Origin of the sequence: Streptomyces acidiscabies (assembly GCF_020010905.1) — a bacterium.
In the GTDB taxonomy this organism is placed as follows: Bacteria; Actinomycetota; Actinomycetes; order Streptomycetales; family Streptomycetaceae; genus Streptomyces; species Streptomyces acidiscabies.
The window spans coordinates 2,426,137-2,876,569 of sequence record NZ_JAGJBY010000001.1 but is presented as its reverse complement, the minus strand read 5'-3'; the positions used below and the strand labels follow the sequence as shown (position 1 = coordinate 2,876,569).

The 450,433-nt window shown below is 70.0% G+C and carries 418 protein-coding genes, 1 tRNA gene, 1 other RNA gene, 7 pseudogenes and 2 riboswitches (2 of these 429 running past the window's edge); of the genes and pseudogenes, 206 read left to right on the top strand and 221 right to left on the bottom strand.

The features are described from left to right. From J8M50_RS13460 to J8M50_RS13445, 4 genes are all read right to left on the bottom strand, one after another. Positions 1-164, bottom strand: the 5' portion of a protein-coding gene (locus J8M50_RS13460; protein ID WP_010350392.1) for a Na+/H+ antiporter. The gene continues 1,423 nt to the left of window position 1, outside the view; the window shows 164 of its 1,587 coding nt (coding positions 1-164); it begins with the start codon at positions 162-164; its stop codon lies off the left edge, out of view. An 82-nt stretch (positions 165-246) separates the two neighbouring features. Further along, positions 247-1,194: an RluA family pseudouridine synthase gene (locus tag J8M50_RS13455; RefSeq protein ID WP_010350393.1), complete on the bottom strand. Its 948-nt coding sequence runs from the start codon at positions 1,192-1,194 to the stop codon at positions 247-249. Between the two features lie 12 nt (positions 1,195-1,206). After that, a complete protein-coding gene (gene lspA / locus J8M50_RS13450; RefSeq protein ID WP_075661718.1) occupies positions 1,207-1,752 on the bottom strand; it encodes a signal peptidase II in 546 nt (181 codons plus the stop codon). 148 nt (positions 1,753-1,900) lie between these two features. Then, on the bottom strand, positions 1,901-2,497 hold the full coding sequence (locus tag J8M50_RS13445; RefSeq protein WP_370516598.1) for a TraR/DksA family transcriptional regulator: 597 nt from the start codon (positions 2,495-2,497) through the stop codon (positions 1,901-1,903). A 246-nt stretch (positions 2,498-2,743) separates the two neighbouring features. On the opposite strand from J8M50_RS13445, the gene ileS reads away from it, so the two are divergent. Further along, on the top strand, positions 2,744-5,881 hold the full coding sequence (ileS, locus tag J8M50_RS13440) for an isoleucine--tRNA ligase (protein WP_010350397.1): 3,138 nt from the start codon (positions 2,744-2,746) through the stop codon (positions 5,879-5,881). 178 nt (positions 5,882-6,059) lie between these two features. Here the strand turns inward: ileS and J8M50_RS13435 are convergent, their stop codons facing one another. The 16 genes from J8M50_RS13435 to rsmH all read right to left on the bottom strand — a co-directional run bounded on the left by J8M50_RS13435 (position 6,060) and on the right by rsmH (position 24,253). Further along, positions 6,060-7,412 carry a DivIVA domain-containing protein gene (locus J8M50_RS13435; RefSeq protein ID WP_010350398.1) on the bottom strand — a complete coding sequence of 451 codons (1,353 nt, stop codon included), beginning with the start codon at positions 7,410-7,412 and terminating at the stop codon, positions 6,060-6,062. A 52-nt stretch (positions 7,413-7,464) separates the two neighbouring features. Then, positions 7,465-7,749: a YggT family protein gene (locus tag J8M50_RS13430; protein WP_010350399.1), complete on the bottom strand. Its 285-nt coding sequence runs from the start codon at positions 7,747-7,749 to the stop codon at positions 7,465-7,467. 71 nt (positions 7,750-7,820) lie between these two features. Continuing rightward, on the bottom strand, positions 7,821-8,459 hold the full coding sequence (locus tag J8M50_RS13425; RefSeq protein ID WP_010350400.1) for a cell division protein SepF: 639 nt from the start codon (positions 8,457-8,459) through the stop codon (positions 7,821-7,823). 129 nt (positions 8,460-8,588) lie between these two features. Continuing rightward, positions 8,589-9,308, bottom strand: coding sequence for a YggS family pyridoxal phosphate-dependent enzyme (locus tag J8M50_RS13420; RefSeq protein ID WP_010350401.1), 720 nt, complete (start codon positions 9,306-9,308; stop codon positions 8,589-8,591). A 6-nt stretch (positions 9,309-9,314) separates the two neighbouring features. Next, complete coding sequence (gene pgeF, locus J8M50_RS13415) at positions 9,315-10,043, bottom strand: peptidoglycan editing factor PgeF (RefSeq protein WP_029183364.1); 729 nt, start codon at positions 10,041-10,043, stop codon at positions 9,315-9,317. After that, entirely contained in the window at positions 10,040-11,233 is a 1,194-nt protein-coding gene (gene ftsZ / locus J8M50_RS13410; protein ID WP_010350405.1) for a cell division protein FtsZ, read from the bottom strand. The genes pgeF and ftsZ overlap by 4 nt, the downstream gene beginning before the upstream one ends. Positions 11,234-11,512: 279 nt before the next feature. Beyond that, entirely contained in the window at positions 11,513-12,313 is an 801-nt protein-coding gene (locus J8M50_RS13405; protein ID WP_010350407.1) for a cell division protein FtsQ/DivIB, read from the bottom strand. Between the two features lie 22 nt (positions 12,314-12,335). Beyond that, the gene (gene murG / locus J8M50_RS13400) at positions 12,336-13,424 is read right to left on the bottom strand and encodes an undecaprenyldiphospho-muramoylpentapeptide beta-N-acetylglucosaminyltransferase (RefSeq protein ID WP_010350408.1); all 1,089 of its coding nucleotides are present in this window, start codon (positions 13,422-13,424) and stop codon (positions 12,336-12,338) included. 6 nt (positions 13,425-13,430) lie between these two features. Further along, positions 13,431-14,783 carry a putative lipid II flippase FtsW gene (gene ftsW, locus J8M50_RS13395; RefSeq protein WP_029183365.1) on the bottom strand — a complete coding sequence of 451 codons (1,353 nt, stop codon included), beginning with the start codon at positions 14,781-14,783 and terminating at the stop codon, positions 13,431-13,433. A 65-nt stretch (positions 14,784-14,848) separates the two neighbouring features. Beyond that, on the bottom strand, positions 14,849-16,264 hold the full coding sequence (gene murD, locus J8M50_RS13390) for a UDP-N-acetylmuramoyl-L-alanine--D-glutamate ligase (protein ID WP_040835259.1): 1,416 nt from the start codon (positions 16,262-16,264) through the stop codon (positions 14,849-14,851). Beyond that, positions 16,246-17,316 carry a phospho-N-acetylmuramoyl-pentapeptide-transferase gene (gene mraY, locus J8M50_RS13385; protein ID WP_010350412.1) on the bottom strand — a complete coding sequence of 357 codons (1,071 nt, stop codon included), beginning with the start codon at positions 17,314-17,316 and terminating at the stop codon, positions 16,246-16,248. The genes murD and mraY overlap by 19 nt, the downstream gene beginning before the upstream one ends. Continuing rightward, positions 17,316-18,725 carry a UDP-N-acetylmuramoyl-tripeptide--D-alanyl-D-alanine ligase gene (locus J8M50_RS13380; protein WP_010350413.1) on the bottom strand — a complete coding sequence of 470 codons (1,410 nt, stop codon included), beginning with the start codon at positions 18,723-18,725 and terminating at the stop codon, positions 17,316-17,318. Before J8M50_RS13380 ends, mraY begins: the two co-directional genes overlap by 1 nt. Positions 18,726-18,729: 4 nt before the next feature. Further along, the gene (locus J8M50_RS13375) at positions 18,730-20,364 is read right to left on the bottom strand and encodes a UDP-N-acetylmuramoyl-L-alanyl-D-glutamate--2,6-diaminopimelate ligase (RefSeq protein ID WP_010350414.1); all 1,635 of its coding nucleotides are present in this window, start codon (positions 20,362-20,364) and stop codon (positions 18,730-18,732) included. Positions 20,365-20,407: 43 nt separating this feature from the next. Next, positions 20,408-22,378 (bottom strand): peptidoglycan D,D-transpeptidase FtsI family protein, encoded by a 1,971-nt coding sequence (locus J8M50_RS13370; RefSeq protein ID WP_029183366.1) that lies wholly within the window; start codon positions 22,376-22,378, stop codon positions 20,408-20,410. Between the two features lie 5 nt (positions 22,379-22,383). Beyond that, a complete protein-coding gene (ftsL, locus tag J8M50_RS13365) occupies positions 22,384-23,100 on the bottom strand; it encodes a cell division protein FtsL (RefSeq protein WP_010350416.1) in 717 nt (238 codons plus the stop codon). Between the two features lie 196 nt (positions 23,101-23,296). Continuing rightward, entirely contained in the window at positions 23,297-24,253 is a 957-nt protein-coding gene (gene rsmH / locus J8M50_RS13360; protein ID WP_010350417.1) for a 16S rRNA (cytosine(1402)-N(4))-methyltransferase RsmH, read from the bottom strand. 353 nt (positions 24,254-24,606) lie between these two features. Here rsmH and J8M50_RS13355 point away from each other — a divergent pair, with 353 nt between their 5' ends. From J8M50_RS13355 to J8M50_RS13340, 4 genes are all read left to right on the top strand, one after another. Then, on the top strand, positions 24,607-25,158 hold the full coding sequence (locus J8M50_RS13355) for a beta-class carbonic anhydrase (protein ID WP_010350418.1): 552 nt from the start codon (positions 24,607-24,609) through the stop codon (positions 25,156-25,158). A gap of 234 nt (positions 25,159-25,392) precedes the next feature. Continuing rightward, positions 25,393-26,406 carry an AAA family ATPase gene (locus tag J8M50_RS13350; RefSeq protein WP_010350419.1) on the top strand — a complete coding sequence of 338 codons (1,014 nt, stop codon included), beginning with the start codon at positions 25,393-25,395 and terminating at the stop codon, positions 26,404-26,406. After that, positions 26,406-27,923 carry a DUF58 domain-containing protein gene (locus J8M50_RS13345; protein ID WP_223786207.1) on the top strand — a complete coding sequence of 506 codons (1,518 nt, stop codon included), beginning with the start codon at positions 26,406-26,408 and terminating at the stop codon, positions 27,921-27,923. The genes J8M50_RS13350 and J8M50_RS13345 overlap by 1 nt, the downstream gene beginning before the upstream one ends. Then, on the top strand, positions 27,920-30,421 hold the full coding sequence (locus J8M50_RS13340; protein WP_010350421.1) for a transglutaminase TgpA family protein: 2,502 nt from the start codon (positions 27,920-27,922) through the stop codon (positions 30,419-30,421). Before J8M50_RS13345 ends, J8M50_RS13340 begins: the two co-directional genes overlap by 4 nt. Positions 30,422-30,599: 178 nt before the next feature. On the opposite strand, the gene J8M50_RS13335 is transcribed toward J8M50_RS13340, so the two are convergent. The 3 genes from J8M50_RS13335 to J8M50_RS13325 form a co-directional block, all read right to left on the bottom strand. After that, positions 30,600-30,992 carry an SCO2097 family morphological protein gene (locus J8M50_RS13335; RefSeq protein WP_010350422.1) on the bottom strand — a complete coding sequence of 131 codons (393 nt, stop codon included), beginning with the start codon at positions 30,990-30,992 and terminating at the stop codon, positions 30,600-30,602. 284 nt (positions 30,993-31,276) lie between these two features. Then, positions 31,277-32,095 (bottom strand): class I SAM-dependent methyltransferase, encoded by an 819-nt coding sequence (locus J8M50_RS13330; RefSeq protein ID WP_010350423.1) that lies wholly within the window; start codon positions 32,093-32,095, stop codon positions 31,277-31,279. A 107-nt stretch (positions 32,096-32,202) separates the two neighbouring features. Continuing rightward, positions 32,203-32,745 (bottom strand): SAV_6107 family HEPN domain-containing protein, encoded by a 543-nt coding sequence (locus J8M50_RS13325; protein WP_029183367.1) that lies wholly within the window; start codon positions 32,743-32,745, stop codon positions 32,203-32,205. 201 nt (positions 32,746-32,946) lie between these two features. Between J8M50_RS13325 and J8M50_RS13320 the strand changes: the two genes are divergently transcribed. The 3 genes from J8M50_RS13320 (at position 32,947) to J8M50_RS13310 (ending at position 36,478) form a co-directional block, all read left to right on the top strand. Then, positions 32,947-33,573 (top strand): TetR/AcrR family transcriptional regulator, encoded by a 627-nt coding sequence (locus J8M50_RS13320; protein WP_010350425.1) that lies wholly within the window; start codon positions 32,947-32,949, stop codon positions 33,571-33,573. 426 nt (positions 33,574-33,999) lie between these two features. Further along, positions 34,000-34,611, top strand: coding sequence for a DUF4126 domain-containing protein (locus J8M50_RS13315; protein WP_029183368.1), 612 nt, complete (start codon positions 34,000-34,002; stop codon positions 34,609-34,611). Between the two features lie 352 nt (positions 34,612-34,963). Continuing rightward, positions 34,964-36,478 carry a phytoene desaturase family protein gene (locus J8M50_RS13310; protein WP_029183369.1) on the top strand — a complete coding sequence of 505 codons (1,515 nt, stop codon included), beginning with the start codon at positions 34,964-34,966 and terminating at the stop codon, positions 36,476-36,478. A gap of 37 nt (positions 36,479-36,515) precedes the next feature. Here the strand turns inward: J8M50_RS13310 and J8M50_RS13305 are convergent, their stop codons facing one another. From J8M50_RS13305 to J8M50_RS13280, 6 genes are all read right to left on the bottom strand, one after another. Further along, complete coding sequence (locus J8M50_RS13305) at positions 36,516-37,472, bottom strand: SCO2102 family sporulation regulator (protein ID WP_010350428.1); 957 nt, start codon at positions 37,470-37,472, stop codon at positions 36,516-36,518. A 59-nt stretch (positions 37,473-37,531) separates the two neighbouring features. Further along, positions 37,532-38,455, bottom strand: a complete 924-nt coding sequence (metF, locus tag J8M50_RS13300; protein WP_029183370.1) for a methylenetetrahydrofolate reductase [NAD(P)H] — start codon at positions 38,453-38,455, stop codon at positions 37,532-37,534. Between the two features lie 236 nt (positions 38,456-38,691). Next, positions 38,692-39,336 carry a thiamine phosphate synthase gene (thiE, locus tag J8M50_RS13295; protein ID WP_010350430.1) on the bottom strand — a complete coding sequence of 215 codons (645 nt, stop codon included), beginning with the start codon at positions 39,334-39,336 and terminating at the stop codon, positions 38,692-38,694. A gap of 253 nt (positions 39,337-39,589) precedes the next feature. After that, positions 39,590-39,955: an Rv2175c family DNA-binding protein gene (locus tag J8M50_RS13290; RefSeq protein ID WP_010350431.1), complete on the bottom strand. Its 366-nt coding sequence runs from the start codon at positions 39,953-39,955 to the stop codon at positions 39,590-39,592. Between the two features lie 224 nt (positions 39,956-40,179). After that, complete coding sequence (locus J8M50_RS13285) at positions 40,180-41,412, bottom strand: NAD(P)/FAD-dependent oxidoreductase (RefSeq protein WP_029183371.1); 1,233 nt, start codon at positions 41,410-41,412, stop codon at positions 40,180-40,182. 32 nt (positions 41,413-41,444) lie between these two features. After that, positions 41,445-41,789 (bottom strand): avidin-fold protein, encoded by a 345-nt coding sequence (locus J8M50_RS13280; RefSeq protein ID WP_010350433.1) that lies wholly within the window; start codon positions 41,787-41,789, stop codon positions 41,445-41,447. A gap of 52 nt (positions 41,790-41,841) precedes the next feature. Continuing rightward, positions 41,842-41,954: riboswitch (TPP riboswitch) on the top strand. On the opposite strand from J8M50_RS13280, the gene thiO reads away from it, so the two are divergent. The 6 genes from thiO to J8M50_RS13250 all read left to right on the top strand — a co-directional run bounded on the left by thiO (position 41,952) and on the right by J8M50_RS13250 (position 48,052). Beyond that, a complete protein-coding gene (gene thiO / locus J8M50_RS13275) occupies positions 41,952-43,118 on the top strand; it encodes a glycine oxidase ThiO (RefSeq protein ID WP_010350434.1) in 1,167 nt (388 codons plus the stop codon). (Overlaps the previous riboswitch by 3 nt.) Beyond that, positions 43,115-43,315: a sulfur carrier protein ThiS gene (gene thiS, locus J8M50_RS13270; protein ID WP_010350436.1), complete on the top strand. Its 201-nt coding sequence runs from the start codon at positions 43,115-43,117 to the stop codon at positions 43,313-43,315. Before thiO ends, thiS begins: the two co-directional genes overlap by 4 nt. Before the next feature lie 3 nt (positions 43,316-43,318). Continuing rightward, positions 43,319-44,113, top strand: a complete 795-nt coding sequence (locus J8M50_RS13265) for a thiazole synthase (protein ID WP_010350437.1) — start codon at positions 43,319-43,321, stop codon at positions 44,111-44,113. A gap of 581 nt (positions 44,114-44,694) precedes the next feature. Next, the gene (pknB, locus tag J8M50_RS13260) at positions 44,695-46,608 is read left to right on the top strand and encodes a Stk1 family PASTA domain-containing Ser/Thr kinase (RefSeq protein WP_010350438.1); all 1,914 of its coding nucleotides are present in this window, start codon (positions 44,695-44,697) and stop codon (positions 46,606-46,608) included. Between the two features lie 32 nt (positions 46,609-46,640). Continuing rightward, entirely contained in the window at positions 46,641-47,507 is an 867-nt protein-coding gene (locus tag J8M50_RS13255; protein ID WP_029183372.1) for a deoxyribonuclease IV, read from the top strand. Positions 47,508-47,581: 74 nt separating this feature from the next. Then, positions 47,582-48,052 (top strand): DUF4396 domain-containing protein, encoded by a 471-nt coding sequence (locus J8M50_RS13250; RefSeq protein ID WP_010350440.1) that lies wholly within the window; start codon positions 47,582-47,584, stop codon positions 48,050-48,052. A 15-nt stretch (positions 48,053-48,067) separates the two neighbouring features. On the opposite strand, the gene J8M50_RS13245 is transcribed toward J8M50_RS13250, so the two are convergent. Then, positions 48,068-48,700 carry a sulfite oxidase-like oxidoreductase gene (locus J8M50_RS13245; protein WP_029183373.1) on the bottom strand — a complete coding sequence of 211 codons (633 nt, stop codon included), beginning with the start codon at positions 48,698-48,700 and terminating at the stop codon, positions 48,068-48,070. Between the two features lie 182 nt (positions 48,701-48,882). Here J8M50_RS13245 and bfr point away from each other — a divergent pair, with 182 nt between their 5' ends. Next, on the top strand, positions 48,883-49,362 hold the full coding sequence (bfr, locus tag J8M50_RS13240; protein WP_010350442.1) for a bacterioferritin: 480 nt from the start codon (positions 48,883-48,885) through the stop codon (positions 49,360-49,362). Positions 49,363-49,372: 10 nt separating this feature from the next. On the opposite strand, the gene J8M50_RS13235 is transcribed toward bfr, so the two are convergent. After that, positions 49,373-49,606 carry a (2Fe-2S)-binding protein gene (locus J8M50_RS13235; RefSeq protein WP_010350443.1) on the bottom strand — a complete coding sequence of 78 codons (234 nt, stop codon included), beginning with the start codon at positions 49,604-49,606 and terminating at the stop codon, positions 49,373-49,375. Between the two features lie 124 nt (positions 49,607-49,730). Beyond that, a complete protein-coding gene (locus J8M50_RS13230) occupies positions 49,731-51,086 on the bottom strand; it encodes a class II 3-deoxy-7-phosphoheptulonate synthase (protein ID WP_010350444.1) in 1,356 nt (451 codons plus the stop codon). 82 nt (positions 51,087-51,168) lie between these two features. Between J8M50_RS13230 and J8M50_RS50065 the strand changes: the two genes are divergently transcribed. Both J8M50_RS50065 and J8M50_RS13220 read left to right on the top strand, forming a co-directional pair. Further along, entirely contained in the window at positions 51,169-51,225 is a 57-nt protein-coding gene (locus J8M50_RS50065; RefSeq protein WP_107399763.1) for a trp operon leader peptide, read from the top strand. 91 nt (positions 51,226-51,316) lie between these two features. Continuing rightward, the gene (locus tag J8M50_RS13220; RefSeq protein WP_010350445.1) at positions 51,317-53,137 is read left to right on the top strand and encodes a phenazine-specific anthranilate synthase component I; all 1,821 of its coding nucleotides are present in this window, start codon (positions 51,317-51,319) and stop codon (positions 53,135-53,137) included. Between the two features lie 158 nt (positions 53,138-53,295). On the opposite strand, the gene J8M50_RS13215 is transcribed toward J8M50_RS13220, so the two are convergent. From J8M50_RS13215 to J8M50_RS13200, 4 genes are read right to left on the bottom strand one after another with little or no spacing between them, the layout of a single operon-like run. Beyond that, positions 53,296-54,324, bottom strand: a complete 1,029-nt coding sequence (locus J8M50_RS13215) for a 6-phosphofructokinase (RefSeq protein WP_010350446.1) — start codon at positions 54,322-54,324, stop codon at positions 53,296-53,298. A 54-nt stretch (positions 54,325-54,378) separates the two neighbouring features. After that, positions 54,379-55,047, bottom strand: a complete 669-nt coding sequence (locus J8M50_RS13210; protein ID WP_010350447.1) for a response regulator — start codon at positions 55,045-55,047, stop codon at positions 54,379-54,381. After that, positions 55,044-56,243: a MacS family sensor histidine kinase gene (macS, locus tag J8M50_RS13205; protein WP_010350448.1), complete on the bottom strand. Its 1,200-nt coding sequence runs from the start codon at positions 56,241-56,243 to the stop codon at positions 55,044-55,046. The genes J8M50_RS13210 and macS overlap by 4 nt, the downstream gene beginning before the upstream one ends. Positions 56,244-56,282: 39 nt before the next feature. After that, positions 56,283-57,026 carry a lysophospholipid acyltransferase family protein gene (locus J8M50_RS13200; RefSeq protein WP_040835268.1) on the bottom strand — a complete coding sequence of 248 codons (744 nt, stop codon included), beginning with the start codon at positions 57,024-57,026 and terminating at the stop codon, positions 56,283-56,285. 158 nt (positions 57,027-57,184) lie between these two features. Between J8M50_RS13200 and J8M50_RS13195 the strand changes: the two genes are divergently transcribed. Both J8M50_RS13195 and J8M50_RS13190 read left to right on the top strand, forming a co-directional pair. Beyond that, positions 57,185-57,970: an alpha/beta hydrolase gene (locus J8M50_RS13195; RefSeq protein ID WP_010350450.1), complete on the top strand. Its 786-nt coding sequence runs from the start codon at positions 57,185-57,187 to the stop codon at positions 57,968-57,970. Further along, on the top strand, positions 57,963-58,556 hold the full coding sequence (locus tag J8M50_RS13190) for a hypothetical protein (protein WP_010350451.1): 594 nt from the start codon (positions 57,963-57,965) through the stop codon (positions 58,554-58,556). Before J8M50_RS13195 ends, J8M50_RS13190 begins: the two co-directional genes overlap by 8 nt. Here the strand turns inward: J8M50_RS13190 and J8M50_RS13185 are convergent. The 6 genes from J8M50_RS13185 to J8M50_RS13160 all read right to left on the bottom strand — a co-directional run bounded on the left by J8M50_RS13185 (position 58,553) and on the right by J8M50_RS13160 (position 63,356). After that, positions 58,553-59,269, bottom strand: a complete 717-nt coding sequence (locus tag J8M50_RS13185; protein ID WP_010350452.1) for an endonuclease/exonuclease/phosphatase family protein — start codon at positions 59,267-59,269, stop codon at positions 58,553-58,555. The two genes, J8M50_RS13190 and J8M50_RS13185, sit on opposite strands and share 4 nt — an antisense overlap. Before the next feature lie 91 nt (positions 59,270-59,360). Continuing rightward, entirely contained in the window at positions 59,361-60,314 is a 954-nt protein-coding gene (locus tag J8M50_RS13180) for an ROK family glucokinase (protein WP_010350453.1), read from the bottom strand. Positions 60,315-60,369: 55 nt separating this feature from the next. Beyond that, a complete protein-coding gene (locus tag J8M50_RS13175) occupies positions 60,370-60,834 on the bottom strand; it encodes a DUF5304 domain-containing protein (protein ID WP_010350454.1) in 465 nt (154 codons plus the stop codon). Positions 60,835-60,887: 53 nt separating this feature from the next. Next, on the bottom strand, positions 60,888-62,030 hold the full coding sequence (locus tag J8M50_RS13170) for an ArsA family ATPase (RefSeq protein ID WP_029183375.1): 1,143 nt from the start codon (positions 62,028-62,030) through the stop codon (positions 60,888-60,890). A 29-nt stretch (positions 62,031-62,059) separates the two neighbouring features. Continuing rightward, positions 62,060-62,515 carry an SRPBCC family protein gene (locus tag J8M50_RS13165; protein WP_010350456.1) on the bottom strand — a complete coding sequence of 152 codons (456 nt, stop codon included), beginning with the start codon at positions 62,513-62,515 and terminating at the stop codon, positions 62,060-62,062. A gap of 85 nt (positions 62,516-62,600) precedes the next feature. Then, positions 62,601-63,356 (bottom strand): metallophosphoesterase family protein, encoded by a 756-nt coding sequence (locus tag J8M50_RS13160; protein WP_010350457.1) that lies wholly within the window; start codon positions 63,354-63,356, stop codon positions 62,601-62,603. Between the two features lie 278 nt (positions 63,357-63,634). Here J8M50_RS13160 and J8M50_RS13155 point away from each other — a divergent pair, with 278 nt between their 5' ends. Next, complete coding sequence (locus J8M50_RS13155; protein WP_010350458.1) at positions 63,635-65,431, top strand: AMP-dependent synthetase/ligase; 1,797 nt, start codon at positions 63,635-63,637, stop codon at positions 65,429-65,431. 19 nt (positions 65,432-65,450) lie between these two features. Here the strand turns inward: J8M50_RS13155 and J8M50_RS13150 are convergent, their stop codons facing one another. Together J8M50_RS13150 and J8M50_RS13145 are read right to left on the bottom strand one after the other, a co-directional pair. Beyond that, positions 65,451-67,082, bottom strand: coding sequence for a GMC oxidoreductase (locus J8M50_RS13150; RefSeq protein WP_456340219.1), 1,632 nt, complete (start codon positions 67,080-67,082; stop codon positions 65,451-65,453). 156 nt (positions 67,083-67,238) lie between these two features. Then, the gene (locus J8M50_RS13145) at positions 67,239-68,381 is read right to left on the bottom strand and encodes a glycosyltransferase family 4 protein (protein WP_010350462.1); all 1,143 of its coding nucleotides are present in this window, start codon (positions 68,379-68,381) and stop codon (positions 67,239-67,241) included. A 409-nt stretch (positions 68,382-68,790) separates the two neighbouring features. On the opposite strand from J8M50_RS13145, the gene J8M50_RS13140 reads away from it, so the two are divergent. Next, positions 68,791-70,008 (top strand): glycosyltransferase 87 family protein, encoded by a 1,218-nt coding sequence (locus J8M50_RS13140; RefSeq protein WP_029183376.1) that lies wholly within the window; start codon positions 68,791-68,793, stop codon positions 70,006-70,008. On the opposite strand, the gene J8M50_RS13135 is transcribed toward J8M50_RS13140, so the two are convergent. Continuing rightward, positions 69,914-71,194 (bottom strand): MATE family efflux transporter, encoded by a 1,281-nt coding sequence (locus tag J8M50_RS13135; protein WP_010350464.1) that lies wholly within the window; start codon positions 71,192-71,194, stop codon positions 69,914-69,916. The genes J8M50_RS13140 and J8M50_RS13135 overlap by 95 nt on opposite strands. An 86-nt stretch (positions 71,195-71,280) precedes the next feature. Between J8M50_RS13135 and J8M50_RS13130 the strand changes: the two genes are divergently transcribed. Beyond that, positions 71,281-71,808: a PadR family transcriptional regulator gene (locus J8M50_RS13130; protein ID WP_010350465.1), complete on the top strand. Its 528-nt coding sequence runs from the start codon at positions 71,281-71,283 to the stop codon at positions 71,806-71,808. Positions 71,809-71,829: 21 nt separating this feature from the next. Here J8M50_RS13130 and J8M50_RS13125 read toward each other — a convergent pair whose 3' ends face one another. Next, a complete protein-coding gene (locus tag J8M50_RS13125; RefSeq protein WP_029183377.1) occupies positions 71,830-72,948 on the bottom strand; it encodes a hypothetical protein in 1,119 nt (372 codons plus the stop codon). A 51-nt stretch (positions 72,949-72,999) separates the two neighbouring features. Between J8M50_RS13125 and J8M50_RS13120 the strand changes: the two genes are divergently transcribed. Next, the gene (locus J8M50_RS13120; protein WP_029183378.1) at positions 73,000-73,767 is read left to right on the top strand and encodes an IS5/IS1182 family transposase; all 768 of its coding nucleotides are present in this window, start codon (positions 73,000-73,002) and stop codon (positions 73,765-73,767) included. A 228-nt stretch (positions 73,768-73,995) separates the two neighbouring features. On the opposite strand, the gene J8M50_RS13115 is transcribed toward J8M50_RS13120, so the two are convergent. From J8M50_RS13115 to J8M50_RS13100, 4 genes are all read right to left on the bottom strand, one after another. Continuing rightward, a complete protein-coding gene (locus J8M50_RS13115; protein WP_010357221.1) occupies positions 73,996-75,015 on the bottom strand; it encodes a C40 family peptidase in 1,020 nt (339 codons plus the stop codon). 200 nt (positions 75,016-75,215) lie between these two features. Then, a complete protein-coding gene (locus J8M50_RS13110; protein WP_010357222.1) occupies positions 75,216-76,256 on the bottom strand; it encodes a C40 family peptidase in 1,041 nt (346 codons plus the stop codon). A 213-nt stretch (positions 76,257-76,469) separates the two neighbouring features. Further along, on the bottom strand, positions 76,470-77,810 hold the full coding sequence (locus tag J8M50_RS13105) for an NYN domain-containing protein (protein ID WP_010357225.1): 1,341 nt from the start codon (positions 77,808-77,810) through the stop codon (positions 76,470-76,472). A gap of 37 nt (positions 77,811-77,847) precedes the next feature. Then, positions 77,848-78,087, bottom strand: a complete 240-nt coding sequence (locus tag J8M50_RS13100) for a hypothetical protein (RefSeq protein WP_010357226.1) — start codon at positions 78,085-78,087, stop codon at positions 77,848-77,850. Between the two features lie 155 nt (positions 78,088-78,242). Between J8M50_RS13100 and J8M50_RS13095 the strand changes: the two genes are divergently transcribed. Beyond that, on the top strand, positions 78,243-78,950 hold the full coding sequence (locus J8M50_RS13095; protein ID WP_010357227.1) for a rhomboid family intramembrane serine protease: 708 nt from the start codon (positions 78,243-78,245) through the stop codon (positions 78,948-78,950). After that, positions 78,947-79,228, top strand: coding sequence for an Lrp/AsnC family transcriptional regulator (locus J8M50_RS13090; protein WP_010357228.1), 282 nt, complete (start codon positions 78,947-78,949; stop codon positions 79,226-79,228). Before J8M50_RS13095 ends, J8M50_RS13090 begins: the two co-directional genes overlap by 4 nt. Here the strand turns inward: J8M50_RS13090 and J8M50_RS13085 are convergent. From J8M50_RS13085 to ctaE, 6 genes are all read right to left on the bottom strand, one after another. After that, entirely contained in the window at positions 79,225-80,571 is a 1,347-nt protein-coding gene (locus J8M50_RS13085) for an aminotransferase class V-fold PLP-dependent enzyme (RefSeq protein ID WP_010357229.1), read from the bottom strand. The genes J8M50_RS13090 and J8M50_RS13085 overlap by 4 nt on opposite strands. Before the next feature lie 41 nt (positions 80,572-80,612). After that, positions 80,613-80,729: riboswitch (SAM riboswitch) on the bottom strand. Between the two features lie 102 nt (positions 80,730-80,831). Beyond that, entirely contained in the window at positions 80,832-81,896 is a 1,065-nt protein-coding gene (gene trpD / locus J8M50_RS13080) for an anthranilate phosphoribosyltransferase (RefSeq protein WP_010357230.1), read from the bottom strand. 140 nt (positions 81,897-82,036) lie between these two features. Next, positions 82,037-83,677 carry a cytochrome bc1 complex cytochrome b subunit gene (gene qcrB / locus J8M50_RS13075; protein WP_010357231.1) on the bottom strand — a complete coding sequence of 547 codons (1,641 nt, stop codon included), beginning with the start codon at positions 83,675-83,677 and terminating at the stop codon, positions 82,037-82,039. Beyond that, a complete protein-coding gene (gene qcrA, locus J8M50_RS13070) occupies positions 83,674-84,732 on the bottom strand; it encodes a cytochrome bc1 complex Rieske iron-sulfur subunit (RefSeq protein ID WP_010357232.1) in 1,059 nt (352 codons plus the stop codon). The genes qcrB and qcrA overlap by 4 nt, the downstream gene beginning before the upstream one ends. Next, positions 84,729-85,541 (bottom strand): cytochrome bc1 complex diheme cytochrome c subunit, encoded by an 813-nt coding sequence (gene qcrC, locus J8M50_RS13065; RefSeq protein ID WP_029184304.1) that lies wholly within the window; start codon positions 85,539-85,541, stop codon positions 84,729-84,731. The genes qcrA and qcrC overlap by 4 nt, the downstream gene beginning before the upstream one ends. 79 nt (positions 85,542-85,620) lie before the next feature. Beyond that, the gene (gene ctaE / locus J8M50_RS13060; protein ID WP_010357235.1) at positions 85,621-86,241 is read right to left on the bottom strand and encodes an aa3-type cytochrome oxidase subunit III; all 621 of its coding nucleotides are present in this window, start codon (positions 86,239-86,241) and stop codon (positions 85,621-85,623) included. Between the two features lie 166 nt (positions 86,242-86,407). Here ctaE and J8M50_RS13055 point away from each other — a divergent pair, with 166 nt between their 5' ends. Beyond that, complete coding sequence (locus J8M50_RS13055; RefSeq protein ID WP_010357238.1) at positions 86,408-86,809, top strand: response regulator; 402 nt, start codon at positions 86,408-86,410, stop codon at positions 86,807-86,809. A 118-nt stretch (positions 86,810-86,927) separates the two neighbouring features. Here the strand turns inward: J8M50_RS13055 and J8M50_RS13050 are convergent, their stop codons facing one another. The 4 genes from J8M50_RS13050 to ctaC all read right to left on the bottom strand — a co-directional run bounded on the left by J8M50_RS13050 (position 86,928) and on the right by ctaC (position 91,427). Next, positions 86,928-88,193: a L,D-transpeptidase gene (locus J8M50_RS13050; RefSeq protein WP_010357239.1), complete on the bottom strand. Its 1,266-nt coding sequence runs from the start codon at positions 88,191-88,193 to the stop codon at positions 86,928-86,930. 152 nt (positions 88,194-88,345) lie between these two features. Continuing rightward, entirely contained in the window at positions 88,346-88,744 is a 399-nt protein-coding gene (locus tag J8M50_RS13045; protein WP_010357241.1) for a cytochrome c oxidase subunit 4, read from the bottom strand. Further along, the gene (gene ctaD / locus J8M50_RS13040) at positions 88,741-90,471 is read right to left on the bottom strand and encodes an aa3-type cytochrome oxidase subunit I (RefSeq protein WP_010357242.1); all 1,731 of its coding nucleotides are present in this window, start codon (positions 90,469-90,471) and stop codon (positions 88,741-88,743) included. Before ctaD ends, J8M50_RS13045 begins: the two co-directional genes overlap by 4 nt. Next, complete coding sequence (ctaC, locus tag J8M50_RS13035; RefSeq protein WP_029184305.1) at positions 90,468-91,427, bottom strand: aa3-type cytochrome oxidase subunit II; 960 nt, start codon at positions 91,425-91,427, stop codon at positions 90,468-90,470. Before ctaC ends, ctaD begins: the two co-directional genes overlap by 4 nt. A gap of 252 nt (positions 91,428-91,679) precedes the next feature. On the opposite strand from ctaC, the gene J8M50_RS13030 reads away from it, so the two are divergent. Further along, entirely contained in the window at positions 91,680-93,002 is a 1,323-nt protein-coding gene (locus J8M50_RS13030) for a cysteine desulfurase/sulfurtransferase TusA family protein (RefSeq protein WP_010357244.1), read from the top strand. 20 nt (positions 93,003-93,022) lie between these two features. Here J8M50_RS13030 and J8M50_RS13025 read toward each other — a convergent pair whose 3' ends face one another. Continuing rightward, the gene (locus J8M50_RS13025) at positions 93,023-93,997 is read right to left on the bottom strand and encodes a carbohydrate kinase family protein (RefSeq protein ID WP_010357245.1); all 975 of its coding nucleotides are present in this window, start codon (positions 93,995-93,997) and stop codon (positions 93,023-93,025) included. Positions 93,998-94,128: 131 nt separating this feature from the next. Between J8M50_RS13025 and J8M50_RS13020 the strand changes: the two genes are divergently transcribed. Further along, positions 94,129-94,341, top strand: a complete 213-nt coding sequence (locus J8M50_RS13020) for a hypothetical protein (protein ID WP_010357246.1) — start codon at positions 94,129-94,131, stop codon at positions 94,339-94,341. 131 nt (positions 94,342-94,472) lie between these two features. Continuing rightward, positions 94,473-96,332 carry a prolipoprotein diacylglyceryl transferase gene (locus tag J8M50_RS13015; protein WP_010357247.1) on the top strand — a complete coding sequence of 620 codons (1,860 nt, stop codon included), beginning with the start codon at positions 94,473-94,475 and terminating at the stop codon, positions 96,330-96,332. A 60-nt stretch (positions 96,333-96,392) separates the two neighbouring features. Here the strand turns inward: J8M50_RS13015 and J8M50_RS13010 are convergent, their stop codons facing one another. The 3 genes from J8M50_RS13010 to J8M50_RS13005 form a co-directional block, all read right to left on the bottom strand. Beyond that, entirely contained in the window at positions 96,393-96,749 is a 357-nt protein-coding gene (locus tag J8M50_RS13010; RefSeq protein WP_010357248.1) for an iron-sulfur cluster assembly accessory protein, read from the bottom strand. A gap of 64 nt (positions 96,750-96,813) precedes the next feature. After that, entirely contained in the window at positions 96,814-97,053 is a 240-nt protein-coding gene (locus tag J8M50_RS50390) for an Lsr2 family DNA-binding protein (protein WP_078481172.1), read from the bottom strand. A 1-nt stretch (position 97,054) separates the two neighbouring features. Next, positions 97,055-97,531, bottom strand: coding sequence for a TOTE conflict system archaeo-eukaryotic primase domain-containing protein (locus J8M50_RS13005; RefSeq protein WP_372462331.1), 477 nt, complete (start codon positions 97,529-97,531; stop codon positions 97,055-97,057). Between the two features lie 252 nt (positions 97,532-97,783). Between J8M50_RS13005 and J8M50_RS13000 the strand changes: the two genes are divergently transcribed. Then, on the top strand, positions 97,784-99,214 hold the full coding sequence (locus tag J8M50_RS13000) for an IS1380 family transposase (RefSeq protein ID WP_223786206.1): 1,431 nt from the start codon (positions 97,784-97,786) through the stop codon (positions 99,212-99,214). Between the two features lie 129 nt (positions 99,215-99,343). Here the strand turns inward: J8M50_RS13000 and J8M50_RS12995 are convergent, their stop codons facing one another. Continuing rightward, on the bottom strand, positions 99,344-100,045 hold the full coding sequence (locus J8M50_RS12995) for a class I SAM-dependent methyltransferase (protein WP_010352690.1): 702 nt from the start codon (positions 100,043-100,045) through the stop codon (positions 99,344-99,346). A 42-nt stretch (positions 100,046-100,087) separates the two neighbouring features. Continuing rightward, positions 100,088-100,914, bottom strand: a protein-coding gene (locus J8M50_RS12990; protein ID WP_370516800.1) for an IS5 family transposase whose coding sequence is annotated in 2 segments (ribosomal slippage) — positions 100,088-100,555 and positions 100,558-100,914 — 825 coding nt in all. Because the reading frame shifts where the segments join, the coding sequence is not laid out codon by codon here. 385 nt (positions 100,915-101,299) lie between these two features. Between J8M50_RS12990 and nadA the strand changes: the two genes are divergently transcribed. Beyond that, a complete protein-coding gene (gene nadA / locus J8M50_RS12985; RefSeq protein WP_010358151.1) occupies positions 101,300-102,484 on the top strand; it encodes a quinolinate synthase NadA in 1,185 nt (394 codons plus the stop codon). Positions 102,485-102,583: 99 nt separating this feature from the next. Here the strand turns inward: nadA and J8M50_RS12980 are convergent, their stop codons facing one another. Further along, positions 102,584-102,880: a hypothetical protein gene (locus J8M50_RS12980; protein WP_223786205.1), complete on the bottom strand. Its 297-nt coding sequence runs from the start codon at positions 102,878-102,880 to the stop codon at positions 102,584-102,586. A gap of 130 nt (positions 102,881-103,010) precedes the next feature. On the opposite strand from J8M50_RS12980, the gene J8M50_RS12975 reads away from it, so the two are divergent. The 4 genes from J8M50_RS12975 to J8M50_RS12960 are packed head-to-tail and all read left to right on the top strand — an operon-like array spanning position 103,011 to position 105,053. Beyond that, positions 103,011-103,856, top strand: coding sequence for a helix-turn-helix domain-containing protein (locus J8M50_RS12975; protein WP_010358153.1), 846 nt, complete (start codon positions 103,011-103,013; stop codon positions 103,854-103,856). Continuing rightward, positions 103,835-104,032 carry a DUF397 domain-containing protein gene (locus J8M50_RS12970; RefSeq protein WP_010358154.1) on the top strand — a complete coding sequence of 66 codons (198 nt, stop codon included), beginning with the start codon at positions 103,835-103,837 and terminating at the stop codon, positions 104,030-104,032. Before J8M50_RS12975 ends, J8M50_RS12970 begins: the two co-directional genes overlap by 22 nt. Before the next feature lie 24 nt (positions 104,033-104,056). Then, a complete protein-coding gene (locus J8M50_RS12965; RefSeq protein ID WP_010358155.1) occupies positions 104,057-104,242 on the top strand; it encodes a DUF397 domain-containing protein in 186 nt (61 codons plus the stop codon). A 43-nt stretch (positions 104,243-104,285) separates the two neighbouring features. Continuing rightward, positions 104,286-105,053 (top strand): IS5/IS1182 family transposase, encoded by a 768-nt coding sequence (locus tag J8M50_RS12960; RefSeq protein WP_029183378.1) that lies wholly within the window; start codon positions 104,286-104,288, stop codon positions 105,051-105,053. A gap of 126 nt (positions 105,054-105,179) precedes the next feature. On the opposite strand, the gene J8M50_RS12955 is transcribed toward J8M50_RS12960, so the two are convergent. The 7 genes from J8M50_RS12955 to J8M50_RS12925 form a co-directional block, all read right to left on the bottom strand. Further along, positions 105,180-106,469, bottom strand: a complete 1,290-nt coding sequence (locus J8M50_RS12955; RefSeq protein ID WP_010360683.1) for a hypothetical protein — start codon at positions 106,467-106,469, stop codon at positions 105,180-105,182. 10 nt (positions 106,470-106,479) lie between these two features. After that, entirely contained in the window at positions 106,480-111,204 is a 4,725-nt protein-coding gene (locus J8M50_RS12950; protein ID WP_408996081.1) for a ricin-type beta-trefoil lectin domain protein, read from the bottom strand. Positions 111,205-111,683: 479 nt separating this feature from the next. After that, entirely contained in the window at positions 111,684-112,658 is a 975-nt protein-coding gene (locus J8M50_RS12945) for a PLL family lectin (RefSeq protein ID WP_100216952.1), read from the bottom strand. Between the two features lie 193 nt (positions 112,659-112,851). Then, positions 112,852-114,975 carry a protein kinase domain-containing protein gene (locus tag J8M50_RS12940; protein ID WP_010360680.1) on the bottom strand — a complete coding sequence of 708 codons (2,124 nt, stop codon included), beginning with the start codon at positions 114,973-114,975 and terminating at the stop codon, positions 112,852-112,854. A gap of 80 nt (positions 114,976-115,055) precedes the next feature. Continuing rightward, positions 115,056-118,154 (bottom strand): efflux RND transporter permease subunit, encoded by a 3,099-nt coding sequence (locus tag J8M50_RS12935; RefSeq protein WP_010360678.1) that lies wholly within the window; start codon positions 118,152-118,154, stop codon positions 115,056-115,058. A 159-nt stretch (positions 118,155-118,313) separates the two neighbouring features. Then, a complete protein-coding gene (locus tag J8M50_RS12930; protein ID WP_010360676.1) occupies positions 118,314-118,994 on the bottom strand; it encodes a response regulator in 681 nt (226 codons plus the stop codon). Continuing rightward, entirely contained in the window at positions 118,991-120,262 is a 1,272-nt protein-coding gene (locus tag J8M50_RS12925; protein ID WP_050987427.1) for a sensor histidine kinase, read from the bottom strand. Before J8M50_RS12925 ends, J8M50_RS12930 begins: the two co-directional genes overlap by 4 nt. A gap of 365 nt (positions 120,263-120,627) precedes the next feature. On the opposite strand from J8M50_RS12925, the gene J8M50_RS12920 reads away from it, so the two are divergent. Further along, positions 120,628-121,071 (top strand): VOC family protein, encoded by a 444-nt coding sequence (locus tag J8M50_RS12920; protein ID WP_010360672.1) that lies wholly within the window; start codon positions 120,628-120,630, stop codon positions 121,069-121,071. Positions 121,072-121,122: 51 nt separating this feature from the next. Here the strand turns inward: J8M50_RS12920 and pspAA are convergent, their stop codons facing one another. Next, positions 121,123-121,401: a PspA-associated protein PspAA gene (pspAA, locus tag J8M50_RS12915; RefSeq protein WP_010360671.1), complete on the bottom strand. Its 279-nt coding sequence runs from the start codon at positions 121,399-121,401 to the stop codon at positions 121,123-121,125. A 22-nt stretch (positions 121,402-121,423) separates the two neighbouring features. Further along, positions 121,424-122,221 carry a PspA/IM30 family protein gene (locus J8M50_RS12910; protein WP_075661836.1) on the bottom strand — a complete coding sequence of 266 codons (798 nt, stop codon included), beginning with the start codon at positions 122,219-122,221 and terminating at the stop codon, positions 121,424-121,426. Between the two features lie 215 nt (positions 122,222-122,436). On the opposite strand from J8M50_RS12910, the gene J8M50_RS12905 reads away from it, so the two are divergent. Together J8M50_RS12905 and J8M50_RS12900 are read left to right on the top strand one after the other, a co-directional pair. After that, positions 122,437-123,066, top strand: a complete 630-nt coding sequence (locus tag J8M50_RS12905) for a DUF3043 domain-containing protein (protein WP_075661837.1) — start codon at positions 122,437-122,439, stop codon at positions 123,064-123,066. Positions 123,067-123,152: 86 nt separating this feature from the next. Then, a complete protein-coding gene (locus tag J8M50_RS12900; protein ID WP_010360666.1) occupies positions 123,153-123,854 on the top strand; it encodes a class I SAM-dependent methyltransferase in 702 nt (233 codons plus the stop codon). 57 nt (positions 123,855-123,911) lie between these two features. On the opposite strand, the gene J8M50_RS12895 is transcribed toward J8M50_RS12900, so the two are convergent. Further along, positions 123,912-124,124 (bottom strand): hypothetical protein, encoded by a 213-nt coding sequence (locus J8M50_RS12895; RefSeq protein WP_010360665.1) that lies wholly within the window; start codon positions 124,122-124,124, stop codon positions 123,912-123,914. Between the two features lie 258 nt (positions 124,125-124,382). On the opposite strand from J8M50_RS12895, the gene J8M50_RS12890 reads away from it, so the two are divergent. Then, positions 124,383-125,582, top strand: a complete 1,200-nt coding sequence (locus tag J8M50_RS12890) for a bifunctional adenosylcobinamide kinase/adenosylcobinamide-phosphate guanylyltransferase (protein WP_029184698.1) — start codon at positions 124,383-124,385, stop codon at positions 125,580-125,582. A gap of 474 nt (positions 125,583-126,056) precedes the next feature. On the opposite strand, the gene J8M50_RS12885 is transcribed toward J8M50_RS12890, so the two are convergent. Beyond that, on the bottom strand, positions 126,057-126,878 hold the full coding sequence (locus J8M50_RS12885; protein WP_010360663.1) for a class I SAM-dependent methyltransferase: 822 nt from the start codon (positions 126,876-126,878) through the stop codon (positions 126,057-126,059). Positions 126,879-127,013: 135 nt separating this feature from the next. Between J8M50_RS12885 and cobT the strand changes: the two genes are divergently transcribed. From cobT to J8M50_RS12870, 3 genes are all read left to right on the top strand, one after another. Continuing rightward, on the top strand, positions 127,014-128,120 hold the full coding sequence (gene cobT / locus J8M50_RS12880; RefSeq protein WP_010360662.1) for a nicotinate-nucleotide--dimethylbenzimidazole phosphoribosyltransferase: 1,107 nt from the start codon (positions 127,014-127,016) through the stop codon (positions 128,118-128,120). A gap of 88 nt (positions 128,121-128,208) precedes the next feature. Then, positions 128,209-129,888, top strand: a complete 1,680-nt coding sequence (locus J8M50_RS12875) for a phosphatidylglycerol lysyltransferase domain-containing protein (RefSeq protein WP_029184697.1) — start codon at positions 128,209-128,211, stop codon at positions 129,886-129,888. Beyond that, positions 129,885-130,580, top strand: coding sequence for a hypothetical protein (locus tag J8M50_RS12870; RefSeq protein WP_223786204.1), 696 nt, complete (start codon positions 129,885-129,887; stop codon positions 130,578-130,580). The genes J8M50_RS12875 and J8M50_RS12870 overlap by 4 nt, the downstream gene beginning before the upstream one ends. A gap of 269 nt (positions 130,581-130,849) precedes the next feature. On the opposite strand, the gene J8M50_RS12865 is transcribed toward J8M50_RS12870, so the two are convergent. Continuing rightward, positions 130,850-131,596, bottom strand: a complete 747-nt coding sequence (locus J8M50_RS12865; RefSeq protein ID WP_010360659.1) for a hypothetical protein — start codon at positions 131,594-131,596, stop codon at positions 130,850-130,852. 60 nt (positions 131,597-131,656) lie between these two features. On the opposite strand from J8M50_RS12865, the gene J8M50_RS12860 reads away from it, so the two are divergent. Further along, positions 131,657-132,439 carry an adenosylcobinamide-GDP ribazoletransferase gene (locus J8M50_RS12860; protein ID WP_010360657.1) on the top strand — a complete coding sequence of 261 codons (783 nt, stop codon included), beginning with the start codon at positions 131,657-131,659 and terminating at the stop codon, positions 132,437-132,439. Positions 132,440-132,756: 317 nt separating this feature from the next. Here J8M50_RS12860 and J8M50_RS12855 read toward each other — a convergent pair whose 3' ends face one another. Then, positions 132,757-133,545: an endo alpha-1,4 polygalactosaminidase gene (locus J8M50_RS12855; RefSeq protein ID WP_029184695.1), complete on the bottom strand. Its 789-nt coding sequence runs from the start codon at positions 133,543-133,545 to the stop codon at positions 132,757-132,759. Between the two features lie 260 nt (positions 133,546-133,805). Here J8M50_RS12855 and J8M50_RS12850 point away from each other — a divergent pair, with 260 nt between their 5' ends. The 5 genes from J8M50_RS12850 (at position 133,806) to aceE (J8M50_RS12830) (ending at position 142,859) form a co-directional block, all read left to right on the top strand. After that, entirely contained in the window at positions 133,806-135,323 is a 1,518-nt protein-coding gene (locus tag J8M50_RS12850; protein WP_010360654.1) for a leucyl aminopeptidase, read from the top strand. A 294-nt stretch (positions 135,324-135,617) separates the two neighbouring features. Then, complete coding sequence (lpdA, locus tag J8M50_RS12845) at positions 135,618-137,006, top strand: dihydrolipoyl dehydrogenase (protein WP_010360653.1); 1,389 nt, start codon at positions 135,618-135,620, stop codon at positions 137,004-137,006. 60 nt (positions 137,007-137,066) lie between these two features. Continuing rightward, the gene (gene sucB / locus J8M50_RS12840) at positions 137,067-138,833 is read left to right on the top strand and encodes a 2-oxoglutarate dehydrogenase, E2 component, dihydrolipoamide succinyltransferase (protein WP_223786203.1); all 1,767 of its coding nucleotides are present in this window, start codon (positions 137,067-137,069) and stop codon (positions 138,831-138,833) included. 173 nt (positions 138,834-139,006) lie between these two features. Then, complete coding sequence (locus J8M50_RS12835) at positions 139,007-139,630, top strand: GntR family transcriptional regulator (protein WP_010358384.1); 624 nt, start codon at positions 139,007-139,009, stop codon at positions 139,628-139,630. Positions 139,631-140,156: 526 nt separating this feature from the next. Continuing rightward, complete coding sequence (aceE, locus tag J8M50_RS12830; protein WP_010358386.1) at positions 140,157-142,859, top strand: pyruvate dehydrogenase (acetyl-transferring), homodimeric type; 2,703 nt, start codon at positions 140,157-140,159, stop codon at positions 142,857-142,859. 51 nt (positions 142,860-142,910) lie between these two features. Here aceE (J8M50_RS12830) and J8M50_RS12825 read toward each other — a convergent pair whose 3' ends face one another. Next, positions 142,911-144,104, bottom strand: coding sequence for a serine hydrolase domain-containing protein (locus J8M50_RS12825; protein ID WP_010358387.1), 1,194 nt, complete (start codon positions 144,102-144,104; stop codon positions 142,911-142,913). A gap of 186 nt (positions 144,105-144,290) precedes the next feature. On the opposite strand from J8M50_RS12825, the gene J8M50_RS12820 reads away from it, so the two are divergent. Further along, positions 144,291-145,535, top strand: coding sequence for an alpha/beta hydrolase family protein (locus J8M50_RS12820; RefSeq protein ID WP_063748145.1), 1,245 nt, complete (start codon positions 144,291-144,293; stop codon positions 145,533-145,535). Here the strand turns inward: J8M50_RS12820 and J8M50_RS12815 are convergent. Further along, the gene (locus J8M50_RS12815; protein WP_010358389.1) at positions 145,525-146,709 is read right to left on the bottom strand and encodes a MarP family serine protease; all 1,185 of its coding nucleotides are present in this window, start codon (positions 146,707-146,709) and stop codon (positions 145,525-145,527) included. The genes J8M50_RS12820 and J8M50_RS12815 overlap by 11 nt on opposite strands. Before the next feature lie 188 nt (positions 146,710-146,897). Between J8M50_RS12815 and J8M50_RS12810 the strand changes: the two genes are divergently transcribed. Beyond that, complete coding sequence (locus tag J8M50_RS12810; protein WP_086014069.1) at positions 146,898-147,746, top strand: peptidoglycan recognition protein family protein; 849 nt, start codon at positions 146,898-146,900, stop codon at positions 147,744-147,746. 508 nt (positions 147,747-148,254) lie between these two features. Here J8M50_RS12810 and J8M50_RS12800 read toward each other — a convergent pair. From J8M50_RS12800 to J8M50_RS12765, 8 genes are all read right to left on the bottom strand, one after another. Continuing rightward, on the bottom strand, positions 148,255-148,773 hold the full coding sequence (locus tag J8M50_RS12800) for a DUF4240 domain-containing protein (protein WP_010358394.1): 519 nt from the start codon (positions 148,771-148,773) through the stop codon (positions 148,255-148,257). Between the two features lie 120 nt (positions 148,774-148,893). Continuing rightward, positions 148,894-149,859, bottom strand: coding sequence for a helix-turn-helix transcriptional regulator (locus J8M50_RS12795; RefSeq protein ID WP_010358396.1), 966 nt, complete (start codon positions 149,857-149,859; stop codon positions 148,894-148,896). A 34-nt stretch (positions 149,860-149,893) separates the two neighbouring features. Continuing rightward, on the bottom strand, positions 149,894-150,253 hold the full coding sequence (locus J8M50_RS12790; RefSeq protein ID WP_010358398.1) for a hypothetical protein: 360 nt from the start codon (positions 150,251-150,253) through the stop codon (positions 149,894-149,896). A 149-nt stretch (positions 150,254-150,402) separates the two neighbouring features. After that, positions 150,403-150,639 (bottom strand): DUF397 domain-containing protein, encoded by a 237-nt coding sequence (locus J8M50_RS12785; protein WP_075692981.1) that lies wholly within the window; start codon positions 150,637-150,639, stop codon positions 150,403-150,405. 449 nt (positions 150,640-151,088) lie between these two features. After that, positions 151,089-151,280 carry a DUF397 domain-containing protein gene (locus J8M50_RS12780; RefSeq protein ID WP_075661345.1) on the bottom strand — a complete coding sequence of 64 codons (192 nt, stop codon included), beginning with the start codon at positions 151,278-151,280 and terminating at the stop codon, positions 151,089-151,091. A gap of 12 nt (positions 151,281-151,292) precedes the next feature. Then, complete coding sequence (locus tag J8M50_RS12775; RefSeq protein ID WP_075661346.1) at positions 151,293-151,484, bottom strand: DUF397 domain-containing protein; 192 nt, start codon at positions 151,482-151,484, stop codon at positions 151,293-151,295. Between the two features lie 11 nt (positions 151,485-151,495). Continuing rightward, complete coding sequence (locus tag J8M50_RS12770; RefSeq protein ID WP_010358403.1) at positions 151,496-151,687, bottom strand: DUF397 domain-containing protein; 192 nt, start codon at positions 151,685-151,687, stop codon at positions 151,496-151,498. A gap of 8 nt (positions 151,688-151,695) precedes the next feature. Beyond that, positions 151,696-152,562: a DUF5753 domain-containing protein gene (locus tag J8M50_RS12765; protein ID WP_010358405.1), complete on the bottom strand. Its 867-nt coding sequence runs from the start codon at positions 152,560-152,562 to the stop codon at positions 151,696-151,698. 169 nt (positions 152,563-152,731) lie between these two features. On the opposite strand from J8M50_RS12765, the gene J8M50_RS12760 reads away from it, so the two are divergent. Then, a complete protein-coding gene (locus tag J8M50_RS12760; RefSeq protein WP_010358407.1) occupies positions 152,732-153,226 on the top strand; it encodes an ATP-binding protein in 495 nt (164 codons plus the stop codon). A 592-nt stretch (positions 153,227-153,818) separates the two neighbouring features. Here J8M50_RS12760 and J8M50_RS12755 read toward each other — a convergent pair. Further along, a pseudogene (locus J8M50_RS12755) lies at positions 153,819-153,911 on the bottom strand (GNAT family N-acetyltransferase); the annotation flags it as partial. 124 nt (positions 153,912-154,035) lie between these two features. Between J8M50_RS12755 and J8M50_RS12750 the strand changes: the two are divergent. Continuing rightward, positions 154,036-155,331, top strand: a complete 1,296-nt coding sequence (locus J8M50_RS12750; protein ID WP_006378747.1) for an ISAs1-like element IS1629 family transposase — start codon at positions 154,036-154,038, stop codon at positions 155,329-155,331. Here the strand turns inward: J8M50_RS12750 and J8M50_RS12745 are convergent. Continuing rightward, complete coding sequence (locus J8M50_RS12745) at positions 155,324-155,776, bottom strand: GNAT family N-acetyltransferase (protein WP_050987167.1); 453 nt, start codon at positions 155,774-155,776, stop codon at positions 155,324-155,326. The two genes, J8M50_RS12750 and J8M50_RS12745, sit on opposite strands and share 8 nt — an antisense overlap. Before the next feature lie 84 nt (positions 155,777-155,860). Between J8M50_RS12745 and J8M50_RS12740 the strand changes: the two genes are divergently transcribed. Further along, positions 155,861-156,754, top strand: coding sequence for a TIGR01777 family oxidoreductase (locus J8M50_RS12740; RefSeq protein WP_086013970.1), 894 nt, complete (start codon positions 155,861-155,863; stop codon positions 156,752-156,754). A gap of 147 nt (positions 156,755-156,901) precedes the next feature. After that, entirely contained in the window at positions 156,902-158,569 is a 1,668-nt protein-coding gene (locus J8M50_RS12735) for an NAD(P)/FAD-dependent oxidoreductase (RefSeq protein WP_010352023.1), read from the top strand. Positions 158,570-158,590: 21 nt separating this feature from the next. On the opposite strand, the gene J8M50_RS12730 is transcribed toward J8M50_RS12735, so the two are convergent. Both J8M50_RS12730 and J8M50_RS12725 read right to left on the bottom strand, forming a co-directional pair. Further along, a complete protein-coding gene (locus J8M50_RS12730; RefSeq protein WP_010352022.1) occupies positions 158,591-159,133 on the bottom strand; it encodes a hypothetical protein in 543 nt (180 codons plus the stop codon). A 3-nt stretch (positions 159,134-159,136) separates the two neighbouring features. Further along, complete coding sequence (locus tag J8M50_RS12725; protein WP_141655550.1) at positions 159,137-159,511, bottom strand: hypothetical protein; 375 nt, start codon at positions 159,509-159,511, stop codon at positions 159,137-159,139. A gap of 216 nt (positions 159,512-159,727) precedes the next feature. On the opposite strand from J8M50_RS12725, the gene J8M50_RS12720 reads away from it, so the two are divergent. Next, positions 159,728-160,912: a hypothetical protein gene (locus J8M50_RS12720; RefSeq protein WP_010352019.1), complete on the top strand. Its 1,185-nt coding sequence runs from the start codon at positions 159,728-159,730 to the stop codon at positions 160,910-160,912. 42 nt (positions 160,913-160,954) lie between these two features. Here J8M50_RS12720 and J8M50_RS12715 read toward each other — a convergent pair whose 3' ends face one another. After that, positions 160,955-162,400 carry an NsdA family TPR-like regulatory protein gene (locus J8M50_RS12715; protein WP_010352018.1) on the bottom strand — a complete coding sequence of 482 codons (1,446 nt, stop codon included), beginning with the start codon at positions 162,398-162,400 and terminating at the stop codon, positions 160,955-160,957. Positions 162,401-162,646: 246 nt separating this feature from the next. On the opposite strand from J8M50_RS12715, the gene lipB reads away from it, so the two are divergent. From lipB to J8M50_RS12695, 4 genes are all read left to right on the top strand, one after another. Further along, a complete protein-coding gene (lipB, locus tag J8M50_RS12710) occupies positions 162,647-163,444 on the top strand; it encodes a lipoyl(octanoyl) transferase LipB (RefSeq protein WP_010352017.1) in 798 nt (265 codons plus the stop codon). Between the two features lie 205 nt (positions 163,445-163,649). Further along, positions 163,650-164,615, top strand: a complete 966-nt coding sequence (gene lipA, locus J8M50_RS12705) for a lipoyl synthase (RefSeq protein WP_010352016.1) — start codon at positions 163,650-163,652, stop codon at positions 164,613-164,615. 262 nt (positions 164,616-164,877) lie between these two features. Further along, positions 164,878-165,078: an SCO2195 family GlnR-regulated protein gene (locus J8M50_RS12700; RefSeq protein ID WP_010352015.1), complete on the top strand. Its 201-nt coding sequence runs from the start codon at positions 164,878-164,880 to the stop codon at positions 165,076-165,078. A 37-nt stretch (positions 165,079-165,115) separates the two neighbouring features. Beyond that, positions 165,116-165,817: a DUF4191 domain-containing protein gene (locus tag J8M50_RS12695; RefSeq protein ID WP_010352014.1), complete on the top strand. Its 702-nt coding sequence runs from the start codon at positions 165,116-165,118 to the stop codon at positions 165,815-165,817. A 63-nt stretch (positions 165,818-165,880) separates the two neighbouring features. Here J8M50_RS12695 and J8M50_RS12690 read toward each other — a convergent pair whose 3' ends face one another. Next, positions 165,881-166,348: an RDD family protein gene (locus tag J8M50_RS12690; RefSeq protein ID WP_010352013.1), complete on the bottom strand. Its 468-nt coding sequence runs from the start codon at positions 166,346-166,348 to the stop codon at positions 165,881-165,883. Between the two features lie 212 nt (positions 166,349-166,560). Between J8M50_RS12690 and glnA the strand changes: the two genes are divergently transcribed. The 4 genes from glnA (at position 166,561) to pspAB (ending at position 169,935) form a co-directional block, all read left to right on the top strand. Next, entirely contained in the window at positions 166,561-167,970 is a 1,410-nt protein-coding gene (gene glnA, locus J8M50_RS12685) for a type I glutamate--ammonia ligase (RefSeq protein WP_010352012.1), read from the top strand. A 70-nt stretch (positions 167,971-168,040) separates the two neighbouring features. Continuing rightward, entirely contained in the window at positions 168,041-168,325 is a 285-nt protein-coding gene (locus tag J8M50_RS12680; RefSeq protein WP_010352011.1) for an SCO2583/SCO2584 N-terminal domain-containing protein, read from the top strand. 111 nt (positions 168,326-168,436) lie between these two features. Then, the gene (gene htpX / locus J8M50_RS12675) at positions 168,437-169,354 is read left to right on the top strand and encodes a zinc metalloprotease HtpX (RefSeq protein WP_029183620.1); all 918 of its coding nucleotides are present in this window, start codon (positions 168,437-168,439) and stop codon (positions 169,352-169,354) included. Further along, positions 169,354-169,935 (top strand): PspA-associated protein PspAB, encoded by a 582-nt coding sequence (gene pspAB, locus J8M50_RS12670; protein ID WP_010352008.1) that lies wholly within the window; start codon positions 169,354-169,356, stop codon positions 169,933-169,935. Before htpX ends, pspAB begins: the two co-directional genes overlap by 1 nt. On the opposite strand, the gene J8M50_RS12665 is transcribed toward pspAB, so the two are convergent. Beyond that, entirely contained in the window at positions 169,895-170,287 is a 393-nt protein-coding gene (locus J8M50_RS12665; protein WP_075661706.1) for an arsenate reductase family protein, read from the bottom strand. The two genes, pspAB and J8M50_RS12665, sit on opposite strands and share 41 nt — an antisense overlap. A gap of 161 nt (positions 170,288-170,448) precedes the next feature. Here J8M50_RS12665 and J8M50_RS12660 point away from each other — a divergent pair, with 161 nt between their 5' ends. After that, positions 170,449-170,712 carry a hypothetical protein gene (locus J8M50_RS12660; RefSeq protein WP_010352006.1) on the top strand — a complete coding sequence of 88 codons (264 nt, stop codon included), beginning with the start codon at positions 170,449-170,451 and terminating at the stop codon, positions 170,710-170,712. A 38-nt stretch (positions 170,713-170,750) separates the two neighbouring features. On the opposite strand, the gene J8M50_RS12655 is transcribed toward J8M50_RS12660, so the two are convergent. Beyond that, positions 170,751-172,373 carry a phosphotransferase gene (locus J8M50_RS12655; RefSeq protein ID WP_010352005.1) on the bottom strand — a complete coding sequence of 541 codons (1,623 nt, stop codon included), beginning with the start codon at positions 172,371-172,373 and terminating at the stop codon, positions 170,751-170,753. Positions 172,374-172,611: 238 nt separating this feature from the next. Here J8M50_RS12655 and glnII point away from each other — a divergent pair, with 238 nt between their 5' ends. The 7 genes from glnII to J8M50_RS12620 all read left to right on the top strand — a co-directional run bounded on the left by glnII (position 172,612) and on the right by J8M50_RS12620 (position 180,482). Next, the gene (glnII, locus tag J8M50_RS12650) at positions 172,612-173,643 is read left to right on the top strand and encodes a glutamine synthetase (RefSeq protein ID WP_010352004.1); all 1,032 of its coding nucleotides are present in this window, start codon (positions 172,612-172,614) and stop codon (positions 173,641-173,643) included. A gap of 80 nt (positions 173,644-173,723) precedes the next feature. After that, positions 173,724-174,647 (top strand): DUF6891 domain-containing protein, encoded by a 924-nt coding sequence (locus tag J8M50_RS12645; RefSeq protein WP_010352003.1) that lies wholly within the window; start codon positions 173,724-173,726, stop codon positions 174,645-174,647. 326 nt (positions 174,648-174,973) lie between these two features. Next, a complete protein-coding gene (locus J8M50_RS12640) occupies positions 174,974-175,546 on the top strand; it encodes a winged helix-turn-helix domain-containing protein (protein ID WP_010352001.1) in 573 nt (190 codons plus the stop codon). Positions 175,547-175,724: 178 nt separating this feature from the next. Further along, a complete protein-coding gene (locus J8M50_RS12635) occupies positions 175,725-176,714 on the top strand; it encodes an NAD-dependent epimerase/dehydratase family protein (protein ID WP_029183617.1) in 990 nt (329 codons plus the stop codon). Positions 176,715-176,850: 136 nt separating this feature from the next. Further along, positions 176,851-178,095: a sensor histidine kinase gene (locus tag J8M50_RS12630; RefSeq protein WP_010351998.1), complete on the top strand. Its 1,245-nt coding sequence runs from the start codon at positions 176,851-176,853 to the stop codon at positions 178,093-178,095. Continuing rightward, entirely contained in the window at positions 178,080-178,730 is a 651-nt protein-coding gene (locus J8M50_RS12625; RefSeq protein WP_010351997.1) for a LuxR C-terminal-related transcriptional regulator, read from the top strand. Before J8M50_RS12630 ends, J8M50_RS12625 begins: the two co-directional genes overlap by 16 nt. Before the next feature lie 135 nt (positions 178,731-178,865). Beyond that, the gene (locus J8M50_RS12620) at positions 178,866-180,482 is read left to right on the top strand and encodes a DUF1996 domain-containing protein (protein ID WP_010351996.1); all 1,617 of its coding nucleotides are present in this window, start codon (positions 178,866-178,868) and stop codon (positions 180,480-180,482) included. A 91-nt stretch (positions 180,483-180,573) separates the two neighbouring features. Here J8M50_RS12620 and J8M50_RS12615 read toward each other — a convergent pair whose 3' ends face one another. Continuing rightward, entirely contained in the window at positions 180,574-180,993 is a 420-nt protein-coding gene (locus tag J8M50_RS12615) for a hypothetical protein (protein ID WP_010351995.1), read from the bottom strand. Positions 180,994-181,109: 116 nt separating this feature from the next. Between J8M50_RS12615 and J8M50_RS12610 the strand changes: the two genes are divergently transcribed. The 5 genes from J8M50_RS12610 to J8M50_RS12590 all read left to right on the top strand — a co-directional run bounded on the left by J8M50_RS12610 (position 181,110) and on the right by J8M50_RS12590 (position 186,407). After that, positions 181,110-181,628: a tetratricopeptide repeat protein gene (locus tag J8M50_RS12610; protein ID WP_010351994.1), complete on the top strand. Its 519-nt coding sequence runs from the start codon at positions 181,110-181,112 to the stop codon at positions 181,626-181,628. 83 nt (positions 181,629-181,711) lie between these two features. Then, positions 181,712-183,637 (top strand): hypothetical protein, encoded by a 1,926-nt coding sequence (locus tag J8M50_RS12605; protein ID WP_010351993.1) that lies wholly within the window; start codon positions 181,712-181,714, stop codon positions 183,635-183,637. An 88-nt stretch (positions 183,638-183,725) separates the two neighbouring features. Then, a complete protein-coding gene (locus J8M50_RS12600; protein ID WP_075661704.1) occupies positions 183,726-184,628 on the top strand; it encodes a metal-dependent hydrolase in 903 nt (300 codons plus the stop codon). Then, complete coding sequence (locus J8M50_RS12595; RefSeq protein WP_075661703.1) at positions 184,628-185,662, top strand: PDR/VanB family oxidoreductase; 1,035 nt, start codon at positions 184,628-184,630, stop codon at positions 185,660-185,662. Before J8M50_RS12600 ends, J8M50_RS12595 begins: the two co-directional genes overlap by 1 nt. Before the next feature lie 55 nt (positions 185,663-185,717). Next, the gene (locus J8M50_RS12590; protein WP_086013969.1) at positions 185,718-186,407 is read left to right on the top strand and encodes a TetR/AcrR family transcriptional regulator; all 690 of its coding nucleotides are present in this window, start codon (positions 185,718-185,720) and stop codon (positions 186,405-186,407) included. Between the two features lie 14 nt (positions 186,408-186,421). On the opposite strand, the gene J8M50_RS12585 is transcribed toward J8M50_RS12590, so the two are convergent. Genes J8M50_RS12585 through pulA form a run of 3 tightly spaced genes read right to left on the bottom strand, consistent with a single transcriptional unit; the run spans position 186,422 to position 193,896 of the window. After that, complete coding sequence (locus J8M50_RS12585; protein ID WP_010351990.1) at positions 186,422-186,778, bottom strand: 5-carboxymethyl-2-hydroxymuconate Delta-isomerase; 357 nt, start codon at positions 186,776-186,778, stop codon at positions 186,422-186,424. 57 nt (positions 186,779-186,835) lie between these two features. Continuing rightward, positions 186,836-188,488 carry a SpoIIE family protein phosphatase gene (locus J8M50_RS12580; protein ID WP_010351989.1) on the bottom strand — a complete coding sequence of 551 codons (1,653 nt, stop codon included), beginning with the start codon at positions 188,486-188,488 and terminating at the stop codon, positions 186,836-186,838. A 50-nt stretch (positions 188,489-188,538) separates the two neighbouring features. After that, the gene (gene pulA / locus J8M50_RS12575) at positions 188,539-193,896 is read right to left on the bottom strand and encodes a pullulanase-type alpha-1,6-glucosidase (protein WP_010351988.1); all 5,358 of its coding nucleotides are present in this window, start codon (positions 193,894-193,896) and stop codon (positions 188,539-188,541) included. Between the two features lie 197 nt (positions 193,897-194,093). On the opposite strand from pulA, the gene J8M50_RS12570 reads away from it, so the two are divergent. Next, positions 194,094-196,175 carry a carbohydrate-binding module family 20 domain-containing protein gene (locus J8M50_RS12570; protein ID WP_040835790.1) on the top strand — a complete coding sequence of 694 codons (2,082 nt, stop codon included), beginning with the start codon at positions 194,094-194,096 and terminating at the stop codon, positions 196,173-196,175. 67 nt (positions 196,176-196,242) lie between these two features. Here the strand turns inward: J8M50_RS12570 and J8M50_RS12565 are convergent, their stop codons facing one another. The 4 genes from J8M50_RS12565 to J8M50_RS12550 form a co-directional block, all read right to left on the bottom strand. Further along, complete coding sequence (locus J8M50_RS12565) at positions 196,243-197,898, bottom strand: glycoside hydrolase family 13 protein (RefSeq protein ID WP_010351986.1); 1,656 nt, start codon at positions 197,896-197,898, stop codon at positions 196,243-196,245. 198 nt (positions 197,899-198,096) lie between these two features. Then, positions 198,097-198,960: a sugar ABC transporter permease gene (locus tag J8M50_RS12560; RefSeq protein ID WP_010351985.1), complete on the bottom strand. Its 864-nt coding sequence runs from the start codon at positions 198,958-198,960 to the stop codon at positions 198,097-198,099. A 16-nt stretch (positions 198,961-198,976) separates the two neighbouring features. Continuing rightward, entirely contained in the window at positions 198,977-199,978 is a 1,002-nt protein-coding gene (locus J8M50_RS12555) for a carbohydrate ABC transporter permease (protein ID WP_010351984.1), read from the bottom strand. 140 nt (positions 199,979-200,118) lie between these two features. Continuing rightward, on the bottom strand, positions 200,119-201,387 hold the full coding sequence (locus J8M50_RS12550) for an extracellular solute-binding protein (protein WP_010351983.1): 1,269 nt from the start codon (positions 201,385-201,387) through the stop codon (positions 200,119-200,121). Positions 201,388-201,672: 285 nt separating this feature from the next. On the opposite strand from J8M50_RS12550, the gene J8M50_RS12545 reads away from it, so the two are divergent. Both J8M50_RS12545 and J8M50_RS12540 read left to right on the top strand, forming a co-directional pair. Continuing rightward, positions 201,673-202,710 carry a LacI family DNA-binding transcriptional regulator gene (locus J8M50_RS12545; RefSeq protein ID WP_010351982.1) on the top strand — a complete coding sequence of 346 codons (1,038 nt, stop codon included), beginning with the start codon at positions 201,673-201,675 and terminating at the stop codon, positions 202,708-202,710. 99 nt (positions 202,711-202,809) lie between these two features. Next, a pseudogene (locus J8M50_RS12540) lies at positions 202,810-203,611 on the top strand (phosphatase PAP2 family protein); the annotation flags it as partial. Positions 203,612-204,726: 1,115 nt separating this feature from the next. Here the strand turns inward: J8M50_RS12540 and J8M50_RS12535 are convergent. Continuing rightward, complete coding sequence (locus J8M50_RS12535; protein WP_010357502.1) at positions 204,727-205,605, bottom strand: LysR family transcriptional regulator; 879 nt, start codon at positions 205,603-205,605, stop codon at positions 204,727-204,729. 90 nt (positions 205,606-205,695) lie between these two features. Between J8M50_RS12535 and J8M50_RS12530 the strand changes: the two are divergent. Beyond that, positions 205,696-206,514 (top strand): annotated as a pseudogene (locus tag J8M50_RS12530) (DMT family transporter); the annotation flags it as partial. Positions 206,515-206,557: 43 nt separating this feature from the next. Here J8M50_RS12530 and J8M50_RS12525 read toward each other — a convergent pair. Next, positions 206,558-209,548 (bottom strand): bifunctional [glutamine synthetase] adenylyltransferase/[glutamine synthetase]-adenylyl-L-tyrosine phosphorylase, encoded by a 2,991-nt coding sequence (locus J8M50_RS12525; protein WP_010357504.1) that lies wholly within the window; start codon positions 209,546-209,548, stop codon positions 206,558-206,560. 237 nt (positions 209,549-209,785) lie between these two features. On the opposite strand from J8M50_RS12525, the gene J8M50_RS12520 reads away from it, so the two are divergent. The 5 genes from J8M50_RS12520 (at position 209,786) to J8M50_RS12500 (ending at position 213,632) form a co-directional block, all read left to right on the top strand. Beyond that, positions 209,786-210,676, top strand: a complete 891-nt coding sequence (locus J8M50_RS12520) for an alkaline phosphatase family protein (protein ID WP_010357505.1) — start codon at positions 209,786-209,788, stop codon at positions 210,674-210,676. A 1-nt stretch (position 210,677) separates the two neighbouring features. Then, entirely contained in the window at positions 210,678-211,922 is a 1,245-nt protein-coding gene (locus tag J8M50_RS12515) for an MFS transporter (RefSeq protein WP_010357507.1), read from the top strand. Further along, positions 211,919-212,938 (top strand): TolB family protein, encoded by a 1,020-nt coding sequence (locus J8M50_RS12510; protein WP_029184343.1) that lies wholly within the window; start codon positions 211,919-211,921, stop codon positions 212,936-212,938. The genes J8M50_RS12515 and J8M50_RS12510 overlap by 4 nt, the downstream gene beginning before the upstream one ends. A 61-nt stretch (positions 212,939-212,999) precedes the next feature. After that, positions 213,000-213,293 carry an AbrB/MazE/SpoVT family DNA-binding domain-containing protein gene (locus J8M50_RS12505; protein WP_010357509.1) on the top strand — a complete coding sequence of 98 codons (294 nt, stop codon included), beginning with the start codon at positions 213,000-213,002 and terminating at the stop codon, positions 213,291-213,293. A 21-nt stretch (positions 213,294-213,314) separates the two neighbouring features. Beyond that, positions 213,315-213,632, top strand: a complete 318-nt coding sequence (locus tag J8M50_RS12500) for a hypothetical protein (protein WP_010357510.1) — start codon at positions 213,315-213,317, stop codon at positions 213,630-213,632. A gap of 60 nt (positions 213,633-213,692) precedes the next feature. On the opposite strand, the gene glnA2 is transcribed toward J8M50_RS12500, so the two are convergent. After that, a complete protein-coding gene (gene glnA2, locus J8M50_RS12495) occupies positions 213,693-215,054 on the bottom strand; it encodes a gamma-glutamylpolyamine synthetase GlnA2 (protein WP_010357511.1) in 1,362 nt (453 codons plus the stop codon). Positions 215,055-215,388: 334 nt separating this feature from the next. Here glnA2 and J8M50_RS12490 point away from each other — a divergent pair, with 334 nt between their 5' ends. The 4 genes from J8M50_RS12490 (at position 215,389) to J8M50_RS12475 (ending at position 220,687) form a co-directional block, all read left to right on the top strand. Then, complete coding sequence (locus J8M50_RS12490) at positions 215,389-216,057, top strand: thioredoxin-like domain-containing protein (RefSeq protein ID WP_010357512.1); 669 nt, start codon at positions 215,389-215,391, stop codon at positions 216,055-216,057. Beyond that, positions 216,054-216,683, top strand: coding sequence for a DUF305 domain-containing protein (locus J8M50_RS12485; protein ID WP_029184344.1), 630 nt, complete (start codon positions 216,054-216,056; stop codon positions 216,681-216,683). Before J8M50_RS12490 ends, J8M50_RS12485 begins: the two co-directional genes overlap by 4 nt. A gap of 162 nt (positions 216,684-216,845) precedes the next feature. Further along, the gene (locus J8M50_RS12480; protein WP_075662287.1) at positions 216,846-218,786 is read left to right on the top strand and encodes a S53 family peptidase; all 1,941 of its coding nucleotides are present in this window, start codon (positions 216,846-216,848) and stop codon (positions 218,784-218,786) included. A 146-nt stretch (positions 218,787-218,932) separates the two neighbouring features. After that, complete coding sequence (locus J8M50_RS12475) at positions 218,933-220,687, top strand: NAD+ synthase (RefSeq protein ID WP_010357515.1); 1,755 nt, start codon at positions 218,933-218,935, stop codon at positions 220,685-220,687. Positions 220,688-220,764: 77 nt separating this feature from the next. Here the strand turns inward: J8M50_RS12475 and panB are convergent, their stop codons facing one another. Then, positions 220,765-221,631 carry a 3-methyl-2-oxobutanoate hydroxymethyltransferase gene (gene panB, locus J8M50_RS12470; protein ID WP_010357516.1) on the bottom strand — a complete coding sequence of 289 codons (867 nt, stop codon included), beginning with the start codon at positions 221,629-221,631 and terminating at the stop codon, positions 220,765-220,767. A 169-nt stretch (positions 221,632-221,800) separates the two neighbouring features. Between panB and J8M50_RS12465 the strand changes: the two genes are divergently transcribed. The 4 genes from J8M50_RS12465 (at position 221,801) to J8M50_RS12450 (ending at position 226,754) form a co-directional block, all read left to right on the top strand. After that, positions 221,801-223,393: an MFS transporter gene (locus tag J8M50_RS12465; RefSeq protein WP_010357517.1), complete on the top strand. Its 1,593-nt coding sequence runs from the start codon at positions 221,801-221,803 to the stop codon at positions 223,391-223,393. Between the two features lie 97 nt (positions 223,394-223,490). Further along, positions 223,491-224,159 carry a TetR/AcrR family transcriptional regulator gene (locus J8M50_RS12460; protein ID WP_010357518.1) on the top strand — a complete coding sequence of 223 codons (669 nt, stop codon included), beginning with the start codon at positions 223,491-223,493 and terminating at the stop codon, positions 224,157-224,159. A gap of 189 nt (positions 224,160-224,348) precedes the next feature. Next, a complete protein-coding gene (locus J8M50_RS12455) occupies positions 224,349-225,398 on the top strand; it encodes an endonuclease/exonuclease/phosphatase family protein (RefSeq protein WP_010357519.1) in 1,050 nt (349 codons plus the stop codon). 135 nt (positions 225,399-225,533) lie between these two features. Further along, on the top strand, positions 225,534-226,754 hold the full coding sequence (locus J8M50_RS12450; RefSeq protein WP_075662283.1) for an MFS transporter: 1,221 nt from the start codon (positions 225,534-225,536) through the stop codon (positions 226,752-226,754). A gap of 115 nt (positions 226,755-226,869) precedes the next feature. On the opposite strand, the gene J8M50_RS12445 is transcribed toward J8M50_RS12450, so the two are convergent. Both J8M50_RS12445 and J8M50_RS12440 read right to left on the bottom strand, forming a co-directional pair. Continuing rightward, positions 226,870-228,111, bottom strand: coding sequence for an MFS transporter (locus tag J8M50_RS12445; protein WP_040837721.1), 1,242 nt, complete (start codon positions 228,109-228,111; stop codon positions 226,870-226,872). Positions 228,112-228,156: 45 nt separating this feature from the next. Beyond that, positions 228,157-228,741 carry a TetR/AcrR family transcriptional regulator gene (locus tag J8M50_RS12440; RefSeq protein WP_010357522.1) on the bottom strand — a complete coding sequence of 195 codons (585 nt, stop codon included), beginning with the start codon at positions 228,739-228,741 and terminating at the stop codon, positions 228,157-228,159. A gap of 78 nt (positions 228,742-228,819) precedes the next feature. Here J8M50_RS12440 and J8M50_RS12435 point away from each other — a divergent pair, with 78 nt between their 5' ends. The 3 genes from J8M50_RS12435 (at position 228,820) to J8M50_RS12425 (ending at position 231,311) form a co-directional block, all read left to right on the top strand. Next, positions 228,820-229,410, top strand: a complete 591-nt coding sequence (locus tag J8M50_RS12435) for a dihydrofolate reductase family protein (protein WP_010357523.1) — start codon at positions 228,820-228,822, stop codon at positions 229,408-229,410. 69 nt (positions 229,411-229,479) lie between these two features. Next, positions 229,480-230,505 (top strand): ATP-binding cassette domain-containing protein, encoded by a 1,026-nt coding sequence (locus J8M50_RS12430; protein ID WP_010357524.1) that lies wholly within the window; start codon positions 229,480-229,482, stop codon positions 230,503-230,505. After that, entirely contained in the window at positions 230,502-231,311 is an 810-nt protein-coding gene (locus J8M50_RS12425; RefSeq protein ID WP_010357525.1) for an ABC transporter permease, read from the top strand. Before J8M50_RS12430 ends, J8M50_RS12425 begins: the two co-directional genes overlap by 4 nt. Positions 231,312-231,324: 13 nt before the next feature. On the opposite strand, the gene J8M50_RS12420 is transcribed toward J8M50_RS12425, so the two are convergent. Next, positions 231,325-235,356, bottom strand: coding sequence for a BTAD domain-containing putative transcriptional regulator (locus J8M50_RS12420; protein WP_078481188.1), 4,032 nt, complete (start codon positions 235,354-235,356; stop codon positions 231,325-231,327). A 105-nt stretch (positions 235,357-235,461) separates the two neighbouring features. Then, entirely contained in the window at positions 235,462-235,890 is a 429-nt protein-coding gene (gene tnpA, locus J8M50_RS12415; RefSeq protein WP_075661701.1) for an IS200/IS605 family transposase, read from the bottom strand. 51 nt (positions 235,891-235,941) lie between these two features. On the opposite strand from tnpA, the gene J8M50_RS12410 reads away from it, so the two are divergent. Then, the gene (locus J8M50_RS12410; protein ID WP_040837724.1) at positions 235,942-236,985 is read left to right on the top strand and encodes an RNA-guided endonuclease InsQ/TnpB family protein; all 1,044 of its coding nucleotides are present in this window, start codon (positions 235,942-235,944) and stop codon (positions 236,983-236,985) included. Here the strand turns inward: J8M50_RS12410 and J8M50_RS12405 are convergent. Continuing rightward, positions 236,968-238,194, bottom strand: coding sequence for an IS110 family RNA-guided transposase (locus tag J8M50_RS12405; RefSeq protein WP_061335571.1), 1,227 nt, complete (start codon positions 238,192-238,194; stop codon positions 236,968-236,970). The genes J8M50_RS12410 and J8M50_RS12405 overlap by 18 nt on opposite strands. A 582-nt stretch (positions 238,195-238,776) precedes the next feature. On the opposite strand from J8M50_RS12405, the pseudogene J8M50_RS12400 reads away from it, so the two are divergent. Both J8M50_RS12400 and J8M50_RS12395 read left to right on the top strand, forming a co-directional pair. After that, positions 238,777-238,986, top strand: a pseudogene (locus J8M50_RS12400) (zinc ribbon domain-containing protein); the annotation flags it as partial. A gap of 352 nt (positions 238,987-239,338) precedes the next feature. Continuing rightward, the gene (locus J8M50_RS12395; protein ID WP_010358588.1) at positions 239,339-240,136 is read left to right on the top strand and encodes a site-2 protease family protein; all 798 of its coding nucleotides are present in this window, start codon (positions 239,339-239,341) and stop codon (positions 240,134-240,136) included. Here the strand turns inward: J8M50_RS12395 and J8M50_RS12390 are convergent. Then, on the bottom strand, positions 240,129-240,299 hold the full coding sequence (locus tag J8M50_RS12390; protein ID WP_010358587.1) for a hypothetical protein: 171 nt from the start codon (positions 240,297-240,299) through the stop codon (positions 240,129-240,131). The genes J8M50_RS12395 and J8M50_RS12390 overlap by 8 nt on opposite strands. 54 nt (positions 240,300-240,353) lie before the next feature. After that, positions 240,354-241,058, bottom strand: a complete 705-nt coding sequence (gene npdG, locus J8M50_RS12385) for an NADPH-dependent F420 reductase (RefSeq protein WP_010358586.1) — start codon at positions 241,056-241,058, stop codon at positions 240,354-240,356. A 102-nt stretch (positions 241,059-241,160) separates the two neighbouring features. On the opposite strand from npdG, the gene J8M50_RS12380 reads away from it, so the two are divergent. Further along, on the top strand, positions 241,161-241,760 hold the full coding sequence (locus tag J8M50_RS12380) for a hypothetical protein (protein WP_010358585.1): 600 nt from the start codon (positions 241,161-241,163) through the stop codon (positions 241,758-241,760). 88 nt (positions 241,761-241,848) lie between these two features. After that, positions 241,849-243,123, top strand: coding sequence for an MFS transporter (locus J8M50_RS12375; RefSeq protein ID WP_010358584.1), 1,275 nt, complete (start codon positions 241,849-241,851; stop codon positions 243,121-243,123). A gap of 16 nt (positions 243,124-243,139) precedes the next feature. On the opposite strand, the gene J8M50_RS12370 is transcribed toward J8M50_RS12375, so the two are convergent. Further along, positions 243,140-243,379, bottom strand: a complete 240-nt coding sequence (locus tag J8M50_RS12370; RefSeq protein ID WP_010358583.1) for a hypothetical protein — start codon at positions 243,377-243,379, stop codon at positions 243,140-243,142. 59 nt (positions 243,380-243,438) lie between these two features. Between J8M50_RS12370 and map the strand changes: the two genes are divergently transcribed. Both map and J8M50_RS12360 read left to right on the top strand, forming a co-directional pair. Then, complete coding sequence (map, locus tag J8M50_RS12365) at positions 243,439-244,296, top strand: type I methionyl aminopeptidase (protein ID WP_010358582.1); 858 nt, start codon at positions 243,439-243,441, stop codon at positions 244,294-244,296. A 149-nt stretch (positions 244,297-244,445) separates the two neighbouring features. Beyond that, complete coding sequence (locus J8M50_RS12360; RefSeq protein WP_029184446.1) at positions 244,446-245,093, top strand: biliverdin-producing heme oxygenase; 648 nt, start codon at positions 244,446-244,448, stop codon at positions 245,091-245,093. Positions 245,094-245,101: 8 nt separating this feature from the next. Here J8M50_RS12360 and J8M50_RS12355 read toward each other — a convergent pair whose 3' ends face one another. From J8M50_RS12355 to J8M50_RS12340, 4 genes are all read right to left on the bottom strand, one after another. Then, the gene (locus J8M50_RS12355) at positions 245,102-245,404 is read right to left on the bottom strand and encodes a hypothetical protein (protein WP_010358580.1); all 303 of its coding nucleotides are present in this window, start codon (positions 245,402-245,404) and stop codon (positions 245,102-245,104) included. Then, complete coding sequence (locus tag J8M50_RS12350) at positions 245,401-245,664, bottom strand: DUF6247 family protein (RefSeq protein ID WP_010358579.1); 264 nt, start codon at positions 245,662-245,664, stop codon at positions 245,401-245,403. The genes J8M50_RS12355 and J8M50_RS12350 overlap by 4 nt, the downstream gene beginning before the upstream one ends. Positions 245,665-245,771: 107 nt before the next feature. Beyond that, positions 245,772-246,416: a PhzF family phenazine biosynthesis protein gene (locus J8M50_RS12345; RefSeq protein ID WP_010358578.1), complete on the bottom strand. Its 645-nt coding sequence runs from the start codon at positions 246,414-246,416 to the stop codon at positions 245,772-245,774. Next, positions 246,409-247,260: a hypothetical protein gene (locus J8M50_RS12340; RefSeq protein WP_029184445.1), complete on the bottom strand. Its 852-nt coding sequence runs from the start codon at positions 247,258-247,260 to the stop codon at positions 246,409-246,411. The genes J8M50_RS12345 and J8M50_RS12340 overlap by 8 nt, the downstream gene beginning before the upstream one ends. A gap of 86 nt (positions 247,261-247,346) precedes the next feature. On the opposite strand from J8M50_RS12340, the gene J8M50_RS12335 reads away from it, so the two are divergent. The 6 genes from J8M50_RS12335 to J8M50_RS12310 all read left to right on the top strand — a co-directional run bounded on the left by J8M50_RS12335 (position 247,347) and on the right by J8M50_RS12310 (position 254,347). Further along, complete coding sequence (locus J8M50_RS12335) at positions 247,347-248,423, top strand: FecCD family ABC transporter permease (RefSeq protein WP_010358576.1); 1,077 nt, start codon at positions 247,347-247,349, stop codon at positions 248,421-248,423. A 711-nt stretch (positions 248,424-249,134) separates the two neighbouring features. Beyond that, positions 249,135-249,962, top strand: a complete 828-nt coding sequence (locus J8M50_RS12330) for a heme ABC transporter ATP-binding protein (RefSeq protein ID WP_029184444.1) — start codon at positions 249,135-249,137, stop codon at positions 249,960-249,962. Positions 249,963-250,151: 189 nt separating this feature from the next. Beyond that, positions 250,152-251,288, top strand: coding sequence for an iron uptake system protein EfeO (efeO, locus tag J8M50_RS12325; protein ID WP_010358573.1), 1,137 nt, complete (start codon positions 250,152-250,154; stop codon positions 251,286-251,288). A 10-nt stretch (positions 251,289-251,298) separates the two neighbouring features. After that, entirely contained in the window at positions 251,299-252,531 is a 1,233-nt protein-coding gene (gene efeB, locus J8M50_RS12320; protein WP_010358572.1) for an iron uptake transporter deferrochelatase/peroxidase subunit, read from the top strand. 3 nt (positions 252,532-252,534) lie between these two features. After that, entirely contained in the window at positions 252,535-253,389 is an 855-nt protein-coding gene (gene efeU / locus J8M50_RS12315) for an iron uptake transporter permease EfeU (protein WP_010358571.1), read from the top strand. After that, a complete protein-coding gene (locus tag J8M50_RS12310; protein WP_010358570.1) occupies positions 253,367-254,347 on the top strand; it encodes an SCO2278 family lipoprotein in 981 nt (326 codons plus the stop codon). Before efeU ends, J8M50_RS12310 begins: the two co-directional genes overlap by 23 nt. Before the next feature lie 73 nt (positions 254,348-254,420). On the opposite strand, the gene J8M50_RS12305 is transcribed toward J8M50_RS12310, so the two are convergent. The 3 genes from J8M50_RS12305 to J8M50_RS12295 all read right to left on the bottom strand — a co-directional run bounded on the left by J8M50_RS12305 (position 254,421) and on the right by J8M50_RS12295 (position 256,889). Next, a complete protein-coding gene (locus J8M50_RS12305; RefSeq protein WP_010358569.1) occupies positions 254,421-255,164 on the bottom strand; it encodes a bifunctional DNA primase/polymerase in 744 nt (247 codons plus the stop codon). Positions 255,165-255,272: 108 nt separating this feature from the next. After that, positions 255,273-255,878 (bottom strand): TetR/AcrR family transcriptional regulator, encoded by a 606-nt coding sequence (locus tag J8M50_RS12300; RefSeq protein WP_010358568.1) that lies wholly within the window; start codon positions 255,876-255,878, stop codon positions 255,273-255,275. Positions 255,879-255,887: 9 nt separating this feature from the next. Next, complete coding sequence (locus J8M50_RS12295) at positions 255,888-256,889, bottom strand: Gfo/Idh/MocA family protein (protein ID WP_010358567.1); 1,002 nt, start codon at positions 256,887-256,889, stop codon at positions 255,888-255,890. Positions 256,890-257,023: 134 nt separating this feature from the next. Between J8M50_RS12295 and J8M50_RS12290 the strand changes: the two genes are divergently transcribed. From J8M50_RS12290 to J8M50_RS12275, 4 genes are read left to right on the top strand one after another with little or no spacing between them, the layout of a single operon-like run. Further along, entirely contained in the window at positions 257,024-258,310 is a 1,287-nt protein-coding gene (locus tag J8M50_RS12290; protein ID WP_010358566.1) for a multidrug effflux MFS transporter, read from the top strand. Then, positions 258,262-259,437, top strand: a complete 1,176-nt coding sequence (locus J8M50_RS12285; protein WP_040838041.1) for a serine hydrolase domain-containing protein — start codon at positions 258,262-258,264, stop codon at positions 259,435-259,437. The genes J8M50_RS12290 and J8M50_RS12285 overlap by 49 nt, the downstream gene beginning before the upstream one ends. Before the next feature lie 12 nt (positions 259,438-259,449). Beyond that, positions 259,450-260,442 carry a small ribosomal subunit Rsm22 family protein gene (locus J8M50_RS12280; RefSeq protein ID WP_010358564.1) on the top strand — a complete coding sequence of 331 codons (993 nt, stop codon included), beginning with the start codon at positions 259,450-259,452 and terminating at the stop codon, positions 260,440-260,442. Continuing rightward, positions 260,439-261,179 carry an SDR family oxidoreductase gene (locus tag J8M50_RS12275; protein ID WP_029184443.1) on the top strand — a complete coding sequence of 247 codons (741 nt, stop codon included), beginning with the start codon at positions 260,439-260,441 and terminating at the stop codon, positions 261,177-261,179. Before J8M50_RS12280 ends, J8M50_RS12275 begins: the two co-directional genes overlap by 4 nt. 236 nt (positions 261,180-261,415) lie before the next feature. Here J8M50_RS12275 and J8M50_RS12270 read toward each other — a convergent pair whose 3' ends face one another. Together J8M50_RS12270 and J8M50_RS12265 are read right to left on the bottom strand one after the other, a co-directional pair. After that, positions 261,416-262,384 carry a D-alanyl-D-alanine carboxypeptidase family protein gene (locus J8M50_RS12270; RefSeq protein WP_010358562.1) on the bottom strand — a complete coding sequence of 323 codons (969 nt, stop codon included), beginning with the start codon at positions 262,382-262,384 and terminating at the stop codon, positions 261,416-261,418. A 91-nt stretch (positions 262,385-262,475) separates the two neighbouring features. After that, positions 262,476-263,456, bottom strand: coding sequence for an aldo/keto reductase (locus J8M50_RS12265; RefSeq protein WP_029184442.1), 981 nt, complete (start codon positions 263,454-263,456; stop codon positions 262,476-262,478). A 187-nt stretch (positions 263,457-263,643) separates the two neighbouring features. Here J8M50_RS12265 and J8M50_RS12260 point away from each other — a divergent pair, with 187 nt between their 5' ends. The 4 genes from J8M50_RS12260 to J8M50_RS12245 all read left to right on the top strand — a co-directional run bounded on the left by J8M50_RS12260 (position 263,644) and on the right by J8M50_RS12245 (position 266,073). Beyond that, positions 263,644-264,201 (top strand): DoxX family protein, encoded by a 558-nt coding sequence (locus J8M50_RS12260; RefSeq protein ID WP_010358560.1) that lies wholly within the window; start codon positions 263,644-263,646, stop codon positions 264,199-264,201. A gap of 66 nt (positions 264,202-264,267) precedes the next feature. Further along, positions 264,268-264,654 (top strand): hypothetical protein, encoded by a 387-nt coding sequence (locus tag J8M50_RS12255; protein ID WP_141655645.1) that lies wholly within the window; start codon positions 264,268-264,270, stop codon positions 264,652-264,654. Between the two features lie 70 nt (positions 264,655-264,724). Continuing rightward, complete coding sequence (locus tag J8M50_RS12250; protein WP_010358558.1) at positions 264,725-265,444, top strand: thioredoxin-like domain-containing protein; 720 nt, start codon at positions 264,725-264,727, stop codon at positions 265,442-265,444. Then, positions 265,441-266,073: a DUF305 domain-containing protein gene (locus J8M50_RS12245; RefSeq protein ID WP_223786201.1), complete on the top strand. Its 633-nt coding sequence runs from the start codon at positions 265,441-265,443 to the stop codon at positions 266,071-266,073. The genes J8M50_RS12250 and J8M50_RS12245 overlap by 4 nt, the downstream gene beginning before the upstream one ends. Positions 266,074-266,121: 48 nt before the next feature. Here J8M50_RS12245 and J8M50_RS12240 read toward each other — a convergent pair whose 3' ends face one another. Together J8M50_RS12240 and J8M50_RS12235 are read right to left on the bottom strand one after the other, a co-directional pair. Next, positions 266,122-267,474, bottom strand: coding sequence for an alpha/beta fold hydrolase (locus tag J8M50_RS12240; RefSeq protein WP_010358556.1), 1,353 nt, complete (start codon positions 267,472-267,474; stop codon positions 266,122-266,124). Between the two features lie 72 nt (positions 267,475-267,546). Next, a complete protein-coding gene (locus J8M50_RS12235; RefSeq protein ID WP_010358555.1) occupies positions 267,547-268,944 on the bottom strand; it encodes an MFS transporter in 1,398 nt (465 codons plus the stop codon). Between the two features lie 96 nt (positions 268,945-269,040). Here J8M50_RS12235 and J8M50_RS12230 point away from each other — a divergent pair, with 96 nt between their 5' ends. From J8M50_RS12230 to J8M50_RS12220, 3 genes are all read left to right on the top strand, one after another. Further along, the gene (locus tag J8M50_RS12230) at positions 269,041-269,430 is read left to right on the top strand and encodes a winged helix-turn-helix transcriptional regulator (protein ID WP_010358554.1); all 390 of its coding nucleotides are present in this window, start codon (positions 269,041-269,043) and stop codon (positions 269,428-269,430) included. 132 nt (positions 269,431-269,562) lie between these two features. Next, on the top strand, positions 269,563-270,312 hold the full coding sequence (locus J8M50_RS12225; protein ID WP_141655644.1) for a hypothetical protein: 750 nt from the start codon (positions 269,563-269,565) through the stop codon (positions 270,310-270,312). Positions 270,313-270,465: 153 nt separating this feature from the next. Further along, the gene (locus J8M50_RS12220; protein ID WP_029184439.1) at positions 270,466-270,876 is read left to right on the top strand and encodes a hypothetical protein; all 411 of its coding nucleotides are present in this window, start codon (positions 270,466-270,468) and stop codon (positions 270,874-270,876) included. Positions 270,877-270,959: 83 nt separating this feature from the next. Here the strand turns inward: J8M50_RS12220 and J8M50_RS12215 are convergent, their stop codons facing one another. Next, positions 270,960-271,475, bottom strand: coding sequence for an ATP-binding protein (locus tag J8M50_RS12215; RefSeq protein ID WP_010358550.1), 516 nt, complete (start codon positions 271,473-271,475; stop codon positions 270,960-270,962). Positions 271,476-271,624: 149 nt separating this feature from the next. On the opposite strand from J8M50_RS12215, the gene J8M50_RS12210 reads away from it, so the two are divergent. The 3 genes from J8M50_RS12210 to J8M50_RS12200 are packed head-to-tail and all read left to right on the top strand — an operon-like array spanning position 271,625 to position 273,051. Continuing rightward, a complete protein-coding gene (locus J8M50_RS12210; protein WP_010358549.1) occupies positions 271,625-272,539 on the top strand; it encodes a helix-turn-helix domain-containing protein in 915 nt (304 codons plus the stop codon). Beyond that, positions 272,536-272,787, top strand: a complete 252-nt coding sequence (locus J8M50_RS12205; protein ID WP_075661698.1) for a DUF397 domain-containing protein — start codon at positions 272,536-272,538, stop codon at positions 272,785-272,787. Before J8M50_RS12210 ends, J8M50_RS12205 begins: the two co-directional genes overlap by 4 nt. A 12-nt stretch (positions 272,788-272,799) precedes the next feature. Further along, positions 272,800-273,051, top strand: coding sequence for a DUF397 domain-containing protein (locus tag J8M50_RS12200; protein ID WP_010359611.1), 252 nt, complete (start codon positions 272,800-272,802; stop codon positions 273,049-273,051). 1 nt (position 273,052) lies between these two features. Here J8M50_RS12200 and J8M50_RS12195 read toward each other — a convergent pair whose 3' ends face one another. Genes J8M50_RS12195 through J8M50_RS12185 form a run of 3 tightly spaced genes read right to left on the bottom strand, consistent with a single transcriptional unit; the run spans position 273,053 to position 275,656 of the window. Further along, on the bottom strand, positions 273,053-273,490 hold the full coding sequence (locus tag J8M50_RS12195; protein WP_010359612.1) for a hypothetical protein: 438 nt from the start codon (positions 273,488-273,490) through the stop codon (positions 273,053-273,055). 7 nt (positions 273,491-273,497) lie between these two features. Then, a complete protein-coding gene (locus J8M50_RS12190) occupies positions 273,498-273,965 on the bottom strand; it encodes a hypothetical protein (protein WP_010359613.1) in 468 nt (155 codons plus the stop codon). Between the two features lie 29 nt (positions 273,966-273,994). Continuing rightward, positions 273,995-275,656 carry a restriction endonuclease fold toxin-2 domain-containing protein gene (locus tag J8M50_RS12185; RefSeq protein ID WP_223786200.1) on the bottom strand — a complete coding sequence of 554 codons (1,662 nt, stop codon included), beginning with the start codon at positions 275,654-275,656 and terminating at the stop codon, positions 273,995-273,997. 157 nt (positions 275,657-275,813) lie between these two features. Between J8M50_RS12185 and J8M50_RS12180 the strand changes: the two genes are divergently transcribed. The 3 genes from J8M50_RS12180 to J8M50_RS12170 are packed head-to-tail and all read left to right on the top strand — an operon-like array spanning position 275,814 to position 281,055. Continuing rightward, positions 275,814-277,364, top strand: a complete 1,551-nt coding sequence (locus tag J8M50_RS12180; RefSeq protein ID WP_010359615.1) for a CBS domain-containing anti-phage protein — start codon at positions 275,814-275,816, stop codon at positions 277,362-277,364. A 9-nt stretch (positions 277,365-277,373) separates the two neighbouring features. Then, complete coding sequence (locus tag J8M50_RS12175; RefSeq protein WP_010359616.1) at positions 277,374-279,221, top strand: ATP-dependent nuclease; 1,848 nt, start codon at positions 277,374-277,376, stop codon at positions 279,219-279,221. Positions 279,222-279,264: 43 nt separating this feature from the next. Next, a complete protein-coding gene (locus J8M50_RS12170) occupies positions 279,265-281,055 on the top strand; it encodes a UvrD-helicase domain-containing protein (RefSeq protein WP_075661697.1) in 1,791 nt (596 codons plus the stop codon). Between the two features lie 80 nt (positions 281,056-281,135). On the opposite strand, the gene J8M50_RS12165 is transcribed toward J8M50_RS12170, so the two are convergent. Together J8M50_RS12165 and J8M50_RS12160 are read right to left on the bottom strand one after the other, a co-directional pair. After that, positions 281,136-282,428, bottom strand: a complete 1,293-nt coding sequence (locus tag J8M50_RS12165) for an alpha-amylase family protein (protein ID WP_040838412.1) — start codon at positions 282,426-282,428, stop codon at positions 281,136-281,138. 18 nt (positions 282,429-282,446) lie between these two features. Next, a complete protein-coding gene (locus J8M50_RS12160; RefSeq protein WP_010359619.1) occupies positions 282,447-282,866 on the bottom strand; it encodes a MarR family winged helix-turn-helix transcriptional regulator in 420 nt (139 codons plus the stop codon). 30 nt (positions 282,867-282,896) lie between these two features. Here J8M50_RS12160 and J8M50_RS12155 point away from each other — a divergent pair, with 30 nt between their 5' ends. After that, the gene (locus J8M50_RS12155; protein WP_010359620.1) at positions 282,897-284,480 is read left to right on the top strand and encodes an FUSC family protein; all 1,584 of its coding nucleotides are present in this window, start codon (positions 282,897-282,899) and stop codon (positions 284,478-284,480) included. Here J8M50_RS12155 and J8M50_RS12150 read toward each other — a convergent pair. From J8M50_RS12150 to J8M50_RS12120, 7 genes are read right to left on the bottom strand one after another with little or no spacing between them, the layout of a single operon-like run. Then, a complete protein-coding gene (locus J8M50_RS12150) occupies positions 284,434-285,048 on the bottom strand; it encodes an alpha/beta hydrolase (RefSeq protein ID WP_050987401.1) in 615 nt (204 codons plus the stop codon). The two genes, J8M50_RS12155 and J8M50_RS12150, sit on opposite strands and share 47 nt — an antisense overlap. Continuing rightward, positions 285,045-286,340 (bottom strand): beta-ketoacyl-[acyl-carrier-protein] synthase family protein, encoded by a 1,296-nt coding sequence (locus J8M50_RS12145; protein WP_010359623.1) that lies wholly within the window; start codon positions 286,338-286,340, stop codon positions 285,045-285,047. The genes J8M50_RS12150 and J8M50_RS12145 overlap by 4 nt, the downstream gene beginning before the upstream one ends. Beyond that, positions 286,337-287,557, bottom strand: a complete 1,221-nt coding sequence (locus J8M50_RS12140; protein WP_010359624.1) for a beta-ketoacyl synthase N-terminal-like domain-containing protein — start codon at positions 287,555-287,557, stop codon at positions 286,337-286,339. Before J8M50_RS12140 ends, J8M50_RS12145 begins: the two co-directional genes overlap by 4 nt. Continuing rightward, complete coding sequence (locus tag J8M50_RS12135) at positions 287,554-288,372, bottom strand: SDR family NAD(P)-dependent oxidoreductase (protein WP_010359625.1); 819 nt, start codon at positions 288,370-288,372, stop codon at positions 287,554-287,556. The genes J8M50_RS12140 and J8M50_RS12135 overlap by 4 nt, the downstream gene beginning before the upstream one ends. Next, positions 288,369-288,890, bottom strand: coding sequence for a MaoC family dehydratase (locus J8M50_RS12130; RefSeq protein WP_075661694.1), 522 nt, complete (start codon positions 288,888-288,890; stop codon positions 288,369-288,371). The genes J8M50_RS12135 and J8M50_RS12130 overlap by 4 nt, the downstream gene beginning before the upstream one ends. Then, positions 288,887-289,642 carry an SDR family NAD(P)-dependent oxidoreductase gene (locus J8M50_RS12125; protein ID WP_010359627.1) on the bottom strand — a complete coding sequence of 252 codons (756 nt, stop codon included), beginning with the start codon at positions 289,640-289,642 and terminating at the stop codon, positions 288,887-288,889. Before J8M50_RS12125 ends, J8M50_RS12130 begins: the two co-directional genes overlap by 4 nt. Beyond that, on the bottom strand, positions 289,639-289,908 hold the full coding sequence (locus J8M50_RS12120; RefSeq protein WP_010359628.1) for an acyl carrier protein: 270 nt from the start codon (positions 289,906-289,908) through the stop codon (positions 289,639-289,641). The genes J8M50_RS12125 and J8M50_RS12120 overlap by 4 nt, the downstream gene beginning before the upstream one ends. 321 nt (positions 289,909-290,229) lie before the next feature. Between J8M50_RS12120 and J8M50_RS12115 the strand changes: the two genes are divergently transcribed. Then, positions 290,230-290,814, top strand: coding sequence for a helix-turn-helix domain-containing protein (locus tag J8M50_RS12115; RefSeq protein ID WP_158002836.1), 585 nt, complete (start codon positions 290,230-290,232; stop codon positions 290,812-290,814). Here the strand turns inward: J8M50_RS12115 and J8M50_RS12110 are convergent, their stop codons facing one another. After that, the gene (locus tag J8M50_RS12110; RefSeq protein ID WP_010359630.1) at positions 290,815-292,467 is read right to left on the bottom strand and encodes an FAD-dependent oxidoreductase; all 1,653 of its coding nucleotides are present in this window, start codon (positions 292,465-292,467) and stop codon (positions 290,815-290,817) included. A gap of 173 nt (positions 292,468-292,640) precedes the next feature. Between J8M50_RS12110 and J8M50_RS12105 the strand changes: the two genes are divergently transcribed. Both J8M50_RS12105 and J8M50_RS12100 read left to right on the top strand, forming a co-directional pair. After that, positions 292,641-293,678, top strand: coding sequence for a methyltransferase (locus J8M50_RS12105; RefSeq protein ID WP_050987404.1), 1,038 nt, complete (start codon positions 292,641-292,643; stop codon positions 293,676-293,678). Then, positions 293,675-294,655, top strand: a complete 981-nt coding sequence (locus J8M50_RS12100; RefSeq protein ID WP_010359632.1) for an acyltransferase domain-containing protein — start codon at positions 293,675-293,677, stop codon at positions 294,653-294,655. Before J8M50_RS12105 ends, J8M50_RS12100 begins: the two co-directional genes overlap by 4 nt. Here the strand turns inward: J8M50_RS12100 and J8M50_RS12095 are convergent. Then, entirely contained in the window at positions 294,631-295,041 is a 411-nt protein-coding gene (locus J8M50_RS12095; RefSeq protein WP_010359633.1) for a nuclear transport factor 2 family protein, read from the bottom strand. The genes J8M50_RS12100 and J8M50_RS12095 overlap by 25 nt on opposite strands. A 134-nt stretch (positions 295,042-295,175) precedes the next feature. Here J8M50_RS12095 and J8M50_RS12090 point away from each other — a divergent pair, with 134 nt between their 5' ends. The 3 genes from J8M50_RS12090 to J8M50_RS12080 are packed head-to-tail and all read left to right on the top strand — an operon-like array spanning position 295,176 to position 297,984. Further along, complete coding sequence (locus J8M50_RS12090; RefSeq protein WP_010359634.1) at positions 295,176-296,213, top strand: class I SAM-dependent methyltransferase; 1,038 nt, start codon at positions 295,176-295,178, stop codon at positions 296,211-296,213. Further along, positions 296,210-297,082, top strand: coding sequence for an SRPBCC family protein (locus J8M50_RS12085; RefSeq protein ID WP_010359636.1), 873 nt, complete (start codon positions 296,210-296,212; stop codon positions 297,080-297,082). The genes J8M50_RS12090 and J8M50_RS12085 overlap by 4 nt, the downstream gene beginning before the upstream one ends. After that, positions 297,079-297,984: an MBL fold metallo-hydrolase gene (locus J8M50_RS12080; protein ID WP_010359637.1), complete on the top strand. Its 906-nt coding sequence runs from the start codon at positions 297,079-297,081 to the stop codon at positions 297,982-297,984. The genes J8M50_RS12085 and J8M50_RS12080 overlap by 4 nt, the downstream gene beginning before the upstream one ends. Positions 297,985-298,032: 48 nt before the next feature. Here J8M50_RS12080 and J8M50_RS12075 read toward each other — a convergent pair whose 3' ends face one another. Then, positions 298,033-298,977 (bottom strand): aromatase/cyclase, encoded by a 945-nt coding sequence (locus J8M50_RS12075; protein WP_010359638.1) that lies wholly within the window; start codon positions 298,975-298,977, stop codon positions 298,033-298,035. A 43-nt stretch (positions 298,978-299,020) separates the two neighbouring features. Continuing rightward, positions 299,021-299,806, bottom strand: a complete 786-nt coding sequence (gene fabG / locus J8M50_RS12070; RefSeq protein ID WP_010359640.1) for a 3-oxoacyl-ACP reductase FabG — start codon at positions 299,804-299,806, stop codon at positions 299,021-299,023. Between the two features lie 96 nt (positions 299,807-299,902). Between fabG and J8M50_RS12065 the strand changes: the two genes are divergently transcribed. Together J8M50_RS12065 and J8M50_RS12060 are read left to right on the top strand one after the other, a co-directional pair. Then, positions 299,903-300,856: an NAD-dependent epimerase/dehydratase family protein gene (locus tag J8M50_RS12065; protein ID WP_010359641.1), complete on the top strand. Its 954-nt coding sequence runs from the start codon at positions 299,903-299,905 to the stop codon at positions 300,854-300,856. Further along, positions 300,853-302,418 carry a class I adenylate-forming enzyme family protein gene (locus J8M50_RS12060; RefSeq protein WP_010359643.1) on the top strand — a complete coding sequence of 522 codons (1,566 nt, stop codon included), beginning with the start codon at positions 300,853-300,855 and terminating at the stop codon, positions 302,416-302,418. The genes J8M50_RS12065 and J8M50_RS12060 overlap by 4 nt, the downstream gene beginning before the upstream one ends. Before the next feature lie 72 nt (positions 302,419-302,490). Here the strand turns inward: J8M50_RS12060 and J8M50_RS12055 are convergent, their stop codons facing one another. From J8M50_RS12055 to J8M50_RS12045, 3 genes are read right to left on the bottom strand one after another with little or no spacing between them, the layout of a single operon-like run. Next, on the bottom strand, positions 302,491-303,582 hold the full coding sequence (locus tag J8M50_RS12055) for a GDSL-type esterase/lipase family protein (RefSeq protein WP_010359644.1): 1,092 nt from the start codon (positions 303,580-303,582) through the stop codon (positions 302,491-302,493). Positions 303,583-303,613: 31 nt separating this feature from the next. After that, positions 303,614-304,612, bottom strand: a complete 999-nt coding sequence (locus tag J8M50_RS12050; protein ID WP_010359645.1) for a methyltransferase — start codon at positions 304,610-304,612, stop codon at positions 303,614-303,616. A gap of 51 nt (positions 304,613-304,663) precedes the next feature. Continuing rightward, on the bottom strand, positions 304,664-306,223 hold the full coding sequence (locus J8M50_RS12045) for an FAD-dependent monooxygenase (RefSeq protein WP_029184577.1): 1,560 nt from the start codon (positions 306,221-306,223) through the stop codon (positions 304,664-304,666). Positions 306,224-306,324: 101 nt separating this feature from the next. On the opposite strand from J8M50_RS12045, the gene J8M50_RS12040 reads away from it, so the two are divergent. Beyond that, positions 306,325-307,179: an LLM class flavin-dependent oxidoreductase gene (locus J8M50_RS12040; RefSeq protein ID WP_029184578.1), complete on the top strand. Its 855-nt coding sequence runs from the start codon at positions 306,325-306,327 to the stop codon at positions 307,177-307,179. Here J8M50_RS12040 and J8M50_RS12035 read toward each other — a convergent pair. Beyond that, a complete protein-coding gene (locus tag J8M50_RS12035; protein ID WP_202950068.1) occupies positions 307,172-308,797 on the bottom strand; it encodes an MFS transporter in 1,626 nt (541 codons plus the stop codon). The genes J8M50_RS12040 and J8M50_RS12035 overlap by 8 nt on opposite strands. 92 nt (positions 308,798-308,889) lie before the next feature. Between J8M50_RS12035 and J8M50_RS12030 the strand changes: the two genes are divergently transcribed. Then, complete coding sequence (locus J8M50_RS12030) at positions 308,890-309,519, top strand: TetR/AcrR family transcriptional regulator (protein ID WP_010359649.1); 630 nt, start codon at positions 308,890-308,892, stop codon at positions 309,517-309,519. An 80-nt stretch (positions 309,520-309,599) separates the two neighbouring features. After that, complete coding sequence (locus tag J8M50_RS12025; protein WP_010359650.1) at positions 309,600-310,586, top strand: 3-oxoacyl-ACP synthase III family protein; 987 nt, start codon at positions 309,600-309,602, stop codon at positions 310,584-310,586. A 70-nt stretch (positions 310,587-310,656) separates the two neighbouring features. Here the strand turns inward: J8M50_RS12025 and J8M50_RS12020 are convergent, their stop codons facing one another. Then, complete coding sequence (locus tag J8M50_RS12020; protein ID WP_010359651.1) at positions 310,657-311,658, bottom strand: methyltransferase; 1,002 nt, start codon at positions 311,656-311,658, stop codon at positions 310,657-310,659. Between the two features lie 169 nt (positions 311,659-311,827). On the opposite strand from J8M50_RS12020, the gene J8M50_RS12015 reads away from it, so the two are divergent. Genes J8M50_RS12015 through J8M50_RS12005 form a run of 3 tightly spaced genes read left to right on the top strand, consistent with a single transcriptional unit; the run spans position 311,828 to position 315,221 of the window. Further along, complete coding sequence (locus J8M50_RS12015) at positions 311,828-312,865, top strand: ketoacyl-ACP synthase III family protein (RefSeq protein WP_010359653.1); 1,038 nt, start codon at positions 311,828-311,830, stop codon at positions 312,863-312,865. Next, the gene (locus J8M50_RS12010; protein ID WP_010359655.1) at positions 312,862-314,250 is read left to right on the top strand and encodes an NDP-hexose 2,3-dehydratase family protein; all 1,389 of its coding nucleotides are present in this window, start codon (positions 312,862-312,864) and stop codon (positions 314,248-314,250) included. Before J8M50_RS12015 ends, J8M50_RS12010 begins: the two co-directional genes overlap by 4 nt. Further along, positions 314,247-315,221: a Gfo/Idh/MocA family protein gene (locus J8M50_RS12005; RefSeq protein ID WP_010359656.1), complete on the top strand. Its 975-nt coding sequence runs from the start codon at positions 314,247-314,249 to the stop codon at positions 315,219-315,221. The genes J8M50_RS12010 and J8M50_RS12005 overlap by 4 nt, the downstream gene beginning before the upstream one ends. Here the strand turns inward: J8M50_RS12005 and J8M50_RS12000 are convergent. Beyond that, complete coding sequence (locus J8M50_RS12000; protein ID WP_158002837.1) at positions 315,177-316,286, bottom strand: nucleotide disphospho-sugar-binding domain-containing protein; 1,110 nt, start codon at positions 316,284-316,286, stop codon at positions 315,177-315,179. The two genes, J8M50_RS12005 and J8M50_RS12000, sit on opposite strands and share 45 nt — an antisense overlap. Positions 316,287-316,476: 190 nt before the next feature. Here J8M50_RS12000 and J8M50_RS11995 point away from each other — a divergent pair, with 190 nt between their 5' ends. The 5 genes from J8M50_RS11995 to rfbB are packed head-to-tail and all read left to right on the top strand — an operon-like array spanning position 316,477 to position 321,258. Next, positions 316,477-317,457 (top strand): aldo/keto reductase, encoded by a 981-nt coding sequence (locus J8M50_RS11995; RefSeq protein ID WP_010359658.1) that lies wholly within the window; start codon positions 316,477-316,479, stop codon positions 317,455-317,457. 2 nt (positions 317,458-317,459) lie between these two features. After that, the gene (locus tag J8M50_RS11990) at positions 317,460-319,016 is read left to right on the top strand and encodes an acyl-CoA carboxylase subunit beta (protein WP_010359659.1); all 1,557 of its coding nucleotides are present in this window, start codon (positions 317,460-317,462) and stop codon (positions 319,014-319,016) included. 11 nt (positions 319,017-319,027) lie between these two features. Then, the gene (locus J8M50_RS11985; RefSeq protein WP_075661691.1) at positions 319,028-319,198 is read left to right on the top strand and encodes an acyl-CoA carboxylase epsilon subunit; all 171 of its coding nucleotides are present in this window, start codon (positions 319,028-319,030) and stop codon (positions 319,196-319,198) included. Between the two features lie 12 nt (positions 319,199-319,210). Further along, complete coding sequence (locus tag J8M50_RS11980; protein WP_010359663.1) at positions 319,211-320,278, top strand: glucose-1-phosphate thymidylyltransferase; 1,068 nt, start codon at positions 319,211-319,213, stop codon at positions 320,276-320,278. Further along, on the top strand, positions 320,275-321,258 hold the full coding sequence (rfbB, locus tag J8M50_RS11975) for a dTDP-glucose 4,6-dehydratase (protein WP_029184579.1): 984 nt from the start codon (positions 320,275-320,277) through the stop codon (positions 321,256-321,258). The genes J8M50_RS11980 and rfbB overlap by 4 nt, the downstream gene beginning before the upstream one ends. Here rfbB and J8M50_RS11970 read toward each other — a convergent pair. Further along, entirely contained in the window at positions 321,236-322,108 is an 873-nt protein-coding gene (locus J8M50_RS11970) for an AfsR/SARP family transcriptional regulator (protein ID WP_010359667.1), read from the bottom strand. The two genes, rfbB and J8M50_RS11970, sit on opposite strands and share 23 nt — an antisense overlap. A 311-nt stretch (positions 322,109-322,419) precedes the next feature. Between J8M50_RS11970 and J8M50_RS11965 the strand changes: the two genes are divergently transcribed. From J8M50_RS11965 to asnB, 4 genes are read left to right on the top strand one after another with little or no spacing between them, the layout of a single operon-like run. After that, positions 322,420-323,691: a beta-ketoacyl-[acyl-carrier-protein] synthase family protein gene (locus J8M50_RS11965; protein ID WP_010359669.1), complete on the top strand. Its 1,272-nt coding sequence runs from the start codon at positions 322,420-322,422 to the stop codon at positions 323,689-323,691. Next, entirely contained in the window at positions 323,688-324,926 is a 1,239-nt protein-coding gene (locus J8M50_RS11960; RefSeq protein WP_010359670.1) for a ketosynthase chain-length factor, read from the top strand. The genes J8M50_RS11965 and J8M50_RS11960 overlap by 4 nt, the downstream gene beginning before the upstream one ends. A 29-nt stretch (positions 324,927-324,955) precedes the next feature. After that, positions 324,956-325,213 (top strand): acyl carrier protein, encoded by a 258-nt coding sequence (locus J8M50_RS11955; RefSeq protein ID WP_040838434.1) that lies wholly within the window; start codon positions 324,956-324,958, stop codon positions 325,211-325,213. A gap of 44 nt (positions 325,214-325,257) precedes the next feature. Beyond that, positions 325,258-327,096 (top strand): asparagine synthase (glutamine-hydrolyzing), encoded by a 1,839-nt coding sequence (gene asnB / locus J8M50_RS11950; protein WP_010359672.1) that lies wholly within the window; start codon positions 325,258-325,260, stop codon positions 327,094-327,096. Between the two features lie 52 nt (positions 327,097-327,148). Here the strand turns inward: asnB and J8M50_RS11945 are convergent, their stop codons facing one another. Further along, complete coding sequence (locus tag J8M50_RS11945; RefSeq protein ID WP_158002838.1) at positions 327,149-327,298, bottom strand: hypothetical protein; 150 nt, start codon at positions 327,296-327,298, stop codon at positions 327,149-327,151. 133 nt (positions 327,299-327,431) lie between these two features. On the opposite strand from J8M50_RS11945, the gene J8M50_RS11940 reads away from it, so the two are divergent. From J8M50_RS11940 to J8M50_RS11920, 5 genes are all read left to right on the top strand, one after another. Then, positions 327,432-328,265: an alpha/beta fold hydrolase gene (locus tag J8M50_RS11940; RefSeq protein WP_010359673.1), complete on the top strand. Its 834-nt coding sequence runs from the start codon at positions 327,432-327,434 to the stop codon at positions 328,263-328,265. After that, on the top strand, positions 328,262-329,167 hold the full coding sequence (locus J8M50_RS11935; RefSeq protein ID WP_010359674.1) for an alpha/beta fold hydrolase: 906 nt from the start codon (positions 328,262-328,264) through the stop codon (positions 329,165-329,167). The genes J8M50_RS11940 and J8M50_RS11935 overlap by 4 nt, the downstream gene beginning before the upstream one ends. Continuing rightward, positions 329,164-330,717 (top strand): FAD-dependent oxidoreductase, encoded by a 1,554-nt coding sequence (locus J8M50_RS11930; protein ID WP_010359675.1) that lies wholly within the window; start codon positions 329,164-329,166, stop codon positions 330,715-330,717. Before J8M50_RS11935 ends, J8M50_RS11930 begins: the two co-directional genes overlap by 4 nt. Continuing rightward, the gene (locus J8M50_RS11925; RefSeq protein ID WP_010359677.1) at positions 330,714-332,030 is read left to right on the top strand and encodes an amidohydrolase family protein; all 1,317 of its coding nucleotides are present in this window, start codon (positions 330,714-330,716) and stop codon (positions 332,028-332,030) included. Before J8M50_RS11930 ends, J8M50_RS11925 begins: the two co-directional genes overlap by 4 nt. Before the next feature lie 135 nt (positions 332,031-332,165). Next, entirely contained in the window at positions 332,166-332,774 is a 609-nt protein-coding gene (locus J8M50_RS11920; protein WP_010359679.1) for a TetR/AcrR family transcriptional regulator C-terminal domain-containing protein, read from the top strand. Between the two features lie 50 nt (positions 332,775-332,824). Here the strand turns inward: J8M50_RS11920 and J8M50_RS11915 are convergent, their stop codons facing one another. From J8M50_RS11915 to J8M50_RS11890, 6 genes and pseudogenes are all read right to left on the bottom strand, one after another. Further along, entirely contained in the window at positions 332,825-333,073 is a 249-nt protein-coding gene (locus J8M50_RS11915) for a hypothetical protein (RefSeq protein WP_010359681.1), read from the bottom strand. A 947-nt stretch (positions 333,074-334,020) separates the two neighbouring features. Beyond that, positions 334,021-336,264, bottom strand: coding sequence for a tetratricopeptide repeat protein (locus J8M50_RS11910; RefSeq protein ID WP_223786199.1), 2,244 nt, complete (start codon positions 336,262-336,264; stop codon positions 334,021-334,023). A 601-nt stretch (positions 336,265-336,865) separates the two neighbouring features. After that, positions 336,866-337,267, bottom strand: an RNA gene (gene rnpB / locus J8M50_RS11905) — RNase P RNA component class A. A gap of 115 nt (positions 337,268-337,382) precedes the next feature. Then, positions 337,383-338,099: pseudogene (locus J8M50_RS50060) on the bottom strand (DMT family transporter); the annotation flags it as partial. 73 nt (positions 338,100-338,172) lie between these two features. Continuing rightward, positions 338,173-339,006 carry a helix-turn-helix domain-containing protein gene (locus J8M50_RS11895; protein WP_010351904.1) on the bottom strand — a complete coding sequence of 278 codons (834 nt, stop codon included), beginning with the start codon at positions 339,004-339,006 and terminating at the stop codon, positions 338,173-338,175. Between the two features lie 73 nt (positions 339,007-339,079). Further along, a complete protein-coding gene (locus tag J8M50_RS11890; protein WP_010351905.1) occupies positions 339,080-339,742 on the bottom strand; it encodes a TetR/AcrR family transcriptional regulator in 663 nt (220 codons plus the stop codon). A 47-nt stretch (positions 339,743-339,789) separates the two neighbouring features. Between J8M50_RS11890 and J8M50_RS11885 the strand changes: the two genes are divergently transcribed. Genes J8M50_RS11885 through J8M50_RS11875 form a run of 3 tightly spaced genes read left to right on the top strand, consistent with a single transcriptional unit; the run spans position 339,790 to position 342,774 of the window. Next, positions 339,790-341,403 (top strand): FAD-dependent monooxygenase, encoded by a 1,614-nt coding sequence (locus J8M50_RS11885; RefSeq protein WP_040835757.1) that lies wholly within the window; start codon positions 339,790-339,792, stop codon positions 341,401-341,403. Between the two features lie 34 nt (positions 341,404-341,437). Next, a complete protein-coding gene (locus tag J8M50_RS11880; RefSeq protein WP_029183603.1) occupies positions 341,438-342,184 on the top strand; it encodes a MerR family transcriptional regulator in 747 nt (248 codons plus the stop codon). Next, complete coding sequence (locus J8M50_RS11875) at positions 342,181-342,774, top strand: hypothetical protein (protein WP_010351908.1); 594 nt, start codon at positions 342,181-342,183, stop codon at positions 342,772-342,774. The genes J8M50_RS11880 and J8M50_RS11875 overlap by 4 nt, the downstream gene beginning before the upstream one ends. Here the strand turns inward: J8M50_RS11875 and J8M50_RS11870 are convergent. Continuing rightward, the gene (locus J8M50_RS11870) at positions 342,725-344,149 is read right to left on the bottom strand and encodes an RNB domain-containing ribonuclease (protein WP_029183604.1); all 1,425 of its coding nucleotides are present in this window, start codon (positions 344,147-344,149) and stop codon (positions 342,725-342,727) included. The two genes, J8M50_RS11875 and J8M50_RS11870, sit on opposite strands and share 50 nt — an antisense overlap. 95 nt (positions 344,150-344,244) lie before the next feature. Here J8M50_RS11870 and yaaA point away from each other — a divergent pair, with 95 nt between their 5' ends. Further along, positions 344,245-345,009 carry a peroxide stress protein YaaA gene (gene yaaA, locus J8M50_RS11865; protein ID WP_010351910.1) on the top strand — a complete coding sequence of 255 codons (765 nt, stop codon included), beginning with the start codon at positions 344,245-344,247 and terminating at the stop codon, positions 345,007-345,009. A gap of 4 nt (positions 345,010-345,013) precedes the next feature. Here yaaA and J8M50_RS11860 read toward each other — a convergent pair whose 3' ends face one another. Genes J8M50_RS11860 through J8M50_RS11850 form a run of 3 tightly spaced genes read right to left on the bottom strand, consistent with a single transcriptional unit; the run spans position 345,014 to position 347,930 of the window. Then, the gene (locus tag J8M50_RS11860; protein WP_010351911.1) at positions 345,014-346,342 is read right to left on the bottom strand and encodes a bifunctional RNase H/acid phosphatase; all 1,329 of its coding nucleotides are present in this window, start codon (positions 346,340-346,342) and stop codon (positions 345,014-345,016) included. Positions 346,343-346,347: 5 nt separating this feature from the next. Further along, the gene (locus J8M50_RS11855; RefSeq protein WP_178855024.1) at positions 346,348-347,091 is read right to left on the bottom strand and encodes a zinc ribbon domain-containing protein; all 744 of its coding nucleotides are present in this window, start codon (positions 347,089-347,091) and stop codon (positions 346,348-346,350) included. Next, entirely contained in the window at positions 347,088-347,930 is an 843-nt protein-coding gene (locus tag J8M50_RS11850) for a Nif3-like dinuclear metal center hexameric protein (protein ID WP_010351913.1), read from the bottom strand. Before J8M50_RS11850 ends, J8M50_RS11855 begins: the two co-directional genes overlap by 4 nt. Before the next feature lie 216 nt (positions 347,931-348,146). On the opposite strand from J8M50_RS11850, the gene J8M50_RS11845 reads away from it, so the two are divergent. The 3 genes from J8M50_RS11845 to J8M50_RS11835 all read left to right on the top strand — a co-directional run bounded on the left by J8M50_RS11845 (position 348,147) and on the right by J8M50_RS11835 (position 350,011). Further along, entirely contained in the window at positions 348,147-349,232 is a 1,086-nt protein-coding gene (locus tag J8M50_RS11845; protein ID WP_010351914.1) for a hypothetical protein, read from the top strand. 94 nt (positions 349,233-349,326) lie between these two features. Further along, positions 349,327-349,491 carry a hypothetical protein gene (locus J8M50_RS11840; protein WP_086013966.1) on the top strand — a complete coding sequence of 55 codons (165 nt, stop codon included), beginning with the start codon at positions 349,327-349,329 and terminating at the stop codon, positions 349,489-349,491. 88 nt (positions 349,492-349,579) lie between these two features. Beyond that, complete coding sequence (locus tag J8M50_RS11835) at positions 349,580-350,011, top strand: HIT family protein (RefSeq protein ID WP_040835759.1); 432 nt, start codon at positions 349,580-349,582, stop codon at positions 350,009-350,011. A 24-nt stretch (positions 350,012-350,035) separates the two neighbouring features. Here J8M50_RS11835 and J8M50_RS11830 read toward each other — a convergent pair whose 3' ends face one another. From J8M50_RS11830 to chsH3, 3 genes are read right to left on the bottom strand one after another with little or no spacing between them, the layout of a single operon-like run. After that, a complete protein-coding gene (locus J8M50_RS11830; RefSeq protein ID WP_010351916.1) occupies positions 350,036-350,974 on the bottom strand; it encodes a 3-oxoacyl-ACP reductase in 939 nt (312 codons plus the stop codon). Between the two features lie 9 nt (positions 350,975-350,983). Then, positions 350,984-352,060, bottom strand: a complete 1,077-nt coding sequence (locus tag J8M50_RS11825; RefSeq protein WP_010351917.1) for a Zn-dependent alcohol dehydrogenase — start codon at positions 352,058-352,060, stop codon at positions 350,984-350,986. Between the two features lie 14 nt (positions 352,061-352,074). Then, positions 352,075-352,938, bottom strand: a complete 864-nt coding sequence (gene chsH3 / locus J8M50_RS11820) for an enoyl-CoA hydratase ChsH3 (RefSeq protein WP_010351918.1) — start codon at positions 352,936-352,938, stop codon at positions 352,075-352,077. A gap of 363 nt (positions 352,939-353,301) precedes the next feature. Between chsH3 and J8M50_RS11815 the strand changes: the two are divergent. Together J8M50_RS11815 and J8M50_RS11805 are read left to right on the top strand one after the other, a co-directional pair. Next, positions 353,302-354,447 (top strand): annotated as a pseudogene (locus tag J8M50_RS11815) (sensor histidine kinase); the annotation flags it as partial. Positions 354,448-355,757: 1,310 nt separating this feature from the next. Next, entirely contained in the window at positions 355,758-356,390 is a 633-nt protein-coding gene (locus tag J8M50_RS11805) for a response regulator transcription factor (protein WP_029183607.1), read from the top strand. Between the two features lie 180 nt (positions 356,391-356,570). Here J8M50_RS11805 and J8M50_RS11800 read toward each other — a convergent pair whose 3' ends face one another. The 3 genes from J8M50_RS11800 to J8M50_RS11790 all read right to left on the bottom strand — a co-directional run bounded on the left by J8M50_RS11800 (position 356,571) and on the right by J8M50_RS11790 (position 360,065). Further along, positions 356,571-357,305 (bottom strand): class I SAM-dependent methyltransferase, encoded by a 735-nt coding sequence (locus J8M50_RS11800; RefSeq protein WP_010351921.1) that lies wholly within the window; start codon positions 357,303-357,305, stop codon positions 356,571-356,573. Positions 357,306-357,386: 81 nt separating this feature from the next. After that, the gene (locus tag J8M50_RS11795; protein ID WP_010351922.1) at positions 357,387-358,034 is read right to left on the bottom strand and encodes a class I SAM-dependent methyltransferase; all 648 of its coding nucleotides are present in this window, start codon (positions 358,032-358,034) and stop codon (positions 357,387-357,389) included. A gap of 276 nt (positions 358,035-358,310) precedes the next feature. Continuing rightward, a complete protein-coding gene (locus J8M50_RS11790; protein ID WP_010351923.1) occupies positions 358,311-360,065 on the bottom strand; it encodes an MFS transporter in 1,755 nt (584 codons plus the stop codon). Positions 360,066-360,331: 266 nt separating this feature from the next. On the opposite strand from J8M50_RS11790, the gene J8M50_RS11785 reads away from it, so the two are divergent. The 4 genes from J8M50_RS11785 (at position 360,332) to J8M50_RS11770 (ending at position 364,674) form a co-directional block, all read left to right on the top strand. Then, positions 360,332-361,789: an MFS transporter gene (locus J8M50_RS11785; RefSeq protein WP_010351924.1), complete on the top strand. Its 1,458-nt coding sequence runs from the start codon at positions 360,332-360,334 to the stop codon at positions 361,787-361,789. Positions 361,790-361,799: 10 nt separating this feature from the next. Further along, a complete protein-coding gene (locus J8M50_RS11780; RefSeq protein ID WP_010351925.1) occupies positions 361,800-362,660 on the top strand; it encodes an N-acetylmuramoyl-L-alanine amidase in 861 nt (286 codons plus the stop codon). A 91-nt stretch (positions 362,661-362,751) separates the two neighbouring features. After that, a complete protein-coding gene (locus J8M50_RS11775) occupies positions 362,752-363,564 on the top strand; it encodes a DUF5336 domain-containing protein (RefSeq protein WP_075824741.1) in 813 nt (270 codons plus the stop codon). Between the two features lie 102 nt (positions 363,565-363,666). After that, complete coding sequence (locus J8M50_RS11770; protein ID WP_010351927.1) at positions 363,667-364,674, top strand: LLM class F420-dependent oxidoreductase; 1,008 nt, start codon at positions 363,667-363,669, stop codon at positions 364,672-364,674. Here the strand turns inward: J8M50_RS11770 and J8M50_RS11765 are convergent. Next, entirely contained in the window at positions 364,671-365,249 is a 579-nt protein-coding gene (locus tag J8M50_RS11765; protein ID WP_010351928.1) for a hypothetical protein, read from the bottom strand. The two genes, J8M50_RS11770 and J8M50_RS11765, sit on opposite strands and share 4 nt — an antisense overlap. A gap of 156 nt (positions 365,250-365,405) precedes the next feature. Here J8M50_RS11765 and J8M50_RS11760 point away from each other — a divergent pair, with 156 nt between their 5' ends. Next, on the top strand, positions 365,406-365,693 hold the full coding sequence (locus J8M50_RS11760) for a hypothetical protein (protein WP_010351930.1): 288 nt from the start codon (positions 365,406-365,408) through the stop codon (positions 365,691-365,693). 10 nt (positions 365,694-365,703) lie between these two features. On the opposite strand, the gene J8M50_RS11755 is transcribed toward J8M50_RS11760, so the two are convergent. The 3 genes from J8M50_RS11755 to J8M50_RS11745 are packed head-to-tail and all read right to left on the bottom strand — an operon-like array spanning position 365,704 to position 368,998. Next, positions 365,704-366,771, bottom strand: a complete 1,068-nt coding sequence (locus J8M50_RS11755) for a prenyltransferase/squalene oxidase repeat-containing protein (RefSeq protein WP_010351931.1) — start codon at positions 366,769-366,771, stop codon at positions 365,704-365,706. Further along, positions 366,768-367,502, bottom strand: coding sequence for a class I SAM-dependent methyltransferase (locus J8M50_RS11750; protein ID WP_010351932.1), 735 nt, complete (start codon positions 367,500-367,502; stop codon positions 366,768-366,770). Before J8M50_RS11750 ends, J8M50_RS11755 begins: the two co-directional genes overlap by 4 nt. Beyond that, positions 367,496-368,998 (bottom strand): glycosyltransferase family 4 protein, encoded by a 1,503-nt coding sequence (locus tag J8M50_RS11745; protein WP_010351933.1) that lies wholly within the window; start codon positions 368,996-368,998, stop codon positions 367,496-367,498. Before J8M50_RS11745 ends, J8M50_RS11750 begins: the two co-directional genes overlap by 7 nt. Positions 368,999-369,185: 187 nt before the next feature. Here J8M50_RS11745 and J8M50_RS11740 point away from each other — a divergent pair, with 187 nt between their 5' ends. After that, the gene (locus J8M50_RS11740) at positions 369,186-369,788 is read left to right on the top strand and encodes a TetR family transcriptional regulator (protein ID WP_010351934.1); all 603 of its coding nucleotides are present in this window, start codon (positions 369,186-369,188) and stop codon (positions 369,786-369,788) included. Here the strand turns inward: J8M50_RS11740 and J8M50_RS11735 are convergent. The 3 genes from J8M50_RS11735 to J8M50_RS11725 form a co-directional block, all read right to left on the bottom strand. Continuing rightward, on the bottom strand, positions 369,772-370,233 hold the full coding sequence (locus J8M50_RS11735; protein WP_223786197.1) for a hypothetical protein: 462 nt from the start codon (positions 370,231-370,233) through the stop codon (positions 369,772-369,774). The genes J8M50_RS11740 and J8M50_RS11735 overlap by 17 nt on opposite strands. 230 nt (positions 370,234-370,463) lie before the next feature. After that, positions 370,464-370,697: a ferredoxin gene (locus J8M50_RS11730; RefSeq protein ID WP_010351936.1), complete on the bottom strand. Its 234-nt coding sequence runs from the start codon at positions 370,695-370,697 to the stop codon at positions 370,464-370,466. 2 nt (positions 370,698-370,699) lie between these two features. Continuing rightward, complete coding sequence (locus tag J8M50_RS11725) at positions 370,700-372,148, bottom strand: aldehyde dehydrogenase (RefSeq protein ID WP_040835770.1); 1,449 nt, start codon at positions 372,146-372,148, stop codon at positions 370,700-370,702. 110 nt (positions 372,149-372,258) lie between these two features. On the opposite strand from J8M50_RS11725, the gene J8M50_RS11720 reads away from it, so the two are divergent. From J8M50_RS11720 to J8M50_RS11710, 3 genes are all read left to right on the top strand, one after another. Continuing rightward, positions 372,259-373,302 carry a Strvi_7410 family MBL fold metallo-hydrolase gene (locus J8M50_RS11720; RefSeq protein WP_010351938.1) on the top strand — a complete coding sequence of 348 codons (1,044 nt, stop codon included), beginning with the start codon at positions 372,259-372,261 and terminating at the stop codon, positions 373,300-373,302. 144 nt (positions 373,303-373,446) lie between these two features. Further along, positions 373,447-373,788 carry a hypothetical protein gene (locus J8M50_RS11715; protein WP_029183609.1) on the top strand — a complete coding sequence of 114 codons (342 nt, stop codon included), beginning with the start codon at positions 373,447-373,449 and terminating at the stop codon, positions 373,786-373,788. Positions 373,789-374,071: 283 nt separating this feature from the next. Continuing rightward, positions 374,072-374,497 carry an aggregation-promoting factor C-terminal-like domain-containing protein gene (locus J8M50_RS11710; RefSeq protein WP_010351940.1) on the top strand — a complete coding sequence of 142 codons (426 nt, stop codon included), beginning with the start codon at positions 374,072-374,074 and terminating at the stop codon, positions 374,495-374,497. A gap of 9 nt (positions 374,498-374,506) precedes the next feature. On the opposite strand, the gene J8M50_RS11705 is transcribed toward J8M50_RS11710, so the two are convergent. Beyond that, positions 374,507-375,742: a cytochrome P450 gene (locus J8M50_RS11705; RefSeq protein WP_010351941.1), complete on the bottom strand. Its 1,236-nt coding sequence runs from the start codon at positions 375,740-375,742 to the stop codon at positions 374,507-374,509. Positions 375,743-375,908: 166 nt separating this feature from the next. On the opposite strand from J8M50_RS11705, the gene J8M50_RS11700 reads away from it, so the two are divergent. Continuing rightward, complete coding sequence (locus tag J8M50_RS11700) at positions 375,909-377,078, top strand: steroid 3-ketoacyl-CoA thiolase (protein ID WP_010351942.1); 1,170 nt, start codon at positions 375,909-375,911, stop codon at positions 377,076-377,078. Here J8M50_RS11700 and J8M50_RS11695 read toward each other — a convergent pair. Both J8M50_RS11695 and J8M50_RS11690 read right to left on the bottom strand, forming a co-directional pair. After that, positions 377,066-377,257 (bottom strand): DUF397 domain-containing protein, encoded by a 192-nt coding sequence (locus J8M50_RS11695; RefSeq protein WP_010351943.1) that lies wholly within the window; start codon positions 377,255-377,257, stop codon positions 377,066-377,068. The two genes, J8M50_RS11700 and J8M50_RS11695, sit on opposite strands and share 13 nt — an antisense overlap. After that, complete coding sequence (locus tag J8M50_RS11690) at positions 377,226-378,065, bottom strand: helix-turn-helix domain-containing protein (protein WP_010351944.1); 840 nt, start codon at positions 378,063-378,065, stop codon at positions 377,226-377,228. The genes J8M50_RS11695 and J8M50_RS11690 overlap by 32 nt, the downstream gene beginning before the upstream one ends. A 103-nt stretch (positions 378,066-378,168) precedes the next feature. Here J8M50_RS11690 and J8M50_RS11685 point away from each other — a divergent pair, with 103 nt between their 5' ends. Then, entirely contained in the window at positions 378,169-378,597 is a 429-nt protein-coding gene (locus J8M50_RS11685; protein ID WP_010351945.1) for an ATP-binding protein, read from the top strand. A 58-nt stretch (positions 378,598-378,655) separates the two neighbouring features. Here J8M50_RS11685 and J8M50_RS11680 read toward each other — a convergent pair whose 3' ends face one another. Beyond that, complete coding sequence (locus J8M50_RS11680) at positions 378,656-380,719, bottom strand: bifunctional glycosyltransferase 87/phosphatase PAP2 family protein (RefSeq protein ID WP_010351946.1); 2,064 nt, start codon at positions 380,717-380,719, stop codon at positions 378,656-378,658. 338 nt (positions 380,720-381,057) lie between these two features. Between J8M50_RS11680 and J8M50_RS11675 the strand changes: the two genes are divergently transcribed. After that, a complete protein-coding gene (locus J8M50_RS11675) occupies positions 381,058-383,298 on the top strand; it encodes a DUF2330 domain-containing protein (RefSeq protein WP_010351947.1) in 2,241 nt (746 codons plus the stop codon). Positions 383,299-383,436: 138 nt separating this feature from the next. Further along, complete coding sequence (locus J8M50_RS11670) at positions 383,437-384,108, top strand: O-methyltransferase (RefSeq protein WP_010351948.1); 672 nt, start codon at positions 383,437-383,439, stop codon at positions 384,106-384,108. A gap of 1,133 nt (positions 384,109-385,241) precedes the next feature. Here J8M50_RS11670 and J8M50_RS11665 read toward each other — a convergent pair. The 5 genes from J8M50_RS11665 to lxmK all read right to left on the bottom strand — a co-directional run bounded on the left by J8M50_RS11665 (position 385,242) and on the right by lxmK (position 389,158). Then, entirely contained in the window at positions 385,242-385,976 is a 735-nt protein-coding gene (locus tag J8M50_RS11665) for a glucose 1-dehydrogenase (protein WP_223786298.1), read from the bottom strand. 42 nt (positions 385,977-386,018) lie between these two features. After that, positions 386,019-386,915, bottom strand: a complete 897-nt coding sequence (locus tag J8M50_RS11660; RefSeq protein ID WP_010351950.1) for a hypothetical protein — start codon at positions 386,913-386,915, stop codon at positions 386,019-386,021. A gap of 72 nt (positions 386,916-386,987) precedes the next feature. Beyond that, positions 386,988-387,149: a hypothetical protein gene (locus J8M50_RS11655; RefSeq protein WP_158002777.1), complete on the bottom strand. Its 162-nt coding sequence runs from the start codon at positions 387,147-387,149 to the stop codon at positions 386,988-386,990. Between the two features lie 60 nt (positions 387,150-387,209). Then, positions 387,210-388,133, bottom strand: coding sequence for a T3SS effector HopA1 family protein (locus tag J8M50_RS49675; protein WP_010351951.1), 924 nt, complete (start codon positions 388,131-388,133; stop codon positions 387,210-387,212). Further along, on the bottom strand, positions 388,130-389,158 hold the full coding sequence (gene lxmK, locus J8M50_RS11645) for a class V lanthionine synthetase subunit LxmK (RefSeq protein ID WP_050987160.1): 1,029 nt from the start codon (positions 389,156-389,158) through the stop codon (positions 388,130-388,132). Before lxmK ends, J8M50_RS49675 begins: the two co-directional genes overlap by 4 nt. A 126-nt stretch (positions 389,159-389,284) precedes the next feature. On the opposite strand from lxmK, the gene J8M50_RS11640 reads away from it, so the two are divergent. Further along, positions 389,285-390,280 (top strand): ArsR/SmtB family transcription factor, encoded by a 996-nt coding sequence (locus J8M50_RS11640; protein WP_010351953.1) that lies wholly within the window; start codon positions 389,285-389,287, stop codon positions 390,278-390,280. 6 nt (positions 390,281-390,286) lie between these two features. On the opposite strand, the gene J8M50_RS11635 is transcribed toward J8M50_RS11640, so the two are convergent. Further along, positions 390,287-390,679 (bottom strand): hypothetical protein, encoded by a 393-nt coding sequence (locus J8M50_RS11635; RefSeq protein WP_010351954.1) that lies wholly within the window; start codon positions 390,677-390,679, stop codon positions 390,287-390,289. Positions 390,680-390,817: 138 nt separating this feature from the next. Here J8M50_RS11635 and J8M50_RS11630 point away from each other — a divergent pair, with 138 nt between their 5' ends. Continuing rightward, positions 390,818-391,252: a DnaJ family domain-containing protein gene (locus J8M50_RS11630; RefSeq protein ID WP_029183611.1), complete on the top strand. Its 435-nt coding sequence runs from the start codon at positions 390,818-390,820 to the stop codon at positions 391,250-391,252. Positions 391,253-391,326: 74 nt separating this feature from the next. Here the strand turns inward: J8M50_RS11630 and J8M50_RS11625 are convergent, their stop codons facing one another. Then, positions 391,327-391,644 (bottom strand): hypothetical protein, encoded by a 318-nt coding sequence (locus J8M50_RS11625; protein ID WP_010351956.1) that lies wholly within the window; start codon positions 391,642-391,644, stop codon positions 391,327-391,329. A gap of 119 nt (positions 391,645-391,763) precedes the next feature. Further along, complete coding sequence (locus J8M50_RS11620) at positions 391,764-392,384, bottom strand: hypothetical protein (RefSeq protein WP_010351957.1); 621 nt, start codon at positions 392,382-392,384, stop codon at positions 391,764-391,766. Between the two features lie 125 nt (positions 392,385-392,509). On the opposite strand from J8M50_RS11620, the gene J8M50_RS11615 reads away from it, so the two are divergent. Continuing rightward, on the top strand, positions 392,510-393,013 hold the full coding sequence (locus tag J8M50_RS11615) for a GNAT family N-acetyltransferase (RefSeq protein ID WP_010351958.1): 504 nt from the start codon (positions 392,510-392,512) through the stop codon (positions 393,011-393,013). On the opposite strand, the gene J8M50_RS11610 is transcribed toward J8M50_RS11615, so the two are convergent. After that, complete coding sequence (locus J8M50_RS11610) at positions 393,001-395,022, bottom strand: MDR family MFS transporter (protein ID WP_050987161.1); 2,022 nt, start codon at positions 395,020-395,022, stop codon at positions 393,001-393,003. The genes J8M50_RS11615 and J8M50_RS11610 overlap by 13 nt on opposite strands. A gap of 185 nt (positions 395,023-395,207) precedes the next feature. Here J8M50_RS11610 and J8M50_RS11605 point away from each other — a divergent pair, with 185 nt between their 5' ends. Then, positions 395,208-396,350 carry a peptidoglycan-binding domain-containing protein gene (locus J8M50_RS11605; RefSeq protein ID WP_029183612.1) on the top strand — a complete coding sequence of 381 codons (1,143 nt, stop codon included), beginning with the start codon at positions 395,208-395,210 and terminating at the stop codon, positions 396,348-396,350. 638 nt (positions 396,351-396,988) lie between these two features. Here the strand turns inward: J8M50_RS11605 and J8M50_RS11600 are convergent. Further along, positions 396,989-397,663: an HAD-IA family hydrolase gene (locus J8M50_RS11600; RefSeq protein WP_010351961.1), complete on the bottom strand. Its 675-nt coding sequence runs from the start codon at positions 397,661-397,663 to the stop codon at positions 396,989-396,991. Between the two features lie 882 nt (positions 397,664-398,545). After that, positions 398,546-399,127 carry a TMEM165/GDT1 family protein gene (locus J8M50_RS11595; protein ID WP_010351962.1) on the bottom strand — a complete coding sequence of 194 codons (582 nt, stop codon included), beginning with the start codon at positions 399,125-399,127 and terminating at the stop codon, positions 398,546-398,548. A gap of 430 nt (positions 399,128-399,557) precedes the next feature. Here J8M50_RS11595 and J8M50_RS11590 point away from each other — a divergent pair, with 430 nt between their 5' ends. The 3 genes from J8M50_RS11590 (at position 399,558) to J8M50_RS11580 (ending at position 401,680) form a co-directional block, all read left to right on the top strand. Further along, positions 399,558-400,202 (top strand): HNH endonuclease family protein, encoded by a 645-nt coding sequence (locus J8M50_RS11590; RefSeq protein WP_010351963.1) that lies wholly within the window; start codon positions 399,558-399,560, stop codon positions 400,200-400,202. Positions 400,203-400,283: 81 nt separating this feature from the next. Then, positions 400,284-400,667: a DoxX family protein gene (locus J8M50_RS11585; RefSeq protein ID WP_010351964.1), complete on the top strand. Its 384-nt coding sequence runs from the start codon at positions 400,284-400,286 to the stop codon at positions 400,665-400,667. 11 nt (positions 400,668-400,678) lie between these two features. After that, positions 400,679-401,680, top strand: coding sequence for an RNA polymerase sigma-70 factor (locus tag J8M50_RS11580; protein WP_078480567.1), 1,002 nt, complete (start codon positions 400,679-400,681; stop codon positions 401,678-401,680). 168 nt (positions 401,681-401,848) lie between these two features. Here the strand turns inward: J8M50_RS11580 and J8M50_RS11575 are convergent, their stop codons facing one another. Beyond that, positions 401,849-402,031 (bottom strand): hypothetical protein, encoded by a 183-nt coding sequence (locus tag J8M50_RS11575; protein WP_010351966.1) that lies wholly within the window; start codon positions 402,029-402,031, stop codon positions 401,849-401,851. Between the two features lie 308 nt (positions 402,032-402,339). On the opposite strand from J8M50_RS11575, the gene J8M50_RS11570 reads away from it, so the two are divergent. Then, positions 402,340-405,270 (top strand): AfsR/SARP family transcriptional regulator, encoded by a 2,931-nt coding sequence (locus J8M50_RS11570; protein WP_010351967.1) that lies wholly within the window; start codon positions 402,340-402,342, stop codon positions 405,268-405,270. Here the strand turns inward: J8M50_RS11570 and J8M50_RS11565 are convergent. After that, positions 405,262-406,077, bottom strand: coding sequence for a hypothetical protein (locus tag J8M50_RS11565; RefSeq protein WP_010351969.1), 816 nt, complete (start codon positions 406,075-406,077; stop codon positions 405,262-405,264). The two genes, J8M50_RS11570 and J8M50_RS11565, sit on opposite strands and share 9 nt — an antisense overlap. 48 nt (positions 406,078-406,125) lie before the next feature. Further along, entirely contained in the window at positions 406,126-406,479 is a 354-nt protein-coding gene (locus tag J8M50_RS11560) for a helix-turn-helix domain-containing protein (protein WP_079251191.1), read from the bottom strand. A gap of 289 nt (positions 406,480-406,768) precedes the next feature. Here J8M50_RS11560 and J8M50_RS11555 point away from each other — a divergent pair, with 289 nt between their 5' ends. Next, entirely contained in the window at positions 406,769-408,670 is a 1,902-nt protein-coding gene (locus tag J8M50_RS11555) for an FAD/NAD(P)-binding protein (protein ID WP_223786196.1), read from the top strand. A 68-nt stretch (positions 408,671-408,738) separates the two neighbouring features. Here J8M50_RS11555 and J8M50_RS11550 read toward each other — a convergent pair whose 3' ends face one another. Next, entirely contained in the window at positions 408,739-409,287 is a 549-nt protein-coding gene (locus J8M50_RS11550) for a superoxide dismutase family protein (RefSeq protein WP_010351972.1), read from the bottom strand. A 192-nt stretch (positions 409,288-409,479) separates the two neighbouring features. On the opposite strand from J8M50_RS11550, the gene J8M50_RS11545 reads away from it, so the two are divergent. Then, positions 409,480-410,097, top strand: coding sequence for a DedA family protein (locus tag J8M50_RS11545; protein WP_029183613.1), 618 nt, complete (start codon positions 409,480-409,482; stop codon positions 410,095-410,097). Between the two features lie 309 nt (positions 410,098-410,406). On the opposite strand, the gene J8M50_RS11540 is transcribed toward J8M50_RS11545, so the two are convergent. The 4 genes from J8M50_RS11540 to J8M50_RS11525 all read right to left on the bottom strand — a co-directional run bounded on the left by J8M50_RS11540 (position 410,407) and on the right by J8M50_RS11525 (position 412,604). Continuing rightward, on the bottom strand, positions 410,407-410,625 hold the full coding sequence (locus J8M50_RS11540; RefSeq protein WP_010351974.1) for a hypothetical protein: 219 nt from the start codon (positions 410,623-410,625) through the stop codon (positions 410,407-410,409). A 187-nt stretch (positions 410,626-410,812) separates the two neighbouring features. Then, on the bottom strand, positions 410,813-410,989 hold the full coding sequence (locus J8M50_RS11535; RefSeq protein ID WP_162947424.1) for a hypothetical protein: 177 nt from the start codon (positions 410,987-410,989) through the stop codon (positions 410,813-410,815). Next, positions 410,986-411,321, bottom strand: coding sequence for a hypothetical protein (locus J8M50_RS11530; RefSeq protein ID WP_010351975.1), 336 nt, complete (start codon positions 411,319-411,321; stop codon positions 410,986-410,988). The genes J8M50_RS11535 and J8M50_RS11530 overlap by 4 nt, the downstream gene beginning before the upstream one ends. A gap of 98 nt (positions 411,322-411,419) precedes the next feature. After that, positions 411,420-412,604, bottom strand: a complete 1,185-nt coding sequence (locus J8M50_RS11525) for a helix-turn-helix domain-containing protein (protein WP_059047709.1) — start codon at positions 412,602-412,604, stop codon at positions 411,420-411,422. Between the two features lie 119 nt (positions 412,605-412,723). Here J8M50_RS11525 and J8M50_RS11520 point away from each other — a divergent pair, with 119 nt between their 5' ends. Continuing rightward, positions 412,724-413,269 carry an HFCD family protein gene (locus J8M50_RS11520; protein WP_010351976.1) on the top strand — a complete coding sequence of 182 codons (546 nt, stop codon included), beginning with the start codon at positions 412,724-412,726 and terminating at the stop codon, positions 413,267-413,269. Between the two features lie 72 nt (positions 413,270-413,341). On the opposite strand, the pseudogene J8M50_RS50055 reads toward J8M50_RS11520, so the two are convergent. After that, a pseudogene (locus J8M50_RS50055) lies at positions 413,342-413,530 on the bottom strand (hypothetical protein); the annotation flags it as partial. Here J8M50_RS50055 and J8M50_RS11515 point away from each other — a divergent pair. Then, a complete protein-coding gene (locus J8M50_RS11515; RefSeq protein WP_029183615.1) occupies positions 413,522-413,965 on the top strand; it encodes a DUF6153 family protein in 444 nt (147 codons plus the stop codon). The pseudogene J8M50_RS50055 and the gene J8M50_RS11515 overlap by 9 nt on opposite strands. Before the next feature lie 81 nt (positions 413,966-414,046). Next, positions 414,047-414,697: a DUF305 domain-containing protein gene (locus J8M50_RS11510; protein WP_029184532.1), complete on the top strand. Its 651-nt coding sequence runs from the start codon at positions 414,047-414,049 to the stop codon at positions 414,695-414,697. 3 nt (positions 414,698-414,700) lie between these two features. Here the strand turns inward: J8M50_RS11510 and J8M50_RS11505 are convergent, their stop codons facing one another. Beyond that, positions 414,701-415,027, bottom strand: coding sequence for a DUF8825 domain-containing protein (locus J8M50_RS11505; protein WP_010359276.1), 327 nt, complete (start codon positions 415,025-415,027; stop codon positions 414,701-414,703). Positions 415,028-415,148: 121 nt separating this feature from the next. After that, a complete protein-coding gene (locus tag J8M50_RS11500) occupies positions 415,149-416,045 on the bottom strand; it encodes a ketopantoate reductase family protein (RefSeq protein WP_010359277.1) in 897 nt (298 codons plus the stop codon). A 123-nt stretch (positions 416,046-416,168) separates the two neighbouring features. Here J8M50_RS11500 and J8M50_RS11495 point away from each other — a divergent pair, with 123 nt between their 5' ends. Continuing rightward, on the top strand, positions 416,169-416,405 hold the full coding sequence (locus tag J8M50_RS11495; RefSeq protein WP_010359278.1) for a DUF2277 domain-containing protein: 237 nt from the start codon (positions 416,169-416,171) through the stop codon (positions 416,403-416,405). Between the two features lie 23 nt (positions 416,406-416,428). Here the strand turns inward: J8M50_RS11495 and J8M50_RS11490 are convergent. Continuing rightward, positions 416,429-416,500, bottom strand: a tRNA-Val gene (locus tag J8M50_RS11490). 197 nt (positions 416,501-416,697) lie between these two features. Between J8M50_RS11490 and J8M50_RS11485 the strand changes: the two genes are divergently transcribed. Together J8M50_RS11485 and J8M50_RS11480 are read left to right on the top strand one after the other, a co-directional pair. Continuing rightward, complete coding sequence (locus J8M50_RS11485; RefSeq protein WP_050987389.1) at positions 416,698-417,465, top strand: DUF4097 family beta strand repeat-containing protein; 768 nt, start codon at positions 416,698-416,700, stop codon at positions 417,463-417,465. A gap of 97 nt (positions 417,466-417,562) precedes the next feature. Beyond that, positions 417,563-418,966 carry a hypothetical protein gene (locus J8M50_RS11480; protein WP_010359280.1) on the top strand — a complete coding sequence of 468 codons (1,404 nt, stop codon included), beginning with the start codon at positions 417,563-417,565 and terminating at the stop codon, positions 418,964-418,966. Positions 418,967-419,039: 73 nt separating this feature from the next. On the opposite strand, the gene J8M50_RS11475 is transcribed toward J8M50_RS11480, so the two are convergent. The 3 genes from J8M50_RS11475 to J8M50_RS11465 form a co-directional block, all read right to left on the bottom strand. Continuing rightward, complete coding sequence (locus tag J8M50_RS11475; RefSeq protein WP_010359281.1) at positions 419,040-420,197, bottom strand: amidase domain-containing protein; 1,158 nt, start codon at positions 420,195-420,197, stop codon at positions 419,040-419,042. Positions 420,198-420,329: 132 nt separating this feature from the next. Then, positions 420,330-421,619, bottom strand: a complete 1,290-nt coding sequence (locus tag J8M50_RS11470; RefSeq protein WP_010359282.1) for a polysaccharide deacetylase family protein — start codon at positions 421,617-421,619, stop codon at positions 420,330-420,332. 43 nt (positions 421,620-421,662) lie between these two features. After that, the gene (locus tag J8M50_RS11465; RefSeq protein ID WP_010359283.1) at positions 421,663-423,825 is read right to left on the bottom strand and encodes a transglycosylase domain-containing protein; all 2,163 of its coding nucleotides are present in this window, start codon (positions 423,823-423,825) and stop codon (positions 421,663-421,665) included. 262 nt (positions 423,826-424,087) lie between these two features. Between J8M50_RS11465 and J8M50_RS11460 the strand changes: the two genes are divergently transcribed. Beyond that, on the top strand, positions 424,088-424,294 hold the full coding sequence (locus tag J8M50_RS11460) for an FmdB family zinc ribbon protein (RefSeq protein WP_010359284.1): 207 nt from the start codon (positions 424,088-424,090) through the stop codon (positions 424,292-424,294). 283 nt (positions 424,295-424,577) lie between these two features. Here the strand turns inward: J8M50_RS11460 and J8M50_RS11455 are convergent, their stop codons facing one another. The 3 genes from J8M50_RS11455 to J8M50_RS11445 are packed head-to-tail and all read right to left on the bottom strand — an operon-like array spanning position 424,578 to position 429,027. Then, a complete protein-coding gene (locus tag J8M50_RS11455) occupies positions 424,578-425,390 on the bottom strand; it encodes a hypothetical protein (protein ID WP_010359285.1) in 813 nt (270 codons plus the stop codon). After that, on the bottom strand, positions 425,390-427,837 hold the full coding sequence (locus J8M50_RS11450; RefSeq protein ID WP_029184535.1) for a phosphoribosyltransferase: 2,448 nt from the start codon (positions 427,835-427,837) through the stop codon (positions 425,390-425,392). The genes J8M50_RS11455 and J8M50_RS11450 overlap by 1 nt, the downstream gene beginning before the upstream one ends. A 26-nt stretch (positions 427,838-427,863) precedes the next feature. Beyond that, a complete protein-coding gene (locus tag J8M50_RS11445) occupies positions 427,864-429,027 on the bottom strand; it encodes an HpcH/HpaI aldolase/citrate lyase family protein (RefSeq protein ID WP_010359287.1) in 1,164 nt (387 codons plus the stop codon). Positions 429,028-429,211: 184 nt separating this feature from the next. On the opposite strand from J8M50_RS11445, the gene J8M50_RS11440 reads away from it, so the two are divergent. Next, on the top strand, positions 429,212-429,991 hold the full coding sequence (locus J8M50_RS11440) for a TerD family protein (RefSeq protein ID WP_010359288.1): 780 nt from the start codon (positions 429,212-429,214) through the stop codon (positions 429,989-429,991). A 22-nt stretch (positions 429,992-430,013) separates the two neighbouring features. Here the strand turns inward: J8M50_RS11440 and J8M50_RS11435 are convergent, their stop codons facing one another. The 6 genes from J8M50_RS11435 to J8M50_RS11410 all read right to left on the bottom strand — a co-directional run bounded on the left by J8M50_RS11435 (position 430,014) and on the right by J8M50_RS11410 (position 434,555). After that, the gene (locus J8M50_RS11435; RefSeq protein WP_010359289.1) at positions 430,014-430,751 is read right to left on the bottom strand and encodes a TerD family protein; all 738 of its coding nucleotides are present in this window, start codon (positions 430,749-430,751) and stop codon (positions 430,014-430,016) included. A 137-nt stretch (positions 430,752-430,888) separates the two neighbouring features. Next, on the bottom strand, positions 430,889-432,040 hold the full coding sequence (locus J8M50_RS11430; protein ID WP_010359290.1) for a DUF475 domain-containing protein: 1,152 nt from the start codon (positions 432,038-432,040) through the stop codon (positions 430,889-430,891). Between the two features lie 48 nt (positions 432,041-432,088). Next, the gene (locus J8M50_RS11425; protein WP_010359291.1) at positions 432,089-432,664 is read right to left on the bottom strand and encodes a TerD family protein; all 576 of its coding nucleotides are present in this window, start codon (positions 432,662-432,664) and stop codon (positions 432,089-432,091) included. A 158-nt stretch (positions 432,665-432,822) separates the two neighbouring features. After that, positions 432,823-433,398, bottom strand: a complete 576-nt coding sequence (locus J8M50_RS11420; RefSeq protein WP_010359292.1) for a TerD family protein — start codon at positions 433,396-433,398, stop codon at positions 432,823-432,825. A gap of 115 nt (positions 433,399-433,513) precedes the next feature. Further along, entirely contained in the window at positions 433,514-433,972 is a 459-nt protein-coding gene (locus J8M50_RS11415; protein WP_010359293.1) for a peroxiredoxin, read from the bottom strand. A gap of 157 nt (positions 433,973-434,129) precedes the next feature. Further along, the gene (locus J8M50_RS11410) at positions 434,130-434,555 is read right to left on the bottom strand and encodes a DUF3052 domain-containing protein (protein WP_010359294.1); all 426 of its coding nucleotides are present in this window, start codon (positions 434,553-434,555) and stop codon (positions 434,130-434,132) included. A gap of 402 nt (positions 434,556-434,957) precedes the next feature. On the opposite strand from J8M50_RS11410, the gene aceE (J8M50_RS11405) reads away from it, so the two are divergent. Next, the gene (gene aceE / locus J8M50_RS11405; protein ID WP_010359295.1) at positions 434,958-437,690 is read left to right on the top strand and encodes a pyruvate dehydrogenase (acetyl-transferring), homodimeric type; all 2,733 of its coding nucleotides are present in this window, start codon (positions 434,958-434,960) and stop codon (positions 437,688-437,690) included. Positions 437,691-437,775: 85 nt separating this feature from the next. On the opposite strand, the gene J8M50_RS11400 is transcribed toward aceE (J8M50_RS11405), so the two are convergent. Further along, the gene (locus J8M50_RS11400) at positions 437,776-438,072 is read right to left on the bottom strand and encodes a hypothetical protein (RefSeq protein WP_029183995.1); all 297 of its coding nucleotides are present in this window, start codon (positions 438,070-438,072) and stop codon (positions 437,776-437,778) included. 56 nt (positions 438,073-438,128) lie between these two features. Beyond that, positions 438,129-438,614: a hypothetical protein gene (locus J8M50_RS11395; protein ID WP_010354698.1), complete on the bottom strand. Its 486-nt coding sequence runs from the start codon at positions 438,612-438,614 to the stop codon at positions 438,129-438,131. 31 nt (positions 438,615-438,645) lie between these two features. On the opposite strand from J8M50_RS11395, the gene J8M50_RS11390 reads away from it, so the two are divergent. The 4 genes from J8M50_RS11390 (at position 438,646) to J8M50_RS11375 (ending at position 441,413) form a co-directional block, all read left to right on the top strand. Continuing rightward, on the top strand, positions 438,646-439,293 hold the full coding sequence (locus J8M50_RS11390) for an HAD family hydrolase (RefSeq protein WP_029183996.1): 648 nt from the start codon (positions 438,646-438,648) through the stop codon (positions 439,291-439,293). Between the two features lie 153 nt (positions 439,294-439,446). Continuing rightward, positions 439,447-440,490: a hypothetical protein gene (locus J8M50_RS11385; RefSeq protein ID WP_050987261.1), complete on the top strand. Its 1,044-nt coding sequence runs from the start codon at positions 439,447-439,449 to the stop codon at positions 440,488-440,490. 162 nt (positions 440,491-440,652) lie between these two features. After that, positions 440,653-441,195 (top strand): DUF6415 family natural product biosynthesis protein, encoded by a 543-nt coding sequence (locus J8M50_RS11380; RefSeq protein WP_050987257.1) that lies wholly within the window; start codon positions 440,653-440,655, stop codon positions 441,193-441,195. After that, positions 441,192-441,413, top strand: a complete 222-nt coding sequence (locus J8M50_RS11375) for a hypothetical protein (RefSeq protein WP_141655592.1) — start codon at positions 441,192-441,194, stop codon at positions 441,411-441,413. Before J8M50_RS11380 ends, J8M50_RS11375 begins: the two co-directional genes overlap by 4 nt. A 117-nt stretch (positions 441,414-441,530) precedes the next feature. Here J8M50_RS11375 and J8M50_RS11370 read toward each other — a convergent pair whose 3' ends face one another. Then, on the bottom strand, positions 441,531-443,018 hold the full coding sequence (locus J8M50_RS11370; RefSeq protein WP_370516663.1) for an MFS transporter: 1,488 nt from the start codon (positions 443,016-443,018) through the stop codon (positions 441,531-441,533). Positions 443,019-443,215: 197 nt separating this feature from the next. Here J8M50_RS11370 and J8M50_RS11365 point away from each other — a divergent pair, with 197 nt between their 5' ends. The 3 genes from J8M50_RS11365 (at position 443,216) to J8M50_RS11355 (ending at position 446,086) form a co-directional block, all read left to right on the top strand. After that, on the top strand, positions 443,216-443,842 hold the full coding sequence (locus tag J8M50_RS11365; RefSeq protein ID WP_010354704.1) for a TetR family transcriptional regulator: 627 nt from the start codon (positions 443,216-443,218) through the stop codon (positions 443,840-443,842). A gap of 113 nt (positions 443,843-443,955) precedes the next feature. Next, a complete protein-coding gene (locus J8M50_RS11360) occupies positions 443,956-445,173 on the top strand; it encodes an alpha/beta hydrolase (RefSeq protein ID WP_010354705.1) in 1,218 nt (405 codons plus the stop codon). A gap of 58 nt (positions 445,174-445,231) precedes the next feature. Next, a complete protein-coding gene (locus J8M50_RS11355; protein ID WP_029183999.1) occupies positions 445,232-446,086 on the top strand; it encodes a DUF4429 domain-containing protein in 855 nt (284 codons plus the stop codon). 6 nt (positions 446,087-446,092) lie between these two features. Here J8M50_RS11355 and J8M50_RS11350 read toward each other — a convergent pair whose 3' ends face one another. Further along, positions 446,093-446,536 carry a MerR family transcriptional regulator gene (locus J8M50_RS11350; protein ID WP_010354708.1) on the bottom strand — a complete coding sequence of 148 codons (444 nt, stop codon included), beginning with the start codon at positions 446,534-446,536 and terminating at the stop codon, positions 446,093-446,095. 74 nt (positions 446,537-446,610) lie between these two features. Here J8M50_RS11350 and J8M50_RS11345 point away from each other — a divergent pair, with 74 nt between their 5' ends. Both J8M50_RS11345 and J8M50_RS11340 read left to right on the top strand, forming a co-directional pair. Beyond that, positions 446,611-447,429, top strand: a complete 819-nt coding sequence (locus J8M50_RS11345; protein ID WP_010354709.1) for a serine hydrolase domain-containing protein — start codon at positions 446,611-446,613, stop codon at positions 447,427-447,429. 93 nt (positions 447,430-447,522) lie between these two features. After that, positions 447,523-449,214, top strand: a complete 1,692-nt coding sequence (locus J8M50_RS11340) for a serine/threonine-protein kinase (RefSeq protein ID WP_010354710.1) — start codon at positions 447,523-447,525, stop codon at positions 449,212-449,214. Here J8M50_RS11340 and J8M50_RS11335 read toward each other — a convergent pair. Beyond that, complete coding sequence (locus tag J8M50_RS11335; protein ID WP_010354711.1) at positions 449,211-449,873, bottom strand: pirin family protein; 663 nt, start codon at positions 449,871-449,873, stop codon at positions 449,211-449,213. The two genes, J8M50_RS11340 and J8M50_RS11335, sit on opposite strands and share 4 nt — an antisense overlap. 416 nt (positions 449,874-450,289) lie before the next feature. Here J8M50_RS11335 and J8M50_RS11330 point away from each other — a divergent pair, with 416 nt between their 5' ends. Further along, a protein-coding gene (locus J8M50_RS11330) for a PucR family transcriptional regulator (RefSeq protein ID WP_029184000.1) crosses the window boundary here: on the top strand, positions 450,290-450,433 show its start. It continues 1,059 nt past the right edge of the window; only the first 144 of its 1,203 coding nucleotides appear in the window; the start codon lies at positions 450,290-450,292; its stop codon lies off the right edge, out of view.

Here is a 450,433-nt window from a genome sequence, read left to right as displayed (position 1 = left end):
ATCAGCCCGGGCGGAATATCGACGTTGGGCACGAAGTCCGCGACGGCGAGCAGAATCCCGAGCAGAGTCATCAGCACCGGGGACGGCAACCCGAACCGGTCCCCGACGGGCACACTGATCACGGCCCCGAGCAGCAGGACGAACAAGAGGGCCAGCTGATCCACGGCAGTCGCTCCGGCGTTCTAGACACAACCGATCAAGAACAAGCCTCGCACGCGCCGCGCGAGCCCGGAGAAACGCCGCGGCTCACCCCCCGTACGTCTCCTCCCGGACGAGGTCCAGCGCGAGCTGGAGGTCCGCGGGATAGTCGCTGGAGAACTCGACCCACTCCCCGTCCCCGGGGTGCTCGAAGCCGAGACGGACCGCGTGCAGCCACTGCCGGGTCAGCCGCAGCCGCTTGGAGAGGGTGGGGTCGGCGCCGTACGTGAGGTCGCCGACGCAGGGGTGCCGGTGCGCGGACATGTGCACGCGGATCTGGTGGGTGCGCCCGGTCTCCAGCTTGATGTCGAGCAGGGAGGCCGACCGGAACGCCTCGATGAGGTCGTAGTGGGTGACGGAGTCCTTGCCGTCGGCGGTGACGGCCCACTTGTAGTCGTGCTGGGGGTGGCGTCCGATGGGCGCGTCGATGGTGCCGCTCATCGGATCGGGGTGCCCCTGGACGAGGGCGTGGTAGCGCTTGTCGACGACGCGTTCCTTGAACTGCCGCTTCAGCGAGGTGTACGCCCGCTCCGACTTGGCGACGGCCATCAGGCCGGACGTCCCGACGTCGAGCCGGTGCACGATCCCCTGGCGCTCGGCGGCGCCGGACGTGGAGATGCGGTACCCGGCGGCGGCAAGACCCCCGATGACCGTGGTCCCGGTCCACCCCGGGGACGGGTGCGCGGCGACGCCGACCGGCTTCATGATGACGACGACATCGTCGTCGTCGTACACGATCTCCATGCCCTCGACCGGCTCCGCGACGATCTGCACCGGTGCGGGGGCCTGCGGCATCTCGACCTCCAGCCAGGCGCCGCCGTGCACGCGCTCCGACTTGCCGACCACCGAGCCGTCCACCGAGACCTTCCCCGCCGCGGCCAGCTCGGCGGCCTTCGTGCGGGAGAAGCCGAACATCCGGGAGATGGCGGCGTCGACACGCTCGCCCTCCAGGCCGTCGGGCACGGGCAGGGTTCGGATCTCGGGAATGGTGCTCACCCGTCGAGTATGTCAGTCCTTGTGGACGGTCCCGTCCGGGTCCAGTCCCTTGAACGACAGGAGGACGATCAGAATGCCGCCGCAGACGATCGCGGAGTCGGCGAGATTGAACACGGCGAAGTGCTTGGGAGCGATGAAGTCGACGACGGCCCCCTCGAAGATCCCGGGCGACCGGAAGATCCGGTCGGTGAGGTTCCCGAGCGCCCCCCCGAGCAGCAGCCCGAGCGCGATCGCCCACGGCAGGCTGTACAGCTTCCGGGCCAGCCGCACGATCACGACGATCACGGTGGCGGCGATCACCGTGAAGATCACGGTGAACGCTTCCCCGAAGCTGAACGCGGCCCCGGAATTCCGGATCGCATCCAGCTTGAGCCAGTCCCCGACCAACTCGACGGGAGCATGATGCTCAAGCTTGGCAACAACAATGATCTTGCTGACGAGATCGAGCGCGTAAGCGACAGAGGCCACCGCAAACAACACGAGAACCCGCCGCTTCCCCCGAGGCGACTCCTCCTCCGGGCCCTCAGACGTACCGATAACGCGCTCCACCTCTGCCACGTAAGTCCCTCACGTAGGTACCAGTGAGGACGAGAGTACGACACGCTTGAAAAGACAGGCGCGCAGCGCCGTCTTTTCCAGGGGCGCGGGGAACTGCGCGACCAGCCACAGCGAACCCGCACCCGGCAACGAACCCCCACCGCCCCCCTCAGTAGCGCCGTTCCTGCTTCTGCTTGCACGAAACACACAACGTCGCCCGAGGAAACGCCTGCATCCGAGCCTTCCCGATCGCCTCCCCACAGCTCTCGCACAACCCGTACGTCCCCGCATCGAGCCGCTCAAGAGCCCGCTCACTCTGCTCCAACATCTCCCGCGCATTCGCGGTGAGCGCCATCTCATGCTCCCGCGTGATGTTCTTCGTCCCGGTGTCCGCCTGATCGTCCCCCGCCCCGTCCCCGGAATCCCGCATGAGCCCGGCCAGCGCCCCCTCGGACGCGTCGATCTCCGACCGCAGCCGCATGACCTCGGACATCAGCTCGGCGCGTGCCTCGGCCACCTCGTCCGGCGTCCACGGCTCCTCCCCCTCCCTGACAGCCAGCACAGCCGTACCCGCACTCTTCTTGTTCTTAGCCACCATGGCCGCGGCCCCTTCACATACGTGATCTTGCGCGCGAATCGTGCTGGGACGATAAATCGACTTCACCCGCTCGGCAACAGGTCGGAGCGCCTGCCGCACACCCCGGGAATTCCGTTCGGCCGCCCCGCCCGGCGCCCCGTACACTGGGCGGAGCGACAAAGCATTGATGGGGACGAGTAGCGGCGTACGCGGCCGAGAGCGACCCGGGGACGGTGGGAGCCCGGGGGCGAGCGCGTCGTGAAGATCACCCCGGAGCCGCCGGAAGAAAGCCGCCAGGCGAGTAGACCCGGTTTCGCGAACCCAATGAGGGGGCTCCCCGGAGGACCGGTGGGCCAAGGAGGGTGGTACCGCGGGAGCGAAACGGCTCTCGTCCCTCCGACGGAAGGCAGCAAGTCCGTTGGAGGAAGCTCGCAGATGACAGAGCCGACGTACCGCCAGGTCCCCGCCCAGGTCGACCTGCCCGCGCTGGAGCACACCGTGCTCGACTTCTGGCGCGAGCAGAAGATCTTCGCCAAGACGCTGGAGCAGTCCGAGGGCCGCCCGGAGTGGGTGTTCTACGAGGGCCCGCCCACCGCGAACGGCATGCCCGGCGCCCACCACATCGAGGCCCGCGTCTTCAAGGACGTCTTCCCCCGGTTCCGCACGATGCGCGGCTACCACGTCGGCCGCAAGGCCGGCTGGGACTGCCACGGCCTGCCGGTGGAGCTGGCGGTCGAGAAGGAGCTGGGCTTCTCCGGCAAGCAGGACATCGAGGCGTACGGCATCGCGGAGTTCAACGCGAAGTGCCGGGAGTCGGTGCTGCGCCACACGGACGCGTTCTCCGAGCTGACGACCCGGATGGGCTACTGGGTCGACCTCGACGACGCGTACGTGACGATGGACCCGGAGTACATCGAGTCCGTCTGGTGGTCGCTGAAGGAGATCTTCAACAAGGGTCTCCTGGTCCAGGACCACCGCGTCGCCCCCTGGTGCCCGCGCTGCGGCACCGGCCTCTCGGACCACGAGCTGGCCCAGGGCTACGAGACGGTCGTCGACCCGTCCGTGTACGTCCGTTTCCCTCTCACCTCCGGTCCGCTGGCCGGCGAGGCCGCCCTCCTGGTGTGGACGACGACCCCCTGGACACTGGTCTCCAACACGGCCGTGGCCGCGCACCCCGAGGTGACCTACGCGGTCGTGACGGACGGCACGGAGAAGCTGGTCGTCGCCGAACCGCTCGTCACCAAGGCGCTCGGCGAGGGCTGGGAGACCACAGGTCAGACCTTCACCGGCGCCGAAATGGAGCGCTGGACCTATCAACGTCCGTTCGACCTGGTGGAGTTCCCGGCCGAGGCGCATTTCGTCGTCAATGCCGAATACGTCACCACCGAGGACGGCACCGGCCTCGTCCACCAGTCCCCCGCGTTCGGCGAGGACGACCTCAAGGTCTGCCGCGCGTACGGCCTGCCGGTCGTGAACCCGGTCCGCCCCGACGGCACGTTCGAGGCGGACGTACCGATGGTCGGCGGAGTCTTCTTCAAGAAGGCGGACGAAAAGCTCACCGAGGACCTTCAGCAGCGCGGCCTCCTCTTCAAGCACATCCCGTACGAGCACAGCTACCCGCATTGCTGGCGCTGTCACACCGCGCTCCTCTACTACGCGCAGCCCTCCTGGTACATCCGCACGACGGCGGTCAAGGACCGTCTCCTCCAGGAGAACGAGAAGACGAACTGGTTCCCGGACACGGTCAAGCACGGCCGCTACGGCGACTGGCTCACCAACAACATCGACTGGGCGCTGTCCCGCAACCGCTACTGGGGCACCCCGCTGCCGATCTGGCGCTGCGAGGACGACCACCTCACGGTCGTCGGCTCCCGCGCCGAGCTGACCGAACTGACGGGCACCGACCAGTCCTCCCTGGACCCGCACCGCCCGTTCATCGACGCCGTCACTTTCCCCTGCGCGCAGTGCCAGAAGACGGCCACGCGCGTGCCGGAGGTCATCGACGCCTGGTACGACTCGGGTTCCATGCCGTTCGCGCAGTGGGGCTACCCGTACAAGAACAAGGAACTCTTCGAGTCCCGCTACCCGGCGCAGTTCATCTCCGAGGCGATCGACCAGACCCGCGGCTGGTTCTACACGCTGATGGCGATCGGCACGCTCGTCTTCGACAAGTCGAGTTACGAGAACGTCGTCTGCCTGGGCCACATCCTGGCCGAGGACGGCCGCAAGATGTCCAAGCACCTCGGCAACATCCTCCAGCCGATCCCGCTGATGGACCAGCACGGCGCCGACGCGGTCCGCTGGTTCATGGCCGCCGGCGGCTCCCCGTGGGCCGCGCGCCGGGTGGGCCACGGCACGATCCAGGAGGTCGTCCGCAAGACCCTCCTGACGTACTGGAACACGGTCGCCTTCCAGGCCCTGTACGCCCGCACGTCCAACTGGTCCCCCTCGGCGGCCGACCCGGCCCCCGCCGACCGCCCGGTCCTGGACCGCTGGCTCCTGTCCGAACTCCACACCCTCACCGCACAGATGACGGAGGCTCTGGACGCGTACGACACCCAACGCGCCGGAAAGCTCCTGTCCGCGTTCGTCGACGACCTGTCGAACTGGTACGTACGCCGCTCCCGGCGCCGTTTCTGGCAGGGCGACAAGGCGGCGCTGCGCACACTGCACGAGGTCGTCGAGACGGTCACGAAGCTGATGGCGCCGCTGACCCCGTTCATCACCGAGCGGGTCTGGCAGGACCTGGTCGTCCCGGTCACCCCGGGCGCCCCGGAGTCCGTGCACCTGTCCTCGTGGCCGGAGGCGGACGAGAAGGCGATCGACCCGGAGCTGTCGCGGCAGATGACCCTGGTCCGCCGCCTCGTCGAGCTGGGCCGCGCGACCCGCGCCGAGTCCGGCGTGAAGACCCGTCAGCCGCTGTCGCGCGCGCTGATCGCGGCGACCGGCTTCGACGCCCTCGACCGCGAACTGCACGCGCAGATCACGGAGGAGCTGAACGTCGAGTCGCTGGCGTCCCTCTCCGAGGTGGGCGGCAGCCTCGTCGACACCACGGCGAAGGCCAACTTCCGCGCGCTCGGCAAAAGGTTCGGCAAGCGGGTCCAGGACGTCGCCAAGGCGGTCGCGAACACGGACGCGGCGGCCCTGTCGCTGGCCCTGCGCGAGGGCACGGCGTCGGTCGAGGTCGACGGCGAGACGATCACCCTGTCCCCGGACGAGGTCATCGTCACCGAGACGCCCCGCGAGGGCTGGTCGGTGGCCTCCGACTCCGGCGCGACCGTCGCCCTGGACCTGGAGATCACCGAGGAACTGCGCCGCGCGGGCCTGGCCCGTGACGCGATCCGCCTGATCCAGGAGGCCCGCAAGAACAGCGGCCTCGACGTCGCCGACCGCATCGCCCTGCGCTGGGAGTCCGCCGACCCGGCGGTCACCGAGGCCCTGACCGGCCACAGCACCCTCATCGCCGACGAGGTCCTCGCGACGGACTTCGCGACCGGCCCCGCCGACGACACGTACGGCGAGCCGTTCACGGACGAGGGGCTCAGCCTGACGTTCCGCCTGCGCAAGGCGTAACACCGTACGACCGAGGCCCGGTTCCCCCCGCTACGGGGGAACCGGGCCTTCGTCGTCCTGCCCAACTCCGCCGCAACTCGCGTAAACAGGGCGCGGCCCCGGACGAATCCGGGGCCGCGCCCTGAACGCTGCCTGTGCCTACGGCGTACTACGTGCCGTAGGGGCCTCTAGGAGGCCGTCAGTTGTCGTCCTCGTCGATGAGGAAGCCGCGCATCGGCGAGGGAGCCTGGCCCATCGGGGAGGGACCCTGCGGACGGACCGGAGCCATCGGCTGAGTCATCGCCGGGGACATCTGCTGCTGGCCGCCGTAGGACGGGGCCGCAGGGCTGGGAGCGCCCATGCCGGGGCCGCCCATCGGACTGCCCATGCCGCCGGGCATTCCGCCGGCCACGCTGGAGCCACCCGCGCCGCCGTAGGAGCCGGCCGGGGCCATGGAGGGCGACGGGGACGGCGGCAGGGAGGCCGTCGCGGGGGTGCGCGGCGGGGCCAGGGAGTCGTCGGCCTGGGTCTCCAGCTGACGCAGCTGCGACTCCAGGTAGGACTTCAGGCGGGTGCGGTACTCGCGCTCGAAGCCGCGCAGGTCCTCGACCTTGCGCTCCAGCGTGGCGCGGGCGGACTCCAGGGAGCCCATGGCGACGCGGTGCTTCTCCTGCGCGTCCCGCTCCAGGGCGTCGGCCTTGGCGCGGGCGTCGCGCTCCAGGCCCTCGGCGCGCGAACGGGCCTCGCCGACGATCTTGTTGGCCTCGGAACGGGCCTCGGCGATCGCCTGGTCGGCGGTCTGCTGGGCCAGCGAGAGGACACGGGCCGCGCTGTCGCCGCCGGGACCCTGACCGGGACCGCCCATCGGACCGCCCATGGGGCCACCCATCGGGCCGCCCATCGGGCCGCCCATCTGCTGCTGCATGGGCTGCTGGCCGCCCATCGGACCCTGGCCCATCGGACCGGGACCCATCGGACCCTGACCCATCGGACCCGGGCCCTGGGGACCCTGGCCACTGGGACCGGCCGGAAGCTGCGGGGCACCGCTCGGCAGCTGGGGCGGGCCGCCCATGGGGCCGCCCATCTGCTGCTGCGGCGGGCCCGATATCCCTGCGGGCACCGGGGCGCCCGGTCCTCGCATGCCCTGCTGCGGCATCCCCTGCGGGGGCATGCCCTGCTGGGGCATCCCGGGCTGCATGCCCTGCGGCATCCCCTGCTGCTGCATGCCTTGCTGCTGCATCCCCTGTTGCTGCATGCCCTGCTGCTGGGGCATCCCCTGCTGCTGCATGCCCTGCTGGGGCGGCATTCCCTGCTGCTGGGGCATGCCCTGCTGCTGGTCCTGCGGCTCCGGGGCCTTGCGCTGCTGGTTCTGCGCGGCGGCGCGGGTGGCCGCGGCCAGTTTGGCGCGCAGATCCTCGTTCTCGCGCAGCAGGCGGGTCAGTTCGGCTTCGACCTCGTCGAGGAAGGCATCGACCTCGTCCTCGTCATAGCCTTCTCGGAGGCGGACGGTCGTGAACTGCTTGTTCCGCACGTCCTCGGGGGTCAACGGCATCTCTTCACCTCAACGTTGTCTTCGGCATCGGCAAGACGGTAGGTCACATCGTTCACAGCCGGATCACGATCGAGATCAGGACGTAGACGATGATCATCAGTACGAAGAAGGACAGGTCGAGCGCCACGCCCCCGAGACGCAACGGCGGGATGAACCGCCGAAGAAGCTTGAGCGGTGGATCGGTGACAGTGTAGGTGGCCTCCAGAACGACCACCATCGCCTTGCCGGGTTGCCACGAGCGGGCGAACTGGAAGACGTAGTCCATGACCAACCGGAAGATGAGCACGATGAGGAAGACCATCAGCGCGATGTAGATGATGTTCAGGACCACGCCCATGTTCGGTGCTTCCCTCTCCCCTGCTTACGCGTGCTCTGTCTTGTCTTGCCGGGTAAATCCGGTGGTGCGTCTCAGCTCTGGTTGAAGAACCCGCCCTCTGCGATACGGGCCTTGTCCTCCGCCGTGACATCGACGTTAGCAGGAGACAACAGGAACACTTTCTGTGTCACCCGCTCGATGCTGCCATGGAGACCGAACACCAGACCGGCGGCAAAGTCGACAAGTCGCTTCGCATCCGTGTCGTCCATCTCGGTGAGGTTCATGATCACCGGGGTGCCCTCACGGAAGTGTTCCCCGATGGTACGGGCCTCGTTGTAGGTCCGCGGGTGAAGCGTGGTGATCCGGTAAGGCTCTCGTTCGGACACGACCTTGGGCATGATCACCGGCGCGTTCTTCTCCAGGGACTGACGTTCTTGTGTGATGGACGCCACGGGCGCGATGCGCGCGGGACGTCCGGATTCCGCGGTCACCGCCGCCGCGCGGACCACCGGCTCACGAGGGGCGGGGGGTTGGACGATTCGCACCTCTTCGTCCCTTTGGGACTGATGTGCGTTGTGCGACTGGTGCGACGGTTCGTGCCGCCGGTGGTCGCGCTCGGGTTCGTCCAGCTCGGGTTCGAAGTCGTCATCGGGGTCGAAGCCCCGGCCGTCGTACCCATCGTCCTCCACGAGGCCGAGGTAGACCGCCATCTTGCGCATCGCGCCGGCCATGCTCTGAGTCCTCCGCTCTGTGGTGGATCGGTTGACGACTGCCAAGTCCCGCGATCCACGTGGCCCTTGTGTCCGCCTCCTGGCGGGTAATGACCATATTTTCTACTGTGGTCCGACTTCCTGGCGACGTTACCCGAGCCGAGGACGGACTCCGAGTACCGCACTGCCGACGCGCACATGTGTCGCCCCGGCCGCCACGGCCTGCTCAAGGTCCGCACTCATCCCCGCTGACACCATGGTGGCAGCCGGATGACTTCGGCGCAGGTCGGTCGACAAATCCATCAACCGCTGAAACGCTGCCCGTTCACGCCCGGCGTACTCACCGGTCAGCGGAGCGACGGTCATCAGCCCGTCCAGCCGCACCCCCGGCGAGGCCGCGACGAGTGCGGCCAACTCCCCGATCCCGCCCGGCCCCACGCCCCCGCGCTCGCCCCGGCCGCTCACCCCCGCGTCCAGCGCGACCTGGATCAGGCACCCCACCTCGCGCCCGGCCTTCTCGGCCTGACTCGACAGCGAGACGATGAGCCGGTCCCGGTCGACAGACTGTACGAAATCCGCGTAACCCACCACGGAACGTGCCTTGTTGGTCTGCAACTGCCCGACGAAGTGCCAGGTCAGCGGGAGGTCGGCGCACTCGGCGGCCTTGGGCGCCGCGTCCTGGTCCTTGTTCTCGGCGACATGGCGCACACCGAGTTCCGACAGCATCCGCACATCGCTCGCCGGGTAGGTCTTGGTGACGACGATCAGCGTCACCTCCGACCGGGCCCGCCCGGCATCCGCGCACGCGCGCGCGATGCGCTCCTCAACCTTCGCCAGATTCCCGGCGAGTTCGTCCTTACGGTCCGTCATGCCCCATCAGCCCAGCCAGACATATCCCGCGAGTCGCCCTGTGGCGCCGTCGCGACGGTACGAGAAGTGGTCGTGCGACTCCAGCGTGCACACCGGCGACTGCGCCCGGTCGCGCACCCCGAGCCGCTCCAGCTGCGCGTGCACCCCGGCGGCGACGTCGACGGCGGGAGTGCCCCAGCTCGTCTCGGCGTACGCCGCCGGTTCGAGCGCGGCGACGTCGGCGCGCATGTCCGACGGCACCTCATAACACCGGCCGCAGACGGCGGGTCCGGTGCGGGCGACGATCCGGTCCGGCTCGGCGCCGAGTTCCGTCATCGCGCGTACGGCGGCGAGGACGACTCCTGCGATCATCCCGGGCCGACCTGCATGGGCCGCTGCAACGACACCGGCGACCGGGTCGGCGAGCAGAACAGGCACGCAGTCGGCGGTGAGAACGGCAAGGGCGAGTCCACGCCGGGTGGTCACGAGAGCGTCCACTTCCGGTACCGGCTTGTCGCCCCAGGCTTCCATCACCACCGCGACACCAGCGCCATGGACCTGGTTCATCCAGACCACCTCGGCCGGGTCCAACCCGAGCGACTTGGCGGCCAGTTCGCGGTTGGTCCGCACGGCGGCGGGGTCGTCGCCGACCGCGCCGCCGAGGTTGAGCTCCTCATACGGAGCGGCGCTCACCCCGCCCCACCGGTCGGTGAAGGCAAAGTGCGCGCCGCGCACGCTCTCGCGCTGTCCTATCACTTCAGGAAGTCCGGTACGTCCAGTTCCTCGGCGGCGCTGTCCGAGTAGGTCCGCGACGGCGGGACCGGCGGGCTCAGCGGGGGCAGGTCGGCGACCGGCTCCGGAGCGGGCTCCGGGGCCTCCTTCGGCGTCACGCTGCCGAGCGAGCCGAAGGACGGGCGGGACTCGGGCCGACTGGCCGGCGCGGGCTCCTCGCGGCGGGTGGAGGCCGAGCCGATCACGTTGTCGCGGCGGGCCGGGGGCTGGCCGCCGTCGAAGCCGGCCGCGATGACGGTGACGCGGACCTCGTCGCCGAGGGCGTCGTCGATGACGGCGCCGAAGATGATGTTCGCCTCGGGGTGGGCGGCCTCGGAGACCAGCTGGGCGGCCTCGTTGATCTCGAACAGGCCGAGGTCGGAGCCGCCGGAGATGGAGAGCAGGACACCGCGGGCGCCGTCGATGGAGGCTTCGAGGAGCGGCGAGGAGATGGCCATCTCGGCGGCGGCCACCGCGCGGTCGTCGCCGCGGGCCGAGCCGATGCCCATGAGCGCCGAACCGGCCTCGGACATCACGGACTTGACGTCGGCGAAGTCGAGGTTGATCAGGCCCGGGGTGGTGATGAGGTCGGTGATGCCCTGGACGCCGGAGAGCAGGACCTGGTCGGCCGACTTGAAGGCGTCGAGGACGGAGACCTGGCGGTCCGAGATGGACAGCAGCCGGTCGTTGGGGATGACGATGAGGGTGTCGACCTCTTCGCGCAGCTCCGCGATGCCGTCCTCGGCCTGGTTGGCGCGCCGGCGGCCCTCGAAGGTGAACGGGCGGGTGACCACGCCGATGGTGAGGGCGCCCAGGTTGCGCGCGATGTTGGCGACGACGGGTGCGCCACCGGTGCCGGTGCCGCCGCCCTCGCCGGCCGTCACGAAGACCATGTCGGCCCCCTTGAGGACCTCCTCGATCTCCTCGCGGTGGTCCTCGGCGGCCTTGCGGCCGACGGCCGGGTTGGCGCCTGCGCCCAGTCCTCGGGTGAGTTCGCGGCCGACGTCCAGTTTGACGTCGGCGTCGCTCATCAACAGCGCCTGCGCGTCGGTGTTGATCGCGATGAACTCGACGCCCTTGAGACCGACTTCGATCATCCGGTTGATGGCATTGACACCACCGCCGCCGACACCGATGACCTTGATGACTGCGAGGTAGTTCTGCGGTGCTGCCACGTCGAAGGCCTCTCGCCTCGAATTACGTTGTCGTCGTTGCCCGGTTGTCCGAACCCCGCCGACGGATGCCGAATGGGACGGTCCGTAGCGCCGACCCGAACCCTAACGCTGAAGTTTAGGGTTACCAGTGTGTCTGTTCCTTGGAGTCTTCCGAACAGGACACTAAGTCGACAAGTGGCGCCCGTTCAACGAACACGCCGAACCTCCCGTTTTTCTTTTCACCCTATGTGATCAGCCATGTCGCTGCCCAACCAGGGTGCTGGCCTGCGCATATGTGCGTCAACTCCCCGATGACGCAGGGGCGGTGGGGACGCTCACGTCGAAGTGCCGGGCGTCCGGCGCGGCTTTCATGAGAGCACTGAGCGTACGGGCCTTCGCCGCGCCCTTCTCGGCGCTCCCCCAGTCGACGGTGCGACCATCCGTCAGGTCGAGTGAAATATCGTCGTACGAACGAACTTTGACGGTTTTTGTGGTTTTCAGCACTCCGGCCGGAAGGCTGCCGGCCGTGCGGACCGCCTCGCGGACGAGGCGGTCCTCGCCGAAACGGCGCAGACTCGCGGCGGTCGAACCGGAGTTCGCGAGGGAGAGCTCCAACAGGGGCGCCCCCTTCGGCGGTTGAGGGACCGTCGCGAACCGCACGCCCTCGTCGTCGACCTCGGTGTAGCCGGAGCCGTGCCGGATCAGCAGGACCGGGGTCCGCTCGGTCACCTCGACCGTGACGCCGTGCGGCCACGAACGGGCCACGTCCACCTCGCCGATGCGCGGCAGCGCCCGCTCCAGGCGTGCCGCGATCTCGTCGGTGTCGATCGACACCAGCGGTGTGTCCAGCGGGACTTGAGCCGCGTCCTGGACCTGCTGCGGCGTCAGGACGTCCGTACCCGACACCGAGACGTCCTCGACGCGCAGCCACGGGGAGCCGTACAACACCCAGACGCCGCCCGCCCCGAGGAGGACGGCGGCGACGGCGGCGATGACGATCACGCGGAGCCTGCGCGGGCCCAGGCGGCGGACGAGGGGCGGGCCGGGGGGTCCCTGCCGACGTTCCGTACCGCGCTCGACGGTGGAGGGTCCTCCGGCCACTGCCTGACCTTTCTCGATACGCCTAGCGGCGCGAGGCGATCGCCTCGTACACCATGCGGACGAGCAGGTCGTCCGCGTCCCGGCGGCCGAACTCGCTGGCCGCGCGCGACATCTCGTACAGCCGGTGCGGGTCGGCGAGGACGGGCAGGACGGTCTCCCGGACCCATTCCGGCGTCAGTTCCGCGTCGTCGACCAGCAGTCCGCCACCGGCCTTGACCACCGGCTGGGCGTTCAGCCGCTGTTCGCCGTTGCCGATGGGCAACGGGACGTAGGCGGCCGGGAGTCCGACGGCGGAGAGCTCGGCGACGGTCATCGCGCCCGCGCGGCAGAGCATCATGTCGGCCGCGGCGTACGCGAGGTCCATCCGGTCCAGGTAACTTACCGGGATGTACGGGGGCATCCCCGGCATCTGCTGCACGTGCGGCAGTTCGTTCTTCGGGCCGACCGCGTGCAGGATCTGGATCCCGGCCTGCTGGAGCCACGGCGCGACCTGCTGGACGACCTCGTTGAGCCGCCGGGCGCCCTGCGAACCGCCGGAGACCAGCAGCGTCGGCAGGTTCGGGTCGAGGCCGAACATGTGGCGCGCCTCGGGGCGGGCCGCGGCGCGGTCCAGGGTGGAGATGGAGCGGCGCAGCGGGATGCCGATGTAGCGGGCGTCCCTGAGCTTGCTGTCGGGCGTGGAGACGGCGACCTGGGCGGCGTACCGGGAGCCGATCTTGTTGGCCAGGCCGGGGCGCGCGTTGGCCTCGTGGATGACGATCGGCACACCGAGGCGCTTGGCGGCCAGGTAGCCGGGCAGGGCGACGTACCCGCCGAAGCCGACCACGCAGTCCGCCTTGGTGCGCTCCAGGATCTGCTCGGCCGCCTTGATGGTGCCGCGCAGCCGGCCCGGGACGGTGATCAGCTCCGGAGTGGGCTTGCGGGGCAGCGGTACGGCCGGGATCAGCGCGAGTTCGTAACCCCGCTGCGGGACGAGCTTGGTCTCCAGGCCGCGCTCCGTCCCCAGGGCCGTGATGCCCACGGTCGGGTCCTGCCTGCGCAGCGCGTCCGCGAGGGCGAGCGCGGGCTCGATGTGGCCGGCGGTCCCTCCGCCTGCGAGTACGACATGCACCGAAATTCACCGCTCTCCGGACGTACGTGCCGGGGCACGCCGTCGCATCGTGTTCCATCTCCGGGGTTCCCGAGGGCCCCCGCCCCGCTTTCTGGCAGAACGGGTCTGCCGCATCGCAAGCGCCGCCCGCGCAGCGGGATCCTCACGCGCGAACGCGATCAGCAGCCCGATGGCGAACATGGTCGGCAGCAGGGCCGACCCCCCGTAGGAGAACAGCGGGAGGGGGACACCGGCGATCGGCAGCAGGCCGAGCACCGCACCGATGTTGATCACGGCCTGGGCCATGATCCAGGTGGTCACGCCTCCCGCGGCATACCTGACGAAGGGGTCCTCCGTGCGTCCGGCCACGCGGATACCCGCATAGCCTAGAGCCGCGAAGAGGGCGAGGACCGACAGCGTCCCCGCGAGGCCCAGTTCCTCACCGGTGACGGCGAAGATGAAGTCGGTGTGCGCTTCGGGGAGTTGGCCCCATTTCTCCACGCTCGCGCCGAGGCCGGAACCGAAGATGCCGCCCGACGCGAGGGCATAGATGCCGTGCACCGCCTGCCAGCAGTCGACCGGTCCCGCCTTGGGGTCCGTCGCGCCGATGCACTGGAGGCGGGCCATGCGGTTGGCGCTCGTCTTGATCAGGATGAACCCGATCAGGCCGGCCACCGACAACACCCCCACGAACATCCGCGTCGGCGCACCCGCGAGCCACAACAGGCCGAACAGCACGGCCGTCAGGATGATCGCCGTGCCCATGTCCCCGCCCAGCATGATGAGTCCGAGCAGCATGAACGCGACCGGGACGAGGGGGACGAGCATGTGCTTCCACTGCGCGAGCAGCTTCTTGTCCTGCTTGCGGGCGAGCAGATCGGCGCCCCACAGCACGAGCGCCAGCTTCCCGAACTCGCTCGGCTGGATCTGGAACGACCCCCCGAGCGAGATCCAGTTCTGGTTCCCGTTGACGGCCATCCCTATCCCCGGCACCTGCACGAGCGCCATCATGAACACGGCGCCGGCGAGGATGGGGTACGCGAGCGCGCGATGCAGCTTGACGGGCATCCGGGACGCCGCGATCAGCAGCAACCCCCCGATGGACGCGGCGAGAAACTGCTTCCGGAAGAAAAAGGTCCCGGGCAGGGACTGCTGCAACGCGGTGATCTGAGACGCGGAGTACACCATCACGAGCCCGAGGACGGTGATGAGCAGACTCCCGCCCAGGATCAGGTAGTAGGCGGTGAGAGGCCGGTCCCAGGCTTTGCGGGCGCGGGTGTGGAGGCGGAGGAGGGGGTTGTCGCGACGCTGGGGACTGCGTTCGACGGGCCGCCGCACGGCCCTCTGCACGGGCGGGCGCCCGGTACGGCTACCGGGCATCACGTACTCCGCTGTCGGTCGACGGTCCCACGCGTCCCTCCCAAGTCGCCCGGCAGGCGGCCGGGTCAGGTGCCGGCGAGTTCGCGAACCGCTTGCGCGAACGCGTCCCCACGCTGGTTGTAGTTGGTGAACATGTCCATCGAGGCGCAAGCCGGGGCGAGAAGAACGGTGTCGCCCTCGGTCGCGAGGCGCTGAGCCTCCCGCACCGCCTGGAGCATCGCCCCAGTGTCGGTCCGGTCGAGGTCCACGACCGGTACCTCCGGGGCGTGTCGCGCGAGGGCCTCCCGGATGAGCGCACGGTCCGCGCCGAACAGGACGACGCCGCGCAGCCGTTCGGCGGAGCCGGCCACCAACTCGTCGAAGGCGGCGCCTTTCGCGAGCCCCCCGGCGATCCACACGATCGACTCGTACGCGGCCAACGACGCCTGCGCGGCATGTGTGTTGGTCGCCTTGGAGTCGTCGACGTAGGAGACACCGTCGACGTCGGCCACGTGGGCGATGCGGTGCGCGTCCGGCGTGAACGCGCGCAGCCCGTCACGGACCGCCTTGGCGGGGACGCCGTACGCGCGCGCAAGGGCGGCTGCGGCAAGGGCGTTGGCGATGTTGTGCGGGGCCGGCGGATTGACGTCCGCGACCTCGGCGAGTTCCTGCGCGTTCTGGTGCCGGTTCTCGACGAACGCCCGGTCGACGAGGATGCCCTCGACGACGCCGAGCTGGGAGGGGCCCGGCGTACCGAGGGTGAAGCCGATCGCGCGGCAGCCCTCCTCGACGTCCGCCTCGCGCACCAGGTCCTCGGTGGCCTTGTCGGCGGCGTTGTAGACGCAGGCGACCTGGTTGCCCTCGTACACGCGGCCCTTGTCGGCGGCGTACGCCTCCATGGAGCCGTGCCAGTCGAGGTGGTCCGGGGCGAGGTTGAGGACGGCGGCGGAGTGGGCGCGCAGGGAGGGCGCCCAGTGGAGCTGGTAGCTGGAGAGTTCGACGGCGAGGACGTCGTAGTCGCCGTTCACCGCGTCCAGCAGGGAGACGCCGATGTTGCCGACGGCGGCCGTACGCAGCCCGGCGGCCGTAAGGATGGACGCCAGCATCTGGGTGGTGGTCGTCTTACCGTTGGTGCCGGTGACGCACAGCCAGGGCGGTGCGCCCTGGCCGCGCAGGCGCCAGGCGAGTTCGACGTCGCCCCAGATCTCGACGCCGGCCGCGCGGGCCGCCGTGAAGAGGGGCTTGTCGGGCTGCCAGCCCGGCGCCGTGACGACGAGGTCGGTGCCGTCGGGCAGGGTGGCGCCGTCGCCGAGGCGGACGGTGACGCCGAGTTCACGGAGTCCGGCCGCCTGCGCGCGGGCGCGGTCGTCGTCGCCGTCGTTGACGACGGTGACCTCCGCGCCGAGTCCGCGCAGCACCGTGGCCGCCGGGACGCCGGAGACGCCGAGTCCGGCGACGGTGACGTGCTTGCCCTGCCAGTCGGTCACTTGTCCGCTGCCCATCCCGCGTAGAAGAGGCCGAGTCCGACGATGACGCAGATGCCCTGGATGATCCAGAAGCGGACCACGATCAGGACCTCGGACCAGCCCTTGAGTTCGAAGTGGTGCTGGAGCGGCGCCATCCTGAAGACGCGTTTGCCGGTGAGGCGGAACGAGCCGACCTGGATGACGACCGACATGGTGATGAGGACGAACAGGCCGCCCATGAGGGCCACGAGCAGCTCCGTGCGGGAGCAGATCGCGAGGCCGGTCAGCACGCCGCCGAGGGCCAGCGAGCCGGTGTCGCCCATGAAGATCTTCGCCGGGGAGGTGTTCCACCACAGGAAGCCGAGGCAGGCCCCCATCAGCGCCGCCGACACCACCGCGAGGTCGAGGGGATCTCGTACCTCGAAGCAGGCGTTGGGGTTGGTGAGCGTCTCGCCGTTGGCGCAGGACTCCTGGTACTGCCAGACGCCGATGAACGTGTACGCGCCGAAGACCAGCACGGACGCGCCGGTGGCGAGGCCGTCCAGACCGTCCGTCAGGTTCACGCCGTTGGACATGGCCAGGATCATGAACAGCGCCCACACCACGAACAGGACGGGTCCGATGGACCAGCCGAAGTCCGTGATGAAGGACAGTTTCGTGGACGCGGGCGTATTGCCCCTGTTGTCCGCGAACTGCAAGGACAGCACCGCGAATCCGATGCCGACGATGAGCTGTCCGGCCATCTTCGCCTTGGCCCGCAGACCGAGCGAACGGCGCTTGACGATCTTGATGTAGTCGTCCAGGAAGCCGACCAGCCCCATGCCGACCATCAGGCCGAGCACCAGCAGACCCGAGTACGTCGGGGGCTTGCCGGCGATGATCTTCGCGCCGAAGTAGGCGGCGACCGTCGCGAGGATGAACGCGATACCGCCCATGGTCGGCGTACCGCGCTTGCTGGCGTGCCCGCGCGGGCCGTCGTCACGGATGTACTGGCCGTACCCCTTGCGCGCCAGCAGCTTGATCAGCAGCGGGGTGCCGACCAGCGACAGGAACAGACCAATGACTCCCGCGAACAGGACCTGTTTCATCATCGGGCGGAAACCTCGCCCTCAGCGGCGAGCAGCGCCTCGGCGACACTCTCCAGACCGACCGATCGGGACGCCTTCACGAGTACGACGTCCCCCGGGCGCAACTCGCTGCGCAACAGGTCGACAGCCGCCTGTGCGTCGGACACGTGCACCGACTCCTCACCCCACGAACCCTCGTTGTATGCGCCCAGTTGCAGCCAGGCGGCCTCCCGGCCGCCGACCGCGACGAGCTTGCCGACATTGAGCCGGACGGCGAGCCGTCCGACCGCGTCGTGCTCGGCGAGCGCCTCGTCCCCGAGCTCGGCCATCTTGCCGAGCACCGCCCAGGTCCGCCGCCCCTTGCCCATGGCCACGAGCGCGCGCAGGGCCGCTCGCATGGACTCGGGGTTCGCGTTGTAGGCGTCGTTGACGATCGTCACGCCGTCCGGGCGCTCGGTGACCTCCATCCGCCAGCGGGAGAGGGTGCCCGCCCCGGAGAGCGCCTCAGCGATCTCCCTTGCGGACATGCCCAGCTCATGGGCGACGGCGGCGGCGGCGAGCGCGTTCGACACGTGGTGCTCACCGTACAGGCGCATGGTCACGTCACTCGCACCGGAGGGTGTGCGAAGCCTGAAGGAGGGCTGTCCGCTGTCCGTGAGTCGCACGTTCTCGGCGCGTACGTCCGCTTCGTCGCTCTCGCCGAAAAGGACCACCTTCGCCGTCGTACGGGAGGCCATGGCCCGGACCAGGGGGTCGTCCGCGTTGAGGATCGCGGCGCCGCCTTCCGCGGCCGGGGGGAGGCTTTCCACGAGTTCGCCCTTGGCCTGCGCGATCTGCTCACGGCCGCCGAACTCGCCGATGTGGGCGGTGCCGACGTTGAGGACGAGGCCGATCTTCGGGGGCGTCAGTTCGGCGAGGTACTTGATGTGACCGATGCCTCGCGCACCCATCTCCAGGACGAGGAACCGGGTGTCCTGGGAGGCGCTCAGCGCGGTCAGCGGCAGCCCGATCTCGTTGTTGAGCGAACCGGGTGTGAAGACGGTCGGGGCGTGGCTGGAGAGCACCTGGGCGATGAGGTCCTTGGTGCTGGTCTTGCCCGCCGAGCCGGTCAGCGCGACGAGGGTCGCGCCCAACTGCCGTACGACGTGCCGGGCGAGGGCGCCGAGAGCCGTCTGGACGTCGTCCACGACAATCGCGGGCGCGTCCACCGGCCGGGACGCCAGGACGGCGACCGCGCCCGCGTCGACGACCTGGCGCGCGTAGTCGTGGCCGTCGACACGTTCGCCGACGAAGGCGACGAAGAGGCTGCCGGGGCCGGCCTCGCGGGAGTCGCGGACGACGGGTCCGGTGACGCGCGCGGACGGATCCGGTATGGCGTGAATCTGCCCGCCGACGACTTCAGCGATCTCGGCGAGGGAGAGGGCGATCACAAGTTCATCCCTGGGTCTTCTGGATAGCTTCGCGAAGCACCTGGCGGTCGTCGAAGGGACGGATCACGCCGGCGATGTCCTGGCCCTGCTCGTGGCCCTTCCCCGCGACCAGCACGGTGTCCCCCGCGTGCGCGCGGCCCACGGCCGCCTCGATCGCGGCGGCCCGGTCCTCGAACAGCAGCACCTCGCCGCGCTCGTGCGCGGGCACGGAGGCCGCGCCGTCGAGCATCGCGGTGAGGATCGCGAGGGGGTCCTCGGAGCGGGGGTTGTCGGAGGTCAGTACAGCCGTGTCGGCGAGCCGGGCCGCCGCGGCGCCCATCGGCGCGCGCTTGGTGACGTCCCGGTCGCCGCCGCAGCCGAGCACGATGTGCAGCCGCCCCTTGGTGACCTTGCGCAGCGCCTTGAGCACCGACTCGACGGCGTCCGTCTTGTGCGCGTAGTCGACGACCGCGAGGTACGGCTGTCCCGCGTCCACCCGCTCCAGGCGCCCCGGCACGCCGGGCACCCCGGCGACGCCTTCGGCGGCGGCGCGCGGGTCGATCCCGGCCTCGGCGAGCGCGACGATCGCGGCGAGGCTGTTGGCCACGTTGAACGGGCCGGCGATCGGGGACCTGGCGGCGAGCCGCGTCCCGTCGGGGGCGACAACCGTGAAGTGCGAGTCCATCGCGCCGATGTGGACGTCCACCGCGCGCCAGTCGGCGTCCGGGTCGCCCTCGGCGGAGAACGTGACGACCGGGATCTCGGCCTCGGCGGCGAGCCTGCGGCCGTACGCGTCGTCGTAGTTGACGACCCCTCGCCTGCTGCGCGCCGCCGTGAACAGGGTGGCCTTGGCCCGGAAGTAGTCCTCCATGTCGGAGTGGAACTCCATGTGTTCCGGGCTGAGGTTGTTGAAGACGGCGACGTCGAAGACCACGCCGTCGACCCTGCCGAGGGACAGGGCGTGGCTGGAGACCTCCATGGCGACCGACTCGACGCCGCGCTCGCGCATGACCGCGAAGAGGGCCTGGAGGTCGGTGGCCTCGGGGGTGGTGCGCTCCGACTTGATCTGCTCGTCGCCGATGCGGGTCTCCACCGTGCCGATGAGGCCGGCGGGGGCCTTCAGGCCGCCCTCGACGAGGTAGGCGGTGGTGGTCTTTCCGGAGGTGCCGGTGATGCCGATCTTCAGCAGGGCCTCGGCCGGCCGGCCGTAGACGTCGGCGGCCAGTTCGCCCATCCGCGCGCGCGGGTCGTCGACGACCAGGACCGGGAGGCCGGTCGCGGCGGCGCGGTCGGCGCCCGCCGGGTCGGTGAGGACGGCCGCGGCGCCCTGGGCGGCGGCCTGGGCGACGAAGTCGGCGCCGTGCGTGCGCTCGCCCGCGCGGGCGACGTACAGGTCGCCGGGGCGGACGGCGCGCGAGTCGTGGGTGATGCCCGTGACCTCGGCAGCGCTCTCGGCTGTTGCGTGTTGCCGTCGCGCGCCCAGCCGGTCGGCGAGGTCCGCGAGGGGTGTCGCGGTGACCTGCTGCGGCCGGGGTGTCTGGTGGTTTCGGGACTGATCAGCGTGTGGCACGGCGGTGAGCGTACCGGGCCGACCCGCTCCGGAGCGAAGCGAGGACGGGGGCGGAGGGTGGTTCCCCGGGTCGGGAGTGATCATGGTCACGGGCTGATTCCTGGCTGTTCGGCGCTGAACGGGAGGGACGGGGTCATGGCGTGAACGTCACCGGCAGGCTGGCGGGCTTCGCCCCCGTCGGCGGGACCTGGAGGGTCTTCAGGGCGAACTCCATGACCTGCTTGAAGATCGGTCCGCAGATCTGGCCGCCGAAGTAGCTGCCTTTCGTCGCGTTCTGGATGGCGCAGTAGACGGTGACGCGTGGGTTGTCGGCGGGCGCGAAGCCCGCGAAGGAGGACGTGTACCCCTTGTACGTGCCGGTGACGGGATCGACTCGGTTGGCGGTGCCGGTCTTCCCGGCGACGCGGTAGCCGGGGATGCGGGCCTTGGCACCGGTGCCCTCCCGGTCGTCGACCACGGACTCCAGCATCTGGCTCAGGGTCTTGGCGGTCTTCTCGCTGACGACCCGTGAGGTCTGGGGCGCGGGCGCGGGGGTGAACCGGCCGTCGGGGCCCTCGGTGCCGCGCACGAGCGTCGGTTCGACGCGTACGCCGCCGTTGGCGATCGTCGAGTACACGGAGGCCGCCTGGAGGGCGCTGACGGACATGCCCTGACCGAAGGGGATCGTGTACTGCTGCGAGGTCGACCAGTCGGCGGCCGGCGCGAGGATGCCGCGCGTCTCGCCGGGGAAGCCGAGCCCGGTGGGCTGTCCCACCCCGAACCTGCGCAGGTAGGAGTAGAGGGCCCGGTTCGCCTCGGGCTGGGTCGTGCCGAGCTGTCCGGTGGCGAGGATGGTGCCGATGTTGGACGACTTGGCGAGGACGCCGTTGAGGGTGAGGTACCAGGTCGGGTGGTCGATGTCGTCCTGGAAGAGCCGGTCACCGCGGTGCAGCCGGTTCGGGACGGTGACCTTGGTCAGCGGCGTCGCCGCGTTCTCCTCCAGGACCGCCGCCATCGAGACGACCTTCGCGGTGGAGCCGGGTTCGTAGGCGTCCTGGACGGCCGCGTTGCCCATGTTCGCCGAGGTCGCCGAGGACAGGTCGTTCGGGTCGAAGCCCGGGGAGTTGGCCATGGCGAGGATCTCGCCGGTGCGCGTGTCCTGGACGATGACGTAGCCCCGGTCCGCCTTCGACTTCTGGACCTGCTCGGTGATCGCGTTCTGCGCGGCCCACTGGATGTCCCGGTCGATGGTCAGCTCGACGTCGGAACCGGGTACGGCGGGCGTCTCCGTCGACCCGGCCGTCGGCACCTGCCGCCCGCCGGACTGGGCGTACCGGATCTTGCCGTCCTTGCCCGCGAGGAGCTTGTTCAGCTGCTGTTCGACGCCGCCCCCGCCGACGCCCTCCGCGTTGACCCAGCCCAGTATCCCGGCGGCGAGGTCGCCGTTGGGGTACACGCGCTTGCTGCTGGGGACCGCGAAGACGCCGCCCAGCACGTTCACGGCCGTCTTGTCGGTGCTGGCCTTGCCCGCGAGGGTCGCCCGCAGGTCGCGGATCTGCTTCCAGACCTGCGGGGTCTGACGGGACGCCAGCTTCGCGTAGCGGGAGGCCGAGTTCTTCGGCCGGAGCTTCTTGACCAGGTCGGCCTGGTCCTGGCCGAGGATCGGCGCGAGGAGCGCTGCGGCCTGCTCGGGGCCGTCGTCGATCTTCAGCTCCTTCGCCGAGAACATCGTCGGGTCGGCGGTGATGTCGTACGCGTCCTCGCTGGTCGCCAGGGCGACGCCGCTGCGGTCGGTGATCTCGCCGCGCTCGGCCGCGAGCACCTGTCCGACGTACCGGTTCTGCTCGGCCTTCGCGGTGTACGTGCTCGCGTCGACCGCCTGCACCTGGAGGAGGCGGACGACGAAGGCGCTCAGGACGAGGCCGAGGGCTAGGCCGACCAGCCGCAGGCGGGGCCTCGGGCTGCCGAGGCGCAGGGTCTTGCCAGCGGTTGGGGGGCGGGGGGGCGCGGGGCGCCGTACGGGCGGGCGGGCGGGGCTCTGTCCCGGCCTGCGTGGGGCGCCCTGTGCGGGGCGGGGGGGCCGGGCGGGGCCGGGGACTCGGCGGGGCGGTTCCCTGTCGGACACTTCCGTCACCTGCCGGGGGTTGTGGGGGCGGGGGGTTGGGCGGCGGGGGCCTGGGCTGTCCGGTCGGGCCGGCTCGTGGTGCCGGTCCGACCGGTCTGTCCGGACTGGGGCGGCTGGCCCGACTGGTTCGGCTCGTTCGCCTGGACGAGTGGCCGGCCGGGCTGGTTCGGCTGAGTCGGCTGGTTCGGCGTCTGCCCCGCGTAGCCCGGCTGATTCGCCTGGGTGCCGGGGGTCTGGCTCTGGCCGGTGGGGAGTTGGCCGGCCGGGAGCCCGCCTGTCGCGTTCGGGTCCGCCGCGTTCTGGTTCGTCTGCGACAGCGTGATCGCCTCGGGGGGCTGTACGGATTCACGCGCGTGTGCCCCGGAGGGCTGCGCGGCGGCCGAGGGGGAGCCCTTGACGGTGCCGTCGGGCTGGAGGAAGGCGGGGTCGCCGCCGGGGACCATGCCGAGTTCGCGGGCGCGCTTCTGGAGGGCGTCGGGCGCCGAGTAGGAGTCGATGTCCCGCTGGAGCGCCTGCTGTTCGTCGGTGAGGCTCTTGGTCTCCTTCTGGAGGTCGTCCATCCGGAACGAGCCCTCGCTGAGCGCGGAGTTGAGCACCAGCAGGCCGATCAGCCCGCCGCCCAGCAGGACGACGACCAGCAGCACGAACGGTGTCCGCCCGGCCTGCGCACCGCCTCCGGCCGGCAGCAGCCCGGCCAGTCGTCCCTTGAGTCCCGTTCTCATAGCGCCTCCACCCAGTAGGACGTCCGAAGCCTCCGCGAAGATGCACGAACCGGCCCGAGTCGCTCAGATGTGTGAATCGGCCTGTCCCGGGAACTCCGCGCGGCCCTCGCGAGTCCCGTCGCGGACCCACCCGACTCCCCGTCAGGACGCGGGACGCCCACGGGCGATCGGCCGACCGCCACGGTCCCTGACCGGCTCACCCCACGTCCTCCCTGATGCGCTCGGCGCCCCGCAGCCGCGCGGGGGCGGCCCGGCGGTTCTCGGCGATCTCTTCCTCGGTGGGAAGTTCGGCACCGCGCGTGAGCAGCTTGAGCCGGGGCTGGTAACGCTCGGGCACGATCGGCAGCCCGGGCGGCGCGGTGTTGGCGGCGCCGGCCACGAACACCTGCTTGACCAGGCGGTCTTCGAGGGAGTGGTACGACAGGACGGCGATCCGCCCGCCCACGGCCAGCGACTTGACGGCCGCCGGGATCGCCCGCTCCAGCACCGACAGCTCGCCGTTGACCTCGATGCGCAGCGCCTGGAAGGTCCGCTTGGCGGGGTTCCCGCCGGTCCGCATCGCGGCCTGCGGCAGCGCGCCCCGGATCACCTCGACGAGCCGCGCGCTGTTGGTGAACGGCTCCTTCTCGCGCTCGCGTACGACGGCCGAGACGATCCGCTTGGCCTGCTTCTCCTCGCCGTACGCGCGCAGGATGCGCACCAGTTCGCCGCCGGGGTACGTGTTGAGGACCTCGGCGGCGCTGATGCCGGTCGTCTGGTCCATGCGCATGTCGAGGGGCGCGTCCTGCGCGTACGCGAAGCCGCGGTCGGCCTCGTCGAGCTGCATGGAGGAGACGCCGAGGTCGAAGAGGACGCCCTGTACACGCGGGCGGCCGAGGCGTTCGAGGACGTCGGGGAGTTCGTCGTACACGGCGTGGACGAGGGTCGCACGCTCGCCGAAGGGCGCGAGACGCTCGCCGGACAGGCGCAGGGCCTCCTTGTCGCGGTCGAGGGCGACGAGGTGGGCCTCGGGGAAGCGCTCCAGCAGGGCCTCGCTGTGTCCGCCGAGTCCGAGCGTGCAGTCGACGACGACCGCTCCCGGCTCCTGAAGCGCTGGTGCCAGCATGTCCAGGCACCGGTGGAGCATCACGGGGACGTGTCGGCTGTTGCTCAAGGGGCCCTCTCAGTTACCGGCGGGGCCCGTACGTACGCGCCGCGCACGCGGGGAGACCACGAGCGGCCGGGCCGGGGTCCCACGGGGAAGTTTCTCGGGTTCGAGTCGGCAGGGAGAGCCTCCGCTGCCGCGCCTCCCGCTTCGCGTCACTTTAGTCCACGCTGTCTCACGGTCAATCAACCGGCCTGCGCGTCGCGGACCCACGCGCGCGTGAAGCCGCGTACCGCGAGAAATCACCCTTTGGGCCCCCACCCGCTCACCCTTGTGGCTTACCTCACACCGAGGGTGCGATGACCCTCATTTTCCCTTCTCACAACGGGACCGGAACGCGGGTGACCAGTACCGTTATAGATATGACGACTTCCGCATCCGTATCGGCAGAATCCGAAGGCGCCATACCTCACGGCGGCACGGTCACCGACCGGCTGGTACAGGCGAACGAGAGCTATGCCTCGGCGTTCACCGACCCGGGCATGGACGCCCGCCCCGTCCTGCGTGTCGCGGTCGTGGCCTGCATGGACGCCCGTCTCGACCTGCACGCCGCGCTCGGCCTCGAACTGGGCGACTGTCACACGATCCGCAACGCGGGCGGTGTGGTCACCGACGACGTGATCCGCTCGCTCACCATCAGCCAGCGCAAGCTGGGCACCAGCTCGATCGTCCTGATCCACCACACCGGCTGCGGCCTGGAGCAGATCACCGAGGAATTCCGCACCGAGCTGGAGGACGAGGTCGGCCAGCGTCCCGCGTGGGCGGTGGAGGCGTTCCGGGACGTCGACCAGGACGTCCGGCAGTCCATGCAGCGGGTGCGCACGTCTCCGTTCCTGTTGCACGCCGACGATGTGCGAGGCTTCGTCTTCGACGTGAAGACGGGTCTGCTGCGCGAGATCGACCCGGCCCGATAGGGCGAGTACGGGGTCCCCGCCCTGTCAACTTCCTGTCACCATTACCGGCAAAAGCCGCAGCCCAGGACATATCTCCGACAGTTATCCACAGCCGAGTGACACGAATCGGTAACGGCGGCAAGAATGCGGTGAGGGCGCCGAGCCGAACATTCCGGGGGCGGCGTCCGTGATTCGGGGTGGGCCGGTTCGCACGACAGCGGCGGGCCCGGAACAGTACGGGCCGAGGAGGGCCGGGTGACGACCTATGACGAACGAGCGAGCCTCACTGATCTGACCACCACCGTGGACAGGGTCCGCGGGTCGGTGGAGGGGGTGATCGAGGGCAAGCCCGAGGTCGTACGACTCGCGCTGACCGTGCTGCTCGCCGAGGGGCATCTGCTGATCGAGGATGTCCCCGGCGTCGGCAAGACGATGCTCGCCAAGACCCTGGCGAAGTCCATCGACTGCTCGGTGCGCCGCATCCAGTTCACCCCCGACCTGCTGCCCTCGGACATCACCGGGGTGTCCATCTGGGACCAGCAGCGCCGTGACTTCGAGTTCAAGCCGGGCGCGATCTTCGCGCAGATCGTGATCGGCGACGAGATCAACCGCGCCTCGCCGAAGACCCAGTCCGCGCTCCTGGAGTCCATGGAGGAGCGCCAGGTCACCATCGACGGGCAGTCGTACGAGCTGCCGAGCCCGTTCATGGTCGTCGCGACCCAGAACCCGGTCGAGATGGAGGGCACCTACCCGTTGCCCGAGGCGCAGCGCGACCGCTTCATGGCCCGCGTGTCCATCGGCTATCCGAGCCCCGAGGCCGAGCTGGAGATGCTCGACGTGCACGGCGGGGTGAGCCCCCTGGACGACCTCCAGCCGGTCGCGCACGCGCACGACATCGTCAAGCTCGTCGACGCCGTGCGCGGAGTCCATGTCGCCCCGGCGGTCAAGCGGTACGCCGTGGACCTGGTCGGCGCCACCCGCACGCACCCCGACCTCAGACTGGGCGCCTCCCCGCGCGCGACGCTCCACCTGCTGCGCGCGGCGAAGGCCACCGCCGCCCTCTCGGGCCGCGACTACGCCCTCCCCGACGACGTCCAGTCCCTCGCGGTCCCCGTCCTCGCCCACCGTCTCCTCCCCACGGCCCAGGCCCAGCTCAACCGGCGCTCCTCGGAACAGGTCGTCGAGGAGATCCTCCAGCGCACCCCGGTCCCGGCCGCCCCCCAGCAGCAACGCGACTACGGCCAGCCGTACGGCTCGCGGGGCCTGTGATGACGCCTGGAGGACCGACACCCGGCGGGTTCCCTGCGGGGGCCTCGCCGGGCGGTTTCGCCGGGGCGCCCGCCTCGGGCGGGTATCCCGAGCGGCCTGCCGCGCCACCGGCGTACGGGTCCGCGGGGGCGACCGCGAGCGGGCGTCCGGCGGGCGCCTCGGGTGGCCATGGCGACGGCAAGCCGGGGGAGAAAGGCGGGGTGCGGACCGCGCTCGCCGGGCTCACCACGCGCGGGCGGTCGTTCCTCGCCGCCGGGATAGCCGCGGCTATCTGCGCGTACGTGCTCGGGCAGCCGGATCTGCTGCGGGTCGGGCTGCTGCTCGCGGTGCTGCCGCTGATCTGTGCGGCGGTGCTGTACCGGACGCGGTACCGGGTGGCGGGCAGCCGCAGGCTGTCCCCCGCGCGCGTGCCGGCCGGCAGCGAGGCCCGTGTGCACCTGCGCATGGACAACGTGTCGCGGATGCCGACCGGCCTGCTGATGCTCCAGGACCGGGTGCCGTACGTCCTCGGCCCGCGCCCGCGCTTCGTCCTGGACCGCGTCGAGGCGGGCGGCAGACGCGAGGTCTCCTACCGGGTCCGCTCCGACCTGCGGGGCCGCTACCCCCTGGGCCCCCTCCAGCTGCGCCTGTCCGACCCGTTCGGCATGTGCGAGCTGACCCGCTCGTTCTCGTCGTACGACACCCTGACGGTGATCCCCCGCGTCGACCCTCTCCCCTCCGTCCGCTTCAGCGGCGAGGCGAAGGGGTACGGCGAAGGCCGTCAGCGCTCGCTCGCGCTGGCCGGCGAGGACGACGTGATCCCGCGCGGCTACCGCTACGGCGACGACCTGCGCCGCGTCCACTGGCGCTCGACGGCCCGCTACGGCGAGCTGATGGTCCGCCGCGAAGAACAGCCGCAGCGCGCCCGCTGCACGGTCCTGCTGGACACCCGGGGCATCGCGTACGACGGCGTCGGCCCCGACGCGCCCTTCGAGTGGGCGGTCTCGGGCGCCGCGTCGGTCCTGACGCACATGCTGGAGCGCGGCTTCACCGTCCGCCTCCTCACCGACACCGGCAGCTCGGTCCCCGGCGAGGGCACCGAGGGCTTCGTGGGCGGCGGCGAGTCCGCCGAGGCGGCCGGCCTGATGATGGACACCCTCGCGGTGGTCGACCACTCCGACGGCGCGGGCCTCTCGCGCGCGTACGACGTGCTGCGCGGCGGCAACGAGGGCCTCCTCGTCGCGTTCCTCGGCGATCTGGACGAGGAGCAGGCGGCGGTGGCCGCGAAGATGCGCCAGCGCAGCGGAGGAGCGATCGCGTTCCTCATCGACAACGACTCCTGGAGCCGTGCCCCGGGCCGTGAACCGAACGGCGGGTCCGAACCGATGAAGGGTCAGGAGGAGCGGCTGAGGATGCTGCGGGACGCGGGCTGGACGGCGGTGAACGTCCCGAGGGGCACCTCGCTGGAGGATCTGTGGCGCCAGGCGGACCGCGAGCGGTCGGGCGTGGTGGGCACGATGGGAAGGGCGGGCTCATGAGCGGGCGGGCGAGACTGACGCTGTGCTCCGCGGCGGCGACGCTGATGGCGGCGACCGCCCTGCTGCCGCTGGTCGACCGCAGCTCGTGGTTCCTCCAGGCGGTGCTGCTCCTGCTGGTCCAGTCGGGCGTGGGCGCGGCGGCCCGCCGGGTCCCGCTGGCCCGGCCGCTGACGGTGGCGGCGCAGGCGCTGGTGACGGTCCTGCTGCTGACCCTGGTCTTCGCCCGCGAGCAGGCCCTCGCGGGAATCGTCCCGGGCCCGGAGGCGATCACGCGCTTCGCGGACCTGTTCCAGGCGGGCGGGGACGACGTGGGCCGGTACGCGATCCCGGCCCCGCTGTCCGACGGCATCCGGCTGATGCTGATCGGCGGGGTCCTGGTGATCGGCCTGATGGTGGACACCCTCGCGGTGACGTTCCGCAACGCGGCCCCGGCCGGACTGCCGCTGCTGGCCCTGTACTCGGTGGCGGCGGGCCTGTCCGAGGGGGGCACGGACTGGCTGTGGTTCCTGGTCGCGGCGGCCGGCTATCTGATGCTGCTGCTCGCCGAGGGCCGTGAGCGGCTCTCCCAGTGGGGCCGCGTCTTCGGCGGCGCCCCGCGCGGGCCGGGCGGTCCCGGCGCGGCGGAGGGCCCGGTGGCCCCGGTGCGCACGGGGCGGCGGATCGGCATGGCCGCGCTCGGCGTCGCCCTGGTGGTACCGCTGCTGCCGATCCCCGCGATCCAGGGCGGCCTGCTGGACGGCACGGGCACGGGAGTCGGCGCGGGCACGGGCAGCGGGGGCACGATCTCGGCGGTCAACCCGCTGGTGTCGCTGCGCGACAGCCTGAACGTCGACCAGGACCGTACGGTCCTGACGCTGCGGACGAACTCCAACGACCTGTCGGACATGTACCTGCGGATCGTCTCCCTGGACGACTTCGACGGCACGACCTGGCGCCCGTCCCGCAAGCGCATCCAGGAGGTCCCCAAGGACTTCCCGACGCCGGTGGGCCTGCGCTCGGACGTGAAGCGCGCGGAGGTCACCACCCAGGTCACGGCCGCCGACTGGTACGCGCAGGACTGGCTGCCGATGCCGTACCCGCCGAGCGGGGTGCGCATCGCCGGGAACTGGCGGTTCGAGCCGGAGGGCATGACGCTCGTCGGGGACCACGGCCAGAACACGCGCGGTCTGACGTACCAGGTGAGCAGCCTGGAGGTGCAGCCGACGGCGGAGCAGCTCGCGGCGGCGCCCGAGGCGCGCGCGTCGATCCTGGGCGACTACACGGAGGTGCCGTCCTCGCTGCCGTCGGTGGTGTGGCAGCAGGCCCGGCAGATCACCCGGGGCGCGGAGACGGACTACGCGAAGGCGGTCGCGCTCCAGGACTACTTCGCGGTGACGGGCGGCTTCCAGTACGACACCCAGGTCGACGTCGGGACGGGTCCGGACGCGATCGCCAAGTTCCTGCGGGACAAGCAGGGCTTCTGCGTCCACTACTCGTTCGCGATGGCGGCGATGGCCCGGACGCTGGGCATCCCGGCGCGGGTCGCGGTCGGCTTCGCGCCGGGCACCCCGCAGGGGAACGGCACGGTCCAGGTGAGCCTGAAGGACGCGCACGCGTGGCCGGAGCTGTACTTCGAGGGCATCGGCTGGACCCGGTTCGAGCCGACGCCGACGCGGGGTTCGACGCCGTCGTACACGCTGCCCGACTCCTCGGAGACGACGGTTCCGGCGGCGCCGGAGATCTCGCCCTCGGCGAGCGCGGCGCCCTCGGCGGCGCCCTCCGCGAACGCGAGCTGCTCGGCGGCGCAGCGCAAGGAGAACGGCTGCGCGAGCGCGCTGCCGGCGGGCTCGGCGGCGGGCGGCGACGGGGGCACCCCCTGGTACAAGCTGGCCTGGTGGTCGCTGCTGGCCGTGCTGGTGATCGCGGTGCCGTCGCTGCCGATGCTGTGGCGGCTGCGCAGGCGGTCGGTGCGGCTGGCGTCGGCGCAGCACGCCGGGGCCGGTCCCGGCCGGGACCGCGCGGGGCCCCAGGGCGCTGTGGGTGATCCGCTGGCGCCGGGTGAGGACCCCTCCGTACGGGCCGGTGAGGCCGCTGTCGCGCATGTCCTGGCGGTGTGGCGGGAGCTGACGGACACGGCGTGGGACTTCGGCATCGCGCCGGACGACGCGCTCACGCCTCGGCGGGCCGCCGCGCGGATCGTCGAGCTCGGCGAGTTGGAGGAGCCCGCGGCGCGGTCCGTGCACCGGGTGGCCGGCGCGGTGGAGCAGGTCCTCTTCGCACCGCACCCCCGCGCGGAGGCCGGTCTGGCGGACGAGGCCCGCGCGGTCCGCGCCGCCCTGCGCACCCGGGCGACCTGGCCGGTCCGCCTGCGCGCCTTCGTCGCTCCCCGTTCCGCCGTCCGGGCGATGTGGGACCTGATGGACCGCTGGACGGCCACGAAGGCGTCGTGGGCGACCCGTTGGGCCGACCTGGCGCAGCGGGCGCCGTGGGGCCGGCGGGGGCAGCAGCAAGGAGGCTGAGAGGCGCGGGAAGGGCCGCTGCGGGGTGTCTCCGGACACCGCAGCGGCCCTTCCTCTTGGGCTGCTGCCCGACTTGGGCTGCTGCTCGACGCCCCTGACACGTACGACTGAGGGGGCCACCCCATCGGGTGGCCCCCTCAGTCGTACGTGTCAGGAGCCGTGCGCTACGAGCTTCGGGTCACTGGCCCTGTTGCTCGTCGCGGCGGCGCTGCCAGCGTTGCTCGATGCGGTCCATCATGGAGCGCCTCGACCGGGGCTGGCGGGCCTGCTGGCCACCGGTCGTGGGCTGCTCGCCCGGCTTGGGGGCCTTGCGCCAACCGGTCACGGCGAGCACGGCGCATCCCAGCATGACGAGGAACCCGACCACGCTGAGCCATACCTGCTGGGCGACCATACCGGCCATGAGGAGCGCGATACCTACGAGGAAGCCGGCGACCGCCTGGTAGACCCGTCGCCGGGTGTACGTCCGCAGCCCGCTTCCCTCAAGCGCTGTCGCGAACTTGGGGTCTTCGGCGTACAGCGCTCGCTCCATCTGCTCAAGCATTCGCTGCTCGTGCTCAGAGAGCGGCACGGCGTCCTCCTCATCGTGCAGTCGCCGGGGCGACCCGGGGGTCCCTTCAGGATAGGCAGGGAATCGCCCCCGTGAAACCCGCCCCTCTACGCCAATTGGCCAACCAGAACCCGTCAAGAACGTCCCGGCTCGCTGAGGCTTCCATTCCCCGGCGGCCGACCCGTCATGCCGGACGGTCTCCCTCGATCATACGGCTCACAAAGCCGTAACGGAGGGCCTGTGGCGTACTCCATCACGGCCGGGACCATGATCAAGCCAGGGTCAAGGGGGTGTAAAGGGACCGGTCAGCTCGCGCGGGTCTCGCCGAGGACGTGGAGCTGGGTCGCCACGGAGTGGAAAGCGGGCAGTTCCGCCGCCGCCTCCTCCAGCTTCAACAGGGCCTCCAGCGCGCCGGGCTCGGTGTCGACGAGGACGCCGGGGACGAGGTCGGCGAAGATCCGTACGCCGTGCACAGCGCCGACGGCGAGGCCCGCGCCCTCGACCAGTTCCGTGAGCTGTCCGGCCGTGAAGCGCCGGGGGACGGGGTCACCCTCGCCCCATCGGCCACTGGGGTCACCGAGCGCGTGCCGGGCCTCCTTGAAGTGCCCGGCGAGCGCCCGCGCGAGGACGGCGCCGCCGAGGCCCGCCACGAGGAGGCTGAGGACGCCCTCGGGGCGCAGCGCGGCCACCGCGTTGTGGACGCCGTCGGCCGGGTCGTCGACGTACTCCAGGACGCCGTGGCACAGGACGGCGTCGTACCCGCCGCGCTCCACGACGTCGAACAGGCCGCCCGCGTCGCCCTGCACGCCCCGGACGCGGTCGGCGACGCCGGCCTCGGCCGCGCGGCGCTCCAGGGCGAACAGGGCGTTGGGGCTGGGGTCGACGACGGTCACCCGGTGGCCGAGCCGGGCGAGCGGTACGGCGAAGTTGCCGCTGCCGCCCCCGGCGTCCAGCACGTCGAGCGACTCCCGGCCGCTGCCCTTGACCCGGCGCTCCAGCGCCTCCTGGAGCACCTCCCACACGACGGCCGTGCGCAGTGACGAACGCGGCCTCGCCGGATCGGTCCCCAGCGCCCCGGTCTGCGGACGTTCCTGCGGGGCGGACGAGCGCGACGGATCCGACACGGCAACTGACTCCTAGACGCGGCCCCGCCGCGTTACCCGGCGGAGCGGACGGACACCCCCGAGATGAGGGCTTCGTGCACGTCCACCCTATTGCCTCGGCCGTGCCGTCAGCCCGCGTGCGGGTAGTCGTGGTCGCCTCCCGGCGGGTTCTGGCGGGGCAGGACCGGCTGGACGGACAGCAGGCGTTCCACCAGGCGGACGAACATCGCGACGTCGCGTATGAGGTCGTCGGCGTCGCGCGGGGACGCCGCGCCGACGATGCCGGCCTCGGCGCGGGCCCGCCGGGTGGCGCCCGCGGCGAAGTGGGCGCTCCACTCGGCGAGTTCGGGGGCGATCTCGGGGAGGAGTTCCCAGGCGCTGCGGATGCGGGCGCGGCGCCTGGGTGTGAGGTCGGGGCGGGCGCGGGCCGCGAGGACGGCGGCGGCGGTGCGCAGCGCCGCGAGGTGCGCCGTGGCGTACCGCTCGTTGGGGGTGTCGAGGACGGCCGCCTCGTCCAGGCCCGTACGCGCCTGCGTGAGCAGGTCGAGGGCGGCGGGCGGGGCCGTGGCGCGGCGCAGGACGGGGTGTACGTCGCTCGCCGGGCCGTTCGGTGAGGGGGCAGGGCCGGTGACGCCGTGCCGGTGTGCGGCTGCCGCGCGGTAGCTGGCCATGACGAACCTCCTGTCGTCTGGGTGACGGCACTGTGGCCGTATGTGCCCATCGTGAGGTATGCCACTGACAATCCGTTCTGACCTGGTCTTTTACCTCGATCAGGAGTTCGACCACCGGCTCGGGCCGTCGCTCGTGCCCTGTCTTCGCGGCGATCTTCGAAGCGGTCCCCCGGCGCTCCCGTTCCTGTGAGAATCGACCGTATGGAAAGCAGCACCACGTCGGGCGGTGGCACCCGCCGCGCGGCCACTCGGCAGAAGCTCTACGAGGCGGCCGTCACGCTCATCGCCGAGCAGGGCTTCTCCGCCACCACGGTGGACGAGATCGCCGAGCGCGCGGGCGTCGCCAAGGGCACCGTGTACTACAACTTCGCCAGCAAGTCCGTCCTCTTCGAGGAGCTGCTGCGCCACGGCGTGGGTCTGCTGACCGCCTCCCTGAGAGAGGCGTCGCAGCGCTCCGCGCGCGCGGGCGGTACGCGGGTCGACGCGCTGGACGCGATGATCCGCGCGGGGCTCGTGTTCATCGACCGGTATCCCGCGTTCACGCAGCTGTACGTGGCCGAGCTGTGGCGCACGAACCGTGCGTGGCAGTCGACCCTCATGGTCGTGCGGAAAGAGGCGGTGGCCGTCGTCGAGGACGTGCTGCGTGCGGGTGTGGAGGAGCGCGAGTTCGCGGACGACATCGACGTACCGCTGACCGCCGCCGCGCTCGTCGGGATGGTGCTGGTCGCGGCGCTGGACTGGCAGGCGTTCCAGCCGGAGCGGTCGCTGGACGAGGTCCACGCGGCGCTGTCGCGGCTGTTGCAGGGGCGGGTGAGCGGGCGGCTGTAAGGGGCGTCCTCCTGGGATAGCGCCCCTTACCGGGGTGTATGACGAAAGCGCCGGTCCGACGTGGGCCGCGTCCCCCGCGAGCCACCGTCGAACCGGCGCTTCCTCCCCCGTTTCCCCCTGTTCCCCCCGGTCCCCCCGTTCCTGCTTCCCCCGTCGGTCCCCCGTCCGGTCGTTCCCCCCAGGGGTCCCCCGTGCCTCGCTCCCGCCGACCGAGCCGGCGGAAGGAGCGGTCTGGGGCCGGTTCCGGTTCCGCCGCCCCGTGTCGGCGGTACCGGCGACCGGGCCCCTTTCCGTGCCTCCACTCTCCCGTTCACGCAGGTCGGCACCCATCCGCGCGCGTACTCATCTCGGGGGTTAGGTACGGATACTCAGAGCTGGGTGCTCATCACCAGGCCGGCTCGCCCCGCCCTGGTTACCATCGCGTCCGTGTCCGTACTCCCCCTCGTGTTCACCAGCGGCTGGGCCAGCGGCATCAACGCGTACGCGGTGGTGCTGCTGCTCGGCGTGTTCGGCGCGACAGGTCTGAGCGACGAGATCCCCGAAACCCTGCAACGCCCCGAGGTCCTGGTCGTCGCGGGCGTGCTGTTCCTGTGCGACACGGTCGCCGACAAGATCCCGTACGTGGACTCCGTCTGGGACGCCGTCCACACGCTGATCCGGCCCGTCGCGGGCGCCTGGGTCGGCGCACTCCTCGCGGGCCACTCCGGGTCGCTCTCCGACATCGCCGCAGGCCTCGTGGGCGGCTCCACGGCACTCGCGAGCCACGCGGTGAAGGCGGGCACGAGGATGGCCGTCAACACGTCACCCGAGCCCTTCAGCAACCTGATCGTGAGCCTTGCGGAGGATCTGGGCGTCGGGGGGCTGGTGACGTTCGCGATGTTCCACCCCGGGGCAGCGGCGGTGATCGCGGGCACGCTCCTCGTGACCGGCCTGGTCCTCCTGGTCTTCCTCGCGTCCCGCATCCGCCGTTTCCTGCGCCGGAGGGCCCAACGCCGGGAGGAACGACGGCTGGCGGGGCGGGGAGGGTCGCCGGGGTGAGGTGACGGGGTTTTGGGGTGCTGCGGGGTAGTGGGTGAGACGGGGCTCGGGCGCGCGAGGCCGGGCCCATCCGAGAGCCGTCGCCGGGCGGGGTGGGGTGGGCTCTGGCGCACGAGGCCGGACCAGTTCGAGGGCAGTTGCCGGGCGGAGCGGGGCGTCGTGGTCGGGGCCGTACACCGGTCCGGGCGAAACGGGGCGGGCCGCCGTGAGCGACCCGAAGGCACTGCCGAGCTCCCACACCGCCTTGGCCCCGCCGCCCATCGGACCGGCCCACCTCGCCACCGCCCCGTGCACCCCAAGGCCGGCCACCACCCCGTCCTCACTGTCAGTGGTGGCCGATACAGTCGCTGGCATGGGACGGATCGTGGTAATCGGCGCTGGGATGGGCGCGATGGCGGCGGCTGCGCGGTTGGCTGTCGCTGGGCATCGGGTGGTGGTGTACGAGCGGGGGGAGACGTACGGCGGTGGGGTCGGGCGGTGGGAGCGGGGCGGGTTTCGGTTCGATGTGGGGCCCGGGGTGCTGACCTTGCCCGCGGTGTGGCGGGATCTGTTCGTCAAGACCGGCAAGGAGGCGTTGGAGGACGTCGTCGGGCTGGTGCAGGTCGATCCCTCGGCGCGGCACGTGTTCGCGGACGGGAGCGCGGTGTCCTTGCCGAACGCCTCGCGCGCGGGCGTCGTCTCGGCGCTGGACGAGGCGCTGGGGGCGGGCGCGGGCGCGCGGTGGGGGGACTTCCTCGTGCGGGCGCGGGAGGCGTGGGACCGTACGCGGCGGCCGTTGCTGGAGGAGCCCCTGTGGCCGAACTGGGAGGTGCTGGCGGGGCGCGAGCCGTACCCGTCGGTCCCGCACAAGCGGCTCCTGCGTACGCGCAGGGCGGGCACGCTCGCCGAGGTCGGCGCCTGGGAGCTGCGGGACGCGCGCCTCGCCGCGCTGCTGGAGAGCCACGCCCTCGCGCACGGCCTCGACCCCCGCACCGCGCCCGCGAGCGCGGCCGTCCTGCCGTACCTGGAGCACGCGTTCGGCACCTGGTACGTCCGGGGCGGCCTGCGCGAACTGGCCCGCGCGGTGTACGAACGGTGCCTCGCGCGGCGGGTGGAGTTCGTGTTCGGCGCGGAGGTGGTGCGGGTGGTGGAGAAGGACGGCCGGGTGGCGGGGGTGGAGGTGGCAAAGAGCACGTCCGGGGACGCCCCTGCCGCAGCCGGCAACACCGTCGTGGACGCCGACTTCGTCGTCACCGGCACCGCCCCCGGCCTCCCCGGTGTCCCTCCGCGCGCGGAAGGCGAGGTGCAGCCGCAGCGGGGACTGCCCAGCCGGCTGACGGTGCTGCTCGCGCTGCGCGGCGCCCGCCCCGAGGGCACCCCACATCTGACCGTCGTCCACACCCCCGACCGTGAGGCCGAGCTGGCGTCCCTCTTCGGTACGCCGCCGACGCCCCCCGCCGCCCCCACGGTCACCGTCCTGCGCCCCGACGACCCCGCGCTGACCCCGGACGCCGAGCACGAGGCGATGGTCCTCACGGCCACGGTCCCGGCCGGCGTCGAGGGGGATCACGAAGCCACGGCGGAGGCGATGCTGACGGCGGCCGAACGGGCCGTACCGGGCCTGCGGGAGCGGCTCCTGTGGCGCGAGGTGCGCACCCCGGCGGACATCGCGGCGGCGACCGGCGCGGAAGGTGGCTCGATTCCGCCCCCCTCGCTGGCAGCGGCGGAGGGCCGCCTGCTGCACCCGGCCAACACGACCGCCCTCCCCGGCCTGTTCACCGTGGGCGGCTGGTCCCACCCCGGCGGAGGACTGCCGCACGCGGGCATGTCGGGGGCACTGGTGGCGGGACTGATCGTGGAAGGGCTGGAGTTCAGGGGGTCACAGTGAGCTGCTCGCCCGACGGCCCAGCCCCTCGCCCAGCGCTTCAGAAACGGTACTGCTGCTCGTCGTACCCGTTGCCGTGCTGCTGTTGCTGCTGCTGTTGGCCCTGGCCGTCCTGGTAGTACTGCTGGTCGGCAGGGAGGTCCCCGTAGGACGGGTCGTCCGTGTTGCGCTGCTGGGGGACCCAGACGCCGCCCGCGGGGGTCTCCGTCGGGTAGCCCTGCTGGGCGTACTGGTCCTGGGGGTAGCCCTGCTGAGTGCCGTACTGCTGCTGGTCGTAGCCGGTGGTGTCGTACGTACCCGTGCCGTAGGTCTGGGTGCCGATGTACGGGTCGGAGTAGGCGGCGTACTGCTGCTGCTCGCCGGTGGTGTCGTAGCCGTAGCCCTGCTGCTGGTTGTAGTACGCGGCGTACTGGTCCTGGCCGGTGGCCGCCGCGTACGCGGCGTCGCTGTAGACGCCGTACGTACCGGTCTCGTCCGGCAGCGGCTGGGGCTCGTAGACCGTGTCGGCGGACGGCTGGAGGGGGCGGGCCGGGGTGAAGACGTCGTCGCGGTCGAAGTCGTCGTCGTAGTCGCCGGTCGCGCGCTCGAAGGCGGCGGTGGCCGCGGCGTCGAGGGAGGGGGCGGCGGTCTCGTACGGCGCGTCGGGGGCCTCGGCCGTGCCGGGGGGCGGGGTCGGCGGGCCGGCCGGGTCGTCGTCGGCCTTCTTGCCCTTGCGGCGCTTCGTGAAGCTCTCCGCGAGGCCGGGGCGGCTGACCGCCCAGCCCGACTCGAAGCCCTTGCGGAACGACAGCGTGACGTACGTCTGCCCGATCGCGAACGCGACCGCGCCCACGGCGATCACCGGGACCGATGGGATCAGGACACCGAAGACGACGCCCAGGAAGCCGGCGAACGCCAGCAGCCGCCAGCGCAGCCGCGCCTTGTACTGCAACAGCACTTCGCCGAGCAGCCAGAGTGCGACGACGCCGAACGCGATGTAGAGGACCGTCCAGCCCATGTACGCCCCTCTTCTCCCAGTGGCCGCTACGCAGTGTGTCTTATTTCCGTGCGACCGGTCTAGGCCCGCGGGGGATGGTGCAGGCCAAGGTTCTCGTAGATTTCCAGCGACGCCGTGGAGTTGTTGAGCGTGATGAAGTGCAGTCCGGGGACGCCCTCGGCGAGCAGCCGCGCGCAGAACTCCGTGGCGAATTCGATACCGATGGAGCGTACAGCGGCCGGATCGTCCTTCGCTGTGAGGATCCGCTCTTTCAGGGCGGACGGGATGGCCGCGTTGCTGAGCTGCGGGAGCCGCTCCAGCATGCGGACGCTGGTGACCGGCATGATCTCGGGGATGACCGGGGTGTCGCAACCCGCGGCGGCGACGCGGTCGCGCAGGCGCAGGTACGACTCCGGCTGGAAGAACATCTGGGTGATCGCGTAGTCCGCGCCCGCGCGGCACTTGTCGACGAAGTGCGCGACGTCCGTGTCCCAGTGGTCCGACCTCGGGTGCATCTCCGGGAACGCGGCGACGCCCACGCAGAAGTCGCCGGACTCCTTGATCAGGCGGACCAGTTCCGCCGCGTACGTCAGTCCGCTGGGGTGCGCGATCCAGTCGGCCATCGGGTCGCCGGGCGGGTCTCCCCTGACCGCGAGCATGTTCCTGATCCCGGCGTCGGCGTACTGGCCGATGATGTTGCGCAGCTCCGCGATCGAGTGGTTCACGGCGGTCAGGTGGGCGACCGGGGTGAGCGTCGTGTCGGCGACGATCTGCTCGGTCTCCTTCACCGTCCCCGCGCGCGTGGAGCCGCCGGCGCCGTACGTCACCGACACGAAGTCCGGTGCCACCGCCTCGACTCTCCTGAGCGCGCTCCACAGGCTCCGTTCGCCCTTCGGCGTCTTCGGGGCCGAGAACTCGAACGAGTACGTCGTCTTGCCGGACGCCAGAATGTCACGCACCGTGCGCGCGCGGTCGGTCCTTGTGGATGCGGTTCCGAGGGCCATACCCGCAGGTTAGCCAGCACCGGGCCACTCCCCCAACCGGCCCTGAGGAAATTGCCCTAATCCGCGGGGGCGGTGTCCGTATATCGGACTGGGGGTGGGGGGAATGGGCGGGTTCGGTGGGGTTGGGGGGTGTTGGGGGCTCTAGGCGGGGTCGAGGTGGGCTCTGGCGGGGGCCCGGCGTCCTTCAGGGGGCGGCCCGCGCTCCGGTACGTCCCTGTCCGCGCGGCCTTCCCCGGTTACACCTCGTTCAAGCGCTTCTTGAAGCTCGCCGCCGCCTCGCCGGGGGCTGTTGCCTCCGAGATCGCGCGTACGACCACCACTCTGCGCGCGCCCGCCTCCAGGACCTCGTCGAGGTTCGTGAGGTCGATGCCGCCGATCGCGAACCAGGGGCGGGTGGGCGCGAGGGACGCGGTGTGGCGGACCAGGTCGAGGCCGGGGGCCGGGCGGCCGGGCTTCGTGGGGGTGGGCCAGCAGGGGCCCGTGCAGAAGTAGTCGACACCCTCCTCGGCCGCCGCGGCCTCCGCCTCCGCCACCGAGTGCGTGGAGCGGCCGATCAGTGTGTTCCCGCTCACGATCGCCCTCGCCGCGGGGACGGGGAGGTCGCCCTGTCCGAGGTGCAGTACGTCCGCGGCGGCGGCATGCGCGATGTCCGCGCGGTCGTTCACGGCGAGGAGCTTGCCGTGCCGTGCGCAGGCGTCCGCGAACACGGCGAGGTGCTCCAGCTCCTCGGCGGCCTCCAGACCCTTGTCCCTGAGCTGCACGATGTCCACTCCCCCGGCGAGCACGGCGTCCAGGAACTCCGGGAGGTCGCCTTGGCGCTTGCGGGCGTCCACGCAGAGGTAGAGACGGGCGTCGGCGAGCTGCGCTGCGGCGTCGGGCATGGGTCCCCCGGGGTGGGTTGGGTTGGGTTCTGGGAGGGAGTTCCCGGCGGTGGGGTCGGGAAACTTGCGAGGCTGGTGGGCGTGCGGAGTTCGTCAGGCCCGGCGTTTTCGGGCGCAGTGATTCCGGCCCACCTCTCAGGGACCCCGGGAGCCGCTCCAGGCGCCGTGCCTGGGAACCGGCGGAAGTGGGCGCCCCCGGCGACGTACAGCCGTGCCTCATCGAGACGCACGGCCGTACCTCACCGCGTGTCGGTCAGACCGCCAGTGCCTGGGCCCGGCGTTTGACCTCGGTGCCCCGGTTCTCCAGGAGTGCCTGGGCCGGGGTGCCGGGGAGAGTGGGGTCGGGAGTGAAGAGCCACTCGATCATCTCCTCGGCCGTGAAGCCGTCGTCCCTCAGGAGCGTCAGGAGGCCGACGAGGCCCTTGACGACCTTGTCGCCGTCGATGAAGGAGGCGGGGACGTGCAGTGCTCGGTTCTCACCGCGGCGGACGGCGATCAGCTGGCCCTCCTTCACCAGTTGCCGTACGCGCGTCACCTCCTCGTCGAGCAGTTCGGCGATGTCGGGCAGGGTCAGCCAGGCGGGGACAAGCGCGTCGATCTTCGTGTCAATCTCGGTCACGACATCAAGCCTGCCATCTGCCACTGACACGCGGAAGCGGAGCCCACCCGGACCGGCCCTCTGAGGGCACCCGCAAAAACCCCTCGGGGAGCCCCACAGCCCGCTGAACGCCTACCGAAAGCCCGCCCCGGGACCCACCGAACACCCGCACCGAGAACCCGCCAGGAACGCCAAAATCCGGCCGCCAAACAGGTCGACAAGGAGACAAAGCCGAAACCCGCCCCTCACGCCACCGCCGACTTCAACGGCAGCCCCGCATCCCCCAGCACCCCCGCATCCATCACAGCCCCCGCCCCGATCAACCGCCTCCCCTGCGCCAGATCCCGAGGCCGGCCCACCGCCAGGAGCGCCACCAACCGCCCCTCCCGCAGCCAGCACACCGACCACGCCGGTCCGGACGGCTCCCCGCGCCAGATCATCGTGTCGGCCCCCGCATGATGCCCCGCGTACTGCACGAACCGCCCGAACTGCTCGGACCAGAAGTACGGGACGGGGTCGTAGGCGACCGGAGGGGCGCCGGTGGCGGAGGCGAGGATGTTGGAGGCGACCGTGCGCGGGCCCTGGAGCGCGTTGTCCCAGTGGTGGATCAGGAGGCGTTCGTCGTACCGCGCGGAGGGGAACGAGGCGCAGTCGCCGACGGCGTAGACGTCGGGCGCGGACGTGCGGAGGTGCTCGTCGGTGACGACCTCGCCGTGCGCTCCCAGGTTCACCCCCGAGGAGCGGAGCCACGCCGTCGCGGGCCGCGCGCCGATACCGACGAGCACCGCCCCCGCAGGAATGCGCGTGCCGTCGTCCAGGAGAACCGCACCCGGCTCGACGCTCCGTACGCGCGCGTGGGTGCGCAGTTCGACCCCGAGGTCGGCGTACCAGGAGGCCATGGGCGCGGCGACGTCGGCGGGCAGCGCGCCCGCGAGAGGGCGGTCCGCCGCCTCGACGACCGTCACCGCGCACCCCGCCTCGCGCGCGGCGGTGGCGAACTCCGCGCCGATCCACCCCGCCCCGACGACCACGACGTCGTGCTGGTCGGCGAGGACGGGACGGAGCCGTTCGACGTCGTCGAGGGTGCGCAGGAGGTGGACGCCGGGGACGCCCTCCGTGCCGGGCAGAAGAATCGGTTCGGCGCCGGTGGCGAGGACGAGGACGTCGTACGGGACCGCACCGGCGTCCGTGTCGACGACGTGCTCCGAGGGACGCACGGCGAGGGCCTCACGGCCGAGGACGAGGTCGATGCCGAGGCCGGGGAAGTCGATGTCGAAGGCGGAGCCGTCGGACTTGCCGAGCAGGACGGCCTTGGAGAGCGGGGGACGGTCGTACGGCTGGTGGGTTTCCGCGCCGATGACGGTGACCGTCCCGGCGAAGCCCTGTTCGCGCAGGGCGACCGCGGTCTGCACCCCGGCCATCCCGGCGCCGACGACGACCACGCGCGGGGCGTCCGTTTCCTGCGTCTGCTCGCTCACTCGATCACCATAGTTGCGTGACGGTGAGTCAGTCAGGGGCCCGGTTCCGTGACCTGCTCCACAACGCTCGTACCGGTGCCCTGCCGGGACTCCCACTCCCAGGTCTCGTCGAGCCGTACGCGCCCGTCGGGGAGGGGCACGACGGTCGACACGCAGTGGCCGGAAGCGGTCGTCCCGTCGGTGCGCAGCTGGACGTACCGGAAGTCGACGCGGTCCCCCGCGCGCGTGCCGACGAGGTGGCCGCGTACGACGTCCCCGCCCGCGTAGTCGGCCCAGACGACGCCGTCGGACTCGTGGTACGTGAACCGGGTGCCCGTGCCGACCTGGCCGGGCGCCTGGTCGGCGACGGGGGCGAACACGAGGCCGTCGAGGGTCAACTGAGGCTCCCTTTACGAGGTGCGGGGGGTGCGGGCTAGGGTGGGGCCAACGTAAAGCACTCGCGGGAGCCCGGGCGTACCGGGCTGAGAGGGAGGCTGGCCGGCCTCCGACCGTACGAACCTGATCCGGGTCATGCCGGCGAAGGGAGGGGCTGGACGCCCATGTCGCCTACGCGTCCGTCTGACGTCCTCGTGGTCGGGGGCGGGATCATCGGGCTCGTCACCGCCTGGCGGGCCGCACAGCGCGGTCTGAGGGCCTCTGTGGTGGATCCTGAGCCGGGGGGCGGGGCCGCTCAGGTCGCCGCCGGGATGCTGGCCGCCGTCACCGAGCTGCACCACGGTGAGCAGACCCTGCTGGGTCTGAACCTCGCCTCCGCGCGCCGGTATCCCGATTTCGTGGCCGAGCTGACCGAGGTCACCGGGCACGACGTCGGCTACCGCCGCTGCGGGACGCTCGCCGTCGCGCTCGACGCCGACGACCGGGCCCACCTGCGGGAACTGCACACGCTGCAACGACAGTCCGGGCTGGAGTCGGAGTGGCTGTCCGGGCGAGAGTGCCGCCGTCTGGAGCCCATGCTCGCGCCCGGTGTGCGCGGGGGGCTGCGCGTCGACGGTGACCATCAGGTCGATCCCCGTCGGCTCGCCGCCGCGCTCGTCGTCGCCTGTGCGCGTGCGGGGGTCGCCTTCCACCGGGAGTGGGCCGAGCGGCTCGACGTCACCGGGGGGCGGGCCACCGGCGTGCACACGCGCGCGGGTGCGTTCCTCGGCGCCGGGCAGGTCGTGCTCGCCGCGGGCAGCCTCAGCGCGCGGCTCGACGGGGTCCCCGACGCCGTACGGCCGCCCGTGCGGCCCGTGAAGGGGCAGGTGCTGCGGCTCTCCGTGCCGGCCGCCTACGCGCCCTTCCTGAGCCGTACCGTGCGGGCCGTCGTCCGTGGCAGTCACGTGTATCTCGTGCCCCGCGCCAACGGGGAGCTCGTCGTGGGGGCCACCACCGAGGAGCAGGGGTGGGACACCGTCGTCACCGCGGGGGGTGTGTACGAGTTGCTGCGCGACGCGCACGAGCTGGTGCCCGGGATCACCGAGCTGCCGCTCACGGAGACGCGTGCGGGGTTGCGGCCGGGGTCTCCCGACAACGCGCCTCTCCTCGGGCCGACCGGGCTCGACGGGCTGCTCCTCGCGACCGGGCACTATCGCAACGGGGTGCTGTTGACGCCGGTCACCGGGGATGCGCTCGCGCACGCGTTGACCTGCGGTGAGCTGCCCGAGGAAGCCCGTCCCTTCACTCCCCGGCGCTTCGGTGCCGGTTCGCTTCTGGAGCACTCCGTATGAACATCTCCGTCAATGGCGAGGTGCGTGTGGTCGACGCCGGGACTGTGCTCGATTCCGTCGTCCGTACGCTCTCGCCCGTTCCCTCCGGGGTTGCCGCCGCGCTCAACGAGATCGTCGTCCCGCGCGCGGGGTGGTCGACGACCGTTCTGTCCGACGGGGATCGTGTCGAAGTCCTCACCGCTGTCCAGGGAGGTTGAGCCATGGCTGATGATGCGTTTCTGCTGGGGGGTACGGCGTACTCCTCCCGGCTGATCATGGGGACCGGGGGTGCGGCCAGTCTCGATGTCCTTGAGCGGGCGCTCGTCGCGTCCGGGACCGAGTTGACGACCGTTGCGATGCGGCGGGTGAATCCCTCCACGCAGGGATCGGTTCTGTCCGTTCTTGATCGGCTCGGGGTTCGGATGTTGCCCAATACGGCCGGTTGTTTCACCGCGGGGGAGGCCGTTCTGACCGCTCGGCTTGCTCGGGAGGCGCTGGGGACGTCGCTCGTCAAGCTCGAAGTGATCGCCGATGAGCGGACGTTGTTGCCGGATCCTGTGGAGTTGCTGGAGGCGGCGGAGGTGTTGGTGGACGACGGGTTCACGGTGCTGCCGTACACGAACGACGATCCCGTTCTCGCGCGGAAGCTGGAGGATGTGGGGTGTGCGGCTGTGATGCCGCTGGGGTCGCCTATCGGGTCCGGGCTCGGCATCCGTAACCCCCACAATTTCCAGTTGATCGTCGAGCACGCGCGCGTGCCGGTGATTCTCGATGCGGGGGCCGGGACGGCTTCGGATGTGGCGTTCGCGATGGAGTTGGGGTGCGCGGGGGTGATGCTGGCGTCTGCGGTGACTCGGGCGCAGGATCCTGTGCTGATGGCGTCGGCTATGCGCTACGCGGTTGAGGCGGGGAGGTCGGCTCGGCTGGCGGGGCGGATTCCTCGGCGGTATTTCGCGGAGGCGTCGTCCCCGGCGGAGGGGTTGGCGGAGTTCGACCCTGAACGCCCGTCGTTCTGAACGATTCCTTTCCCCACCCACGCGCCGCCCGTTTCCAGTCGGTTGATGGGTGGACGTTTCCTGTGGGGCTTCCCACCATCGGCGGCTATCCGTCCGGCGGCTGCCCCCGCGCGGGCGCAGCCGCCCAGCGGGCGCGGCTGTCGGGCGGGCTCAGCTATCGGGCGGGTTCAGCTTCGAGCAGACGCGACTATCGGGCAGGCCGGGCCGTCGGACGGGCACAGCCGCCAGGCAGGCGCAGTCGCCCAGGCGGACAGACCAGCCCTGTTCGGTGGAGGGCTCGCGTGTCGGCTCCGGTGGGGGTCACCCCTCGGGGGCCGTCCTGGTTAGGCTCCCGGGGTCGGGCACGAGGGTGTTCGGGGTGCTTTCTCGGGCTGGGAGATTTCGTTTGCGGGGGCCTTGTGGTCCGTCCGTCGGGGTGCCGGTCGTGGGCTCTCTGCCTTCTCCTCCTCGCCTCGCCCCCGTGATCCCCGCCACTACCGGAACCCTTCCCTCCAGGGAACTCCCCCGTTTCACGTCACAAGGCCGTTCCCATTCTTGGCTTGCGGATCTCCGTGTCAGTGGTGGCTCGTAGACTCGGCGGCGTGGATACGACCCTTCAGGACCCTCTCGTCGGGCAGGTGCTCGACGGGCGTTATCGCGTCGACGCGCGGATCGCGGTTGGCGGGATGGCCACGGTTTATCGGGCCGTCGACATGCGGTTGGACCGGGTGCTGGCCGTCAAGGTGATGCATCCGGCGCTGGCTGCGGACAGCGTGTTCGTGGAGCGGTTCATCCGGGAAGCCAAGTCGGTCGCCCGGTTGGCTCATCCGAATGTCGTACAGGTGTTCGATCAGGGGGCCGACGGGCCGTACGTGTATCTGGCGATGGAGTACGTCGCCGGGTGCACGTTGCGGGATGTGCTGCGGGAGCGAGGGGCGTTGCAGCCCCGGGCCGCGCTGGACATTCTGGAGCCGGTGCTCGCCGCGCTGGGCGCCGCGCACCGTGCCGGGTTCGTGCACCGGGACATGAAGCCCGAGAACGTGCTGATAGGGGACGACGGCCGGGTCAAGGTCGCGGACTTCGGGCTCGTACGGTCCGTCGGGACGGTGACGGAGAGCACGGGCGGCGTACTCGGGACGGTCGCGTACCTCGCGCCGGAGCAGACGGAGCGAGGTACGGCGGACGCGCGCGTGGACGTGTACGCGTGCGGGGTCCTGCTGTACGAGATGCTGACCGGCGCGCAGCCGCACGAGGGCGAGACCCCGGCGATCGTCCTGTACAAGCACCTGCACGACGACGTCCCGCCGCCCTCGGCGGCCGTACCGGGTCTGGCGTACGAGCTGGACGAGCTGGTCGCGTCGGCGACGGCGCGCACGCCGGACGTACGGCCGAACGACGCGGTGGAGCTGCTGGGCCAGGTCCGCACCGCGCGCGCCGCGCTGAGCGAGGAGCAGTTGGACGCGGTGCCGCCGCAGTCGACGGCGTCGGAGCACGACATCGCGCAGGACCGTACGAGCGTGATCCCGAGGTCGCTGACGGTCCCGCGCCTGCTGCCGGTGAACGAGGACGACGTCCAGCACACGTCCCGCTTCGAGGCGCCCCCTCCCCCGCCGCACAGGAGTCCGGTACGGCGCCGGCGGGGCGTCGTCGCGCTCGTGGCCGGGGTTCTGCTGGTCCTCGGGATCGGTACGGGCGTCTGGTACATCAACTCGGGGCAGTTCACGAACGTCCCCGCGGTCCTCACGCAGACCGAGGCGGTCGCGAAGGAGCGGCTGGACGACGCGGGGCTAGGCGTCGGGGACGTGAAGCACGCGTACAGCGACACCGTGAAGCGCGGGACCGTCATCAGCACGGACCCCGCGCCGGGCGCGCGCATCCGCAAGAACGACTCGGTGACGCTGACCGTCTCGGACGGCCCGCAGACCGTCCGCGTCCCGGACATCACCGGCCTCCCGCAGGCCGAGGCGAGCAAGCGCCTCACCGCTGCCGGGCTCGAACCGGGCGTCGTGACCAGCGAGTTCGACGACTCCGCCGCCAAGGGGACCGTCATCCGTACGACGCCTGCCGTCGGCACGTCCCGGCACGCCGGGTCCGCCGTCGCACTGGTCGTCAGCAAGGGCGCGGCCGTCGAGATCCCGGACGTCACCGGGCAGGACCTCGACGCGGCGACGACCGCGCTGGAGGGGGCCGGTCTCAAGGTCGAGATCTCCTCGACGCAGGTCAACTCCGAGCTGGACAAGGGCAAGGTCGCCGAGCAGTCGCCCGGCGCGGACGACGAGGCCGCCGAGGGCGACACGGTCACGCTGACCCTGTCCAAGGGCCCGGAGATGATCGAGGTCCCGGACGTCGTCGGATCGAGTGTCGACGACGCGAAGAAGCAGCTCGAACAGTCCGGCTTCAAGGTCAAGGAGGACCGGGGTCTGCTGGGCCTCTTCGGCGACACGGTGAAGGAACAGTCGGTGGACGCGGGGGACACGGCGCCGAAGGGGTCGACGATCACGATCACCATCCGGTGAGGGGCGCCCGCCCCGCGTGACACCCTGGAAGCGTGAACTTCCCCTCCCGTAACCCCGTAGGCGGCCACGTCCCCGTGGCCGGTGGTCTGCACTCCGTCGGTCTCTCGTACGCCGAGGAGCTGGAGGCGGAGACCGTGCAGGTCTTCGTCGCGAACCCGCGGGGGTGGGCGACGCCGGTCGGGAATCCGCGGCAGGACGAGGCGTTCCGGCAGGCGTGCGAGGAGCTGCGCAAGCCCGCGTACGTGCACGCGCCGTACCTGATCAACTTCGGCTCCCACACGGAGGCGACCGTCGAGAAGTCGGTGGAGTCGCTGCGGCACTCGCTGCGCCGGGCGCGGGAGATCGGGGCGCTCGGGGTCGTCGTCCACACGGGAAGCGCGACCGGCGGCCGGGAGCGGAAGGTGGCGCTGAGCCAGGTCCGCGAGCACATGCTGCCGCTGCTGGACGAGCTGACCCACGACGACGACCCGTACCTCCTCCTCGAATCGACGGCCGGACAGGGCTCGTCCCTCTGCTCCCGCACCTGGGACTTCGGCCCCTACTTCGACGCCCTGGACGCCCACCCGAAACTCGGCGTCTGCCTGGACACGTGCCACATCTTCGCCGCGGGCCACGACCTGACCGGCCCGACCGGCATGCACCAGACGCTCGACCTGCTGGTCGACACGGTCGGCGAGGGCCGCCTGAAGCTGATCCACGCCAACGACTCCAAGGACGTCGTGGGCGCCCACAAGGACCGCCACGAGAACATCGGCTCCGGCCACATCGGCGAGGACCCCTTCCGCGCCCTGATGACCCACCCGGCGACCGAGAACGTCCCCCTGATCATCGAGACCCCCGGCGGCAAGGAGGGCCACGCGGCGGACGTGGCGCGCCTGAAGAAACTGCGGGACGACTGACCCTGGGGGAATACCCCAGGGGGGTATATGGTTCGGGCCTGGTGCAGGTTCCGTCCCCGACCCCGGGAGCCCCCATGCAGCACGAAGCACACACCCACCACCCCGCCCCCGCGACCTGGGCCATGGCGATCCAGGCCACCCTCCACTGCCTCACCGGATGCGCCATCGGCGAAGTGCTCGGCATGGTGATCGGTACGGCGTTCGGGTGGGGAAACCTGCCGACCACGCTTCTCGCGATCGTGCTGGCGTTCTTCTTCGGCTACTCGCTCACCCTGCGCGGGGTGCTGAAGAGCGGGCTCGGGCTGAAGGCGGCCATTCGGGTGGCGTTGGCCGCGGACACCCTGTCGATCGCCGTCATGGAGCTGATCGACAACGGCGTGATCGTGGTGTGGCCGGACGCGATGGACGCGGAACTGGCGGACTTCTTGTTCTGGGGCTCGCTCGCGATCTCACTGGTGATCGCGTTCCTCGTCACCGTCCCGGTGAACAAGTGGATGATCGGGCGCGGAAAAGGCCACGCGGTGGTCCACCAGCACCACCACTGAAGCACCACCGGAGCCCTACAGCTCCGGCCCCTCCCCAGGCGTCTCCTGGTACGAGTACCGCTGCTCGCGCCAGGGGTCGCCGACGTTGTGATAGCCCCGTTCCTCCCAGAATCCCCGCCGGTCGGCGGTCATGTACTCGATGCCGCGCACCCACTTCGGCCCTTTCCAGGCGTAGAGGTGCGGGACGACGAGGCGCAGGGGGAACCCGTGTTCGGCGGTGAGGAGTTCACCGTCCTTGTGGCTGGCGAAGAGGCTGCGGGGGTCGGTGAAGTCGGCGAGCCGGAGGTTGGCGCTGTACCCGTACTCGGCCCACACCATGACGTGGGTGACGTCAGGAGCGGGCGGCGCGAGCGCGAGGACCGCACTCGCCGGAATACCGCCCCATTCCGCGCCGAGCATGCTGAATTTGGTCACGCAATGGAGGTCGGCGACGACGGTCGCGTACGGCAGAGCCGCGAACTCCTCGTGGTTCCAGCTGTGTTTCTCCCCGTCGGCGGTGGCGCCGAAGACGCGGAAATCCCAGCGTTCGGGGCGGAACTTGGGGACGGGGCCGTAGTGCGTGACCGGCCAGCCGCGTTGGAGTCGCTGCCCCGGCGGAAGCTCGGACGGTCCGCTCTCTCCTGATTCCCGCTCCACCGGACGACCCATGGCTCCATCCTGACAGACGCGAATACGAACCCGAAAATCGGGGCAATTCGAACTAAGCATGCCCTTACTTACTAAGCCCGCACTTACTGGACGATCTTCCGCACCAGTGCCATCATCGGCCGCGTCCTCCCCATAGATCCCCCCGATCCCCCCACAGATCCCGTACGGAAGGAGCCTTGGCGATGCAGGGCGACCCGGAAGTCATCGAATTCCTCAACGAGCAGCTCACGGGTGAGCTGACGGCGATCAACCAGTACTTCCTGCACGCGAAGATGCAGGAGAACTTCGGCTGGACGAAGCTCGCGAAGTACACCCGGCACGAGTCGTTCGACGAGATGAAGCACGCCGAGGTGCTGACCGACCGGATCCTCTTCCTGGACGGCCTGCCTAACTACCAGCGCCTCTTCCACGTCCGGATCGGCCAGACCGTCAAGGAGATGTTCGAGGCCGACCGCATGGTCGAGGTCGAGGCGATCGACCGCCTGAAGCGCGGCATCAAGGTGATGCGCGAGAAGGGCGACATCACCTCGGCGAACATCTTCGAGTCGATCCTGGAGGACGAGGAGCACCACATCGACTACCTCGACACCCAGCTCGAACTGGTCGAGAAGCTCGGCGAGGCGCTGTACATCGCCCAGCTGATCGAACAGCCGGAGAGCTGAGCCGGAGAAGCTAGGCGGCTTCTTCCAACGACTCCAGCGAGTCCGAGGAGTCCACCGACTCCAGCCGGGTCACCGCCGTCTTACAGGCCCCCCGGCCCAGGATCGCCTGGATACGGCGGACGCACGAGCCGCAGTCCGTCCCGGCCTTGCAGGCGGAGGCTATCTGGCGGGGCGTGCAAGCGCCGTCGCCCGCGTGCCGCAGGACCTGTGCCTCGGTGACACCGAAGCAGCTGCACACGTACACGCGGACTCACCTCCCACCAAGAACGATTAGGTGAACCTAACCTTACCCGGCGGACAGGTGCCGCAAAAGTGCGAAGGGGCGCGGATCGCATGTGATCCGCGCCCCAAGGCATGAGCCGGTACCTCTACTGGTCGCGGTACATCTCCGCGACGAGGAACGCCAGGTCAAGCGACTGGCTGCGGTTGAGCCGCGGGTCGCAGGCCGTCTCGTACCGCTGGTGCAGATCGTCGACGAAGATCTCGTCGCCGCCGCCGACGCACTCGGTGACGTCGTCACCGGTCAGCTCGACGTGGATGCCGCCGGGGTGCGTGCCGAGGCCCTTGTGGACCTCGAAGAAGCCCTTGACCTCGTCGAGCACGTCGTCGAAGCGGCGGGTCTTGTGGCCCGAGGCCGCCTCGAAGGTGTTGCCGTGCATCGGGTCGGTCACCCAGGCCACCACCGCGCCGGACGCGGTGACCTTCTCGACCAGCTCGGGGAGCTTGTCGCGGACCTTGTCGGCGCCCATGCGGACGACGAACGTCAGCCGCCCGGGCTCCCGGTCGGGGTCGAGCCGCTCGACGTACTGGAGCGCCTCCTCGGCGGTGGTCGTCGGGCCGAGCTTGACGCCGATGGGGTTGCGGATGCGCGACGCGAACTCGATGTGCGCGTGGTCGAGCTGGCGGGTGCGCTCGCCGATCCACACCATGTGCGCGGAGACGTCGTACAGCTTGCCGGTGCGGGAGTCGACGCGGGTGAGCGCCGACTCGTAGTCCATCAGCAGCGCCTCGTGCGAGGAGTAGAACTCGACGGTCTTGAACTCCTCCGGGTCGGTCCCGCAGGCCCGCATGAAGTTCAGGGCGTTGTCGATCTCGCGCGCGAGCTGCTCGTAACGCTGGCCGGACGGCGAGGACTTCACGAAGTCCTGGTTCCAGGCGTGCACCTGGCGCAGGTCGGCGTACCCGCCGGTGGTGAAGGCGCGCACCAGGTTCAGCGTCGACGCGGAGGCGTGGTACATCCGCTTCAGCCGCTCGGGGTCCGGGATCCGGGCCTCTTCGGTGAAGTCGAAGCCGTTGACGGAGTCGCCGCGGTACGTCGGCAGGGTCACGCCGTCGCGGGTCTCGGTCGGCTTGGAGCGCGGCTTGGAGTACTGGCCGGCGATACGGCCGACCTTCACGACCGGCACCGAGGCGGCGTACGTCAGGACGGCGCCCATCTGGAGGAGCGTCTTCAGCTTGGCGCGGATCTGCTCGGCACCCACGGCGTCGAACGCCTCGGCGCAGTCGCCGCCCTGGAGAAGGAACGCCTCCCCCTTGGCGACGGCCGCCATCCGGCTGCGCAGCTGGTCGCACTCCCCCGCGAAGACGAGCGGCGGATACGACTCCAGCTCCGCGACAACCTTGCGCAGAGCCTCGGTGTCGGGGTACTCGGGCTGCTGCGCCGCGGGCAGGTCGCGCCAGGTCGCCAGCGCGGCGACGGCTTGGGAATCAGCGTTCACGGTCACGGGCTCCACATTACGGGGTCGTGTCGACGGGTTTTCGCACGGCTCGAAAGGTGAGACACAGGTGTGCTGTAAGGTACGCCGCATGTTCGCGCACTCGACCCAGACCTGGTGGTGGACCGCTCCCCCGGCGGCCCGCTGATCTGCGCGTACAACCCACAGGCCGCCTCCGAGAGGCGGCCTTCGTGTTTCCCAGGGGTCCGTCTCTCACCACCACAGAGAGACCTCACACCATGGACCTCCTGCACGACCCCCGCCCCTTCGCGCTCCTGCGCCGCCGTACGCCCGGCCACGACGGCGACACCGTCGAGCTGCTGCTCGGGCCGACCGAGGTGTACGACCGCCTCGCCGACCTCCCCGACCACGGCCTCGCGCTCATCCCGTTCCGCCAGATCCGCGAGCGCGGCTTCGACGTCCGCGACGACGGCACTCCGCTGACCGTCCTGCGTCCCGAGGAGACCCACGTCCTCACGCTGGACGAGGCGCTCGCCCAACTCCCCTCCCACGACGTCCGCGTGGACGACGGCCGCTTCGACGTCGACGACGACGAGTACGGCGAGATCGTCGGGCGTGTGCTGCGGGACGAGATCGGGAGCGGGGAGGGGGCCAACTTCGTGATCCGGCGGACGTACGAAGGTCGTATCGACGGATTTTCGCGCAACGACGCTCTCGCTCTCTTCCGGCGGCTCCTCGTCGGTGAGCGTGGCGCGTACTGGACCTTCGTCGTCCACACCGGGGAGCGGACCCTTGTCGGCGCGTCGCCCGAGGTGCACGTGCGGATGTCCGGCGGGACCGTCGTCATGAACCCGATCAGCGGGACGTACCGCTATCCCGCCGAGGGGCCTACGCCGGAGCACCTTCTCGACTTCCTCGCCGATGGCAAGGAGATCGAGGAGCTGTCGATGGTCGTCGACGAGGAGCTGAAGATGATGTGCACGGTCGGGGACATGGGCGGGGTGGTGATCGGGCCCCGGCTGAAGGAGATGGCTCATCTCGCGCACACGGAGTACGAGTTGCGGGGGAAGTCCTCCCTCGACGTGCGGGATGTTCTCCGCGAGACCATGTTCGCCGCGACCGTCACCGGGTCGCCCGTGCAGAACGCGTGCCGGGTCATCGAGCGGCACGAGGTCGGGGGGCGGGGGTATTACGCGGGTGCGCTGGCTCTGTTGGGCCGTGATGCCGGGGGTGCGCAGACTCTCGACTCGCCGATTCTGATCCGTACGGCCGATATCTCCGCCGAGGGGCGGTTGCGGGTGTCTGTCGGGGCGACTCTTGTGCGCGGGTCCGATCCGGCTGGTGAGGTGGCGGAGACTCATGCGAAGACTGCGGGGGTGTTGGCGGCTTTGAGGGTACGTCCGTCCCGGCCGCGTTCTGAGCGGGGGCTGCCGCGTTTGGCCGACGATGCGCGGGTGCGGGCCGCGTTGGATTCTCGCCGGTCCTCTCTGGCGCCGTTCTGGCTGCGGATGCAGGTGCCTTCGGCGATGGCTGCGGGGCATGCGCTTGTTGTGGACGGGGAGGACACGTTCACGGCGATGCTCGCGCATGTGCTTCGCATGGGCGGGTTCGAGGTGAGCGTTTGTCGTTATGACGAACCCGGGGTACGCGAGGTCGTGCTCGCGCACCCGGGGCCCGTTGTCCTTGGCCCCGGGCCCGGTGATCCGTCCGACCTTGGTGATCCCAAGATGCGGTTCCTGCGGGGGCTGACCTCGGAGTTGCTGCGGGGGCATCGGTACGGGGTGCTCGGGGTGTGTCTCGGGCATGAGCTGATCGCCGCCGAGCTGGGGATGGAGATCGTGCGGAAGGAAGTGCCGTTTCAGGGGGCTCAGGTGGAGATCGAGTTGTTCGGGAGGCGGGAGGTCGTGGGGTTCTACAACAGTTTCGTGGCGCGGTGTGGGGAGACGGAGGTGGAGGTGAGTAAGGCGGAGAACGGGGAGGTGCATGCGGTGCGGGGGCCGGGGTTCGCGGGGGTGCAGTTTCATCCGGAGTCGGTGTTGACGATCAATGGGGCGGAGATTGTGCGGGAGTTGATGGGGGCGGTGAGGGTGGTGGGGTAAGGGGTTGGGTTGTCGGTCGGGTGCGGGTGAGTTGTGGCTGGTCGCGCAGTTCCCCGCGCCCCTAAAAGACCCGGCTGAGGTTCGTGGGGAAAGCTCGCGCCCCGCGTCCCTAAAAGACAGACGCCTCGCCGCCGTTGAGAAGCCGACGCCCCCCGCCGTCATCCGAAAAAGACCCCTACCTCCTTGTACAGGCTCGGGTCCACCGTCTTCAGCCTCTCCGTTGCCGCCGCCAGTGGGACCCTGACTATGTTCGTTCCTCGGAGGGCGACCATCACCCCGTGGTCGCCCTCGTGGACCGCGTCTATCGCGTGGAGGCCGAAGCGGGTTGCCAGCCAGCGGTCGAAGGCGCTGGGGGTGCCGCCTCGTTGGACGTGGCCCAGGACCGTTGTGCGGGCCTCGTTGCCTGTTCGTTTTTCGATTTGTTTGGCTAGCCATTCGCCTACCCCGGATAGGCGCACGTGGCCGAAAGAGTCCAGGGACTCGTCCTTCAGGACCAAGTCGCCGTCCTTCGGCATCGCGCCCTCCGCTACGACCACGATCGGGGCGTACGAGGCGCGGAAGCGGGACGTCACCCAGCCGCAGACCTGGTCGACGTCGAAGCGTTGCTCGGGGATGAGGATCGCGTTCGCGCCCCCGGCCAACCCCGAGTGCAACGCGATCCAGCCCGCGTGGCGGCCCATGACCTCGACGACCAACACCCGCATGTGGGACTCCGCGGTGGTGTGAAGGCGGTCGATGGCCTCCGTGGCGATGCCAACCGCCGTGTCGAAGCCGAACGTGTAGTCCGTCGCCGAGAGGTCGTTGTCGATGGTCTTGGGGACGCCGACGCAGGGGATCCCCTCCTCCGCGGAGAGCTTCGCGGCGACGCCGAGCGTGTCCTCGCCGCCGATGACGATGAGCGCGTCGACCTCCTGGTCGGCCAGCGTCGCCCTGATCCGCCCGACCCCGTCCTCCTCCTGGTAGGGGTTCGTGCGGGAGGAGCCGAGGATCGTGCCGCCGCGCGGGAGGATGCCGCGTACGGCGGGGATGTCGAGGGGGACGGCACGGCCGTCCATGGGCCCGCGCCAGCCGTCGCGGAAGCCGGTGAATTCGTGGCCGTACTCCTGGACGCCCTTGCGGACGATCGCCCGGATGACGGCATTGAGGCCGGGGCAGTCGCCGCCCCCGGTCAGTACTCCGACGCGCATGGAACAAGTCCCTTCGCCCGACCGACCTGACGAAGTGTCAGTCTCGCGCGCGGTTCACTCGTCGTCGAGACCCCGCTCGATCGCGTACCGGACAAGCTCGACGCGGTTGTGGAGCTGGAGCTTGCCGAGGGTGTTCTGTACGTGGTTCTGGACCGTGCGGTGGGATATGACGAGGCGTTCGGCGATCTGCTTGTAGCTGAGGCCCTTGGCGACGAGGCGCAGCACCTCGGTCTCGCGGTCGGTGAGCCGGGGCGCGTCGGACTGGTCGCCGCCGCCGGAGGAGGGCGCGGGGTCGGAGGCGAGCCGGCGGTACTCGCCGAGGACGAGCCCGGCGAGCCCCGGCGTGAAGACGGGGTCCCCGACGGCCGTACGGCGCACGGCGTCCAGCAGCTCCTCCGTGGACGCCGATTTCAGCAGGTACCCGGTCGCGCCGGACTTCACGGCCTCCAGGACGTCCGCGTGCTCGCCACTCGCGGACAGGACGAGGACGCGCAGCGCGGGGTTGTCGGCGACGACCTCCTTGCAGACCTGGACGCCGGGTTTGGCGGGGAGGTTGAGGTCGAGGACGAGGACGTCGGGGACGGCGGCCTTGGCGCGGCGTACGGCCTGGTCGCCGTCCCCGGCGGTGGCGACGACGTCGAAGCCGTTCTCGGCGAGGTCGCGGGCGACCGCGTCGCGCCACATGGGGTGGTCGTCGACCACCATCACCTTGATGCCGCTCATGTCCTGCCCTTCTTCGGGACCGTCAGTTCCACCTCGGTGCCCTGGCCGGGCGTGGAGATCAGTTCGGCGCGTCCGCCGAGGTCGCGCAGCCGGCCGCGGATGGACTGGGCGACCCCGAGCCGCCCCTCCCCCTCGGCCTGCGCGAGGCGTCCTTCGGGGATGCCGGGCCCGTCGTCGCGGACGGTGACGATCACCTCGTCCGGCTCGTCCTCGACGAGGATCCAGGCGTGCGCGTCGTCACCGGCGTGCCGGCGCACGTTGTCCAGGGCGGCGCCGACGGCGGAGGCGAGTTCGCGCGCGGCGGCCGGGGAGAGTTCGACGGGGGCGCCGGGTTCGGCGAGGCTGACGCGGGCGGCGGCGTACGGCGCGAGCAACGGCCGTAGATCGACGGGGCCGTCCGGATCGGGTTCGTCGACGAGGCGTACGACGGCTCCCTCGGCGAAGTCCTCCGACACCCGGGAGACGGGGACGAGCCCGCCGGAGACCAGCGTGCGCAGCGCGACCTCCTGTTCGCCGGCCATGCGGCCCAGCTCGGCGGCCTCTCCGCCGATGACCGCGCCTCTGCGCTGGACCATGGCCAGGACCTGGAGGACGCTGTCGTGGATGTCCCGGGCGAGGCGTTCGCGTTCGCGGGTCGTGGCCTCGATCTCCAGGGCGCGGGCGAGGGTGCGCTCGGAGGCGCGGGCGACCTCGACGACGTACCCGATGGCGATGGAGGCGACCCAGACGAGGATCACGTTGTGGACGGTGTCCCGGGCGGGCGCCCCGCGCTGGATGAGGTTGGCGACCGCGACCGGCGTGGAGGCGAAGGCGGCCCAGCGCCAGCCGCCCTTGATGGCGAACGCGAGGACGGAGCCTGCCGTCCATATCGACGGCAGCGTGGGGCCGCCGGAGGTGATGCGCTCGTCGGTGACGGCGAGGGGGGTGAGGAGGATGCCGACGACGGCGATGGTGAGGTCGGCGGCGAGGAAGCGCTTCGTGCAGTTGGCGGCGCTCGCGACGCGGGGGATCGTCGCGAGCGTCCATATGAACAGCAGCGGGAAGTAGACGAAGGCGACCTCGGGGCGGTCGAAGTCGTCGTAGGCGCTGATGAACAGGCCGATCGCGTACAGCATGGTCAGGACGCGGTAGCCGGTGAGCGCGCGCCACAGCGGCTGCTCGACCGACATGCGCATGACGCGTTCCCGTTTGGGCATGTCCCCCACCCCCCTAGACAGAGACCCTAGACCGAGACCTTAAGCCTCTTCGGTCTTCTCCTTCTTGGCCTGTGCGAGCTTGGCCTGCGCGAGCGCGGCCTTCTCGGCCTTGGCCGCGTCGGTGAGCTGACGCTTGGCGGCGGTGGCGTAGATGTCGACGTACTCCTGGCCGGAGAGCTTCATGATCTCGTACATGACCTCGTCGGTCATGGCGCGCAGGATGAAGCGGTCGTGGTCAAGACCCTCGTAGCGGCTGAAGTCGAGGGGCTTGCCGATGCGGATGCCGGGGCGCATCAGCTTGGGCATGACCTGGCCGGGGGGCTGGATCTTCTCCGTGTCGATCATCGCGACGGGGATGACGGGCGCGCCGGTCGCGAGGGCGACGCGGGCGAGGCCGCCGGGCTTGCCGCGGTAGAGGCGGCCGTCGGGCGAGCGGGTGCCCTCGGGGTAGATCCCGAACAGCTCGCCGCGCTCCAGCACCTCGACGCCGCTCTTGATCGCGGCCTCACCGGCGCCGCGCGCGCCCGAGCGGTCCACCGGGAGCTGGCCGACGCCCTTGAAGAACGCGGCGGTGAGCCGGCCCTTCACGCCCGGGGTGGTGAAGTACTCCGCCTTCGCGATGAACGTCACCTTGCGGTCGAGGACCGCCGGCAGGAAGAACGAGTCCGAGAACGAGAGGTGGTTGCTCGCCAGGATCGCCGGCCCCTCGGCGGGGATGTTCTCCAGGCCCTCCACCCAGGGCCTGAAGGTGACCTTCAGCGGTCCCCCGATAGCGACCTTCATCGCGCCGTACAACAACCGAGTGCCTCCTGTTTTGTGTCGAACAGACCTTAACCCGGCTCGGTGCGGAACAGGCCGACGGCCCTGGTCGGTGTCAGTGCGGTCGCGTACGGTGAACCACACGTCCCGCCCACGCGTCCTTTAAAGAACAGGAGACCGAAGTGCCGGTCCTTCCTGGAGCAGAGCCGTTCCGCCACGAGGGCGGAGAGGTCGGCGTCCTGCTCTGCCACGGCTTCACCGGTTCCCCGCAGTCGCTGCGCCCCTGGGCCGAGCGCCTCGCGGACCACGGCCTCACGGTCTCGCTGCCGCTGCTGCCCGGGCACGGCACGCGCTGGGAGGACATGGCGCTGACCGGCTGGCCGGACTGGTACGCCGAGGTGGACCGCGAACTGCGCGCCCTGCGCGAGCGCTGTACGACGGTGTTCGTCGCCGGCCTCTCCATGGGCGGCGCCCTCGCGCTGCGCCTCGCCGCGAAGCACGGCGCGGACATCGCCGGGGTCGTCGTCGTCAACCCGGCGAACAAGGTGCACGGCCTCGCCGCGTACGCCCTTCCGGTGGCCCGGCACCTCGTGCGGACGACGCCGGGGATCGCCAGCGACATCGCGAAGCCCGGCGCCGAGGAGGTCGGGTACGACCGGGTGCCGCTGCACTGCGCGCACTCCCTGCGCGGCGCGCTGCGCAAGCTGGACGGCGAGCTGCCTCGGGTGACGCAGCCGGTGCTGCTGCTGCGCTCGGCTCAGGACCATGTGGTCCCCCCGGCGGACTCCGCGCGGATCCTGAGCCGGATCTCGTCGTTGGACGTACGCGAGGTCGTGTTGGAACAGAGCTACCACGTCGCGACGTTGGACCACGATGCGGACCGTGTCGTCGAGGAGAGCATCGCGTTCATCGACCGGCTCGCAGCCGACAGGGGTGTCGCTGAGGAAGGGACGACGGCAGGTGGCTGAGCACGACTCCGACCGCGAGGACAACGCGGAGCCGGAGGACCAGCACGTCCCGTTCGACGAGGAGGCCGCGTGGGCCGCCATCGTCGCCGGGTACGGGGACGAGCCCAAGGATCCGCCGGGCGCGAAGCCGTTCAAGTCGGTGGAGGACCTGGCACTGCTGGAGGCGCGGACCAACGACGACTCGCCGGTTCCCGAGGAGAAGCCGACGGCGCCCGAGCCGTCCGCCGAACCGCCGGCCGACAAGCCGCTCGGCGGTTCCGTGACGTTCGCGCCCGGGATCGGGCCGCGCGACCACTCGCTGGCCGAGCCCAGTGACGACGACCTCGGCGAGGACGACGAGGGGCACTTCGTGCCCCCCGAGCCGCCGCCGCTGCCCGAGGCCGACGCGACGTCGAAGTTCGCGTGGCTCGGGGTCATCGGGGGGCCGGTGCTGCTGCTGCTCGCCGTGCTCCTCGGGTGGGACATGACGTGGTGGCTCGCGACGGTCGGGATCGGCGGGTTCCTCGGGGGGTTCGCGACGCTGGTCATGCGGATGCGGACGGATGAGGAAGGGGACGACGATCCCGGGCGGGGTGCGGTCGTCTAATTCGCGGGGATTCTGAGGGTGGCCAGGACCGGAAGGTGGTCCGTGGCCGCCCTCAGGTCGTTCTCCGTGATGCCGGGGTAGTCCTTCGGGACGCCCGCCGTGAGGACTTCGATGCCCTTCGTCGTGAAGATGGCGTCGATCCTGGTGTTCGGGGCGGTTGCCGGGAAGGTGTGTTCCGTTCCCCACGGGGCCGTCAGCCAGGTGTCCTGGAGGGTTTCCGCGAGGCGTTCGAACGCTCGGCCCGTGGGGGGTTCGTTGATGTCGCCGCCTGCGATCGCATGGTCCACGCCCATGCCGGCCAGGCGGTCGAGGAGGGTGGCCGTCTGGTCGTAGCGCTCCTCCTCGTCCAGGGAGAGGTGGGTGCTGAGGACTCCCAGGCGGGCGTTGCCGATCCTTACGACCGCTGTCGCGAAGCCGCGTCTGTGGTTGCCTGTGGTGAGGGGGAGGAGGACATCCTCGGTTCGCTCTACCGTCGTGCGGAGGGAGCAGAGGATCGCCGGGCCGGCTGCGGTGCCACCGCCGGTGAGGATGACGAGGTCTGCGGCCCTTGCGAGGCGGGCCAGTTTCTTGCGCCAGCGGAAGAAGCGGGGGGCTTCCTGGAGGAGGACCAGGTCGGGGGTGGCTGCCTTGATGATGCGGGCGAGGGCTTGGGGGTCGTCCCTCATGGAGCGGATGTTGTAGGTGAGTACGCGGATGGTGGGGGGCAGGGGCATGGGCGTCAATTTACGCCCCGCCAAAAAGGGGTTGGGGTTGGGCGCGACAGCCAGTTGTGTGTGGCTGGTCGCGCCCGATCAAGAGCGACCCCTACATGATCGGGTCCGGTTCCCTTGCCAGGTCCGCTGCTCCCACCAAGCCCGCCTCGTTGCCCAGGCTCGCCGCCAGTACGTCCGCCACCGGGCGCCAATTGCCGCCCACCAGCCACCTCTTGTACGACTTGCGGATCGGGTCGAGGACCAGCTCCCCCTCGTCCGACAGGCCGCCGCCGATGATGAACGCCGACGGGTCGAAGAGGGACGCCAGGTCGGCCAGGCCCGCGCCCACCCAGCGCGCCAGCTCGCGGTACGAGTCGACGGCGACCGGGTCGCCCTGCCTCGCCGCCATCGAGATGTGCTTGCCCTCGATGCCGTCGGGGCTGCCGTCGCCGAGGCCGAGGAGGATCTCCGCGTTCTCGGGGGCCGCGTTGGCGCGCTGCTTGGCGTAGCGGACGAGGGCGCGGCCGGAGGCGTACTGCTCCCAGCAGCCCTGCGAGCCGCAGCCGCACAGCAGCCCGTCCGGGACCATGCGGATGTGGCCGAACTCGGCGGCCACGCCGAAGTGCCCGCGGCGGAGCTTGTTGCCGATGATGATGCCGCCGCCGAGGCCGGTGCCGAGGGTGATGCAGATGACGTTGCGGTGGCCCTTGCCCGCGCCGAACCGGTACTCGCCCCAGGCCGCGGCGTTCGCGTCGTTCTCGACGACGACCGGAAGGCCGGTGCGCTGCTCGACCTTCTCCTTCAGCGGCTCGTTGCGCCAGTCGATGTTCGGCGCGAAGTACACGGTCGAGCGCTGGCGGTTGACGTAACCGGCGGCACCGATGCCGACGCCCACGATCTCGTGCCCGGCGCGCGCTCCCTCGACGGCGGAGGCGATGGCGTCCACGATGCCCTCGGGCGTGCCCGGGGTCGGCACCTTGTGGGTCGACAGGATGGCGCCTTCCTCGTCGACCACGCCGGCCGCGATCTTCGTGCCGCCGATGTCGACGCCGATGGTGAGTCCCATGAATCCCTCAGTTTCGGTCGAGCCCCGCTATGGGCCACCGTACCGGAGGGGACCCTCAGTCAACGTCGATGCGCTGGCCGGGGCCCGTGCCGTCGTCCTTGTCGTCCGTGGTGTCGGTCTTCGTCCAGCGGTTCTCCTGGCGCTGGACCGCCGAGCGGTACGCGGCGAGGAGTTCGTTGCCGGCCGCGCTGAGGTGGTCGAAGACGTCCGGGTTGCGTTCGACGACCGGTTCGACGACGGCCTTGGCCTGCTGGACGACCTGGCGGACGACCTGCTGCGCCGCCGGGCCCGCGACCGCGCCGAGGAGGGGGGAGTTGAGGGTGCCGAGCCGGTCGGAGACCGCGTCGAAGAGCTTGCGGAGTTCCTCGCCGGCCGAGCCGGGGGGCGGTCCGTACTGGGCCCGGCGGCGGGCCTTCTCCGCGGCCAGGTCCTCTTCGCAGGCGGTGGCCCAGGCGTCCGAGTCCGTCGCCCTCGGCGTCTCTTCGACCGCCTCACGTCCCTGACTGTCGTCGCTGCTCATGGCGTCTCCCTACGGCTCGTCCTTACGACGGTACCCGAACGCGCCGCGCTCCTTCACCGGTCCTTCGGCCACAACTGCGGATCCGGCACGAAGCGCGTCCGCAACTCGCCGTCCCTGAGCGAGGCGCCCTCCACGGTGCAGCGCCTCAACGCCGAGGGCAGCGGGACGATACGCCGGAACTGGCCGACGGTGACGACGAGTTCGTCCCCCTTGCGGATCAGGTCCAGCTCGCCGCGTACGGCGCCGGGGAGCGGGAGGGTCCATACGAAGACGCCGTCCTGCTCGGTGACCGGCCACTCGACGGGGTGCGCGGGGAGGGTGACGGGGGGTACGGCGAGGTCGTGGAGGTCGTCGAGGCCGCGCGGGTCTCTGCCGAGGTGGGGGACCGGGTCGGCGTTCCACTCGTCGAGGACCTTGCGCTGCTGGGCTACCGGGGCCGCGAGCCAGCCTGTCTCGTCCGGGAGTACCCGGTTGGCGACCAGGGCTTCGACGGGGAGCCGCCTCAGTGCGAATCCGAGTCGGGCGTCCCGTACCGCGTCCGCTCCGGTGGGGCCGGGTTCGGCGACGATCCGTACGGCGGTGCCGGGGTCTGCCAGTACGGCTTCCACTGCGGCCAGTTCGCCGGCCCATTTTCCGGCCGCCTCGTACAGCCACTCCGCCGGCATCGGCACACCGGCCAGCCGGCCCAGCACCGGGCGCAGGGCACGGGCTGCTTGCCGCTCGGCGGGAAGGAGCCGCCGGATGTACCTCCGCAGTTCCTCGGGGAGGGCCAGGAGGGAGAGTGCCTGAGGGATGGCGGGCAGGTCGACGACGACCAGTTCGAACCGCTCGGACAAGGCGGCGTCCCGCAGCGCACGGAGGAGGTTGAGTTCCTCGGCACCGGGAAGGGGGGTCATCTCCTCGCCCTCAAGCCGCGAGGCACCGAGCAGATCAAGAGCGCCGGTGGCCTTCTCCTGGAACCGAAGAAGGTCGTCCCGAAAACCGAGGGAGGCGTCGGGTCGCCAGGCGGTGAGGAACTCACTGACGGCAAGGGGCTTGTCCCCGGTGACCACTCCGAGCGCAGCTCCCAGGCTGTCCCCACGATCGGCACTGAGGACAAGGGTCCGGGTACCGGCGAGGGAGGCTTCCAGGGCGGTGGCCGCAGCGAGAGTCGTACGGCCGGAACCACCGGGCCCGGTGACCAAGAGAGTGCGCATAAGAATCAACGCTAACGGTTGAGTCGCGACTACCGGTCGGTGGTGGGCTGGTCGCTCTCCACCCTCTTCTTCAACCCCGCCAACGCCCGGTCGATGATGACCTTCTCCGCCTTGCGCTTGATCATCCCCAGCATCGGGATCTTGACGTCGACCGTGAGGCGGTACGTGACCTCGGTCGCGCCCCCGGACGCGGGCTTGAGCGTGTACGAGCCGTCCAGAGAGCGCAGCATCTGGGACTTCACCAGCGTCCAGGAGACCTCGTTCGCGCCGGTCCAGGTGTACGCGAGGGTCTGGTCGTCCTTGATCGCGCCCGCGTCCATGACCAGGCGGACTTCCTGCGCCCGGCCGGCCTCGTCGGCCTTCAGGACCTCCGCCTCTTTCACCTCACCGGTCCAGTCCGGGTACCGCGCGAAGTCGGCGATGACCGCCATGACCTCGCCCGGTGCCGCCGAGATCGTGATGCTCGAACTGGTGTGTTCCGCCATCGCCGGGATTCCTCCAGATGCGGGCCGGTAAGAAGTCACTGCGCGTGAAGGCTACCGCGCCCATGACCTGCCGACTTCACGCCCCTCACCACTCCAGGACCCAGGGCTTCCCGGACCCGGCGAAGTGGCCGACGTTGACGCACTCGGTGGCGCCGACCCGCATGCGCCGGGCGAGGGGCTGGTGGACGTGTCCGAAGAGGGAGTACCGGGGCCGGGTACGCCGGATCGCGTCGAGCAGCGCACGGCTCCCCCGCTCGAACCGACGCGCGACGGTGTCGTACACGAGCTCCGGCACCTCCGGAGGAATGTGCGTGCACAGGACGTCGACGGAGCCGAGTGCCTCGATCTTCGCGGCGTACTCCTCGTCGGAGATCTCGAAGGGCGTGTTCATGGGCGTCCGGAGCCCCCCGCCGACGAACCCGAACGTACGCCCCCCGATCTCGGCGACCTCGCCGTCGAGGACGGTGGTGCCGGGACCGGCGTACTCCTTCCAGAGCGCGGGCATGTCGACGTTGCCGTAAGTGGCGTACGTCGGCGACGGGAACGCGGCGAAGAGGTCGGCGTACTGCCTGCGCACGGCGTTCTCGATGACGGTCGCGCGGTCGCCGTCGACGGTGGACCAGAGCTGTCGGCCCAGGTCACGCGCCTCGTCGAAGCGGCGGGCGGTACGGAGGGCGACGAGCCGGCCCGCGTTCTGCGCGCCGAACAGGTCGGGGAAGATGCCGCGCGAGTGGTCCGCGTAGTCGAGGAAGAGGATCAGGTCGCCCAGACAGACGAGCGCGTCGGCGCCCTCCCCGGCGCGCGCGAGGTCGTGCGCGTTGCCGTGGACGTCACTCACCACGTGGATACGTGTGGTTGCCATGACGATCAAGGGTAGGCGGGGGGAGGCGGCGAGTGAACAGTGACGTCCGCAACCGCTGTTACTGGCCGGTCGGCAAGTCTGTGGACTACCGTACGCAGAGCAGTACCGAAGATGTGTGACGCAGCGAACATCTCAGCCGGACCCCCTGTCGAAGTCGCCATACCGACCGGTAACGTCCGGGCAGTCCACCGAGCCTTGGACCGTTCCGTCGCATCGCACAACGTCGTGGCGCCGGCGCCCTATGAGGAGCAGCAGTCTTGCGCGAGTTCAGCCTTCCGGCTTTGTACGAGGTCCCTGCGGACGGGAATCTGACCGACATCGTCCGCAGAAACGCCGCGCAGCACCCGGATGTGGCCGTGATCGCCCGCAAGGTGGGCGCCGCATGGCAGGACGTGACGGCCACGGAGTTCCTGGCCGAGGTGCACGCCGCGGCGAAGGGCCTGATCGCGGCCGGGGTCGAGCCGGGCGACCGGGTGGCCCTGATGTCGCGCACCCGGTACGAGTGGACGCTGCTGGACTTCGCGATCTGGAGCGCGGGCGCGGTCACCGTCCCGGTGTACGAGACCAGCTCGCCGGAGCAGATCGGCTGGATCCTCTCCGACTCGGGCGCGACGGCCTGCGTCGTCGAGCTGGACACGCACACGGCGGCCGTCGAGTCGGTGCGCGCCTCGCTGCCGGAGCTGAAGCACGTCTGGCAGATCGAGGGCGGCGGCGTCGAGGAGCTGGGCCGGCTCGGCCGGGACGTGACGGACGCGACGGTCGACGAGCGCAGCGCGCAGGCGAAGGCCGACGACCCGGCGACGATCGTCTACACCTCGGGGACCACCGGCAGACCCAAGGGCTGTGTCCTCACGCACCGCAGTTTCTTCGCGGAGTGCGGGAACGTCGTCGAGCGGCTGCGCCCCCTGTTCCGCACCGGCGAGTGCAGCGTGCTGCTGTTCCTGCCGCTGGCGCACGTCTTCGGGCGGCTCGTGCAGATCGCGCCGATGATGGCGCCGATCAAGCTGGGCAACCTCCCGGACATCAAGAACCTCACGGACGAGCTGGCCTCGTTCAGGCCGACGCTGATCCTGGGCGTGCCGCGCGTCTTCGAGAAGGTCTACAACTCGGCGCGCGCGAAGGCGCAGGCCGACGGCAAGGGCGCGATCTTCGACAAGGCCGCCGACACGGCGATCGCCTACAGCAAGGCGCTGGACCTGCCGTCGGGTCCGCCGCTCGGGCTGAAGATCAAGCACAAGGTGTTCGACAAGCTCGTCTACAGCAAGCTGCGCGCGGTCCTGGGCGGCCGGGGCGAGTACGCGATCTCCGGCGGCGCCCCGCTCGGCGAGCGGCTCGGCCACTTCTTCCGGGGCATCGGCTTCACGGTCCTGGAGGGGTACGGCCTCACCGAGTCCTGCGCGGCGACCGCGTTCAACCCGTGGGACCGGCAGAAGATCGGTACGGTCGGCCAGCCGCTGCCCGGCTCGGTCGTACGGATCGCGGACGACGGGGAGGTGCTGCTGCACGGCGAGCACCTGTTCAAGGAGTACTGGAACAACCCGGCGGCGACCGCCGAGGCGCTGGCCGACAACTGGTTCCACACCGGGGACATCGGCACCCTCGACGAGGACGGCTACCTCTCCATCACCGGCCGCAAGAAGGAGATCATCGTCACGGCGGGCGGCAAGAACGTCGCCCCGGCGGTGATCGAGGACCGCATCCGGGCGCACGCGCTGGTCGCCGAGTGCATGGTCGTCGGGGACGGCCGGCCGTTCGTGGCCGCGCTGGTCACCATCGACGACGAGTTCCTGGGCCGCTGGGCCAGTGAGCACGGCAAGCCGGCGGATGCCACCGCGGCGTCGCTGCGTGACGACCCGGATCTCCTCGCGGTGATCCAGACGGCGGTCGACGACGGCAACGCCGCGGTGTCGAAAGCGGAATCGGTGCGGAAGTTCCGCATTCTCTCCTCCCAGTTCACGGAGGACTCGGGTCACCTCACGCCCTCGCTGAAGCTCAAGCGGAACGTGGTGGCGAAGGACTACGCGGCCGAGATCGAGGCCCTGTACACGAAGTAGCCAGGCCCGGCAGGGCAGTTCATGGCGCGGTGTCCTCCACGAGGACCCGCGCCATCGTTCGCTCCGCCAGCGCGGTGATCGTGACGAACGGGTTCACGCCGATGTTGCCGGGCACGAGCGAGCCGTCGGTGACGTACAGCCGTGGATACCCCTTCACCCGGCCGTAGTTGTCCGTCGCCCTCCCCAACACGCAGCCGCCCAGGGGGTGGTAGCAGAAGTCGTCCGCGAAGACCTTGCTGGGCGTGCCGAACAGGTCGTAGCGGTAGATCGTCGCGTTCGCCGCGTTGATCCGGTCGAACAGCTTCTTCGCCATCGCCACGGATACGGCGCTCTGCGCGGCGCTCCAACTCAGGCCGAGCGTGCCGTTGTCGTACGTCAGCGTCGCGCGTTCCGGGTTCTTCGTGATCGCCAGGTAGAGGCTCACCCAGTTCTCCAACCCCGTGGGCAGCGGGGCCATTTCGGCGAACACCGGGTTGTCCGTGTTGGCCCAGTCGTCGATGCCCATCACCGGCATCGTGGACTGGTTGGCGCCGGTCGTGTCCCACAGGTGGTTGGCGCGGCCCAGCATGACGTTGCCGTTGGTGCCCCAGCCGGCGCCGACAGCCGCGTCCAGGGCGGGGAGGGTGCCCGACTGCCGTGCCCTGACGAGGAGTTCGGTGGTACCGAGGCTGCCGCCGCCGAGGAACAGGTAGGTGCAGCTGTACTGCTTCGTCTCTACGACCGTCCCGGCCTCGTTGATTCTTTCCGCGCTGAGGACCCAACTCCCGTCCGTGGCGCGGCTGATGGCGGTGACCTTCTCCTGGGTGTGGATGGTGACGTTGCCCGTGCCGAGCGCCGAGGCGAGGTACGTCTTGTCGAGGCTTCGTTTCCCGTAGTTGTTGCCGTAGATGACCTCCTGGCCCAGCGCCGACTTCGTCGCCGTGCCCGCGGCTTCCTTCTGCATGTACGTGAAGTCGTAGACGCTGGGCACGAACGTCGTTCTGAGGCCCGTGTTCGCCGCCGCTTTTCTCGATGTGCGGCTGAACTTGTACCACTCCGTCGACTCGAACCAGGTGGGGTCGATCGCGTTCACGCCCAGCATCTGGCGGGCCCGGGGGAAGTACGTGGCGTACATCTCCGTCGCGTCGACCGTGGGGAACTGCTCGGTGAAGTACGCCTGGTTGGGGGTGACCGCCATCGAGCCGTTCACGAGGGAGCCGCCGCCGACGCCTCTGCCGACGTACACCGACATGTTCGCGAACTTCACGCGGTCCAGGACGCCGGGGTACAGGGGGATGTCCTTGTTCACGACATCCAGCCACAGGAAGCTGGCGAGGGGGGCCTCGGTGCGGGTCTTGAACCACATCGAGCGCTTGTCCGGATTCGCCGTGTTGCAGAAGACCTTGCCGTCTGGGCCGGCCGTGTTCCAGGCTCGGCCCATTTCGAGGACGAGGGTGCGGATGCCGGCTTGTGCGAGGCGCAGTGCTGCAACTGCACCGCCGTAGCCTGAACCGACCACTATCGCCGGGGAGTTGTCGGTGGCCTCGGGTTCTTCGGCGTGGGCGGACTGGAGGGAGATGCGGGTGAGGCCGAGGGTGGCGGCCGTCTGGAGGGCGGCCATGCCTAGGATCTGGCGTCTACTGAGCTGACGTTGCGTCAGATGTGCTGTCATATGCGGAGCATGGGGGGAATGGGGGGTTCCGGCTAGGGGGGTGGCGCGTAATCGTCTGCCAAATGTTCGCGGTTGGCGACTGCCGGTAGTACGTGGCTTGTCGCGCCCACGCGGCGGTAGCCGCATATCAGAAACAGCCCCGCGCCCCTGAGGGGGCTACAGCAGCGCCTTTAGAGAGTCCGCCAGCAGATCCCAACGCCACTTCTCCTCCACCCACTTCCTTCCGCGCTCACCCATCCTCTTCCTCAACTCCCCATCCCCCAGCAGCACTACGATCCGCTCGGCCGTCTCCTCCACCGACTCGCCGCGTACGACCCAGCCCGTCTCCCCGTCCAGCACCGCGTCCGGTGCTCCCCCCGAGTCCCCCGCCACCACCGGCAATCCGGTCGCCGATGCCTCCAGGTACACGATCCCCAAGCCCTCAACGTCCAAGCCGCCCCGCCTCGTTCGACACGGCATCGCGAAGACGTCCCCGGCGCCGTAGTGCGCGGGCAGCTCCTCCCACGGGACCGACCCCGTGAACCTCACCGAGTCCCCAACTCCCGTCTCCGCAGCCAGCTTTCGCAAGTCGCCCTCGTACGGGCCGCCCCCCACGATCAGCAGCACCGCGTCCGGCTCGGCCTTCAGAATCCTCGGCATCGCGCGGATCAGCGTGTCCTGGCCCTTGCGCGGCACCAGGCGCGACACGCACACCACCACCGGGCGATCCGTCAGCCCCAGCCGTGCCCGGACCTCCATGCCCCCCGACCCCGGATGGAACGTCTTCTCGTCCACCCCCGGCGGAAGTTGGACCATCCGCGACGCCGCCTCCGCCGACAGCACCCCCGCGATCCGGGACCGCGTGTACTCGCCCAGATAGGTGACCGTGTCCGTCGCATCGCCGATCCGCCGCAACAGCCCCCGGGCGACCGGCAGTTGCGCCCACCCCGCCTCGTGCCCGTGCGTCGTGGCGACCAGCCTCCGCGCCCCCGCCCTCCGCAGCGCCGGCGCCATCAGCCCCAGCGGAGCCGCCGCGCCGAACCACACGGACGTACACCCGTGCTCGCGCAGCAGCGACACCGCCCGCCGCGTCGCCCCCGGCGTCGGCAGCAGCATCGTCGTACGGTCCCGGACGACCGTGAAGGGCTGCTCGGCGTCGAAGGCGGCGGTCGCCTCGATGCCCTCGCGGGTCCGCTTCCACGTGGACGCGTAGACGACGAGGTCGGCGGGGTCGAGGCGCAGCGCCATGTTGTGGAGGAACGCCTGGATGCCACCGGGGCGGGGCGGGAAGTCGTTGGTCACGATGAGGGTCTTGTGCATCGCGGCCGACTGTAACCGACCATGTGCCGAGGCCGGACCAGGCGCCCGGCCAGGCACTCGACGACGAGCCACCGGCGACAGGCTCGGCGCCCGACCACAGCCGATCGGCGACCGGCCCGGTCTCCCGGCGGCGCCCAACCGGCCACAAGCCCCGGCGGCAGACGACCGGCTCGGCCCCGGCGCCCGATTCCACGCCCGGCCGCAGACCCTGCCCCCCACGCCCGCCACCAGCCACGCACCGACGCCGGACCAGGCGACCGCCTCGGCACTCGACGACAACCCCCGCCGACACGCGACCGGCCCACCCCCGGCAACCCACCATGTGCCCGGCCCCGCTTCATGGCTCTCCCCCAGCCCCCCGGTGCAGGATGTGCCCGACATATCGACCAGGGACGAACAGGGGCGAAATATGCCGGACGCGCGACGGCCATTGACCGGGCTGCTCGTCACCTGGGGTGTCACCCGGCTGTTCCTGCTCCTGTCCGTGTACCGGATCCTCCCCTTCCCGGGCCCCGACGTGACGACGGACGTCTCGGTGATCTACCGGAGCTGGTACGAGATCCTGCGCACCGGCGCGTTCCCCCTGCACGACGTGACCTGGCAGTATCCGCCCGCCGCCGCCCTCCCGCTCCTGGCCCCGGCCCTGCTCCCGTTCCTCGACTATGCGTCCGCGTTCTTCCTGCTGGCCTTCGTCGCCGACCTGGCCGTCCTGACGCTGCTCCTGACCGCCGCGCACCGCCCCGGCCGCACCCGGCGAGGCGTGTGGGTGTGGGTCGCGGGCGTCCCCCTCCTCGGCCCCACGGCCTACGCGCGGTACGACATCCTGGTGACCGCGGTCGCGGTCGCCGCCCTCGTCGCGGGCGCCCGGCGCCCCCGCGTGATGGGCGCCCTGATCAGCCTCGGCGCACTCCTGAAGGTCTGGCCGGCCCTGCTGCTGGCCGGGGTCGCCCGCCGCAGGACATGGCTCGCGGCGACCCTGACCACCGCCCTCCTCCTCGCCGCGAGCGCCTTCGTCCCCGGCGCCTTCACCTTCGTCACCTCCCAGCGCGACCGGGGCACGGAGGTCGAGTCCCTGGGCGCGCTGGTCTTCCACGTGGCCCGGCACTTCGGCTGGCCCGGCGAGGTCCACTTCGTCTACGGCTCCCTGGAGTTCACCGGCCCCGGCGTGAAGGCCGTGAGCACGGCGGCCCTGTTCCTGACGTCCGTGGCGTTCGGCTGGCTCCTGATGTGGCGGCTCATGGCCCGCCGCTACTCGCTCCACACCCCGGCGGACGCGGCCTTCACCGCCGTACTCCTCTTCACGCTGTCCAGCCGGGTGATCAGCCCGCAGTACCTGGTGTGGCTGATCGGCACGGCGGCGGTGTGCCTGTGTTTCCGGGGCAGCCGGATGGGCCTCCCGGCGGTGCTGGTCCTGGTCGCGGCCGGCGTGACGGTGATCGAGTTCCCGATCCGCTTCGACGACGTCGTGGACAGCACCCCTCTCGGCGTGGCCCTGCTCCTCGTCCGCAACGGCCTCCTGGTCACCGCCGCGCTCACGGCCTGCGCCCGCCTGTGGCGCTCGACATCGGCCCGCCCGAAGCCGCTGCCGCTCCCGGCGCAGCCGACCCGAGCGAAGGTCCCCTCCTGACCAGCAGCACCCCCTGCACGGCCATCGACACGGCGAGCGCGGCGCAGACGCCGGGCAGCCCGAACCCCGACAGCCCGTACGCCAGGGGCAGTTGAACGGCCGTCCCGACGACGGTCGCCCCCACGGTCCCGCCCCCACCCGCCTCGAACACCCCGCCCAGCGCGATGACCCCGGCCATCAGCACGAGGTACGGCCCGACGCAGCGCAGGAACAGAACGCCGTCCGCCGTGACCTCCTCCCCCGCGCCGAACGCGGCCATGATCCAGGGCGCACCGACCGCGAACACCCCGGCGGCCACGACCCCCACAACGCCCGCGACCTTCACCGCCGCCCGCCCGGTCGCCCTCGCCTCGCCGGTGTACGCCGTGTGGATCGCCGCGGCCTGCCGTACGGCGTAGAACGCCATCGTCGCGAAGTACAGCACCTTGTACGCGATCCCGTACGCCGCGACCGCCGTCACCCCGATCCGCGCGACGACGGCGACGAGGACGAGGCCGCCGGTCTGCCGGACGGTGAAGTCGAGGGCCATGGGGAGCCCCACGGCGAGGACGCGGCGGGGTGCGGCGCGCGTCCCCGAAGGAGCTTTCCGGCGCAGCAGGAGGAGCCCCGCCCCGAGCGCCACGCTCCGGCACAGCACGGTCGACGCGGCGGCGCCCTCCACCCCGTACGCCCTGATCAGCACCGGGTCCGCCACCAGGATCAGCCCGTTCGCGACCAGCGCCAGCCGCATCGGGGTCCTGGTGTCGCCGGTGCCCTTGAGGATGCCGTCGACGAGGTTCTGCGCGTAGAAGACGGCCAGCCCCGGGAGGGAGATCGCGAAGTAGCCGGCCGCGAGAGGCGCGTCGCCGCCGAGCAGGAGGCGGGCGAGAGGCTCCCTGAGCAGATATCCGCCGCCCGCGACAACGGGGGTGACCAGCGCGAACAGCACCCATCCACCCCGTACGGCCGCCCCGGCGGCGACCGGGTCCCGGGCCCCTCTCGCCTGCGCCAGCAGCACGGTCGTACCGGACGAGAAGGCGAGGGCGATGCCGAGGAGGACGTTCTCGGTGCTCGTCGCGACCGCCACGGCGGCCACGGCCTCGGGGCCGAGGGAGGTGACCCAGAGGGTGTTGAGGAGGCCGGTGAGGACGGAGGCGAGGAGGGAGAGGTAGATGGGGCGGGCGAGGGTGACGAGGTCGGTGGTCATACGGGGTCCCCCTAGGTCGATTACCTCGATTCGAGGTAGCTCGATTAGAGGTAGCATGGGACGGTCGCCGTCCACAAGGGAGTGCCATGCTGGAGCTGTCGATCCTCGGCTTCCTCGCCGAACGCCCCTTGCACGGGTACGAGTTGAAGGAGCGCATCCGGGCACTGAGCGGGCACGTCCGCCCCGTGAGCGACGGGGCGCTGTACCCCGCGATCAACCGGCTCGTCGCCGCCGGCAAGCTCGAACAACGGACCGAGGACGGAGCGAGCGCGGCCCCTCGCCGGGTGCTGTCGCTGACCGACGCGGGCCGGGCGGACCTCCTGGAACGCCTCCGGCACCCCAAGGACGTCGAGATCTCCGACGGGGTCCGCTTCAACACGGTGCTGTCGTTCCTGCGGTTCCTGCCGGACCGGGGGGAGCAGGCGGCGGTGCTGCGTCGGCGCCTGGACTTCCTGGAGGTGCCGACGAGCTTCTTCTACGAGGGTGAGGTGGCCGTCCGGGCGGAGGACACCGGGGACCTGTTCCGCGCGGGGATGCTGCGGGTGGCGCGGGCCACGGGGGAGGCGGAGAGGGAGTGGCTGCGGGAGGCGTTGGGGGAGCTGGAAGGGGCGTGAGCTTCAGCGGCGTACGGAATCTCAGCTCGCCAGTTGTTCCTTCACGTACGTCCGCCAGTCCTCCGTGAACTCCTCCAGCGTCACCCCCAGCACGCTCCCCAACGCCCCCTCCACCGCCCCGGCCCGCTTCCCGTGTGCCCCGACCGCCTTGTAGAACGCGTCCAGCTTCTCCTCGCCCCACCGCCCGGCGATCATCCGGCACGCCAGCCAGCCACCCTCGTACGCCTGCGCCAGACGGGTGGCGTCCCCGCCGAACCCGAAGTCCGAGTCGGCGGGCAGCGCGGCGGGGACGTGACCCTCGTCGACGGCGCTCCGCAGCTCGGGGGCGGCCTGGTCCGGCGTGCGGTCGGTGCCCCGGTAGCCGACCCAGTCCGCGTAGCCCTCGGACAGCCACAGGGGGGTCGCCGCGTTGGTGTGGGCGCGGGTCGCGACGTGGGTGGTCTCGTGCGTGAGCACGACCTGCCGGCCGACCTCGCCGAGCATCCCGTACGCCTCCGGATTGACGACGACCCGGTCAGCGGGCGCACGCCCCCCGGTCTCGCCGGTGGTGACGGCCGCGATCCCCCGGTACGAATCGACGGACGCGCCCAGCAGCTCGGCCATCCCCTCCAGCGAGGCAGGCACCACGACGACGACCTTCTGCGCCCAAGTGGTCCCCCAGGCGTCGGACACTGCGGGCACGGCCTGATCGGCGAGATCGGCGAAACTCCGCAGCCGATCGTCGGACTCCCCCACGCCCATCACAAGACTGTGAGCCCCCCGCACGACGCTGACCCGCCCCTGATCCCACAGCTGCTCCCCGGCCCCCTCTCCGGGCCCCTCAGACACCACCGACCACACCCCACCTTCATCCCGCCCCAACGTCACCACCCGCGAGGCGGTAACAGGCACGGAGTCATACCCCCGAACCCGATAACTGAGCTGCACATCAGCCGTGGCCCGATCCCCGGCAGCATCAACGGCCCCCAGCCGATAGGACCACTGCGAAAACGGAACGTCATAGGTGTTCCCCTCCCGCCCCAACACAACAGAGGCCCGCCGATCAAGAGCGGCCTGCACCTCGGCCCGGGTAGACCCCCCATCACCCCCACTACACCCCACGGCAAGCAGACACAGGGCGACAGCCCCCGACCACAGCACCCGCCTAAGGGCTGTCCCGTAACTGCTGGTCACGGGTGAGATGATCTTGATGTGTCTGGTGTGATCACGGCGTCGGAGCCGTCCTGGATAGCCCCGTTCACCGGGCTGAGCCCCCGCCTGTTCGGCAAGCTGGTGACCGTACTGCGGCGCGAAGGTGCGGATGCGGTCCGCAAGGGCCGGCCGTGGAGCCTCCCGCTGGAGGACCGGGCTCTGCTGGTCGCGGCGTACTGGCGCACGAACTTGACGATGCGCCAGCTCGCCCCGCTCTTCGGGGTGTCCAAGTCGGCAGCCGACCGCATCATCGACCACCTCGGGCCGATGCTCGCGCTCCAGCCCCGCAAGCGGTTCGCCAAGGACACCGTGCTCATCGTGGACGGCACCCTGGTCCCCACCCGGGACCACACGGTCGCGGAGCAGTCCAAGAACTACCGGTACTCGACCAACCATCAGGTCGTCATCGACGCCGACACCCGCCTGGTCGTCGTGGTGGGCCGGCCTCTCGCCGGAAACCGCAACGACTGCAAGGCGTGGGAGGAATCCGGCGCCAAAGCCGCTGTCGGCAAGACCATGACGATCGCCGACGGCGGCTATCCCGGGACCGGGCTCGTCATGCCCCACCGCCGGCGCAAGGGCGAAGACCTTCCGGACTGGAAGGAAGCACACAACAAGTCCCACAAGCAGGTCCGCGCCCGCGTCGAGCACGTCTTCGCCCGCATGAAGACCTGGAAGATCCTCCGCGACTGCCGCCTCAAAGGCGATGGCGTCCACCACGCCATGCTCGGCATCGCCCGGATACACAACCTCGCCCTCGCCGGATAGACGAGCGGCCCGCACGACGGCCAACCACGCCCGAGACAGCTCGAAGATCATTTACGGGACAGTCCTTAGCACCAGCCATTAGGACGATCGTACGGGGGAAGACAAGACGGCGAATCTGCACCCATGTCTTTCAGGGGCGCGGGGCTGTATCGATGTGCGGCTACCGCCGCGCGGGCGCGACAAGCCACACACAACCCGCACCCGCCGTCCGACAGAAAGTGGCACCCCCTACGGCCGCGTAACCGAAGAAACCGGCATCATCCCCACCGGGTCATACCGAACCGGCGCCCCCGGATACGGCGCATGGATCACCTGCCCGTTCCCCACATACATCCCCACATGACTCGCATCGGACCGATACGTAACGATGTCCCCCGGCTGAGCCTGCGACAACGGCACCCTCCTCCCCGCATGTGCCTGCGCCTGAGACGTACGCGGCAACGAAACCCCCGCCTGCCCGTAAGACCACTGCATGAGCCCGGAACAGTCGAACCCGGAAGGCCCACTGGCCCCCCACACATAGGGCCGCCCCAACGCGGAGCGAGCCGCAGCCACAGCCGCAGCAGCCCGAGCGGAAGACGCCTGCCCCCCACCGAGGAACGGCATCTCCTCACGCCCGGACCGCGACACCCGCTCATACCCCGCACGTTCCGACGGCGAGAGCGAGTTCAACAGCTCCCGAGCCCGAGCCAACTTCCGCTCGACCGTCCGCTTATGGGACGCGACGGCCCGCCGATTCTTCTCCAGCTCCCCGAGCTTCCCGGCAGCCTCGGCCCGCTCCTGAGCCAACTCCCGCATGGCGGACTGAAGTTCACGAAGCTCCCCGGCCTGATGAACGGTGAGCCGATCGAGCGTGGCAGCCTTGTCGAGGTATTCGTCGGGATCGTCGGAGAAGAGAAGCGCGATGGAGGGATCGAGCCCCCCGGCCCGGTACTGGGCCCCGGCAAGCGCCCCGAGCCGCTCCCGCATGGAGTTGATCCGCTCCTGCTGCCGAGCGATGGCGTCCTGCGCCCCGCTCACTTCGTGCCGCAGCCGATCGGCCCGCTCATCGGCTTTGTTGTACGCCTCGGTGGCCTGCTCGGCCTCGGTGTAGAGCCGGTCGACCTCGGCCCGAGTACCCCCGGAGGGCGCCGCGTGGGCGACGGGAACCACCCCCAGGGCAGCCGCAGCGGCGGACAGCGCGCACAGCGCCGCCCCCGCCCCCCTGTTGAACCCGGACGCCGGTGCAACGCTGCGATGGGACCCCACGGGAAGCCGCACTCCTTCCGCTGACGGACGAGGAAACGCGGCAGACAGTAGCCCTGCGGGAAGGGGGTGGCCAAAGACCCGGAACGGACACGGACGGTGACGTCCCGGCCCAGACGCAGGTCATGGCCGGGACGGACGGTCAGCGAGGACTACGGGAATCCACTCGTTCGGGGGGCTGTGCGACGGAGCGTGTCGCAGCCTCAGACGCGCACGCCGAACATGAACGGCCCGCCGATGGTGCTCATCGACTCGTAGCGCACGACGGTCCCGGTGCGCGGCGCGTGGATGATCTGCCCGCCGCCCGCGTAGAGCCCGACGTGGTGGAGGTCGTTGAAGAAGAAGACCAGGTCGCCGACGCGCAGGTCACCGGTGTTGTAGATGCGGGTCCCGATGTTGGCCTGGGACTCCGAGGTACGCGGAATGGAGACGCCGGCCTGCCCGTAGGCCCACGAGGTGAGCCCGGAGCAGTCGAACGTGGCCATACCGGCCGTACCGTAGCTGTACGGCTTGTTCAGCTGGCTCTGCGCGGCGGCGAACGCGGCGCCGGCCCGGCCGGACGCGGAGCCGACGTTGCCGAGGTCCACGCGCTCGCCGGCGTCACGGCTGGCGCGGTTCTCCTGCTCGTTCATCGCGGCCTTCTCGGCGGCGGTGAGGGAGTTGAGGAGCTTCTGCGCGTCGGCGAGCTTGCCCTGCACCTCGCGCTTCTTCTTGGAGAGCTCGGCGCGGGTGCTGGAGAGGTCGGCGAGCTTGCCGGAGGCCTCGGCGCGCTGCTGGGCGAGCTGGCGCTGCTTCTCCTGGATCTTCTTCAGCGCCTCGACCTGCTGGGCGCTGAGCTGGTCCTGGGTGGAGGCGCGGTCCAGGAAGCTGTCCGGGTCGGAGGAGAGGAAGAGCTGGACGGAGGAGTCGATGTTCCCCGTGCGGTACTGGGCGGCAGCCGCCAGGCCTATGGAGTCGCGGAGCTTGTTCAGCTCGTCCTGGCCCCGGGCGACGTTGTCCTGGATGGTGGCGATCTCCTTCTGGAGCTTCCCCGCCTTCTCCTCGGCGCCGTTCATGGACTCGGTGGCCTGCTCAGCCTCTTCGTAGAGCTTGTCGACCTTCGACTTGACCTCGTCCTTCGTCGGCTTCTCGCTCGGCGCCGCGTTCGCGGAGTTGGCGCTGAGCGCGACGGCCGCGGCAGCCGCGGTGGTCAGCAGGGTCACGCGCGTGCGCGACGGCGGCTTGGGTCGACGGTGGGACGCCACGGAGACAGGCTCCTTCTCTTGACCGATCACCCCGTACAGCCGATCGATCGCCCAGTTGACCGATCGCTCGTGCGGAGGTTCGAACCGAGACCCTAGTGACCCGACTGTGATCAGTTCAAATCCTGTGGCGTAAAAAAGCGGTCGCGCAACGCATAATTTGCAATCAACCAACAGGCGGTGATGCCAAGTTGACCCTCTGTAGAGGTACGGGGCTCAGGACAGCCGCTTCAGCAGCATCGCCGAAGCCACCGGCCGCGCCCCGGCCTTGGCGACGCCGTCGGCCACCTCGCGGTCGGTGGAGGCGACGATGACGGGTCTGCCGGGCGGCTCCGCGCGCACCAGCTGACGGATCAGCTCGTCGGCGGTGACGCCGGGTTTCGAGAACAGGACACGGACGCCCCGGGGCGGTGCGAGCAGGACGGGCGCGGCGAGTTCGGCCCCGTCGAAGACACAGGTCACCTCGGCCCCGGTCTGCGCGGCGAGCGCGGAGAGCTGGCCGAGGAGGCGCAGCCGCTGCTTCTCCAGCGGCATCTGGGGGTAGCCGGTCTTGGTGACGTTGTAGCCGTCGACGACAAGGTGCGCCTGGGGCAGCGCGAGCAACTGATCGAGAATGGCCGGATCGTGCTCCGACAGGGCGCGCGCGGCGATGTCCTTCGGCGTCATCCGGCCGGGTTCGACCGCGTCGACGGTCTCGGCGGGCCGTACGGAGACGGGGGGCAGCGCGAGTTCGCGGCGCAGGCCCTGGGTGGCTTCGAGGACGGTGTCCAGCAGGAGCCGTACGCGCATGTCCTCGACGCTGCGGCCCTCGCGGGCGGCGCGGCGGCTGGCCTCCAGGGCGGCCTCGACCTCGCCGAGCCGCGACTTGAGGCGCCGCGTCTCGCTCTCGGCGGCGGACACCTGGGCGCCCGTCTCGGCGCGGACGGCCTCGATCTCGCCCTGGAGCTTGCGCTGGGCGGCCTCGCCGCGCTTGACGTCGCTGAGGGCGGAGCGCAGCTTGCGGTGCGCGGCCTCCGCCTCCCGCTTGGCGGCGTCGAGTTCCTGCCGCAGGCGTTCCGTCTCGGCCTTGACCTGGCCCTGCGCATGCGTCAACTCCTCGCGCAGGCGCTCCAGTTCGGCGCGGCTCTCCTCGTCGGCGCGTTCGGCGTCGGCGCGCTGGGCCTCCTCGCCGGCGGCGGTGACGAGCTTGACCCAGCCGGTGGGGCGCAGCACGTAGGCCGCCGCCGCCACGTCCAGCGGGTCGGCGGCCGGGGGCGGCGAACCGGAGTCGAGGGCGCCGGTGAGTTCCGGCTGAGCCTCTCTGAGCTTCTCCCCGATGCGCTGGCGGAACAGCGCGTCGGTCTCCAGCGCGGAGGCCATCGCGTTCCCGGCGAACTTGGTCCGGCGGTTCGGCGCGAACCGGGCGTACTGCCGCAGCTGCGCGGGCAGTTCGGCGAGGGTCAGCCCGCCGAAGCCGTCCGACACGATCTGCACGACCCTGCGGCGCACCCCGTCGGGCAGGGGGCGGTCGAGCACCTCGGCGGCGCCGTCGCCCGGCTCGCCCGTGGTCTCCGCCATCCGTCACACCCCACTTGCCGTGCGGGGCCGCTCCCTCTCAGGAGTCGGCGCCCGGCCTGTCCACGAGTTCCACCGAATCGACTGCGTTGCACCAGCGGCAGCGCACCGACTCGATGGTCTCACTGACCACCTCGCGCTCCTCGACCTTCGGCTCTCCGGCCAGGTCGAGGTGGACGTACTCGACGACCTTCGAGGAGCGGGTCACGTCGAACCGGGTGAGGTTTCCGCAGAGGGTGCAGCGCCACCTGGTGGTGGCGGTCGGCAGGGTAACCGTCATCGGAAGCGTCCGCTCCTTTTCTGGGCCGTGCGCCGGGGGCGTGCCCCGATGCGTGTGGCCGTAACCCTACGGCCTGGTGGGGACCGGTCGCCCGCCCGTCCAGGACGGCGAGGCGATATCGGCCGTTGTATCCGGTTGCGTCATGCTCTGTAGCCATGATCGACAGGTGGCGCCCCGCCGCGCCGGTGACGTACGGACTGATCGCGCTGTGCTGCGCCGTCTTCGTCCTCGGGCCCGCGTCGGGGCTCAATCCCTCGTACGGCTCCGGCGAGGCGCTCGTCGCGGCGCAGCGGGCGTACTACCACCGCTGGGGCGTCGTGCCCGCAGACCTCTTCGAGGGGTCCGCGCGGGCCGCGCTCACTCCGCTGACCGCGCTGTTCGTGCACGGCGGCTGGGTCCATCTGCTCGGCAACATGCTCTTCCTCTACGTCTTCGGGGCGATGACCGAGGAACGCATGGGGCGCGTCGAGTTCACCCTCTTCTACACCGGCTGCGGCTGCCTCGCCCTCCTGGGGTACGCGGCTGCCTACGCCGACTCCGCACAGTCCCTCGTGGGGGCGTCCGGAGCGATCTCGGCCGTCCTCGGGGCCTTCCTCTACCTCTTCCCCCGCGCGCGCGTCACCAGTCTCCTGCCGTTCCTCTTCTTCCTCCCCCTGCGCTTCCCCGCCTGGCTGGTCCTCCCCTTCTGGGCGGCCCTCCAGTGGCTCGCCGCGGGCCACGCCACCACGGGCCCCGGCGTCGCCTACCTCGCCCACGTCGTCGGCTTCGCGCTCGGGTTCCTGTACGCGTGGGCGCGATTCACCCGTACGACTACAGTTGGGGCCGCCCCAGCACGCGTCCCCGAGGGAGAGAACCAGCCGTGATCACCGCGATCGTCCTGATCAAGACCAGCGTGGACCGGATTCCGGAGATCGCCGAGGAGATCGCCTCTCTGGAGAGCGTGAGCGAGGTGTTCTCGGTGACCGGGACGTACGACCTCATCGCGATGGTCCGGGTGCGGGAGCACGAGGATCTGGCCGACGTCATCCCCGGGCGGATCAGCAAGATCCCCGGCGTGGAGGCGACGGACACGCACGTCGCGTTCCGGACGTACTCCCAGCACGACCTGGAGGCCGCGTTCGCGATCGGCCTCGACTCCTAAGAGGCCGCCGGGACGCAGCGGCCGTTCTCCGTCCGGTACGTCAGCTTCGCGCCCAGCGTCACCAGTTCGCGCACGGCCGTGACGAAGCGGTCCACGTGCTCGTCGGGCGTTCCCGCGCCGAAGCTCACGCGGATCGCGTTCAGCGACGTCGCCCCGCCGCACTCCCCCGCCCGCGCCGCCGTCGCGCCCAGGAGGTGGCCGACGAGGGGGTGCGCGCAGAACAGGCCGTCGCGGACGCCGATGCCGTACTCGGCGGAGAGGGCGGCGGCGAAGTGGGAGCTGTTCCAGCCGTCCACCACGAAGGAGAGGACGCCGACGCGGGGGGCATCGTCGCCGAAGAGGGACAGGACGCGGACCTGGGGGACGTCCGCGAGACCCGCACGGACCTTGCCGATCAGGTGGTGCTCGCGGGCGACGAGGTTGTCGAAGCCCTCCTCCGTCAGCGCCTTGCACGCGGAGGCGATCGCGTAGGCGCCGATCACGTTCGGGGAACCGGCCTCGTGGCGGGCCGCGTTCTCGTGCCACTCCACCTCGACCGTGCCGTCCGCCGCGCGGCTCACCCTGCGGCTGGCGCCACCGCCCGCGAGGTACGGCTCGGCCGCGTGCAGCCAGTCCGTACGGCCCGCGAGGACGCCCGCGCCGAAGGGGGCGTACAGCTTGTGGCCGGAGAACGCGATCCAGTCGACGTCCAGGTCCTTCACCGACACGGGGTGGTGCGGGGCGAGCTGCGCCGCGTCCAGGACGATGCGGGCGCCGTGCGCGTGCGCCGTCGCCGTCAGCTCGCGGACCGGCCACAGTTCGCCGGTGACGTTCGAGGCGCCGGTCACGCAGACGAGGGCGGGGGCTTTCCGGTCACGGGACTCCAGGGCCCGGCCGAGCGTCGCCACCGCCTCCTCGGGGGTGCGGGGGGCGTCCAGGTACGTCACGTCCCGGTGCTGCCAGGGGAGCAGGGACGCGTGGTGCTCCGTCTCGAAGACGTACACCTGGCAGTTCGCGGGGACCGCGCGCGCCAGCAGGTTCAGGGAGTCCGTCGTCGAGCGGGTGAAGATCAGCTCGTCGTCCTCGCGGCAGTCCAGGAACTCCGCGACCGTCCTGCGGGCGGCCTCGAAGAGGTCGGTGGAGAGCTGGGAGAGGTAGCCGGCGCCCCTGTGGACGCTGCCGTAGTACGGGGCGTACGCGGCTACGTCGTCCCAGACGCGCTGGAGCGCGGGGGCGCTGGCCGCGTAGTCGAGGGCCGCGTACGTGACCTCGCCGCCGGTGACGAGGGGGACGGTGACATCCCGGCCCAGGACGTCCAGGGGGGCGCAGACGGTCCGCTCGGAGGCAAGCGTGATGACGGACATGGGGAAGTCTCCTCGACGACCAGGACCCCCGGTGTCAGGAGGGTCCGCGCTTGCCGAGGACCTCGCTGCCCACGGCCTGGTCTTCACCCGGGGCACCCCGCCACGGACGGAGGGTTGCCGGACAGTCGGCCGGGGCCACATGACTGTCACTCATGACCTGGTTCAAAAAGTAGATGAGGTGATCGCGGGGACGCAAGTTCTGTCCGGATCGCGGGACACCAAGAGAAAAAGCGGCTTGCGCCGCTTTCCCTTCCAGACATCTACGCGTTTGTCGCCGTCACCCAGCGTTCCAGCGTCCTCTTCGCCGACCCCGAGTCGATCGACTCCGCCGCCTTCTCCATGCCCTCTCGGAGTTGCTCGGCCAAAGTGCCGGTGCCGGGGTTCAGGGCCACCAATGCCGCTGCCGAGTTCAACAGGACCGCGTCTCTGACCGGGCCCTTCTCGCCGTCCAGGAGGTTTCGGGCCACCTCTGCGTTGTACGCGGGGTCTGCGCCTCGGAGTGCCTCGATGGGGACCAGGTCGATGCCTACGTCCCTGGGGTCGAAGGTTTCCTCCGTGACCTTGTTGTCTCGGACCACCCAGACCCGGGAAGTGGACGTGGTCGTCAGTTCGTCTAGGCCGTCGTCTCCCCGGAAGACCAGGGAGGAGTTGCCCCGGTCCGCCAAGACGCCCGCGATCATGGGGGCCATGCGAGGGTCCGCCACTCCTACCGCCTGGGACTTCACCCTCGCCGGGTTCGTGAGGGGGCCCAGCGCGTTGAAGACCGTGCGGATGCCCAACTGGCCCCGGGCTGCGGCGACATGACGCAGCGCCGGGTGGAACTTCACCGCGAAGCAGAAGGTGATGCCCGCCTCCTCGGCGACCTCCGCGACCCGCTTGGGCGTCAGCTCCAGATTGACGCCCAGCTTCTCCAGCACGTCCGAGGCGCCCGACGACGAGGACGCCGCCCGGTTGCCGTGCTTGACGACCTTCGCTCCCGTACCGGCGACGACCAGCGCGGACATCGTCGAGATGTTGACCGTCTTCGCGCCGTCCCCGCCCGTACCGACGATGTCGACCGTACGGCCGGACACCTCGATCGTGTTGGCGTGCTCGTACATCGCCCGGACGACCCCGGTGATCTCCTCGACCGTCTCGCCCTTGGCCCGCAGCGCCACCACGAACCCGGCGATCTGCGCGTCCGTGGCCTCGCCGCGCATGATGCGGTCCATGGCCCACGCGGTCGCGTCGGCGCTCTGGTCGTGCCCGGAGAGCAGCGCGTTGAGGACGGAGGGCCAGGAACGGCCCGCCGCGGTGTCGCCTCCAGCGGGGGTCACAGCGCTCATACGGCCGCTCCTGAGTGTCGTAAACCTAGGTTTGTTCGGTGTCCCCCACCCTATCCAGCCAGGAGCGGCGCGAAGGCCCCGTCCGGGGTTCGGACGGGGCCTTCTGTGGCGACTTTCCCGGGCTCTACCCGGGGCTGGGATCAGTGGTGGCCGTGGCCGCTCGTGATCTCCTTGTACTCCTCGACGGTCGGCTTGGCGATCTGGCTGTCCTCGCCGTAGTACGACTCGCTGAGCTTGGCGCGGAGCTTCTCCGTGCCCTTGACCTTGCGCTGCACGCCGTTCTCGTCGGTGGTGGCGCCGATCGCGACGGGCTCGTACTGCTCGTGCGCGGTGAGCGTGTGCAGCTGCTCCTGGCTGAGCGGCTCGTGGATCTCGATGAACTCACCGTGCGGGAGCCGCTTGATCGTGCCGGTCTCGCGGCCGTGCAGCACCTTGTCCTTGTCGCGGCGCTGGAGGCCGATGCAGATCCGCTTGGTGGCGATGAACGCGAGAACCGGCAGGACGAAGAAGCCGATCCGGACGAACCAGGTGATCGCGTTGATGGAGAGGTGGAAGTGGGTGGCCCAGAGGTCGTTCCCACCGCCGATCAGCATCACGAAGTACGCGGTCAGCCAGGCCACACCGAACCCGGTGCGGGTCGGGGTGTTGCGCGGCCGGTCCAGGATGTGGTGTTCGCGCTTGTCGCCGGTGACCCAGGCTTCGATGAAGGGGTAGACGGCGATGGCGACGAGCACCAGCGGGAAGACCACGATCGGGATGAACACGCCCAGGACGAGCGTGTGGCCCGCGAAGTTGATCTCCCAGCCCGGCATCACGCGGACCAGACCCTCGGCGAAGCCCATGTACCAGTCCGGCTGGGCGCCCGTGGACACCTGGTCGGGACGGTAGGGGCCGATGGCCCAGATCGGGTTGATCTGCGCGATCGCGGCGATGACCGCGATGACGCCGAAGACCAGGAAGAAGAACCCGCCGGCCTTCGCCATGTACACGGGCAGCAGGGGCATGCCGACGACGTTGTTGTTCGTCTTGCCGGGACCCGCGAACTGCGTGTGCTTGTGGTAGAAGACCAGGATCAGGTGGGCCACCATCAGGCCGAGCATGATGCCCGGCAGCAGCAGGATGTGGACCGAGTAGAACCGGGCCACGAAGTCGCCGCCGGGGAACTCCCCGCCGAAGATGAAGAACGACAGGTACGTGCCGACCACGGGGATCGACAGCAGCACGCCCTCGATGAACCGCACACCCGTACCCGACAGCAGGTCGTCGGGGAGCGAGTAGCCGGTGAAGCCGGTGAACAGCGACAGCACCAGCAGCAGCCAGCCGAACAGCCAGTTGACCTCGCGCGGCTTGCGGAACGCGCCCGTGAAGAAGACGCGCATCATGTGGATCATCATCGCGGCGACGAAGATCAGCGCCGCCCAGTGGTGGATCTGCCGGATGAGCAGACCACCGCGCACCTCGAACGAGATGTGCATGGTCGAGGCGAACGCCTCGCTCATCAGCTGTCCCTGGAGCGGGACGTACGGGCCGTGGTACTCCACCTCGTTCATCGACGGGTGGAAGAACAGCGTCAGATACACACCCGTGAGGATGATGATGATGAAGCTGTACATGCAGATCTCGCCCAGCATGAACGACCAGTGGTCGGGGAAGATCTTGCGCATGTTGGCCTTGGCGAGGGAGTAGATCCCCAGCCGGCCGTCGGCCCAGTCGGCGACGCGCTCGCCGGCCGGTGCCTTCCCGCGTTCGCGGGACTCCTCAGTGGACGTCGTGGTGCTCATCCGCGCTCCCAGAACGAAGGACCGACGGGCTCGTCGAAGTCGCCGAGCGCTTCAAGGTAGCCCTCGTCGTTGACGCCGATGCGCAGCTGCGGCAGGGCGTGGCCGGCGGGGCCGAAGATCACCCGGGCGCCGTCGGAGAGGTCGAAGGTGGACTGGTGGCAGGGGCAGAGCGCGTGGTGCGTCTGCTGCTCGTACAGGGAGATCGGGCAGCCGACGTGGGTGCAGATCTTCGAGTAGGCCACGATGCCGTCGTGCGACCACGCGAGCTCGCGCTTGTCCTTGATGTTCTCCGGCTGGATCCGGATGATCATCAGGGCCGCCTTGGCGATCTCCGTCTGGAACTCGTGGTCGTGCTCCTCCAGGCCCTCGGGCTTGGCGAAGGTCAGCGACCCGACCGCGACGTCCTCGGGACGCAGCGGCTCGTTCGTGTTCATGTTGACGAGGAGCTTGCCCTTGGCCCACAGCGTGGTGCGCAGCTTGGTGCCGGGCAGCGGGCCGAGGTCGCGCAGCAGGACGACGCCGGAGAGCGGGAACATGGCCAGCGCGCCGAACATCGTGTTGCGGATCAGCTTGCGGCGGCCGAGCGCCGATTCCTTGGCGCCCTGCTTGAAGTCGGCCAGGACCTTGGCCTTGACCTCGGGGGCCGCCTCGATCGGGTGGCGCTCGTCGGCCATCTCCTCGTCGGACATCAGGGTGCGGGCCCAGTGGACCGCGCCCGCGCCGATGGAGAACAGCGCCACGCCCAGGGTCAGGCCCAGCGCGAAGTTCAGCGCGTTGAGGTGCCCGATCGGGAAGACGTAGATCGCCTTGTCGTGCGGGATCGCCACGTACGAGGCGATGAACGCGACGGTGGCCAGCATCGAGACCGTGAACAGCAGGGCGACCGTGCGCTCGGAGCGCTTGGCGGCCCGCTCGTCGATGTCCTGGATGCGGTGCTCGTGGGGCGGGAGACCGGGGTCGGCGAACGGGTGCTGCTCGTCCGCGACGTCTACCGCGCCGTGCGCGTGATCCTGCGCTGCCGGCAGGTTCTCTTCTGGAATGTCTTGGCTACTCATGACTTCTTGGCCTTTGCGGTCCGAGCGGCGACCCAGACGGCGACCGCGACGAGCGCGCCGAGGCCGAAGATCCAGGCGAACAGGCCCTCGCTGACCGGGCCGAGGCCGCCCAGCTCCAGGCCGCCGGGGTTCTCGGTCTCGTCACCGTTGACCGCGTTCACGTACGCGATGATGTCCTTCTTGTTCTGCGGCGAGAGCGTCCCGTCGCCGAACGACGGCATGTTCTGCGGGCCGGTCTGCATGGCCTCGTAGATGTGCTTCGGGTCCACGCCCTCCAGCGTCGGCGCGAACTTGCCCTTCGTCAGGGCGCCGCCCTTGCCGGTGAAGTTGTGGCACTGCGCGCAGTTGGTGCGGAAGAGTTCGCCGCCCTTGGCGATGTCGGCGCCGTCGGGGCCGTACTCCGCCTTCGTCGGGACGGTCGGACCCGCGCCCAGGGAGGAGATGTACGCGGCGAGCTGGTCGATCTGCGCCTGCGTGTAGATGACCTTCTTGCGGGGGACCTGCGCGCCCTGGGAGGTCGCGGCCGGCATACGGCCCGTGCCGACCTGGAAGTCGACGGCGGCGGAGCCCACGCCGACCAGGCTCGGACCGTCCGAGGAGCCCTGACCGCCGGTGCCGTGGCAGCTGGCGCAGCCCACCGCGTAGAGCTTCTTCCCCTCCTCGATGGTCAGGGACTGGGCGGTTTCGTCAGCCTTCGCCTTGTCCGCGGGCGCGAAGGCGGAGTAGAACGCCCCCGAGCCCAACAGCGCAAGGAGTAGGACGACGAACGCCGCCATGGGATGGCGTCGTCGTGCGGAGAGCTTTTTCACGGATTACCCCGGTGTCAGGATCTTCGGTGTCGATGCGTCTGGATGTGCGTTGCGATAACGCGGGTGGGATCGGACCCGGTTACTTGATCATGTAGATCGTCGCGAAAAGGCCGATCCAGACGACATCGACGAAGTGCCAGTAGTAGGACACGACGATCGCGGCGGTCGCCTGTTCGTGCGTGAACTTCTTGGCCGCGTAGGTACGGCCGAGTACGAAGAGGAAGGCGATCAGACCGCCCGTCACGTGCATACCGTGGAAGCCGGTGGTCAGGTAGAACACCGAGCCGTACGGGTCCGAGGAGAGCGAGAGGCCGTCCTTCTTGACCAGCTCGGTGTACTCGTAGATCTGGCCGCCGATGAAGATCGCGCCCATCACGAACGTGATGATGAACCAGCCCCGGAGCTTCTTCACGTCACCGCGCTCCGCGGCGAAGACGCCGAGCTGGCAGGTGAGGGAGGAGAGCACCAGGATGGTCGTGTTCGTCGCCGAGAACGGGAAGTTCAGGGACGACGCCATCTCCTTCCAGTGATCCGGACCGGTCACCGATCGGAGGGTGAAGTACATCGCGAAGAGGGCCGCGAAGAACATCAGCTCGGATGCCAACCAGATGATGGTTCCGACGCTGGTGAGGTTCGGCCGGTTGACCGACGGGTGCGCGTGCCCGGTTTCTGCTGTCGTTGCTGTCGCCACGACCGACATTATGTCGGTCGCTTATCCCGCCCTCACTCCGGGGGGTGCCGTTCGGAGTGTCACCGCCCCCCGAACCGGTGTTGACATGGTGTTCAACGGGGCGTATCCGGGAGTAGCATCCGGCCGGATGGGGCTTTCCGTACGACGTCAGTGTCGCCGAAGTCACGGAGGAACGATGCAGCCGACCGCCACGGTGCTGGTCTACAGCGACGACGCGAACACGCGGGAGCAGGTGAGGTTGGCGACCGGGCGTCGTCCCGCTCCTGACGTTCCGTCGGTGACGTTCATCGAGTGTGCGACGCAGGCCGCGGTTCTCCGTGAGCTGGACAAGGGTGGGATCGATGTCGCCGTCCTTGACGGTGAGGCTGCGCCTATGGGGGGGATGGGGCTTGGGCGGCAGTTGAAGGACGAGGTGTTCAACTGTCCGCCGGTGCTGGTGCTGATGGGGCGGCCTCAGGATGCGTGGCTGGCCACGTGGAGCCGTGCGGATGCCGCTGTGACGCTTCCGGTGGAGCCGGTGGAGTTTGCGGGTGCGTTGGCGTCTCTGCTGCGGCAGGGGCGGCTTCAGAGCGCCTGAGGGGGTGGGGGGTTCTGTTGGTGCGCGACTGGCCCGCCGTCGTGGCTGGTCGCGCAGTTCCCCGCGCCCCTAAAAGACATGGCCTCGCCGCCCCTTGGGACCGTGCCCGGAGCCGGTCCTAAACAGCTTCCGGCGCCAAGCGCGTCTCGTCCCTCTGTGCGCCCTTCCTCGTCGTCAACGCGCTTCCCTCCTGCCACTTCTTCCAGGTGACGTTCCAGTCGCCGAAGCCGTTGCCGAAGGGTTCCATTTCGTCGCCGTCGCTGTTGATGACCTTGACGACGTCGCCCTCGCGGACGTTTTCGTAGAACCACGCGGCGTTGCCCGTGCTCATGCCGGTGCAGCCGTGGGAGACGTTGGCCGAGCCCTGGGAGTCGACGGACCAGGGGGCCGCGTGGACGTACTCGCCCGACCAGGTGACTCGGGTGGCCCAGTAGACCGGGAGGTCGTAGGCGTCGGAGGAGCCCGCGCTGATGCCCACCGTCGTGCCGCGCATGCGGACGTAGTACTCCTTGCCCAGCACCACCTTGACGCCGTTGCGGGTCTCGAAGCCCGGCTTGCCCGTGGTGACGGGGATGGAGTTGATCTCCTCGCCGTTCTTGTAGACGGTCATCCAGTGGGACGAGGCGTCCGTCACGGCCACGACCTTGTCGCCGATCTTGAGGTTCAGGTCCTTCGTCCTCGTGCCCCAGAGCCGGTCGCCGATCTTGATGCCGTCGAGGAAGCTGTGCGCGCGGATGCGGGCCTGCGCGGGCCAGTAGTCCTTGGGGCGGTAGTGCAGCTCCTTGGAGTCGACCCAGTGCCAGGCGCCCGGCACGGAGGGCGTGGAGTCGACCTTGAGCGCGCGTTCGACGACGGAGCGCTGTGCGGGGTCCTTGACGGGCCGGCTGAGCGTGGCGGTGATGGGCTGGCCGACGCCGTACGTACCCGTGTCGGGCCCGAAGGTGACGTCGAGCCGCTTCTTGGAGACCGGCGCCCCCGTGTCGAACGTGAGGACCCTGCGCCCCGGCGCCCCGTCGTCGTCCTCGGTGCTCACGCGGACCGTGTAGTGGGCATTGGCGGCCAGCGGCTCCGTGGAGTGCCACCGGCGCCCGTCGGCGGCGAGTTCGCCCGCGACGAAGCGTCCTGAGCCGTCGACGGCGGTGACGTCCGTGAGGGGCCCCTCGGAGTCCTTGACGGTGATCTCCAGCGGCTTGTCCGGGTCGGCCTTGTGCCCGGCGTCGGGGAGGCCCGCGAACACGACCTGGTCGGTCGCGTCGTACGGCCGCGAGGCGAGCGGGTGTCCGCCCGAGCCGCAGGCGGCGGCGCCCACGACCAGAGCGCTCACCAGCAGGGTGCAGCGGACGACTGTGGCGGGGCGGGGCGTCGTACGGTTCGGGTGGTTCATGGCTTCACGCTAGGAACCCCGGCCCGGCCCGGCGCGGTGGGTCACTCGGACGAGGGACACGGCGTCCGGCGAACGGGGACCTGCGTTAGGGCAAACGTGTGAGGCCGGACGCTCCTGACGGAGTGTCCGGCCTCGACGGCACAGCGGTGGTGTTACTGCGTGCGGTTCTCACCGCGGTAGTACTCGAAGACCCAGCCCCACAGCCCGATGAGGAGCATCGGCACCGAGAAGTACAGCAGCCACCAGCCGACAGCGACCCCCAGGAAGGCGAGGGCGCCGCCGACGGCCAGGGAGAGCGGCTGCCAGCTGTGCGGGGAGAAGAACCCGATCTCGCCGGCGTCGTCCGCGACGTCCGCTTCCTTGTTGTCCTGTGCGCCCGTGTCGACCCGCTTGGCCGTGAAGCCGAGGTAGAAGCCGACCATGATGCACAGGCCGAAGGCGAGGAAGAGGGCCGTCGTACCGGCCGGCTCCTTCGACCAGACGCCATAGACGATCGCCATGGCGAGGACGAAGACGCTCAGCCAGATGAACATCTTGCCTTGGACCTTCACTTGCCGGCCTCCTTGCCGCCCGCGATGGCACCGGCGTGCGCGTGCTCCAGCTGCTGCTGTTCGAGCGCGACGATCTCGGGGTGGTGCAGGTCGAACGCCGGGGATTCACTGCGGATCCGCGGCAGGGTGAGGAAGTTGTGGCGCGGCGGCGGGCAGGAGGTCGCCCACTCCAGCGAACGGCCGTAGCCCCACGGGTCGTCGACCTCGACCTTCTTGCCGTACTTGGCGGTCTTCCACACGTTGTAGAAGAACGGCAGGATCGACAGACCGAGGACGAACGAGCTGATCGTGGAGACCGTGTTCAGCGCGGTGAAGCCGTCGGCCGCGAGGTAGTCGGCGTACCGGCGCGGCATGCCCTCGGCGCCCAGCCAGTGCTGGACGAGGAACGTGCCGTGGAAACCGATGAACAGCGTCCAGAAGGTGATCTTGCCGAGCCGCTCGTCGAGCATCTTGCCGGTCATCTTCGGCCACCAGAAGTGGAATCCGGCGAACATCGCGAAGACGACGGTGCCGAAGACGACGTAGTGGAAGTGCGCCACCACGAAGTACGAGTCGGAGACGTGGAAGTCCAGCGGCGGCGAGGCGAGGATGACACCGGTCAGACCACCGAAGACGAAGGTGATCAGGAAGCCGGTGGCCCAGAGCATCGGGGTCTCGAAACTCAGTGACCCCTTCCACATCGTGCCGACCCAGTTGAAGAACTTCACCCCGGTCGGCACCGCGATGAGGAACGTCATGAACGAGAAGAACGGCAGCAGTACCCCGCCGGTCACGTACATGTGGTGCGCCCACACCGTCACCGAGAGACCGGCGATGGCGATGGTCGCGCCGACCAGGCCCATGTAGCCGAACATCGGCTTGCGGGAGAAGACCGGGATGATCTCGGAGATGATGCCGAAGAACGGTAGGGCGATGATGTACACCTCTGGATGGCCGAAGAACCAGAAGAGGTGTTGCCAGAGCAACGCACCGCCGTTCGCGGCGTCGAAGACATGCGCTCCGAACTTCCGATCCGCCTCCAGCGCGAACAGCGCCGCCGCCAGGACCGGGAAGGCCAGCAGGACCAGAACGGCCGTCAGCAGCACGTTCCACACGAAGATCGGCATGCGGAACATGGTCATGCCGGGCGCGCGCATGCAGATGATGGTGGTGATGAAGTTGACCGAGCCGAGGATCGTGCCGAAGCCGGAGAAGGCCAGACCCATGATCCACATGTCGGCGCCGATGCCCGGCGAGCGGACCGCGTCCGACAGCGGGCTGTAGGCGAACCAGCCGAAGTCGGCCGCGCCCTGCGGGGTGAGGAAGCCGCCGACGGCGATCAGCGAGCCGAACAGGTAGAGCCAGTAGGCGAACATGTTCAGCCGCGGGAAGGCGACGTCGGGGGCGCCGATCTGGAGCGGCATGATCCAGTTCGCGAAGCCCGCGAAGAGCGGCGTCGCGAACATCAGCAGCATGATCGTGCCGTGCATCGTGAACGCCTGGTTGAACTGCTCATTGGACATGAGCTGGAGGCCCGGACGGGCCAGTTCGGCGCGCATCAGCAGCGCCATGACGCCGCCGATGCAGAAGAACGCGAAGGACGTGACGAGGTACAGCGTCCCGATCGTCTTGTGGTCGGTGGTGGTGAGCCACTTGACCACGACGTTGCCGGGCTGCTTGCGCCGGACAGGCAGCTCGTTCTCGTACGAGTCGGCCTCGGCACCCTGGGGTTCGTTGAGGATGCTCACAGGTTGTTCGTCTCCCGGTTCTTCTCGTGGGCGGTCTGCTCGATGCCCGCGGGAACGTAACCGGTCTGCCCCTTCTCTACGAGTTCCTTGAGGTGCTGCTCGTAGCGCTCAGGAGAGACGACCTTCACGTTGAACAGCATCCGGGAGTGGTCGACGCCGCAGAGCTCGGCGCACTTGCCCATGAAGGTGCCCTCCTTGTTGGGAGTCACCTGGAAGGCGTTGGTGTGGCCCGGGACGACGTCCATCTTCATCAGGAACGGCACCACCCAGAAGGAGTGGATGACGTCACGGGAAGTCAGGATGAAGCGGACCGTCTTGCCCTTGGGGAGCCAGAGGGTCGGACCGGGGTTGAGGGTCTGCGGGTTCTTCTCACCGGGGACACCGCAGGTGTAGGTGCCGCCCGCGTCCGCGGGGAAGTCCGTCTTGAACCGGTCCGGGATCGCGTCCAGGTTCTTGTCGGTCTTCGCGTCACCGGTCGAACCGGGGACGTTCTCGACGTAGTTGAAGCACCAGCTCCACTGGAACCCGACGACGTTGACCGTGACGTCCGGCTTCTTCTCCAGGCTGAGGAGCTTCGACTCGTCCCGCGCCGTGAAGTAGAACAGGACCGAGACGATGACGATCGGAACGACCGTGTACAGCGCCTCCAGGGGCATGTTGTAACGCGTCTGCGCCGGCACCTGGATCTTGGTGCGGCTGCGCCGGTGGAAGAAAGCACTCCACAGAATCAGGCCCCACACCAGCACGCCGGTAACCAGCGCGGCTGCCCAGGACCCCTGCCACAGGGAGAGGATCCGCGGAGCCTCTTCCGTCGTGGGGGTGGGCATTCCAAGGCGGGGGAAGTCCTTAGATGTGCAACCGGTGGCGGTCGCCAGGACCAGGCCCGCGGTCATTGCCTGGAGCAGCTTCCGCCGCATCGGGCGCCGCGGCGAGCGGTCGGAGCCGTTGGGACTCACGTAGCGCCTTCCCGAGAGTCTCGCCCGCGCGGGTTGGCTGCGGCCTGACTCCGTCGGTGGTCGGTGGCCGGGCGCCGCCCTGCGTCGGGCAGGGGTTTGGATGTTTATGCGGAGCAAACCCTAGCTGACGCCCTCCGGGGGTTCGCGGGGAGGGGTGCCTTCTAACTCGGGTGGTTCGCTTGTTTGGCGGCTGCGGGTCTGTTGTGGCTGATCGCGCAGTTCCCCGCGCCCCTGGGGCGTTAGCGTGGGCCGGTGCCTTTCTTTGACGCTGCTTCCGGTTCACCTCTTCATCCCGTCGCTCGGCAGGCGCTGTTGGCCTCTTTGGATGACGGGTGGGCTGACCCTGGGAAGTTGTATCGAGAAGGGCGGAAAGCCCGGGTTCTCCTCGATGCCGCCCGGGAAGCCGCTGCTGACGCCATTGGGTGTCGGGCCGATGAGGTTCGGTTTACCTCCTCCGGGACCCGGGCCGTACAGGTGGGTATGGCGGGTGTGTTGACGGGGAGGCGGCGCGTCGGGCGTCACCTGATCGTGTCATCCGTCGAGCACTCTTCCGTGCTCCATGTGGCCGAGCAGTGGGACGGGGAGGTCACCCAGGTGCCTGTAGGGCGGTTGGGTGCCGTCGGTGTCGAGGGGTATCGGGATGCCTTGCGGTCTGACACCGCGTTGGCCTGTTTGCAGGCTGCCAATCATGAGGTGGGGACTGTGCAGCCGGTGGGTGCGGTGGCTGAGGTGTGTGGGGAGGTGCCGTTGTTGGTGGATGCCGCCCAGGCTTTGGGGTGGGGGGCTGTTGAAGGGGGGTGGTCCGTGTTGACCGCCAGTGCTCGTAAGTGGGGTGGGCCCAGTGGGGTGGGGGTGCTCGCCGTGCGGAAAGGGGTGCGGTTCGCTCCCCAGGAAGACGAGGAGTTCGGGAATCTGCCGGCCATCGTCGCGGCCGTCGCTTCGCTGCGGGCCGTGCGGGCTGACGCCGCCGTCGAGGCCGTGCGGGTACGGGAGTTGACCTCACGTATCCGGGAACGGGTCGCCCTTCTCGTACCTGACGTCGAAGTCGTGGGCGATCCCGAGCTTCGGCTGCCCGGCATCGTCACCTTCTCCTGTCTGTACGTCGACGGCGAGACGCTTCTCCATGAGCTGGACCGCGAGGGGTTCGCCGTCTCGTCGGGGTCGTCGTGCACGAGCGACACGCTGACGCCGAGCCATGTCCTCAAGGCGATGGGGGTGCTGAGCGAGGGGAACGTACGTGTGTCTCTGCCGATGGGCGTGGCGGAGGCGGACGTGGAGAGGTTCCTGGAGGTGCTGCCGGGGTTGGTGGCAGGGGTCCGGGAGAAGCTGGGCGCGGAGGTGACGCCGGTTCAGGGGACGGTCGTCGACTCGCTGGGGAAGCGGTGCCCGATCCCGGTGATCGAACTGTCGAAGGCGATCAGGACGGTGCCGGTGGGGACGGTGGTGACGGTGTTGGCGGACGACGAGGCGGCGCGGCTGGACATCCCGGCGTGGTGTGAGATGACGGGGAACGAGTACGTAGGTGAGGAACCCAAAGAAAAAGGAAGGGCGTACTTGGTCCGTCGGATCAAGTGAACGCCCTTCCTTCCTTCTGTTCAGCTCAAGTGAACCCGTACTTCCGCCGCCGCCTCTTCCCCGTACGCCTTGGCGAACCGCTCCAGGAAGTGCCCCCGCTCCAGCGTGTACTCCTGCGTCCCCACCGTCTCGATGACAAGGGTCGCCACCATGCACCCGATCTGCGCCGCACGCTCCAGCGAGACCCCCCACACGAGCCCGGACAGGAACCCGGCGCGGAGAGCGTCGCCGACACCCGTGGGCTCGACCTTGGCCTCCTCCTCGGGGCAGCCGACCTCGATGACCGGCTCACCGACCCGCTCGATGCGGACGCCGCGCGCACCGAGCGTGGTCACCCGGTGCCCGACCTTCGCGAGGATCTCCGCGTCCGACAGCCCCGTCTTGGACTCGATGAGCCCCTTCTCGTACTCGTTGGAGAAGAGGTACGTCGCGCCTTCGAGGAGGATGCGGATCTCGGCGCCGTCCATGCGGGCGATCTGCTGGGAGAAGTCCGCGGCGAAGGGGATGCCCCGGGTCCGGCAGTCCTCCGTGTGGCGGAGCATCGCCTCGGGGTCGTCCGCGCCGATGGAGACGAGGTCGATGCCGCCGACCCGGTCGGAGACGGCCTTCAGCTCGATGAACCGCGCCTCGCTCATCGCGCCGGCGTAGAAGGAGCCGATCTGGTTGTGGTCGGCGTCGGTCGTGCACACGAACCGGGCGGTGTGCCGGGTCTCGGAGACGTGCACGCACTGTGTGTCGACGCCGTGCCGGTCCAGCCAGGCACGGTATTCCGCGAAGTCCGAGCCGACCGCGCCGACGAGGACGGGGGCCGTGCCGAGCAGGCCCATGCCGAAGGCGATGTTCGCGGCGACGCCTCCCCTGCGGACCTCCAGCTGGTCCACGAGGAAGGAGAGCGAGACCGTGTGCAGTTGGTCCGCGACGAGCTGGTCGGCGAAGCGGCCGGGGAACGTCATGAGGTGGTCGGTGGCGATGGAGCCGGTGACTGCGATGCGCACGGCGGGGTCTCTCCAGAGGGGGAGGCGAATTGACAGTTCACGCTACCCGTTCGAGTGAGGCCGTAGAAGCGGGCGAAACTACCCGATAGTAGGGCTATCCCGGCGAGGTGGATCATGCCTACCGTGCCGCTATGACAACTTTCGAGCGGTCCTTGACAGCGGCTCCAGCGGACTTCGAGGGCGGCCTCGCGGCGCTGCGGGGGGACTGTGCTCGCATGGTCCCCCACTGGGCCGCTCCTGAGAAGGCCGCCGACCTGCCCATTTCTCCGTCGCGCATCCACGGGGTGACCGTTCCGGCGGCCTCCGCGCGGCTGCTGGCCACGATGCCGGAGTACGGCGACTGATCCGGGGCGCACCCGAGGGGAACCGCGCGCTCCCCCGCTGCGTCCCATCGCTGTCCCCCGTAAAGGGGAGGTGGGGTACGTCCCCGCCTGCCGCCCCCACGGAACAGTTGCGCAGCAAAAGGAGCGATGCGGTGAACACCGAGCGACCCGACCACGACGGCACCGCGTCACCGACGCCGGAGAAGACGACGGCGAAGGCGGAGACCGAGGCGGACGAGACGAAGGCCGGGGCTGAGGTCGAGAAGTTCGACGCCGGGCAGCCGGAAGCGGACGACAGGACGACGTCGCTCACCAAGGCCGGGGACGACGAGAGCGCGCCGGACGCCGCTGAGGCGAGCGCCGGTGAGGAGTCGGCCGACGAGGACCCCGGCCCCCTCCACAAACCCGGCCCGGTCGAGGAGGCCCCCGGCGAGGAGGCTCGCGCGGAGGAGGCCCCGGGCGAGGAAGCTCGCGCCGCCACCCCGGACGACGATGTCGTGGTCGAGGACACCGGGCGTATCCGGCGTCTGGGGCCCGTCGAGGAGGTGCCCGGTGATGGTGACGTGCACATCATCGGCACCCCCCGTAAGCGCCGGCCCTCTGCGCTGATCATCTCCATCGCTGCCGCCGCCGTTCTGCTCGTCGGCGCTGGTGGTGCCCTCGTCGCCTCGAACGCGTCTGCCGGGTCGGACGGGGAGAAGGCGGCCGGGGTCCCTGCACAGAGTGACTCCGACAGCGGCGACGCTCCCCCGCCGAACCTCTCGCTGGACGGGTACACCGCGCCCTCCACCGGCAGCGGCAACGGCATCGCGCCCGGCGAGCCGAACCCGTACGGGACGACCTACCAGGCGACCGGCACCCTCCCCGACGGCCCGACGTCCGCGCCCGTCTACTGGGCGACCGGCGATGTGGACCAGTCGGAGGTCACGCGGCTCGCGAAGGCGCTCGGCGTCGAAGGGACCCCGGTCGTGGAGGGCCCCGCCTGGCGGATCGGCGCCGGTCAGGACGGCACCGGCCCCGTCCTCCGCGTCAACCGCACCGCCCCCGGCATGTGGACCTACATCCGGTACGCCCCCGGCACGGACAACTGCACCGGCATCACCACCTGCGCGAAGCCGGACACCACGACCGACCCCGTCAGCGAGGCGAAGGCCAAGGACGCCGCCGAGCCGGTGCTCAAGGCCGTCGGCCTGGACGACGCGAAGGTGGACGCCAGTCAGACCGCCGGCGCGCAGCGCGTCGTCAACGCGGACCCGGTGCTGGGGAAGCTGCCCACGAACGGGTGGACGACCGGGATCACCGTGAACGGTCAGGGTGAAGTCGTCAGCGGCACAGGGCAGTTGGAGGCGCCGGAAAAGGGTGCGGACTACCCGGTGTTGAGCGCCACGCGGACGCTGGAACTCCTCAACGCGGCCCAGGGGAACACGCATCGGATGGGCATCGGCGGCTGCGCGACGCCCATGCCGCTGAAGGACCGGCTGGAGCAGCCGTGCCGGAAGGGAACGACGACCGAGGGGCCGAAGCAGTCGGTCGCGAAGGTGTCGGACGCGACGTTCGGGCTCGCCGCGCACACCTCGCAGGGCAAGCAACTCCTCGTACCGTCCTGGCTGTTCACCGTGGACGCCGCGACGCCGTACGTCGTGAGCTACCCGGCGGTCGACCCCAAGTACCTTGCCGGGGAGGCCACTCCGGCACCGTCCTCGCCGGGAAAGTCGATTCCCCGGAATGTAAAAGTCGACGGATACACCGCCGACGGGAACGAGCTGACCGTGCGGTTCACGGGCGGGGTGTGCGGGGACTACAGCGTGAGCGCGCAGGAGACGGACGCGCAGGTGACCGTCACCGTGACGGAGACGCCGTGGCAGGACAAGGTCTGCATCATGATCGCCAAGGAGTACGACCGGACGGTCACGCTGAAGAAGCCGCTGGGTGAGCGGAAGGTCGTCGGCTCGGACGGCGCCGCGCTGCCGATCGTGAAGCCCGGGGCCCGCTTGCCGGAAACGGTGCAGTAAACGCGTACAGAAAAATGGCGGCGCCCCCTTCCACAGGGGGTGCCGCCATTTTCGTACCGCTTAGTTGAACGAGTCGCCGCAGGCGCAGGAACCCGTCGCGTTGGGGTTGTCGATCGTGAAGCCCTGCTTCTCGATGGTGTCGACGAAGTCGATGGACGCGCCGCCCAGGTACGGGGCGCTCATGCGGTCGGTGACGACCTTGACGCCGCCGAAGTCCTTGACCACGTCGCCGTCGAGCGAGCGCTCGTCGAAGAAGAGCTGGTAGCGCAGGCCCGAGCAGCCACCGGGCTGGACGGCGACGCGCAGCGCGAGGTCTTCCCGGCCTTCCTGGTCGAGCAGGGCCTTCACCTTGGCCGCGGCGGCGTCACTCAGGATGATGCCGTCGGTGGCGGTGCTGGTCTCGTCCGATACGGACATCTACATCTCTCCCGGGTTGTACGGAGACTGCTTGCCGACGGTTGCAACCGACGGGGTCCCGGATTCATTCCGGGTCTGGCTTTTCTTCTTCATGCTCGCACATGCGTCGCGGCACGGAAAATGCCTCGGCGGGGGGTATGCGCTCTGCCTGGGTGCCGAAACAGGTCTGATGGGCTGCGTGCCAGGCGGCCCAGATGTCGGCGCGGAGGCGTCCTCGGTCAGGAACGGGATGGCCGTTCCTGCGGGCCCAGGAGCGGACTTCGCCCGGTGGAGCCACCAGGACACCAGTGGGATGTCGGGTCATCTCATCGACGGCTTTGGCGAAGCGCGCCGTGATCGGCTCGTGGGTGGGCAGGCCATCCTCGACCCGCAGCTCGCCGCCGGCCGAGCCGATCGGCTTGGTCACCTCGTCGGCTCGCGTCGAAGCACATCACGAACCGGGGTGTCCCGAACGGCGTCGCCTTGAGGGTGGTCGTCCGGCCGACCGTGATCGGCTGCAGTTCGTTCACGAGCGCCTCGACGCCGCTGGGACCCAGCGGCTGAACCTGGGCGAGGTGGGCGAAGTGGTCCGGGTAGGGCGTCCAGGTTGCCGGGTCGCAGAAGAGGGTGGCGCCGCGTTCGCGGCAGGTGCTGTTGAGGGGCAGGTCGATCAGGCTGCCGAAGCGGCCGTTGCCGGACGCTTTGGTCGGCAGCAGGTCCTGGGCGGGGAAGAACCGGTCGAAGCCGGCCGGCGACATCCGCTCGCACGCGGTCATGGCGTCCCGCAGTAGCGCGGCGCCCAGCGGATACAGTCCGATGTGAGCGTGTCAACGGCACCTGCGGAACCCTTGGGGTCCGTGAGGCCCAAGCGAATACGCAGAGGCGTTACAGATGAGAAGGCTTCGCGACCACCCATCTCCCGTCTTCGCTCAGCCAGCCTCGGCTGTTCAGTGGAATTGGGTGAGGTGACGGCCTGACAGCAGAAAGGCGCCCGTGACCTGCAAGGATGTGAGTGTCTAGGTCATATCCGGTGCAGAAGTCAGGACACCTTTCTGGTGCGGAACACTACCGCGTGGGACCACGGCCTGCGGGTCGGGGCTGACGGCAAGGGCATCGTCGGTCACAGCGGAGCCGTCCTGCTGCGTCGTCTGGCAGACCGAAGTGGACTGGTTACCGCTTTGGCCAGAGTGTTTCCCGTGGGCGGGAGCGGTTGGCGGAACCGGGGTGTGGTGTTCGTGCACCTCGCGATATCCATCGTGCTCGGGGCCCGCAGCGTTCTTGAGGCCGAGCAACTCGCCCTTCACCAGCGTCACGTGTTCGGTCTTTCGGCCTCGGACTCGACGATTCGTCGGCTGCTGGCCGGCCTCGACGACACTACGTTCGCCGCTGTGGCCCGGGCCCGCGCGGCGGTGCGCCAGATCGTGTGGACCTGGCTGGCTCTGCGACCGGGCGGCTTCCCCTGGCTGACCGTCGCCGGAAAACACCTCCACCGGTGGGTGATCGTCGACATCGACGCCACGATCATCACCGCAGCCTCCAAGAAAGAAGGAGCCTCGGCCACGTTCAAGCGTACGTTCGGGTTCCATCCGCTGGCGGCGTGGTGCGCGAACACGCAGGAGTGCCTGGCCATGCTGCTGCGCACCGGTGGCGCGGGCTCGAACACCGCGACGGACCACATCACCGTCCTGGACGAGGCCCTCGCCCAGATCCCCCACTCCTCCAGCGCGAAGATCCTCGTCCGGCTGGACGGGGCCGGCGCCACCCACGATCTGCACGAACACATGGAGAAGCTGACCACCACCCGGCGCCGGGTCCGCTTCACCACCGGCTGGAAGATCACCGCCGCGGACGAGGCCGCCATCGCCGAACTCCCCGAACGAGCCTGGGAGTCCAGCCTGAAGCAGGACGGTGACCTCCACGACGACGATCACAGCCAGGTCGCGGAGCTGACCGGACTCAACCGGCGGGAGGGCTGGCTGGACGGCATGCGACTGATCGTCCGCCGCGTCCGCCCGTCGGGCCGGCACACCGAGAACCTCACCGACCTCGAGAAGAAGACCGGCTGGAAGTACTCGATCGTCGCGACCAACATCACCAGACTCTGGGGCATCGCGGGCTCGCACCAGATCCAGTGGATCGATGCCCTGCACCGGCACCACGCCGTCGTCGAGGACCGCGTCCGCACGAACAAGGCCATGGGCCTGCACAATCTGCCCGCCAAATCCTGGACGGGGAACAGGAGTTGGATGCTGGCCGCGAACATCGCGGCCGACCTCGACGCCTGGCTCCGCCTCCTCGCCCTCCACGACCAGGAGGGCCTGGCCGACGCCGAGCCCCAGACCATGCGGATGCGGATCTACCACCAGGCCGGCCGTCTCGCCCGACACGCTCGCGTCCGCCGCCTCCGCCTCGACGCGTCCTGGCCCTGGTCGACCGCGTTCGCCCTCGCCTGGAACCGGCTCACCCGCCTGCCCCAGGTCACCTGACCAGCACGAACCCGCCCCGTCGAGCATAGGAAGGAGAACACCCGCAGTCTCCGGGCCCGTGGAACCCGGCGCAGCCGCGGCGACACGCGACGACCCCACCCGCCCACCAGCGGAACAAACGGGGCGAACTCACCGCCTCAGCAGGCAGCGATCACCACTGACGAATCGAGGCCAGCGATCCAACTGAAGCCGCGCCCGGTGCAAATCAGCGTTCAGAGCGTCATCGTCCAAGAGGCACGTAACGTACGCCTGCTCCCAGCGCTGGTCTCCAATTGAGTATTTGGCCACTACCGAGACCAAGTCTTGTTCTGCATCGTTCTTCGGTTCTACTGTTGTCTCACTTTCGATTCCCGCACCCAAGCATTTGGAGCCAGCGGCCTCCTGCATCCATTTGCGGGTGAAGCGCTGAATAAGCACAATGCCGTCTTCTGCAACGTGGCGACGGCACGCTGCAAGAATCCCGTCACGCGCCGCAGTGTCGGGCACATTCACCAGGTGCGATGCGAGCAGTACGACGTCAAACTTTCGATCAAGGTGTAGCTCCTCAATCGTTGAGCAGATCGTCTCAGCCTGACGGATACGGGAGAGCATTTCTGTCGACTCGTCGACTGCCGTCACATGATGACCGGCTACTACAAGCGGATGCGTCAGGCGGCCGGCGCCTGCTCCGAGATCGAGAACACTGGCACCGGGCGGGAGCGCAGGCTCGATGATCGAGGGTATGTCACCTGCGGGCAACGTCGCCCATAGCGCGACTGGACAACCGTCTGAAGTAATTGCGCCCGGGCCGCGCCCAACTACGTGCGAGTGACGTTTACCTTGCTTACTCACGAGCCCCCCCACCTCCTGGCACCCAAAACCTTAGAGGTTGTCTCACGTGGTGAGTTTCGCGAGCTTCTTGTAGCAGGTCAGGGCGGCTGCGAGGCCGAGGAAGGCGAGGAAGTGCGATCCCTTCCGCTCGTATCGCACGGTGAGGCGGCGGTAGCCGAGCAGCCAGGCGATGGACCGTTCGATCTTCCAGCGGTGCCGGCCGAGTCGCTCGCCGGACTCGATGCCCGGACGTGCGATGCGCGGGACCAGGCCCCGTTCACGGAGCCAGGCCAGGTGGTCGGCGGAGAAGTACGCCTTGTCCGCGCGGATCTTGACGGGACGTCGTCTTCGTGGTCCGCGCCGCGAGCGGACGGCGGGTATCGCCCGGATCAGCGGCTTGAACGCCTGGCTGTCGTGGAGGTTCGCGCCGGACACCGCGAGGGCGAGCGGGATGCCCTGGGCGTCGGACAGGACGTGCAGTTTGCTGCCCTTCTTGCCGCGGTCGACCGGGTTCGGCCCGGTCAGTGATCCCCCCTTTTCGCACGGACGGAGGCCGCGTCGATGATCGCCGAGGTCCAGTCCAGCTCACCCCTGGCGCCGAGTCGGTCGAGCACGGCCCGGTGCAGCCGGCGCCACAGGCCGGCTTCGGTCCAGGCCGTGAACCGGCGGTGCGCTGTCGCCGGGGACGTACCGAACGTCGGCGGCAGGTGCCGCCAGGCACACCCGCTGGTCAGTACGTACACCACCGCCGTGAACACGGCCCGCTCATCACGCGGAGCGGTCCCGCCTCCCTGCGGTCGAGCGACGAACGACGGCAGCAACGGGGCGACCAGCTCCCAGAGTTCATCAGGAACCAGCCGCTTCGACAGATCGGCAGTCACGACCGACATCATGCCGCACGAACATCACGCCACATGAGACAACCTCTTAGGCTAATCGAGAACCTGCGCGGCGGCACTATCAGTCGCACGCGGCCCCACGTGATTCGCTACTTCCCCATCACTGACCACAACAGGGCCATCAGCGACGGCCAGCTCCCCCTCGACGGGCACTCCCCGGAGTGGCGCAGCATGCCGTGGACAGAGCGCACCCGACGCCACGGCTGCGACTCGACGGAGTCCGCCACCCGAAGGCACACGAACGAGATGCCGTACGTGGATCCCGGATGGCCGCAGGGATTCACGTCACATCGACGCTATGACCATCGTCAAGGTGACACTAATCGCGTTATCATAGATAACGTCAGATCGACGAAAAGTAGAAAGGGTGCGTGACGTGACCACCGCCCAGACCACGGAGCTCGACGTACAGCCGACTCCGCTCGCCCTGTTGCTGCTCGGCCGTGAGGCCGATACCCGGAGCGAGCGGGGCGTCGAGTGTCCCGGCGACCTGCCCTCGCCGTCCGACCCCGACCTGATCGAGCGGGCCCGCGCCGCCAAGGAGAAGCTCGGCGACAAGGTGTTCGTCCTCGGCCACCACTACCAGCGCGACGAGGTCATCCAGTTCGCCGACGTCACGGGCGACTCCTTCAAGCTCGCGCGGGACGCCGCCGCCCGGCCTGAAGCCGAGTACATCGTGTTCTGCGGCGTCCACTTCATGGCCGAGTCCGCGGACATCCTCACGTCCGGCGACCAGAAGGTCGTCCTTCCCGACCTTGCCGCCGGGTGCTCCATGGCCGACATGGCTACGGCGGAGCAGGTCGCCGAGTGCTGGGACGTGCTCACCGAGGCCGGTGTCGCCGAGCAGGTCGTGCCCGTCGCCTACATGAACTCGTCCGCCGACATCAAGGCGTTCACCGGGCGGCACGGCGGGACGATCTGTACGTCGTCCAATGCCCAGCGCGCGCTGGAGTGGGCCTTCGAGCAGGGCTCCAAGGTGCTCTTCCTGCCCGACCAGCACCTCGGGCGCAACACCGCGGTGCGGGACCTCGGGATGTCCCTCGACGACTGTGTCGTCTACAACCCGCACAAGCCCAACGGCGGCCTCACCGCCGAGCAGCTCCGCGACGCGAAGATGATCCTCTGGCGGGGGCACTGCTCCGTGCACGGGCGCTTCTCTCTGGAGTCCGTGGAGGATGTGCGGGCGCGGATACCCGGCGTGAATGTGCTCGTCCACCCCGAGTGCAAGAACGAGGTCGTGGCGGCGGCGGACTACGTCGGGTCGACCGAGTACATCATCAAGGCGCTGGAGGCCGCTCCGGCCGGTTCCAAGTGGGCCATCGGTACGGAGCTGAATCTCGTCCGGCGGCTCGCCAACCGGTTCGCGCCCGAGGGCAAGGAGATCGTCTTCCTCGACAAGACGGTGTGCTTCTGCTCGACCATGAACCGGATCGATCTGCCGCACCTCGTGTGGACGCTGGAATCCCTCGCCGCCGGGAAACTGATCAATCAGATCTCCGTCGACAAGGAGACCGAGAAGTTCGCGAAGGTCGCGCTGGAACAGATGCTGGCGCTGCCGTAAAGGTCTTGTCGCAGTACGCGGGGCGCTCACTCGGTGGATATCGAGGGGGCGCCCTGTGCGTTTCTTTCCGTGCGCCAGAATCTCTGGCCAACGATTCTGCTATTCCTCCGGCGACAGCCGTACCCCACGGCTCTTCGCGATCCTCAGCGCATCCTCCAACGCGGCGGCGAGCTGCACCCCGGTGAACGCCAACTCCCTGTGCCTCGGCGTCGGTCCACGCAGCAGGTCCTTCGCGTGGCCCAGTACGTCCCTTGCGGAGGCCAGGAGTTCGTCCTCCACCTTGTCCGCGAGCCGGCTCATCCTGCTCTCCGGGTTGTCGGTGCTGAGGTAACACGGCATGCCCGTGTCCGAGGTCCACGGCAGGAGCCGCATCGGACGTCCGCTCGAATCTCGCACGTTCTTTTCTCTCTTTCCTTCGCGGGATCACCTTCTGTGCCACCATCATTGCTGTCCGACGGAAACTCCAACCGGGCTTTCCGGTCCCGTCGTTGGGAATGGGACACCGGCGAAAGAGAGGGTTCGAACAATGACGTTCCTGCCACAGGCGTTGACTCCTTTTCTCTCCGCTCGGCACTACTTCGGAGCGGAGATGAGGAAGGACCGCGAGCTCGCCGGGCTGTCGCTGGTGCAGCTCGCGGGGATCGTCGCATCGAGCAAGAGCACGCTCGCGCGGGTGGAGACGGCGGAGTTGATGCCGCCGCCGGATCTGCCGGCGCACCTGGACGCGGCGTTCGGGACGGGGAACAAGTACTGCGACCTGTACGAGCTGGCGAAGCGTGAGGCGCACCCGGACCAGTACCGGCGGTTCATGGACTTCGAGGCAAGGGCGGAGGGGATCGAAACGTACGACCCGCAGGTCTTCCCTGGGCTGTTGCAGACCCGGGAGTACAGCACCGCACAGTTCCGGCTCCAAGAGGAGCTGACTTCGGAGAAGGTGGAGGAACTCGTCAACGCCCGCTTGTCCCGACAGGATCTCCTCCGGTCGACGAACCCTCCGTTGCGCTGGGCGATCATCGACGAGGCAGTCCTCAGGCGGCCGTTGGGCGGTGCGGAGTGCATGTTCAACCAACTGGCTCGGCTGCTTGAACACGTGGATACTGCGGAGAGCAAGGTTCAGGTCATGCCCTTCCGCGCCGGTGCGTACTACCTGATGGGGGGCGCCCTGCACCTGCTGGCTCTTCCCAACAGCTCTACTGTGGCCTACGAAGAGGGCATTGAGGTCGGCCGCCTGTACGAGGACCGGGACTCGGTGAAGAAGTGGCGACGACGGTACGAAGTACTCCGTTCCAAGGCTCTCCCTCCGGAAGACTCAGCGGAGTTGATCCAACAGGCGATGGAGGACTACGAAAAATGCGCTACACCCCCGAGCTGAACTCCGCCCACTGGCGCCGGAGCAGCTACAGCAACGCCAACGGGGGAGCCTGCGTCGAGATCAGTGAGGACTTCCCTGGTGTTGTCCCCATCCGCGACAGCAAGAACCCTCACGGCCCCGCACTCACTGTCCCAACCCTCGCCTGGGACACGTTCATCCGCTCCCTCAAGTCCTAGGCACCGCCAACGACGGAGGACCGCATGATGTTGCCCAAGGCCCGCTGGCGCCGGAGCAGTTACAGCAGCACCAACGGCGGCAACTGCGTCGAGGTCGCCGACGACCTCCCCGGCATCGTCCCGATCCGCGACAGCAAAAACCCCGGCGGCCCGATGCTCACCGTCCCAACACCCGTCTGGGACACATTCATCAGCTCCCTCAAGGCCTAAGGGCTGTCCCGTAACTGCTGGTCACGGGTGAGATGATCTTGATGTGTCTGGTGTGATCACGGCGTCGGAGCCGTCCTGGATAGCCCCGTTCACCGGGCTGAGCCCCCGCCTGTTCGGCAAGCTGGTGACCGTACTGCGGCGCGAAGGTGCGGATGCGGTCCGCAAGGGCCGGCCGTGGAGCCTCCCGCTGGAGGACCGGGCTCTGCTGGTCGCGGCGTACTGGCGCACGAACTTGACGATGCGCCAGCTCGCCCCGCTCTTCGGGGTGTCCAAGTCGGCAGCCGACCGCATCATCGACCACCTCGGGCCGATGCTCGCGCTCCAGCCCCGCAAGCGGTTCGCCAAGGACACCGTGCTCATCGTGGACGGCACCCTGGTCCCCACCCGGGACCACACGGTCGCGGAGCAGTCCAAGAACTACCGGTACTCGACCAACCATCAGGTCGTCATCGACGCCGACACCCGCCTGGTCGTCGTGGTGGGCCGGCCTCTCGCCGGAAACCGCAACGACTGCAAGGCGTGGGAGGAATCCGGCGCCAAAGCCGCTGTCGGCAAGACCATGACGATCGCCGACGGCGGCTATCCCGGGACCGGGCTCGTCATGCCCCACCGCCGGCGCAAGGGCGAAGACCTTCCGGACTGGAAGGAAGCACACAACAAGTCCCACAAGCAGGTCCGCGCCCGCGTCGAGCACGTCTTCGCCCGCATGAAGACCTGGAAGATCCTCCGCGACTGCCGCCTCAAAGGCGATGGCGTCCACCACGCCATGCTCGGCATCGCCCGGATACACAACCTCGCCCTCGCCGGATAGACGAGCGGCCCGCACGACGGCCAACCACGCCCGAGACAGCTCGAAGATCATTTACGGGACAGTCCTTAGCCGAGAACAAAACGGCCGGGTCCCGCAACCACACGGGATCCGGCCGTTCGCAACCGTCTATTCGACGAGGTCCTCAACGTTATTGACGTGGTACTCGCCGTATCCGAACCGCTCACCGATCGCCTCGTACCGCTGGTACTGCTCTCGTGTGATCCGCACGCACAGTGTCCACATCACTCGCAGGAAGAGCCGGAACCCGAGATCCGGATCGACCCGTTCGATGACCTGTTCCAGTGCGGTCATGGCGTCCACCGCTGGGAGTGGTTGCCAGTGGGGACTGATGGCCTTGTCTCCCACTGTGAGCGCGACCTCCCTCAGCTCCGCCAGCACCGTACCCGTCAGTTCTGTCCGAGCGGGCGGGGTCACAGGGGTGTACGCGGGGGCGACTTCCCGCAGCCGTTCTTCGCACACGGTCGCGATCAGGCGCAACCAGTCACGTCCGTCGATGCGAAGTGCCGCGTCCGATACGGCAATCCACAGCGCGGTGATCGCGTTGTCGGACAGCGGGGAGCGCAACAGCCGGAGCGCATCCTCCAGCAGCAGAGCGGCCGTCGTCCCCGGAGGCTGACGGGGTTCGTCCGTGTAAGCCACCATGTGGACCTCGTCCACAGCTGCATCAGGACGCCAGTCCTGATGAGCACTTCCGGCGAGCCGCGAGAACCCGAAGTCCCACGACGTTTGACGGTGCGTGGTGTCGATCGGCGGCCAGTCGACGGTGAGACCATCCCGGACTACCGCGACCGGGTACCCGAGCCTCTCGCCAAGGCCGAGAAACCTGTCGTAACGCTCCTTCGAGACACACACGGCGTGTGTTTTCAAGGCTCTCAGGAAGAACCGAAAGCCGACATCGGCGTCGGCGAGCACGATCACCTGCTCGAGATGCGCAGCGAGATCCGATGCGAAGGAGGCACGGACCAGATCCGCGCTCAACCCGCGCACCTCGGCCACGATTTCCCTGCACAGGGCCTCGTCCCGCACTGGCCGAACCGGAGGCGGAGCGTAAGAGCGCCTGTTTCGACGGAGTCGGTTCGTTGCTACATCCGACACCGCCCGCAGCCAGGCACGGGTGTCCATGCCGTGGTCGGCCGGGTCGAAAACCCTGCCAACTGCAGCCAGCCACACCGTGTGAAGAACCTCCTCCGGCAACAGGCCGTCCAGCAGACGCCGGGCATCCTCCCCAAGTTCCACGGCTTCCTCTCCGTCGGAACCATCCGCGAGGTCGCCGACTGCTGTGAGTGCAGCGGGGAGGTCTACAGCGGGGCGGGAGCACAACTGCTCCGCCAAACCGGTGATTCCGAAATCATCGGAGTAACCCATTTCGAAGTATGCCGAACGGTCCTGTTGCATGAATCATGCCCTACTTCGGGTATGCAGTTTTGACGACGAATCCGTACTTTCCTTGGCCGTTGTGGCCTTTGACCTTCATCAGGATCACCACGACCTCGTTACTGGCATCATCGATCGTCCTTCCGTCAGGGTGGTAACGCTTACCCAAAGAGGGATAGGCATCCCAGGTTCCGGTGATGGTTTGGTACTGCTCACCATCTCTGGCCTTTGCCGCCCAGTTCTGGAACTTCTGCCATTTCTCGTGGTCGAAGACCTTCTGGCCGTTCGCGGCCCGCTTGCTGAAGTAGTCACCCACGACCCGGTCCACAGCCTGCTGAGCGATGTCTTGGTTAGTCCAGACGGTGTTGGGTTTGCCCTTCCGCTGGGCGAGTGCGAACGCCGTGTCCACGTCCGGGTTCACGTGCTCCCTAAGCGTGTGGATCTCGTCCTTGTACCTCTCCAAGGTCTTGAGGTCCTCGTCGCCCAGGTTCAGACAGTTGTGAACCATCACGTCCGCTGCTCCACCCCCCTTGGTGCGCACGTAGAACGTGTGGAGGCCGTCCACGGTGAGGTCGTACACCTGACGCGGTGCAAGCAGGGATCGGTCGCGTATGCCTGTGACAGCGTGGAACGTCCCGTCCGGGCTGATCAACCGGTCGTCGACACGCAGTTCAGCGGCAAGGACCCACCCTCGCCCGGCTGTACGTACCTTGTGACCGACTGTGGTGTCCAGGCTGCTGCCCCCGACCAGGTTGATGGTCACCAGCCGGTCGGTGTCGTGCTGGAACGTATCGGTAACGGGCTCGGCCCGCAGCCGCCCGGTCAAGGGGTCGGCGGCCATGACCTTTTCCCCCTCACGGACGTCACGGATCGCTCTACGAGTGCCGTCGGCCATCAGCACGGGAGTATCACCGGGAAAGCTGTTGACCTTGCATGTCGTGATGACGTCCTCGTAAGCGTTCACGCTGACCTCGATCTTGGCCAGCGTCACAGGGTCGATGCCGTCCAATGCCTTAAGCGCCTTGAACGCGTCCGCGACACCGACACCCGTATGCATCGCCGCATCCAGCGCCCGGATCCCTTCAGCGATCTTCTCGAACGCCTTCCCCGGAATGAAGTTCGACGCCGCCCAGGCGCAACCCCCCGCGCTGCCGTGCCAGCAGTCGATGAAGTCCTGGACCAGGATTTCCTTGCCGATCGTGAGGTAGGTCTCGATGAGTCCCTTGAGGATGTCGAGTTGGCTGAAGGTGCGGGTCACCTTCTTGGTCAGACCCTTGTAGGGCTGGGTGGACAGGAAGACCGTGTCGGCGGTCGGGCAGCCGGACTCCGTGGCGGGGACGTCCGGGTTGGTGCAGAGGTAGAAGTCGACCTTCGCGTCGAAGGTGAAAATGAAGGTGACGGTGCAGCTCGTGCCGATGCCCGGCGGAAGCTCGCAGAGGTTGTCCTGCTTGGCGTCGGTGACCTCGACGTCGTTCTCGTCAACGACGTAGAAGATGCCGCCGAGTCCGGTTCCTGCCCCGCTCTTGACCTGCTCGTTGGCGCCCTTCCGCTCAGCTGAGTCGGCCGCTTCCTGCGCCTCCTTGGCGTACTTGTCCGCGTCCTTCGCAGCCTGTTCCGCCTCGGTCGCGGCCACATCTGCGCGGTCGGCGGCAGCGCGGGCGTCTTTCGCCGCCTGTTCCGCCTGAGCCGCGGCGGCCCGTGCGTCGGAGGCGTCGAGGGCCGCCTGGTCGGCGGAGGCGCGGGCGGAGGTGGCGTACCCCTCGGCCCGGCCTGCGGCGGCGTCGGCGGCAGATGCGTCCGCCGTGGCCTGGCGGTCGTACTCGACTGTGCGGGTCAGGGATGTGGATGCCGCTGCGGCGGCCTTGGCCGCGTCCGCCGAGTAGCCGAGGGCCTCGGTGGCGTAGGCGCGGGCCGTCGCCGCGTATCCGGCGGCGTTCGCGGCGTGGACGTACGCCTGTTTGGTGTCGCCCTTCGCCTGTTCGGCGAGGTTCTTCGCGGCTGCGGCCTCGGCTGCGGCGTTCTTGGCGTGGGCGTCGGCGACGGCCTTCTGCTGTTCGGCGATCGTCTTGGACGCCTGGCCGGTCAGGACGACCAGGGAGGCGACGGAGTCCTTCTCCTGGTAGGCGGAGCCGATCTGGATGGCGTCGTTGGCGGGGTCGGCGACCTGCGCGGCAGCCGCGCCGGCATCGGCGGCGGCCTGAGCCGTGACGTACGCGAACCCGGCAGCCTTCGCGGAGGCGGCGACCGCCTTGGCGGCCTCGTCGCGAGCCCCGTTCGCTTCGGACTTCGCCGTACGAGCCAGCGCCTCCGCCTTCGCGGCCTGAGCGACAGCCGCGTCAGCCTCCTCGGCGGCATGCCGGGCGGCCTCGATGGCATCCGCGACAGCCGAGGTCGCCGTCTTCACCGCAGCGTCGGCCCGCAGCTTCGCCGCCTGAGCACCGTCCGCGTTCGCACCGACCCGCTTGGCCGCAGCCTCGGCACGGGTCGCGGCGGCATCGGCGTCAGCCGCAGCCTGGGTGGCGGCATCAGCGGCCGTACGGGCCCGGCCCGCCGCCGCTTCCGCGTCCCCGGCATGCCGGTCGGCCTCATCGGCGGCGGTACGAGCGGCGGTCGCGGCGTCCCCGGCGTCCAGCGACTGCGCGTACGCCTCCTTCGCATCCGCCTTCGCCCGCAGAGCGTCGGCCTTCTGTTCCGCCTCCCACGCGTCGTCGCGCTTGGTCTTGGCGTTGTCCCGCGCCTTGACCGCATCGTCCCGGCGAGCGGAAGCCGTCGTCTCGGCGGCCTCGGCCTGCTGACGGGAGGACTGCGCGGCAGCCGCCTCGGTCTGCGCCGTCTCCTTGAGCTGGTTCGCCTCGGCCTGCTTCGCGGCGGCGTTCTTCTGCTCCGCGAGCGCCGTCTTCTCCTCCGCCTCGGCGCCGAGCCGCTTGGCCCGCGCGTCAGCGGCGGCGGCCTTGGCGTCCCCCTCGGCCTTGAGCGCGACCGCGAGCTTCGCCTCGGCGGTCTCCTTGTCCTTCTTCGCGTTGTCCCGGTGCAGCTTCGCGGCATCCGCAGCGGCCTTCGCCTGCAACTCCGCCGTGCGCGCGGCCTCTCGGCGGAACTCCGCCTTCGACTGCGCGGCCTGCGCGAGCGCTCGCTGTGCGATGGTCTGGCTGTCCGCGCCGGAGGCACGCGTGGCCGCCTCGGCGGTCTCCCCCGCCTTCACCATCGCCGTCAGCGCGGCCACGACACCGTTGGTGACCTGCGCCTTCTGCTGAGCGGCCAGGAGACCACGGCCACGCGGGGCACCCGCCGCGTCAGCGATTCCGTACACGGCCTGCACAGCGGCGTCGGACGTGGTTGCGGACTTCCTCGCGGCCTCCAACTGGGCCTTCAGAACTGCGAGTTGCTTCTTCGCCTGCGCCTGAGCCGCCGTGATTCCCCGCTTGGCCTGGTCGAACTGGGCCGTCGGCGGGACCTTGCCGGTCTGCTGCGTGGGGACGACGCGGAACTTCTGCGAGTTGCCCCCGGTGCAGGCCCACAGACGGGCGTCGGTCCCGTTGGTGAAGTTCGCAAGGTCCAGGCACTTGTCCGTGACGACATTGCGCAGCTCGCCCCCGGCACGGACATTGAACTTCCACTGCTGCGCCGGGCTGCTGTTGCACGTGTAGATCTGGATCTTCGTACCGTTGGCCGGATTGCTGCCCGACACGTCCAGGCACTTCATCGCGTTCGGGTTCCACAGGGAGTACCCGTCGACGCGGCCGAGGAGCTGCCAGCTCTGCGCAGCGCTCTTGTTGCAGGTGGTGAGCTGTACGGGAGTGCCGTTGGCCGTCCCCGCGTTCGCGACGTCCAGGCACTTGCCCTTGGCCGCCTCCACCTGGACGACCACCGGCGCGTCCCCGATCGGACCGACACCACCCGGGCTCCAGTAGTCCTGCCAGCGCGCGAGGTGGTCGGCGACCCAGGACTGACCCAGCAGATCCGCCATCGTCTCGGCACCCGTGACCAGCGCCTGGGTGGCCTCCCGGCCGGCGGTCAGGATCTGGTTGCGCTGGACGGCCTGGGAGGCGATCTCCTGCTGCCACTCCGCCGCCGCCGTGCTCCGCGCGTCGCGCAGCACCATGTTCGGATCGACGGGATCGCGCCATGTGCACGCGGCGAACCGGGTCTTCAGATCCTCCACCGCGATGCGATACTCCGCCGTCCCCGGCTCGGGCGCGGTCGCGGGCCAGCCGCCCGAGGCGAGGAAGATCCGAGCGTCGTCGGAACTCCCGTTGTCGGAGCTGCTGGTCAGATAATCGAACGCCCGGTGCTCGTAGTAGGGACGGTCTCCCCCACCGTAATACTCACCGTAGAGCGGGGTGCCGAGATCCTTGACGGCCCGCGCCGTAGCGGCATCAGGGGCCGTGGTCGGGTCGTAGAAGTTGAACGTCCTGACCCAGTCGACAGCGGCAGCCCAGTTCCCCAGGCCCGTCCGGTCGTAGAAGTCCCCGCCCTCGTCGGTGTAGTGGGGCACTTCCTCGAAATCGGCACTCGAAGCGAACCCGCCCGGCGTCTCCAGACCCTGAGCCGGGGCCTCCCACCCCTTCATGACGGTGTCCCAGCGCTTCACATCCCGCTCGTGAGCTGCCTTGTCCTTGTCGTTCGCCTGACTTAGCGGACCCCGGAACGTCCCGTCCAGCGTCGCCATCTCACGCAACTTCTCCGGCGTCTGGTTCAGCGCGCCCTGCGCGAAGTCGTGCATCTGCCGACCGCCCAGCCGCACGGCATCGTTCATCAGGCACTGGTCGAACCGCAGTTGCTCATCGGCCGTCGTCTCGAACCAGTCGTCCGGTCGATCACTCGAACTCGCCACAGCCGTATCCGCCACGGCGAGTTCGGGCCGCACGACCAACGACACCAACGTCGCGGCAGCACCCAGCAGAAGAGTCAGCCGCGTGGACAACCCACGTCTGTGAGGCAGAGAAACAACAGGTCTGGAACGCACAGAAACCCCCCGGTCACATCGCGTCACAACAACGAAGCGAACGAGGGGCACGGACAGACGACACACGGCATCACGTCAAGGAATCCACCCCGACGACACCGGCCCCCCGGTCGCCAACTACCCAACACACGAACAGAACTGGTCAAGATCCGCTCAGCGCTGACTCAGCGTACGCACACGTGTTCTATGGGGCAAGGGATTTCCGGTGCCACCCATGAGAGGCATAGCCGGACACGGGGCAGTGCCCTCACAGCACTGCCCCGCTTCCTCTACGGCCTCAGCGCGCCGTCGAACTGGACCCAGCTCGACCACGCTCCACCCGGGCTCGCCTGCGAGCGGTGCCACACGTTCCCGGCGCTGTTGACGCCGAACAGCTCGATCCTGCCGTCCGCGTTCGTCTCCGCCGCGACCTGCGTCAGCCCGCCATCAAGCTGCACCCAACTCGTCCACGCGCCGCCAATGCTCACCTGCGACCGCGTCCACACCTGACCCGCACTGTTCGAACCGAAGATCTGCAACCGCCCGTCCGCATTGCGCGCCGCCGCGATCGAGTCCAACGCCCCGTCGAACTGCACCCACGCCGACCACGCTCCACCCGGGGTCACCTGCGACCGGTGCCACACGTTCCCCGCGCTGTTGACGCCGAACAGCTCGATCCTGCCGTCCGCGTTCGTCTCCGCAGCCACCTGCGCCAGACCGCCGTCCAACTGGACCCAACTCGACCAGGCAGCACTCCCGATCGACGCCTGCGTCCTCGTCCAGATCTGACCCGCGCTGTTCGAGCCGAAGATCTGCAACCGGCCGTCCGCGTTGCGCGCCGCCGCGATCGATGTCAGCGCGCCGTCGAACTGGACCCACGCCGACCACGCGCCGCCGGGGGTGACCTGCGAGCGGTGCCACACATTGCCCGCGCTGTTGACGCCGAAGACCTCGATCCGGCCGTCCGCGTTCGTCTCCGCCGCGATCGAGCGGAGCGCGCCGTCGAACTGGGTCCACGCGTTCCACGCACCGCCGATGCTGGTCTGCGTGCGGTACCAGATGTTGTCGGCGCTGTTGGTGCCGAAGAGCGCCAGTCTGCCGTCCGCGTTTCTCGCGGAGCCGATGGAGGAGCCGAACGCGGAGACCTGGATCGCGGCGGTCTTCGTGGGGGCTGCCGTGGCCGGGGCGGAGAGGCCGAGGGCCGGTGCGGCGACGAGCATGGCCGCGAGCGCGGCGGACGTCATCAGGCGGCGTAGATTTGCCATGCGACTACCCTGCTTTCTGGTCGGAAAGAGGAACTCGCGGGTTCAGGGCGTCGCTCGACGGCACCATCAGGTACGAGCTTGCCGCCAGAGCCTTCTGCCCGGTCCCCGTGGTGCGGGACTGTCCGCATGAGCGTGGCATGTTCGGGCGGAGCTGTTGAGGCTAGTTCCGGTCAGCGGACCGCAGCCGGTGGGGTCACGCTCCGGGGTGCGCGGGGTCGATGCTGAAGAGGGTGCCCTCGGGGGTCACGACCAGGAGCGCGCCCCTGTCGAGCAGCGCGGGGGTGGGCATGCCGGAGATCAGGCTCCCGACGGTCGCGCGGGGGCGGGTCTCCCACAGGAGCGTGCCGGTGCGGGCGTCCAGTGCCGCCGCCCTGCCGCTCGCGGTCGTGAGGAAGAAGGCGCCGCGGGTGTCGGGGACGGCTCCTCCGGGGCGTTCCAGGCTGGTCGCCGTCTGCCAGAGGCGCTTGCCGGTGAGGGGCGATACCGCCGTCACCCGGCCGCTCGTCGCCGCGAACGTCAGGGCGCCGTGCGCCAGAGCCACGGCGCCCTCCTGCGGCTCCGCCAGGTCCGTCGTCCGGACCGTGTCCGCCTTCAGGTCGATGACCAGGACCTTCGCGTAGAGGGAGTCCTTGCGCACCGCGACGTACACGGGACGGCCGTCGAGGAGACCGGCGTACTCGGAGTTGACCGGCGGGGCCGAACTCAGGCGGCGGGTCGTGCCGTCGGCCGGGTCCAGCGTGAGGAGTTGGCGGTCCGTGCCGGACGCTGTGTGGTAGTTCGTGCACTCCATGAAGCCGACGCGGAAATCGCAGCCGTAGTCGAAGGGGAGCGTCGTACTCCAGCGGGCCTTGCCGTCCTTCGGGGTGCGGGCCGTGACGGTTCCGCCGTCCGGTACGAGGACCAGGTCGCCGACCAGGGTCGGCTGGGCGTACCGCTCGCCGACGCTGCGGGTCCACAGGCGTTCGCCGTCGGTGGTGGCGTACGCGACGAGTCTGTCCTCGCTGGCGGTCGACTCGTTCACTAGGAGGACGCCGTCGTGTACGCCGATGACGTCGGCGTTGTAGTCCTCGATCGGGGCGCCGGGGGGCAGGGGGTCGATGCGCCACAGGGTGCGGCCGGTCGCGGTGTCGATGCGGACGGGGAAGGTGCCGGCGCCCGCGCAGTAGACGGAGCCGGTGTCCAGGGCGCAGGACGGGTACTTGTAGCCGTCGTTGTTCGGCTTCGACGCCTGTGCCAGGCCTGCCGCTGCCGTCGCGAACACGGTCGTCTGCCAGGGGCGCCAGCCGGTGGGGACGGCCTCCCAGCGAGTCGGTGACGGGGACGGGTTCGGTTTCGCGTCGTCCTTCTTGAACTGCGGGACCAGGAAGGCGCCGAGCGCGATGGCGAGGGCACCGGCTATGCCGGCCAGCAGGGGGGTTCTGCGGCTCCTGGCGGGGGGTGGCGGGGGCTGTGTCGGTACCGGATTCAGCGGGCGGTGCAGGACCGTCGGCATGTCGTCCAGACCGTCCTCGTCCGGCAGCGCCGTCGCGAGGATGGGGGCGAGGGCGTCGAGGGTGGGGCGTTCCGCCGGGTCCTTCGCCAGGCAGCGGACCAGGGTTCCGTGGAGGGCCTCGGGTACGCCGGACAGGTCCGGGGGGTCGGTGAGGACCTGGTACGCCGCGATGTACGGGCTGTCCGCGTCGAAGGGGCCCTTGCCGGTCGCCGCGAACGTCAGGAGGGCGGCGAGGGAGAACACGTCCGACGCCGGGCCGACGGTGCGCGCGTCCGTGAGCTGCTCCGGGGACATGAACGGGGGTGTGCCCATCATGTGGCCGGTCTCGGTGAGTTGCTGGTTCTCGGCGGCGCGGGAGATGCCGAAGTCGATGACGCGGGGGCCGTCGTCGGCCATCAGCACGTTCGCGGGCTTCAGGTCCCGGTGCACGACTCCGGCCCGGTGAATGTCCCGCAACGCCTCCACGAGCCCGAGCGCGAGCCGCCGGAGTTCGGTGCCGCGCAGGGGGCCGTCGTCCCGCACGCGGGCGGACAGAGCACGGCCGGGTACGTACTGGGTCGCCATCCAGGGCCGACCGGCATCGGGATCCGCATCGACGACGGCTGCCGTGAACGCGCCGCTGACCTTGCGGGCGGCGGCGATCTCCTGACGGAACCTGGCGCGGAACACGGCGTCGGAGGCGTACTGGTTATGGACGACCTTGACGGCGACTTCACGCCCGGAACGGGACCGGGCGCGGTAGACGACGCCCATGCCCCCGGCCCCGAGCCGGTCGACGATCTGGTACTCACCGAGCTTCTCGGGGTCGCCTTCGTGCAGCGCCACGCCTTGTTCCCCTCCCCCGCAGAGTCGTACCAGGTCACAGGATAAGGAAACCCTGTGAGGGAGGGGACACCGGGAGACGATCAGACTCCCGCGGGCTCGGGTTCCTTCACAGGATCCGCCGCTTCACCGTTCTTCGCCGCCTTCTTCGCCGCTCGCCGTTCCTTGCGGAGTTCGAGCATCGCGTACAGCGTCGGTACCAACAGCAACGTCAGCAGCGTCGATGTGATCAAGCCGCCGATCACCACCACCGCGAGCGGTTGTGAGATGAAGCCGCCCTCGCCGGTTACTCCCAGGGCCATCGGGAGTAGGGCGAAGATCGTCGCCAGGGCCGTCATCAGGATCGGGCGCAGGCGGTGGCGGCCACCCTCTACTACCGCCTCGACCACGCCGTATCCCTGGGAGCGGTACTGGTTGATCAGGTCGATCAGGACGATCGCGTTCGTGACCACGATGCCTATCAGCATCAGCATGCCGATCATCGCCGGGACTCCCATCGGGGTGCCGGTGATCAGGAGCAGGCCGATCGCTCCCGTTGCCGCGAACGGGATCGAGACCAAGAGGATCAGTGGCTGAACCAATGAGCGGAACGTCGCCACCAGCAGCATGAAGACGATCGCGATCGCCGCCAGCATCGCCAGACCGAGGTTCTTGAACGCGCTGTCCTGGTCGGAGGAGACTCCGCCGATCTCGGCGCGGGCGCCCTCGGGGAGCTTCAGGGCGTCGATCTTCGACTGGAGGGCCGTGCTGACCGCGCCCGTGTTGTCGCCGGTCGGCTTCGCCGTGATCGTCGCGGCGCGCTGGCCGTCGATGCGGGTCATGGAGACCGGGCCGTCGACGACCTGGACGGTCGCCACGTCACCGAGCTTCACCGCACCCAGCGACAGAGACCGAAGCTCCGCCAGCGTCTTCGCCGGTTTCGCCGACGTGATCACGACGTCGCGCTCGGTGTCGTCGAGAACGGCCTTGGCAGCCGTCGTACCGCGTACGGCCTGCGCGACGGCCATGCCGAGCGACTGGTCGTCGAAGCCGGCGGCGGCAGCCTTCGCATTCGCCTTCACCGAGATCCGCGGCACGCTCTGCGAGAGGTCGCTCGTGACGTCCGTGACGTCGTCCAGCGACGCCACCGCCTTGCGCACCTCCTCCGACGCCGTGCGCAGCGTGTCCCCGTCCGACGCCTTCACGACGACGCTGAGGTCCTGCGCCCCGAACCCGTCCCCGGCGGAGACGGTGACCGTCCCAGCGCCGTCGAGCTTCTTGATGCCGTCCTCGACGCGCTTCTGGACGGTGTCGTACGACGCGGAGTCCTCCAGCATGACCTGGTACGACGCCTGGTTGCTGTCGGTCGCGCCGCCGAACGCCGCAAGGAACCCGGAGGACCCGATGGTGACCTGGTAGTCCTTGACGCCCTCGGTGTCGGCGAGCAGCGCCTCGACCTTCTTCGCCTCGGCGTCGGTGGCCGCCAGGCTCGTACCCGGCTTCAACTCCTGCTTGACGGTGAGGACTTGCTGCTCGCCCTGGTCGAAGAAGTTCGTCTTGAGCAGCGGCGCCATGCCGAAGGTGCCGAGCAGGACGACGACCGCGATGGCCACGCTCGTCAGACGGCGACGGGTCGCGAACCGCAGGACAGGGACGTACGCCTTCTGAAGCCTGCTGTTCTCCTCCTTCTCCTCCGCGATGCGGCGCGCCTCGGCCGCGTCCTCGGGGGTGCCCTTGGGGGCGCGCAGGAACCAGAACGACATGACGGGGACGACGGTGAGCGACACCAGCAGCGACGCGAGCAGGGCCGCCGTCACCGTCAGGCTGAAGGAGCCGAAGAGTGCGCCGACCATGCCCCCGACCAGCCCGATCGGCAGGAACACGGCGACGGTGGTGAGCGTCGACGACGTCACCGCGCCCGCGACCTCGCGGACGGCGGTCAGGATCGCCGTCTGGCGCTCCTCGCCGTAGCCGAGGTGCCGTTTGATGTTCTCCAGGACCACGATCGAGTCGTCGACGACCCGGCCGATCGCGATGGTCAGCGCGCCGAGCGTGAGCATGTTGAGCGACAGGTCGCGGGTCCACAGGACGATCAGCGCGAGCACCACGGACAGCGGGATCGAGACCGCCGTGACCAGCGTCGAACGGATCGACGCGAGGAAGACGAGGATCACGATGACCGCGAAGAGCAGGCCGAGCCCGCCTTCGGTGGTCAGGCCCTTGATGGACTTGGAGACGGCCGGACCCTGGTCGCTGACGACGGTGATCTCGGCGCCGAGGTCCTTGCGCAGCGCGGGGAGCTTGTCCTCGACGGCGTTGGAGACGGTGACCGCGCTGCCGTCGTGGGCCATCGTGACGGATACGGCGAGGCTGGGCTTGCCGTCGGTGCGGGTGATGGAGTCGGCGGGGGCCTCCGCCTCGCGGACGGCAGCGATGTCCGCGACCTTGACCGGGGCCTTGCCGGGAACGGGGATACGCAGATCAGCTATTTGCCGGACCGACGTATAACCGCCGCCGATCTGGACCGTCCGGTTCGCGCCCGCCTCGTCGAAGGAGCCGCCCGGCAGCGTGACGCCGCCCGCCTGGAGGGCCTTCGCGAGGGACTGGACGTTCAGACCGGCCGCCGCGAGCTTCGCGTCGTCCGGCGTGATCGTGACCCGCAGGTCGCGTACGCCGGTCACGGTGACCTGGCCGACGCCGTCGATGTCCCGCAGCGCGGGGACCACCGTCGAGTCGAGCTGGTCGGCGAGGGCCTGCTGGTCCTTGGCGGAGGTGACGGCGAGGACGACCGTCGGGATGTCGTCCGTGGACCCCGCGACGACCTGCGGGTCGACGGCGTCCGGCAGCCCCGCGCGGGCGCGGTTCACGGCCTGCTGGACGTCGGCGACGATGCGCTTCGTGTCGTTGCCGTAGTCGAAGGACGCCATGATGACGGCGTTGCCCTCGCTCGCGGTGGAGGTGACGCCGGTGATGCCGTCGACGCCTTCGAGGTTGTTCTCGATCGGCTCGACGACCTGCTTCTCCACGACGTCGGGAGAGGCGCCCTGGTACGGCGCGATCACCGACACCATGGGGAGTTCGATGGTGGGCAGGAGCTGCTGTTTGAGCTGGGGTATCGCGATCAGCCCGAAGACGAGCGCGACCAGCGACATCAGCCCGATCAGGGCGCGTTGGGCGAGGCTGAACCTGGACAGCCAGGACATGGGCGGGAGTTCTCTCTTCTGTGAGCGGCAGAAGTGGGCCTGTGGGTGGCAAGGAGCCGGTGACTCCCACCCTGGTCCATCACCGGGGGCCGTTCTGTAGCCCCGAGGTCCCGTTCCTTATCCGCCGCATACTCCGGCCGCAGTACGACCGTACGAACGTCACTCCACCCTTGGGCGTACCAGGCCCGACTCGTAGGCGATGACGACGAGTTGGGCGCGGTCGCGGGCGCCGAGCTTGGCCATGGCCCGGTTGACGTGCGTTTTCACGGTCAGCGGGCTGACTTCGAGCCGCTCGGCGATCTCGTCGTTCGAGTGGCCTCCGGCGACCTGGACCAGGACCTCGCGCTCTCGGACGGTCAGCGCTTCCAGGCGGGCCGCGCGGACCGGGTCGCCCGGGTCGTCGTCGCCCTGGGCGAGGAACCTCGCGATCAGGCCCTTCGTCGCGGCCGGGGAGAGGAGTGCCTCGCCGCCTGCCGCTACGCGGATCGCGCTGAGGAGTTCCTCCGGTTCGCTGCCCTTGCCGAGGAAGCCTGAGGCGCCCGCCCTGAGGGACTGCACGACGTAGTCGTCCACCTCGAAGGTCGTCAGTATCACGACCCTGACGTGTGCGAGCGTGGGATCGGCGCTGATCATCCTCGTCGCCGCGAGGCCGTCCGTGCCGGGCATGCGGATGTCCATCAGGACGACGTCCGCGCGTTCCTCCTTCGCCAGGCGTACCGCCTCCGCGCCGTCCGACGCCTCGCCCACGACCTGCATGTCCGGTTCCGAGTCCACGAGCACGCGGAACGCGCTGCGGAGCAGTGCCTGGTCGTCGGCGAGCAGGACCCGGATCGGTGTCATAGGGAGTTCTCCGCCTTGCTGGTCGTCTTGACCGGCAGGATCGCATGGACGCGGAAGCCGCCGCCGTAGCGGGGGCCGGTGGTGAGGGTTCCTCTGAGCGCGGAGACGCGTTCCCTCATGCCGAGGAGGCCGTGGCCGCCGCCCGTCTCGGCGGGTTGGTTGTCCGGGGGTGTGCCGTTGTCCAGGACCGTGATTTCTACGTTCGGGCCTACTCGTACGACGCTGACTTCCGCCTTTGCGGTGGGGCCCGCGTGTTTCTGTACGTTCGTCAGGGCTTCCTGGATTACTCGGTACGCGGCGAGGTCCACGGCTGCGGGGAGGGTGGTGTCCTGGTCCGCTCTTGCTACCTCGACCTTGAGGCCTGCGTTGCGGAAGGTGTCGGCCAGTTCGTCCAGGCGGCCCAGGCCGGGGGCCGGTTCTGTGGGGGCCTCCGGGTCGCCGGATTGCCTCAACAGGCCCACTGTCGCGCGGAGTTCGTTCAGCGCCGAGCGGCTTGCCTCACGGACGTGGGCCAGGGCTTCCTTTGCCTGGTCGGGGCGCTTGTCCATGACGTGTGCTGCTACTCCTGCCTGGACGTTCACCAGGGCGATGTGGTGCGCGACCACGTCGTGCAGGTCCCGGGCGATCCTCAGGCGTTCCTCAGCGACCCTTCTGCGGGCCTCCTCCTCCCGGGTGCGTTCCGCTCTCTCCGCTCGGTCCCTGATCGCCTGGACCATGGCCCGCCTGCTGCGTACGGCGTCTCCGGCCGTCGCTCCGATGCCGGTCCAGGCGAAGACGCCGAGGTTTTCCTGGGCGTACCAGGGCAGGGGGCCGGCCAGCATCGCGGCGCCGGTGAGGACCGTGACGGTGAGGATGCCGAGGCGGAGGGTGGTCGAGCGGTCTGTGGAGGCGGCGACTGTGAAGAGGGCGATCACCGCTGACATGACTACGGGTGCCCTGGGGTCGCCGGCCGTCAGGCACTCCGTGAGGGAGACGCCGGAGGTTGCCGCGAGGACCCTGATCGGGGAGCGGCGCCTGAAGATCAGGGCGATGGCGCCGAGGGTCATGAGGAGGAGGCTCAGGGGGTCGGGGGTGCTGACGCCCCAGCTGACTCCTCGGTCGCCATGCGGCTCCACGAAGCTGCCGGCGAGCATGCACACGAGGACGCCGGCTGCGAGGGCGGCGTCGAGGGCGAGGGGGTGCGCTTTGAGGCCACCGCGGGCTCGGTCGAGGGTTCGTGTGCGTGGGCTCACGCTGCCAAGGTACGGCGGGGGTGGGTGGGGCGTCATCGGGGGTGGTGGGGGTGGGTTCGGTTTGGGGTCGGGTGCGGGTTGTCGGTGGCTGGTCGCGCAGTTCCCCGCGCCCCTAAAAGAACGACGGTCGCCGTCGCTTTTCGAGTGCGCGCTGCGTCGATGGTCCTGCGGGCTCAGGAAGTAGGGCGGGTGCGGGTGATCTGTGGTTGCTCGCGCAGTTCCCCGCGCCCCTAAAAGAACGACGGTGGCCGTAGCTTTTCAGGTGCGGGGCGGGTTCGTCGTGACTGGTCGCGCCCACGCGGCGGACCAGTCACCTGTGTCGTAAGTCCTAGGCCCCTCTCTCCGCCGGCTACTGCCGCAGCCCGATCCAGGCCCCCACCAGCCCGTGTGACCATGCCCCCATGACTCACACCTGGCCCTCCCACCTCGACGTCGGCGCCGTGCGGTTCGCTCGGCCCACTGCCCACTACGACGACGTTCTCGTGTTCTACCGGGACGCCCTCGGGCTGCCTGTGCTCGCGGAGTGGCGGGGGCACAGTGGGTACGACGGGGTCGTGCTGGGGTTGCCCGGTGCGCCCGTGAACATGGAGCTGTTGCAGTACGGGGAGCCGCCTCGGATTCCTGAGGCGCACCCTGAGAACCAGCTGGTGCTGTATCTGCGAGGGCCGGAGGCGGTGGCCACGGCGGCTGCGCGGCTCGCTGAGCATGGGCATGCTCCGGTCGCGCCCGCCAATCCCTACTGGGACCAGCACGGAGCCGTTCTCTTCGAGGATCCGGACGGGTGGCTCGTGGTGCTGGCGCCGTGGGTGTTCGGGGAGGAGAGGCCGCCGGGGGCGAAGGCGTGAGGGGGCTCGCCCTCGGCGCTCTAGGGCGGGAACCCCTCGGACCCGGTTCCGTCAGCCTGGGATCAGGCCGTCGTCGTTCAGCATCGCTCGGACCTCTTCGAGAGTTGCGTCCGGGGCGGGGAGGATCAGGTCCGAGGGTTCCAGGGCGTCGTCCGGGAGCGGTGTGCCCAGGCGGCGGACCTCGTTCAGGAGGGCCGTCAGCGTGTGGCGGAACGCCTGTTCGTCGGCGGATTCGAGTTCCGTCAGGAGGTCGTCGTCCAGTTTGTTCAGGGCTGGGAGGTGGGACTCCGAGAGTTCCAGTTGGCCCTCACCCATGATCCGTACGATCATGACGACCTCCTTGGCGTGACCCCTACTGCTTGTCGAAGCGGGGGGTGTCCTGTGGCTGTTGTTGGGGCTGGGACTGGCTCGCGCCGCCTTCGATGGCCTGCTGGGAGGCGGACGGGCCCCCAGCCAGTTCGGCCTTCATGCGCTGGAGTTCCAGCTCTACATCAGTACCACCGGAGAGACGGTCCAGCTCGGTCTGGATGTCGTCCTTGGCGAGGCCCGTGGGGTCGTCGAGGGCACCCGAGGCCAGCAGCTCGTCCAGTGCGCCCGCTCGGGCCTGGAGCTGTGCGGTCTTGTCCTCGGCGCGCTGGATCGCGAGGCCGACGTCCCCCATCTCCTCGGAGATGCCGGAGAACGCCTCGCCGATGCGGGTCTGGGCCTGCGCGGCGGTGTACGTCGCCTTGATGGTCTCCTTCTTCGTACGGAAGGCGTCCACCTTGGCCTGGAGCCGCTGGGCCGCGAGGGTGAGCTTCTCCTCCTCGCCCTGGAGCGTGGAGTGCTGCGTCTCCAGGTCGGTGACCTGCTGCTGGAGCGCGGCGCGGCGGGACAGCGCCTCGCGGGCGAGGTCCTCACGGCCGAGGGCGAGCGCCTTGCGGCCCTGGTCCTCCAGCTTGGACGACTGGGACTGCAACTGGTTGAGCTGGAGCTCCAGCCGCTTGCGGGAGGTGGCGACGTCGGCCACGCCCCGGCGGACCTTCTGGAGCAGCTCCAGCTGCTTCTGATACGAGTAATCGAGGGTTTCGCGCGGGTCCTCGGCCCGGTCAAGGGCTTTGTTCGCCTTCGCGCGGAAGATCATCCCCATACGCTTCATGACACCGCTCATGGGCTTCGCGCGCCCCCTTCTGACAGTCTCCAGCTCACGATCTGCGACAGAACCCACAGTACGGGCCCTGCCTCCATTGACGCACTGTTCCGGGACGGATGCGCTCCTCCCCAAGGACGACTGTGTCCGCCCCCGGTCCGGCGTAAGGAGTAGGTGAACCCCTTGCTTACAAGACGACCGGCGTTGCCGGATCGTTCCCCGCCCGACTGGGGTCCATGCGTCCGGAACGCTTACCCTTGGGTTTTGTGTTCCGTAGCCGCTCCACCAAGGACGAGAAGGCCGCCGCCGACGAGGCGTCGCTGACCGACTCCACGCAGACCCGAGACCCGCAGGCCCCCAAGGGCCGGCCCACGCCGAAGCGCAGTGAGGCCCGCTCCCAGCGCCGCAGCGTCTCCAACACGCCGATGACGCGGAAGGAGGCGGCGAAGCGCCAGCGCGAGGAGCGCCGGCGTCAGCTGGACAAGCAGCGCGAGGCCCTCGCCGGTGGCGACGAGCGCTACCTGCCCGCGCGCGACCAGGGCAAGGTCCGCAAGTTCACCCGCGACTACATCGACTCCCGGCTGAACGTCGCGGAGACGTTCCTGCCGATGGCCGTCGTGATCCTCGCGCTGAGCATCGTCCGCGTCGCCGAGCTCCAGACGCTCTCGCTGCTGCTGTGGCTGGTCCTGATCGTGCTGATCGTGCTCGACTCGGTCGTCATCAGCTTCCGGCTGCGCAAGCAGCTCACGGCCCGCTTCCCCGAGGAGTCCCACAAGGGCGCCGTGCCGTACGCGCTCATGCGCTCCCTCCAGGTTCGTCGGCTCCGCCTGCCGAAGCCGCAGGTCAAGCGGGGTGCGAAGCTCTGAGCACGTCGCCGTCGTTCTCCGGGGACGCGGCCGAGGCCTGGCTCGATCGGCTGGGTGGGCTGCGGGACGTCGTACGACAGGAACTGGTGGCACGCCAGCTCGACGAACAGATAGCCGGGCGGTACTCCGTCGGGCGGCGGCTGCGGGTTCTCGACGTCGGGATGGGGCAGGGTACGCAGGCCCTGCGGCTCGCCCGGCTCGGTCACGAGGTGACCGGGCTCGAACAGAATCCGCTGATGCTGGCGACCGCGCGCGAGGCGCTCGCCCGTGAGCCCGAGGGCATCCGTGAGCGGGTGCGGATCATAGAGGGCGACGGGCGGGAGACCGGCGTCCACTTCCTGCCGGGCAGCTTCGACGTCGTGCTCTGTCATGGGGTGCTGATGTACGTTCCCGATCCCGATGCGCTCCTCGCCGGGCTCGGGCGGATGCTCGCGCCCGGGGGGATGGTGTCCCTCCTCGTCCGCAACGGTGACGCCCTCGCCATGCGGCCCGGGCTGTCCGGGGACTGGGCCACCGCGCAGGCCGCGTTCGACTCCTTCGACTACACGAATCGGCTCGGGCTCGATGTGCGGGCGGATCGGCTGGCCACGCTGACCGATGCGCTGGCCGGGATCGGGGCGCCGCTTCAGGCCTGGTACGGGGTTCGGGTGTTCACGGACGCGGCTCCTGACGATGCCGTCGTGCCCGGGGATCTGGGGCCCTTGCTCGCCGCTGAGGAGCGGGCCGGGCGTACGGATCCCTATCGGGGGGTCGCCGCGTTGATCCACCTGTGTGGCGTGCGGGGCTGATCGCTCGCGTTCACCGCCCGGTGAGGGGTTCCCACCGGGCGGTGTGGTTCTTCTGGCTCAGGAATCTGCCGGGTGCAGGCTCATCGGGCCGTAGATCTCCGTGGTGTCCTCGAAGAGGCGTACCTGGTCCGCGCCGCCCTCCGCCAGGGCCTGCCACTGTTCGCCGATCCAGGACTCGGCGTCGCCCTGCGTGGTGAACTCCTCCGGTTCCACGGCGGGTTGGACCTCCGTCCCGTCGGTCTTCTCGAACCGCCACGTCCATGCCGCCATGTACGCCTCCTGGTGTGACCGGGGTCTGATCTTGGTCCGGTGGCCCAGAGTATGCGGTTCGGTGGGCCGGTCGTAGGGGGCTTCGGGGGTTGTTTGTTCGGCTACCGGCCGGTGGGGGGTGCTCGCGCCCCGCGGCGGAGCCGCATATCGATGCAGCCCCGCGCCCCTTGGGTGCGCTGCCCTCAGGGCGTCGGCAAGTACCCGCGAGTCCTTTGCCCATGTCGCGCGTTCGCTTCTCCTTCAGGTGAAAATCGATCCGTGGAATTGACTCTGCTCGGTACCGGTGCCCCTGCGGGGCTTCCTCGTCCTGACTGTGCTTGTGCTGTGTGTGCCGTGTCTCTTGGGGAGGAGGTTCGGGCTGCTACCTCTGTGCTGGTCGATGGGGACCTTCTGCTCGATCTCACTCCTGGGGCCGCCTTTGCCGCCGCCCGTGCGGGGCAGTCGCTCGGGGGGGTGCGGCAGGTGTTGTTGTCCCATCCCCATGACGGGCCCGCTGTTGAGGTGCCGCTCGGGTTGCCTCGGCCCGGGCGTGTGCCCGATGGGCGGGAGTTGGCCTTGTTGACCGGGCATCGGGTGCGGGCCGTTGCCATGGATGCCGGGGGGACCGGGTACGCCGTCACCGGGGGGGATGGGCAGCGGCTGTTGTATCTGCCGCCCGGTGGGGCTCCTGCTGGGCTTGAGGAGGGTGGGCAGCGGTACGACATGGTTCTGCTCGATGTTGTGGGGCGGCCGGATGCTCTTGCTCGGCTGCGGGCTGTGGGGGCTGTTGGCGCTACGACTGACGTGATCGCCGTTCACCTTGACCATGACGTTCCCCCTGGGGCTGAGCTTCGGCGGCGGCTCGCTGCGGTTGGGGCTCGGGCTGTGGGGGACGGTACGACTCTCACGGTCGGTGTCTACGAGGATGTGCCCGACGTTCCCCGTCGCACCCTCGTTCTTGGTGGGGCGCGGTCCGGGAAGTCTGTTGAGGCGGAGCGGCGGTTGGAGGCGTATCCGGATGTTCTGTACGTCGCGACGGGCGGGGGGCGTGGGGGTGACACGGAGTGGGCCTCGCGGGTTGCCCTTCACCGTGAGCGGCGGCCGGGGTCCTGGCGTACGGCTGAGACCTGCGATCTGGTGCCGTTGCTGGTGGAGGAGGGGGCGCCGTTGCTCATTGACTGTCTGTCCCTTTGGCTTACCGATGCGATGGACTCCGTCGGGGCGTGGGATGACGCGGTGTGGGCGGACGGGGGTGAGAAGGCGCTCCGCGCGAGGGTCGGGGAGTTGTTGGAGGCGCTGCGGGGGACGCGGCGGACGGTGGTCGTCGTGTCGAACGAGGTGGGGTCGGGGATTGTGCCGGCTACGGCTTCCGGCCGTCGGTATCGGGATGAGCTGGGGAGGTTGAATGCGGGGGTGGCTGGGGAGTGCGAACAGGTTGTGCTGGTGGTGGCGGGGCAGGCGATGGTTTTGCGGGGCTGAGGAGGTGGGACGGCTGCGGCCCGGTGGGGGCTGGTCGCGCAGTTCCCCGCGCCCCTAAAAAACAACGGTCACCGTCGCTTTTCAGGTGCGAGCTGCGTCGATGGACCTGCGGGGCTCAAGAGGTAGGGCGGCTGCGGGTGCGTTGTGGCTGGTCGCGCCCACGCGGCGGAGCCGCATATCGATACAGCCCCGCGCCCCTAAAAAGACGACGGTCACCGTAGCTTTTCAAGTGCGGGGCAGGTGCGTCGCGCCCACGCGGCGGAGCCGCATATCGGTACAGCCCCGCGCCTCTAAAAGGACGACGGTCACCGTAGCTTTTCGGGTGCGGGTAGCTAGTTGCGACCATGCGGTAGGACCAGCCCCGTGCCCCACTACGGTGGCCGTACTTTTTCAACGGGCGGTGGCTGTCGGTCTTTTAGGGGCGCGGGGAACTGCGCGATCAGGCCCCACCGGGCCGCAGACAGAGCACTCCCCCTATGCCACCCCCTTCCTCCTTCTCGCAATCACCCTGTACGTGTTCGCGAAGCGGGTGCGGCGTAGTAGCGGGGCCAAGGTGTGGTCCAAGGCTGTTGCTAGCGCTAGTAGGGGTTTCGTCAGGGGGAGCATTCGGGGTGGGATGTGGTGGGTCAGGAGCAGCGCCGTTGCCGTTGATGCGTCGTACGGGATGTGTGCCCCTCTGCGGTCCGTCTTGATGATTTCGTAGCCCTGGGTTTCTAGTTCTGCGCGGAGGTTTTCCAGGGGGATCAGGTGGTGGGCCTGCGGGAGACGCCATTTGTTCAACGGCGTGGGGGCCGGGAGTTCTAGGAGTGCGTGGCCGCCTGGGCGCAATGTGCGGAGCGCTGCGGACAGTTCGGCCCGGGGGTTCGGGGCGTATGCCAAGTGGTGGAGGACGCTCACCACGTCGTAGCGGGAGTCGAGCGCCGGGGTCAGTTCCCTGTGCGCCTCTTCCACCCGGCCCGCCGAACGTGCCCGGTCCACTCGGGGCGTCGTATCCACCCCGTCGAAGGACGTGTACGTGAACAACTCCTTCGCCGCCTCGGGGAAAGCCGCGTACCCCGTACCTACGTCCAGCCAGCTCTCCGGCTCCGGGAACGACGTCATCGCGTGGGCGGTCGCGAGGAGGCGGCGCCTGCTCGTGCGCGTCGCGAGGGCGCGGGTCAGGAGCGGTCCCCGTACAGCCTCCGCCGTCTCGCGGAACCCGTGCCCGCACTCCTCGCACTCCGCGTACCCCCGCCCCGTACGGAGGCGTTGGGAGGCGCACCAGGGACAGGTGCGCGGTTCCTGGACGTCCGGCATGCGTGCTCCCCAGTAGCCGACAATCTTCGCGAAACGGAACGTATGGGATCACGATCTTGCGTGCAACGACGCCGCACCCCCGGCAGGGAGATGTGGCGCGGAAACTGTTCGACCGGGGCCGGTACTGTTCGGCGAATGAGCTCGCTTAATCTCGACGACTTCACCGATCTGATCGAGCGCCCCGACGGCGGGGTACGGCGCGACGCGGAGGCGCGGCGGGAGCGTCAGATCGTGCCGCCCGGTGCGCTGGGGCGCCTCGACGAACTGGGTGAGTGGCTGGCGGCGGCGCAGGGCGTGGTCCCGGTACGTCCGGTCGACAACCCTAGGGTCGTGCTGTTCGCCGGGGACCACGGGATCGCCGAACTCGGCGTCTCGGCGCGGCCTGCGGGGAGCGCCGCCGAGCTGGTCCGCGCGGTGCTTGAGGGCGGTCGCCCCGTCTCCGTGCTCGCGCGTCGCGCCGGGGTTCCGGTGCGGGTCGTGGACATGTCCCTCGACTGCGAGCCGGACACGTTTCCGGCAGACGTCGTACGGCATCGGGTACGGCGGAGCAGCGGGCGTATCGACATCGAGGACGCGCTGACGCTGGAGGAGGCGGAGGCGGCGTTCCGTGCGGGGGTTGCGGTCGCCGACGAGGAGGCGGACTCCGGGACCGACCTCGTGGTGCTGGGTGATGTGAGCGTGGGCGGGACTACGGCGGCCGGTGTGCTGATCGCCGCGCTGTGCGGGACGGACGCGTCCGTCGTGACCGGGCGTGGTGGGCTCGCCATCGACGACCTCGCCTGGATGCGGAAGTGCGCGGCGATCCGGGACGCGCTGCGGCGGGCCCGGCCCGTGCTCGGGGATCAGCTTCAGTTGCTGGCGACCGTCGGCGGGGCGGATCTCGCCGCGATGACCGGGTTCCTGCTCCAGTGCGCCGTACGGAAGCTGCCGGTCGTGCTGGACGGGGTGGTGGTCGCCGCGTGCGCGCTCGTCGGCCAGCGTGTCGCTTTCCGTGCGCCGGACTGGTGGCTCGCCGCGCACAAGACCGGGGAGCCGGGGCAGGCGAAGGCGCTGGACCGGATGGCGCTGGAGCCGCTGTTGGAGCAGAACGTGCAGGTCGGGGAGGGTGCGGGGGGTGTGCTGGCGCTGCCGCTGGTGCAGGCTGCCGCCGCGTTGGCCGCGGAGTTGCCGGAGAAGGCGGCGGAGAAGCCTGCGGATGAGGTCGTGGAGTCCGAGGCGTCCGAGGCGTCCGGCGACGAGTAGAGGGGCGGGCGCAGTCCCCTCGTATCGGGCTGCGCCCTTGCGCGGTGATCGTCAGGTTTCCGCATAACGGGACATAGCATCCCGACGCATGGGACGCGTTCGGGCTGGTGCTGTTGTTGTCTGGTATCTGCGGGGGGTTGCGTTCGTCAACTTCCTCAGTGGGGTGTGGGTGTCGTTCGGGCAGGATGTCCGGCAGCACAATCAGGCGGATCTGTTTACGCCTTATCTCTTGACCGCCGGGTTTTCCTCCGGGGTTTTCGCCACGTTTCTCGCCGTGATGATGCGGAGACGTAAGCGGGCCGCCTGGATTCTGAATCTGGGGCTCAGCGGGGCATTTCTGTTGCTGTTCTCCGTGGCCATGCTGCTGCCCGAGGTCCGGCATTATCCGCAGAATTGGGTATCCCTCGGGATCACCGCCGGGTTCGTGGTGGCGTTGCTTCTCGGGCGGCGGGAGTTCTACGCGAAAGGGGACCGCGCCAATCCGAGGCTCGCGGCTCTGGTGGGCGGGGGTGGGCTGCTGGGCGCGTCTCTGCTGGCCGGGGGGCTGGTCGCGCTCACCGACACCGCGGGCGGCGGCTTCGTACAGCAGTGGTGGTACGGCACCCTGCGGCTCGTGTCCGTGTCCGCCGAGGAGTCGGGGGTCGCGCCGCCCACCTGGGTCGATGTCGCCGTCAACGGGATGAGCACCGTACTCGTCCTCGCCGGGCTGTACGCCGCGTTCCGTTCCCGCCGGGTCGTCGATCCGCTGGGGGACGAGGACGAGAAACGGCTCCGGGAACTGCTCGACAGACACGGTGAGCGGGATTCCCTCGGCTATTTCTCCTTGCGGCGTGAAAAGAGCGTCGTGTGGTCGCCGACGTACAAAGCAGCTGTCACTTATCGGGTCGTCGGAGGCGTTTCGCTGGCCTCGGGAGATCCTCTCGGAGATCCCGAGGCGTGGCCCGGGGCTATTGCGCCGTGGCTCGACGAGGCGCGGGCGCACGGGTGGATTCCGGCGGTGATGGGGGCCGGGGAAGAGGCCGGGAACGTGTACCGGCGGCACGGGCTCGACGCGCTGGAACTCGGCGACGAGGCGATCGTGGAAGTGGACGAGTTCACGCTGGAGGGCAGGGCGATGCGGACCGTGCGGCAGGCGTACAACCGGGTGCGGCGGGCGGGGTACACCGTACGGATCCGGCGGCACGAGGAGGTGCCGGGCGCCGAGATGGCCGGGGTCGTGCGGCTGGCCGACGCGTGGCGGGACGGGGACACCGAACGCGGGTTCAGCATGGCGCTCGGCAGGCTCGGGGACCCCCGGGACGGGCGGTGCGTGGTCGTCGAGTGCTTCGACGCGGAGGGGGTGCCCCGGGCGCTGCTGTCCTTCGTACCGTGGGGGCCCCGCGGGCTCTCCCTCGACCTCATGCGGCGTGATCGCGGCAGCGACAACGGGCTGATGGAGTACATGGTCATCGAACTCCTGCGGCGGGGCCGGGAGATCGGGATCACTCAGGTCTCGCTCAACTTCGCGATGTTCCGGTCCGTCTTCGAACGTGGGGCGCGGCTCGGGGCCGGGCCCGTGCTGCGGGTGTGGCGGTCGCTGCTCAGCTTCTGCTCCCGGTGGTGGCAGATCGAGTCCCTCTACCGGGCCAACGCGAAGTACCGGCCGATCTGGGAGCCGCGTTTCCTGCTCTTCGAGAAGAGCGCGGACCTGCCCCGGATCGGGCTGGCGTCGGCTCGGGCGGAGGGGTTCCTGGAGGTGCCGGGATGGTTGCCGGGAGGTCGCCGATGAACGTGCTCGGCCGGTGGGCCCGTACCGAGTGGGGGCCGCTGTGGCTCGCCGTGCGGCGGCGGTGGGCCGTGCCGGTGATGACGGTCGCTGCGGTCTGTACGACGTCGGTGCTGCAAGCCGTGCAGAACCTCGACTGGGGGTATCAGGTCGTCCAGGATCTCGGCGCGGTCCGCGCGCAGGACCCTCTGTTCCTGGCCCTTCTCCGTACGCCGCTCTCCCTCTTCGTCCCCGCGCTCGACCTGCCGGTCTGGGGTGCGCTGGCTCAGATCCTGCTGGTGTTCGGGCTCGCGGAGATCTGTCTGGGGTGGGGGCGGACGCTGGCCGTCGCGTACACCGCGACGCTCGCCGGGACGTTGTACGCACGCGCGGGGGTCGCGCTGGGGCCCGATGTGCCGGTACTGGGGCTGCCGGCCTCGGCCGCGAAGATCGTCGACACGGGGCCGTCTGCTGCGGTCGTGGGGCTCGCGGTGTATCTGGCTTGGCGGTATCGGGCGTATGTGACGGGCGGGGTGGTGGTGCTCGCGATGGTGGTGGAGGTGGCGGTGAAGGCGAACCTCGCGGGGAAGGAGCATGTGGCGGCGATCGTTGCGGTGGGGGTGTTGGTGGGGGTTCGGGAGTGGTGGGGGCGGAGGGTGGGTGAGCGTGAGCTTGCGGGTGGGGTGGCGGGGGAGGCGGAGAGGGTGGGGAGATGAGAGCGGGGGGCGAGGCTAGGGGGCCGTGAGGGGCGAGGTTCGGGGTGAGGGGGCGAGGAGAGAGGAGCGGCGAGGCGTGGCGAGCGGGGTCGTGAGGAGGTGGGGCGAGGAAGGGGGGCCGCGAGACGCTGGGGCGAGGGGGAGACGGTGAGGGGCGAGGCGAGGGGGCCGTGAAGAAGTCGGGCGAGGAAAGGGGGGCGGCGAGGAGTGGGTGGGGTCGTGAAGAGGTGGCGTACGGAGAGGGTGGCTGCGAAGGACCCTCTTCCTTCTCACCGTGATAACTGGTCCGGTTTGCCTCCCACCAGTTCCTCCACACACCTTCGTACCCGTGACCAGCGGCGGTCGCTTCGGGTTGCTCTGCGTTCGGAGCGGGTCCTTGCTCGGGGGCGGTGGGTGTAGAAGTGGCGGGCCCAGGGGGACTTGGGGCGGGCCAGGCGGATCGCGCCGATCAGGGCGACCGTGGGGACGATGATGCCGAAGATCGCTGTGCGGGCCTTGCCCTTCGCCAGGGCGATCAGGGAGAGGAGGAAGTTGATGGCCACCGTCGTCAGGGCTACGCCTCTGCCTGCCACCTCGTCGTTCGAGAGGTCGTCCACTCCCAGCGGGGAGTAACCCAGGAGGACCAGGCCGACCAGCGCCGCCGTCAGGACCACCACCTCCACGCTCTTGCGGCCCTCCTCCGTCCAGTACACGTCGTCCAGGTGCAGGATCAGCGCGAACTCGTCCAGGACCAGGCCCGTGCCGATGCCGAAGCAGACCGCCGAGGCGCAGGCGCCCGCGCCGTGCGTGCCGGTCGCGATCGCGCCGAAGCCGCCGATCACCGTCAGGATCACGCCGGGTACGACGTGGTGGATGTGCAGGCCGCCCGCCTTGACGTTGCCGAACGGGCCCTTGCCGGCGCGGATCAGGCGGGTCACCAGGCGGGTGAGGAGGAACGTCAGGACGAAGGCTGTAAGGGCCAGGAGGAGGGGGAGTTTGCCCGGTTCTACTATGTTCCGTTGCAGCCAATGTCCCATGTGCGCACTTTATCCCTGTTGGCGGTGGGGCTCGGTGTGACGGTCGGATAATCTGCGCCGATGCCCTCGATGTCCGACAGTTTCTCCCTCCACGGTCTGCGGTTCGCCTTCGGCACGCTGACGGTGATTCCGGTTCGTGTGTCCCGGTGGGACCGGGGGGCCGCGCGGGGTGGGATGACGTGGGCGCCGGTGGTGGGGGTTGTCGTCGGGGGGTGTGCGGCTGTACTTGGGGGGGTGCTGTTGGTTCTGGGTACGGGGGCGATGGTGGCCGCTGTTGCTTCCGTGGCCGTTCCTGCTGCGCTGACTCGGGGGCTGCATCTTGATGGGCTGGCCGATACGGCTGATGGGCTCGGGAGCGGGAAGCCTGCGGAAGACGCCCTGCGCATCATGAAGCAGTCCGATATCGGGCCGTTCGGGGTGCTGACGTTGGTGTTGGTGCTGTTGGCTCAGGTCGCTGCGGTGAGTCGGTTGTACGAGGAGTCGTGGGGGCGGGGGGCGTTCGGGGTCGTGGTGGGGGCGGTGGTGGCTCGGCTGGCGATGACGTTCGCGGCGCGGGCGGGGGTGTCGGCGGCTCGGCCGGAGGGGTTGGGGGCGGCTGTTGCGGGGGTTGTACCGGTGCGGTGGGTGTGGGGAGTTGGGGGGGCGGTGGGGTTGTGTGCGGGGGTGGTCGGGTGGTGGGTCGGGGTGGTTGTGGCGGTGCCGGCTGTTGTGTTGGGGGTGGGGGCGGCGGAGTTGTTGTTGCGGCGGTGTCTGACGCGGTTTGGTGGGGTGACCGGGGATGTGTTCGGGGGGGTTGCGGAGGTGGCGGGGGTGGTGAGTTTGGTCGTGCTGACGGTGGGGTGAGCGCGGTATCGGAGGGGGCGGAGGGTTGTGTGGCGGGTGCGGCGGCGTTGTGGCTGGTCGCGCCCACGCGGCGGTAGCCGCAAATCGATACAGCCCCGCGCCCCTAAAGGCGTTGCGGTGACCGGCGTCGGCCAGTCGGCCCCCGCCCGCCTCGCCCTCGCCCTCGCCCTCGCCCTCGCCCTCGCCCTCGCCCTCGCCCTCGCCCTCGCCCTCGCCCTCGCCCCTCGCCCCTCGCCCCTCGCCCCTCGCCCCTCGCCCCTCGCCCCTCGCCCCTCGCCCCTCGCCCCTAAAGAAACGGCATCAGCCTGGCGTTCGTTTCAACATGATCTGCGCCATGCTCCCAGCTCGTACTTCTTTTCCAGCGAGCTCAGCTTCAACTCCCTCGACTCCTTGCAGAACTTGGTTGTTGGGAGTTCGTACTCCACGTGGAATACCGCCTTGCTCGCCTTGATGAAGGGTGTGAGCGTGTCGCATTCGTCGTACTGGGCGCACTGTTCGTTGACCGCGAAGTCGAAGTCCTTGAGCAGGGACGGGATTTGGTCCATGTCGTTTTTCAGGCCCACCGACATGCCTCGGTCGTGGGACAGCTTGGCTATGAGGCGGTTGTAGTGGAGTTGGTCGTCCGGCTTTAGGGGGAAGCCTGTTTTGTTGCGGTAGCCGTCCATGTTGTCCGGCTCCACCGCGTCGAAGCCCTTCTCCTTGCACATGTCCAGGCGCTTGGCCATCAAGGGTTCGAGGGTGTTCAACTGGCGGATGTCCAGCCAGCGTTCGCCCTCCCAGCCGTTGCTCTTGCCTATCACCGACTTGGGGAAGTTCGCGGCGTCGGGGCGCCAGTCCTCGTACGCGCCAGTTGAGATGTAGCAGATGGCCTTGCGGTTCTTCGCGTGGAGCGCTGCGACCGTCGCCTTGGGCTGGTCGAAGCCGTCGATGTCGTAGACGGGGACGTCGACGGACGTGTCCAGTTTGCCGTTCAGCTGCCATTGCCAGGCGATACCGGGCCGGGGCTGCCAACGGCCGCTCGGCGCCGAGGGAACGTCCGGTGCCGACGTACTCGTACAGCCGATGAGTAGCAGCAGCGGAAGGATGACCAAGGGGGCGCGTCTCAACGGACCGGCTCCAGACTGTGCGGCAGACGTTCTCCGAGGATGATCCCCTTCACCGCGAGGTGAACACGCGCGGGCGTGAGCGGACGCACACACCCGCGTAGGCTCATGGCGGGATCTGTCACATCGGTTCGCCGCGCCGATGAGAGAGACCCCGGTACGACCGTGCGCGAGCAGCCGACCTAATGTCGACGGCCGGGTTCGGTCGACCCACACCGTTCGGCCACAGCACTCTCATATTCGGAAGCGGAGAAATCACCACCGTGACTGCTCTCACTCTCAGCACCGCCGCGGCGCCCGGCCTCCGGGCCGACGCGATCGTGATCGGTGTCGCCAAGGGCGCGAAGGGCCCGGTCGTCGCGCCGGGCTCGGAAGCCGTGGACAAGTCCTACGACGGCAAGCTCGCCGCCGTCCTGGAGACCCTCGGCGCGTCCGGCGCCGAGGGGGAGATCACGAAGCTGCCCGCGCCGGCCGGCTTCAAGGCACCGCTGATCGTCGCGGTGGGTCTCGGCGCGGAGCCCGCGAAGGACGCGGCGTACGAGGCGGAGGCGCTGCGGCGGGCCGCGGGCGCTGCCGCCCGTGCGCTGGCCGGGGCCAAGAAGGCCGCGTTCGCGCTGCCGCTGGGCGAGGCCGGGGAGGTCGGGGCGGTCGCCGAGGGCGTCCTGCTCGGGGCGTACTCCTTCGACACGTACAAGGAGAGCGGCAAGGGGAAGGGCGGCAAGGCGCCGCTCGGGGAGGCCGCGCTGCTGGGGGGCAAGCCCCGGGACGCCGTGCAGAAGGCTGCGCTCGCTCGTGCCGTCGCCGTGTCCGAGGAGCTGAACCGGGCGCGGGATCTCATCAACATGCCGCCGAACGACCTCGACCCGGCCGCGTTCGCCTCGCTCGTCGTCGATGCGGGCAAGGTGCACGGGTTCAAGGTCGAGGTGCTCGACGAGAAGGCGCTCACGGAAGGTGGGTACGGGGGGATTCTCGGCGTCGGGCAGGGGTCCGCGTCGGCTCCTCGGCTGGTGAAGCTGTCGTACAGCCACCCGAAGGCCGTGAAGAACCTCGCGTTCGTCGGCAAGGGGATCACGTACGACTCCGGTGGTATCTCGCTGAAGCCCGCCGGGCACAACGAGACGATGAAGTGCGACATGAGTGGTGCCGCCGCCGTGTTCGCCGCTGTCGTCTCCGCCGCTCGGCTTGAGCTGGAGGTGAACCTCACGGGGTGGCTGGCGCTCGCCGAGAACATGCCGTCGGGGGCCGCGGTTCGGCCCGGTGATGTGCTGCGGATGTTCAGTGGCAAGACCGTGGAGGTGCTCAACACGGACGCGGAGGGGCGGCTTGTCCTCGCGGACGCGTTGTGGGCGGCTTCGCTGGAGAAGCCGGACGCCATCGTGGACGTCGCGACGCTCACCGGGGCGATGATGCTGGCGCTGGGTAACCGGACGTTCGGTGTCATGGCCAACGACGACGCGTTCCGCTCCGCGATCTACGACGCGGCGGAGGAGGTCGGCGAGCCGGCCTGGCCTATGCCGCTGCCGTCGCACCTGCGTAAGGGCATGGACTCCCCCATCGCCGATATCGCGAACATGGGTGAGCGGATGGGTGGCGGCCTTGTCGCCGGGCTCTTCCTCCAGGAGTTCGTGGGCGAGGGCATCACCTGGGCGCACCTCGACATCGCCGGACCGGCGTTCAACGAGGGCGGGCCGTTCGGGTACACGCCCAAGGGGGGGACGGGGTCGGCGGTACGTACGCTGGTCCGTCTCGCGGAGTTGACCGCCTCGGGCGACCTGGGCTGACCGTTCGCCCACTGAGTGGGGTGCTCGCGCCCGCGCGGCGGAGCCGCACATCCAATACAGCCCCGCGCCCCTCCAGGGCGCGGGGCTCACCCCCCTCCAGAAGTCCCCCGACCTCGGCTCCCGTGTGGTGTCTCACACCCCAGCCCCGTGTCTCGTCCGCGTTCTACAAGTGCGAGGATGGGGGGCGGCAGGACAGGGCCCCCACCGAAGGGCCGAAGCAATGAGCGGCCGGACACCAGCCGCCTGCCGGTCAGTGACGACCGGCGTACGGCGCACATGCATGGAGGACGTGACGTGGCGAACGACGCCAGCACCGTTTTCGACCTAGTGATCCTCGGCGGTGGCAGCGGTGGGTACGCCGCGGCGCTGCGCGGGGCGCAGCTGGGTCTGGACGTCGCTCTGATCGAGAAGGACAAGGTCGGCGGCACCTGCCTGCACCGGGGCTGCATCCCCACCAAGGCCCTGCTCCACGCGGGCGAAATCGCGGACCAGGCTCGGGAGAGCGAGCAGTTCGGTGTCAAGGCCACTTTCGAGGGCATCGACATCGCGGGCGTCCACAAGTACAAGGACGACGTGATCTCGGGCCTGTACAAGGGCCTCCAGGGTCTCGTCGCCTCCCGCAAGGTGACGTACATCGAGGGTGAGGGGCGCCTGTCCTCCCCCACCTCGGTCGACGTCAACGGCCAGCGGATCCAGGGCCGTCACGTCCTCCTCGCGACCGGCTCCGTACCGAAGTCGCTGCCGGGCCTGGAGATCGACGGCAACCGGATCATCTCCTCGGACCACGCCCTCGTCCTGGACCGCGTCCCGCAGTCCGCGATCATCCTCGGCGGCGGCGTCATCGGCGTCGAGTTCGCCTCCGCGTGGAAGTCCTTCGGTGCGGACGTCACGATCATCGAGGGTCTGAAGCACCTCGCCCCCCTTGAGGACGAGAACTCCTCCAAGCTTCTTGAGCGCGCGTTCCGCAAGCGCGGCATCAAGTTCAACCTGGGCACGTTCTTCTCTAAGGCCGAGTACACGGCCGACGGCGTCAAGGTCACGCTGGCCGACGGCAAGGAGTTCGAGGCCGAGCTCCTGCTCGTGGCCGTCGGCCGCGGCCCCGTCTCCGCCGGTCTCGGCTACGAGGAGCAGGGCGTCGCGATGGACCGCGGCTACGTCCTGGTCGACGAGTACATGCGCACCAACGTCCCGACGATCTCCGCCGTCGGCGACCTCGTCCCCACGCTCCAGCTCGCGCACGTCGGCTTCGCCGAGGGCATCCTGGTGGCGGAGCGGCTGGCCGGCCTCAAGGCCGTGCCGATCGACTACGACGGCGTGCCCCGGGTGACGTACTGCCACCCCGAGGTCGCCTCCGTGGGCATCACCGAGGCCAAGGCCAAGGAGATCTACGGCGCGGACAAGGTCGTCGCCCTGAAGTACAGCCTCGCGGGCAACGGAAAGAGCAAGATCCTGAAGACCGCGGGCGAGATCAAGCTCGTCCAGGTCAAGGACGGCGCTGTGGTCGGCGTCCACATGGTCGGCGACCGCATGGGTGAGCAGGTCGGCGAAGCCCAGCTGATCTACAACTGGGAGGCGCTGCCGGCCGAGGTAGCGCAGCTCATCCACGCGCACCCGACGCAGAACGAGGCGCTCGGCGAGGCCCACCTCGCCCTGGCCGGCAAGCCGCTTCACGCGCACGACTGACCCTCGGTCACCGAAGCGACGACACAGACTTTCCGCAACTCGTAAGGAGCAACCGAAACCATGGCGGTTTCCGTAACCCTTCCGGCGCTCGGTGAGAGCGTCACCGAGGGCACCGTCACCCGCTGGCTCAAGGCCGAGGGTGAGCGCGTCGAGGCCGACGAGCCCTTGCTCGAGGTCTCGACCGACAAGGTCGACACCGAAATTCCCGCGCCCGCGTCCGGCATCCTCGCGTCCATCAAGGTCGCCGAGGACGAGACGGTCGAGGTCGGCGCCGAGCTGGCCATCATCGACGACGGCACCGGGGCGCCCGCAGCGGCTCCGGCACCGGCCGCTGTCGCTGAGCCTGCCGCTGCCCCGGCCCCTGTGGCCGAGGCGCCCGCCGCTCCGGCCCCCGTGGCCGAGGCGCCCGCCGCTGCCGCTCCGGCCGCCGGTGGCGCGTCCGGTACGGACGTCGTCCTGCCCGCGCTCGGCGAGTCCGTCACCGAGGGCACCGTCACGCGCTGGCTGAAGTCGGTCGGCGACGAGGTCGCCGAGGACGAGCCCCTCCTTGAGGTCTCCACCGACAAGGTCGACACGGAGATTCCGGCGCCCGTCGCCGGTGTCCTGCTGGAGATCGTCGTCGGCGAGGACGAGACGGCCGAGGTCGGCGCCAAGCTCGCCGTCATCGGTGCGCCCGGTGCCGCTCCGGCCGCCGCGCCCGCCGCTGCCGCTCCGGCTCCGGTGGCTGCTCCGGCTCCCGCCCCGGCCGCGCCCGTCGCTCCCCCGGCTCCGGCCCCGGTCGCTGCTCCGGCCCCCGCGCCGGTCGCCGCCGCCCCGGCCCCCGTCGCGGCTCCGGCGCCCGTCGCCGCTCCGGTCACCCCGGCTCCCGCCGCCACCGCTGGTGACGACGGTGCGTACGTCACTCCGCTCGTCCGCAAGCTCGCCGCCGAGAACGGTGTCGACCTCGCGGCCGTCAAGGGCACGGGTGTCGGCGGGCGGATCCGCAAGCAGGACGTCGTCGCCGCCGCCGAGGCCGCGAAGGCCGCCGCTGCTCCGGCTCCCGCGCCGGTCGCCGCCGCTGCTGCCGCCGCTCCGAAGAAGACGGCCCCCGTGCTGGAGGCGTCGCCCCTTCGTGGCCAGACCGTCAAGATGCCGCGCATCCGCAAGGTCATCGGCGACAACATGGTCAAGGCGCTGCACGAGCAGGCGCAGCTGTCCTCGGTCGTCGAGGTCGACATCACGAAGCTGATGAAGCTCCGTACGCAGGCCAAGGACTCCTTCGCCGCGCGTGAGGGCGTCAAGCTCTCGCCGATGCCGTTCTTCGTCAAGGCCGCGGCCCAGGCCCTCAAGGCCCACCCGGTCATCAACGCGAAGATCAACGAGGCCGAGGGGACCATCACCTACTTCGACTCCGAGAACATCGGGATCGCGGTGGACTCCGAGAAGGGCCTGATGACCCCGGTCATCAAGGGCGCCGGCGGTCTCAACATCGCCGGTATCGCCAAGGCCACCGCCGACCTCGCCGGCAAGGTCCGCGCCAGCAAGATCACGCCGGACGAGCTGTCCGGGGCGACCTTCACGATCTCCAACACGGGGTCGCGTGGCGCGCTCTTCGACACGATCATCGTGCCGCCGGGGCAGGTCGCGATCCTCGGCATCGGGGCCACGGTCAAGCGGCCGGCCGTCCTGGAGACCGAGGAGGGTACGGTCATCGCGGTGCGCGACATGACGTACCTGACGCTGTCCTACGACCACCGTCTGGTCGACGGCGCGGACGCGGCGCGCTATCTGACCGCCGTGAAGGCGATCCTGGAGGCCGGTGAGTTCGAGGTCGAGCTCGGCCTGTAACTCTTGTCGTACGTCGCTGCCCTCGCCGGAAATCCTCCGGCGGGGGCTTCGTCGTGTTGTCCCGTGGCTGCCGTGTAAGTCTCGTCTCACCTGCGTAAAAGGGCGCCCGCGTGCCCTGCCTGCGGCGGCTGGCGGCCGTATTGTCTAAACGTCAAACGCCGTAAGGAGCCCACATGACCGCGCCCGTCGTCCACTCGCTGCGCGAGCAGATCCGCGAGCACATCGTGGAGGGGATCGTCAGTGGGCGCTGGAAGCCGGGCGAGCGGATCGTGGAACGCCGGATCGCTACGGAGCTGGAGGTGTCCCAGACGCCGGTGCGTGAAGCGTTGCGCGAGCTGGAGTCGCTTCGGCTGATCGAGTCGGCTCCCAACAAGGGCGTACGCGTACGGAACCTGACGGCGGCGGATCTGGAGGAGAGCTACCCGGTTCGCGCGGGGCTGGAGGCGATCGCGGCGGAGTTGGCGGCGGAAGCGCTGGCCGCTGACTGCTCGGCGCTTGAGCCGCACGTGGTGGCTCTGTACGAGGCGGACCGCTTGTCGGACGGTACGGGGCAGGTGCGGCACACGGTCGCGTTCCACCGGGAGTTGGTGCGGGCGGCCGGGAACTCGGTGCTGCTGCATACGTGGGAGGGGCTGGGCATCGAGGTGTTCACGGCGTTGTCGATCCGCTGGCTGGGAACAGTCCAGCAGTCGTACGCGGAGGAGCACGAGGAGCTGGTGGCGGCGTTCAAGAGGCGCGACCCGAGGATCGCGGACTTGGTGAAGGCACATGTTCTGGGGTGTGCGCCGAGCGCGTGAGGGGTGGGGTGGTGAGGGTGGAGTGGCGGCTGCGGGTCCGTCGTGGCCGTTCGCGCAGTTCCCCGCGCCCCTAAAAAACGTGGTGGCGGTGCGTCGCCAGGCGCGGGCTGCTGCTGGTCGCGCCCGCGCGGCGGTAGCCGCACATCAGATGCGGCCCCGCGCCCCTAAAGGACTGGGGTTGCGCTGAGTTTGCGGCTACCGCTGCGCGGGCGCGCGCCTGGCGACGCACAGCCACCACCGTTTTTTTAGGGGCGCGGGGAACTGCGCGACCAGCCCCCACTCACCCGCAGCCGCCCGACTACAGAACGTCCCCCCACCTGCGCAAACCGCCAAAATATGCGGCACCCGGTGCCTGTCCGAAAGACACCCCGTGCCTACTTTCTCGTGTTCGAGAAGTTTTGCTCTTCAACCCTTTGATCGATCATCGATCAGGGAGTTAGAGTCCTCGCTGGACCTCCACCGAGGTCCGACGCCCTGTCCTGCCAAAGACCAAGGGCACCCCCCTTCGACTGAGGAAGGCGGCGACATGACCGACCCCAACGCCATCCAGCCGAGCGCACTCGACCAGCTCCACGACCGTGACCCGGAGGAGACTGCTGAGTGGCAGGCGTCCCTGGACGCCGTCGCCAAGGCGGCCGGCCCCCACCGCGCCGCTTATTTGATGCGCCGCACGCTGGAGAGGGCCGAGGGCACCGGCATCGCGCTGCCCCAGCTGCTCGAAACGGACTACGTCAACACGATCCCGACCGCGGCAGAGCCCGGCGTACCCGGTGACGAGGCCCTGGAGGCCCGGATCACCGCGTGGAACCGCTGGAACGCCGCCGCGATGGTGACGAGGGGTTCGAAGCACGGCGTAGGCGGCCACATCGCGACGTTCGCGTCGGCGGCATGGCTGTACGAGACCGGCTTCAACCACTTCTTCCAGGGCAAGGAAGCGAACGGCTCGGGCGACCAGCTGTTCATCCAGGGTCACGCCTCCCCCGGCATCTACGCCCGCGCGTTCCTGGACGGCCGTCTCACCGAGGCGCACCTGGACAACTTCCGCCAGGAGTCGGGCGGCAACGGCCTCCCGTCGTATCCGCACCCGCGTCGTCTGCCGTGGCTGTGGGAGTTCCCGACGGTCAGCATGGGCCTCGGCCCGATCTCGGCGATCTACCAGGCCCGCTTCAACCACTACCTGACGGCGCGCGGCATCAAGGACGTCTCGTCCTCGCACGTGTGGGCGTTCCTCGGCGACGGCGAGATGGACGAGCCGGAGTCGACGGCGGCCCTCACGCTGGCGTCCCGCGAGGGTCTCGACAACCTCACGTTCGTCATCAACTGCAACCTCCAGCGTCTCGACGGCCCGGTCCGCGCGAACTTCAAGATCGTGCAGGAGCTGGAGGCCCGGTTCCGCGGCGCCGGCTGGAACGTCGTGAAGTCCCTGTGGGGCACCGCGTGGGACGAGCTGTTCGCGCTGGACACGACGGGCGCGCTGGTCCGGCGTCTGCGCGAGGTGCCGGACGCGCAGGTGCAGACGTACCAGACGCGTGACGCGGCCTACATCCGCCAGGACTTCTTCGGCAAGGACCCGGCGCTCGTCGAGCTGGCGAAGCTGCTGAGCGACGACAAGATCCTCGACTGCTTCCACCTCTCGCGCGGCGGGCACGAGGCGCGCAAGGTGTACGCGGCGTACAAGGCGGCGGTCTCGCACAAGGGCGCGCCGACGGTGATCCTCGCGCAGACCGTCAAGGGCCACACCCTCGGCACCGGCTTCGCGTCGAAGAACGCCAACCACCAGATGAAGAAACTGTCGGTGGACGAGTTCAAGACGATGCGGGATCTGCTCGAACTCCCCATCCCGGACAGCGCGTTCGTCGACGGGAAGGTGCCGTACGGCCACCCCGGCGCCGACTCTCCCGAGGTCCGCTACCTCCAGGAGCGCCGCGCGGCCCTCGGCGGCCCGGCCCCGGCCCGCCGTACGCATGCGATCGCGCCGCTGCCGTCCGCCTCCGAGAAGGCGTTCGCGTCCTTCGACAAGGGCTCCGGCACGCAGAACGTGGCGACGACCATGGCGTTCGTCCGGCTCGTCAAGGACCTGGTCCGTGACAAGGAGACCGGCAAGCGCTGGGTGCCGATCGTGCCCGACGAGGCGCGGACCTTCGGTATGGAGTCGCTGTTCCCGTCGCTGGGGATCTACTCCCCCAAGGGCCAGACGTACGAGCCCGTCGACCGCGACCAGCTCATGTACTACAAGGAAGCGACCAACGGGCAGATCCTCAACGAGGGGATCACCGAGGCCGGTTCCATGGCCGACTTCATCGCCGCGGCGACGTCGTACTCGACGCACGGCGAGGCCATGATCCCGTTCTACATCTTCTACTCCATGTTCGGCTGGCAGCGCACGGCCGACCAGATGTGGCAGCTCGGCGACCAGCTCGGCCGCGGCTTCCTGGTCGGCGCGACCGCCGGCCGTACGACCCTGACGGGTGAGGGGCTCCAGCACGCGGACGGGCACTCGCCGGTGATCGCCGCGACGAACCCGGCCGCCATGTCGTACGACCCCGCGTTCGCGTACGAGATCGGCGTGATCGTCAAGGACGGTCTGCGGCGGATGTACGGCGAGGCCGCGCCCGGTGAGGACCCGAACGTCTTCTACTACCTCACCGTCTACAACGAGCCCGTCCCGCAGCCCGCGAAGCCGTCCGGGCTCGGCATCGACGAGGCCATCATCAAGGGGCTGTACCGCTTCAACACGGCGGAGTCGGCGGGGGTTTCACCGGCCGCCAACGCCGCGCGCATCCAGCTCATCGGCTCCGGCACGGCGATCCACTGGACGCTGGAGGCGCAGAAGCTGCTCGCCGAGGAGTGGGGGGTCGCGGCCGACGTCTGGTCGGCGACGTCCTGGACCGAGCTGCGGCGTGACGCCCTTGAGGCGGATGCGGCGTTGCTGCGCGGTGAGGAGCGGGTGCCTTACGTCCGGCAGGCGCTCCAGGGTGCGGAGGGGCCGGTGCTGGCCGTCTCCGACTACATGCGGCAGGTGCCGGACCAGATCGCGCAGTGGGTCGAGCAGGACTACTCGTCGCTCGGCGCGGACGGGTTCGGCCTGTCCGACACCCGCGAGGCCGCTCGCCGTCACTTCGGCGTCGACGCCCAGTCGATCGTCGTCGCGGCGCTCGCCCAGCTCGCCCGCCGGGGTGAGATCAAGGCGACGACCGTCAAGGAGGCGCGGGAGCGCTACGGTCTGTAGGACCTGAACTGGACGGGCCCCGGCGGGAGTTCCTGCCGGGGCCCGGTCTGTTCACTCGATGCCCTCGCACAGCGCGGCGTCCGTCAGTTTCTGGAGAGCGGCTTCCGCCTTCAGTAACGGGGCCTCGTCGGGGATCGATCCCGAAGCGGTGATGACGACGCTCCGGCGGCCGTCCTCGGTGAACCCGTTCCGCACGAAGTCGCCCTCCGCGCTGCCTCCGTGGCCCCACCGGTAGCCCCCGCACGCCAACGGTTGCCGCATCAGGCCGAGGCCGTAGTGCAGTCCGGGGAACGGGATCTGGAAGTCGGCGCCGACGGGTACGACATGCCGCATCTCGGCAAGCTGCGCCGACGGCAGGAGGCGTCCCTTCAGCAGGGCCGTGAAGAACCTGTCCATGTCCCTTTTGCTGGTGACCAGTTCGCCCGCCGCGTCGGCCCAGGACATGTTCCGTACGGTCGTGTCGGTCCAGCCGTCGTCGCCGGGGAAGCGGTGGTAGGTGTGGGCGTGCGGTCCGGGGAGCGTGGGGTCGTCGCCGGGGGCGTACGTATGCGTGAGCCCCAGCGGGCGGACGATCCTGTCGTGGACCTCGTCCCGCCAACTCCGGCCGGTGACACGCTCGATGACCATCCCGGCGAGTATGTAGTTGGGGTTGGAGTAGTTCCACTTGGGCGCGGGGTCCCCGGGGGCGGCCGGGGGGAAGTCCGGCGCGCTGCGCATCGCCCCGGCGATGATCCGCTCCGGCGCGAGATGGTCGTACCGGTGCTCCTCGAACGCCTTCGCGTCGGAGCCGATGTCGTCCGTGTAGTCGTAGTTGTGGATGCCGCTGGTGTGCTGGAGCAGATTCCGGAGGGTGACCCGGCGACCGTCGTTGCCGTTCCCGGCGACAACTCCCGGCAGCCACTTCTCGACGCTGTCGTCCAGCGACAGCCGTCCCTCGGCGGCGAGTTGGAGCACGACGGTGGCGACGAAGGGTTTGGTGGCACTGTCGGCGCGGAAGCTCGCGCCGTACGGAACGGGCCGGTCGGTGCCGAGCTCCGCCGTACCGGCCCTGGCCCGAATCCGCTTGCTCCCGTCCCGCACCTCGACGGAGATCCCGACGAACCCGGCCTCCTTGAGCGCGCGTTCCACCTCCCCCCTCAACTTGCCCTCCGGCTCGGCCGCTTGGGCGGGGGCGACGGCGGCGACGCCTCCGCAGAGCGCTGCCGCGAGGAGGACGGCGACGGTCTTGAGTGATCGTTTGCTCATACCGTCCATGGTGTCGGGCGGGGCGATTGCCGGGCCATCACGTCAACCCCCGTCCAGGGGTGGGGAGAACCCCCGGCCGCACCGGGCCGAGTGACAGATGTCAGGGAAAGTGGTGAGGAATCACAGCAGGTCACCGGCCGTGGGGTTCATAGCCTTTCGGGAGCTATCCACCTGAAGGAGATCGCCATGCCGCGTCCGAGCAGCGCCGACAGGACCACCGGGATCAGCAGGAGACGTGCGGTGATCACGGGGACCGCGCTCGGCGCCGGGCTCGCTCTGGCCGCCGCCCCCGCCGTCGCGTCGCCCAGCCGGGCGTCAGGTGCTGTCCAGCCGCCCGTGCGGCTCGTCCTTCCAGCGCCGAGCGGTCCCCGTGCCCTCGGCACCGTGGCGCTGCGGCTCATCGACCGCAGCCGCCGGGACCCCTGGGTCGCCGGGCGGCCGGTGCGCGAGCTGATGGTTCAGCTCTGGTACCCCGCGTGCGCGGCCGTCGGCCCGCCCAGGGCTCCCTGGATGACGCGGCAGGCCGCGGAGGTCTTCCAGCAGACGGGGTATCTCCTCCCCCAGTACGCCACGCTGCCGGACACGCATGCCCGTTCCGGCGCGGCGGCGGACCGGCTGCTCAGGGGCCGGTGCCCGGTGATCCTCTACTCCCACGGGCACGGCCAGCACCGCGGCTCCAGTACGGCGCTGGTCGAGGATCTCGTCAGCCACGGGTACGTCGTGGTCACCGTCGACCACACCTATGACGCCGGGCAGGTCGAGTTCCCCGGTGGCCGGGTCGAGAGGTACGCGATGCCGCCGCTCACCGGGGAGGACGACGATCCGGTGATCCTCAAGGCGGTCGGGGTGCGGGTGGCCGACACCCGTTTCGTCCTGGAGGAGCTGGCACGGCGCGTACGCAGCCGCCGGGACCCGCTCCCGCACGGGATCGGCGACGTCCTCGACCTGTCCCGGACCGGCATGTTCGGCCACTCCCTGGGCGGCGCGACCGCGGCTTCGGCGATGGCGGCGGGCGTGCCGATCGCGGCAGGCGCGAATCTCGACGGCAGCCTCTTCGGTCCGGTGGTGGCCGAGGGGCTGCGCAAGCCGTTCCTCCTGATGAGCGAGGACGCGGACACCAATCCGAGCTGGTCGGAGGTCTGGCCCCGGCTGCGGGGCTGGCGCCGTCAGCTCCGGGTGACCGGTACCCGGCACTTCTCGTACACGGACTACGAGGTGTTCATGCCGCAGGTCGCCGCGCGGCTCGGGGCGACGGAGGAGCAGCTCGCCGAGTTCATCGGCCCGCTCGGCTCGGCGCGTGCCGTCGACATCCAGCGGCGTTTCCTGCTGGCCCACTTCGACCTCCACCTGCGCGGGCGCCGTGCCCCGATCCTCGACGGACCGTCGTCCCGGTATCCCGAGGTGCGCTTCATCGGCGGCATCAGGAGGTGATCAACTCCCCGGTCGACACCCGCTCCGTCGCGCTCACCCCCTTCTCCGCGTCCGGCGCGACCTCGGCCGCTGTCAGGACGTAGCCCGTCTCGTCGTCGGATGTGGAGCGGGCGAAGACGACGCCGAAGACCCGGCCCTGGGTGGTGAGCAGGGGGCCGCCGGAGTTGCCTGGGCGGACGGTGGAGCGGATCGAGTAGATCTCGCGGGTTACCGTCGCGTCGTTGTAGATGTTGCGGCCCGTTGCCTTGACGCGGTTGGCGACCGTGGCTGCCTGGAGGTTGAGGTCGCCGTCCTGGGGGTACCCGGCGACGACCGCCTGGTCGCCCCGGGACGCTTCGTCGTCGAAGCGGAGGATGGGGGCTCGGAGACCGGGGACGTACAGGACGGCCACGTCCTTGTCCGGGTCGAACAGGACCACTCGGGCGTCGTAGGAGCGGCCTACGCCGCCTATGCGGACCGTCGGGCGGTCGATGCCGGCGACTACGTGGGCGTTGGTCATCACGCGCTCGCGGGCGTACACGAAACCGCTCCCCTCGCGGCCCTGGTCGCCGGACGCGCCCTCGATCTTGACCGTGCTGAGTTTCGCCGCGTTGGTGGCGCTCGCCGTGACGCTGTCGCCCGTCGGCTTCGCGACCTCCGCCGTGGACTCGTTCTCGAAGGGGTTGAAGACCTGGGGGAACCCGGCCTCGGTGAGGGCGGAGGTCGCGTCGGAGAACCAGGCCGGGGTGGTGTCGGGCATCGCGTCCTGGACCGTGCCGAGGAGTTTCGAGTCGCGTATCGCGGAGGTGACCAGCGTCGAGGAGGACGCGCCGAGGACGCTGGCGGCGACCCAGGCGACGATGAGGACGGCGACCGCGTTGGCGGCGGCGCCCCCTATGCCGTCGGCGACCCGCAGCGGGCCCCGGTCGAGTTCGTGGCGCAGGCGCAGGGCGAGGCGCCCGGCGAGGCTGTGCGCGACGACGGCCGGCAGCAGGACCGTACACACCGCGGTGATCGTCGCCGCCGTCGTACCCGGTGTGACCAGCTTCATCACCCACGGCAGGACCCAGACGCCGATGACCGCGCCGCCGACGAAGCCGGCGAGCGAGACGCAGCCGGCCACGAGGCCGCGGCGGTAGCCGGAGCCGGCGTACGCGAGTACGACCAGCACCAGCAGGATGTCGAGCAGGTCCACGGAGCCGCCTTTCTCTCGAACCCATGAATACGTGGGGGAAGGGCCCTTTTGATCAGCCGCACCCGCACGCGTGATCGAAACCGGCCACGTGTGCGTGTACCTCGGAAAACGGTCGGACCGGGACGTTGGTTCCACCGAGTGGCACACCGCACATCGCGCCCTCAGTGCGACGAACCGACAGTAGGACCATGCGCAATGGACGCCGACTCAAACCCGCGGCCCGCCTTGTCCCTGGCCTTGCCGCGGTCGCCGCCCTCGCTCTGTGCGCGTCCGGGGTCGATCGGCCGGTGTCCACTACGGCGCAGGTCCGTCCCCTCGTCCTCCCTGGACTCCACACCGCGCCCCGGCCCCGGATCGTCCCCCGCAGCGCCTGGCTCGACGGTCCCCGTGCGCAGCCCGCGCCCCGTTACGACGACAAGGTCGTCGCCGTCTTCGTCCATCACACCGACTCCCCGAACCGGTACGACTGCGCCGACGCGCCTCGCATCATCCGCTATCTCCGTGCAGGTCAGACGGGGGTTCGGGACTGGGACGACATCGGGTACAACTTCCTCGTGGACCGGTGCGGGACCATCTACGAGGGGCGCGCGGGGGGTGTCGACCGTGCGGTCACCGGTGCGCATACGCAGGGTTTCAATCACCGGACGGCGGGTATCGCGGCGCTCGGGACGTTCGTCTCCGGGACGCCGGTGCCGCCTGCGATGGCCGAGGCGATCGCCGCGCTCGCCGCGTGGAAGCTGGGGTTGTCCGACGTCGATCCGCGTGGGGTCGCGCGTCTCACGTCCACGAGCGGGTACAGCCGGTATGCCGCCGGGGCCAGCGCGTCTCTGCCCGTGATCGCGGGCCACAAGGACGGGTACATGACGACCTGTCCCGGTCTCGCGCTGATGGATCTGCTGCCCCAAATCCGCGCCCGTGCCGCCGAGTTGCAGGGGCGGGCGTTCACAGGGACGTCTCAGGCGGGCTTCAGCTTGCTCCCATTCCCCGTGCCTAACGTCGTGCACGACACAAGCCGACAGGGAGGCCGGGGAACATGAACGAGAAGCCGAAGCGGTGGGGGCGTAGCTCCTGGGCGGTACTGGGGGCTGTGGTCGCGGTTGTGCTGGGGCCAGCGGCGATGACTGCGTCTGCGTTGGAGCAGGCTAATCGGGCGCCTATGCATCACGCTGTGCTGACGGCGGAGGGGCAGCAGGGGTATATCCCGAGCGACAGTTCGCGGCGGCGGGGGGTGTGAGGGGGCGTGCGGTGGCTGGGCTGGGGCTGCGTGCGGGGAGGCTGAGGGGTCGGGGCTTCGCGCGGCTGGCGGCTGGCGGCTGGCAGCTGGCAGCTGGCAGCTGGCAGCTGCGTACGGTGGCCGAGGAGCCGGGGCTTCACGCGGCAGCCGGCTTCGTACGATGATCGGATGCTCGGCGCCGCGTACGGCAAGCAGGGGTCGGCCGCCTCGTACGTCCACCGGGCCCCGCGCCTCGTACATCCGCCGGGAGTCCCGCGCCTCGCACAGTCGCCGAGCCCCCAGCCGCGTCGTCCCCTCCCCCCAACGCGCCCTCATTCCTTGAACCGGCCCCACAGCCCCGGATATCTCGCCGCCAGCGCCGTCTCGTTCTCGAAGTCAATCGGCGTGCCCGCCGGTTCCGGTGGGGCCGGGGGGATGCCGAGGTCCGGGGCCACCACGCCCGTGAGCTGCTCGTACGCCTCGTCCGCCGCGTAGCCCAGCTCCTCGCCGTCGCCGTCGATCTCCTCGTCGAAGTCGTCGAGCAGGTCCGCGAGGGCGTCGGGGTCGTGGAGGGCGCCCTCGAAGACGTCCCGGCCCTGGCCGATCAGCCAGCACCGGAAGAAGTCGAACGCATCGTCGCTCACGCCGTCCAGCAGGACCCACGCGGCGCCCCACAGATCCCACCGGTACGCCCGGTTGTACCGCGCCTCGAAGTGACGGGCGAAGTCCAGCACCGCCTCCGGATCCCGCTCCAGCAGCCGCGCGACCAGGAGATCCGCCTGTTCCTCGGGGTCTCCGTCGGCGCGCTCGCGAGTACCGTCCACCAGCTCCCAGAACTCCGTCTCGTCCATCACGGGACCAGCATCGTGCTTCGAGGGGCGGGACGCACCCTGAGTAGCGGGATCGGCGGGATCTTCACGGGATACGACGAACCGGGCACCGAAGTCGCATTGATACGGCCGACCTCGCCCTCACCCCTCCCCGTACAGCGCCCCCAACCTCCCCGCCACCCCCGCGAACCGCTCCCGCAGCTCCCCCGGTGTCACCACCTCCGCCTCCGCGCCCAGGCCCAGGAGCTGTCCGAACGCCACGTCCTGCGACTCCACGCCCAGCGTGACCGTCACCCACTCCTCGCTCGCCTCGACCCCCGCGAGCGCCTCCCGCGCGGCGAACGGGTCGGTCACGTGCGGCAGTCTGCGTACGCCCTCCGGCGAGAGCCGTACGACTACCTCCTCGCGCCGTAGCGACCGTGCGAACGACTCGCCCTGTGCCTCCCAGAACGCGGCCAGTTCGAAGCCTGCGTCCCGGTCGAACCGGTCCTCCAGCACGTCCACTGTCTCGAAGCGTTCGACCCGGTAGATGCGGAACGTGTCGTCGGTCCGTGCGCACAGGTACCAGACCCCGGCCTTCAGTACGAGCCCGTACGGATCCAGCTCCCGTTCGACGAGTCTGTCCTTGCGGCGGTACGTCCCTCTGATCCGCCAGTCCCCCCACACTCCCTGCGCCACCGCCGCCAGGCCCTCCGGGACCTCCGCCTCGCGGAACCACGCGGGCGCGTCCAGGTGGAAACGCTGGGCGGCGGTGTCCGGGGCGTTCCGCAGGGACGGGACCAGTGCGGCGGCGACCTTCATGCGGGCCGCCGATGCGGCGTCCTCCAGGCCCATTCCGCTGAGCGCCGCCGGGACTCCGCTCAGGAACAGTGCCTCGGCCTCGTCCCTGCCCAGGCCTGTCAGGCGGGTCCGGTATCCCCCGATGAGCCGGTACCCCCCGCCCCTCCCCCGCTCCGCGTACACCGGGATTCCCGCCTCCGACAACGCCTCCACGTCCCTGCTGACCGTCCGCTCGGACACCTCCAGCTCCCGGGCCAGCTCTGCCCCGCTCATGAAGGGCCGCCCCTGGAGCAACAGGACCATCTTGATCAACCGAGCCGCGCGCATACCGCCATGATGCCGGGGGCCACTGACAACGGGGTCAGACCCGGTTCGCGGATACGAGCCAGCGCCAGCGGTGGCGTTCCGTGACGAGGGTGGTGGCGGCCAGCAGGGTCACCGCGATCGCCACGCCGGCGGGCCAGGCCAGCCATGCGGAGATCACGGCGGCGGCCAGCTGAAGCAGCACGAGCAGGATCGTGACCCCGCCTGGCACCGGGATGATCACCTTGGCCTTGTCGCCGGGGGTGGAGAAGAGGGTCGGGAGGCCGATGAGGATCACCACGGAGAGGGTGGCGAGCAGCCATGAGTGGCTGGACAGGGCCCAGGGGGTGGCTATCCAGGCGATGAGTTCTGTTGCGAAACGTAGGACGGACGGGATGCGGTCGTCCGGGCGGTTCAAGGCGGGCTGTCCAGGGCCGGTGTCAGTCACCTGCGGACGATCTCACGGCGTGGAGCTGGTTACCAGGGGCTGAATCGCTGCGGCAGCGCTGGGACTTGGGGACTGGCGACCAGTCGCCGTGGGGTTCGCGTGTCCGTGGGTCGGGGGTTTTAGAGCATTTCGCGCGGGCGCGCGAGGGGGGTTGAGGGGGGCCGGAGTGCCTGGATGAAGGGGGTCCAGGCTTGGGGGGTGAAGAAGTGGACGGGGGCGGAGGGGGGCTGTTTGCTGTCGCGGACCGCATGGCCTTCGGGGGCGGTGCGGGCTAGTTCGACGCAGTCGTTGTGTTGGGCCGAGTACGACGACTTACGGAACGGGGTGACGAACTCGATCTCGGGGGGGGTGTTCACGGGGGTTCGAACGGTTGCGATCTCGGCGTAGGGCTTCACGCTGTTCTGCCGACGGACCGTCTTTGCAGAGAGCCTGCGCTTCACGACCGGTTTCATGCCGCGCCGACGTCAGCCGTACATCAGATCCGGGTGGGGGCAGACTTCCAGTTCGGCGGCCGGACGATCGGACCATGTCCACCAGACGTGCCGGCCGGAGCAACCCCAGACGACACGGCAGACGCGGTGGCCGTCCTCCTCTCGGCGACAGAGCACCATCGCGCCGGCTTTCATGGGGGCGCCGCATTGGGGACACGGCGGTGTGGACTCGGCGGGCATTCCGGCAGCGTACTCGTCGGCTCGGGCAGACTGGCTTCTCTCACTGATTGCCGCCAGCTGGGGCGGGCTGTCCTTGCGCAAGGACTGCCGGGAGCTGGTCGACGACGCTATGGATGCCATCCGTCGACCGACCTTCAGTGGGTTGTGGTCACGGACTGGATGAACCCGGTCCACGCCTCCGCACCGAAGAACTGAACGGGACCGGAAGGGTACTTGCTGTCGCGGACCGCGTGACCCCCGGGGAAGGTGCGGGCGAGTTCGACGCAGGCGTTCTCTTGGGCCGAGTACGACGACTTGCGGAACGGGGTGACGATTTCCGGAGCCATGCGCGACCTCTTTCAGCGGGCCGTTGCCACGGACTGGATGAACCGGGTCCACGCCTCTGCGTCGAAGAACTGGACGGGACCGGAGGGGTACTTGCTGTCGCGGACCGCGTGACCCCCGAGAGAGGTGCGGGCGAGTTCGACGCAGGCGTTCTGTTGAGCCGAGTACGACGACTTACGGAACTCCGTGATGATCCCGGGCGCCATACGTAGTCCCCTCAAGAGGCTGTGGTCACGGACTGGATGAACCCGGTCCACGCCTCCGCGCCGAAGAACTGGACGGGACCGGAGGGGTACTTGCTGTCGCGGACCGCATGGCCCCCGAGGGAGGTGCGAGCGAGTTCGACACAGTTGTCCATCTGAGCCGAGTACGACGACTTGCGGAACTCGCTGACGATCTCGGGGGACACGGCACCTCTTACGTTTGCTGGTTCTTGCTCTCCAACGCTTGCCGGATCCGCCGGGCGGACTGCGTCGGGGACAGTGCTGCCGAGCGTAGCTGATTGAAAATGTTCGTGTAGAGGGCCAGATCGTCAGGCGCCTCAACAACGGTCGTGTTCTCGGGAGTTCGAACGGTCACGACCTCCGCGTAGGGCTCCACGCCGTAGGTGAAAGCGGTGCAGGCACCGGACAGCGTTGCGGTCAGGAAACCCGTCGTCGGGAGGACCTGAAGCGTCACGTTCTGCCTGCGTCCGGCTTTCAGCAGGTGCTGCAACTGGTCCTCGTACACCTGGGACGCCGCCGCGAGCGCGGTGATCACCGGCTCCCAGATGATCGCCGTGTACTGCAACACGCCCTCGTCCAGCCTGCGTTGCCGCTGCATGCGGACCTCGACCAGTTCGGCCACCTTGTCGTCCGGGATGAGCCTCGGCCCGAGAGTGATGACCTTCTCCGCGTACTCAGCCGTCTGCAACAGGCCCGGGATCATCACCGGGTCCCAGTCGAGGATGTAGGTCGCGTCGCTCTCCAGCGTGATGTGGTCCGCGTAGTCGGGACTCAACGTCTCCTCGTAGTCGACCCACCACCCCCGCTGGTTACTGGTCCGCGCCCAACCCAGCAGCCGCTCACGCTCCTTCGGGTCCGTCACCTGGTAGCGGTCGAGGAGGGTGTGAACCTCCAGCGCCGATACCGAGACCTGACCGCTCTCTATGCGGCTGACCTTGCTGATCGCCTTCATGATGGTCTCGGCGGCAGCGGCCTGGTCCAGGCCGGCGGCCTCACGGTGTCGCCTGAGTGCTACGCCGAGCCTGCGGCTGCGCACGGTCGGCCTTCCCCCTGTGGGCATCCCTCTCTCCTCTCAACTCTTGCGAGGAGTCTGCCCTGTTGAGAAGCAATGAGTATAGGGCGAACATCAGATCGATGAAAATTTGCGAGCACTCTCCGTTGCGGTGACGATTCGAACACGGCTAGCTTCATTGCGTAGCGCAAGCCACCCGGAACAAAGGGGATGAGCCATGCCCGCGAACGCCGTGTCCACGCGGATCGCCGCCTACCAGTACCCCCGCCGACGCCACAGCGTCACCCGCGCCCGCGACGACCTGCGGCGACAGCTCGCCACGTGGCGGGTCAGGGGTGAAGTCGCCTACGACGCCGAGGTCTTGGTGTCCGAGCTGGCGACGAACGCGGTGAACGCGAAGGTGTTGCCCGACAAGGAGATCCGCGTGGAAGTCACGTTGGCTCAGGGCGAGCTGCGGATCGAAGTCGCGGACGCGAGCGAGGAGTTGCCAGTGATTCGGTGCGCCGGGGAGTGGGACGAGGGTGGGAGGGGGCTGGTGCTGGTGAAGGCGTTGGCGAAGGAGTGGGGGGTGGGGCCGAGGGAGGGAGTGGGGAAGGTGGTGTGGGCGGTACTCAGCGTGCCGGACGCCACCCTCGACCCGCCGAACTTGCAGAACGCCGCCCTCGACTCGCCTGACACCACACCTAACTTGCCGAGCACCGCCCCCAACTAGCCCGACACCACTCCCGACTTGCTGGACACCCTCTCCAACTCGCCGGACACCGGCCCGACTTGCCGGACACCGCTCACAAACCGCCGGATGCCTCACCGGACCTGTCGGGCACCGCCATCGATCCGCCGGACACCGCACTCAACCCGCCCGACACTCTCCCCAACTCGCCGAACACCGCACTCGACTTGCCGGACACGCCCGCAAACCACCGGATGCCTCGCCCAACCTGCCGGGCACCGACCTCGACCTACCGGCATCGCCCCCAATCCGCCGAGCACCACCCTCACCCCGCCGAACACCGCACCCGACTTGCCGGACACCGCCCGCAAACTGCCGGATATCTCGCCCGACCCGTCGGGCACCGACCTCGATCTACCGGACACCCCCCACAACCCGCCGAGCGCCACCCCCAACTCGCCGAACACCACACTCGACTTGCCGGACACCGCCCGCAAACTGCCGGATACCTCGCCCGACCCGTCGGGCACCGACCTCGATCTACCGGACACCGCACTCAACCCGCCGGGCACCTCGCTCAACCCGCCGAGCGCCGCCCTCAACCCGCCGGATCAGACCGCGCGTTGCCCCCGCCTCAGAGCCCCCGCCCCATCAACACATCGTCCACATACTCCCCGTCCAACAGAAACTCCCCCGGCAGCACCCCCTCCACCCCGAACCCCAGGGCCCCGGCGTTTGCCCGGATCGCCCCGGCCTGGGCCGGTTGATCATGCTGGCGGGCCTCGGAAGCAGATGAACACGGCACCTGTGGATCATGGAGTTCTCTACGCTGCAAGATCCACGAAGGTGCCGTGTTCGTTCCTCCATCATCCCCTGCCGTCGTTCCCGTCTCTCCGGCGCCCCGCCTGGAGGCCCTCGGCTCGGATGCCGCGCGAGACCAAGTCCGCGGCCTGGTTGCCGAGTTCGAGTCGGTCACCGATCCTCGCGGGGCGTGCGGGGTGCGCTACCGGGTCTCCTCGCTGCTGGCCCTGGTGGTCTGTGCGATGACCCCGGCGGGCCATGACTCCATCACCGCGGCGGCGGAGTGGTGCCGACGTGCGACGCCTGAGGAACTGGCCGCTTTCGGTCTGCCCTACCATCCGTTGCGCGGCCGCTACCGGATCCCGAGCGAGAAGACCTTGCGCACCGTTCTGGGGCGGCTCGATCCCGGTGAGGTCAGCGCGGCCGGCTACGACCACCTGCGGCCCCTGCTGTCCACGGTGTCCCACTCTCCCGAGCCGCTCATGCCCGACGGCGGCATCGAACGCGAACAGCGCCGCGCCCACCGGGCGGCCGCCCGCGCCGAACCGGTGCGCTCCCGGCGCCGGGCCATCGCGGTGGACGGCAAGTGCCTGCGCAGTGCGAAGCGCCCGGACGGCAGCCGCGTCTTCGTGCTCTCCGCCGTCCGGCACGGCGACGGCATCACCCTCGCCTCCCGCGAGATCGGCGCGAAGACCAACGAAATCCCCGAGTTCCAACCCCTGCTCGACCAGCTCGACGACGCCGATCTCAAGGGGGCCGTCGTCACCGCCGACGCCCTCCACGCCCAACGCGACCACGCCACCTACCTGCACGAACGCGGCGCCCACTACCTGCTGACCATCAAGAACAACCAGCGCGGCCAAGCCCGTCAGCTCCACGCCCTGCCCTGGAAGGAGATCCCCGTCATCCACCGTGACGACGCCCGCGGCCACGGCCGCCACGAACAGCGTCTCGTCCAGGTCGTCACCGTCAACGGCCTGCTCTTTCCCCACGCGGCCCAGGTCCTGCGCATCCAGCGCAGACGCCGTCTCTACGGAGCGAAGAAGTGGTCCAGCGAGACCGTCTACGCCATCACCGACCTGCCCGCCGAGGAAGCGAGTGCCGCCGAGATCGCTTCATGGGCTCGCGGGCACTGGACCGTGGAGAACACCGTCCACTGGTGTCGGGATGTGACCTTCAACGAGGACAAGTCCCAGGTCAGGACCCACAACACGCCCTCAGTCCTCGCCGCCGTCCGCGACCTGATCCGCGGTGCGCTCAAGCTTGCCGGGTACGTCAACACCGCCGCCGGCCGCCGAGCCCACACCGAACGCACCCTCGTCCTCAGCCTCTACGGCATCACATGATCAAACCGGACGACCCGGGCAAACGCCGGGGCCCTGCCCCGAACCCCTCCCCCTCGTACAGCTTCCGCGCAGGCGCATTGTGCCCCAGCACCCTCAGCGTGATCCGGCGAGCCCCCTCCCCGCGAGCCCTGTCGAGCGCCGCTCGGAGCAGGGCGCGGCCCACTCCCCTCCCCCGCACCTCGTCCGACACCACGAGGCCCTGGATCTGGCGGACGTGTGCGCTCACCGCGAGGGGCGACGGGGCCAGCCGGATGTAGCCGACGGGGTCGTCGGAGAGGGCGGCGATCAGGTAGTCGTCCGGGGCGTGGCGTTCGTCGAAGAAAGGGGCGTCGAGGGCCGGGCGTGGCATCACCGCGTGGAAGTGGGACCAGGTGAGGTGGTCCAGGCGGGCCAAGGGGGGTGCGTCGGTGAGTGCTGCGGGGCGGATGTGGAGGGTGGTGGGCATCTCGTCACTGTAGGGGGCCACGAGAACACCGTCATTTGAATATTCAAACGGAGATTTTATGGGGGTCCGGGGCAGGATGGGCGTATGCGACGAGTTGCTGTGGCCGGTGCGTCCGGTCTGATCGGAAGTGCTCTGGTGCGGTCCCTTGAGGCCGACGGGGTCGAGGTGCTGCGGCTGGTGCGGCGAGGTGCCGCCGGGCCCGGGGAAGTGGCGTGGGAGCCGGAGGCCGGGCGGGTCGATGCCGCCGGGCTCGTCGGGGTCGACGCCGTTGTGAATCTTGCCGGGGCCGGGGTCGGGGATCGACGCTGGACCGAGGCTTATAAGAAGACCATCCGGGATGGGCGCATCAACGGGACCCGGGCGCTCGCCGAGGCCGTCGCCGGGATGGCGGAGCCGCCGCGCGTGTTCGTCAACGGGAGTGCCATCGGGATCTACGGCGAGACCGGGGAACGGTCCGTCGACGAGAGCGCGCCCGCCGCATCGGGGTTCCTGCCCGAGTTGTGCGTCGAGTGGGAGGCGGCGACCGAGGCGGCTCAACAGGCGGGCGTACGGACCGTGTTCGCGCGGACCGGGCTGGTCGTCGCCCGGGGCGGCGGCGCCTGGGGGAAGCTGTTCCCCTTGTTCAAGGCGGGACTTGGCGGACGCATGGGCGACGGGCGGCAGTACTGGTCGTACATCGCGCTGCACGACGAGGTCGCCGCGATCCGGCACCTCCTCGAACACGACGACCTGGAAGGCCCGTTCAACCTCACCGCACCCGAACCCCTGACCAACCGTCAGATCACCGACGCCATGGCCCGCGTCCTGCACCGCCCGAAGGTGTTCACGGTCCCCGCCCCCGTACTGAAGGCGGTGCTCGGCGAGATGGCCGGGGACGTCCTCGGCAGCGCCCGCGTCGTACCCGGCAGACTCCTGGAGTCCGGATTCCGGTTCGCGTTCCCCGGCATCGACGACGCCGTGCGGGCCGCCCTCAGGTGACATGCGACCTCCGTGCGCCCGTGCTCGGTGCGTGCGCGAGCTGACCCTGCGCGGGAGTCGACCTACCCTCAAGCGGAACTCGGGTATCCCTACGGCGAGTTGAGGGTACGACGCCTTCGACTCGACGCAATCCGCGAGGAGGGGCACGTGCTTGAGCCCGCGTACAAGGTCGACGTCGTCATCGTGGGGGCCGGGGTGTCCGGGCTGTCCGCGGCGCAGCGGCTGACCAGCGCAGGACTGTCGGTGTGCGTACTGGAGGCCGCCCCCGGGGTCGGGGGGCGCATGGCGACCGAGAAGGTCGACGGGTTCCGGCTGGACCGGATCGGGCAGCTGCTGTCCACGGCGTACCCGGAGCTGACGATGACACCGGGCCTGGAGGGTCTGGCGCTGCGGCCCTTCGCGCCGGGGGTGCTGGTGCACGGCGAGGGACGGCGGGTACGGATGGGAACTCCCGTCGCGGTGAGGGGACTTGGGGGTAGGAGGGGAGTCGCCGGAGCGCGAAGGACAACTCCGGGTGCCTCGCGGGGAGTTCGGGGTGGGGCGGGGCTCGATCCCGGAGGCGCGCGGGGAGTTACGGGCGGGCGAGGGCTCGACCTCGGAAGTGCGCGAGGTGGGCTGGGGCTCGACCTCGGAGGCGGCCGGGGAGTCCGGGCGTTCGGCCGCGGCGCGCGCGGGTTCGACGCGGCGAGGCAATCGTGGGGGTCCGAGACCGAGAGCGGCTCCCGGGCCGCCGCCGTGGGGGGCGCGCTGGCCGGTGCCGGAGGCTCCGTCGTGGGGGGCGCGAGGGGCGCATTCGATGCCGTACGCGCCCTGGCGAGCGCCCCTCGGAACGGGGTGAGCGGCGAGGTGCGGTACGGCGGTCCCCTCGGGTCGGCCATGGACCAGGCGCGGTTGCGCGGCGCCCTCTCCCGGCTCGCGTCCGTCCCCGTCGAGCGGCTCCTCGCCCGCGCCGAAGCCCCCGCCGGGGAAGCGCTCACGGCGCGGGGGCTGCCGAGCCGTACGGTGGACGCGTTCCTGCGGCCCCTGCTTGCCGCGCTGCTGTGCGACCCCGAGCTGACGACGTCCAGCCGGTGCGCGGATCTGGCGCTGCGGTCGTTCGTCGGGGGGCGGCTGTGCGTACCCGAGGGCGGGGCCGACGCGCTGCCCGAGCTGCTCGCCTCGACGCTGCCGACAGGCGTCGTACGTACGGGAGTTCGCGTCACCTCCGTCTCCACCACCTGCGTCACCACCACCGAGCACGGGGAGTTCCGGTGCCGGGCCGTGCTGGTGGCGACCGACGCGCGTACGGCGGCCGAGCTGCTGCCGGGGCTGCGGGTGCCGGAGTTCCATCCGGTGACCGTCGTCCACCACACGACCGACGAACTCCCCGACAGCGGGGGCGCGTTGCTGCTGGACGCGGAGCGGGGCGGGCCGGTCGCGCACACGGCCGTCATGAGCGAGGTCGACCCCAACAGGGCGCCTGTGGGACGGGTGTTGATCTCCTCGACCGTCCTCGGCACTCCCCCGGACGACCTGGACGACGCCGTCCGCGCGCACCTCGCGCGCCTCTACGGCACGTCCACGTCCCGCTGGGAGATCCTCGCCATCCACCACACCGCCGAGGCCGTCCCCGCCATGCGTCCGCCCCACGACCTGCGCCGGGCCGTCCGGCTCCTCGCGGGGCTGTACGTCTGCGGGGACCACCGGGACACCAGCACGGTGCAGGGCGCGCTGCATTCGGCGCACCGCGCGGCGACCGCGCTGATCGCGGAGCTGGGGGCGGCGGGGGCGTCGCAGCTGGCGGACCCCCCGGCGACGGTCCGCGAAGCGGCCTGAGAGGGAGCGCGTGGCCTGGCGTCAGAAGCGGAGCGGTACGGCCGACGGCAACTCCGGGTACACGCGCGCCCGTTGGCTCGTCACGCAGTCGACCACCTTCGTCTCGCTCCGGGCGGAGGCGGCGAAGTCGGCGAGGTTGCGCTCCCGGGACGTCACCCGAACGCCTTGCCGTTCCAGGCAGTTGGCGACCGCCTTCCTCAACGGCTCGGCCATGAGCTGGGGTTGGGCCTCGACATAGGTCGGTTCGACGAGGGACAGGTGGGCGAGATTGCAGGTCTGGACGGCGTCGTTATAGGTGTCCGGGTCGCCGCCGGGAGTGATGTCGTAGATCAGCGTGAGGTTGTCCGTCGGGCTGATCACGGGAGCGCTAACCGGGTAACCGGCGTTCCGCACACAGGAGATGAACCGGTTCATCGCCGTGCGGTACTCCGCCCCGGTGACCGTCCCGTCCTCCAGCGCCCACTTCTGTCCGGGGAGCGGGGCGTCCCGCCCGCCGTCGTGGGCCGGTGCGCAGCCCACGACGGCGGCCAGGAACCCCGCGGCGAGGATCGTCGCCGCGCGCACGGTTCAGGACCGGGTCACGTTGCAGTTGTCGCAGCCCCAGTGCAGGCCGTACCTGACGGCGATGCCACCGTTGGTGTCGGTCGCGTACGCGGTGCTGCTGCTGCCGTACACCCGGGTCGTCCAGACGCCGTTGTTGCGCTCCAGCGCCGCGCTCAGGCGGCCCGCGCAGCTTCCCGACGCCTTGGTGGTCTGCGCCCAGCTGTACGAGCCGGTGAAGCCGCTGGAGACGCGGTTGGTGCCGCAACTCCGGGAGACCTCGCGGTTGTTGCCCAGGGCCTGGGCCTCGGAGACGGCGATCATCGGTGCGATGGCCATCGTCGCCGTCATGACCGCCGCCGCAGCGGTCTTCCGCGCCGACCAGCCGAACATTCCTGCCATTTCCCCCACGCTTCCTTTCGGTCGTCCTGCTCGTGAGGGCAACTGTCGGGGAAGGGCCGGGGGCCGGGAACCTCTAATGTTCCAGGGTGGCGCCGGCAGAAAGGGCGCGAGAAGTGAACCGTCCCCATCATGACAGGTCAGCCGGTGTTTTCGTAGGACGGACGGCACAGTTGTTTTTGCTTGTCCGGGGGATATTCCGCACTCAGAATCTTGCGCATGGCGAACTCCAAGTCGGTTGATCACGACGCTGTGTTGAGGGCTCGGACGATGTTGCTCGGATCGGGGAGGCGGAGTCTTCGGGAGGAAGTCCAGGCGTATCGGGTACTGGCCCAGGTGAGCCCCTCGGCTTATCTCGGGAAGCTGGCCACGGCGTTGGTGTCGTATTCGTACGCGCAGGAATTCCAGGAGCGGCCGGAGATCGTTCTCGCGTTGTGCGCGGAGGCGGTCGGGGCGGCCCGGGAGATCGGCGTGGACGAGCCGCAGCGGACCGAGGTGCTGGTGCGGGCGCTGGGGGCGTACGAGCGGCAACTGTTCGACGCGGGGCGGCGGGAGGAGGGTCTCGCCGCGTGCGAGGAGGCGGCGGACGCCGGGAAGGAGGGGTTCGCGCGGGGGCAGGTGGCGAGCGAGGGCTACGGGAGCCGGCGGCTCGGGATCGTGCTCGCCGAGGAGGGGCGGCACGAGGAGGCCGTCGAGGTGGTCCGGTGCGAAGTCGGCGGGTCCTTCTGGGAGTTGGTGCAGTACGGGGCCGAACTCGACGTGGTGGGACGGGCGCAGGAGGCGTCGGCGGCGTTCGGGCGGCTCGCGGACGACCATCGGGACAGACTCGGCGCACAGGAAGGGTCGTTGGCGATGACCGTGGCCGTGCTGGTGCAGTACGCGCGGCTGCCCGGCACCGTCGACGCGGCGGCGGTGCGCGGTGAAGCGCTCGGCCTGCTCAAGGAGTTGAGCGAGGGCGGGGAGCGCCGAGGGTGGAGCGACCTCAGCTCCTTCTGGTCGACGCTCCTCGCCCTGTCCGCGCGGTCGCTGGAACCCGCCGGGGCCCCGGCACCGGCGTACGGCGCCCCCGTCACGCACTGGTCCCCCGACGTGCGTCGCGCCTACTTCGCCGGGCTCGACGAGTTGGAGCGCGAGGCCGCCGAACCGGACAGGGACCTCAAGCAACGGGCCGTCGTACAGCACCGGCTGACGGTTCGTTCGACGCTCTACCACGAGGGCCGGGTCCGCCGGATGGAGCAGCCTCTGCGTCCCCTCTTCGACGAATCCGTCTCGCTGGCACGCGAGTTGGGCGACCGGGCGTGGCTCGCGCGGACGCTGACGGACCGCGCCATGTTCGAGGTGGCGGCGATGCGGTACCGGGAGGCGTACTCGGACTTCCGGGAGGCCGTGGAATTGGCGGAGTAACCGGCCCGGCCGGGCGGCCCTCACAAGCCGCCCGGCACGCCCTCACCCCAGCGCCGCCACCTTCTCCCGGTACCCCCGTACCGCCGCCGCGTCCTTGTACGGCTCCAGCCTCCGCTCGAAGTCCCTGACGTACTCCACCGCCCGCGCCGAGCGCATCTCGGAAGCCTGGGTCGCCGCCTCCGCCGCGTGGCGGCAGGCCTGGTCCAGTTCGCCCAGGGAGAGGCGGGCCGTGGCCAGGACCACCCGGCAGAAGAGGCGGCTGCGGGCCTGGGTCGCGGGCCTCAAGTGGAGGGAGCGTTCCGCGTGTTGGGCCGCCGCGCGGAACTGGTGGAGGTCGCGGTGGCAGTGCGCGAACTCGTCGGCGAGCTGGGCCTCGTCGAAGAAGCGGGCCCAGTACGGGACTTCCTCCGCGCCGGTGTGCTTCGAGGCTTCCAGGGCCCGTTCCGCGCGGACCAACGACGTTGTGCAGGCCCGGACTTCGCCCAGGACGCCGTGGCCTCGCGCCTCCACCGCGTGCAACAGGGCCTGGACGGTCGGGGCCGCCGCCGTACCCACCCCCTGCTGGGCCACGCGCGCCAGCTGGACCGCCTCGCGGCCGTGGCCGAGGTACACCGCCTGGCGGCTCATCGTGACGAGGACGTACGCGCCGTACGCGCGGTCGCCCGCCGCCTGGGAGAGGCGCAGCGCCTGGACGAAGTACCGCTGGGCGAGGCCGTGCGCGGCGATGTCGTACGACGTCCAGCCTGCCAGCCGCGTGAGGTCGGCGGCGGCGGCGAACAGGCGGCGGCCCGTCTGTTCGCCGTACACGCCCCGGAGCATGGGCTCGCACTCGTGCTCCAGGTAGCGGACCAGGGCCTGGCGGGCGTGGCCGCCGCCGTAGCGGCTGTCGAGCGCGCGGAAGAGTTCGCCGACCGAGCGCAGGGCGGAGATGTCGCCGCCGGTGACGCGGACACTGCGTTCGCCTCGGTCGCCCCGCTCGCGCTGGCGGGGTACGGCCGGGCGGGCCTGCGGGGGGATGCGGGGGTGCGGTTCGGCGCGGGCCACCTTCTCGTCGGCTCGGCCGATCAGCCAGTCGCGGCTCGGTACGACCAGGCCCGCCGGGGTGAAGGCGATCTTGCGGAGCTCCGCGTGGCTGCCGGAGTCCTTGCGCCACAGGCCGCTGATGATGTCGACGGCCTCCTCGGGGGTGCCGGCGAACTCCAGGCCCGCGTACACGGGGGCGCAGGCGTCCAAGCCGAGGTCCTGGGCGGTCAGGCGGCGGCCGAGGCGCCTCGTGAAGACCTCCGCGATCAGGGCCGGCGTCGTACCCCTCGGCTGCTGGCCACGGAGCCAGCGGGTCACCGACGTCTTGTCGTATCTGAGGTCCAGGCCGTGTTCGAGCCCGAGCTGGTCGACCCGACGGGCCAGTCCTGCGTTGGAGAACCCCGCTTCTGCGATGAGCGCGGCGAGCTGGCGGTTGGGGGTGCGCGGCGCGGGTCGGTCCGTCATCTGCGGTGCGGTCTCCTGCCTTCCGGGCATGTGACGTGCCCGGATGAAGTTCCCGGATTGCCTGTGAGCAGCCCAGTTGGCCTCGTGAACGGCGCGAATGTAGCGGAGCGTGAGCAAGTGGTCGCACTATCCGGGGGGCATTCATCCGATCGTGTGAGGATTGGCCGTCGGGCTGACGCGGGGGCGGCAGTCGTACAGTGGCGTGGAGGCGTTTCGTGCCTTACCACGTCGAGGAGGCGTTTTGCGGTGAGTGAGCTGCGGTTCGTTCGCATGGGGTTCGGGGACGAGGCGGTCGAGTATCAGGTCGCCTGGGACGAGCAGCGGCGGGTTCATGCGGCGCGCTTCGCCGATGAGGTGCCGGATACGGTGCTGCTGCTGGAGCATCCGCCGGTCTATACCGCCGGGCGGCGTACGGCTGACAGTGAGCGGCCTCTTGACGGGACGCCGGTGATCGATGTGGATCGCGGGGGGAAGATCACGTGGCACGGGCCCGGGCAGCTGGTGGGGTATCCCATTCAGAAGCTTCCTCGGCCTGTGGATGTCGTGGCTCATGTGCGGCGGATCGAGGATGCGCTGATTCGGGTCTGTGCGGAGTTCGGGGTACGGACTTCGCGGGTTGAGGGGCGTAGTGGGGTGTGGGTGTTGGGGGATCCCGTCGAGGAGCGGCCTTTGTTGGGCGGGCTCTCGTTGGACTTCGATCCTCGGTTGACCGATGAGGAGTTCGATCCTCGGATGAATGGGCCCGAGTATGCGCCGTCCAATGCGGGGCAGCGGCGGGAGGACCGGAAGATCGCGGCGATCGGGATTCGGGTGGCGAAGGGGGTCACGATGCATGGGTTCTCGTTCAACGTGAACCCTGACAACAAGTGGTACGACCGGATCATCCCTTGCGGGATTCGGGATGCGGGGGTGGCGTCCTTGGCGGAGGAGTTGGGTCGGGATGTGACGATCGCGGAGGTGTTGCCGGTGGTGGAGCGGCATCTCAGGGATGTGTTGGAGAACGCGGAGTTGAAGCCGCGCGAGGTGGAGCGGGCCGCGGTTTGATCGGCGGGTGCGGCGGCGTCATGGTTGGTCGCGCCCGCGCGGCGGTAGCCGCACATCAAACACAGCCCCGCGCCCCTAAAAGACAAAAGACCCCGCCGCTGACGGGAATCTCCCCGTTCATCCCGAGGTTGGGGTCTCAGCGGGGCTCAGTAAGCACGGGCGTACCCTGGTGTACGCCGAAGAATCGAAGCACAGGGAGCCGGTCGTGTCCGCAGTTGCACCCGACGGACGCAAGATGCTGCGCCTGGAGGTCCGTAACGCCCAGACCCCCATCGAGCGCAAGCCCGAGTGGATCAAGACCCGGGCGAAAATGGGTCCCGAGTACACGAAGATGCAGAGCCTCGTGAAGAGCGAGGGGCTGCACACGGTGTGCCAGGAGGCCGGCTGTCCCAACATCTACGAGTGCTGGGAGGACCGGGAGGCGACGTTCCTCATCGGCGGCGACCAGTGCACGCGGCGATGCGACTTCTGCCAGATCGACACGGGCAAGCCCGAGGCGCTGGACCGGGACGAGCCGCGCCGGGTGGGCGAGTCCGTCGTCACGATGGACCTGAACTACGCCACCATCACCGGCGTCGCCCGCGACGACCTGGAGGACGGCGGGGCGTGGCTGTACGCCGAGACCGTGCGGCAGATCCATGAGCAGACGGCCGCGCGCGCGGAGGGCCGTACGAAGGTCGAGCTGCTGGCGCCGGACTTCAACGCCGTACCGGAGCTGCTCGAAGAGGTCTTCGCGTCCCGGCCGGAGGTCTTCGCGCACAACGTCGAGACCGTGCCGCGGATCTTCAAGCGGATCCGGCCCGGTTTCCGGTTCGACCGTTCGCTGAAGGTCATCACCGCCGCCCGTGACTACGGCCTGGTGACCAAGTCGAACCTGATCCTCGGGATGGGCGAGACCCGCGAGGAGATCACCGACGCGTTGCAGCAGATGCACGACGCCGGGTGCGAGCTGATCACCATCACGCAGTACCTGCGGCCGTCCGTGCGGCACCACCCCGTCGAGCGGTGGGTCAAGCCGCACGAGTTCGTGGAGCTGAAGGAGGAGGCCGAGCAGATCGGGTTCTCCGGGGTCATGTCGGGGCCGCTGGTGCGCTCGTCGTACCGCGCGGGCCGGCTGTACCAGATGGCCGTCGAGAAGCGAGGGACGTACGTCGCCTCGCAGGCCGTGTGACGCTCCGACCTTCGGATTGACTGACTCCAGCCGTGTGAATTCCCGCACAAGAACCTACTCGCCGGTAACGGCCGAGACGACGCGGTCCCGGACGTCCTCGCAGTTGAGGGCGTTGCCGGGGCCGCGTTGAAAGTTTTCGGGGTCGTATCAACGTTTCATCGGTGTTTGACCGGTCGGTCACGCCCTGGTAACACCAATCAGTGACGCTGATGTCACATCACGTAGGCCCATACCCAAAGCCGCTCCGAGGGGGGACCTCATCATGCAGGCCGCACCCGTCCGTGCCACCGCCATCCCGACCTTCACCGACGCCCTGCGCGCCGTCGAGTCGCTGCTGCTCAGCAGCGGCCAGCGCACGGCCCGCCGCAACGCGTGGACCTCCGTGCTCGAAGACCGCCGCCGGGCCAAGGACCGGGTCGAGGCCGAGCGCGTCCTCGAAGCGGTCAGCTCCGCCCGTCCCTGAGCGCGAGGGCTCCGCACCGGGCACGTAGACTTCTGGCATGGCGAGAAGTGACAGCGCGGCAGCATCCGCGAACCCCGGGCGACTGAAGCAGATCGCCCTGACGTACAAGATGACCCGTAAGGCCGACAAGACGATCGGCCTGGTGCTCGCGGGCGTCTTCCTCCTCATCTTCGGTGTCTTTCTCGCGATCGGCTTCTGGATCGACCACCCGATCTACCTCGGGATCCTCGGTTTCCTGCTGGCCTTCCTGGGTACGGCGATCGTCTTCGGGCGGCGGGCCGAGCGGGCCGCGTTCGGGCAGATGGAGGGGCAGCCGGGTGCTGCTGCCGCCGTCCTCGACAACATCGGGCGTGGCTGGACCACGACGCCGGCTGTCGCGATGAACCGCAGCCAGGATGTTGTCCACCGGGCTGTCGGCAAGGCCGGGATCGTGCTGATCGCGGAGGGGAACCCGAACCGGGTGAAGACTCTGCTGGCCGCCGAGAAGAAGAAGATGAACCGGATCGTCGCGGATGTGCCGGTGCACGATGTGATCGTGGGCGTCGGTGAGGGTCAGATCGCGCTGAAGAAGCTGCGGACGGCGTTGCTGAAGTATCCGCGGGTTCTGACCGGACCGCAGGTGACGGCGACGAACGACCGGCTGAAGGCGATGGGGGACCTGATGTCCAACATGCCGCTTCCCAAGGGGCCGATGCCGAAGGGCATGAAGCTGCCGAAGGGTGGGCCCAAGGGCCGCTGATTGCACTTGGTACGACGATGGGGGCGCCCAAGATCTTGGGCGCCCCCATCGTCGTACCTGTCTCTAAATGCGCACCTCGACCGTTTGCGCCAGCCTGTCGTGCAGGCCCCTGCCGTCCTTGTCCCAGACCAGGGCCGGGACCGCCAGGCACAGGAGGAACGTGCGGAGCAGGGCGCGTAGGGGGTTGACCGTGCCTGTGGGGAGGTGGAGGACTCGGATGCCGAAGAGGCGTTTGCCGGGGGTGAAGCCTGTCGTCGTGACCGTGAGCGCGCCCAGGGCGAAGAAGACCAGCAGGGCCCAGTTGCTCGTGGCGGGCGAGTAGCCGTCCGTGATGAGGCCGTATGCGATCAAGACGCTCAGGCCCCAGTCGACGGCGAGTGCGCCGAGGCGGCGGCCGGGGCGGGCCAGGGAGTTCGGGCCGTCCTCCGGGAGACCGAGGTCCCGGCCCCGGTAGCCGAAGTCCGCACCGGCTTCCTCCAGGGCCGCGCGGGGTCCGGAGAGCCAGGATCCGAGTGCTTGCCTTTTGTCCACCCGTCCACGGTACTGGGCGGGTACGGGGAAGCCGACAGGTGGGGGGCCGGGTGGGCAGGGCGGGCCGGGGCCGGTTAACTTCGGTGAAACAAATGGGTCACGCCCGAGAAATCACCCGTCCCTAGGGTCGGGACGAGCGTGTGCCACCGCACTGGCCGCACGAACGAACTACCACCCCGGCTCGGGAAACAGCCGGGAGTAGGAGGAGCTGGATGTCCCAGAACGCCGACGACATCAAGAAGCTGATCACGGACAAGCAAGTCAAGTTCGTCGATGTCCGCTTCTGCGACCTGCCGGGCGTGATGCAGCACTTCACCGTGCCCGTCGACGCGTTCGACCCGGACGAGGAGCTGGCGTTCGACGGCTCCTCCATCCGTGGTTTCCAGGCCATCCACGAGTCGGACATGGCGCTGCGCGCCGACCTCGACACCGCGAAGATCGACCCGTTCCGCCGTGACACCACGCTGAACATCAACTTCTTCATCCACGACCCGATCACGGGCGAGCAGTACTCCCGCGACCCGCGCAACGTGGCGAAGAAGGCCGAGGCGTACCTCGCGTCGACCGGTATCGCGGACACCGCGTACTTCGGTCCCGAGGCCGAGTTCTACGTCTTCGACTCGGTGCGCTTCTCCACCGCCTCGAACGAGAGCTTCTACCACATCGACTCCGAGGCCGGCGCCTGGAACACCGGGTCGACCGAGAACAACCGGGGTTACAAGGTCCGCTACAAGGGCGGGTACTTCCCGGTCGCGCCCGTGGACCACTTCGCCGACCTGCGTGCGGAGATCTCCCTGGAGCTGGAGAAGTCCGGCCTCAAGGTCGAGCGCCAGCACCACGAGGTCGGCACCGCCGGCCAGGCGGAGATCAACTACCGGTTCAACACGCTGCTCGCCGCGGCCGACGACCTCCAGCTCTTCAAGTACATCGTGAAGAACGTCGCCTGGCGCAACGGCAAGACCGCGACCTTCATGCCGAAGCCGATCTTCGGTGACAACGGCTCGGGCATGCACGTCCACCAGTCGCTGTGGACCAACGGCGACCCGCTGTTCTACGACGAGGCCGGGTACGCGGGCCTCTCGGACACCGCGCGTTACTACATCGGCGGCATCCTCAAGCACGCGCCGTCGCTGCTGGCGTTCACCAACCCGACGGTGAACTCCTACCACCGCCTGGTCCCGGGCTTCGAGGCGCCGATCAACATGGTGTACTCGCAGCGCAACCGCTCCGCCGCGATGCGTATCCCGATCACGGGCTCCAACCCGAAGGCCAAGCGCGTCGAGTTCCGCGCGCCCGACTCCTCCGGCAACCCGTACCTCGCCTTCTCCGCCCTGCTCCTCGCGGGTCTCGACGGCATCAAGAACAAGATCGAGCCGGCCGAGCCGATCGACAAGGACCTCTACGAGCTCGCCCCCGAGGAGCACGCGAGCGTCGCCCAGGTCCCGACCTCCCTGAACGCCGTCCTCGACGCGCTGGAGGCGGACCACGAGTTCCTCCTCGCGGGCGACGTCTTCACGTCCGACCTGATCGAGACGTGGATCGACTTCAAGCGCACGAACGAGATCGCCCCGCTCCAGCTGCGTCCGCACCCGCACGAGTTCGAGCTGTACTACGACGTGTGATCGAACCGTGAGCCGTCCGGCGCCCTCGTCCCGTTCTCCGGGGCGGGGGCGCCGTCGTATCGTGATGGGTATGGCTGAGAAGGGCGAACAGAACGACGAGGAGCGGGAGTTCGATCTTCGGTGGGCCGATGGGGCCTCGCACAAGGAGCCGTCGGCTCGGGCGCGGATGCTGGCGGCGAAGTGGAAAGAGGAGCCGCCTGAGGCTGTGCCGTTTCGGGGGGAGCCTGCCAGGCGTCGTAGGCGGTTGCGGGTGCCTGTCGTGCGGCGGGGGCCCTGGACGTCCGTCGCTCTGGTGTTCGGGAGCATCGCCGTCGCGATCCTGGCGCTGGGGTACAGCGGGTTTCAGGGGTTCTGAGGGGGCGCTCCGGAGCTTTTGCCTGGACCGGGACTGTTCAGGGCCCGTTCATGGGGTGGTCACGAGGCACACTGGGCAGTGGGGCGAGTGCCTGACTGCGGGGTGATGCAGATGCGGAGCCGTTTTCGGAGCGACCGGCAGCTGACCGTACGGATGACGGTCACCATGTTCCTGCTGGGGCTGCTGTACGTGGGGTTCGTCGCTGCCCTGATCGTGCTGCTGAAGTCGTGGGTGCTGGTCGTGGTGGTCGTGGCCGCGATGCTGGGCGCCCAGTTCTGGTTCTCGGACCGGATCGCGCTGTTCGCGATGCGGGGGCGGGTGGTGGAGCGGGAGGAGTATCCCGAGCTGCACGCCGTCGTGGACCGGCTGTGCGCGCTCGCCGACATGCCGAAGCCCGTCGTCGCCGTCTCCGAGATGGACATGCCGAACGCGTTCGCGACGGGGCGCAACCCCGACAACGCCGTGGTGTGCGTGACGACGGGGCTGCTGCGGCGGCTGGAGCCGGCGGAGCTGGAAGGGGTGCTGGCGCACGAGCTGTCGCACGTGGCGCACAAGGACGTCGCGGTGATCACGATCGCCTCGTTCCTCGGCGTGATGGCGGGGCTGATCGTACGGTTCGCGCTGTACTCGCAGATGTTCGGCGGGCGGGACCGCAAGGACCAGAACACCCTCGCCGTGTTCGCCGCCGTGCTGGGCGTCTCGATGGCCGTGTACGCGCTGAGCTTCCTGCTGATCCGCGCGCTGTCCCGGTACCGCGAACTCGCCGCCGACCGCGCCGCCGCGCTGCTGACCGGCCGTCCCTCGGCCCTCGCGTCGGCGCTCACGAAGGTGGACGGCGACATCGCGCGCATCCCCTCGAAGGACCTACGGACGGCGCAGGCGTTCAGCGCGTTCTACTTCACCCCGGCGCTGGGCTCGGAGCCGGGCATCGCCCGGTACTTCTCGACCCACCCGAGCCTGGACCAGCGGCTGGAGCAACTGGGGCGGATCTCGGCCGAGTTGGGCGAACCACTGGGGAAGACGGACTGATGGGGCTGCTGGACATCCTGCTGGGCCGGACCAAGCCGGTCGCACCCGACCTGGACCAGCTCTTCGCGCTGCCCTCGGCGGCGATCACCCTGGAGGCGGCGGCCGGGCTCACCCCGACCGGCGTCGGCGCAGTGTGCTTCGCGACGGTCGAGGGCGCGGCGTTCGACCAGACCCACCGGGAGGTGCAGGCGCTGCTCGACGCGGACACGGACCGTACGGGGCCGCCGGTCGAGCTGACGCGCGACACGTACGGCTACTCCTGGCTCGTGTCCCGCCGCTCCCCCGACGACCTCGCCGCGCTCGTCAACGACCTGCACGCGGTGAACAGTTCGATGGAGGTCAACGGGTTCGGGCCGCAACTCCTGTGCTCCCTCGCGGGGTTCACGGACGCCGACGGGCGAAGACTCGCGCTGGTGTACCTCTACAAGCGGGGCACGTTCTACCCGTTCGCCCCGCTCGGGGACTCCCAACGCCGGGACAACGCGCTGGAGTTGCAGATCAAGGCGGCTCTCGTGAACGACCTGCGGATCGAGCAGGACCTCAGCCGGTGGTTCCCGGTGTGGGGTGCGCCGGGGGTGTGAGGAGCGTCCCCCGTACCGCTTCCTCCGTCCGCGCCACCACCGCCGTACCGTCCTCGGCGGTGATGATGGGGCGCTGGATCAGCTTCGGGTGGGCGGCGAGCGCGGCGATCCAGCGGGCGCGGGACGTCTCGTCGCGCGGCCACTCCTTCAGGCCCAGTTCCTTCGCGGCGGCCTCCTGCGTGCGGACGATGTCCCACGGTTCGAGGCCGAGCCGTCCGAGGACCTCCGCGATCTCGGCCTCGCTCGGTACGTCCTCCAGGTAGCGGCGGACGGTGTACTGCGCGCCCTCCGCGTCGAGGATCGTGAGGGCGCTGCGGCACTTGGAACAGGCGGGGTTGATCCAGATCTCCATGCGTCCCACGGTACGTGAGTCAGGTGCTGGGAGAGCCTCCAAACGGCCTTTGATCAGGGGCTTTTGTCAGTGGCGGGTAGTAGAATAGAAGCAGTGTTCGAGGGTGTCGCCGGGGGGTTCGACACATCCCCGGCGGCGTCCTGACAACGGGAGGTTCGCCTGTGTCCGCTGTCCTGTTCGATCTGCCGTACGCCCCTGTCGAGAAGCACCCGCTGCCCGCCGGGCGTCCGCGTGAGTGGTACATCTCGCACAACCGCCGCCTCAAGGCCATGCGCCTCGCCATCGCACTCCTCGACGCAGGGGTGTTCGTCCCGAACCAGGCCCGCAACGAGAGGATCCGCTCCACGGCCGAGCGGATCGGCATCCACCCGCCGTCGGACACGACGTGTCACATGGTGCGGGCGCTGATGCGGTACTCGCGGTGAACTGAGCGCCGGGCGCCCTGAGTTGGCGCCCGGCTCTTTCATGCGTACGTCGCCATCAGGCCGCGTACGTACGTCTCCATCCGCTCGCCCAGCACCTCGGGGGTCAGGTCGGTGCGGCCCGACTCCCGCCAGGGGCCCGCGAGTTTGGTCGCGTCGCCGGCGTAGTGGAGGCAGTCCAGGAGGCGCCAGTAGAGGTGGTCGGGGGCGGGGGCCAACTGGCGTCCGCCTTGGGCCTCGTAGCGTTCCCGGAAGCCGAGTCCCGCCTCCGGGCCATGCAGGAGCGCGAGGGCGGTGGAGCAGTGGGCGACGTCCACGTCCGCCGGGCCCCAGGACGTCTCCACCCAGTCGACGACGCCGGTGATCCGTCCTTCGTGGAAGAGGACGTTGCCGGGGTGGAAGTCGCGGTGGAGGAAGCAGGGGTCGTACGTGGGGGGTTCGCGGCGGATGAGGTCCACCGCGTGGGTCCACAGGTCGCCCTGGGGGGTCCTGACGCGGTCTGCGGACGTCCATGCCTGGTAGTCGCGGGGGCGTTCGGTGGGGGTGACCGTGTGGATGCGTACGAGGAGCGCCGCGAGTTGGTCCAGGCGGTGGTCCAAGTCTGCCTCGTCGAAGCGGACTTGGCCGGGGAGGGCGGTCATCGCCAGGGAGGGGTGGTCGCAGTGGGTGGCGTCGGGGTCCACGCCGATGAGGCGCGCCGTGGGGATGCCGTCCTCGTCGGCGAGGAGGGTGAGGATGGCCGCCTCTCGGTTGAGGAGGCCGGGGGCGTGTTTGCGGAAGAAGGGTTTCACGAAGGTGCGGAGGACGACGTCGTCTTTGAGGTCGTCGTCTTCGAGCGTGACGCGGCGCATCTGGGAGCTCCAGCCTCCCTTCAGCGGCTGGGAGTCGACGCGCTTCTTGCCGGTCTGCTCGGCCAGCCACTCCCAGGTCGCCGTCCAGCCCCGGTCGGTGAGGCCGGTGAGGAGGTCGGTCACCAACTCCCGTCTCGCCTCGGCGTGATCGCGGTACCAGAGGCCCAACTGGTGGTCCGCGCCTTTCAGTTCGACCCTGCTGTACTGGGCCCGTGCCGTCAGCGCGTCCTCGATCGCCTCCGTCACCTCCGGCGGGATCACCTCGTCCGTCTCCGGTACGAGGAGCAGGGCGCGGCCGGTGTAGCCCCGCAGTACGTCCAGCGCGGCCGAACGCCGCCAGGTGTCCGGCGTACGGATGATCTCCGTGAATCTGCCGTCGCCCTCGCCGAAGGGTTCGGTCCAGGCTTCGGGGGCGTATACGGCGGGGGCGGCCAGCGCGATCGCCGTGACGCGTTCGCCGTAGTGGGCGGTGAGGTCGGCGACGGTCTGTCCGCTCATGCTGAAACCGGCGAGGATCAGGGGGAGTTCGGCGGGGACGTACGCGTCGATGACGGCGACCGCCTGTTCGAAGCGGCGCTGGAGGCTCAACTCCCGTAGGTGTCCGGTGCTTTCGCCGTGGCCGGAGAAGTCGAGGGCGAGGGCCTGGACGCCGTGCGCGGTGAACTCCCCGGCCAGCGGGAGGAGTCGGGCCTTGCTGCCGCGTCCGGCGCCGTGCAGGAGGACGGCGGCGGCCGGCGCGTCTGCCGGACCGCCGTGCACCCCGCTGAGAACGTCGTCGCCATGGTCGTACCCGAAAGAAGTCAGCTCTGGCATGGGCCCATTGTCCGACGATGTACCAGGCGTATCGGGAGCGGCGGTACCTCCTGGTGGGACACCGCGTCTCACTCCGTGAATCCCGTCACAGAACACCCAGGTAACACGGGGTTCACACTCGGGCAATGGGCGGGAAACCGCCTGTTGACAGGGTGCCTGTATTCGACGCGGTGCCCCAGTGCCGTAGTGCCGCAGCACCCGCAAGTGCGCCAAGACATACCCCCGAAGGATGTGGCCCGTGACCTTCAAGGCTGAGTACATCTGGATCGACGGCACCGAGCCGACGGCCAAGCTGCGTTCCAAGACGAAGATCGTCACGGACGCGTTCGGCGGGCTCGAGTCGCTGCCGATCTGGGGCTTCGACGGGTCCTCCACGAACCAGGCCGAGGGTCACGCTTCGGACCGTGTGCTGAAGCCGGTCTTCACGTGTCCGGACCCGATCCGCGGGGGCGACGACATCCTCGTCCTGTGCGAGGTCCTGGACATCGACATGACGCCGCACTCGTCCAACACGCGTGCCGCGCTCGTCGAGGTCGAGGCGCGGTTCGCCGCGCAGGAGCCGATCTTCGGCATCGAGCAGGAGTACACGTTCTTCCAGGACGGCTACCCGCTCGGCTTCCCCAAGGGCGGCTTCCCGGCCCCCCAGGGCGGCTACTACTGCGGCGTCGGCGCGGACGAGATCTTCGGCCGTGAGGTCGTCGAGGCGCACCTGGAGAACTGCCTCGCCGCCGGCCTCGGCATCTCCGGCATCAACGCCGAAGTCATGCCCGGCCAGTGGGAGTTCCAGGTCGGCCCGCTCTCCCCGAGCCTCGTCGCCGACCAGCTGTGGATCGCGCGCTGGCTGCTCTACCGTACGGCCGAGGACTTCGGCGTCGCCGCGACGCTGGACCCGAAGCCGGTGAAGGGCGACTGGAACGGCGCGGGCGCGCACACGAACTTCTCCACGAAGGCGATGCGGGAGACGTACGCGGCGATCATCACCGCCGCCGAGTCCCTCGGCGAGGGTTCGAAGCCGCTGGACCACGTCAAGCACTACGGCGCGGGCATCGACGACCGTCTGACGGGCCTGCACGAGACGGCCCCGTGGAACGAGTACTCCTACGGCGTCTCCGACCGTGGCGCCTCGGTCCGTATCCCGTGGCAGGTCGAGAAGGACGGCAAGGGGTACATCGAGGACCGCCGTCCGAACGCGAACGTCGACCCGTACGTGGTGACGCGTCTGCTGGTCGACACGTGCTGCTCCGCGCTGGAGAAGGCCGGCCAGGTCTGATCCCGCCGAACTCCTGAAGGGCGCCCCTGTGTTGGGGGCGCCCTTCTCGCGTTGTCAGTGGCGGGTGGCAAGCTGGGGGCATGGAGAGTCACGGGGGTCTGGCGGTCAAGGTCCGGACGGAGTTCAGGGAGACGGCGCTGCGGCCGTCGGGTGCGTGGTTGCGTGAGCTGGTCGGGCGGATCGGGGAGGAGGGGGACCGCTGGATCGTCGTCCAGCGGGTGCCTGATCTGCCGGACGTGTTCGCTCAGGTGTGGCATCGGGCGGGTGAGACGTACCGGTTCGAGTACCGGGTCTCCCGTACGGAGTTCTACGGGACCGAGGCCGCGGACGCCGCTGCCGTCGCCGAGGCTCTGGTGGCGTGGGCCGTGGGGGCGCCGGGGTGGGAGGCGGGGTTCGTGTGGACGCCGGTCGATGTCGATCCGCCGGAGGCTGCGCGGGAGTTGCCCGAGGAGATACGGGTGCGGGTCGAGGGCGTTGTGCGGCTGATGCTGGTCTGTGGGTACGAGGGGCGCGGGGCGCTCGCCGAGGCTGCCGAACAGTACCTGCGTGAAGGGGATGCGCGGCCCGTGTCGCCCGTGCAGGCGCGGGAGTTGGTGGATCGGATGTGGGTGGAGCGGGTTGTCGAGCAGGAGGCGTGGGAAGGGGTTACCGATCCGGAGCGGGTGGCTGCGGCGTTCGAGAGGTTGCGGGAGGCGGGGATCGTGGCGCGGGAGAATTTCGCTTGTTGCCGTAGCTGTGGGGACGCGGAGATCGGGGCGGAGGCCGGGGAGGGGGACCGGGGGTTCGTGTATTTCCACTCGCAGTGCACCGAGGGAGCGGCTCAAGGGGGCGGGCTGATGCTGTTGTACGGGGCTTTCGACGAGGGTGCCGACGCCGCTCGCGAGGTCGGGCGGGAGGTTGTGCGGGCGGTGGAGGGAGCCGGGTTGTCCACGGAGTGGGACGAGGATCCGGGGTGGGGGATCGCCGTTACTCCCCTGGACTGGCGTAAGCGGCTGGTGGGGTGAGGTGGGGGGCGTCCGGGTTCCGGTCAAGGATGCGTCCAACCTGTGAGAGGAGGGTCCTTTAACCGGGCGGGGTCTGCTTCAATGTGGGCATGGCCAGCTTTCAGAAGTGCGATGCGACGGGTCGTCATGACCTTGAGCCGTTCTGGCCCTCCCGTCAGCATCACGACTTCGATCGGGTGTGTTGTCGCGCGGTGAACGCGCCGGCCCTCTAAAGCCGTACATCCCGGTCTTCGGCCGGCGCGAACAGGTAAGTCCCTCGGCGGGGCCCGACCACGAATCGGGGCCGTCGGTCCACCTGACATCTCGCGCGAAAGAGCTGACGTCTCATGGCGACCACCACTCGTTCACTGTCCCCCGCGTATCGCTCCGCGGGTAGTGCCGCTTCCTCTCCTTCTCGGCATCGGCTGCGTGCCGTCGATCGGGATGAGGTTGTGGAGATCTCCGATTTTCTTCCGCCCGGGGCCACTTGGTTGCCCGCGCCTCAGCACACGTTGCCCTCTCTGCCTGGGCAGCCGCCCATGGTTGGGTACCTCGTTCTTGTTCCTGCGGATCAGCAGCCGCCGTTTCTGCCCGTTGCTGTGCGGGAGGCTGAGCCTGAACCCGGTGGGAGTGACTCGCTCGTTCGTGTTGATTCCGTTCAGCGGACCGCCTTCGTTGATGGGGTTGAACTCGATCTGACGTATCTGGAGTTCGAGTTGCTTGCGCATCTTGTGGCTCATCCTCATCGGGTGCATACGCGGGATCAGCTCGTCACCACGGTGTGGGGGTATGGGCATGTGGGGGACGGGCGGACTGTGGATGTGCATGTGGCTCGGCTTCGGCGGAAGTTGGGGGTGCATCGGCAGGCTATTCAGACGGTTCGGCGGGTGGGGTACAAGTACGCGCCGCCGGTTGGGTAGTTGCGCCTAATGGGGTGCTGGGAGCTGTGGTTCGGCGGGTGCGGCTTGTGTGTGGCTGGTCGCGCAGTTCCCCGCGCCCCTTAAGGGCGTTGATGTTTGCCTCCTTTGTGGAGATCGCCTCTCTGCTGTTGGCAGAGTTGCGTTCCGTCTGGCGTGGTCAGCGGGCAGAGTCCCTTCCATGAGACTTCTTGTGTTGGGTGGGACTCAGTTCGTGGGGCGGGCCGTTGTTCAGGCTGCCCTTGCTCGCGGGTGGGACGTCAGCGTTTTTAATCGGGGGTCCCTTGGGGCTGTTGCTGGTGTTGAGCAGCTTGTTGGGGATCGGACCGTTGAGGGTGGGTTGGCTGCGTTGGGTGAGGGGAACTGGGACGCTGTCGTTGATACCTGGGCCCGGGAGCCCAAGGCCGTGCAGAGCGTGGCTCAGTTGTTGCGGGGGCGCGTTGGGCGGTATGCGTATGTGTCCAGTCTGTCCGTGTATACGTGGGCGCCGCCCGCCGGGTACGACGAGAGCGCGCAGGTCGTCGAAGGGGAACCCGGTGCCGGGGCTACCGACTACGCGCAGGACAAGCGGGGCGGTGAGCTTGCCGCGCTGGACGCCTTCGGGGCCGAGGCGTCCCTGTTCGTGCGGGCCGGGTTGATTCTCGGGCCGTACGAGAACATCGGGCGCCTTCCCTGGTGGCTGGCCAGGATCGCGCGGGGTGGGGACGTACTCGCGCCCGGGCCACGGGAGTTGGCGTTGCAGTACATCGACGCGCGTGATCTCGCCGAGTGGGTGTTGGGCGCGCTGGAACGCGAGGTGAGCGGACCGGTCAACCTCGTCACCCCCCAGGGGCACTCCACCATGGGGCAACTCCTCGACGCCTGCGTTTCCGTGACGGGTTCCGCCGCCCGCCTCCGCTGGACCGACCCCGAGACGATCCTCGCGGCCGGCATCAAGCCGTGGACGGAGTTGCCGGTGTGGGTGCCGCCGGGGACGGACATGCACGACGCGTTGCACTCCGCGGACGTGTCGCGGGCGGTGGGGACGGGGTTGGCGTGCCGACCGGTGGAAGAGACGGTCGCGGACACGTGGACGTGGTTGCGGTCCCTCGGGGGTGAGGTGCCTCGCCGTCCGGACCTGACGATCGGGGTGCCGGAGGAGGTGGAGGCGAAGGTGTTGGCGGGTGGGTGAGAGGGGCGGGGGTGTGCCTACCAGTGGGGGTGCCTACCAGTGGGGGTGCCTACCAGTAGGGGTGTACCTACCACCACCCCGCCCTCCGGGTCCTCGGCCCAGTGACCGTCCCTCCCCCGGCCGGAAGACTGGGCGCATGGACATCAACACACCCAAGGTGCGCGGCGCGTTGCTCGCGGCCGTGCAGGGGCTGGGGATCGCCGCGGCAATGCTGCCGGTGAGCATCTTCCTCGTCGTCGTCACGTCGGTCTCGCTGGCCCTGATGCCCATCGGCGTCGGGGTCGTGACCACCCCTGCCGTGCTGCACGCCGTGCGGGAGTACGCCGGTAAGCGGCGGGAGATCGCGCAGGAGTGGGGCGGGGTACGGATCCCGGCCGTCTACCGGGACGTGCGGGGTGGGGTCTGGGGGCGGACGGCCGGGCTGCTGAGGGATCCGCAGACCTGGCGGGACCTCCGGTGGCTCGCCTCGGACCTCGTGCCCGGGTTCGCCACCGCCCTGCTACCGGCCGCCCTCGCCGTCCACGCCGTCGAGGGGCTCGCGATGCCGTTCGGGCTGTGGAAGGTGTACGGCGACGACCCGTACTGGTACACGTTCGTACCGGTCTCGAACTTCCCGACCTCGCTCGCCGCGGCCGTACTCGGCGTCGTGTTCCTGACCCTCGCCCTCCGCTACAACCGCACCCTCCTGGTCGCCCACTTCCGCTTCACCAGGGCCGTGTTGGGGGCGGAGCACGACGAACTCACCGAGCGGGTACGGGTCCTGACCGACACCCGGCGTGACGCCGTCGACACCTCCGCCGCCGAACTCCGCCGTATCGAGCGGGACTTGCACGACGGCGCACAGGCGCGGATCGTCGCGATGGGCATGGACCTGGGCACGATCGAGGCGCTGGTCGAGCGGGACCCGGCGACCGCGAAGAAGCTGCTGGCGCAGGCGCGGCGCAACTCCGTGGAGACGCTGGAGGAGTTGCGGGACCTGGTCCGGGGCATCCACCCCCCGGTGCTCGCGGAGCGCGGACTCGGCGACGCCGTACGGGCGTTGGCGCTGAGGCTGCCGCTGCCGGTGGAGGTCACGGTCGAACTCCCGGGCCGCGCCGAGGCCCCCGTCGAGTCGGCGGCGTACTTCGCGGTGAGCGAGCTGCTGACGAACGCGGTGAAGCACGCGAACGCGGACCGGATCTGGGTCGATGTCCACTACGCCGAGGGCCTGTTGAGGATCTCCGTCACCGACAACGGCCGGGGCGGCGCGGCCGTCGGCGCGGGTTCCGGGCTCGCCGGGGTGGAGCGCCGGCTGGGTACATTCGACGGCGTCCTGGCCGTCAGCTCCCCCGTCGGCGGCCCCACGATGGCGACGTTGGAGATCCCGTGCGTGTTGTCCTAGCCGAGGACCTGTTCCTGCTGAGGGACGGCCTCGTGCGCCTGCTGGAGGCGTTCGGCTTCGAGATCGCGGCGGCGGTCGAGACGGGCCCCGAACTGGACCGGGCGCTACGGGAGTTGAAGCCGGACGTCGCGGTGGTGGACGTCCGGCTGCCGCCGACGCTGACGGACGAGGGCTTGCAGTGTGCGCTGCGGGCGAGGCAAGAGCGGCCGGGTTTCCCGGTGTTGGTGCTGTCGCAGCACGTGGAGCAGCTGTACGCACGGGAGTTGCTGGCGGACGGCACCGGCGGGGTGGGCTATCTGCTGAAGGACCGGGTGTTCGACGCGGAGCAGTTCGTGGACGCGGTACGGCGGGTCGCGGCGGGAGGCACGGCGATGGACCCTCAGGTGATCCAGCAACTCCTGGCCCGGCGCGGTGAGGACCGGCTCCCGGCGCGGCTGACGCCGAGGGAGCTGGAGGTGCTGGAGCTGATGGCGCAGGGCCGGACGAACGCGGCGATCGCGGGGAAGCTCGTGGTGACCGAGCGGGCTGTGGCGAAGCACACAGCGAACATCTTCACGAAACTCGGTCTGGAGGTCTCGGACGACGACAACCGCAGGGTACTGGCGGTGCTGGCGTTCCTGGACCGAGATCGTTGATCCGGCAACTCAGGTTGTCTCACAGGTTTTTCTGAGACAGCTGAACACCTCTGAGCCGGCGTGCGTAATGAACGACGCCGCTTCACTCCTGTCGGGCGCCTCGATGCTGCCCCGCAAGGAAGTCAGAGGAGTTCCATGGGACGCAACACACGTAAACGCCGTTCGTCGATGGCCAACAAGGCCATAGCCGCGTCGGCGGCCCTAGCGCTCGGTGGGGGCGGGCTGATCTGGGCGAACTTCTACGCTTCGGCGCACGAATCGTCGAACGGCTCGGGCCAGAACGAGGTCAAGGCCGCCGCCGCCCAGGTCGCGACGATCGCCTGCCCCGACGTCGGCCAGAAGCTGACGAACGTGCCGCAGGGCGCGCGCCAGGGCGTCGACAAGGAGTTGGCGCTGCTGGACAAGCAGATCACCGAGGCATACGCCCGACTCGCCTCCACCCGGCAGGCGCAGGCGCAGGACCCGGGCTTCGTACAGAACGCGATCACCGGGCCGCTGAAGGAAAAGCGCGCCGCGACGATCAACCGCATCCGCATCAACATCCAGCGGGTCGGCGGTCAGTTCGACAACGCGATCAACCAGCTCGCCGCCTGCACCCCGCAGGTTGCCAACGCCAACACCAATGCCGGTCAGAACAACGGCAACAACGGTGGTAACAACAACGGCAACCAGAACAACGGGGGCCAGAACAACAACGGCCAGAACAACGGTCAGAACAACAACGGCCAGAATGGTCAGAACGGCCAGAACGGCAACGGCCAGAACAACAACGGCGGCCAGAACAACGGCGGTCAGCAGGCCGGTGGCGGTCAGGGCGGCAACGGCCCGGTGGCCGCGGACTTCGTGGACATCACGAAGGCCGGCGGTGGCGCCAACTTCGGTGTCGGCAACAACGGTCTCGCTGCCAACGGCAACAGCGGGTCGCGCGGTTCCTTCACCACCAAGTGCGGCACCAACGGCAACGACAACCACAACACGGACAACGTGATCGTGGCTCCGGGTGTCGCCAACGGCGCCCACCACCTGCACGACTACGTCGGCAACCAGTCGAACGACGCCTTCGCGTCCGACCAGGAGCTGAAGAACGCGCAGACCAGCTGCCAGAACCAGGGTGACAAGTCCTCGTACTTCTGGCCGGTCCTCCGCGTCCAGGACGGTTCGCAGGACTTCGACCAGAACAACGACGGCGGCGGCAAGGAGGGCAACGTCGGCAAGATCCTCCAGCCGGCCCAGGCCCAGCTGAAGTTCGTCGGCAACAAGGCGGGCAACGTCGTCGGGATGCCGTCCGCGCTGCGCATCATCACCGGTGACGCCAAGGCGTTCGTGAACGGCAACGCCAACGCGAACACGAACTGGAGCTGCACCGGCTTCGAGAACAAGGTGCAGCTGAAGGACAAGTACCCGATCTGCCCGCAGGGCAGCCAGGTGGTCCGTACGTCCTTCTTCCAGAGCTGCTGGGACGGCAAGAACATCGACTCCGCGAACCACCGGACGCACGTGGCCTTCGTCCAGGGCAACGGCCAGTGCGCCAACGGTTTCAAGGCGATCCCCCAGCTCCAGGTCCGCCTGGTCTACAACGTTCCGGCTCCGCAGATCCAGAACGGCCAGGTGAAGAACGCCTACGCGGTGGACTCCTTCCCGGAGAACCTGCACAAGCCGATCACCGACCACAACGACTTCATCAACTTCTTCTCGCAGAACACGATGAACAAGATGGTCAACTGCATCAACACGGGCAAGAAGTGCCAGTAGTGGCCTGAGCCCAGCTCATGAGTCATGAGAGAGCCGGCGGTGGGAATTCCCACCGCCGGCTCTCTCGTACGTTCCCAACCAGCGACGTGTGTCAGTGACTTGTGTGTCCGGCCGAGTGGTCGGTGCCTTCCTCGATGTCCCCGCCGAGCGTCTTGCGCAGGGTGTCGACCGTCTTCGTCTGGTCGCCGACTGCGATCCACTTGCGGCCGACGAGGTAGTGACCGCCGTAGTCCTTCGCGCCGTTGATCCACTCGCGCTGCCCGCGGTCGGTCGCGAAGGTGAGGAGGATGAACTTGCCTTCGCCGGTCTTGCAGATGGCCTGGCGCAGTTCGTCCGCGTCGGTCTGCATGTTCGGCTCGCAGTCCACCTTCGCCGCGAGCTGCTCCAGGCTGCCGGTCGCCGCGACGGGTACGGCGTCCGCTGCGTTGTCGTCCCCGCCGGATCCGCAGCCCGCCAGCGTCAGCGCCGCCACGGCGGCCAGCGCCGCGAGCGTCGGTCGGGTCAGCTTCATCTGTCCTGTTCCTCCCTGAGAGACCTCCCCCTGAATACGGGCCCAGGCGTACGAACCACTCAACCGGTCACTTATCCCGGTGCGGTTCTTAACCCCCGCGTGCCATCGTGATCTCCATGAACCAGGACTGGGAAGACCGTGTCGAGGCCGCGTGGGCGAGCTACGACGAGTACACGGAGGAACAGGGCGCCGACTTCCGCGCCGTGATCATCGCGCTCACCGAGGAGTTGCCGCCGGGCGACCCGATAGCCCCCTTCGAGCAGGCGTGCGCCTGGGACTCTACGGGCCACTCCGACAAGGCGGTTCCGCTGTACGAGGAGGCCCTCGCGCTCGGTCTCGACGGCTACCGGAAACGGCGTACGAAGATCCAGCTGGCGAGTTCGCTGCGCAACGTCGGCCGGGCGGAGGAGGGCGTGAAGCTCCTGACGCCCGAACTGGACGCGCCCTCGGACGAGTTGGACGACGCGGTACGGGCGTGTCTCGCGCTGTGTCTGTCGAGCCTGGGCCGGGACCGGGAGGGGTTGTCGCTGGTGCTGGGGGCGTTGGCGGGGCATCTGCCGCGTTATCAGCGGTCGATGGCGAACTATGCGCGGGCGTTGGTGGAGCCGGAGCCTCAAGAAGAGACGGAGAGCTGAAACGTTCCTCGAACGCCCCTCCCCGTAGGGGGGATTCACCCGACCGGCGGTGACCTCCCGTCGGGCCGCTCGTTCTTCCGGACGTGCAGTCACAGGATGTCGCCCAGCGCCCAGCGTCCCGCTCCGCCCACTCCGGCCCCGCCCTCGACGTCGAGCAGGCCGAGGCCGCGCTCGTCGAGCACTATCCGCGCCTCGTCCGGCTCGCGTACCTCGTGCTGCCGCCGACGCTCGCGCGGGGCCGCCGCGTCCTGACCGCGCACGCCCTCGTCCAGCGCGCCCTGCCGCGCCGCAGGGCCTCGGCCCCGGTGATCCCGGCGCAGTCGACGGGCCGGGACGGCGACCCCGGGTACGCGTACGTCCGGCTCCAGGTGGTGCGTACGGCGCTCCAGGCCGGGTTGCCGCTCAGGCGCCGCGCGTGGCCGAAGCGGGCCCAACTGCCGCCGCTGCTCCCCCAGGTGTGGGGGCTGCGGCTGTTCCCGCGCTCGGGCGGCGCCGACGAACTCGCCCTGGAACAGCGGCTGTCGGGGCTGGACGGCCCGGCGCGCGCGGCGTACGCGCTGTCCGGTCTGGAGAAGCTGCCGGATGCCGGCGTCCGCAAGGTGCTCGGGGAGTGCGGGGTCACCGCGATCGACGCGGCGCTGCGTGAAGCGGGCGCGGTGGAAGGGGAGTTCACGCTCCTCGACTCCCCCGGCTTCGACCCGTGCTCGCTCCAGGCGCGGCCGACGGACCTGATGCGCCGCCGCCAGCACGGCAGGGCGGCGCTCGCCGCCGGGGCCGCGCTCGCGGTGTGCGGGGTGCTGGTCGTGCTGCCGGGTGGCGGCTGGGGTCCGAACGGCGCGGCGGCCCCGGTGTACGCCAAGAACCCCGCCGCAGAAGCCGCGTTGGACCCGGGACGCCTCCTGAAGGCCTCCCCCGTCGCGTGGAAGACGTCGGCCCGCACGGACTTCTCGGCGTGGCCCGCGCGCGGTGAACTCACCGGCGACGAGGGCCTGTTGCACCGTGCGCTGGCCGTCTGGGCGCGCCCCGGCGAGCAGGTCCACGTCTCCGCGACCCCGGACACCCCGACCGGCGGCCCCTCGGGCCCGCCCCAACTCCTGTACGCGGGCACGGTCGACAACGTCCGCGTGGTGATCCTGTACGACGGCCTGCGCATCGCCCGCTACGCCGAACCGAAGGACGGCACGGCCGGCGCCGCCCTGGACTTCGCGCGCGTGGACGGCGCGTCCGGCGCGGAGTCGGGGGCGGTGGTGCTGAGCCGCGCCGACGGCAACGTCCGCTATCTGACCGCCCCTTGGGTCACCAAGGCCGGTGAACGGGATCTGTCGAAGCCCGGCGCCGGGGTGATGGACCTGACGCTGACGCAGGGCGTGACGTCCCCGATGGTCAGCCCGGCGACGAAGACGGGGACCTGCACGGGCTGGGAGGTCCTGGAGCTGACCGGCGGACAGGGCCGCCAACTCCTCAGCGACCTGGGCGAGTTGGTCCCGGCGCGGCTCACCTCGGGGCGGCCCGGCGCGGGGAAGGACGCGACCGGCGCGGAGGCCCTCAAGACCTGGGCGCCGTACGCCTGTTCACTCGGGGAGGCGCGGGCGCTCGGCGTACGGGCCGTGAACGTCTGGCAGTTCGCGCACCAGTCGCTGCCGGACGGGACCGGGTCGGCGGACTGGGTGTGCACGCGCGCGGAGACCTGGCGGGGTGACGGGACGCGGGCGCTGGCCCAGTTCCACACGCCGGGCGGGCTGGTCGGGGCGGTCGTCGCGAAGGCTGCGGACGGACCGGCGTGCGGTCCGCGCGACCCGCATGTGCTCGCGGGGGCGCTGTGGAAGTCGAAGGCCGGGCACTGGTTCCTGCTGGCCGCCGGGGACAAGGACACCGCGTCGCTGCGGACGACCGGCGGGGTCAGCGCACGGGCCGACGGCAACCTCCTCGCCGTACGGACCGAGCAAGGGGTGCAGGCGGGGCTTGAGGGGACGCTGAAGGGCGGGAAAGCGGTCAAGGCGCTGCGGTAGGGCGTGCGGAAAACGGCGGAAAACGGTTGCTGAAAATCGGCCGTGCACAGGGGTTCACCCGCGCTCTACCCGTCAGTACATTGACATCATGTCTAACAAGCAGTCCGCACCTCGGCCGGTCGAGGGCGAACGGGTCGACCTCAAGGCGCGGAGGGTGTCGTTCTCCTGGGAGGGGACCCCGCTGCACTGGGTGCCCGGGGACCCCTTCACCACGCACACCATCAACGTGCTGCACCTGCTGCTGCCCGCGGGTGAGCGGTGGTTCGTGCACGTGTACCGGCAGGTGCTGCCGTACATCCGGGACGAGCGGCTGCGCGCGGACGTCGTCGGGTTCATCGGGCAGGAGGCGATGCACTCGCAGGCGCACGACGAGGTGCTGCCCCACCTGCGGGAACAGGGGCTCGACCCGACGCCGTACACCGCGCAGGTGGACTGGATGTTCGAGAAGCTCCTCGGGGACCGGACGCTGCCGCCGGGGCGGGCGCGGCGCTGGTGGCTGCTGGAGCGGGTCGCGCTGATCGCGGCGATCGAGCACTACACGGCGTTCCTCGGGGACTGGGTGCTGAACGCGGAGGAGCTGGACCGGCGGGGCGCCGACCCGATGATGCTGGATCTGCTGCGGTGGCATGGCGCGGAGGAGGTCGAGCACCGGTCGGTCGCGTTCGACCTGTTCATGCACGTCGACGGGAACTATCGGCGGCGGGTGCGGACTTGGGGGTCGGCGTTCGCGACGCTGGTGTTCCTGTGGCAGCGCGGGATCCGGTTCTTCATGGAGAACGATCCGACCGTGCTGGACGGAAAGGCGTCGGTAAAGGCTTTCTACCTGAGTGGCCAGCAGGGGACGCTGCCGGCGACCGGGGACATCTTGAAGTCGATCCCGAGTTACCTCAGTCGTGCGTACCACCCCTCGCAGGAGGGGTCGACCGAGCAGGCCGTCGCGTATCTCGCGGCTTCTCCGGCCGCGCTCGCCGCAGAGAAGAGGGCGTCCTGATGGCGCCCCGGCCGTTGGCGGTCGTCGCGGTCGCGGGGGTCGCGGTGCTGGTGAGGCGGTCGATGCGGCGGCGGATCCAGGCGTCGCCGCTGTGGCCGATGCCGGCGTTGGAGGAGCCGGTTTCGGGGCGGCCTCGGACTCGGGGGGTGCGGTTGCGGGTGGCGGGGCGGGAGGTGGTTGCGGAGGGGGTGGTCCAACTCAGGTTGGAAGGAGATGAGTTGCCGCGTTGGGAGCCCGGCGCCCATCTCGATCTCGTGCTGCCCTCCGGGCTCGTGCGGCAGTACTCGTTGTGCGGGGATCCCGGGGACACCTCGTCGTACACCGTTGCCGCGCGGCTCGTCGAAGGCGGGCGGGGTGGGTCTCGGGAGGTGCACGAGGAGCTGCGGGAAGGGGTGGAGGTCGAGGTGCGGGGGCCGCGTAACCGCTTCCCCCTTGTTGCCGGGGCGCCCGCTTACGTGTTCGTCGCGGGCGGGATCGGGATCACGCCGATCCTGCCGATGCTGCGGGCGCTGCCGGAGGGCGTGGAGTGGCGGCTGCTGTACTGCGGGCGGTCGCGGGCGTCGATGCCGTTCCTGGAGGAGGTCGAGAAGTTCGGCGCGGACCGGGTGACGGTGGTCGAGGGGCGGGGTGAACTCGACGCGTTTCTCGGGGAGTTGGCGGAGGGGACGGCCGTGTACTGCTGCGGGCCCGAGGGGTTGGCGGCGGCGGTCGAGGAGCGGGTGCCCGGGGTGCGGCTGGAGCGGTTCGGGGCGGCCGGGGCTCTGGTGGGCGACGCGGCTTTCGAGGTCGAACTCCGGCGCAGTGAACGCGTGTTGACGGTCGCCGCCGACTCCTCGGTGCTGGCCGCCGTGCGCGAGGAGCTGCCGGACACGCTGTACTCCTGCGAGCAGGGGTTCTGCGGGACGTGCCGCCAACGGGTCCTGGAGGGCGAGGTGGACCACCGGGACGAACTCCTCACCGATCAGGAGCGCGACGAGTCGATGCTCATCTGTGTCTCCCGGGCGCGTGGTGGGCGCCTGGTCCTCGACATGTGAACGCCCTTTTCCGGGTGGGAGGTTGAAGTCGGAACCGCTCGGTAAAGTTGTCGTCATGACAACCGGGGTGCGTCGGAGAATGAGCGTGGAGGAGCGGCGGCAGCAGCTCATCGGCGTCGCGCTCGAACTGTTCGCCCAGCGCTCCCCCGACGAGGTGTCGATCGACGAGATAGCGGCGGCTGCGGGGATCTCACGGCCGCTCGTCTATCACTACTTCCCCGGCAAGGTCAGCCTGTACGAGGCCGCGTTGAAGCGGGCGTCGGAGGATCTGGCGAGCCGGTTCGTGGAGCCGCACGAAGGGCCGCTCGGCACCCGGCTGCTCCGGGTGATGCGGCGCTACTTCGACTTCGTCGACGACCACGGCCCCGGGTTCGCGGCCCTCCTGCGCGGCGGCCCGGCGGTGGGCTCCTCGACGACCAACGCGCTCATCAACTCCGTGCGCCAGGAGGCGTACGAGCAGATCCTCTCCCACCTGGAGATCACCGACCCGCCGCCCCGGCTGGAACTCCTCGTCCGCTCCTGGATCTCCCTCGCCGAGTCCACGGCCCTGATCTGGCTGGACGGCCGGCGCATCCCGCGCGAGGAGCTCCAGCTCCAACTCGTCCAGGACTTCGCCGCGTTGACGGCGGTGACCGCCGCGTTCGACGACGAGCTGAAGGGGCTGCTGCGCCCGATGCTGACCGGCGAACCGGCGGACGGGCCGTTCGGGCTGCTGGCGATGCGGCTCATCGAGCTGGCGTCGTAAGGGAGTTGGGGCTCCTACCACTGGGCCTTCGTGTACGAGGGGTCCAGTTCGCGGACCTCGGCGGAGGCGTGCACCGTGTGCCAGCCCTCGGTGGGGAGGTGCTCCTTGAGCAACTCCAGGACTGCGGCGGTCAGTTCGGCCTTGACCTCGGTGGTGCGGCCGGCCAGGAGGCCGAGGGTGACGTGCACGACGGCGTGGCCCTCCTCCTCGTAGCCGAACGCCGTGTGCCCGGCGGCGCGGAACTGGGTCTTGCACGCCTCGGGCTTGGCAGCGGCAATCTCGACGACCGCGGCGTGCAGGGCGCGGGCGAAGGCGGCGTGGTCGAAAGCCTGGGTGAGCTCGGCGGAGTGGTCGACGGTGATCTGGGGCATGCGGGACTCCTCGGTGGGCGACTCGGGCTCCGGTCACCTTAACCGGCCGCGAGGCGCTCACCTCAGGCGCAGGGCCAGCATCGCGATGTCGTCCTCGCGGCCGTCGGCGAAGCAGCCGAGGAGCAGGTCGCAGAGGGTGCCGAGGCCGTCGGGGGCGCCGGCGGCGGCCGTACGCAGGCGGGCGAGGGACGTCGCGAGGTCGGTGCCGCGGGTCTCGATGAGTCCGTCGGTGACCATCAACAGGCGTTGTCCGCGCCGGAGTTGGAACTCGGTCGGGTCAGGTCTCGGGAGGCCGAGGCCGAGCAGGGGGCCCGCCGCGTCGACGTACTCGGCGGAGTCGCCGGTGACCACCAGCGGCGGGAGGTGTCCGGCGTTCGCGATGCGGACCTTGCCGGTGTCGGGGTCGATCAGGGCCAGGCAGACGGTCGCCGTGAAGTCGGGGTGGTAGCGCTGGAGCATGCGGTCGAGGCGGGCGGCGAGGGTTCCGGGGTCGTCGTCCTCGACGCAGTACGCGCGCAGGGCATGCCGTATCTCGACCATCACCGTCGCCGCGTGCAGGGAGTGGCCGACGACGTCGCCGACGGCGGTGAGGACGCCGGAGTCGGTGGGCAGCGCGGCGTAGAAGTCGCCGCCGATCTCGGCCTCCAGCGAGGCGGGGACGTACCGGACCTCGACGTCGACGCCGGGGAGCTTCGGCAGGGAGGCGGGGCGGGGCAGGAAGCTGTGCTGGAGGGTGAGCGCGACATGCCGCTCGACCTGGTACATCAGCAACGGTTCGGCGGCCAGCGCGGTGGCCTGGGCGAGCCGGGCGAGCAGTCCGTCGTCCCCGCCGTCGGGGGCGTGCGCCGGGGGCGCGGGGGTCGCCACGCACACCGGCGTACGGCCCGCGGGCGCGGGCGCGAGGATCAGCCGGGCGTCGTCGCGCGCCCCCCGCCGGAAGTAGCCGGGCGGCCACAGCGCGCCGGGCACGACCACGGTCCGGGTGCCGCCGCGTCCCTCGGCGAGCCGGGTGACGAGCCGGACAACCGTTTCGTCGGCGCTCGCGTCGGGCGGCACGACGCGGGACCGGCCGCGCGGCAGCCCCCGGTACACCTCGCCGCGCGCGCCGATGACGAAGACGACGGCCGGGGTGCCGGACAGCCGGGCCGCGCCCTCGGCCGCCGCGTCCGCCAACTCCTGTGCGTCGCGGGCGCCTTGGACGGTGACGATGGATTCCGCGAGGATCGCGAGCCGCCGGGCGGCCTCCTCGGCCACGCCGCGTGTGCGCGCGCCGCGCAGGGCGGCCCGGACGACGGCCTGGATCTCCAACGGGTCGGCGGGGACGGTGAGATACGCCTCCCCGCCGACGTCGAGCCCCCGGCACCGGTCGCTCGGCGCGACGGCCGCCGCCGAGAAGTGCACGATCGGCAGCCGCTCGGTCCCGGGGGTGGCCTTGAGCCGCCGGCACAGCTCGAAGCCGCTCATGTCCGGCAGTCCGACGTCCACGAGCGCGACGTCGAACGGCGTCCCGGCGCGCAGCCGTACGGAGACCTCGCGCAACGCGTCGTAACCGCTTGCCGCGTCCACGACCCGATGGCCGGCGCGGCGCAGCACGGCGCCCATCGCGTAGCGGCTGGCCGCCACGTCGTCGACGACCAGCACGGTCGCGCCGGCGTCGTTCTCGGTGATCTGCTGAGTGTCGACGGCCGTCTCCTCTCCTCGTGCAGACATGAGGCGAGCCGCTGTTACCCATCGCTGGTAGTCAACAACGTACTGTCAGATCAAGCCGTTCGGGAGAAAACCGCCACCGTGCGCCCCGGAACGGCGAACGTGCCCGAATTCCGCTCGTAGTGCGCCCCCTTCACGGTAGAGTCCGCCCCCGCGCGTTGCACAGGGTGCAACTGATAATCGGTACCCGCGAGTTGGGTCACCGTCTGGTCCTGGGCGGTGGGTGTCGCGTTGAGGACGACGACCAGGTCACCGAGGCGCATGGTGATCACGCCGGGGGTCTCGGCGGTGCCCGACAGGGGGAACGACAGGGCGGACTGAACCTGCGCCGTCGTACGGAGCGAGAACGCCTTGTCGGTCGTACGGATGCTCAGCAGATCGCGGTACGCGGCCGAAGCTGCCTGGATCTGGGGGCAGTTGACCTTGATGCTGTTCAACAGGGGCCTGGCGTAGGGCCACTTGTCGGTGTTGTCGGCGGCGGGTGGCAGGCCCCGGCCGAAGCCGTTGCCGTCGGCGCAGTTCCAGTGGATCGCGTTGAACCAGTCGCCGCTGTCGTAGGAGTTGCGGTCCAGGGACTTGGAGCGCAGGAGGTCGCTGCCGGCCTGGGAGAGGGCGGGGCCCTGGGAGAGGAGGGCCGTCGCCATCGCGAGGACCTGCATGCGGGCGCGGTCGTCGGCGCTCGTGCGGGCGGGGAGTTTGAAGGCGAGGGCGTCGAACAGGGACTCGTTGTCGTGGGCGTCGGCGTAGGCGAGGACGTCACCGGGGTTCGCCGCGTATCCGGCGGGCTGGCCGTTGTAGTCGACCTGGGCGCCGGTGACGTCGTGGCCGTTCGTGTCGGTGAAGCGGTAACCGGCGAGGTTGCCGGTCAGGCCGACCTTGATGAGGTCCTGGTAGTGCAGGAGGCGGGCCTTCTGTTCGGCCGTGGTCCCGTTGGCGGGCGAGGAGTTGGGGTCGGTGTAGAGGCCGGAGGCGAAGCCCTGGACACCGGGGTCGGTGTCGAAGGGGCCGCCGCCGCGTACGGCATCCCTGGCGCGGTCGGAGAAGGTGGCGATGCCGGTTCCCGCCATGTTCTTCTGCGTGGCCTGGACGAAACGGGCGTCGTCGGCGACCTCGCCGAAGTTCCAGCCCTCGCCGTAGAGGATGATCTTCTTGCCGTCCACCCCGTCCCTCTGAAGAGTGAGGGCGTCGAGAGCCTTGCGTACGGCGAGGATGTTGGCCTTGGGGTGGTGGCCCATCAGGTCGAAGCGGAAGCCGTCGACCTTGTACTCCTTGGCCCAGGTGACGACCGAGTCGACGACTAGTTTCCCCATCATCGCGTTCTCGGTCGCGGTGTTGGCGCAGCAGGTGCTGTTGGCGACGCTGCCGTCGGCCATCAGCCTCTGGTAGTACCCGGGTACGACCTTGTCGAGCACGCTGGTGTCGGCCTGACCGGCTGCCGCCGTGTGGTTGTAGACCACGTCCATCACGACCCGTAGCCCGTCGTCGTTGAGCGCCTTCACCATCCGGCGGAACTCCGTCGTACGGGTTACGCCGTCCGGGTCGGAGGCGTACGAGCCCTCGGGGACCGTGTAGTGGTACGGGTCGTAGCCCCAGTTGTAGCCGTCCTTCGCGGCGATCTTCGCCACGCACTCCTGCTGCTTCTCCGAGTCGGCGGGCAGGGCGGCGAGGTCGCAGTCCGTCGTGGCCTGGTCGGCGCGCTTCTCGGGGATGGTGGCGATGTCGAACGCGGGGAGCAGGTGGACGTAGTTGGCGCCGGACTTCGCCAACTCCCGCAGGTGCTTGGCGCCGTCGCTGTTCCTGTCGGTGAACGCCAGGTACTGGCCGGGGTGTTGAGAGGTGCGGTCGGCGATCGAGAAGTCCCGGATGTGGAGTTCCTGGATCTCGGCGTCGTTGATGGGGGCGGCCTTGGGCTTGGTGTAGGTCGTCCAGCCGCTGGGAGCGAGGGACTTGTCGTCGAGGTCGACGATCAGGCTGCGCTCGGAGTTGGCGGTGAGGGCTACCGAGTAGGGGTCGGTGACACGGTTGGTGACGATCTCGCGGACGGTGGGGGCCCAGACCTTGACGAGGTAGCGGTAGGGCTTGTTCTTCCAGCTCTTCGTGCCGGTGACCAACCAGACGCCGGTGGTGTCGTTCCGCCGCATGGGGACCGTCCTGCCGTCGAGGTCCAGGGCGACGGACTGGGCGGTGGGGGCCCAGACGGCGAGGGTGGGGCGGTTGTTGGTGAAGGTCGGGCCGAGCTTGGTCTTGGTGGCGTCGTAGAGGTCGTCGAGGGCTCCGGCGATCTGGACGCCGGTCGCGGTGAGCACGGCTCCGTTCGCCGCGCGCTGGGAGGCGACCAGTTGGCCGCGCAGGGCGTCGCGGACTCGGGCACGGTCGCGGGGGTCGATCGTCCAGGCCGTGTAGTCCTTGAGGTGGGGGTACTTGGCCTTCTGGGCGTCGGTGAGGGTGGTCTTGGTGAGGCGGAGCCAGCGTTCGTCGTCGCTGGTCAGGGTGGCGTTGGTGACCTTGATCGAGCCGTCGTGGGAGTACAGGAGCTGGGTGGAGGCGGCGGCCTCGCTGCCGTTCCAGGCGAGGGTGTTCCGGTCGATCCAGATCGCCTTGGAAGTGGTCAGGTCGAGGGCGGCGGCGCTTCCGGCGGGCTGTGGGAGGAGGTACTTCTCCTGGCCGTTCAAGAGCCACACCTCGTGTCCGTTGGCGGTGAGGTCGAGGGACTGGTCCGTGGGGAGGTCTTTGTCGTCGCCCTTGTGGAGGATGTAACTCAGGCTGGTGGCACCGGGGTTGAGGGGTACCTCGTATACGGCGCCGTACGCGTCGATGCTCTTCGGCTTCAGCGGGGCCGACCAGTCGGTGGGGGTCGCCGCGCCCGTCCAGACGTGCAGGCCCCAGCCGTCGTAGGCACCGTCGGTGCGGTGGTAGTGCAGGATCGCCTTCGTCTTGTCCTGGGCGGGGTAGTCGGGGCGGTCCGTGCGGACGTCGGGCTTGCCCTGGTCGATCCAGACCTCGCCGGTCTTCGTGACGTCGATCGTGCGGTCGGTGGCGACGTCCTTGGTGCCGTCCTTGTCGATGACCAGGAAGGAGACGGTGGAGGCGCCGGGCTTCAACTTGACGTAGGCGAAGGCTCCGTAGGCGTCGCGGCCGGTGAAGGGGTGGCTCGCGGGCCAGGTCGTGGACTCGCCGTCGGCCAGGTCGCCCCAGGCGTACAGGCCCCAGTTGGCATAGTCGCCGTCGGGGCGGTTGTAGTGGACGATCGCGTAGTCGCGGGAGGTCGCGGTGGGGGGCTGTTCGACGGGCGGGGTGCCGGTGGTCGTGGACGCGGTCGCGGAGGCTCTGCGGCCTGCCGAGTCGACGGCAACCGCCTTGTAACGGACGGGAGTTCCGGGCTTCGCTGTGATCGTCTGGGTGACCTTGTAGGGGGCGTGGTCGGCCGAACCCAGGGTCTGCCAGGGGGCGTTGCCGGTCTGGGCGGCGAAGATCACGCGGTTGAGCCGGCCGCCGGTGACGTCGGCGGTGAGGTCGACGGTGCCGGTGGCTCCGGTGGGCGGTGCGGTGAGGGTGATCTTCGGGGGCGTCGTCGGCTGGGCGAGGTCACCCTTGAGTACTACCGCTTTACCCGGCGGGACCGTGAGGGTGACGCGGGCGGCGGTGTCGGAGCGGACCGTGGCCGTAGTCCCGTAGATGCCCCGGTAGCCCATACCTGAGGACGAGGTCGCGAAGGTCGCCGTCTTCGGTTCGGTCGCGTTGTTGAGGGCGACGACGTACTCGGTGTGCTTGTCGCTGCGGGTGAACGCGTAGACGCCGCTGCCCTGCGCCGCGTACCGCTCTGTCTGTACGCCGTCCGTGAGGGCCGGGTTGGCTTTGCGGAGGCGGGAGAGGCCCGCGATCTGGCGGTAGAGGGGAGCCGTCGGGTCGTAGGCGTCGCTCGCGTGGGTGCGGGTCGTGCCGATCTGGTCGTCGTCGAGGTAGTCGGGGGTGCGGGAGGCGAACATCGACTGGCGGGCGTCCTTGTCGCCACCCGCACCGGTGAAGCCCTGCTCGTCGCCGTAGTAGACGACCGGGTTGCCCCGGCTGAGGAACATCAGCTCGTTGGCGAACTCGTCCTTGGCGAGGAGTTCGGCGTCGGTGGCCTTCGGGTTGTCCTGCTCGATGAAGGTGCCGATGCGGCCCATGTCGTGGTTGCCGAGGAAGGTGACCTGTTCGTAGGCGTTCGCCTTGTCGGTCGTGTACTTGTAGTCGGCGCCGAAAACTTGCGCAAGGGCTTGCGCGCTGCCGCCCTGGGAGGCGTACCGGCGGGCCGCGTCCTGGAAGGGGAAGTCGAGTGTCGCGTCCAGGCGGCCCTGAGTGACGTACGGGGACGTGATGTCCGTGTCGGCGGAGTAGACCTCGCCGAACATGAAGAAGTCGTCCCGGCCGTGCTCGGCCGCGTAGGCGTCGAGGGCCGTCGCCCACTGCGTCCAGAACTCCATGTTCACGTGCTTCACGGTGTCGATCCGGAAGCCGTCGATGCCGAAGTCCCTGACCCAGCGTTCATAGATCTTCTCCATGCCGGTGACGACCTCGGGGCGCTCGGTCCACAGGTCGTCGAGGCCGGAGAAGTCGCCGTAGGTGGTGGACTCTCCGGCGTAGGTGGAGTCGCCGCGATTGTGGTACATCGTCGGGTCGTTGAGCCAGGACGGGACCTTGGTGGTGCTCGCGGTCTTCGGAGCGGCCTTCGGGGTTCGCGGGAACGAGTCCGCATCGACCGCCGGGAACTTCCGCTTGCCGTCGGCGTATTGGGCGTCGTCGAAGGGGCGGCCGTCCTTCGTCAGGTACGGAAAGGCGCCCTTGGAGAGGTAGTTGTAGGACTGGGGGTCGTAGTCGACGACGTCGGCGGTGTGGTTGGTGATGACGTCGAAGAAGACCTTCATGCCCTTGGCGTGCGCCTTGGAGATGAGGGTTTCGAGGTCCTGGTTGGTGCCGAAGTGCGGGTCGACCTGGGTGAAGTCGGTGATCCAGTAACCGTGGTAGCCCGCCGAGGCGTTGGCACCGATCCCCTGCACGGGCTGGTTCTTGAAGATCGGTGCCAGCCAGATCGCCGTGGTCCCCAACCCCTTGATGTAGTCGAGGCGTTGAGTGAGGCCCTTGAGATCGCCGCCCTGGTAGAAGCCCTTGTCGGTGGGGTCGTACCCGGTGCTGAGCCGTGAACCGGTGAGCCCGCCACGGTCGTTGGCGGTGTCACCGTTGGCGAACCGGTCCGGGAGGACGAAGTAGAACTGCTCCCGCGTCGCGTCGTGCCGGGCGGGCTCGGCGGCGAGCTTCGCGTCCGAGGGCGGCGGGGGCGGGGCGGTGGCGTGCGCGGCGACAGGTGGGGTGAGCGCGGCGGCGAGTGCGGCGACTGCGACGGCGGCGATCCGCCGGGGCCATCTCGGTGTCACGGGCGGGAACTCCTAGCGATTGCCTTGCGGTTACGGCGGGTCCGACCCCGCGTGACCGTATCGCTCACGCAAGGTTTACAGCAAGATGCTTGCAACAGACAGAAAGAATTTGCATCCAGCGCCTTGACGTGCCCGCCACAACTGCCCCACGCTCACGAATTGTTGAACTGTGATCCCTCATGTTCCGGAGCCGCAACATGATCCGACACCACCCCCCGGGTGTCCTCCCCCGCGCCCTGCGCCTCACCGTCGCGAGTGCTCTCGCTCTTGCCGGTGTCGTCGCTCTTCCCGTCTCCTCCGCCCACGCCGACACCACCAGGAAAGGCGATGTCATCGCCAACCTGTGGGAGTGGAACTGGGACTCCGTCGCCTCCGAGTGCACCAATGTGCTCGGGCCCGGCGGGTACGGCGCCGTGCAGGTGGCGCCGCCTTCCGAGTCGCTCAAGCAGGCGTCGCTCTACTGGTGGGACGTCTACCAGCCGTACTCGTACAACCTCAACAGCCGGTTCGGTACGGCCGCGAAGTTCCAGGCGATGATCAATGCCTGTCATACCGCAGGTGTAAAGGTGTACACCGACGCCGTCATCAACCACACAGCCGCGCAGACCGGTACGGGGTACAACGGGACGACCCTCACCAACAAGTACGACACCCCTGAGTGGGACCGCGCCGACTACCACGACTCGTCGAGCTGTCCTACCTCCGACCTCGCCATCCAGGACTACGGCAACCTCACCCAGGTGCAGAACTGCGAACTCCTGGGTCTGCCCGACCTGAAGACCGGCACGGACCACGTCCGCACCGGCATCGCGAACTTCCTGAACTCCCAACTCGCCCTCGGCGTCGACGGGTTCCGGGTGGACGCGGCGAAGCATATCCCCGAGGCCGACCTCGCGGCGATCGAGTCGAAGCTGACCGACACGAAGGCGGGCGCCGATCCGTACGTCTTCCAGGAGGTGTACCCGGGTTCGACTCCGCAGCCGGCCGACTACTACGCCTCCGGCGACGTCCTCGACTTCACGTACGCGAGCAAGCTGAAGTCGGCGTTCCAGGGCAACGTCAGCGACCTGGCGTCGCTGTCCTCGTCCGGCATCCTGCCCGCCGACAACTCCGTGTCGTTCGTGACGAACCACGACACCGAGCGCAACGGCCTGCACCTGTCGTACAAGGACGGCGACGCCTACCGGCTCGCGAACCTCTTCCAGCTCGCCTACAAGTGGTCGACGCCGACGGTGTACGCGGGCTGGCAGTTCACGCAGAGCGACCAGGCGCCGCCGAACTCGGGCGGGTTCGTGACCAACACGGACTGCGCCAACGGCTGGTACTGCCTCAACCGCGACACCGCCGTCATCGGCATGGTGTCCTGGCACAACGCCGCCGACTCGGCCGCGGTCTCCGACTGGCAGACCAAGTCGTCGTCCGTGATCGGCTTCGGCCGCAGCGGCGCCGGGTTCTTCGCGCTCAACAACGGTTCCTCGGCGGCGACTTACACGTTCGCGACGGGGATGGCCGACGGGACGTACAAGAACGTCATCGACGGCGGGACCAGCACGGTCACCGTCTCGGGCGGCAACGCGAGCCTCACGATCCCGGCGAAGAACGCGGTCGCGTTCTACAACGCGTCGTACACGTGCCCGATCAGCTCCTGCACCGGCGGAGGCGGCGGTGGCGGTGGCGGCGGCTCGACGACCGTGAACGCGACCTTCAACGAGTACGCGCCCACGTCCTCCGGGACCAACGTGTACGTCGTCGGTTCCCTTGCGGCGCTGGGGAGTTGGGACACGTCCAAGGCCGTCGCCCTCTCGTCCAGCGGTTACCCGGTCTGGTCGGGCACGGTGTCCGTCCCGGCGAGCACGTCCTTCGAGTACAAGTACCTCAAGAAGGACGCCTCCGGCGCGGTCACCTGGGAGTCCAACGCCAACAGGGCGGGCGCGGCCGGGACTTCGGCGCTCACCCTGAACAACTCGTGGAACGTGGCGGACGCGAACGCGACGGACGTGACGTTCAACGAGACGGCGACGACGACGTCCGGGACGAACGTGTACGTGGTCGGTTCCCTTGCCTCGCTGGGGAGTTGGAACACGGCGGACGCGATCCCGCTCTCCTCGGCCGCCTACCCGACCTGGTCGAAGAGGGTGATCGTCCCGAAGAGCACCGCCTTCGAGTACAAGTACCTGAAGAAGGACGCCTCGGGGACGGTGACGTGGGAGTCGGGCACCAACAGGTCGTACACGACCGGGAGTTCGAGCGGCTACACGACCAGCGACACCTGGAAGTAACGGCCGGTAATCGGTTGCACAACACGGGACCGGCCCTCGGAAGGGGGCCGGTCCTTCGTCGCGCCCGTCAGCTCGCCGTGAACCACACGGTCGTGTCCGCCGGAACGGTCACCCCGTCGAACTCCCCGCTGGCGAGCAGTACCCGCCCGTACTCGGGAACGCTCACCGCGTCCCCCGTGGTGTTGGCGAACGCCACGAACTCCCCCCGCCTGAAGGCGAGTACACCTTCCGGCGACGGCAGCCACTCGACGGACTCGCCCGCCCCGAGGCCGGCGTGCTCGCGCCGGACGGCCAGCGCGGACCGGTACAGCTCCAGTGTCGACCCGGCCACCCCGGTCTGCGCCTCGACGCTCAGCTCGCCCCAACTCGCGGGCTGCGGAAGCCAGCTGCCGCCCGCGCCGAAGCCGTACGACTCGCCCTCCCGGTCCCACGGGATCGGCACCCGGCAGCCGTCGCGGAAGCCGTCCTGGCCGGCGCCCCGGAAGTAGGCGGGGTCCTGACGCACCTCGTCGGGCAGGTCGACGACGTCGGGCAGGCCCAGCTCCTCGCCCTGGTAGATGTAGGCGGAGCCGGGCAGGGCCAGCATGAGGAGCGTGGCCGCGCGGGCGCGGCGCAGGCCGAGTTCACGGTCCCCGGCGAGGCGGATCTGGGTGCCGAGGCCGGGCTCGTTGGCGAAGCGGGTGGCGTGGCGGGTGACGTCGTGGTTGGAGAGGACCCACGTCGCCGGGGCGCCGACGGGACGCATCGACTCCAGCGTGAGGTCGATGACCTCGCGGAGCTTCGCGGCGTCCCAATCGGTGGCCAGGTACTGGAAGTTGAAGGCCTGGTGGAGTTCGTCGGGGCGGACGTAGTTGGCCGTGCGCTCGACGGTCGGGGTCCATGCCTCGGCGACGAAGATGCGTTCCCCGGAGTATTCGTCGAGGACCTTGCGCCAGGCCCGGTAGATGTCGTGGACGCCGTCCTGGTCGAAGAACGGCATGACATCGTTGCCCAGCAGCTTGACCTGATCGCTGCCGCCGATGTCGGGGAGTCCGGCGGCCTTGACCATGCCGTGGGCGACGTCAATGCGGAAGCCGTCGACGCCCATGTCGAGCCAGAAGCGCAGGATGGAGCGGAACTCGTCGCCGACGGCGGGGTGTTCCCAGTTGAAGTCGGGCTGCTCGGGCGCGAAGAGGTGGAGGTACCACTCGCCGTCCGGGAGCCGGGTCCAGGCGGGCCCGCCGAAGATGGACTCCCAGTCGTTGGGCGGGAGTTCACCGTCCGCGCCCTTGCCGGGCCGGAAGTGGTAGCGCTCCCGCAGCGGCGAGCCCGGGCCCTCCTCGACGGCGCGCTTGAACCACTCGTGCTGGTCGGAGGAGTGGTTGGGGACGAGGTCGACGATGACCCTGAGGCCGAGTCCGTGCGCGTCGCGGATCAGCGCGTCGGCGTCGAGGAGCGTGCCGAACATGGGGTCGACGGCGCGGTAGTCGGCGACGTCGTAGCCGGCGTCGGCCTGCGGGGAGGCGTAGAAGGGGCTGAGCCACACGGCGTCCACGCCCAGCTCGCGCAGGTACGGCAGGCGGGTGCGTACGCCGGCCAGGTCGCCCATGCCGTCGCCGTTGCCGTCGGCGAAGCTGCGCGGATAGACCTGGTAGATCACGGCCTCCCGCCACCAGTCGGGGCGGCTCGCCTCGACGGTGACGGTGACCTGGGCCTGGTCGGCTGCGGAGTGCTGCTGGCTCATGGCGTCCTTGTGCTGGTCGATCGGGCGGAGGGATCGTCGTACAGAAAATACGGAGAAAGCAGAGAAAGGGGCGGCCGTAGGGGTCAGCGGGGTCGGAAGGACCGCTACGGCCGCCGCCCCGCTCGTGACCATGGGTATCAACAACCGGCAGGCCACGGGCGGGAGTTTCGGGAAAAGCGCAGGTTTTGTCGCTGCGGATCAGCCCTTTGTACCGCCCGCGGTGAGGCCGGTGACCAGGTTCTTCTGGACGAGATAGAAAAACGCGGAAACCGGTATCGCGATGAGTACGGCGGTGGCGGCCATCAGGTTGCGCTGGGCGTCGTGTTCACTGACGAAGCTCTGGAGGCCGACGGCGAGCGTGTACTTCTTGTCGTCGAGCATGAACGTCGTCGCGAAGGCGACCTCGCCGAACGCGGTGATGAAGCTGTAGAAAGCGGCTACTGCGAGGCCGGGCCGGGCGAGCGGGAGGATCAGCCGGGCGAAGGTGCCGAAGGGGCTGAGTCCGTCGACGCGTCCCGCCTCGTCGATCTCGAAGGGGATGGTGTCGAAGTAGCCCTTCAGCAGCCATGCCGAGTACGGGACGGCGGTCGTGCAGTAGACGAGGATCAGGCCGAGGTAGCTGTCGATGAGCTGGAGGTCGGCGAGGATCTGGTACATCGGCACCATGAGGACGGCGACCGGGAACATCTGGGTGAGCAGCAGCAGCCACATGAACTTGCGGTAGCCGGGGAAGCGCATGCGGGAGACGGCGTACCCGGTGGTGGCGGCGACGAAGACGCCCAGGAAGGTCGTGCCGAGGGAGACGATCAGCGAACTCTTCAACCAGTCGAGGAAACTGGTGTGTTGGAGGACGAAGCTGTAGTTGTCGAAGGTCATCTTCGACCAGATGCCGCCGGGGTGGAGGTAGTCGTCCTTGTCGGGGCCGAGCGACAGGAACACCAGCCAGGCGACCGGGAAGAGGGCGATCAGGCTCGCCAGGACCAGGATGCCGTGCGAGGCGAGGGAGGCCGGCAGGCCGCTTCGGCCGCGCCGCCGGACGGGGGTGCTTGCAGTGGTGGTCACGGGGTAACTCCCTTCGCTAGAGCGCGGCTTGCGGGTCGTTGCGGTTCAGCCAGCGCCGGTAGAACGAGGTGAACACGACGAGGATGCCGAGCAGCAGGATTCCGTACGCGGCCGACTGGGCGAAGTCGCGCGGCTGTTGGCCGAAGCCGAGGTAGTAGGCCCAGGTGACGAGGATCTGCGCGTCGGGCGCGGTGTTGCCGAACAGCAGGAAGATGACGGCGAACTGGTTGAACGTCCAGATGATGCCGAGCAGGACGACGGTGGAGGAGACCGAGCGCAGGCCGGGCAGGGTGACGTACCGGAAGCGCTGCCAGGGGCTTGCGCCGTCCATCTCGGCGGCCTCGTAGAGGGAGCTGTCGATGGACTGGAGGCCGCCGAGGAGCGAGATCATCATGAAGGGGACGCCGCACCAGGTGTTGACCATGATGGCGGCGAACCGCTGCCAGAAGGTGTCCTCCAGCCATTGGGGCTGCGGCAGGTGCAGTGCGTCCAGGGCGGAGTTGATGATGCCGCTGTCCGCGAGCATGAAGCGCCAGCCGAAGACGGTGACGAACGTCGGGACCGCCCAGGGGAGGACGAGCAGGAGGCGGTAGAGGGTGCGTCCGCGGCGCTTCTGGTCGAGGAGCAGGGCGAGGGCGAGGCCGATCGTGTAGTGCAGGGCGACGCAGAGGGCCGTCCAGACGATCGTCCAGATGAAATGGGACCAGAAGCGGTCGTAGGCGGTGTCGCCCCACAGGATGTCGGCGTAGTTGTCGAAGCCGATGAACTTGTAGGTGGCGTCGATGTGGTTGGCGCCGATCGTGCGCGCGGTGTTGAGGCTGTCGGCGTCGGTGAGGGTGAGGTAGAAGCCGTAGACCAGGGGGTAGACGACGAGGACGCCGAGGACGACCACGACGGGGGCGATCATGGCGTACGCGTACCAGTACCGGTCGTACCCTCGCTTCAGACGCCTGCCCAGCCCCGGCTTCGGTTCGCCGGGCCGTTTACGGCCGGTCGCTCGGTCGATGGCGACTGTCATTTCGACACCTTCTGACGGTTCAACGGGGGGTACTACGACCACGGGGGTACGGCGGGCCGTCCCTCTCCGGAGTTACGGCAGACCGGTGGCCGCCGGATTCCTCCCCCGCTTCTCGCGGGAATCCGGCGGCCACGCGGGGCTCACTTGCTGAAGTCGGGGACCAGCTTGGCGATGGCGGTCTCGGCGGCCCCGAGGCCGGAGTCGAGGGACTCCTTGCCGCCCGCGATCTTCGGCAGTTCGGTGTCGAGGGGACCCCACAGGGAGCTGTACTCGGGGAGCGCGGGCCGGGGCTGGGCTGCGGCCAGCACCGTCTGGTAGCCGGCGATGCCCGGGTCGGCCTTGACCTCGGCGGTGTACGCGTCGTCCCGCGTCGGCAGCGTCGAGTTCTTCAGCGCGATGGTGGCCTGCGACGCGGCGGACGTCATGAAGTTGACGAACTTCAGCGCGGCCGTCTGGTGCGACTTGTCCGAGCCCGCGTACACGGAGAGGTTGTGGCCGCCGGTCGGCGCACCCGCCTTGCCGGTGGACCCCGCCGGGACGGTGGCGATGCCGAGGTTGGCCTTGTCCTTGAACGCGGCGCCCTTGTAGAAGTTCGTGATCTCCCACGGCCCTTGGATGATCGCGGCGACCTTGCCGTTGACGAACGCGTCCTGGATATGGGCGTACGCGTCGGCGGTGGTGTCGGCCTTGTGCAGGCCCTTGCCGTCGAAGAGGGAGAGCCAGGTGCCGTACGCCTTCTTCGCGGGCGCCGAGTCGACGGTGACCTTCTTGGCGGAGGCGTCGACGGTGTCGGTGCCCTCGCCGTACAGGAAGCTCTGCGCGTAGTACGCCTGGGTGGAACCCCAGTAACCGTCCACGCCCGTCTTGTCCTTGACGGTCGCGGCGGCCGTCTTCAGCTCGTCCCAGGTCTTGGGCGCGGCGACGCCGGCCTTGGCGAAGAGGGCCTTGTTGTAGACGAGCGCGAGGGTGTCGGTGACCAGCGGGACGCCGTACGTCTTGCCGTCGTACTTGGCCTGTTCGAGCAGGTTGGGCTTGAACTTCGCCTGGTCCGCGAGGGCTTCGGTGCCGTCCAGCGGCAGGAAGAAACCCTTCTTGGCGAACGCGGGGGTCCAGCCGACCTCGGAGCGCAGCACGTCCGGCGCGCCGGAGGCACCGGCGGCGGTGTCGAACTTGTTCTGCGCCTGGTCGAAGGGGACGTTGACGTACTTGACCTTGACGTCCTTGTGCGCGGCCTCGAACTGCTTGATCAGCGCACGGTACGTGGGCGCCTCGTTCGTGGCGTTGGAGGTGTCCCACCAGGTGATGGTGGTCGGGCCCGAATTGTCGCTGCCGCTGTCGTCCCCGCCGCACGCCGTCGCCGTCAGGGCGACGGACGCCACCAGCGCGGTGGCCGCTATGCCACGCCGCATGAGTCTCTCCTTGGGTCGAAGCCCGTGCCTGCCGGGCGTCAGGGAACGTAACAAGGCTGCAAGCGTTACGAAAGGTCTTGCAGCAAAAAAGTGCAAGAAACCGTCGCCGTTATTCGCGCGTGACCTGGGGAGAGTCTCTGTGAGACCGTTGTTTCCAGGGTTGGCTGGGCACTTCTGGCGTATGTAAGACTCTGCAAGCTCTTGCTGACACTTTCCCGAGGGGACGCGATGACACAGCAGCCGGGACGGGGGCGTCCTCTGGGCCGCCCGGTACAGTCCACCCCTGTGACCACACGGCTGGCCGACATCGCCGCGCAGGCGGGGGTGAGCGAAGCGACGGTCAGCCGGGTCCTCAACGGGAAGCCGGGCGTCGCCGCCACCACCCGCGAGTCCGTCCTCGCCGCGCTCGACGTCCTCGGCTACGAACGGCCGGTACGGCTGCGGCAGCGCAGCGCCGGTCTCGTCGGCCTCATCACTCCCGAGCTGGAGAACCCGATCTTCCCGGCGCTGGCCCAGGTCATCGGGCAGGCCCTCACCCGCCAGGGGTACACCCCCGTACTGGCGACGCAGACGCCGGGCGGCTCCACCGAGGACGAGCTGACGGAGATGCTCGTCGACCGGGGCGTGGCCGGGATCATCTACGTCTCGGGGCTGCACGCGGACACCACGGCCGACATGCAGCGCTACGAGCAACTCCGGGCACAGGGCGTGCCGTTCGTGCTCGTGGACGGGTTCTCGCCCAAGGTGCAGGCGCCGTTCATCTCGCCGGACGACCGGGCCGCGATGACCCTCGCGGTCAGCCACCTCACCTCGCTGGGGCACACCCGGATCGGGCTCGCCCTCGGGCCCAAGCGGTTCGTGCCGGTGCAGCGGAAGATCGAGGGGTTCGTGCGGGCGATGCATGAGACTTTGGGACTACCCGCGCAGACCGTCGAGACCGACCTCGTCCAGCACTCCCTGTACACGCTGGAGGGCGGACAGGCGGCGGCCACCTCGCTCATCGAGCGATCGTGTACGGCCGTGGTCTGCGCCAGCGACATGATGGCGCTCGGCGCGATCCGGGCCGCCCGGCAACTCGGTCTGACCGTCCCCGGGGACGTCTCCGTGGTCGGGTTCGACGACTCCGTGCTGATCGCGTTCACCGATCCGCCGCTGACCACGATCCGCAAGCCGGTCCCGGCGATGGGGCAGGCCGCGGTGCGTACGCTCCTGGAGGAGATCGGCGGCACGCCCGCGCCGCACAGCGAGTTCGTGTTCATGCCGGAACTCGTCGTACGCGGGTCTACCGCATCGGTACCGGGGGACCGTACGACTCGTCCCTGAGGTGGAGCCCGACCCCGTACGCACGCGGTAGGACGTGCGGGTCCGACCAGCCCAGGGGATGATCGGGGGGACAGCTCTTTTCTGGCAGACTTCATATCTATGGGTGACGTAACCGTGACATCTTCGGAAGGCCGGGAGCCGACCGTTCCCGTCTCCGTCACGGCCAAGTCCCGACGTGTGCACAGCCCTCGTCGTCCACGTCTGTGGTTCGAGATCCTGTTGATCGCGGTGAGTTACTGGACGTACTCGCTGATCCGCAACGCGGTCCCGGAGCAGAAGTCGGAGGCACTGCGCAACGCCGACTGGATCTGGCGGATGGAGCATCACCTCGGCATCGCCGTCGAGGAGTCGGTCAACCACGCCGTGAACTCGGTGACTTGGCTGATCGTGGGCATGAACTACTACTACGCGACACTGCACTTCATCGTCACGCTCGGGGTGCTGGTCTGGCTCTACCGCAGCCATCCCGGTCGGTACGCGGCCACGCGGCTGGTCCTCTTCGCGACCACCGCCGTAGCTCTCGTGGGGTACTACTTCTACCCCCTCGCCCCGCCCCGGCTCATGAACGGCGGCGACTTCATCGACACGGTCGTCGTGCACGAGACCTGGGGGTCGATGGCCTCCGGCGACCTCAAGAACATGTCCAACCAGTACGCCGCGATGCCGTCCATGCACATCGGGTGGTCGCTGTGGTGTGGCCTGACGATCTTCTTCCTGGCCCGGCTGCCGTGGGTGCGCGTCCTGGGGCTCCTCTACCCGACGGCGACCCTGATCGTGATCGTCTCGACGGCGAACCACTTCTGGCTGGACGCGGTGGGCGGCATCCTGTGCCTGGCGTTCGGGTTCTTCGTGGCGTGGGCGGTGTATGGGACGTCGCCGTACCGGCTGCCGCAGACGGTTGCGGCGGGGGTGCCGGCGTGGGATGTGGTGAAGGGGGCTGCGGCGAGGCTGTCGGGGAGGGCGGGGGCCGGTGAGGTGACGGGGTCCGTGACGGAGGTTGCGGCCCAGGACGGCGATGGCGCGAAGCTGGCCCGGAGCGGCGAGGGCCAGGCGGTGTCCCGGGGCGGGAGCCCGGCAGCGGCGCAGCCCGAGGGGGCGGCCGAGGCCCGGAACGGAAGCCCGGCGGCAGCCCAGCCCAAGAGTTCGACCGAGGCCCGGAGCGGGAGCTCGGCGGCAGCCCGCAGCGGCCCAGGGCGAGAGTCCTACCGCAGCCCAGCCCAATAGATCTGCCGAGGCGCGGAACGGAAGCCGCCCGGCAACGGCCCAGCCCGGGAGTTCCACAGCGGCCCAGAGCGGAAGCCCAACGGCAGCCCAGCCCGAGGGGGCGGCCGAGGCCCGGAACGGGAGCCCGGCGGCAGCCCAATCCGGGAGTTCCGCAGCGGTCCAGGGCGGGAGCCCGACCGCAGCTCAACCCAAGAGATCTGCGGAGGCCCAGGGCGGGAGCCCGACCGCAGCTCAACCCAAGGGGGCGGCCGAGGCCCGGAACGGGAGCCGCCCGGCAACGGCCCAGCCCGGGAGTTCCACAGCGGCCCAGGGCGGGAGCCCGACGGCAGCCCAGCCCAAGAGTTCGGCCGACGCCCGGGGCGAAGGGTCGGCGGCGGCTCGGATCTGAGCGTCCGCCGCACCCCGCCCGGCCGGGGCTGAGAGCCCTGTGCCACATCCCCGGTCGAATCAGCGCACGTCGTCTGATGCCCCCATGCTCTGGCGAGCAGAGGGACCCCCAGATCGCAAGGCACCGGAGCGTCCGCGATGGGGGTGCCCCCTGGTCGAGCGAAACCGAGAGCTTGAGGGAGGAGCCACGTGGGCGTTTCGGCGACGCCGCTGGGGGTCCCCCTGCTCGCAGAGCTTGGGGGAGTGCGTGCCAGGCGGCGGGCGCCCGGCCGGGGATGCGACACAGGCTCCGAGGCTCGACAGCGCGTCGGCAGCGGCACCCGCCTCACACCCGAGGCCCCGCGCCCTGAACCCCTGCCCCTGCCCCTGCCCCTGCCCCTGCACGGCAGCTCAGCGCGAACGCGCCTACCCCTCCCGCCCGGACCCGGCCGCCCGCCTGAGCGCCCGTACGAACGTCCGCAGCGCCGGCGTCGTCTCCGCCCCCTCCCGTACCCCGACGCAGATCCGGCGCGCGGCCGGGGTCCCCGCCAGGGGGCGTACGGCGATGTCGGCCCGGGCCGCGCCGAGGCCCAGGCGTGGGATCAGGGCGATACCCAGGCCAGCCGCGACGAAGCCCTGCGCGGTGACGTAGTCCTCGCTGTCGACCGCGAACTCCGGCCGGAACCCGGCGTCGGCGAACGCGGCGAGCTGCGCGTCGAGGCAGGGGCCCGGCCACTCGCTGCCGACCCACGGTTCACCGGCGAGCGAGGCCAGGTCGACGGCGTCCAGCTCCGCCGCCGGGTGCCCTGCGGGGAGGACGACGACGTACGGATCGTCCAGCAGCGGCAGCACGCGCACGCCCTCGCACTGCTCCTCCCCCACGACGAGTACGGCGTCGGCGTGACCGTCGCGGACCGCCGCGAGGTGGTGGGTGATGTCGGTGAGCCTCAACTCGACGCGTACGCCGGGGTGTTCGCGGCGGACGTCCGCGACGGCGGGGGCGACGAGGTAGGCGCCGGCCGTCGCGAAGTACCGCACCGCGAGGCGCCCCGTGCGGCCCGCGAGGAGGTCGGCGAGGTCCGACTCCGCCAAGTCGAGCTGTTTCGCGACGAGTTCGGCGTGCTCGCTGAGCAACACGCCTGCCGCCGTGGGCCGTACGCCTCTGCCGACCCGCTCCAGCAGTGCCGTACCGGTCTCCTTCTCCAGCGCGGCGATCTGCTGGCTGACGGCGGAGGGGGTGTAGTCGAGGGCGCGCGCGGCGGCGGTGACGGAGCCGCTGTGCACGACCGCGCGGAGGATCTGCATGCGCCGGACGTCTATCATGCAGTCCAGCTTAAGGGTTCATGCTGGATCTTTCACTTGTCCTGACAGGTCGGGGCGGCGACTGTTGTGGGCATGCCTACCTTCCGTATGGCGGCCCTGGCTCTGCTGTGGGGGTCGGCCTTCCTCTGGATCAAACTCGCGCTCGACCACGGGCTCACGCCGGTACAGATCACCGTCGGGCGGTGCGCGCTGGGGGCGGCCGTGCTGCTGGCGCTGGCATGGCGGGCGGGGCAGCGGCTGCCGCGAACGCGGCGGGTGTGGGGGCATCTCGTGGTCGCCGCACTGTTCTGCAACGCGGTGCCGTTCGCGTTGTTCAGCCTCGGTCAGCGGACGGTGGACTCGGGGACGGCGGGGGTGATGAACGCGACAACTCCCTTGTGGTCACTGGTGATCGGGATGCTGCTGGGGAGCGCGGAGAGACGTCGGGTGTCGGGGCTGGTGCTCGGTTTCGGCGGGGTGCTGCTGGTCTTCGCACCCTGGCAGAGCGGCGGGTCCCTGTTGAGCTGGGACGCACTGTTCCTGCTGGGAGCGGGGGCCAGTTACGCGATCGCTTTCGCCTACATGGCACGCACGCTCACACCCAACGACGCCCCGCTCGCGGTCTCGGCGGCTCAACTCCTCACAGCGACCGCGTGGAGCGGGCTTGCGGTGCCGTTCGCGGGACCCGTAAAGGCCGACGTGACAGGGCTGTTGGCGCTTCTGGCACTGGGCGTGCTGGCGACGGGCGTGACCTTCTACCTCAACTATCAGATGATCGCCGAGGAGGGGCCGACCAGTGCGGCGACGGTCGGTTATCTGCTCCCGGTGGTGTCCCTGACGCTGGGCGCGCTGCTGCTCGACGAGCCTTTGACGCCGAGGGTGTTGGCGGGGATGGTCGTGATCCTGGCCGGGGTGGCGCTGACCCGGAGGCGTACCGCCAAAGCGCCGGGACCGGCTACCCCCCGTAGAACAGCTCCTCGACAACTCCCCTCGCCCGCCGCGTGGTTCGCCGGTAGGCGTCCAGCATGTCCCCCACATGACCGGCCGCGTACCCCAAGTACCGCCCCACAGCGGCGAGTTCCCTAGCCTCGGTGGGGAACGTGTCCGCGGCCCGCCCCCGCACCAGCATCACGGCGTTGCGCACCCGGGACGCCAACACCCAGGCCTCGTCCAGGATTTCGGCCTCCTCCGCGCCGAGCAGGCCGGCCGCACACGCTGCCGCGAGGGCCTCGCGGGTGCGGGTCGTCCTGAGGCCCGGCTCGGCCCAGCCGTGCCGCATCTGGATGAGCTGCACGGTCCACTCGACGTCGGAGAGCCCGCCGGGCCCGAGCTTGGCGTGGAGTTTGGGGTCGGCGCCACGCGGCAGCCGCTCGGACTCCATGCGGGCCTTGAGGCGCCGGATCTCGCGCACGGCGTCGTCGCCGAGCCCTTCGGCGGGGTAGCGCAGGGGGTCGATGAGGTCGATGAACCGGCGCCCCAACTCCTCGTCACCGGCGACGGGTTCGGCCCTCAGCAGGGCCTGCGACTCCCAGACCAGCGACCAGCGCCGGTAGTACGCCTCGTACGACTTGAACGTCCGGACCAGCGGCCCCGACTTGCCCTCGGGCCTCAGGTCGGCGTCGATCAGCAACGGCGGGTCGGCGCTGGGGACTTGGAGGAGCCGGCGCATCTCGGAGACGACCCGGTTGGCGGCCTCGGACGCCTCGCGCTCGTCGACTCCCTCGCGGGGTTCGTGGACGAAGAGCACGTCGGCGTCGGAGCCGTAGCCGAGTTCGTGTCCGCCGAACCGGCCCATGCCGATGACGGCGAACCTGGTCGGCAGGGTGTCGCCCCACCCGTCCCGCACGACCGAGCGCAGGGTCCCGGCGAGGGTCGCGGCGGTGAGGTCGGAGACGGCGGCGCCGACCCGGTCGACGAGGGCGCCCTGGTCGGCCTCGGCGGGCTTGGTCTCGGTGCCGTAGGTGTCGACGATGTCGGCGGCGGACGTACGGAACAGCTCGCGGCGCCGGACGCCGCGTGCGACGCGCACCCCGGCCTCGCCGCTCTCGGCGCGGCCGACGCCGGACAGTACCTCCTGCTCCAACTGGGCCCGCCCGCGCGGCTCCAGGTCGTCGCCGTCGCCGAGGAGGGCGACCGCTTCGGGGGCGCGCATGAGGAGGTCGGGGGCGAGGCGTCCAGCGGACAGGACGCGGGCGAGGTTCTCGGCGGCGGCGCCCTCGTCCCTCAACAGGCGCAGATACCAAGGGGTCTTGCCGAGCGCGTCCGAGACTTTACGGAAGTTGAGGAGTCCGGCGTCCGGGTCGGCGGAGTCGGCGAACCAGCCCAACAGGACGGGCAGCAGCGTCCGTTGGATGGCGGCCTTGCGGGAGACGCCGGACGCCAGCGCCTCCAGATGCCTGAGGGCCGCCGCCGGGTCGGCGTAGCCGAGGGCCACCATCCGCTCGCGGGCCGCCTTGGGACTCAACCTGGCTTCGCCTGGGCCGAGTTGGGCGAACGCGTCGAGCAACGGCCGGTAGAACAGCTTCTCGTGCAGGCGCCGGACCACTCCGGAGTGGCGCTTCCACTCCTGGTTCAGCTCGGTGACCGGCTCGGACCGCATCCCGAGCGAGCGCCCCAACCGCCGCTGATCCTCCTCTGCTTCGGGGACGAGGTGCGTGCGGCGCAGGCGGTAGAGCTGGATGCGGTGCTCCATGGTGCGCAGGAAGCGGTACGCCTCGTCGAGCTGTACGGCGTCGGCGCGGCCGATGTAGCCGCCCTCGGCGAGCGCCCGCAGCGCGTCCAGCGTCGTGCCGCTGCGCAGGGACGCGTCCGCCCTGCCGTGCACCAACTGGAGCATCTGCACGGCGAATTCGACGTCCCTGAGGCCGCCGGGTCCGAGCTTCAGTTCGCGTTCGACCTCGGCGGCGGGGATGTTCTCGACGACACGGCGGCGCATCTTCTGGACGTCGGTGACGAAGTTGTCGCGCTCGGAGGCCTGCCACACCATCGGGGCGAGCGCCTCGACGTACTGCCGTCCGAGGTCGAGGTCACCGGCGACCGGGCGGGCCTTGAGGAGGGCCTGGAACTCCCAGGTCTTCGCCCAGCGTTGGTAGTAGGCGAGGTGGCTGCTGAGGGTGCGCACGAGGGGGCCGTTGCGGCCCTCGGGGCGGAGGTTGGCGTCGACCGGCCAGATCGTGCCCTCGACGGTCGTCTCGGAGCAGATCCGCATCATGTGCGAGGCGAGTTTCGTGGCCGAGCGCAGGGCCTTGCCCTCGTCGGCGCCCTCGGCGGCCTCGCCGACGAAGATGACGTCCACGTCCGAGACGTAATTGAGCTCGTGGCCGCCGCACTTGCCCATCGCGATGACCGCGAGGCGGCAGGCCTCGGCGTCGCCGGGGGCGGCCTCGCAGGCGATGGCGAGGGCCGCGCGCAAGGTCGCCGTCGCGAGGTCGGCGAGTTCGGCGGCGGTCTCGGTGATGTTCGTCGTGCCGCAGACGTCCCGGGCGGCGATCGACAGGAGGCAGCGGCGGTAGGCGACGCGCAGGGAGACGGGGTCGGTGGCCTCCGCGAGGCCGCGCTCGAACTCCTCCACCCCGGGGTGGAGATCCCGGGGCTCGTACGTGACCAGGACCTCCCAGTCTCGGGGGTGGCGGGCGAGGTGGTCGGCGAGGGCCGCCGAGGCGCCGAGCACTCCGAGGAGGCGGTCGCGCAGGGGCTTGGCCGCTATCACCGTGTCCAGCAGTTCGCGGCGGGCGGTGGGACCGGGCTGCGACTCCAGGAGCCGTACGAGGCCCTGGAGGGCGAGGTCGGGGTCGGCGGTGGCGCCGAGGGCTTCGAGGAGGACCGGGTCGTTGCGGACACCGGCGAGTTCGGCGCCGTCCAGGAGGCGTTCGGCGGCGGAGGGGTCGGTGAACCCGTGCCTCAGCAGACGGGAGAACGTACTGCTCCTGCGCCCCAGCCCCGTCATGCCCGGCCTCCTCCGTCTGATCAAGGTCGTACGACTTCGAGACTAACCCTCAAGGGGGAGAGGAGCCCCGGTCCGGAGGCCGCGTCTCACAGGGCGGAGGGCGTGCCATCAGTTCACTCGCTCTTCATCCGGCTGGACGGGTGATGTCGCCAGGGAGCACTCTGGCGTGTACATGATCTGCCCGCACTGTCATGCCAGCTCCGTACCTCTCCCGTACTCCCCCCACCGGAGGATGATGTGTCCGGCAGTACCCCCTTCCGCCGTGCCCGTACGACCCTGGCCGCCTCCGCCGCCCTCGCCGCCGCCTCGTTCGGCCTGTGGACCGGCATCGGGGCCGGCGGCTCCGCGCACGCCGCCGGCGCCGTACCGAGCCCGGACCACGTGGTCGTCGTGGTCTTCGAGAACCACGCCTACAGCCAGGTCATCGGCTCGTCCAGCGCGCCGTACCTCAACTCGCTGAAGACCGGCGGCGCCAACCTGTCGCAGTCGTTCGGCGAGACCCACCCGAGCCAGCCCAACTACTTCGCCCTGTTCTCCGGTTCGACGCAGGGCGTCACCGACGACAGCTGCTACTCCCCCGGTTTCTCCTCCGCGCCGAACCTCGCCTCCGAGGTCATCGCGGCGGGCGGCACCTGGGCGAGCTACAACGAGACGCTGCCGAGCCAGGGTTCGACGACGTGCAGCAGCGGCAACTACGCGCGCAAGCACAACCCGTGGTTCGGGTTCAGCAACGTACCGACCTCCACCGCGAAGACGTTCGCGCAGTTCCCGACGGACTTCACGACGCTGCCGGACGTCTCCTTCGTCGTCCCGAACCTGTGCAGCGACATGCACGACTGCTCCGTGTCGACCGGTGACACCTGGCTGAAGAACAACCTGGGCGCGTACGCGACCTGGGCCAAGACCCACAACAGCCTGCTCGTCGTCACCTTCGACGAGGACAACCGCCTCTCCGGCAACCGCATCCCGACGGTGCTGTACGGCCAGCCGGTCACCCCGGGGTCGTCCTCCTCCACCACGTACAACCACTACGACCTGCTGCGTACGATCGAGGACACCCAAGGTATTAATACCCACGCGGGCAACGCGGCCGACGCCGAGGACATCACCGGGATCTGGGCGTCCTGAGGTGTACGTAGCGGACAGCCGCGCGAGTACGACGGACAAGGCGCCGGCGTCCGCCTCGGTGGGGGCGCGGGTCGCCCCCACCGTGTTCGCGCTCGGCGCGGTCAGCCTGATCACGGACGTGTCGTCGGAGATGGTGACGGCCGTCCTCCCCCTCTACCTGGTCGCGGGCCTCGGCCTGTCCCCGCTGGGCTTCGGGCTCCTCGACGGCGTCTACAACGGCTTCTCCGCCGTCGTACGCCTCGTCGGCGGGCATCTCGCGGACCGGGGCGGCGGGCGCCACAAGTGGGTGGCGGGACTGGGTTACGCCATCTCGGCGGCCTGCAAGCCCCTGCTACTTCTGGTACACACACTTACCCCCATCGGGCTAGTACTCGCGGCGGACCGCACCGGCAAAGGGCTGCGCACCGCGCCCCGTGACGCCCTCATCTCCCTCTCCTCCACCCCCGAGAACCGGGGTAGGTCTTTCGGGGTACATCGCGCGATGGACACGGCCGGCGCGCTGCTCGGCCCCCTGGCCGCGTTCCTGATCCTGCGGGCCACGGTCGACGGGTACGACGCCGTCTTCACCGTCAGTTTCTGTATCGCCGTGACGGGTGTGCTGGTCCTGGTGCTGTTCGTGCCCGGCGGCCGGGCGGCGAGCGTCCCCGAAGCCCAACGGCCCACCCTGCGCGCGGCGTTGGCGCTCCTGCGGCACCGCACTCTGCGCCGTACGACGATCTGCGCGCTGCTGCTCGGGCTCGCCACGGTCAGCGACTCCTTCGTCTACCTGTTGCTGCAACGCCGGCTCGATGTACCCGACCGCTGGTTCGCGCTGCTCCCGCTCGGTACGGCGGCGGCGTTCCTGCTGCTGGCGCTGCCGCTCGGCAGGGTCGCGGACCGGGTCGGGCGGTGGCGCGTGTTCCTCGCCGGGCACGCGGCGCTGCTCGCGGCGTACGTCGTCCTGCTGGCCTCCTGGCACAGTGCCGTGCTGCCGTATCTCGTGCTGTTGCTGCACGGCGCTTTCTACGCCGCCACCGACGGGGTCCTCATGGCCGCCGCCTCCGACAGCGTGCCCGAGGAGCTGCGCTCGTCCGGGCTCGCGCTCGTCCAGACCGGGCAGGCGCTCGCGCGTTTTGCCTGCTCACTGGGGTTCGGGGCGATGTGGACGGTGTGGGGGGACCGGACGGCGCTCGGCGTCTCGGCCCTCGCGCTGGCGCTGTGCGCGGGCGTCTCTCTGACCCTGCTGCGACCTGGGGACACGACATGAGTGTGCGTAACCGGTTTCTGGTGCTTTGCTGTGCGGTGCTCGTGCTGGCGGGGGTCGCGGTGGCGTCGGTGCTGCACGCGTCGGCTCGCGCGGAGCGGCGGGACCAGGTGCAGGCGGGGGGACCCTCGGTGTCGTCCGGGGCGGTGTCGTTGGCCTCTGCCGGGCGGATGGTCTTCCGGAACCTGGCGTGGGGGCCGCATCGGGACGAGGTGACGTCCGTGCCGGCCGGTGACCCCGGCGGGCCCCGTACCGCGTCCGGCGTCAAGTGCCTGCGCTTCTACGCCGCCGGCTCAACCGGCGTATGCCTCCAGGCAGTTCACGGTGCCGTCTCCGACACGTACCGTGCGCTGATCCTGGACGCGTCGCTCCGTGAACGTTCACGGTACGACGTCCCCGGCATCCCCTCGCGCGCCCGCGTCTCCCCCACGGGTCACTTCGCGGCGTGGACCGCGTTCGTCGGCGGCGACTCCTACGCGGGCACGAACTTCTCGACCCGCACGGCGATCGTGGACACGCGCACGGGCGCCCTGATCCCGACGCTGGAGGACTTCGAGGTGGTGAAGAACGGGCACGCGTACGCCTCCCCCGACGTCAACTTCTGGGGGGTGACCTTCGCGCCGGACGACCGCACGTTCTACGCGACGATGGCGAGCAAGGGCAAGACGTACCTGATCCGGGGCGACCTCCGCACCCGCACGGCAACGACCCTCCACGAGAACGTCGAATGCCCGTCCCTCTCCCCCGACGGCACCCGCATCGCGTACAAAAAACGCGTCCCCGGCCTCTCGAAGGACGCACCGTGGCACCTGTACGTCCTGAACTTGCGGACGATGCGCGAAACCCCCCTGTCAGAGCCCCGAAGCGTCGACGACCAGACGGTCTGGAAGGACGACCACACCGTCGTCTACGCCCTACCTGGGGACTACGGGGCGGACCTGTACGAGATGCGGGCGGACGGCACGGGGACACCGAGGCTGATCAGCAAGGCGGCGGTGTCTCCGACATTCACCAAGTAAGAAAGTTGGAAAGTGGGAGAGTGCGTTGTACTCTCGAAGTCCGGAGAGAGGGAGGTCGCCCATGACGTCGGTGACATTCCAGGCCAGCGTCCGTGAGAAGGGTCAACTGACACTGCCTGTGGGCGTACGTGAAGCACTGGGGGTCTCCCCAGGTGACGAGCTTGAGTTCGAGATCAACGACGCAGGTGTCGTCGAGGTCCACGGACTGCGGAAGATCCGCACCGACCAGGCATGGTTCTGGACGGAGCGTTGGCAGGCAGGCGAGCGCGAGGCGAGCGAGGACATCGCGGCCGGACGCACGACCCGCCACGAGGACGTGGACGACATGTTCACGCACCTCGGCGAGGAGAGCTGAACCAAGCACCCGGAGGCCCTATTGCCGACTTTCGAGACGACCTCCCGGTTCGTCCGTGACTTTCGGAAGCTCACCGCACAGGAGCGGGAGCGGTTCGAGGACACCGTCCGGAACAAGTTCGTACCGGACGTGACCACCGGGCGGTTCCGGCCGGGCCTCCGGGTCAAGCCGGTCCAGGGAGTACGGCTCCCTGAAGGCGAGCATCCCGTCATGGAAATGACGTGGGCTCCCGACGGGCGTGCCACCTGGCAGTACGGGGACGAACTCCGCAAGGGCGAACCGCACGTCATCTGGCGCCGGGTCGGCGGACACGAGATCTTCGACCCCGGGCCGTCCTGACAGCCCGAGAGGGGCCCACCGCATCACCTGGGTGGGCCCCTCTCGGACGTCCGGCGCCGCTTACAGCACCGGCAAGTTCTTCCGCAGTTCGAACGCGGTCACCTCGGACCGGTACTCCTCCCACTCCTGCCGCTTGTTGCGCAGGAAGAAGTCGAAGACGTGTTCGCCCAGCGTCTCCGCGACCAGGTCGCTGCGTTCCATCAGCGAGAGCGCCTCGCCGAGGTTCTGCGGGAGGGGTTCGATGCCCATGGCGCGGCGTTCCGCGTCCGAGAGGGCCCAGACGTCGTCCTCCGCTCCTGCGGGGAGTTCGTAGCCCTCTTCGACGCCCTTCAGGCCTGCTGCCAGGAGTAGCGCGTACGCCAGGTACGGGTTCGCGCCCGAGTCCAGGGAGCGGACCTCGATGCGGGCCGAGCCCGTCTTGCCGGGCTTGTACATCGGGACGCGGACCAGCGCGCTGCGGTTGTTGTGGCCCCAGCAGATGTACGAGGGGGCCTCGCCGCCGGCGCCCGCCGTGCGCTCCGTACCGCCCCAGATCCGCTTGTAGCTGTTGACCCACTGGTTCGTGACGGCGGAGATCTCCGCCGCGTGCTTCAGCAGGCCCGCGATGAAGGAGCGGCCGACCTTGGAGAGCTGGAACTCGGAGCCGGACTCGTAGAACGCGTTGCGGTCGCCCTCGAAGAGGGAGAGGTGCGTGTGCATGCCGCTGCCGGGGTGCTCGGAGAACGGCTTCGGCATGAACGTCGCCTGCACCCCCTGCTCCAGCGCGACCTGCTTCATGACGAGGCGGAACGTCATGATGTTGTCGGCGGTGGAGAGCGCGTCGGCGTACCGGAGGTCGATCTCCTGCTGCCCGGGCGCGCCCTCGTGGTGGGAGAACTCGACGGAGATGCCCATCGACTCCAGCATGGTGATCGCCTGGCGGCGGAAGTCCATGCCGATGTTCTGCGGCGTGTGGTCGAAGTAGCCGGAGTTGTCCGCGGGGGTCGGGCGGGACCCGTCGAGGGGGCGGTCCTTCAGGAGGAAGAACTCGATCTCGGGGTGGGTGTAGAAGGTGAAGCCCAGGTCGGAGGCGCGCGCGAGGGCGCGCTTGAGGACGTACCGGGGGTCCGCGAAGGACGGCGAGCCGTCGGGCATGAGGATGTCGCAGAACATCCGGGCCGTACCGGGCGCCTCGGCGCGCCACGGCAGCACCTGGAACGTCGACGGGTCCGGCTTGGCGATCATGTCGGACTCGTACACGCGCGCGAAGCCCTCGATGGCCGAGCCGTCGAACCCGATGCCCTCGTCGAACGCCTGCTCAAGCTCGGCCGGGGCCACCGCCACGGACTTGAGGAAGCCCAGCACGTCCGTGAACCACAGACGTACGAACCGGATGTCGCGCTCCTCCAGTGTCCGGAGCACGAACTCCTGCTGCTTGTCCATCTTCCGCTTCCCCATCCTTGCTGGTCAGGCCGCCGGCTCTGCGTCCCTTCGAGAGGCGGTCGGGCACCCGAGCATCACACCACAACACCATTTCATGCGCGTTGCCGACCATGATCGCCCGTCCGGCCCGGACCTGAACGCCTCACATACGCCAGGTGTACGACTCTGCCGCCCATCTTGCCTGCTCGAACCGGTATGCGTAATGCCCGCCGGGGTCCGGTCTGAGGATCCGGTGGGGGCTCTCTACACCATCCCCCTTCCCCGCATTACGATCAGCCCACTCGAACACCTCGAACACCCCCCACCGCCCCTGCCCCGAGAAGGACAGACATCCATGGGATCCGCGAAGAAGACCGCCAGTGCCGAGCGCAAGGCGCGAATAGAGGAGATGCGGCGGGCCGAGCAGGCCCGGGAGCGGCGCAGGCGGCTGCTGATGGTGGCCGGGAGCGTCGTGGTCGTCGCCGGGCTCGTCGTCGGTGGGGTCTTCGTCATCCAGAAGAGCAAGGACGACAACGACGCGAAGGCCGTCGCCGACGCCAAGGCGTCGGGCAAGTTCGAGGTCGGGTCGGACGGTGTCAAGACGTGGAAGGGCACGCTGGGCCGGACGCACGTGACCAAGAAGGTGACGTACCCCACCGTGCCGCCGGTCGGCGGGGACCACGCCGCCGTGTGGATGAACTGCAACGGTGACGTCTACACCGAGGCGCTGAACGACATGAACGCCGTGCACTCGCTGGAGCACGGCGCGGTGTGGGTGACGTACAACACCAAGGCCGCGAAGGCCGACGTCGACGCGCTGGCCGCGAAGGTGAAGAAGACGCCGTACACGCTGATGAGCCCGGACGACAAGCAGGCGGATCCGATCATGCTGACGGCGTGGGGCCACCAGCGGACGGTGACCGCGGCGAGCGACCCGAACGTGGACAAGTTCTTCGCGAAGTACGTCCAGGGCGAGCAGACCCCGGAGCCGGGCGCCGCGTGCACGGGCGGGCTGGCGAAGTGAGGCTCGGACCGATCATCACCGGCGCCGCGGTGACCGCGCTGCTGGCGGCCGGCGGTATCGCGTACGCGGTGACGCAGGACGACGGCTCGGAGCGGACGCTGTCGGTGCCCGCGGCGGACTCGGCGGACGCCGGGTTCGCGCGGGACATGGCCGTACATCACCAGCAGGCCGTGGAGATGTCGTACATCGTGCGGGACCGGACCTCCGACGAGGAGGTGCGCAGGCTCGCTTACGACATCGCGCAGACGCAGGCGAACCAACGGGGCATGCTCATCGGCTGGTTGGACCTGTGGGGGCTGCCGAAGGTGTCCGCGCAGGCGCCGATGACGTGGATGGGCATGGGGAACATGGCGTCCGGCAAGGACGGCGCGCTGATGCCCGGTATGGCCACCAACTCCGAGCTGGACAAGCTGCGTTCGCTGAACGGCAAGCAGGCGGAGGTGTTCTTCCTCCAGCTGATGACCGACCACCACAAGGGCGGGGTACACATGGCCGAGGGCTGTGTCTCCAAGTGCGCGGTCGGCGTGGAGAAACGGCTGGCCCAGGGCATGGTCGCGGCGCAGGAGTCGGAGATCCAGCTGATGGCGGACATGCTCAAGGAACGGGGCGCGGCGGCACGACCGTAGGGTTTTCCCTACAGTTCACGGAGATACCTGCCAAATCACCCCAGAAGGACTCCTCTTGGTCTCCTCTTGATTCCCGCATTCCCCTGGCATGAACCGTTCATCGCGAGAGTGACCGGCACGTCGAGCGATCCGCTCTCGTCGAACCACATGACAGGGAGTCTCATGAGATCCAACCGTGCCGCGCTGCGCGCCGGAGTGAGCCTGGCGGCGGCGCTGCCGATGGTCGCCGGCGCGCTGGCCCTCGGTATACCCACGGCCCAGGCCGCGGACACCCCGGCCCGTGACACGCTGGCCGGGACCAAGCCGGCGTGGGCGACCGCGCAGGCGGACAAGGGCTCGACGGCGGACAGCGCCCAGGTCAACGCCCGCGTCTACCTCGCGGGCCGCGACGCGCAGGGCCTCAGCGCCCTCGCGAAGGCCGTCTCCGACCCGAACTCGGCGTCGTACGGCTCCTACTTGAGCGCCCCGCAGGCGCAGGCCCGCTTCGGCGCGACCAAGGCTCAGGTGGCCGCGGTCCAGGCGTGGCTGACCAAGGCGGGCCTGAAGGTCACCGGCACGAACCAGCACTACGTGTCGGTCAGCGGCGATGTCACCTCCGCCGAGCGGGCGTTCGGCACCCAGATGCACAACTACACCAAGGACGGGCACACTTACCGCGCCCCCGCCAAGGCGGCCTCCGTCCCGGCCTCGCTGAACGGCGCCGTCCTGACCGTCACCGGTCTCGACAACGCCCCGCACCACGCCAAGGCCCAGGACCAACTCCCCGCTCCGGGGAAGGTGTTCGCGAACTCGGGCCCGTTCTCCTCGTACTACGGCTCCAACATCGCGAAGACGCTGCCGGACGCGTACGGCACGAAGATCCCGTACGCCGTGCAGGGTTACACCGGCAAGCAGCTGCGTGCCGCGTACGGCGCCGGCAAGTACACCGGCAAGGGTGTGCGCGTCGCCATCACGGACGCCTACGCCTCCCCGACGATCGCGTTCGACGCGCAGACCTACGCCAAGGCGCACGGCGACGCGAAGTGGAAGACCGGCCAGCTCACGCAGGTGCTGCCGAAGACGTACACGAACACGGAGGACTGCGACGCGTCCGGCTGGTACGGCGAGGAGACCCTCGACGTCGAGGCCGTGCACGCGGTCGCGCCGGACGCGCAGGTGACGTACGTCGGCGGTGCCTCCTGCTCCGACCCCGATCTGCTCGACGCGCTGAACAAGGTCGTCGACAACCACCTCGCCGACATCGTCTCCAACTCGTGGGCCGACCTGGAGGGCGTCCAGACGCCCGACTCGGCCGCCGCCTACGACCAGACGTTCCAGTTCGGCGCGGTCGAGGGCATCGGCTTCTACTTCTCGTCGGGTGACGACGGTGACGAGGTCCTCAGCAGCGGCAAGAAGCAGGTCGAGACCCCGGCCAACTCGGCGTGGGTGACGGCGGTCGGCGGGACCTCGCTGGCGGTCGGCAAGGGCGACAAGTACCTGTGGGAGACCGGCTGGGGCACCCAGAAGGCGCTCCTGGCGGCCGACGGCAAGAGCTGGACCAGCTTCCCGGGGGCGTTCACCTCCGGCGGGGGCGGCGGCACCAGCAAGACCGTCCCCGAGCCCTTCTACCAGAAGGGCATCGTGCCGGACACGCTCGCCAAGGCCAACAGCGCCGCCGGCAACCGCGTCCTCCCGGACATCGCCGCGATCGCCGACCCGAACACCGGCTTCAAGGTCGGCCAGACCCAGACCTTCCCGGACGGCTCGCAGCAGTACGGCGAGTACCGCATCGGCGGCACGTCGCTCGCGGCGCCGGTCATCGCGGCCGTCCAGGCGCTCGCCCAGCAGGCGCGCGGCGGCAAGGCGATCGGGTTCGCGAACCCGCAGATCTACGCGAAGGCCGGCACGAAGGTGTACCACGACGTCACCGACAACCCGACCGGCAAGGGCCTCGCGGTCGCGCGCCTCGACTTCGTCAACGGGTTCGACGCGACGGGCGGCGTCACGACGTCCGTGCGCAGCCTCGGCAAGGACAGCTCGCTGTCGGCGGTCAAGGGGTATGACGACGTGACCGGCGTGGGCTCGCCCGCGAAGGGTTACGTGGAGTCGTACAAGAAGAAGTAGCTCTCCAGAGGTAGAGCTCTAGGCTCTCCGTAGGTGTTCTGCAGGCGCTCCCGATGGGGTGGCGCGAGGTATCCGTCGTACCACCGTGAGGTGGGTGACACCTCGCTCCACCCCATCGCGTCGCTCTGACGATTACACTGAGGGACGTGCCTCAACTTCGTCTCGCTCTGAATCAGATCGACTCCCGCGTCGGCGACCTGACCGGCAACGCCGAGGCGGTCCTCCGCTGGACCCGGCACTCCGCCGAGCAGGGTGCGCATCTCGTGGCGTTCCCGGAGATGGTGCTGACCGGCTACCCCGTCGAGGACCTCGCGCTGCGCTCCTCCTTCGTGGCGGCGTCCCGCGCGGCCCTGCGCTCCCTCGCCGTCCGGCTCGCCGAGGAGGGGTTCGGTGAACTCCCGGTCGTCGTCGGCTACTTGGACCGCTCCGATGCCGCGCAGCCGAGGTTCGGCCAACCGGCGGGCGCCCCGCGCAACGCGGGCGCGGTGCTGTACGGGGGTGAGGTGGCGCTGACGTACGCCAAGCACCACCTGCCCAACTACGGCGTCTTCGACGAGTTCCGCTACTTCGTGCCCGGGGACACGATGCCGGTGATCCGGGTGCGCGGCGTCGATGTCGCCCTCGCGATCTGCGAGGACCTCTGGCAGGACGGCGGCCGGGTGCCCGCCGCGCGCTCCGCCGGTGCGGGGCTGCTGCTGTCCATCAACGCCTCGCCGTACGAGCGCGACAAGGACGACACCCGGCTCGAACTGGTCCGCAAGCGGGCGCAGGAGGCCGGTTGCACGACCGCCTACCTCGCGATGATGGGCGGCCAGGACGAGCTGGTCTTCGACGGCGACTCGATCGTGGTGGACGCGAGCGGGGAGGTCGTGGCGCGTGCGCCCCAGTTCTCCGAGGGGTGTGTGGTCCTGGACCTCGATCTGCCCGCCGCCTCGGACGACGCTCCCACGGGCGTGGTGGACGACGGGCTGCGCATCGACCGCGTAGTCCTCTCGGGGGATCCGGTCGCGTCGTACGAGCCGACGATGCGTGGCTCGTACGCCGAGCGGCTGGACGACGACGAGGAGGTCTACTCGGCGTTGGTGGTAGGCCTCAGGGCGTACGTCGAGAAGAACGGCTTCCGGTCGGTGCTGATCGGTCTGTCCGGTGGCATCGACTCCGCGCTCGTCGCGGCCATCGCCTGCGACGCGGTCGGCGCGGCCAACGTGTACGGCGTCGCCATGCCGTCCAAGTACTCCTCGGACCACTCCGAGGGGGACGCGGCGGAGCTGGCGCGGCGGACGGGGCTCAACTTCCGTACGGTGCCGATCGCCCCGATGTTCGACGCGTACATGGCGTCCACGGAGCTGACCGGGCTCGCCGAGGAGAACCTCCAGTCCCGGCTGCGCGGCACGCTGCTGATGGCCATCTCCAACCAGGAGGGCCACATCGTCCTCGCCCCCGGCAACAAGTCCGAGCTGGCGGTGGGGTATTCGACGCTGTACGGCGACTCGGTGGGGGCGTACGGCCCGATCAAGGACGTGTACAAGACGTCGATCTTCCGCCTGGCGGAGTGGCGCAACCGGGCTGCCGCCGCGCGCGGCCAGACCCCGCCGATCCCGGAGAACTCGATCACGAAGCCCCCGAGCGCGGAACTCCGCCCCGGCCAGGTGGACACGGACTCCCTCCCCGACTACCCGGTCCTGGACGCGATCCTGGAGCTGTACGTGGACCGCGACCAGGGCGCCGACGCGATCACCGCCGCCGGGTACGACCGTGAGCTGGTCGTCAAGACGCTGCGCATGGTCGACACGGCCGAGTACAAGCGACGTCAGTACCCGCCGGGCACAAAGATCTCGGCGAAGGGCTTCGGCAAGGACCGCCGGCTGCCGATCACGAACGGGTGGCGGGAGTCGGTGTAACGCCGTGCAACCGCTTGCACGACGCAGCCCGCCGGCGGGGGATGATCGGCGGGCTGCGTTGTTGTGCCGGAGATGGCTCAGTGCACCGAGTGCTCCTCCTGCGGGAACGTTCCGCCCACCACGTCCTCCGCGTACGCCTTCGCCGCGTCCGTCATCACCTTGCGGAGGTCCGCGTACTGCTTGACGAACTTCGGGACGCGGCCGGGGGTCAGGCCGAGCATGTCCGTCCAGACCAGGACCTGCGCGTCCGTGTCGGGGCCCGCGCCAATGCCCACCGTCGGGATGTGCAGGACCCGCGTGACCTCGGCGGCGATCTCCGCCGGGACCAGTTCGAGGACGACGGCGAAGGCGCCCGCGTCCTGGACGGCCTTGGCGTCGCGCAGGAGCTGGGCGGCGGCCTCCTCGCCCCGGCCCTGGACGCGGTAGCCCATCGCGTTGACGGACTGCGGGGTCAGGCCGATGTGCGCCATGACGGGAATGCCGGACTCGACCAGCAGCCGGATCTGCTCGTGGGACCGCTCACCCCCCTCCAGCTTGACCGCGCCGACCCCGGCCTCCTTGACCAGCCGGGTCGCCGAGCGCAGCGCCTGGACGGGGCCCTCCTGGTACGACCCGAACGGCAGGTCGCCGACGATCAGCGAGCGCGTCGTACCGCGCACGACGGCCGCCGAGAGCATGGTCATCTCGTCGAGGGTGACGGGTACGGTCGTCTCGTAGCCGAGGTGGCAGTTGCCCGCCGAGTCGCCGACGAGGATCACGGGGATCCCGGCCTCGTCGAAGACGGACGCGGTCATCGCGTCGTACGCGGTGAGCATGGGCCACTTCTCGCCGCGCTCCTTGGCGAGGGCGATGTCGCGGACCGTGATGCGGCGGGTGCCCTTCCCCCCGTACAGCGCTTTGCTGCCGTCGGAGGGCTTGGTCGGGGCAGCCGAAAGCTGCGTCATGGCAACGGCTCCTTATGTCATCTCGAGGCGCCCTTACGGCGTCCCCGGATCACCCCCATGGTCGCACTTGAGGACTACGGGGGCCAGAGCACCCCCGGCAGGTAAGAGACGGGTAAGGATTAACGATACGGATCGGTGCCGTATCGGAATGAGACCTACGCTCGAAGGTATGACCACTCCCGCCGCCCCCGCAGGGCCCCGCATACCGGAAGCCGTCCACCGACGGCGCTGGGCGATCCTCGGCGTCCTGATGCTGAGCCTGCTGATCGTCGTGCTCGACAACTCGATCCTGAACGTCGCGATCAAGACCATCTCCACCCCGGCCCCGGTCGGACTCGGCGCGACGCAGAGCGAGTTGGAGTGGGCGATCAACGCCTACACCCTCGTCTTCGCCGGACTCCTGTTCTCCGCCGGGCTGTTGGGCGACCGGATCGGCCGCAAGAGGGTGCTGCTCGGCGGGCTCGCGGTGTTCGGGATCGGTTCCGCGCTGGCCGCCGAGTCTGCCTCGCCGGGTCAACTCATCGCGTTCCGGGCGCTGATGGCGCTGGGTGCGGCGTTCGTGATGCCGGCGACGCTGGCCGTCCTGATGAACGTCTTCGAGCGTGAGGAGCAGCCGAAGGCGATCGGTATCTGGGCGGGCGGCGTGGGCCTCGCCATCGCGATCGGGCCGATCACCGGCGGGGTCCTGCTCGACCACTTCTGGTGGGGCTCGGTGTTCTTCATCAACGTCCCGATCGTGCTGATCGCGGTCGCGCTGATGGTGTGGCTGGTCCCCGACTCCCGCGACCCGAACCCGGGCCGGATCGACCCCGTGGGCGTCGTACTTTCGGTGGTCGGGCTAGTACTCCTGGTGTACGGGATCATCAAGGGCGGCGAGCTGGCCGACTTCACCGATACGACGGTGCTGGTGACGATCCTCACGGGGCTCGCGGTGCTGACCGGGTTCGTGCTGCACGAGAAGCGCAGCGACCATCCGTCGATCGACATCACGTACTTCAAGAACAAGGTGTTCTCGGCGGCCATCGCGGCCATCGCGCTCGTCTTCTTCGCGCTGATGGGCGTGACGTTCTTCTCGGTGTTCTACACGCAGAGCGTGCGCGGCTACTCCCCGCTGGAGACGGGTCTGCTGATGCTGCCGCTGGCCGCCGCGCAGATGATCTTCGCGCCGCGCGCCCGGCTGGTCGTCGACCGGTTCGGCAACAAGGCGACGACGACCGGCGGGCTCGTGGTGATCGCCGGAACGCTGCTCGCGTTCGCGACGTTCGAGAAGGACACGCCGATCTGGCTGCTGGAGGTCGTGTTCTTCCTCATGGGCGCCGGGATGGCGCACATCATGACGCCGACGTCGGTGGTCATCATGCAGGCGCTGCCGCGCGAGAAGGCGGGGTCGGCGAGCGCGCTCAGCAACACGTTCCGCCAGGTCGGCGGCGCGCTCGGGATCGCCGTACTCGGCTCGGTGCTGTCGACGTCGTACCGCAGCGGGATCCAGGACCATCTGACGTCCGTCCCGCCCGGGTTGCGGGACACGGCGGGCGAGTCGATCGAGGCGACGCTGGGCGTGGCCGCGAAACTGGGGCCGCAGGGAAGGCAGTTGGTGGGACCGGCGGACGACGCGTTCCTGCACGCGATGCATGTCACTGCCGTGTGGGGGGCGGGGGTGGCGGTGATCGGCGCGGTGGTGGTGGCGCTGTTCCTGCCGGGAAAGCCGACGGGGGACGCTCAGGGCGAGGAGAGGGAAGAGGAGTTGACGCGGAAGAGCTGACGGCTGCCTCGTACCTGGGTACCCCCGGTACCCCGTACCCGGGTATGAGCCGCACCCACTCCCCCGCACCTCCCCCCACATGGACGAAGATCACCAGATGACCACTGACACCGGCAAGCCTCCCCCACCCCGAGGCCGCCCCCGCAGCGAGGCCGTCGAACAGGCCATCATCGAGGGCACGATGAAGCTCCTCGAAGACGGCGTCTCCCTCGCCGAGCTCTCCATCGAGCGCATCGCCCGCACCGCCGGTGTCGGCAAGGCCGCGATCTACCGCCGCTGGAGCAACAAGGAGGAACTCTTCGTCGACGTGATCCGCGCGGCGGAGCCGGAGGACCCCGAACTCCCCGGCACCTCCATGCGAGATGACCTGGTCGCCCTGCTGGAGGCCCTGCGCAGACGGGGGTTGGCGAGCCGCTCCTCGGCGATCCTCCACAGCGTGCAGGCGCAGATGAAGAGCAGCCCGAAACTCTGGGCGTTCTACCACGGCGTCGTCATCGAACCCCGCCGCAGAATGGGCCTCGAAGTCCTGCGCAGGGGCCGGGAGAACGGTGAACTCCGCACCGACCGCGACCTGAACCTGATCAACGACCTGTTCGTCGGCCCCCTCCTGATCCGCTCGATCCTGCGCCCCGACTCGGACCTCCCGGAGGGTTTGGCGGAGGACGTCGTGGACACTCTGCTCGAAGGGCTACGACCCGTCAGCACACAGGAGAAACAGCCGGAAAACAGCGCACACACAGGGACACGTCCCGTCGGGCCCCGCTGAGAATTCGGAATGTCCGCATTCCGTCACAGACCCCGCCCCGAGCAGCGGGAACGGAACTCCGGACGCCCCCGGCCTCGTCCAAGTCTCCATACGGCCGTCATGGGACGGCGGGATCGGAGCCGATCATCCCCTAGGGTCATACACACGGGGGACGGACGGTGTGCACGGCAGGCAGTGAGGCGACACGGTATGGCGCAGCAGGCGTACTTGACGGAGACGGCGGACGGCGGGCCGGGGCCCGAACGTCGAGGAGACCGTATCCGGCGCCTGGCAGGCCGCTTCACCTCCGGCTGGCGCGGGAACCGGGGGATCTGGCGGCGCGGGATCGTGCTCGCCGTGTTCGCGGTGCTGATCACGGGCGTGATGGCGCTGCACTCGCACATCCCGAACCGGTACGGCAACCTCGGCAGCCTCATCGAGACGTTCCTGCCGTGGATCGGGGTGTTCGTGCCGGTCCTGCTGGTACTGGCGCTGGTCCGCAGGTCGGCGACGGCGCTGATCGCGACGGTCCTGCCGATCGCCGTGTGGCTGAACCTCTTCGGCGGCCTCGTCATCGACCGTACGGGTACGGGCGGTGACCTCACCGTCGCGACGCACAACGTGAACGCGGACAACCCGGACCCGGAGGGCACGGCGCGGGACGTCGCCGCGTCGGGGACGGACATCCTGGCGCTGGAGGAGCTGAAGGCGTCGGCGGTGCCGACGTACGAGAAGGCGCTGTCAACCACGTACCGCTACCACGCAGTTGAGGGCACGGTCGGGTTGTGGAGCAAGTACCCGATCAGTGAAGTCTCCGGCGTGGACATCAAGTTGGGGTGGACGCGGGCGATGCGGGCGACCGTGAAGACGCCCGAGGGCGAGATCGCGGTCTTCGTCGCCCATCTGCCGTCCGTGCGCGTGAAGTTGAAGGCCGGATTCACAGCCCGGCAGCGGGACAAGAGCGCCGACGCGCTCGGGGAGGCCATCGCGGACGAGCGGTTGCCGCGCAAGATCCTGCTGGGCGACCTCAACGGGACCATGAACGACCGGTCGTTGAACGCGGTGACGTCGCAGATGCGGTCGACGCAGGGGGCCGCCGGGAGCGGGTTCGGGTTCAGCTGGCCGGCGTCGTTCCCGATGGCGCGGATCGACCAGATCATGGTGCAGGGGGTGGAGCCGGTGACGTCGTGGACGCTGCCGGAGACGGGGAGCGACCACCTGCCGGTGGCGGCCCGGGTGGACCTGACCAAGACCGATTGATTTAATGTAAGGACATGATGTCGTAACCCTGAGGAATAGAAGGCACGGCAGGCTTTGTTCCGTCAGTGAACAAACAAGCGGTACGATGAACGTACCGCTCCCCTGTGCCCTCTCTTCCGAAAAGGTCGCCCCGCCATGCCCCTCGCCCTGCTCGCACTCGCCATCGGCGCGTTCGGCATCGGCACCACCGAGTTCGTGATAATGGGCCTGCTGCCCGACGTCGCCGACGACCTCGGTATCTCCGTCCCCAGCGCCGGTCACCTCGTCTCCGCGTACGCGCTCGGCGTCGTCATCGGCGCGCCGCTGCTCGCGGCGGTCACGGCCCGGATGGCCCGCCGCAAGGTCCTGATCGGCCTGATGGTCCTCTTCGTGGCCGGCAATGCGCTGTCCGCGTTCGCGCCGGGGTACGACTCGCTGCTCGCCGCGCGCTTCCTGAGCGGGCTGCCGCACGGGGCGTTCTTCGGGGTCGGCGCGGTCGTCGCCACGACCCTCGTCGCGCCCGAGCGCAAGGCCCGTTCCGTCTCCCTGATGTTCCTCGGCCTTACGATCGCCAATGTCGCGGGGGTTCCCGTCGCTACCCTCGTCGGCCAGCATCTTGGCTGGCGAGCCACGTTTCTCGGCGTCAGCTTGATCGGTCTTGTCGCGATCGCGTCTCTTGCGGTGCTGATTCCGTACGACCGTGAGGCGCCCGTTCCCTCCGTCGGGCTCCGTAGTGAGCTGAGCGCGCTCAAGTCGTTGCCCGTCTGGCTTGCGCTCGGTACGACCGTCGCCGGGTTCGGGGCGTTGTTCTCGGCGTACAGCTATGTGACGCCGATGCTGACGGACTCCGCCGGGTTCGCCGAGTCCAGTGTGACGTTGTTGCTGGCGTTGTTCGGGGTTGGGGCGACTGTCGGGAATCTGGTGGGTGGGCGGCTTGCGGATCACTCTCTGCGGAGGACTCTGTTCGGGGGGATGGCGTCCCTTGCGGGTGTGCTGGCTCTGTTTCCGGTGATGATGTCTGCTCAGTGGAGTGCGGCGGTTGCTGTGACGTTGCTGGGAGTTGCCGCGTTCGTCACGGGGTCGCCGCTTCAGATGATGGTGATGGAGAAGGCGGCTGCGGGTCCTTCGCTGGCTTCTTCCGCGAACCAGGCTGCGTTCAACTTGGCGAACGCCGGGGGCGCTTGGATCGGGGGGCTTGCTCTGGCCGGCGGGTTCGGGGTGATGTCGCCTGCGGTGGCGGGAGCTGGTCTTGCCGTGCTGGGGCTGGGAGTTGCGGGGGTTGCGTACACGGTGGATGTGCGGCGGGGGTCGCAGAGTGGGCGCGAGCGGGTTGTGGCTGGGCATGTGCCGGAGCAGGTGGGGGTTGTGCAGCATTGAGGCCGGGTGCGGGTTGTGTGTGGCTGGTCGCGCAGTTCCCCGCGCCCCTAAAAAACGACGGTCACCCCGCGTTCCTCAAAGCGACTGCCACCCTGCGCCCCGTAAAAGCGGCTGCTCATCCGGCGTTTGACAGTTCTCGTTCGTCTTCCTTCGCCTCCCTGACCCGCGAGAACGCCAGCGCGATCGATTGTGCGACCGCCCCGGCTATCCCCACCCACAGCGCGAACCTGTAACTCACCCCGTCCGCCAGCAAGCCCCCGACCGGCGCCCCTACCGCCACCATCCCCCAGTTGAACGACCTGATCGTGGCGTTCATCCTTCCCCTCAGCCGGTCCGGGGTTACCGACTGGCGGTAGGCCAGCTCCACCGGGGACTCCACCGAGATCGCGAACGAGACGGTGAAGAAGGCCAGGCAGATCGCCGGGAGGGCCCAAGTTCCTTGTTGGGCCAGGGGGATGGGGAGCCAGCCTACGGCTGCCACTATGCGGAACGCGATCAGTGTCGGGCCTACGTCGAGTCGTCTCGCGGTTCTGCCGGATATCGCGCCGCCCAGTACCGAGCCCACCGCCGCGCACGCGTACGTCAGTCCCAACCCGAAGCCTCCTACGTGGAGTTCGCGTAGTGCGAAGACCACGAACACCGTCGACACCATGGAGTTGAAGAGCAGCATCGCGTGGGAGGTGAGGGCAATGGGGGCTAGGGTTCGGTGCCGGTAGACCCATTGGACGCCCTCCCTCAACTCCCCTATCAGGCCGCGCCGTTCGCCCTTCTCGGGGACGGGGTCGTCGGTCTTGAGCGTGGCCAGGAGGAGGCCGGATACGACGTAACTGGCCGCGTCCACCAGGACCGCGAGCGGCGCTCCCAGCCACCGCACCAGTGCCCCGGCGATCAGCGGGCCCGCCGAGCCGGCGACCGCCGACGCCTGTTCGGTGCGCGCGTACGCGGAGTTGAGCTGGGTCTCGGGGACGAGGCGGGGTACGAAGGACTGGCTCGCCGCGTCGAACAGCAGGCTCAGTACGCCCGACGCGAAGACGACCACGCACAGGGTCGTGATGGTCAGCAGGTCGAGGCCGTACAGCACGGGAATCAGCGCCAGGACGACACCGCGCGCCAGATCCGTACCCACCATGACGGGTTTGCGCCGCCACCGGTCCACCAGCACCCCGGCCACCAGCCCGAACAGCAGATACGGCAGCCAGCGGACGGCGTTGACGACCCCCACCTCGGTGGCGCTCGCGCTCAGCGTGACGGCCACGAGGATCTGGAGGGCGAGCCCGGTGACCTGGGAGCCGAAGGCGGAGACGGCGAAGGCGGTCCAGAAGCGGGGGTATCCGGGGGTGTCGATCAGTCTCGGCATGATCAGGACGTACCCGCGCGCGGGGCCCCTCAAGATCGGAGGCCCTCAAGAACCGGAGGCCCCCACGATCCGCTCCACCGCCGCCGTCACCAGCGCCTCGCGCTCCTCCTCGCCGAACACGTCCGGCAGGGTGAGCTGTTCGACGATCAGCCAATTCAGCGTGAGGATCAGGAGTTTGACGGCGGTCGCGTCGCCGGGGAGGCCGGAGGCCTCGTGGTAGGCGACGTTCGCGTCGACGTCCGCGCGGACGCGGTCCGTGAGGAGGGCGCGCAGCGCCGGGCGGCGGGTGGCTTCGAGGCGGAGTTCGAGGAGGGCCAGGTAGCCGGTGCGGAAGGAGGAGACGCGGGTGACCAGTTCGCGCATCAGGGCGGCGTACGTCTCGCGGTCCCTGCCGGCCTCGCGCTGGCGCGTGATCGTCGCCTCGTCCGGCTGGAGGCGTTCGTAGACGCGGCCTCCGGTCTGGATGAGGAGGTCGTCGCGGTTGAGGAAGTAGTTGGAGGTCGTGCCGGGGGGTACGGCGGCCTCCTGGTCGACCGCGCGGAAGGTCAGGCCGCGTGCGCCCTCCCTCGCGAGGACCTCCAGCGCTGCGTCCGTGAGGGCGACGCGCCGTTCGTCGTTCCGTCTCGCCATTGACACCACTCCATGCGTAGTACTAACTTCACCTAGCGAACCACTACATCCAGAGTACTACGACTGGAGTTGACCAGCTTGCGCAAGCTCTCGTACTACGTCGCCCTGACCCTCGACGGCCGGATCGCGGGACCCGCCGGTGAGTACGACTTCTTCCCGTTCGGCGACGCCGGGCAGGCCGCCGCCTACACCTCAGGTACTAACTCCCTGTACCCCGACACGGTCCCGACGGCCATGCGCGAGGCCCACGGCCTCACCGGCGTACCCAACAAGCGCTACGACACGGTCCTGATGGGCCTCGGGACCTACCGCCCGGCCCTGGACGCCGGGATCGCGAGTCCGTACGCGCACCTGCGGCAGTACGTCGTCTCCAGCACCCTGGCCCCGGACACGCACCCGGACGTCACCGTCGTACCGGGTGAACCCCTGGCTCTCGTACGGGAGTTGAAGCAGGAGGAGACGGGGCTCGACATCTGGCTGTGCGGGGGCGGGAAGCTCGCCGGGCAGTTGCTGACGGAGATCGACGAGCTGGTGATCAAGAGCTATCCGGTGGTCGCGGGGGCCGGGATCCCGGCGTTCGAGGGGGCCTTCGACCCGACCGTGTTCGCGGCGGCGGAGCGGACGGCGTTCACGAACGGGGTAACTCTCACGAGGTACGTGCGCGGGTAGCACCCGCCGTCGGTGAGCTGTCGGTCGTCTGTCGGTGCTTTGTCGGTGCCCCCTGTCAGGGTGGCGGACATGAAGCGAACCGACATCAACCTCAACGGCGGGGGAAGCGCCGTCACCGTACGGGGGCTGGTCAAGCACTACGGCGAGACCAAGGCGCTGGACGGGGTCGATCTGGAGGTCAGGGAGGGAACCGTGCGGGGCGTCCTGGGGCCGAACGGCGCCGGGAAGACCACCCTCGTGCGTATCCTCTCCACGCTGCTGCGGCCCGACGCGGGAGACGCGACGGTAGCCGGTTACGACGTGTTGCGGCAGCCCCGGCAGCTGCGCCGGGTGATCGGCCTGACCGGGCAGTACGCGTCCGTGGACGAGAAGCTGCCGGGCTGGGAGAACCTGTACATGATCGGGCGCCTGCTCGACCTGTCCCGCAAGGACGCCCGGGCGCGGGCGGACGAGCTGCTGGAGCGTTTCTCGCTCACCGAGGCCGCCAAGCGCCCGGCGAAGACGTACTCCGGCGGTATGCGCCGCCGCCTCGACCTCGCCGCCTCGATGATCGGCTCCCCGTCCGTCCTGTTCCTCGACGAGCCGACGACCGGCCTCGACCCGCGCACGCGCAACGAGGTGTGGGACGAGGTGAAGCGGATGGTCGGCGACGGCGTCACCGTCCTGCTCACCACCCAATACATGGAGGAGGCCGAGCAGTTGGCGTCCGAGCTGACCGTCGTCGACCGGGGCAAGGTCGTCGCGGAGGGCCGGGTGGACGAGCTGAAGGCGAAGGTCGGCGGCCGGACCCTGCGCGTGAAGCCCCTGGAAACCGCCGAGTTGGCCCCGCTGGCGCGGATGCTCGACGACCTCGGCATCACCGGCCTCGCCCAGACGACGGTCGACGCGGAGACCGGCACGCTGCTGGTACCGATCCTCAGCGACGAGCAACTCACCGCCGTCGTAGGAGCGGTGACCGCGCGCGGCATCACCATCTCCTCCATCTCCACCGAACTCCCCAGCCTGGACGAGGTGTTCCTGTCGATCACCGGCCACCGCGCCGGTACCGCACAGGACAACTTCTCCATCGAACCCCGCGAGGAGGTCGCCGTATGAGCGCCGCCACCGTTCAACTCACCGACGACCGCATCCCGTTGAGATCCCACCTGCGGCACACCGGCGCGCTGATCCGCCGCAACCTGCTGTGGATCCGCCAGGACCCGGAGTCGATGGCCGACGCGCTGCTGATGCCGGTGATCTTCACCCTGCTGTTCGTGTACGTCTTCGGCGGCTCCATAGGGCAGTCGCTCGGCGGCGGCCAGGACCAGTACGTGCAGTACGTCATCCCCGGCATGATCGCGATGATGTCGATGACGCTCTCGCAGGGTGTCGGCACGGGCTTCAGCCAGGACTTCAACTCCGGTGTCATGGACCGCTTCCGGTCCCTGCCGATCGGCCGGGGCTCGGTGCTCTTCGCGAAGATCGCGGTGGAGCTGGTGCGGATGCTGTTCGCGACCGCCGTCCTGATGATCGTCGCGGTGCTGGTCGGCTTCGACATCACCAACTGGGGCGGGCTGCTGGCGGCCGTGGGGCTGGCGACCGTGTTCGCCTCGTCGATCATGTGGGTGTTCCTCACGCTCGGCGTGATCATGAAGAACGCGCAGTCCGTGCAGGCGATGGGCTTCCTGGTGCTGTTCCCGCTCCAGTTCGGCTCGTCGATCTTCACGCCGACCGGCAAGATGCCGGGCTGGCTCCAGAACTTCACCGACTACAACCCGCTGTCCACGCTCGCCGACGCGGCGCGCGGACTGATGGTGGGCGGCCCGGTCGCGCACGACCTGTGGATCACGCTCGGCTGGTCGGCGGCGATCACCGCCGTCATGGCGCCGGTCGCGATCCACAAGTTCCGTACGAAGACGTGAGGTTGACGGTACGTCAGACCAGGGCGGCGGCCTCCTCGTAACCGAGGTCGCCGCCCTCGGCGTACGCCGACTCGTAGGCCGCGTCGCCGAGTTGGCGCCGCGCCTGCGCCTCCGCGTCCGCGCGCTGCATCCGCTCCTGGCGCAGCGCGATGTGGCCCGGCGGGAGCATCGCGTCGCTGGCGCCCAGGCAGCGGGCCGCGTCCGCCGCGCGGGCCGGGTCGTCGTCGCAGGTCATGATGTACGCGGCCGTACAGAGGTACAGGGCGCGCATGTGTGGCGCGATGACCATCGACAGCGGCGCGGCGGAGGTGGTCAGGGCCCGCCGTACGGTGATGAGGGCGCTGTCGACACGGCCGTCCTGGGCGTCCAGCCATGCCTCGACGCCGTCGATGAACGCGTCGAAGACCATGAACTGGGCCAGCGCGAAGTCCTGGCGCAGTTGCCGGAGTTGGTCGCGGGCCTCGTCCCTGCGGCCGGTCTCGCCGAGCCAGGCGGCGAGGAAGAGGCGGGCGGCCGGGCGGGCCTCGTTGACGTAGCCCTCGGCGTCGGTGATGGCCTCGCGGAGAATGGCCTCGCCCCGCGCGCTCTCGGCGGGGTCGCCGCCCTCCAGGAGGACGTTGGCGAACCGCACCCGCAGGATCGTCAACTGGGCGCGGGCGCCCAGGTTCTCGGCGTGCACCATCGCCTCGCGGTAGTCGGCGGCGGCCTTCTCGTGCAGGCCCAGCCGCTCGTACGCCTCCGCGCGCGCCGACAGGGACTCGGCGGCGCCCCAGGAGTCGCCGTACCGGCGGAAGATGTCCAGCGCCTCGTCCGCGTCACGGGCGCCGTCGTCGGCCCAGTCGCTGCGGTTGGCCCGGAAGTTGCCGCGCAGCTGGAGGCAGAACGCCAAGTCCCATTCCAGCTCGGGGTGTTCACGGCAGATCCGGATGTTGGCGTCCAGGATCTCGCGGACCATCGGCATGTCGCCGCTCAGCATCACGGCGTAGAACGCGTGCAGGCCCGGGATCCAGCACAGTTGGGGCAGGCCGGGGCGGTAGCTGTCCTTGATGCGGGCCAGTTTGCGTTCCGCCTCCGGGGTCTGCCAGAGCTCCAACTCCGTGTCCATGTAGGCGAGATGGGTGAGGTGCGCGCCGCGTCTCGCCTCGGCGAGGAACTCGCCGGTGAACGGCGGGGGCAGGGCCGTGGCGCGCTGCCAGACCGGCTCGGCGAGCTGCGGTTCGGGGCCCGCGAAGGGGTCCGGGGCCAGCTCCATGACCTCCTTGAACCAGTTCCTGGCCTCGATGCGCATGTCGCGCATCTGCCAGAACCAGAGCAGGGAGTGGGCGAGGCTCAACGCCTCCTGTTCGTCGGGGGTGTCGACCGCCCGGCGCAGCGCCGTGCGCAGGTTCTCGTACTCCGCCTGGAAGCGCTGGATCGCCATGACCTGCTGCGGGCCGCGCAGCAACGGCTCGGTGATGCGGGCGAGTTCGCGGTAGTACGTGAGGTGCGTGCGCTCCGCCTCGGAGCGGCGGCCCGACTCGGTGAGGCGTTCGCCCGCGTACTCGGCGACCGTCTCCAGGAGGCGGTAGCGCATCGGGCCGTCCGGTGAAGGGGCCGCCACGACAAGGGACTTGTCGACGAGGGAGGCCAGCGCCTCCAGTGCCGCCGGGCCGCAGACCGCCTCCGCGGCGTGGAGGTCGCAGCCGCCCGCGAAGACCGACAGGCGGCCCAGGACGTCCCGTTCCTCCTCGTCCAGCAGGTCCCAGGACCAGTCGACGACCGCCCTCAGGGTCTGCTGGCGGGGCAGGACCGTGCGGCTTCCCGAGGTCAGGAGGCGGAAGCGGTCGTCGAGACGGTCGGCTATCTGACGGGGCGTCAAGATCCTCAGCCTGGCCGCCGCGAGCTCGATCGCCAGGGGGAGGCCGTCCAGTCTGCGGCAGATCTCCGCGCAGGCGTCCGGGTCGTCCGTCGTGCGGAAGTCCGGGCGGGCCGCCGTGCCCCGGTCCCTCAGCAGGCGCAACGCCACCGGTTCCGGGAGGGGTTCGACCGGGCGCAGCAACTCGCCGGGGACGCCCAGGGGTTCGCGGCTCGTCGCCAGGATCGTCAACTCCGGGCAGCGGGACAGGAGTTCCTCCGCGAGGTGGGCTGCCGCCTCGACCACGTGCTCGCAGTTGTCCAGGATGATCAGCATCCGGCGCCGCGAGCAGTGGTCCACGAGCCGGTCGATCGGGTCGTCGTGCCGCTCCCCCACGGCACGGAACTCCTCGGCGCCGGCCCCGTACAGGACGGTCTCCCGGGCGCCGACCGCCGTGACGACCGCCTGGGGTACGGCTGTCGGGTCGGAGACGGGAGCGAGTTCGGCGAGCCACACGCCGTCGCGAGCGGCGACTGTCTCGGCGGCTTCCTGGGAGAGGCGGGTCTTTCCGGCGCCGCCGGGGCCGAGGAGGGTGACGAGGCGGGCGGAGGTGAGGTCGGTGCGGATGGTTTCTATGTCGGCTTCGCGGCCTACGAAGGAGGTGAGGCGGGCGCGGAGGTTGCCGGGGGTGGGTGGGGGTGTCTGGTCGCCGGGGGGTGCTGGGGGTACGAGGTGGTCGGGGGTACCGGGGTAGGCCTGAGGGACTACGTGACCGGGAGGGGTTGAGGAGACGAGGTGGTCAGGGGTACCGGGGTAGGTCGGGGGTACTACGTGACCGGGAGAGGTTGGAGAGACGAGGTGGTCGGGGGTACCCGGGTAGGTCGGAGGGACTACGTGGCCGGGAGGGGTTGGGGGGACGAGAGGGCCGGGGGTACCCGGGTAGGCCCGAGGGACTACGTGACCGGGAGACTCGGGAGCAGGCGGAGAGCTGGGGTGGCCCGAAGCTCCAGGCGAGGTGGGGTGGCCCGAAGCGTCGGGAGCGGTGCCGGGCGCCGGGCGGTCCGAGGCTCCGGAGGAACCGTGGGACCCGTGGTGACTGTGAGCCCCATGGTGACCGGAAACCCCCGGCCCACCGGAAGACCCGTGATGACCAGACGCCCCCGACCGACCCGAAGACCCGTGATGACCGGACATCCCCGGCCGACCGGAAGACCCCTGATGCCCTGCGGCCCCGGGATCAGCGCGAGGCGTCAGATGGTCCGGAACCCCGGGGCTGCCCGGCGCCCCCGCACCACCGGGTGCCCCCGCGTGGCCCGGAACCCCAGGGTTGCCCGGCGCCCCCGCACGGCCCGGCGCCTCCGCACTGCCCGGCGCCCCAGGGCTCCCCGGCGTCCCAGGCCGGGACGAGCCCCCGGTGCGAGCCCCCACCCCCTGCCCCCCGCCGGCCTCCCTCCCCATCGCCGCAGCCGGCCGCACAACATCCCCGGGATTCAGCAACTCCATGTGCAGCAACCGGAGTTCAGCCCCCGGGTCCGCCCCCAGCCGGTCCGCCAGAACGCCCCGCACCTCGTCGTACGCCGCCAACGCCTCCGCCGTACGCCCCGCATCGCGCAGTGCGCGCAGGCGGAGAACCTGGAGGGGTTCGTCGAGGGGATGCGTGTCGCACAGGGCCGTCAGTTCCGGAAGGACCTGCTCGGCCTGGCCGAGGGACAGCGCCGCGGCATGGCGGGCGCGGACCGCGTCGAGGCGGCGCATCTCCCAGCGGGCCGCTTCCGCCGAGCGGTCGGGGAGGTCGGCGAGGGCGGGGCCGCGCCACAGAGCGAGGGCGTCCTCCAGGAGGACGGCCGCTTTCGCGGGGTCGCCGTCGGCGAGGGCGCGGATGCCGTCGCCGGTGAGGCGTTCGAAGCGGTACACGTCGACGTCGTCGGAGTTCACGGCGAGGCGGTAACCGCCGTCCACGGAGACGATGGCCCCCGCGCCCAGCGTCCGGCGCAGCCGTCCCACCAGCGCCTGCAACGCGCCCTGCGCGTCCGCCGGGGGCTCCCCCGCCCACACCTCCTCCACCAGCGAGCCCACGGACACCGTCCGCCCCGCCCGCAACACCAACACCGTCAACAACGCACGCAACCGCGCCCCACCCACCGCCAACGCGGTGCCGTCGGGACGCAGAACCTGGGTGGCGCCGAGGACGCGGTAACGCACGGGTTCCATCCTTCGATCTTCGCAGGGAATCCCGGCGTTTTATGTCGGGAGGAAATGCGATCCTCGGCCCGGAGGCGCGGAGCGCTGAAGTGCTCTGCGTCCTCGTAGTGAGGGTCAGATGGGACGTTTCTGGTGCTCGATGTAGTCCTTGACGTTCTGGAGCGGTGCGCCGCCGCAGGAGCCCGCGAAGTACGAAGGTGCCCACAGATGGCCGTGTGTGATGGCCTGGTTCATGGTGCCCGTGTACTCCTGGCGCAGGTAGCGGGAGCTGACGCCCTTGAGGCTGTTGACCAGCTTGGACAGGGCGATCTTCGGCGGATAGTGCACGAGCAGGTGGACATGGTCCTCTTCGCCGTTGAACTCCCGAAGCTCTACCCCGAAGCTCAGGCAGACCTCCCGCATGATCTCTTCACAGCGGGCCAGCATCTCGTCAGTGAAAACCTCGCGCCTATATTTCGTGACAAAGACCAGATGGGCATGGAGGTCGAAGACGACATGTCGTCCCCTTCTCAAGTCGGGATTTGGTTCCCATCGCGGCGACATAGACCAAGCGTATTATGCTGAAGCGAGCTCGGCTGGAAGGGGGTGAGCTGGATGATCCGTTCGTACAAATTCCTCATGCGGCCCACCGTGGGGCAGGTCGCCGCGTTGACCGCGATGCTGGCCGATCACTGCTCCCTCTACAACGGGGCCCTGCAAGAACGCCGCGACGCCTACCGGCACGTCTCCAGGACGAGCATCAAGTACGGCGACCAGTCCGCACAGCTCAAGCAGATCCGGGCATTCGACCCGGAGCGTCAGGGCCGTTGGTCGTTCTCCAGTCAGCAAGCCACACTTCGACGGCTCGACAAGGCGTTTGCCGCGTTCTTCCGCCGGGTCAGATCCGGTGACATCCCCGGCTACCCGCGCTTTCGCGGGGTGAGCTGGTTCGACACCGTGGAGTTCCCCAAGGACGGGGACGGCTGCCGCTGGGACTCCACCCCGCACAACCCCGCGACCCGCGTCCGCTTCCAGGGCGTCGGCCACGTGAAGGTCAACCAACACCGTGTGGTGACCGGCAAGGTCAAGACCGTCAGCGTCAAACGCGAGGGCAAGCGCTGGTACGTGGTATTGACCGCAGAACAGGCCGAACCCGAGCCGCTGCCCGCGACCGGCAGCGTGGTCGGTATCGACCTGGGCATCACCAACTTTCTCGCCGACTCCAGCGGCGGCTTCGTGGAGAATCCGCGCCACGGCCGTAAGGCCGCCGTGAGGCTCGAAGCAGCACAACAGGCTCTGTCCCGGTTCCCGCGCCGTAAGGCCAAGGACCGCATGAAGAACCACCAGCGCGCTGTGGAGAAGGTCGCCGCACTGCACGGCAAGGTCCGCCGCCAACGCCTCGACCACGCCCACAAGACCGCACTCGACCTCGTGCGGCAGCACGACTTCATCGCCCACGAAGACCTCAAGATCCGCAACATGAGCAGGGCCCCCGCACCGAAGCCCGACCCGGATGGCCCAGGCAGGTTCCTGGCCAACGGGACCACCGCGAAAGCCGGGCTCAACAAGTCGATCAACGATGCCGGATGGGGGGTGTTCCTGACGATCCTGCACGCCAAGACACCTCACGGTTGCAACGTGTCAAGCAGCGGCGGGTAGTTCGATGCGAAAGGCGAGAGTCTCGTCGAACAGGATGTGTTTCTGGAGGCAGTGGTAGAGCTGGCCGATCATCTTGTTGAACAGGTTCCTCTGAGCGGCGGCGTGCCAGTCCCCGGCCTCGCGGCGTCGGTCGTAGTGTGCCTTGGCCCCGGGGGAGGCGGTTAGGGCTGCGAAGGCCCAGAGGTAGCCGGTGTGGTTGAGCCGGTCGTTCTTCACCCAGCGTCTGGTGATGCTGGACTTCTTCCCAGAGGCCCTGGTGATCGGGGATGCGCCGGCGTAGGCCTTCATGCCGCGGGCGGTGGTGAAGCGGGTGTGATCGTCCCCGATCTCAGCGAGGATCCGGGCGCCGAGCTGGGTTCCGAGTCCGGGGAAGCTCAGGATGATCTCGGCGTCCGGGTGCTGAGGGAAAGCCTCTTCCACCGCCTCGGCGAGCTGGTCGGCGGCGATGCAGGCGGCGTCGAGCTGCCGCAGCAGGGCGAGCATCTGCTTGCCGAGCGCGTCCTCGACCAACGGTGGCTGGTGCGCGTAGTCGGCCCGCAGAACCTCGCGGATGCGTTCGGCGTCGGTGCCGATCCGGCGTTGGCGGCCGGCGCGTTTGAGCGCCGAGTGCAGTTGCGCGATCGACAGCCTGGCGGCTCTCGTCGGGGTGGGTGCGAGTTCCAGCAGGACTCTGGCCTCGGGGCGGCAGAGGCCGTTCTGCCAGTGCAGGTAGGCGTCGAGGGCGGCGGGGAAGTACTCGCGCAGGAGCGAGCGGAGCTGGTTGGACAGCTGCTGCCGGTTCCAGACTGCGTCCTGCTGGGCGCGCGCGAGGACGGCGATGGCGCGGGCAAGGTCGCTGTCCTGCGGCAGCGACCGATGCGCGTGCATATCGGTTCGCAGGATGTTCGCCAGGACGAGGGCGTCGCCGGGGTCGGACTTCTTCCGGGTGACCGCGTGGCGGTCGCGGTAGCGGGCGGCGGCCATCGGGTTGATCGCGTAGACCTGCCGCTTCCCGGTCCGGAGCACGGCGACGAGCAGGCCGCGGGAGGTCTCGATGGCGATCGGAATGGGATCGTCCTCGGTGTCGCCGTGCTCAGCGAGCAGGTCCAGGAGGATCTTGTAGCCGGCTGCGTCGTCGGTGATGTGGCGCTTGGCCAGGAGCTTGCCGTCGTCGTCGACCAGGGCGACGTCGTGCGTCTTCTCGGCCCAGTCGATGCCGCAGTAGATCAACTTCCCTCCTCTATGTGCGGGTGTTCGCGCTGGTCACGAGCGCATGCGGGGCCACGCAGCGACCTAATTCCAGGCCTCGATCACGGATCGGGCCGACACCTCACTAGCCGTTCGTGGCACCAGCTCACCGCACGGGCCCCGGTCTGTTCCCAGAGCTCAGGCGCTCGGGGTAAGCGAGAGATCACCGTGCGACGGGCTCGCACCACCAACTCCAACGAGTGATCAAGCAGACGGTGTTGACGCCGCTGGTGGTCGTGAAGGCGCCGAACGCCGCCGATCTTGGCGGAGGCATCATGGCCAGGCTGAAAGAAGGCGTGCGTCCGGAGCCCACACAACCAACAGCAGCGTCAGCGCTGGGTGGGTGGCGGACACGAGGGCACCCGATGGCACCGCTCTCTGGGAAGGCATCTTGGCCGTGACGTTGAGAGGTATCCGGAACTCACGAGGCCACCACCCGCCAGCTGGGTTGCGCAGCCGTGCTCGTCGGAGACCTTGACGGCCCGGTGGAGTGCAGGCGTCACAACCTGTTCGAACCAACTCGCCGACTGGCGAGAGCCGGTGAGTTCCTTACAGGGGAATTAGGCTGAAAGCGCCGGACGGGAAGTGATCGCCGTGGACCCCCGCAACACCTCCCGACGGTGCCCCGAATGCGGGCACACCACCAAGGAGAACCGGCCCACACAGGACAAGTTCCACTGCGTCGACTGCGGCCACACCGCACACGCCGACACAGTCGGAGCTGTCAACGTTCTCCGGGCCGGGCTGGTCCGTCGCGAAGCCCAATCGGCATAGCGAGAAGCCCCCTCAGCTCACGAGGCGAGGGGGAGGAGTCACTGTCCTTGTGGACGCCCGGCCGCGCCGGGCCTAGTGATCCGAGGAGGTGGTGTGCTCCTGCTCCCCCACGGGCGACGCGACCTCCACGACGAACGGCAACAGTGACTCGCCGACCTCGCTCTCCCCCGCCCGCAGCGGGCTCCGGCGTGTACCCCCACGGGACGGCACCACCGCGAAGCCCCCCACCGGCGTCCAGCTCGAAGTCCACGCCCCCACCCTGGCAGGAACCCTCGCCCGCCCGCGGACCGTTTGTCAGACATCACCTGTACGGTCTACCCGTACACCCCGCCCTAACCAGGAGCCCACCCCCATGACCAGCACCACCTCTCGCCACAGCGACCGGCGGATCAGTCCGGTGTTTCTGGGGATTCTGGCCGTTACCGCGGTGACCGGGTGGGCGACCTGGACGGGGTTCGCGGAGACTCCCGGGGTCGCGGTGTTCCTGTTCGTCACGGCCGCGTGGATCGTGTCGCTGTGTCTGCACGAGTACGCGCACGCCCGCACGGCGTTGCACGGCGGCGACATCACCGTGGGCGCCAAGGGGTACCTCACGCTGAACCCGCTCAAGTACACGCACGCCCTGCTGAGCATCGTCCTCCCCGTGATCTTCGTGATCATGGGCGGGATCGGGCTGCCCGGCGGTGCCGTGTTCATCGAGCGCAACCGGATTCGGGGGCGCTGGCGGCACAGTCTGATCTCGGCGGCGGGGCCCCTCACCAACGTACTGTTCGCCGTCGTCTGCACGGCGCCGTTCTGGCTGGACGCCCTCGACGGCGTCCCCGCGGAGTTCCGGTTCGCGCTCGCGTTCCTCGCGTTGTTGCAGGTGACGGCCGCGCTGCTGAACTTCCTGCCGGTGCCGGGGCTCGACGGGTACGGCGTGATCGAGCCCTGGCTGCCGTACAGCGTGAAACGCCAGGTGGAGCCGTTCGCGCCGTTCGGCCTGCTGTTCGTGTTCGCGGTGCTGTGGGTGCCGTCGATCAACAACGGTTTCTTCGACGTGATCGACGCGATCCTGCGCGGCCTGGGCATCGACAACTTCTCGACGTACTGCGGTCAGGAGCTGTACCGCTTCTGGCAGGGCGACAACGAGTTCTGCTCGGTCAACTGACCTTCGCGCGCCGCCAGTAGTACCAGGTCATGTTGGACGACAGCCCCGCGATCAGCACCCACACGACCCCCAGGAAACTCCCCTGGACGAACGAGACGACGGCCGCCGCCACGGCGAGCAGGCAGACGACGAGGGCGTAGAGGGCGAGGCGGGGCATGTCCATGAGCTCCTGTCGGGGGACACCGGTGTACGACGCCGACCAGTGTCCCCCATCGCCTCAGATGTCCGTGACCCGCAGCCCGGCGTGCGCCTTGTACCGCCGGTTGACGGAGATCAGGTTCGCGACCAGCGACTCCACCTGATGCGCATTGCGCAGCCGCCCGGCGAAGACGCCCCGCATGCCGGGGATGCGCCCGGCCAGCGCCTGCACGATCTCCACGTCGGCCCGCTCCTCCCCGAGCACCATGACGTCCGTGTCGATCTCCTCGATCTCCCGGTCCATCAGCAGCACCGCCGAGAGATGGTGGAACGCGGCGGCGACCCGCGAGTCCGGCAGCAGCGCGGCGGCCTGCTCGGCGGCGCTCCCCTCCTCCGGCTTCAGCGCGTACGCGCCCTTCTTGTCGAACCCGAGCGGGTTGACGCAGTCGACGACGAGCTTCCCGGCGAGTTCCTCGCGCAGGGACTCCAGCGTCTTCCCGTGCCCGTCCCACGGCACCGCGACGATGACGACGTCGCTGCGGCGCGCGGTCTCCGCGTTGTCCGCGCCCTCGACACCGTGCCCCAGCTCGGCCGCCGCCTCCTGCGCGCGCTCGGCGGCCCGCGAGCCGATGATCACCTGCTGCCCGGCCTTCGCGAGCCGGTACGCGAGCCCCTTGCCCTGCGGCCCGGTCCCGCCCAGCACGCCGACGACCAGGCCGGATACGTCGGGGAGGTCCCAGGGGTCCTTGGGGGCGGGCTTGTCTGCACTGTCCGTAGAGGTCATGGGCCCGACCTTACGTCGGCACCGCCCCCGAGCCGTTCCCGGACGGGTGAATACCCGTAGTACCCGAGACCGACCCCCACCCCCTGCGGCAGGCTGCGCCCCATGGACGCCGTACGTGTCGCCTTGCTGCGCGAAGTGCTCGCCGGGACCGAGTGGCTGACCTCGACGCGGAGGTTCGCCCAGGTACTACGCGGCTCGGTGGTGACGCACGGGGGCGGGCTGCTCCTCGTCGGCACGCCGGAGTACGAGCCGTGGCACCTCGCCGCGCACCTCGTCGACGAGGCCGCCTGGTCCGGTACGCCCGAACTGGCGCCGACCCTCGTACGGCACGGCGCGCGCCCGTCCGACCCCGCGCACCTCGCGGTCGGCCCCGGCAGGATCGAGGGCGCGCGGCGCGGCGAGACCCTCCTGGTGGTGGCGCCGACGGAACCGGCCCCGCTCCTCGAACGCGTCCACGCGGCGCGCCGGGCCGGGGTGACCGTCCTCGCGCTCGGCTGGGGCGGGGGCGAGCTGGGGGCGATGGCGCACGAGACGCTGGACGTCAGGGAGGGCGCGGAGCTGGACCTGGACACGGTCCAGCACCTGGTGAGCGCGGGGGCCGGTGAGCAGGCGGTCGTCCAGCAACGGGGACGTAAACGGTTTCTGGACCGTCTCTCCCGGGTCGCGGAGGCGCTGACGGCTCCGCCGCCGGCCGCATGGTGAAACGGCCCGCGCAGTGAGGTGGCCCGCTTGCTGAAACGTACGAAAACCGTTTGCCGCGCCCCCTCACCCCCGCCGACCATGTCCCCTCGTGACCCCCACCTCCCTCCTCCCCGACCTCCGCCCCTGGCACGCCTCCCGGGACTTCCGCAGGCTGTGGCTGTCCGGGCTGGTCTCAGCGTTCGGGAGTTTCCTGACGTTCGTCGCGCTGCCGGTGCAGGTCAAGGAGCTGACGGGGTCGGCAGCGGCCGTGGGCGCGATCGGGGCGGTCGAGCTGGTGCCGCTGGTCGTGTTCGGGCTGTACGGCGGTGCGCTGGCCGACGCGGTAGACAAGCGGACGCTGATCGTGTGGACGGAGGCCGGTCAGGGCGTCCTGAGCGCGGGACTGCTGGTCAACGCGTTGCTGCCGACCCCGCTGATCTGGCCGTTGTACGTGATCGCCGCGCTGACGGCCGTACTGACCTCGATCCAGCGGCCCGCGCTGGACTCCCTGTGGCCCCGGATCGTCGACCACGAACACCTCCCGGCCGCCGCCGCGCTGAGTTCGCTGCGGCGGACGATCGGCGGGGTCGCGGGGCCCGCGCTGGCGGGGCTGGTCGTGGCGTACGCCGGGTTGGGGTGGGCGTACGGCGCCGACCTCGTGACGTTCGTGGTGTCGGTGCTGCTGATGGCGGGCGTCGCGGCGTCCCCGGCGGCGCACGAGGCGGCGAAACCTTCCCTCGCGGCGATCAGGGAGGGGGCGCGGTACGCGTGGGGGCGCAAGGATCTGCTGGGTACGTACGCCGTCGACCTCGCGGCGATGTTCTTCGCGATGCCGCTGGCGCTACTGCCGTTCCTGGCCGACGAGTTGGGGGCGCCGTGGGCGCTGGGGCTGATGTACGCGGCGCTGCCGTTCGGGTCGCTGCTGGTGAGCCTGACGAGCGGCTGGACCTCGCGGGTGCACCGGCACGGGCGGATCGTCGTCCTCATGGCCGCGCTGTTCGGGGTGGCCGTCGCGGGCGCCGGACTCGTACGGAACGTGTGGCTCGTGCTGCTCCTGCTGACCGTCGCCGGTGGGGTCGACATGGTCAGCGGGATCTTCCGTTCGGCGATCTGGAACCAGACGGTCCCGGACGAGCTGCGTGGCCGCCTCGCCGGGATCGAGCTCCTGTCGTACTCCGCGGGCCCGACCCTCGGCCAGGTCCGCTCCGGCTCGTTCGCGGCGTGGTTCGGGATCCGTACGTCGATGTGGTCGGGCGGGGTGCTGTGCGTGGGCGCGGTGGGGGCGCTCGCGCTGTGCCTGCCGGCGCTGATGAGGTACGACGCGCGGACGGACGTCCACGCGCTGCGGGTGCGGGATCAGCGAACGGCGGCGAAGACGTCGTAACCGCTTTCAGTGTTTTTCAGCCGTTGCTGTTCTCGTCCTCGCTCCTCCCCGCGCCGTCGTTCCACTTCGCGTCGTTCTCCCACTCAAGGTTCCGCTCGCGGGCGGTCTCCATCGCGTGTTCCGCCTCCTTGCGGGAGGCGTAGGGGCCGAAGCGGTCCTTGCCGGGGCAGTCGGGGCCTTCCTCGACCTTCTTGTGCTCCAGGCAGTAGAACCATTCGCCGGGCTTGCCGGTCGTGCGCTTCTTGAAGAGGGCCATCACGGGGCTCCTTTCACCACGGACATGGTCCCCCATCCCCGCTCGTTAGACTCGTCGTCATGTCTGGCCAGTCGCTGCTCGCACCAGGGGAGCTGTCTCCCATCCGCACGGTCCCCGGAAACATCCGGCGCCCCGAGTACGTCGGCAAGCCCGCGCCGACGCCGTACACCGGCCCGGAGGTGCAGACGCCGGAGACGGTCGAGGCGATGCGCACCGCCGGGCGGATCGCGGCGCGGGCGATGGAGGAGGCGGCGAAGCACATCGCGCCGGGCGTGACGACCGACCTCCTCGACAAGGTCGCGCACGACTACATGTGCGACCACGGGGCGTACCCCTCGACGCTGGGTTACCGCGGCTTCCCGAAGTCCCTGTGCACCAGCGTGAACGAGGTCATCTGCCACGGCATCCCGGACTCGACGGTGCTGCGCGACGGCGACATCGTGAATCTCGACGTAACCGCTTACATCGGCGGCGTGCACGGCGACAACAACGCGACGTACCTGGTCGGCGAGGTGGACGAGGAGTCGCGGCTGCTGGTGGAGCGGACGCGGGAGTCGTTGAGCCGCGCGATCAAGGCGGTCCGGCCCGGCCGGCAGATCAACATCATCGGCCGGGTCATCGAGTCGTACGCGAAGCGGTTCGGGTACGGCGTCGTACGGGATTTCACCGGGCACGGCATCAACTCGTCGTTCCACTCGGGGCTGATCGTCCCGCACTACGACAGCCCGCACGCGACGACGGTGATCCAGCCGGGGATGACGTTCACGATCGAGCCGATGCTGACGCTGGGGACGCACGAGTACGACATGTGGGACGACGGGTGGACGGTCGTCACGAAGGACCGCCGGCGGACGGCGCAGTTCGAGCACACGCTGGTGGTGACGGAGACGGGGGCGGAGATCCTGACGCTGCCGTAGCTCTTGGGGAGGACCCCTTTCGGACCCGGCCTCTGTCGAGGTCGGGTCTTTTTCTGTACGCTTTTACCGACATGATGTCGGCAAGTTTCCCGACTCAGCGTCGGCAAAGTTGTTGACCCAGGTAAGCCTTACCTAACAAGATGTGGGCCATGGACTCCTTCTCGACCGTCATCCGCACCGCGTCCCACGAGCAGCACGTGGAGGCCGAGACCTCGACGTTCATGTCCGATCTGCTGGGCGGGCGCCTGGGCGTCGACGCGTACGCCCGTTACACCGAGCAACTCTGGTTCGTGTACGAGGCGTTGGAGGCGGGTGCGGAACGCCTCGCGGCCGATCCTGTCGCCGGGCCCTTCATCCAGCCGGAGTTGTTCCGGCTGAGCGCGCTGGAGCGGGATCTCGCGCATCTGCGGGGGCCGGGGTGGCGTACGGGGCTGTCGGCACTGCCCGCAACTCGCGCTTACGCGGAGCGAGTTCGGGAGTGTGCGGAGGAGTGGCCCGGCGGGTACATCGCCCATCACTACACGCGGTACCTCGGTGACCTCTCCGGCGGGCAGATCATCCGCGACAAGGCGGAGCGGACGTGGGGGTTCGCGCGGAAGGGGGACGGGGTGCGGTTCTACGTGTTCGAGGGGATCGGGAATCCGGCGGCGTTCAAGCGGGGGTATCGGGAGCTGTTGGACGCCGTGCAGGCCGATGAGTTGGAGAAGCAGCGGATCGTGGGTGAGTGCAAGAGGGCGTTCGCGCTCAACACGGGGGTGTTCCGGGGGTTGGGGGAGGAGTTCGCGGTGAGCGCGTGAGGGTGGTGTCAGAGCCAGGGTTCGTCGGCGGGGTCGTCGGGGGTGACGCTTATGATCACGACGGCCGGGGGGCGCGGGGCGTAGGTGTAGACGTACACGACGGTCAACCCCTGTGTACCCGGGCGTGGTTCGATGCGGGTCCGGTACACCACCTGGGAACCGGCCGCGCCCCTCGAACCGCGCAGGACGCCGAGCCGGGGGTTGTCCTCCAGCTCCCGCCTCAGCTGCTCGACCGCTTCGTGAGCGGCCGGCGCCAGGGCGTCGAGCCGCTTGGCCGCAGCGGTCGCGATCACCGCGATCGCGTGGCTCACGCGTGGCCCTTCCGCTTGATCTCGGCGATGATCTCAAGGCCTTCCTGGAGCGCGCCGTCGAACTCGGGGTCGCTGTAGGCGCGGATGCTCCCGGCGTATGTCCTGATGACCTGGGCGACCCTGCCGAGATCAGCGGCCGTGGAGGCGTCGAGCGCACGCGCGAGGTCCGCCTCGAAGTCCTCCCTGTCGCCGGGGAAACCCCGGCCCTCTCTCAGCGCGGCGCGGATCTCGGCCACGGTTCTGAGCGGGAGACGTGTCATGGGTTCTCCTCACTCCCGTCACTCCAGGCAGGCGGTCACCTCCATTGTCCCGCCTCTCCCCCGGTCGGGGGCCGGTTCCTGGCTTGTCATCTCGTACGACGGCGGGTTCAGCGTTCCAGGAGGACGCGGCCCCCGACCTCCACCCAGCCGTACGGCTGCGGGGCCGTGAGGATCTGGGAGCCCGCGCCCTGCGTGATGTTCAGCGCGCGGCCGAGCTGGTCGGTGAGGAGGATCGCCGCCGCGCCGGTCGCCTCGTCCTCGTCGATGCCGTCGTCGCGGCCGGGGAAGGCGCGTGCGCGGACGCGGCCGGCCGCTTCGTCGAGCCAGGCCCAGGCGTAGATCCACTCGCCGGGCGGGGGGACCGGGAGGTCGTCGACCTCGGCGGCGCTGCCGTACTGGCGGAGGGTTCTGGGCGGTGCCCACTCCGCGCGGGCCTCTATCCAGCTGAACTCGCCGTCCAGCCGGGCGCCGACCTCGCCGGCCGGGGTGACCAGTTCGGGGACGTCGAGGAGCCAGGCGGTGCCGACGCAGGGGTGGCCGGCGAAGGGGAGGCGGAGGGTGGGCGTGTAGATGTCGATGACGCCGCGCTCGGGGTCGTCGACGAACACGGTTTCGCTGAAGCCGAGTTTGGCGGCGAGTTCCTGCCGCTCGTTGCGCTCGGGTATTCGCGAACCGTCGCGAATCACCCCGAGTTCGTTGCCGTACCCTCCGCCGGGCGCGCAGAAGACGCGGAGGACGTCGTAATCAGTCACCCGGGAATTGAAACATCGCGCGGGCTGCCGTTTGGTCCCAGGCTGCTGCTCCGCCGGGGAGGGGCCAGGAGCGGGTGGGGGCCGCTTGGTACGGGAGAGCGGCGAGGGCGTGGGCGAGGTGGGTGTCCGGGCGGGGCCGGAAGGTCAAGTCGCCCTGGTTTCCCTCGCCATGACTCTCCGTCATTTCCGCCGCATCTCTCCGCCAGTCCTCCTCGTCCGGCACGCGCGCCAGCACCACGCACGGCGGTGTTCCGCCCTCCTCCAACGCCGCGACCGCCCTGTCATGACCGTCCAGCAGGAGCCAGCCGTCGAACGCGGTGACCCACCAGAGGAGGACCGGGGGAAGGGTGCCTTCTCTGGCTCGTTTTCTGTACGCCTTGACGCGGGGTGCGTCCGGTGGGGAGAGGGGGCGGAGGGGGACGATGCCGTGCCAGCCGTGGGCGGACCAGTCGAGGTGGGCGGTGGGCCAGGTGCGGACGAGGTCGGGGGCGTGCCAGACGTAGGGCGGGAACGTGGTGCGGGCGTAGAGGTGCCAACGGGAGGGGTGGAGCGGGGTGTTCGGGGAGTCCTCCAGCCATCTTGCGTACTGGTGGGGCCAGTTGGGGTTGTGTGCTGTGCGGATCGGGGGGAGGGGGGAGGTGTGGCCCTCGAAGCGGGTCAAGTGGACGCCCTGGTTGGCTTGTTCGACCTTTGCCAGGAGGACGGTGCGGGTGTTTTGGCGGAGGAGGATGCGGCCTCCGTCTGCCGCCTCGAAGCGGAGAGGGGGGCGGGGGGTGCTCGTCGGGGCCTTGATGTTCAGGGCCACGGCGTGCGGGCCCAAGGGTTCGCGGTGAGCTCTTGGCATGGGGGTAGTTTGAGGCGTCGAGGTGGCTTTCTTAGGTGAGGCTAACCTAATATTTTGGCGTCGGGATCGGATGGGGAGGGTGTTGGATGGCTGTGCTGGAGACGGGTGTTGGGCGGGGCGAGAAGGTGGGGGTTGGGCGGCGGCGGGAGTGGTGGGTTGGGGTGGGGCTTGTTGTGGGGTTGGTGGTGTTGGTGCCGGTGGCCGCTGGGGTTGGGGCTTATCCGATTCCGGTCGGGGATGTGCTGGGGTCCGTTGGGCATCGGGTGGGGCTTCGGGGTGGGGAGTTGGATCGGGTTGCTGAGTCCGTGCTGTGGAATGTGCGGTTTCCTCGGATTGTGCTGGCGTTGCTCGTGGGGGCGTCCTTGGGGTGTGCGGGGGCGCTTATGCAGGGGGTGTTCGGGAATCCGTTGGCTGAGCCCGGGGTGATCGGGGTTTCTTCGGGGGCTGCGGTGGGGGCGGTTGCGGCTATTGCCATGGGGGTGGGGTTTCTGGGGAGCTGGACTGTTCCGGCTTTTGCGTTTGTGGGTGGGTTGGGGACTGCATTGTTGGTTTACGCGTTGTCCCGGAGCGAGGGGAAGGCTGAGGTGGTGACTCTTATTCTTACCGGGATCGCCGTCAATGCGTTTGGTGGCGCCCTTATCGGGTTGTTCCTGTTCTTCGCCGATACCGCTGCCGTGAATCAGATCGTGTTCTGGCAGCTCGGGTCTTTGTCGCAAGCGACCTGGCCCAAGGTGTTGGCTGTTCTGCCGTGCACAGTTGTCGGGCTTGCGCTTACGCCTCTCTATTCTCGGCGGCTCGATCTGCTCTCGCTCGGGGAGCGGTCCGCTCGGCATCTCGGGGTTGATGTGGAGCGGCTTCGGGTTGTGCTGATTCTGGTGATTGCGCTGCTGACGGCTGCGGCGGTGAGTGTTTCCGGGATCATCGGGTTCGTGGGGTTGGTGATTCCCCACTTGTTGCGGATGGCGGCGGGGCCGGGGCATCGGTTCTTGGTGCCGGCGAGTGCGTTGTTGGGGGCGTTCATTTTGTTGGCGGCGGATCTTGCGGCCCGGACTGTGGCTGCGCCTGCGGAGTTGCCGTTGGGGGTGCTTACGGGGTTGCTGGGGAGTCCGTTCTTCTTTTGGCTGCTGCGGCGGACTCGTAAGCGGCAAGGGGGGTGGGTTTAGGGGGTGCGTTGCCGGGTGCGGGTTCGTTGTGGCTGATCGCGCAGTTCCCCGCGCCCCTAAAAGACATGCGGCACCCCGGCATCAAAGACTCACCGCCGCTGAGCGGAAGCGGCAAAGGAGATGGGTTTAAGGGTTGCGCTGCCGAGTGCGGGTTCGCTGTGGCTGATCGCGCAGTTCCCCGCGCCCCTAAAAGACATGCGGCACCCCGGCATCAAAGACTCACCGCCGCTGAGCGGAAGCGGCAAAGGAGGTGGGTTTAAGGGTTACGTTGCCGGGTGCGGGTTCGTCGTGGCTGATCGCGCCCACGCGGCGGAGCCGCATATCGATACAGCCCCGCGCCCCTAAAAAACCATGCGGCGCCCGGCACCAACAGCTCGACGCCGTTAAAAAGGAAAGCTTCCCCCGACGCCAGAGTTCACCGCCGCTTAGAACGCACAGCCAGCCCGGCACCAAAGCTCACCACCGCCTAGAACACACAGCCACCCCGGAGCCAAAGTTAGCCGCTCCTCAAAAACCGCCCAACCCTGTGGTAAAAGCTCGCCGCCGCCAAAAAGACCACCGCCCGCCCAGCCCAAAAACCCACCGCCCCCACCCCCACAGGCCCCCCTCCACGCCGTAACCCGACTACAACCCCGCCGCCCCTCATAACACCCCCCTGTACCCGGGCAAATGCAAAAACCACCAACCCACCCCACCCTCCCAAGGAACCCCATGAAACTCCTCCGCCCCCACCCCACTCCCCCACCCCCTCCCACCCCCGGCGACACCCTCGCCGAAGCCCGCGACCTTCACCTGAATCTCGGCCCCCACCCCATCCTCCACGGCATAACCCTCCCCATCCACGCCGGTGAACTCCTCGCCCTCGTAGGCCCCAACGGCGCCGGCAAATCCACCCTCCTCGCAGCCCTCGCCGCCGACCTCCCCGCCACACAGGGCGCTGTGCATATCCACGGCCGCCCGGCACGGGAGTGGACCGCCCCCGAACTCGCCCTGAGACGCGCGGTGTTGCCGCAGGCGGCGGCTGTTTCTTTTCCGTTCGCCGTTGAGGAGGTTGTGCGGATGGGACGCGCACCCCACGCCACCTCACCCGCCGAGGACGAGGCAATCGTCCACGCGGCGATGGCGGCGACGGAAGTGACCCCCTTCGCCAACCGCCCGTTCTCAGCACTCAGCGGCGGCGAACGCGCAAGAGTCGCCCTCGCCCGAGTCCTGGCCCAGCAGACCCCGTTGCTCCTCCTCGACGAACCCACAGCGGCCCTGGACCTGAAGCATCAGGAACTGGTGCTGAGGATCTGCCGGGAACGGGCGGCACAGGGCGACGCGGTGGTCGTGGTCCTGCACGACCTCGGCCTGGCAGCGGCATACGCGCACAGGATTGCCGTCCTGCACAAAGGACAGCTCGCGGCAGAAGGCCCCCCGGCGGAGATCTTCACCGACACCCTCCTCTCAAAGGTCTACGACCACCCCATCGAGGTCCTCCCCCACCCCGAAACCGCCACCCTCCTCGTCACCCCCCGCAGAAACACCCCGAACCTTTGAAGTTCCTTTGACGCCGACATTACGTCCGCTTTAGACGGCCGTAACCACCCCGTACCCGTAAGCCATTTTTGAGAGGTGAATCACTGCACGCAGGGGTATGCCCCAGGTAAGCCTGAGCTAAGTTAGGCGAGCCTCACCGAACCCTGTGAGCCCCGTCACGAACCTTTTCAGCCACTCGGGAGACCCCGCATGCGCGCCGCCAGACTCGTTGCCACCGCAGCCGCGACCCTCGCGGCACTGACCGCCGTCACGGGCTGCACGGAGAAGAGCACAGCGGAGAACGGCGACCACGTCATCAAGGTGACGGCGACGGACGAGAAGTGCGAGACGTCGAAGAAGTCGGTGGCGGCGGGCCACGTCGAACTGGCCGTGGAGAACAAGGGATCGAAGGTCACCGAGGTGTACCTGCTGTTCCCGGACGACAGGATCGTGTCGGAGCGGGAGAACATCGGCGCGGGGACGAAGCAGCGGCTGACGGCGGAAGTGAAGGCCGGCGACTACCAGATCGCGTGCAAGCCGGGCATGAAGGGCAAGGGCATCCGCCAGCCCCTCACGGTGACCGGAAAGTCGACCACGAAGCACGACCCGCGTCTGGACAAGGCGGTGGCCGAATACCGCGAGTACGCGCAGGAGCAGGCCGACGCGACGCTCCCGAAGGTGAAGGTCTTCACGGACGCGATCCAGGCGGGCAACCTCGCGGCGGCGCAGGCCGCGTACGCCCCGTCCCGCATCGGCTGGGAGCGCACCGAGCCGGTCGCGGAGTCGTTCGGCGACATCGACCCGCTGGTGGACACCCGCGCGGACGGCCTGGACCCCGGCCAGAAGTGGACGGGCTGGCACCGCCTGGAGAAGGCCCTGTGGCAGGACAAGAAGATCGGCGCCGAGGAGAAGACGCTCGCGGCGCAGCTCGTCAAGGACCTCACGGACTGGCAGAAGCGGGTCGGCACCGCCGTGATCACGCCGACGTCGATGGCCAACGGCGCCAAGGAACTTCTGGACGAGGTCGCCACCGGCAAGGTCACCGGCGAGGAGGACCGCTACTCGCACACGGACCTCGTCGACTTCAAGGCGAACGTCGAGGGCGCCCAGGAGGCGTTCACGCTGCTGCGGCCGATCGCCCAGAAGAACAACCCTTCGCTGGTGGGCGAGTTGGACAAGCAGTTCGCCGCGCTGGACACGCTGCTCGACAAGTACCGCACGGACAAGGCGTCCTACGACTTCGTGTCCTACGACAAGGTGACCGAGGCGCAGCGCAAGGAGCTGTCGGACGCGGTGAACGCGCTCGCGGAACCGCTGTCCAAGCTCGCCGCGGCCGTGGTCAAGTAGGGCTCCGGACATGGCAGACACGACTCAACCCCCTTCCCGCCGCGCCCTGTTGGGCTGGGGCGGCGCCGGGCTCGCGTTCGGTGCCGTGGCGGCCGGTACCGCCGTGGCGGTCACCGGTGACACGGGATCCGGTGACCCTTCCACGGCTGTCGAGTTCCACGGCGAGCACCAAGCCGGTATCGCGACCGCCGTACAAGACCGTCTGCACTTCGCGGCGTTCGATGTGACGACCACCGAACGTGCCGAATTCGTCCAGCTGTTGAAGGACTGGACGGACGCGGCGCGGAAGATGACCGGGGGGAAGCCGGTCGGGGAGGGGGCGTTCGGGGGGCTCGCCGAGGCTCCGCCGGACGACACCGGGGAGGCGCTCGGGCTGAAGCCGTCGCGGCTGACGCTGACGATCGGGTTCGGGCCTTCGTTGTTCGCGAAGTTCGAGCTGGGCAAGCAGCGGCCCGAGGCGTTGGTCGAGTTGCCTCAATTCCCTGGTGAGGCGCTGGACTTGGCGCGTTCCAACGGGGATCTGTGTGTGCAGGCGTGCGCCGATGATCCACAGGTCGCCGTGCACGCCATTCGTAACCTCGCGCGGATCGGGTTCGGGAAAGTCGTCGTGCGGTGGTCCCAACTCGGGTTCGGGAAGACCTCGTCGACCACGCCGGATGCTCAAACCCCCCGCAATCTCATGGGGTTCAAGGACGGCACCCGGAACATCGCGGGGACCGAGACGGACCGGCTGGCCAAGTTCGTGTGGGCGTCCGAGAAGGACGGCCCGGCGTGGATGGCCGGCGGGTCGTATCTCGTGGCCCGGCGGATCCGGATGCACATCGAGACCTGGGACCGAACGTCCTTGCAGGAGCAGGAAGATGTCTTCGGGCGGGACAAGGGCGAGGGTGCTCCGGTCGGCAAGGCCAAGGAGCACGACGTGCCGTTCCTGAAGGCGATGAAGCCGGACGCGCATGTGCGGCTCGCGCACCCCGAGTCCAACGGCGGGTCGACGATCCTGCGCCGGGGCTACTCCTTCACCGACGGGACCGACGGACTCGGGCGCCTGGACGCGGGGTTGTTCTTCCTCGCGTACCAGCGCGATGTGCGGGACGGATTCATCAAGATCCAGCGGCACTTGGCGACCGACGCGCTCAACGAGTACATCCAGCACGTGGGTTCGGCGGTGTTCGCCGTGCCGCCGGGGGTCCGGGACGCGGACGACTGGTGGGGCCGGGCCCTGTTCGACGCGAAGGGGGAATGACCGGTGTTCTCCAACTACTTGATCGGGCTGCGGGAAGGGCTGGAAGCCAGCCTCGTCGTCTGCATCCTCATCGCGTACCTCGTCAAGACCGGCCGCAGGGACGCGCTGAAGCCGATCTGGCTCGGGGTCGCCACGGCCGTCGTGATCGCCCTCGCGTTCGGGTCCGCGCTCGAATTCGGGTCGCAGGAGCTGACGTTCGAGGCGCAGGAGGCGCTCGGCGGGTCGCTGTCGGTCGTGTCGGTCGGGCTCGTGACGTGGATGGTGTTCTGGATGCGGCGCACCGCGCGGCACCTGAAGGCCGAGCTGCACGGCAAGTTGGACGCCGCGCTCGCGATGGGCACGGGCGCGCTGGTCGCGACCGCGTTCCTCGCCGTCGGCCGGGAGGGCCTGGAGACGGCCCTGTTCATCTGGACGTCCGTGCACGCCGCCGGGGACGGGACACCAAGGCCCTTGGTCGGAGCGGGACTTGGGCTCGCCACCGCCGTACTGCTCGGCTGGCTGTTCTACCGGGGTGCGCTGCGGATCAATCTCGCCAAGTTCTTCACGTGGACCGGGGGGATGCTGGTCGTCGTCGCGGCGGGCGTACTCGCCTACGGATTCCACGACTTGCAGGAGGCGGGGTGGCTGCCCGGCCTGAACAAGCTGGCGTTCGACATCAGTGACACGATCGAGCCGGACAGCTGGTACGGGACGCTGCTCAAGGGGGTGTTCAACTTCCAGCCGGATCCGACCGTGCTCCAGGTCACGGTGTGGCTCCTGTACCTGGTCCCGACGCTCGCGATCTTCCTCGCCCCGGTAGGGTTCGCCTCCGGGAAAAGGAAGGTGAAGTCACCTGATGATCAGGCTGCGCAGGCGTGACCGGAACGCGCTCATAGCGGTCGTACTGACCGGTGTGTCCCTCACGGCGAGTGGTTGTGTGGTGGTCCACGGGGAACGCGAGGTCGTCCCGACCACCACCCCGGCCGAAGCCGCCCAGGCGGTCCAGGAGTTCACGGCGGCCTACAACAAGGCCGACAAGGCGTACGACAGTTCGCTGGACGCCGACTACACGACCGGCCCGCTCGGCGTCATCGACGCGGCGCGGCTGAAGGCCGGGAAGATCACCGACCCCGGCGGCAACCCGAACCACCAGCCGCTGGCGCTGTCGGACGTCCAGGTCACGATCCCGAAGAAGGCCGGCTGGCCGCGCTGGTTCGTCGCCGACTCGCAGGCCAACCGGGGCGGGACGTCGCGCTGGGTCATGGTGTTCACGCGCAACGACGTCGCCGAGCCGTGGCAGGCCGCGTTCCTGACGCTGGTCGCGCCGGGGAAGCTGCCCGCGCTCAAGCGGGACGCGCAGGGGTACGCCGAGGAGGTACCGGCCGTCTCGCCCGAACTCGCCGTCTCCACCGACAAGTTGAGCGCCGCGTACGCGGACTATCTGCGGACCGGGCAAGGTGCCTTCGCCGACGGGACGTACACGAGCGCGCTGCGGGCCACTCGGGACAAGGCCACGCGGCCGGGGCTCGCGACGCAGTATCTCGACGAGGCGCTGAACGACAGCGACTACCGGCCGGTCGCGCTGCGTACCGCCGACGGGGGTGCCCTCGTCTTCTTCTCGGGGCACAACTACACGAAGCAGACGGCTGCCGCCGGGACCGCCGTACCCACGCCGAACGCGAGCGTGAAGGCGCTGACGACCGGCGAGATCAAGCAGTCGCTGACGATGGAGTTCGTGTCGAACGCGGTGGCCGTGGACCCGATGAAGGGGATCGGGGACGGGAAGGTGTCTCTGCTGAGCCGGGTGGAGGGGCTGACCGGCGCGAAGGGGGAGTAACGGGGAGCAAGCGGTTACAGCAACGGCTTGGGCTGCGGCTCCGGAAACTTGCCAGCAACCGGTTACAGCAACCTCAGGTTCGCAACGGCCAGGAACCGGTTGCTACGTCTTCTCCGCCGTCCCCCGTCTCCGCGTACCTCGCGCACGCGTCCGTCAGCGCCTCCAGCAGGGTCAGCGGGTCCGGGAGTGCGTACTCCGGGCCCCGTACCCAGTGCACCGACTGTCCGTCGTCGCCCGGCAGGCGGGCCGGTGGGACCAGGACGTACGAGCCCCGGCAGTGCCAGCGCAGCCCGGGGTGTTCGTCCATCGTCTCGGGGTGGCAGTCGAGTTCGCAGGGCCACCACTCGTCCTCGTCCTCGGGTGTGCCCCGTGTGAGGGTGAAGAAGAGGATGCGGCCGTCGTCGGACTCGGCGACCGGGCCGACCTCGATGCCCGCCGCGAGGAGCCGGTCGAGGGCGGCGCGGCCGGCCTGCCGGGGGACGTCGAGGACGTCATGGGTGGTGCCGGTCGCGGTGATGAAGTTGGCCTGCGGCTGGTGGCGTACCCAGCGTTCGACCTGGGCGCGGTCGGTGGTGGACTGCGTCTGCCAGGCGAAGGAGATGGGATGCCGGGCGGGGGTGGGACAGCCGACGCGGTCGCAGGAGCAGCGGTAGCCGGCGGCCGGGTGGGCGGCGGGCGCGATCGGGAGGCCCGCTTCGGCGACGGCCAGCAGCAGGGCTTCGCGCTCGCCGCCGGCGTCGGTCTCGGGGGCGCTGCCCCGCAGCCACTGGGTGAGTCTGACCCTCAGGCCGGTCCGGCCGATCGCCTCCGCGCTCATCTGTCCCCTCGCGTCGCTGTGGTGGGCACAGCATGCCTCATGGCTCCGCCCGGCGCGGAACCGGGGTGCCTTGTCGGGACATAAGCACCACCCGGGGACAGGTGGCGCTCAGCGGGGCGCGATGCCGTACAGCGCGTACTCGACGATCATGTCCGTGTACTCGTACGACAGCTCTCCCGTGCGCTGGAGCCAGCGTTGCGCGAGGGGGGCGACGAAGAGTTCGAGGGCGATCCGGGGGTCGATGCCCGGCCTCAACTGGCCCGCGTCGGCGGCGGATCGCAGCCTCTCGGTGTACAACTCGAAATTCGGTTCCAGCAACTTTGCTACGACGGACCGGCCGAGTTTCTCGTCGACGAGGCCTTCCGCGCTGAGCGCTCGGGCGGGGGCGTCGAAGCGGGGGTCCATCAGGTTGTCGATGGTCGCGCGCAGGACGAGTTTGAGGTCGGCGGCGAGGTCGCCGGTGTCCGGGATGCCCGGGGCGTCCTCGGCTCCCGCCTGCTGCTCGCCGAGGTCGAGGAACGCCTCCAGGAGGACGTCCGCCTTCGACCCCCACCACCGGTAGATGGTCTGCTTCCCGACGCCGGCGCGGGCGGCGATGCCCTCGATCGTCGTTTTTGTGTAACCGGTTTCCGCAACGAGGCTCAGGGCAGCCGCGTAGATGGCGCGCCGGGACGTCTCGCTGCGCCGGCTGGCGTCGGGTGTTCTGCTGGACATGCGCTCAGATTAAGCGCGCTCTCCGGGGTACCGGACGCCGATCTGCTCGCGGACCGCGTCCAGTGTGCGCATCACCGCGAGCGTGCCGTCGAGGGGGACCAGCGGGGACTGGGTCTCGCCCGCGCGTACGGCCCGCATGACCTCGCGGGCCTCGTGGCGGAAGCTCGCCGCCGGGCCCTCGGCGGGGTCGTGGGCGAACTCCTCGGGGTCGCGGCCGACGCGGTGCAGGACGAAGCGGTCGGCGTGGAAGAAGCCGGACGGGATGTCGATGCGGCCCTTGGTGCCGGTGATGGACGCGGAGACGGACGTACCGCCGTCGAGGGAGCAGTGCAGCGCGGCAAGCGCGCCGGAGTCCCAGGACAGGGCCAGCGCCGTCTGGAGGTCGACGCCCTCCGGGGAGAGGACCGCGCGGGCGGAGATGCCGGAGGGCTCGCCGAGGAAGAGGTGCGCGAAGGAGACCGGGTAGACGCCGAGGTCGAGGAGGGCGCCGCCGCCCTGGGCGGGGTCGCGCAGGCGGTGGGCCGGTGAGAAGGGGCCTTCGAGGCCGAAGTCGGCCTGGACGGTGCGGACTTCGCCGATCGTCCCGTCGTCGACGACCTGCTTGATGCGGCGGATGACCGGGTTGCAGTACATCCACATCGCCTCCATCAGGAAGCGGTCGTTGTCGCGGGCGAGGGCGATGAGTTCCTCGGCCTCACGCAAGTTCAACGTAAACGGTTTCTCGCACAGGACATGCCGCCCGGCCTCCAGGCAGAGCCCGGCGGCGGCGCGGTGCGCGGAGTGCGGGGTGGCGACGTACACGACGTCGATGTCGTCGTCGGCGGCGAGCGATGCCCAGTCGCCGTACGCGCGCGGGATGCCGAACCGTTCGGCAAACGCTTTCGCGCTGTTTTCCGTGCGGGAGCCGACCGCTACGACCTCCGCGTCCGGCAGGTCGATCAGGTCCGCCGTGAAGGCGGCGGCTATTCCGCCGGTCGCCAGGATTCCCCACCGCACGCTGTCCGCCGTCATCAATGCCACGCTTCCGTCTCGCACCAGTCCCGTGGGCCCGCCACCTGCCTGGTCCCACAGTCCGAACATCACGTTCGAGCATTCCGTACGAGCTGAGAGCATAGGGGGCGGACCGGGAGAAGAGGGAGGGGCACATGCCTGAAGGTGGGGCACCGATATCGCAGGCGACGCGGGCTGCCGCGTCGCCGACGCTTGTCAGCCGCCGCCGTACGGGGCTGCTGGTCACGCTGCTGCTCGGCGGGCTGACCGCCACTCCCCCGCTGTCGATGGACATGTACCTTCCGGCGCTGCCGGAGGTCACCGACTCCCTGCACGCGCCGGCCGCGACCGTGCAGCTCACGCTCACCGCGTGCCTTGCGGGCATGGCGCTCGGGCAGCTCGTCGTGGGGCCGATGAGCGATCGGTGGGGGCGGCGGCGTCCGCTGCTCGCCGGGCTGGTCGTGTATGTGATAGCAACCGCTCTCTGCGCTGTTGCGCCGAACGTCGAGACGCTGGTCGCCTTTCGGCTCGTCCAGGGGCTCGCGGGGGCTGCGGGCATCGTCATCGCTCGGGCCGTCACGCGTGATCTGTACGACGGTGACGCGATGGCTCGGTTCTTCTCGACGTTGATGCTGATCTCCGGGATCGCGCCGATCATCGCGCCGTTGATCGGCGGGCAGATTCTGCGGTTCACGGACTGGCGGGGCGTGTTCGTCGTCCTCATCGGGGTCGGGGTGCTGCTCACCGCGCTGGTGTGGGTGCGGTTGCCGGAGACTCTGGAGCCCGCCGACCGGCACGACGGTGGGGTCGGTGAGGCGTTGCGCGCCATGCGGGGGCTTCTTGCTGATACCGCTTTCTCCGGTTACATGCTGACCGGTGGGTTCGCGTTCGCCGCGCTGTTCGCTTACATCTCCGCGTCGCCGTTCGTCGTCCAGGAGATCTACGGGGCCTCCCCGCAGACGTACAGCCTGCTGTTCGGGATCAACTCCGTGGGGCTCATGGCCGTCGGGCAGATCAACGGGAAGGTGCTGGTCGGGCGGGTGCGGCTGGACCGGGTGCTGCTGGTGGGGCTGCTGGTGATCGTCGGCGCGTCCGTCGCGTTGCTGTTGATGACGTCCGGGGTGTTCGGGGAGGTCGGGCTCGTGCCGGTGGCCGCCGCGCTCTTCGTTCTCATGTCCGCGATGGGGATGAGCCTGCCCAATGCTCAGACGCTGGCGTTGTTGCGTACGAAGCACTCCGCCGGGTCGGCGTCCGCGCTGCTGGGGACGTCGTCGTTCCTGGTGGGGGCGGTGGCTTCACCTCTGGTGGGGGTCGCCGGGGAGCACACCGCCGTCCCGATGGCCGTCGTCCAGGTGGTCGCGTCCGTGGTGGCGCTCGGGTGTTTCGTGGGAATGTGCCGTCCGGGGAAGGTCCGCGTCGACACCGAGGGAGCCGACAACTGAGCGCACCGAGACTTCGTCCGGATACGGCCGCGCGGGCCTGTCTGGATGCTGGGGAGTTGGGGTTGCTGCGGGATGAGGTGCATGCGCTGACTGTTGGGCCGCATCCGTGGGCGGCGGGGGTGGTGGTGGTTGCGGGGCGGGGGTCGGTGATTGCTCTGCGGGAGGCTGCGGGGTGGGCTGTGCGGTTCGATTCCTACGATGGTGAGGGTGGCGTCGGCGTCGAGTTACCGGTGTCCGAGCAGATGCCGATGGCCTTGGACACCCCCTTCGACCTCGCCTCCCTCACCAAGCTGTTCACCTCCGTCGCCGCTGTGCAGCAGATCGAGCGGGGGCGGCTCGGGATCGATGCTCGGGTGGGGGCCTACCTGCCCGACTTTCCTGCCTTGCGGCGGTACGGGACTACCGTGCGTCAGCTTCTTACGCATACGTCCGGGCTGCGGCCCGAGTTGCCGCTGTACGCCTGCGCCGATGACGCCGAGCGGCTGGAGCTGTTGCGTGCGGAGGAACCGGTGGGTGTGCCGGGGGCGTACCTCTACTCCGATCTCAACATGTTGTTGCTGCAACAGTTGCTGGAGCGTCTCACCGGGCGCACGCTCGACGTCCTGATCCACGAGGGGATCACCCGGCCGCTGGGGATGACCTCGACGGACTTCGGTCCGTGTCCCGGCGCCGCGGCGACCGAGGATCAGCGGCGGCCGTGGGCGAAGGCGGACCGGGGGATGCTGCGGGGTGAGGTGCACGACGAGAACGCGTGGGCGCTGGGCGGGGTGGCCGGTCATGCCGGGTTGTTCTCGACGGGGCAGGACCTCGCCGTGTTCTGCCGGACGCTGTTGAACGGGGGGTCGTACGGGACGGCGCGGATTCTTGGAAGCGATTACGTGGATCTGCTGCTGGACCCGCCGGGGCTGGGGTTCGCGGTGGATCAGGCGTGGTTCATGGGCGAGTTGGCGGGGCGGGGTGCGGCGGGGCACACGGGGTTCACGGGGACGTCGCTGGTGGTGGACCGGGCTACGGATACGTTCCTGGTGTTGCTGGCGAACACGGTGCATCCGCGCCGACGACAGGGCGGGAGCGGGCCGAGGGCTCGGGCGGCGACGAGGTTGGCTCGGGCGGTACTCCCGACCTGAGAGAATCCGTACGTGAACTCGTCCGACTCCCTCCGTACCGCCCTCGACTCCCTTCTCGACGGGTTGCCGCCCAGGCAGGCGGCTCAGGCTGTGGAGCGGCTGATCAGCAGTTACCGGGGGGCGACCCCTACCTCCGCGCCGATCCTGCGGGACCGTGCCGATGTCGCCGCGTACGCCGCGTACCGGATGCCGGCGACCTTCGAGGCCGTGCACTCGGCGCTGGAAGCGTTTGCTGAAACGGCTCCGGAGTGGGTGCCGGGGAGTCATGTGGACGTCGGTGGCGGGACCGGGGCCGCGACGTGGGCCGTGGAGGCGGTCTGGCCCGGGGAGCGGGACGTGACGGTGCTCGACTGGGCCGAGCCCGCGCTCGCGTTGGGGCGGGAGATCGCCGCCTCCAACTCCGCGTTGTCGGGGGTGCGTTGGGAGCGGGCGCGGATCGGGACCGCGCTGCGTGTGCCCGAGGGGACCGACCTCGTGACCGTGTCGTACGTCCTCAACGAGCTGACGCCGGCCGACCGCTCCGCGCTGCTCGCCGGGGTGAGCGGGGCCACTGCCGTGGTGATCGTCGAGCCGGGGACGCCGGACGGGTACGCGCGGATCATCGAGGCGCGGGATCATCTGATCGCAAGCGGTTACACCATCGCCGCACCCTGTCCGCACAGCGCCGCCTGCCCCATCGTCCCCGGCACGGACTGGTGCCACTTCTCGGCGCGGGTGAGCCGTTCGTCGTTGCACCGTAAGGTCAAGGGCGGTTCGCTGTCGTACGAGGACGAGAAGTTCGCGTACGTCGCGGCGGTACGTCTGCCGGTGTACCCGGCTACCTCTCGGGTGGTACGGCGCCCGCAGATGCGCAAGGGTCAGGTACTGCTCGATCTGTGCTCGGCGGACGGTGAGCTGGGGCGGACGACCGTGACGAAGCGGCACGGCGACCTGTACAAGGCGGCGCGGGACGCGGAGTGGGGCGATCCGTGGCCGCCGGGGTCCGCCTACGCTGCGGAGGCATGAACTCCAAAGTCGCAGTGGTGACCGGTGCCGGTTCGGGCATCGGGCGGGCCGTCGCCGTCGAACTCGGGCGTGCGGGCTGGTCGTTGGTGCTGGTGGGGCGTACGTACGAGACGCTGGAGGGGACCCGGGAGCTGTTGCCGGACTCCGCGTGTTCCGTCATGCGGGCGGACGTGTCCAGCGAGGAAGACGTAGAACGCGTTTTCGGCGCCGTACCGGGGCGGCTCGACCTGCTCTTCAACAACGCGGGGACGTTCGGGCCCGGTGGCGTGCCGTTCGAGGAGCTGTCGTACGACGCGTGGCGGCACGTCGTGGACACGAACCTCAACGGGGCGTTCCTGTGCGCGCGTTCGGCGTACCGGCTGATGAAGTCGCAGGACCCGCAAGGGGGTCGGATCATCAACAACGGTTCCATCTCCGCACACACGCCGCGTCCACAATCAGCGCCGTACACCGCGACCAAGCACGCGATGACGGGGCTCACCAAGTCCCTTGCCCTGGACGGGCGTTCGTACGGCATCGCGGTCAGTCAGATCGACATCGGCAACGCGGCGACCGACATGACGGACCGGATGCGGGCCGGGGTGCTCCAGGCGAACGGCGAGGTCGCGCCGGAGCCGGTGATGGACGTCGCCGATGTGGCGCGCACCGTACGGCACATGGCGGAGCTGCCGCTGGAGGCGAACATGCAGTTCGTGACGGTGCTGGCGACGGGGATGCCGTACGTCGGGCGGGGCTGAACTCCCTGCGAGCAGCGGCCTGTTGATCCACACAAACGGAATTGGTCCGTCCGCCCTATTGCGGCGGTTAGCGGAACTATGCTCAACTCTCTACACGAGAACTTCACACTTGAGTGGGGAAGTTCCGCAGACCAATTCCGAGGGGGGAGGAGGCAGTCGCCCCACGGCACCGGGTGGGGGTGGACCTCGCGGGGAACCGCGAGGTACGCACCGGGCCGTGGGGCGCCTGCTACCACTCAACCCTCTTGGGGGACGGCCTTCTTGGTACGGCGGTTGCGCAGGACGTACACCCCGCCGAGCAGCGCCCCCGCCACCGCTCCCCCGACCGGCAGCCCCCACCCCACGCTGTCGTCGTCGACCGCCGTTCCCGCCGAACCCGCCGCGCCGTGCGGCGAGTTGTGCGACACCTTCGCCCCGCCCTCGCTCAACGGCTCCGCGAGCGTCACGCCGGTTTTCGCCGAACTCCCTTGTGTGAAGCCCCAGTCGAGGAGGGTGCGGGTCTCCTCGTACACGGCGTTGAGGCCGCTCTTCGGGTGCAGCACGGCGGCCAGGAGCGTCCGGCCGTTCCTCGTCGCCGCGCCGACGAACGTGTTTCCCGCGTTGCTGGTGTAGCCGTTCTTCACGCCGATCATCCCGGCGTACGGCTTCACCCCGTGCGAGCCGCACAGCAGCCGGTTCGTGTTCTCGATCCCGGTCTTGCCGATCCGCGCGGTCCGCGTCCCGCAGTAGGTCCGGAAGTCGGCGTTCCTGAGTCCGCTGCGGGCCATGAGGGTGAGGTCGTAGGCGGAGGAGTACTGACGGGGGTGGTCGTACCCGTCAGGGCTTACCACGTACGTGTTGACGGCCTGGAGATCGGCGGCCTTGGCCCGCATCTCGGTGACGGTCCGGTCGATGCCCCCGTTCATCGCGGCCAGCACCCGTACGGCGTCGTTCCCGGAGCGGAGGAAGACGCCGTGCCAGAGGTCCTCGACGGTGTACGTCACCCCGGCCTTGATCCCCACCAGGCTGGAGCCCTCGGGCACGGTGGCCAGCTCCGTTCCCCGGACGGTATGCCTCTCCGTCCGCGCGAACTTTCCGAGCAGGGTGTCCGCGAACAGCATCTTCAACGTCGAGGCCGGTGCGAGCCGCGTATGCGGATTGTGCGCGGCCAGCACCTCCCCACTCTCGTGGTCGGCGACGATCCAGGCACGGGCGCTGATGTTCACCGACGGGACCGTACAGAAGGATGGTGAGAAAACGCGAACCTTGGGTGAGGGCGTGTCTGAGCTGGGGTTTCAGCGTAGGAGCCGCGCGGCCTCACCGCCCCAGAATCCGCTCGACCTCCGCCCTCTGCTCCTCGCTCAGCGGCCCCTTCGCCAGCGCCCCCGCGTTCTCCTCCGCCTGGGCGACGGACCTGAAGCCGGGGATGGGGACCGTCTGCGGGCTGCGGGACCAGATCCAGGCGAGGGCGCCTTGCGTGAGGGTGCGGCCGTCGGACGTGAGGACGGAGCGGAGGGCGTCGATGCGGGCCAGCCACGCCGGGTCGGGAGCCGTGCCGTCGGTGAAGCCTTCCAGCCAGACCGGGGGGCGGCTGCGGATGTCGCCGGGTTCCCAGGTCGTCCTCGGGGTCTGGGTGAGGAGGCCCATCGCCAGCGGGCTGCGGTTGACGCTCGCGAGGTTCGCCTCCTCGCACAGCGCCAGCATCTCGGGGGCGTCCTGGAGGACGTTGAGGCGGTGCTGGACGGCGGAGCAGTGCGGGCCGGCCGCGAAGACGGCGGCGCGGTCGGGGTCGTCGGTGCTCCAGGCGTACGTCCGGATGAGCCCCTCGGTCACCAACTCCTCGCAGGCATCGCGGAGTTGTGCCGCCTGCTCCGGATCCCCGTCGGAGATGTGGAGCTGGTAGAGGTCGATGTAGTCCGTGCCGAGCCGCTCCAGCGACGCGGTGAGGGCGGTACGGAGATGCTCGGTGCTCGCGTCCTGCCCGTCGGAGATTTTCGTCTGTTCGTCGAAGACGTTCCCCCACTTCGTGGCGACGACGACGTCCGCGCGCCGCTTCCCGAGCGCCTGCCCGAGCACCCGCTCGCTGTGGCCCGTGCCGTACACGTCCGCCGTGTCGAAGAAGGTGACCCCGAGGTCAAGTGCCGTACGTACGGCCCTGATCGACTCGGCGTCGTCCACCTTCCCCCACCCCAGCGGCAGCCCGTCCGGCCGCGCCCACTCCCCGCCGATGGCCCAGCACCCGAACCCGAGCGCGCTGACCTGAATCCCGGACCGTCCCAACACCCTTGTCGTCTCCATGAGTCGGGACGCTAGGTGTTGAAGTGCACTCCAAGGCAAGGGAGTTCACGCCTACCCGGTACGGAGGTCAGGGCCCCCACCCTCGCACCGCCCTCGCACCCTCGCCACCCGAACGGCGTACCCCGCTGGTATCCCCCTCGCCCCAGTACGACCGTAGAGCTACCCGTCGTCACTCCAGGGAGCCACCGTGACCTGCTGCACCGCACGCCGTCGAGACGTCGGCCTCCTCCTGCTCCGGCTCGGTACGGGCGGGGTGCTGGCCGCGCACGGGGCGCAGAAGCTGTTCGGCTGGTTCGGGGGGCATGGGATCGAGGCGACCGGGCAGTACATGGAGTCCGTGGGGTACGCCCCCGGCAAGGCGAGCGCCACAGCCGCGGGGCTCGCGGAGACCGGTGGCGGCGCGCTCCTCGCCCTGGGCCTCGCCACCCCCGCCGCAGGTGCCGCAGCCGCCGGTGCGATGGTGGGCGCGGCTGCCGTCCACGCCCCGAACGGCTTCTTCGCCCAGTCCGGCGGCTACGAGTACGCCGCGTTCCTCGCCCTCGCCGCCACCGGGCTGGCCGTCACGGGCCCCGGGCGCCTCTCCCTGGACCACGCCCTGGGTCATGTGACGAACCGCGCGTGGATGGTCCCGGCGGCCCTGGGTATGACAGCGGCGGCTACCTCCGTGGTCGTAGGTCTCAGGTATTGCCGTGTACGCGACCTCGGCGCGAGGGACGACGTGCAGGAGGCTCTGTTCGAGGAGTAGGGGGCGTGCGGGTACCCCCTGCGTAGGGGGCGTACGGGTCACTCGTTCGGCCGATACACTCCTTGAGTGTTCAACCGGCCCCCGACCTCCATGAGCGGCCCCACCAGGGGTGTCTCTGTGGTGTTGGGGCTGCTGCTGGCGCTGGCCACGGTGCTGGGCTGTGTGATGCATCCCGGCGAGGCGGAGGCGGCAGCGGTCCGGCAGCTCGCCGCCGTCGCGTACAGCCCGCAGATCCCGGCGAAGGAACATGTGTGCCCGGTGCCGGGGCACGACCGGTGTCACGGCGCGGGCGGGGTGATCGCTCGGACGACGGCCCCCACCCCGCATCCGGCGCCGCAGGCGCTGCCGACGCGGGTGGACGCGCGCCCGGCGGCGGTCCCCCGCACCGTACGGGCCGACCCTGCCGCGCCCCGCCCTCCCGACCTGCACGTTCTGCAAGTGCTGCGGACCTAGAACGGACGTCTCCTTTCCGTCCGTTCACCGGCGTACCCGCCGACTCCCGCAGCACGAAAGGCACTTCGTCATGTCCACCGGCAACTCCAAGAAGACGCCGACCAGTTCGAAGCCCAAGGCGAGCGCTCCCACCACGCCCAAGAAGCGGCCCGGCAACAAGCCGTCGGCCGGCGAGAAGGCGGCCACCCGGCGCGCACGCATAGAGGAGCAGCGCAAGGCGGAACGCGCGCGGGAGCGCCGTAGCCGCATCCTGACGATCTCCGCGTCGGCGGCGATCGTGCTCGCGCTCGTCGCGGGCGGTGTCTGGCTGGTCAACGACGCGAACGAGAAGGAGGCCGCGCAGGCGGCTCCGGTCTCCGGCGAGAAGACGTGGAAGGACCTCACGCAGAACCACGTCGAGGGCACCGTCAAGTACCCGATGATCCCGCCGGTCGGCGGCGACCACAACGGCATCTGGCAGAACTGCGACGCGCAGGTCTACACGCAGCAGCTCCAGAACGAGAACGCCGTGCACTCCCTGGAGCACGGCGCGGTGTGGGTGACGTACAACACCAAGGCCGCCGAGGCGGACGTCAAGTCGCTGACGGAGAAGGTGAAGAAGACGTCGTACACGATGATGAGCCCGTACGACGCGCAGTCCTCGCCGATCACGCTCTCCGCGTGGGAGCACCAGCTGAACGTCACCGAGGCGTCCGATCCTCGGGTGAACGAGTTCTTCGACAAGTACGTTCAGGGTGCGCAGACTCCTGAGCCGGGTGCGGCGTGCTCGGGCGGGAAGGCGACGGCGTGAGTGCGAGCGAATTGACGCCGAGGTCCTCAACTCGCCTGTCCCGCACCCTTATTGGCGGCGCCCTGATCACGCTGCTCGCGGCCGTGGCCCTCACCGTCACACTGTTGCGTCCGGCGCAGGCCAACTCCCCTGCGGGGCCGGTCGATTCGGGGTTCGCCCGGGACATGGCCGTCCATCATCAGCAGGCCGTGGAGATGTCGTTCATCGTCCGCGACCGGACCACCGACGAGGACGTACGCCGTCTCGCGTACGACATCATCAACACCCAGGCCAACCAACGCGGCATGCTCCTGGGCTGGTTGGACACCTGGAACGAGCCCAAGTCCTCCCAGGCGGCCCCGATGTCCTGGATGGACCACTCGATGCCGTACAAGCCCCACGACGGCTCCCTCATGCCCGGCATGGCCACCAACACCGAGCTGAACAAGCTGCGTTCGCTCTCCGGCAAGCAGGCGGAGGTGTACTACCTCGATCTCATGACCGCCCATCACAAGGGCGGCATCGAGATGGCGGAGGGGGCGGCGCAGGGGGGCGAGACCGAGCAGGTGCGGCGGTTGGCCCAGGGGATGGTGAACGGCCAGCGGGCCGAGATCTCCTTGATGGCAGACATGGTGAAGAAGCGGTCCTGAGCGTCGGGTGGCCTGCCCGATCCCAACAGGCAGGCCACCGACGGCAGTTCAGATCAGGTGCTTCACGAATGCCGTGAGGCTCTGCGTCGCCGTGTTCTTCTCCATCGACGCGAACAGCGGGTCCAGGTGGTTCATGGCCGTGTCCGTCTGGAATGTCGTGGAGGGGATGCGGGACTGGGCTGCCAGTTTCTGGGCCGCTGTGACTGCCGTGCCCTTGTAGGCGCTCGTCTGGAAGGCGAAGAGGGGGACGTCTATGGCGGTGGTGTGCTGGAGGCGGAGGCCGAGGGAGCGGGTTGCTTCCGTGTCCGCGTAGAGGTCCACCGCCGTGAGGTCCGTGGTGAGGCGGGCGGGCCAGTACCACTGCCAGACCGTCGGGGCGGGGCCCGCGTACGCCGTGGCCACTCGGGCGATGGGGGTGATGCCCGTGTCCGTCCAGTCGCCGGTGGCGGAAATGGTGCCTGAGTGGACGCTGATGTCGTTGGGCCAGCCGAAGCTCTGGTCGACCAGCAGGCCCAACAGGGCTGCGTTCGTTATGGGGTTGGTCGGGCGCAGTGCGGCCGGGAGGCGGGGCTGGAGGACCGACTTGGCGTGGGGGTCCAAGTGGGCGTACCAGCCTGCCAGTTGGTACCAGATCTGGGTGCTCTCGGAGCGGGTGCCTACGCCTACGGCGGCCAGCGACATGTCGAGGATCGCGCCGCCCTCGATCGCCGCGAGGCGCTGCCTGATTTTCTCCGGGGAGTTGTCGAACACCTCTCCCCCGCCGTCGAACGCGCCGAGGACGCCGCCGTCGATGAACGCCAGGCCCGCGAGGTCGCGGTAGCCCGGGCGGCCGTCGAAGTCCCAGGCCGCGTACGCGGCTGCGGTGGTCGCGCCCCAGGAGTGGCCGCCGAGGATCACCTTGCGTCGGCCGCCGCACGAGGCCGCCTCGATGACCGTGCGGAGGTCCGACATGCCTTGTGGGAGGCCCCAGTTGGCGAAGTAGCCGGAGGATGCGGGGTCTTGGGTGCGGTAGTGGCCGTCCAGGTAGTACGCGATGGGGTCGGGCGTCGCGAATCCGGCGCGGTCCGCGAGGCTCTCCTCGCGGCGGTCGAACGCCCAGACCTGTACGCCGGGTACGGCCGCGACGAGGTCGCGGGCGAGGAGGCGGAAGTCGTTCGCCGCGCCGAACTGGCCGGGGACCAGGACGAGTACGGTTTCCGCCGCCGGGTCGCCGATCTGGAGTGCGTGGACCCGGTCCGACCCTGCGGGGCCGCCGCCCGGTCCCACCGGGAACGCGGCGTACGGCTCCGCCGCCGCCCCAACTCCCTTGGCCGCCCAGGCGTTTCCCCCGAGTACGGTGCCTGCTGCCACCCCCGCCGCCATGCCGCCCAGCAGGGTCCTGCGTGTCACGAACCTCGTCATGTCCGGTCGCCTCCTTGAAAGTTGGAGAACATGACTACGGGGGTAGCTTGCTGCATGGAGGTGGCGCGGCGATCACCGGGCCCGATACTCGCCGGTAACCAGCTCGCGGGTCTTGGACGGGGCCCGCAGCGCCAGCGCCGCTACGGCCAACGCGGCGAGGACGAGTACCGAACTCGCCCTGAACGCAAGGCGATAGCCGTCAGTGAGCGCCGACTCGACCGGCGTCCCCGCGTCCAGCAGCCCCGCCGTACGCGACACCGCGAGGCTGCTCAGCGCCGCGAGTCCGAGTGAAGCGCCCACCTGCTGAACGGTGTTGAACATCCCCGACGCCAGCCCCGAGTCCTCCTCGCTCGCGCCCGACATCGCGAGGCCGGCCAGTGCGGGCATCGCGAGGCCGAAGCCGATGCCGAGGGGTACGGTCGCGGGGAGGACGTCCGTGACGTACGCGCCGTCCGGCGAGACGAAGCCGAGCAGGCCCAACCCCCCTGAGATCAGGGCGAGTCCGGCGAGCAGCACGCTGCGTGCGCCGAACCGGGCGATAGCCTTCGGCGCCACCCCCAGCGACATCGCGCCGATCAGCAGCGACACGGGGACGACGCCGAGTCCGGTGCCGACCGCGTCGAAGCCCAGCACCTTCTGGAGGTACAGCACCACGAGGAACTGGAAGCTGAAGATGCCGGAGATCATGAGGGCGTGCGTACCGAGGGCGCCGGAGACCGTGCGGTGGCGGAACATGCGGAACGGGAGCAGGGGGTCGGCGACGCGGGTCTGGCGTACGGCGAACGCGGCGAGGAGGGCCAACGCGCCTGCGCCGAACCCGAGTTCGTGCTCCACGATGGCGTACACCGCGAGCATCAGCGCGGCCGTGACGAGTACGGCGCCGGGGGCATCGGCCGTGCGCCGTCCCGTTCCCCGCTCGGGGCTCAGCACGCGCCGCGCGAGCATCGTGACGGCCACCCCGACGGGGACGTTGACGAAGAAGATCCAGTGCCAGCCGAGCCCTTGCGTCAACACCCCGCCGAGCAGGAGCCCGAGAGTTCCGCCTGCGGACTGGACGAAGCTGTAGATGCCGATCGCCCTTGTCCGCTCGGGGAGTTGGGGGAAGAGGTTGACGACCATCGCGAGCGTGACGGACGAGGTGACAGCGCCGCCGACGCCTTGCGCGAAACGCGCCGCCAGCAACTCCCCCGGCGTCCGCGCGAGCCCGCAGAGCGCGGACGCGACGGTGAAGAGGACCAGCCCGGCGACAAAGACACGGCGACGACCGAAGAGGTCCCCCAACCGGCCGGAGAGCAGCAGGAGTCCGCCGAAAGGGATCAGGTAGGCGTTGACGACCCAGCCGAGGGCCGACGGGGAGAGCGCGAGGCTCTCCTGGATCTCGGGCAGGGCGACGTTCACGATCGTGCCGTCGAGGATCACCATCAACTGGCCCGCGCAGAGGGCCGCCAGCGCGAGGTGGCGTGTGGACATGGGGGTACCCTTCGTCGAAATCGGGGTGCTTGGGAGACGTTTTGTTACGGGCTCCATCCTGTGTAACCATGACGCCCCGCGGAAGGAGGCACTTTTATGTCTCGGAGTCACATGGATGTGACCGTGCAGACCGGCGGCCCGGCTTGCTCCGTCACCGAAGTTCTCGATCGCGTTGCCGGGAAATGGGCCGTCGGGATCCTGATCGCCGCCGCTGAAGGGCCTGTGCGGTTCACCGAGTTGGAGCGGGAGATGGCGGGGATCAGCCGTCGTATGCTCACGCTCAATCTGCGGAAGCTGGAGCGGGAGGGGCTGCTCACGCGGACCGTTTATCCGACCGTTCCGCCTCGGGTCGAGTATGAATGCACCGGCATGGCCAGGGAGTTGAACTCCACGTTGCTGGCGCTCGTGGACTGGGCCAAGCGGCATCGTGGGGACATCGCTCAGGCTCATGTGGTGTACGACGAGGCTCAAGGCGCCCAGGGGTGACAGAAGTTGGGCGCTTCATGAACGCCCTTGCGTAATCCGGGGTTTCGAATTCGATCGATAAAGATGATTGACTGGATTCACCGGATGGTGGTGTGATGAGGTCCCCTTCGGCGCGGTCATGAATGAGGCCTCGTGAACGTATTCGAGACGACCAAGAAAAGGCGGGCCGGGAGGTTACTCCGGGGGGAACTCCGGACGGCCGAGGCGTTGTTGAGGGAGGCTGCGGAGCGGGAAGAGGCTCGGGACGCGGAAGTTCGGGAGCTTCGGCGGCGGTTACAGCTGGCCGAGGAGCGGGAGTTCGAACAGCTCGTCGAGAATGAGCAGTTGTACGACGCTCTTCAGGGCGCCAACAGCAAAGTCCGTTTCCTGAAAAGGCAGTTGGAGGAATCCGGGCTTCGCACCCCGCCCCCGGATCCACTGCCCCGGCCCGTTACTTTCGCCGAACTCCTCGACCGGCTCCCCGAGTTTCCTCACCTTCGCTTCACCGGAAACCCCAAGCGGACAAAGGACTTGGACACGCACGGCATCGCCAACTGGGTCTCCGTCGCCTGGGACGCGATCAGAGCGCTCGACGAGTACGCCGCTCACGGCACCGGCGTCGACTTCCGGCAGTGGTGCGACAACCTTCCGGAGACCTGCCAATTCCCCTTTCCCGCAGGCAAAGTGACGATGCGTGAGTCGGAGACCGTGGCCAACCATCACGAATGGCGCCGCCAACGCACGTTCCCCGTACCGGGCGGGCGCCTCTTCATGCAGTCCCACCTGCGCATCGGCAGCGGCAACACGGTCTCGCCCCGCCTGTACTTCCACGACGACACGGCCAACTCGGGTCTCGTGTACGTGGGTTACCTCGGCGCGCACTTGGACAACACGCACACCTAGACAACTCGGCCTTGGCCGAGAGTCTCAGAGCACTTGGCGATGCGTCCACGGTCGTCGCCCGCACCCCGATAGAGCCATGCCCGTACGGAAAGATCGCCGTTGAGCATGACTCGCTCACGCCTCCAGTGGGGGCGGAAAAAACGGGAGGAAACCATGAAGGCGTTGCGGAAAGTATCGATGGCGGTTGGTATCGCAGCGGTAGTGACACTGAGTCTCGCTCCTCAGGCTCAAGCATCACAAAACAGTGGCTGGGTCTACACGAGTAACGCGAGCGGTGCCGCGTTCTTCGACGCCGATCTGAACGGCGACCCGGGCGTGGAAAAGATCACGGTCTGTGACAACAAGACCGACGGTCGCGGTACCCAGGTCGTGGTGACGGGCAGGAACGGCAGCGGATCGGTCGCCGAAATCCTGTCCGACCCGTCCAACGACGGCCACTGTGCGTCCATGACGGGCGACTTCTTCCGGGAAGAGACCTCTGTCGGCATTGCCGTGTACGAGTACTGGACCGAGAACGGCGAAATCAGGGATGCCCACGTCGGGCGCGGTTCGGGCATCGCTTAACCGCTAGTGCTCCAGCTGTAGCTGCGGCCATCGGTGATCATCGGTGGGGGAACACCGAAGATCAGACGGTGGCCGCAGGCGTACTAAGTCAGCGCGTACTCCGCCCACACCGTCTTGCCCGGCCCGTCCGTCCGCAGGTGCCAGTCCCACCGCGACGCCAGCCCCGCGACCAGGACCAGGCCCCGGCCGTCCAGCGAGACGTACGGGTCCCTGCCGACGACGACACCGGCCGGCCTCGGGGGTAGGCGCTCGCCCCGGGTGTCCGTGACGTCCACCCTCGCCGTCTCCAGACGCGGCGATACCTGAAGCCTCAAGTGGAAGTCCCTGCCCGGGACATGGCCGTGCCGGACCGCGTTGGACGTCAGTTCCGCGACGATCACCACGATCGCGTCGTGCGCGTCCGTGCCGTACGGGATGCCCCACTCGTGCAGGCGTACGGCGGCGAAGTGGCGGGCGAGGCGGGCGCCGCGCCTGGTCGACGTGAACCTCATCTCGAAGTACTGCTCGGCGGGCGGCGTGATGGTGCCGCCGCGGCTCAAGTGGTCTGCGGGAGCGGTGTGTTGCGTGGGGCCGGTGGGGATACCGGGTTCGTTCGTCATGCCCCCTACGGTCCCCTTCGTGGCGTACCGTCACCAGTGGTGACGCACCGACGCTGAACGGCTTGTACGCGCGGTGTAGGACCGTGTACGAGACGCGCGGCGTGACCAGCGTTCCCTCTGGGAAGTTGGTCCGGAGAGGCGGTGATCCCATGACGGAGCGTACGAGGACGAAGACCGGGGTGGAAGAGCCCCGGAACAACGAAGACGACACCGGGTCCCTGTTCTTCGGGGACGATGACGAGGTCGGTCTCCAGCCCGATGCGACGAGCAAGGCCCTCGTCATCGCGTTCGGCCAGACCGTGAAAACCCTGCGCGAGCGGGAGGGGATGGACCGCGATACCTTCGGGGCGCGCATCGGCTACTCGGCCGCAACGGTCGCGTCGTTCGAGCAGGGTCGGCGCATCATGAACGGCAAGACGATCGACAAGGCGGAGGAAGTCCTCCACGCGAATGGGTTGTTGAGCGCGTGGAAGGGGCAGATGGAGCGCGCTCAGTATCCGGCGACGTTCCAAGGGATGGCAGCTCTGGAGAAGCTCGCCATGGAACTGCTCAAGTACGACACGCTCGTGATCCCCGGCCTGCTCCAAACCCCGGACTACATGCGGGCGTTGTTGATGATGCGCCGCCCGATTCTGGACGACGACACAATCGAGCAGCGTGTGGCCGCGCGGCTGGTCCGCCAGGAGATCTTCGACCGCTGGCCCGCGCCCTACCTGGGATTCATCATCAACGAGGCCGTTCTGCTGCAACCCTACGGCGGAGTCGATGTGCTACGGGGGCAGTTGGAGCACCTGCTGCTGGTAGGTCAGAAGCGCAGCGTCGAGATGCAGGTCATGCCGCTCGACTGCGAGGAGAACGCGGGCTTCAACGGCCCGTTCACCGTGCTCACCCGGCGCAATGACGGCAAGCTGTTCCTGTACAGCGAGGTCGCGGGCGTCACTTCCCTCCAAACCGAGCCCGAACAGACGACTCAGGCACACGCCCGCTATGGGATCATGCGATCGCAGGCTCTCTCGTCCCGGGAGTCGATGAAGAAGATCGAAGGGATTCTGGGATCGCTATGAACAACGCCGAGTCCTCCACCACCACTTCCGGCCCCGCCTGGTTCAAGAGCACCTACAGCGACGCCGCAGGCAACGACTGTGTGGAAGTCGCCTGGCGCAAGAGCAGCTACAGCGACGCCGAGGGCAACGACTGCGTTGAGTTCGCGGCCTGCGCCAACACCGTCCACGTCCGCGACTCCAAGGACGCCGACGGCCCCCAACTCGCCCTCGCCCCCTCCGCCTGGACCGACTTCACGGCAACCCTGTAAGGGGATCCGCGCATGAACAACGCCGAGTCCACACCTGCCACTTCCGGCCTCGCCTGGTTCAAGAGCACCTACAGCGACGCCGCAGGCAACGAGTGCGTGGAAGTCGCCTGGCGCAAAAGCAGCTACAGCGACACCGAGGGCAACGACTGCGTCGAGTTCGCAGCCTGCACCAACACCGTCCACATCCGCGACTCCAAGAACACCGACGGCCCCCAACTCGCCCTCGCTCCCACCGCGTGGGCCGACTTCACGGCAACCCTGTAGGTCAGTCGAGGCCCGTCTCGACGAGGTGTTCCATGAACGTCGCGGCGATACGGGGGCGGGTCGCGTCCGGAACAAGGGCCTCGGGGAGGTCGTCCTCCAGGCCCCACCTCGTGTTGAACATGACGACACCGCCCGGCGGCACCACGGCGTTCCTGAGCCAGAGGACGAACGTGGCGGCTGTCCGGGCGGTGCAGTCCGTGACGGCGACGCCCTCCGTACGCAGCAGCGCGAACCCTTCCAACTCCTCGCCGTCCAAGGTGATCCCGAAGTCCATCGACGGCCCCTTGACGGGCCGAGGGCCCGCCTCCTCCACCTTGATGAACCCCTCGGGGTCCCACTCCAGCAACACGGCTCCGAGCCCCTCGAAGGTCAACCCCCAGGTCTGCCCCTCGGGCGGGGTGAAGACCCACATGGTGCGGAGTTCAGCGATCTCGTCCACGTGGCTCTCAACCCTCGACGACCTCGATGTGATGCCTCAACTCCTCGGCGATACGCCCCTCGTCCCCGTCCGCCGGCATGCGCCAGTCCGTCTCGATGCCCTTCTCCACGGCCCCTTCCGTGGTGAACCGGATCAACTCCGGGGAAGGCAGGACCGTGTCACGGAGCCAGCGGATGAACACGGCCGCTTCGGCGGGGGTGTTGTCCGTCAGGAGCACGGTGTCCCGGCCCTCGTTGCTCGCGAAGCCGTCGAAGGCGATGCCGTTGTGCACCGGGTTCTCGTACAGCGGCCCCTCTCCTTCCGCAACGGCCCAGAAGGACAGCCTCAGTTGGCGGCCCTGCCGGGTCTCGTAGCGGACGTCGGAGAACCTCGCGCCCAACGCGGCGGCGAAGGCCGCGAGATCGAGGTTCCAGCTGTCGGGGTTCTTGGCGGGGGCGTAGAGCAGGTAGGTCGTGCGGTATTCGTCGAGGTCCACGGCGGGAATCGCCCTTCGTCGTCCGGAGGTCAACGCTCGTAGCGGGACGTGCCTTTGACGCCCTCTGTCGCCATGAGCGTCTGCCAGTAGGCGGCTGCGTCCTTGTCGTTAGTGATGATCTCCAGGCCGCGTATCTGCTCGTGCTTCTCCATGGCCTGGCGGTAGTCGTCGAGTTCGTCCTGGTCCTTGCCCACCAGGACGTCCTTCGGGCTCCACTTCTTCTTGCCGTTCTTGTCGTACTGGTCCTCCAGCTCGAAAGTGCTCGGCGTACGCCACGAGTTCTTGCGGCAGTCGTCGTCCACGTCCTTGACGTACTTGGCGTCGACCATGTAGCCGTCGGCGGGCCGCATTCCGTCGGCCGCGATGTTCGCCTTCCGGGTTCCTTCCGGGAGGGTGATCAGCCGTTCCGGGTAGCCGGCCGTCCGTAGCTGGTAGGCATTGGCGGGGTCGCTCGTGCTCGTACCCTGGCCGCCGAAACCCATCGGGCGGAGGGTGTCCACCCAGGTCTCGAACTCCTTCCGTTCACCGCCGCCGAGCAACCGCGTCGTCCCGGGGACCGGGGGCAGCGGGTCCCGGTGCGGGACGGCGGAGTCCGGATCCCGGTACACGGCCGGGATGACGGTGGGCAGTCCGGCGCCGTACGAGGCGAGGACCAGCGGTACCGGGACGGGAGCCGGAACAGGGAGCAGCGGCAGTCCGGGAAGTCCAGGTGGACTGTCCGATCCCTGGGGAAGCCGGACGCGTTTCTGGGAGTCGTCGAGCGCGTTGGCGACGTCTCCCAGCTGGTGGATCCACGGATCGCCGAGTACCGCGTCGAGGAGCCCGCCGTCGTCGCCGTTGCCGCCGAACATGGGTGAGTTCCAGGGCAGATCGATGTGGAAGAGGTCCGTCCGGTCCTGGAGGATCTTCTTCTTCGCCTCTTCCACGTGATCGGCGTACCGCTCACACGCCTTGGCGAGCTGAGTGCACGCCGCCGCGATGTTCGCGACCAGGGTCTCGTCCGGATGAGCCCGCTCCGGCGGGGCCGCGAAACCGACGAACCCCTGGAAGTAGCGGTGGAACGCGTCCGCCGCCTCCCCCGAATGCGCCTTGTCCGCGGTGTGTGCGCAGGCTTGGGCGTCCTCCAGGAACCGCACCATCAGCTTCCCGCCCCGGCGCCAGGTGTCCGCGACGTCCCGCAGCTTCTCCGGTGAGCCCCGGAAACGGTCGCTCATGCCTCCGGGTGCGTACTGGTCGTACCAGGCCGTGTCGCCGACGACCTCCGGGAGTTCCTGTCCCAGGCCGAGAAAACTCTCCGAACAGTCCGCGCCGGGGTCGCCCATCCCCGAGGTCAGGTCCACCTGCTGCCCGAGGATCGCGGACGCGATCTCGCTCTCCCGGGCCATGAACTCGCGAGCGTTGCGCATCAGGCCCTTGCCGGTCTCACCCATCACGTAGGCGCTGAACCCGAACTGATCGAGCGTCGTGGCCGCGGCGGACTTGTAGACCTTCGCGAATGCCCGTCCCGCGTCGTCGTCACCGGCCATGCCGTGCTGCCGGTCGAGTTCATGGAAGAGAGCGACGGCGGTGTCACGGGTTCCGACCATGACCGTGTCGACCATGCCCATGGACGCCTTGATCATCCCCTCGGCGATGACCTTCAGGTGCGGCGGCAGGCCCACAGCACGTTCCTCTCCTCGTTCGTCCGGCACAGCAGCAGCGTTCTCCGGGAGCCAGTATCACCCGGCCCTCGCACCATCCCCATAACAGGCCGGATGACCCTTTTTGACCGATGTCGACCACTGTTGCTATAGGGTCGCGCCAAGCAATCGTGTGGGGGGCCTCGCGATGCTCGTGGGGAGGGGGCGTATGCGCGCCTGGGTAGTACGTGCGGGAGAGAACGGCGAGCGGGAACGGACGGCGCTGGACGCCGGTCTGCTGATCGTCGGCTGGCACGAACTGGGGGATCTGAGCAGCACGGTGACCCGGGAGGACGTCAAGAGCGCAGTGGCCGCGGCCTATCCTGACGAAGGGTCATACACCATCGGCAACTGGACCGGGCAACTCCACCGTTTCGTCCACGAGATCCGCCCCGGCGATCTGGTCGTGCTCCCCCTGCGCTCCTTGCTCGTGGCCGTCGGCCGGGTGACGGGAAGCTACGAGTACCGCCCGGACGCCATCGACGAGACTCACCACGTACGCCGGGTGGAGTGGACCGTCACGGACATCGACCGGAAGACCATCCGATCCGACCTCCTCGACAGCATGGGTTCCCTGCTCACCGTCTTCGAACTCACCCGGTTCGGTGCGGCGGACCGCGTCGCTCTCCTCGCTCAGGGGGAGCCGGACCCTGGACGCCCGGATGCCGACGAGTTCGCCGCCACGCTCACCGAGCCGGCGAAGCTGTACGAGGAGGTACGTGGACGCGCTGCCGACCGGCCGGTGACGCTCTCCATCCGGGACTTCCTCGCGGTCTGGGGAGCGCAGCGCCGCTATCCGGCAGTCACCGAGCGGATCGAGAACGACCTGGAGGCGCGGGGACTGGTCACCGTACCGCCCTTCACCGAAGGCACTCTGGACAGTCGGATCGCCGTACTCGCCGGAGGCGCGGAGCCCGGCGAGTCGGGGACGAGCGTCTTCCTGAACACCGGTGCGGTGGTCGGCGGGCCCCTGCCGCACAGCGAGGCCGAGACGCCCGCCGTCGCCTATCTGGTGAGCAACCTCGACTCGGCCAACCGCCCGCCCGAGTCCGTGCAGGTCGGCGACAGCCTCGAAACCGCGATGACGCTCATGGTGCTGCGCGGATACAGCCAGCTTCCCGTTCTCGACGCGAGCGGACGTCTCAGCGGCGTCGTCAGCTGGGAGTCGATCGGGAAGGCTCGGATGGCCGAGCTCTCCGCCGGCCTCAAGGCCGCGACCGTACGCGGGCAGGAGGCCGATCTCTCGGACGACCTGCTCACGTGGGTCGAGACCATCCAGCAGTCCGGCTACGTCGTCGTACGCGACCACGATCACAAGGTCTGCGGCCTGATCACCGCAGCTGATCTGACCGTGCAGTTCGGCACGCGAGTGCGGCCGTTCGTCCTGGTCGAGGAGATCGAGCAACGGTTGCGCCGGGTGATCGACCGGTGCATTCCGCTCGACCGGATCAGGGAGATCGTCCCTCCACGGCGCGCTCCCCAGGTGCAGTCCGCCGCCGACCTCACCTTCGGCCACTACGGTCGTCTGCTCAGGGATCCGATGAACTGGGCCGCTGTGGCCTGGGCCATCGACCAACAGCATTTCCTGGCAGCCCTGGAAGTCTGCCGGAACTTCCGCAACGACCTGATGCACTTCAGTCCCGACCCCATCACCGACGATCAGCTTCTCCCCGTGCAAGGACTGCTCGCACTGCTGCGCTCGATGGACCCGCAGGTCTGAGGGAGCATCATGTACCTCGATCAACTCCATCTCAAGGGGTTCCGCTCGGCTGCGGACACCACCGTCTGCTTCCAGCCGGGCGTGACAGTCATCGTCGGGGAGAACAACGCGGGCAAGTCCAATGTGATGGACGCGATCCGTCTCCTCACCCTCCCTCTGGACGGCAGAGGAAGCGGCTTGTACCCGGACCGCGACGACCTCCACAGGGACGGCTGTCCGAAGGACGGGCACAACGAGAAGTGCCGCACCGTAATCGAACTGTCCGCGCGCTACAGGTCGAGCATCCTCGGTGACCTGGACATGTTCCACCAGGCTTTCGACCAGGACGGGGAGACAGCCAGCTACCACCTCACCATCGCCCCGCCCAAGGCAGGCTTCCAACGAGCCACGACATCGTGGCGAGCCGGTGAGGAAACGACCACCGACGCCGATCCCGAGCCCAAGGCCCGGGAGGGGATACGGCATCTGTATCTGCCACCGTTGCGTGACGTGCAGCGGGAACTCGCCTCCGGCAGCGGGGGCCGGATCCAACTCGTCGTCGAACGGCTGCTCCGGGAAGAAGCCACCCGTGACAAATTCCTGGAGCAGGTCGGCAAACAGTTCGAAGCTGTGGAGAACATCGACCCGCTTCCCGCAGCCATCGATTCGGTCCGCGAACGACTCACACGCCTTACGGAAGGAGCCCATCCCCAGACTGCCGGTCTCGGCTTCGCGGACGCGTCCGTGGGAGCCATAGCCCGCGGGCTGCGGCTGAGGATGGAGCAGCGGGGCCTCGACCCTCGCGACCTGGCCGAATCCGGACTCGGTTACGCGAACCTGCTGTTCATGGCCACGGTGCTCACCCAACTTCAGGACGCGGCGGAGGCGGACCTCACCCTGCTCCTGGTCGAAGAGCCCGAGGCGCATCTTCATCCCCAGCTTCAGACGATCCTGCTCGATCAGCTTGCCCAGGAGGCTCTGGCGAGCCAGCGGCAGCCGGACCCGGAAAGCAAGTGGTTCGGCGGAATCCAGGTGGTCGTCACCACTCACTCACCTCACGTGGCCACTGCTGTCGACCCCAGGAACCTGGTGGTCCTCCAGCGGCGGCGGCGCCCTGGGCCGACCGTCGACGCAACACCGACGTACCGGACCACCGCCGTGGCGGTCGATCGCCTGGGACTGGACAAGCGGGACCACTACAAGATTCGCAACTACCTCAACGCGACTCGCAGCACCCTGCTTTTCGGGCAGCGTGTCCTGTTGGTGGAAGGCATCGCGGAGGCGATCCTCCTGCCCGAGTTCGCCAGGCTCGTCCTCGACGAGGAACGCTTCCAGCGGTTCCACGGGACGGCTCTGGTACCGATCGACGGGGTCGACTTCATGCCGTACATGCGTGTGCTGCTGACGCCTGACGGAACGAGCGGGCACCGGATCGCGCAGCGGGTGGCCGTCGTCACCGACGGAGACAACGGGACGCCTGCCGCACGTACACGCATCTCTGGTCTCAACGCGACCATCACCTCGAACACCGCCCACGACCTGGCCAAGGTCTTCACCAACGAGCTCACTCTGGAACCCGAGATACTGCGGGCCGGTGGACCCAACCGCGACATTCTCATGGCCGCCTGGAAGGAGCAGCGGCCCGAAGCGTGGTCCAGTGACTGGCAGGCCGTGGGGGACGGTTCGGCGGGTGAACAGGCAGCCGCCTTGGCCGAGTTGATGAAAAAGATCGGGGACAAGATCCGCAAGGGCGATCTCGCGCAGGATGTCCTCGCACAGGCCGCTGCCCGTCCTGACGACGCCACCCCGCTGTCCGTCCCCGCCTACCTGCGTGAGGCTCTCATGTGGGTCACCGGGGAGCCGCATGACTCCGTCTGACCCCCTGCACAACGAACGCCTCGGCCTCCTGCAAGCAGAAGCCATGGCCGCTCAACGCGCCCTCGTCGAACTGGACACCGTTCCAGGGCGGATCGTACGAGCGGAAGCATGTCCCGGCGCCGGGAAAACCCGAACCGTGGTGGAACGCCACCTCAGCCGCCCGCTGGAACCGCGGCAGGGGAGGGCCATCGTCTCCTTCACCAAGGTGGCCGGAGCACAGATCAGGGCCAGGTGCGCCGCGGCCGGGCGTCCGGACCTCGTCCAGTTCCCGCACTACATCGGCACGTTCGACACCTTCGTCTGGCGCCATCTCGTCCGGCCGTATCTCAGAGCCAGAGGAGAGAGGACCTGGCACCGGCTGGAATCCTGGAGGGACCATCCCAAGGCCCACCGTGAAGGTGTCTCTCTCGACGACTTCCGGTTCGAGTACGGACCCGATCACGTGCGTACCGTCGCTCCCACCCTGAGCCGGCTGCCACCCGCATTGTCCGGCGACGAGAACGCGGAGGGCCGACTGACGTACTGGGCCGCCCGCACGATGTCCGAGCTGTGGGAAGCCGGTTATCTGTCGGGGGACCAGCTGAGGGACATGGCCCTGTATCTGTTGCAGGATGCCCCTCGGCGCGAACGGATAGCGCGTGTGCTCACCAAGCGCTTCAGCGAGATCGTCGTCGACGAGGCCCAGGACTGCTCAGGGGACGATCTGGAGATCGTCGGGTTGCTCAGCCACCTGCGCGTACCACTGCTGCTGGTACAGGATCCCGATCAGAGCATCTACGGTTTCCGCGACCAGAACGCACGGCGGATCGGGCGGACAGCCGACTCTCCACCGGATCATCGTCTCCGGCACAACTGGCGCAGCACACAGATCATCTGCGATCTGGCACACACCCTCCGGTCCTCCAACGCGCCCCACGACATCGCGGCCGGCCCGTACCACGCGGAAGAGATCCCCGTCCTTCTGGTGCCCACGACCGGACGTCGGCAGTCGGACTGGGTGGGCGACTTCAGCCGAGAGGCGAAGCACCTCGACATCCCTCGTCAGGAAAGGCTGGTCGTCGCGCACAAGGGCAGCGCGCTGCCCAAAGAACTGACCGGTACCCGGGATGTGCCGGCTGCACGACTCGACCGTCTCATCTGGGCAACCGCGGTCCTGCGCTCGCCCAGCGCGTCCAACAGACAACAGGAGAAGGCAGGAAGAGCGCTGCGGGAAGCGGTACTGCAGTACTGGTACGGCGAGTTGGAGATGCCGGAGGCTGTCGGTCTCAAGCGTCATGGACTCACTACCGTCGAACTGCGGCTCATGCAACAGGTGTTGCTGCGTGAACTCCCAGCCCTGACAGTGACGGCGGGCGAATGGAACCGAGGAGCGTACGAGGCCATCCGACGCCAAGCTGTCCGGCTGGGTGTCGAGATGAAGGCGACGAGCCCCCACCGGTGCAGGCGTTCTTCGACCCCCGCATGGAAGCTGGTGGGTTTCGGCAACCCCCTCTCGGCTCAGGCCGCCGTGGGACGCGTCGGTACCGTGCACGGAGTGAAAGGCGAGGAAGCCGACGCAGTCCTGGTCGTCGTACCCCCCGCCGACAAGGACGACGCCCGCTCGAACCGGCTCGTCGATACCTGGACAGGGCAGCACGTGCCGTCTGACGCCGACAGCGACACCGCCGAGGCTTTGCGCGTCTTGTATGTCGCGGCTACCCGGGCCCGGAGACTCCTCGCCTTCGCACTGTCCGACCACCACCTGAAGCTGGTCAAGGACTTCCTCATCGAGGAGGGCATCCCCTGCCGCTCGCTCCACGGAGACCGGGGTGAACAGACAATGCTGGTCCTGTGACCGCCCGGTCGAGCGGGATCAGCCCTCGAACGACTCAGACGTGCTGCTCTCCGAGATGAACCCGCCACGGGTGGAACAGCTCAATGAGACACTCCCCCTCCCGCGAGTCCGGACGTCGCTATCGCCCAGCCCTGCGGCGGGAGTTGGGCGCCGTTCGAGGTGAACGTGCCTGTTCCCGCCGCCAGTTGCCGCGAGGCCGTGGGGAGAGATACGCGGGCGGGGTGGTTCGTGAGGTTCAGGGTTACCGCGAGGGTGTCCGGGGTGTCGGGGGACGTTGTCGTGTAGGCGATCGTTTCGTTCGTCAAGGTTGTGATCGTTGTGCGGGCCCTTGTCAGCCAGGGGTTGCGGCGGCGTAGGCCGATCAGGCGTTGGTGCAGGCGGAAGAACTCGCGTCCGTACGGGGCCAGTTGGTCCGGCGTCGTGGGGAACTCCGGGCGGATCTCGTCGTCGCCCCCCTCCCTGTCCTCCTTCACTCCCCTGAACGCCTGTTCGTCGCCCGCGTAGATCGACGGGATGCCTCCCGTTGTGAGGAGGATGACCAGCGCGTGTTCCAGGTGCCGTTCGTCCGTGAGGCGGCTCGCCAGGCGGGTTACGTCGTGGTTGCCCAGGAAAGTTTGCGGGGTGAAGGTGTCCAGGAGGGCGTTGTGGCGGGTCAACGTCCATGCCAGTTCGTGGAAGTTGTGGTCGTTGAGGGAGCTCCAGACCGACTTCCAGAGTTCGTACTGTGTCGCTGAGTTCAGGCCCGACCTCTCGATGTACGACGCGTAGTCGCCGTGGATCAGCTCGGCCGTGAACCACGCTTCGGGGTGGCGTTCGCGTACACGTGAAGTGACCGTGCGCCAGAACGCGGGGGGTACCGCGTACGCGGCGTCCAGGCGCCAGCCCGCGATGCCTCGGTCCAGCCAGTGCAGCATCACGTCCGTGACGAGGTCGGCTACGCGCGGGTTCGTGTGGTCCAGCGTGACCAGGTGGTCGTGGCCCTCGAAGGCTCGGTACTCGCCGTCCGGGGTGCGTGCGGCCAGGTCCGGGAGGTCGGGGAAGCTGCGCGCCACGTGGTTGAAGACGCCGTCCAGGAGGACCCGTACGCCCCTCTCCCCCGCCTCCTTCACGAGGTCGCGGAGGTCGGCCTCCGTGCCTAGGCGGGGGTCTACCGTGAAGTGGTCGGTCGTGTCGTAGCCGTGCGTTTCCGAGGCGAAGACCGGGCCTAGGGCCAGGCCGTTGCAGCCCAGGTCGACTAGGTAGTCCAGCCAGGGGTTCAGGCGGGCCAGGCGGGGTACGGGCGCGGTCCCCGGGGACGGCGCCTTGCGGTCGGCTCCGGTGAAGCCCAGGGGGTAGACGTGCCACCAGATGGCGTGGGTCGACCAGTGCATCATGACCTCATCGGTAAGGTGTCACTTAACATCTGACAGGCGGTCCATCAAGCGCGCGGCCAGTAGCAGGACCTCGCGTTCCGTGTCCGTGCACTCCTCCATCGCCCGTGCGAGCCATTCGTCCCGCTCGGCCACCTCTCCGCGCAGCGCTTCCCTGCCCGCGTCCGTCAGGGACAGGAGGGACTGGCGGCCGTCGTCTTCCGCGCGGGTCCTGGCTACCAGGCCCTCCGCCTCCAGTTCTGCGAAGACCCTGGTCAGGGACTGGGGGCGTTGGTGTTCCGCCGCCGCGAGTTCGCCGGGGGTGCGGGGGCCGCCCCGGTAGAGCTGGCCCAGGACGCCGAGTTTGTTGTTGCTGAGGGCTCCCGGGGTGCGGACCGCGCGTAGGCGCCTTGCCAGGCGGGTTACGCCCTGTCTGATTTCTGCCGCTTCCTCGACACTCACATTCGTACGCTATCACTTACTATCGTGGGCATGGTGAAGACCGTATGGGGTTCGCTGACCGTCATGGCCGCTGTTCTCGCGAGTTGGGGGTCCGCGCTGTGGCTGGAGGGTGCGGCGCATCTGCACGTCGACATCGTCATTCAGGCCGTCGCGCTGACGTGGACGCTTGCGTGGACCCAGCGGGAGGCGGATCTCGTCGAGCGGGGGATCGGGTTCGTCGTGCTGCCCGGTGTCGCGATGTGCGCGGCGTGGACGGACCAGGTGATGACCGAGTCCGCCGTTCGGGGGGACCTTCTGTTCGCCCTCTTCGTCGCCTTTGCCATCTGGGTGCGGCGGTTCGGGGTGCGGGCTACTCGGGCGGGGACGCTGGCGGCTCTGCCGTTCGTCGCGACGCTCGTCGTTCAGGGGCCGATCGCGTTGCCGCCGCAGGCTCGGGACGGGCATGTGCTGTGGATGGGGCTCGTTGCGGTGATCTGTGCGGGGTACGTGCTTGTCGTCCAAGTCGGGGCGGGGTGGCTGGGGTTGACGCCACGGGTGCGGGTACGCCGGTCCACCGAGCCCCTCGTCCCGCCTCGGGCCGTGGCGTCCCGGTTGCTGCCGAGTACGCGGATGGCGTTGCAGATGGGGGTGTCTCTCGGGGGGGCGTTCCTCGCCGGGCACTGGTTGTTTCCCGATCACTGGACGTGGGTCGTGTTGACCGCGTTCATCGTGTGCAGTGGGGCTCGGGGGCGGGCCGATGTGCTGTACAAGGGGGTGACTCGGGCGCTGGGGGCGGGGTTCGGTACGGCCGTCGCGACGGGGGTTGTCGGCGCGTTCGGGCCGGGTGACCCCTGGGCCGTCGTCCTGCTCTTCGTCGTCCTCGCTCTCGCGACGTGGCTGCGCCCGCTGAACTATGCGTACTGGGCCGCGTGTGTGACTGCCGCGTTCTCGCTGCTGTACGGGTACTTCGGCGAGACCACGGTCCACGTCCTCACGCAGCGGCTTCAGGCGATCCTTGTCGGGGCGGTGCTGGGGATCGCCGTTTCGTGGCTCCTCGCGCCGGTTCGGACTGTGGATGTGGTGCGGCGGCGGGTTGCCGATGCGTTGGCGGTGCTGGCGGATGTGCTGCGCGCGCACGATGCGGTTGAACTCCGGGTGCATCAGGGGCGGTTCGAGGAGGCGGTCGAGCTGTTGGAGCAAGTGGCTCCGCCGTTGCGGGCGTTGCGGGGGGTGGAGGGGTGGGTTCGAAGGCGGCGGGGGGTGAGTGGAGGGCGGGCGCATCTCGCGGACGCGATCGACGCGGTACGCGCTTGCGCCGAGCCGGTACGGGAGTTGGCGGGGCCCTCCTCCAGTGCCGACGTCAGCCCCGAAGTCACCTCCGACGCCACTCCCGACATCACCCCCGACGCCGTTCCGGTCCCCGCCCCCGACCCCGCCCCCGTCCTCGCCAACATCACCGCCGTACGCCTCGCCATCGGACGGGTGCCAGGACCCTCGTACCAAGCCCAGGTAGCGGAAGTTGGAAGTCTCGGAGCGATCGACCAGGCAGTGGGCAAAGTCGCCCGCGTCTTCCCAGCGACAGCGCCCCTCACAACTTCAGAAAAAACTCCCGCACATCCGCCTCCGCCCCACTGAACGCCTCATGCCGGTTCGGATAGTCGTAGTACTCCCGCCAAGTCACCGGATGCCCCCAGGACTTGAGCATGTCGCGGACCGATTCGCCGACGAAGAGGGGCACGATCCAGTCGTAGCGGCCCTGCCCGATCCAGACGGGCAGCGTGGGGTGCGCCGTGGTGAGGGGGACGGCCGCGGGGAGGTAGGGGTCGTAGAGGATTAGGCCACCCAGGCGGTGGGGGTGGCGTAGGGCCGCGATCAGGGCCATGCACGCGCCCTGGGAGAAGCCCGCCAGGATCACTCGGTCGGGGCCAACTGCCTTGGATTCAGCGGCGATCAGGTCGTGCAGCGTGCGTTCCGTGGCGAGCAGCATCGGGACGTCCGCGTGGTCGAGCGCGAAGATCCGCTGGTGGAACCAGGCGCGCGCAGGGGTGCCCCCCGCCAGCCCAGGGGACTGACGGGGGGCGTCGGGAAAGACGTGGCGGATACCGAGCGACGCGTCGGTGAGGCCCGCGCGCTGGACGAACGGCCGCAGAGTGGCGCCGTCCTGGCCCAGCCCGTGGAGCCAGATCACGGTGAGGCCGGTCATAGGCGGGGCGCGGCGGGACGGTGGAAGACCATCGACGCGTACTGGCCGCCGAAGCCGAAGGAGTTCTTCAGAACGGTGCGAACCGGCCGTTCGACCGGCGTCAGGGACGTCTTCACGCCGCACTTGGGGTCCGGTTCCGTACAGGTGACGACGGGTGGGATCACGCCCCGGCACAGGGTGAGCGCGGCGACCACCGACTCGACCACACCGGAGGCGGCGGACCCGTGCCCCGTAAGGGACTTGACCGCGCTGACGTCGATCTCCGCCATCCGCTCCCCGAACACCCGGTGCAGGGCGCGCGCCTCGGTGATGTCGTTGAGGCGGGTGGACGTGCCGTGCGCGTTGATGGTGTCGATGTCGTCGGGGGTCAACTCCGAGTTTTTCAGGGCGTCCCTGACGACCCGTTCGACCACGTCGATCCGGGGCGCGGTGACGTGCGTGATGTCGACGGCCGTCCCCCAGCCGCCGACGACGGCGTGCACCGTCTCGACGCCCCGCGCCCGCGCGTGCTCGGCGGTCTCCAGGACGAGCGCCCCGGCGGACTCGTTGATGACCATGCCCGTGCGGCGCCGGTCGAACGGCATGGACGCCTGCTCGGCGGGCCCCTTCCAGCGGGAGAGCGCCATGAGCTGGCCGTACTGGGAGAGGACGTACTGCGTGTTGCGGGACACGCACGCGGCGACGACCACCAGACCGACGCGCCCGGTGCGCAGCAGCCGCGCGGCCTCGGCGACGGCCCGCAGACCGCCCGCGCAGGTCGCCTCCAGGCCCATCGGGATCAGCGGAGCGCCCAATCGGCGGGAGAGTTCGGTGGGGAAGGCGGAGAGGTCGGAGATCCGCACCATGGACTCCTCGCCGCGCATCCGGTCGAGGGCCGCGCGGCGGTCGTTGCCGACGGCCTTGTAGCGGGTGGCGATGTTCTTCATGTACGCGAGGTAGTCGTCCGGGAAGGAGCCGCTGGGGCCCGGCCAGATCCGGGACCACATCAGCCCGGCCGGCCGGTCCAACGGGCCCTCGACACCGGCATCTTGGAGCGCCTCGTCCACCGTGGCGTGCAGGAGCGTGTCCACCCAGGTGCGGCCGGGTGCGCCCGCCCGCTCCTCCACCGACTTCTTGATGTCGTCGGGGATGATCCCGGCGACCCAGCCGCAGGGCAGGTCCGACAGATCCATCCGTTTCTCGTACGACAGCCCGGAGCGTCCGGTGAGGTTGGCCTCCCAGAACGACTCCACCGAACCGGCGTTGGGGGTGACGACCCCCATGCCGGTGATCACGACCTCGTGGTCCGTCATCGCGGTGTCCCCTTGACAATCATGGCGGCGCCCGCTGTCGTGGCATGCGGGCCGGGGCTGAAGCTGGTCACCAATGCGCGTCCGGCAGAGGGGAGTTGGCGGGGTGCCCCCTGGACGACGTCCAACTCCCCCAGCTCCGGGTCGAGTTCGTTCAACAGGCCGACCGGCGGGACGACTCCCCGGTCCAACGCCTCGGCGGCCAGCGTCAGATCGATCAGCGCGGCGCACTCGAACGCGTTGCCGACGGTCCCCTTGCTCGCGGTGACCGGGACGCCGGGGACGAGCGGGGCGACGGCGCGGCACTCGTCGTCGTCCCCCGCCCTGGTCGCGCCGCCGTGCGCCCACCACACGTCCGGCGCCTCGGTCAGGACCGAAGTCGCCGCCGTGCGCAGGGCGTTGGTCCGCTCCTGCGCGCACACCGTCTCGCAGGCCGCGACCTGCGCGATCACGTGCGCGCCTCGGCGGCGTGCCGTGTCGGGGCGCTCCAGCATGACCGCCGCCGCGCCCTCGCCGATGAGGGTGCCGTCGCGGCGCCGGTCGAAGGGGCCCGCTCCGGTGCCGAAGGGTTCGCTCCGGTCGAGGGCGGCCAACACGGTGGTGGACATGGGGGGTTGGACACCGACGACGAGGACGCGGTCCAGCTCGCCGCTCTCCAGCAGGCGCAGGGCGACGGAGAGCGCGCCGAGGCCGCCCGCGCCGGACTCGCCGTACACCGCGACGTTCGAGCCGAGGAAACCGGCGGCCATGCACACGAACTGCCCTACCTGGGACGGGATTCCGCGCAGGTAGGAGTAGTCGGGGACCTCGTCGTAGAGGAGTTTGGCGAGCGGGCGCGGGTCCGTCTCGGCGAGCACCGCCAACTTCGGGATGACCTCGTTGAGTTCGTCGCCGCCGCTGATGCCGGCCGCGAGGACGGTGCCGCAGCGCAGGCCCTCGTCCGGGCCGACGGGGCCGCCGGAGTCGTCCACCGCCAGCCGGGCGGCGGCAACGGCCGCGTGGGCGACGGCACTTGCGTACTTCTGGTTGTTGACCCAGGGCTCGCCGGCCGGCCAGGGGATCTCCGGCAGGCGCATGTCCGCGACCGGCCAGGGCAGCCAACTCGGCTGGGTGAACAGGGACTTGCCGTCGAGCATCGCGTCGAGGATCGGCGTTGGGCCGTGTCCTGCGGCGGTGATGACGCCGGTGCCGGTGACGACGGCACCGGTTATGAAGGTCATGAGGGCACCTTCCCCGTGTGCCGCATGCCGGTGTTGCCCCACAGGCGGTAGCCGCCGTCCACGGTGATCGTCTGCCCGGCGATCCAGCTCGCCTCGTCGAGGCAGAGCATCGCGACGACGTCCGCGCTGTTCTCCGGCGTCGTCATCTGCCCCTCCGGCCACGGCGTGACGGCCATCTCGTGCCGGACGCCGCCCGCGAAGTCCGGGCGGACGTTGAAGACGTCCGTCTGCACCAGGCCGGGGCGTACGCAGTTGGCGACGATGCCGTACGGGGCCAGCTCGTAGCTCAGGTAGTCGGTGAGGGTCTCCAGCGCCGCCTTCGCCGCGCCGAACAGGCCCGCGCGCGGGACGATGCGCTGGGTCGTCGAGTTGGTGATCGTGATGAACCGCGCGCCGGGGCGCTCCCGCATCAGGGGGACGGCGTGCTTGGCGAGCAGCCAGGTGGAGCGGGCGTTCGTGTCCTGGACGAACTGCCACTGCTCCGGCGTCGCGTCCTCCAGGGAGACGAACTTCGTCGCGGCGGCGTTCTGGACGAGGATGTGCAGGTCGCCGTGGGTCTCGCCGACCTGCTCCAACAGCTTCGCGGGGCCGTCCGGTTCGGAGAGGTCGGCACGGTGCAGGGAGACCTTGGTGCCCTTCTCCTCCAGCTCGGCGGCGATGCGGCGGGCGGGTCCCGCGCGGTCGACGTAGTTGACGGCCAACGTGCAGCCCCAGGCGGCGAGTTTGCGGGTGATGCCGGCGCCGATGCCCCGGGAACCGCCGGTGACGAGGGCCACGCGGCCGTCGAGGGGACGGTAGGCGTCCATGCTGCTCATGACTCCCCCTTCTTCTTGTACGAGCCCGGCTTGTACGAGCGGCGGAGCATGACGACGTTCATGCGGCCGATCGCGTACGCGCGGCCGTCGGCGTCGTGGACGCGGCGGACCGTCTTCAGCAGGCCGCTGCGGTCGTCGATGGGTTCGGTGTGGTCCGTCTCGGTGGTGAACCAGAACGGGGTGTCCGGGTAGAGCGGGCGGACGAAGTCCCAGTGCATCGCGCGCATGCCGATGATCGCGCCGGGGCGGCCGTGCTGGACGACCCAGCCGGAGGTGATGGCGTGGATGAAGCCGCCGGGGACGATCCGGCGGCGCCGGTCGACCTGTTCGGCGAAGGCTCCGCTGTCGTGGATGGGGTGTTTCTCGCCGAGCAGGTTCAGCAGTGTGTCGAGCAGGTCGCTGGTGAAGACGACCGGGCCGTAGTGGCGCGGGGCCGCGTCGACGAGGTCCTCCCAGTACATGAGGGGGCGGCGCGTCGTCTCCGTCATGATTTCGGTGTCCTCTCCTATTCCGGTCATGTGCCGCTCCGGGAACCGCGCGGGCGCATGGCCAGCCGGCCGCCGTCGACCGTGAACGTCTGTCCCTGGATGTAGGAGGATTCCTCTCCGGCGAGAAATGCGACCAGCCCGGAAATGTCCTCGGGGAGTCCCCATCCGGCGCCTTCGGGGGTGACTCCGAGGCGGCCGGAGAGATCCGCCGTCATATCGGTCCTGATCGCTCCGGGGGCCACGGTGTTGACCCTTATCCCTTTGTGCCCGATTTCCGCCGCGAGACCCCGGGTGAGCGCTTCGAGGCCTCCTTTCGAGGCGGCGTACGAGGTCTGTCCGGGGCCGGGCTGGCGCACGGAATTGGAGGAGATGTTGACGATGCGTCCCCAGGACTGTTCGAGCATCACCGGGACGACGGCACGGCACATCAGGAACGGCCCGGTGAGATTGGTGCGCAGCACCCTCTCCCACTGGGTGGTGCGGGTCAGGGCGAGGAGCCGGTCGTCGATCACGCCGGCGTTGTTGACGAGGACGTGTACGCCGCCGCCGTCCGCCACGACCGTGTCGACGAGGCGTCGGACCTGCCCCTCGTCCGAGACGTCCGCCTTGTGCCGCACGGCCCTGCCGCCGGCCGTCGTGATCTCCTTGACGACGCGCTCGGCCGCGTCGTCCGCGTCCTTGTAGACGAGGTGGACGGTGAGGCCGTCGGCGGCCAGGCGGCGGCAGATCGCGGCGCCGATGCCCCGCGAGCCGCCGGTGACCAGGGCGACGCGGGGGCTCACACGCCGGCCGTCTCGTCGAGGTGGAGCAGGATGGAGCCGACCGACCTGTGGTGGGTGTCGGCCCCCTCCTCCCACTCCTCCAGGTCGAAGGTCCCGCCGAGGTCGCGGTTCACCTTCCGGGCCAGCTGGAGTATGTCGAGCGAGTCGAGTCCGAGATCCTCCACGAGGGATTGTTCCGGGGTGATCTCGGAATCGCTCAGACTGGGCTTCACATCACGGATCAAGGCCACCAGCACGTCGAATTTCGCTGAGCTGGATTCGGTCATCGCGGGCCTCCGCTCGGGCGGTTCGAACTGACGCGGGACATGTCACCAGAGCGCGCGAGCCAGCCGCAAGGTCCGAACTTTTCGAAGTGCCGGACAGAATTTTCCCAAGAATTAACGGACCCACCTCTGGCGCTCTCCTGTACTGCATCGCCGGATACGGGTGATGCGGGAGAAGTTTCACCTACGGTGATTGTTTCCGCCGGATTCCGGACAGTCGTGAATCAACCGCGAATCGGCCATCGGCCTTCTGTAATCTCAAGGGCCCGAACTGCCCGTTCATGTTCATGGAGGGGGAATGCCATGGGGCGACGGAAGGTGCCTTTGACGGATTCGGCTCCGTACTACGAACTGGCGTCCTGGCTGCGCTCGCTGCGGCGCGGCGCCGGACTGACCTACCGGGAGATGGCCTGCCGGGTGGAGCGGCCGGGCTGCTCGGCGGTGACGCTCTCGCGGGCCGACAGCGGGAGGGTGCTGCCCCGGCGGTGCGTGGTGGAGGCGTACGCGACGGCGTGCGGGGCGTCGGAGCAGCAGGCGCGGGCCATGTGGGAGTGGTCGCTGACGGCGGCCGGGGAGCGGGCGCACCCGGTGACCGGGGCGGGGCCGGCCCCCCGGCGCGGGCGGCGCCTCGACCTCGTCTACGAGCCGGCCCACCTCCTGGAGGTCATGCACCGCCTGCGCCAGGACGCCGGGCGCCCCTCCCTGCGCCAGCTGGAGGACCGCGCCCGCATCCACGGCTACGGCCCGCTGCCGCGCAGCACCCTCGCGGACGTCCTGTCGGGGCTGCGGCTGCCGTCCGAGGCGCTGCTCGTGTCGTACGCGCTGGCCTGTGGGCGGCCTCAGGACCAGTTGCAGGCGTGGCGGGCGGCCTGGGGGCGGGCTACGCAGGGGGCGCAGGCCGCCGCGTGATCACTGCGTGTCCTTCGCGGGGAGCAGGTGGGCCCGGCGAAGGGTGCGTGTCATCTGTCGCGCGTCGCCGAAGCGGCCCTTGCCGCACACGTAGCCGTCCGGGCGTACCAGGACGAAGTCTCCCGCGCTCGCCCCGAGGTCCGTGGCCAGCCGGTTGCCCGGGTCGGCCAGGGGGTGGAGGGCGTCGGGCGGGGGCGCGGAGCGGCCGTACACCGTGCGGACCGAGACGGCGGTGCCGTAGTTGTCGTCCAGCCGTTCCAAGTCCTCGCGCAGGTCAGCCAAATCGCCCGCGAACACCAGCAACGTCCAGCGCGGATCGGCGAGTTCGGCGTTCATCGCGCGCCAGCCCGGCGAGGACAGCTCGGTCTCGGAGGAGCAGCCGACGCGGTGTCCCGGCGCGATGCCCTCGGCCGCGCCGGGCATCGTCAGGGGGCTGGCCGCGTAGTGGAGGAGCAGGCCGGACATGCCGCCCATCATGGTGCGCTCGACCTTGCGCTTCAGCGGCTTGACCGCCTTGAGGAAGCCCAGTCCCAGCGGCAGGGCCACGGGGGCGGCGGCGTTGCGCAGGGCCACCAGACCCGTCGCCGTCCTGGTCGAGTTCAGCAGCGTCTCGCCGATCGGGACCCGCTCGGCGGCGTACGTGTCGAGCAGTTCGTCGGCGGCGTGGCCGTGGATCACGTCGGCCAGCTTCCAGCCGAGGTTGCACGCGTCCTGGATGCCGGTGTTCATGCCCTGCCCCGAGGCCGGACTGTGCACATGGGCCGCGTCGCCCGCCACGAAGCAGCGGCCTGACCGCATCTGCTGGACCATGCGCTGCTGGATGGTGAACACCGAGATCCAGGTGGGCGTGCGCACCACGACGTCCTGGCCGAGCGCGCGCGAGATCTTCCGGGCGAAGCGGGCGGAGACGACGTCCGGCCGGTCCGCTCCGTCCACGTCCCGCGTGTCCAGCAGCCGCCACTTGCCCGGTTCGGGGAAGGGCACCAGCAGGATGGTGGAGCCCTCCACGTGCAGCCAGTGCAGGCTGTCGCGCGGGAGATCGGCCTCCAGCACCGCGTCGGCAATGAGCCAGGTCTCCGTGGAGTCGCCGAGCAGTTCGAACCCGAGCTGCTTGCGGACCACGCTGTGACCGCCGTCCGCGCCGACCAGCCACGGCACGGTCACCTCCTCCACCGTGCCGTCGGCGTGCACGAGACGGGCGTCGACACCGTCCGCCCGGGGGGTGACCTCCGTCAGCCCGACCCCCCACTCCACCTCGACCCCGTAGCCGCGCAGCCGGTTGCGCAGCACCTCCTCCGTGATGACCTGGTCGACCTGGAGCGTGAAGGGGAACCGGGTCGGCAGCATCGAGTAGTCGGTGTCGAACCGGATCAGCTCGCGGCCCGCCCGGTGCATGGTGAAGTGCTCGGCGCGCTGGCCGCGCGGCAGGAGGTCGTCGAGGATGCCCATCTGGTAGTAGGTCTCCAGCGTGCGGGCGTGGTTGGCCGTGGCGCGGCTGGTCACGGCCGGGCCCGCCGCACCGTCGACCAGGCGCACCCGCACCCCGCGCCGGACCAGTTCGTGCGCGGCGGTCTGCCCCACCGGTCCGGCACCGACCACCAGCACGTCCGGCCCCGGCACCCGCATCGGCACCGCGTCGTCGGAGGATTGCATCGGACTCCCTCGGCTCGGCTTCTCGTTCGTCCGGCCACCGTGTCCGTGCGCGCTCGACCCCGGCCGGAATCCCGCTGGAGCCCCGCCCCCGCCCCCTCCAGCACCGGTCGAGCCGGAACCGACACGGCTCGGTGACGCTGACCGCCCGATTCCCCGACCGAAGGGCGGTCACCATGACCGGCACCACCCCCGGGATCTCCAGCGCGGTCAGGCAGCTGCGGGACCTCTCTCTCAGCGGCGCCCGCGCCGCCGCGCTCCGTGCGGCTGCCGAGCTCGGCCTGGCCGACGTCATCGGCGAGGCACCGGCCTCGCTGGCGGACCTGGCCACGGCGGTCGAGGCCGACCCGGGCGCCCTGCGCCGGCTGCTGCGCGCCCTCACCTGGCAGGGCGTCTTCGCGGAGCTGGCGGACGGCACCTACGCGCACACCGACATGTCGCGGCTGCTGCGGGCCGACACCCCGGACACCCTCAAGGACATCGTGCTGTGGAGCACCGAGCCCTGGACCTGGGAGCTGTGGCCGCACCTCGCGAAGTCCGTCCGGACCGGCAAGGCCGCCTTCCCGGACCTGCACGGCGACGACTTCTTCGGCTACCTGCGCACCGAGGCCCCCGAGTCGGCCCGCGCGATGGACCGGGCGATGACCCAGTCCAGCCACCTCTCCGAACGCGCGATCGTCGACAGTCTCGACCTGAGCGGCGCCACCAAGGTCGTGGACGTCTGCGGCGGCCGGGGACACCTGCTGGCCGCCCTGACGGAGAAGTACCCCGCCGTCCAGGGCGTCCTGTTCGACACCCAGGAGGCCCTGGACAACGCCGACGACCGGCTGCGCGAGGGCGGCGCTGCGGCGGGGCGGGTGAGCCTGGTGGCCGGTGACATCCGGCAGGCGATCCCGGTCGAGGCCGACGTCTACGTCCTGAAGAACATCCTGGAGTGGAACGACGAGAACGCCGTCGCCGTCCTGCGCAGCGTCGCCGCCGCCGCGCCCCCCGGCGCCCGGATCGTGGTCATCGGCAACGTGGTCGACGCCAGCCCCGAGGTCACCTTCACCACCTCGGTTGACCTGATGCTGCTCCTCAACGTGGGCGGCGGGCGGCGCACCATGAGCGAGTTCCGCACCCTGATCGAGAAGGGCGGCCTCACCGTGGAGTCCGACCGCGCGGTCGACGCGTACCTGGCCCTGCTGGAGTGCCGGGTGGCGGACCGGCCGTGAGACGGATCGCGCTCCTCCTGCCCGGACAGGGCGCGCAGCATCCCGGCATGGCCGTCGACCTCCACGCGCGGGAGCCCGCGTTCGCGGCGGCCGTCGACGCGCTGTTCGAGCAGCTCGGCGAGGAGGGCCGGCGGCTGCGCTCCCTGTGGCTGTCGGGCCAGCCCGGCGGCGCGCTGGACGAGGCGGCGGTGGCGCAGCCGCTGCTGTTCGCGATCGGCTACGCGCTGGGACGCTGCCTCGCCGAGGAGTACGGGGTGCGTCCCGTCGCCTACCTCGGACACAGCGTCGGAGAACTGACGGCCGCGGCCCTGGCGCATGTCTTCGACGGCGCCGGGGCCGCCCGGGTGATGGCCGCGCGGGCGCATGCCGTGCGCGGCCTGCCCGACGGCGGGATGCTCGCGGTGGCCGCCTCCCCCGCCCGGCTCGGCCCGTTCGTCGACCCGCCGGACCGGGCCGACGGTGTGGTGGTGGCCGCCGAGAACGCACCCGCGCACACGGTGCTGGCGGGCCCGCAGCCACGGCTGTCCCAGGTGGGCGCCGCGCTGCGGGAGGCCGGTATCGCCTGGCGCCCGGTACCGGCGGGCCAGCCCTTCCACAGCCCCGCCGCCCGGCCCGCCGCCCAGGTCTTCGAGGCCGACCTCGGCCGGTTCCCGCTGCGGGTGCCCGACACGCCCGTCTGGTCGACCAGGACCGCCCGCCCGGTCCGTCCCGAGGAGGCCGTCGACCCGGAGTTCTGGGCGGGGCAACTGGCGGCGCCCGTGCTCTTCCGCCAGGCCCTCGACGCGCTGCTCACCGACGGCGACCCGCTGACGCTGGTCGACGTCGGGCCGTCGCAGAGCCTGGCCGTGTTCGCCCGGCGCCATCCGGCGGTGCGCGGGGGCAGCAGCGCGGTGATCCCGCTGCTGCCCCCGGGCCGTGACGGTACGTGGGACACGTGGAAGCGTGCCGTCGACTACCTGGGCAGGTCGTCCCGGTAGACCTGGCGGCTCTGGACGAGCAGCCGGCCGTCCTCGCGGACGAGCACGTCGTCGCAGGTGCAGCTGAAGAGCACCTCGGGCGTACCGCCCTGCACGGTATTGACGATCAGGGCGTACGTCCGGGCCAGCACGCTGCCGTCGGCGCGCTCGTCCACCTCCAGCATCCCCAGCCAGTGGCGGCGCTGGATGCCCTGCTCGGCCAGTTGCGCCGAGGTCTTCTGCGCGGCGGCCTCGATCGTGGCGCGGCCGGTCTGGGGCTCGGGGTGGGCGTTGGCGCGGAACACCCCGTCCATGGTGAACGTGCCCGCCCACTCCTGCGCGTCCCCGCTGTCGAGGCAGCGCATCTGATGGGCGTAGAAGTGCTGTACCTCCTGGTAGAGCGACATCTCTGGTTCCCTTCGCCGGTGTTGGACCGAGGCGAGCATCGCCCCGGCGCTTCGAAGCCCCGTTGAGCTCGGCTTGACCCGCCGTCGAAACCGCTCCGGCACGGTGGCGTACCTACCAGGACAAGGGGAGGACGATGCCGGACACGGCAGGACCACACATCGGCCCGCAGGAGGTCTTCACGACCCTGACGGGCTTCAAGAAGACCGCGATGCTGCGCACCGCGCTCGAACTGGGGCTGTTCGACGCCGTGGGCGAGGACTCCCCCGGAGCCCGGCAGATCGCCGAGCGGCTGGGCACCGACCCGCGTGCGACGGGGTTCCTGCTCGACGCCCTGGCCTCCGTCGGGCTGCTGGCCGGGGACGGCTCCGGCTACCGGCTGCCGCCCGGCGCCGCGCCCCTGCTCACCAGCACCGGCCCCCGGTACGTGGGGGGTCTCGCCCGGATCGCGGCGAGCCACGGCGAGTGGGAGGTGTTCGGGCGCCTCACCGAGACCGTACGGACCGGGGCGCCGCTCGCCGAGGCCGACGCCCAGGCACCGGACTTCGCGTACTGGACCGACTTCGCGCAGCACCCCACCCCGGCCACCGCCAAGGGCGCGGCCCTGGTCGCCGACCTCCTGGAGCCGCTGGACGCCCCCGACGTCCTGGACGTCGGCTGCGGCTCCGGAGCCTTCGGGCTCACGCTCACGGCGCGTCACCCGGGGGCCCGGACCACCTTGCAGGACTGGCCGTCCGTCCTCCAGATCGCCCACCGGCGGGCCAAGGAGCAGGGGCTCGACGACCGGGTCACGCTGTCGCCCGGGGACGTCTTCGGCGCGGGGCTGCCCGGCGGCTCGTACGACGTCGTGGTCGCCGGGAACCTGCTCTTCCTGTTCGACCCCGGCCGGGCCGAGGCGCTGGTGCGGCGGCTGGCCGGGACGCTCAGGCCCGGGGGCAGGCTGGTCATCGCCTCGTTCATGACGGGCGAGGGCGCCACCGACGCGGAACACGCCCACCTGCTCAACCTGCTGATGCTGTCCTGGACCCCCGGCGGGGAACTGCTGCCGCCCTCGGCGTACCAGGAGATGGCCACCAGAGCCGGACTCACCGACGCCCGGGTGCACCGACGCGAGGGCGTACCGCTCCAGGCCGTCGTGGCGACCCGGCCCATCAGGGAGGAAGGTCCCGCATGACCGTCACCAGGTTCACCACCACGCACGAGATCACCGTGGCCGCCGAGCCGCAGCGGCTCTTCGACCTGGTCGCCGACCCGCAGGGCGCACCGCGCTACTCCCCCGCCCAGATGCACGCCGAGGTCCTGGAGCACGGGCCGGACGAGGACGTCCTCAAGCGGTGGGTGTACGGCGAACGGGGGCTGCGCGCCTGGACGTTCCGGCGCGCGGCCGACCGTACGGCCCTGCGCATCGACTTCACCCACGTCGACCCCGTGGCCCCCGTACAGCACCAGCGGGGCACCTGGACGTTCCGGCCCACCGGCGACGGCGGCACGCTGGTCCGCGTCCAGCACGTGATCGACCTGACCGACCCGGCCGCCGAAGCCCCGCTGCGGGCCGGCTTCGACCAGCAGATACCGGCGCAGCTGGCCGGCTACCGGACGGTCGCGGAACTGGGGGACGCCCTGGCGGAGCGGTACGTCGTCGGCGAGGAGTCCGGCGTCGTCGCGGGGACGGTGGACGAGGTCCGGGCGCGGCTGCTCGGCGCCGAGGTGTGGGCCGTCCACCACCCCGGCGCGACGGGCGTCACCCTGACCGACCTCGGCGACGGGGCCGCGCTGCTGGACGTCGACGGAGCGGGGGCGCGGTACTTCTGGCTGCGGCCCAACGACACCGACATCGTCCACAAGTCCCTGACCCCGCCGCCCGGGGTGCACGCGCAGACCGGCCGCTGGCGGCTCACCCCGGTGGGGGCGGACAAGGTCGAGGTCGCTGTGCGGCACACGGTCACCCTGCCCCTGGCGGGCGGGGGCCCCGACCCGGCCACGCTGCGGGAACCGGTCCGGGCCGAGCTGCGCCGGCTGCTGGCCGCGCTGGGCCGGCCGTGAGCGCGGCCCCCCGGTTCGAGGAGGTCGCCGACGGGGTGCACGCGTTCGTGCAGCCCGCCGGCGGCTGGTGTCTCAACAACGCCGGAGTGGTCACCGGGAGCGAGGGGACGGTGGTCGTGGACACCGCCGCCACCATCGCCCGGGCCCGGCTGCTGCGGGCCGAGGTCGAGAAGGTGGCGCGGGCCGCGCCGCTCAGTGTCGTCAACACCCACCAGCACGGGGACCACACCTTCGGCAACTGCGTGTTCGTCCCGGAGGCCACGGTCATCTCCCACGAGGAGGCGCGGCGGGAGATGGCCGAGTCGGGGCTCGGGCTCCAGCAGTTGTGGCCCGACGTGGAGTGGGGGGAGGTCGCCCTGACCCTGCCCTCGGTGACCTACACCGAGCGCATGACCCTGCGCACGGGCGAGGCGGAGGTGCACCTGATCCATGTGGGCCCCGCGCACACGTGCGGCGACACCGCCGTCTGGGTGCCCGGCTCCAAGGTGCTGTTCACCGGCGACCTGGTGATGAACGGGGTGACGCCGTTCTGCCTCATGGGGTCGGTGGAGGGCACGCTGCGGGCGCTCGGGCAGTTGCGGGCCCTCGGCGCTACGACGGTCGTCCCCGGGCACGGGGAGGTCGGCGGGCCCGAGATCTTCGACGCCTGTGAGGGGTACCTGCGCTGGATCCAGCGGCTCGCCTCGGAGGGGATCGCTCAGCGGCGTACGCCCCGGGAGGTCGCGGACACCGTGGCGTGGGAGGAGTGGGGAGGTCTGCTCGACCGCGAGCGGATCGTGCCCAACCTCGTCAGGGCGTACGCCGAGGCGCGCGGCGCCGCTCCCGGCGAACGGATCGACGAGCGGGGCGCGTTCGGGCAGATGCTGGAGTTCCACGGCGGGCTGCCCGTCTGCCACGCGTGAACATCAGGACGGCCGGTGCGTTCCCCCACGCACCGGCCGTCCGTCTGTTCAGCTCGCTTCGACGAACGCCTTGGCGTGCTGGAGCGTGACGAGGCTGTTGCCGCCCGCCGCACGCCGGATGAAGTCGCGGGCGGACGCCACCGTCCCGGACTCGCCGAGCACCTGGAGGATGTTGGCCTCGTTCACGGTGACCGTGTGCCGTGAGACGGCGAGCACACCGTCGTCCGTGTCCGTGAGGGTCCACTCGCCGGTGTGCGAGGCCATCAGGGACGGCGGCACCAACTGCTTGTAGGCGATCCGCAGTTCGTCGGGCAGACAGATCCGGATCGACTCCGTGGTGTGGACCGAACCGTCCTTCGCGAGGGTGTCCATCGTCATCGCCTGGATGCCCGGGACCTCTTCGCGCAGGTCGAGCCGCTCCACGTGCGGGAGCCGCGTCGGCCAGGACTCCGCCCGGTAGAGGAAGTCGTAGACCGACCGGGCGTCGCCCTTGACGGTCACCGCGTCCTCGAACGAGAACACCAGCTCGCCCAGCCGGTCCCAGCGCTCGGCCACCGACTTGATGTTCGCCAGCTCCGTCGCACTGTTGCGGTCGGTGGCCGCCCTGATCCAGTCGAGCCCCGACGGGTCGTCGTCGACCGCGGCGAAGTCGTGCGTGAGGACCAGCCGGGTGCCGCCGCCCGGCAGCGGCTCGGCGGTCCAGGTACCGGCCATGGACGCCACCGGCGCGGAGGACACCTCCTGCCGGAACTCGACGCGGTGCGCCTCGGGCGTCAAGGTGCGCAGTGAAGTCCAGGACTTCACCTCGTCGTTGGCGGTCGCCCAGATGCGCAGCCGCTCGGTCGACGCGTCGAGAGGGGTCTGCTCGACGCGGAGGGTCGGGGCGAAGTGCTGGGGCCACGCGGCGGCGTCGGCGATCACCCGGTACACCGTGTCCGGGGGAGCTTCGATGGCGATCTCATGGCTGGTGTGCTCGGTCTGCGGGAGGGACACGTCCCCGCCTCTCTTCCTGAATGAAGTGACTTGAGTGAGCCGGTCAGTAGATGCCCAGGCCGCCGCAGACGTTGAGGGCCTGGGCGGTGATCGAGGCGGCGGTGTCCGAGACCAGGTAGTCCACCAGCCCCGCGACCTCCTCGGGCGTGGAGTAACGCCCCAGCGGGATCTTCTCGTTGAACTGGGAGAGCACCTCCTCCTCCGAGATGTCCCAGGTGTCCGCGTACGCCTGGCGCACCCGCACCGCCATGGGGGTCTCCACATAGCCGGGGCAGACGGCGTTGACCGTGGTCCCGGTCTTCGCCAGCTCCTTCGCCAGCGCCTTGGTGAAGCCGATGACCCCGGCCTTCGCGGCCGAGTACGGCGCCCCCAGCGGCACCCCCTGCTTGCCTCCCGTGGAGGCGATGTTGATGACCCGCCCCCGTGCGGACCGGTCGAGACCGCCGGCCCGCAGCACCTCGCGCGTGACGAGGAAGACGCTGTTGAGGTTGGTGTCGATCACGTCGTACCAGAGCTGGTCGGGGACCTTGGCGGTCACCCCGCCGCCGCTGCGGCCCGCGTTGTTGACCAGCACGTCGATCGGCCCGAACCGGGCGACGGCAGCCGCGACCAGGTCCGCGACCGCTTCCGGCGACCGTACGTCGCACGCCTGGCCGTCCACCTCCAGCCCGTCGGCGGCCAGTTCCTTGACGGTGGTGCGCACCGTGTCCTCGGTCCGTGCGCACAGGAAGACCCGCAGACCGCGGGCCGCCAGCGCGCGCACCACCGCCAGACCTATTCCGCTCGTTCCGCCCGTGACCAGGGCGACACCCTTGTTCGTGGTCTCCATCGAGGCTCCATCCCCTTGGCTCCTGGACGCACCATGTCGCCCTCGGCTCAAGGCCCGGCCGAACGTCCCTGGAGCGGTACTGGTCACCATCGGGGGGTGGTGGACACGATGGTTCTCGGTGGCACGGGTTACGTCGGACGGCACGTGTGTGCCGTCCTCGCAGGGCTCGGACAGGAGGTGCTTGCGGTCGGACGCGATCCGGCCAAGGCCTTGCCCGGCCTCCCCTTCGCAGCTCTCGACCGTGACGACGCGCTGGACCGCCTCCTGACGGCCGTCCGGCCCCGCACCGTCGTCAACTGTGCCGGGGGCGTGTGGGAGGTCAGCGACGAGGAGATGCTCGGCTCGAACGTGTCGCTCGTCGAACGGCTGCTGGCGGCGCTGGCGCGGCTGGAGCGCCCCCCTCGGCTGGTGCACCTCGGCTCCGCGCACGAATACGGCGCCGTGCCGTACGGCACGCGCACCTCCGAGAGCCTGACCCCGAGCCCGCTCACGGCGTACGGCCGGGCCAAACTCCGCTCGACACGGATGGTCCGGGCCGCCTTCGAGGCCGGGGTGCTCGACGGCGCGGTGCTGCGGCTCTCCAACGTGCTGGGCCCCGGCGCACCGCCCAGCAGCCTGCTCGGTGCCGTCGTACGGAGCCTGCGCCGGGCCCGCGCGAGCGGCGGGACGGCGCTGCTGCCGCTCGCCGCGCCGTACGCGTACCGCGACTTCGTGGACGCCCGCGACGTCGCCTCGGCGATCGCGGCGGCGGCTGCCGGACGCCCGGCCGCCCGGGTCCTCAACATCGGCGGCGGCACCCCGGTGCCGGTGCGCCGGGTCATGGAGCGGCTCATCGCCATCAGCGGCACGCCCGCCGAGATCGTCGAGCGGACCGGCGGGCCGCAGACCCGGGACAACGGGGACTGGCAGCAGCTCGACATCACCGTCGCCCAGGAGGCGCTGGGCTGGGCGCCCCGGTACGCGCTGACCGATTCCCTGGCCTGGTCCTGGGAACCGCATTCGAGGTCCTCGGGGCCAGGTCCCCGGGACGAGGAAGGACATTCACGATGACCATGACGGACGAGATATCCGTGGCCGGTACGACCGTCGGCGGGCCCCGGGTCGACCACTTGCTGACCAGGGCCGCGCAGCGGGCCCCCGGCCGGGTCGCCGTGCGCTCGGCCACCGAGTCCATCAGCTATGCCGAACTCGACGCGCTGACCGACCGGTGCGCGGCCCTGGTGCAGGGGCTGGTGGCGGAGCCGGGGGAGGTCGTGGCGATCGCCGGGCTGATGGACCCGGAGTTCGCGTCCCTGTTCTTCGGCATCTCCCGGGCGGGCGCGGTCAGCGCCGTACTGAACCCGTTCCTGCCGGCGGAGCGGCTCGCGCACGTGCTGACGACGTCGGGCGCCCGGGTGGCCGTGCTCTCGCCGGAGATGTACGAGCGGATCGCCACGGTACGAGGGCGGGTGCCGCTGCTCGAGACCGTGATCCTCACCCGCCCCGCCGAAGGGCAGGGCGCCCCGCCGCTCCTGGCCGACCTGCTCGCGGCGGCCCCCGAGGCCGCCGACCCGTCCGGCGTCACCGACGACCCCGACGCCCTCGCGTGCCTCCAGTTCACCAGTGGCACCACCGGCTCGGCCAAGGCGTGCCGGCTCAGTCACCGCAATCTCACGGTGAACGCGGCGCAGACCGTCCACGCGCAGCAGGTCGACGAGTCGTCCGTGGTGTTCAACTGCCTGCCGACGTTCCACCTCATGCACCTGACGCTGGCGGTGACCGCCGTGGCGACCCATGTGCTGTGGCCGGGCACGGACTCCGTCGCCTCGGTACGGGCGGCCGACCGGCTGCGCGCGACCCACTACTACAGCCTCCCCGTGCGGCTGGCCCGGCTGGCCGCCGACCCGGCCCTGAGCGGCCTCGAAGCGCCGTCGCTGCGGGCGGTCTTCTCCGGCGGCTCGTCGCTGTCGAAGCCGGCCGGGCTGGCGCTGGCCCAGCAGTTCGGCGTCCCCGTCGTCCAGGGGTACGGGCTGGCGGAGACCTCGCCGTCCATGCACCTGGGCACCCCGGACCGGCCGAAGCCCGGCTCGTGCGGGCAGGTGGTGCCCGGCGGGGAGAGCCGGATCGTCGACGTGGACAGCCGGGCGGTGCTGCCGCCGGGCGAGAAGGGCGAGATCCAGGTCCGTGGGCCCCAGCTCATGCAGGGCTATCTGGGCCGGTCGCTGAGCCAGGACACGGACGCGGACGGCTGGTTCTCCACGGGCGACGTCGGCAGCCTCGACAGCGAGGGCTTCCTGTTCTGGACCGACCGGATCAAGGACACGTTCAAGTGTGACAACTGGCTGGTGTCGCCGACGGAGATCGAGCGGGTGCTGCTGCGTCATCCGGCGGTCGACGACTGCGTGGTCGTCGACGCCCCCGACGAGGAGCGGGGCGCCGTGGCCTGCGCGCTGGTGGTCCGGCGCGGCACCGAGGCCGCTCCGGACGACTTCGCCGCGTACGTCAATCCCCGCGTGCCGTACTACGAGGCGCTGCACCGGGTCGTCCTGGTGGACGCGATCCCCCGGTCGGCGACGGGCAAGGTGGAGCGGCGGCTGCTGCGGGACCGGCTGCTGGGCGGCGAACTCGGCTGAGGCATTGACGGGTATGGGTACGGGTGTGGGGGTGACGGACTGTCCGTCACCCCCACACCCGTACCCGCCTGTTCAGCGCCGGACCGGCAGCACCCCGATCGCGGCCATCTCCCGGCGGGAACTGGCCGCGAAGATCTCGTGGCCGGGAGCGTTCGGGTGCGTGGGGTACTTGTCCGGCTTCTCGATGTAGAGGTCGAGGCCGTACTCGGGGCCCCACACCTTGATGCCGTCCATGAAGTGCACGTTCTCGTCGCCGTGCCGGCGCAGCAGTTCGGCCGCCTTCGCGACCTCCTCGCGGTAGTCCGCCGCCGTCGGGATGTCGGGCAGGGTGTCCCAGAACGGGGAGTACACCGACGAGCCGAGCACGATCGGGGTGTCCGGCTGGCGCTCCCGGATGATGCGTACGAAGCCGATGAGGCTGGACGGGAAGTCCACGAAGCCGTCGCTGTCCATGAAGTGGGACATGCCGACGCGCAGGGAGATCAGGTCGGCGGGCGTGTCCCGCGCGAGCCGGGCGAACATCGGCTGGAGGTGGCTGCCGTCCCCCGCGAACGACATCGACTGGAGGTCGAGCCCTTCGGCGCGTGCGGCCAGTGCCAGCCAGGTGCGGCTGGGCGAGGCGGCGCCCCGCCCGTGGTCGATCGAGTCGCCGTAGTGGATCCAGCGCGGGCGGCGGCTGGTGTCCCGGGTGAGCGAGGCGCCTTCCGCCACCCGGAACTCCCTGATCCGGAACTGGTGCAGCGTGGGCAGCCACAGCTCGACCAGCTTCTCGCCGGACGGCAGGCCGTCGACGTGCAGGGTGGCGTCGGTGTCGCACTCCAGCGAGACCGTGTGGACGAGGACGTCGTCGCACAGCACGTCGAGGAGCGCGGGTTCGTCCGGCGGCGTCGGCTCGCCGGGGACGGCCTTCGCCCCGATCGCCTCGTACCGGCAGGAGATCCACGGGCTGTCGGTGCGCAGGCACACCCGGATGCCGGACGTGTGCGCGAGCCGGCCCACCTTGCCGCGCGGAAAGTAGAGGTACGCCTCCTCGTGCGGCGCCCGCCAGGGCGCCAGCCAGCCGTCCTGCTGCTGGAGGGACACGGCTCCCCGGTACGTCAGCACCGGGTCGGCCGGCGCGATGATGCGGTCCGCCCGTACGGAGGCGGTGTCTTGCGAGGGCATGCGCGTTCTTCCTTCCGTTCGTACGTGATGCTCAGGACCGGGCGGTGAACTCCAGGAGCGAGTGCGGGGGCCGCAGCGGGGAGACCGCCTTCGGCTCCAGTCCTGCCGTGGCGGCGATGGCCGTGAGCCCGTCGGCCGACCGGGCTCCGCCGCCCGTGACGACGAGCAGCATCAGGTCCATCCCGGTGGTCGAGGGGCGCATGTCGTCCGGGTCGACCAGTGACTCCATCACCAGGACCCGGCCCGAGGCACCGGCGGCCTCGGCGCAGCGGGCCAGGATGCGGGCCGCGTCCGCGTCGGGCCAGTCGTGGAGCACGCCGGACAGCAGGTACACCGTGCCCCCGGTCGGCAGCGGGTCGAAGAAGCTCTGCGCGCTGGTCGCGGCGCGGTCCGCGAGGCCCTCGGCCGCCAGTCTGCGCACGGCGCTCCTGATCGGGTTCGGCCGGTCGACGACCGTGCCGCGCAGGTGCGGGTGGGCCTTGAGGAGTTCGACGAGGAGGGTGCCGTTGCCCCCGCCGACGTCCACCACGTGCTCCACGGCGGACCAGTCGTAACCCTCGATGAGCGCGGGGGCCTTCGCCGCGGCGCCGACGGCCATCTGGTCGTCGAACGAGTCCGACAGCTCCGCGTCGGAGTCCAGGTCGCCCCAGTCCTGGGTGGTCACCGGCCTGCCGATCCTGACCGCGTCGAGCAGGCCGAACAGCGCCAGGTCGGCGCGGCTGGACGCGGTGGTGATGTCCAGCCAGCTGCGCGGGTCGCCGGGGCCCTGCTCGCACAACTCCTTGCCCATGTCGGTGAGTTCGAAGCGGCCGGGGCCCGTCGCGCGGAGCACCTCGATCGCCGCGAGGTGCCGCAGCACCCGGATCAGGCCGCCGGGGTCGACCCCGGCCAGCTCCGCTATCGCGTCCACGTCGGTGGCGCCGGCCAGGATGTGGTCGGCGACGCGGAGGGTGGCGGCCACCCGGATCGCCATCGGGGTGGTCAGCTCGGCCATGTCCATGAGCTTGGAGGCCCAGGGGGCGTCAGCCATGTCGGTTCCTTTCAGAAGATTCAGGAGGTTCGGTTCGGGAGGTTGCGCGGTTCAGCGGGACGGCCGCCCGCCGGGTGCGCCGAACCAGCGCAGGAGCGTGTCCTGGAGGTCCTTGGCGACCCAGTCGGGTGCGTCCTCGGGGTCGCTGGCCCAGGCGACGTACCCGTCCGGGCGGATCAGCACGGCGCCGTAGCCGGGGTGCGTGGTGCACCGGCCGGTGTGCACGTCGACCCGGTCGGCCCACGGGGCTGCTGCCGCGCCGGGCCGGGCCGGGTCGGGGTCGGCGGGGTCGGTCAGGTCCAGCAGGACGGGACGGCCGCCGTGCATGAGGTCGGCGAGGCGCCGCGAGCCCTGCGGGGTCTCCAGCCGGAGACTGGGGGCGAACTGTCCGGTGAGCGGGTCGGGTTCGGTGGCGCCCATGTCGTAGCGGACATCGGCGGCGGACATCCGCCCCGAGAGGTGGCCGCTCACCTCCTCCAGGGCGATCAGCTCGGTGAACACCTCGCGCAGCGCGTCGATCCGGGGGCCGGGAGACAGCAACGCGACCTGTGCGCGGGTGTGGGTCAGCACGGCGGCGGCCACCGGGTACCGCTCGGAGTGGTACGTGTCGAGCAGGTTCTCCGGCGCCCAGCCGCGCACCTGCCCGGCGAGCTTCCAGCCGAGGTTCACCGCGTCCTGGAGGCCGATGTTGAGGCCCTGGCCGCCGACGGGGTAGTGGATGTGGGCAGCGTCGCCGGCCAGGAAGACCCGCCGTACGCGGTACCGGTCGGCGAGCCGGGCCGCGTCGCCGTAGCGCTGCGCGGTCCGCAGGTCGCTCATCACGAGCTTGCGGCCGAGGATCTGGGCCGCCCGGTCCCGCAGCTCGTCGAGGGTGACCGGCGCCTCGCGGTCGGGGTCGGGGCCCGCGAAGTCGATGACGACGACGCGGCTGTGCCCGCCTTCGGGGTGCGGGGAGATCACCGTGCAGCCCTGCGGGGTGCGGTGCCAGCCGGTGGGTATGTCCGTCAGGTCGCCGAGACGGACCTCGGCGGCGAGGGTGGACAGGGTGGCGTCGGTGCCGGAGAACGCGACACCGGCCTGCCGGCGCACCAGGCTCCGCGCCCCGTCGCAGCCGACCAGGTAGCGGGCCCGCAGGAGTTCGGGCGCCGCACCGCCGTCCGTCCGGACCGTCACACCGTCCGGGTCCTGTTCCACGGACGTGATCGCGCTGCCCCGGTACAGGGTGACCCCGAGCTGCGCCGCGCGCTCGGTGAGCAGGCGCGTGGTGACGTACTGGGGGACGAAGACCACGGGCGGGACCTCGGGGTCGGCGTCCGGGGCGGCGGGCCGCAGCCCGGTGATGCCGGCGAAGTGCCCCTTGGGCAACGGCCGTTTGCGGTGGCTGTCGCTGCCGCCGCCGTTGAGTTCCCGCTCGGCCGCCCGGAAGCGCGGCAGCAGTCCGCGCCGGTCCAGGGTGGGCACCGTACGGCCGTGCAGGGCCTGGGCCCGGTTGTCGTCGGCCGGCTCTGGCAGCCGTTCGATCACCACGGTGTCGATGCCCTGGAGGCGCAGTTCGCAGGCGAGCATCAGGCCGACCGGTCCGGCGCCCGCCACCACCACATCCGTATCCACGTCGTCTCCCTCACCACTCGCTGCCGGGGCCGTCAGTGTGGGAGGGCGGCTTCAATGCCGACTGGACTCCGGCTCAAGGACCGCTGACCAGGCTGGCGCGCATGAGACTGGACATAGGTGTGTCGTTGCCGACCACGGGAGAGGACGTCCCCGACGTGGTCGAGGCCGCCCGCACGGCGGAGCGGGCCGGATTCGACTCGGTGTGGGTGGGTGACCATCTGGCCGACGGCAGGCCGATCCTGGAGAGCACGGTCGCGCTGGCCGCGGCGGCGGCGGTGACCGAGCGGGTACGGCTCGGCTTCGGCGTCCTGCAACTCGCGCTGCGCCATCCGGCCTGGGCCGCCAAACAGATCGGCTCGCTCCAGACCCTGTCGCGGGGGCGCCTGGTGCTCGGTGTCGGGGCAGGCGGTGACACCCCGCTGGAGTGGGCGGCGGCCGGGGTGCCGGTGGCGGAGCGGGGGGCCAGGACGGACCGGGCCCTGGCAGCGCTGCCGGATCTGCTGGCGGGGAAGGGGGAGCCCCAGTTGCTGCCCGAGGCCGGGATGCCGCCCGTGTGGATCGGTGGCGGGTCGGATGCGGCGCTGCGCCGCGCCGGTCGTCATGGGGACGGCTGGCTGGCTGCGGCGACGCCGCCCGAGGAGATCCGGGGCGCCGCCGGGCGGCTCGGGTCGTACGCGCGGGAGTACGGGCGGGAGGTGCCGCAGACCGGCTGCCTGGTGATCGTGGCGGCGGGGGGCCGGGCCGACGACCTCGCCGGGTTCCTGACCGCTCGGCTGGGCCTGACCCCGGAGCGGGCCGCCGCGACGGCTGTGGCGGGCGAGCCGTCCGAACTCGCCGGGCGGCTCGCCCGCTATCTCGACGCGGGGGTACGGCAGTTGGTGCTGGTTCCGTTCGGCGGCGACTGGCGTACGCAGTACGAGTTGCTCGCGCAGGCCCGCGAGGCTCTCGTCAGCTGAGCTCGGCCGACGAGCGGTCGCCGGTGCGGGGGTGCCCTACCGGGGCCGGGGAGGTGTCCTCCTCGGTCTTCCGGTACCGCTGCTCGCGGATGACCAGGGCCACCAGGCCGGCCAGCAGGGAGACGACACCGGAGACCACGAACACCACGTTGGTGGCGTCGATGAAGACGCTGACGGCCGCGTGGTGCTGCTCGGCCGGGAGTTTCGCCAGCGCGCTGACGTCCAGGTTGCCGTTGACGTTCGCCGCTCCGGCGGCGCTGCTGAGGTGGGAGTCGAGGTAGCGCGCCACGATGGTGCTGTAGAGCGCGAACCCGGCGGTGGCACCGAGCTGCTGGCAGAAGCGCAGGGAGCTGGTGGCGACGCCGAGGTCCTCCTTGGACACCGAGCTCTGCATGTACTGGAGCCCGAGGCCCAGGGACTGCCCCATGCCGATGCCGAGGACGAAGCAGCCCGCGCCGACCAGCCAGTAGCTGGTGTCCGGGGTGAGCCAGCCGAAGAGGACCAGGACCACGGCCTGGAACACGCCCGCGGCGACGAGCAGGTACTTGAACTTGCCGAACAGCGTGACGATGAGCTTGGCCACCGGGATCGACGCGAGGATGCCGACCGCCATGCACACGATCAGGAGTCCGGACCGTGCCGTGCTCAGTCCGCGCCCGACCTGGAGGTAGCCGCTGACGTAGAGGAGGCCGCCGGCCACGCCGACGCCCGCGATGAGCGACATCGGCATCATGGCCCGGAACACCGAGTTGCGCATCAGGGCCAGCGACACCAGCGGTTCGGGCGCGGTGAGCTGGCGCCAGACGAACGCCGCGAGCAGGACGCCCGCGCCGACGGCGAGCGAGACGATCATGCCGGAGCCCCAGGCGTACTGGGTGCCGCCCCACTCCGCCACGAGCAGCGCGCAGGCGCCGAAGCCGCCGAGCAGGGCGGCGCCGAGGAAGTCCACCTTGCGGCGTACCGGGTTGGTGGGCATCTTCAGCGCGAAGACGATGACGAGGAAGGCCGCGACCAGGATCGGCAGGTTCAGCAGGAAGACCCAGCGCCAGTTCAGGCTGTCGGAGATGAGGCCGCCGAGGGTCGGGCCCAGCGCCAGGCCGAGGCCGAACATCACCGAGGCGCCGATGCCGACCGCGTTGGACGGTTTGATGGGCCCTTCCGCGTCCTCCTCCTGGTCGTTGAAGAGGATGCCGGTGACCACGAGCGTGATGGCGGTGAGCCCGCCCGCGCCGAGCCCCTGGATGGTGCGGAACACGATCAGCTCGGTCATGTTCTGCGCGAGTCCGCAGAGCAACGAGCCGAGGGTGAAGACGCCGAGGCCGAAGACCATGAGCGGCTTGGTGCCGTACTCGTCGGCGAGCTTTCCGTACAGCGGTACGACGATGCAGTCCGCCAGGGCGTAGCAGGAGGTCAGCCAGGGGAGCCGGCTGATCCCGTGCACCGGGTCGAGATCGTCCACCATCTTCCACGCCACGGCGGACACGATGTTGATGTCGAGGATGGCCAGCAGCAGGACGACGATGCACGAGGCGGCGACCAGCTTGACCTTCGTCGTCGACATGAGCAGATCCGGGCCGTCGTACACGGGTGCGTACATGCCCTGGGTGGTATCAGTCATGGAAATTACACTAGGGGTACTTTTACGTCGAGGCAAGTTTTATAGACGTCGTAACTATGCTCCCGGGGGAAGGTGCTTGTTAGGATCTGTACATGACGGATCAGCTGGGACTCCGGGAGCGCAAGAAGCTGCGGACGGCGGAGCACATCGCGAACACGGCACTCGCCCTCTTCCTGGAGCGGGGCTTCGCCGACGTCTCGGTCGCCGATGTCGCGGACGCCGCCGAGGTGTCGAAGAAGACCGTCTTCAACTACTTCCCGGCCAAGGAGGACCTCGTCCTCTTCCCGATCCGGGACCACAAGAGCGAGCCGGCCCGGGTGGTGCGGACCCGGCAGCCGGGCGAGTCGCCCGTGGCGGCCCTGCGCCGGCACTTCCTGACCGGGCTGGAGGAGCGCGACCCCATCACCGGGCTCGCCGACTACGACGAGTTCCTCGCCTTCCAGGGCATGGTCATGTCGACGCCCAGCCTGAAACTGCGGCTCCTGGAGCAGTGGACCGACAGCGAGGTCGTCCTCGCGGAGGCCCTCGCCGAGGCCCTCGGTGAACCGGCGGACGCCATCGTGCCGAGCGCGCTGGCCAGCCTGATCATCTCGGTGCAGCGCACGCTGATCGTCCGCAACGTCGAACGCATGCTGGTCGGCGCCGACCCCGCGGCCGTCCACGCCCAGTGCGCGGCCGAGGCGGAACGTGCCTTCGGTCTGCTGGAGAAGAGCCTCGCGTGAGGTGGCTCCATCGGCGCTCTCCCCGGCCTTGAGCCGGGGCCGGTATCAACAAGGCTGTCACTCTCACGAGGGAGTCAGCCTTGCCCACCGGAATAGTAGGTCTCGGCGCCTTCACGCCGGCGCACGTCATCGACAACGCCCAGATCACCACGTGGACCGGAGCCACCGACGCGTGGATCACCGAGCGCACGGGCATCCAGCACCGGCGTTACGCGGCACCGGGGGTGACCACCTCCGAGCTCGCCGCGCAGGCCGTGCAGAACCTGTTCGCCGACTCGCCCCGCACGCTCGACGAGGTGGGCCTCACGATCCTGGCCACCTCCACCCCCGACCAGCCGCAGCCCTCCACCGCCGTACGCCTGCACAACCTGCTGCGCGTGCGGACCACCGCACCGGCCTTCGACCTCAACGCCGTCTGCGCGGGCTTCGTGTACGCGCTGAGCATCGCCGACGCGATGCTGTCGCGCGACGCGGGCAGCGGCACCGCGCTCGTCGTCGGGGTGGACATGTACTCGACGATCATGGACCGGTCCGACCGCAGAACCGTCGCCCTCTTCGGCGACGGGGCCGGAGCCGTGCTGCTCGGCGAGGTGCCGGACGGCTACGGCATCCACGCGACCAGCCTGATCGCCGACGGAGACTCCGAGGAACTCGTCGAGGTCGTCGCCGGCGGCACCCGCGAGCGCGCCGACGACGCCTCGCGCGCCGCCGGGCGCCATCTCTTCCGGATGCAGGGCCGTCCCGTGCGCGACTACGCGCTGCACAGCATCCCCAAGGCCATCGACGACGTGCTCGGCGCCTGCGGCTACACGGCGGACGACATCGACCGGTTCATCGTCCACCAGGGCAACAGCAGGCTGGTCGAGGCGGTGGCGGCTCAGTTGGGCGTCGACATGGCACGCGTCCCGCTCAGCGCCCCGCACTTCGGCAACACGGGCGCCGCCGCCCTGCCGCTGACCCTGTGCCACTCCCACCGGCAGCGCCCGCTGGAACGCGGCGAGCGGATCGTGTTCGCCGCGGTCGGCGGGGGCATGACGGCCGGAGCCGTGCTCCTCACCTGGTACTGACGCCACGGCGGGCGCGGTTCTTGGTCCGGTACGGGTGTACCGGACCAAGAACCGCGCCCGCCGGCGTTCTCTAGTCCTTGTGCGCGACCGCGATCGTGTCGTTCCCCCGGGGCAGGCGCTGGGCGTGGCCGAAGCGGAAACCGGCCTTCTCCGCCCAGGCCCGGAACTCCGCGACCGTGTACTCCGAGCCGCCCTCGCTGAGCAGGGCCACGTTCAGGCTGCCGATCAGACTGCGCAGGTCGGGGGCCTCCTCGTCGAGCATCTGGTCGTAGACGACGAGGGCGCCGCCGGCGGGCAGCACCTGGAAGGCCCGGTTCACCAGGTCCTGGCGCTGCTCGGCCGACCAGTCGTGCAGGACGTGCCCGAAGACGATGACGTCCGCCGGGGGCAGGGCGTCGGTGAAGAAGTCCCCGGGGTGGAAGGTCACGCGGCCGGTGGTGCCCCGCTCGGCCATCAGCTCGTCGAAGAGCGGCTCGGCCTGCGCGAGATCCATGACGTGGCCTTCGAGATGCGGGTGGGCCAGGACGAGTTCCGCCGCCACATTGCCCCGGGCCCCGCCCGCGTCCACGAACGAGCGGTACCCCGACCAGTCGACCCGCGCGGCCAACTGCGGTGCCACCACGGCGTTGTTGGCGTCCATGTGGCTGAAGAACGCCCGGGCCGTGACCGGGTCGGAGTAGAGGCGCTCCATGGCGTCGAGGCCCATCTTCGCCTTGGCCGCGCCGTCGCGCAGGGCCTCGGTGAGCTTGCCCCAGGTGTGGTAGTGCCGCTGGGCGGCGGCCTTCACCCGCCCGCCGAGGAACAGCTGTCCGCCGGGGACGAGCACCTCCCGGGCCACGGTGCTGTCGGCGTAGGACTCCCCGTCGCGCACGAGCAGCCCCTGCGCGACGAGCGCGTTGAGGAAGTCCTGGACGAGCCTCGGGTGCAGGCCGCACCCGGCGCAGATCTCCGCCGCGCTGCGCGGGCCCTCGGCGAGCAGTTCGAACACGCCGACCTCCACCGCGCTGTGCAGGATCCTCGCCTCCGCGTAGGCGGTGTTCAACCGGGTGATGTCAGTGGCGTCGGTCACCATGGCTATTCCTTTCGTCGACGCGCACCAGCCTGGCCCCCGCCGTTTGAGGTCCCCTGGAGCGGCGTTGAAGAGGGCCCGGGCAGCGAGACAGGGAATCGAAGAAGCGTCGAGTCCGCCGCGCGAGGCTGCGTCCCGTGAGGTCAGCGATCCGGTGACGCGACGGGAGTCGATGGTGGAAATCACATCCGAGGTGTACGTGCGCTCGGTCGGCAGCTGCCTGCCGCCGCGCATGAGTACGCGACAGGCGGTCGACCAGGGCCTGTACGAGGCCGGCGACCTGGAGTTCATGGGGCTGACCGGGACCTTGGTCGCCGGCGGCGACCTCTCCCCCGCGCACATGGCGACCGCCGCCGCCGCCACGGCCCTGGAGCGGGCCGGTATCGGCTCGGCGGAGCTGGATTCGGTGATCCACTCCAGCGTCTTCCAGCCGGGCCCCGACGGCTGGTCCCTGCCCGGCTACATCCTGCGCGAACTCGGCGGCGGCAACGCCGGTGTGATCGAGCTGCGCACGGGCTGCTCGGGGATGCTGAGCGCGATGGAGCTGGCCGTCGGACAGCTGACCGGCGCCCAGAAGCACGGTTCGGTCCTGCTCACCGCGGCCGACCACATGGGGCCCTGGCTGGAGCGCTGGCCGTCCGACGTCTACCTCCCCGGCGACGCGGGCAGCGCGATGGTCCTCGGTACGGCCGGCGGCTTCGCCCGCATCCGGTCCATCACCTCGGGCACCGTGCCGCAGCTGGAGCGGATGAACCGGGGTGACGAGCCACTGCATCCGCCGGGCCCGCGTGGCTTCGTGGACCTGCGCACCCGGCACGCCTCGGTCACCGAGCACATGGCGGACCGGGAGGCGGCGGAGCTGATGGCCGCGCTCAACACCGAACTCGCCGAGCGGGCGATCGCCGAGGCCGGTCTCAAGGCGGCCGACATCACGCGGGCCGTCTACCACAACATGGCCGGGTTCATCGTCGACTTCTTCCTGTCCCGGATCGGGCTGTCCATGGAGCAGTCGTCCTGGGAGTTCGGCCGGACGGTGGGCCACCTGGGGTGCAGCGACCAGGCCGTGGCGCTGGAACACCTGCTGCTCGGCGGCGAGCTGGCACCGGGTGACCATGTGCTGCTCTGCGGGGCGTCGGCCGGTTTCGCGACGGTCTGCGTGGTCCTGGAGATCGTGGAGGTCCCGTCCTGGCCCGCCCTGGCCGTCGGATGAGGGCCGGCCGGGGTTTCACCGTCACGTCCCGCACCCCCGCCACGGAGGCCGACCACGGCCTGTCCGCATGGCTGCGGGAACAGCAGGACGCCCACCACTTCGCGACCCGCCGGATCGACTTCGGCGACCTGTCCGCCTGGCACTTCGAGGAGGACGGCGGGAACCTGGCCCACGACAGCGGCCGGTTCTTCCGGGTCGAGGGCCTGGACGTGACGACCGACCACTCGGTGCACGCCTCCTGGACGCAGCCCATCATCAACCAGCCGGAGATCGGCCTGCTGGGCATCCTGGTGAAGACCATCGACGGGGTGGCGCACTGCCTGCTCCAGGCGAAGATGGAACCGGGCAACATCAACACCATCCAGCTCTCGCCGACCGTGCAGGCCACCCGCAGCAACTACACGCGGGTGCACGGCGGCAAGCACACCCCGTACCTGGAGTACTTCACGGGTCCGCGCCGGGTGCTCGCCGACTCCATCCAGTCCGAACAGTGCTCGTGGTTCCTGTGCAAGGGGAACCGGAACGTCGTGGTCGAGGTGACCGGGGACGTCCCGGTCCTGGAGAACTTCCGCTGGGTGACGACCGACCAGCTGCACCGCCTGCTGCGGCAGGACAACACCGTGAACATGGACACCCGCACCGTGCTGTCCTGCGTCCCCTTCGCCCTCCCCGAGGGTGCCCGGCTCGCCGAGGAGAGCGACGGCTACCGCCGGGCGCTGCTGAGTTCGCTGACCGGGGACGAGCAGTCGCTGCACACGCTGGACGACATCCTCGGCTGGATCACCGAGTCCAAGGCCAGACGGCTGTTCGTACGGCGCACCACGGCCCTGGGCTCGCTCGGGCAGTGGCGCAGGTTCCCGGACCGGATCGCCCACGAGGAGGGCCGGTACTTCGAGATCGTGGCCATGGACGTGACCGCGGGCAGCCGCGAGGTGTCCCACTGGACCCAGCCGATGTTCGCGCCGGTGGGACAGGGGCGGGTCGCCTTCGTGGTGCGGTCCATCAAGGGGGTCCTCCACGTCCTCATGCAGGCCAGGCTGGCGGCCGGGTCCCGCGACGCGGTGGAACTCGCCCCGACCGTGCAGTGCACACCCGCCAACCTCGTCGGCCTGCCGGAGACGGCACGCCCGCGCTTCCTCGACCTGGTGCAGGACGCCGACCCGAGGTCGGTGCGCTACGACGCCGTGCAGTCGGAGGAGGGCGGCCGGTTCCACCATGCCCAGACGCGCCATCAGATCATCGACGTAGGCGACGACTTCCCGCTCGACGTGCCGGAGGAGTTCCGGTGGCTGACCGTACGGCAGCTGACGGAACTGCTGCGGCACAGCAACTACCTGAACGTCGAGGCCCGCAGCCTGCTCGCGATGCTGCACACCACCTGGTGACCCGCCGTCCGCTGCGGATCGGGGTCCTCGGCTGCGCCGACATCGCCCGGCGCCGGATGCTGCCGTCCCTGGCGCACCAGCCGCTCGTCCGCCTTGCCGCCGTCGCCAGCCGCGACGGCGCCAGGGCGGCCCGGTTCGCCGCCGAGTTCGGCTGTGCGGCGGTGACCGGGTACGAAGCGCTGCTGGCCCGCGACGACATCGACGCGGTCTATCTGCCGCTGCCGCCCGACCTCCATGTCGAGTGGTCCGTACGGGCCCTGGAGGCGGGCAAGCACGTGCTGTGCGAGAAGCCGTTCGCCCCCGACGCGGACCAGGCCCTGATCGCGGTGCGGGTCGCGCGGGAGCGCCGGCTGCTGCTGATGGAGAGCTTCATGTTCCTCCACCACGGCCAGCACGAGGCGGTCCGGCGGCTGGTGGACACGGGGGCGATCGGCGAACTCCGCATGTTCACGGCCGAGTTCGGCGTCCCCCGGCTCGCGTCGGGGGCGACGGCCGGCACCCTGCCCGAGGTGGCCGCCTACCCGGTCCGGGCCGCGCAGCTGTTCCTGGGCGGCGAACTCGACGTCCTCGGTGCGCAGTCGGACGGCACCGGCGGCGCGGCCCTGCTGTGCTCCCGGCAGGGCGTCACGGCGCAGCTCGCCTACGGGACCGGACACGCCTACCGCAACCACTACGCGCTGTGGGGAAGCGAGGGGCGGCTCTCCCTGCACCGGGTCTACAGCACCCCCGACGACCACGTACCGGTGATCCGCCTCGAACGGGGCGGCGGGGAGGAACTCCTGTCCCTGCCCCCGGACCGTCAGTTCACCAACGTCGCGGGGGTGTTCGCGCGGGCGGTCGTCGAGGGTGCGGACTTCGAGCCGTACGCCGCCGCGATCCTGCGGCAGGCCGGGCTCCTCGACCGGATCAGCGCCCGCGCGAACGCCTCACGCCTGTTCGATCAGGCGGACGATGTCGGCGGGACTCGGTAGCGTCGCCATCTCGTCCTTCAGCGCGCGGGCGGTCTTGGCGTACGAGGAGTCGTCGCGGACGGCCGTGCAGGCGGCGGTCACCGTCTCCACCGAGGCCTCCGTCCACGGCACCTGGACGCCCGCGCCGGCCGCGTGCAGCAGCCGTGCCGAGTCCCAGACCTCGGCGATGACCGGGACGCTCACCTGCGGCACGCCTTCGGCGAGGCAGGTGAGCGTCGTGCCGTGGCCGCCGTGGTGCACCACGACGTCGCAGGCGGGCAGGATCGCCGACAGCGGGAACTGACCGGCGGCCAGCACCCCTTCGGGCAGCGGGTCCAGGGTGCGGGCCAGGCTGTCGGAGACCGCGACCACGACCTCGAAGCCGAGCTTCGGCAGTTCGTGGGTGAGCGCCTGGAGCAGGGTGAGCCCGCCGGGGACGGTGTTCTTGTTGGGGAGCGGCACCCGGGTCCCGAAGGTCAGGCACAGCCTCGGCTTCTCGCGCTCCTGGAACACCCAGGACGGCACCTTCTCGGTACGGCCGTTGTACGGCACGTACCGCATCTTCGTGGTGCCGGGCAGCGCGCGCGGCCCCATGCCGGGCGGGCAGACGTCGAGCGACAGCACGGGAGCGGGCACGTCCGTGCGGCCGAGGGCCTTCAGTTCCGGCGCCAGTTCTCCGACGGCGGCCTTCTTGATCGTCTCGGGCGAGACGAGCCGGATCGCCTGCTCGACCCACGGGATGCCGCGTGCGGCGGCCACCATCGGGCCGGTGAGGCTGTACGTCTCGGTGAGGACCAGGTCCGGATGCCACTGGTCGGCGAGCGCCAAGGCCTGGTCCATCATCCGCAGGACCAGCCGGCCGTAGCCCCGGCCGATGTGCTGGAGCAGCGGCTCCTCCTCCCGTGGCATCGTCGTCCGGTTGCCGTCCCGGTCGTACGAGAGGACCTCCGGCATCTCGACGGCGGAGCAGATCGGCGCGAACGGCAGGCCGGCGCCGGTGACGGTCGGGCCCATGTTCTCCGAGGCGGCCACGAGCACGTCGTGGCCGGCGGCGCGCAGCGCCCATGACAGAGGGACGAGAGGCATGACGAACCCCTCGGAACAGCCGGCGATCACCATGATTTTCATGCCGTACAGCCAAGTCCGCCCTGCTCGATGGAGCGTCGAGCCGCCATCCATGCCGGTACGCCGAGCGGTGCTGGATCTGGCGTCGAGCGTTCGCGCGGACGCTCCAGGTCATCAGCCGGAGGCGTTGTCGGACGTGGATGGAGCAAGCATGCGGTACCGAACACTCGGCAGGGACGGACTCGACGTATCGGCCGTGGGCCTGGGCTGCCTGGCCATGGCGGGCGTCTACGGGCCCGCCGACGCGGCCCGGTTCAGCGAACTCGTCGAGCAGGGGCTCCGGCGGGGGCTCACCCTGATCGACACCGCCGACTTCTACGGGGACGGCGCGAACGAGGAGATGGTCGGGCGGGCGATCGCCGGGCGCCGGGACGAGGTGGTCGTCGCGACGCGCGGAGGGCTGCGGGCGGAGCGCCCCGGCGGGCCGCCCAAGGTGCTCGACGGCCGGCCGGAGTACCTCCGCACCGCCTGCGAGGCCTCGCTGCGCCGGCTCGGGGTCGATCACATCGACCTCTACTACCTGGGCCGGGTGGATCCCGAGGTGCCGGTGGAGGAGAGCGTGGGCGCGCTCGCCGCTCTCGTGGCCGAGGGCAAGATCCGGCACATCGGCCTGTCCGAGGCGAGTGCCGACGACATCCGCAGAGGGCACGCCACGCATCCCGTGACGGCGTTGCAGAGCGAGTACTCGCTCTGGGAGCGGCACGTGGAGGCGGAGATCCTGCCGACCGTCCGCGAGCTGGGCATCGGCTTCGTCGCGCACACGCCGCTCGGCAAGGGCTTCCTCACCCGCACCCTGACCGAGGCCGATCAGCTCCGCCCGGGCGACATCCGGCTCAACCACCCGCGCTTCCAGGGCGAGAACTTCCGGCGCAACGCCGAGCTGGTCGCGGAACTGGACGTGGCCGTGTCCGACACGGGGCTCAGCGCCGCCCAGCTCGCCCTGGTCTGGCTGCTGGGCCGGGGCGAGGACGTCGTGCCCATCCCGGGCACCCGCAGCGCCGCCCATCTGGCGGCCAACCTGGGCGCCATGAACGTCCACCCGTCCCCCCAACTCATGGAACGGATCGGGAAGTTGGTGTCGCCCGAGCAGGTGACGGGCCCTCGGGTCCCGGTGCGACGAGGGGCCTCCTGACCATGACGGACGAATCCCGGGGACGGCTGGCGGAGCTGCGCGCGATCCGTGCGCAGGCGCTGCGCGGCCCCGGTGAGAAGGCGACCGCGACACAGCACGCAAAGGGCAAGCTGACGGCGCGCGAGCGCATCGGGCTGCTGCTGGACCCGGGCTCGTTCACCGAGGTCGAGCAGCTCCGCCGGCACCGGGCGACCGGCTTCGGCCTGGAGGCCAGGAAGCCGTACACCGACGGCGTCGTCACCGGCTGGGGCACGGTCGAGGGCCGTACGGTCTTCGTGTACGCGCACGACTTCCGGATCTTCGGCGGCGCGCTGGGCGAGGCGCACGCCACGAAGATCCACAAGATCATGGACATGGCCATCGCAGCCGGCGCGCCGCTGGTGTCCCTGAACGACGGCGCGGGCGCCCGTATCCAGGAGGGCGTCTCGGCGCTGGCCGGGTACGGCGGGATCTTCCGGCGCAACACCAAGGCGTCCGGCGTCATCCCGCAGATCTCCGTCATGCTCGGCCCCTGCGCGGGCGGCGCGGCCTACTCCCCCGCCCTCACCGACTTCGTGTTCATGGTCCGCGAGACCTCGCAGATGTTCATCACCGGCCCTGACGTCGTGAAGGCGGTGACCGGCGAGGAGATCACCCAGAACGGCCTCGGCGGCGCCGACGCGCACGCGGAGACCTCCGGCGTCTGCCACTTCGCGTACGACGACGAGGAGACCTGCATCGCGGAGGTGCGGTATCTGCTGTCGCTGCTCCCGCAGAACAACCGCGAGAACCCGCCCCGCGTCGACTCCACTGATCCCGCCGACCGCCGCAGCGACATCCTCCTCGACCTCGTCCCGGCGGACGGCAACCGCTCGTACGACATGCGCGAGGTCATCGAGGAACTCGTCGACGACGGCGACTACCTGGAGGTCCACCAGCGCTGGGCCCGCAACATCATCTGCGCCCTGGCCCGCCTGGACGGACAGACGGTCGGGGTCGTGGCCAGTCAGCCCCAGTTCATGGCGGGGGTGCTGGACATCGGCGCCAGCGAAAAGGCGGCACGGTTCGTGCAGTGGTGCGACGCCTTCGGTGTCCCGCTGGTGACGCTCCTCGACGTACCCGGCTTCCTGCCCGGGGTCGAGCAGGAGCACGGCGGGATCATCCGGCACGGCGCGAAGCTGCTGTACGCCTACTGCAACGCGACCGTGCCACGGATCTCGGTCGTCCTGCGCAAGGCCTACGGCGGCGCGTACATCGTCATGGACAGCCAGTCCATCGGCGCCGACCTCACCTATGCCTGGCCGACGAACGAGATCGCCGTCATGGGCGCGGAGGGTGCGGCCAACGTCGTCTTCCGCCGCCAGATCGCCGAGGCCCAGGACCCCGAGGCGATGCGCGCCCGCATGGTCAAGGAGTACAAGGCCGAGCTGATGCACCCGTACTACGCGGCGGAGCGCGGCCTGGTCGACGACGTCATCGACCCGGCACAGACCCGCGAGGTGCTGGTGAGGTCCCTGGCGATGCTGCGTACCAAACACGCCGACCTGCCCTTCCGCAAGCACGGAAACCCCCCTCAGTGACGGAGACCTCCATGAGCACCATCGAGATACGGATCGAGAAGGGCGAGGCCGACGACGAGGAGCTGGCCGCTTTGACGGCCCTGCTCATGGCCCGCGCCGCGCGCCCGGCCCCTTCCGACAGCACCCCGCGCGCCCACTGGCGTCACCACGGCTTCCGCTCACCGAACTCCTGGCAGGGCTGACCCATGACCACGATGAAAGCGCTCGTCCTGTCCGGCGGGTCCGGGACCCGGCTGCGCCCGATCACCCACACCTCGGCCAAGCAACTGGTGCCGGTGGCGAACAAACCCGTGCTCTTCTACGGCCTGGAGGCGATCGCCGAGGCCGGCATCGTCGACGTGGGCATCGTGGTCGGGGCGACCGGCGAGGAGATCCGGGAGGCGGTCGGTGACGGCTCCCGGTTCGGCCTCGAGATCACCTACATCCAGCAGCACGCCCCGCTCGGCCTGGCCCACGCGGTGATCGTCGCGCGGGAGTTCCTGGGCGACGACGACTTCGTGATGTACCTGGGCGACAACTTCATCGTCGGCGGCATCGCGCCGCTCGTCGACGACTTCCGCGCCGAGCGCCCCGAGGCGCGGATCCTGCTCACCAAGGTCGCCGACCCGTCGTCCTTCGGGGTCGCGACGCTCGACGCCGAAGGGCAGCTGGTGGGCCTGGAGGAGAAGCCGCCGCGGCCCAAGAGCGATCTGGCGCTGGTCGGGGTGTTCCTGTTCACCCCGGTCATCCACGAGGCGGTGGCCGCCATCGAGCCGTCCGCGCGCGGTGAGCTGGAGATCAGCGACGCGATCCAGTGGCTGCTCGACCGGGGCCGCGAGGTGCGCTCCACGATCATCTCCGGGTACTGGAAGGACACGGGGAACGTCGCCGACATGCTGGAGGTCAACCGGTCCGTGCTGGACCACATCGAGATGGCGCTGGACGGCACGGTGGACGAGCACAGCGAGATCATCGGGCGGGTCCGGGTCGAGGCAGGGGCTCAGGTGCTGGGTTCGCGGATCGTCGGCCCCGCGATCATCGGCGCCGACTCCGTGATCAAGGACGCGTACGTCGGGCCGTACACGGCGGTGGCGGAGCGGTGCCGGATCGAGGACAGCGAGATCGAGTACTCGATCGTCCTGGTGGGCGCCTCGCTCACGGGGGTGCGACGGGTGGAGGCGTCGCTCATCGGCCGCCATGTCACCGTCACCCCCGCCTCCCGCCCGACCGCCGCGCACCGCCTGGTGCTGGGCGACCACAGCGAAGTGCGGATCTCGGCGTGACGACCAGGATTCTGGTGACGGGCGGCGCCGGGTTCATAGGCTCCCACTACGTCCGCACGCTGCTGGGCCCCGAGGGCCCCGGCGACGTGGCGGTCACGGTGCTGGACAAGCTGACGTACGCCGGCAACCCGGCCAACCTCGACGCCGTCCGGGGCGAGCCGGGGTTCACCTTCGTGCACGGCGACATCTGCGACGCCTCTCTGGTGGCCGATCTGTTGGCCGAGCACCGGCAGGTGGTGCACTTCGCCGCCGAGACGCATGTGGACCGCTCCATCGGTGACGGCGCCCGGTTCGTGCGGACCAACGTGATGGGCACGCAGGTGCTGGCCGCAGCGGCGAGCGCCGGCGCCGTCGAGCGCTTCGTGCACGTGTCCACCGACGAGGTCTACGGGTCGATCGACAGCGGCTCCTGGCCGGAGACCCATCCGCTGGCGCCCAACTCGCCGTACGCGGCGGCCAAGGCGGCGTCCGACCTGATCGCGCTCTCCTACCACCGCACGCACGGTCTCGACGTGCGGGTGACGCGCTGCTCCAACAACTACGGCCACCACCACTTCCCGGAGAAACTGATCCCGCTGTTCATCACGAACCTGCTGGACGGCCGGAAGGTCCCGCTGTACGGGGACGGGCACCACGTACGCGACTGGCTGCACATCGACGACCACGTACGCGGCATAGAGCTGGTCCGTACGAAGGGGCGCGCGGGGGAGGTGTACAACATCGGCGGCGGTACCGAGCTGTCCAACCGGGAGCTGACCGGGATGCTGCTGGAGCACTGCGGCGCCACCTGGGACAGCGTCACCCCCGTCGCCGACCGCAAGGGACACGACCGGCGCTACTCGGTGGACTGCGCCAAGGCCGCCGCCCACCTCGGGTACGCCCCCGAGGTGGACTTCGTCTCCGGTCTCGCCGACACCGTCCGCTGGTACCGGGACAACCGCGCGTGGTGGCAGCCCCTCAGGGAGCGAGCCGCCCTGTGAGACGCCCGGCCTGGGGGGCGTGGCCGGTCTGGGGGGCGTGCCCGGTCTGGAGGGCGTGGCCGGTCTGGAGGGCGTGGCTCGTCATTCCCTCGTCGGTGAGCAGCAGTTGCTGTTGCAGGCGCTGGTGCGAGAAGGACGGCTCCAGGCCGAGTTCCGCGACCAGGATCCTGCGCAGGTCCCGGTACGCCTCCAGCGCCTCGCCGCGTCGGCCGGCCCGCGCCAGGGCCTTGATCAGCTCGCCGTGGAACCATTCGTTGAGCGGGTGGGTGGAGACCAGTTCCCGGAGCTCGGGTATACAGCTGGCGTAGCGGCCGAGCTTGCTCTCCGCGAGGATCCTCAGCTTCACGGCCTCGATCTGGAGCTCCTCCAGGTACACGATGTGGCCCTCGATGAGGCGGCCGGCCTGGGTGATGTCGGCCAGCGGGGCGCCGCGCCACAGCTTGAGGGCGTCGGCCAGCGTCTGGGACGCCTCCTCGTACTTCTCCTCGGCCAGCAGCTCGCGTCCGCGCTTGGTCTCCCGCTCGAAGACGTGCAGGTCGAGCTGGTCGTCGCGGCGGAGCCGGATCCCGTACCCGGGCGGCTGGGTCAGGATCATCTGGGTGGCGCCCGGCGCCTCGTCGAGCAGCGAGCCGAAGGTCTTGCGCAGCTGGTAGATGTACGTCTGGAGGGTGGTCACGGCGCTGCGCGGCGGCTCGTCGCCCCACAGTTCGTCGATCAGGGACGTACGGTCGACGACTCTGTCCGCCCGGAGAAGAAGCAGGGCCAGGGTCCAGCGCACCTTCTGGGCCGTGGGTGTGCAGAGCTGGTCACCGTGCCGGACTTCCAGCGGGCCAAGGACGTTGAACATCATGCCAATCCCCCGATTTCAGACTGGAACTTGCCCATTCGACAAATGGCAACTCTCCCCACGGGAGGCTATTTCCGGAGCCATAGAAAGGCAAACGTTCAGTAAAGCCACAGCGGGTAACCGTGAAGGATCTGGACATTTCAGGTGGCCGCCGCCCGGATTAAAGATCGACTACTCCCGGAACGGGGCGCTCCCTTTTCGGAACACAGAATTCCAGCACTGGGCGCCTTCGGCTGGACGATGGCTCTAACTACGCTCGAACGCCGCGCCCCATCGTCATTCCGGAGCCAGCAGAGGGAGACACTGTGACGGGGTTGAACGAGGAACGCCGGGTCGTCATCACCGGAATCGGTGTGGTGGCACCCGGCGGAATCGGAAAGAAGCAGTACTGGGATCTGCTCACGGCAGGCCGGACGGCCACCCGCACCATCTCGCATTTCGATGCCTCGCCCTTCAGATCGCGCGTGGCCGCGGAATGTGATTTCGATCCGGTTTCCGCGGGCCTCAGCCATCGGCAGATCCGGCAATGGGACCGCACGACGCAATTCGCCGTGGTGGCGGGTAAAGAGGCGCTGGAGGACAGCGGAATCATCGGCCAGTCCGATTCCTGGCGCACCGGAGTCATGGTGGGCACAGCCTGTGGCAGCACGGTGAGCCTGGACAGCGAATACGCGATCGTCAGCGATCAGGGAAAAGCATGGCTGGTCGATGAATCGCATGGATCGCCCTATCTCTACGACTACTTCGTGCCGTCCTCCATGGCGGCGGAGCTGGCGTGGACCGCGGAGGCGGAAGGGCCCGTGGGCGTGGTCTCCACCGGCTGCACCTCCGGCATCGACGTGGTGGGCCACGCCGTCGACCTGATCCGCGACGGGGCGGCCGACGTCATGATCGCCGGCGCGTCGGACGCGGCGATCTCCCCGATCACGGTGGCCTGCTTCGACGCCATCAAGGCCACGTCGGCGCGCAACGACAGCCCGGAGACCGCCTCCCGCCCCTTCGACCGCACCCGCAACGGCTTCGTGCTCGGCGAGGGTTCGGCGTTCTTCGTCCTGGAGGAGCTGGGTCACGCCCGGCGCCGCGACGCGCACATCTACGCGGAGATCTCCGGCCACGCCTCGCGCTGCAACGCGTACTCCATGACCGGGCTGCGGGACGACGGGCTGGAGATGGCGGACGCCATCACCGCCGCCCTGGACGAGTCGCGCTTCACCCCGGCCGACCTCGACTACGTCAACGCGCACGGTTCCTCGACCAAGCAGAACGACCGGCACGAGACCGCCGCTTTCAAGCGCAGCCTGGGCGAGCACGCGTACCGCACGCCGATCAGCTCCATCAAGTCGATGATCGGGCACTCCCTCGGCGCCATCTGCGCCCTGGAGGTGGCGGCCTGCGCGCTGGCCGTCGAGCACTCGGTGATCCCTCCGACGGCCAACCTCCACGAGCCGGACCCGGAGTGCGATCTGGACTACGTGCCGCTGGTCGCACGCGAGAGCCGGGTCGACACGGTGCTCAGCGTGGCGAGCGGTTTCGGCGGCTTCCAGAGCGCCGTCATGCTGAACAAACCGGAGCGGAGGGTGGCGTGACCACCGCGACCAAGGCGGCCGTCCGTACGGTGATCACGGGGATCGGCGTCGTGGCACCCAACGGGTTCAACACCGAGGACTACTGGTCCTCGGTGCTGCGCGGCGAGAGCGGCATCCGCAGGATCTCCCGCTTCGACACGTCCGGCTACTCCGCCGGGATCGCCGGCGAGATGCCGGAGTACGACCCGGCCGGGCATCTGCCCGGGAGGCTGCTGCCGCAGACGGACCGGATGACCCGCCTCGCGCTGATCGCCGCGCAGGAGGCGTTCACGGACGCGGGTGCGGTCCCCCGGGAGCTGCCGCCGTTCGCCTGCGGAGCGGTGACCGCGGCCTCCGGCGGCGGCTTCGAGTTCGGCCAGAAGGAACTCGAGGCGCTGTGGAGCAAGGGCAGCCAGTACGTCAGCGCGTACCAGTCGTTCGCCTGGTTCTACCCGGTGAACACCGGGCAGATCTCGATCCGGCACGGGCTGCGCGGGCCGGGCAGCGCGATCGTGGCCGAACAGGCGGGCGGTCTCGACGCGGTGGCCAAGGCCCGGCGCCATCTGCGGTCCGGCACCTCGCTCATGCTCACGGGAGGGGTCGACGGCTCGCTCTCGCCCTGGAGCTGGCTGTGCCTGCTGCGCTCGGGGCGGATCAGCTCCTGCGACGATCCGCGCCGCGCCTTCGTCCCCTTCGACCACGGCGCCACCGGGTCCGTCGTGGGCGAGGGCGGCGCCCTGCTCGTCATGGAGCGGGCCGCCGACGCACGTGACCGCGGAGCGGAGCGGAGCTACGGCGAGGTGGTCGGGTACGCCGCGACCTTCGATCCGCGGCCGGGGTCCGGCCGCCCGCCGGGACTGCGGCGCGCCATTGAACTGGCCCTGGAAGACGCTCAGTTGACGCCGGCCGAGGTCGGGGTCGTGTTCGCCGACGCGAGCGGTGTCCCGGAACTCGACCGGATCGAGGCCGAGACGATCGCCGCCGTCTTCGGCCCCCGTGCCGTCCCGGTCGCCGTGCCCAAGACGACGACGGGCCGGCTGCTCGCCGGGGGCGCCTCACTGGACATCGCGACGGCGCTGCTGTCCCTGCGCGACGGCGTCGTGCCCCCCGCCGTGCACGTGGAGCACCCCGCGTACGAGGGCCTCATCGACCTGGTGCGCGATACGCCGCGCGAAAAGGAAATGACCACCGCGCTGATACTCGCCCGGGGCCAGGGCGGATTCAACTCCGCCCTGATCGTCCGTAAAACCGCGTGATCCAAAGACCTTGAGAGGAAATGACGAAGATGGCCGAATTCACTGTGCAGGATTTGGTGCGGCTGCTGCGGGAGTGCGCCGGGGAGGACGAGTCCGTCGACCTGGAGGGGGACATCCTCGACACGACCTTCGAGGACCTCGGCTATGACTCGCTCGCCCTGTTCAACACCGTGAGCCGCATCGAGCGCGACTACTCGGTCCAGCTCTCGGACGAGGTGGTCACCGACGCCAAGACGCCACGGCACCTGACGGACCTGATCAACGTCGGACTCGCCGAGCGCGTCTGACCGCATCTCCGGCAGCCCGGCAACCGACAGGAGAATCAGCCGCGATGTGTGGCATAGCAGGATGGATCGACTTCGAACGGGACCTCTCCACGGAACCGGGCGCGGCACGGGCCATGACCCGGACGATGTCGTGCCGCGGCCCCGACGCGGAAGGGCTGTGGCACGACCGGCACGTCGCTCTCGGTCATCGCAGACTGGCCGTGATCGACGTCGCCGGAGGCGTTCAGCCCATGACGGCGACGGGCGACGACGGGGAGGTGGTCGCGTGCCTGACCTTCTGCGGCGAGGTCTACAACTACCGTGAGCTGCGTACGGAGTTGCAGGCGCTGGGCCACCGGTTCCGGACCGCGAGCGACACCGAAGTGGTCCTGCGGGCCTACCTCCAGTGGCACGAGGGGCTCGCCGAACGGCTCAACGGCATGTTCGCCTTCGCCGTCTGGGACGTCAGGACCGAGGAACTGCTGCTCGTGCGCGACCGCATGGGGGTCAAGCCGCTCTTCTACACGCCCACGGAACACGGCGTGCTCTTCGGCTCCGAGCCCAAGGCGATCCTGGCCCACCCCCAGGCGTCCCGCAGGGTCGGACGGGACGGCCTCTGCGAGATCCTCGACATGGTCAAGACCCCCGAGGCGGCCGTCTTCTCCGGCATGCACGAGGTCCGGCCCGGCCAGCTGGTGCGGGTCGGCCGGGGCGGCCTGGCCAAGCGGACCTACTGGAAGCTGGAGGCCCGCGAGCACCCGGACGACCTGGACACGACCGTCGCCACGGTGCGCGGGCTGCTGGAGGACATCGTCGACCGGCAGATGGTGTCGGACGTCCCCCTGTGCGTGCTGCTCTCGGGCGGTCTCGACTCCTCCACGGTGACCGCGCTGGCCGCCCGTACCGCGTCGCCCCTGCGCTCCTTCTCGGTGGACTTCGCCCAGGCCGGCGAGCGTTTCCTGCCGGACGCCGTGCGCGGTATGCGCGACGCGCCGTTCGTCCAGGAGGTGGTGCGGCATGTGGGGTCCGAGCACACCGAGGTGGTCCTGGACAGCGACGAGCTGATGGACCCGGTGCTGCGGGCCGCCGTGCTGCGGGCGGTCGACCAGCCGCCGGCCTTCTGGGGCGACATGTGGCCCTCGCTCTACCTGCTGTTCCAGGCCGTCAAGCGGCACTCCACCGTCGCGCTCTCGGGCGAGGCGGCCGACGAACTGTTCGGCGGATACCGGTGGTTCCGCAATCCCGGGGCGCTGCACGCCGACACCTTTCCCTGGCTGACCTCGGGGTCGGCGCGGTACTTCGGCGGACTCGGGCTGCTGGACCGGGGCTTCCTGGACAAGCTCGACATCGCCGGTCACCGCCAGGACAGCTACCACGACGCGGTCGCGGAGCTGCCCGTGCTGCCGGGCGAGTCCGCCGACGACCGGCTGATGCGCAAGGTCAGCTACCTCAACCTCACCCGCTTCGTGGGCACGCTGCTCGACCGCAAGGACCGGATGAGCATGGCGGTGGGCCTGGAGGTCAGGGTGCCGTTCTGCGATCACCGCCTGGTCGAGTACGTCTTCAACACCCCGTGGGCCATGAAGTCGTTCGACGGCAGGGAGAAGAGCCTGCTGCGCGCCGCGGCCTCCGATCTGCTGCCGGCGTCCGTGACCGGACGGCTGAAGAGCCCGTACCCCGCCACCCAGGACCCCGCCTACGAGCGTGCGCTGCGGACCCAGCTCGCACAGGTCGTCGCCGACCCCGACTCGCCGGTGCTGCCACTCCTCGACGTGACGCGCGTACGCAGCCTCGTGGAGCGCCCGATGGGCGAGGTGAGTCAGCCGTACGACCGGGGGAGCCTGGAGATGGCGCTGTGGCTGGACGCGTGGATGACGGAGTACGACGTCAGCCTGGACCTCTGACCCGGCGGCCACGCGAAGCCGGCCGGGGAGCCTGACGACTCCCCGGCCGGCTTCAGCCCTGCTCGCGGCGCGGCGGCGCCTCGGCCGCCCCGGAGAGCATGTCCCGCACCTCCGGCAGGGCGAGGTACAGGGAGCCCACCCCCACCATCGACCGCCCCAGCCCGACCGAGAACCTGCGCAGAACGCGGTACAGAACTTTCATCGCTCGTCCCCTGACGATCGGCGAAATCGGCAAGGTTCAGGATGGTGAGCCGCGCTCGACGCACGCACGGGAGCGGGTCGACGCGGGGACCGTCTCTTGACACGACCACCATATCGGCAACACTGTATCCATTATGAATACCTGGTCCGAGCCCCAGCCCGATTCCCGGTTCGTCGAGGTGGACGGCCTGCGGATCCACTACAAGCGCGCCGGGCACGGCCCGGCACTCGTACTGCTGCACGGCAGCGCCTCGTCGCTCCAGCACTTCGACCGCGCGACGGATCTGCTGTCGGACTCGTTCGACGTCATCCGTCCCGACCTGCCGGCGTTCGGACTGACGGGCCCGCGCAAGGACCGCGACTACCGCGTCCCGGCATACGCCGCGACGGTGGCGGGCTTCGCCGAGGCGCTGGGCGTGCCGCGCTACGCGCTGGCCGGCAATTCCCTGGGCGGCGACATCGCCTGGAACGTCGCACTGGACCACCCGGAGCGGCTGACCGGCCTGGTGCTGGTCAATGCCACCGGCTACCCGGAGAAGACAGTGCCGGCGGGCATGCGCCTCACCCGCAACCCCCTGGTGCGGCCCCTGCTGAGGCGGGTGATGCCGCGCGGGGCACTCGAACGCAACCTGCGCGAGGCCGTCGGGCCACATTCGAAGATCGTGGACGACGCCATGGTGGACCGCGCCCATCAGCTCATGAGCCGCCCCGGCAACCGCTCGGCCTTCGTCGACTTCTGCAACACCGACCAGCCGGACCGCAGCGCGCAGCTCCCCCGCATCGCGGTCCCCACGCTGGTGCTGCGCAGCGCGCGCATCGACGGCCAGCACTTCAGCCGCGACATCCCCGGCACCCAGGAGCTCGTCCACCCCCACGGCGGACATCTGCTGCCGGAGGAGGAACCGCAGTGGGTCGCGGACGCGATCACGACGTTCCTCGGCTCCCGCGCCGACAGGCCCACCCGATGAAGTACTTCGTCGCCCCGGGCGAGGACCGCACGCTCACCACCGACTCGCGCAGGACACTGCGCGGCAGCTTCGTCGAGCTGTCCGACGGCGTCACCCACTACGAGCTGACGGGGCCCGAGGACGGGGACGTGGTCCTGATGGCGGGCGGCCTGACCATCCCGCTGTCCTACTGGGACGGCCTCGTCGGCGAGCTGCACGCCCACGGGCTGCGCACGCTGACCTGTAGCGCCTACGGCCGCGGCTACTCCGACCGGGTACCGGCGCGGTACGACGAGACGCTGTTCGCGCGGCAGCTGGCCGAGCTGACGGACCGGCTCGGCCTGACGGCGCGGCCCCTGCACCTGGTCGGCACCTCCATGGGCGCGCTGGTCAGCATGGTGTACGCCGACCGGTACCGCTCATCGGTGTCCACGCTCACCATCGTCGGCCCCGCCGGTCTCGCGAAACCGCGGCCGACCTCCCCCGACCGGCTGCTGCGCAGCGATCTGCTGGCCAGAGCGATCGCCCGCCGTCGCGGCCTCCGGCTGCTCCAGGGGCACCTCGGGCACAACGTCCGGGACCCCGGGCTCGGCGCGAAGCTGACCGAGATGGTCCTCGACGCGTTCCGCTTCGAGGGCTCGCTGTACGCGGTCTTCGACACCTTGCAGCACCTGCCCGTCACCGGCCGGGACGACCTCTTCCGGCGGACGGGGGCCCTGGGCATTCCGACGCTGCTGCTGTGGGGCGACGAGGACGACGTCACGCCGCTGGAGCACTTCGACACGGCACGCGCACTGCTGAAGCCCCAGAAACATCATGTAATCGATCAATGCGGGCATATGGCCCCCTTCGAACGGCCTCGTGACGTCGCCGATCAGCTCGTCCCGTTCGTGTCCGCACGCGCTGGAAGGCTCGACCCATGAACGACCCGCAAGCCATCGACGTACTCGTCATCGGCGCCGGCCCCTCGGGCTCCGCCCTGGCCATCGACCTCGTACGCCGTGGACTCGACGTCCGGATCGTCGACAGGTCCCCCCACGCCTTCGACGGCTCGCGCGCCAAGGGCATCCAGCCCCGCAGCCTCGAAGTCCTCGAAGACCTCGGCGCTCTCGACGACGTGCTGGCCGGCGGCGACGTCTATCCCAAGCTCGGGATCCACGCGGGACCCATCGGGGTGCCGTGGAAGATGTTCCCCCGCAAAGAGGCGACCCCGGACGTCCCGTACCCGAACACCTGGCTGATCCCGCAGTTCCGCACGGACCGCGCCCTGCACGCCCGGCTCGGTGAGCTCGGCCGCGAGGTCGAGTTCGGCAGGGAACTGACCGGGCTGACGCAGGACGAGGACACGGTGACCGCCACAGTGGCGGGTGAGGAGATCGTCGCCCGCTACGCCGTGGGCGCCGACGGCGGCTCCAGCGCGGTACGCAAGCAGCTCGACATCGGGTTCGCCGGGACGACGGACGACGCCGACCGCGTACTGATCGTGGACGCCTCCGTCAGCGGCCTGGCCCGCAACCGGTGGCACATGTGGCCCGGCCTCGGCGGCAAGCTCATCGGCGCCTGTCCGCTCCCCGGCAGCGACATGTTCCAGTGGATGATCCGGCTCACGCCCGACGAGAAGCCGCCCCAGGAGATCGGCGCCATCGTCGACCGCATCCACTCCCACACCCGCAACCGGCACATCCAGCTGCACGAGATCCACTGGACGTCCGTGTTCCGGCCGAACATCCGTCTCGCGCGGCAGTACGGCCGTGGCCGGGTCTTCCTCGTCGGCGACGCCGCGCACGTCCACACCCCGGCCGGTGCCCAGGGCCTGAACACCGGTATGCAGGACGGCTACAACCTCGGCTGGAAGCTCGGCCAGGTCCTCGCCGGAGCCGACCCGGCCCTGCTGGACACCTACGAGGCCGAGCGGCAGCCGATCGCCGCCGGGGTCCTGGGACTGTCCACGGAGAAATGGGGCGGCCTCGCCAAGCTCGACCCCTCCAGCATGAAGCGCGGCAAGGACGAGCAGCAGCTCGCCCTGACGTATTACGGCGGCCCGCTCGCCCCCGCCGACGGTGACAGCACCGGCACGCTGCACGTGGGCGACCGCGCCCCGGACGCCCGACTGCTCGGCACCAATGGCGCCGAGACCCGCCTGTTCAGCCTCTTCCAGGGACCGCACTTCACCGCCATCGCCTACGGCCCCGGCGCCGCCCGGGACCTCGAACGCCTCGACTGGCCGCCGACGGGCGCCCGGCTGAAGCGGATCGCCGTCGGGCCGTCCGCGGACTTCTCGGACCCCGAGAACACACTGCGCAGTGCCTACGGCCTGACCGGCGACACGCTGCTGCTGATCCGTCCCGACGGCTACATCGGGCACATCGCCACGTCGGATTTCCTCACCACCACACAAGCCGCCGTGCGGGCAATGACGCCCGAGGCAAGGAGCCGCACCATGTACCGGCAGAGCTCGGGGGCCGCTGAATGAGCCGCATACTGCTGCGCGGGGCGCGGGTCGTCACGATGACGCCGAACCGGCCGGACGCCGAGCGGGTCGATGTCCTCGTCGACGGCGAGACCATCGCCGTCGTCGGCGAAAACATCGAGGCGCCCGACGCCGAGGTCGTCGACTTCTCCGGCCGCGTCATCATCCCCGGCCTGGTCAACGCCCATCTGCACACCTGGCAGACCGCGCTGCGCTCCGCGGGCGCCGACTGGACGCTGATGGAGTACCTCACCCACCTGCACGGCAAGTGCGCCGGCCACTACACCCCGGCCGACCTGCACATCGGCAATCTCGCCGGCGCCCTGAACCAGCTCAACTGCGGTACGACCACGGTGGGCGACTGGTGTCACAACGCCCTCTCCCCCGACCACGCCGACGCGGCCGTAGAGGGTCTGGTCCAGGCCGGCATCCGCGCCGTCTTCCTGCACGGCACGCCCTACCGCTCGCCGGACACGCCCCACCCGCTCGCCGAGATCGACCGGCTGCTCGACGGCCCCGTCCAGGGCCGCGCCCTCCTCACCCTGGGCATGGCCCTCCAAGGGCCGCAGTACTCCTCCGCCGAGACCGCGGTGGCCGACTTCCGGGCCGGCGCGGAACGCGGCCTCGTCGTCTCGATGCACCAGAGCGGCGGCGAACCCTCACCCGGCTGGGAAGCCGTGCGCAACGCCGGGCTGTTCAGCCCCCTGACCAACGTCGTGCACGGAGTGGACCTGCCTGAGGAGTGGCTGAAGACGCTGGTCTCTGCGGGCGTCACCTTCACCACCACCCCGGAGAACGAACTGGGCCAGGGTCACGGCACACCCGTCACCGGACCCCTGCTGAGCCTGGGCGCGGCGCCCTCGCTGGGCACCGACATCGACACCGCCGTACCCGGTACGGTCCTCACCGCCGCCCGGATCGCCCTCGCCCACCAGCGCGGCCTGGACCACGCCCAGCACCGGCGGACGACCGGTACGTACGTCGGTATCACCAGCAGACAGGCGCTCGCCTGGGCCACGGTCGAAGGGGCGAAGGCGCTGGGTCTGGCGGACAAGGTGGGCCGGATCGAGGCGGGCATGCAGGCCGATCTGGTCGCCGTCGACGCCCGGGCGCTCAACCTGTGGCCGGCGCACGATCCGGTCGCCACGGCCCTGCACGCCGACATCGCCAACATCGAAGCGGTGATGGTCGCGGGCACCTGGCGCAAACGCGATCACGTGCTGCTGGCGTCCGGCCTCGACGAGGTCAAGGACCGGCTGCGGGAGTCCGGGGAACGGCTGCTGCGTGGCATCGGCATCCGGTCCGCAGGCTCTTAGCAGCCCCATGCCCCTCCTCACCGGCGATCTTCATACTGGATACGGTGCTGTTGTTATGGTGCTGGCCGAGGAGGTGGACGTTCAGTGGCAGCAGCTGGTCCTGCGCAAGCGGCTCGGCGTCCGGGGCGTCCGCCCGTGCCGCTGGAACGCATCATCTCCACCGCACTGCAGATCGTGGACGACGAAGGGGCCGACGCCCTCTCGATGCGGACGCTGGCCCAGCACCTGGGTTCGGGCACGGCGACCCTGTACCGGCATTTCGACAACCGGGCGGCGCTGGTCGCCCATGTCGTGGACCGCATGTTCGGCGCCGTGGAACTGAAGGGCGACGAACTCCGCGCGATGGGCTGGCAGCAAGCGCTGCGGACGGTCGCGCACACCATGTTCGAGGCCCTGGCACGGCACCGGAACGCGGCGCGCCTCATGGTCGAGGAGATTCCCCTGGGGCCGAACGCCATGGCGCTGCGGGAGCACTGTGTCGCGGCGCTGCTCGACAGCGGCTTCCCGCCGCGAACGGCCGCGCACGCCTTCGCCACCCTCTCCCGCTACGTCCTCGGCTTCGCCATCCAGGTCAACGGTCACGACGACGCACAACTGTCCGCCGTCTTCCAGAACGTCGATCCGGCCCTGTTCCCGGCGACGGCCGCCGTCGCCGGGTCGATGCCCGTTCCGATCGAGGACGAGTTCTCCTTCGGACTCGAACTCCTTCTCAGCGGGCTCGCCCACCTTCGCGACGACGCCTGACCAGTCCGTCCGTCACTGCGCGGCGACGGCAGGGGCGCGGTACTTCCGGGTCAGCCCCTTGAGGTCGTAGGCACGAGTCCCAGGTGGCTGAGGAAGCGGACGAAGGGGGCATGGCTTCCGGCGGTGTCGTCCCCCGGAGCTGGGGATCGACAGCACGATGAAGAGAGGGCGACCACTGCGACGGCCGTGATGCTCAGCGCGCTGAACAGCAACAGCTCCCACGGGTGGTCCAGCGGCATGCCGATCCAGTCCGCGATCCCCGGATAGACACCGCTGACGAGCACCGCGACACCCGTCATGATTCCCCGGCGGCTGCGGCCCGAGTGGCTTTCCATGCGGTAGAGCGGGCTGGGCGTCGACGAGGCTGGTGGCGATCAGGGAGCCCGTGAACCCGGCCAGCGCCAGCAGGAGGGCGTAGGAGAAGGCGGAGAGGCCGCCGCCGGTCCCGCCGGGAACTTCCTTCCGCCCACACCAGCACCCTGCCCCTCCACGACCGCCTCGCCCTCAACGGGCCCGGGTCCGTGCCCTCGTCCTGCGCGCGGACGGGCTTGTCCCCGCCAGCTCCTCCTCGACCCCGCAGACGAACAAGCGCACCGCGTGGAAACGGCCGCCGACGCGGTACGCCACCGCTTCCGCACGGCGCGCAGGAGGTACTGCCGCTCCCACCACGCCGGCTTCTGCCTCACCGTGGACCGGGCCGTCCGCGACACCACGGATCCCGGGATCCGGATCACGGTGACCCGGGGATGGTTCAGGGGCCGTCGACAGACCAGCCGGGCGATCACGGCCCCGGCCAGGCTGTGTCGCGCATCACTGTGACGGGTGAGGGGCTGCGGACAAGGGCTGGATGTGACGAGATATTCGAGGCACGCCCGGATACGAGCGGGTGCTCCAGAGGCATTCCAGGCGCTGTACGTCCGCGACGCCCCGTCCAGCTCGGCGGCGGGCTCCGCCCGGTTCACCTCCAGCGGGTTCACCGTCGACGGCACCTTCAAGGCCGGGAACATCGCCACGGACCGTGTCACCGTCACTCCCACCCCAGCGAACACCTCACCTCGGTCACCGTCACCGGCCTGAACCTGAAGGGCACCACCTTCCGGGCTCTAGCCACCGCCTCTACGAACGCCCCCGGAACAGCCGTCACCAACGTGACCGCCACCGGCCTGACCGTCTGGCTGACCCGGACCAACACCACCAGCACCCGCCGTCGACTGGATCGTGATCGGAAGCTGATGACCCACCCGAATCAAGAACTTCCCGCGCCCGTACGACGTATCGCTTCTGCCGCTTCCTGCCAGTGGGCGAGGTTGTTTCGGGTGGTGAGGGTGTGGGGGTGGTCGGGGCCCAGCACCCGCAGGAAGTCGTCCAGCAGCTCGGCGAAGGCGGTGGCGGCTCCTGCCGCATCCCCCGCCTCCCCCCGCCAGCGGGCGAGGCTGTGCCGGGTGGCGAGAGTGTCGGGGTGGTCAGGGCCCAGCACCCGCAGGAAGTCATCCAACAGTCCGGCGTTTGCAGTGGCGGCTCCTGCCGCATCCCCCGCCTCCCCCCGCCAGGAGGCGAGGCTGTGCCGGGTGGTGAGAGTGTCGGGGTGGTCAGGGCCCAGCACCCGCAGGAAGTCATCCAGCAGCTCGGCAAGCGCGGTGGCGGCGCTTGACACGTCCCCCGCCATCCCCCGCCAGCGGGCGAGGTTGTGCCGGGTGGTGAGGGTGTCGGGGTGGTCGAGGCCGTGCCGGGAAGTCGTGGTGCGGGTGAGGTGGTGGAAGTAGTCGCGGGCAGCGGTGACCTGGCCCGCCTCCCCGAGGCTGTTGCCGGCTCGGAACAGCACGCCATGTAGCCGGGGGGACAGAAGGGCGGGTTCGGCGTGGGTGGTCAGGGTGGTGGTGTTGGCGCGCAGAGCCTGCGCGAGTGTGGTGTCGGTCTCAATGTCGGGCCAGACGTCGAGGAGGGCGTCGGCCGCGGTGAGGGCGATGTGGTTGTGCTGGTCGGGGGTGAGGGTGTCGCGGACGGTGCGCTGGATGAGCTGGTGGACGCGGACGGCCTGGTGCGGAGTGGAGGGGGCGTGGTCGATGAGGCTGAGCCGGTACAGCGCGCGGAGCGCGAGCCGGGCTTCGGCGGCGGTGACTCGGCCGGAGTTTCGGTCCGTAGCTGCGGTGAGGAGATCGAGTGCCGGTCGGCTGGTGAGGACGGTGTCGGGGATGCCGTTGGGGTCGAGGAACGCGGCGAGCTGAAGCAAGGGCCGGGCGAGGCCGGCGGGCCGGAGGGTGTCGGCGCGGTCGAGGGAGATCTCCCAGGCAGCGGCGGTGGTGTGGGTCTGGCCGTCGGGGAGGGTGTCGGGGCTGGTGTCGGCGAGTGCGATGGTGCGGTCGGCGAGCAGGGCGCGGTAAGCGGTGCAATCGATGCCGGTGTCGATGAGGTAGGCGGCGGCCTGGGACAGGGCCAGCGGCAGGTGGCCGAGGTCACCGGCCAGGGTGGCGAGGTGCTCTGCGGGTTCGGTGCGGTCGCGGGCAGCCAGGGCGGTGGTGAGGTAGGCGATGGACTCGTCCTCGGTGAACAGTCCGACCTCGATGAGACGCCGGCCGTCGTGGGTGAGGGCGGCGTCCTTGCGGCGGGTGGTGACCAGGGTCCGCCCGTGGGGGCTGGACGGGGGCCACAGCCCGGTCAGGTCGGCGGGATCACCGACGTCGTCCAGCACCACCAGCCACCGCCACGGCTGCCGCTGCTGCGGGCCGGGCTCCAGCCGGGCCAGGAACGCCTGCGCCGCATGCTCGGGCTCAACGCCCAGGAGTTCGACACCGGCCTGCGCATACCCGGACACGGTCTCGGCGGCACTGGCAGCGGTGATCCACACCAGCACGTCCAGTCCTCCCGCCTGCCAGGCGGTGCGGGCGTAGTCGGCGGCCAGCTGGGTCTTGCCGACCCCGCCCATTCCCGCCAGCACCCCGCCCGTCATGACCCCGTCCGCCGAGCCGACGACCGTGGTCCCGCCCCCGACCAGCGCCGCCGCCAGCCGGACAGCCTCAGCCCGGTCCTGGAAACAGCCCGCCCGTGACGGAATCACCCCCACCTGATGCGGCAACCCGCCCAGCCTCCGCGACGACCCGACGTAGATGTTCTGGGTGCCCTTGCCCAGCACCGGACCACCGTCGAACGCGCCGGACCGGAAGTCGACATGATCCCCTGCCACCGCATCCGCCCCGGCGCCCGCAGCCCGCACCTGCTCCACGAGCCGCCCCAGCTCCACCGCAAACCGCCCGTCCGCCTTGACGGCATCCTCCACAGAGGCCACCAGTCTCCGCCGAGTGTGCTCCGCTATCGCTCCCCGCCCGTTCTCCACTTCCACCCGAGCCCGCTCCAGCGCAGGGTCCCCACCGAGCCGACGGCCGATCAGATCGTGCAACTGGCCCCCCGGCCCGCCGCTCCCCCCGTCCGCTCCCACCGGCCTGCGCACCAACCACGCGCACACATACTCGACCGCCGCTTCGACCCTCGTCACCGGCAGCCCCCTCCCCGCGCCCACGGCGCTGCCACCCTACTGATGCGACCGAAGCGGCACGCCTCAAACCTCAGGGAACTGCCCCGCCAATGCGGACGATGACCCACGCCGGAGAGATTCGGACCCTCCAGGATGTCGAGCACGTAGCCGGGGGGCTTCTCCCCACAGGCCACGCTGCATGTGTGCGAGGCAGGGCACGGAGAAGCGACCGTAGTCGTCGGGAACGTTCGCACCGCAAGACCTGGACGTGACGTATTCGTCGTCCGGCACGGATTCGGCCCTTGTCACCCACTCCAGGTCAGCGACCTGACACTCACCCCGACCCACTTCGAGCGCCTTCAGGAGAACACCGTGCCCCTGTCATCGCGCGGTGACGGGTGTTCCGTGAACCAGCGCCATTCCCACCCCACCAGGGATCTTCATACGGTGGTCCAGCCGTTTACGGGAATCACTCGCCACGGCGCCCCGCCCCCACCCGCAACTCCTTGCGCAACATCTCCGCCGAGACGTTCGCCGCAAGCGACACCCCGATCCCCAACAGGAAGGCGGACCACATCGCAGGCCCCGATCTGGCTATAACGCCAGTTCAGAGCCCTGCCAGCAGACGAGCCGGGCCGTACGCCGGGTTCTGTTTCCTCGGGGTCCTCGCGGGCCCCGGGGCGACGGCCATCCATCTAGGGCCGACGTTGCCGTCAGCCTCGTGCGGTCTACCCGCGAACTCGGGCGGGCAGCCCTCGAACGTCCGCGCAGAGCGCGTTTCACCGCGCTCCTTTTGACCTTGCTCCGGGTGGGGTTTACCTAGCTGCCCAGGTCACCCTGGGCACTGGTGGTCTCTTACACCACCGTTTCACCCTTACCCGGCGCCGAAGCGCCGGGCGGTCTGTTTTCTGTGGCACTGTCCCGCGGGTCACCCCGGGTGGCCGTTAGCCATCACCCTGCCCTGTGGAGCCCGGACGTTCCTCGGGGCCCCCAAGAGGGACCACGCGGCCGTCCGCCCGGCTCGTCTGCCGTGTCGACCATGTTACCGGCCGTGCGGCGCGCTTCGGTCCGGCGGCCGTGGCCAGCACGGAGCCCGCGAGGATGAGCGCGAAGGCCGCGCCGATGCCGAGGGTGAGCTTCTCGTCCAGGAAGAGCGCCCCGGCGGCGACGGCGACCGCCGGATTGACGTACGTGATGACCGTCGAGCGCGTCGGGCCGATCTCCTTGATCAGCTCCAGGAACGCGACGAAGGCGATCGCGGTGCAGATCACGCCGAGCCCCGCGAGGGAGGCGAGGACGGTCGCCGAGGGCATCTCGGAGGGCCAGGTCGCCGCCGCGAAGGGCGCGTAGACGAGGGCGGCGAAGGCGAGGCAGGCGGCGGTGAGGTGGAGGGAGGGGACGTCCTTGAGGTGGCGGGCGGCTATCAGGGGCGCGGTCGCGTAGCCGACGACCGTCACCAGCACCTCGGCGAGCGAGCGCGCGTCCCCGCCGGTCAGGTGCGGGACGGTCAGCACGCCCACGCCCACGAGGCCCAGCGCCAGGCCCGCGATCCGCCGCGCGCCGAGCCGCTCCGTGTCGCCGAAGAACCGCGCGAGGACGACGCCGACGATCGGGACGCCCGCGATCAGCAGGCCCGCCGTCGAGCTGGAGAGGTGGCGCTCGGCGTCGGTGAGGGTGATCCAGGGGCCGACGATCTCGATGACCGCGAACGCCAGCATCGGCAGCCAGTGCGCGCGCACCGCGCGCGGGAGGCCGCCCTGGCGGATCGCGAAGGGGAGCAGCAGGGCCGCGCCGAGGGCGCAGCGCGTGAACACCACCATGGACGGGGAGAGGTCCTCCACCGCCACCTTGATCATCAGATAGGGGATGCCCCAGACCACTCCCATCAGGGAGAACAGGAACCAGCCACGTGCAGTCATGACCCGAGTCTCACCCCCTCCCCCGCCGGTCGTCTTGAACGCTGTTGCGGTACGCCGCCGGGGTGACGCCGAGGACGCGCCGGAACCAGCGTGTGAGGTGCGCCTGGTCCGCGAAGCCGACGAGGGCGGCGGCCTCGGCGGGGCGCAGTCCGGCGTCCAGCAGCCCCCGCGCGCGGTGCACCCGGTGCTGGGCGAGCCAGGCGTAGGGCGGCAGCCCCATCGTCGTACGGAAGGCCCGCAGCAGCTGGTACCGGGACAGCCCCAGGTCGGCGGCGAGCGTGGACAGGGCCGGTGGTTCGAGGAGTTCGTCGGCGAGCCGGTCGCGTACCGCGCGGGCGAGCGCCGTGGCTCCGGGGAGGCGGTCGTCCGTCGGGCGGGCGGTGGAGTGGCGGCGGGCCAGGGCCGTGAGCAGCCAGGGGACGGTGGACTCCGCCTCCAGCGGGTCCGGGTGCGCGCTGAGCGAGACGTGCGTGCGGCGCAGGGTCTCGGCCAGCTCCGGGTCGTGGATCAGCGGTTCGCGGAAGTGCGGTACGCCGCCGAGCGTGCCCTCCCCGAGGAGGCCCGGTTCGGCGTAGACGGCCCGGTAGGCGTACCCGTCGGTGGCGTTTCCCGGTCCCCCGGTGTGCGTCTCGCCGGGGGCCAGTACGACGATCGTCCCGGGCCCGGTACGGACGTGTCCGCCCCGGTAGGCGATCACCTCCGAGCCGCCGACGCACACCCCGACGGTGAACTCCGCGTGCGCGTGCGGCGCGTAGACGTGTTTCTCGAACCGCGCGCTCAGCAGGTCGACCGGCGCCCCGCCCTTCCCGAGCCGCGCTCTCGTCCACAAGGCTTGCTCACCCATCTACCGCTCCCCCGTTCACTGCGTTCCGCTCCGGCGAACTCCTCCGCCGCGTTCCCGTATTCCAGCAGGCACGTCAGACAGCCAAGGCGGCCTCCAGTGCGGTGAACGCGCGGGTCAGGCGCGCGCGGTGGTCGCCGGCCACGGCGGACGCCGGTTCACCCGCCAGGAGGCGCCGCGCGGAGGTGACGTACACCGAGCGGTACGCGGCGACGGTGAGAGCGGCGGCCAGGTCCGGGGCGGGGTACTCGGGGGCGGTCTCGGCGAGAGCCGTGGCCAGGGCCGATTCCACTTCCTCGACGCCCTCGCGTGCGCGGGCGCGCAGGGCCGGTGAGCCGATGACGATCCGCCAGAAGGCGGGCAGGTCGTCGTCCAGCGCGGAGAAGGGGTGGCGCTCCTCCAGGAGCGTGATCGCCAGGTCGCGCAGGGCTGTCAGGGGGGTCTGGTCCGGGGGACGGTGACGGACGGTGGCGGTGACGGTCTCGACCACGTCGGGGATGCGGTCGAGGAAGAGGTCCTCCTTGCGCGGGAAGTAGTTGAAGACGGTCATCGTCGAGACCTCGGCCTCCCGGGCCACCTCCGCGACCGTCACCTCGTCGAAGCCCCGCGCCTCGAACAGGGCCGTCGCCACGTCGGAGATCCGCAGCCGCGTCGCCCGCTTCTTGCGTTCACGCAGGGACAGTTCGACCGCCTGCTCCAGCCTCGTCCGCCCGGCTCCGGCCGGCTCCGTGGATTCCATGCAGAAAACTATAGCGGAAACAAACTTTTAGTGGCTACAGTATTTCCATGGCAGATTTCGACGTGGTGATCGCCGGAGCCGGTCCGACCGGCCTGATGCTGGCCTGCGAGCTGCGGCTCGGAGGCGCGAAGGTGCTGGTGGCGGAGCGACGGGAGGAGGTGGACGAGACGATCAAGGCGATGTCGGTCAACTCCCCCTCCGCCGTGGCCCTCTACCGGCGCGGCTTCCATCCCACGCTCGCCGGGATACAGGAGCGCGCGATGGCCGGCTTCCAGCGCTTCAGCGAGGAGCGCGGCGAGGACCTCGTCCCACCGCCCCGCTTCGCCGGCCACTTCGCGGGCATCCCCCTCGACGCCGCCTTCCTCGACCCGGACGACCCGGCCTGGGCGGACACCGGCCGCGCGGAGGAGATCGGGCTGATCCCGCAGGCCGAGCTGGAGCGGGTCCTGGCCGCGCGGGCGCGGGAACTGGGGGTCGAGGTGCGCAGAGGGGTGGAGCTGACGGGATTCGAGGAGGGCGGCGCGGACGGCGGCGGGGTGTCGGTACGGCTGACCGAGCCCCACGCGGACACGGATGCCAGCATCAGCACTGGTGACACCCGTACCGTCCGCGCCGGCTGGCTCGTCGGCTGTGACGGCGGGCGCAGCACGGTCCGCAAGCTCGCCGGGTTCGATTTCCCCGGTACGCCCCCGGAGATCACCGGCTATCAGGCGGTCGCCGACATGACGGGCACGGAGGCGCTGGCCACCGGCTGGAACACGACCGCGACGGGCACATACGCGCACGGCCCGCTGCCCGGCCGCATCCTCACGGTCGAGTTCGACGGCCCACCCGCCGACCGCACGACACCGGTCACGGCCGCCGAACTCCAGGCCGGCGTGCGCCGGGTGACGGGGGTCGAGGTGACCGTGGAGAAGGTGCGCACGGCGACCCGGTTCACCGACAACTGCCGCCAGGCGAGCGACTACCGCAAGGGCCGGGTCCTCCTCGCGGGCGACGCGGCGCACGTCCACTCCCCCTTCGGCGGCCAGGGCCTGAACCTCGGCATCGGGGACGCGGTCAACCTCGGCTGGAAGCTCGCGGCGGTCGTGCGCGGCTGGGCCCCGCCGACCCTCCTCGACTCGTACACGGCGGAACGGCACCCGATCGGGGCCTGGGTCCTGGACTGGACGCGCGCGCAGATCGCCCTGATGCGTCCGGAGTCCCACGCGCGGGCGCTGCGCGAGGTGTTCACCGACCTCACCCGGACCGTGGACGGCACGACCTACCTGGTCAAGAAGATCTCCGGCGTCTGGCAGCGCTACGCCCTCCCCGGCGACCACCCCTTGGTCGGCGCCAGCGCCCCCGACCTGGAGCTGTCCGACAGCACCCGCCTCGCCGACCACCTGCACACCGCGCGCGGCCTCCTCCTCGACCTCGCCGACGACCCGAAACTCCGCGCCCGCGCGGAGGACTACGGCGACCGGCTCACCATCCTGACGGCCACCTGCGCGGACCGCCCCGGCCTCGCGGCGCTGCTGGTCCGGCCGGACGGATTCACGGCGTGGGCGGCGGACACGGAGCCGGCCGGGGCGGGCGGGGAGCCGCTGGAGGCGGCGCTGGAGCGCTGGTTCGGGACACCGGACGGCGTCCCGGAAGGAGCGCCCGATGGCAGCCCTTGACCTTGCCGCGACGTCAACGTCTGTACTGGTCGGCATGAGGATCGGAGAACTCGCCGAGACGGTCGGCGTCACCACGCGGGCCATACGCCACTACCACCACCTGGGCCTGCTCCCGGAGCCGGACCGCCTTTCGAACGGCTACCGCGACTACACCCTGCGGCACGCGGTCGCCCTCGCGAGGATCCGCCGGCTGACCGAGCTGGGCGTGGGCCTCGCGGAGGTCCGGGACGTCCTCGCGGACGACGCCGGGAAGGACCTCACCGAGGTGCTCGAAGAGCTGGACGAGGACCTGGCCCGGCAGGAGGCGGCGATCCGGGAGAGACGAGCCCGGCTGCGGGTCCTCCTGGAGGCGGGTGAGCTGTCCGCCGAGGGCCCCGTCTCCCCGGAGCTGGCGGAGCTGTTCGCGCGGACGTCCGGGCTGGCCGACTCGCCGATGGCCGCGAAGGACCGCGAGGTGCTGGCCCTGATCGAGACGGCGGCGCCGCCCGAGACGCGGGAGCGGCTGCTGGCGGCGGTGGGAACGGTCACGGAGTCCCCGGAGGCGGTCGCGCGGGCGAACGAGGCGTACGCGCTGCTGGACGACCTGGCCGACGCGGCGGCGGACGACCCGCGCGTGGAGGCCGCCGCGCACCGGCTCGCCGCGTGCGTGCCGGCGGGCCTGCTGCCCGAGGGGCCGGCCGAACCGGACAGCACGTTCCTGCGCGCCTTCTACGCCGACTTCCCGCCGGGCCAGGCGGCGGCGATCCGGCGGGTGCTGGAGATCCTCGGGGTGACGACATGAGGACCCTGCGGGCGCTGGCCCGGCATCAGGGGCGGATGTGGGCCGACCTCGCGCGCTGGGCCGGGCGGCGGCAGACCGGGGAGGGGCGGCGGCTGGCGTACATGCGCGGGCAGGGGGCGATGACGGCGGCCCTCGTGTTCGTGTGCGTGGTCGAGACCGCCGGGTTGGCCGTCCTGCTGCGGGAGTACCCCGTCGCCCACTGGGCGGTGTTCGCGCTCGACGTCTACACGCTCGCGCTGGTCCTCGGGTCGTACGCGTCCTGCGTGGTCCGGCCGCACGTCCTGGAGGGCGACGCGCTGCGGGTCCGGTACGGGCAGGTGGACGTCCGGCTCCCCTACGACCGGATATCCGGCGTCCGGCGCGAGACGCGCTTCTCGCACCCCGGGGCCGAGGGTGAGCTGAGCCTGCCGGTCGGCGGACAGACCTCCGTCACGCTGGAGCTGGCGGAACCGGTCGTCCACGCGGGGCTGCTGGGGCGGGTGCGGGAGGTGACGGTCGTGCGGCTGCACGCGGACGACGCCGACAGCGTCGTCCAGGAGATCAGGCGGGTGCGAAGCGGACGGTGCGTGTCGCCGGGTCCGCTCGGGTGAGGCGGACGCGGAGATGTTCGCCGAGAGGGAGGTGATCGCCGTCGATACGGCCGACGACCGCGGGGGACTCCAGGTGGACGGTGCCGTGGTGGTTCTCCAGGTCGATGACGCAGGCGTCGAAGGTCTCGCCGACGCGGCCCGCGAGGACGGCGGCCTCGACGATGTCGACGCAGGCCCGCTCCACGGCGTTCGCCCGGTGGCCGCCCTCCGCCATCCGGTCCGGGAGCGCGTCGAGGGCGGCGAGGACCCACTCCGGCGGCGGTTCCCCCGCCATCGCCGCGAGGCACAGCTCGGTGGCGTAGCGGTCGGCGAGGCGGCGCAGGGGGGCCGTGCAGTGGGCGTACGGGGCGGCGACGGCCGCGTGCGTGGTGAGCGCGGGGAGGGTGCCGGCTCGGAAGACGGTGTAGCCGGCGCCGCGCAGGAGGCTCGTGCACTCCTGGAGGAACGCGGCGTGGCGGGGGTCGTGCGGGTCGAGGGAGCGGATCAGGAGGGAGTACGGGACGTGGTGGGGCCAGTCGATGCGCAGCGCCTGCGCGACCCGGCGCAGGCGGCCGACGGCGCCGTCCGGGGCGGCGGGGAGGGTGCGGAGCACTCCCGTGCCGTACGACAGCATCAGGTCGGCGGCGGCCATGCCGGTCAGCAGGGAGAGCTGGGCGTTCCAGCCGTCCGCCGGGAGGGGGGCGCGGTAGGTCAGCTCGTACGTGTCGTCCCGCTCCACGATCTCCTGCTCCGGGACGTTCAGGGAGATGCCGCCGCGCTCGACCTCCTGGCGTTCCCGCAGCTCACCGATGGTCTTCAGCAGCGCGAGGGGTTCCTCCGCCGTGCCCGCGTCGATCTGCTTCTGCACTCCCGCGTAGTCGAGTTTCGCCCTGCTGCGCACGAGCGCGCGGCGTACGTCCACCGCGAGCGTCCGGCCGTCCGCGTCCAGGTCGATCGTCCACAGGGCCGCCGGGCGGGTCAGGTCCGGCAGCAGGCTGGCGGCGCCCTCGCTGAGGACCGCCGGGTGCAGGGGGACCTTGCCGTCGGGGAAGTACAGGGTCGTCACCCTGCGGTGCGCCTCCGCGTCCAGCGCGCTCCCCGGTACGACGAACGCCGCGACGTCCGCGATCGCGTACCGGACGCGGTAGCCGGTGCCCTGCCGCGACAGGTGCAGCGCCTGGTCCAGGTCGGTCGACTCGGGCGGGTCGATGGTGAGGAACGGGATGTCGGTCGCGTCGTACGTCGGGAGCCTGGGCGCCGACGCGCTGCGCTCCGCCTCCGCGAGCACCTCCGGCGGGAAGGCGTCGGGGATTCCCAGCTCGGTGCGGAGCTCTGCGAGGGCGGCACGGAGCGGGGCTTCGGGGGCGCCGGTCACGTGGATGGGGCGACGGGGCATGGGACGAGCGTAGGGCGGGGGCGGGGGCGGGGCATGTGCAAGGTGGGGCGTTCTGCGCCGTACGCTGGGCTGAGTTGTCGTGAAGGAGATCGTTCGTGCTTGTGCTGCTGCCGCCGTCCGAAGGTAAGGCTGCGTCCGGGCGGGGTGCGCCGGTGAAGGTGGAGGGGCTGTCGCTGCCGGGGCTGGGGGGTGCCCGGGAGGCGGTGCTCGGGGAGTTGGTGGAGCTGTGCCGGGGGGACGAGGAGAAGGCCCGGGAGGTGCTGGGGCTCAGTGAGGGGCTGCGGGGTGAGGTCGGCAAGAACGCCGAGCTGCTGACCGCCGGGGCCCGGCCCGCCGGGGAGATCTACACCGGGGTGCTGTACGACGCCCTGGGGCTCGCCACCCTTGAGGCCGACGCCGCCCGGCGGGCCGGCAGGTCGCTGCTCATCTTCTCGGGGCTGTGGGGGGCCGTCCGGGTCACCGACCGGATCCCGTCGTACCGGTGCTCGATGGGCGTGAAACTGCCGGGGGTGGGGGCGCTCGGGGCACACTGGCGGGGCGCGATGGCCGAGGTGCTGCCGGAGGCGGCCGGGCAGGGGCTGGTGCTCGACCTGCGGTCGTCCGCGTACGCCGCCGCGTGGAAGCCGAAGGGGGAGGTCGCGGGGCGCACGGCGACGGTTCGGGTGCTGCACGCGCCGACGCGGAAGGTCGTCAGCCACTTCAACAAGGCGACGAAGGGGCGGATCGTACGGAGCCTGCTGACGTCGGGGTCCGAGCCGTCGGGGCCTGCCGAACTCGCCGATGTGCTGCGGGAGTTGGGGTACGTCGTGGAGGTCGCGGGGCCGGGGAAGCTGGACGTCCTGGTGGACGAGGTGCACTGAGCGCTCAGCGCAGGTGCGACGTGTCGTTCAGGAGCCGGACGCTCGCGTTTCCGTCCGCGTAGTACGCCACCGCCGAGAGGGACGCGGCGGAGAGGTCCATGCGGAAGAGGGCCTCCGGGGGCGCGCCGAGCGCCAGGCGGACCAGCGTTTTGATGGGCGTGACGTGGCTGACGACGAGCACCGTGCGGCCGGCGTACGCGCTGGTCAGCCGGTCCCTGGTGACGGCGATCCGCTCCGCGACCTCCGCGAAGCTCTCCCCGCCGCCCGTCGGACGCGCCTCCGGGTCGCCCAGCCACGCGGCCATGTCCTCGGGGTGCCGCTCACGGACCTCCCCGAACGTGAGGCCCTCCCACGCGCCGAAGTCCGTCTCCCGCAGGCCGTCCTCCACAGCGACGTCGAGACCGAGGCGGGTGGCGACGGCCTCCGCCGTCTCGCGGGTGCGCGCGAGGGGCGAGGCGACGATCGCCTCGATGCTTCCCCGGCGCGCGAGCGCCTCGGCGACGCGGGCGGCCTGCTCCCGGCCCACCTCGGAGAGGCTCGGGTCGGAACCTCCGCTTCCTGAGAAGCGTTTCTCGGGGGTGAGGGGGGTTTCGCCGTGGCGGAGGAGGACGAGGGTTGCGGGGGTGCCCATGTCGGGGGCGGGGCGGGGGGTGGTGTGACGGGGGTGAGGTTCGGGTACGGCGGCGGATACGGCTTCGCTGTGGGGGCTCCGGCCGACACGTACGCCGGTCCCGACGGCGACCTCGGCGTCGTACGCGTGCGCCTCGGCACCGGCGACCTCAGCCCCGTACCCGTTCCGCTCGGCGCCAACCGCGGCCTCGGCCTCGTACTCGGGCCCGTCGACCACGCCCCCCGGCGGCACCTCGCCCCGCTGACCCGCGTCCATCGCCTTGTTCGCCAGGCGGTCCGCCCGCTTGTTCTGCGCGCGGGGGATCCACTCGTAGCTCACCCGGTCCCCCGGCAGAAGCCTCGCGGCCTCGATGGCGAGGGGGCGGAGCGCGGGGTGTTTGATCTGCCAGCGGCCGGACATCTGCTCGACGACGAGCTTGGAGTCCATGCGGACGTGGACGGCGGCGGAGGGGTTCAGCGCGTGGGCCGCCCGCGCGCCCGCGAGCAGCCCGTTGTACTCGGCGACGTTGTTGGTGGCGACGCCGAGGAAGCCGGACCGCTCGGCGAGCAGCTCCCCGGTGTCCGCGTCGGCGACGACGGCGCCGTACCCGGCGGGCCCGGGGTTGCCCCGGGAGCCGCCGTCGGCCTCGATGACCAGGTGCCGGGGAAGCCGGGTCCGCGCCGGCTCGGCCTCCGCTCCCGGCGCCTCTCCCCCGTCGGCCATCCGTCCTACAGCCCCGACTCGACCGTACGGACCAGGATCCGCCGGCAGTTCTCGCACCGCACCACGGAGTCCGCCGGTGCCTTGCGGATCTCGGCGATCTCGGCGGCGGCCAGCTCCTGGCGGCAGCCCTGGCAGGTGCGGGCGTACAGCTTGGCCGCGCCGATGCCCCCCTGCTGCTCGCGCAGCTTGTCGTACAGCTTGAGGAGGTCGGCGGGGACGACGCCCGCGACGACGCCGCGCTCCTTGGTGACGGTCCCGGCCTCGCCGTCGAGCTCCGCGTACGCGGCCTCGCGGCGGGCGGTCGCGTCGTCGATCTTGCCCTGGACCGCGCCGACGCGCTCGGTCAGCTCGGCGACCCGCTCCTGCGCGGACTCGCGGCGCTCCATGACTTCGAGGACGACGTCTTCGAGGTCGCTCTGCCGCTTCGCGAGGGAGACGATCTCGCTCTGGAGGCTCTCCAGGTCCTTCGGCGAGGTCACGGCGCCGGAGTCGAGCCGGCGCTGGTCACGCTCGGCGCGCTGACGGACCTGGTCGACGTCCTGCTCGGCCTTCTTCTGCTCGCGCGTGCAGTCGCTCTCCTCGGTCGTCGCGGCGACGAGGAGGTCACGCAGCTGCGTGAGGTCCTTGCCGAGCGACTCGATCTCGGCGTGCTCGGGCAGCGAGCGGCGCTTGTGGGCGAGCTGCTGGAGTCGGACGTCGAGGGCCTGGACGTCGAGAAGGCGGTTCTGGTCGGCGGGCGCGGCGTTCAGTTGGGGGCTCCAAAGGGGGATGCGGAATGGCTGGTCCAGGGGTCGGTGACCGTGGCGGAGACGTGGGTGCGCAGGCCCCAGCCCTCACGCTCGGAGACCGCGTCGAGCTGGGCGGCGGCCTGCTCGCACCAGGGCCACTCGGTGGCCCAGTGCGCGGCGTCGACCAGCGCGAGGGGATGCTCGGCGCGGGCCTCGGACGCCGGGTGGTGGCGCAGGTCCGCGGTCAGGAACGCGTCGACGCCCGCGGCGCGGACGTACGCGAAGAGGCTGTCGCCGGAGCCGCCGCTGACGGCGACCGTGCGGACGACGGCCTCGGGGTCGCCGGCCACCCTGATGCCCTGCGCGGTGGCGGGCAGCCGCTCGGCGGCGCGGGCGGCGAACTCCCGTACGGTCAGCGGGTGGTCGAGCTCGCAGACCCGGCCGAGGCCACGCCGTCCGGCGGGGTCGGTGGTGTCGGGCACGAGGGGGCGGACGACGCGCAGGCCGAGCGCGCCCGCGAGGGCGTCGGAGACGCCGGGGTCGGCGGTGTCGGCGTTCGTGTGCGCGACGTGCAGCGCGATGTCGTTCTTGATCAGCGTGTGCACGACACGGCCCTTGAACGTCGACGCGGCGACGGTCGTGGTGCCCCGCAGGTACAGCGGGTGGTGCGTGACCAGCAGGTCCGCGCCCAGCTTCACCGCCTCCTCGACGATCTCCTGGACGGGGTCGACGGCGAACAGCACCCGCCCGACCTCCTGCTCCGGATCGCCCACGACGGTGCCGACCGCGTCCCAGGACTCGGCCCGCTCGGCGGGCCACAGACTCTCCAGCGCGGCGATGACTTCAGACAGACGGGGCACGCACCCAAGGCTACCTGCCGGTTCCTGTGGAACATACCGGTCGTGGGGATACCTGTGGATAACTCCGGCGGCGGGCCCACACTCCCCTCGAAGCACATACCCCCTCCCCGCCTCAGAGGAATCGCTTCTGCGCCACTCGTACGAGCGAAGTACCGGCCCGCTCGTCCCACGGCCGCGCGTGCGAAAACTACCTTCTGCGGCGGAGGTGATCGGTCGATGACGGCTTGTGTGATCGAACCGGCCGCGGGGGACGCGGAGGGGGCGACGGGAGCGGGTTGCGTGATCACTGCGGACGGGGGGTACGGGGCGCGGCTCGCCCGGGACGGGGACGCGTGGTTCCCCGAGAGATGGTCGCTGGGCGGGCCGGAGGCGTACGTCGTCCCGCTGCCCGGCGCGCAGCCGGAGGAGGCCGGGACCGAGGTCCAACCCCTCGCGGACGGCCGGGTGTTGATCCACCGGCGGGTCGAAGGGCGGCATCTTTTCTCGCTGTTGTACCCGACGGGGCCCGGTACCGGGGAGGTGCAGCTCGGGGCGGTGGAGTGTACGGACCTGTCGTTGCTGCCGCCGTCGCCGTGCGGGAAACGGGTGTTCGCGCTGGCGGCGGGCGAGGCGTCGACGGTCGTGTGGCAGGTGGCCGGGGGTGCGTTCGGGCCCGAGCGGCTGGCGGAGGTGCCGGGGCGGTGCGGCGGCGGGGTGTGGCTGGACCCGGACGGGCGGCTGCTGGCCGTCGACCGTGAACTGGGCGGGCGTACCAAGGCGGTTGTGGTCGACCTCGGGCGGGACGGCGCTGTGTCGCCGCTCCTCCAGATCACCGAGGAGAGTGACGACCGGCTGCTGCTCGCCGACCGGGACAGCGGGCTGCTGCTGATCCGGTCGGACGCGCCGGGTGAACCCCGGCTCGGGTGGGGGGTGTTGGGGAGTACGTTGCCGGTCCGCTTCCCCGAGTCGCTGCGGGCGGCGGGGTGTTCGGTGACGCCGTTCGCCGTGCAGCCGGGGCAGGTGCTGCTGCCGGAGAGCTGTGCGGTGGCGCTGCGGGTCGACGGGGCGTACGGGTGCTGGGTGGGGATGTGGCGGGCGGCGGATCGGCGGATGCGTCAAGTCGCCGCGCCCGAGGGATGGTTGACGGGGAGCGGGTGGTGGTCTTCGGAGGGGGTGCTGGGGTTGCCGTACACGACGGGGGGCGAGCCCTGCGGGGTGGCTCGGGTGCGGGCGTGGGAGGGGGTCGAGGTGAGGCGTACGGCTGTCGCGCCGCGTCCGGTGCCGTTGCAGCAGGCGCCACTCGACAAACGTGTAACAAGGTAGGCGCCGACGCCTCGCCCACCCCTTCGGCCTCAGGGGTCTCGATAGACTTGCCGGGCTGTATGAAGGATCAGGTTTACGGGGTGGAGCACTTCCGATGAACGACGCAAACACCACGCAGCGGCCGTACGCCGAGACGCACGGCTCCGAGTCCGGCGGCGCCGGGCGCCATCGCGGGCCGCAGTCGGCGCATGATGCGGAGACGGCTTCGCACGGGCGGCATCGCAGGCCGGCGGAGCAGGTGGAGTCGGCTGCGGCGTAGGCGGTTCGGGTATGTGGGTCCCGCTGGTCACCGAGGGGTGATCGGCGGGGCCTTTTTCTTGAGTGAGGCTTTTCTCAAGGGAGTTGGCATGTCGGCGTGCGTTTTCTGCGACATCGTCGCGGGTAGCGGGTCCGCTCGGATCGTGTACGAGGACGAGTGGACCGTCGCGTTCCTGCCCTTGTACCCCGCCGCTGTCGGCCACACGCTGCTCGTTCCCCGCACGCATGTCCGCGACCTCTGGGATCTCGGCGCGGCGGACGCACACTGCCTGACGACGGCGCTGTTGCATCTCGCTCCGGCGTTGCGGCGTGCGCTGGCCCCCGACGGGCTGAACGTCGTCAACTCTGCGGGGGCTGCGGCGACTCAGACCGTGTTCCATCTCCATGCGCATCTGGTGCCGCGTTGGCACGGGGACGCGTTCGGTCCGCTGTGGCCGGCTCGATCGCAGCGGCCTGCGCAACAGGACGAGCGGGTGGCGGAGTTGATCAGGGCGGAGGTGGCGGGAACGGCGTACGGTTGACCGGACCGGCGGGGCGTCGGCTCTCTACTCCCGCCGCAGCCCCAGCACTTCGGCCGCACCGAACGTCTCCCCGCTGGGCCGCTCGGCGTAGTGCGGTGTCAGTACCGCGTCCAGCTCGTCGTACGTGAACGCGTCCTGCTTGCTGTCGAACTTGGCGCGGATGCGCGGGCGTTCGACGACGGCGACCATGCCGCCGTGGACGACGAGGAGCTGGCCGTTGATGCGGGCGGCGGCCGGGGAGGCCAAGTAGCCGACGAGGGGGGCGACATGGGCCGGGGAGAGGGGGTCGATGCCCTGGTCGGGTTCCTCTACGGCGGCGAAGACGTCCTCGGTCATGCGGGTACGGGCACGGGGGCAGATGACGTTGGCGGTGACGCCGTACTTGGTGAGGGCGAGGGCCGTCGAGACGGTCAGGCCGACGATTCCGCCTTTGGCGGCGGCGTAGTTGGGCTGTCCCGGGGAGCCCGCGAGGAACGCTTCGGAGGAGGTGTTGACGATCCGCCCGTACACCGGTCCCCCCTCCCGCTTCGCGCGCTCCCGCCAGTGCGCCGCCGCGAACCGGGTCGTGTTGAAGTGCCCTTTGAGGTGGACCCGGACGACCGCGTCCCACTCCCCCTCCGTCATGGAGAAGACCATCCGGTCGCGCAGGATGCCCGCGTTGTTGACGAGGACGGCCAGCTCGCCGTACGTCTCGATCGCCAACTCGACGAGTTCGCGGGCCTGTTGGAAGTCGGAGACGTCCCCGGTGTGGGCGGTCGCCTCGCCCCCGGCGGCGCGGATCTCGGCGGCCACCTCCTCCGCGGGCGTCGCGGACGCCTCGCCGGAGCCGTCGCGGCCGGCCTGCCCGTAGTCGTTGACGACAACGGCCGCGCCGAGCCTGGCCAGTTCGAGCGCCTCGGCGCGTCCGAGTCCACGCCCGGCGCCGGTGACGATCGCCGAAAGCCCTTCCAGGGGACGGGACATGACGGTTCCTCAGATCTCTATGCAGGTCCGCAGAGCGGTCCCGGTGCGCATCTGGTCGAGGGCCTCGTTGATGTCGGCGAGCGGGACCCGGTGCGTGATGAGGCCCTCAAGGTCGATGCGCCCGGCACGCCAGAGGGCGATGGTCCGCTCGTAGGAACGCAGGACGTCACCGCCGCCGTACATGGACGGCAGGATCCGCTTCTCGTCGAAGAACAGCTCGAACATGTTGAGTTGGAGGAAGTCGTCCATCGCACCGGCGCCGACGACGACGAGGGTGCCGCCGCGCCGGGTGTTCTCGTAGGCGGTGCGCGCGGTGGCGGACCGGCCGACGACCTCGAAGACGTAGTCGAACCCCTCGCCCCCGGTGACCAGTTGCTTCATGCCGGGCAGCTCGTCGGGCGAAACCGCCTTCGTGGCACCGAACTTGAGCGCCGCCTCGCGCCGGGACTCGACCGGGTCGACGGCGACGATCTCGGCGGCCCCCTTGAGCCGCGCGCCCTGGATCGCGGAGATCCCGACACCCCCGCAGCCGATCACGGCGACGGACGAACCGGCTTCCACGTCAGCGGTGTTGAGGGCGGCGCCGAGTCCCGTGGTCACCCCGCAGCCGATGAGCGCGGCGATGTCGAAGGGCACGTCCTCGGGGATCGGTACCGCGCACCCGGCGTCGACGACGACCTCCTCGGCGAACGTGCCGGTCCCCGCGAACCCGAACACATCCCCGGCGGGGCGGCGGAAGTTGGGGGTTCCCGCGTTCATGAACCCGGCGAGGCACAGCTCGGTCTGGCCGCGTTTGCAGGCGGGACAGGCACCGCAGGCGGGCAGCCAGCACACGACGACCCGGTCCCCGGCCTTCAAGTTCCGTACGCCCTCCCCGACTTCGAGGATCTCGCCCGCGCCCTCATGCCCCGGCACGAACGGCCCCGGCTGCGGCAGCACCCCGCTCATCGCGGACAGGTCCGAGTGGCACAGGCCCGTCGCCCGCACCCGGACCCTCACCCTGCCGGGCCCGAACCCCACGGCCTCGACGTCGTCGAGGACCTCCAGCTTGTCCTGACCGATCTCGTGCAGTACGGCTGCGCGCATGGGCGCGACTCCCCTCAGATCAAGGCGTGTTGGACGATCGTGTCGGCGAGCACGGGCGCGTCGCCGCGTTCGGCGGCGCTCACCGCGACGCGTACGGCCCCCTCGCCGCGCCACATGCGGACGCGCAGCGTCTCGCCCGGGTACACGACCCCGGCGAACCTCGTGTCGTACGACCGGACTTGGCTCACGTCCCCGTCCAACACCGCGTCCACGACGGCCTTCAGCGTCATGCCGTACGTGCACAGGCCGTGCAGGATGGGCCGTTCGAACCCGGCACGCTTCGCGAAGTCGGGGTCCGCGTGCAGGGGGTTGTGGTCGCCGGAGAGGCGGTACAGGAGGGCCTGGTCCTCGCGGATCTCGCGCTCTACGGTCAAGTCCGGTTCCCCGGTGGGGGGTTCGAGGCGACCGGAGGGGCCGCGCTCGCCGCCCCAGCCGCCTTCGCCGCGTACGAAGATGTGTGCGTCGCCGGTCCACAACGGGCCTTCGGCGTCGGTGACTTCGGTGCGCATGACGAGGACGGCCGCCTTGCCCTTGTCGTACACGGCCGCGATGCGGCCCGTCGCGGTGGCGGTTCCCTCTGCCGGGATCGGGCGGTGGATCGTCAACGACTGGCCGCCGTGCAGGACTTGGGACAGGTCGACGTCGACTCCCGGCATCGACAGGCCGCTGATCACTCCGGGCGAGCCGTTTCCCGCGACCGTCGCGAAGCTCGGGAGGACGTGCAGGCGGGATTCCAGGGTGTAGCGCAGTTCGTCCGGGTCGGTGGCGGGGGTGCCGGCGCCGATGCCCAGGTGGTAGAGCTGCACGTCCTTGCGGGTCCAGGTGATCTCGCCGGTGCGGGGGGTGGCGGCGAGGGCTGCGGCTGCGTCGATGGGCACGGGGGCTCCCTGGGGGGCGTCGGTGCGGAGCGCTGGTGCGGTGGGTCCAAGACCTCGGTACGGCTGTCCGCACCGTCGGCCGCACCGAGGTCGTCGTGGTCGGACTGGAACCTGTTCCAGTCCGGCGCCCTAGGTATAGCCGAGGGCAGTTTGATTGTGAAGGCTCCTGACGAGTCATCAGATTCGGGCTGCGGGGTCGAGGGCGGTGGCCGGGGCCGGGAGGAGGGGTGTGCCGAGGGGCAGTGACATTTGTACTGCTGGAGTCGGTACGGACGGTTCTGTCGGGCGCTGGTGGGAGGCGCGTAGCGTCGTGACTCACAGCAATCGGCGGCGCAGCACATGGCCGGACGGGGGACTCGCGGGATGTACAGGAAATGCGGGACAGGGAGAGCCAGGGAGTCCAAGGACTTCGCGCTCAGCGGCTTCAGCATGCTGCCCTGGCTGTTGATCGGGCTCGGCGCCTTCTCCAATCTCTTCCAGCCCGAGACCCCGAACCCGGTGGTCGGCGGTCTGGGTCTGCTCGCCTTCAACTCGCTCTATATCTACGTCGTCTTCCGCGCCTTTCTCCGGGAGACCAGGGAGGCGACGTCGACGAGGGTGGCGCTCGCGCTGCTGACCCTGATCACCTGCGCGCTGGCTCTGGGATACGGCGGCACCTGGCTGCTGTTCTTCCCGCTGCTCGGCCTCGCGACGGGCGCGGCGATCAGGATGCCGCACCTGCGCTGGGCGAGCCTCGCCCTGACGGCCCTCTCCGGCACGGTCGGTGTGGTGCGCGAGGGCTGGGGCAGCCTCGACACGGCGTACGCGACCTGGATCTCGACGCTGGTGACGGCGGCCGTCCTCTCCCTCACGGACACGGTCCGTGAACTGCGCTCCGCCCGCGAGGAACTCGCCCGGCGCGCGGTGGAGAAGGAGCGGCTCCGCTTCTCCCGTGACCTGCACGACCTGTTGGGCCACACCCTCTCGGTGATCGTCGTGAAGTCGGAGGCCGCCCGCCGCCTGGCACCCAGGAACCTGGACGCGGCCCTGGTCCAGATCACGGACATCGAGTCGGTGGGCCGCCAGGCCCTGACGGAGATCCGCGAGGCGGTCACCGGCTACCGGGAGAGCAGCTTCACGACCGAACTGGCCCGCTCCCGCTCGACCCTCGCGACCGCCGGCATCACCCCGACGATCACAGAATCCGGCCCACCCCTGTCCCCTCACACAGCGGCCCTCCTGGGCTGGGTGGTCCGCGAGGCGGTCACCAACATCGTCCGGCACAGCGGGGCGAGGAATTGCGCGATCGAGTTGACGGGGGGTTCGGGGCGGGTGCGGTTGACGGTGACGGATGACGGGGTGGTGCCGAAGCGGGGCGGGGTGGTTCGGGTGGGCGGGGGTTTGGGGGGTGGTGGTGTCTCGGGAACCGGTGGCGTCACGGGGGTTGGCGGCGCCTCGGGGGTCAGTGGCACCTCAGGGGTCAGTGGCACCTCAGGGACAGGCGGTGCCTCAGGAACCGGTGGCGTCACGGGGGTTGGCGGCGCCTCGGAGGTCAACGGTTCCTCAGGGGTCAGCGGCACCTCAAGGGCAGGCGGTGCCTCAGGAACTGACGGTGTGACGAGGGCCAGCAGCGTCTCAGGGACCAGCGGCGCCATGGAGGCCGACGGTGTCTCGGGGAGCGGTGGGCGGAGGCTCGACGGCCCAGGTCTGAGCACGCCAGCCACCGAGGCCCTGGGCCAGAATCTCGACGCCCTCAGCTCGGACGGCTCGACCAGCGCCGGAGCGCCCGGCACTTCCGGCACAGCTGCCTCGGCGACTGGGACGCCGAGCGCCGCTGACAGCTCCGGCACGGGTTCCGGGACGACCGGCACCCCGGCTGGCGCTGGCTCGGCTTCCGCAGCGAACGGCGCCTTGGCCACCGCCGACACGGGGTCTCCAGCGACCGGCACCTCAGCTGGCGCTGGCGCGGATTCCTCAACAACCGACACCCCGACCACCACCGACGCAGGTTCCCCAACGACCGGCACCTCAGCCACCGTCAGCACCGGTTCCCCGACCACCGGCACCCCGGCCACCGCCGACACGGGGTCTCCAGCGACCGGCACCTCAGCCAACGCCGACGCGGATTCCTCAACAGCCGGCACCTCGACCACCACCGACACCTCGACCGGCGCCAGCACAGGTTCCCCAACGACCGGTGCCTCAGCCACTAGCACCGGCACCCCGACCAGCGCCGGCACGGCTTCCGCAGTGACCGGCACTTCGGCCACCGCTGGCACAGATACCCCGACCACCGGCACCCCGGTCGGCGCTGGCGCGGCTTCCGCAGCAGACGGCACCTCGGCCACCGCCGACACGGGATCTCCGACGACCGGCACCTCAGCTGGCGCTGGCGCGGATTCCTCAACAACCGACACCCCGACCACCACCGAACCCCCCGCCCCAACCCCCTCACCCCCCATCCGCACCCCCGCCCAAGACACCTCACCCCCCGACACCCCCACACGCGGCACCGGCCTCATCGGGCTCCGTGAACGCCTCGCCGCAGTCGGTGGAACCCTGGAAGCCGGGCCGGGAGTGCGGGGTGGGTTCACGGTGACTGCGGAGTTGCCGGCGGAAGCCGAGGATTACGGCGGCACCCCCCGGAGGGACCCCGTGCACGGTGCCGGAAGCGTGGACGGCTGGCACCCCGAACCCTGTGCGCCGGGCGTGTACACCGTGCGCCCCGCCCCGGACCCCCGTCACACCGCGCCCTCCTCGGGCCCCGGCCCTAGGCTGTCCCCGTGACCAGCAGCCCCCTGAACTCGCCGTACTCCCCGATGGACCCGGCAGCGAGCGAGATGCCGAGCAGCCACCGTCCCGCGAGGTCCATCCGGGTACTGCTCGCGGAGGACCAGGGGATGATGCGGGGCGCGCTGGCGCTGCTGCTGGGGATGGAGCCGGACATCGAGGTGGTGGCGCAAATCGGCGCCGGGGACGTGATCGTGGACACGGCGCTGATGTGCCGTCCCGATGTGGCCCTGCTGGACATCGAGCTGCCGGGCAAGAGCGGGTTGGACGCGGCGGCGGAGCTGCGGGACGAGGTGCCGGACTGCCGGGTGCTGATCCTGACGACGTTCGGCAGGCCGGGTTACCTGCGGCGGGCGATGGACGCGGGGGCGGCGGGGTTCCTGGTGAAGGACGGTCCGGTGGAGGAGTTGGCGCAGTCGATCAGAAGGGTGCTGACCGGGGAGACGGTGGTGGACCCGGCGCTGGCGGCGGCAGCCCTCGCGTCCGGCCCGAACCCGCTGACGACCCGTGAGCGCGGGGTGCTAGAGGCGTCGGCGGACGGGGCGACGGTGGCGGACATCGCGGAGAGGCTGCGGCTGTCGGAGTCGACGGTCCGCAACTACCTCTCGGCGGCGATCGGAAAGACAGGCACCCGCAACCGCACGGAGGCACTGCGGGAGGCACGGCAGCAGGGGTGGCTGTAGCGGCGGGAGATCGAGGCCGGCTCCCACGCTCCGAGTAACTCCTAGGCAGCACAGGGGCCACACGCTCCGAGGAACTCCTCGGCCGGACGAGGGCTCCCGCCCTCCGAGCCGTTCCTCAGCCACAAGAGGCCCCGCCTCAGAAAGAGTTACCCGCCCGGCGGAAACGGCCGACCGAACCGCCTACTGAACGGCCTTACGGAACAACGCCGCCCACAAGAATGCCTTGCCGAAGTACGGGGACCCCTCCCCCTCCTCCCGCATCCTCCGGAGCGCGACCTCCGTCAGCTCTCCGAAGATCCCGCGCAAGGAGTCGTCGGTGTAGGCGAGGCCGCCTTGGAGGGCGCCCTCCCGGTAGAAGTCGGCGTCGGGGAGTTCCGAGCCCATCGCGCCGGCGGCGAAGCAGGTGAGTCCGAAGTACCCGCCGGGTGCGAGTGCCCGGTCCAGGAGACGCAGGTAGCTGATACGGCGGTGAGGAGGCAGGTGATGGAAGCAGCCGGAGTCGTAGACGAGGTCGTAGGGGCCCGTCAGCTCCGTGCCGACGAGCTTGAAGGCGTCGCCGAGGTGGAACCGGACGTCCGCGCCGGCCTCGCGGGCCCGCTCTTCGGCCCAGGTGATCGCGGCCGGGGAGATGTCGACGGCGTCGACCTGGTAGCCGTGGGCCGCGAGGTGGCGGGCGTTGCGGCCGGGGCCGCAGCCGAGTTCGAGGGCTCGGCCGCCGGTGAGGACACGCTGTTCGAGGAGGGCGGCGAGGTTTTCGTCGGGCTTGTCGACGAAGAAGGGGACGGGGCGGGAGCGGTCCGCGTAGAAGCTGTCCCACCAGTCGCCGGCCTGGTCGGTCCACCGGTCGGCTCCGGGGGCGAAGAGGGTGTCCAGCAGGTCGAGGACGTCGTCGACGGTACGTATGTTCCGGTCCATCCGGGCTCCTTCCCCACTAGATCATTTTACCGGGCCGAGCTGGGACAAAGGGGGCCAACTGGGCTTGCGGACAGGGGGAGTTCACAGCTTCCGCAGGACCCGCAGGGACCCCTGTACGCCGAGTTCCTCGAAGACTCCCGAGCTCAGGGCGCGGAGGTAGATCCGGTACGGGGCCTGGCCGGTGAACTCGTCCTCGGGGTCGGGGAAGACGTCGTGGATGACGAGGAGGCCGCCCTGGGCGACGTGGGGGGACCAGCCCTCGTAGTCGGCGGTGGCGTGCTCGTCGGTGTGGCCGCCGTCGATGAAGACGAGGCCGAGGGGGGAGTTCCACAGGTTCGCGACCTGCGGGGAGCGGCCGACGAGGGCGACGACGTGGTCCTCAAGGCCGGCGCGATGGAGGGTACGCCGGAAGGTGGGAAGGGTATCCATGAGGCCGAGTTCGGGATCGACGGTCTCGGGATCGTGATACTCCCACCCCGGCTGCTGCTCCTCGCTCCCCCGATGATGATCGACGGTAAGCGCAACAACCCCGCTCCGCCGAGCAGCACCGGCAAGCAACACAGCGGACCGCCCGCAGTAAGTCCCCACCTCAAGCAACGGCAACCCCAACGCCCCCGCCTCGACGGCAACCGCGTACAAGGCCAGCCCCTCATCCTCGGGCATGAACCCCTTGGCCCCCAGAAAAGCAGCCAGAACCTCCGGCTCGGGCCGAGCAGCAAGGGCGTCCATGGGTTCTTCCTTCCGAAGGCACAACAATGCGGCCCCCATGCTGTCGCACACCCCCAGCCACACAAAAAGAGGGCTCGCGTCAGCCCTCCGCCCCACCAACTCCCACCACAGACCGAACCGAACCTAAGAAGGCAGATCCTCACTACGAAAAACGGTCCCGCTCACCGACGTCCACTCCCCAACACCCTGACAACAGCGCGCCCCAAAGGGGCGCGGGGAACTGCGCGACCAGCCACACACAGCCTGCGGCCCGTCACACAGCCCCCCACCCACCCCCTACTGAACGGAGGAAACAACTCCCTCGCCCGCAGGCAACGCCAGATCCAACTCCACCGCGTTCTCACCCACATGGCTGGCCGGCGAAGCCAACGGCCCATGCCCCACAGCCTTCGCGGCAAGGACATACGCCCCCGACCCCGGCACAGCCACCGAGTACCGCCCATCCTCACCGGACACGGCAGACCCGGCCTGCCGCCCCCGCCGATCGATGAGCGTCACCTTGGCCCGAGCAACAGCCTCACCGGAAGCGGAGACCACACGCCCCCGGAACCCATGCAGAACCTCCTCCGCATGAGCAAGGTTCGCCTCCTCCTCACTGCTGGCCCGCAACTGAGTCTGCTGCCCCTGCGGAGCAACCCGCCCCGGCAGGAACAACGCGAACACTAGCCCCACAGCAACAGCGGCGGCGGCGATGAGGAAGGAAACCCGGAACCCATGCATCGTAGGAATCGCAACGCCCCCCACATGGTTCGCGGTGTTCGCGAGGACCATCCCGATGACGGCGCTGGACACGGACGTCCCGATGGACCGCATGAGCGTGTTGAGCCCGTTCGCGGCCCCCGTCTCGGACGCGGGAACGGCCCCCACGATCAGCGCGGGCAGCGAGGAGTAGGCGAGCCCGATCCCGGCCCCCAGCACAACGGCGATGACGGCGCTCTGCCAGGCGGCGCTCATGAGCCCGAGCCCGGCCCCGTACCCGATCGCGATGATCAGCAGCCCGAGGATGAGCGTGACCTTGGGCCCGTACTTCGCGGAGATCCGCGCGTACACGGGCGCGGTGAACATCATGGTCAGCCCGAGCGGAGCGACGAGCAGACCGGCGACGACCATGGACTGCCCGAGCCCGTACCCGGTGGCGGTGGGCAGCTGAAGAAGCTGGGGCAGGACGAGCGAGACGACGTAGAAGCTGACGCCGACCATGATGGACGCGAGGTTCGTGAGCAGGACCTCACGCCGGGCGGTGGTGCGCAGGTCGACCAGCGGAGCGGAGACGCGCAGCTCGTACAGCCCCCACAGCACGAGGATGACGACGGCGGCGGCGAACAGCCCGAGGGTCGTACCGGAAGCCCACCCCCAGTCGCTCCCCTTGGTGATGGGCAGAAGCAGCAGCACGAGCCCGGCGGAAAGTCCCAGCGCGCCAGGCAGGTCGAACGACCCCTCGGCCCGCATCGGCGACTCGGGCACGACAAGCAGCGTCAGGACGATCGACAGCACACCGAGCCCGGCGGAACCGTAGAAGAGGGCGTGCCAGTCGGCATGCTGCGCGACGAGCGCGGCGGCAGGCAGCGCGAGCCCGCCCCCGACGCCGATGGAGGAACTCATCAGCGCCATGGCGGAGCCGAGCTTCTCGCGGGGCAGCATGTCCCGCATGAGCCCGATGCCCAGCGGGATCGCGCCCATCGCGAACCCCTGGAGGGTCCGTCCGACGATCATCATCAGCAGATCGCTGGTGACGGCGCTGACCAGCGAGCCGACGACCATGACGGACAGGCTCGCGATGAGCATCCGCCGCTTGCCCGTGAGGTCACCGAGGCGCCCCATGATCGGCGTGGCGACGGCGCCGGACAGGAGGGTGGAGGTGAGCACCCAGGTCGCGTTGGAGGGCGCGGTGCTCAGCAGTTGCGGCAGGTCCTTGATCACGGGGACGAGCAGGGTCTGCATGACCGCGACGACGATGCCCGCGAAGGCGAGGACCGGCACGACGGCACCGCTCGCTTCGCGGGTGGTCCGGTCGGTCGGCGATTGCGACATGGGCTGGGGCCTCCAAGGCCGTGTAGGGGCCAGGTAAGGAAAGGGGTACGTGCAGCCAGAACGACGTATGCACAGGCAACTATTCCGCCGGAAGCCCCGCCCCGGTGATCCTTGACCATTTCTTGGGAAACCGGAGGAAAGCCTCCGCTGCACCACGTGGACCTCACGGAATCACGGCCCCCAGCCCCCGCACAAAGTCGTAGGCCCTCCGCCCGAGCCGCATTGCTCCCGAAACCCGATGTACGGACCAGAAACCGCTTGCGACCATGACCACCATGCCCTCCGCTCCCGAGCCCACCCAGGCCCCCACAGCCGCCCCCGCCCCGACCCCGCCGCCGAAGCGCCGCCCGCCCGCCTGGCTGATCGTCGCGCTCGCCTGCGCCGGACAGTTCCTGGTCGTGCTGGACATCTCGGTGGTGAACGTCGCCCTCCCCTCGATGCGCGCCGACCTGGGCCTGAGCGCGCCGGGCCTGCAATGGGTGGTGAACGCGTACGCGATCACGTTCGCCGGTTTCCTCCTGCTGGGCGGCCGGGCGGGCGACCTGTACGGCAGGAAGCGCACGTTCCTGGTCGGCCTCGCCCTGTTCACGCTGGCCTCGCTGACCGGCGGCCTCGCCCAGTCGGACTGGGAGCTGCTGCTGGCCCGCGCGGTGCAGGGCCTCGGCGCGGCGATCCTCGCGCCGTCGACGCTGACGCTGCTGACGGCGGCCGTCCCGGAGGGCCCCGCGCGGGCGCGGGCGATAGCGACGTGGACGGCGGTCGGCGCGGGCGGCGGTTCGGCGGGCGGCCTGGTCGGCGGGGTCCTGGTGGACACGCTGTCGTGGCGCTGGGTGCTGCTGATCAACGTACCGATCGGCGCGCTGGTCCTCGCGGGCGCGCTGCGCTGGCTGCCGGAGACGCGTGCGGAGATCAGGAAGCGGCTCGACGTCCCCGGTGCGCTGCTGGTCACGGCCGGGCTCGCGACGCTGGCGTTCGGGATCTCGCGCATCGAGTCGGAGGGGTGGACGTCGTCGGCGGCGCTGCTGCCGCTGGCCGCGGGCGCCGTACTGATCGCGGCGTTCCTCGCGGTCGAGGCGCGGGCGAAGTCGCCGTTGATGCCGCTCGGGCTGCTGCGGCGGCGGCATGTCGCGTCGGCGAACGTGGCGATGTTCATCAACGGCTCGGCGACGTTCTGCATGTGGTTCTTCATGACGCTGTACGCGCAGAACGTCCTCGGCTACACCCCGCTGGAGGCGGGCCTCGCGACGATGCCCAGCTCGCTCGCGGTGATCGCCGGCTCGAAGCTGGCGCCGCGCCTGATGCGTACGACGTCCCCGCGCGCGACGGCGGTCCTCGGGGCGCTGATCGCGGCGGCCGGGTTCGCCTGGCAGTCGACGATGAGCGCGGACGGCGAGCTGCTGACCGCGATCGTCCTGCCCGGCATCCTCATGATGCTCGGCGCGGGCCTGGCGACAACTCCCCTGGCGTCCCTGGCCACTTCGGGCGCGGCGCCCGGCGACTCGGGCATCGTCTCCGGCCTGATCAACACCTCCCGCACGATCGGCGGCTCCCTCGGCCTCGCGGTCATGGCCACGATCGCGGCGACCCGCACGGACGGCCACACCACCGCCACCGCCCTGACCGACGGCTACGCCCTGGTCTTCCGCACGAGCACGGCCGTCCTGCTCGCGGGCGCGATCCTGATGTGGGCATGGCTGCCGCGCGGGGGCGGGGACAGGGCCTAGGCTGACCGGCGTGTCGAATACGGAGCGCTCCCCCTTCCGCCGTCCGCTGGTCGTGGTGCCGGCGGTGCTGGTGCCGGTGGTGGCGGCCGGGTGGTTCGTGTACAGCGGTACGGGCGGGGGCGGTACGACGACGGCGACGGCGGCGCCGATGTCGGCGACGCCCGCCATCCCCATGCCGGACATGAAGTCCCCGGCGAAGCCGCTGAGCGGCCGGACGATCGTCATCGACCCCGGCCACAACCCCACCAACTACCGGCACGCCTCCGAGATCAACCGCCCGGTGGACATCGGCACGAACAAGAAGGAGTGCGACACCACCGGCACCTCGACCAACTCGGGTTACGCGGAAGCCCAGTTCACCCTGGACGTGGCTCACCGCATGCGCACCCTCCTGGAGTCCGAGGGCGCGAAGGTGAAGCTCACCCAAGACGCCGACCGCCCCTTCGGCCCCTGCGTCGACGAGCGCGCGCGGATCGGCAACGCGGCGAAGGCAGACGCGGTCGTCTCGGTCCACGCGGACGGCTCGGGCACCGGCAACCGCGGCTTCCACGTGATCCTGCCGGGCGCGGTCCACGAGGGCGGCGCCGACACCCGCCCGATCGTCGCCCCCTCGAAACGCCTCGGCGAACTCGTGGCGAACAGTTTCCGCCGTACGACGGGCAGCGCGCCGTCCAACTACGTGGGCTCCGGCACCGGGTTGGTCACCCGCACCGACCTCGGCGGCCTCAACCTGTCGACGGTCCCGAAGGTGTTCATCGAGTGCGGCAACATGCGGGACCCGAAGGACGCGGCCCTGCTCACGAGCGGCGCGTGGCGGCAGAAGGCCGCGCAAGGGATCTCTGAGGGAATCGTGAGTTTCCTGCACGGGTAGCGTCACCGAACCTCTCCGGGCGGACAGGCCGATTGCGCGGACGATAGTGTCGTCCCTACGTTGACGACAGCTGACCGACGAAGGACCTGAAGTGAATATCCGCTCCCTCACTAGAGGCGACGGCGTGGTGATCGGAGCAGCGGTATTGCTGTTCATCGCGTCGTTCCTCGACGTCTACTCGGCCGATGAGGCCCCGGACGGCTTCGAATTCCCCAGCTCCTGGGCGAGCGGTCCGATCCTGATGGGCGTGGTGCTGGCCGGTCTGATCGGTGCCGCGCTGGTCGTCGTCTCGCGCGTGCTGCCGCAGGTGCCGAAGGTCGCGGGTCTCGACCTGCGCCAGTTCGGCGTGGCGTTCACGGTGTTCGCGGCGTGGAGCGCGCTGGGCAACGTGCTCGACCCGGTGAGCGCCATGAACAACTTCGAGGGCTCCCGGGACACCTTCGACGCGGGTACGGGCCTGATCCTGCTGCTCGTGGCGACGCTGGTGATGGCGGGCGGGGCGATCGCGACCCCGCTGGTCCCCGCGCTCCAGGCGGGCCTGATCCCGGCGCCGAAGCCCCCGGCCCCGCAGCCGTACGGCGCCCAGCCGCAGCCGCCCGCCGGTTACGGCTACCCGGGCGCCCAGCAGCAGCCCCCGGCGTTCGGTGGTCAGCCGCCGTTCGGCGGTGGCCAGCCCGCCCCGGCTCCGGCGGCGCAGCCCGCGCCGGAGTTCTCGCCGTTCTGGTTCGCGGTGCCGGTGCCCCGGCCGCTGTTCGCGGAGGACGGCGCGCCCAACCCGATCGCCGAACTCGCCCCGGGCACCTGGTACTTGGCGGTCGAGCAGAACACGCAGGGGCTCATCGCGCAGACCCAGGACGGCCGCCGCGGCGTCCTGCGCGACAGCTCGGGCATCCAGCGAGGCTGACCGAACACCCTCCAGGCACACGGCCCTTCACTCTTCCCGGTGGAGGGCCGTTGCCGTACAGTCGCACGGCTCCCGTTACTTGACGGATCGTCAGGAGATGCCATGCGGCTAGGTCTCGCGCTCGGCTACTGGGGTCGCGGCCCCAACCCCGGCCACCTCCCCCTCGTCCAGGAGGCGGAGCGGCTCGGCTACGACTCGGTGTGGACGGCGGAGTCGTGGGGCTCGGACGCGTTCGCCCCGCTCGCCTGGCTCGCCGCCCACACGTCAACGATCCGGCTGGGTACGGCCGTTGCGCAGATGGCGGCCCGCTCCCCCACGACGACCGCGATGCACGCCCTCACCCTGGACCACCTCTCCGGTGGCCGCGCGCTGCTGGGCCTCGGCCTCTCCGGCCCGCAGGTCGTGGAGGGCTGGTACGGCCGCCCGTTCCCGAAGTCGCCGCTCACCGCGACCCGCGAGTACGTCGACGTCGTGCGCCAAGTCCTGCGCCGCGAGGGGCCGGTGGAGCTGGACGGCGCCTACCACCCCCTCCCGTACCGGGGCCCGGACGCGACGGGGTTCGGCAAGCCGCTGAAGCCGATCACGCACCCGCTGCGGGCCCAACTCCCCGTATTGCTGGGCGCCGAAGGGCCCAAGAACGTCGCCCAGACCCTCCAAATCGCCGACGGCTGGCTCCCGTTGTACTGGTCGCCGGACCGGCCGGACGCGTACGGGGACGTCACCGTGCCCGAGGGGTTCACGGTCGCGCCGATGGCCCAGGTCCGGGTCTGCGCGGACGTCGCCGAGGGGCTCGCGCCCGTGAAGGCGATGCTGGGCTTCTACATCGGCGGCATGGGGGCGGCGGCCCGGAACTTCCACGCCGATCTCATGGCGAGGATGGGGTACGAGGAACAGGCCCGCCAGATACAGGAGTTGTTCCTGTCCGGGCGTCGCGCGGAGGCCATCACGGCCGTGCCCGACGCCTTCGCGGACGAGATCTCGCTCGTCGGGCCGCGCCAACGCATCGCGGAGCGGCTGGAGTTGTGGCGCAAGGGCCCGGTGACCGACCTGCTGGCCATGTCACCGGACCCGGAGAGCCTGCGCGTGCTCGCGGAACTCAACTCCGTCTAACCACCGGCGAGTTGACCGGCCGACGGCACCTTGTCCTTCACCTCGGCGCCGGCGCTCTTCCCGGCGTCCTTCACCTTGCCGATGATGTCGTCGAAGGAACCGGCCGCCGAGTCGTCGCCCTTGCGGAGCTTGGACGGCAGGTCCTTGAGCGCGTCGATGCCCGAGGTGAGCGGCGCCATCGCCTTCGACAGCAGCGGGTCGCCCTGTGCGTTGCGGCTGGCCGCCTTGAGCCGGTTGTACGCGAAGGTCCCGGCGAGACCGGCCTTGACCAGGGCGAACGTCCGTCCCTTCGTGCCCTTCTTGAACTTTCCGGCCTTCCAGGGCTTCACGATCCACTGATAGGTCGCCCCGGCCGCGAGCCCCGCGTTCGCCACGAACCGCGTCTTGGCGAGCCGCTGCCGCTCGACGGTCGGCGTGGGGCTCGGGTCACCGGCGGCGACAGCGGCGGCCACGGTGTCCTGTGCGGCGGTGTCCTGTGCGGCGCTCTTCCCGCTGCTCGAACACGCGGTCCCGCCCACCAGCAGGGCACAACACACGCTGAGCGCCACGAGAAGGCGCCGTATCGGTACGGCCACGGGGTCCTCCGGGATGTGTGGACTTCCCCCCGAACTTGTCCCGGCCAGCCTCACCCGGCGGACGCCGGTCCGCCACCCGGGGAGGCTCACACCGGGTGATACGCGCAGGTCAGACGCGTCAGGTTTCATTCCCGCGCGACGGGACACCCGTACCGCATGTCTCCGGATCGCAATGGCAGAGGCGTCGGGTCGCTGGTCGCGGGAGTCGCCGACGTCCTCGCCCTCGTGCTGGCCCTGTGGATCGCGCTGGATCTCCTCGACGCGAACCGCGCGAACAAGTTCGTCCAGTTCGTGCACGACGCGGCGAACTGGCTGGCGGGCTGGTCCCGCGACCTGTTCACCTTCGACGACCGGTGGGCGCGGGTCGTCGCCGGGTACGGGCTCGCGGCGGTCGTGTACCTGGTGCTGGGGCACGCCATCGCGAACCTCGGACGGCGCCATTAGCCATGAGGGGCTAACAGCAGTCGGGGTCCAGACCCACCGGCAACTGCTCCCCGCCGAACACCGCGCACGTCGCCTCGTCGCCGCCGAGCGCCGCGACCGCGAGCAGCAGCGAGCCCGCCGTCCACGTCGTCAACTCCCGTGGCCAGACGGCGTCGTCGGAGAAGACGTACCCCGTCCAGTACAGCCCGCTGTCCGCGTCCCGCAGGTGCTGGATCGACTGGAGGATCTCCAGCGCCCGGTCCGATTCGCCCATCGCCCAGAGCGTCAGGGCGAGTTCGGCGGACTCGCCGCCGGTGACCCAGGGGTTCGGCACGACGCAGCGCACCCCGAAGCCGGGTACGACGAACCGCTCCCAGCCCTCCTCCATACGGGACTTGGCCTCCTGGCCGGTCAACGCACCGCCCAGCACCGGGTAGTACCAGTCCATGGAGTAGCGGCCCTTGTCGAGGAACCGCTCCGGGTGCCGCCGGATCGCGTGCCGCAGCGCGCCGACCGCCAACTCCCAGTCCGGCTGCGGCTCTTCACGCTGCTCGGCGATGGCCAGGGCGCACCGCAGCGCGTGGTGGACCGACGAACTCCCGGTCAGCAGCGCGTCGTTGGTGGGCGTACCGTCGTCCTCGCGGCGCCAGCCGATCTCGCCGCCCGGCTGCTGGAGCCGCAGCACCCACTCCACGGCCGCGTACACGACGGGCCACATCCGGTCCAGGAACGTGTCGTCGCCGGTGGCGAGGTAGTGGTGCCAGACACCAACGGCGATGTAGGCAACGAAGTTGGACTCGCGGGCCCGGTCGGTGACGTCGTCGTGCGCGCCGTCGGCGTACGCGGCGTACCAGGAGCCGTCCTCGGTCTGGTGGCGGGCGAGCCACAGGTACGCGCGCTCCGCCGCCTCGTGCTCACCGGCCGCGTCCAGCGCCATCGCGGCCTCGGTGTGGTCCCACGGGTCGAGGTGGTGGCCCCGGAACCAGGGGATCGCACCGTCCTCGCGCTGCACGCCGAGGATGCCGCGCACGGTCGCCACGGCCTGCTCGGCGGTGAGGACCCCGGGCAGGACGAGGTGTTCTGTCCGGGGAGCGGTCACTTGGCGTCCACCACGGGCAGGTGGGGCTTGGTCGCGTACGCCACGAAGCTCTTGCCGATCATCGGGTTCAGGGCCTGTTCGGCGACCCGGGTGACCAGCGGTTTCTTCATGATGTCCCACACCAGCAGCTTGTGGTACGCCTTCACCGGGAGCACCTGGTCGTTGTCCACGCCGAACGCGCACTTCAGCCACCAGTACGGGGAGTGCAGGGCGTGCGCGTGATGCGTGCCGTACGGCTTGAGGCCGGCCTCGCGGATCTTGGCGAGGAGTTCGTCGGCCTTGTAGATGCGGATGTGGCCGCCCTCGACCTCGTGGTAGGCGTCGGACAGCGTCCAGCACACCTTCTCCGGGCCGTACCGGGGGACGGTGATCGCGATCCGGCCGCCGGGCCTCAACACCCGTACCATCTCGGCGAGTACGCCCTTGTCGTCCGGGATGTGCTCCATGACCTCGGAGATGATGACGACGTCGAAGGACTCGTCCGGGAACGGCAGCGCGAGCGCGTCACCCTCCATGGCGGTCGCGGTGGCACCCTCCGGCGCCTCCCCGGCCTCCTTCATCGCCGCGAACCACTTGGCGACCTCGCGGATCTCCTCGCCGTTCTGGTCCAGCGCGACGACCTGCGCTCCCCGCCGGTAACACTCGAAGGCGTGCCGTCCGGCGCCGCACCCGAGGTCCAGCACACGGTCCCCCGGGGCGAGCGGGAACCTGGAGAAGTCGACGGTCAGCACGTGGCCCTGCTTTCGGGAGTGGGGGCGGGGGGAACTCCGGTGGAAACACCGGAAACCTCGGAGGAGGGGCGGTCGGTCGGGTACGGGGCCTGCTGCCCGGCTCCGCTCGGGAGGTCACCGCCGGCGGGGCGCGCGGCAGCGTCCCCGGCGCGGCTCGAAGCGGCGTTCCCGGCCCGCTGTCCCTCGCCGGCCCTCGTCGCCGTGCGGCCTCCGCTGCCGTTCCTCGCGATCGCCTCGCGGTACCTCTCGACCGTCCCCTCGGCCGCCCTCGCCCAGGTGAAACGGGACAGTACGCGTTTTCTGCCGGCCGCACCCAGGCGTGCCCGCAGCTCCGGGTCGCCCAGCAGCCGGCCCAGACCGGCGGCCAGCGCGCCCGCGTCGCCCGGCGGTACCGCCACGCACGTCTCGCCGTCGGGGCCCGCCACCTCGGGGATCGCGCCGCCCGTCGTCGCGACCAGCGGGGTACCGGTCGCCATCGCCTCGGCCGCCGGGAGGGAGAAGCCCTCGTACAAAGACGGCACGCAGGCGACCTCCGCCGAGCGGACCAGGGCGACCAGTTCCTCGTCCGAGATGCCCTTCACGAACTCGACGGCGCCCTGGAGGCCGTACCGCTCGATCGCCCGCGCGACCGGGCCCTCGGTGGGCTGCTTCCCTACGACGATCAGGTGCGCGTCGTCGTGTTCCGTACGGACCTTCGCGAGCGCCTCGACGAGGTACACCAGGCCCTTGAGGGGGACGTCCGCGCTGGACGTCGTGACGATGCGGCCCGGGACGACCGGGACGGAGGCGTCCGGCGCGAACAGGTTCGTGTCGGCGCCGATGTGGACGACGTGGATGCGGTCGTCGCGGACGCCGAGGTGGTCGACGATCTCCTGGCGGGACGTGCCGGAGACGGTGAGGACGGACGGGAGGCGGCGGGCGACCCGCTTCTGCATCCGCGTGAACCCGTACCACCGGCGCACCGAGTACCGCTTCTGCCAGCCCTGCGCCGCGTCCAGCTCCAACTGGCGGTCCACGGTGATGGGGTGGTGGATCGTCGTGACCAGCGGTGCGCCGACGTCGCCCAACAGGCCGTAGCCGAGCGTCTGGTTGTCGTGCACGACGTCGAACTCGCCGCGCCGCTCGCGCAGATGGCGGCGGGCGCGCAGCGAGAAGGTCAGCGGCTCCGGGAAGCCGCCGGTCCACATCGTGCCGACCTCCAGCGCGTCGATCCAGTCGCGGTACTCGTCGCGTTTGGGGGTGCGGAAGGGGTCCGGGGAGCGGTACAGGTCGAGGCTGGGGAGCTCGGTGAGGGTGACGCCATTGTCAACGACTGGGTACGGCTGGGAGCCGATGACCTCGACGCGGTGGCCCAGGCGGGCGAGTTCGCGGGAGAGGTGCCGTACGTAGACGCCCTGGCCGCCGCAGAACGGGTTCCCCTTGTACGTGAGCAACGCGATCGCGAGCGGGCGCCCTCCGTCCGTGGCCGGTTCGGCCCCACTGGCCTCAGCGGTCACTCCGGGCCCCCTTCTGCCTGCGCGAGACGGCGAGACTACGCCGGGCGCTAATCTAGAACAAGTTTCAGACTTGGTCGTCCGGGAGGCTTCGAATCTACCGGCAGGTAGGGGGCCTGTGAGCAGTGGATCAGGTGATTCACACCACGGCCGCGCACCGCACGATCACCCGGCCCCACGGACGGTACCCATGCCCCCGGAACCACCCTCCCCCTCCCTCACGGAACGCCAGCAGGCCCGCCGCAGCAGGATCCTCCACACCACCGCCCAACTCGCGAGCCGCGGCGGCTTCGACGCGGTCCAGATGAGGGAGGTCGCGGAGTCGTCCCAGGTGGCGCTGGGGACGCTGTATCGCTACTTCCCGTCGAAGGTGCACCTGTTGGTGGCGACGATGCAGGATCAACTGGCGCAGATGCACGGCACGTTGAGGAAGAAGCCGCCGACGGGGGACTCCCCCAGCACGCGGGTGGCGGAAACCTTGATGCGAGCGTTCCGGGCCCTGCAACGAGAACCCCACTTGGCCGACGCGATGGTCCGGGCCCTGACTTTCGCGGACCGCAGCGTAAGCCCCGAGGTGGACCAGGTCTCCCGCCAGACGACATCAATCATCCTGGACGCCATGGGCGAACCCGACCCAACTCCCGCGCAACTATCAGCAGTCCGGGTAATCGAACACACCTGGCACTCGGCCCTGATCACTTGGCTCTCGGGCCGTGCGTCCATCGCGCAGGTGAAAATCGACATCGAGACGGTCTGCAAACTGATCGACACGCCTACTACTGACAGGCCGTAGCCTCGAACTCCTCCAGGGAGGCGGTGATCGCAGAGGAGTCCTCGCCCTCATACCGAACCTGTCCGGGAAGAATCCGATCCCGCAGGCTGAACGAAACGCTTGTCGCCGACCAGGAGTTGTCCTTGGTCCACCCGTAGAACAGGTAATTGACGCCGTCGGCAAGGGGGGCGGACAACCCCTTCCCACCCCACCCGGCGGCAGGGGTTTCAAGGGGCCAGGTAACGAGACCGGGCCCAAGAGGCTGGTCGGCAATCCACATCCCCACCTTCCTTTCCTTAACGGCTTCCTCGCTGTCGATATAAAGAGTCGCGCCGTCAATGTGATGCCCACACACCAGCATGACCCCGACCAACTTCCCATCAGCACCGACGGAAACCCCGGCAACGGCGTCGGAGGGAACAACACACCCCGAGAGGGAGAACAGAACGGAACCGACAACGAACACACCACTGAGCCGCCGAATACCTGACCGCATGAAGAGCCCCCAGCTAGACGCGCACCCACCCAAAGCCTGAAGGCGACAGCATAGATCTGCCACCCCTCAGGGGCGCGGGGAACTGCGCGAGAAACCACGACGAACCCGCACTCTACTGACGACAGCACCCACCCCCTAGGGGCGCGGGGAACTGCGCGACCAGCCACAACGGACCCGCACCCGCCCACCCTCAGAACCCCCTACTCCTCCGGCGGAAACACCACCTCCCCGCTCCCCGCCAACGTGATCGTGATCGCCTCCACCGGACAGTTCTCCGCCGCCTCCAAGACGCCCTCGTTCGCATCGGTCTCCGCCTCAGCCGGCCGGGACTGGCGGTCGGCGTCGAGTTGGAAGAACCCCCGGGTCCGGTGAACGCACTGCCCGGACCCGATACACAACGCCCGATCCACATCGAGCCGCCACCGATCACCCACGGTTACGCTCCAGCCGGCAGGTGGATCATCTTGTGCTCCAGGTACTCCCCGAAGCCTTCGGGACCGAACTCCCGCCCCAGGCCACTGTTCTTGTAGCCCCCGAAGGGCCCCAGCATGTCAAGGCTGAACGTATTCACGTTGTACGTCCCGGTCCGAACCCGCCGAGCAATATCAACCCCACGCTCGACATCCCCGGTCCACACACTCCCGCTCAACCCGTACTCGGAGTCATTGGCAATCCGCACGGCCTCGTCCTCGTCACCGTAGGGAAGAAGACAGATCACCGGCCCGAATATCTCCTCCCGGGCAACCCGCATACTGTTGTCGACGTCCCCGAGAAGCGTAGGAGCGACGTACCACCCGCGTTCCATCCCCTCAGGACGCCCACCCCCGACCAGAACCTTGGCCCCTTCTTCCTGCCCGATCCGGATGTACTCGAAGCTACGTTCCTGCTGCCGCCGAGCAACAAGCGGCCCGATCTGGGTAGCAGGGTCAAGCGGATCGCCAACTTTCAGCGCACGAACGGCAGAAACAAACGCCTCGGCAAACTCGTCGTACCGCTCCCGAGGCAAAAGAATCCGAGTCTGCGCGACACACGCCTGCCCGTTATTCATCCACGCAGCAGGCCCGATCCCACCAACCGCAGCATCAACATCCGCATCCGGCAACACAATCGCCGCAGACTTCCCCCCCAACTCCAAAGTAACCCGAGTCAAATTCCGAGCCGCAACCTCCATCACCCGCTTCCCAGCAGCCACAGACCCGGTGAACGCCACTTTGTCGACCCCGGAATGCCCGACGAGATACTCCCCGGTCTCCCGATCCGCAGGCAAAACGGACAACACCCCCTCGGGCAACCCGGCATCCCGACAGATCTCGGCAAGCACGTACGAATCAAGCGGAGCCTCGGGCGACGGCTTGAGCACGACAGAGCAGCCACTCAACAACGCCGGCGCCAACTTGGACGCGGCGACGAACTGAGGCGTGTTCCAGGGAATGACAGCGGCAACCACCCCCACAGGCTCCCGCCGCACCAGGATCTTCCCCAGCACCCCGTCCCGCCGCTCCTCGAACACGAACCCCCGAGCAACGGTGATCGCGGAGTCCCACACCATCATGGAAGCGAGCGCCTGCCCGAGCACACTCCACGAGTAGGGCGACCCGTTCTCGGAGGAGATGACCCGGGCCAACTCCTCGTGCCGCGCGGCGACTCCGTCCTTGATCCGCGTGACAACGGCGATCCGCTCCTCCAACGACAGCCGAGGCCAAGGCCCTTCGTCGAAGGCCCGCCGAGCCACCCCGACAGCCCGATCGACGTCCTCGAAGGACGCATGAGGCACCCGCCCGATCACTTCCTCGGTATGCGGCGAGACGACCTCGATGACCCCGTCCCCGAGCGGCTCGACCAACTCCCCGCCGATGACCAGCTGTCCGTACTCCACGACGTCCATCGCCACCACACCCTCGGTATCGGCACCGGTTTCTGACGGTGTTTCAGGAACTGATACCAGTTCTAGTTATAGTGAGCAATGGCCACGGCGCGGCGGCATGCGGAGGGCACATGACGGGGACCGGCACGAAGGCGTACGACCACGGCGGCGGCGTCCGCTCCCTCCAAGTCCCCATCCCGGACAACCCGTTGGGCCACACGCTGGTGTACGTCGTCGACACGGACGCCGGACCGGTGCTCGTGGACACGGGCTGGGACGACCCGACATCGTGGGACACCCTCGTCCAGGGCCTCACCAACTGCGGTACGTCAGTGGAGGAGTTGACCGGCGTCGTCGTCACCCACCACCACCCCGACCACCACGGCCTCTCCGGCAAGGTGCGGGACGCGTCGGGTGCGTGGATCGCGATGCACGAGGCGGACGCGGCGATAGTCCGCCGTACGCGGGAGACGCGGCCGGAGCGCTGGTACGCGTACATGTCGGCGAAGCTGACGGCGGCGGGCGCGCCCGAAGAACACGTAGCACCTCTCCGCCAGGCCCCGCGCCGCCCGCTCCCCGGCTTCTCCCCGGCGATCCCGGACCGCGAGATCGTCCCCGGCGAGCTTCTCCCCCTGCCCGGTCGCCGTCTGCGCGCGATCTGGACGCCGGGCCACACGCCCGGTCACGTCTGCCTGCACCTGGAGGAGACCCACCCGCACAACCTCCCCGGCACGGGCCGCCTCTTCTCCGGCGACCACCTCCTCCCCGAGATCACCCCCCACATCGGCCTGTACGAGGACCCGGACGACGCGACGGTCACGGACCCGCTCGGTGACTACCTCGACTCCCTGGAACGGATAGCCCGCCTCACCCCCTCCGAGATCCTCCCCGCCCACCAGTACTCGTTCACCGACGCCCCGGCCCGCGTCCAGGCCCTGCTGGACCACCACGACCAGCGGCTTTCAGCGTTGCAGGCCCTACTGACAACGCCCCTCACGCCATGGCAGCTCGCGGTGCGGATGGAGTGGAACCGGCCCTGGGCGGAGATCCCGTACGGCTCGCGGAACATCGCGGTGTCGGAGGCGGAAGCGCACGTCAGGCGCCTGGTGAAGCTGGGCCGCGTGGAGGCCGTGCCGGGGAGCGACCCGGTGACGTACGCGGCCGTCGCGGAGTAAACGTACGGAACGCGGTCATTCGTACGAGTGAGTACCGGCATGACCCTGTTCGTCCTGGGCAGGTCTGCGGCCGTAACGCTCATCACTCTCCGCAGCTTCATGCCTCCCATGGGTAACGGAGAGACCGCGAAAGGACCCGCGCACATGCGCATGCGTACCGCTCTGGCCGCCACCGTCGGAGCTCTCGCCCTGATCGTCACCGTCCCCACCTCGGCGTCGGCGGCCGATGGCGTCTTCCTCTACGTCTACAGCGGACTGGACGGCTCCCCGCAGGTGGCCGCCCTGGGGAACCCGGCGAGCCGGGAGTGCATCACTCTGCCGGAGGTGGCGAACCCGAGCTCCAGCTCCCCCGCGCGCCACGCGTACAACGACACGGACTCCACGGCCGTGATCTTCGAGGGACCGGGCTGCACGGGCTCCCCGACCGCGCTGGTGCCGCACTCCGGGGGCGAGCGCACCGAGTTCCGGTCGGTGCTTTTCAGCTAGAAAGCACCGAAAAGACCCGTTGATCGGTGAACCACCCCACATGACCCACGTCACCTACGAAGCCGGTTCGTAGCTCCGGACGCAGGTCACACGGCAACGAACCACCTCGAATGCGACTAAACCTAGTAAAGGAGGTGTTTGCGGGTGCCGCCCCCCGCCTGCTTCTCTGGTTGACGTCGCACGGCGCCGACAAGCCTTCACGGGCCTCGGCGCCGCCGCTTTGCCGGAGGTGAGACTCCCCCGGTGCGAGCGACCGCCCTGTCCCCGAAGAAACAAGGTTCCCGTGTCTTTCGCCGCCGTCCGCAGCATCGCCCAGTCCCCGAAGAAGGCCCTCACGACCGCCGCCGTGGCCACCGCCGCCGTCGGCATGGCCCTCACCGCGGCCCCCGCCCATGCGGCGACCGCGTCCACGGACTCCGCCTCCCAGGCGCAGACGATCGCGAAGCAGCTGATCCCGGACACGGCGCAGTACAACGCGTTCGCGCACATCGTCGAGCACGAGTCCGGCTGGGACGTCGACGCGACGAACTCCTCCTCCGGCGCCTACGGCCTCGTCCAGGCGCTCCCCGGCTCGAAGATGGCGTCCGCCGGCTCCGACTGGAAGACGAACGCCGCCACGCAGATCAAGTGGGGCCTGGAGTACATGAATTCGCGGTACGGCAGCCCGGCCGCCGCGTGGAACTTCTGGCAGTCCAACGGCTGGTACTGAGTTTTACGGTCAACTCGCACTGACTCGTAGCTCCTTGACGCCGTTGATCCACGCGGAACGCAGCCGCCGAGGGTCCTCGACGAGCCGAATTCCCGGCATCGCGTCGGCGACGGCGTTGAAGATCAGGTCGATCTCCAGTACGGCCAGCGACTTGCCCAAGCAGTAATGCGGACCCCCGCCTCCGAACCCGAGGTGGGGGTTCGGGTCTCTCATGACGTCGAACCGGTCGGGATTCTCGAAGACTTCGGGGTCGTGATTGGCGGAGGCGTAGAACAGCCCCACCCGTTCACCCTTCTTGATCTGTTTCCCGCCCAACTCCGTGTCCTGCGTGGCCGTTCGCTGGAACGACACGACAGGGGTGGCCCAGCGGACGACCTCCTCGGCCATGGTCGAGGGACGTTCGCGGCAGTACAGCTCCCACTGGTCGGGGTGGGTCAGGAACGCGTGCATGCCGTGCGTGATCGCGTTGCGCGTCGTCTCGTTCCCGGCGACGGCCAGCATCAGCACGAAGAACCCGAACTCGTCGGAGTTCAGGTTCCCTTCGTCCTCGGCGGCGACCAGCGTCGAGACGATGTCCTTCGCCGGGCACTTCTTCCGCTCGCCGGCCATGTCCATCGCGTAGGCGATGATCTCGGCGGCGGACTGCTGGCCGACCTCTTCCGTCACGGCGAACTCGGGGTCGTCGTAGGCGATCATCTTGTTGGACCAGTCGAAGACCCGCGCCCGGTCGTCCTGGGGAATGCCGATCAGTTCGGCGATCGCCTGGAGGGGGAGTTCGCAGGCGACTTGGGTGACGAAGTCGAAGGGGTCCTCCTGGCCTCGTACGATCTCGACGATGTCGTGCGCGCGATTGCGCAGCCTCTCTTCGAGTGCCCGAATCGACCTTGGCGTAAAGCCGCGTTGGACGATCTGCCGGACCCTCGTGTGCTCCGGCGGGTCCATGTTCAGCATGATCAGGCGCTGCGCCTCGATGGACGCGCGGTCGATGTGGTCGTTGAAGCGGATGATCGCGGTATTGACGGAGGACGAGAAGAGTTCGGGGTGGGTCGAGACGTACCGGACGTCGGCGTGCCGGGTCACGGCCCAGTACCCCTCGTCCTGGAAACCGGCCACGTTGTCCGACTGCGGTATCCAGCGCACCGGTTCGACGCTGCGCAGAGAGGCGAACTCCGGGAGGGGTACTCGGTGTTGCAGCAGGTCGGGGTCGGTGAAGTCGAAGCCTTCGGGAAGCGCTGGACAGGGCATGGGACAGCTCCCGCCATCTGACGGCTCATCAGAAATAGGTGCGGCGACCGTAGTTCAGCGGGCTTGAGGCTGCAAGACCCTTGCGGTGACGTACGCCACATCCGCAGACTGGCAGCCGGAACTAGAACACGTACTAGTTACTCGGCCCCGGAAGGAATCCGCACCCATGGCCGCCGAACCCGTGATCGTGGAAGCTGTCCGCACCCCCATCGGCAAGCGCGGCGGCGCGCTCGCCAACCTCCACCCCGCCTATCTGCTCGGCGAGACGTACCGTGAACTCCTCGGCCGTACCGGCATTCCCGCCGACGCGGTCGAACAGATCGTCGGCGGCGCGGTGACGCAGGCCGGCGAGCAGTCCGCCAACCCCGCGCGGACCGCCTGGCTGACCATGGGCCTGCCGTACGAGACCGCCGCGACGACCGTCAACTGCCAGTGCGGGTCCTCTCAGCAGGCCGCGCACATGACCGCGAACATGATCGCGGCCGGGGTCATCGACGTCGGGGTGAGCTGTGGCGTCGAGGCCATGTCCCGTGTGCCGCTGGGCTCCGCGTCCAAGCACGGGCCCGGGAAGCCGTTCCCCGACGAGTGGAACGTCGACCTGCCCAACCAGTTCGAGGCCGCCGAACGCATCGCCCGGCGGCGGGAGTTGACCCGCGAGGACGTGGACGAGCTGGGAGTGCTGTCCCAACAGCGCGCGGGGGACGCGTGGTTGGAGGAGCGGTTCAAGCGGGAGACGTTCGGCGTGCAGGTGCCGACGACCGAGGAGGAGCAGGCCGCAGGTCAAGGGATGTGGCGGCTCGTGGACCGGGACGAGGGGCTGCGTGACACGTCTCTCGAAACGCTCGCGGGGCTGAAACCCATCATGCCGACGGCCGTTCACACGGCGGGGAACTCCTCGCAGATCAGCGACGGCGCCGCCGCGATCATGTGGGCGTCCAAACGGATGGCCCGTGCGCTGAAGTTGAAGCCCCGGGCTCGGATCGTGGCGCAGGCGTTGGTCGGTGCCGACCCGCACTACCACCTCGACGGGCCGATCGACGCGACGCACGCGGTGCTGGGCAAGGCGGGGATGTCGCTGAAGGACATCGACCTCGTCGAGATCAACGAGGCGTTCGCGTCAGTGGTGTTGAGCTGGGCGCGGGTGTTCGGCCAGGACCTGGCGAAGGTGAACGTCAACGGGGGTGCGATCGCCCTCGGGCATCCGGTGGGGGCGACCGGGGCTCGGCTCATCACTACGGCGCTGCATGAACTGGAGCGGTCCGACAAGGAGTTCGCGTTGGTGGTGATGTGCGCGGGGGGTGCGCTGGCTACGGGGACGATCCTTCAGCGGCTCTGAGTCCAGGTGAGGAACTCCGAGAACGCCGTGGGGTGGAGGGTGAGTTGGGGGCCTGCGGGGTTCTTGGAGTCTCGGACGGCGATGTGGGTGAGGGGGGTTGAGGCAATCTGCACGCACTCGCCGCCCTGGTCGCCGCTGTAACTGGACTTACGCCACAGAATCTCCGCGCTCCGTGCCATAGCGTTCCTCCATCACCCGCCGGATCAACTCCGCCGAGTCCTTGATGGAGTGTGCGGCGGCTTGGAGATGATCGTAACGGAGTGAGCAGTCCTTGACGGTGTCCGGGTTGGCGGTGGGGTGCCCGTTGCCGTACCCCTCCGTGTAGACGATGTCGGGGTCGTCGACGAAGCGGAATACGGTGAACGATCCTTGTGATCCCGCGTGCGCGCCAGCCGTGAACGGCAGGATCTGGACGTTGATCCGAGGGTTGTCCTCGAAGGCCAACAGATGCGCCAGTTGCTCTCGCATGACCTCCGGACCGCCGATCTCCTGGTAGAGCGCGGCCTCGCTGACGATGGCCCAGAAGACGGGCGGCTCCGCCTTCTCCAGGACGCACTGACGGGCGAGCCGGGCGGTCGTACGGTTGTCGAGGTCGACCTGGTCCATCGTGCCGAGCGTGGCGCGCGCGTACGCCGGGGTCTGGAGGAGGCCGTGGATCATGCCGATCTGGAACGTGAGGATCTCGACGGCGCGCGCCTCCAGCTCCGCCACCTGCTGAAACCACGACGGCAGTTGGGAGCGCAGGACAAGAATGACCAGCCGCGAAAAGAAACCGTCCGTGTTCAGCGCCGCATCGATCCGCTGGCTGAACTCCAGCGTGGGGACCTTCCGCGCGTTCTCGATCTGGCCGATGAGGGAACCCGTGTAGTTGATGATGTCGCCCAGCTGACCCTGGGTCATCCCGGACGACTCACGGAATCGCCGCAGCTCGAAGCCGTAGTAGTCGAGCGGCGACGCCCCCGGGTCGAGAACGTTGATGTGGGTCACCCAAGTCCCCTCTCTGGCAAGAAGTTTCGAAAACCCGCGAACAAACCGACGGGTTGTATTCACTTGGTAGCCCAGAGTAGGTAAGAGGGTCCACGCTCGTACCGTGAACGAACACTTTCCCCCCTTCCTGGTGGGTCCTCTCTTCCCCACGTACTGCCTGATCCTCAAGGTCGGCGACCACTCGCCGCGCCACATCCGCCGCATCACGCGCACCCTGTTGAAGGAGTGGCGGACGGAAGAGGTAGCGGACGCGGTGGAGTTGGCCCTCACGGAACTGGTCACGAACGTCCACCGCCACGTCCCGGACGGCCGCTGCCAGATCCTGATCCTCCGTCAACCGAACGCGGTCCGCGTGGAGGTGACCGACCCCAGCCCGAAACTCCCCACCCCCACCCCCGACTTGCCCCTGGACGCCGAGTCGGGCCGGGGCCTGATCCTGGTGAACGCCCTCACGGACAAGTGGGGAGTCGACCCGGTCGGCGCGCTCGGCAAGACGGTGTGGTTCGAGTGCGCGACGCCGATGGACCTGTGAACCGAGCCTCACGACGGGAGCCGGGCTCGACACCTACGAGATGAGCCCGGTACACCCGTCAGCTGGGAGAAGGTGCAGCAACCGTTTTCTCGGGTTTTCTGTCCTGCTCCTCCGCCGCAGCCTTCGCCACCGTCCGAGCCCGCGGCCCCATGAACACGTACGACAACCCGAACCCGCCGAGGACGACGGCCGCTCCGCCGACCGCGTCCAGGACCCAGTGGTTGCCCGTTGCGACGATCGCCGAGACCGTGAAGAAGGGGTGCAGCAGGCCCAGTGCCTTCATCCACCACTTCGGCGCGACGAGGGCGATGACGAGGCCGCACCACAGGGACCAGCCGAAGTGGAGGGACGGCATCGCGGCGTACTGGTTCGTGAGGGCCGTCAGCGTGCCGTAGTCCGGTTTCGAGAAGTCCTGGACGCCGTGGACGGTGTCGATGACGCCGAGGGCCGGCATCAGGCGCGGGGGCGCCAGCGGGTAGAGCCAGAAGCCGACCAGGGCCAGGAGCGTGGCGAAGCCGAGGGACGCGCGCGCCCAGCGGTAGTCGACCGGGCGACGCCAGTAGAGGACCGCCAGCAGCGTCAGCGGGACGACGAAGTGGAACGACTCGTAATAGAAGTCGAAGAAGTTCCGCAGCCAGGAGACGCCGACGACCCAGTGGTTGACGGCGTGCTCGATGTCGATGTGCAGGAAGCGCTCGATGTCGAGGATCTGCTGCCCGTGCTCCTCCGCGCGCACGCGCCCGCCGGAGTTCGTCCCGCCGGTCGCCGCGAGGCGGACCTTCTGGTACGCCGCGTACGTGACGCGGATGAGCAGCAGCTCCAGCAGGAGGTTCGGCCGGGACAGCACGCGGCGCAGGAACGGCAGCAGCGGCACCCAGGAGAAGCGCGCGGGCACGGGCGCGGCGTACTCCGTGGGCGTCGGCGCGGCGTACAGCGGGTCCTTGCGGGACAGGAACGGCAGGAACGTCGCGGCGGCGATCGCGGCGAACAGCACGATGTTGTCGCGGACGGGGTACAGCGCGGCCATGTTCGGCAGCATCATCTTCGCGGGCAACGTCATCACCAGGACGACGGCGACGGGCCACACGTACCGGTCGGAGGCCCGCTTCCCGACCCGCCCGACGACGGCGAGCAGCACCCACAGCAGCTGGTGCTGCCACGTGGTGGGCGATACGGCGATGGCGGCGCACCCGGTGATCGCGACGGCGAGCAGCAACTGGCCGTCCCGCGCGTAGCGCACGGCACGGCGCACGCCGAGGACGGCGACGACCGCGCCGAGCGCAAGGAACAAGCCGATTTCGAGTGGCCCGTTCACCCCGAGGCGCAGGAGCGCGCCGTGCAGGGACTGGTTCGCGAGGTCGTCGGCCTTGCCGCCGAGACCGGTGCCGGCGATGTGGTGGACCCAGTACGTGTACGAGTCGTGCGGCATCGCGGCCCAGGCGAGCAGCGTGGCCGCGCCGAACGTCCCTACGGCCGTCGCGGCGGCCCGGCGTCTGCGCGTGAACCACAGCAGCGCGGCGAAGAGCAGGACGGTCGGCTGGAGGGCCGCGGCGACGCCGATCAGCGCGCCACCGGCGTACCGCCCGCGTACGACGAAGCAGCCGAGGAGGACGAGCAGGACCGGGATGATGCTGGTCTGGCCGAGCCACAGGGTGTTGCGGACGGGCAGGGAGAGCATCAGGAGGCTGATGGCGACGGGGGCCGCGAGGAGGGCCGTACGGCGGCTCACGGGCTGCGGGAGGGCGCGCGCGGCGACGACGCCGAGGGCGGCGACCAGGAGCAGCGTGCCGAACGTCCAGCCCCAGCCGAGGGCCTGTTCGGCGGCCTTCGTGAGGGGCTTGAGGACGAGGCCGCCGAAGGGCGTGCCGGTGAACTGCGTCGAGTCGTACAGCGAGCCGTTGACGTGCAGCACGCCGTTCTGGCCGACCCACGTCTCCAGGTCGGTCAGGCGCTCCCCGCGCGGGGTCGACAGGACGGACGCGACCTGCCGTACCGCGAGGACCGCCGCAAGCAGCCACAGGCCGATGCGGGCCGCGCGCAGACGCGCCTGTCGTGCGTCCGCAGGGTCGGCGGTCGCCCCGAAGGGTTCCCCCGGTCGCCCGCTGTGCTCCGCATTCGCCACGGCTGGTAGGCCTCCCGCCCCGTTCGTTCGATCCCGCTTGTCTGGTGGTTCTCCCGGAGGCCCACCAGGGGTTTCCTCCGGACGAACCCTACGGGCACGCCTCTCCCCCTGACAGAGACGCAGGTCACCCCTGCTTCACCTGGCAGCCCATCTCCTTTTGTCCGGAAGACGATAGTGCGTGTCCGGGCAGGTCGTGTCCTCGGGGGCTGTTTTCGCCCGTCTCATGGGCGGGATTTGGAACGGCGCCGAACGGAACCCCTGCTCCGCCCGTACCGTCGTAGACCCGCGCGGGTCACAGCACTACAAGTAGTGACGGATGACTACGGAGGGCTTCGAGCATGGTGGTCGGTTTTCCGTGGAGACGACAAGAAGCGGCGAAAGGTTCATTCACCTCCTTACGCGCGCGTGCGCTGACCGTTCTCCTGCTGCCGGCCGTCCTCCTGCCGGTTGCCCCCGCGTACGCGGGCGGGGCGCTGATCGCCGGGGACGACCGGCGCGCTGCGGTCACGCGGGAGGTTTCCGTCGTCCGGTGGGACGGTGCGCGGGAGCAGATCGTGACCCGGCTGACCGTCGCGGGCGACGCGCCGGACGCGGGGTGGCTGTTACCGGTGCCCGCGAGGGCCTCGGTGGAGCTGGGTGATCCCGCTCTGTTCGATCAGCTGGCGGCGGTCACGGTGCCCTCGTACCGCACCCGGCAGCACTTCTGGCCGCAGGACGGCGACTGGCCGCTCACGTCCGGTGCCGACCGGGGGCCTCTCCCGCCGGGTCCGCGCCCCGGTGTCGGTGTCGTCGCCGACCAGCGGCTCGGTCCGTTCACCGTGACGCATCTCTCCGCCACCGACCCCGCCGCGCTCTCCGCGTGGCTGCGCGCGGGCGGCTTCGACCTCCCCGCGGGCCTCCAGGACGCCCTGAGGCCGTACGTGGCGCTGCGCTGGCAGTACGTCGCGATCAAGCTCGCCCCGGCCGCGTACGGCGCCCTCAGGGGCGCCCTTGACCCGCTCCACGTCACGTTCGCCGCGCAGGCGCCGGTGTACCCGATGCGGCTGGCCTCTACGCCGGTGGCCCTGTCGCTGTACGTCCTCGCTGCGCATCGCGTGGAGCCGGTCTCCGCGATCGGCGGCTCGCGCCCGCGCGTGACGTACGCGGGGCGGGTACCGACGGTTTCCGGCTCTCTGTCGGCGTTCTCCCGCGAAACCCCCTACCTGACGGCGATCGCCGTCAATCTCCCCACGCTCGTCACCACCGACCCCGTACTCCGCCGCGCCGCCTCCGACACGCCTGTCCGGCAAGTCGTCTACGCCGACCGGCTCCGCACGCTCGCCGGCATCCCTGCGTGGCTTCTCACGGTGGCCGCCGTGATCCTCGCGCTGGCCGGGACCGCGATCCATCTCGCGGTGCGGGGCAACCGCGCGCGTACGGGGCGCCGTCGGCGCGGGTTTCTGACCACCTCACTTGAAGGGAGCACGCCAGCAATGACCGGCACGACGGAGGAGACACCGCTGAGCGGCATCACTGCGCGGGTGGCTGAGGCGTTGGCGGTGCTTCGCGCGCGGGTGGGGGGTGGCGGGGGTGGGGTTCCGCCTATGCCTAAGGGGGCGCCGGTGGTGGGGGGTTCGGTGGGGGCGGAGCCGGGGACAGGTGCAGGTGCGGCGGGACCGGGGGCGGGTGCGGGTTCGACGGAGCCAGGGGTGGGCGGGATTCCGCCGATGCCGGGGACGGCGCCTACAGGCTTCGCGCCGGAGGGGGCGTCGCCGGTCGAGGGGCCTCGGTGGTCGGGGGCGGCGTCCGCGCGCGAGGGGGCCCCGTCGATGTGGTCGCGGGGAGGGGAGGTGGGGGTGGCGGCTCCCGCGCGCGAGGGGGCCTCTGCCGGATCAGCTCCGAAGACGCCGGTGCAGAGTGCGGCGCCCGCGCGCGGGGGTGCCTCGATACCGGTCGATGGGGTTCCTCCTCTGCCGGGAGTGGCGCCGATCGGCGGGTTCTCGTCGGCCCCCGAGGCAATGCCGTCGGGGGACGGGATTCCGTCGATGCCGAGTACTGCGCCGACTGTGGGTGCCGACTTTGCCGTGGGAGGGGTAGCGGCGGCCGGGAGTCCTTGGTGGTCGGAGCCGGTGCCCGGGCGTGGGGGTACCTCGGCGTCGTACGGCGACGGGGTGTCTGTCCTCCCGGAAGAGGTTCCGGCGACCGTGATTCCGCCCAGGCCGAGGACGGCACCGGACGGGGTGTCATGGGGTGACGTGACGGAGCGGACGTCCGGTGCTGGGGTTCCGCCGGTGCCGGACGCTGCTCCGACGGTAGGTGTTCCGCCGTTCCCGGAGATGCCGCCGGCAAGTGAGAGCCACGGCGTGTACGAGGCGCCGCCGATCCCCCGGTCCGCGCCACGTGTGCCGCCGATGCCGAGTGTTCCGCCGTACGCCCCTCCTATGCCGACGACGGACGGCGGTACGGCGCACCTCTTCACGTCCCCCGGGGCGGCAGGGCTTCACAAGTACCCCTTCTGTGCGCCGCCGTTGAACCAGAACACGTTCGGTACGCGCCACAAGCACCGCCGTGTGCAGCAGGTGCCGAGGCAGAGCAGATGAACTCGGCGGACGGGCAGGGAAGTTCGGGGGCCGCGTACGCCGAACGGGTGAAACCGGGTGCTCGGGAATGAGCGGCGGGAACTCCGGCGAGCGTGGTACCCGTTGGTCGGGTCAGACAGCGTGGAGAGGCAGGGGACTATGAGCGACGAGCAGCTCTGGGCATCGGTGGACGGGTACTTCGAGGAGGAACTGGGGCTGAGGGACGAGGTATTGACGGCCGCGCTGCGGGAGAGCGAGGCGGCGGGGCTGCCGCCGATCAGTGTGTCGGCCGGTCAGGGGAAGCTGCTTCAGCTCCTCGCCGAGATCCAGGGAGCCCGGCGGATCCTGGAGATCGGGACGCTGGGGGGTTACAGCACGATCTGCCTGGCGCGGGCGCTCCCGGAGGACGGCCGCCTCGTCACGCTGGAGTACAGCCGCAAGCACGCGGACGTCGCCGAGCGGAACATCGCGCGAGCCGGCCTCGACAAGATCGTGGAGGTCCGCGTGGGCGAGGCCCTGACGTCCCTACCCCTGCTGGCCGACGAGAACCCGCCGCCCTTCGACCTCGTCTTCATCGACGCGGACAAGGCGAACAACCCGCACTACGTCGAGTGGGCCCTGAAGCTCACCAGCGCGGGCGCCCTGATCATCGTCGACAACGTGGTGAGGGGCGGCCGAGTGATCGACGCGGACACCCCGGCCGGCGACATCCAGGGCACCCGAGCGGCCCTCCACCTCATCGCCACCCACCCCCGCCTGACCGGCACAGCAATCCAAACGGTGGGCACAAAGGGCTACGACGGCTTCGCCCTGGCAAGGGTCCTACCCTGAGGAACCACCCCGGATCGCGTGGCGAGGCACCCGAACCACCCGCCACGCGGACCCCCACCAACCCCCTGACCACCCGCACGCCCTGGCGAAACCCCCGCCGGACGCCCCTGGGCACGGCGCTCTGGCGGAACCCCCACCGGGCAGGACTCAGCGCACCACCCTGGCGGAACCCCATCTGGGCGGTCCTCAGCGCACCACCCTCGCGGAACACCTGGCGGACGACCCTCAGCTCGTCACCCTGGCAAAACCCCCGGCGGACGGTCCTCGACGCGGCGCCCTGGCGAAGCCTCGGACAAACGGACCTCGGCACAGCGCCCCGGCGGAACTCCATCCGGACCACCCTCAGCCCGGCACCCTGGCGGAACCCCAGGCGGACGGCCCTCGACGCGGTCCCTTGGCGGAACCCCATCCAGGCGGTCCTCAGCACGGCACCCTGGCAAAGCCTCCGACGCGCAGCCCTCGGCCCGGCACCCCGGCGAAACCCCCGCCGAGCGGGACTCAGCGCACCACCCTGGCAACGCCTCCGGCACGCAACCCTCAACCCGGCACCCTGGCGGAACCCCAGGCGGACAGCCCTCAGCCCGGCACCCCGGCGGAACCCCGGTCGGACGCCCCTCGGCCCGGCACCCCGGCGAAACCCCCGCCGAGCGGGACTCAGCGCACCACCCTGGCGGAACCCCATCCGGGCGGTCCTCAGCACACCACCCTGGCAACGCCTCCGGCACGCAGCCCTCAGCCCGGCGCCTTGGCGGAACCCCGGGCGGACAGCCCTCGGCCTGGCACCCTGGCGAAGCCTCGGGCAAGCGGACCTCGGCGCAGCGCGAAACCCCCGCCGAGCGGGACTCGGCACACCACCCTGGCGGAACCCCATCCTGGCGGCCCTCGGCCCGGCACCCTCGCGGAACCCCGGCCGGACAGCCCTCAACCCAGCCCCCTCGCGGAACCCCGGGCGGACAGCCCTCAACCCGGCACCCTGGCGAAACCCCCGGCGGACGGCCCCCGGCACGGCACCTTGGCGGAGCCTCCGGCTCGCAGTCCTCGGCACGGCAAAGGCCTTCGGTGCGGCGAAGGCCCCCGCTGCCGCGGAAACCCTCATCCCCTCCGAGGCCCCCGCCGCCGCGAAAACCCTCGCCTCAGCGGAACCCCCCGTTCACCGCAATCGTCTGCCCCGTGACGAACGCCGCATCACCCCCGGCGAGAAAAGCCACCACCCCCGCGATGTCATCCCCCCGCCCCAGCCGCCGCAGAGGCGTCACCGCGGCGAGTGCCTCCCGTGCCCGCTCCCCGTGCAGCTCGCGCAGCATGTCCGTGTCGACCGTGCCCGGCGCGATCGCGTTGACGGTGATTCCCCGGGGTCCGAGCTCGTGCGCGGCGGTGGTCGTGAAGCGTTCGAGCGCGGCCTTGCTCCCGGCGTACACGGCGGCCCCGGGCGCCGACAGCGACGTGGCGATGCTGGAGATGTTGATGATGCGCCCGCCCTCGCCGAGCACCGCCTGGGCGCACTGCATGATGAAGAAGGGCGCCCGCGCGTTGACGGCCATGACGCGCTCGTAGTGCGTGTCGTCGGCGTCGGCGATGGCGACCTGCTCGGACTCGGCGGCGTTGTTGACGACGATGTCCAGCCCGCCCAGCAGCTCCCCCGCGCGGGTCATGAAGGCGCGGACCTGCTCCAGGTCGGCGAGGTCGGCGCCGACGGTGTGCGCCGTCCCCCCGGCCGCCCGGATCTCCTCGGCGCAGGACTTCGCGGCGGACTCGCCCTGGTGGTAGCCGACCACGACGGCCGCCCCGTCGGCGGCGAGCCGCAGCGCGATCGCCCTGCCGACGCCCCGGGAGGCCCCGGTGACGACGGCCTTCCGGCCGTTCAACACACCCGTTCCGTTCAACGCACCCGTTCCCTTCAACGCACTCATTCAGTTCCTCCGGTCGAGCGGGACGACGGTGTCGCCGTCCACCAGGTCGGGCAGAGCGGCGAGTTGTTCGTCGAAGACGGCGTTGTCCCCGAGGTGGCCGCTGATGCTGCGCAGCCGATGCACGCGCCTGAGGACGGCGGCGCGCTCCACGTCGGCGCGCGGAGAACCGCCCCCGTACCCGGCGGTGAACGCGTCCCACAGGACGCCGTAGTCGAGGTTGCCCGGCGCCCGGTGCGCACCCCGGGAGGCGACCGCGACGGACGTGGACAGGGCCTCGGCGAGCGTGCCGAGGTCGAGCGCGGGAGCGCCGTACCCGGCCTCGGCGCTGACGAGGACGTGCGCGGCCCGGTCGCGCCGGTCGACGACGATCACCCCGGGCGACAGCGTGCCGAGCAGCACCCCGCCCGGCACGGCCGCAAGAGCCGCCCACTGCGCGAGCCGCGTGAAGCGCTCCTCGCCGATCCGCCGCAGCACGCGCGCCGCCACCGGGTCGGGCCGCTCGGCGAGCCAACGGGCCAGCCCGTCGAGCCAGGGCACGGTCCCGCAGGCCCCCTCGGCGCCCGCGTGCAGGCCGCGCACCGCACCGCCCACGCGCCGGACGACGTCCGCGTACTCCCTGGGCAGAGCGCTCCCCGCGAGCAGGTGCCAGCCGATGCTGACGGCGTCGGGCAGGACCTGGACAGACCCACCCTCGGGTACGAGCTCGGGCACGGCGAACCGGACACTTCCGGTGCCCGCCCGCGCGAAGACGCCCCGCAGCCCGTCCGGCACCGCACCAGCCGCCTTGATCGCGCTCTCCCCGGGCACCCGGTGCCAGCGGAAGCTGTGCGGGCCCTGCCACAGGACGTGTGTGGTCGACGCGGGGGTGCCGTACGAGACGACGACCTCTCCGGACATGCCGGTGCCTTTCGTCGGGTGGAGCTCCGGGGCCCGGCGCGGACCGGGCCCCGGAGCGGATGCCGGCTCCGACTAGCAGTCGAAGATCAGCGTGGTGGTGATGACGGGCGTCGCGGTGGTGATGGACGCCGTCGTCTCCGGGCCTTCGACGCCCGCGACCTGGGCGACCTGGTCGCCGTCGGTGTAGGTGCGGTAGCCGCGGACCAGGTTCTCGGCCGGGTTCTCGATCTTCATGGTGTTCTCCTCCGTTGGTTTTCCGGTTCTCCCTCCCGCCGGGGTCCGGCGGGAGGGAAGTCACAGGGCGGGGCAGGGGCTGTCGAGGTTGCGGTGGGGCAGTGCCGGGTCCGCGCCGGCGGCCCGCAGCGCCCGCGCGACGGCTTCGGCGACAGGGATGCCGTACCGCGCGTGGTCGACGAGCCCGTCGGCGCAGGCGCGCGCCCGGTGCTGGCCGAAGCTCGGCCGGCGGGCCGCGCCCGCGCGCGGGGCGGGGTCCCAGGCGAGGGAGAGGCCCGGCGCGAGGGCCCGCGTGAACGGCGAGACCGGTTCGGCCAGGTCGAGCGGGGCGCGGGCGACGGTGTCGACGGCGCGCTCCACCTCGTCGGTGACGTAGACGACCATGGCGTCCCTGCGGGGGTACCGGTCCGGGTGGGAGAGGATCTTCGCCCGGTACGGCAGCCCCGCGTCCTCCAGCCCGCGCAGCACCGCACCCCACACCGCCGGGGCGGCCCCCGCGTCCGGCACGTGCAGGTAGATCCGCAGGACGGGACCGCCCTTCGCGTGGGGCAGCCGCGACCCCACCACGGACAGGAAGCCGGGGGACAACGAGGGCCGGTACGGCGGCAGTTCGACGGTGACACCGCCCTCCACGGCGGCACCGTCCTCCGTACGCACCCGCGCACGCGGGACCCGCACCCGCACTCCGGCCAGGACGACGGTCGCCTCCTCGCCGTCCTCGGACAGCAGGCGGGTGGGGACGCGGACGGCCGGGTGCGGGACGGCGGCCTTCAGCTCCGCCTCCAGCGCCGGGTCCACGAGGTCGCGGGGGTGCACGGCGGCCGGGCGCGCGCCCTGGTGGAACGTCCGGTACAGCTCGTCGGCGAGCCGGGCGCGCAGTTCGTTCAGGGTGCGCGCGCCGATCTCGGTACCGGCGACGCGCGCGGTGAGGTTCGGTACGTCGACGTCGGTCACGCCGGTGACGGTGACGAGGGGGCCGGTCACAGCGCCTCCAGGCCCAGGACGCCGACGTACACGGCGGGGCGCGCCAGCGCCGTACGGCCCACGCCGACCGCCGCGCGGTGCACGGGCGTGAGTTCGGCGCCGTACGCCGCCGCGGCCATCACCCGGTCGAGGAGGTGCCAGCCGGCGAAGGCGACCGCGCGGCGGGCCAGGTCGCGGTCGCGGCCGGGGCGCACCGCGCGGTAGCCGCGGGTGAACGCCTCCAGCGTGGGGAGCGCCTCCTGGAGGTTGCGGACGCCCCTCGCGACGATCTCGTCGTCCGCGCCGGCCGTGTCGATCTCCTCGGCGGCGATGCCGACGACACTGCGGTGCAGGAACTCGCCCACGGTGGTGCCGAGGTCGCGCGCGGCGTCGCCGTACCGGAATTCCTCCCAGTCCGTGACGAGCAGTTCCCCGTCGGCGACGAGTATCTGGTCCAGGCGGAGATCGGCGTGGATGGGAACCTGGGGCGCCGCTTTCTCGTCTTTCCTGAGATTCGCGACCGCTTCTTTCAGGTGGTCGTCGCCCTGGAGAATGCGCCAGAGTTCGATGAGGCCGCCGCTGCTTTCCAGGTACTGGGCCGCCGACAGGGCGGAGAAGACGCGGACCGAGGGCATCGGGAGCGGGCGGCGGTCGAGGTGGTCCGGGGTGAAACGGGCCGCGTGGAGTTCGCCGAGCGCGGCGCCCAGGGCGTGGGCGAGGGCGTCCGGGAATTCCCCGGCGGTCACCGCGTCGGCCGCCGTGCGGGCGTCGCCGACCCAGCGGGTCAGGTGGATACGGCGGTCCGGGTCGGCCGCCAGGACGGCAGGCCAGCGCAGATGGTGCCAGGTCAGGGCCGGTCCGAGGTCCTCCAGGCGGGCGCCGTGCCCGGTGTGCGGGCCGGCGGTGCGCTTGGCGAACACGTCGGTCCCGCTGGTCGTGCGTCCCGCCATGTTCGGATTGCGGCCTGGATAGGTCACCACGGTGTCCGAGACGAATTCCCCGTACCCCCGCTGTCTCACGAATTCTGCTATCTCCGCGTCGGGCATGCCTCGACTCTCGCAAATGCCTTTCGGTGCGGACAAGCATTTCGAAGATCTTCAAAAAGTCTTGCGGACGCAACCGGCGGAGTTCGTTTCGCGTCTGATCACGTGCAAACGAAACGGGGGAGTTCGATGACCACGTATTCCCAGCTCTGCCTCGGTGACGTGTCCGAGATCCGGATGCAATTCGTGCCGCATCCGGGGGCGAGCCTGCTTTCCCTGACGGCGGACCTGTACGGCGACCGCCGCCACGCCGTGCCGCCGGCGGCGCGCGACGCCGTACGGCGCGAGGTGCCCGCGCACGTGCGCGAGACGCTGCGTCCGCTGTTCGCGCCCGGGCATCCGGCGATCCCCGACTGTCTGACGCCGACCGCGTCCATGTCGCGCGACGGCGCCGAGCACCATCTGGAACAGCTCCTGGACCTGCCCGCCGACCGTCTTCTCGCGGCCCTGGAGGAGGAGTTCGCGGGGGCGCCGCCCGAGCAGTGGCGGCCGGTCGTCGACCGGCCCGGGCGGTGGCTGGAGCGGTACGGGGCGGTGATGCGGGCGCTGTGGGAGGCGGTACGGCCGGTGTGGCGGGCGGCGCAGGAGGGGTTGCGGCGGGAGGCCGAGCGGGTGGGCGGGGCGATGGTCCTGGGGCGCCCGGACACGGTGCTGGCCACGCTCAGCCCCCGCTACCGGTACACCGACTCCGTCCTCCACCTGCCCGACGGCCACCCCGAACGCTTCGCGCTGGACGGCCGCCGCATCATCCTCGTCCCCGTCGTCTCGGGCGGCTCGGCGTCCCTGTTCGCCTTCGACCACCCGGACTTCGCCTGGGTCGGCTACCCGCTGCCCGGCCTGCGCTCCCTGTGGTCCCCCACGGCCTCACCCGCGCCCTCCCCCTCGCCCACCGACCCCGCCCGCCTCCTCCTCGGCGACGCCCGCTCCGCCATCCTCCGCGCGACCACCCGCCCCACCGCCATGGGCGACCTGGCGACCGCCCTGCGCTACGCCCCGGCAACCCTGTCCCACCACTGCGCCCGCCTGGAGAACGCGGGCCTCCTCCAGCGCCGCCGCGAGGGCCAGTACGTCGTGGTCCACCGCTCGACGCTGGGGAGCGAACTGCTTGACCTGCTGAGCGCCTAGCCGCTCTCAACCCTCGTGGTAGAAGCCCACGTTCACGCTGCGCGGGCTCGTGCGGTCCGTGATGATGATTTCTCCGGAGCCGCCTCGGGGGAGGGTGACGGTGCTGCCGTAGGGGATCGGCTGGGCGTACTGGCCCGATACCAGGCGGACTTCGGAGGAGGGGTCGTCCTGGGAGCCGCGGAGCCAGGTGACTTGCCAGGTGGATTCGGGGCCGCAGAGGAATTCGAGGTGGATGCGGGAGACGAAGAGCCAGTCCTGGGGGGTCGCGAGGCGGCAGACGGTGGTGTCGCGGCCCACCCGCAGCACCGCCCCCGGCTCGCTGTCCGCGTCGGCCATGAGCATCCCTGCCGTGGCCCCCTCCTCCACCGCGGAGACGGAGGCCATGGTGAGTTCGAGCACGTGCGTTCCCCTTGTGTCCGCCGGACGTCCGCCCGGCATGTCCCAGACCCCCCGGACGGTCACAGCGTCCGAAACGGCATTGCACAGCGGCGGAAATGATAAATCGCCCGGCGACACCGCGTCCGGCACAATGGACGCATGACCGAGCGAAAGCCACCAGGGGTGCCGTTCGAATCCTGGGTGGACAAGCAGATCCAGGACGCGCAGGCGCGCGGGGAGTTCGACGGGCTGACGGGCGCGGGCAAGCCGCTCCCCGCCGGGGTGGACTCCTCGTACGACGAACTCTGGTGGATCAAGCGGAAGATGGCCCGCGAGGGCTGGTCCGTGCTCCCGCCCGCGCTCGCCCTGCGCAAGGAGGCGGAGGACGCGCTCGCGGCGGCGCTGGAGGCGCCCTCGGAGTACGCGGCCCGCAAGATCCTCACCGAAGTCAACGCGAAGATCCGGGACATGATGTTCCGTCCGCCGCCGGGACCACCGCTCGGCAAGAAGCCGTACGACGTGGAGGCGGTCGTCGAGGAGTGGCGCGCGCGGCGGAACACGCCCCCGGCGGACGGCGAACGCCCCGCGCCCTGAGGGGACTTGAGACGGGCGCCGGGCCCGCGCACGACAGTCGGCTTGTGTACGACGGCCCCGGCGCCCAACTCCCTTCACACGTGCAGCAACCGCTCGCACAACTCCCGGTAGTCCCGCAGCGCCAGCCGCAGTTGCTCGGTGTCGCCGCCCTCCCCCGTCTGCCAGGCCCCGCGTACGGTCCGGCGCCTGCGCGTGATCGCCTCGGTGACCCGCGCCGTCAGCTCCTCCAGCACCTGATCCGCCTCGACGACGGCTTCCTTCGGCTCGTCGACGAACCCGGCGAGCGCGTGCCGCATCCGCAGCTCCAGCTTGTCGCTCTCATCGCGGGGGATCAGCGGTGAGCCATGCCGGTAACCGCTCTCACCGGTTTTCACCGGCGGCGCCGCAGGCATGCCCGTGGGTGTCTTCGCAGGTACGGCTGTGGCCGCCGGAGGGTCTCCGGCACCTGTACGTCCTTGAGGCGCCCCTTTCCGAGGCGTCCCCATCTCCTCAGTCATCCCTCAACCCCTCCTCACTTGGCCTGAATCCGCTGGAGCACCGCCGGTACGCGACGGGCCCTCGCCTTCTCGGTGTCGCGCGACGCGGTGCGCGCCAGTGCCTTCGGCTCGCCGACCAACTCCCGGAACAGCGCCCGGGCTTCGAGTACGGCCTTGCGCGCGTCCTCCGTGTCCTCACCGCCCTCGCCGACCACGTGCCGCACATGCCGGTACCCGTCGACGTGCCCGGCATGGTGCACGGCCAGCGCCGCGACCTGCTCGTCGAAGTCCTCGGCCCGCGGATACCCCCGCGTCCCCGCCAACTCCCCGAGCAACTGGTCCACTTCGGCGGCGGCCTCCCGGGGCGACTCCACGAACCGCTCCTGCGCGGCCCGCCACCGCTCCTGGAACTTCTCCTGCTCCCCGGCTTCGAGGGGACGCTCCTGCAAGCCCCCGTGACGTTCGAGGAGAGCCGTCAACTCCCGTTCGGCGGCCCGGACATCCCCGTCGTGCCGGGCCACGGCCCGCCCGTACTCGGGACCGAACCGCCGCTTCAAGGACCCCCCGCCCTGGGTGCGGCGCACTCCGAGGAAACCCGCCGCTGCGACGACGAGCACGCCGACGACGATCAGAACGACGATCACGCCTGTGGACATGGCTGCCTTCCGGTGTCTCGGCCCAACGGGCCGGTTCTCCTTCCGAGTTGCCCGGAAAGCGGCACACAAACAGCCGCTCCGTATATCGCTTGCGCCACCGCCCGGCCACGCCCGGAGAATGTCCCATGCCCTGGACGATCACCCCGGAACTCCCCGACTCCCCCGCCGCGCTAGCGCTGTGGCGCGCGTACTACACGGAGGTGAGCGACCGCTGGTACCTCCTCCACGAGAACCGCACCACCGACCCGGCCGAGCTGGAGCGCGAGATCCACGCCCGCGCCGGCGCCGAACTCGCCTCGCCACAGGGGGTGTTGCTGGTGGGCCGGTACGACGGTGAGGCGGCCGGTACGGCGGGGGTGCGCTTCCGGGCGCCGGACACGGCCGAGTTGACCCGCGTCTTCGTGCTGCCGGAGCTGCGGGGCAAGGGCGGGGCGGCGCTCCTGGTGGGCGCGGCGGAGGACGCCGCACGGGAGGCGGGGGCCGCGCGCATGATCCTGGACACGCGGAGCGACCTGGTGGAGGCGAGGGCGTTGTACGCGCGCCTGGGGTACACGGAGACCGAGCGGTACAACGACGACCAGTACGCGGAGCACTGGTTCACGAAGTCCCTCCGGATTCAGGCTCGTTGAGGCTGCTCCTGCACCGACCCGCACAGCTCCCCGTTCAACTCCCGGACCAGCCGCACCAGATCGGTCGGCCGGTCAGGGCCCCACCAGTCCCCCAGCATCTCCGCGAGCGACTCCTCCCGCGCCTCGGCGAGCCGCTCGGCGACCTCGCGTCCCCGGGCGGTGAGCCGCAGTTCCATCCCTTCCCGGCGGGCCAGTCCGTTCTCCTCGACCTGCCGGGCCCCCTCGATGATCACGGCGAGCGGGACGGGGCTCTGGTCCGCGAGCCTCCCCGGCTCGACGCTGCCGTACTTCCGGATCCGCAGCAGGATCCAACTCGCCGCCGGCAGCAGGTCGTAGCCCGCGCGGGCGGTGATCGTCCGGTACACCTCCCGGCGTCCCTCGCGCGTGCCGAGGACGGACAGCGCCCGGCACACCTCGTCGTACGAGGAGCGCTCGACGGGGTTGCTGGCGAGGGTCTGGGTGACGTCCGGCGCGGTCACCGAGGAGCGCAGCTTGTCCTCCTTGAGGAACCAGGCGAGCACGAAGCCGAGGAGGGCGACGGGCGCGGCGTACAGGAACACGTCGGTGATGGAGGAGGCGTAGGCGTGCAGGGCGGGCGGCCGTAGCGCGGGCGGGAGTTGGGTGATGCCGCGCGGGTCGGACTTCAGGGTGTCGGCGTCGAACCCTGCCGGGAGACCCTCAACTCCCCTGAAGGCGGAGGCGAGTTTGTCGGAGAGGCGGCTCGCGAAGACCGTGCCGAAGACGGCGACGCCGAAGGACGCGCCGATCGAGCGGAAGAAGGTCGCGCCGGACGTGGCGACGCCCAAGTCCTCGTAGGACACGGAGTTTTGGACGATCAGGACAAGTACCTGCATGACCAGGCCGAGTCCGAGGCCGAAGACGAAGAAGTACGCGCTCATCTCGCCGGTCGGGCTGTCCTCGTCGAGGCGGTGCAGGAGCAGCAGGCCGAGGGTGGTGACGGCGGTCCCGGCGACGGGGAACACCTTCCAGCGGCCGGTGCGGCTGACGATCTGGCCGGAGAGGGTCGAGGAGATCAGCAGCCCGGCGACCATCGGCAGCATGTGGACGCCGGACATGGTCGGCGAGACGCCCTGCACGACCTGGAGGAACGTCGGCAGGTAGGTCATCGCGCCGAACATCGCGAACCCGACGATGAAGCTGATGACGGCGGAGAGGGTGAAGGTGCGGATGCCGAACAGCTTCAGCGGCAACACCGGCTCGGCGGCCCGGCGTTCGACCACGACGAAGGCGGCGGCGAGCACAACTCCCAGCACCAGCAGGCCGATCACCTGGAACGAGCCCCACGCCCACGTCGTACCGCCGAGGGAGGCGACCAGGACGAGGCAGGTGGCGACGGAGGCGATCAGGAGGGTGCCGAGGTAGTCGATGACGTGCCGGGTGGTGCGGCGCGGGATGTGCAGGACGGCCGCGATGACGGCGAGCGCGACGGCACCGACGGGGAGGTTGACGTAGAACACCCAGCGCCAGCTGAGGTGTTCGGTGAAGACGCCGCCGAGCAGCGGGCCCAGGACGCTCGTCGCGCCGAAGACCGCGCCGAACAGGCCCTGGTAGCGCCCGCGTTCACGGGGCGGGACGAGGTCGCCGACGATCGCCATCGACAGGACCATCAACCCGCCGCCGCCCAGGCCCTGGAGCGCCCGGAAAGCGATCAACTGCGGCATGTTCTGGGCCGTTCCGCAGAGAGCGGAACCGATCAGGAAGAGCACGATCGCCGTCTGGAACAGTCGTTTTCGGCCGTACTGGTCACCGAGCTTTCCCCACAAGGGGGTTGCCGCGGTGGAGGCGAGGAGGTAGGCGGTCACCACCCACGAGAGGTGTTCCAGGCCGCCGAGGTCGCTGACGATCGTGGGAAGCGCCGTGGAGACGATCGTCTGGTCGAGGGCCGCGAGCAACATGCCCAGCAGCAGGGCTCCGATCGACACCATGACGTTTCCGCCAACATGCTCGCGGTGCGGATCTTTCGCGGCCGTCCCTGCGTCCAAGGCCATGGAGACCTCCTTCGGCTCTCGTGTCCCTCCCATGGTGGTCGGTGTCGCCCGGAACGGCCTGTCGAGGTGTGCGGGAGATTGTTTCCGGCCATCTCGCGGCCTGTGACGTGTGGTGCGATGGGGGCGTGCCATGAGTGTGGAGGATCTGCATAATTTCCGGAGTTCCCACGGGGAGGGGTGAAGGCGTGAACGAGCCGACGGGGCGCGAGGGACCCGCCGGGCCGCAGGGGCCGTACGGGCACCCCTGCCCGGAGTGCGGGGCCCTGCGTGCCGCCGACAGCACGCCGTCCTGCGACTGCGCGCGGCGGGCCGCCGAGACGCTGAAGGAGGCGCGGCTCGCGGAGGCCGCCGCCGCGGAGGACTTCGATCCGCTGCGGATACGTCCCTATGTGGAGCTGGCGGGTACGGCGGGGGCGCCGGTCGCCGGGGGTCGGCCGCCTGGGCCTCCGGCCGATGCGACGATGCCGTTGCGGGCTGTTCCCGCTTCTGCCGAATCGTTTCCGGACGCGATGGCTACGGCCCCGCTGCCGAGGGTTCCTGGTGGAGGTACCGGTGCTCGTCGTGGCTCTGGAGAGGTAGGGGTATCGGGGTATGACGGGGTGGCGAGGGGTGCGGGGGCGGGAGGCGTAGGACCCCTGGACGGCGTAATACCTGCGGGGGATGCGGGATCGCTGGGCGACGTGGGGTCCCTGGGTGGCGTAGACCCGGACGGCGTTCCGGAGCCCGGCAGCCGTCGTCGGCGGACGGTTCTTCTCACGACCAGCGGTGCCGTTGTCGCCATCCTCGCCGCTGCCGGGTTCGCGAGCGGGCTCTTCGCGTACGACGCGCCCGTGCGCGACGGTTCGCCGCCGGAGGACATCCGTGCGGCGGTGCCGGTGCCGTCCCGGACCGTGGCGGCGTCCGTCGAGGCGCCGGCCGAGCGGTCCGCCGTCCCCGCGCCCGTGTCCGAGGCGGCGACCCCGTCCGAGAGTGCGGCGCCCTCGCCCTCCCCTACGCCCTCCCGCTCCTCCTCGCCCTCGCCCTCCGCGAGTGGCTCGCCCTCCGCCGAGGCGTCCCCCTCCGGCGGGGCCGCCGACGACCAGCGCCAGGTCCCGAGCCTCACGGTCGCGGTGCTGCGGCGTGGGGACACGGGTACGGAGGTGCGGGAACTTCAGCTGCGGCTCAAGGAGTTGTCCCTGTACGGCGAGGACGCGGACGGGGTCTTCGACGAGCCGGTCGAGAACGCGCTCAAGAACTACCAGTGGTCGCGGAACATCACCGGCGACGAGCTGGGGGTGTACGGGGCGGCGACGCGGGAGCGGTTGGAGAAGGAGACGAAGGAACCTTGAAGGGGAGAGCCGGGGCCTTCGGCGTCGGAGGGGGCGAGCGGGGGTACGGAGCGCGGTGACTTTCGCGGTGCCGAGAGGTACGGCGGGATCGGCGACGCTGGGCGCGCGGCGGGGAGCGGTGGTCTTGATGCCGGGGCGGAGCGCGCGGGGCGGGGGCGGAGGGCTCGGTGACGGGTGCCGGTTCGCGGGGCTGGGGGCGTGAGCGGACGCCGTGGCGTGTGACGCCGGTTCGCAGCGCTGGCGTCGTAACCGAGCCCCTCGGTGTCAGACGCCGGTTCACAGGGCCGGGGTCGTTGGCGGACGCCTCGGCGTGACGCCGGTTCGCAGCGCCAGCCTCGTAAGCGAGCCCCTCGGCGTCAAACGCCGGTTCGCGAATCCAGCGCCGTAAGCGAACTCCTCGATGTCAGACGCCGGTTCGCGGGGCCGGGGTCGTTAGCGGGGACGCCTCGGCGTGTGACGCCGGTTTGCAGCACCGACGTCGTAAGCGAGCCCCTCGGCGTCAAACGCCGGTTCGCGAGCCCAGCGCCGTAAGCGAGCCTCTTGACGTCAGACGCCGACCCGCAGCGCCAGCGCCGTAGCGAACCCCTCGGCGTCAAGCGCCAGTTCGCAGCGCCAGCGTCGTACGTATGGTCCCCGCCTCAGGCCCTCGCGCCCCGCACATGCAGTCGTACCCCGTCCGCCGTGACCTCCACCGCGATCTCGCGCAGGTCCCGGACGACGACGTCCGCGGGGTGTGCGGCGGCCCGTTCGCCCACGCCCACTACGCGCATTCCGGCCGCCTTGCCCGCCTGGATGCCCGCGCCGGAGTCCTCGAAGACGACGCAGTCGGCGGGGGCGATGCCCAGTTCCGCCGCCGCCTTCAGGAAGCCCTCGGGGTCGGGCTTGCTGGCGCCGACGGACTCGGCGGTGATGCGCAGGGCGGGCAGCGGGAGGCCGGCGGCGGCCATGCGGGCGGTGGAGAGGGGGACGTCCGCGGAGGTGACGAGCGCGTGCGGGACGCCGGCGAGGGCGGTGAGGAAGTCTGGGGCGCCGGGGATCGGTACGACGCCGTCCGTGTCGGCGGTCTCCTGCGCGAGCATCCGCGCGTTGTCCGCGAGGTTCTGTTCGACGGGGCGGTCGGGGAGGAGTACGGCCATGGAGGCGTGGCCCTGGCGGCCGTGGACGACCTGCATGACCTCGTCGCCGTCCAGTCCGTGCGTCTCGGCCCAGCGGCGCCAGATCCGCTCCACCACCGCGTCCGAGTTGACGAGCGTTCCGTCCATGTCGAGCAGAAGAGCACGAGCGTCGATGACAACAGGCTCGGCGACCGACATGCGCACTCCAGACACCCGGTTTCAGAGACCAAGGTGGCCCCGCCCGCCGGTCAGGGAAAACGAGCGGGAACCACTTTGTTCACCCACGGTACAAAACGAACGCCGTCCCCGCCAGCTCCTGCCGGAAACTTCACCGGTTGTTCAGGGGGGCTTACGGGATGTTCGGCGGGGGGACGTCCCGTCGGGTGGCGGGGCTGGTCAAGCTGCCGGGACCTCGGGGGGCGGCCTGGACCACCGTGGCCGGAGGCCTGCGCCGAGGCCCGCTGGGCTGGGACGGCGATGGCGATCCGGGGCGCAGCCCGCACCACGCGACGGCATCCCGCCGGGTGGCGCGGCCGGTCAAACCGCCGGGCCACCAGGCCACGACCCGGACCAGCCGCCGGAGGCCCGCACCGAGGCCCACCGGAACGGGGCGGAGCGGCGATGGCGATCCGGGGCGCAGCCCGCACCACGCCGCACCACGCGACGGCGTCCCGCCGGGCGGCGCGGCCGGTCAAACCGCCAGGCCCCCGGGGCACGACCCGGACCACCCTCGCCGGAGGCACAAGCCGAGGCCCGCCGGGCCGGACCGGCGATGGCCGCACCGGACCCCGGCACCACGCCGCACCACGCGACGGCGTCCCGTCGAGTGACGCGGCCGATCAAGCCGCCGAGCCCCCGGGCCACAACCCGGACCAGCGTCACCGGAGGCACGCCAGTCCGGGACGGCGATCGCGATCCGGGTCGCGGCCCACACCCCGCCGCACTGCACCTCGTACCGAGCCGCACCCGCCCCCACCGCCCACCCGGCTGCGGGCAATCCCCCCGATGCGGGCGAGCGAAACACCCCCCAGCCCCACCGAACCCACCCCCGCCCCGCCACTCAACCCACCGCCCCCACCCTCAGCCCGCAACCGCCTCCCAAAGACTCCACACCCCCAGCCCCAGCATCAACACCGCCGCAACCTTCGTGATCAGACTCAACGGCACCCTCTTCATCAGCGCCTTCCCCCCGACGATCCCCAGCCCCGCGACCGCCCACAGCGCGAGCACCGCGCCGAGGCCGACCGAGAGGGGGTCGTCGTAGCGGGCCGCGAGGTTCGCCGTCATGAGCTGCGTCAGGTCACCGAACTCGGCGACCAGGATGAGCATGAAGCCCGCGCCCGCGACCTTGAGGAAGGACTGGTCCTCGGGGCGGCGGACCTCCTCCTCGTCCTCGTCCTTCTTGAGGAGCAGCATCGCGGCGCCGCCGAGGAAGAGGACGCCGGTGAGGGCGTGGACGAGCTGCTGCGGGAGGAGCGTGAGGACGCTGCCCGCCGCGACCGCGAGGACGACGTGCACGAGGAACGCCGCGGCGACCCCGGCGAACACGTACGACGCCCGGTAGCGCGTCCCGAGCACGAGCCCCGCGAGCGCCGTCTTGTCCGGCAGCTCCGCGAGGAAGACGACGCCGAAGACGAGCGCCGTCACGCTGATGCTGATCAAGGGTTCCTCAATCGGTAGGGGCCGCCCCACCGAGAGCGCTGAGCCTTCAGGACACCTCGGCAGGACAGCACACGAAGAGCCCGCGTCGTACGACACGGACGTGCACTGCTTGCCGAAGGTCTCGCTGGCGGGTACTCGAACCCCGCCTCCGGGCGCCGGCTCAGACGAGCTGAGCAGTATGTCGACGGTCCGGCGAAGAGCTACTCCCCTTCTGCGCCGTCCATCGTACGCGACGCCACCGACATCGACGTAGGGACGAAAGTCCCCCCGCCTTCTTCACCGGGTCCGCCGCCTCCCTCTTCGCCGCAGACCTTGTCTTGTCATGTTCGCGTCACTAACTTCTTACCGTTCGCACACCTCACCGCAACACACCCCCGCGAGCATTCCATCGCCCCCCACTCCAACGCCCCCACACCCCACGGGAGTTCGCATGCGAAAGTTCTACGCGCGTGGACGGCTCAGCATACTCGCCGCCCTCACCGGACTCATAGCCTCCGTCGGCGTCCTCAACGGCCCGACCGCGTCCGCCGCGCTCCCCACGCCCGTCAGCGGCGCCACCGCCCGCAGCTACCTGTCCCAGCTCACCGTGGCCACCGAGAACCGGACGGGCTACGACCGGGACCTGTTCCCGCACTGGATCACCATCTCCGGTACCTGCAACACGCGGGAGACCGTACTCAAGAGGGACGGGTCGGGCGTCGTCACCGACTCCGCCTGCGCGTCCACGAGCGGCAGCTGGTACTCCCCCTACGACGGGGCTACCTGGACGGCCGCGTCCGACCTCGACATCGACCACCTCGTACCGCTGGCCGAGGCGTGGGACTCCGGCGCGAGCGCCTGGACGACCGCGCAGCGGCAGGCGTTCGCCAACGACCTCACCCGGCCGCAGCTCATCGCGGTCACCGACAACGTCAACCAGGCCAAGAGCGACCAGGACCCGGCGACCTGGATGCCGTCGGTCACCTCGTACCGCTGCACGTACGTCCGCGCGTGGGTGCAGGTGAAGTACTACTACGACCTGTCCGTCGACACCGCCGAGAAGTCCGCGCTGACGAGCTACCTCGCCAGCTGCTGATCTTTCGCCGGGAGATGTCACAGCGCGGGGTCCTGTCTCGTCCGTAGGGAACGGAACACTTTCCTTACGGAGGAGAAGACGATGGACCTCGCGCTGTGGATCTCGGCCGGACTGCTCGCGTTCGTGGCGCTCGCTGGGGGTGTCACGAAGACGTTCGTGCCCCGGGAGAAGCTCGCCGTCGCGCACGGCGGGGGCTGGACCGGGGACGCGAGCACCGCCTTCGTGAAGTCCCTCGGCATCCTCGAACTCCTCGCCGCGGCGGGCCTGTTGCTGCCGGCCGCGCTGGACACGGCGCCGGCGCTGGTCCCAGTGACCGCCGTCTGCTGGACTCTCCTCATGGTCGGCGCGATGATCACCCACGGACGCCGTGGCGAGTCCGCGCTGGTCGCCCTGAACCTGGTCTACCTCGCGCTCGCGGCGTTCGTGGCGTGGGGACGGTTCGGCCCCGCGCCGTTCAGCGGCTGAGGGGGACGCAGTTGAGCGCGGGAGCGGAGAACGGGGCACGCGGGGAGAGCGGCGCGAGGCCGGAAAACAGCGCGAGCCCGGAAAACCCCGCGCGCACCCAAAAAGCCGCCGAGTTCCAGGAGTTGCGCCCCCTCCTCTTCTCGATCGCCTACCGCGTCCTCGGCACGGTCACCGAAGCCGAGGACGCCGTCCAGGAGACCTGGCTGCGCTACGACGCCACCCCCGCCGAACCCCGCTCCGCGAGGGCGTTCCTGTCCACCACGGTCACCCGCGTCGCGATCGACGTCCTGCGCTCGGCCCGCGTCCGCAGAGAGGCGTACGTCGGCCCCTGGCTCCCCGAGCCCCTGCTCACGGACCCGTACGAAGACCCGGCGCGGGCGGCGGAGTTGGCCGACTCCGTGTCGCTGGCCGCGCTGCTGCTCCTGGAACGGCTGACCCCGCTGGAGCGCGCCGTGTTCGTGCTGAGGGAGGTCTTCGACTTCCCGTTCCCCGAAGTCGCCGAGGCGGTGGGCCGATCGGAGCCGGCGTGCCGTCAACTCGCCGTACGCGCCCGGCGGCACATGTCGGCGGACCGCCCGCGCTTCACGACGACCCGCACCGCACGCGACGAACTCGCGGCGCGTTTCTTCGAGGCGCTGCGCGAGGGCGATGTCCTGGGCCTGCGAGGGCTGTTGGCGGACGGCGTGACCGTGCTGAGCGACAGCGGCGGCAAGGCGCCCCGGCTCGCCCGCCCGGTCGAGGGCGCGGTGCCCGTGTCCCGCCTGTTCGGCGCCGTCTTCCCGAGGATGGCCGGGATCGGTGTGACGGCCGAGCCCCGCACCCTGAACGGCGGCCCCGGCGCGGTCTTCCGGGACGCCGGGGGGAGGGTCCTGCACACCATGGGGCTGGACGTCGAAGGTGACCGGATCGCGGCGATCCGGTTGACCATCAATCCTGACAAGCTGCGTCATATCGGCCCGGTGGCGGATGCATGGGCGGTCGACCGGGCATTTCGCCGCACCGGGCGCGGCTGACCCGCCGGGACCGACGGCGCCGCGCACAGAAAGCGCACAGAAACTCGCCACTCTTTTGCCGCCGACATATTCACACGTCCATGAGGATCCTTTTCGGTGCATTTGGTTGCGGATCCCCATGGACGTGTTAATTCACTGCGCTGCAACTGGAACCCCCCGTCCGGTATTTCAGGAACCGGTGCTGTTCCAGTCGGGCGTGTATACGACGGCTTCGGAAACGTCACCGGCACGGACGGCCGAGTGAGTGGTTCCGGCCGCACCGAGGGCGACAGCGAGGGCCACCGCGAAGAGGGCCGCGAGTACGACGGCGCGAAGCAGCATGTTCTTCGACTCGATTGTCTGGTAGGGCATTCGGGTATTCCCATCGTTCAAGATCCGGCTGTCGGGAACACTCTGGCCGGAGCCCGTCAGTGGAGGATCAGCGGACGATGGACGGGAGATCGACGCGCGCCACAGTCCGGGCAATTCACCCCGCACCTCGGGATTCCGAGCAGAAGGTGTTCATGTGTTCATGCGTCCCACAATCCGTCCGCCCGGCGGTAATCCCACGGTCAATGGCGTTCAGAAAATGAAAACGTCCAGCTGCGGCTGCTTGAAGCTGCAAGTTCTCGGCTAGGATGGCCCCGCGCTGCGCTCGGTTCGACCAGAGAGGTGACCCGGTGGCGGTCCTCCATGTGTCCCTTCTCGGCCTGCTCGAAGTACGCCGCGACGCGACCGACCTGGACCTGGGAAACCCCCAGCAGCAGGCCCTGTTCACCGCTCTCCTGCTGCGTCGCGGGAGAACCGCGTCGGCGGCGGACCTGATGGAGGCGATCTGGGGCGAGGAGGTCCCCGCCTCGGCGCTCACGACCCTGCGCACCTATGCCTGGCGGCTGCGGAAGATTCTGGAAACGAACAGCAAGTCCCCGGAGTTTCTGGTCTCGGTCGGCGACGGATACCGGCTGGTCGTGCGGGACGAACACATCGACTGGTACGAGGCGGAACGGCTCGGCCGGGAAGCGCTCGACGCCCATGGTCCGCATCAGGCCCTGACCGCCTTGGAACGCGCTCTCGGCCTGTGGAAAGGGGAACCTCTCGCCGGGATTCCCGGCCCGTACGCGGCACTTCAGCGCGACCGCATCGACGAGACCCGGCTCGCCCTTGAGGAAGAGCGCCTCCACACGGTGATCGCACTCGGCCAAGGGCAGTTGTGCATTCCCGAGTTGGTGGAACTGGTCGGCCGTTATCCCTTACGGGAGCGACTGTACGCCCTGTTGATGCGGGCGCAGGCCGGATCCGGCCGCCGGGCCGACGCGCTGACGACCTATCACGACGCGCGCCGGCTGCTCGTCGACGAACTCGGGGTCGACCCCGGCGCCGAACTCACCGCCGTACACCGCCGAATACTCAGCGGCGAACTGGACTCCGTACCGAACCCGCACGACAGCCCCGACGAGCGGGCGGACCGGGTGCTCGTGCTGCCGCCCGCCCAACTGCCGCCGGAGCCCGCTGACTTCATCGGGCGGGCGCATGTCGCGCAGGCGCTCACCTCGGCGATGAACGCGGAGAGCCGGCCGACGCTCCCGGTGGTCGTGCTGGCCGGGATGGGCGGCGTCGGCAAGTCCTCGCTGGCGCTGCACGTGGCGCACCGGGTGCGCGAGGCGTACCCGGACGGGCAGTTGTACGCCGACCTGGGCGCGATGGCCGCCCCGGAGACCGTCCTGACGGGCTTCCTGCGGGCGCTCGGCGCGCGCCCCGAGGACGTGCCGGAGCCGCTGGAGGCGCGTACGGCGCTGCTGCGGACGATGCTGAGCGGGCGCAGGGTGCTGATCGTGCTGGACGACGCGCGCGACGCGGCGCAGGTCCAGCCGCTGCTGCCGGGCAGCGCGCACTGCGGGGTGCTGATCACGAGCCGGACCCGGCTCGGCGGCCTCCCGGCCTCCCTCCAGGTCGAGTTGGAGGCGTTCTACCTCGACGAGGCGCTCGAATTACTGACCCACGCGATCGGCGCCGAACGGGTGCGCGCGGAGCCGGAGGCCGCCGCCGCGCTGATGGAGTCGTGCGCCTGCCTGCCGCTGGCCGTACGGATCGTGGCGGCCCGGCTCGCGGCCCGGCCGCGCTGGTCGATCCGCTCGCTGGCCGCGCGGCTCGCCGACGAGCGGCGCAGGCTCAGCGAGTTGAAGGCGGGCGACCTGACCGTGTCGGCCGTCTTCGACGTGACGTTCCGTCAACTGCCCGCGGACCAGGCGCACGCGCTGTGCCTGCTGTCCTGCGTGAGCAGTCCGGACCTGTCGCTGGCGAGCGCGTCGGCGCTGCTCGGCACGGGCGAGGAGGAGGCGGAGGAGTTCCTGGAGTCGCTGGTGGACGCGGCGGTCCTGGAGACGCCGTCGGCGGGCCGGTACCGGTTCCACAGCCTGCTGCGCACGTTCGCCCGGGAGAAGCTGCCGGCGAGCGCGTACGCCGAGCCGTTCCGGCGGCTCCTGCACTCGCTGCTGGCGTCCGCGGTGGACGCCTTCCGGCACGCGGTGCCCGGCGATCCGATCGAGGACGCCCTGACGCCGGCCAGGATGCCGGGGCGGCGGTTCGGCGGGCTCGGGCAGGCGCGGGCGTGGGCGGTCGCGGAGGCGCCGACGGCGCTCGCGGTGGCGGCGCAGATCGCCCGGGAGTGGGCGCAGGCGCGGCCCGGCGAGTGCCACCACCGGGAGTGGCTGCCCTCGGCGACGGACCTGCTGATCGCGCTGAGCGCCTACTGGGGTGACACGAGCCACGTGGCGTGGAACAGCACGCTCGACGCCCTGACCCGGGCCGCGGTGCTGGCCGGGGACGAACGGACCGAGGGGCGGGCGCGGTTCCTCAGGGGCAACATCCACCTCGCCCGCGCCCGGCTCACCGCGGCCGTCGAGCACTCCACGCTCGCGGTCGCCCTGACCCGGCACACCGGGGACCTCGTGATCCTCCGCCAGGCCCTCAACGACCTGGGCCTGGCCCACCAGTTGAGGGGCGAGTTCCAGGAGGCCGGCGCCTGTTACGACGAGGCGATCGTGCTGGCCCGCAGCCTCGGCCACGCCACCGGCGAGGTCGCCACGATCCTCAACTCGGCGCTCCTGCACGTCAATGCGGGCGACCCGGCGCGGGCGATCGGCGTCTGCGAACGGCTGCTGGCCGACACCCCGGCGCTGCTGTGCGCGAACCCGGGGGGCGCGGCGTACGCGTTCCACGTCCTCGGGTTCGCGCACCACACGCTGGAGGACCACCTGGCGGCCGTGTCCTGGTACGAGCGCTGCCTGTCCGTCGCGGTGGAGGCGGGCCTGACGAGCCGGGAGGCCTGTGCCCGGTTCCGGCTCGCGGACTCGCTGCGGGCCCTCGGGCACCCCGAGTCGGCGGCGGTGGAGGTGCTGCGGTCCGTCGAGATGTGCGAACGGGCGGGCGACGTCCGCAACTTGGCGCAGGCGCTGCTGGTCCTCGGCCGGGTACGGCTCGCCCTCGGCGAGCAGGACGCCGCGCGCTCGGCGCTCACCGACGCGCGGCGGATGATGGCCGAGCTGCGGCTGCCGGACGAGGGCCAGGCGGCCCGGCTGCTGCTCGCCGTACCGGTCACCGGGTCACGGTGAGGCGGCCGGGCGGGTGGCCACCGCGAGGAGGTTGGCGCCGCGCGCGCCGGAGTCCGGGTCGATGAGCAACTCCCGTTCCATCTTGAGGACATCGGCGAAGCCGGCCTCCTCGTACGGGAACCGGCCGTAGCAGCCGGAGGCGGGCAGGACCAGGCCGGGGAAGCCGGTCAGGGCGTCCACGCGCAGGTCGAGCGCCCGGCACAGCAGCCGGATCTGGCCGGGCGTGAAGAGGTGCGCGTGCGGGGCGCCGGGGCCGCCCGGGTCGTGTCCGGCGAGGCTGTGCAGGGCCGCCTGGAGGTCGCCGCAGCCGAGGTATTCGTGCGCGGTGTGCCAACGGCTCGGCAGGAACGACACCATGAGCCCGCCGGGCGCCATCAGGGATGCCAACTCCCGTAAACCCGCCTCGGGTTGGGAGAAGGAGCTGAGGTACGAGCAGTCGTGGAAGACCAGGTCGTGACCGTGCCCGCCCAGCAGACCCGCCAACTCGCCCGGCCGCGCGGCGAGATGGCGTACGCGGGGGCCGTGCCCGGCGCGGGCCGAGCGGGCGCCGGCCTCGGCGGCGGCCTCCGGGGTCGGGGCGATGTGGACGCCGGTGCTGTGCGGGTACTCCGCGGCGATCCGGCGCGCCCAGCGGCCGGCGCGGGCCGAGACGTCGACGTACGTGAAGGAGAGCGGCAGACGGGAGAAGACCGACTGTTCGAGGGCCGTCCACAGCAACGCGTCGGTGAGCCGGCCGTAGAGGCGGCCGGGGGCGTCCTTCTCGTCCCTCGTGCGGACTGTCCCGTAATACTGCGCTGAACTGGTCACTGTGGCCTCTCGGTTCACGTCACCTCGGACCTTTCAGGGCTCGTCCCGTCAGGCCGCCGAGGGCGCGCGGCCCGGCGGTCGGCGGGGCGCGGGGGCGCGGTCGGCGGACGGCGGCTGGGGGGCGCCGGAGCGGTCCGGGACGCGCAGCCGGGAGCCGAGCACCATCCCCAGCTGGAAGCGGTTGTCGACGCCGAGCCGGTCCATGAGCGCGCGCAGGATGTTGGTGACCGTCCGGGGGCTGACCCCGAGCCGGTGGGCGGCGCTCGTGTCGGTGTGCCCGGCGTACAGCAGGGAGATGAGCTTGCGCTGGCGGTCGTCGAGGTCGAGGACCGCGGGCGCGCGGAGCCGGTTCGCCTGCGGGTGGACGGGCCTGACGGCCGCCGGGAACTCGGGAGCTGCCATGGGTACGTGCCTCTTCCCCTCGGGTCCGGTCGTCTTCCCCCCACTCTGGCAAGCCGCGATCGCGCCCCGATCAGCGTGGGATCAGCGGGAGTTCGGCAAAGCTTTCGTCCTCGCCGGCATGTGGGGGAACTGTGACCGGAGGGGTCCGCGTTGGCTTCCGTGACGGGCGGGGGCAATGATGAGGCGGCCGTCCGTTCCCCCGAACGGATGTCCGTCCCCTTCCGGGGGGCGTCTTTGCCCACTGCGCCCCCACACGCCTGGGAGTCCACCTTTGTCCACTGTGTTCTCTGTGCCGTTCTCTGTGCCGCAGCAACGGGCCGGCGCTGGCCCGGTGCCGCTCTCGGTCGCCCTCGTCGGCGCCGGCCCGCGCGGCACCAGCGTCCTCGAACGCCTCTGCGCCTCGGCGCCGGAGCTGCTCGCCCCGGGCGTACGGCTGACCGTGCACGTCGTCGACCCGGCGCCGCCCGGCCCCGGGCGCGTCTGGCGCACCGCGCAGTCCGAGGATCTGCTGATGAACACGGTCGCCTCGCAGGTGACCCTGTTCACGGACGACAGCGTGAACTGCTCGGGCCCGATCCTCGCCGGACCGAGCCTGCACGAGTGGGCGGACGGCGCGATAGGCCCCGACGACTATCCGACGCGGGCGCTGTACGGCCGGTACCTGGAGTGGGTGTTCGCGCGCACGCTGCGCCACGCGCCGCCCTCGGTGCGCGTCGAGACCCACCGGGCGCGCGCGACCCGCCTCGACGACACGGCGGACGGCCGCCAGCACCTCGTCCTCGACAACGGCCGTACGCTGACCGGGCTTTCGGCCGTCGTCCTCGCGCAGGGCCATCTGCCGGTACGGCCCTCGGCGGCCGTGCTGCGCGACGCCGAGCACGCGCAGCGGCACTCGCTGCGGCACATACCCCCCGCCAACCCGGCGGACGTCGACCTCTCCGTGGTACGGCCCGGCGAGGCCGTGCTGTTGCGCGGGCTCGGGCTCAACTTCTTCGACCACATGGCCCTGTTGACGACCGGCCGGGGCGGTACGTACGTCCGTGCGGACGGCGCGCTGCGGTACGTACCGTCCGGCCGGGAGCCGCGCGTGTACGCCGGGTCGCGGCGCGGGGTGCCGTACCAGGCGCGCGGCGACAACGCGAAGGGGCCGTACGGGCGGCACCTGCCCGAGGTCCTCACGCCCGAGGCGGTCTCGGCGCTGCGCAAGCGCGCGGACTCCGGGGAGGCGCCCGACTTCCTGCGCGACATATGGCCGTTGGTCGCCAAGGAGGTCGAGACCGTCTACTACACGGCGCTCGTGCGGCACCCCGAGTTCGCGCCGCGCTATCTGACCGTGCCGTACGGCGATCCCCAAGAGGCCGCGCTGCTCTCGGAGTTCGGGGTGGCGGACGAGGAGCGGTGGGACTGGGAGCGGGTCTCCCTGCCTTATGCGCAGCGGGAGTTCGGGCATCGCGGGGAGTGGCGTCAGTGGCTGCTCGACCATCTCCGGGCGGACGCGGCCGAGGCGCTGCGGGGGAACGTCGACGGCCCGCTGAAGGCCGCGCTCGACGTCCTGCGGGATCTGCGCAACGAGTTGCGGCTCGTCGTCGACCATCGCGGGCTGCGGGGGGACTCGCGGCGCGACCATCTCGACCGCTGGTACACGCCGTTGAACGCGTTCCTGTCCATCGGGCCGCCCCGGCGCCGCATCGAGGAGCTGACCGCGCTGATGGAGGCGGGGGTCGTGGAGGTGCTGGGTCCCCGGCTCGACGTGACGCGGGAGGAGGGGGCCTGGCTCGCCCGCTCCCCCGATGTGCCCGGGTCGGCGGTGCGGGTGACGACGCTGATCGAGGCGCGGCTCCCGGAGCCCGATCTGGGGGAGAGCGCCGATGCGCTGCTGGTGCATCTGCGGGAGAGCGGGCAGTGCCGGGCGCATGTGGTGGACGGGTACGTCACGGGGGGTGTCGACGTCTCCGCGCGGCCGTATCACCTCGTCGACCGGGAGGGGGTCGCTCATCCTCGGCGGTTCGCGTTCGGGGTGCCTACCGAGGGGGTGCACTGGGTGACCGCCGCGGGGGCCCGTCCGGGGGTGGACTCGGTGACGTTGTCCGATGCGGATGCGGTGGCTCGGGCGGTGCTGCGGGTGGCTGCGGGGCAGGGGCAGGGGCTGGGGCAGGCGGCGGTGGGTGGCTCCGAGGTAGTACGGGTCTGACGTACTGGGGTGCTACGGGGGGGTGTACCTCTTTCGGGGTACGCGGGGTGGGCGTGCAGGCGCGTTGCTCAGCTCGCGTCGGTCCACCCGAACGGCACCGTGAAGCAGCCCACGCGCGCGCCCTTCGTCCCGGGCTCGTCGTGGATCACCACGGACGCCGCCTCGCCCTGCCGGAAGGTCCAGGTGTGCGTGGCGACGCCCACGCCGGAGCCCTTGTCGCCGGTCGTGAAGTCGAGCCACACCTCGTTGTCCTCGTTGACGTACTCGGGTCCCGTACCCGGCACGTGCTGGTAGTGCCCGCCGGCCGCCGCCGGGTCGGCCCCGCACGCCTTCCGGTGCACATGCGCGCCGAACGCGTGACCGGAGGGGAAACCACTCACCCGGAGGGTGACGACGGTGACGCCGCCGTACGTCGTCCGCTGGACGACCTCGATCGACGAGCCCGCCGGGACGAGGTCCTGGTCGTACGTGACGGCGTCCGACGGCACGAAGGCGGTCGGCGGCGCGAACCGGGCGTCGGCCCGCAGGACGACGTCACGAGCCGTACCGGGCCCGGCCGTTCCGGACGCTGCCGCGAGCGCCGCGGCGACGGCTCCCGCACAGATGGCTGCCATCATGGATGCTCACCCTTTCCACTGCCCCCTTGTTCCGCCGATAAGGGACGTTAGGGGACAGCAGACGCGGGCACCGCTCGAAACGTGCCGTTCGAGTGAACATTCCGTGCGCGTCGTACGTACCCCCCTTGGATCTTCTGTCACTCCCTGGGCGTACGCTGTCTGGCTGTCAACGGGGGAGTCACGGGAGTCGTGGTGCTGGAAAGTGTGGGGTCGCTGACCGGCGGTCCATGGATCTACGCGGTTGTCGCTCTGTCCGTGCTGTTCGACGTCTTCCTGCCGGTGCTGCCGAGCGGCGTCCTCGTCATCACGGCGGCGACGGCGGCTGCCGCCGGGTCCGGCGCGGCGGTCGCCGGACAAGTGCCCGAGCACGTGCCCGACATCCTCTTCCTGATGCTCTCCGCGACGACCGCGTCCGTCCTCGGCGACCTCGTCGCCTACCGCCTCGCCTGGCGCGGCGGCGAACGCCTCGACCGCGCCATCGCCCGCTCCCACCGCCTCACCACGGCGCAGGAACGTCTCGGCGAGGCCCTGGCCCGAGGCGGCGGCCCCTTGATGATCCTCGCCCGCTTCGCCCCCGCCGGCCGCTCCGCGGTCTCCCTCCTCTCCGGCGCGTCCCACCGCCGAGTCCGCGACTTCCTCCCCTGGTCGGTCCTCGCGGGGGTCGCCTGGGCGGGCTACAGCGTGGCTCTCGGGTATTACGGCGCGCACTGGCTGGGGGCGAGCTGGCTGTCGACGGGGGTGTCGGTGGGGGCGTTGTTCGTGGCGGGTTCGGGGGCGGCGTACCTGATGCGCCCGCCGAAGACGGCCTGAGCCTCGCGCACTTCAGGGGTAGAGCGCCTGCCTTGCAAACAGGATGTCGGCGGTTCGAAACCGTCCGCGCCCACAAGGGTTTAGTTCCCTGGTCAGATGCGTAATGACGGCCCTCCGGAGTGATCTTCGGAGGGCCGTTTTCGTGATCGAAGTCCACATAGAGTCCACTCACCCTCCGCGTCTGGAGGGCCCGCCGCCGGCGCTCAGGGGAGGCGCGCGGCGGCGGGCTTGGCCGCCTCTCCGTGGGGGACGTGCGGGCGGCCGTCGGTCCCGCTCCCGGCCTGCCGGCGTCAGGTCGGGAGCGGGAGATCACGGGGTACCGGGGGTGCCGTTGTGGCCTGTGTCGTGGGTGCGGATCATCACGGCGTAGTCCGACGTGAGCGACCCGTCGCCCGCACGGCGGGCCTGAGCGCGCAGCCCGTCCAACTCGGCGCAGCGCTCGCAACCGGGGACCGGCACAACAGGCGGTCCCCACACCGACAGGTCGAACGGCTCGGCGGAGGACGTCTGGGTCTGGGGCTCGGTCATGAGCGGCCTCCCTTTGTCGCGGGATCAGGGTGGATGCGGCAGGGGCAGCGGGGTATCAGCACGATCCCGCCCCCGTGAGGCAGTGGTATGTCCTTGGTCAGGCGGCAGTCGGCGTGACCCGATGGCGGCCCGAACTGCCGGGCGACCGCGCACGAGGAGGACAGATGGTCCGGGTCGATGTCGGCGGTCACGGCCGGTCCGCCTGCGGGATCAGGCCGTACAGGGTGCGGCAGCCGCCGCACGCGTACAGGACGTAGGCCGCGCGTCCCTCTTCGACGAGGCTGATCACCCGTAATCCGTACGAGTAGGCCCGGTGCCAGGTGCACCAGCCGTAGATGCCCGGCCCCTCGGGCCGGCCGGTCACGGACGGCCCTCCCGGCGGGTGTCCCTGATCAGGCACCACAGGGCGGTCGCCGTCTCGCAGCGGGTGTTGTCGTCGACGCACTGCTCGCACATGCCCGCGTGCGACCGAAGCGCCTGCGTGGCTACGCCGTGGACGCACAGGTGGCAGGCCCGGGGAAACGTCGAGTAGTGGCTGTGCCTGCGCTCCCCGAGGTCTACCGCCGTCGCGGTCGTGATCTGTATCCCGCACCAGACGCACGCGACACCCCGGGTCTCCGGCTGCGGCAGGTCGTTGAGGTCCGGCAGCGCCAGCAGGGCGAGCGCGTCGATGGGTGGGGCAGTCTCGGGCGGCATGTCACGCCTCCACGGTCACGGTGATCCGTCTCACACCGTGACCGTAGGAGCCGCCAAGACCCGTATCGCTCACAGTTTTGTGAGCGATACGGGTCTTCCTAAAGGCCGAACCAGCGAACCATGCCGATCAAAGTCTCCGACGGCTGGCGGGCGGTACGCATCAAACTGCGGGCCGTTTCCCGCGCGTTCGGGTTGTACCGAGTTTGCTCTGGGGCGTACCGCCGCGCGGCAACCAATCGCTTCAGCGCCGGATCGTCATGCCCGGTTTCCATCTCGATACGAGCCCAATCCACCAGGAAGTGCCCGCGCCTCGACGTCGCGGTGGCGGCTGGCAGGCGCATCTTCCGAGCTTCGGTAAGCGCCGTGTCGTACTGCTTCATCTCGACGTCCGCAGACATCTTGTGCAGCGCCACGTTCGTCGGGCCGAAGCTGAGCCAGTGGACCTCAGAGGCGTCCCCAATGCGCTTCGCGATCGCCTTCGCCTCGTCGATGTGGTGAGTCACCCCCGTCTCGTCTTCCGCCCGCGCGCAGATCACGGAGGCTCCAAGGTGGAGCTGGCCCATTACGGCGAGGGTCTCGCGCGTCTTGGGCGCCTGACCGACGATGCCGTGTCCGGACGTAATGAGGCGTTTCCCGATCCCGTACTCGCCCTCACGGAAGTAGACGAGCCCGCGCATGTACTGCCGGATGGCTCCAAGGCACGGGTCGGAGGCACGTTCGGCGGCCCACGCCATGCGGTCCAGAGCGACGGTTGAGAGATCGTAGTACCCGAGCTTCACGCTGATGTCGTGTGCAGTCCGGTACGTCGAGGCGAGGGTTTGCCACAGGGTGGTTGACGGCGTGGTCCACACCGTGTGCGTCAGCTCTGCGATGGCCGCAGGCAAAGCTTCGCTGGCACTTCGGAGGCGGACCGCGCGGACCTGGCCGCAGAGCTTGTCCGCTTCCGAGATCAGTTCCGCCGCTGGCCGTACGGTGAGGTCTGGATTCGGGCCGAGGTCATACAGGTCTAGGGCTTCGCGGATCGGACGGACCACGCCGACGAGCCGATGGCGTTGCATTTCAGTCACGTAGGGCTGTCCAGTGAGGATGGTGACGTCGATGTTGAGGGCGCGTGAGACTGCGGCGACAAAATCGGCGGTGGCTGGTTTGGCTCCGCATTCGACCTGGTTGAGCAGGCTGTATGAGTACGGGATTCGATCGGCCAGTTCGGGTTGCGAAAGTCTGGCCAGCTTCCGTTGTTCAGCGATGCGGGTACCAGTGTGTTCGTCATCGAGGTTGGGCATACTGGTCTCCTCGTTCCTTGCAGCCGCTTGGAACGGTACTCGCGCCCAGCCGTGAGTGCAGGCGTCTGCCCCCGACTCCACTCGGATCGGGGGCGGTTGCATGTGATCCGATAGGCGGCATGACCTCTCGCGTGCTGTACCTGTTCGGCTCAGCAGCTCCACCCGTTGCCGACGTTGCCAAGGTGATCGAGGAGGCCCAGCGTCGCGGTTGGGACGTGTGCCTCGGGCTCACCCCGACGGCCGCTCGCTGGCTCGGCGAGCAGTTGCGTGCGCTGGAGGAGCTGACTGGGCACCCGGTGCGCTCCGAGTACAAGCTGCCCGGCGAGCCGGACGTGTGGCCGAAGGCCGACGTGATCGCGTTTACGCCGGTCACCTTCCATTCGGTGAACGTGTGGGCGCTTGGTTTGACGCGGGACTTCGTGATCGGGGTGGTTGCGGAGGGCATCGGGAAGGGGATCCCGATCGTGGCCATGCCGTGCGTGAACTCTGCGTACGTGCAGCACAACCGGTTCGAGCGAAGCGTCACCGAACTGAGGGCGATGGGCGTCACCGTGTTGTACGGCGAGGGCGGATTCGTGCCGAACCAGCCGGGGCAAGGGCGCCCAAGCGAATACCCCTGGGGCCTCCTGCTCGATGCGGTGGATCGGCTCGCGCCTCGGGCATGACGAAGCGGCCCCCACTCTCCCGAAGGGAAGCAGGGGCTGCGGTCATGTGCCGTCAGGTATCCGGGTCTCGACTCTGGTGATCCGGGCGTGGAGGTCGAAGCCGGGGCGGAACTCGTGGAATGTCTCGCGGTAGTCGCGGCCCTGAGCGATGACGGCGCCGAACACAGCGTGGAAGGTGTGGCGCGGGACGCCGAGCCAGTCCGGTATCAGATACCGGGTACCCCCACGGGGGATGCACAGTCGCCCCCTAGGATGACCCACGTGACCCGACCCGAGCCGCGTGCCGTGCGGTCGCCCCTGTGGGGGTGGCCGTCGTTGGTGTGCGTGCTCGGGGTGCTGGTGGGGCTGCTTGCCATGCATGGGCTCGCGCCGGGTGGGCTGCATGCGGTCGGGCACGACCGTACGGCTGGGGTGACGGCTTCTGTTGCCGCTCCGGTGATGGCCGAGGCCGGGGTGCACGTCGATGTGAGCGCCGGTGGGTGTTCCGAGGACGGGCACTGTGGTGGCCATGCCCGGCACGCCGATGCGACGTGTGCCGCGGCCAAGGTGAGCGGGGCGCCGGAGTTGGCGGGGCCCGTCGCCGATCCGGTCGCCGTCGTCGTACCCGGTGAGGTCCTTCGCTCCGTCGTCTGCGGCGGTTCCGAGGCGGCGCGTGCCCCGCCGTCCCTCGCCGAGCTTCAACTCCTGCGGATCTAGAGGCGCCCGCACGCCATGCCGTACGCCGGTGTGGGGTGCCGCTGCGTCCAACAGACCCTCCGTACGCAGGAGTTCACGCACATGAACAGCACCATTCGCCGTATCCGGCTTGTCCGGGTCGCCGTCGCCGCGACCGCCGCGCTTCTTCTCGCCGGGTGCGGTGGGAGCGGGGACAGCGAGGGGCAGCAGGCGAGCGGGTCGACGTCGTCCTCGTCGCCCTCCGTGTCCGCCGGCGCCTCCGAAGGCGCGCACAACGCGCAGGACGTCTCCTTCGCGCAGGGGATGATCCCGCATCACCGGCAGGCCGTCGAGATGGCCGCGCTGGCCGCCGACCGGGCTTCGTCGCCGCAGGTCAAGGCGTTGGCCACGCGGATCAAGGGGGCTCAGGACCCGGAGATCAAGACCATGAGCGGGTGGCTCACGGCGTGGGGCGAGGACGTCCCCGCGGAGGGCGGCATGGACCACTCCGGGATGGCTGGAATGGAGGGGATGGACGGGATGGCCGGGATGATGTCCGGCGCCGACATGACGGCGCTGGAGAAAGCGTCCGGCGCGAAGTTCGACACCGAGTTCACGCGGATGATGATCGAACACCACGAGGGCGCGGTCGAGATGGCCGGCACCGAGAAGGCGAAGGGTCAGTACGCGCCCGCGCTCACCATGGCCGACGCGATCATCACGGCGCAGAAGGCCGAGATCACGGAGATGAAGGGCTTCCTCGGCACGAAGTAGCTCTCAGGGTGGAGGCTCGCGTTTCAACCGCATGCGGGCCTCCACCCGCTCCCCCTTCTCCACCTCCGCCCAGAACCGGTGCCCCGTCACGAACACCGCCAGCTCGTGCTCCCGGCGGCGCAGCTTCTCCACCTCCGCCTGCTCGTCCTCCGTCCACCCCGGGGACGCCGGCCGCTCCACCGGCCGCCACCGCTCCGTGTCACTGAACCCGTCCAGGGGCGCGACCGACCAGGGCAGCCGCTTCAGCAGGGCCGACAGCTCGGCCCGGACCTGATGCAGCTCCTCCTGACCGGCGCGCAGGTCGCTCGGAAAGTCGTAGGTCTCAGCCACATCGCTAATGGTACGCCTGTTCGATTTTGTGTAGCGAGTTCCTCACGGGGTTCACACGAACGAGGTAGTCGTACGTCCGTACGATTTCCAGACCGCCCCCTCCCTGCGGGACCTACGACGCCTACGACGCCCCCAGCTCCCCCACCACCCGCTCCGCCACCGGCGCCCCCACCCCGTACGCCCCCGCCGCCCGCAGCAACGCCCCGCCGATCGCGTCGAGTTCGAGCGGCCGGCCCGACTCCGCGTCGCGCTGCATGGACGACTTCATGGAGCCCGGCAGTGCGTCGTAGCGGGCGAGGATCCTGGCGGGGTCCGCCGCGGACCCGGCGGCCGTGCTGATCGCCGCGACCTCCGTGACCAGGGCGGTGAGTTCGTCGCGGTGGGCGGTGCGGAGGTCGCCGACGGGCAGGGCGTACCGCGTGGTGAGCAGCGCGAAGGGGGCCAGGAACGCGAGCTTCGCCCAGAGCGCCTGCGTCTCGCTGCCCAGGACCCGCGTCCTCGGGCCCGCTCCGTTCAGGACAACGGCCAGCGCCTCCAGGCGAGTTGGGTCGACGGGGTCGCCGGAGAGGTCGATCTCCGTGAACGGGCTCGCGTGCTCGATCACCCCGGGCGCCGTACGCGTGGACTCGACCCGGATCACCCCGGGCGCGACCAGCTCGGGGCGGTGGTGCGCGCGGAGGGTCGCGGGGTGTTCGACGCCGTTCAGGAACGGTACGAGGAGGGCGTCGCCGAGCACTTCGGCGGGGACGCGCGCCAGTGCGTCGTCCAGAGCCGTCTGCTTGACGGCGATCAGTACGGCGTCGGCGGGGGCCCTGAGTTCCGTGTCCGCCTCGACGTGGGCCGTGAAGGTGCCGAACTGTGCGCTGCGGACCTGGATGCCGTCCGTGCGCAGCGCCGTCGCGGTGTCCTCGCGCGCGAGGCAGATCACCCGGTGCCCGGCCTTGGCGAGCAGCGCGGCGAGCAGTCCGCCGACCCCGCCGGGGCCGAGGACGGCGACGGTGAGCTTGTCGTACGTCATGATGTGATTCCTTTCGCCGGTCGGCCCCGGATCTCCGGTGGCCGCCACGACGGTGATCATGCCAATGTGCGGCGGCGGTGCCAAGGGCCAGCGGGATGCGCCCGGGAGAGGGACACTGGCCCCATGTGCCGCAGCATCAAGACCCTCCGCCCGCCGTCCCTCCCGCACGACGCCACCGGCGAGGACTTCCACGCCGCCGCGCTCCAGTACGTCCGCAAGGTCTCCGGCTTCCGCGCGCCGGCCGCGCACAACCAGGAGGTGTTCGACCGGGCGGTGGCGGCGATCGAGGCGGCGACGGCGGAGCTGATGGCGGGGCTTGAGGTACGGGGGATACCCCGGGACATGGAAAAGACCCCCTAGGTACTACCTAGAGGGTCCGACTGTGGGCGCGGACGGTTTCGAACCGCCGACATCCTGCTTGTAAGGCAGGCGCTCTACCCCTGAGCTACGCACCCGTCCCCCGAGACTCGCGCGCTCGGGACGAGTCGACAGCGTACCTTGCCCGGGGTGCTGTCCTGCAAACTCGTATGCCCCTAGGGGGTCCCCCGGGGGTTATCCCCACCCTCGATGAGGGAGGGAGCCGGATCGAGTACGGCGGCCTGCGGGCCTAGCGTCGTAGTACCGATCCGGTTCGTCTCAGGGGGACTTCGCCATGGCCCGCATCTCAGGTACTACCCGTCTAATACTCAGCGGTGTGGTACTCATCGCCGTGTTCGGTACGGCCTGCTCGGACGCCTCCGAGGACACCGAACCGGAGTCGCGGGCGTTCGGCCTGAAGGGGTCGACGCTGACGATCGACGCGCAGGACACGGCGCTGGAGATCGTCGCGGCGGAGGGGAACAAGGCGGGCCAGGTCGAGGTGACGCGCTGGTTCGACGGTTCCGTGACGGTCGGCGAGGGCCCGAAGCTGACGTGGTCGATGTCGCAGGACGGCCGGCTGAAGCTGCGGATGAAGTGCAGCGGCCTCGTCGCGGACTGCTCCGCGCGGCACCGGGTCGAGATCCCCCGGGGCGTCGCGGTGAAGGTCGTCTCGAACGACGGCGGCGTGAAGGTGAGCGGCCTGCGGGACGCGCTGAGCGTCAAGGCGGGCGACGGCTCCGTACGCATCACCGACACCTCGGGCCCGCTGGACCTGGACACGAACGACGGCTCGGTGCGCGCGGACGTCTCCTCGCGGACGATCACCACCCACTCCGGGGACGGCTCGGTCCGGCTCAACCTCTCCGTCGTACCGGACCGGATCGAGGCGAAGGCGAACGACGGGAACGTCACGATCGAGGTGCCGAAGGGGACGTACAAGGTGTCGACGAAGGTGAACGACGGCGACACCCGGGTCTCGGTGCCGCGCGCGGACGACAGTGCGCACGAGATCACGGCACGGCTCTCGGACGGCGACCTGACCATCCGCACCACGAGCTGAGGCGGCGCGCGAACCGACCGCCCCGTGTGTTCGTCCTTCACCGGTGGGAGAATGGAAACCGGGCCAGGCAGGACGGACGACAGCGCGGGAGAGGGACGTGACGGCGACACCTTCACAAGAGAGTCGACCGGACCGGCCCCTGCGGCGCGCGCCCGTACTCCGTCGTCCCCGTAGCTCCCTGGTACTACGCGACACCCTCACCCTTGTCACCGCCCTCCCCCTCCTCGCCTCCCTCGCTCTCCCCGCCGCGTTCGCCGGCGGCGGCACCCGGCGCTGGTTCGGCGGCCGGTCGGAGGGCATGCGGGTCGAGGCGCAGGCGGCGAAGGACGCGGCGGCTGCGGCGTTCTACGAACTGGACACCGCGCAGCGGGACTTGAGGATCTCGATCGAGACGATCACGGCGGTGGACGACTCCCCGGCGGCGCGCAGGGCGGTCGGCTCGTTCGAGGAGATCGGCCGCCGGATCGACGAGGTGAGCCAGCAGTACATCACCGCCGTCGACGCGCACGACCTCGACCGCGACGACCTGGAGACCTCGGCGGCGGCGCAGGCGCGCACGCAGCTGACCCGCGCGAAGGACGAACTCACCAAGGCCAAGCAGGACTTGGACCGCTTCGCGAGCAGCCTGGGCCCCCTCCTCGGCAAGGCGGAGACACAGCTCGCCCGCCTCGCCCCGGCGGTGGAGCGGGCCCGCCAGGCCCTGCTGGCGGCCTCCGACGCGCTGGACGCGGTCCGGCGGACCGGCCTCAAGGCGGACGACCTCGCGGCCCGACTCGCGGCGCTGGCACCGGAGTTGACGAAGCTGAACCAGGGCGCGGGCCAGCACGGCGTGCCGGAGACGCTGGAGCGCGCGGAGCGGGTCTCTCGGGAGGCGGAGTCGATCCGTGCGGAGGCATCCAGGCTGCCGGAGAAGGCCGCCGAGATCGACCACCGCCTGGTGTCGCTGCGCACGCGCGCACAGGCGCTGACGACCCGCGCGGACCAGGTCGACCCGATCCTCAGCGAGTTGCGGCGCCGGTTCGCGGCGGCCTGCTGGCAGGACCTCCAGCGGGTGCCGGAGCAGGCCGCGGAGAACGTCCGGCAGGCCGAGGCGAAGCTCCGCGAGGCGCGGACCGCGCGGGAGGAGCAGCGCTGGCCGGACGCGGCGTCGCTGCTGTCGACGGTGCGGGCGCTGCTGAACGCGACGGACGAGTCGGTGTCGGCCGCCGGTGACCGGCTGACCAGGCTGAACGCGGTCCAGAAGGACCCGCAGCAGGAGATCGACCGGACGCGTTTCGCGATCCGTGACGCGCAGCGCCTGGCGATGACCGGCCGGACGACCCCGGACCCCCGGCACGCCCGCCCGCTGGACGAGTCGGTGGCCCGCCTGGACCGCGCGATCGCGGGTCTGGAGGGCCGTCACCCCGACTACTGGCACTTCCTGACGGAGACGGAGGCGGTGCGGCAGTCGGTGGCGCGGGTGGTGTCGCAGATCCGCGAGGAGCGGGGCACTGCCCACTGAACACCCGGCGCACTGAATACACAGGGCCCGTCACCCTGAGGGGTGACGGGCCTCGTCGTACCTGAGGGGTGGATCAGGTGCGGTACGCGTAGTAGTACGAGTTCGGGTACGACGCGAGGACACTCGACAGCGAACGCCGGTAGGTGTTCGAGGAGTGGTACGTCAGGTAGGGCATACCGTTCGCGACGTAGGACACGATCATCGTGTGGTCCTTGGAGCCGTCCCGGTCGAAGTCGACCTGGAGGACGTCGCCGACCTGCATCTGGTAGACGTTCGCGAGCGGCGTGGAGCGCTTGGCGTTCTGGGTGAACCAGGACCACTCGTTGACGCCGACGAACGAGTACGACTGGATCTCGTTGTTGCCGAACCACTTCGTGTAGTCGTACACGTAGCCCGGCGCGTGCTTCCAGCCGCCCGCCTTCAGGGACTGGCTGACGAAGTTGGTGCAGTCACCGCCCGCGCCCTGCCCGTTGAAGTTCGGGTAGTCGGGGTTGTAGTTGCTCCAGTACTTCTCGGCGTAGGTCGCCATCGCCTTGTAGTCGTACGTCCCGCCGGTGAGGACCTTCGGGACGGCGACGGGGTTGCGCGTCGTCGCGGCGCGCGGGGCGGCCGGGGTGTCGGTCTCGGCGGTGGCCGGCTTGACGGTGGTGACGGCGGGCGCGGCGACCTGGTTGACGGTGGTGCCGCCCGTGTCGGTCGAACGGACGCCGGAGAGCTGCCAGTTGCCGCCCTGGTCGGCCTTGAAGGTCAGCTCGTGGTGGGCCTGGAAGCCGGTGGTGTTCGGCTCCTTGGCGCTGGTCTTCTCGTAGGTGAGGACCGTGGTCTCGGTGACCTGGGCCTTGGCGGTGCGGCCGGTCACCTTGACGGTGTCGAGGCTGACGCCGGTGGTGCCCTTGCTGTACTTCTCACCGAGCTTCGCCAGCGTGTTCTTGCGCTGGGTCAGGGAGTTGAGGGTGCTGCTCTCGGTGCTGTGCTGCTTCGAGGACATCTTGACGCGTCCGGAGAAGCCCTGGGTCGTGGGCTTCTTGCGGTTGCCGTCGACGAGCGCGTCGGTGCGGTCGGTGAAGACCGCGTCGGCGAGCTTCTGGAAGGTCGCCCGGGTCTTGGCGTCCACCGTGGGGTTGCTCGGGGTGGCGGCTCCCGCCGACCAGTTCGGCAGCAGCGCGACACCTGCGGCGACCGATGCGGCGGTCGCCGTGAGTATCGTGACGCGGCGCCGCGAACGGCTCAATTTCCTTGACTTCACTGATAGTTCCCCTCTGGCCCGGCGGGGGAGGGATGCCGGGTAGCGGAATCCTTGCATGCCATGTGTGGCTGTTGTGAAGGGGGTTACCTTCAGGCGCGGCAAGCTGTTATGAGACCGTCACTGGACGACGGTTGACCAGTCCGGGCTCTGGGCAGGATCAAGGGTTCGGAGCCGGTCGAGGGTCCCCGGGTCCTGGACGTCCATCCAGTCCGCCAACTCCTTGAAGGACACGCACTTCACGTCCTTCTTGGTGCACACGTTCTTGATCGTCTGGTCGACGGCCCTCATGTAGACGCCGCCGTTCCAGTCCTCGAAGTGGTTGCCGATGAACATCGGCGCGCGGCTGCCGTAGTAGACCCGGTTGAAGCCCGCCATGTAGGTGTCGAGGGTCTCCCGCTCCCACTGCGGGTACTTGGCGGGGTCGCCGTTCACCTGGCCGTTGGACTGGTTGTAGAGGAAGTTGAAGTCCATCGACAGACCTTGGTACTTGCCGCCCTCGTAGGGGAGCATCTGGAGCGGGAAGTCCCAGATGCCGTCCTTCTTGTCGGGCCAGACCTGGAACTTGCCGGGCGAGCTGGCGTCGTAGCGCCAGCCGTAACTCTTCGCCGCCTTCAGCAGGTTGGGCTGGCCCTCCAGGCAGGGTGCGCGCCCGCCGGTGACCTCCTTGCGGAAGTCGAAGGGCAGCGGGTCCATCTCCTTGAAGCCGGTGTTGGTCTTCCACTTCTCCGTGAACGCGTAGAACTGGTCGATCTCGCTCTTCCACTCGGCGACGCTCCAGTCCTTGCCGCCCTTGGCCTCGCAGAAGTGCCCGTTGAAGTGGGTGCCGATCTCGTTCCCCTCCTCCCAGGCCCGGCCGAGCTGTTCGAGGGTGGTGCGGATGTGTTCGTCGGTCGCGTAGCTGATCGCGGCGCTGCCCTGCGGGTGCTGCGGGGGGTGGTAGAGGTTCTTCTTGTCCTTCGGCAGCAGGTAGATGCCGGTCAGGAAGAACGTCATGTGCGCGTTGTACTCCTGCGCCAGGCTCCGGTAGTGGGAGAAGAGCTGGTCGTCGCCCTGGAGCGCGCCGTCCCAGGAGAAGACGACGAACTGGGGTGGTTTCTCACCGGGTTTGAGCTTCTCCGGCTTCAACTGCCCTGTCTGCGGGCCGGTGTACGACGTCGACCCGTCCCCGAGCACCTTGGTCTTGCCGTCCCACGGCTCCTCCGTCTCCTTCACCGTCTGCTGCCCCTGGGGCCCCTCGGCGGCCGTCGGCGTGGTCCGGTCGGTGCCCGAGAGCACCAGGTATCCCCCGACGAGCGAGGTGACGACGAGCGCGGCGGCCAGCGAGAGGAACCCCGAACGCCGGGCCTTCACCGGGGACTTGGGACGTGCTTCGGGTGCCTTGCGGCGGCGGCCCGACGGTTGCTTCATGTGCGGCTGCTCATTCTGCTGGGGGACGGGGGCGGTCCGGTGGTCAGTCGGTACTGGTGGCCCGCGACCAGATGCGGTACGGAACGCTCTCGCCGGCACTCTTGGCGATGCCTTCCAGCGGCAGGGGTTCGAGGCTCTTGGTCAGGTCGATGCGGTAGACGACGACGGCCGTGGAGACCTTCTCGGCCGTGCCGACGAACCAGGCGGCGGTGTCCTTCTCGGTCGTCCCGGACTTCCCGGCGCCGGTCGCCGAGGGGTGGGCGGTGCGCAGCGACTCGGTCAGCGCGTCGGTCACCTGCCCGGCCACCTCCTCGCTCATCGCCCGCTGCTTCCCGGGGATCGCGAGGTCCACCTGGCCGCCGTTGCGGGTGAGTTTGCGCACCGAGTACGGCTCGGTGTGGGTGCCGCCGGCGGCGAACGTGGAGTAGCCGCTCGCCATGCGGATCGCGCTCGGCGTGGAGCTGCCCGTGGACAGGGCGGGCACCATCGCGCCGATGCTGGAGGACAACAGGCCCGAGTCCTCTGCGGTCTTGCGGACCATGTCCAGGCCGGTGTCCATGCCGAGCTGCATGAACGGCCCGTTGACACCGAGCGCGAGGGCCCGGCGCAGGCTGATCATGCCGTACGACTTCCCGCCGTCGTTCTTCGCCGCGACCGGCTTGCCGCTGCGGTCCCAGTACGGCCCCTCGGGCGTCCTGACCAGCGCGCCGTTGTTCCCGTCGTACAGGGACTGCGGGGTGACCTGCTCGACCGGACCCTCACGGGTCTTCTGTACGCCGTGTTCGAGCCCGGCCGCGTAGACGAACGGCTGGAACGCCGAACCGGCGGGCACCGTCGTGGCGTTGGACTCGTTGTAGCCCTGCGTACGGTGGTCGGGGCCCCCGTAGACGGCGATGATCCGTCCGTCCGCGCCGACCGAGGCGGCGCCGTAGTGGGCGGCCTTCGCGTTCTTCGGGTCGTCCTTCTGGGCCTGCTTGCGGGCCTTGGTGATCTCGTCGGTGAGCTCCGTCTCACGGTTCCTGTCGAAGGTCGTGTAGATCTGGTAGCCGCCGAGGTCGAAGTCCTTGTCGGAGATGTTCGCGGCCTTCTTCACATAGCTGGTCGCCAACTCGACGAGATAGTCGGTCTGTTGACCCGTGTCATAGAGCGGGTTGCGTTTGAGGGGCTCGGGGAACTGCGTGTATTTCGCGCGCTCTTCCTTGGAGAGTTTCCCGATGTCGACCATCCGGTCGAGGATCCACTTCCAGCGCACCACGGCGCGCTTGTGGTTGGCGGCGCTCAGCGTCGGGTCGTACAGGCCCGCGCCCTTGAGGAGCGCGGCAAGCATCGCGCCCTCGCTGGCGTTGAGTTCGCCGACGTCCTTGCCGTAGTACGCCTGGGCCGCGCGCTGGATGCCGTACGTACCCCGGCCGTACCAGCTGGTGTTGAGGTAGCCCTGGAGTATGTCGTCCTTGCTCATCTGGTTGTCCAGCTTGAGCGCGATCATCGCCTCGGTGAACTTGCGGCTGACCGTCTGTTCCTGGTTCAGGTAGACGTTCTTCACATACTGCTGGGTGATGGTCGATCCCCCCTGGGTATCACCCGAGCCGAGCGAGCGTACGAGGGCCCGGCTGATGCCCTTGAGGGAGATGCCGGGGTCGTTGTAGAAGTTGGCGTTCTCGGCGGCGATGGCCGCGTAGCGGACGTGCTCCGGGACGTCCTTGAGCGGCATGTCCTGGCGCTGGACCCAGCCGGTGCGGGCCATCGGGGCGCCGCTGGCCCAGAAGAAGACGTTGTCCTGCTGCTTGGCGTACGAGTTGAGGTCGGGGATGTCGGTGGCCGCGTAGGCGATGCCGAGGAGGACGACGCTCGCGCCGGTGCCGGCGAGGGTGGCGCCGGCCCACTGGCGCCACGAAGGCATCCAGCGGCGCCAGCCGTCCCGGCCCGGGCGTGGGTAGGCGGGGCGCAGGCGGCGTGCGTACGGGGCGGCTGCGCCGGCCAGGCGGCGCAGCGGGGACGGCCGGAGTTCCTTCTTGCGGTCCAGGCGGCTCGCCCGGTCGCCCTTGCCGGAAGGTTCCCCGGCCTCGGGTATCTCCAGGTCGCCTATGCGCAGTTGCATCGTCTCGTCCGCCCGGAAGGAGGCGGGGATCTTCAGCTGCATCGTCTCGTCCGGGCGCGGGACCGCGTCCGGCTTGTGGGGCCTCTCCCCCTCCCCCCGCCTGGTCACGACAGCGTCTCCCTCCGCATTCGTGGATGCCGCGCACAGGGACGCACATGACGTACGGGCGGGCTTTCGTTCACCTGGTCACGGCTGTGAAGCCCCCCACGTCCCCCCGACCTCGCGGCCCACTCAAATTACCAGTGCTCTTCGCAAGTTCTCCACACAAGAAAGTGACAGAAATGAACGCAATCAACTGCGTACGGCGGAAACCGGAGGGAGGGACTTCGTCACACGGACGTGACCTCGACCGAGCCGTTAGCCTTCTGCCATGCCTCGCTATGAATACCGCTGCCGGACTTGCGGCGATACGTTCGAGTTGTCCCGACCCATGGCTGAGTCCTCGGCTCCGGCCGACTGTCCTGCCGGTCATGGGGACACGGTGAAGTTGCTGTCTGCGGTGGCGGTGGGGGGTACGACGGCTGCGCCGAAGTCGGGCGGGGGTGGGGGATGTTGTGGCGGAGGTTGTTGCGGGTGAGGGGGTGGGGGGTGCTGTGAGAGGCCGTGTGCGGGTAGTCGGTGGCCGATCGCGCAGTTCCCCGCGCCCCTAAAAAACTGGGTGCTGGCCGTAGTCAGGTGCGGGTAGTTAGTGGCTGGCCGCACCCGAAGCACCGGCCCTCGCCACGTCTTTCAGGGGCGCGGGGAACTGCGCGAACACCCCCCACTGCCTGCACCCGAAGTCCCGACCCTCACCCCATCTTTCTCAGGGGCGCGGGGAACTGCGCGAGCAACCCACCACTACCCGCAGTCGCCCACCCCCCTCACACCCCCGACCGCACCGCCTTCAAAAACTCCCGCAAGATTCGTTCGCCGGCCAACACGCCCCGTTCCGGTAGCGCTGTCACCCCCGGGCCCATCCAACCCGTGTCCGCCAGCTCCCCATGCCCAGGCCGCCATCCGAGGTCCACGGCCTCCAAGAGGTCCGCGTCCAGCAGCGAGTCACCCGCGCCCAGGCTCAGCTTCGCCCCCGTACGCCGCAGCACCTCACGGACCGCCGCGCTCTTCGTCAGCGGCTTCGGGACCACGTAGATCTTGCGGCCCTGGAGCGACACCCCCCAGCCCAAACCCTCCGCCCACGCAGCGAGTTCCTTGACCCACTCCTCCGGCAGGAGCTCGCGTTCCACCACCAGGTACGAGAACAGGTCCTCGGCGACGCGCTGCTTGCGGAGCCATACCGGGTCGGCGGTTGTGGCCAGGTGCGCCTGGATCTCCTCGTGCGGGGCGCACTCCGCGGCGAGGCGGGACGTCACCGCCGCCTGCCAGTCGCCGTCGCTCACGCCGTCGACCAGGATGTGCCCCCCGTTCGCACAGATCGCGTACGTGGGCGCGGGCCCAGGCAGGTTGATGCGCAGGTACTGCTTGCGCGTCCGCGTCGTCGTAGGGACGAAAACCGCCATGTCCCCCAGCTCGGAGAGCAGTTGGGACGCCGTCTCCGTCATGAAGGACAGCGGACGCGCCTCATGGACCTCGACGCACAGCAGCCGGGGCGCACGCGCGTCCGGCATCGTGAGGGCGAGCGCGGACGGTGAGTAGATGAGCGTACGGTCAAGATCGCTGGCGACGAGTACCGGCATCAGACGGTCACAGCCTTCCCGTCGGCGCCGGTGGCACCGCGTGTGTACTGGGGATGGATCAAACCGACACAGGTGTACGGAAGTTCGGCGACTTCCTCGACGGGCACGCCCCGCTGCTCGGCAAGCAGACGGACAAGCCGCAGATCAGCCCCGGCCCCCGCCCGAGCGAGGATCTTCCACGGCACCCGCCGCAACAGCACCCGCGTCGTCTCCCCCACCCCCGGCTTCACGAGGTTGACGTCATGGATGCCGTACTCCTCACTGATCCGCTCGACGGCCGCCCACCCTTCCCAGGTCGGCGTCCGGTCACTGGCGAGCAGCTCCTTGACGGCGCCGTCGACGGCCTCCCCCACCTCGGCGAACCGACAGGACACCGCGTCCAGGAAGGCGACCGAGACGTCAGCCCCGGCCAACTCCCGGTAGAACTTGCCCCCGTGGAAGTCGTCCGGCCCAACCAGGTCCGCCCGCAGCACAGTTCGCGAAATCAGCCCGGACACGGTCGAGTTGAGACAGGCGGAGGGAATCAGGAAGTCCTCACGCGTGCCGTACGTCCGGACGCAGGAACCGGGGTCGGCGAGGACGGCGATCTCGGGGTCGAACCCGGCAGCGCCCCCCGCCTCCTCGAACTCCCTGATCGCGGCGGCGAGTTCCCGCGTGATCGCCCCCTTGCCGGTCCACCCGTCGACGAACACGACGTCGGCGGGGTCGTGGTGCTCGGCCAGCCAGCGCAGCGCGTTCGCGTCGATGCCCCGGCCGCGCACGATCGACACGGCGTAGTGCGGCAGGTCGAGGCCGTGCCGGTGCTGGGCCCAGCGGCGCATCAGGACGCCGACGGGGGTGCCGGCTCGGGCCAGCGAGACGAGCACCGGGTGCGGTGAGCGTTCCGCGAGGACCGTCTCCGTGACCACGCCGACCGCCTGCGCGAGGCGGGCCGCCGATTCCGTCAACGCCGTCTGGAACAGCGCCTGGTACTGCTCGGTCGGCTGGTACTCGATCGGCAGGGACTCCGCGTAGTGGGCGCCGCCGCTCTGCACCGCCTCCTCGCGTTCCTCCGTCGGCGCCTCCAAGGTGACGTCCGAGAGGTCCTGGAGGAGCCAGCCGACCTCGTCCGGGGCGTACGAGGAGAAGGCGGGGCCTCTGAGGGGGGCTTGCAGCATGGGCCTTCCCGGCAGGTAGGAGGGGATCACGGCGAGGATCACTTGCGGGGTGTGTTCGGCGAGTTGAGCCAACAGGCCGTCGGGGGCGTGGAGTTGGGGGGTGTCCGCGGTGGAGTCGACGATCACGAGGACGGCGTCGAAGTCGGCGCCGGCGATGTTGTAGACGTACCTGTCGCCTGGGCCGTCCGCCGGGTTGTCGTGGGCGGGGAAGGTCAGGCGGGTCCGTATCGCGTATCCGGGGTCGTCGACGGCCAGGACCGGGGAGCGGGTCGTCGTGGAGTAGCGGACCTCGGCGTCGGCTATGTGCTCCAGCTCGTGGGCGAGGCGGAGGGGGGCGTACATCAGCTCTTCGAAGCCGAGGACGTGGACACGGCGGGCATCGAGAGGGAGTGCCTCTGCGAGGCGGGCGGCCATCTCGGGGAGCGCGGCGTCCAGTCGTATTCGGTGTGCGGCGGTGAAGCCGTGACGGCCGCCGTCGGGGAGGTCCGCAGGCCAGTGCAGGTCGACTCTGGTGATGTTCGGCTGCGGGCCGGTGGGGGCTGATGGCACAGTTCCCTGCGCCCCTGAAAAGCCGGGCTCGTACCGCCCGACCAGTTCCTGTCCCCTCTCCAGCACCCCTTCCGGCAGCTTCACCGTTCCCGATGCCGCCGCCACGAGATCCACGCGAGCGCCGATCTCCTCCGCGAACGCCGAAAGCCTCCCCGCATCCGCCCCCGACCGCATATCCACCAGCGTCACCACCACATACCGCCCCCGGGGATACCTCTCATGCAGATCCCGGATCGTGTTCATGATCGTGTTCCCCGTCGAGAACTCGTCATCCACCAGCACCAACGGGCCGTCCCCGCCCAGCAACTCCCCATCCTCCGGCAACAACACATGCGACGTCGCATGCGAATGCGCCTCCTCGAACCCCCCGGCCCGCTCAACCCCCTCCACCGGCCGCCGAGTCGAGTGCAGGTACGTCACATCCCCGACCCCGTCCGCGACCGAGTGCCCCAGCCCCGTCGCCGTCTCCGCATACCCCACGACAACCGCCGACTCGGCATCGGTACCCAGGAGTTCGCGCACCCGGCGTCCCAGGGCGAACCCATGCCCGTACACCACCGACGGCAGCTGAGGCACATGCTTGCCCAGCACGTTGGACACCAGGAGATGCGCCCGCTTGGGGTTGCGACGCAGCGCGAGACCCAGCATCTCCGGCAGCACCGCGTCCCCCGCCAGCTCGACCCCGAGCCGTTCGGACACCCAACCGCCGGACCAGACCGCGTCGTTCACATCGCTCCTCATGAGGTCACCGAAACACAGCACAGAGCTCAGGCGGGGATCCCGGCCGCGAGCAGATCGACGAACCCGACGTCCTCGCGAGCCACCCCGAACACCTCGGCGCGCAGCATCGTGCGCTCGGCCCAGGCGCGGTGCGGCTTCACCTCGTTCATCTTGTTCGTGTACGCCGAGCGCAGGACGCCCCCGCCGCCGCGCTCGGGCCGCAGGATGTCCGCCGCGTCGCTGTACTCCTCGTGGCTGACGACGGACAGCGCGTGGACGGCCGGGACGTGCGAGGGGTGGATGCAGGTCTTGCCGAGGAGGCCGTTCGCGTGGTCCAGGGAGATCTCGCGCAGCAGCCCGTCCATCGCGTGCTCGATGAGGCGTTCGCGCAGCTCGACGGCCTCGACCTCAAGGAAGGGGCTGGTGCGCAGCTGCGGTTTGAACATCCGCTGGGGGACGCGGAAGTACTCCCAGACGGGGCCGGTGACGGTGAACCCGGTGCCGTCCGCGCGGCCGAGCATGTTGACGACGTCGGCGATGACGGACGCGACGATCTGGACGTCGTACGCGGTCATGTCGGGGGCGCGGCGCAGGCCGTACGAGGAGCAGAAGTCGGTGACGCCGAGGCGCAGCGCGAGGACGCGGTCGCGGTACTTGTCGACGGCGCGGGCGATGCCCTCCAGGGCCTCGACGCGGGTCTCGCGGTACATCAGCTCGGGCGTTTCGAGCACCGGCATCCCGAACAGCCGCTTGCCGCTGGCGAGTTCGGCGGCGGTCAGGGCCTCCAGGAACGCCGTGCCGCGCTCCTCGGTGAACTTGGGGAACACGAACCCGCTGAGCAGGGAGACAGTGGGGCCGAGGCGGCGGACGAGGTCGGGGATCTGGTCGGCCGTACGGACCCGGATGAACAGGAGGGGGAGTTCCTCGGGGCGGGTCGCGAGGTCGGCGAACTGGCGGACCAGGTTCTCCTCGCCGGCGGGCACGTCCTCGTCGCCGATGGAGTCCTCCAGGCACAGGACCATGGAGACGACGCCCTGGGTGGCCTGCTTGATCACGTCGTCCGCGAGGTGGGGGCGGGTCGCCGGGCTGTAGAGCGTGGCGCCGAGGGCCGCGGAGAGCAGGCGGGCCGGGGAGTCCGTACCGAACGCGCAGGGTTCCTGGTGGAAGAGGCGGCGCCTCTCCTGCGGGGCGATGTGCCCGAAATGACGCATGTCTACCCCCGTGACGGACGGCAAGCCTGGTGGATTCTGTGAAAACAAGTGACCGGTAATAGTACGTACCGATCGGTTCAAAAGTTCCCGCCGGGAATGAATTTCTGGTAACGCCACCCGACACCTCCGGATGGACTCCACGCCTCGGTTGTCCTGCTCAGCGGCGAGAGGGCAGGATGACGCCATGACGCACGCGATGCTGAAGGGGTCGAACGTCCCGCTCGAAGCCACCACGGTGCGCGCCGTGCTGCGCTGGACCCCCGGGCAGGGCGTTCCGAATGTCGACGCCTCCGCTCTTCTCCTGGGTTCCGACGGACGCGTGCGCTCCGACGAGGACTTCGTCTTCTACAACCAGCCCCGCCATCCCTCCGGCAAGGTCTGGCGGCTCGGCCAGAAGCGGGTCGCGGACGTCCTTACGGACACCATCCAGACCGACCTGACCGGCGTCGAGTCCGTCGTCAGCCAGATTCTGCTGGTCGCCTCCGCGGACGGGGTCACCTTCGACCACGTCCGGTCCCTCCAGATCGCGCTGTACGACGCGAACCGCGCCGACTCCGACCCGCTCGCCGTGTTCGACGTCCGTCCCGAGACGGGCGAGGAGACGGCCCTCATCTGCGGCGAGCTCTACCGCCGGGGCGAGGGCTGGAAGTTCCGCGCGATCGGCGAGGGCTACTCGAACGGGCTGGAGGGCCTCGCCGTCAACTACGGCATCTCGGTGGACGATTCGGAGCCCGAGACCCCCGAGAGCCCCGAGAGCCCGGAGACCCCACCTCAAGAGGAGCCCCCCGCGAGCCACCAGACCTTCTCCCAGCCGCTCCCCCCGGAACAGCCGCCGACGCCCCCGCAGCAGCCGGCGTACGGCTACCCGGCCTCCCTCCCGACGTACGGCCAGTCGGCACCGGCGTACGGCTACCCGCAGGAGTTCAAGATGCCGCCGCAGGGGCCTCAGTTCATCGGCCGGTAGCTCCTCGCAAGGTGACGGCGGGTCACTTCTCCGCCTTCGCCTTGTACCCCCGCCCCCACTGCAACCCCCACCCGTACAGCCGGTCCAGCTCCGCCTGGAACCCGTACACGAACCGCACCTCCCGCCGCACGATCAGCTCCCCCTTGACGTTCTCGATCATCACGACCGCGCAGGACCGCGCCTGGGGGTGCCGTTCGTCCAGCCCGACCTCTATTCGGGGCCCGTTGCTCGGGTACAGCGTGACCATCGCGTGGGTACGGTCGAACGCCGGCGTCTGGTCGTAGATGTAGACGAACACCAGCAGCCGCTTGATGTTCTCGCGGTGGTCGAGATTGACGTACATCGTCTCCCCAGACGCCGACCCGAACCGGTCGTCCCCGCTGAGCTTGACGTACGGCGCGTCGTTGACGTCGCCGAGCAGTCCGCCGAGGGGCTGTACGACGCCCTTGGAGCCGTCGGCGAGTTCGTACAGGCAGCCGAGGTCCAGGTCGACGTTGACCATGCTCTGGCTGTGCCCGACGACCTCCGGCGGCTTGAGCGCCTTGAAGGGGTGGCGCAGGAGGCTCTCGCGCTGCATCCCGCCGAAGTCGGACGTCCGCATCCGCCAGGTCAGGTTGACGCGGAGGTTGCCGGTGGCCGCGCCCTGTTTCGTCAGCGAGACCTGAGGGTGCCGTTTGCTCAGCTCGATCGCGTTGCTCGCGGCGCTGCCCGAGTCGAAGTCGGCCGCGCGGCTGCCCAGCAGGCCGTCGAAGAAGCCCATCTCCCGCCCCATGTCCTTCTCGTAGAACCCCGCGTCGTGAAATGCCCGGCGGGGCGGCCGTGTCGAACAGCCGCCCCGCCAACTAGCTTTCCTCATCCGGAAGGTGATCACACACTCCGGGTCTCACACGCCGGGTCTCAGACGCCGGAGGAGACCTCCGCCTTCGCGTCGTCAGACCCCGCCGCTTTTCCCTCGGCCGCCGCCAGCGCGCGGTTGCGGCGGACGGAGGACCAGAAGGACCAGGCGATCAGGACGACACCGATGAGGCCGGTGATGACCTCGTGGATCTGGTACTGGATGGTGACCATGAGCAGGACGGCCAGCGCGCCGATCGCGTAGTGCGCGCCGTGCTCCAGGTAGACGTAGTCGTCGAGCGTGCCCTGCCGGACCAGGTAGACGGTCAGCGACCGGACGTACATCGCGCCGACGCCGAGGCCGACGGCCATCAGGACGATGTCGTTGGTGATGGCGAACGCGCCGATCACGCCGTCGAAGGAGAACGACGCGTCGAGGACTTCGAGGTAGAGGAACATGAAGAACGCGGCGCGGCCGGCGAGCAGGATGACCGGCTTCTGCTTGCCCGCGCGCTTGGCCTCTTCCTCCTCCTCGTGCTCCCGCTCCTCCTCTTCTTCGAGCTTGCCCTCGAAGTAGCCGGAGAGGCCGCCGACCACGAGGTACGTGATCAGGCCGAGGATGCCGGAGAGGAGGACCGTCTCGGTCTTGTCGACGTGTCCGCCGCCGTGGATGTGCGCGTTGGGGGCGACCGTGAACGCGGCGGTCAGCAGGACGCCGAGCGCGATGCAGACCGACAGCATGTCGACCTTGCCGAGCTTGGCGAGCGGGCGCTCGATCCAGCCGAGCCACTGGATGTCCCGCTCCTCGAAGATGAAGTCGAGGAAGATCATCAGCAGGAACATGCCACCGAAGGCGGCGATCGACGCGTGCGCGTCGGTCACCAGCTCCTGGTAGCGGGTCTTGTCGTTGAGAGCGAGGTCGACGGCCTCGATCGGGCCCAGCTTGGCGCTGATGGCGACGATCACGACCGGGAAGACCAGGCGCATGCCGAACACCGCGATGAGCACGCCGACCGTGAGGAAGATGCGCTGCCAGAAGGCGTTCATCTTCTTCAGGATCCCGGCGTTGACCACCGCGTTGTCGAAGGACAGGGAGATCTCCAGGATGGAGAGGATCGCCACGATGCCGAGGCCGGTCCACCCGTCGTAGAGGACACCCACGGCCAGGCCGATCGCGGTGACCGCGAACGACCATCCAAAGGTTTTCAGAAGCACTGGCTACCCAATCCGTAGGTACGGGTCTCCCCCGCGCCGTACTCGGCTTTACGAAACGTTGACTCCGAAGTCTAGAGCGATGCCCCGCAAACCCGACGCGTACCCCTGTCCCACTGCACGGAACTTCCACTCCCCCTGGTAGCGGTACAGCTCACCGAAGATCATCGCGGTCTCCGTGGAGGCGTCCTCGGAGAGGTCGTAGCGGGCCAGTTCCTGGCCGTCGGCCTGGTTGACGACGCGGATGAACGCGTTCGCGACCTGGCCGAAGGTCTGGCCGCGTGCGTCGGCCTCGTGGATCGAGACCGGGAAGACGATCTTGTCGCAGTGGGCGGGCACCTTGGGGAGGTCGACGATCAGCGACTCGTCGTCGCCCTCGCCCTCACCGGTCAGGTTGTCGCCGGTGTGCTCGACCGAGCCGTCCGGGCTCTTCAGCTGGTTGTAGAACACGAACCACTCGTCGCCCAGCACCCGGCCGTTGCTGCACAGCAGCGCGCTGGCGTCGAGGTCGAAGGGTGCGCCGGTGGTCGAGCGTGCGTCCCAGCCGAGTCCGACCAGCACTTGCGTGAGGTTCGGAGCGGCCTTGGACAGGGAGACGTTTCCCCCCTTGGCGAGCGTGACACCCATGTTGCTGTCCTCCCCTGGTGGTACTTCTCCGGTTGTCCTGCACGCGGGACGCCGTCCCCAAACGCCGTGTACGGCGTCGTACGGCGGTGTATGGCCTCGTACGCCCGTACGGGCCGGGTACGGGGCTGGATACGGCGTCCCGCGCGCGGGAGGGGGCGTCAGACGTTGACGCCGAAGTCCTGGGCGATGCCGCGCAGGCCCGAGGCGTAGCCCTGGCCGATGGCGCGGAACTTCCACTCCGCGCCGTGCCGGTACAGCTCGCCGAAGACCATCGCGGTCTCCGTCGACGCGTCCTCGGAGAGGTCGTAGCGGGCGAGCTCGGTCTCGCCCGCCTGGTTCACGACGCGGATGAACGCGTTGCGGACCTGGCCGAAGGACTGCTGGCGGTTCTCGGCGTCGTAGATCGAGACCGGGAAGACGATCTTGTCGACGTCGGCCGGGACGCCGGCGAGGTTGACCTTGATCTGCTCGTCGTCGCCCTCGCCCTCACCGGTGATGTTGTCGCCGGTGTGCTCGACCGAGCCGTCCGGGCTCTTGAGGTTGTTGAAGAAGACGAAGTTCGCGTCGCTGGCGACCTTGCCGGACGAGTCCACCAGCAGCGCGCTGGCGTCCAGGTCGAAGTCGGTGCCGGTGGTGGTGCGGACGTCCCACCCCAGACCGACGATGACCGCGGTCAGGCCCGGGGCCTCCTTGGTCAGCGAGACATTGCCGCCCTTGCTGAGGCTGACTCCCACGAGTCCTCCATTGGGTTCCTGGGGCGGGGAGCCCCGTCGTACGTCGGATATGCCGGATCAACGATCCGATCCTAGTGACGGGTTCCCGCACCCCGCAGGCCCAGGCCCGGAACAATCACAGGGTGTCGAGAGCCTTGACATAGTCGCCGAGGTCCCGGGCGTCGGGGAGGGCGTTGACGATCGTCCAGCGGACGGTGCCGGTCTTGTCGATGACGAACGTGCCGCGTACCGCGCAGCCCTTGTCCTCGGCGAAGACGCCGTACGCGCGGGAGACCTCGCCGTGCGGCCAGAAGTCGCTGAGCAGGGGGTACTCCAGGCCCTCCTGCTCGGCGAAGACGCGCAGGGAGTGGATGGAGTCGTTGGAGACGGCGAGGAGCTGGGTGTCGCGGTCCTCGAACGTCGGCAGGTTGTCCCGCAGTTCGCACAGTTCGCCGGTGCACACGCCGGTGAACGCGAAGGGGTAGAAGAGCAGCACGACGTTCTTGCCGCCCCGGAAGTCGGAGAGCTTCACGGTCGCGCCGTGGTTGTCCTTGAGCTCGAAGTCCGGAGCCGTCTCGCCGACCTGGATCACCATCGGGATCTTTCCCTTCGCTGGGCTGTTCGGGGGATCACAGCGTACGGCGAAGGGGGTGGCGGGATTTTGGGAGGGCTCGGCGGGATGCGGGTGCGGTCGAGTTCCGGGTGATCCCCGGAGGGGGTCCGCACCCGCTTCCGTCAGCTGTGGGCGGGGCTCAGCGCTTGGCGCCCTTCGGGGGCAGGAGGCGGGTCGCCACCCAGTCCTTGCCCGCATTGACGCTCTTGGACTGCGACAGTCCGGCCGTCTGCGCGGCGTCGTTGATGTCGCTGGGCTCGATGTAGCCGTCACGCCCGGTCTTCGGGGTGAGGAGCAGGATCGTCCCGGCCTCCTCCAGGTACCCGATGGCGTCGACGAGCGCATCCGTCAGGTCACCGTCGTCGTCCCGGAACCAGACCACCACGGCGTCAGCGACGTCGTCGTAGTCCTCGTCCACCAACTCGGTGGTGGTGGCCTCCTCGATGGCCTCGCGGAGCTCCTGGTCTACGTCCTCGTCGTAGCCGATCTCCTGGACCACCTGGCCGGGCTGGAAACCCAACCTGACGGCCAGGCTCGTCTCCGCGTGGTCCGCGGTCGCGCTCACGGTCTGCCTCCTGATCATGTTCTTTCGATGACAACTAGGCCACGCGTACGCGCGTGGTGTTGGCCGTAGTCCACACGGGCGGGGCGGATCGCGCAAGTACCCGGCGATTCGGACCGCCTAAACGGTGACGATCCGGGCCGTGTCGCCGCAACTCCCGTCAAGGTTTCCACAGCAAAGGTGACACACACCACACCTTTCTGCCCTGTTTGCGCGTTTGGAAATCGCCGACTCGCAGAAGGGCACCGTTACCCCGGTGTACACCCCAGGGGTTACCTCACGGTAGAGATGACGTTTGACTCCCCGAGGTACACGATGGGGAACGGTGTGGCAGCAGGCAGAGACCACCAGCGGCTCCCAGGGCTCCCCGGCCCCGCGGCGGCCCTCCGACAGGTAAGGAACAGCGTGGCTTCCGGATCCGATCGCAATCCGATCATCATTGGCGGCCTTCCGAGTCAGGTGCCTGACTTCGACCCCGAGGAAACGCGGGAGTGGCTCGACTCCCTCGACGCCGCCATCGACGAGCGGGGCCGCGAGCGCGCCCGCTACCTGATGCTGCGGCTCATCGAGCGGGCCCGTGAGAAGCGCGTCGCCGTCCCCGAGATGCGCAGCACGGACTACGTCAACACGATCCCCACCAAGAGCGAGCCGTTCTTCCCGGGCAACGAGGAGATCGAGCGCCGGATCCTCAACGCGACCCGCTGGAACGCCGCGGTGATGGTCTCCCGCGCCCAGCGTCCGGGGATCGGCGTCGGCGGCCACATCGCGACGTTCGCGTCCTCCGCGTCCCTGTACGACGTCGGCTTCAACCACTTCTTCCGCGGCAAGGACGAGGGCGACGGCGGCGACCAGGTCTTCTTCCAGGGCCACGCCTCCCCCGGCATCTACGCCCGCGCGTTCCTCCTCGACCGCCTCTCCGAGCAGCACCTCGACGCGTTCCGCCAGGAGAAGTCCCGCGCCCCGTACGGCCTTTCCTCGTACCCGCACCCGCGCCTGATGCCGGACTTCTGGGAGTTCCCGACCGTCTCGATGGGCCTCGGCCCGATCGGCGCGATCTACCAGGCCCGCATGAACCGGTACATGCACGCCCGCGACATCGCCGACACCTCGAAGTCCCACGTCTGGGCGTTCCTCGGCGACGGCGAGATGGACGAGCCGGAGTCGCTGGGCCAGTTGACGATCGCCGCCCGCGAGAACCTCGACAACCTGACCTTCGTCGTCAACTGCAACCTCCAGCGCCTCGACGGACCCGTACGCGGCAACGGCAAGGTGATCCAGGAGCTGGAGTCCGTCTTCCGGGGCGCCGGCTGGAACGTCATCAAGCTGATCTGGGACCGCAGTTGGGACCCGCTGCTCGCGCAGGACCGCGACGGCATCCTCGTCAACCGGATGAACACGACGCCGGACGGCCAGTACCAGACGTACGCCACCGAGTCCGGCGCCTACATCCGCGACCACTTCTTCGGCGACGACCAGCGGCTGCGCGCGATGGTCGAGGGCATGTCCGACGACCAGATCCTGCACCTCGGGCGCGGCGGGCACGACCACAAGAAGATCTACGCCGCGTTCAAGGCCGCCGTCGAGCACACGGGTCAGCCGACGGTGATCCTGGCAAAGACCGTCAAGGGATGGACACTCGGCCCCAACTTCGAGGGCCGCAACGCCACCCACCAGATGAAGAAACTGACGGTCGCCGACCTCAAGGGCTTCCGTGACCGGCTCCATCTCCCCATCTCCGACCAGCAGTTGGAGTCCGGCCTGCCGCCGTACTGCCACCCGGGGCGGGACTCGGAGGAGATCCAGTACATGCACGACCGCCGCAAGTCGCTGGGCGGGTACGTCCCGACGCGCGTCGTGCGCGCGAAGCCGCTCGCGCTGCCGGACGACAAGGCGTACGCGAGCGTGAAGAAGGGCTCCGGCCAGCAGTCCATCGCCACCACCATGGCGTTCGTCCGGCTGCTCAAGGACCTCATGCGGGACAAGGAGTTGGGCCGCCGCTTCGTCCTCATCGCGCCCGACGAGTACCGCACGTTCGGCATGGACTCCTTCTTCCCGAGCGCGAAGATCTACAACCCGCTCGGCCAGCAGTACGAGTCCGTCGACCGTGAACTCCTGCTCGCCTACAAGGAGTCGCCGACCGGGCAGATGCTCCACGACGGCATCTCCGAGGCGGGCTGCACGGCGTCCCTGATCGCGGCGGGCTCCGCGTACGCCACGCACGGCGAGCCGCTCATCCCGGTGTACGTCTTCTACTCGATGTTCGGATTCCAGCGCACCGGCGACCAGTTCTGGCAGATGTCGGACCAACTCGCGCGCGGATTCGTCCTCGGCGCGACCGCCGGGCGTACGACGCTGACCGGCGAGGGCCTCCAACACGCCGACGGACACTCCCAGTTGCTCGCCTCCACGAACCCCGGGTGCGTCGCCTACGACCCCGCGTACGGGTACGAGATCGCCCACATCGTCCAGGACGGGCTACGGCGGATGTACGGGCCCGACAGCGAGGACGTCTTCTACTACCTCACCGTCTACAACGAGCCGCTCCAGCACCCCGCCGAGCCCGACGACGTCGACGTCGACGGCATCCTCAAGGGCATCCACCGCGTCTCCGCCGGTACGGCAGGCTCGACGCCGGCCCAGATCCTGGCCTCCGGTGTCGCCGTCCCGTGGGCCCTCGAAGCGCAGCGCATCCTCGCCGAGGAGTGGAACGTCCGCGCCGACGTCTGGTCGGCCACGTCCTGGAACGAACTGCGCCGCGAGGCCATCGACGTGGAACGCCGCAACCTCCTGCACCCCGAGGAGGACGCGCGCGTCCCGTACATCACCCGCAAACTCTCCGGCGCCGAGGGCCCGTTCGTCGCCGTCTCCGACTGGATGCGCTCGGTCCCCGACCAGATCGCCCGCTGGGTCCCCGGCCCCTACCAGTCCCTCGGCGCGGACGGCTTCGGCTTCGCGGACACGCGGGGTGCGGCCCGTCGGTTCTTCCACATCGACGCGCAGTCGATCGTGCTGGGGGTTCTCACGGAGCTGGCGAAGGAGGGGAAGGTGGAGCGGTCGGCGTTGAAGCAGGCGATCGAGCGGTACCAGCTGCTGGACGTGGCGGCGGCTGATCCCGGCGCTGCGGGGGGCGACGCGTAGAACTCACCGCCCGTCGGGGAACGGGGCGGCCGCCGGAAAACGGGGCGGCCGTCGGGGAGCGGGGCGGCCGTCGGGGAGCGGGGCCCTACATCCACCCGTTCCCCGACGCCCCGGCGAACCACAACACGGCGAGCAGGGTGTCCAGTCCGCCGAGAATCACCGCGACGAGCGGGGCGACACCCCGGGACACCCACCTCCGCCCCATGGCCAGCCACCCGCACACCATGGCGACGGGCCCCAGCACAATCCCGAGCACGAAGAACCCGGCGACCGCACACACCGCCCCCACGATCCCGAGCGTCACACGATCCGGCCCGCTCCCTGACCTCATCCGGCCACGCGAACGGGGGTACTTACGCGCCCCGTGCCCAAACCCCGACATGAGTCAACTCCCTTGCCTGTGGGGCTGTTTCACGTCGGGTACCCGCTGAGGCCGGTTCATTCCTGCCGAGCGACTCCCTGCGGCCACACCACGTCCACCGGCACTCCAGCCGCACGCGCCTCCACAACGGTGTCGGCGGTACCGCCACCCTTCCCGGTCGGCGCCGCCCCGTCCCAGACGGCGACGATCCGCTCGGCCCGCTGGATGAGAACGGCGTTGGCGGCCTCGTACGCGTGGCGGTCGGCGGTCTCGTGCGGCATGACGACAATTTCGTCGGCGGCTTCCAGGAGCCGGTCGAAGAGGTCCGCGTGGTCGGCCTTCACCTTCTTCGCGCGGTAGTCCTGGGAGGGGATGACGACGACAAGCCGTCCGCCGACAGCGAGCACGGCCTCGGCGAACAGCGCATCGGCTCCCTCCGCGATACACGAAACCCCGACGAGATCCCCGGCGTACCCCGCGAGCAACTCCCCCAACGCCTCCCGCACCAACGGCACGCTCCCCTCCGTCAGATTCATGTGCCCGGTCACCGCGATCGTGGTCACGCCGCTCCTCCAACCCCTGTAGTTTCCCAGCGTGCTGGAAACCATCGTGCTGGACGTGGGCGAAACCCTCACCCGAGACGACCGCTACTGGGCAGCCTGGGCCGACTGGCTGGACATCCCCCGCCACACCCTCTCCGCTCTCGTCGGAGCCGTGGTGGCTCAGGGCCAGGACAACGCGGAAGCGCTACGGCTCGTCCGTCCCGGCATCGACATCGCGGCCGAGTACCGCAGACGCGCGGCGGCGGGCCGGGGAGAACGCCTCGACGGGACGGACCTCTACGACGACGTCCGCCCCGCCCTGACGGCACTGCGCGAGGCAGGCGTACGCGTGATCGTCGCAGGCAACCAGACGGCCCTGGCCGGGGACCTGCTCCGCGCCCTGGACCTCCCGGCGGACCTCATCGCCACGTCGGAGGAATGGAAAGCCGCGAAACCCCAACCGGCCTTCTTCGAGAAGGTGTTGGAGGTGTCCCAGTCCCCCGCCGACCGCACCCTCTACGTCGGCGACCACCCGGCGAACGACATCTTCCCCGCCAGAGCAGCCGGGTTGAGGACGGCACACCTACGCCGGGGTCCCTGGGGGCACTTCTGGGCCGACGCTCCCGAGGTCGTCGCGGCGGCGGACTGGCGCATCGACAGCCTCACGCAACTCGTCGACATCGCGAGGCATGACGCATAACCCTCGCTGTTCCCGAAGGCGTTGGGGCCGTTTCCGTACACGGAGGGTTCCTGCACGGATACGGTTCGCGGTGGATGCGCCGAGCCAGGAGCCAGCTTGTCTGCACACGTCCGAGGCGGGGTGGGTGGTCGCGTCGCCTACTACCGCAGCATCATGCGACCCAAGATGTCCCAACGGGACCTCGCGGACGCCCTCGGTGTGGACCCTTTCCTGCTCCTGTTCGGACGCGGCGCTCCGCACACCGCCGTCCACGCTGCATTGCCGGCGCTTTCCGCAGCGTTGGCCACGCAGGAGATCCCGGAGGACGGCGTGGTGCGTCCCTTGCGAGAGCTGCGTGCGGATGTCGACGCCACCGTGGACTGGAGACTCACGGCGCACTACACCCGTATCGCCCGAAGACTGCCTGGCCTCTTGGCCGAACTCGCCCGTGCCCGCCACCAGTTCGACGGGTCCGACCGTGCCGCACTCGCGGCTCTGCTGGTCACGGCATGCCGCTCGGCGGACGCCGCCGCCTTCAAGGTGGGCGCCTGGGACCTCTCCGCCCGGCTGATCGACCTCATGCGCAGCATCGCTCCTGACGCGGACGACCCACTGCTGACAGCCTCCGTGGCCTACGTGCGTACCGAGACGTTCTTCGCCGCGTCCGCCCATACGGCGGGTCTGCGGGCCTTGGAGCAGGCGCTCGACGCGGCACCCGCACCGGCCACGGCAGAAAGGGCCGCGGCTCGGGGAGCACTCCACATGAGGGCGGCCGTCATCGCGGGCCGAGCGGGTGACATCGCCGCCACTCACATGCATCTCACCGAGGCCCATGCCCTCGCAGACCAGGTCCCTGAGGCCGTCTACCACGGCACCGCGTTCGGCCCCGACTCCGTACGTGTCCACGAAGTCTCCGTCGCTGTCAGCCTCGGGCACGACCATGTCGGCAGGGCACTGGAAGTGGCGCGCGAGTGGAAGCCCCCGATCGACCTTCCCGCAGAGCGGCGGAGCGGTTTCTACATCGACCTGGTCCGCGCGTACTTGTGGTCAGGACAAGCCGACCGCTCCTTCGAGGCTCTCAAAGCGGCCCGCCGCATCGCCCCTCAGCACACCCGGGAACACCCGTGGGTCCGCGAGGACGCGGGAACCCTCCGACGCCTCAAGCGAGCCGATTCCGAGGCCCTCACCGCATTCGCCGAGTGGTGCTCCGCCCTCTGACGGCGTGTACCCCGCACAGGGGTACTTGTGGCTGCCGCCCGCCTTCACCATCTGTCGTGCGACGGTGAGGCGTGCTTCGACCGCGGAGACGTGACCAGGTACCTGCGGATGCCGACCCGTGCCTGACCAGGACTGCGTCGAACGCCCGAGGAGCACTGACAGTTGGACAGCACAACCCCGCTCGAAGCCGAAGCCCGCCCGCCGAAGCCCCGTATGACGGTGCATGTGTTCACCGTCGACCGGTACGGCCGTGTCACCCGCGATCTCGGTATCCGCAATGTGTCGGTCGAACCGGACACACCCCCCGAGCCGCTTCCCCTGAAGTTCCCGGCGTGCGCGTGCCCGCGTCACCGGACGGCCGTCACCGGCAAGGGAGTTGCCCAGCCGCCGACGGTTCACGCGGTGCGTGCCGAGGCCGGTTGGTTTCTGGAGCAGCAGTCGCTGCCTCGGCATCAGACGGTGGCCGGGTTCGGGCGGGACTTCGCCGCCTGTATCGCCGAGTTGATCCCCCGGGTCGAGCGGGCCGCCCGGGAACAGGGCCGGGCGGAGACCGTCTCGGCCGTCGTCGCCGACGCCCGGCGCCGGCTCGGTGTCTCCCGGCAGCCCGGGCTGGTCGGTGAGGTGACGCGGGTCAAGGGCTTGGCTCAGTGTGTCGTGGCGTTGGGTGAGTACTACGACGTACTCGTCCAGGAGGCGCGTACGTGAACAGGCGCCTGCTGGCCGTCGCGTATCTGACGGTCCTGGTGGCCCTGGCCTGGGGAATCGCCGATGCCGGGGGTACGTCGCGACTCTCGCCGGATTCCGTGTCGCACAAGGACGGACGCCGCCATGAACCCGGATATCCCAGAGCGGCACCCCCCGCCCCCGCCCAGGGCCGCAGCGCGCTATCCCCCTCCGGCAGCGCGCCGCAGCCCTGGGCCTGACCCACTGTGACGCGCGCCGCGAACCGTTCGCGAGGAACCTTTAGCAAAGTCACCCTGATTGGGGAACTTCCTTGACGTTGCGTCAGTTTCGTTGACGGGGAGGGAGTTGACGGGGTGTCAGATGTGGACCCCACCCCCGGCGGCGTCCGCGTTCTCCCCCCGCTTGGTCAACAACGCCACCAGCACGGCGAACACCGCCACCCCAGCGGCAACCAGCGACGCGAGGCTCATCCCCGAGATGAACGTCTCATGCGCCACGTCGGCGATCTTCGCCGCAACCGCGTCCGGCGTCCCCGGAGCCACCGGCGCCGCCCCCACCTGCACCGCCTCGGCGGTCCGGTCGAGCTGGGCCGGGGTCAGGTCGGGGAGCCCGGCCGCCTTCCAGTTGCCCGGCAGCGCGCTGTCCACCTTGGAGGCCATGACCGCGCCCAGGACGGCCGTACCGAGGCTGCCGCCGATCTGCATGGCCGCCTGCTGAAGACCCCCGGCGACCCCGGAGAGCTCCATGGGCGCGTTGCCGACGATGACCTCCGTCGCTCCGACCATGACCGGCGCGAGGCCGAGGCCGAGGAGGGCGAACCAGATGGACATGGCGAGGCTGCCGGTGTCCGTGTCGAGGGTGGAGACGCCGTACATGGCGACAGCCGTGCAGGCCATGCCCCCGGCGAGGGGGATCCGGGGCCCGAAGCGAGTGATCATCACACCGGCGAGAGGGGAGCCGACGATCATCATCCCGGTGAGCGGGAGAAGGTGGAGCCCCGCGTCGATGGGACTGAGCCCGTGGACGTTCTGGAGGTAGAACGTCACGAAGAAGAGGCCGCCCATGAAGGCGATGGCCATGAGGACCATCAGCACCACACCGGCCGAGAGCGGTACGGAACGGAAGAGGCCGAGCGGGATCAGCGGCTCCTTGACCTTGGTCTCCCAGAACGCGAAGGCCCCGAACCCGGCGACGGCGACCGCGAGGAACGTCCAGGTCAGCCCGCCGCCCCAGCCCCACTCGGGCGCCTTGATGAGGGCCCAGACGAGACAGAACATGGCGCCGGAGAGCAGCCCGATACCGGGCAGGTCGAAGGACCGGGGCGCGTTGTCGGCGCGGTGGTCGAGGAGAATCGTCACGCCGAGCACCACGGCGATGACCCCCACCGGCACGTTGATGAAGAACACCGACTGCCAGCTGACGTGCTCGACGAGCACCCCGCCGAGGATCGGCCCGCCCGCGGTGGACGCCCCGATGACCATGCCCCAGATCCCGATGGCCATGTTCAGCTTCTCGGCGGGGAAGGTGGCCCGCAGCAGCCCGAGCGCCGCAGGCATCAGCAGCGCCCCGAACAGCCCTTGCAGGACACGGAAGACGACGACGGCGGAGACGCTGGAGGAGAGGCCGATCGCGCCGGAGGCGAGGGCGAAACCGGCCACGCCTATGAGGAAGGTCTGGCGGTGCCCGAAGCGGTCGCCGAGCTTGCCCGCGGTGATGAGGGCGACCGCGAGCGCGAGGAAGTAGCCGTTCGTGATCCACTGGACCTGCGCGAACGTCGCGCCGAGGTCCTTCTGGATGGCCGGGTTGGCGATGGCCACGATGGTGCCGTCCAGGGCGACCATCATGACCCCGACCGCGACGGTGATCAGCGTGAACCAAGGGTGGCCGCGCAACCCCGCGCCGGGCGGCGAACCCGCCGGGGCCGTCGGCGCCCCGTCCCCGTGGCCCGCCGCTTCAAGAGTGGTCTGACTAGTCATGCCTCCACGCTAGTGACAGCCACTGACAATTGACGAACCTCTCCACAAGCCGGTGACTGACACATATGCCCACCCTCCGCGAACGCAAGAAGCAACACACCAGAGACGCCCTGGTCAGAGCCGCTCTCACGCTCTTCACGACCCAGGGCTTCGAACGCACGACGGTCGACGAGATCGTGGACGCCGTCGAGGTCTCGCAGCGGACCTTCTTCCGCTACTTCGCGAGCAAGGAGGCGGTCGCCCTCTTCGTCCCGGGCATCGCCGAGGACCACTTCGTACGGTGCCTGCTGGAGCGCCCGGCGCCCGAGCACCCCTTCGAGGCGATGAGCGAGGCGCTCAAGGAGAGCCTCGCGGCGCTGGACGAGGCGATCGAGAGCGTCGTACCGATGGAGCTGCACATGCGGGGCTACCGGCTGATCGAGGAGACGCCCGCGCTGCTCGCGGCGCATCTGCGGCGCTCGGCGGAGCTGGAGGAGCGGGTCGCGGAGATCATCGCCGGGCGCGAGGGGACCGACCTGGCCACGGACCCCCGGCCGCGTCTGGTCGTCGCGCTGTTCAGCGGGGTGGTCCGGGTCGCCGAGCGGGACTGGGCCGGGGAGGCGGGGATGGACCTGGCGGCGATGCGGGAGCGGACCGCGCGGTACCTCGATCAGGTGGGTCCTGAGCTGATCGGCGGCTGGCGAAAGGGCTGATGGCGGGCCCGAGTTGGCTGTTCGAAGCGTTTCCCATACGGCCGGTCACCAAAACGTGATACCTGTCACTCGCGGCCCCCGAGACCCTTCCGTTCTCCTAGTGTGTCCTCCCAGTGACTTCCTTCGACTCCTCTCCCCAGATCGGCCTCTGGCGCGCACTGCTCGCGCTGGCCGTGGTCTTCGTGATGCTGTCGACGACCGGCTGGACGGCGCTTCGCCCCCAGCGTTCCGACAGCGCCCTCGAAGCCTCCCTCGCCTCCTGGCGGCACGGCTTCCTCGACGGCCACAGCCTGCCGGACCCCGCCCAGGCGCCCGCCCGACTGGCCCGCTTCTTCGCCGCGCTCAGCGCCCCGGAGCGCAACAGCCTCGCGCACACCTACCCGCTGGCCGTCGGCAACATGAACGGCGCCCCGGTGAAGCTGCGCTACCGCGCCAACCGCATCGCCCTCGGCGAGGCCGCCGTCGTCGAGCGCGTCCGCATGAGCGATCCCCGGCTCACCTCCGACGGCCAGCGCGACGCGGGCCGTCGTATGCGCCGCTTCGAGGCGATGGCCGAAGGCGGGCGGCAGATCCTCGCCTTCGACCCCGAGGGCAGCGGCCGGGCCGCCGAGGTGTTCGGCGACCTGACGAGCGCCGCGCGGGTCTCCGTCGTCGTCCCCGGCGTGGACACCGACCTGCTGACCTTCGAGCGGACGGTCAGCAAGTACCGGGCCCCCGTCGGCATGGCGCAGGCCCTGTACGCGGCGGAGCGCGCCGCCAGCCCCCGTACCGGCACGGCCGTCATCGCGTGGGCCGACTACACCGCCCCCGCCGGGCTCGGCATCGAGTCGGCGACCGCGCGGCGCGCCGAGGCCGGCGCCGTACGACTGAACGCGCTGCTGCGCGCGCTGCCCGGGACGGCGCCGGTGTCGCTGTTCTGCCACAGCTACGGCTCCGTCGTCTGCGGCGTCGCGGCGCACGAACTGCCCGCGCGGGTCGCCGACATAGCCGTCGCCGGGAGCCCCGGGATGCGCGTCGAGAAGGCGTCCCACCTGCACACCTCCGCGCACGTGTGGGCGATGCGGGACGCGGACGACTGGATCCAGGACGTGCCGTACCTGGAACTCGGCGGGCTCGGGCACGGCGAGGACCCCGTCTCGGAGGCGTTCGGGGCGCGGCGGCTGGCCGCCAAGGAGGCGCACGGGCACGCCGGGTACTTCGAACCCGGCACCGACTCGCTGCGCAACTTCGCCGAGATCGGGACTGGCGCGTACCGATCGGTGGTCTGCGCCGACGATGACGCGGCCTGCCGGGCGGATTTGTCCTCCACTACCACGGCCGGACGCGCGTAGAAACAGCAGGAACTGCGGTACGCGCAGGGAGGGGACGAAGATGCGGGTCCCGCATACGATGAGCCGCATGGGTGATGTACTGGCCGGTTCGCATGCCGCCTGGGAGTTCGGGTCCGACTCCGTGCTCATCCGCTACGAACGGGGGATGCGGGCGCCGAAGCTGTTCTCGGCGCTCGGCGAACGACGTGTCCCGCTCGCGGCGGTCGAGAGCGTGTCCCTGTCCCCGGGCAGGCGCGGGACGGTCGTCCTCAGGCTCGACCTGCGCGAGGGCGCCGATCCGCTGCTCGCGGCGGCCGAGGACCAGCTCAAGGAGGGCTCCGACCCCTACCGGCTCGTCCTGCCCGCCGAACGGGACGCCCTCGCGGAGTACTACGCCGAGGAGGTACGGGGGCTGCTGACGCACTCGGGCCCGGCGGAACGGTTCCTCGTGGACGCGCCCGAGGTGCCGCTCTCCTTCAAGGCGTACGACGCCAAGGCGTCCTTCGACGGCCGTACCGTCCGCTTCCGCTGGTTCTGGACCGGCGCGTCCTCCGCGAAGTGGAAGGCCGGCGACCAGTCCTTCGCCGTCTCCGACCTCACCGGCGTCGAGTGGCGCTCGCCGGAGGTCTTCGAGGGGCATCTACGGCTGCTGCGGGGCGAGACCTCGTCCGTGCAGCCCGACCAGGACCCGGCGGCGGTCGTCTTCGGGCTCGGGTACGGGCCGGTGCACGAGTCGCTGCCCTTCGCGGCGGCCGTCCTGGCGGCGGTACGGGGGCAGAAGGGGCCGTCGGCGGTCATCGCGGCGGCGCCCGCCCGGCGCGACCCTGCGGACGTCGCCGAGCGGATCCGGCACCTGGGGGAGCTGCATCAGGCGGGGCTCGTCACGGACGAGGAGTTCTCGGTGAAGAAGGCGGAACTGCTGGCGGAGCTGTAGGGGCTCTCAGGCCGAGTAGAACTGGATCTTCCGGTTCAGTACCGCCAGCGTGCCGTTCAGTTCCGCGATCCTCGCCTGGACGTCCCTGCGCGTCGACTCCAGCAGCTCCCGGCGCTCCCCGAACGTGCTCTCGCCCTCCCGCGCCAGCTCCGCGTACCGCACCATGTCCGCAACCGGCATCCCCGTCAGGCGCAGCTTGCCCACGAAGTCCAGCCAGGTCAGGTCGCGGTTGCAGTACCGGCGCTGGCCGGTGTGCGAGCGGTCGACGTGATCGAGCAGCCCGATCCGCTCGTACCAGCGCAGCGTGTGCGCGGTGAGCCCGGTGAGCGCGACGACCTCACTGATCGTGTAGCTGTCCTGGCCGTCGGGGCGGGGGTGGGGCGGCGGGGGCGCCGAGCAGACGTCGACGGGGGCTTCGAGGGTCAGGGGCGAGGTCTGCATCACCGTCATGTTCCCAAGCTATGACCTTGGAGTGGGCTCGAAGCAAGCGGAAAGGGTAAGAATGGCGAAGGTAGGCTCGCCGCATGTCCCTGAGCAGCCTCGCCCGGATCGAGACCTGGCCGGTCCCCACCGCCGCCGCGGCCGTGGTCCGTGCCGACGGTACGGTCCTCGGTACGCACGGTCCGACCGCCCACCGCTTCCACCTCGCCTCGGTCACGAAACCGCTCACGGCGTACGCGGCGCTGGTCGCGTACGAGGAGGGGGCGATCGAGCTCGACGAGCCGGCGGGGCCGCCCGGCGCGACCGTCCGTCATCTCCTCGCCCACACGTCCGGCCTGGCCTTCGACGAACACCGGGTCATGGCGCCGCCCGGCGACCGGCGCCTCTACTCCAACGCCGGTTTCGAGCAACTCGGCGACCACATCGCGAAGTCGACGGAGATCCCGTTCCCGGAGTACCTCCGCCAGGCGGTGCTGGAGCCGCTCGGCATGACGGACACGACGCTGGACGGCTCTCCCGCGAAGGACGGCACCTCCACGGTCGCCGACCTCGTCCGCTTCGCCGCGGAGGTCCAGTCCCCCCGACTCCTGGACGCCCGCACGGTGTTGGAGGCGATGACCGTCCAATACCCCGGCACGAAGGGCGTGTTGCCGGGCTACGGCCACCAGAACCCCAACGACTGGGGCCTCGGCTTCGAGATCCGCGCGACCAAGTCCCCGCACTGGACGGGGAGTTCGTCGTCGGTACGGACGTTCGGCCACTTCGGCCAGTCGGGCACGTTCCTGTGGATCGACCCCGACGCGGGGGTGGCCTGCGTGGCCCTCACGGACCGCCCCTTCGGCCCCTGGGCGGCCGAGGTGTGGCCGGCGTTCACGGACGGGGTGCTGGCGGAGGTGCGCTGACCGCGTCCGGAGCTACACGGAACGGGCCAGGAAACTCCACATCGCTCTCGGCTACCCTCTCCCGCACAGTGCTTTGGTGATCACGGGGGAACGATGAGCGGTGCTTTCGAGCCGTTGGAGGCCGGGGATCCGGTGGTGGTGGGGCCGTATCGGCTCACGGCGAAGCTCGGGGCCGGGGGGATGGGGGCGGTTTATCTGTCCCATACGGCTGGCGGGCATTCCGTCGCGATCAAGACCGTGCGGCCCGAGCTCGCCGAGAACGCCGAGTTCCGGCGGCGGTTCCGGCAGGAGGTGGAAGCCGCGCGGCGGGTGCAGGGGTTCTATACCGCGCCGGTTCTCGATCACGACGTGGACAGCGGGCAGCCCTGGCTGGCCACGGCGTACGTCGCGGGTCCCTCCCTCGCCGAAGCCGTCGGCAGGCACGGGCCCCTTCCGGTGCCCTCCGTTCTGCTGCTGCTCGCCGGGGTGGCGGAGGCGCTCTCCGCGATCCACGGTGCCGATGTCATCCACCGGGACCTCAAGCCGTCGAACGTGCTGCTCGCGGCGGACGGGCCTCGCGTCATCGACTTCGGGATCGCCCGGGCGTCCGATGCGACGTCCCTGACGGGGACCGGGGTCTCCCCGGGAACCCCGGCGTTCATGTCGCCGGAGCAGGCCGCGGGGAAGCGGGTGACACCGGCGTCGGACGTCTTCTCGCTGGGGCAGGTCGGGGTGTTCGCGGCGACGGGGAGAGGGGCGTACGGGGACGGTTCGGCGCACGCGTTGCTGTACCGGATCGTGCACGAGACGCCCGACCTCACCGGGCTGCCCGCTGAACTCGCCTTCATCGCACGGTGCTTGGCGAAGGACCCGGCGCAACGGCCCACGCCGGCCGAGGTGATCGCGCTGTGCCAGGGTGCGTCGGCGACGCCGCTGAGGCAGTCGGGGGACTGGCTGCCGGCGGCGGTCGGGGCGGACATTCCGCTCAGGACGCCGGGGAATGCGGGGCCTGTTGAGCCGCAGAGGGTCGCAACGCACGTTGAAACGCCGGGAGTCGCGGGGCAGCTCGGTACGCCGGGAGTCGCGGGGTCTCTCGGATCGCCGGGAATTGCAGGGCCTGTCGGGGCGCCGACGCCCCAACCTCCGACCCACCCCGCGTACAGCCCGCCCCAACACCCGTACACCCCCACCCACTTCGCACCGACCACGCCCCCGCACCCGGCACCGGCCTGGCACCCCCCGCACCCCCGGCCCCGCCGCACCAAGACCTTCCTGGCCCTCGGCGCAGTGCTCGTCCCCCTGGCCATCTGGGGCTCGAACCTCATGGCCGACGACGGGGACAACTCGGCCGGCAACACCCCGGACCCGAAGGTCTCGGCCAGCCCCAGAGCCTCCGCCGCGCCTCCAACTCCCCACACCTACAAGAACATCGACATCCCCATCGACTACTTCATCCGCTTCGGCGACACCCCGCCGAAGCCGATGAACAACGGCGGCTCCACCCGCAACACCGAGGAGTCCGACTTCTACTTCTTCCAGGGGAACGACGACGAACTCATCGGCAGCGTGGGCAGCAAGGTCGTCGTCCTGGACGCGCAGCAGCAGGGCACGCTCCAGACCTGCCGGACGGACACCCGCTTCACCCGCGAACTCGGCCTCTCCCAAGTCCCCACGGGCACAAGGCTGTGCGTGCACTCCTCGGCCGGGAACATCGCGCTGATCACGTACCGGGGAAACTCCCCGGCGTCGGACCCGAGCAGGTACATCACGGTCGACGTCACGGTGTGGCGGAACGCGGAGGGCTAGGCCGCGTCCATCTCCCACATCAGCACCTCGGCGCCGCCGCCCACCGCGACCAGCTCCAACTCCCCCTCGGCGGACAGCCGCAGAGCGTCGCCGGCTGTCAACTCCGTCTCCGCGAGGCGGACTTCGCCGCGTACGACATGGACGTACCCAAGTCCCGTGTGGGGGACGGCGATCCGTTCACCGGCGGTGGACAGGCGGCGTACGTGCAGCATCGCCGCCGCGCGGGGAACGGCGTACGGCGTCGAGTCGGCGATGCCCCGGACGATCTCGTACGAGGGGTCGCCGCCGGGGTCGAGGGGGGCCAGCCACATCTGGAGGAAGACCAACGGCACGTCCCCGGCGTTGCGTTCGACGTGGCGGACGCCGGCCGCCGAGGAGAGGCACTGGACGTCGCCGGGCCGGACGACCGTCTCGTGGCCGGCGGAGTCGCGGTGGGTGAGTTCGCCGGAGACGACCCAGGTGACGATCTCGGTGTGGGAGTGGGGGTGTTCGTCGAAGCCGGCGCCGGGGGCGAGCCGTTCCTCGTTGCAGGCGATGAGGGCGCCGAAGCGGAGGTTGTCGGGGTCGTAGTGGGGGCCGAAGGAAAAAGAGTGCAAAGTCTCGATGCCCTGCCCGGCATCCCCGCCCCGATAGCGCGCGTCCCCGCGCCGCACGTCCATCACCGCACCAAGGTATCCGCCACGGGGCCCGCCGCGCGCCCGCGCACTCCGGCCGACACGGACCCAGCCGTACGGATCAGGCGCCGCAGCCTCACACCGCCGCGCCCCCACGCCCCGGCCCTCGCCCCGCCCCAACCCCCACGCCCCGCCTCGCACCGCCCCGACGCCCACGCCCCGTCCAGCCCGGCACCTCGGTCTCGCGCCCCCATCCCCACACCCCGCCCCGCCCCACCCCACCCGACAGCACACCCCCTCTCACGCCCCGTCCGACCAGGCACCCCAGCCCCGCACCACCCCTAGCCCCGCACCACCCCCATCCCTGCGCCCCCTCCGGCCCGGCACCCCCACCACCCGCATCCGGACAGACCCCCCGCCCCCCGCCGCACCACCCCGCCCGGATGAGGCACCCTTGGATCGTGCCCGAACCCAGATCCACCCCCCCGCCCCCCGCCGCCCCGGCCCACCCGCACCTCGCCACGTTGAAGCGGCTGGAGAGGTCGTCCGGATCGCTGGCCGTGCAGGCCATCGCGCGGATGGACGAGAGCCTGTCGTGGTACCGG

What these genes read in the sequence shown, in the direction of transcription:
- ileS (WP_010350397.1), top strand. Translation starts at nt 2,744, where the DNA reads ATGACAGAGCCGACGTACCGCCAGGTCCCCGCCCAGGTCGACCTGCCC.
- J8M50_RS13435 (WP_010350398.1), bottom strand. Translation starts at nt 7,412, where the DNA reads ATGCCGTTGACCCCCGAGGACGTGCGGAACAAGCAGTTCACGACCGTC.
- J8M50_RS13430 (WP_010350399.1), bottom strand. Translation starts at nt 7,749, where the DNA reads ATGGGCGTGGTCCTGAACATCATCTACATCGCGCTGATGGTCTTCCTC.
- J8M50_RS13425 (WP_010350400.1), bottom strand. Translation starts at nt 8,459, where the DNA reads ATGGCCGGCGCGATGCGCAAGATGGCGGTCTACCTCGGCCTCGTGGAG.
- J8M50_RS13420 (WP_010350401.1), bottom strand. Translation starts at nt 9,308, where the DNA reads ATGACGGACCGTAAGGACGAACTCGCCGGGAATCTGGCGAAGGTTGAG.
- ftsW (WP_029183365.1), bottom strand. Translation starts at nt 14,783, where the DNA reads ATGCCCGGTAGCCGTACCGGGCGCCCGCCCGTGCAGAGGGCCGTGCGG.
- murD (WP_040835259.1), bottom strand. Translation starts at nt 16,264, where the DNA reads ATGGGCAGCGGACAAGTGACCGACTGGCAGGGCAAGCACGTCACCGTC.
- mraY (WP_010350412.1), bottom strand. Translation starts at nt 17,316, where the DNA reads ATGAAACAGGTCCTGTTCGCGGGAGTCATTGGTCTGTTCCTGTCGCTG.
- ftsL (WP_010350416.1), bottom strand. Translation starts at nt 23,100, where the DNA reads ATGAGAACGGGACTCAAGGGACGACTGGCCGGGCTGCTGCCGGCCGGA.
- J8M50_RS13355 (WP_010350418.1), top strand. Translation starts at nt 24,607, where the DNA reads ATGACGACTTCCGCATCCGTATCGGCAGAATCCGAAGGCGCCATACCT.
- J8M50_RS13345 (WP_223786207.1), top strand. Translation starts at nt 26,406, where the DNA reads ATGACGCCTGGAGGACCGACACCCGGCGGGTTCCCTGCGGGGGCCTCG.
- J8M50_RS13340 (WP_010350421.1), top strand. Translation starts at nt 27,920, where the DNA reads ATGAGCGGGCGGGCGAGACTGACGCTGTGCTCCGCGGCGGCGACGCTG.
- J8M50_RS13325 (WP_029183367.1), bottom strand. Translation starts at nt 32,745, where the DNA reads ATGGCCAGCTACCGCGCGGCAGCCGCACACCGGCACGGCGTCACCGGC.
- J8M50_RS13320 (WP_010350425.1), top strand. Translation starts at nt 32,947, where the DNA reads ATGGAAAGCAGCACCACGTCGGGCGGTGGCACCCGCCGCGCGGCCACT.
- J8M50_RS13310 (WP_029183369.1), top strand. Translation starts at nt 34,964, where the DNA reads ATGGGACGGATCGTGGTAATCGGCGCTGGGATGGGCGCGATGGCGGCG.
- J8M50_RS13305 (WP_010350428.1), bottom strand. Translation starts at nt 37,472, where the DNA reads ATGGGCTGGACGGTCCTCTACATCGCGTTCGGCGTCGTCGCACTCTGG.
- metF (WP_029183370.1), bottom strand. Translation starts at nt 38,455, where the DNA reads ATGGCCCTCGGAACCGCATCCACAAGGACCGACCGCGCGCGCACGGTG.
- thiE (WP_010350430.1), bottom strand. Translation starts at nt 39,336, where the DNA reads ATGCCCGACGCCGCAGCGCAGCTCGCCGACGCCCGTCTCTACCTCTGC.
- thiO (WP_010350434.1), top strand. Translation starts at nt 41,952, where the DNA reads ATGTCGCCTACGCGTCCGTCTGACGTCCTCGTGGTCGGGGGCGGGATC.
- thiS (WP_010350436.1), top strand. Translation starts at nt 43,115, where the DNA reads ATGAACATCTCCGTCAATGGCGAGGTGCGTGTGGTCGACGCCGGGACT.
- J8M50_RS13265 (WP_010350437.1), top strand. Translation starts at nt 43,319, where the DNA reads ATGGCTGATGATGCGTTTCTGCTGGGGGGTACGGCGTACTCCTCCCGG.
- J8M50_RS13250 (WP_010350440.1), top strand. Translation starts at nt 47,582, where the DNA reads ATGCAGCACGAAGCACACACCCACCACCCCGCCCCCGCGACCTGGGCC.
- J8M50_RS13245 (WP_029183373.1), bottom strand. Translation starts at nt 48,700, where the DNA reads ATGGGTCGTCCGGTGGAGCGGGAATCAGGAGAGAGCGGACCGTCCGAG.
- bfr (WP_010350442.1), top strand. Translation starts at nt 48,883, where the DNA reads ATGCAGGGCGACCCGGAAGTCATCGAATTCCTCAACGAGCAGCTCACG.
- J8M50_RS13220 (WP_010350445.1), top strand. Translation starts at nt 51,317, where the DNA reads ATGGACCTCCTGCACGACCCCCGCCCCTTCGCGCTCCTGCGCCGCCGT.
- J8M50_RS13215 (WP_010350446.1), bottom strand. Translation starts at nt 54,324, where the DNA reads ATGCGCGTCGGAGTACTGACCGGGGGCGGCGACTGCCCCGGCCTCAAT.
- J8M50_RS13210 (WP_010350447.1), bottom strand. Translation starts at nt 55,047, where the DNA reads ATGAGCGGCATCAAGGTGATGGTGGTCGACGACCACCCCATGTGGCGC.
- macS (WP_010350448.1), bottom strand. Translation starts at nt 56,243, where the DNA reads ATGCCCAAACGGGAACGCGTCATGCGCATGTCGGTCGAGCAGCCGCTG.
- J8M50_RS13200 (WP_040835268.1), bottom strand. Translation starts at nt 57,026, where the DNA reads ATGAAGGTCGCTATCGGGGGACCGCTGAAGGTCACCTTCAGGCCCTGG.
- J8M50_RS13185 (WP_010350452.1), bottom strand. Translation starts at nt 59,269, where the DNA reads ATGCCCCTGCCCCCCACCATCCGCGTACTCACCTACAACATCCGCTCC.
- J8M50_RS13180 (WP_010350453.1), bottom strand. Translation starts at nt 60,314, where the DNA reads ATGGGACTCACCATCGGCGTCGACATCGGCGGCACGAAGATCGCGGCC.
- J8M50_RS13175 (WP_010350454.1), bottom strand. Translation starts at nt 60,834, where the DNA reads ATGAGCAGCGACGACAGTCAGGGACGTGAGGCGGTCGAAGAGACGCCG.
- J8M50_RS13170 (WP_029183375.1), bottom strand. Translation starts at nt 62,030, where the DNA reads ATGCGCACTCTCTTGGTCACCGGGCCCGGTGGTTCCGGCCGTACGACT.
- J8M50_RS13165 (WP_010350456.1), bottom strand. Translation starts at nt 62,515, where the DNA reads ATGGCGGAACACACCAGTTCGAGCATCACGATCTCGGCGGCACCGGGC.
- J8M50_RS13150 (WP_456340219.1), bottom strand. Translation starts at nt 67,082, where the DNA reads ATGACAGCACATCTGACGCAACGTCAGCTCAGTAGACGCCAGATCCTA.
- J8M50_RS13145 (WP_010350462.1), bottom strand. Translation starts at nt 68,381, where the DNA reads ATGCACAAGACCCTCATCGTGACCAACGACTTCCCGCCCCGCCCCGGT.
- J8M50_RS13140 (WP_029183376.1), top strand. Translation starts at nt 68,791, where the DNA reads ATGCCGGACGCGCGACGGCCATTGACCGGGCTGCTCGTCACCTGGGGT.
- J8M50_RS13135 (WP_010350464.1), bottom strand. Translation starts at nt 71,194, where the DNA reads ATGACCACCGACCTCGTCACCCTCGCCCGCCCCATCTACCTCTCCCTC.
- J8M50_RS13130 (WP_010350465.1), top strand. Translation starts at nt 71,281, where the DNA reads ATGCTGGAGCTGTCGATCCTCGGCTTCCTCGCCGAACGCCCCTTGCAC.
- J8M50_RS13105 (WP_010357225.1), bottom strand. Translation starts at nt 77,810, where the DNA reads ATGGCGGAGACCACGGGCGAGCCGGGCGACGGCGCCGCCGAGGTGCTC.
- J8M50_RS13100 (WP_010357226.1), bottom strand. Translation starts at nt 78,087, where the DNA reads ATGACGGTTACCCTGCCGACCGCCACCACCAGGTGGCGCTGCACCCTC.
- J8M50_RS13095 (WP_010357227.1), top strand. Translation starts at nt 78,243, where the DNA reads ATGATCGACAGGTGGCGCCCCGCCGCGCCGGTGACGTACGGACTGATC.
- J8M50_RS13085 (WP_010357229.1), bottom strand. Translation starts at nt 80,571, where the DNA reads ATGTCCGTCATCACGCTTGCCTCCGAGCGGACCGTCTGCGCCCCCCTG.
- trpD (WP_010357230.1), bottom strand. Translation starts at nt 81,896, where the DNA reads ATGAGCGCTGTGACCCCCGCTGGAGGCGACACCGCGGCGGGCCGTTCC.
- qcrB (WP_010357231.1), bottom strand. Translation starts at nt 83,677, where the DNA reads ATGAGCACCACGACGTCCACTGAGGAGTCCCGCGAACGCGGGAAGGCA.
- qcrA (WP_010357232.1), bottom strand. Translation starts at nt 84,732, where the DNA reads ATGAGTAGCCAAGACATTCCAGAAGAGAACCTGCCGGCAGCGCAGGAT.
- ctaE (WP_010357235.1), bottom strand. Translation starts at nt 86,241, where the DNA reads ATGTCGGTCGTGGCGACAGCAACGACAGCAGAAACCGGGCACGCGCAC.
- J8M50_RS13055 (WP_010357238.1), top strand. Translation starts at nt 86,408, where the DNA reads ATGCAGCCGACCGCCACGGTGCTGGTCTACAGCGACGACGCGAACACG.
- J8M50_RS13050 (WP_010357239.1), bottom strand. Translation starts at nt 88,193, where the DNA reads ATGAACCACCCGAACCGTACGACGCCCCGCCCCGCCACAGTCGTCCGC.
- J8M50_RS13020 (WP_010357246.1), top strand. Translation starts at nt 94,129, where the DNA reads ATGACAACTTTCGAGCGGTCCTTGACAGCGGCTCCAGCGGACTTCGAG.
- J8M50_RS13010 (WP_010357248.1), bottom strand. Translation starts at nt 96,749, where the DNA reads ATGTCCGTATCGGACGAGACCAGCACCGCCACCGACGGCATCATCCTG.
- J8M50_RS50390 (WP_078481172.1), bottom strand. Translation starts at nt 97,053, where the DNA reads ATGACCCGACATCCCACTGGTGTCCTGGTGGCTCCACCGGGCGAAGTC.
- J8M50_RS12975 (WP_010358153.1), top strand. Translation starts at nt 103,011, where the DNA reads ATGACGTTCCTGCCACAGGCGTTGACTCCTTTTCTCTCCGCTCGGCAC.
- J8M50_RS12970 (WP_010358154.1), top strand. Translation starts at nt 103,835, where the DNA reads ATGCGCTACACCCCCGAGCTGAACTCCGCCCACTGGCGCCGGAGCAGC.
- J8M50_RS12965 (WP_010358155.1), top strand. Translation starts at nt 104,057, where the DNA reads ATGATGTTGCCCAAGGCCCGCTGGCGCCGGAGCAGTTACAGCAGCACC.
- J8M50_RS12955 (WP_010360683.1), bottom strand. Translation starts at nt 106,469, where the DNA reads ATGCAACAGGACCGTTCGGCATACTTCGAAATGGGTTACTCCGATGAT.
- J8M50_RS12950 (WP_408996081.1), bottom strand. Translation starts at nt 111,204, where the DNA reads ATGAACGATGCCGTGCGGCTGGGCGGTCGGCAGATGCACGACTTCGCG.
- J8M50_RS12945 (WP_100216952.1), bottom strand. Translation starts at nt 112,658, where the DNA reads ATGGCAAATCTACGCCGCCTGATGACGTCCGCCGCGCTCGCGGCCATG.
- J8M50_RS12935 (WP_010360678.1), bottom strand. Translation starts at nt 118,154, where the DNA reads ATGTCCTGGCTGTCCAGGTTCAGCCTCGCCCAACGCGCCCTGATCGGG.
- J8M50_RS12930 (WP_010360676.1), bottom strand. Translation starts at nt 118,994, where the DNA reads ATGACACCGATCCGGGTCCTGCTCGCCGACGACCAGGCACTGCTCCGC.
- J8M50_RS12925 (WP_050987427.1), bottom strand. Translation starts at nt 120,262, where the DNA reads ATGACGCCCCACCCACCCCCGCCGTACCTTGGCAGCGTGAGCCCACGC.
- J8M50_RS12920 (WP_010360672.1), top strand. Translation starts at nt 120,628, where the DNA reads ATGACTCACACCTGGCCCTCCCACCTCGACGTCGGCGCCGTGCGGTTC.
- pspAA (WP_010360671.1), bottom strand. Translation starts at nt 121,401, where the DNA reads ATGATCGTACGGATCATGGGTGAGGGCCAACTGGAACTCTCGGAGTCC.
- J8M50_RS12910 (WP_075661836.1), bottom strand. Translation starts at nt 122,221, where the DNA reads ATGAGCGGTGTCATGAAGCGTATGGGGATGATCTTCCGCGCGAAGGCG.
- J8M50_RS12905 (WP_075661837.1), top strand. Translation starts at nt 122,437, where the DNA reads ATGCGTCCGGAACGCTTACCCTTGGGTTTTGTGTTCCGTAGCCGCTCC.
- J8M50_RS12895 (WP_010360665.1), bottom strand. Translation starts at nt 124,124, where the DNA reads ATGGCGGCATGGACGTGGCGGTTCGAGAAGACCGACGGGACGGAGGTC.
- J8M50_RS12885 (WP_010360663.1), bottom strand. Translation starts at nt 126,878, where the DNA reads ATGCCGGACGTCCAGGAACCGCGCACCTGTCCCTGGTGCGCCTCCCAA.
- cobT (WP_010360662.1), top strand. Translation starts at nt 127,014, where the DNA reads ATGAGCTCGCTTAATCTCGACGACTTCACCGATCTGATCGAGCGCCCC.
- J8M50_RS12875 (WP_029184697.1), top strand. Translation starts at nt 128,209, where the DNA reads ATGGGACGCGTTCGGGCTGGTGCTGTTGTTGTCTGGTATCTGCGGGGG.
- J8M50_RS12870 (WP_223786204.1), top strand. Translation starts at nt 129,885, where the DNA reads ATGAACGTGCTCGGCCGGTGGGCCCGTACCGAGTGGGGGCCGCTGTGG.
- J8M50_RS12865 (WP_010360659.1), bottom strand. Translation starts at nt 131,596, where the DNA reads ATGGGACATTGGCTGCAACGGAACATAGTAGAACCGGGCAAACTCCCC.
- J8M50_RS12860 (WP_010360657.1), top strand. Translation starts at nt 131,657, where the DNA reads ATGCCCTCGATGTCCGACAGTTTCTCCCTCCACGGTCTGCGGTTCGCC.
- sucB (WP_223786203.1), top strand. Translation starts at nt 137,067, where the DNA reads ATGGCGGTTTCCGTAACCCTTCCGGCGCTCGGTGAGAGCGTCACCGAG.
- J8M50_RS12835 (WP_010358384.1), top strand. Translation starts at nt 139,007, where the DNA reads ATGACCGCGCCCGTCGTCCACTCGCTGCGCGAGCAGATCCGCGAGCAC.
- aceE (WP_010358386.1), top strand. Translation starts at nt 140,157, where the DNA reads ATGACCGACCCCAACGCCATCCAGCCGAGCGCACTCGACCAGCTCCAC.
- J8M50_RS12825 (WP_010358387.1), bottom strand. Translation starts at nt 144,104, where the DNA reads ATGAGCAAACGATCACTCAAGACCGTCGCCGTCCTCCTCGCGGCAGCG.
- J8M50_RS12820 (WP_063748145.1), top strand. Translation starts at nt 144,291, where the DNA reads ATGCCGCGTCCGAGCAGCGCCGACAGGACCACCGGGATCAGCAGGAGA.
- J8M50_RS12810 (WP_086014069.1), top strand. Translation starts at nt 146,898, where the DNA reads ATGCGCAATGGACGCCGACTCAAACCCGCGGCCCGCCTTGTCCCTGGC.
- J8M50_RS12800 (WP_010358394.1), bottom strand. Translation starts at nt 148,773, where the DNA reads ATGGACGAGACGGAGTTCTGGGAGCTGGTGGACGGTACTCGCGAGCGC.
- J8M50_RS12795 (WP_010358396.1), bottom strand. Translation starts at nt 149,859, where the DNA reads ATGCGCGCGGCTCGGTTGATCAAGATGGTCCTGTTGCTCCAGGGGCGG.
- J8M50_RS12780 (WP_075661345.1), bottom strand. Translation starts at nt 151,280, where the DNA reads ATGGCTCCGGAAATCGTCACCCCGTTCCGCAAGTCGTCGTACTCGGCC.
- J8M50_RS12775 (WP_075661346.1), bottom strand. Translation starts at nt 151,484, where the DNA reads ATGGCGCCCGGGATCATCACGGAGTTCCGTAAGTCGTCGTACTCGGCT.
- J8M50_RS12765 (WP_010358405.1), bottom strand. Translation starts at nt 152,562, where the DNA reads ATGCCCACAGGGGGAAGGCCGACCGTGCGCAGCCGCAGGCTCGGCGTA.
- J8M50_RS12760 (WP_010358407.1), top strand. Translation starts at nt 152,732, where the DNA reads ATGCCCGCGAACGCCGTGTCCACGCGGATCGCCGCCTACCAGTACCCC.
- J8M50_RS12745 (WP_050987167.1), bottom strand. Translation starts at nt 155,776, where the DNA reads ATGCCCACCACCCTCCACATCCGCCCCGCAGCACTCACCGACGCACCC.
- J8M50_RS12740 (WP_086013970.1), top strand. Translation starts at nt 155,861, where the DNA reads ATGCGACGAGTTGCTGTGGCCGGTGCGTCCGGTCTGATCGGAAGTGCT.
- J8M50_RS12725 (WP_141655550.1), bottom strand. Translation starts at nt 159,511, where the DNA reads ATGGCAGGAATGTTCGGCTGGTCGGCGCGGAAGACCGCTGCGGCGGCG.
- J8M50_RS12720 (WP_010352019.1), top strand. Translation starts at nt 159,728, where the DNA reads ATGGCGAACTCCAAGTCGGTTGATCACGACGCTGTGTTGAGGGCTCGG.
- J8M50_RS12715 (WP_010352018.1), bottom strand. Translation starts at nt 162,400, where the DNA reads ATGACGGACCGACCCGCGCCGCGCACCCCCAACCGCCAGCTCGCCGCG.
- J8M50_RS12700 (WP_010352015.1), top strand. Translation starts at nt 164,878, where the DNA reads ATGCAGGCCGCACCCGTCCGTGCCACCGCCATCCCGACCTTCACCGAC.
- J8M50_RS12695 (WP_010352014.1), top strand. Translation starts at nt 165,116, where the DNA reads ATGGCGAGAAGTGACAGCGCGGCAGCATCCGCGAACCCCGGGCGACTG.
- glnA (WP_010352012.1), top strand. Translation starts at nt 166,561, where the DNA reads ATGTCCCAGAACGCCGACGACATCAAGAAGCTGATCACGGACAAGCAA.
- J8M50_RS12680 (WP_010352011.1), top strand. Translation starts at nt 168,041, where the DNA reads ATGGCTGAGAAGGGCGAACAGAACGACGAGGAGCGGGAGTTCGATCTT.
- htpX (WP_029183620.1), top strand. Translation starts at nt 168,437, where the DNA reads ATGCGGAGCCGTTTTCGGAGCGACCGGCAGCTGACCGTACGGATGACG.
- pspAB (WP_010352008.1), top strand. Translation starts at nt 169,354, where the DNA reads ATGGGGCTGCTGGACATCCTGCTGGGCCGGACCAAGCCGGTCGCACCC.
- J8M50_RS12665 (WP_075661706.1), bottom strand. Translation starts at nt 170,287, where the DNA reads ATGGAGATCTGGATCAACCCCGCCTGTTCCAAGTGCCGCAGCGCCCTC.
- J8M50_RS12655 (WP_010352005.1), bottom strand. Translation starts at nt 172,373, where the DNA reads ATGCCAGAGCTGACTTCTTTCGGGTACGACCATGGCGACGACGTTCTC.
- J8M50_RS12645 (WP_010352003.1), top strand. Translation starts at nt 173,724, where the DNA reads ATGGAGAGTCACGGGGGTCTGGCGGTCAAGGTCCGGACGGAGTTCAGG.
- J8M50_RS12640 (WP_010352001.1), top strand. Translation starts at nt 174,974, where the DNA reads ATGGCGACCACCACTCGTTCACTGTCCCCCGCGTATCGCTCCGCGGGT.
- J8M50_RS12635 (WP_029183617.1), top strand. Translation starts at nt 175,725, where the DNA reads ATGAGACTTCTTGTGTTGGGTGGGACTCAGTTCGTGGGGCGGGCCGTT.
- J8M50_RS12630 (WP_010351998.1), top strand. Translation starts at nt 176,851, where the DNA reads ATGGACATCAACACACCCAAGGTGCGCGGCGCGTTGCTCGCGGCCGTG.
- J8M50_RS12620 (WP_010351996.1), top strand. Translation starts at nt 178,866, where the DNA reads ATGGGACGCAACACACGTAAACGCCGTTCGTCGATGGCCAACAAGGCC.
- J8M50_RS12615 (WP_010351995.1), bottom strand. Translation starts at nt 180,993, where the DNA reads ATGAAGCTGACCCGACCGACGCTCGCGGCGCTGGCCGCCGTGGCGGCG.
- J8M50_RS12610 (WP_010351994.1), top strand. Translation starts at nt 181,110, where the DNA reads ATGAACCAGGACTGGGAAGACCGTGTCGAGGCCGCGTGGGCGAGCTAC.
- J8M50_RS12600 (WP_075661704.1), top strand. Translation starts at nt 183,726, where the DNA reads ATGTCTAACAAGCAGTCCGCACCTCGGCCGGTCGAGGGCGAACGGGTC.
- J8M50_RS12595 (WP_075661703.1), top strand. Translation starts at nt 184,628, where the DNA reads ATGGCGCCCCGGCCGTTGGCGGTCGTCGCGGTCGCGGGGGTCGCGGTG.
- J8M50_RS12590 (WP_086013969.1), top strand. Translation starts at nt 185,718, where the DNA reads ATGACAACCGGGGTGCGTCGGAGAATGAGCGTGGAGGAGCGGCGGCAG.
- J8M50_RS12585 (WP_010351990.1), bottom strand. Translation starts at nt 186,778, where the DNA reads ATGCCCCAGATCACCGTCGACCACTCCGCCGAGCTCACCCAGGCTTTC.
- J8M50_RS12580 (WP_010351989.1), bottom strand. Translation starts at nt 188,488, where the DNA reads ATGTCTGCACGAGGAGAGGAGACGGCCGTCGACACTCAGCAGATCACC.
- J8M50_RS12570 (WP_040835790.1), top strand. Translation starts at nt 194,094, where the DNA reads ATGATCCGACACCACCCCCCGGGTGTCCTCCCCCGCGCCCTGCGCCTC.
- J8M50_RS12565 (WP_010351986.1), bottom strand. Translation starts at nt 197,898, where the DNA reads ATGAGCCAGCAGCACTCCGCAGCCGACCAGGCCCAGGTCACCGTCACC.
- J8M50_RS12555 (WP_010351984.1), bottom strand. Translation starts at nt 199,978, where the DNA reads ATGACAGTCGCCATCGACCGAGCGACCGGCCGTAAACGGCCCGGCGAA.
- J8M50_RS12550 (WP_010351983.1), bottom strand. Translation starts at nt 201,387, where the DNA reads ATGCGGCGTGGCATAGCGGCCACCGCGCTGGTGGCGTCCGTCGCCCTG.
- J8M50_RS12535 (WP_010357502.1), bottom strand. Translation starts at nt 205,605, where the DNA reads ATGCAGATCCTCCGCGCGGTCGTGCACAGCGGCTCCGTCACCGCCGCC.
- J8M50_RS12525 (WP_010357504.1), bottom strand. Translation starts at nt 209,548, where the DNA reads ATGACGGGGCTGGGGCGCAGGAGCAGTACGTTCTCCCGTCTGCTGAGG.
- J8M50_RS12510 (WP_029184343.1), top strand. Translation starts at nt 211,919, where the DNA reads ATGAGTGTGCGTAACCGGTTTCTGGTGCTTTGCTGTGCGGTGCTCGTG.
- J8M50_RS12505 (WP_010357509.1), top strand. Translation starts at nt 213,000, where the DNA reads ATGACGTCGGTGACATTCCAGGCCAGCGTCCGTGAGAAGGGTCAACTG.
- glnA2 (WP_010357511.1), bottom strand. Translation starts at nt 215,054, where the DNA reads ATGGACAAGCAGCAGGAGTTCGTGCTCCGGACACTGGAGGAGCGCGAC.
- J8M50_RS12490 (WP_010357512.1), top strand. Translation starts at nt 215,389, where the DNA reads ATGGGATCCGCGAAGAAGACCGCCAGTGCCGAGCGCAAGGCGCGAATA.
- J8M50_RS12480 (WP_075662287.1), top strand. Translation starts at nt 216,846, where the DNA reads ATGAGATCCAACCGTGCCGCGCTGCGCGCCGGAGTGAGCCTGGCGGCG.
- panB (WP_010357516.1), bottom strand. Translation starts at nt 221,631, where the DNA reads ATGACGCAGCTTTCGGCTGCCCCGACCAAGCCCTCCGACGGCAGCAAA.
- J8M50_RS12465 (WP_010357517.1), top strand. Translation starts at nt 221,801, where the DNA reads ATGACCACTCCCGCCGCCCCCGCAGGGCCCCGCATACCGGAAGCCGTC.
- J8M50_RS12460 (WP_010357518.1), top strand. Translation starts at nt 223,491, where the DNA reads ATGACCACTGACACCGGCAAGCCTCCCCCACCCCGAGGCCGCCCCCGC.
- J8M50_RS12455 (WP_010357519.1), top strand. Translation starts at nt 224,349, where the DNA reads ATGGCGCAGCAGGCGTACTTGACGGAGACGGCGGACGGCGGGCCGGGG.
- J8M50_RS12450 (WP_075662283.1), top strand. Translation starts at nt 225,534, where the DNA reads ATGCCCCTCGCCCTGCTCGCACTCGCCATCGGCGCGTTCGGCATCGGC.
- J8M50_RS12445 (WP_040837721.1), bottom strand. Translation starts at nt 228,111, where the DNA reads ATGCCGAGACTGATCGACACCCCCGGATACCCCCGCTTCTGGACCGCC.
- J8M50_RS12440 (WP_010357522.1), bottom strand. Translation starts at nt 228,741, where the DNA reads ATGGCGAGACGGAACGACGAACGGCGCGTCGCCCTCACGGACGCAGCG.
- J8M50_RS12430 (WP_010357524.1), top strand. Translation starts at nt 229,480, where the DNA reads ATGAAGCGAACCGACATCAACCTCAACGGCGGGGGAAGCGCCGTCACC.
- J8M50_RS12425 (WP_010357525.1), top strand. Translation starts at nt 230,502, where the DNA reads ATGAGCGCCGCCACCGTTCAACTCACCGACGACCGCATCCCGTTGAGA.
- J8M50_RS12420 (WP_078481188.1), bottom strand. Translation starts at nt 235,356, where the DNA reads ATGGAACCCGTGCGTTACCGCGTCCTCGGCGCCACCCAGGTTCTGCGT.
- tnpA (WP_075661701.1), bottom strand. Translation starts at nt 235,890, where the DNA reads ATGTCGCCGCGATGGGAACCAAATCCCGACTTGAGAAGGGGACGACAT.
- J8M50_RS12410 (WP_040837724.1), top strand. Translation starts at nt 235,942, where the DNA reads ATGATCCGTTCGTACAAATTCCTCATGCGGCCCACCGTGGGGCAGGTC.
- J8M50_RS12395 (WP_010358588.1), top strand. Translation starts at nt 239,339, where the DNA reads ATGACCAGCACCACCTCTCGCCACAGCGACCGGCGGATCAGTCCGGTG.
- J8M50_RS12390 (WP_010358587.1), bottom strand. Translation starts at nt 240,299, where the DNA reads ATGGACATGCCCCGCCTCGCCCTCTACGCCCTCGTCGTCTGCCTGCTC.
- npdG (WP_010358586.1), bottom strand. Translation starts at nt 241,058, where the DNA reads ATGACCTCTACGGACAGTGCAGACAAGCCCGCCCCCAAGGACCCCTGG.
- J8M50_RS12380 (WP_010358585.1), top strand. Translation starts at nt 241,161, where the DNA reads ATGGACGCCGTACGTGTCGCCTTGCTGCGCGAAGTGCTCGCCGGGACC.
- J8M50_RS12370 (WP_010358583.1), bottom strand. Translation starts at nt 243,379, where the DNA reads ATGGCCCTCTTCAAGAAGCGCACGACCGGCAAGCCCGGCGAATGGTTC.
- map (WP_010358582.1), top strand. Translation starts at nt 243,439, where the DNA reads ATGTCTGGCCAGTCGCTGCTCGCACCAGGGGAGCTGTCTCCCATCCGC.
- J8M50_RS12360 (WP_029184446.1), top strand. Translation starts at nt 244,446, where the DNA reads ATGGACTCCTTCTCGACCGTCATCCGCACCGCGTCCCACGAGCAGCAC.
- J8M50_RS12350 (WP_010358579.1), bottom strand. Translation starts at nt 245,664, where the DNA reads ATGACACGTCTCCCGCTCAGAACCGTGGCCGAGATCCGCGCCGCGCTG.
- J8M50_RS12340 (WP_029184445.1), bottom strand. Translation starts at nt 247,260, where the DNA reads ATGCCAAGAGCTCACCGCGAACCCTTGGGCCCGCACGCCGTGGCCCTG.
- J8M50_RS12335 (WP_010358576.1), top strand. Translation starts at nt 247,347, where the DNA reads ATGGCTGTGCTGGAGACGGGTGTTGGGCGGGGCGAGAAGGTGGGGGTT.
- J8M50_RS12330 (WP_029184444.1), top strand. Translation starts at nt 249,135, where the DNA reads ATGAAACTCCTCCGCCCCCACCCCACTCCCCCACCCCCTCCCACCCCC.
- efeO (WP_010358573.1), top strand. Translation starts at nt 250,152, where the DNA reads ATGCGCGCCGCCAGACTCGTTGCCACCGCAGCCGCGACCCTCGCGGCA.
- efeB (WP_010358572.1), top strand. Translation starts at nt 251,299, where the DNA reads ATGGCAGACACGACTCAACCCCCTTCCCGCCGCGCCCTGTTGGGCTGG.
- J8M50_RS12310 (WP_010358570.1), top strand. Translation starts at nt 253,367, where the DNA reads ATGATCAGGCTGCGCAGGCGTGACCGGAACGCGCTCATAGCGGTCGTA.
- J8M50_RS12305 (WP_010358569.1), bottom strand. Translation starts at nt 255,164, where the DNA reads ATGAGCGCGGAGGCGATCGGCCGGACCGGCCTGAGGGTCAGACTCACC.
- J8M50_RS12300 (WP_010358568.1), bottom strand. Translation starts at nt 255,878, where the DNA reads ATGTCCAGCAGAACACCCGACGCCAGCCGGCGCAGCGAGACGTCCCGG.
- J8M50_RS12295 (WP_010358567.1), bottom strand. Translation starts at nt 256,889, where the DNA reads ATGACGGCGGACAGCGTGCGGTGGGGAATCCTGGCGACCGGCGGAATA.
- J8M50_RS12290 (WP_010358566.1), top strand. Translation starts at nt 257,024, where the DNA reads ATGCCTGAAGGTGGGGCACCGATATCGCAGGCGACGCGGGCTGCCGCG.
- J8M50_RS12275 (WP_029184443.1), top strand. Translation starts at nt 260,439, where the DNA reads ATGAACTCCAAAGTCGCAGTGGTGACCGGTGCCGGTTCGGGCATCGGG.
- J8M50_RS12265 (WP_029184442.1), bottom strand. Translation starts at nt 263,456, where the DNA reads ATGGAGACGACAAGGGTGTTGGGACGGTCCGGGATTCAGGTCAGCGCG.
- J8M50_RS12250 (WP_010358558.1), top strand. Translation starts at nt 264,725, where the DNA reads ATGTCCACCGGCAACTCCAAGAAGACGCCGACCAGTTCGAAGCCCAAG.
- J8M50_RS12240 (WP_010358556.1), bottom strand. Translation starts at nt 267,474, where the DNA reads ATGACGAGGTTCGTGACACGCAGGACCCTGCTGGGCGGCATGGCGGCG.
- J8M50_RS12235 (WP_010358555.1), bottom strand. Translation starts at nt 268,944, where the DNA reads ATGTCCACACGCCACCTCGCGCTGGCGGCCCTCTGCGCGGGCCAGTTG.
- J8M50_RS12230 (WP_010358554.1), top strand. Translation starts at nt 269,041, where the DNA reads ATGTCTCGGAGTCACATGGATGTGACCGTGCAGACCGGCGGCCCGGCT.
- J8M50_RS12220 (WP_029184439.1), top strand. Translation starts at nt 270,466, where the DNA reads ATGAAGGCGTTGCGGAAAGTATCGATGGCGGTTGGTATCGCAGCGGTA.
- J8M50_RS12215 (WP_010358550.1), bottom strand. Translation starts at nt 271,475, where the DNA reads ATGACGAACGAACCCGGTATCCCCACCGGCCCCACGCAACACACCGCT.
- J8M50_RS12210 (WP_010358549.1), top strand. Translation starts at nt 271,625, where the DNA reads ATGACGGAGCGTACGAGGACGAAGACCGGGGTGGAAGAGCCCCGGAAC.
- J8M50_RS12205 (WP_075661698.1), top strand. Translation starts at nt 272,536, where the DNA reads ATGAACAACGCCGAGTCCTCCACCACCACTTCCGGCCCCGCCTGGTTC.
- J8M50_RS12200 (WP_010359611.1), top strand. Translation starts at nt 272,800, where the DNA reads ATGAACAACGCCGAGTCCACACCTGCCACTTCCGGCCTCGCCTGGTTC.
- J8M50_RS12180 (WP_010359615.1), top strand. Translation starts at nt 275,814, where the DNA reads ATGCGCGCCTGGGTAGTACGTGCGGGAGAGAACGGCGAGCGGGAACGG.
- J8M50_RS12175 (WP_010359616.1), top strand. Translation starts at nt 277,374, where the DNA reads ATGTACCTCGATCAACTCCATCTCAAGGGGTTCCGCTCGGCTGCGGAC.
- J8M50_RS12170 (WP_075661697.1), top strand. Translation starts at nt 279,265, where the DNA reads ATGGCCGCTCAACGCGCCCTCGTCGAACTGGACACCGTTCCAGGGCGG.
- J8M50_RS12165 (WP_040838412.1), bottom strand. Translation starts at nt 282,428, where the DNA reads ATGATGCACTGGTCGACCCACGCCATCTGGTGGCACGTCTACCCCCTG.
- J8M50_RS12155 (WP_010359620.1), top strand. Translation starts at nt 282,897, where the DNA reads ATGGTGAAGACCGTATGGGGTTCGCTGACCGTCATGGCCGCTGTTCTC.
- J8M50_RS12150 (WP_050987401.1), bottom strand. Translation starts at nt 285,048, where the DNA reads ATGACCGGCCTCACCGTGATCTGGCTCCACGGGCTGGGCCAGGACGGC.
- J8M50_RS12145 (WP_010359623.1), bottom strand. Translation starts at nt 286,340, where the DNA reads ATGACGGACCACGAGGTCGTGATCACCGGCATGGGGGTCGTCACCCCC.
- J8M50_RS12140 (WP_010359624.1), bottom strand. Translation starts at nt 287,557, where the DNA reads ATGACCTTCATAACCGGTGCCGTCGTCACCGGCACCGGCGTCATCACC.
- J8M50_RS12135 (WP_010359625.1), bottom strand. Translation starts at nt 288,372, where the DNA reads ATGAGCAGCATGGACGCCTACCGTCCCCTCGACGGCCGCGTGGCCCTC.
- J8M50_RS12130 (WP_075661694.1), bottom strand. Translation starts at nt 288,890, where the DNA reads ATGACCGGAATAGGAGAGGACACCGAAATCATGACGGAGACGACGCGC.
- J8M50_RS12120 (WP_010359628.1), bottom strand. Translation starts at nt 289,908, where the DNA reads ATGACCGAATCCAGCTCAGCGAAATTCGACGTGCTGGTGGCCTTGATC.
- J8M50_RS12110 (WP_010359630.1), bottom strand. Translation starts at nt 292,467, where the DNA reads ATGCAATCCTCCGACGACGCGGTGCCGATGCGGGTGCCGGGGCCGGAC.
- J8M50_RS12105 (WP_050987404.1), top strand. Translation starts at nt 292,641, where the DNA reads ATGACCGGCACCACCCCCGGGATCTCCAGCGCGGTCAGGCAGCTGCGG.
- J8M50_RS12095 (WP_010359633.1), bottom strand. Translation starts at nt 295,041, where the DNA reads ATGTCGCTCTACCAGGAGGTACAGCACTTCTACGCCCATCAGATGCGC.
- J8M50_RS12090 (WP_010359634.1), top strand. Translation starts at nt 295,176, where the DNA reads ATGCCGGACACGGCAGGACCACACATCGGCCCGCAGGAGGTCTTCACG.
- J8M50_RS12085 (WP_010359636.1), top strand. Translation starts at nt 296,210, where the DNA reads ATGACCGTCACCAGGTTCACCACCACGCACGAGATCACCGTGGCCGCC.
- fabG (WP_010359640.1), bottom strand. Translation starts at nt 299,806, where the DNA reads ATGGAGACCACGAACAAGGGTGTCGCCCTGGTCACGGGCGGAACGAGC.
- J8M50_RS12060 (WP_010359643.1), top strand. Translation starts at nt 300,853, where the DNA reads ATGACCATGACGGACGAGATATCCGTGGCCGGTACGACCGTCGGCGGG.
- J8M50_RS12055 (WP_010359644.1), bottom strand. Translation starts at nt 303,582, where the DNA reads ATGCCCTCGCAAGACACCGCCTCCGTACGGGCGGACCGCATCATCGCG.
- J8M50_RS12050 (WP_010359645.1), bottom strand. Translation starts at nt 304,612, where the DNA reads ATGGCTGACGCCCCCTGGGCCTCCAAGCTCATGGACATGGCCGAGCTG.
- J8M50_RS12040 (WP_029184578.1), top strand. Translation starts at nt 306,325, where the DNA reads ATGAGACTGGACATAGGTGTGTCGTTGCCGACCACGGGAGAGGACGTC.
- J8M50_RS12035 (WP_202950068.1), bottom strand. Translation starts at nt 308,797, where the DNA reads ATGACTGATACCACCCAGGGCATGTACGCACCCGTGTACGACGGCCCG.
- J8M50_RS12030 (WP_010359649.1), top strand. Translation starts at nt 308,890, where the DNA reads ATGACGGATCAGCTGGGACTCCGGGAGCGCAAGAAGCTGCGGACGGCG.
- J8M50_RS12020 (WP_010359651.1), bottom strand. Translation starts at nt 311,658, where the DNA reads ATGGTGACCGACGCCACTGACATCACCCGGTTGAACACCGCCTACGCG.
- J8M50_RS12015 (WP_010359653.1), top strand. Translation starts at nt 311,828, where the DNA reads ATGGTGGAAATCACATCCGAGGTGTACGTGCGCTCGGTCGGCAGCTGC.
- J8M50_RS12010 (WP_010359655.1), top strand. Translation starts at nt 312,862, where the DNA reads ATGAGGGCCGGCCGGGGTTTCACCGTCACGTCCCGCACCCCCGCCACG.
- J8M50_RS12000 (WP_158002837.1), bottom strand. Translation starts at nt 316,286, where the DNA reads ATGCCTCTCGTCCCTCTGTCATGGGCGCTGCGCGCCGCCGGCCACGAC.
- J8M50_RS11995 (WP_010359658.1), top strand. Translation starts at nt 316,477, where the DNA reads ATGCGGTACCGAACACTCGGCAGGGACGGACTCGACGTATCGGCCGTG.
- J8M50_RS11990 (WP_010359659.1), top strand. Translation starts at nt 317,460, where the DNA reads ATGACGGACGAATCCCGGGGACGGCTGGCGGAGCTGCGCGCGATCCGT.
- J8M50_RS11985 (WP_075661691.1), top strand. Translation starts at nt 319,028, where the DNA reads ATGAGCACCATCGAGATACGGATCGAGAAGGGCGAGGCCGACGACGAG.
- J8M50_RS11980 (WP_010359663.1), top strand. Translation starts at nt 319,211, where the DNA reads ATGAAAGCGCTCGTCCTGTCCGGCGGGTCCGGGACCCGGCTGCGCCCG.
- J8M50_RS11970 (WP_010359667.1), bottom strand. Translation starts at nt 322,108, where the DNA reads ATGATGTTCAACGTCCTTGGCCCGCTGGAAGTCCGGCACGGTGACCAG.
- J8M50_RS11955 (WP_040838434.1), top strand. Translation starts at nt 324,956, where the DNA reads ATGGCCGAATTCACTGTGCAGGATTTGGTGCGGCTGCTGCGGGAGTGC.
- asnB (WP_010359672.1), top strand. Translation starts at nt 325,258, where the DNA reads ATGTGTGGCATAGCAGGATGGATCGACTTCGAACGGGACCTCTCCACG.
- J8M50_RS11945 (WP_158002838.1), bottom strand. Translation starts at nt 327,298, where the DNA reads ATGAAAGTTCTGTACCGCGTTCTGCGCAGGTTCTCGGTCGGGCTGGGG.
- J8M50_RS11940 (WP_010359673.1), top strand. Translation starts at nt 327,432, where the DNA reads ATGAATACCTGGTCCGAGCCCCAGCCCGATTCCCGGTTCGTCGAGGTG.
- J8M50_RS11935 (WP_010359674.1), top strand. Translation starts at nt 328,262, where the DNA reads ATGAAGTACTTCGTCGCCCCGGGCGAGGACCGCACGCTCACCACCGAC.
- J8M50_RS11930 (WP_010359675.1), top strand. Translation starts at nt 329,164, where the DNA reads ATGAACGACCCGCAAGCCATCGACGTACTCGTCATCGGCGCCGGCCCC.
- J8M50_RS11925 (WP_010359677.1), top strand. Translation starts at nt 330,714, where the DNA reads ATGAGCCGCATACTGCTGCGCGGGGCGCGGGTCGTCACGATGACGCCG.
- J8M50_RS11915 (WP_010359681.1), bottom strand. Translation starts at nt 333,073, where the DNA reads ATGACGGGTGTCGCGGTGCTCGTCAGCGGTGTCTATCCGGGGATCGCG.
- J8M50_RS11895 (WP_010351904.1), bottom strand. Translation starts at nt 339,006, where the DNA reads ATGGGTGAGCAAGCCTTGTGGACGAGAGCGCGGCTCGGGAAGGGCGGG.
- J8M50_RS11890 (WP_010351905.1), bottom strand. Translation starts at nt 339,742, where the DNA reads ATGGAATCCACGGAGCCGGCCGGAGCCGGGCGGACGAGGCTGGAGCAG.
- J8M50_RS11885 (WP_040835757.1), top strand. Translation starts at nt 339,790, where the DNA reads ATGGCAGATTTCGACGTGGTGATCGCCGGAGCCGGTCCGACCGGCCTG.
- J8M50_RS11880 (WP_029183603.1), top strand. Translation starts at nt 341,438, where the DNA reads ATGAGGATCGGAGAACTCGCCGAGACGGTCGGCGTCACCACGCGGGCC.
- J8M50_RS11875 (WP_010351908.1), top strand. Translation starts at nt 342,181, where the DNA reads ATGAGGACCCTGCGGGCGCTGGCCCGGCATCAGGGGCGGATGTGGGCC.
- J8M50_RS11870 (WP_029183604.1), bottom strand. Translation starts at nt 344,149, where the DNA reads ATGCCCCGTCGCCCCATCCACGTGACCGGCGCCCCCGAAGCCCCGCTC.
- J8M50_RS11860 (WP_010351911.1), bottom strand. Translation starts at nt 346,342, where the DNA reads ATGGCCGACGGGGGAGAGGCGCCGGGAGCGGAGGCCGAGCCGGCGCGG.
- J8M50_RS11845 (WP_010351914.1), top strand. Translation starts at nt 348,147, where the DNA reads ATGACGGCTTGTGTGATCGAACCGGCCGCGGGGGACGCGGAGGGGGCG.
- J8M50_RS11840 (WP_086013966.1), top strand. Translation starts at nt 349,327, where the DNA reads ATGAACGACGCAAACACCACGCAGCGGCCGTACGCCGAGACGCACGGC.
- J8M50_RS11835 (WP_040835759.1), top strand. Translation starts at nt 349,580, where the DNA reads ATGTCGGCGTGCGTTTTCTGCGACATCGTCGCGGGTAGCGGGTCCGCT.
- J8M50_RS11830 (WP_010351916.1), bottom strand. Translation starts at nt 350,974, where the DNA reads ATGTCCCGTCCCCTGGAAGGGCTTTCGGCGATCGTCACCGGCGCCGGG.
- J8M50_RS11825 (WP_010351917.1), bottom strand. Translation starts at nt 352,060, where the DNA reads ATGCGCGCAGCCGTACTGCACGAGATCGGTCAGGACAAGCTGGAGGTC.
- J8M50_RS11805 (WP_029183607.1), top strand. Translation starts at nt 355,758, where the DNA reads ATGCCGAGCAGCCACCGTCCCGCGAGGTCCATCCGGGTACTGCTCGCG.
- J8M50_RS11800 (WP_010351921.1), bottom strand. Translation starts at nt 357,305, where the DNA reads ATGGACCGGAACATACGTACCGTCGACGACGTCCTCGACCTGCTGGAC.
- J8M50_RS11795 (WP_010351922.1), bottom strand. Translation starts at nt 358,034, where the DNA reads ATGGACGCCCTTGCTGCTCGGCCCGAGCCGGAGGTTCTGGCTGCTTTT.
- J8M50_RS11790 (WP_010351923.1), bottom strand. Translation starts at nt 360,065, where the DNA reads ATGTCGCAATCGCCGACCGACCGGACCACCCGCGAAGCGAGCGGTGCC.
- J8M50_RS11785 (WP_010351924.1), top strand. Translation starts at nt 360,332, where the DNA reads ATGACCACCATGCCCTCCGCTCCCGAGCCCACCCAGGCCCCCACAGCC.
- J8M50_RS11770 (WP_010351927.1), top strand. Translation starts at nt 363,667, where the DNA reads ATGCGGCTAGGTCTCGCGCTCGGCTACTGGGGTCGCGGCCCCAACCCC.
- J8M50_RS11760 (WP_010351930.1), top strand. Translation starts at nt 365,406, where the DNA reads ATGTCTCCGGATCGCAATGGCAGAGGCGTCGGGTCGCTGGTCGCGGGA.
- J8M50_RS11740 (WP_010351934.1), top strand. Translation starts at nt 369,186, where the DNA reads ATGCCCCCGGAACCACCCTCCCCCTCCCTCACGGAACGCCAGCAGGCC.
- J8M50_RS11725 (WP_040835770.1), bottom strand. Translation starts at nt 372,148, where the DNA reads ATGGACGTCGTGGAGTACGGACAGCTGGTCATCGGCGGGGAGTTGGTC.
- J8M50_RS11720 (WP_010351938.1), top strand. Translation starts at nt 372,259, where the DNA reads ATGACGGGGACCGGCACGAAGGCGTACGACCACGGCGGCGGCGTCCGC.
- J8M50_RS11715 (WP_029183609.1), top strand. Translation starts at nt 373,447, where the DNA reads ATGCGCATGCGTACCGCTCTGGCCGCCACCGTCGGAGCTCTCGCCCTG.
- J8M50_RS11705 (WP_010351941.1), bottom strand. Translation starts at nt 375,742, where the DNA reads ATGCCCTGTCCAGCGCTTCCCGAAGGCTTCGACTTCACCGACCCCGAC.
- J8M50_RS11700 (WP_010351942.1), top strand. Translation starts at nt 375,909, where the DNA reads ATGGCCGCCGAACCCGTGATCGTGGAAGCTGTCCGCACCCCCATCGGC.
- J8M50_RS11695 (WP_010351943.1), bottom strand. Translation starts at nt 377,257, where the DNA reads ATGGCACGGAGCGCGGAGATTCTGTGGCGTAAGTCCAGTTACAGCGGC.
- J8M50_RS11675 (WP_010351947.1), top strand. Translation starts at nt 381,058, where the DNA reads ATGGTGGTCGGTTTTCCGTGGAGACGACAAGAAGCGGCGAAAGGTTCA.
- J8M50_RS11670 (WP_010351948.1), top strand. Translation starts at nt 383,437, where the DNA reads ATGAGCGACGAGCAGCTCTGGGCATCGGTGGACGGGTACTTCGAGGAG.
- J8M50_RS11660 (WP_010351950.1), bottom strand. Translation starts at nt 386,915, where the DNA reads ATGTCCGGAGAGGTCGTCGTCTCGTACGGCACCCCCGCGTCGACCACA.
- J8M50_RS11655 (WP_158002777.1), bottom strand. Translation starts at nt 387,149, where the DNA reads ATGAAGATCGAGAACCCGGCCGAGAACCTGGTCCGCGGCTACCGCACC.
- lxmK (WP_050987160.1), bottom strand. Translation starts at nt 389,158, where the DNA reads ATGCCCGACGCGGAGATAGCAGAATTCGTGAGACAGCGGGGGTACGGG.
- J8M50_RS11640 (WP_010351953.1), top strand. Translation starts at nt 389,285, where the DNA reads ATGACCACGTATTCCCAGCTCTGCCTCGGTGACGTGTCCGAGATCCGG.
- J8M50_RS11630 (WP_029183611.1), top strand. Translation starts at nt 390,818, where the DNA reads ATGACCGAGCGAAAGCCACCAGGGGTGCCGTTCGAATCCTGGGTGGAC.
- J8M50_RS11625 (WP_010351956.1), bottom strand. Translation starts at nt 391,644, where the DNA reads ATGCCTGCGGCGCCGCCGGTGAAAACCGGTGAGAGCGGTTACCGGCAT.
- J8M50_RS11620 (WP_010351957.1), bottom strand. Translation starts at nt 392,384, where the DNA reads ATGTCCACAGGCGTGATCGTCGTTCTGATCGTCGTCGGCGTGCTCGTC.
- J8M50_RS11615 (WP_010351958.1), top strand. Translation starts at nt 392,510, where the DNA reads ATGCCCTGGACGATCACCCCGGAACTCCCCGACTCCCCCGCCGCGCTA.
- J8M50_RS11610 (WP_050987161.1), bottom strand. Translation starts at nt 395,022, where the DNA reads ATGGCCTTGGACGCAGGGACGGCCGCGAAAGATCCGCACCGCGAGCAT.
- J8M50_RS11600 (WP_010351961.1), bottom strand. Translation starts at nt 397,663, where the DNA reads ATGTCGGTCGCCGAGCCTGTTGTCATCGACGCTCGTGCTCTTCTGCTC.
- J8M50_RS11590 (WP_010351963.1), top strand. Translation starts at nt 399,558, where the DNA reads ATGCGAAAGTTCTACGCGCGTGGACGGCTCAGCATACTCGCCGCCCTC.
- J8M50_RS11585 (WP_010351964.1), top strand. Translation starts at nt 400,284, where the DNA reads ATGGACCTCGCGCTGTGGATCTCGGCCGGACTGCTCGCGTTCGTGGCG.
- J8M50_RS11575 (WP_010351966.1), bottom strand. Translation starts at nt 402,031, where the DNA reads ATGCCCTACCAGACAATCGAGTCGAAGAACATGCTGCTTCGCGCCGTC.
- J8M50_RS11560 (WP_079251191.1), bottom strand. Translation starts at nt 406,479, where the DNA reads ATGGCAGCTCCCGAGTTCCCGGCGGCCGTCAGGCCCGTCCACCCGCAG.
- J8M50_RS11550 (WP_010351972.1), bottom strand. Translation starts at nt 409,287, where the DNA reads ATGATGGCAGCCATCTGTGCGGGAGCCGTCGCCGCGGCGCTCGCGGCA.
- J8M50_RS11540 (WP_010351974.1), bottom strand. Translation starts at nt 410,625, where the DNA reads ATGACCGAGCCCCAGACCCAGACGTCCTCCGCCGAGCCGTTCGACCTG.
- J8M50_RS11530 (WP_010351975.1), bottom strand. Translation starts at nt 411,321, where the DNA reads ATGCCGCCCGAGACTGCCCCACCCATCGACGCGCTCGCCCTGCTGGCG.
- J8M50_RS11525 (WP_059047709.1), bottom strand. Translation starts at nt 412,604, where the DNA reads ATGCCCAACCTCGATGACGAACACACTGGTACCCGCATCGCTGAACAA.
- J8M50_RS11520 (WP_010351976.1), top strand. Translation starts at nt 412,724, where the DNA reads ATGACCTCTCGCGTGCTGTACCTGTTCGGCTCAGCAGCTCCACCCGTT.
- J8M50_RS11515 (WP_029183615.1), top strand. Translation starts at nt 413,522, where the DNA reads ATGACCCACGTGACCCGACCCGAGCCGCGTGCCGTGCGGTCGCCCCTG.
- J8M50_RS11510 (WP_029184532.1), top strand. Translation starts at nt 414,047, where the DNA reads ATGAACAGCACCATTCGCCGTATCCGGCTTGTCCGGGTCGCCGTCGCC.
- J8M50_RS11500 (WP_010359277.1), bottom strand. Translation starts at nt 416,045, where the DNA reads ATGACGTACGACAAGCTCACCGTCGCCGTCCTCGGCCCCGGCGGGGTC.
- J8M50_RS11495 (WP_010359278.1), top strand. Translation starts at nt 416,169, where the DNA reads ATGTGCCGCAGCATCAAGACCCTCCGCCCGCCGTCCCTCCCGCACGAC.
- J8M50_RS11485 (WP_050987389.1), top strand. Translation starts at nt 416,698, where the DNA reads ATGGCCCGCATCTCAGGTACTACCCGTCTAATACTCAGCGGTGTGGTA.
- J8M50_RS11470 (WP_010359282.1), bottom strand. Translation starts at nt 421,619, where the DNA reads ATGAAGCAACCGTCGGGCCGCCGCCGCAAGGCACCCGAAGCACGTCCC.
- J8M50_RS11460 (WP_010359284.1), top strand. Translation starts at nt 424,088, where the DNA reads ATGCCTCGCTATGAATACCGCTGCCGGACTTGCGGCGATACGTTCGAG.
- J8M50_RS11455 (WP_010359285.1), bottom strand. Translation starts at nt 425,390, where the DNA reads ATGCCGGTACTCGTCGCCAGCGATCTTGACCGTACGCTCATCTACTCA.
- J8M50_RS11450 (WP_029184535.1), bottom strand. Translation starts at nt 427,837, where the DNA reads ATGAGGAGCGATGTGAACGACGCGGTCTGGTCCGGCGGTTGGGTGTCC.
- J8M50_RS11445 (WP_010359287.1), bottom strand. Translation starts at nt 429,027, where the DNA reads ATGCGTCATTTCGGGCACATCGCCCCGCAGGAGAGGCGCCGCCTCTTC.
- J8M50_RS11440 (WP_010359288.1), top strand. Translation starts at nt 429,212, where the DNA reads ATGACGCACGCGATGCTGAAGGGGTCGAACGTCCCGCTCGAAGCCACC.
- J8M50_RS11435 (WP_010359289.1), bottom strand. Translation starts at nt 430,751, where the DNA reads ATGGGCTTCTTCGACGGCCTGCTGGGCAGCCGCGCGGCCGACTTCGAC.
- J8M50_RS11425 (WP_010359291.1), bottom strand. Translation starts at nt 432,664, where the DNA reads ATGGGTGTCACGCTCGCCAAGGGGGGAAACGTCTCCCTGTCCAAGGCC.
- J8M50_RS11415 (WP_010359293.1), bottom strand. Translation starts at nt 433,972, where the DNA reads ATGGTGATCCAGGTCGGCGAGACGGCTCCGGACTTCGAGCTCAAGGAC.
- J8M50_RS11400 (WP_029183995.1), bottom strand. Translation starts at nt 438,072, where the DNA reads ATGTCGGGGTTTGGGCACGGGGCGCGTAAGTACCCCCGTTCGCGTGGC.
- J8M50_RS11385 (WP_050987261.1), top strand. Translation starts at nt 439,447, where the DNA reads ATGCGACCCAAGATGTCCCAACGGGACCTCGCGGACGCCCTCGGTGTG.
- J8M50_RS11370 (WP_370516663.1), bottom strand. Translation starts at nt 443,018, where the DNA reads ATGATGGTCGCCCTGGACGGCACCATCGTGGCCATCGCCAACCCGGCC.
- J8M50_RS11365 (WP_010354704.1), top strand. Translation starts at nt 443,216, where the DNA reads ATGCCCACCCTCCGCGAACGCAAGAAGCAACACACCAGAGACGCCCTG.
- J8M50_RS11355 (WP_029183999.1), top strand. Translation starts at nt 445,232, where the DNA reads ATGAGCCGCATGGGTGATGTACTGGCCGGTTCGCATGCCGCCTGGGAG.
- J8M50_RS11350 (WP_010354708.1), bottom strand. Translation starts at nt 446,536, where the DNA reads ATGACGGTGATGCAGACCTCGCCCCTGACCCTCGAAGCCCCCGTCGAC.
- J8M50_RS11345 (WP_010354709.1), top strand. Translation starts at nt 446,611, where the DNA reads ATGTCCCTGAGCAGCCTCGCCCGGATCGAGACCTGGCCGGTCCCCACC.
- J8M50_RS11340 (WP_010354710.1), top strand. Translation starts at nt 447,523, where the DNA reads ATGAGCGGTGCTTTCGAGCCGTTGGAGGCCGGGGATCCGGTGGTGGTG.
- J8M50_RS11335 (WP_010354711.1), bottom strand. Translation starts at nt 449,873, where the DNA reads ATGGACGTGCGGCGCGGGGACGCGCGCTATCGGGGCGGGGATGCCGGG.